This window comes from Paenibacillus foliorum (assembly GCF_013141765.1).
In the GTDB taxonomy this organism is placed as follows: domain Bacteria; phylum Bacillota; class Bacilli; order Paenibacillales; family NBRC-103111; genus Paenibacillus_S; species Paenibacillus_S foliorum.
This window is the reverse complement of record NZ_WHOD01000049.1, coordinates 1-330,885: the sequence shown is the minus strand read 5'-3', so window position 1 is coordinate 330,885 and position 330,885 is coordinate 1. Positions and strand designations below refer to the sequence as shown.

Sequence of the window (330,885 nt, the reverse complement as noted above, 5' to 3'; positions counted from 1 at the left end):
GTTAAAATCTGCTATTCAGGAGTTCAAAGAGGACAGGATTATGAAGAATTTATCTGAAAGGACGATCCAAACCTATGGCTCGGTCATGAAGGAATTTCAAAGCTTTTGTGCATTGCAAGAGGTATTGAATGTTACAGATGTAACTTTAAATACAGTTAGAAAGTACATGATCTACCTACAACAAGAGAGGAATAACAATCCGACTTCAAGGAATAGCAAACTCCATGTCATAAAGGTTTTCTTCAAGCATTTATTTATTGAAATCATTGAAGCCATGACTGGATTCTCATTTTTATTGTCCATGCTATGCAAACCTTCCTATTCCTTAATTGTCTACTTTTTACCAATAATTTTCCGTGCTGAATTATGTGATGCTTTGTGAAAGATATTTTGGTTCTTCTGATCGCCAATGTATCGGATTTTAACGTTAAGGTCATCTGGTAATGACTCCAATAAACCAATTATTTCAGTAATCACTTCTCGCATATAAGCCTTTTTCCCCGCTCCCGCATAAATGAAATCTTCAATAACCTGACTATCTGAGAGTATGATTATTGACGTAGGACTACTTGCGAATTTCGTGTATTCCATTAATATCATTGGCAAAGTTTCTACAGCATATTTTACTGCTAAAAACTCTGCACACATTGTCTTGTTTATATACTGTGTGTATATTTTCTTGGACTCAATTATGGTCTTGCCACAACCAACTAACGGGCTGATAATCCGATAAGAGGGTGTCCAAGAAAAACAGAACAGTCACAGTATACAGTCACTTCATTTTGATTATGGAGTATTTGCTTTAGTTCCTCCAAACGATCATCGGATTTTTTCGATAATGGATACTTGAATTGTTAGAGATGGATGAATCTACTTCGAATAACATATCATCCTTTCGGAGTCAAACCATCTGGATAAAGATTATTCAAGACCTTTTCTATTTGCTCAATTGCCTTTAGTTCTCGACCATTAATGTATAACTCACCGCATTTTCAGCATTGTCCTCTCGAACAACTAAGGATACTTCATATTCAGCACTTGTAATCGATCTAAGCGTTGTTTTAATCAATGACGAGTATCTGTTTTCTAAATTATTGGGAGTGTGCAACTGAATTAAAGGATGCTTGGATGCAAACCGCATAGAGTCCCCATAAATTTGCTGGTTCCTATAGATGACCTTCTTGCGTTCAATCACATCAATTGCTCCAACATTTTTCAAATGAGATTATATAGACTCACCTGGTTTTATCTCATATAATGTCATATTGAATATATATAAAGTGAATGCTATACTCAAACAAGGGAATTATAGGTAATATTTGCTTAATTCCTCTTAATTGCCCCTATATATATTTAATGTGAAATTAAATGGCCTATGGATGGATGGATGGATGGAGGTGAGTAACATTAGGCATCAGGTACGTACACTCTTTAATAAGAGGGGCTACAATATTTTGTAAACGCTTTCTAGTAACCGGTGGTCTGCATTCTTATGGAAAAACGGCGGGGAGTACTTCACTCCGGATATGAAGCAAGCGATGTTCAACTCACCCAAGGGTGTAGAAGCTTTGCAGCTGTGGGTCGACCTGGTACAGAAGCATAAGGTAGCTCCATCGCACCACCTCCGACAGAAAACTATTCCAAGGTCGGAACGACGATTTCCAAGGCGATCGTGAAGGCTTGTACGGTAACGTAACGCCGCAGCAAGCTTTGGACGAGGCAGCGCAGGAAGCGAATAAGCTGTTGCAAAAATAATTGGAAAGCTAATTGGGGGCATCCGGTGTGAAAGCGAAAAAAGTGATTCGTTTTTTTGAATGGGTGATGAATTTAGCCTTATTAAACTTCGTTTGGATTATGTTCAGTTTACCCTTGGTGACGGTATTTGCCTCAAGCGGAAGCTTGATCCAGACCATCCAAATGTACCGGAAGGAGAAGGACAGGGAAGGTCTTCTCCCCTTCTTCTGGAGATCATTTGTGAAGCAGCTCTTTCCCGCCACTTGCCTTGGAATCGTGATGCTTTTTTTGCTGCTGATTGTTGCCTCCAATTTCTTGTTTGCATACAACGTTGCGGCGAATACATGGCTGTATACCGCTCTGTTCGCTTGGTCCCTGTTTCTCAGCACATTATACGTGTCTACACTGTTGTTTGTATTTCCGGTCTGGGTCTCATGCGGACTTGGTGTGGTCCAGACCTTGAAACAATCGTTGGCATACAGTCTACGGCGGCTGCCGCAGGCACTTTTGATGAGTGCTGGATTTTGATCTGGATGTGAGGGAGGTGCTACAAATGTTATCTTGTTTTCAGGTTCACTTACTACAAAATTCAATCTTCGGGCATCGAAGCAGGGGCAAAAAGTGATTCACAACAAATGATAACGAAAAGGAGTTGAGGTTATGAGGAAAATGTTTTTGTGGAAACAAATAGCAAGATTACTTGTTATAACCAACATAGTGGCCATGTGTTCGATATATGATCCAATAAATAACAATACGGTGTTAGCAGCGGACGATTATTCACAAATCGAATCTTTCGAAGCTGCTTCTATTCCGTCGTCGTGGGCGACTGAGAGTGGCGGATCTATCGCATTGTCTAGCAGACATTATAAACATGGTCAAAAGTCCTTAGCTTGGACATGGAATAACAATTCCAAACTGAGAGATGTAAAGCCAATTAATCTTGCCGAATCCAATATAAAAAATGGTGGAATGAAAATATGGATATACAATGAAACGCCGATTAACGATCAAGTTACTTTCAATTTTGGAACCATTTCCGAAATCAATAGCGGTGTATATCATCACACTTTCAAAGCGAATTTGAACTTTAAGGGCTGGAGGGCTCTTTGGATCAAGTTCAGAGAGGAAGGAAAAAATCCTGCTTACACGAAAAGTTTAAGTAATGTTTTGGAAGTTATGCAAATTGTTCCTCCAAGTTCTACCCCTTCGGGAACCCTATATTTTGATAACATAGAGTTTTCACCCCAATTGATAAAAGCAAGAACAGCCGACTATCAGATGCCAAAGCCGGGCATCGATGTAGGAGTGAGTACTTGGGATAATTTATATTATTACAGTCTGCAACAGCCGACAATACCTCTTGAGCCAACCATAACCCAAACTCAGATAGATTCCTTCAACACCATAGCGGATAAATATAATAAGTGGGTATTTGGTGATGCTCTCAATTATGCAGGCTTGACCGCAGGTCCGCTCAAGACAAGATATGATGCTGTGCAGACCTTCATCTCCGAAGGGCTGGAAGCTTATAACAATCTGAACATAACAAGACATTTTGACGGAACGATCACAGGAAGTGCACTCTACGCAAGTAGAGATCCCCATTTGTTGAAATTCGGTGAAGATGTAAGTAAGACAGTGCTGCTATCGCTTGTTTTTGACTATAAAATAAATGGGAATATCGCAAGTAAGCAAAAGGTTATCGATGTACTGGATTATATGAATGACCAGGGATGGGCATTCGGGAGTGCTTTAGGAACTCAAGATCATGAAACTAATAAGAATAATGGCTATTTTCATACGATATTTCTGATGAGAGACGAACTCAAAGCAGCCGGAATTTTTGATAGAGAAATGAGAACATGCTTTTGGTACGATAACTTTGGCAAAACATTTGACAATTCTACTTACGTCGAAACTACAGCCGACGAATATCGCACTTTATTCATGTACAACTTGTTATATGTACTTGGAATGGATAATACGCCAACTAAGGTACAGTACATGAAGGGACTACTTGGCATGTACGAGCAAGCCCTCGGCACCATCGCTCCCGGATATGCAGATGTTATTAAGCCCGACGGTACATTGTTCCATCATAGAGCTGCCTATATGAATGCCTATGGACCTGACGCAATCCATTTTGCATCCCTCGTTGCCTATTTACTTGGAGGGACATCTTTCTCGTTATCTGACGCTTCATATAATAACATTAAGAAAGCATTGCTAACCGAAGAAATCATATCCAACAAATATGATATGGCTATTGGCGCGACGGGAAGAATTCCCGACAAATCTAATGGAATTGTGAGTATTCTACCCGCATATGCCTATCTGGCTCTTGCCAACAATCCAGTTGATAGTGAATTGGCTGCTACGTTTATGAGATTATGGGACTCGCAATCGAGCCTACTGAATACTCAGTTGTTCTCTTTCGCAGATAGTTATGGGGTAGCCTATAAGGATACCATGGGAGGACTTCAGCTGGCTGTTAATTTTGCAAATATGGGGTATAGCCCAAAAGCAAACCCGCAGGGATTTTGGGTAAAGCCCTATGCAGCCTTAGCGGTTAACAGAATCAATGATATTATGATAGGTATTAAAGGATGGAGCCGTTATTCATGGGATTATGAAGCATCCAAAAAATTTAATCCGGAATCAACGGAAACATTGTCAGAAAATGTTTATGGAAGATATCAAAGTTACGGAAATATGCAAATCATCACAAGCAATGGCATTCTTGAAAGCGGAATCAATACTGGCGCAGGCTGGGATTGGAGTCGCTGGCCTGGAACAACGGTGAAGCACTTGACATTGGATGAACTTCAGTTTACTGAAACTTCACAGCATCGATCCTTTAACGATAGCACATTTGTAGGAGGAGCATCACTGCAGAATAAACATGGCGTCTTTGCCATGGATCTGCATGATACTGTATTTGACACCAGCTTTAGAGCCAAAAAATCGGTATTTTTCTTTGGTGATAAAATTATTTCTCTAGGTTCGGACATCGTTAATACAGATACCGGCCATCAAACGGAAACGGTATTATTTCAGACCTACATGCCTACCAGTACAATGCCATTGTATTTAAATTCCACCAATGCAATAACTAGTGCCAGCTACAATAACGTTCTAAACGGTACTACTCCGGCTTGGATAGTAGATCCATATGGTAACGGATACGTACTGCCGAATCCATCGGGGACAGTGATTAGCAGAGGAGTGCAAATTTCAAAGAATAGTGGAGGCAGTGAGGACACTTCCGGTTCATACTCAACTGCATATATCAACCATGGATCTGCACCGTCATCAGTTGGATATGAATATGCGATCAAAGCAGGCGCAGGGGCTCAAGGAACGGCTGACTTTGCAGCACACCCACGGTATACTGTATTGCAGAAGAATAGCAACGCCCATATCGTACAAAACACAGTTCCCGGACAGAATATCACCGGATACGCCATATTTAATAGCAACGTACCGATAACACAAGGAATTTTGCAAAACAGTACTGCTCCCGCGATGGTCATGATACAGGATGTCAGCAGCTCGGAGTTAGCATTAAGTATGTCTGACCCTGATCTTAGGCTTCCACAATATACTGACAGTTCTAAAATAAATGCTGATGATATCATAACGCCTAGCGTAATGAATAAAGTGACTTTAAAGCTACAGGGCGCATGGGAATTAAAAAAACCGAGCACGGAGGCCAGGGTGAAAAGTGTTACTTCGACTACAACGACGATAGAATTTGATTGTGTCGACGGGAAGACAATCGATATTGGACTTGTCCAATCGACAACTCAATCGGTAACAATTGCGGTAACCTTCGAGAGTCAAGGAGGCAGCGGGATAGCGCCGTTCCAAGCAAACGCAGGAGTTTTGATAACAGCACCGACAGCACCGACGAAGGCAGGTTATAGCTTCGCAGGATGGTACAAAGAAGAGAGCTTAACGAATGCATGGAAGTTTGATATGGATAGAGTACCTTCCACAGGTGTCACTCTGTATGCGAAGTGGCTGAGCAACAACGTGCTGCTGTCCAGCTTGACAGTTGACCAAGGAATGTTATCGCCAACATTTACTTCATCGAATATGATTTACACGGTAGACGTGGCTAATGCCGTGTCAAGTATCAATCTTTCCTTAATCAAAAACGATCCAAAAGCAACACTCACGGTTACGGGTGCCGTATACAGTTCTGTAACCAACAATGTGTATACCTATAGCGCAGCAAACTTAATTGTAGGGACTAACCCGATTCAGATTATGGTAACTGCGGAGGATGGTACGATTAATCTGTATGATCTCACAGTGAATCGCGCAGCAGAAGCAAGCGGCAACGCAGACTTGAGCGGGTTGACACTATCAAGCGGTACGCTAAGTCCGGCATTCGCATCGGGGACCACCACGTACACGTCCAGTGTGGCAAGTGGCGTGTCAAGTCTTGCTATAATGGCAAGTGTATATGACAGTCATGCTACGATGACCGTTAACGGAATTTCGACAGCAAGCGGTCAAGCGAGTGGAGCCATTAGCTTGAACGTGGGTAGTAACCCTATCACCATCGTAGTGACGGCACAGAATGGCACAACGAAGGTCTATGCAGTTAACGTGAATCGCGCAGCAGAAGCAAGCGGCAACGCAGACTTGAGCGGGTTGACACTATCGAGCGGTACGCTAAGTCCGGCATTCGCATCCGGGATCACGGCGTACTCGTCCAGTGTGGCAAGTGGCGTGTCAAGTCTTGTTGTAACGGCAAGTATGTATGACAGTCATGCCACAATGACCGTAAACGGGATTTCGACAGCAAGCGGTCAAGCGAGCGGGGCCATTAGCCTTAATATAGGTAGTAACCCCATCACCATCGTAGTGACGGCACAGAATGGCACAACGAAGACCTATGTGATTACTGTGAATCGTGTGGGGTCCAGCACTAGAGGTTCAACACCCTTAAGCGACAACACCGTTACCACCGGGGATGGTAAATTAACACTTCCCTCAGGTAAGACAGGTAATGTTAGTTTGGGAGATGCGGTTGTGGTCGTTATTCCGGCAGATGCTACAGACAAAGAATTGAAAATAACGATAGACAAAGTGCTGGAAACTCAAAATCTGCTAACGAATACAGACGTTTTAGCCAGCCAGGTATACGAGATTTTGAAGAATTTTCCGGAGAACTTCAGCAAACCAGTCACGCTGACCCTTGCTTTCGATCCGGCAAGCTTGAAGAGCAACCAAATGGTAGCTGTATTCTACTATGATGAAGTGAAGAAGGCATGGGTGGAAGTCAGGGGCGGTAAGGTTAACGGATCAACCATAACCGTAGAGGTTGATCACTTTACGAAATTTGCGGTATTCGTTGTGAGTGAAGCTTCATCGATAGGCACGCAAGCGACGATCAGCTTTACCGATATTGCTGGACATTGGGCAGAAACGAACATCAAGCAAGCAGCAAGTGGAGGAATCGTCAGTGGTTATACGGATGGATCGTTTAAGCCGAATCACACTGTGACACGTGCGGAATTTGCTGTGATGCTGATGAACACGTTGAAGCCGCAAGGGGAAGGAAAGACGCTGACCTTCACAGATACTGCGAAGATTGGAGCTTGGGCACAGAAAGCAGTCGCGCAAGCCGTACAAGCAGGTATTATTCAAGGGTATGAAGACAATGCGTTCCGGCCAGATGCAGAAGTTACACGTGCCGAAATGGCCGTGATGATCGCGAAAGCACTCAATCTAAAGGCGGAATCGATTACTGAAGGCGGCTTTGCCGACGAAAAGGACATTCCGATGTGGGCGAGAGGCGCAGTGGCTGCAATTAAGAAGCCGAGCATTATAGAAGGTAAAGACTCTAACCGATTCGATCCGAATGGGAAGACATTAAGGGCAGAAGCTGCAACGGTATTGCTGAAAATGAGGGTACAAAAAAGCAACTAAGCGGTTACTGTGTCGAGATCGGGAGCATGGACTATGGTTTTGAGATGGGCTTTCCACTCCTGTGAATTGTGGATTTACCAAGCCACGGCTCGTCTCCATAAAGACAAGAACCACCATCCAATGGGATGGTGGTTTTTTATGCACTTTTATGAGAATGCCTCCTAATCGGCCCCAGATATTCTTCCAAATATGGTATGATTATTCATAGTCTTAATTTCATCTGCTAGGTTTGCTGATATTTAAAGGAGAATAGCTGAAATGTTATGGAAAACTATAGTTGCTTCCGTTCGTTCGTCCCCTTTTTTTATATCCGTTATCGTATTTGGAGTGTTAATCGACCTTTTATTCCGCTACCTTTCCTCTCTAAGCTATAAATATTTAATTGATAAAGCACTGCTGCCCCGTGATATAGAGGCTCTGGCGATAATTGTCGGGATATTGGTTGCCATAGGACTGCTGAATGTAATTACCGGAATTTCCAGTGATTACGCCAAAGCTCGACTAGGTGCCAAGTTGTTGTTCGACTATCGGATTGCACTGTTTCGGCACATGCAGGCCCAGTCTCACCGATTTTATGAGCGCTTCCAAGTCGGAGACCTTCTGGCCAGATATTCCGACGATATCCCGGAGATCCAGGCGGCCGTGCTTCAGGCGCTCGGCGCGGGATTGCTATCCGTCTCTAGTGTCGCTATTGGTCTAGGCATCCTGTTTACGATGGAGTGGAAGCTTACTCTGTTAGCGTTCGGCGGTTCAATCCTACTATTCGTCCCTTACCGGATGTTGAAGTCCCGTTCGCTTGCTTTGGCTGATACGTACTATGTGCATCTTGGGAAGTTCAATGGATCAGTTGACGAGAATATGAAGGCGTATCGGGTTATCCGGGTGTTCGATTTGCGCCAAAGCATGCTTGCGAAAGTAGAAGGCATTCTTCGAACGATGGCATCTGTCGGCGTCAAAAGAAATTTTGTCGATGCTAATTTGAACCGTCTGCCATTGCTTGGTGTTTCGATTTTGACGGCAATCATTCTTGCGTACGGCAGCTATTTGACATTCGACGGAAGGCTGACGGTTGGAGAATTTATCGCCTATAACTCAGTTTTTGCTACCGTAGGCCAGTCCATGTATGGTATTGCTACTATACTGCCCTATTTCTTGGCGGCGAAAACAAGTCTTCAGCGCTTGCATCAGGTGATGGAGTGGAAGCCCGAAGTGACGGAGCGGGGAGACAAGGAACTGCCCACGGTCCATTCCCATATCGAACTGCGCGATGTCACCTTTGCCTATGTGCCTGGCGAGCCGATACTACAGCATTTTGATCTGAGCATTCCCTTAAGTGGCTATACATCTATCGTTGGTACAAGCGGCTCGGGAAAAAGCACGGTGCTGCAGCTGATGCTGCGATTCGCCGATCCGGAAAGCGGAGCGGTTAAGTATGATGGTCAAGATATTCGAGAAGCCCGGTATGCTTCACTGCTAGGGCAGGTGGGCATCGTGTTTCAGGATTCGATTTTATTCCACGGTTCGATCCGTGACAATATTTCGATAGGTAAGCTGGATGCCACGGATGAAGAGATCGAGGAAGCCGCTCGGGCGGCTGGGATTCACGAAACTATCGCTACATTTCAGGATGGCTATCATACCATTGTCCGTAATCATGGCGATAATTTGTCCGGCGGCCAACGGCAAAGGATAGCGCTTGCCCGCGCGCTTCTGCGGAAACCCAATATTTTGTTCCTGGACGAGGCGACTTCGGCGCTTGATCCGGATACCGAGCAATCCGTCAACGAAACGATTCTGTCACTCAGCCGCAGCAAAACGATTATTTCTGTGACGCATCGCTTGGCTTATGCGGCGATGTCCGATCGTATCATCGTCCTCGATAAAGGGAAGGTAACCGAATCAGGACCGCACGAGCAATTGCTGGAACATAATGGATTATATCGCCGAATGTGGGAAAAGCAGAAGGGCTTTGTGTTGTCCAGGGGAGGAGGCAGTGCGCAGGTGCAAGCGGAACGTTTGAGTGGGCTCCCCTTTTTCCAAGGGATCGAACAAGGGGCGCTGGATCAAATATCCCGGCTTTTTGTTGCCGAAAAATTCGAAGCGGGAACGACCGTTTTCGAGCAAGGGGATCAAGGGGACACATTTTATTTGATTGCAAGAGGGAGGGTTGAGATTGTCAAATCCTCAGATTCGGGAGAACGCAGCAGGGTAGCAGTACTGGAAGATGGCGATCATTTTGGCGAAATTGCGCTTATGCAGCATATTCCGAGAACGGCCAGCGTCGTTACATTAACGCCATGCTTGCTGCTGTCGCTATCGTACGACCACTTCCACCCGCTTATGATGAATTATTCATCCATTCGGGAAGCGCTCGAAGCCACATTAAAAACGAGAATGTAAAGGAGAGAGGATTAATGCTGCAATGGATTGTCGCCGAATCGGAAAAAGCGGCAGAGGACGGAGTCCGATTCTTGTGCCGATACGCTGAAGATCTTGGCGTTCCCTACAAATGGAGTACCGTCCTGCAATCGATCTATACGGCCATTTACGATAAAGGCTTCATGGTTGGCTTGGATCGCTCCGGTCAGGTACGGGGGGGGCTCGCATACACGTACGGCTACGGGGAAGACGGTAGCGAAGATCGAACCCGAATCGAAGTGCAGCTTATTTACCTCGAGGCTGGTTTTCGTGGCGGGAAGGCATTATTAGAAGCTATAGCGGCCTTGGTTGAGCGTGAACTCGAACTGTTTGATTTGATCGGCAAGATTGAGATTTATTGCACGCCGACTGACGGCCATCGCAGGCTGTTGGGCAAATTTGCAACACTCTGCAGTACGGAGATGTATCCGTGCGGCATGCTAAGCCTATACGTCACGACACCCGAGAGGCTGAGTCAGTATGTCATCCGGTACACCTCACGGAATAAGCAGGAAAACTCGGCTCATCTCCGCTGAAAAAACCGGCATCGGCTGCCGGCCTTGTTTACTTACTGTCTTGGGTTAGCTGGTCCACGAGGGTTTTTGATCTCACCGTTTTGGACTCCCGGATCTCCCATGTTGTTCACCTCCTGTATACATTTAATGATAAGATACTTCATGGAATAGTAAGAAATCAACCCTATTATTTGATAATGTTAATTAATTTACAAATTGAGGTGAATACCTTGTTCCGCATCGAACTATGCTCTAATACGCGGCAATGGAGCCGATTTACAGATTTTTATATCGAACACCGGGCTTCCATCTTCCCACGTTATCCGGTGAGCCTTGTGCTTAGAGACGTCATCAATTATATGAAACAAGGCAGAGGCGCCATCATCGTGAATGAACGGGACGAGGTGGTTGGCATAGGAAGCTTTGTGCTCGGATTGGCGGAAGACGAATTTCAGCAAAAGGACATTGCGGTGCTCGGTAACAGCTGCTTTGAGGTAGAGTATCGGAATACGCGGATGTTTATACGTGGATTGCAGGTGTTAGCTGAGCAAATCCGTGATGCGAATCCCGATGTGAAAGAAGTAAGAATTCCAACGTCGGCGGAAAATGCATACACAAATCGCCTGTATCAAAAGTTCGCGGCCAAGCTACATTCTTACGAATCAGGTTACGGCAAAATTACCATCTATTCGACATCGGTTCATGATTATGAACAGTTCTGCAATCGTTTTCAATGAGGTTCAAAGTGTGCGTATTCATCTCCAATTTCCAGACTGCTCATTTGTTCTGAATTCCTGCAGACAGCAAATTGACAAATAATCATTTATCATGATGGGATGAAGACGGATTTTTAGTAATAAATGAGTTTAGCTTATCCATGCATTAAGTTGCCTCACAGTGAGTCGGTCTGTCACTGGCATCAGTACGACGCATACTATTCAGAAGTGGTGAACAGTTCATTTGGCTTGTCATGTCTTCGAGATACTGAAAGCTCGGGGGCAAGTTGGGGAGAAAATTACCAGACACCAAGGCTTCAGTACTACTTCTTTTGTGAGAGTTTCTGACTCCGATGCGATGCTTATTAACGAGATAAAGATAAGCTCAGAACATACCTTAGATAACATGCGACTCGTGCAAAATTTACGCAACCTCCCCAAACAACCTCAACATCACGCGGCGACGAATTGTGGATTTGCCACACCACGGCTCGTCTCCATATGTTAAACAATATGGAGCTTAAAGAAAACTTCTACATGCTTTTCGTAGATGATGACCTTTTCCAACATAGCTGCCGAGGAACTTCTTGATTTCAGGAAGATCACGGTTTGCGAGATGGGTCCCGAATTGAGAAAGCAGTTGTTTCAGAGATTCCTCTGTGATGGCTGCTTTTTCGTTTTGCGATCGGACCTCCATCAGCTTCTGCTCAAGGCCGAACTTCTGCTTTTCCAATTCCTCCAGCTTATCGATCAGTGTGGCGATGGTGTTGACGATGTTTATGGTTTGCCGTTCAATGCCCTCCAAGCTCTTTTCCAGCCGCTCCTTCGCTTCTTTGATGCCCGTTTCCTTGGACCGATGAAAATCATTTAGCTGCTTTGCGAGCAAGGGAATTGCCTCGTCATTGAAGATTTTCTCCTGCAGCTGGGACAAGACGTAGCTTTCGATGTACTCACCGGCGCAGCTCCGGATTCTTGCATTCCTTCGTTCGATCCCGGTTTCCGCAGCGGTACGTGACATACTTTAGTTTGCTGCGCCCGCTGAATTTTCGACGGGACCCGATTTTGGCGGATGCTCTTTTAGTTGTAACCAAAGGTGTCCTTATAGTGTATTTCGAACAAATTGCCCCGTTATACAGGCTGTATTACAAAGTTGTGAGCTAATGATTATATCTTTTATACTATGAAAGCGCTTTAATAGTAACCGTATAGCATCCAAATAAATATGAGAGGGGAATTAAGAGAGGGGATATGGGGAAATGATACAATCTTTCCCGCAGTACAGGAAAGAGGTAAGGCAAATGCATAAAGCGAACAATTTTAACAGCAGGAGGAAATGAAAATGAAGAAGAAGGCTAATATTATTTGCAGCTTCATGCTCTCACTGGCTCTGCTGGTTGGTTTATTTCCGGCAATGCCTGTTCATGCGGCGGGTAGCTATTCCGGGGCGCCGCAAAACTTATCCGTACCTCCATTAGCATTTGACGAATCAAAAATTGTACTTACCTGGGAAAAGCCGGACGACTATTATGAAAGTACAGTAAAAATCGTGGACTATGAGGTATTCCGGGATGGAAGCAGGCTCGGTCTTGCAAGCGATAATTTTAAAGAGAATTATTCATATGTTAATGCGTATAAGGACGCATTTTACGGTAAATTGAGCACGCAGCATCATCAGATCAGTATCCTTTCCTTTACGGCGACCGGTCTAGCACCCAAGACGAATTATGAATTTAAGGTGCGGGCCGTATACGCCGACCATTCGACGTCTGCTTTTAGTGCGCCGCGTATCTTTTCAACCGCTTCTACACCTATCGTAATAGATGCCGCCGGCCATGGCGCAACCTATATTACCGATCAGTCCGGCAGCTATACCACTCGGCGCGCAAACAATAATGCAACGGTTATAAAAGAAATCGCAGACAACACGGCTACGATTCAGGCTGCGATCGACGCTACCCCTGTGGGGGGCAAGGTTGTATTGAAGGGAAGCGGAAACAATGCGGCGCCGCGGTATTATACAAGCGGATCATTGTTTCTGCACAGCAATATGACCTTCGAAATTGAAGAAGGGGCTGTGCTGCTCGGCTCTCCTGTTTTTGACCATTATCCGCGCAGCCTTTTGGTCTACCCTTATTCACAGGATATCCGGACATATGGCCTGCTGAATGCTGTATCCTGGGACAATGGCTCCTTGGAGAACATCCGCATCGTCGGCAAGGGTGCAATTGACGGCAACGGATGGAAGAAAACCACTGGAAGCGGCTTACAGAATAAAACGGCGGTGGATCCATCTCCAGGCTTCGATGATCCTACCGGAAATGGTTGGAGTTTGCCGAACTACCAGGGAGGTAGCAACACCACTGTTGATAATAATAGCGCATCTGATTCCGCCGCGGTAAGAGGTATCCTCGCGGCTGATGCGATGTGGCAGTCGCGTCAGGATCAAACACCGAATGCCGGTGCCTCGCAATTCTACAATGCCCGCCCCAACCTGACGGTAGCGCGCGGCGTGCATGGCCTGTATTACGAGGGGCTGACCTTCTATAATCCAGCATTCCACGGAATCGTCAACTATCAGTCCGAGCAGATTGCTGTGAACGGCGTTGTTACGATGATGTTCGACGCCAACAACGGCGACGGTGTCGAGTTTGGCGACTGCCTTGATCTTACGGTCATGAACAGCTTTTGGGATACCGGCGACGACGCCATCAACTTTGCAGCTGGTCAGGGCACGGTCGTACGCAATTTGACTGACAAAGTGGCAAGCGGAGAGGGACGCGTTTTCAATAACTTTGTGCGCAACGGCCATGGCGGCCTGTTGGCGATGGGCAGCCATACTGGAGGCTGGATCGGTGATCTGGTCGCGGAAGAAAACGTCTATAATACGAGCGAAGCAGGAAGTAATGGCGTCTTGCGTATGAAATCCGGTGCTACCACCGGCGGCGGTATACGCAATATTGTCGTGCGTGACAATGCGGCTAATTATATGCTCGGTGGAAACAGTACGATTGTGATTGACACATCCTACAGCGACGCCAACTCCAGCACAGCCTTCGGCCCGGAAAGCGAGCAGCCGCTGACTTTCGAAAACGTTCAGGTGCGCAACATGACGGTGTCGAACTCTATCGTACCGCTGATTAACAACACAACCACATACGGCAGCTCCGCCTATGCTAAAAGCCCGGTGCTGCGCAATTTCACGTTCGAGGATATCAAGATCCTATCTTATTCAGGAGCAAGTGGTGGTACGATTGCGATAAATGGCTTGTCGGATGTTACCTTCCGCAACATTACAGGTCTTCAAAAAGCCATTACCACCACTAACAGCAAAAACGTCACGATCGAGAATTCCGTTGGGACCACAAACCGGAAGCCGGATGTGCTGAATGGGAGTGGCGCACTCAGCGTGACGGCCAATACTTATAATGTCACTTTAAATTGGTCTGCCATCAATAATGCGACGCAGTACGTCGTGTTGGTTGATATGCTGGATGGCCATGGCTATCAGCAAAAAAAGATTGTAATGAGTACGGGGGCGGGTTCGGAATCCACGGAAATCGCGTTGCGCCCGAGCACTTCTTACAAAGTTGCGGTCCGACCGGAGACGGTAGGTGCAAACGCTTCCTATGGCAAACTGCTGGAGACGACGGTAACTACGGGTGCTGCAACGCTTGGTGCATCTACGATCTCGACTGCATCGCCGGATTTTAAAGTTAAAGCTGCAAACATTACGGGCATTTCCTGGCAGGATTTCGCTTGGAATGCCGTTACCGATGCTGTCTACGGCGTGCATTATTACGAGTTAACGGCAACGCCGAAAAATCCAAAATATGCTACCAAAATATACAAAGCCTATTTTGAAAGCTCCAGCCGTCAAGGTTACTCGCTGTGGGGGCTGGATGATGGCGTGACCTATGATGTCACGATGAAAGCCGTCAACTGGATTGGACAGAAAGGGACTCAGTGGGGTCCGGTTATAATCACTACCGTTCCCGGCACCTTAATGCAGATTCCGACGTGGGCTCCCGGCAGCAAGCTTACCGTTAGCGGAAGCAGGTGGATTGGGGAAGATATGATCATCACATGGAACGAAAAAGACGTAACTGATTATTCCAATGGTGATACCGCACGATTTGCCGGCTACCGCATTTTGATTAACGGCGTGCCTGTGGACGGTGGAGCGACTCAAGCAAACGCGAAACCAACCGTTAAACCGGGTCAAAATACTTATGTGCTTTCCACTGCCGGACTTCTTCCCAATGTTCCTTATACAATCTCGGTGGAAGCGGGAAGCGAGATTCTGAAATACGCGTCCGGCGCAGGCGGACTTGGCGGCTCCACAGGCTTTACCGGTACAAAAAATACCGATCTTCCTCGGAACCAGGTGACCTTTGGAAAATGGACCGGGCACGGGCCGAGCGTAACACACTCATTTTTATCGGGGCCAGCCTCTGATGCCAGTGTTACAAATGTAACTGTCGCTGGAGTAACGGCCACCGTTTCTGGTAGCGATAATACTGTCTACAACGGAGTACTTCCGTACGATAAAGTATTAGCGAACCTTACAGCCTCTGATATCGTTGTAACTACCACTGATGTTAATACAACTGTAGGCACTGCCACGACAAGCGATGGAGGTAAAACCTGGAAAGTAGTAGTAACCGCAGAAGACAATGCAACTAAAGTAACCTATACCATCAACGTAACGGTAGGAGCATCTCCTAATGCATCCTTAAGTACACTGAGTCTAAGCGGCATTACCTTAAGCCCGGCAGTGAGCAGTAACGTATATGCCTATACGGCGACTGTACCCAACGAAGTTTCTGTTACCACAGCTGCTTATGCAGCAGTCGATAGCCATGCTACGGTTGCATTGCTGCTAAATGGATCTCCGGTGAAAAACCCTATTAGTCTGAATGTAGGCTCGAATATGATTAGCGTTGTTGTTACTGCACAGGATGGAACTACAACTAAAACGTATACGGTAACTGTTACACGGTCTGCCCCTGCAATTCCAATAGTTCCAATAGCTCCAACCGGACTCACTGTTGTGGCAGGGGATGGACAAGCACTCTTAAACTGGAACGGTGTTTCAGAAGCAACAAGCTATAAGGTGTATAAAGGAACAGCAACAGGTATTTACGATGCTGCACCTGTAGCGATTGTAAGCAAAGGCACTTCTTCCAACGTAACAGGGTTAACCAATGGCACTACTTATTATTTCACGGTGAGGGCAAGCAACGAATCAGGAGATAGTCCCTATGCAGCAGAAGTCAGTGGAACTCCTATGAAGGCTCCGGTCACAGCCCCAAGCCTGACTAGTTTGGCCTTAACACCACCGACGTTCTATCTGCAAGCAGGATCATCCGCAACAATGGCAGCCACAGCAACCTATTCGGATAACAGCACGCGTGAGGTTACGGATGAACTGATTTGGACCTTCAGCACTTCCGGTGTGGCATCCATCAGCAAGGGTGTGGTTAGCGCAATGGGCGTGGGAACTACGGTTGCTACCGCAACTTATGGTAATCAAACAGCACAGCTGAATATTACAGTAGTAACCTATCGCTCGTCATCCCGTGGAAGAGGGAGCAGTCCTACAACTGGAACGACTCCTACGACCACAACAACACCGGATAATCCGACACCTGCACCACTAACAAAGCCAGAACCTAGTCCGTTTGTGTCCTCCGTGGTAACCAGTGTTGAAAAGCTAATATCCAAGATCAAAGAAACATTGGAAGCCAACAAGGATGCAAAAGTTACGTTTACCGATACTTCATCTCACTGGGGCGCAAAAGATATTGCGATGGCATCGCGCCTTCACATTATTGAAGGATATCTTGATGGAAGCTTCAAGCCGAATGCTTCCGTAACTCGTGCGGAATTTAGTGTCATGATTACAAGAGCGTTTGGTTTGACGGCTGCTTCTGACTCGAACAAAACGTCGTTCCGTGACATCGATAAAGATAACTGGGCAAAATCGTATATCGAGATTTTAACTTCCAGCGGGATTGTTAATGGCTACGAAGACGGGACCTTTCAACCGAACAAAAATATTTCGCGTGCTGAGATGCTGACGATTATTTCTCGCATTCTGAATCTTAAAGAATTGAGCAAGAATGGATCTGTGAGTTTATTTGCGGATGTTAATAGCGGGTACTGGGCGAAAGAAACCATTGAGAAAGCGATAGGCGCAGGTATTATTCAAGGTGTAAGCACGGATACGTTTGCACCTGATCATAATGCTACTCGTGCAGAGGCATTAACGCTTATCATCCGATCGTTGAAGACAGATACAATAATTAACGAACTTTTGAAATAGAATAATATCTCTTCGTTTCCCAACACTGCAGCCAATGGTTGCAGTGTTTTTTGCAGATCTGGTATTATGATGGTCAGCATTTGAGTTCAGACGCTATGATGGATATAATTTGCAGATTTTCGTACACGGACTGATAAGAAGGGCCGGGGATGCTTTCCGAAAAATAATATACGCTATCCAAGATGCGGCCAAGCGCATTCAAGAGGTGTCTGCGGCCTCTGAAGAGATGTCGGCTAGTTCGCAGCAGGTAACCGCATCGCTGCATAATATGAAGAGCATAGCCTATGCTGCATTTTCCAATACAGAGAGTGTGGCCGCAGCATCAGAGGAACAACTAGCTACCATGGAAGAAATCCCTTCAGCAGTAAATGCTTTGAACTGCTTGAAGTAACCTATCGGTTTAAAAACTGAAAAGGAGCTTTGCCACTTGATGTGGCAGGCTCCTTTAGTGTTTACACAAGGTATTGCAGTTGAAGCGAAATAGCTATGTAGCCGTCTAACCTTGACCATCTGAAAGTACCTAATTGTTGATAGCTATCTTTTTACAGCAGTAATACTCTACATCGATAAAATATTTTATTTTGCGTTCTTATCTGGCTGATGAATACCAAAAGTATTTCCTTCGGTATCCATATAATATCCCTGCCACGCCATGCCAGGCAGAGCATATTTGGGCAATGCAACCTTGCCTCCATAATTAATAATTTTTGCTTCGGTAGAATCGTAATTTTCTACTCCCATTGTACATGCAAAACCATTCAAGGCATGGCCTGGTTCCGGGGAAGCACCTTGTCGTTGCATCAAAGCTCCGTTAATTCCAAGCTCATTTGCATCGCCAGTAACAGCCCCAAAGTAAGGCATTCCAGCATAATCGCTCCAATCTTCAAATGTCCATCCAAATACCTCTCCATAAAACTTCTTGGCACGCTCCATGTCGTCTACATGAATTTCGAAATGAACTAATCTGCCCATGTTTTCCTCCTCATTTTGCTTAAGTGTTTTATAATATTTTCTTCTTATACTTTTGATTTTCCTTCATCATTATTGTAATAAATATAGAAGTTTATTCAATTTTTCGTAGAATATTGAGAGCGTTAAATGTATAGTAAATTAACAATCATTCTAAATGAGTGTAACTGTTAATTTCTAACGAAGAACTATCAAGGTTAGGCAAGTTATTAATGTTAGAGGTCGCTTAAGCTACTTCCTCAAACGACTCAGCATCACGTGGCGGTGGATTGGTGATTTGACATACAAAGGTTCGTCTCCATAAAGGCAAAAAATAAAATCTTGATCCCCTCACAAGAAACGAAGTGTTGGAGTTCTTGGAATTCAAAGGAACACGCATAACATTAGATTAAAAGCCGCGGAAAATTATTTTCTGTTGGCTTTTTTTGCTGAATAGCTGTTTTTTGACCTTGCATTAAGTGGTATTGTCTTTGGTATTTATTTTAGTGTATGGTAAGGTTAATTTGGATAGCAATATAACATATTAGGCAAAGGGGCCGGACTAGTGAAAGCTTTTGTACAAGTTTTATTCAACGATAAATTCCGTTCCCTTTTTTATCGACTCTCTGCAGCTCTAATTCTGCTCATGTTGCTGATTGTTGTTGCTATATACTTATTTAGTAATGGCTACAACAGCCTTCTACAAAAAACACAATTGGAAAAGCTCAACGCGCGTACAGAATCGCTTTTTAGAACTTACTATGATAGCCTATTTCAAGATATCGATAATCGAACCGTTCAGTTATCAAACAATACTAAACTCATCCGCGCCATAAACAGTATTGATCCGGAAAGTGCCGGAGCACTTCAAAACATTCTTCACGAGAGCACTGATTTTTGTTGCATCCAGTATTTAGAAATATATACCAGGAATGGAGCGATAAGGTATACTCATGGTGAAATTAGAGATATTCCCCTATTAAGCGATGCTGAATGGCAGTCTGAAACTGACAAGATAAAAGGGAGCAGCAACTGGGAGGTTGCCCGTACAACCGTTGACGGATCAATACCGAGCATTATTCTGCTCCGCGGGATACCCAATATTGCAGTACAACCGCTTGGTGTTATCAAGGTGATGCTTAACAGCCAGTCGCTATTTATTAATCCATACCACATAAAAGGGAGCGAACGGATGTGGGTAGTATCACCAAATAAACAGTTGTTCAATTTGAAAACGGGGACTCCCGATACAGTCCCTATTGCAGACAAGCTTGTGCCAAAGTTGAAGAACACGTTTTTCCAAGGGTTACTAGATGATAAAAGCTACTTTTTTTATTATTCTCCTTCGGGTATTCCAGGATGGAGCTATCTAAATGCCGTTGATAGTGCAGCTTTATCGGGTAGCCTCTATGTTAGATTGGCGATAATCACTGCATTTGCTCTGATGTTTCTACTGCTGATCATTTACATGTTCTTGATGATTCGAAATATATTCAGTAAGCTGCATACGATACAGGAGGTAGTCGGAGCCGATGGGGAAGAAGAGGGTAGAAACGGCTCGAATGCTTCTTTGAATGTTCTAGTCAACAGTATCGCAGCCTTAAAGGAGCATCGTGAAAACATCGAAACAATGTACCGCAAAAACATCCCGATTTTGAAGCAAGCACTGTGTTATCGGTTACTTCATCAAGACCAGGGGGAGTGGCCGGAAATCCGAGAGCAAATGGTTCAAATCGGTATTAAATTCCCCACACCGATGTTCGCGATTATGTTGTTTCGTATCGACAGGTATTTTGATTTTCTGCAAAATTATAGCAGATCTGACCAGAGCTTGTTCAGGTTTTTCATCTACAAGATGGCGGAGGAGTTGGGTGAGCAATCGTTTAAAGTTCTACTATGGAACTCCGAGAGCCAGGATATCGTCATGCTCTGCAATTCAAAAACGCCTATTACTGAGGAAGAGTTTAAAGCGAAGCTCGAATCTGTAACAGATACTATTCTTGTACACGTTCATCAGTATCTGAAAATTACTGTTACCGCTGCAATAAGCAGACCCGTTTTAAATATAAAGCATATTCCGGACGCTTGGAACTTGGTAACTGGCTGTATTGAACGAAAATGGTACAATGGCGGCACTCATGTGTTGAAGGACTGGGAGATGACTGGGGAGACTCCGGTCATGTTCGGTTTTTTGGAGTCGGCACGCAAAAGGAGGGCACAGCTTCTACTGGCTGTAAAAAGTGGCGATTTGCAATTGATTCATATTGAGATGGATACGATGCAGTCTTTTCTGGAGTCTTTGGAAGGTTATCCTATGATGGTCATTCAACAAATACTAAATGATTTATTTATGTCTGTCATTTTTACCCTTTTGGAGATGGGAGTGAAGCTGCAGATTGACAGCGTTTTCACAGAAATGCATCTTGAGATGCAGCGAAGAGAAAGCATTCGCGATGCAATAGACTGGTTTAGAGAACGTCTGGACCGATGGATAGAAGGAACCGATAAGCAACGAACCGAGGGAACGAATTTAATCCCTCATATTCTAGAGTATATCCACGCGAACTATAACCGTGAAATCTCGCTAGGTGGGATTTCCGACGAACTCGGATTGGACATCGCATATTTGAGCCGCCAGTTCAAGAAGGGCACCGGCAAAAACTTTATGGATTACCTAATCAATCTTCGCATTGAGCGAGCCAAACAAATGCTGCTTAGTTTATCGGGGACGGTCCAGCAAATCGCCGAAAATGTGGGTTATGTTAATTCACAAAGCTTTATCCGTATATTTAAAAAGCATGTTGGAGTCACGCCAGGTCAATACCGGGAGATGCAGTCTGTGGAACAAGAGAAAAGACTGGATGCAAGCAAGTTGTACTAAGCCTTAAAAGCATCAAAAAAGGTTCATTGTTAAAAAAAGCCTATCCCAAACGATTAGGCTTTTTTATTTTTATTGGACAATTAAAGTTAATGAAATCAAAAATAAGCAATATTCCAAAAGCGGATACCGATGATATGATCAAGTCCGACCGAATACTGAAATCGGTTACACAATCAAAAGGGAGGATTCCGAATGTCAAGACTGAAAAGTTACGAAGGAATGAAGTTTTTATCATGTTTGAAGCACATTAAATTAGTCTCAATGGTACTTGTACTCGCGATGATCTTGTCCAGCATCAACGTGAGCGCCACGGAGCAGAAAGCGTTCGCAGATGCAAGGGTCATTACCGTTAAGCAAGACGGTACAGGTGATTTCAAGTTCATCAACGATGCAGCGCAAGCGGCTCAGCCCGGAGATACAGTATTGATTTATGGCGGCACGTATAGGGAAACGGTAGTGGCCCCGAGGGGAGGCAGCAACGAAAACACGAGAATTACCTATAAGGCTGCACCCGGGCAACAAGTTATCATAAAGGGCTCTGATTTGGCTCCAAGCTGGAGCTTTGACAATGCTAGCCAAACATGGATGAAGACTTTGCCGAATTCATATTTTGGCTCGTTTAATCCATTCGGCACACATTGGGCTAAGGGGAACTTGCCGGGGAGCACGCAATTGCGTACAGCTGGATCGGTGTATTTGAACGATAGTTTACTGACGGAGCGAGCCAGTTTAAGCGAAGTGCAGAATACTCCCCACACATGGATAGCCAAAGTAGACTCTGTCACTACAACGGTTTATGCAAATTTTGGAGTGGATCCAAACGCAAACACCGTAGAGCTGACCAAACGGAAGCAAGTGTTCACCGCTTCATGGAATACCGGATACATTACAGTTGACGGACTCACTATTATGCACGGTGCCGGAACAAAAGATATTGATTACTGGCGGCCTGCTGCCATTCCGATGGAAGGAGCGCTCAGTACAAACGGTGGGTATAACTGGATTATTCAGAATAGTGTTTTGAAGCATAACGGTGGAGTTGCATTGGATTTCGGCCTGGGTTCTGCTATGAATGAGGCCAAATATGGGACCCCGGCGAAATACGGCTACCATATTATTCGCAATAATATCATTAAGGATAACAATACGAACGGGGCATTTGCATATAAAGGGCCTTTTACGGAAGTCTACCACAACAAATTTATCAACAATAACGCCTTGAATACAGGATTGTTGTCAGAAGCTTATTTAAAAATCATCGACAACGGAACTGGCGCCAACATTCACGATAACTATTTCTATAGTAACCAGTCTTGGATGTCTTATCCTGTATGGTTGGATTCGGAAGTTCAGAACTATAAGTTCAGTCGGAACGTCATCGTCACTACCAACAAGGATAGCGTATTTTTTGATGAAGCAAACTATGGAAGTAATGTGATCGATGACAACGTTTTTATTGGTAGCGGGGTCAGCATTTTGGAATCACAAGGTACGTCGTTGGTCCACAATATGTTCATAGACTCGAATGTTTCGTTTAATGCCACACATTTCCCAGGATTCCCGGGCCTTCAGGTTCAAGGTGCAGATATCGACGGCTACCGGCATATGATGCTGTATCGCCCAGGTACGCTGGATCCGCTGGGAACGGTGGCAACTCGAACGAAGTACAACAAGGTGTTTAATAATATTTTTTACAATAAAGGGATGAGCACATCTCCGTCATTTATCGATGGCAGGCCATTCCTCGAGCCCGTAACTTTGGACGAGGCCACTACAAATCTTTGGGGCAATGAAGTGGATTATAACGTGAACTACAACGGCGCTGTAAAAATAGCCGATTATACGTTGCATTCCTATACGCCTGATACTCATAGCGCCGAAATTAGCGGAAATCCGGCATCTGCATCCTGCGATGAGAACAAGTGTACAATATCCTTTAGTGTAGATGCGGGAAATACCCCTACCAATCTCGGTGCACAGAAAATTACCGGAGCTTATCTCGGCAAAAATCATGTATTGGCGACTATGCCGGATTCGATCTTCAAATTACCTGACGGAAACAAGCCGGATGGGGTAACTCATAACGGACCTTCTCCGATTGACAATTATATAGAGGATGTGACAACAGATTTTTACGGCAACGTTAGAACCGGAAACACGGTAGCAGTAGGCCCGTTCCAGAATATACTGCCAGGTTCGAACACGCTGGTTGTCTGGTCCGGTGACGCAGCTTTGAAAGGGCTTACTTTGAGCGGGATTTCGTTGAATCAGACGATTAGCGGCGATGTCTACAGCTACCATGCCAGCGTGCCCCAATATGCTTCGTCTACGGTCATTTCTGCTACGTATGGAGACGGTGGAGCGGTTGCGACGATGACCTTCAACGGTACGCCTATCATCAATAATAGCCAAGTTGTCCTTAACATTGGAACCAACACACTTCAAATTCAAATTGAAGCCAGGGATGGAACGAAAAGCGAGTACAATGTTACGATACAACGAGCAAGCTCGAGTAGCTCCGGCAGTAGCAGAAGTCCTTCCAGCTCCGGCGGGACAACTGGACCTGAGCCAAGCACAACAACGAGTACGGACCCGGGGATCGTGTTCTCGATCGACGGTAAACAACAGGAATCGTTAGGCACCGCTATTAACTCAATGGACAACGGGCGAGCTTCCGTCAAAGTCAAGATGAATGATGCTCAAATCGATTCTTTTATCAAGAACGCAGGCGAAAAACCGAGTCTTAACGTGGCAGCTCAAAGTGCGGATCAAGTAACTGTAGAAATGAATGCTAGCAGTTGGAAAAGCCTCCAGAACAAACAGGCCGTGTTTATAGTTTCGACCAAAGACGCTAATTATACCTTGACTGCAGCTCAAATCAATCTTGAACGGCTTTCTCATCAGTTCAACTCAGCAGCGACGTTGACAAATATCAGCTTGCACATTACCGTTGCGAAAAGCCCGGGCGAAACTGCAAAAGTCTTGGATGGAATAAGCGCCAAAGAAAAGTTCCGTCTACTGACGACTCCAGTTGACTTTAACATTGCAGCTACTTACAACGGAAAAACAGTGCTGGTAGACACTTTTAACTCGTATGTTTTGCGTGAAATTGTTTTGCCGGAAGGTATAGACCCTGCTCAAATCTCCACCGGTGTGGCTGTTGATGCAGATCAAGCAGTTCGCCAGGTGCCTACGAATATCATCCGGAGAGACGGGAAACTTTATGCTAGACTGTATAGCCTTACTAACAGTACTTATGTGATCGTTTCCCATCCGGTACAGTTTGCTGACATGGAGTCTCACTGGGCCAAAAATGAAGTTAACGATTTAGCGTCACGTCTGATTGTAAACGGTATTGATAAAGCAGAATTCAAACCTGATCGACCTATCGCGCGCTCCGAATTTGCAGCGATCATCGTTAGAGCGCTTGGACTAAACGGTTCGTTATCCGTTTCTACATTCTCTGACGTATCATCGTCGGACTGGTTCAAGGATTCTGTGAATCAGGCTTATCAGTACGGAATCGTCTCAGGTTACCCAGACGGCTCTTTCGGCCCTACGGCGTCGGTGACCCGGGAAGAAGCGATGTCCATGATTGCTAGAGGGATGAAAGTAATTAATCCTGCTGCTAGTATGGATGGTTCTGAACAGGATGTGCTGCTTTCCTCGTTCGCCGATAAAGCTCTTGTAAGTGAGTGGGCGAAGAAGAATGTGGCCTTATTGGTTAAAAGCGGTCTGATTCAGGGGGAGGCCGACACTCTACAGCCCGGGCGCAGCATGACGCGTGCGGAAACGGCTGTAATCGTGAAACGGATGCTCATTCAGGCTGGGTTCGTCGGTACAACGCTGAATAACTAGTTATTGAAACCAAGGTAGAAATCGGCGTCCATAATTAACGGGTGCCTGCGATCATGCTTTTATCACAGATCGTTTTCGGACAGGACGGGCCTGCAAAAATAGTCCATGGTTCAAAAAAGTCCTATCGTCTGCACATTTGCATTGTCGAATTCGCTTGCAAATAACGAAGATCGAATCAAAAATAGCCAATTTACTTCGATTGCCGTGTACTGCTAAGATCAAAGCCAATAGGTCGCGGCGACTGACCTACTTAAAATGCTGTAAATGAAAAGGGAGGAACATTCATGTTTCAAAAGAAAACTAAAGGTTTGATCGCGGGAGCTATAGCTAGTTCCATGCTTATGCTTTCCGCATGCTCAACAGATGGAAACACCACGGCGGGATCGGCCAGTTCAAGTGCGGGAGCCAACAATTCCCAAGCTGCGGCAAAATCTTCAACTCCAGTAACACTGCAAGTGTGGATGCCGGTTAATATCCCGGAGCTGGACCCGGCCATCAAACAGATCGGTACGAACTTTGAGAAGACACACCCCAATATTAAGGTCGAAATTACGACCATTCCGTTTGCCGATTACTTCCAGAAGTTGTCGGTGGCATATGCCGGCGGCATTCAACCAGATGTGCACGGACTTGGCTTTGGCCAGCTCATTTCGACGGTGGATCAAGGGAACTATATGGATATGAACCCTTTGATTGAAAAAGACAATTGGTCTGGAAAAAGCGACTTCTTCCCTGACATTCTGAAGGCCGGACAATGGAACGGCGGCACATATGGCCTGCTTATTCCGGAAACGCGCCCACTGGTATGGAGAAAGGATTACTTCCAGGAAGCTGGGCTTGATCCGAACAAGCCGCCACAGACGTACGATGAACTGTTTGCATATGCGAAGAAGCTATCCAAGAAAGATAGCAGCGGCAAAGTCACGCGGTCCGGTTTGGACATCACCACCAGCACAGTCAATAACGCTAATTCTGAACAGCCCTACCTGAGCATGCTGTTGCTGAATGGTCTGAATTTTTATGATGATAAGGGCAATCCGACCTTTGATTCGCCTGAATCGGTTAAGGTGACTAACCAATTGACGGATTTGGTCAAAGATAAGGACGTTATGTTCCAAGCGGATTCAAATGTAACGGGTACGCTGTTCCAGAACAGTTTGGCCGCAATGGGCTTCCAGAGCTCATACAGTCTAGGTCAGCTGACTCAATCGATCGGCAATGATAAGATCGGTTTTGCACTCCCGCCGAAAGGGCCGACAGGAAAGCAAACGTCGCTCATGCTTGGAACTTTTATGACAATTGCCAAGAAGTCGGCGCACCCGCAGGAAGCTTGGGAGTTCATGAAATTCATGTTCTCTCCGGACGAATTTTTCCAATTTGCGAAAGCGACAGGTTACGTTCCTCCGCTGCAATCGCAGCAAGCTAAATTTGAAGGGCTTGGGGATGCCAATAAAGTCATTTTTGCTTCGATGAAGGATGCTGGTGGCTTCTTGCCTTCTTCCAATTGGAGCATCATTACGAAATATCTCCGGATCGGTTTGGAAGAGGCTTACTACGGCAAAAAAACACCAGAGCAAGCCATGAAGGATAACGCTAACAAGGCCCGTCAAGAAGTGTCCAAAAAGTAAAGGAATCATCGTGGAAAGTGGCCCCCTTGCGCATAAGCATTTTGCGGCCGAGGGGGCTTGATTATTTGGAAAGGGGGAAGAACGAATTGAATGCCGGATGGAGTCGAAGGCTCACACCTTATCTGTTGATATTACCGAATGTACTCATTTATTTTATTTTTATATTTGTTCCCCTTCTATGTGTGGTTTATTTAAGCTTTACCAGCTATAGCATGTTATCGCCAGGAAAGTGGATTGGTTTTTCTAATTATGTAAGGATGTTTAATGATAGTATTTTTATGGGGGCTGTAGTAAACACCATTGTATTTTGGCTCGTTACGGTCATTCCGCAAATGCTGATCGGTTTAGTGTTGGCAGTGCTTCTCAATTCAAAAATTCGGGGTATGGCTGTATTCCGAGCGGGTATTTATTTACCCAGCGTCATTTCGGGAGTGGCTGTTTCTATGACTTGGCTATATTTGTACGATAATCAGAACGGTCCGTTTAACGCGATACTAAAGTGGCTTCACTTTAGCGGTATTAATTGGCTCGGGGACACTCATTATTCGCTCATGTCCATCAGCATTCTTGGCATATGGGTAGGAACCGGGTATGCGATGATCATTTATTTGGCCGGTTTGCAATCGATTGACGCTCAACTTTACGAAGCGGCCAGCATCGACGGAGCGACTGGGCTGCGCAGCTTTCTTCGCATTACAGTACCGCTTTTAAACCCGATGACATTCTTTATCTTTGTCACCGCAACAATCCGTTCTTTCCAGGTATTTGATTACGTGTATATTATGACCAAAGGCGGTCCTCTGAATTCGACCAATACGATTGTTAATCAAATTGTCGATACATCTTTCGGACAGTACGAAATGGGCTATGCATCGGCTCTTTCCATTTTTTTGCTGGTTATTACCTTGGCTGTCACTTTGATTAACTACAGGGTTGGGACAAGGACACTCGAGTAACCACAGAAAAGGAGGAGAAGCATCGTGAAGCAAAACCATGTGTCCAAAGCTTGGTTGTATATCGTTTTGATTATAATTACTTTAATTAATTTAGTCCCTTTATTTATTATGATCTTTACTTCTTTTAAAGGTAATGCCGAGCTCGTTTCAGGCAAGCTTACTCTTTTTCCGCAAGAATGGCATCTTGATAACTATGTAAAAGCAATGCAAAAGGGAGACTGGGGGCTGTATTTTAAAAATTCTTTTATCGTCACTTTGGTTGCTACCGCAGGCAGTCTATTCTTTAATACGCTGGCGGGATATACATTTGCCAGAATCCGGTTCGCCGGAAGCTCAATCATCTTCATCTGCCTTCTAGTAGGGATGATGGTACCCGCACAGGCGATTGTTGTACCGCAATTTATTATTTTGAAAAATATTCCTTTCTTCGGACATAACGATATGTTTGGGCATGGCGGTACTGGGTGGTTGAATACGTATTGGGCTCTAATTGTACCGGCGCTATCAGGCTCGATCGGCATTTTTATGGCTCGGCAATTTTTTGTCGGCTTTCCCAAAGATCTAGATGAAGCGGGCTTTATGGACGGTAACGGGTATTTGGGCATGTATTTACGAATTTATTTGCCGCTTAGCGGACCTTTGATCGCCTCGCTTGGAATTTTAAAAATCGTATCCGTATGGAACGACTTCTTCGGTCCTCTGATTTTTACCAGTAAAGAGAATATGCGTACGATCCAACTGGCCTTGTCGGTGTTTAAAGGAGAATTTACGATTCAGTACAATTTGCTGATGGCTGCTACGGTGTTAATCTCGTTGCCGATGATTATTGCTTTCTTCGTGTTCCAGAAGCAATTCGTTGGAAGCATTGTATCGTCAGGCGTGAAAGGTTAGGTGAACAACTTGAAAGTGATAATGGTGATGTTTGACACGCTGAATCGGCATATGCTGCCACCTTATGGTTGTGACTGGGTCAAAGCTCCGAATTTTGTACGGCTTGCCGAGCGAACAGCCGTGTTCGAGAGAAGTTATATCGGGAGCATGCCCTGCATGCCAGCCCGGCGGGAGCTGCAAACCGGTCGTCACAATTTCCTGCACCGCAGCTGGGGACCTATGGAGCCTTTCGACGATTCGATGCCGGAACTGTTAAAGCAGAATGGCATTTATACGCATTTGGCCACCGATCACCAGCATTACTGGGAGGATGGAGGTGCCACATATCATACTCGCTATAGCTCTTATGAATTGACACGAGGGCAGGAGGGAGATCCGTGGAAGGGTGAGGTTCAAGATCCCGAGATCCCGGAGAGTCTGGGCGGGCATGAATTTATGCCCAATCTCGTTCGGCAGGATTGGATCAACCGCAAGTTCATGAGGGAAGAGAAAGATTTTCCGCAGGCCCGGACGTTTGCCTCAGGAATAGAGTTTATCCGTGCAAATGCCACTCAGGAAAACTGGTATTTGCAGTTGGAGACGTTCGACCCACATGAGCCATTTTATGCACCGCAGCGATTCCGCGATTTGTACCCGCATGATTACAAAGGGAAGCACTTCGATTGGCCGCCTTACGCTCCTGTGAGGGAAACTCGCGAGGAAGTGCAGCATGTTCGTTTCGAATATGCTGCACTGGTCAGTATGTGCGACCACTACTTGGGACAAGTATTGGATCTGATGGATGAGCTGGACTTATGGAAGGATACTATGCTGATCGTGAATACCGACCACGGCTTTTTGCTGGGCGAACATGACTGGTGGGCTAAATCGCATATGCCATATTACAACGAGATAGCCAATACACCGCTATTTATTTGGGATCCAAGAAGTGGCGTGCGTGGAGAGCGGCGCAAAAGTCTGGTTCAGATGATCGACATGGCGCCGACACTGCTTGACTTTTTCGGATTGAAAATCCCTGAAGATATGCAAGGGAAGCCGCTTCGGGACACGATCGCTTCGGATGTGCCGGTAAGGGAAGCCGCTTTATTCGGCATTCACGGTGGGCATGTAAACTGCACGGACGGTAGATACGTGTACATGCGGGCCCCGATTAGCACAGACAATCAGCCATTATATGAGTACACTCTGATGCCGACGCACATGCGAAGTCTATTTGCTCCAGATGAGTTGCAGCAAATAGAGCTGGCGGAGCCGTTTACGTTCACTAAGGGCGTCGCGACACTTCGAATTCCGGCCCGAAAGGCGCAGTCCACCCATCCATTCGGAACGATGTTGTTTGATATGGAGCAGGACCCACTCCAAGAGAAGCCGATTCGCGACACTGAGATTGAAGCAGCTATGGAACGAATGCTAATAGGCTTGATGCAGCAAAACGATGCGCCTCGGGAACAGTACGTAAGGTTAGGATTAGATGTATCAGTCGGGTAACAAGAATGTTATCAGGTTCAAACTATTATAAATATATTCATCAAATTTCGGACAGGCAATCACGTCAACTTTTGGTATTATGTTTTGGCGGCAACAATAGGGATGAATTGCCTGATACTACCGCGGTTTATCAAAACAAAGCAACCTCCGGTCAATGTAGACAGGAGGTTGCTTTATCACGTGGCCGTGGCAGGTCTGCTTTATATTAAATCTTTATGTACACAGAATCCAGGAGGACATGCAGAATGATAAGTGTGTTTACGGAAGCGCATTGCCTGCCGAACGGTAGATATCATACCACTCTTCGCGCGTCAGATTAACATCGCTTGCCTTACAGCAGTCCTTGAACCGGTCTGTATTCATCGTACCGATGATCGGTTGCATGTGCGCGGGGTGGCGCAAAAGCCATGCGATGGCGATGGTCGTGTTGCTAACTTCGTATTTCTCGGCAATTTTATCGATCTTCTGATTTAATTCCGTGAATTTGTCGCTTCCGAGGAAAACACCTTCAAAGAATCCGTATTGGGAAGGAGACCAGGGCTGAATGGTGATATCGTTCAGTCTGCAATAATCAAGCACACTGCCGTCCCGGTTAACCGCGGAGGCATTCTCCATATTTACATTAATCCCACTGGTGATCATGGTGGTGTTGGTGATGTTTAATTGCAGTTGGTTTGCCAAAAGCGGCTGCTTCACCGACTTCTTCAGCAACTGGATTTGCATCGGATTCTGATTGGAAACGCCGAAATGCCGCACTTTTCCCGAACTTTCAAGAAGATCGAAAGCCTCTGCTACCTTTTTAGGCTCTACCAACGCATCCGGACGATGCAGAAGCAGAATGTCGAGATAATCGGTTTTCAGCCGCTTCAGGATGCCGTCCACTGATTCCAAAATATGATCTTTGGAAAAGTCGAACATCCCCTTTCGAATGTCGCACTTGGATTGCAGGATGATCTTCTCACGAATATCATCGTTCATATGGATGGCATCCGCAAATATTTCCTCGCATGTTCCACCGCCATAAATATCCGGCATGGTCGAAGAAATTTGCACCTTCTTCCAGAGCTGTATGGACAAAGTGCTCGGCTTCGGATTTGTCCAGCGATTTAATACGCATGCAGCCGACTGCAACGACCGATACTTCTAATGTACGGCTTCAATAGTACAAAAAGATGAAGTCAGGAAGAGCGCGGTTTGCGAGGCGGGCTCCGAACTGAGAAAGCAGTTGTCGCAGAGTATCCTCTGTTATGGCTGCTTTGTCTGTTATGGCCGCGACCTCTAGCAGTTTCTGCTCAAGTATTAGGTTTTGCCCCTCCAACTTCTCCATCATGCCTAGCAGCGAAGCATTGGAAGTGCCACTCTCGACGATGTTGACGATGTTTGCGATCTGACGTTTGATGCCCTCAAGGTTCTTTGCCAGGCGTTCTTTCTCGCCGTTTACCTTGGACCATTAATCGCTTTCATTAGAATTAAAATGCGAAAAATTCTCATGTTATTTATGTTGACATACTTATAGTGTGTCCTATATTATTATTATTAACACCACTGGAGAATATAATGTGATCAATAACAATTCCAGATGGAATTTAAATGAATTTCGTTGATATTCCATGAAAATTTCCTGCATTTAATTCATTGAAGAAAAAATGGTGATTAATGTAATGAAAAAGCATGATCAAGACTTTATGAAGCAACAAAATAGGTTAACTGTTTTTGAAATCATTAAGCACAATCAACCTATTTCTCGTGCTTCTATAGCCAAGCAAACTGGAATGAGTCCTACTACGGTAAGTCGCATTGTCGGAGAACTGGCGGAACGAGGATATTTGTTGGAATCCGAACAAGTGTCCGTTGGACTTGGAAGAAGGTCTACGCTGCTCGAGATGGTTGATGCTTCTGTATTGTCAGTTGGAGTCGAGTTGGATCGCCACCAGATGATTGTCGGCATTGTTGATATTCAGGGTAATGTAGTATGCAGTGGCAAGTATCCAAGGTCTGCGGAAGAAAGCCCGGATGCTACACTAAAGCTAATTGGGGAAAAGATCAATCAGTTAACGCTTTTGCATGAAATCGATGGTAATCGAGTAATCGGAATCGGTGTGGGACTACCCGGGATTGTAGACAATGATGCGGGAGTTGTTGTCTTCTCAGTTCAACTTGGCTGGAAGAACGTACGTCTAGCTGAACGATTGAAGGAAATTACTGGTTATGAAGTGGTTGTTGATAATGAACTCAAAGTGAAAGCGCTTGCTGAGCATCTGAAGGGCGCTACTAAGGGATCTAGTCGGACTGCGTTGCTCGGCTTTGGTAATGGGGTAGGTTCTGCATTCATCTTTGAAGGCGAAATTTACCGAGGTAAAACGAATAGCGCAGGTGAAATCGGCCATACAACGGTAGATCCTAACGGGATGATGTGTGATTGCGGTAAAGCAGGTTGTCTGCAAACCTACATTAATATCAGCTCTCTATTGTCGGAAGCGAACAAAATACGGCCGATGCGCACCATTGAGGAGCTATTTGAAGCAAGGCGTGCAGGAGAACGTTGGGCGTGTTATTTGATCGAACGCGCTTTGATGTACATCGCCATTACAGTCAATAACGTAGTTTGCATGTACAACCCTGATAGTGTGATATTGAGCGTGGAGTTGGCAGACAAGTACCCGGAAGTTTACGAGGAGATTGAAGAACTCTGTATGTCGCGATTTGTTTGGGAGCCTCTGCGTGAGTCGTTTAGCATTTTTCGTTCGGAGCTGCAGGAACAAGGTGTCATGATTGGTTCGGGACTGTTATCTCAAATCAAGTTATTCGAATTAGAGTAAGGGATGCCTAATCCAATGCTGCTGTTTGGAAGAATTGTAGGGCAGACAGCTAAGCAATCAATTAGTAGAACAAGAAATTTTGTTTGCGGATTAGACGTAATGTAAGGTTCGCATAGGGGAGGCAATAATGATGGGATTCACAACATTGGTTAATGAATATCGTGGTGGCGTTTTAGAAAATGTACATTACGGAGCCATCAGTGTGGTAGATGAAAAGGGGACTATACTTTACTCAGCGGGGGATCCGGAGCATATGACGTTCCTGCGGTCAGCCGCGAAGCCATTCCAAGCCATTCCGGTCATGAAAAGAAAGATTGACAAGATCTACGGGCTGACTGGCCAAGAAACGGCGCTGTTTGCGGCTTCTCACCGTGGAGAGGCTTTCCACATTGATGCACTGGAATCTATTTTGCACAAAACAGGAATCCAGGAGGAAGGGCTTCACTGCTGCGCCACTTACCCGCTTAATGAAGACGCCAAGGCGGAGCGCCATCGGGCACATGAATCCAAGCGAAGAATATTCCACAACTGTTCAGGCAAGCACTCTGGATTAATCGCGCTTAGCAAACATATGGGGTGGGATGAGCATAGTTACTATGATCCTGAACATCCTGTGCAGCAAGAAATTGTGGAGACACTGGCTTACATGGCCGAAGTTTCCGCAAACTCTATTCCACTAGGAGTAGATGGCTGCGGCTTGCCAATCTTCGCACTTCCTTTAAATAAAATTGCTTATTCCTTTTTGAAGCTGGCATGTCCTGATCTCATCGAAGACACAGATACTCGGGATGCAGCAACCCGAATAGCCGTACTGATGAATGAGTTTCCTGATATGATAGCCGATACGAAATTCGTGTGCTCGGCGCTGCTTAAGGATGCCAATCTGGTAGCGAAGGGCGGGGCGAAAGGCGTATACGGAATTGGATTGAGAAAAGAAAGAATCGCTATTTCACTTAAAGTATCCGACGGTTCTGAGCAAGTATGGCCTTGTATTATTGCTTCCATATTAGAGAGCATTGGGTATAGCAATCGAGAAACGATAGACAGGCTATTAGCTTTGGCTCCGAATACCATCGTCAATGACGGCGGAACGGAAGTGGGAGAACGACGCGCAGTATTTGAACTTAAAGCTTAAGAACAAGAATAACCTCCAAGCCTGATTAAGACATACAGGATGATGAGAGATTATATTTAACATTATTTAGGAGGAGTGAACAAACATGAAAGCAAAAAAGAAAACATGGTCGATGCTCATGCTGCTGCTGATTGTTGCAGTTGTAACTGCGGGCTGCGGAGGAAATGCAGGTAACACGAATGAAGGGAAAGGCGAGGAAACCAAGGCGGTCTCTAAGAAGAATAAGGACGTCGTTGTTGCAATCAATGCCAACTTTATTACGCTTGACCCTCATAACTCGAGCGACACCCATTCAATTACTGGTGCAAGAACCATGTATGAAGGTCTGATGGGCTTTGATGAGAACATGAAGGTAGTGCCGGTTCTCGCGGCTTCCCATAAAATCAGCGAAGATGGACTTGTTTACACATTTACTCTGCATGAAAACATCAAATTTCACGATGGTTCGGACTTTAACGCTGAAGCGGTAAAAATTAATCTAGACCGCCTCCGCGATGAGAAAAACAATCTGAGATTGCGCAAAAGTTTTGCAAAAGTTACTAACGTAACAGCGCCTGATGCCAAGACGGTCGTAATTACACTTAGCGAACCCTATAACGCTTTCTTGAACAAAATGGCTATGGCTCTTATAATCAGCCCTAAAGCGTTGCAGGAACAAGGTGCTAATATTTCCAAGAACCCAGTAGGAACAGGCCCATACAAGTTCAAAGAATGGGTGCAAGGTGACCGTCTGGCTGTCGTAAAGAACCCGGATTACTGGCAGCAAGGGATTCCGAAAGTAGACAGCATTACATTTAAGCCTGTGCCTGAGAACGGTTCACGGATTGCTATGCTGAAGACAGGCGAGGCTGACTTTATTTATCCGATGCCTACCGAGCAAGTAGCCGAGGTTGAAGGACAGAAGGATATTGTTATCGAAAAGATCGATTCTACAATCGTGCGCTATATTACTTTGAACACAATGAAAAAACCGTACGATGATGTTAAAGTACGTCAAGCAATCAACTATGCAATCAATAAAGAGGCTTATATTAAAGTTGTAAAATCTGGTTTGGGTTCGAAGCTTGACTCTTCGATGTCTTCAAAAACTCAGTATTATTCCAAGCAAACGGGTTATGATTATGATCCGGAAAAAGCAAAGAAGCTGCTTGCTGAAGCAGGCTTGCCAACAGGTTTCACTGCTGAAATCTGGGGTGAGAACGACTCGGAAACCATGAAAGGCATGCAGTTTATCCAACAACAGTTAGCACTTGTTGGAATCAAGCTGGACGTGAAATCGATGGAAGGCGGTACGTTGTCTGAACAGATTAACTCCGCAAAAAAACCGGAAGAAGCTAAGATTCAAATGTGGTATGTGAGCTGGTCCCCATCTTCAGGAGATGCAGATGGTGCGACAAGAGGTCTGTTCAGCAGTGAAATGTTCCCTCCTGCTGGAGCGAATACAGCTTATTACAAGAACACCAATGTAGACAAATGGATTGCTGAAGCGAACAAGGCAACCGATCCGGCACAAGCTAAAACGGTCTACGCAGATATTCAGAAAGCAATATGGGCGGATGCTCCATGGGCATTCCTGGGTGTCGATCAAGTTATTTCAGGTAAAAGATCATATATTAGCGGCATTAAAGTAATGCCTGATGGTTCCATTACCGTCCGTGACGCAGAAGTGAAGTAATAAAGCAAACGAGGCCGTTTCTATATTTTGCTGAGAAACGGCCTCTACTATTTATGGAGTTGAAACTGAAGGGAGGCTCACGAGTTGGGAAAATACTTTTTACAAAGACTCCTCGGGGTTATTCCGTTGTTGTTCGTCGTATCGGTGCTGGTCTTCATGTTCATCCACTTAATTCCAGGCGATCCGGCTCGGCTTGTCGCCGGCAAAGACGCTACACTTGAAGAGATTAACGGCATTCGCGAGCAGCTCGGACTCAACCTGCCGCTGTGGCAGCAATATATCCACTATATGGGCAATCTGTTGCAAGGTAATCTGGGTCATTCACTAAGGTCTGGTCTACCGGTATCTGATATGCTGAAAAGCAGATTTATGCCTACTATCATATTAACCTTTGTAAGTATGGGGTGGGCGCTTGTTATGGGCCTACTGGTTGGCATCATCTCTGCGGTGAATAGAAACAAATGGCAGGATCGTGCAGGCATGCTAACTGCTATATCAGGTATTTCCGTTCCCGGGTTTTGGCTAGGTTTGGTGCTGATCCAAATATTTTCCGTCGAGCTGGGTTGGTTTCCAACTGGTGGGGTGGATTCTTGGAGCTCCTACGTGCTTCCTTCTATTACACTTGGAGCCGGTATCATGTCTATGCTTGCCAGGTACTCCCGCTCATCCATGCTGGAGACGATGCGGGAAGATTACATCCGTACTGGACGAGCTAAGGGACTTCGCGAATTCGTTGTTGTCGGTCGTCACGCACTAAGGAATTCTCTCATCCAAGTCGTAACCGTTGCGGGCTTGCAGTTCGGATTTCTGTTGGGCGGATCTGTTATGGTGGAAACGGTATTCAGTATACCGGGCCTAGGAAGATTGCTAGTCGATTCCATTGCATTCCGGGACTATACAGTCATTCAGGCGCTGCTGCTGATGTTTGCCACTCAATTTATACTCATTAATTTAATCGTCGATATGCTGTACGGTGTACTTAATCCGAAAATCCGGTATGCGTCGAAGTAGCCAATGCTTACGAAGATAGCTTTCCTGCGGAAAGCTCAGATTACGCTTGCGATGCAAGTTTTGCTAAAGCAAATCTCTTAGGAGGAGATATTATGAACGACAAATCGGCGAAAACTGGGAGTGGTTCTGCCGTTCCTGGAGAGACGCTTGCTTCTAATAGAAAAAAAAGCCCCACAGCTGGTTTTTTCAGCAAGTTTTGTAAACAGAGAATGTCACTTGCCGCTGGTATATTCATTGTAATACTAATCATCATTGCGCTATTTGGTCCTTATCTAACTCCGTATGATTCGAACGAGCCCGATTATGATGTGTTGATGTCTGGTCCTTCCATGGCCCATTGGGCGGGGACAGATGAATATGGCAGAGATATTCTAAGCCGCCTTATCGAGGGGACAAGACTGACCTTGGCAGTAAGCCTAAGCGCAGTTGGGATTGCAGCTTTTCTTGGAACCATTCTAGGCTTGTTGAGCGGTTTTTACGGCGGATGGCTGGATCGCCTTATTATGCGGAGCAGCGACGTACTGTTTTCATTTCCTGATCTCTTGCTTGCGATTGCAATCGTTGCAATTCTAGGTCCTGGTTTGATGAATGTGGTGATCGCGGTAGCCGTATTCGGCACTCCATCGTTCGCCAGGATTATCCGAAGCGTGACGTTGTCTGCAAAGGAGACGTTATTCGTCGAAGCAGCCCACTCGATGGGTGCGAAGAACAGACGAATTATCTGGAAGCATATCTTTCCAGAAACGGTGCCAAGCGTGATCGTGAACGTGACTATGAAAATTGGCGGCGCGATCCTGGCCGCTGCATCATTAAGCTTTCTCGGTATGGGTGCTACGCCAACCGATCCCGACTGGGGAGCCATGCTGAGCATGGGACGCGATTATTTGAGCATTGCACCCCATATTGTGTATTTTCCTGGTGCGGCTATCTTTTTGACTGTACTTGCTTTTAACCTTGTTGGGGACGGACTGCGTGATGCCCTTGATCCCAAGACGAAAAACTAAAGGGGGGATAGATAGTGACGTCAAGATTGCTTGAAGTACAAGGATTGAAAACGGAGTTTAAACGCGAAGGCGGTAACGTAATGGCGGTTGCTGGCGTTGACTTTTATATAAATAAAGGTGAAGTGCTGGGTCTGGTTGGCGAATCAGGATGTGGCAAAAGTGTTACTTCCCTATCGATTATGAGGCTGCTCAAGGACACGCCGGGACGGATTGCTGACGGAGAAGTTCGCTTCGAAGGTACCGACCTAACGAAGATCGAGGAGAAGGAAATGCGTCGGTTTCGTGGAAATGAATTGGCTATGATTTTTCAAGAGCCGATGACGTCACTCAACCCGGTGCTGCGAATCGGAAGGCAGTTGGAAGAGCCGATTATGCTGCATATGGGTTATGGACGTAAGCGTGCGAGAGAGCATGCGATTCATACGTTGACCCTTGTAGGTATTCCACGGGCAGATGAATTAGTGAACGATTATCCTCACCAGCTATCCGGCGGCATGAGGCAGCGGGTTATGATCGCTATGGCGATGGCGTGCAATCCGAAGCTTCTGATAGCCGATGAACCGACGACTGCACTCGATGTGACGATCCAAGCGCAAATTCTCGACTTGATGAAGCGATTGAAAGACGAGCAAGGGATGGGCATGCTGCTCATTACACATGATCTTGGTGTCGTAGCGGAGATGTGTGATCGGGTTGTTGTGATGTATGCAGGACGGGTTGTAGAAGAGGCATCCGTAAAAGATTTGTTCGCGACGCCCCAGCACCCGTATACAAAGGGGCTAATTCAATCGGTTCCGAAGCTGCGTCAGAAGGTACGGCGTCTGGATTCGATTCCAGGTAACGTGCCTGATTTGACCGCGATGCCGCAAGGCTGTAAGTTTGCGCCCCGCTGCAGAGATGTTATGGAACGATGCCTGACACAAGAACCGGAGCTTCTTCCGATAGAAGGGCAAACCGAGCGTAAAAGCCGCTGTTGGTTAACGCAGCCAGAGAAGCCGTAAGTTATGCTTACGATGCCAGCTTTCCTTTCGGAAAGCTATAAGGAGGGGAAAATGCATGAAGGAGATTCAGACTCCACTGGTAGAAGTAAAAAAGTTGCAAAAATCTTTTTCCATCCAAAAAGGCTGGTTCGGCGCCACTAAATATTTGAAAGCGGTCGATGGCATCTCATTTGCTATTCATAAAGGTGAAACGTTCAGCCTTGTTGGAGAAAGTGGCTGCGGCAAGTCGACGACAGGGCGCTTGGTGACTCGACTGCTGAAGCCCAATGCTGGAGAAGTATGGTTTAACGGACAAAATATTAGTTCACTGACTAGTGATCAGATGCGACCGATTCGTAAAGATATGCAGATGGTGTTCCAGGACCCGTATGCTTCGCTTAATCCTAGGATGAAAGTAAAGGATCTTGTTGCCGAGCCGCTGCTTATTCATTCGAAGATGAGTACGAAGGAACGCGACAAGCTGGCTCATGAACTGCTGGAGACAGTGGGTTTAAGCAGCTTACACGCGGAACGTTTTGCCCATGAGTTCAGCGGTGGACAGCGGCAGCGTATCGGAATTGCACGGGCTCTGTCTGTTCGGCCGAGCTTGATCGTGGCGGATGAGCCAGTTTCCGCACTGGACGTATCCATTCAGTCACAGGTGCTCAATCTGCTGCAGGATCTTCAAGAGCAGTACGATCTGACCTACCTCTTTATATCTCACGATCTAAGCGTTGTGGAACACATAAGCGATCGTATTGGCGTTATGTATTTAGGTACACTAGTGGAAACTGCGGATAAAGACACACTTTATGACTCTCCGCTTCATCCTTATACTCAGGCACTGCTATCATCCGTGCCTGTTCCGGATCCGAGTCAGAAGAAGGAGCGAATTATTCTGAAGGGAGATCTGCCCAGTCCTGTAGATCCTCCAACGGGATGCCGGTTCCATACACGCTGTCCTTCCTGTATGGAAATATGCAAGCAACATGAACCGGTATTCCGGGAAGTCGAGCCGGGGCATCAGGTTGCATGCCATTTATATGACGAAGAAATGATGAAATTGGCCAGATAAAAGTCGCTTGAAACATGAAGAGTATACAATACTATTTGTCAAAGAGGGGATCCCTATGCGAATTACAATCGATACCGTCAAACCGGTACAGGTTCTCATTTACCCGGTGTATCACAGCGAGTCCTTTCCACATCGCTTGAGCGAAGGCCACAAGCAGGCCGGTACCGTGACATGGCTGTACGGCAGGTCTGAAGGTGAAGCCGATGTATTGGCGGCAGGACTTGGCGAGCGTAAGAAGCTGACGCTTGAGAAGGTACGTCGGGCAGGCGGGGCCTCCGCCCGTGCTCTGCTGCGGGAAAATCGCAGCAGTGGAACGCTCATGCTTCATGCAGGAGCTGCAGGAGCCGAGAGTAGGGTGGCAGCAGCCGAATGGCTGCAGGCCTGGGTGGAAGGCTGGCTGCTCGGTTTGTACCGCTTCGATAAATACAGAAGTGCCACTAAAACCAATGGTGAAGTGAATTTAAACTTGCGTCTGGAAGATTGGATGGGGCTGTCACAGGCTGAGCTGGAAGCGGTGATCGACTCCGCACGCAATCGCGCGGAAGGAACTATGTTAGCGAGGGATTGGGTCAATGAGTCTCCCGAAACATTGAATCCGGGTGCTTTTGTAGATTGGCTCATTGACCATTTCAAGGACAAGCCTGTAGGCGTTCATGTGTATCGCGGGCAAGAATTGGTAGACCGCGGTATGAACGGCTTGATTGCAGTGGGAGCAGGCAGCAAGCATGCCCCCGCACTCGTAGAGCTCCGGTACGAAGGCAATACAGATCTGCCGCTGCTAGCCTTGGTTGGTAAAGCGGTCACCTTCGACATGGGCGGTATGAATGTCAAGACAGGCAGGGACATCAGCGATGCACGTATGGATATGGGCGGCGCGGCGGCAGTCATTGGCGGTCTGGATATATTGGTCCGGCAGCGCGCCCAAGTTCGTGTAACTGCGTTGATAGCTGTAGCTGATAATTTACCGGATGCCCGGGCTATGCTGCCATCCTCTGTTATTCGTTATCCGAACGGTCTGACCGTTCAAGTCGCGAATACGGATGGGGAAGGTCGACTTCTATTAGCTGATGCGTTAATCCATGCGGCGAAGCTGGGTGCTGTTCAAGCGATTGACATTGCCACGCTAACCGGCAATGTTGGAGCTGCGCTTGGTCTAGGCATCGCAGGGATATGGGGCGATGAGGATATGACGCGCAGCTTGGTCGAAATCGGCGAACGGAATGGGGAGCGGCTGTGGCCGATGCCTCTGATGGAGGAGTATGAAGCGGAGCTGAGAAGCGAGTATGCTGATCTGCGAAACGTGGGTACCTCTACACTAGCGGGCGCGATTACTGCAGCGCTCTTTATACGGCGTTTCGTAGCTGAGCCGATGGGCTGGGTACACATTGATATGGCAGGGACCGTGCAATACAAACAGGATGCCGGTTACTCAGAAGCTGGTGCCACAGGTTACGGGGCACGGCTGCTTGCAGACTATGCGGTACAATATGCACGGAAGCATGAAAGTGGAGAGCGGGAGGTTTCGTTATGATTTTAGAGGTCATCGCTACATGTATGGATGATGCACTAAGAGCTGAAGAGAACGGGGCCGACCGACTCGAATTGATAACGGCCATTACAGAAGGCGGATTAACGCCTGGCATTGGTATGATTGAGCAGGTAGTGAGATCCGTGAAAATACCGGTTCATGTGATGGTCAGGCCGCACAGTCGGTCTTTTGTCTACGATAAGCATGATTTGGAGACGATGACGGCTGAGATTAAGGCTATAACCTCCACAGGAGCAGCTGGCATCGTAGTCGGCGCTTTGACGGAGGAAGGAATGATTGACGAGAAAGCGTTGGAGTCCATGCTAGCTTGGGCTGGCGGACTGAACGTAACCTTTCATCGGGCTTTCGATGAACTGGAGGATCAGATTGCTGGACTGCGGATTCTCACTCGTTATTCGCAAATATCCCGCGTACTGACTTCTGGCGGACTACAGCCGGCGCCTGAAGCTATACCAACCATTCGGAGGCTGGTCGAGGAATCATATGGCAGCTCGCTGCAAATTCTTGCCGGTAACGGTCTGACACCGGAAGTCATTAAGCCCTTCATTGAACAGACCGGGGTGAAGGAAGTGCACTTTGGCTCCGCAGTTCGTTTCGGCAGGTCAGGCCTTGCGCCAATTGATCCCAAGCAGCTTCGGGCTTTAGCTGACAGTCTTTATTAAAGGCTGATTATAGATTTGAAAAAAAGGTGAATGATGTTGCAAAATCTTGAAAAATATGTTGTTGGAATGGATCTAGGAGGAACGAAGATCGCAGCAGCGCTCTTCGATTCGATGGGAACGTTATTGAACCGCGAACGCATGGAAACCGCTGGAGCGCACACTGCGAAAGAGGTTGTGCAGCGTATGCTCGCTATGATTCACACCGTCTCCGAGGGTTACCCGCTATCCGGTGTAGGGCTTGCTTCCCCTGGTGCGGTTAACAGCCGGGACGGGATCGTTCTTCATGGGACTAACCTCCCCGAGTGGGAGAATGTCCCCTTGAAGAAATGGATGGAAGAGGATCTCGGAGTGGAGGTTCAAGTAGTTAACGATGCGAACGCGGCGGCATGGGGCGAGTATGTTAGAGGAGCCGGCAAAGGCTCGGAGAATATGGTCTATGTCACTTTCAGTACAGGTATCGGAGCCGGCATTGTGTTGGATGGGAAGCTGCTGCTCGGCACCTCCTCATTCGCCGGCGAGCTTGGACACAATATTATCGATCCTAATGGACCGGAATGCAGCTGCGGCAACCGCGGCTGTTGGGAAATGTTCGCTTCGGGGACTGCTATAAGGGACACGGCACTACAATTCATGCAGAACCGACCTTCCATGATTTCAGATCTGATCGAATCAGATACAGAAGCCATATCTGCTAAACATGTGTTCGAAGCGGCAAAGCAAGGAGATCCTGTAGCTGTTGAGGTTATTGACAGAACCATTCATTACATGGCATTAGGTATTGCGAACGCGGTTCATACCTTCAATCCGGACCGGATTGTGATCGGAGGGGGCGTGAGTAAAGTCGGTAACGAACTCTTCGATGCTCTGCGAGCCCGGACGGAGAAGCTCGTGATGAAGCCATACCGGAGTACCTTCGACATTGTATCTGCTGAATTAAAGGACGATGTTGGTTTGATCGGCGCTGCCGCGCTGTTTCACACTTTCTGAATAGGATAACGAGTCGGCTCTAGTTGTACGGAGTACAAGTGCGAAGGCCGTAATTCATATAGAGATTGGGGAATTGCCGAATGAGTACGCGAGAGGAAAGAACTCGTTGGTTTTTGCAGGATCGGTTTGGTATGTTCATTCATTGGGGGTTGTATTCGATTCCCGCACGCGGGGAATGGATTCGTGGTAATGAGAGAATGAGCTACGAGCACTATAAAACTTATTTTGATGAATTCGATGCATCTCGTTATCAACCTAGAGAATGGGCTAAAGCGGCCAAGGCTGCCGGGCAGAAGTACGCTGTATTGACGACTAAGCATCATGACGGTTTCTGCTTGTTCGACAGCAAGCTGACAGACTTTAAGGCAACCAACACACCAGCTGGCCGCGATCTTGTCCGGGAATACGTGGATGCGTTCCGTGAGGAAGGGATTAGCTTAGGCTTGTACTACTCCATCATCGACTGGCATCATGATGATTATCCTGGTTATGGGGATAAGGCTCATCCAGATCGTGACAACGAATCGGCTAAGGACAAGCCCATTGATTTTGACCGGTATTTGACCTATATGCATGGTCAAGTTAAGGAGCTTCTGACGAACTACGGGAAGATCGACATCATGTGGTTTGATTTCTCCTATGACGATATGACGGGCGAGAAGTGGAAAGCAACGGAGCTCATCCGAATGATTCGTTCTATTCAGCCGGACATTATCATCGACAATCGTCTCGGTGGGAATATCCGTGCAGCAGAGCCGGAAGAATACGCAGGCGATTTCTTCTCACCGGAGCAAATTATACCGCCTGGCGGTATTCTGGATGTAAAAGGCGCACCGATTCCCTGGGAAGCTTGTATCACGCTAAACGACAACTGGGGCTATCATTCCACAGATAAAAATTATAAGTCCGCTAAGCAAGTCATTCGCACACTGGTTGAGTGTGTCAGTAAAAACGGCAATTTACTGTTAAATGTTGCCCCCGATGCCAAAGGTGAAATCAACCGGGAATCGCTGGACGTGCTGCGTGACGTAGGCGAATGGCTGCGGTTGAACAGTGACAGCATCTACGGCTGTGGTGGCGCGACATTACCGAAGCCAGAGTGGGGCCGGTTTACGCAGAATGGCAACAAATTGTACGCACACGTATATGATCGTGGAATTGGACCTATTTATTTCGAGGGGCTGAAGGGCAAGATCATGAAAGCCAGACTGTTGCGGGACGGAACCGAGCTGAAGGTGGAAGCTCCATGGATGGCCCAAGAATACTCCGACATTGAAGGCGGTGCGTTCATTACATTATCAGGTGCCAAGCTGCCGGACGAGATGGATACGGTCATTGAACTGCAGCTTTGGTGAAATCAAGATTCGACTACTGCGGCGAATTGTGGATGTATACAGCCACGACTCGTCTCCATAAAGGCAAAAAACACCATCCGACGACCGACGAGATGGTGTTTTTTTATGCACTTTTATGAACGCGCTTCTTTAATGGTCTCTACAAGTTCGGTAAATGGTTATGATTCACAATATCTACGGTAAAATCTGCCGCTTTCATCGTCTCCATTGTGAATACATAATCATTGTATTTCAGAAAAATGGCGACTGCTGCGAATGCTGCTCGTTTATTGGCATTTTGTATCACGTGTGGCGTTTAAGATTAGTAAAGTTGAATCATCGTGGTCAATTGAATCGATTTGCAGGTTTGGTAATCCATTAAGATTCCATTATGAAAAGTCTTCTTCATCCATGTTAAACGCTGCAATAATTGGAGAATGACTGTTCAAAAGGTTAAGCATCACATGTCGATGAATTGTGGATTTGCCTTGTTGTGATCCGCATTTGATACGACTGCCCATCCAATTCCTGATATCTGTAAGTTTAGTCATTGGAATTGTTTACAGTATCGACAAATTACGGTAATCTATGGGTATTGAAAGGTCATTTGAATCTTAAAAAGTTTCTTGAGGCAGCTTCATGGGGGAGTTCAGACTCAGGCAACTGAAGAATAAATGTTGATGAATCTCATTTGAAGATTTGAGTAAGGAGAATCAGTATGACGACATTTTGCAGACGCTGCGACAATGATGAGGATTTCGCGAAAGTCAGTTTATTCGCTCTTGCGAACAAACGCGAACTGCATCTTTCTTTTGGGACCCTGGACATGGTCTCTCTGCTATGTGCATATATGACACAAGGCCATTTGCTGTACATCGCGGATGCGGATAATCGGGTGATTGGGATATTGGCTTATTACCATGGAACGCCGGAAGAAGAGTTCAAGAATAAGGAAATTGCCTTCGCAGATATAGCTATTTGTGATAAAGCATATCGGGGGACACGCCTCTTTCTTAAAGGGCTTCATTACATGGTTGAGCAGATTATCGAGGCACATCCGGAAGTAAGGGAATTGAGGTTCATTGCTCTATCGGAAAATACATATTTGTGTAAACTGTATTCAAAATTCTCCAATGCCAGCTACACCCGTGATGGAGAACTTGGAGAAGAGACAGTCTATTGTGTAAAAATTCACCATTTAAGGACTACCTTAAACAGCTTCTACAAGGTATAATTGGAAATAAATATACATTTATCTCAATACGAAAAAGGAGGATAAACACATGATTATAATACCGCCGAGCTTGAAAGGGAACAAAAAAGGCAGCAATTTAGGCAGATTTATTATTCTCAACGATTCCTTAAGAGTACAACCTAAATAATGTCCTACCAATTTCGACTTTGTAATTTTGAAATGGACTACGAAGGCTATATCAAATTTCTGCTAGAGCATCACGATGAACTGAATTTGCTTTATCCATTTGCCGTAAAGCTTAGTTTTATCAGTAGTCCATTGATTTTTGGCAAAGCTATGCTGATTTTTTCGGAAGATCCCTACCAGATTGTTGGGGCGAGTGGTTTCGTCTATGGAACGGGTCCTAACAACTATGAGGATCGGCATATCTGTCAAGTGGAAGTTGCCTTTCTCCAGCGAGAATATCGATGTAAGCCCTTATTTATTAAAGGTCTGAAGGTACTCATAGCTGAAATGAAAGCTGGCAACCCGGATGTAGAGACGGTTCAGTTTTGGGCATCTGATGGTCAGATGGAGCTGGAGGGCCTTTTTTCCAAGTTTAATAGTTTACCTGGCTCGAATCGCTTCACCGTGAACAATTTGGTTTGTTATCAGATTTCGTTTCGTGAACTAGAGACGTATTGCCGTCGGTTCAAGAACCGTTTCAATGGATAGTATGAGAGGGCACTTAGAGTGCTCTATTTTTTTGTATTCAACTATGCTGGGTACTTCACGGAATCTATATATAAGCTGCTACCACATTACAGACAAAAAGAAGCTGTCTACGCAGCAGTACGATTCTGCTTTCGAGACAGCTTCTTATGTTATTTGTTTACGGTGTTATACCGTAAATTTTGTACATATCGTCAAGCATTAGGTTGGCTGACTTTACACCACCGCCCGTATTCCAAGTGGCATCGCTAACCTGAAAGACCTTATTGTTCTTCACTACTTTCAAGTTCTTCCATAGTGGGTCATTCAGCCATTCCTGCTCTTGCTTCGTTGCCTTGCCTTCGCCATTTTCAAAGGTGAAGTAGAACACCCTGTCGGCTGCTTCCAGCTCCGGAAGACGCTCCTTCGTAATATCCTCGAACGCCTTCTCGTCGCTCTTCGGATCCGAACGGGGCATACCGATCTGCTTGAATACAGCTCCGGTGAACATATCTCCATAATAAAATCTCGTTTTTCCACCCATGAACCGTACTACCGCTACTTTATCCTTAAGTTGATCTCCGGCTTTCTTCTTGAAATCTTCGATCCGCTTGTCGTACGCGGCTACGATTTTGTCGCCTTCCGCTTTCTTGTTAAGTGCATCTGCAAATAGGGCGAAATTCGATTTCCATTCACCGCGCAGCGTTTCCGCGAATACAGTTGGAGCGATAGCGGACAACTGCGCGTAAACTTTCTCCTGGCGCATTTTGTTACCGAGAATAAGGTCGGGCTTCAGCGCCGCAATCACTTCCAGGTTCGGCTGCGACTCACCGCCAAGTGGCTTTACTCCATCTAATTCCGCTTTAATGTGATCAAACCACGGGTTGCCGTAAGGCGAATCAACCGCACCGACAGGTTTAACGCCGAGAGCCAGCAATGTTTCTGTTCCTTCGTTCGTCAATATGACGACGCGCTGTGGATGTGCGGGCACTTCCGTTTCACCCATTGCGTGCTTGATTTTGCGCGGACTTTCCGCCTTGGCCGCTTCTCCGCTTTTTTGTGGCTCCGCCTGCTTCTCGCCGCAAGCGACGAGCCAAACTGACAGCATCATAATAATAGCCAACAGAGCAGCTGACCTCATCTGATATTTCAAAATAGGTTGTTTCATCTTTAAGTTGCCCTCCCCAATAATCATTCATCGATCTTAATAATGATAATGATTATCATTATTACACACAGTTTAATATCTTACTCCAACGTGATAATATTTGTCAACTGTTTTAATCATCATTGTTTGTTGTTATGCTGTGATAATGTCACCATAGGACAGAAGGTTGGAGCTTAACTTTGGCATGAGCCAGTTGAACTAAAGAGCGTATAGTCTAGATAAGACGGACATAACTTGATGCCTCTGACCAATGACATCAGGGATAGTCATATTTCCTATTATGTACATGTCTGATTTTATCAGATTCATAGATCAGTTGGCGTTGGAGGTAATGAAGTACAACAGCTATGCTGCGGTGAAATGTAGACGAAGGACGTCCTGACGGGCGTCCTTCGTCTAACTTTGTTAACGTCCGAAAAATACAATCCGATAATGGCAAAGTGTGTGGGGAGAGAACTGGGTGTCGTGGCATTATCGTAGTTAATAAGCTTTATTGGGAGGATAGAGTAGGATGTTTTCGATTATGTGGCATCCAGCGTGTCTCATGTATGGTTAGGAAGGTTTATCTAGGCTAAGGTATCCTTAGCTGGTTTTTCATAGAAAAGGCTGTTTGTTATACTTAATAGGACAGCAAACATATGAAAACAAACAGGGAGATGACTGATTTGACTTATACGCAATTATTAGGACGCCGGAGTGAGATTTTGAAACGCCATATGGGGAATATGATTCATAAAGATAATCAGTATGGGTTGAGTGAACAAGAAAGTATTTTTTTCAAAGGTATGGTGAAAGAATTTCATCGAACTAAATATGAACTAAATTCAAGCAAGAGGAAATAAAGTGATGTCGGGTTGACTACTCTAGAGTGAGACCCTTGGGACGTTTTACAACGCGGAAAATAGCTTCGAACAGTTCTATTGCAAAATGCTTTTAAAGTGCATAGCGGAGCAAGCCTCCTTAATTAAAGCAGTTAATGCAGAGTATCCTCTGTTTTAACTGTTTTTTTTGTTTCTCAACATATTAAACTAGGAAAGGCTGCTGAGATAACTCAGCAGCCATTACTAACTATTTTGAAAGCAAACGGTATAGTACCTGTGCGGCTTCCGCACGTGTAGTTAATCCTTGAGGTGCAAAGGTGTCCGTCGAACGGCCCTGAATCAACCCGAGAGCTGCCGCTTGTTTGACATCCCCCGCAGCCCAATCTGCAATCGAGGCTTCATCTGAAAAGGTTGGTGCTTCGGTTGAAGCAGGATTTCCTGCATGTTGAGCATAAGCACGCATGACGATTGAAGTCATTTCTTCGCGAGTTACGGAAGCAGTCGGATCAAAGCGTCCTTCGCTTCTGCCGTTTATGAGCCCCGCTTTAACCGCTTTGGACACCTCTGAAGCGAACCAATCCGATGATTGAACGTCTTCGAATGTGCTGGGGGTTGCATCTTTCAGATTCAGTGCTCTCGTGATGAGTGCAGTAAATTCGGCACGGCTTACATTTCGTTCGGGAGCGAATACGTTCTCTCCCGTACCGCTAACGATTTGCTTCGATGCTAACTCCCTAATTACCTCGGCTGCCCAGTGAGTTGCTGGAACATCACTGAATGTCTTGGATACTTCCAATACGACATAATTGCTGAAATGCTCGATGTCAGCCACAATTTCTCCGTCACGGTACTCTCCGCCGACTCTTTCTAATTGTCCGTTATCGGGAATATAGTAGATGCTGCTTAATTTTGCGTTAATGGATGGGGCGACCTTCATGTGCAGTGAAATGGGCTTATCGAACTGACTTAGAACGAATGTACGGCCCTCATTGGTTGTGATGGAAAGTGTAACATCGTAAATGGCTCCTCCAAGCTTCACATCAGCACCAAGCTGAAGCTGGCTCTGATTAAGTACTTTAGCTTCGATTCCCGTATCACGTGGCTCGATGTTTAACACAATTGTGCTGGTGTTTCTACCTTGCTCATCGACCAGACGGGTCAGTTGTTGGAATACCTCTGCTGGAATTGCTAGTTTAATTTGGTTTGATTGAACTTCAAGCTTATGGCCAGCCAGTAAATCAGCTGTATTAAGTGGAAGTCTTAGCTGCTTGGCAGCTGAAGGGATTGAAATAACGACTGAACCGCTTCCGTTGGTGACAATTTGTTCTGATTTAATGGTAACGGCATTGCTGCTGTCTGTGTTTCCTTGGGCTGCATCTCCGCCAGTACTCCCACCTGTACTCACGCTAGGCTTGCTTCCGTTGTTGTTATTGTGTTTTGCAACTGTTACGTTTAGCTTAGTATTGGGTTTGAGGAGTGTTTCTTCCTTTAGCGAGCTTGTGCTTGTTTTGGCTTCTTTAAGCATAAGCTCTGCTATACCGGCACTCTTGGCTTTGAAGGTTAAGTTCCCAAGCGTAGCGGAGCCGTTAATTCCGGTTAAGGATCCGGTTTTCGTATAGACAAGTTGAACGTGACTACCGCCGTCTTCTATGATTTTAATAGGTAACGCATATCCAGTGAGATCGGTAAACTTCTGAGTAGTATCTACCTCGAGTAGGGAGGTATCATAGTATACATTAAGTTCATATGAAAAAACATCGTCCAATTGATCCGCATTGATTTGGACTTGGAAGGAGTCTTGCACCATCACTGTGCTCGTAGATCCGGTGGAAAGTGAAAATGTAGGTTCTGCGGCCGCCCAAGTGGTTTGAGGAAGCAAGAGTGCCATCCCGAGGCACACGGACATTGTGTATCGGAGCCATTTATGAGTCATTTATGTTTCGTCCCTTCCCTTAAAGTTGCTTTGCAATGTGATGTATGATGGTCTTCTCAACCGGAAGCCCAGGGGTATCATACCCCCAGGTCATCAGGCTGCTCGTTCCCGAATTGAAGATCAGCTTATGGGGTGACGACTGAATTAACGGCTTGTTCTTGCTCGGCTGTCAAAGCAGGGACCGAAGCGGGTAATGTACGATAATGTGTAGCCTGCTCGAAGGCATAAGCCAGCTTGATTAAAGTACCCTCATCAAATGGTCTACCCAATAATTCCAAGCCGAATGGAACATTTCCTGTATAGCCTGCGGGGAAGCTTAGAGCCGGGAAGCCGGAATATGGACTAAGGCGATTTGCACTCCCAGATGTTGTTGCGTACAGCACGGCATCAAGCTTGTTCTCATTCATGACTTTAAGAAGCGATTGCTGTGTCAAGCGAGTCCGTTCTAGTAAATCTTTATAGTAGGTTAGAGTTTCCAACGTTGTAATGTTATCGCGCTGGATCATGGAACTTTTTTGATTTTGCAAAATATCATTGGAAGCAATGATTTCAGTTAACGTTTTGTAAGGTGCATTTTGGCCTAGTGTTTTTAAATAATCATTCAGGTTGAACTTAAATTCGGTTCCGCTCAAGCTTGCGTACTTTAGAATATCTGTTTGATTCGGCACAACCACATCGATTACCGTAGCGCCCTGAGCTGTCATTTTCTCAATGGATGCAGCCAAGGCTGCGTTGTTGCCCGTCGACAGAGTGCGTACGACACCGATTCTCGCACCTTTCAATCCATCTTTATCTAAATAATCGGTATAGCTCTTTGGTGTTCTTCCGGAAGACAGAGCAGTGGTCAAATCATTGGAGTCATAACCGCTTACTGCATCTAAAGCGATGGCTGCATCGGATACTGTGCGAGCCATAGGACCGCCGACGTCTTGAGACAGAGAAAGGGGAATAATTCCTTCACGACTTGTTAATCCAATGGTTGGGCGAATGCCGACAAGAGAGTTGCGTGATGATGGGATTCGAATCGAACCGCCAGTATCTGTGCCCAGTCCAATAACTCCGAAGTTAGCCGCCAGTGCAGCTCCCGTGCCACCACTTGAACCGCCAGGGTTAGTAGTGAGCTCGTAAGGGTTTTTTGTTTGTCCTCCAAGAGAGCTCTCTGTTGTTGTACCAAAAGCAAATTCATGTAGATTAGCTTTAGCCAAAATAATAGCGCCAGCATCCTTGAGCTTCTTGACCATGAATGCATCTGTGGATGTATTGTTGTTCTTCAAGCAAATACATCCTGCTGTTGTTGGCATGCCAATCGTATTGTAGTTATCTTTGACGATAACTGGAATTCCGTGCAGCGGGCCTCTTGCTCCCTTTGTTTTACGTTCTTCATCCAGTGCCGCCGCTTCTGCAAGCGCGTTTGGATTAATAGTAATAATGGATTTGATTGCTGGACCTTGCTGATCGTAGCTTTTGATCCGTGCCAAATATTTAGTCACGAGCTCAACAGTCGTAAGTTTGCCTGCATTCATGGCATTTTGAATATCCATTACTGTAGCATCCATAAATTGAAAAGCCGTCTCAGCATAGAGAACCTTCTTGCCAAGTGTACCAAGATCCGTTAGATCAATGGTGCCATTCTGATTAAAATCGGCGTTGGCTACAAGCGCCCAGCCTTCTTGCTTGGATGAGATTCCATAATAAGGGGAGAGAATCGCCAGATCACCGATATCCAGAGTCCCATTACCGTTCAAATCCCCGCTGACCAGATTCGTCTTCAGGCTTAGCAGACCTTGGTTCGCTGCTTGAATGGCACCTGTGTCTGCCAGTCCTAACTCCGCGCTTACCTTAATATCCTGAACGCTTCCGTTTGCTTTTGTATGGAACGTTAACCTGATTAACGTTTGCTTGTTAATAATTTTTCCGCTGAGGTTTGTTGTCACAATGGTTGTTTTTCCAAGCTCAGAATATTGCCCGACAATGCTAGTCGAAGCGTCTACGGCTTGGGCATCAACAAAATCAAGGCGCGCCGTATTATACTCTATAAAAAACTTTTCAGCGGTGACTTTATCGGTAATACCACTTAACGCGATGTCTACCTGGAATGAAGCACCGTCTATCGTAGTGGAGGGCCCAGTGACGACCACAGAAGCCGAGCCTGCTTCCAGAACAACAAGGTTTGGAGTGGAACGGTAGACACTCTCTGTTACCGATAATGCCTTAACTGGAGCTGACTCACCGGTGCTGGTACTACTAGCAGCGCTAGCAGAGCTTATGGGTAAAATACCTGCAAAAAGTGCTCCGGAAATAAAAAGGGAAAATAAAGGTCTGGATAGTAGGTTTTTCATGGTTTCGCCCCCATTTTGTTTTTTTAACGATGGTCAATATTTTGATCAGATTAAGCATTGAAGTAAGAAACAAACGAATGTCACTTACACGTTATGTAATATCACTCCAATCCTGGTTTTTTTAAAAATATCTGCAATATCTCTGGTTGTATAATATTTCATGTTATATTATTTATCAAATCATGTTTAGCTCGATAAAACGCTACCATCACCTTATATTTAAGCATATCTTACTATAGATCGCTGATACGACGAGATGTGGATAAAACTTATAATGGTATTTTTAAAAATATTTAGGGTTTATAACTAGTTTTTTTATCCAATTTTGATAGTTGTTCAATTATTTTATGTTAGGTTTACTTACGTTACTATGGGGCTGTTCTTATAGTCACAAATAACGAAATGGTACAACTTGAGGACGGTGCAGAGAGGGTGTTTTCCGTATTATGGGTTTTATATGGGATCCAACACCCACGTGGAATGGGATAACGAAGCTGTGAAAGGAGCGCAGTGTTTTATCCCTCGACTAACGGTCTGCAATCAAAAACAAAGGCTTGCTTATCTATCACATTATTGATTAAAATTGGGATATATTTTAAATGAGGTGAAATGGATGTCATTCCGTATCGTTCGAAGTAACTAGTTATCGGGCTGGAGAAAAACGCGTGCCAGCTGCTAAGGGGACTGTCTGTCCTTTTGGCCTAATGAACTAGAGCTTTGAATGGTGTCGGGCTGTTATCAATAGTAAAGCCAAGGACACTAGGGTTGTCTGAATTATGGAACTGATGAATTTTTTCATTGGCTCCTTTTCAGAATTCCTTAATATCTTTGGCTTTTTATAATCTCATTTAAAAGGTGGAGAACATAGGATGAACAAATCAGAGTACAAAAACTTTTACGATAAGGTTGGAAGATTAAACGGTTGGGACTTTAGCAAGCTAAAGGTTGTATCCGAAGGCGTACAGTGGGATTTTTACAAGGAGGTAACTCAAAGATGCAAAGGGTCTGATTTACTGCTTGATATAGGAACGGGTGGAGGAGAAAGATTATTATCAATTTCTGATTCTGCTTTATTACTAGTGGGGATTGATCATTCGAGTGGCATGATGCAGACGGCTAATGCTAATTTGGAAAAGTCAAAGAAACCTAATATACGCTTTTTTCAGATGGATGCTGAAAACCTGGAGTTTCCACCCGGTTTTTTTAATGTGGTGTCTTGCAGGCATTCTCACTTCTGTGCAAAAGAGGTAGCCAAGGTATTAGTGAAAGATGGTATGTTTCTCACTCAGCAAATCAACGATAACGACAAACTAAACCTAAAACGAGCTTTCGGAAGAGGGCAGCAATTCGGACTTGATGAAGGGATTTTGAAAAATAAATACCTTTCAGAGTTAAATAAAGCTGGTTTTACCCATGCAGACTATTTTGAATATGACGCAAACGAATATTACGAAACGTATGAAGATCTGGTTTTTCTTTTAAAACACACCCCGATCATTCCTGACTTTGGACAATCTGATAATGATTTTGATATCCTTCAAAAATTTATTGAAGAAAATCAAACTAAGCAGGGGATACAGACCAACTCGAGGCGTTTTATGATAATTGCAAAGAAATAATGGTTCGGTGTTAAGTCATTATGGATGCTTTTAAAGTTAATTCATCCATAATGACTTAAACTTCATGCTGCAAACAGGTGTTTGCCCCTTCGAGTTGCGCTTCCCCGCCCTGTTCCCCGAATCTACCGGCTAGCTGGGCTATCAGAAATGGTTCCGTCAGGGCTCATAACAAATAAGTAGACTCGATTATCTTTAGGATTAACATAAGCAATTGAATACAAAAATAATTGATTGTTTTTCCATTCGATAAATAAATAAGCTCCAATTTTTTTGTCCTTCAGACCGATTTCATCAATAACATGATCAGGTATATCCCCACGATTATAGCCAGACTCTTTGAAAAAATTATATTTCCAATAGGAGTCGCTTCCATCCTCTGAATCACCATTATCGTGTGCTATCTCGAATTTTTCTTCAAATAATGCTTGTGCCTCTTCTTTAGTTAATCCCAACTTTAATTTCTTCTTTATTTCATTCATTTTATTATGGATCAATTGATCTCTTTCGCTAACGGCGGCCTCACTGCCACTAGCAGATGTTATCGCGATAGTTTTTGTAGCTTCGTTCCACTGGACTTTTCCGCCAGCTGCCTCAACGATTGCTTTGGCGGGCAGATACGCTGTGCCATTAAGGATGACCGGAGCGAGTACAGCGCCATCACTATCTGTAGGCGTCCAAGCTGTGCTATCGAGTGTAAATTTGAAATCGTGGTTTAAGTAGGCCTGAATTCGCTCCACACCTCCGGCAGCATAGCAGGTAGCCCCGAATGCCAAGCTACAAGCACTTATAACCATAATGGTTTTCCATTTCATCCTTCATTCACCTTTCGTTGATTACCATTTATTACTTTAAACGAGTTTAACTGGAATATGTTTCTTATGATTCATATATTTAGTACAAATGTAAACGGATTTAAGGTAAAATGCAGTTGAATGAACCGAGAAAACCTAGTTAGAAAAAAAACTGAATGCCTTAAATATCGTTCAAATAGAGGGAAGGAAGTGCACGATGAAAGCAATCGTTGTGGGTTTGGGATTCGCTGGCATGTCGATGTATAAAAATTTGCGAAAACTGGGTATCGATGTGGCTGTGGTGGAAAGCAATACTCATACACAAAGTAAAATTGAAGGTGAAGAGACTCCATTTTATACGTCGTTGAGCGAGGCGTTGGAGCAGGAAGCAGCGGATTTTCTCGTTAATGCGACCCCACCGATGATCCATACTCAAGTGAATCATGCTGCTTTTGACAAAAGGCTGCCTGTTTTTTGCGAAAAGCCGATTTCGTTTGATTACGCGGAATCAGTCGAAATTGTGCAGCGTGCGGAGCGGGAGAACATTCCTTTTATGATTGCGGAAAATTATCGTTGTCTTCCATTCGTCCGCCAAATGAAACGAATGATCGATGACGGAGCAATTGGTGATATTTCTTCCATCGATGTTCAATTTTTCAGACACCATCATGTAGAACGCAATTATACGGTGCATTTGCTCGACGACATTGGCGTTCATCATTTGGATATGGTCCGCTATTTAACGGGGGCAGAGGGACGTCGAATACAAGCCAACTTTTATAACCCGGTTAACGGGTGGGTCGAGAAGAAAGCTGTCATCAATGCCCAGGTTTTTGTGGAGCTGGACCGAGATATTCGAGTTACTTATTCCGGTTCCATCTCTTCGCGTGGTCCAGCTACACCTTGGTGCGGCAATTGGCGCTTGGAAGGTACGGAAGGGATGCTTGAGCTTCGGGATCAGGAGATTATTCATACTAGGGATGGGGAAACGGTGCGATTATCGGATTTTAGCGGTGTCCACGCTCCAAGCTGCCTGAACGAATTTCTGGATTCGCTGCGTGAAGGGCGTCAGGGAGAGACTAGCGGCAGGGATTATTTGAAAACCCAAACTCTAATCCATTATGCAGGGGTTTCCAATGAATCCGGTCGGATCGAGAATATTATTTTGCCGGAAATACTGTAATTAATGACGGAATCATTGGGTTAGATTTTATGATATATCAGCCGAGGCCCGTCTCCATTATAAGCAAAAGCATCGACCCTTAGGTCGTTGCTTTTTGCGTTATAGAGATCGGAAGGGGGGCTTGTCTTATTTTTAAGGAAGCGGACAACAATACAATCATTTCTGTGATTACATCTGTGGCAAGGAATTTATTTGTTATTTAATGTAAGGCTACGAATGGGTGCTATACATGCTAAAATGGAACCAAGCTATATTTGCGAGAAGTTTGCTTTTTCGGGGTTATCCATCTTATGCGATTATACAAGGGGAACAAATAAAACAATGATGATACCAAGCGATATATATACCCGGCTTAATGAACTGATCATCGATGTGACAGATGTGGAGCTAACCGAGTGCTCACCTCATTGGAGAAGCCAGCCCCAGATTGTGTCGTCCTGCCAAATATGGTTCGTTCATAAGGGGACAGCGAAATTGGAGCTGAATGGGGAAACCTGTCGGATTGGAGCGGGACATTTGTTATTTCTATCGAAGGGGCAGAAGTTTGAAGCCGCATCGGATTCTGCAGTTCCTTTGATCTTTTACACGGTATCTTTTACCTATCGAACCCTACTGAGAAAAACAGACAAGGACTACGTCTATCGTGCCGAAGGAGAGGCATTTCCTCTGAATGGGGAGGTGCCTATACATAATCATCAGCCGCAGGTGCATTATTTATTTGAACAGTTATATGGCTGCAGGAAAGGGAATGATGGAGGACGCGGGCAATATCGTCTGAAAGGCTTGCTACATGAGCTGTTGTATCTGGTCGCTGTAGAACTTGAGGATGGAATCAATCAGCAGCGGAATGGTGTGGAACGGACAGTTGAATATATACATCAGCATTACACGAAAAATCTGCCTCTTGAGGAGTTGTCCCGGTTGGCGGGGTTTAGTCCGAGCTACTATTCACGTTTGTTTAAAAAGCTGAAAGGACTCAGCCCCAACTCTTATATGACGAAGCTTCGTATGAATCGGGCGAAGGAATTGCTCGTTTATTCTCAAGGCTCGTATTATGAAATAGCTCAGTATCTGGGATATAAAGAAGAATCATATTTTAGTCGTATGTTCAAGAAGGAAACCGGTTATTCACCTACTGAATATGTCAAAATGAGCCGCACAATTGTTGTTGCAATGAGGCATTCCTTTCATGGCGATTTTCTGGCGCTAGGTATTTCACCGCATGCTGCGGTTATGGCGAGAGGATCGGAAGTATCCCCAATTTACAATCAGTACGAAGGAATGCCACTGCCAATTCTCGTAGACGGCAAATCTTCAATGGATGATTTGGTCCGGTTAAAGCCTACGCTAATCTTGTGTGACGATGAATGGGCGAAGCTGAATAAAGAGCTGACTCATGTAGCACCTACAGTTACTATTCCGTATTGGGATATACCGTGGCGTGAACGATTATACCGGATTGCAGACCTTGTGGGGAGAAGGAAGGAAGCGAAGGCATGGCTGCAATATTATGAACAAAAGGCAGAGCAGGCCAGCCAACGGATAAAAGCGAATATCGGGGATGAGACCGTATTTGTTCTTCGGATTGTCGGGGGCAAATTAAGAGTTTACGGCATGGACAGAAATATTGGCAGTACGCTGTACCAGGATTTGAAGCTGACGCCTCCGGAGAACGTTCGTGGTATCAAATGGAGAAAAACAATCACATTGGAAGAACTGCCGGACTATGATGCCAATTATGTGCTGTTGATGGGATCACCCCATAAAAAGGATCAAAAAATGATGCGAAAATTAATCCAAAGTCCGCAGTGGCAAGCTTTAACCGCGGTTAGACATCATCAATGCGTGGATATAGCGCTTTATCCATGGATCGATTATTCAGCGTCAAGCCATGAGCTGGTGATCGATGAGGTCGTACGTATATTTGCGCCTGAGGAACAAAAAAGTCAAAAATCTTCAAACAATTGAACAAAAATCTTCATAGCTTAAAAAGCGCTCTTTCGTATATACTGTTGAAATATAATCTTAAATGAGAATGATATTCATTGTTAATTAAGAAGAAACGATATATGAAGGGGGAAATTTGAATGTTTAAATTTAGAAAGCCGCTGCTTGTCATGGGGGCTGGTTTGTTAATGAGTCTATCCCTTTTGGCAGGCTGCGGTTCTGTTAAGCCGTCAAGTGAAGCGGCTGCGGTTTCTGCTAAACCGGGTGAGGGCTCAGCTGTTGCAAGTACTGGTACCGCAGCTTCAGCTTCTGAGGGGAAAACAATTAAGCACATGTGGGGAACAACCCAATTAAAGAAGGTTCCGCAGAAGATAGTAGCGCTGGATTTTGCCTATATCGACATGCTTACGGCGTTGGAAGTCAATCCAGTGGCATCAGTAGGTATTGGTGAATCCAGTTTTCCCGAATATCTCAAGGATCGCTTCAATGCAAAAAATGTAATTAATGTCGGGCAAGCCAAACAGCCAAATCTGGAAGTGCTCAAATCGGTTAAGCCTGATCTTATAATTGCGAGTCCGAATCGCCATGAAATGATCAAGAGCCAGCTGGCAGAAATTGCTCCCACCATTGCTTTGGATGACAGCAGCTATCAAGCAATATTAAGTAACTTTACCAATCTTGCAGATGTTCTGGACAAGAAGGAACAAGCAGATAAGGTAAAGAAAGGAATTGCGGAGAAGATCGCCTCTGCTCAGGAGAAAGTGAAGAACAAGCCGAGCGTATTGGTCGTAGGAGCATTTGAGGATGATTCGACTGTATGGCTGAAATCTTCTTTTATCGGGTCCTTGTTGACTGAGATCGGTACTAATTATTTGTTTGAAGGCAAAAAGGATTTGTCTGCTGCAGAAAGCAAAACCGATATTGCCAAGCTTAGTCTGGAGCGGCTAGGTGAGTTCAATCCAGATTATGTGTTTATGTATGGCGAGCCCGGCAAATGGTTGAATAACCCGTTGTATAAAAACTTAAAGGCAGTTAAAGAAAATAAAGCGGTAGAGGTAAGCCGTGACCTATGGTCCAAAGGAAGAGGACCGTTGGCTGCAGACTTGATTCTGGAGCAGGCAGTGAAAATCATGACAGGCGGAAAATAAGCTCGCGGGAGGTAGTGTGAACGGTGAATCGACTGCTGTCAGGCAGACAGGGGCAGACGGGGTCTGTTCTCCTTTTGAGTGGGGTCTTGATTGCAGTGCTCCTGGCAGCCGCCCTTATTGGACTTGTTGCAGGCGTTAAAGGCTTAAGCTGGAGTAAGGCGGGGGAATTGTTAAGCCTGGATACATCGAATTTGCTGGTGTATAAGGTATGGTATGTTCGGTTGCCGCGTATCCTGCTAGCTATTATAGTAGGTTCGGGGCTTGCTGTAGCCGGGTGCTTGCTGCAAGGAATTACAAGGAACTCCTTGTCTGATCCCGAGATCATGGGCATAAATCAAGGTGCTTCCTTCTTTGTTGTTCTGTCGCTGGTCTTGTTCGGCATGAAGGATGTTACGGCTACCATTCTTATTGCTGGCTTCACTGGTGCGGCGGCAGGAGGGAGTATTGTATACAGCTTATCCCGGCTTGCCGGATATACGGTCATGCGTCTGGTGTTAGCCGGAGTCGCTGTTTCGATGTTTATGGCCTCTTTGACGACGGGGTTCATTATTCTTTTTGATGATAGCTTATCGGAAATTCTATATTGGATGGCGGGGAAATTATCAGGAGCGACATGGACGGATGTACAGTTAAGTCTGATCAGCTTCGTTCCTGCGGCTGTAGGCAGCGTGCTGCTGGCGAATCAATTCAACATTTTTTCATTAGGAGAAGAGTCTGCTAAAGGGCTTGGGCAAAATGTAGTACGGGTTCGCCGGATGGCCTTTCTTATTGTTATTATCCTTGTCGGGGGCTCGGTTGCTCTTACAGGGCCTATTGGATTCGTAGGCTTGATTGTTCCTCATATTGTGAGGTCTTGTGTAGGCACCGATTATCGAATAGTAATCCCTGTCTCTGCGCTGATGGGCGCCAGCTTGCTGCTGCTTGCAGATATAGGCAGTCAATGGGTGCTATACCCTACCGATACACCGGTTGGGATTCTCACTGCCTTGCTGGGAACGCCCTTCTTTCTTTATTTGATGCGTAGGAAAATGGGGGGAGGTTAAATGGTAAATCAGAAGAGGCGCTTTCTCTTGGTAATAATTGCAGGCAGTGTGCTGCTGGCCGTCTTCTCGGTGCTAAGCTTGCGACTGGGAGCGGTGGAAACTCCCTTTGACCAAATGATTGAGGAGCTAACATCGCGGGACGGAGTGATATATACCTATAGGCTTCCTCGCCTCGTTATTGCTATGCTGATAGGCATTAATATGTCGCTTTCGGGAGCTATACTTCAGGGAGTGACACGAAATCCGCTTGCCGCGCCTGATTTAATGGGAATTACAGCAGGGGGCGGCTTGGTCACGGTTATTATGATTCTGGCGGTACCTCAGTATTCGGCTGCTATGCTTCCTGTATATGCTTTTGCTGGGGCCGTGTGCGCGAGTCTATTAATTTATGCGCTCGCTTACCGGAATGGGGTGAAGCCGGAACGTCTCACGTTATGCGGAGTGGCGGTGACAGGAGGGCTGCATGCGATAATCACCCTGATTATTGTGAAGTTCGCACCTTCTGCCGCCCAAGCTCTCGTCTGGCTAAAGGGCAGCCTTTACGCCCGTTCTTGGGAGCATGTAGAGATGGTGTGGCCCTGGACGATTGCTGGAGCTTTATTGGCGCTGCTCAGCTGTCGTAACTTAAATACGCTTCTTTTGAATGAGGAATCGGTGCGTGGCCTTGGGATGCGGATTGACCGCACGCGTCTATTTTTGATAGCAGTTGCGGTTGGTCTTGCAGGAAGTGTCGTTGCAGTAGCGGGTGCAATAGGATTCATCGGGCTTGTCATTCCGCATCTTGCCAGGCTGCTGGTAGGATCGAACTTTCGATATATCCTGCCGACTTCAGCGGTACTGGGTGCGGTACTGGTGATCGCTGCTGACACTGCAGGACGGATTATTATGCCGCCAATTGAAATTCCAGTCGGAATTATGACTTCTCTCATCGGCGCTCCTTACTTTCTTTATTTGTTGATGCGGAGGAAGCTAGGGTAAACAAACATGAAGTTCTCCTTATATCAGAAGAGACAGCCGATTCGGTGTCTCTTTTGTTTTTTTCGGATAGGGGAGATCTGCTCTAAAAAAGAAAGACAGCTATCCTCGACTACAAAAGGGATGCTGTCTTCTGCTATTCATTTTATTCCGGTATGGATAAACCAAGACCTGCTGCCACACCTTTTCCATACTCAGGATCTGCTTTATAAAAGTGTCCGATTTGTCTAAGCTTGATTTCATCTTTCTCCACAGGCTTCATAGCACCAACAATTGTTTGAACCAGACGCTCACGTTCTTCTACACTTAACAGACGGTATAAGTCCCCAGCTTGCGTATAATGGTCATCATGATCGTAAGCAACGCTATCTGCTGCACCTGAAACCTCGTAAGAGGCCGGCTTATTATGAGGTGTTTCTGTCGGTCCACTGAAGCTGTTAGGCTCGTAGTACACGGAGCTTCCCCCATTATTGTCAGAACGCATTTGTCCATCCCGTTGGTAGTTGTTTACTTCAGCCTTGGGACGGTTGATCGGCAGACTATTGTGATTAGCGCCCACACGGTAACGATGAGCATCTGCATAAGCGAAAAGTCGTCCCTGCAGCATTTTATCCGGTGAAACCTCAATGCCAGGCACGAGTGTTCCAGGGGAGAAGGTCGCTTGCTCCACTTCGGCAAAATAATTGTCCGGATTTCTATCCAACACCATTCGGCCTACTTCAATTAACGGATAGTCTTTTTGCGACCATACCTTGGTAACATCAAACGGATCAAAACGATAAGTGTTAGCGTCCTCCAAAGGCATAATCTGAACACATAGCTTCCAAGCGGGGAAATCACCTTGATCAATAGCGTTGAAAAGATCCTCCGTGTGATAATCCGGATTCTCCCCTGCGAGCTGTGCAGCTACATCCGGAGCCAAATTTTGAACACCTTGTTCGGTTTTGAAATGATATTTCACCCATACGCCTTGACCTTCGGCATTCACCCATTTGAAGGTGTGACTTCCAAAACCGTGCATATGTCGAAGGGTTGCCGGAATACCGCGATCGGACATTAGTATGGTTACTTGATGCAAAGATTCGGGAGATAAGGACCAGAAATCCCATACCGCGTTCGGATTTTTCAAGTGGGTTTGGGGATGACGCTTTTGGGTATGAATAAAGTCAGGAAATTTGATCGCATCTCGGATGAAAAACACAGGGGTGTTATTCCCTACCAAGTCATAATTGCCTTCCTCGGTATAAAATTTCACGGCGAAGCCGCGTGGATCACGAACTGTATCCGAAGATCCATTCTCTCCAGCTACCGTAGAGAAACGAATGAACATAGGCGTACGCTTCCCAACCTCAGATAAAAAATCGGCTTTGGTATATTTCGTTAAATCTTGAGTAACCTCAAAATAACCATGTGCTCCTGCGCCTTTGGCATGAACTACACGTTCAGGAACACGCTCTCTATTGAAATGCGCCAGCTTTTCTAAAAGATGAACATCTTGAATAAGTGTTGGACCTCGTGATCCAGCTGTCATGGAGTTCTGGTTATCGCCAACGGGCGCCCCCCAACTCGTCGTAAGCTTGTTCTTATTAATAGTCATAATAGAATCACCTCGTATATCGATTTGTTAATAAATTCAATCTTCTTTCAGTATAGAGCAGACAACAACAAGTTTCATGAAGATACTATGAAGGTTCTCACTGGTTCCTAATAAGAATTTTTGAAAAAATAGGAAACTTGAATATTGACATACCTACCGCCGGTATGTACAATAATAAATACATACCGACGGTAGGTTGGTGATGACGGGTATATCGTTTTCCCGTGATTTAATCACAGCTTACACGAACGAACTTTTCATAGGAGAAAGGAAATAAAAGATATGAATAAGACGAGAAATGAGATTATCTTTACGGTTTTGTTGAATATTGCTATGCCCTATTTGGCCTACCAGCTGCTGATCCCCTATACCAGCGGTCTTACAGCTCTCTCGGTAGCCGCCTTGATACCGTTATGTGATTCGCTAGTTAGTTTGATCCGAACGAAGAAGATAAGTGCTTTCTCCAGTTTTATTTTTCTAGGTATTGTACTGGGGATCATTGCCGTCTTCATTGGAGGGGATGAGAGGTTCATTCTATTACGGGAGTCTTATATTACCGGCATAATGGGCATCCTGTTTTTAGTTTCTCTTTTCTTTTCCAGACCTCTCATTTATTATTTTGCAGAAAGGTTTATGGGTCGTGATTCTGCCTTGAATGACAAATGGTCCAAATTCCCGGGAGTCCGAAAAACATTTCGCTTAATCACACTCGTTTGGGGAATAAGCTTGCTTTTCGAGTCGGGTGTAAAGGTATTGCTCGTTTACTCGTTATCGATATCCGAATTTTTGATTGTTTCCCCAATCGTTGCTTATGGAATTATTGGTCTGACCATCTGGTGGAATGTTCATTATGTTAGACAGGTAAAGAAGAAGTCTGTGATTATTTAATTATATACTGAGGTGAGGTGATCCCATGAAAGAGAAATCTATGAATCCGAGTCTTCAGCTCATTCTCGATATTGCTGAGAAGCTGATCCTGGAGAAAGGCTGCCGAAATACGACGTTACAAGAAATTGCAGTTCAAGGCGGTTTGACGAAAGGCGCGATTTACCATTATGTAAAGAGCAAAGATGAATTGTTTGCCCTCATTTTGGAGGCTGGACAGCAGCAGGCAAATCAGCGCTTTATCGACTCGGTATCCGATACAGCCTCACAGAAAACAGGACCATTGGGCCCCTTCGAGTCTCTGTCTCGGAGTCTGCACAACTTAGCAGGTAGGGAAAATGCCGCCAATCTGATTTTTATTTATTTGCTAAGTCAGAAGGATAGTCCTGCCGTTACCGATATTTTGAACCGTTACTATGAAGCCTCCATCCAGATGACCAAAAGGTGGATTGAGGTCGGAAAGCAGCACAAGGCGATCCCCGAGTACATTAATGAGGAGAATGCGGCCAGGATGTTCGCCGTTTTCAAGAACGGATTGCAGATCCAAAATGTCCTAGCGCCAGAATCAGGAAAAATCCCCGATCGTGACCTCTACCAATTCCTCTTGAATGCTTTAGGTGTGAAAGACACATCGTCTCAAGAACGATGATCCAATGAGCAATAGTGCGGCACGAGTTGTGAATTTATCACTAACGGCTTATCACTAGGAGCGTTGCCACCGCATTGTTGCGTCACGGCTCGTCCAATACAGCAAAACAAAAGGAGTATTGCCACTGAAATATAGTGGTAAAGCTCCTTTTTGTTTTGTATGGGCATAAATCGAGTCTTATAATGGCTATTTGGTACTCCAGGCGCCTTGAAATGCAGGCCCTACAGGCCCCGTGGATATATCCGTTTCTCCAATCTCTCCCCATAAGCCCGCATAATTAATGAACGACTGTCCGTTGAGAGGATGTGTTAATTCCCCAACATTGACTACATTGTAATAGGCATCGGAGCTGCTGCCGACACCTGTATAATCACTTGGAAGCACACCGCGGGATTGTTGACCAGCAGTAGGATAGCTGGCATGTGTACCGAGAGCTGAATATACAACAGGATGTGTGTAATCATTGGTTAATTTCTGGCTATCGCTTGCTAGTACACCATCCTTAGTGGCGAACTGAAGTTGAGCCGATGAGTAATCCTTGCCTTCACCATTATGGGCTGCGTAATAAGCAGAAACGAACTGCTGAGTGCTGCTCGCGGTCACTGTGATATGCTCCCAGTCGCCCTCATGATTAAAGTCCAATCCGGCAACGGATGGAGAGTCATTATAAGGGTAGAAGTACCAATATTGCACATCGTAGCCACCGGACTGCACACTGCTAGCTTTTACATGTGCATATACTTTCCAGTCAGCACTGTTCGATGATCCTAAATGAACGGTTTTATCCATTGCGTTATCGTTCGGCGGCTGCAGGAAGAACCCTTCGTCAGCACGGGTATTACGTGCTTGGCTGGAAAGGATGTTACTGCCTGTGTGCGAGCAAAGCCATTTTTTTTGTTTGGTGAGCTTGTTGAGACAGATTCGCTTGTGTAACGGAGCCGAGAGCCAGAATTTGATCGTCACTGCAGCCACCGTCATGATGAAACCGCATGGCTACACGCTGCAGATACCAATCAATACTTGAAGGTTTGTTGTCCTCATCCGGATGAAGATATAGCTTGGGGGCATATTTCAAAAGGAGTGTCTGTTCCACACTATCGTCGATTCCGTCTTGGTCAGCGTCTGTATTGGCATAGGATAAGCTGGAAACGAAAAGCGATCCTATAACGACAGAAGCAAGGGTAGTGGTCAACATAAGACTGTGAAGTGTTTTTATTAAGATGTCTAGACATCATCTATTTTTATCATAGGATATGCGGGTAATCCTTGCAATATTAAATTTTCAAGGTTTTTAAGTTTGTCAATCTACTCTTTTACAGTTAACAAGGAGTCTGATAGGATAATAGCAAGAATGCAAGAAGAGAGCTAATCCATTTGCAAAGGATAGGATGAAACAGCCATGGCAAATAAGGTGAGAGTCAGTCATTATATAAAAATCAAGGAATATTTCGATGAGTTGATTAAAAGTGGGGAGCTTAAGACAGGTGATCGTTTGCCTGCGGAAATAGAGCTGGCCCATCAATTTCAAGTGAGCCGGGAAACGGTGCGCGCTGCGCTGAAACAGCTGGAGCTGGAAGGAAAGCTGGACGTGAGAAAGGGAGTAGGGCGCTTTGTGAGACAGCCCTTAAGCTTACTTCCTAGCAGCATGGACCGCTTCTCTTCGACCGAAGAGCTTATCCGTTCAGCGGGGTTGGTGGAAGGCCAGCTGGAGCAGTATATCCGGACGGAGCCTTGCCAAGAGGAGTGGGCTCAAGCTTTGAAAATTCCATTGGGTAGTCCTGTGATCATTAATGAGCGAACCCGAACCGCCAATGAGGAGCCGGTTGCCCATAATATTAATATTATGCCGCTAGCCTTAGTCGAACAGGCTTTTCAAAAAAAGGCACTTACTGGCTCTTTGCTCCGATTTCTTGAAGCTGAATGCGACATTAGGTTGACGGGTACCAATACGGAGCTGGTCGTTCCTCATCACACCGATCCCGTATGCCGTAAGCTTCAAGTGAAACGGGACACGACGGTGCTCATGATGAAGCAAGTCCATTTTGATCAGCAGAATATGCCCGTATTATTTTCGTATGACTATTTCCGTAATGATGTGTTTCAGTTCTGGGTAAACCGTCGGCGATAACCTAATCATAAATCAGGTTGGTGGCAGTGAACTCAACTTTATCCAAGTGTTAGGCAACCACGATGCCTATTTGCTTCCAAAAGCCGAGATTATGGCGCTTACCGGCCAGCAGCGATATCATGCCATTGAAAATGAAGAGGCCATGCTGATCTTTCTCGATACGAGTAAAGAAATGAACCGGTCTGATTGGGGTGGGGAGATGGATGCGGAACGGCTGGAATGGCTGAAAGCCCAACTCGACAAGTCAGGAAATAAGCCTGTCTTTATTTTCGCTCACCATCCGGTATACGATACGACTACGCATTCAACCATGGAGAAAATGTCGATTGATCCGCAAATTGATATGTTGGACGTTCTAAATAGGAAGGAAGGTCACGGATTCTACTTCTGCGGCCATAATCATATGAATTCAATCGTTCAAAAAGATGGTTGACATTATATTCAGACTGCCGCCAGTCTGGATGTTCCTGCTTTTCGCAGGGTTGAGCTTAATGAACGAGGGGTTGAAATTGAGCTTATAGCTGGCCATTTTGTTTTCCGATTAAGGGAGCTTTGTCACTCTGAAATAGGGTGGCAGGCTCTTTTTTGCGTCACGTTGGGCATGGCTGTTTTTGGGGAAATGGTTTCTTTACTGCTAATATTTCCATTTATTATGAGTATTGTACGGATAATTTGGAAAGCTATGAGTATCGAAACGATAAATTTTCCTGCAAATGTGAGGAGGCCTGTTGTTTCTGTGATAAAAAGGAATGGTGGCTATTATGAATACGGATAAGCATACAAATTTAGTTCGCGGCTTGAAAGCACGCCATATGACGATGATATCGTTAGGCGGTTCAATTGGAACCGGCCTGTTTCTGGCAAGCGGTGGAGCTATCCATTCAGCAGGGCCTGGCGGTGCTTTGTTAGCCTATGCTGCGATTGGATTTATGGTTTATTTTTTGATGACGAGTCTCGGAGAAATGGCAGCTTATATGCCAGTAGCAGGTTCATTTAGCACTTATGCGGGACGGTTCGTCGATCCTGCACTTGGCTTCGCTCTTGGTTGGAACTATTGGTTTAATTGGGCGATCACTATTGCTGCGGAAATTTCTGCCGCCAGCATCATAGTGAATTATTGGGTGCCGGATTCATCTCCCTTACTGTGGAGCGCATTGTTTCTAGGTATTATAGTGTTTATTAATTACCTTTCAGTACGGGCTTACGGAGAGTCTGAATTTTGGTTTTCATCGATCAAAGTCGTCACGGTTATTGCTTTTATTGCGACGGGTATCTTGATGATTGTTGGAATTATTGGTGGTGAACGCCCACAGGGACTGGGGTATTTTGTGGAAGGCGGTTCATCCTTTCATGGGGGATTTATGGGATTATTGGGCGTATTCATGGCTGCTGGATTCTCGTTTCAGGGTACCGAGCTAATTGGTATTACGGCAGGAGAAAGTGAAGACGCAGCTACAAGTGTGCCTAAAGCAGTCAAACAAATTTTTTGGCGGATTCTATTATTCTATGTGTTTGCTATCTTTATCATTGGCGTGCTTATATCGTATCAAGATCCGGCACTGTTGAACTCGGGTGTAAACAACATAACCGTTAGCCCCTTTACAATTGTGTTTGAAAAAGCAGGGCTTGCTATTGCGGCTTCAGTTATGAACGCCATTATTCTAACATCCGTATTATCGGCCGGGAGCTCCGGTATGTATGCTTCGACCCGCATGCTGTGGTCGCTAGCCAAGGATGGTAAAGCGCCAAGATGGTTGATATACCTCAACAAACGAGGAGTTCCGTTGGCTTCCCTGGCAGTTACGGCGGCTATTGGGATGTTCGCTTTTTTTGCCTCATTATTTGGATCAGGAATTGTATACACATGGCTGCTTAACGCTTCCGGGATGTGCGGGTTTTTAGCTTGGCTTGGCATAGCCGTTAGTCATTATCGCTTCCGCAAGGCGTTTCTTATTCAGGGTCACAGCATGGATGAGCTGCCTTACCGCGCCAAATGGTTTCCCTTTGGTCCAATCGTGGCTTTTGTAATATGTTTAATTGTCATCATTGGTCAAGGCTTCACAGCATTTCAAGAAGGCGGAATTGATTGGTATGGGCTAATTGCAGCTTATATTGGACTTCCTTTGTTTCTGGTAGTGTTTACCTTGTATAAATGGAAAAATAGGACCCGACTGGTGGACCTCCAGGATTGTAGCTTTAAGGATGCAAATGCAGATTGACGTCAGCATGAATGTTTATTTAAACAATTACTAACTATAAAGGAAGGTTCTGTACAATCTACAATCACTTAGGCAAAGCAGCCAAGGCGGTGTACGGCAGGGTAATTATGGAACCTTCATTCATCATGATAAAAGGTAGGTATTCGTATGCGATTTGAAAATAAAGTAGCTATTGTTACCGGTGGCGCGAGCGGAATTGGGGAGGAGACGGTCCGATTATTCGCAGCTGAGGGCGCTAAAGTGGTCATTGCTGATTTCTCCGATCGTGGCACAGCAGTTTCCCAAGAGCTGAACGCCCAGGGTCATGATACCTTATTTGTAAAAACAGATGTTACTAAAGAAGTGGATGTTCAAGCCATGGTTAAGGAAACCGTCCAAAAGTATGGCAAGCTAGATATCCTATTTGCCAATGCAGGTATCGCAAACGATGCTCCAGCTCACGAGCTGTCATATGAGCAGTGGCAAAAAACAATTGATATTAATTTATCTGGGGTTTTTCTTTGTGACAAATATGCAATCGAGCAAATGCTGGCGCAAGGCACAGGTGGCGCGGTTGTGAATTGCGGATCGATTCACAGCCATGTGGGCAAAAGCGGTGTAACCGCATATGCTTCCGCCAAAGGTGGAGTTAAGCTGCTAACGCAAAGCTTAGGAATCACGTATGCGAAAGAGGGGATCCGCGTCAATGCTATTTGTCCAGGATATATAGATACCCCACTGATTGCAGGGAGGAATGAGGCTATTAACCAACACCTCATCAGCCTGCATCCGATTGGTCGACTTGGAAGGCCAGAGGAAGTTGCTAAAGCTGTTCTTTTTCTTGCCAGTAATGACGCTTCTTTCATAACAGGCACCAGCCTTCTCGTAGATGGTGGCTATACGGCTCAATAAGAAGTGTACACAGGATGATTTTCTCAAATATTATCAGAATCCATATGGAAACCAACAGAGGGTCTACAACGCCTGATTTAATCTGATACTGAAAACCCGCTATCTGAGCGGGTTTTTCTATTTCTACCGTGCCCACGCACGATATTTTTTGTTGACTTTCATCCTAAAAACGCACTACCATTATATAGACCAGTTGGTATAATGAAAGGATGTGTAAATATAAAAATGGCAAGCCAAAAGCAAAGTTCGAGAGATACTATTTTAGCTACCGCCTCTCGACTTTTTGCAACTCAAGGCTATCATGGTACTGGCTTGAATCAGATCATTAAAGAAAGCGGAGCTCCCAAGGGTTCTTTGTATTATTATTTTCCTGAGGGGAAGGAAGAATTAGCTCTTCAATGTATCAAACATATCCGCAATCTTCTTATGGGCAACCTTATGGAGAACTTTTCAGACTATGAAGCACCTACATTAGGAATTCAGAATTTTATCAGAAATTTGGCAACGGAAGTTCATAAAGAGGGTTATACAAACTTCCTTCCATTAGGGTTTTGGGTTGCTGCTGAGACATCTATGGTGAGTAATGCATTGAGAAATGAATGTCAGCTCGCTTTTGCAGAATGGAATGATGCCATTGCTGCGAAATTGATGGAAGATGGATTTTCAGAGGAAAAAGCTCAAAGTTTAGGTATGCTCCTTATCAGTATGATGGAGGGGGCTGCCATATTAACTATTACGCGGCAAAACAACGAACCACTGCTGCAGGTCGCGGAGCATATCCCCATATTATTAAAGGCATAATTTGTTATCCAAGATAAATAGAGAGATGTAGGAGTGGAGTTTTGTTTATGGATTTCCAAAAGCAAGAATCAGAAAAAAAGCTTAGAGTTTTGCCCATATTAATTTCTTTTCTTATTAGTGGATTTATTGGATTATTCAGTGAAACAGCCTTAAACATTGCATTATCGGATCTTATGAAAATTTTTAATGTTACTTCAGCATCCATACAATGGCTTACGACGGGTTACTTACTGACCTTGGGTATTCTTGTTCCTATCTCAGCGTTTCTTATTCAGAGATTTACGACTAGACAACTGTTTATTACTTCTCTGTCCTTCTCGATAATCGGTAGTTTGGTTGCTGCATTAGCTCCCAATTTTGAGGTGTTATTGACAGCTCGAGTGATTCAAGCAATCGGGACAGGGATATTGTTACCGTTAATGTTCAATACGATATTAGTTATTTTTCCTCCTGAAAAGCGGGGGGCAGCTATGGGAATGATTGGTCTTGTCATTATGTTTGCGCCTGCCGTCGGCCCTACTGCTGCTGGTTTTCTAATGCAGGCACTAAGCTGGCACTGGATTTTCTGGATTTCATTAGTTTTCTTAGCTATTGCTCTATTTACTGGAATCGTGTATATGCAGAACATGTCTGCAACCACCAAGCCCAAAGTGGATTGGTTGTCGATTTTTCTCTCCACTGTAGGTTTCGGTTGTGTTGTTTTTGGCTTTAGTAGAGCGGGCGAAGGCTCAGGCGGCTGGGGACACCCAGAGGTTATCTCATCTATAATTGTTGGAGTTCTAGCTCTTATTTTATTTTCAATTCGTCAATTGCTCATGAAACAACCGATGCTAAACCTACGAGTTTTTAAGTATCCTATGTATACTATCGGTGTAATCGTCGTTTTTGCATCTATGATGATCATACTGGCTTCGATGCTGGTTTTACCTATGTATTTACAGGTTGGAATCACTGTATCTACGTTCGCAACGGGCTTGATATTGCTTCCAGGTGGTGTCATCAATGGAATCATGTCGCCTATTACCGGAAAGCTATTTGATAAATATGGACCCAAGTGGTTGGTTATTCCTGGGCTTATCCTTATAACGGTTGCTCTCTGGTTCTTCTCGACGTTAACCACTGCTTCTACAATTACTTTCGTTATTGTTCTGCATTGTATCCTGATGCTTGGTATATCGATGGTTATGATGCCTGCTCAAACAAATGGCTTGAATCAGCTGCCGCGTGAGCTATACCCGGATGGGACAGCAATCATGAATACGATGCAGCAAGTAGCTGGAGCTATCGGGACGGCAGTTGCGGTTAGTGTAATGACGGCGGGTCAGGAGAGCTTCATGAGAAAAATGATGGCTCCTAAGGATCCGTCTATGATTTCAGAAGCGCTGACTTCCGGGGTCCAAAATGTTTTTATTTTTGTGATGACGGTCGCTATTATTGGTTTGGTTGCTGCGCTGTTTATTAAACGAGTTCAAACTAAGCAGAAGCATGCACAAAGCGCAGGCCATTAAGCATCGGAGAAGGACAGCTGATTAAGATTAAGACAGGTGCTTGCGAGAGCTGATTTTTAATTGAAAAAAAGACCTCCAATCAGCTTTGAATTGGAGGTCTTTTCGTTGGTATATAAGAAAGTATATCTTATTGGGGTTGGGGTGAGCGAAGCATACCCCTTATTTAAATTTTTGGTAAGGTAGAGGTATGGACTCAACCGTATTGAAATAACTATTTTTTGATGAGCATCGACACGGAGATGCCTTTGTAGAAAAGCATAAAGAACATATTAGACCTAACGTAGTGAAAGAGGTACAAAAATTTCGTAGCTGCGGAGATCCATGAAATGGGTTTAAGATTCTTGTTTTGCAAAGGTTGTTATGACAGAGTACCCTACCGTTATAAAGGTCGCTTCTGGACAACATGCTCCTGTGGCGAAACGGAGGAATGGAGTCGCGTGTTGATGGAAGATGTCTTCCAAGTCATCGACATGTGGTATGTACGATTGATGAAGGACTGTGGAACGTCTTTTGCAGCCTCGAAAAATGTTGAAAGAATTCATGGACGAGGCCATCCGAATCATAAAAGAACATGTGTAGCCCCGCAATGATGCCAGGTGTCATCTAATGTTTCTTTTCAACAAACCCAGAGCAAACCCAGAGGAAACGAAGATCGACCCCAACCATACCCCCGAACCTGCAAAATGAGGTATTGCTTAGATTCGATAACCTACATATCGATCGTAGTGCCCGAGGGGCATCGATTGTAGCTTGGTTTCCATGGGAGCGAAGGAGATAGCGGAAGTAAAATTTCCGCTATCTCCTAAAAAAGCATAAAAACAGAGACATAACGGAACAAATTTTTCCGTTATGTCTCTGTTTTTTGTGTAAAGGACTCTTATTCGCCTGGATAACGGAAGTCTGGCTTGCGCTAAGTCCCTGAATGAGGGACGATGGAGAGAATAACGGAACTTTCAGTTCCGTTCAAAGAGATCAAGGAACAACTGGGTGAGCTCGATGCCTGTTCGTCTCATTTTACGAATGGCTGGCAGGTTAATATGATCCTGCGTCGGGAGGGTTCTATTATGCATGAAGCCCCTATGACAGGGACAACTTCATACCGGACAACTAGGCTACATAGGACGGTATAGAAAGCGACCAGAAGAAACCGCCGTTGTCGGTAAGCAAATATCTGGTAGGAGAAGTAAAGAAAGAAGAAGCAGGAGGCAGTACAGTGGAACAGAAAGAGGGCATGGGTGTGGGATGGAGGAGCGATAGCGTCCGCCTTTGAAGCTCGAGTTCCTACCGCTGTAAAACATAAAATTCAAAGGAACACGACTACAACAGCAGCCGGAATCCCACACCATGCCCTCCCGACGCACAAACGTAAATTGTTGTACACCAATGACGTCGTCAGGCGTTTTTCTTACAGAGGCTCAGCCGCGGTGGTGCGTATCACGGAAATGAGTTATACATCGACTTATTGGCGCATAAGCTTGGCATCCTTAGGCAGCAAAAGTGCGAATAAGCCGAGCAAAGGCAGAAAAGCGCAAATCTGAATCATAAAGGCAACTCCGGTCTGGTCTATCAACCATCCGAGGACGACTGAGCCAAGTCCGGCCATGCCGAAGGATAACCCGAAAAACAGACCCGCTATCGTCCCCACCTTGCCAGGGAGCATTTCTTGTGCGTACACGATAATGACAGAGAAGCCTGACATTAGAATAGCTCCGATGGCTAAGCACAATAAGATCGATCCGACTGGGCCTACGTAAGGCAGCCATAGGGAAAACGGCGCCGTTCCAAGAATCGAAAACCAGATGATTTTTTTTCTGCCGAAACGGTCAGCTAACGGACCTCCCAGCAAAGTGCCGACCATCCCAGCGAATTGCAGAGCAAACAGGGAAATCTGAGCCTTCTCCAGCGGCAAATGATATTGCTCCATGAAATAAAACGAATAATACCCGGTCATGCTTGCCAAATAAACAAACTTGGAAAACAGCAGCACGATCAAGGTGCTCAGTACAAAAAATACGAAGCCTTTGGATAATGTACGGTCGCTATTCGTAGGAGTACGTCGATCCGGCCTGTTCAACAAACGGATCTGATTGCCGTACCATTTGCTCACATTCCATTGAATGATGATGCCGATGACGGCTAGCAGCGTAAACCACAGAAATCCCAGCTGCCCCTGTGAGGTAAGGATAAACGCGACCATCAGCGGAGCGAGTGCCTGACCGGTGTTGCCGCCCACTTGAAAGATGGATTGCGCCAGCCCCTTGCCTTTGCCCGCGGCGAGGTGAGCCACGCGTGAGGATTCGGGATGCAGCACAGAGGAGCCTATACCGATGAAGGCGGCCGAAATAATCAGCATCATTAAACCGGGGGCGAGGGCAAGACCTATCATGCCAAGCAATGTGAACACCATACCCAAGGGCAGTAAGCTTGGCATTGGCTTGCGATCCGAATAATACCCGATGAGCGGTTGAAGGACCGATGCGGTTAGGTTGAGGGTAAACGCGATCCAACCTATCTGTGCGAAGCTGAGCTGCATGGTTTTCTGAAAAATCGGGAACACGGCGGGAACAACGGACTGCATCGCATCATTCAGCAAATGCGCTAAACTGACCCCAATCAGCATCATGTTGGCAGCTTGTTTGGTTGTTCCGGCTGTTGCGGATTGAGACATGGCTTTCACCCTTTCTTTTTCTTCCAATCTTATAGAAGCCGAGGGTGAATTGTCTTCGCAATTATTGCTCTGAAAAAACGCAATTTTTGCTATAATGGAAAAGGGAGAAAGCATATGATCGTTCAAATATCCACGCCACAGCTGGAACTATGGCGCATTGAAGGGGAGTTCATCAACCTCCCGCATTCCCATGAGAACGAGTACCAAATTACCATCCCTATCCATGGCGCATGTCTATTGACGCAGGAAAATAAAAATTACAGGCTGGTTGACGGGAGTGGGCTTGTACAGCATCCTCAGGACCAGCATTATTTCGAGATCGGGGTACAGTCTGGCGTTCTGATCTTTAAAGTCAACCAAAACAGCCTGAAGGAGCTTACCAGGCGTGAAGAGATTGAATTTTCCCTCCGGCAGCAGTTCGACCCTTCCTTCCTGAGTGAAAAGTTCCGTAAGTGGATGAGCACTCTGCTGGCTTACGACCCGACAGATCGGCTGGCCCAAGAAGAGATGGAGTCACAGATTCTTTCTTATTTATATGGTGCATTATCCGGTAATCACAAAAGCAATAGCTATACCGATCCCAACGAACGAGCCTCCTTGCCCGGAACCGACCCTTATATGGGAAAGGCACTGGAGTATATCCATGCACATTACACAGATGAAATAGAGATCCATACGCTTGCTTCTATTGCACTGCAAAGTCGGTTTCATTTTATCCGCTCCTTTAAAGCGGCAATTGGTGTGACTCCGTATCAATATGTGCTCCGATTGCGGATGGACGAGGCCAGACGGAAGCTGCAAAGATCAAGCATGTCGATTACGGACATCAGCTTCAGCCTTGGATTCTCAAGCGTCAGTCAATTTTACAGAGCATTTGTAAAAGCGGTCGGCTTAACGCCTGAGCAATTCCGAAACTCCTTCAACTGAATGCAGGGAGTGGGAGGAGAGCTATTGGAAATAAAGACGAATAAGCTAACCTGCTTTTAACAGCGAGTTAGCTTTTTGGCGTCTGCTTGAAATCCTGCCTGCTACGGACATGCATTAGGTCTCGAACAATACCTGTCCTGTCTGTGATAAGTCATAGCCTTGAATAGGGCGCAGCTCATTATGGAAGGCAGCAGATTGTAATACGTCTTTAACCTTCCCAATCCATTCGAGGTTTTCTGGTTTTTTTAACATCACAAGGTCATAGCGCTCTTGAATAAGCGGTATAAAGTCGACACCACCGACCATATAAGCTGCTTTTTCAATACCTACCCCGAAATCCGCTTCACCGGAAGCAACCTTGCCCGCAACGCCCATGTGATTCGACTCTTCTTGCTCATATCCTTGCAGCAGTTGATGTGGAATTCCATGAAGGCGGAGCTGTTCATCGAGCAGAACGCGTGCGCCGGAACCCTTTTCGCGGTTTGACAGCCGAAGTCCAGGCTTTTTAAGATCAGCCCATCTATATAGCTCCTTAGGATTTCCTTGCTCCACATATAGGCCAGCTCTTCTTATCACAAGGTTTACAACGATATAAGAGGAACCGATTAACAGCTTGCGGATATAGGGAAGATTATATTCACCGGTGTCACCGTCCAGTAAGTGAGTACTTACAATATCGGCTTCACCCTTATACATGGAAATTAGGCTATCCAGACTTCCAACGTAAGAACGGAGCGGCCTATATTGGGGTACTTTTCTCTCCATGTGTTTGGCTAGAATATCAAGGCTAACGTCTTGGCCTGTAATAACAAGGGAGTGTTTAGAATTTAGGTTTTCATACGATTGTTGCTGTACAGCTGTATCAGTCTTGGGCACATAGACTTGGCCGCTTTTGGCACGAGATTTATAGGCTTCGAGATCCGATGCCTCTACACGCATTTGTTTGCCGACACGATAGGCGGGTAGATCGCCTTTTTTAATGAGATCATAAACGGTAAGCTTGGAGATTTTTAGAAGTTTGGAAATTTCTTCAGTCGTGTAAGATATGTCAGCGGTCATTGTAGTCCTCCATAGGGGCTAAGGTTCATTATCATCTATCATATGCTGATGAATTATGGTTTTCAATCCTAAATTGTTTACTAAAAGAATATAGTTTTATATAATAGTGAAATACCAATTAGTTCTAATTATATTTAAATAGATACATTATGGGGATGGTGGAGTGAATATGTTCAGTTATGTTAGGTTTAATTATGTTTTGTTAATTTTCTCTATTGCTTCCGTAATGTTTTCAGGATGTGCTAGCCAAAAGGTACAGACCCCAGCAAGCCCGCCACCAGCGCAAGTGTCTCAACCAACGTCAACAGCACCTGCTGAAAAAGTGGAACTTACCATTTCGGCAGCAGCCAGCTTAACCGATGCATTAAAAGAAATTCAAACCAACTACGAGGGTAAAAACAAACAAATTAAGCTGAATTTCAACTTCGGAGCTTCAGGTGCTCTGCAACAGCAAATCGAGCAAGGAGCTCCGGCAGACTTGTTCTTATCGGCAGCTACGAAAAATATGAAAACCCTCATCGATAAGCAGTTGATTGATGCTTCACAGCAAAAAAATCTATTAATCAATGAATTGGTTGTTGTTATACCGGATGATGGCAAATCAGCCCTTCAGAAAATAGAGGATTTAACGAATGGCTCTATCAAGCATTTGGCAGTGGGGGAGCCTCAGACGGTTCCTGCTGGCAGCTATGCCAAAGAGGCGCTGACCAATAGCAAGCTATGGGATGCTCTTCAACCCCAAATCGTACAAGGCAAAGATGTGCGTCAAGTGCTTACTTATGTAGAATCGGGGAATGCTGAAGCCGGATTTGTTTATAAAACGGATGCTCTGACGTCCAAAAAGGTTAAAGTAGCCTTTAGTGTGGATCCCAAATTGTATACACCCATTGAATACCCGGGAGGTATTGTCAAATCAACCAAGCACAATAAGGAAGCCACTGATTTCTACACGTATCTACAAAGCAAAGAAGTGCAGGATGTGTTTGTGAAATATGGCTTCTCTACCCCGAAATAATGATGGAGTCGATCAGTTGGAATGAGTTTTTTTCCCCTATTCTGCTTTCATTAAAGGTTGCGGTCGTTTCCAGCGTATTTGTCCTTTTGTTTGGTGGAATATTGGCTTGGGGGATGTCACGGAGGAGTTTTAGAGGGAAAACGCTATTAGAAACTACCTTCCTTTTGCCCCTGGTATTGCCTCCAACTGTTGTAGGATTTATCCTATTAGTTATTTTCGGGAAAAAGAGCTGGATCGGGCAGCTAATGGAAAATTTCTTTAATCAGTCTATCATTTTTACATGGGGGGCTGCGGTGATCGCTTCGATCGTAGTGGCGTTTCCTCTAGTGTACCAAACGATGAAAACAGGACTCTCCTCAGTTGACAAATATTTGGAGGATGCAGGGCGGTCCATGGGAGCAAGCGAGTGGCAGGTTTTGCGATATATAACCTTGCCCTTGGCGTGGCGTTCTGTTACTGCAGCTTACATTCTTGGATTTGCCCGCGGGTTGGGCGAATTTGGTGCGACGCTTATGATAGCAGGTAATATCCCTCATAAGACCCAGACACTGCCTACGGCCATCTACATTGCTGTTGAATCCGGTAACCAAACTCTCGCTTGGTACTGGGCAGGAGCCATAATTCTCATCTCATTAGGACTATTGTTGATTGTAAACCGTAAAACCGAGAGCTAGAGAGCGGCAAACTTCAGAAATCGAGATTTCATAGCAAATAACGCATCAGTCCCACCGTGGGATTGATGCGTTATTTTTGTATAACATAAGTTCCAGATCAAGAATGCGGAATCATGGAGTAAATTAATGAAAAGTACTAATTGCTAAACTTCTCTTCAAGTTCTTTAGGCAGTTCAGGAGAATAATAGCTCCAGCTGTTTACTCCTATGCCAACAAGAGATACAACTGCTAACGTTACAAAGTGAATCGAAGACAACATAAGTTTTTTCATGAGTTTTCCCTCCTCTCAAAGAATGCAAACAGTTTCTCGAATACAGGGGTGATCGAAAGAGCTTGAAAAAAGAATGTTAGTGCAATGGTGTATGAGTACAGAAATGAGCTCAGTAAAACCATTGCTATGGCAACCCACTTTAGATGTCTAAAGTTGTGTGGTTGTAAACGGAAGAAACGCTTAATATTTTTGGGTGCGTAGAGATATAAGAATATAACGGAAAGACCCTGAAGAACAATAAAGACACTTGGGACAGCTTGTACATGTACATGCGTTAGGACTAAGAAAATGACAGCAGTCAAAATACTACAGCCCAGACCTGATGCTAAGTGGACTCCACCACTTACTACTCTTAAGAGCATTATAGAGATAATGACTATAACTGCCGTTCTTAGTTCTCCTGTAAAAAGGCTGACTAATAGTGTAAAGAGTATCGTAAGAACCATATTGAAAAAAATTTTAAAAGAGAAAGAGGTAACTTCTAATGAATATGAATTCGGATTGTGCTTGACGGAGTACTCAGCAATTCGGAGCGATAATTTATCAATAATGTTCATGGTTATCTCCTAAACGTTTATATTTATCATTTAGGACTTTTCTATTATAGCTATAGGAAAAATATACAACAATATAGGAAGTAATTACAAGTGTTATTGCTATAATTATATGAAGAATTCCAACTTTTGTAGAATACATAGTGCTAGTAATGATTAATATAAGCAATCCGGTTAGTAATAAGAAGGAAAGAAGCAAAAATTGCTTATTATATGTAGGTTTCGAGAACATCTTGGGTATGACTAGTCCTAATTTCCTGCTTTCTAAGAAGTAGGCAACAAGAAAAATTATGGCTGATACACCTAGTAGATAAATATTCCTTTCTGTATCGGAAATGGAATGATTAGTTAATCCTTGAAGCAGGTCCCCGACTAAAAAAGCAGCAAACTCTAATCCTACCCCAACCATTGCTGAAAGTATGCCGATCAGTATGCTTATCCATATCGTAATTTGATAGATGACAGCAAAGGCTATGATCCAAAGAAGAATAATCACAAAAATACTTGCTAGCGGATTCTGCCAGAAGGTATTTATATAACCTGAAATACAGGCGCTAATAAGTGAGATGCTTAAGGCTTTTATTCTTCTGGGATCTAGGTATCTGGGAATACGGAATAAAGCGTTAACAAAAGTAATGCCTGCAAGAAATTCTATAAATGAAAAAAAGATATTTATAGTGACATTCACACAAATTCGCCCTCCTTATAGGAATAAATATACTACTAATATATCATATTCGACAAAATTCACTAGTGAAAATTTACTGTTTTATATAGGGATATTGTCCTTATTTGTAGTCGGAATCCTATTCGTAACGCATATTTACCAACTAATGGATTAGCTGAGCTTCGCAAATGAGCGGAATCTGTGCTGTAAGACTGGGTAATAAGCCGAAGATGCCTTAAACAGCCTTAACTCGACCTGAGATTGTGTACTCCCCCGTCTGGGGTCTAGGGTACAAAACCGCCATCGGTCTGTTTTACGAGCGTCATATAAATACTACAATAAAAACAAGAAAAACATTTTAAACAATGAACTGAACATTAGTTCAATAGAACATATATAAAAAGGAGCAGGTTCAAATGAATAAATTGCAGCGTTCTACTTCAAATAGGAGATTAACCGGATTATGCGGAGGACTAGCAGAATTTCTTGGAATTAGTCCAACTCTTGTAAGGTTGATGATGATTATTGCGGGTTTATGCAGTTTCGGAACAACCGTGTTTGTATATTTCATCGCAAGCTTGTTTATCCCTAAACAATCCTATGTACAGTCCTATCATTCAATCTAATTCCAATAATAAATTCTGCCGCGGCTGCAGCACGTAAGGTCCCTATTGAGGAACAGCTTACAAGACTGCGAAAAACGTGTCACATCATTAATATATCCACAGAATTATGCACAGTATGCACAGCGCCAAAAACCTTATTGTGCATAAGTTCCAAGAGGGTTGCCAACATATCCACAGTTAGAGATATCCACATCAGATCTCCGCACGTAGAGTGCTTAATAGAGGGGGATTGCACAGCACAAAGAGAAAGACCATTCTTGCCACGAAGGCTTAGGATGGTCTTTTCTTAATGACTATCGATAGATAGAGAATTGTCTTTTACAGGAGGGGCTTGTCATATCAGTATCGAGTCGGCTATAATCGGCAGGATTTGCATCAAACTGCTCAAGTACTTTAAACTAAAGACGAGTGTTAAAAATATTGCTAATTGAAGAAAATATGGAATTCAGTCAGGAAGGAACCCAAATGATGATCCAACTTCCAATAAATCAAATCAAGCAATTTAAAAATGAAATAACCCGATTCATGATGATGTATAAATTCGCGTTGGATGAAATGGAAACAAGAATTGAGATTCTGGTGGAGGAATTCCAATTTCTCCATGAATACAATCCCATAGAGCACACCAAGTCTCGCTTAAAGTCTCCGGAAAGTATTCTGAACAAGCTTTATAGAAAGGGAGGGGACATTTCGTTCCCCAGCATTAGAAACCATATTAAGGATATAGCTGGATTACGAATTACTTGTTCGTTTATCTCGGATATTTACGTGATCAGCGAGCTGCTAAAGAATCAGAGCGACCTTAATGTCCTGGAAGAAAAGGACTATATTAAGAATCCAAAGCCAAATGGTTATCAAAGCCTTCATTTGCTGATCGAGGTGCCGGTCTTTATGTCTGACCGACAAGAACGAGTATGCATGGAGGTTCAGATTCGAACGATTGCGATGGATTTCTGGGCAAGCCTAGAGCATAAAATTTATTACAAGTACAACCTTAGCAAGCAAACCGTACCCGCAAGGCTTCTAGAAGAATTAAAAGAAGCTGCGAATGCTGCGTCTGCTTTGGACAAGCAAATGGAACGCCTTCATAAGGAAATAGAGGAGATCAAAGAAGAACAAGCGGAGATGTCCGATGAAGCCTTGAATCGAATCATTATTAATAATCAACAGTTTGCGCTCCCGAAGGGGCTGTTGGAGCTCATAGATAATGGAAACAACAAGTTGGACAAATAAAAGTACTCGTATCCTCCAAACAAGAGGCCTATTAGTGCATATGCCTGATTGGAATGATCCTGATCTGGATTTTGTCAATTATTCTGGGGATGGTGTGATTGGGGATCCAACCTATGCCTCGGCCCAATTAGGCCAGAAGCTCTGGGAAAGCAGCTATTGAGCAAATTGTCCAAAAGTATCGTTTATTAGCGGTATTAAGTGAACTCAAGCCTTTTCATAAGGAGTAACAGCAAGGGCGCCGTGATCGGCGCTCTTCGTTTTTTCCATAGTAGGCGCGATAAAGATAGCATCAACCTAATAACTTGAATGAAAGCGCTTATAGTACCTATTGTTTTTAAACGTATAATGGTTAATGTGAACTTTTCAGAATGTGTAAGGCGTACGAGTGTACGAATAAGAATGTGCTAGAAAATATATAGGAGAAGGAGGCTGGCTTACACTTTACCGTTGATCAAGCTTACCTAATTGGTAGGGACTTAACCTTAATCGAAAACAGTTTAAATTTTGAATAGGAGTGTGAATGTGTAATGAAGTGGTTATCTTCACTATTATCTGTGGTTCTTGTTGCCGTATCTTTAAGCCCTGCTGCTCTTGCTGAAAATACAGACGTTCCTGCCAAACAGGCTTCGATGGTTAAGAAATCAGAGGATTTCAAGGATTTGAAGAGTCTCCCGCAAGAGGAGAAGGACAAGTTCGATGCATTGCTTCGAGATAGCGTTTTTGATGGAGTCTCCGATACTACATTTGGTGTGGACGACAAAATGAACCGCGCCCAGTTTGCCAAGGTTGCAGCTATTATTTTTTCATTACCTATCAATAAGGCACTCACGAAAAGCTCGTTTACGGATGTGCGCTCGGATGATCCGGCTAACGGCTATGCGCTTCCTTTTATCGAGGCTTTAAAAGCAGCTGGACTCACCAACGGTGTCGACGAGGAAGGCAAGCAGTACAATCCTTCTGGTACCGTAACCAGACAGGAATTGGCGGCTTTCTTGATTCGCGGACTCAAGTGGAAGGAGGCTGGAGTTAAGCCGAGTGCTGACAGCACTGTGGATGACTGGGCAAAGGGCTACATCACGCTTGCTCTTGAGAACAAGCTCATGACCCAAGTGGCTGTAGGAAGCTTCGGCGGTAAAGTCGCATCGACCCGCAAAACTCTGGCATTGGCTAGCTTTGAAGCCAGACGAGCCGTTCAGACGGCGGCAACTCCAGTGACTGGCGGTGCAGCAACAGCTGCGAGTACGACGCTACCTGCGGGTATTACCGTATTGCCTACAAGTATCCAGCTGGATATGGACAAAACCTCAACCCTGAGCGTAGGAGATAAATACTATGACGCTGACGGGAGAATATCTACAGTGTGGCAGCCGCCGGTTATTGCGTTAAAGGTGGGCGGGCCTAATAACTATGAATTTAGCATCAGCCAGATCGAAACCTTATACAGCAATGGTTACATTGACGTATCGGCTACGGGAGGCATTGTACTGGATAACCCAGCCATCGGACAAAGCTCGGTTGGACTGGGCAAAATTGTAATAAAAGAAGTAACGGCTGAAGGAGAGGCTTCAATTAGTGCCAAGCTTACTCATGTCAATGATGTGGCTGTAACCCATACGACTCAAGTAAAAGCGATGCGCGTTCCTGCAAGTGTTGAAGTCAATTCCAAGGAAATGGTTGTACTGGCTGAGAACGACCAACCGCAAAGTTTCATATTTAATGTGAAGGATCAGTATGGGAAGTTATTTTATGCGGCTTCTGCCTTGGACAGTACTCCATATATGATTAATTACAAGCTGGAGAGGATTTCCGGCCAGCCTAGCCTGCAAAGCGCGGGAGGGGTATTTAGTACACCTTGGGATGAGCAAATGTCAGATCCTACCGACGCCGCGGACCCAACTAAACATGTGCAAACCTGGCTGCTACCTATCGAGGAAGGCGGGGATATGAATAAATTTTTGTTCAAGACCAATCATATGCCAGTAGGACCTGAAGGCTCCGAATATAAAATCACCGCAACGGTGGTTAATAAAACTACGGATCAAGAGATCGCTTCGGCAGCAAGTAATTTAAAGGTTTATAACTGGAAAGACTTGGATCCGAAGATGACTTATGAGGTAGATGTGAACGGAACGCATTTTGCAGCAGGTAAATATCTGTTTGATAAGAAGCTGTTGAGCAGCGATAACGATATCGACACAATGAATACCAAATATTCGTATTACGGAAAAGAAGTTAATATCATAGCTACGGATGACAAAAACCGAAGAATTGATATTACTAAGGTGTTAAAGGATGAGGCTAATAAGCCTATTTCCATCATTCAAAGTATCACACCCAATAAAAAGGATACGGTTGTTAGTGCTCCTGGTGTGAATGTAGCCGATATTCCCGTCTATAAAATGTATGGTGTCCAACCAACGGAGTTATTCGATATAGACGTAGCCTTCTATACACCAGGCGGGGTCAAAAAATTACCGAAACGACAATTATCCGTAGAGTATGCCGAACCGTCCACGAAAGCGGTAGCCTTAAAAAACATTGCGCTTAGCTTTAATTTAAATACGGTGTATGAGATTCGTAAGATGGACGGTACGATTGAAAAAATCAAAGGCTCCGATTATCTCGCAAGCAAACCGTACGTGTGGGACTTTCTAAGATTCGGCGATAATAATGGCCAGGATCTAAAGGATGAAAGCCAGTTCTTTAGATATTTTATCCAGTCGACGGATCAATTCGGGTACAAATATCAGAATACCAGCGATAGTAAAGTGAAGGACTTCTCAAACAATCTAGATTTGTTGAAAATAAAAGTGATCGTTGATACAGAGGACAAAAATCCTCCTAAATGGAGTGTGAAGGACGAGACTCTGAAGGATAAGATCTGGATAGATGATCAGTTCCGGATTCATTATGAGCCTCATGCCAAGAAGGCCGACGGCTCCTTCGATTACTCGAAGAAAAATTTACAAAGCTTCAGTATCGAGCTAGTGTCGCCTACCCTTCAACGCTCATGGTGCAACGTTACGCTTAATTACTAATTTTTAATGAGAGAAGGAGCCCTTCCATCTAAATCGGTGGTGAGCTCCTTTTTTATATGTTTGGGGTTGGGTAAGCGAAAGAACCACTTAGTTAGCAAACAGCTCCTTACATAATAGTTGAGCGGAACCGAGAGTTCCTTTATTCAATTTGCGGCCTCCGATGTAAGGTGATAGCGGAAGTTATAATTCCTTTATATGGGTAAAATGGGGGATATATGCGAAAAAACAGAGAAATAAAGGAACTAGCACTTCCGTTACTTCTCTGTTTTTGGTGCTTCACAGGATATAAAGGTACAAGTACTTCCGCTTGTCACAAAGGAAGCAACAGTAGAACAATGAGGCCATGGGTGTGGGGGGAGGGGTGATAGTGTTCTCCCTGGTCGTCACCTCCGGTGACTGCTCGAGAATGCAGCCTACCTTTGGAAATCATGTTCCAACCGTTGCCAAGCCATAAATTCAAAGGAAGATGACTTCAACAGCGGCTGGAATCCTACATCTATGCCATCAAAACGCACAAACGTAGATTGTAGACCAAGGACGCTGCATGGCGTTCTTCTTAAATGATTGGTTTTTCTTATAGACTTAACAATAGCAGGAAGGTGAGGAATCGGGTGGCTGCTGTCGATCGCTTGAGGCCGGTTCTTTGTGTGCCTTTTCGAATGCTTTGATCGCTTGAACCCCATGACTTAGAATGGCCCCCGCTCGCGTGGAGGCGGCAACAAGTAAGGCTTCGACAATTTCCTCCATGGTCCCCCCGAGCTCTTTATATTTGCCGACATGCACATCAATACAATAAGGGCAACCGGTAATATGGGCGGTTACGATAGCAATCAGCTCTTTTGTTTTGACAGGCAATATGGAGGATGAAGAGGAATGATACACCTCTTGCTCGAAGGCAAAAAATGCCGCCGAAGCATGTGGAGCAAGCTTTACGAGCTCAGAAATTCGTTGAAGATCAGTTTTATCGTAATAAGGACTCATAGGGGTTCCCTCCTGGAAAATGAATGTTGCGTTCACTTTTGATTATAGAGGGCGGGGCTGTGGGTTACCGTGACTTAGTTACAATAGATATAATTTGTTCCAGCAATGGAGCATTAATAAGCTCAATTCTGCCTCTGCCTAATCGCAATACGCCTCTTCTTTCCAAATCCTTCAAGGTACGGCTTACAACCTCACGTGCGGTTCCCAATTCAGAAGACAGCTGCTCATGAGTAATGGCGAGATGCTTGGATCTGTCAGATGATCTTTGTAATAGAAAATCAGCAAGCCGGTGATGGATGCTTTTGAATGCAATATCATCGAGCAGCTGGGTGACATCTATCACCTTCCGGGTAATTTGTTTGAAAATAAATTGTTTTAGCGGCTTATGCTGCTGCTGATCCAACCATTGCTTGAATAGGGGGACGGGCACCACAAGAAGCTCCGTAGCCGATTCCACATCTGCGGATGCTTCGTATTCCGTTTCTCCCAAGATACTGCAAATCATCAACGAGCAGCACTCTCCACCCTGAATGCGATAGAGCGTAACCTCTCTGCCCATTGGATTCGTTTTATAAATTCGGACGCTGCCTTGCAGGATAAAGAGGGCATGCTGGAGCAGGTGGCCTTCTATTATAGAATGTTTAGTAGACGAATCTACAGTAACAATATCCGAAGCTTGCCAGTCATGTGCAGAAAGAGACGAGAAGCAGGGGAATAAGGAAATGATCTGCTGGATGCGAGTGTTGTGCATAGCGGCCTCCTTGGCTTTTGAGACGTTGCTTGTATACATTCTCCTTTGATGAGGTATATCCTGTTTGGGGCCTCCCAACTGAGAATGTTTTTCATTGACAATAGATGGATTAGGGATATAAAATCTAATTGTGATAATAATTATCATTTTCATTACAAGTATATGGATTGAAAATTCGATTAAACGATAATGGACTCATACATAGCATGCTATTATAGGGGGATTTGTTGATGACCGGCTTATTTACCAAAAAGTTGGATGTCGCCTACGACGACACATTGATTGTTAAAGATTTGAATTTATCCATTCCCATCGGCAAAATAACCGCTCTTGTCGGTTCCAATGGCTCCGGAAAATCAACCATTCTTAAATCCATGGCACGGATCATTAAGCCAAAAGGCGGACAGGTATTCCTAGACGGCAAATCGATTCATCAACAGACGACCAAAGAGGTGGCTAAGCAGTTAGCTATTTTGCCGCAAAATCCTACGGCACCGGATGGTTTGACGGTGAGTGAGCTTGTTTCCTACGGGCGGTTTCCGCATCAGAAGGGCTTCGGATCTCTTAGCAAGGAGGATAGAGAGGTTATCCAATGGGCAATTGAAGTTACGGGGATGACTGATTTCAATGATCGTCCGGTTGATCAGCTTTCCGGTGGACAGCGTCAACGTGCCTGGATTGCCATGGCTCTGGCTCAGAAGACCGATATCCTGTTTCTCGATGAGCCTACCACCTTTCTGGATATGGCCCATCAGCTTGAGGTGTTGAAACTGCTTCAGAAATTGAATGCTGAAGAAGGGCGCACTATCATCATGGTAGTCCATGATTTGAATCATGCAAGTCGTTACGCCCAGCATATGGTCGCCATACAGAAAGGTCAAGTAGTGAGTGAAGGAGCGCCTGAGCAGGTTATGACACAGGAGGTGCTTCGTAGGGTATTCAGTATTGAAGCAGATATTTACCCCGATCCGCGCACTGGCGTTCCGCTATGCTTGCCGTATGAGCTGGCTGGCGCCATTCCTGATGTTAATCCAAAGAAATCCATTTCGGAAGAGCTTCGGATTGAGCAGCATCTAACCTCTGCAAAGGCTTGAAAATGATGGAGCTTAAGAGAAAAAATCCAATATCCCCTACTAATATTTCATTTCTAAGCTTTGTATTTGTTATGGCTGTGGTTGGATTGTTGATTTCCATGTTTATCGCGATATCGTTCGGAGCGAAAGAGATGACGCTTGAGACGGTATGGACGGCAATCTTTCATTATAATCCGGCACTCACAACCCATCAGATTATTCATGAATTGCGGCTTCCGAGGGTGATTGGAGCGGCTGTAATAGGAGCAGCCTTTGCGGTTTCGGGTGCATTGATGCAGGGAGTAACGCGCAATCCATTGGCTGATGCAGGGATATTGGGAATTAATGCGGGCGCTATGTTTATCGTGGCGCTTAGTTTCGCGTTCCTGCCCAATCTGCCTTATTCCGCATTAATGCTGCTTTCGTTTGCTGGGGCGGTGCTCAGTACCTTATTTATTTTCTTGCTCGGATCGAGCTCTGCAGGTGGATTAACGCCTTTGCGGCTAACGATAGCAGGTGCTGTAGTAGCTGCGCTATTGCATTCACTCAGCTCTGGGGTTGCGATTTATTATGATTTGAGCCAGGATTTGGCGTTTTGGTACGCTGGTGGTGTTTCCGGTGTCAAATGGTCCCATTTGGAGCTGCTGGTGCCAATCCTATTGGTTACGATCATATGGACGATGGTGCTGGGGCGATCCATTTCCTTAATTTCATTGGACGACGAGGTGGCAGCCAATCTTGGTGTCCATACCAAGCGGATACGGATTCTTGGAATGACCGCTGCATTGATTCTGGCTGGAGTATCCGTATCAGCAGTCGGTTCGATTGGTTTTGTAGGCCTCGTCATTCCACATATCTCGCGCAAGCTGGTGGGTGTGGATTATCGATTCATTATTCCGGTATCAGCTTTATTAGGTGCAGTGCTGCTGGTTTTGGCCGATTTGGGAGCGCGTATGGTAAATCCGCCGCGGGAGCTTGCGATTGGTGTGATGGTTGCTCTTGTCGGTGTTCCTTTCTTTCTTTATCTGGCTCATAAAGAAAGGAGGAGCCTGTAGATGAACCATCCCGCGCATGTCAGAGGGAAAAGAGCGGTTAAAGTAGGCGGCATTCTGCTGCTTATCTGCTTCAGCGTTATTATAATCAGCTTGAATACGGGCACCATTCGGATTCCCCCGACGGAGGTACTGCAAACCTTGTTCGGTTATGGCAGCACGGACAATACGATAGTTTTATTCGACTATCGACTGCCTCGTATTGTAATTACGATGTTAGCTGGAATTGGCTTGGGTGTTTCCGGAGCGATTCTACAAGGATTATCCCGCAATGCATTGGCGGACCCGGGCATTCTCGGGATTCATGCAGGGGCTTCGTTTGGGCTTATTGTGTTTGTAACCTACTTTCAGTCCATGACAGGTTCGGCTGCTCTGCTAATTCCGATGTTTACTTTTGCAGGGGGCGTGGTGACAGCTTGTCTGATTGTTTGGTTAGCCAACGACCGTCATAAGGGGCTGCTTCCTGTTCGATTAATTTTAATCGGAATTGCTGTTGCCGCTGGCTTTAGTGCAATTACGCTGTTCTTATCTTTACGGCTTGACGAAAAAACGTACGCCTTTACCTCAAGATGGCTGGTCGGGAATGTGTGGGGGAGGGATTGGGTCCATGTTTATGCATTGTTCCCGTGGATTGCGATTTTCGTTCCTTATGCCTTTTTTCAATCCAAAGCATTAAATGCGTTCACGCTTGGCGACGAATTGGCGATTGGTATTGGGACTTCTGTACGCAGACGGAGGCTGCAATTATTGGCTGCTGCTGTAGCGTTATCATGCGCGAGTGTATCGATGGCTGGAGGAGTCGGCTTCATTGGCTTGGTTGCCCCACATCTTGCGCGCCGTCTTGTTGGGCCGATGCATCAGCATTTTCTGCCGATCTCAGGTCTCATAGGCCTGGTTATACTAGTGGTTGCCGATACGATAGGCCGATCTATATTTCAACCCAACGCGATCCCAGCCGGTATCGTTGTCGCTGCAGTTGGCGCACCTTATTTTCTTTATTTACTGCGCAAAACCAAATAAAAACTAATGTAAGGGGCTCCTTATGAAAAAAAACTTATTAATCTGCATGGCCATGATGTCTATTCTTATTGTATCGGCATGTGGCGAGAAGGCGCAACCAGCGGCATCACCTCAGCAGAGCACAGCCTCTCAGCCAGCAGCGACTACTCAGACAAACACAGCTGCCCAGCCTACTGGTTCAAGCGGTGACAAAGCAGTAGCCAAGGAACCAAGAATCGCTTCGGTATCCATCCATTTGACGAATGACCTGCTTGCCCTTGGGATTGCCCCTGTTGGCTCGGTTATTGGCGGTGATTTAAAAGCATTCCTGCCTCATGTGGCTGATCGATTGAAAAACACCAAGCCGCTTGGAGTAGTAACGGATCCCGATATGGAGACGCTGCTGTCACTAAAGCCTGAGGTGATTTACCTCGACCAGCAGTACGCTGGAAAAGATATTGCCAAATATGAAAAAATTGCAAAAACGGAAGTATTTAACCTGGATGACGGGACATGGCGGGACCAAGTGAAGAAAATCGGAAAGCTTGTTAGTCGCGAACAACAGGCGGATGATTTCGTCAAAGCTTATCAAGCTCAGACAGAACGCGTAAAAGCGCTCGTTAACAATAAAATTGGTAATGGAACCGTAATGGCCGTACGTGTTACAGCCAAGGAGCTGCGCGTCTTTAGTACAAGACGTCCAATGGGACCTTTCCTATATGAAGACTTGGGCTTAAAACCAGCTAAAGGTGTCGATAAAATAAGTAAAGATAAAGCTTTTGAAGTGATCTCCCAAGAAGTGCTTCCTGATTATGATGCAGATGCTATCTTTATTGTTCTAAATAAAGAGGATGGAGCGCAGAAGCTGTACCAGCAATTACAAACAAGCCCGATCTGGCAAGGCTTAAAAGCGGTAAAAGCCAATCATATCTATGTTGTTCCTGAACAGCCATGGCTCGATTACTCCGCAATGGGCGCCAAAATGGCGATGGATGATGCGGAAAAAATATTCACGAAATAAGCAGCGCTGCAAATGCAATGGGGCTGTCCGAAGAGGTAGTTCGGAATGAGCCAGTCCCCAAGTACAAATAAACAAGCTTCCAAAACCACTGTCAAAGTGGGATGGAAGCTTGTTTATTTGTGGTTTCAATGCGCTAGGTGTGATGAGAGAACCCCCGAAAAGTGACTTTTTGGGGAAGTTCACTTTCGAGCTTTGTTATTCTTTGCGTACAGACAGATCCTTGCTCCCCTTGGTCATTGGGGATTTGCACAGCGGACATGCTCGGGTTGAAGGTCCCCTGTCATCTGATGACGTGATTCTCTGCCAGGCTTTGCAGCTGCCAGTCGTACACACCCAAGCCTCAATAACTCCAGTGGGGGTGTCCCTTGTATGAACAATGGGCCCTCCTATTGTGGGTTTCCGAATGGCAGTTGTCCGACTGGTAGAGCTCGGGCTGCTAGCTGCTGTATTAGGTTTAGGAAAGGCAGATAAGAGGAAGCGTGATGGATCTGCCTTTTTGCCGCGGTAGTAGGCCGGAGAACTGATGATCAATTCTTCCTTGGCACGCGTAATGGCTACATAAGCAAGTCGGCGTTCCTCCTCCAAGGCAGCAGCAGCTTTGTCGCGGCTGTTCTCTTTGGGAAACACATCCTTCATCTGCTTAACATCCAAGGCAGAGCTATGTGGCATATTCCCTTCGGAGGCTCCGATCAAATAGACGACTGGAAATTCCAACCCCTTCGACTTATGGATAGTCATCAAAGAGACCTTGTTGTCTGTTGAATCCTCCCTCTGTAATTTCATCTCCCGGCGCTTCTCTGCAACCTCTTGGACAAAGTGAAGAAACAACTCCAACGTATCGAATCTTTTGGCTGAGGACTCCAGCTCGTCCAAGGCTTCTTTAATTAATTCCTTATGCTGTGTTAATTTGCTCTGCTTGTTAGTTTCAAGAAAAGCATCATAAAAGTCGCGGCGGATTAGTTGAATGGCGTCCAAAGGCTTCAAGGGTGCGGACGATTTAATCAGTTTTAGGCGTTCTTTGACCTTGTCCTTTTGAAAATCCTTGAGATGAGGCAGCTGAAGCAGATGAATCAAGGGCCATTTCTTCGCTTGGATGGCTTCTTGATCATGAATGATCTTCATACCGAGCTCACGGTTGATATAGAGCGTACCAAGTATGCCCTCCATGGCGTCGAAATTTCGCCGGTTCCATGCTAAGTGAAGATGATCGATAATCGGCTTGATCATCCACTGCTCGTAGAAGGATTCTTTATCCCCGAAATCGACAAAGGGAATGTTCTGAAGTATAAGCTGCTCGATGATGGCCCGACTGTTGCTGGCGGAGCGGTACAAGATGGCAGCATCCCCATAGCATCGTAGGCTCTCGTTCATGTTAAGCTGAAGGTGGCGAGTGATCCATTCCGCTTCTTCATCACTGTTTGTAGGTCTTATATATTGAGGTGACGCTTCGCTTTGTTTCGTGGCGCGAAGCGTCTTTTTCTTACGCTGCTGGTTATGTTTGATAATTGCATTACCAAGACCGACAATACTTGGGGCTGAGCGGTAATTAATGTCGAGAGTGACCATTTTGGCAGTTGGATAACTTTGATCAAATTGCAGGATAAATTCATGGCGCGCCCCGTTAAAGGAATAGATCGTTTGATCATCGTCGCCAACAATCATCAAATTTTGGTGTGCAGAGCAAAGCATACGAATGATTTCATATTGAACGAGGTTCGTATCTTGAAACTCATCGACGCTGATATAAGTAAATCTTTGTTGGAGAGAACGCAGCGCAGCAGGCTTTTGCTTAAGTAAGTAATAGCAGTTTAACAGAATATCATCAAAATCGATTTGATGATTGGTTGTTTTCCACTCCTCGTAACGGAGAAAAATTTGCTTCAGTTCCTTCTCTTCTGCGGTGCTTTCAGGAAGCTCGGAGATATCAGTCATTTGCATTTTGTGGGATGACAGTAGAGACAGCAGGACCTCTGGTTGATACGTATCCTGCAGCCCCATATCAAGTAGAATTCGTTTAACCGAGATTTGCTGATAGCGAGTGTTGGTTATAATGTCCTGATCGAAGCTGTGGGTGCGAATGATTTGTAAGCAAAAGGAATGAAAGGTTCGCGCCTGAATAGTAGCTGCAATCTGTTTGTTTAGACCAGGCATTAACGAAATACGCTCTCGCATCTCTTCAGCCGCTTTTTTGGAAAAGGTAACGAGCAGCAGTCTTCGGGGATCAACCTGGTGAACGGTCACCAAATAAGCTGCCCTGCATACCAGGACAGTTGTTTTCCCTGAACCTGCTCCTGCTAAAGTCAGTAGTGGCCCATCGAAGTGACGAACAGCTTCAATCTGCGGGGCGTTTAGTAAAATTCCCTGTTCTTCGAGATCACGAAAAAAGGAAGCGTCGTTATCATTATCGGTCACTATATCTATACTGGTTGTAATATGTGCCATGGAGGCATGTGGAATAGTCCGACTGCCAGCTCCAAGAGGAACATTGTGGGATTTCAATTCGTTCAAAAAGGATCACCTGTTTCATTATTCATTACGATAAAAAAGCCAGTGTTTATTTTACCATAGTTCAGACTGCTTTGCGGGAGATAGGGGGGGTACTATTCATTTCCACTTTATTTAAAATTAATTGGGAGAACTTCTCCGTGGTGATTACAAAAAAAAGCAGGATTTCACGAGGAAATCCTGCTTGATTAATGGCACAACATCAAAAGCGGTGCCTGACTCTCTCATGATCGCGATCATCAGCCTGCACAAAACACAAAATCCTGCAAACATGCAGTTTTTTCTGCTGAAAGTTACTGTTGAGAGGAAAAAGCTGCGTAAATACAGCAATTTTCATGTGAAAGGCTCCGATTTCAGCTAAGAATGAAAAGAGCTGCACATTTGCATGAATTTACGAAAACTACCGATAAAACTTCCAAAAGGCTGTATAGATGCAGGTTTTGGAAGTAGGCAATGGCTTCAAATAATGTCTTGTATGCTGCCATTGCCGTTATTGTTCGTAAAGTCTTCAAGCGCTGAGTTGGGTATGGACTGAAATCGAATGATTTCGTCTAGCGCTGACCTCGGTATTCAGCCTGATTTATTAATGAGCACCTTGTATGGCTGGTGTAACTACTCGTGGTTGAATCAACTGGAGTAGTTGAAGCACATCATCTTTAGTGAAGCCTGGCTTGCCGTCCATATCCTTCTTCAAAAGGATGCTCTGTAGTACGTAGCTAATGTCGATCACCGCGTATTCATGAGCTGTAACTATTGTAATAACACTATCGAGCATTCCGGGCTTAGCTGCAAAAGCTTGGAGCTTCTGATTGGCAGCAAGCTTCGGTTTGTTAGCTGGATCGTAGATCAGACTGCCCGAGGTTGGTGGCGTGTTGTTCAGGGTGTAGTAGATGATTACGTCGGACCCTGCGGTTGCGGTGGTCAAGGTGATCTCGGCTTCTCCGTTGGGCAGTCGAGTTTCAGTTGGTTGAACAGTTGCTACTCGATTTGCTTCAAATACACCATAAACTGAGAAATGAGTTACGAATGCAACGGCTTTCCCGTCCGGGGTAATAACGGTTGGTTGGTACTCCCACTTGTTGGTGGACTTGTTGAAATAAAACACTCCAGATCTATTTTTATCCGAACCTGCTTTTATAGGGAATTCAAGCCTAACAGGATTATTCGGATCGATAATCACACCTGTTAAGGTGAAATCCAGAATGTCCCCGGCAGGGGTAAGAATCTCTCTGTCGTAGAGTTGGTCGGATAAAGTAACGGTAAGTTTGGCATCCGGTCCCAGCGTAGCATTCGACAAATCAACAGTGACTCCATTGCTAAACGTAACGGTTGGACTGCCGGAATTCACGGGTTTGGGTTGTCCCAACGGTGTTACACTAATGGCTTTGATAAGATAAAACTCTTCATTGGAGCCGTTAGCAGACCTGACTTTAAACTTAAGCTCAGTAGTATCGTTGCGAAGCATCGGTACATATAGCTCATAGCCAGCTCCCTTACGACCATAAGTGACTCCAGTTACATTGCCTGATACATATTCTAATTGTGCTGAAGAAACGTTCGGTTGAATATAGAAATAAACGGATTGTGTCACAGAGCTCATAGTAAAGCTGAAAGTATTACCTGACCTCGATGCCGGAGTGCTTCCATACGTAACGCTCGAAACGGTTGCATCGTTACTGGTATCAGTTGCACGATTAATTTTGATGGTATAAGTTCTAGTTGTAAGGTCTGGTGCCTTCACTGGCACAGTGACGGTGTTCAAGCCATCGATTAACGAAGTGATCTCAATGATACCGTTGGAGTACACGGCTCCAGTTACGGTTCCAATGGAAGCATCCGATGATACGGCTGCATATAACCTCAACGTGTCTACGGAGTGAGGCAGGTTAATAGTGAACTCATCCGTATTGGTTGGACTTATCGTATAGGGCTCGTCAACCGAAAGTATTAGTTCCACTGCATTAGAAAGATCGGCTCGGTTAACATCAATATGATACGTAAACACCGTAGTTCCATCTTCAGCAGTAACGGTAATCTCGAACGTGTTGACACCCACGATCAGGGCTTTAGGCACCAGCTTGCCACTAAAGGTAATCTCTCCGTCGACTCGTAGTGTTGACTTGCTATCGGCTAACGATGCGACGATATCTAAGCTGTTGGTCGAGTAAGGGACGTTGACCATAAAGGTTTGCAAAGCTTTATTAGCTACCAGCGTCTGGCTAGCGCCACCAAGGGTCAAGCTGCTTAAATTAGCATTGCTGGATAAGCGAATAATGCTGATGGAATAATCGGTGTCTGTCCCGTCTTCTGCGGTAATTTTTATTTGAAGCGTATTAATTCCGGCTAGAAGATCAGGTACAGAGATGATACCACTATTATATACCGCACCTGTCACAGATCCGCCAATGATACTAATTGTAGAGCCGGCATGAACTGTTGGTGTAAGGGAAAAAGCAGCTACTTCATGAGCAACCTTGATTTGAATCGAGCTTGGTCCTGTATATTCCACGACACCTGTACTTGGCACAATTAATAAGGAAGTATCGCTAGAGCCCAACCCTCTAATAATGGTTATCTTATGTTCAGATAACGTCTTATCCTGTGCATATACAGGCACCTGAACCTCGTAGCTTCCTGGATTCGGTAATGATACAACCCAACCATCCGTGTCATATACAGCACCTGTTACATTTCCAATATGAGCCAATGGAGAAATTGCCCATGTTAATTTAATGGAACTAGCTGAATAAGGGACTTCAACCTGATAGTCGCCTGCGACAGATGTTATGACGCCATGGCTGCTTGTTACGTTTGTTAATTCTTTTACATTAGACAGCATAGCCAATTGATATGGATCATTCAAAGAGCCTGTTCCGCTAATTACACCGATGGATGGGTTTAAGTGAATGACCGGTCTAACTGCATAGTAGGATTGAGGATCATCGTCAACAATACTACCCTCGTAGCCAGCTATAAGGATCTTTTGTTCAGAAGCCTTCGGTGTGAGTAACCACCATTCAGATGGCGGATTTTGCCACTCTTGATGGTGTAATGTACTATCCCCTCCATATTCGGGATAATCCGATAGGGCTTTATATTGTTGACTGTTCAATAGGCCGACCTTTGCTTCTACTGTATCACTAGCATTATCTTGGACAACCCAAGTATGGGTATTAATCCAGTCTTTCTGGGAAGATAAGCTGTTATAAAAATCTACATTTAAGTAGTTCGCCAATGATCCCGCCTTGCTAGGGATGTATTTGATGGTATCGGGGCCTTCGCTTTCGATGGACCAGGGCTTATTGTGGATGTTATACACATCATTCATACCCAACAAAAGTCCGTTTGAGCTAGGCTCCCACAGGAGCCACTTTTTACCTCCGAGCTCTACGTAAGACCCTTTATTAATTTGATTTAGGAAGCCGCTAATGTATTGGCTGCGGTACTGTGCAATAGCTTCATTAAGGCCGGATTGGGCTGCCAGCATCTGGGCTGGTGTGGCGCTAGGGTTCAGCAGCATAGCTTTAGCTGAATCGGTGTGTAATTGCAGTGCGGCTTTTGAGCCGGCAGGATAATTCCCGCTACCTGTCCCTTCTACTGTATGTGCGAGCAAATCTTCTGCTTGCGATATCGTATAGCCAAGGTCTTTGGGATACGCCGCAACCTGCACGTCATCGATATACCAGCCTGGTGATGTATGGCTGGAGTACCAGTCGAAAAGAAAGCGGATTTTTAAATTGGAAACAAGATAGGATGAATCTAAGTCAACTTGCATAGGCTGCCACACGGAGTCCAGAATGGGTACAGATGCTGGATCGTTGATTTCATTTCTTGTGTGTAAAAATATCGTTTGCCATTGCTCTCCGCCGTCCTTGCTTGCTTCCACCATTATTGAACCGCAGCAGGATTGGATACCTACCCACTGCATCCAATTGACGGAAAGCTTCCATGCATCGGTTCCGGTTGCAGTAATGGCAGGGGAGACGAGATAGCTGTGCTCTCTGAGATTGAAATTTCCAGCTAGATTCGTTGCCCACAGCTTGTTGCCTGATGCCGCTTGATTTGGTCCGGAGCTAGGAATTCCATGTGCCCAACTTGAGCTGGACGAGCCCTCTGAACCCTCTGAACCCTCGTTGTCCATTTCGAGCGTGCCTGTTGTGAAACCTCCATCGTTCATTTCGAAATCATTATTGAATATCAGATAGGGTTGCTTTAGTTTCGCCTTGAACTGAGCGATAGCTTGTTGTATAGCTGCGGTAGCATCATCCACTTGCTTTTGGTATTGCAATGATTTAGCTGCTTCTGTTTCCGCGCTGATTAAAGCCGTGTTCAACGCAGTCTTAGCTCCTGCTTCATAGTAACCTACGGAGTTGCCCTCCTGGCTATTGGCTAATAGATGTTGGGCTTGCCAAACTTCGTTCGTTAATGAGCTCATGTCCAACGAGCTGATCAAGATATCGTCCAGAAAGACACCAGTCTCTGTAACAGAGGAATCACTATAAAATTTAAATAGGACCTTGAAGTTAGAAACAGCATAGGAAGAGTCTAGTATAATTTTCTTTTGAACCCAGCGTGCATCACCGCCTGATTCGTTGAAAACTTCACTCCAAACCGGATCAGGATCACTGTTCTTAGAAACAAACACCTTTAAACCGTCATAGCCCTTTTCGGTCTGAATCCATTGCCACCATGATAAAGATAACGGCACGGTGTTACCAGCACTGCTTAAATTAATGACAGGAGATATCAAATCGCTGTCTTGGTTATCGGTGTAGGGATGGCTCAAGCTCGTTCCCCATACCTTATTTCCGGAATGTGCCGAGTTCGGGCCTATTGTTGGTGTCCCGCATTCCCAGCTTACGGAAGCTTGGCTTCGATTAAAGTCACATGGAGTGCTTTCAAAGCTGTTGTTATATAGGAGCGCCGGCAAATATTTGTAAGTGTGAAAGTCATGTACCGCTTGTTTTAAAGCTGCAACAGCCGCATCTACTGCTTCCATCCCCGGGTTGCTGTCACGAATCGCAATGGCAATAGAAATGGCTTGCTGCAGCTGCGCCTTGGAACCATTTGCGTATAGACCGGATTCGGTTCCCTCTACGGAAGATTGATGAAGAGCTTGCGCATCTGAAATGGATTGGTTGAAGCTCGTTGAAAACCGCTCAATTTTTGCATCATCGATCATCATAGCTGCGGGAACGAGATTGGCAGTAGTCGTCTGAATTTTGATTTTGAAATTTTTAACGGCATAAGAAGCATCCAACTTAATGGATCGCTGGGTCCATGCTCCTCCTTGGACAAATGCGATAGGGATTAGATCCCAGACTTGTCCACCATCTTTACTGACATAAATAGAGTTTGTATATTCGAGCTCAGGAGAATTGAACTGCCACCAGCTAATTCGAAAGCTTTGGGCATTACTTGATGTCAGATCTATGGATGAACTCATAAGCGTATCGGTGTGATATCCTGATATACTGCCTGCGAGATTGAGAGCCCATACTTTCGAGCCGGAATGTGCGTGAAGATCACCGAAAGTCAACGGGGTATGCTCCCAAAGTCCATTGGAGGTGAAGCCTCCATTGTTTGCTTCAAAATCAAGCAGAGCAACGGGAAACGGCGGTACTTCCTTCGCTGCAAAAATGGATATCGCAGCTTGCAGAGCAGCCGCAGAGGAATCCAGCTCCTCCTTCGATAATGCAGCGTTGTCTCTGGCCGTAATGGCTGTTAGGATGGCCGATTGCAGTACGGCAATCGAACCCGGCTCGTATTGTCCTTGCGCAGCGCCCTCGACAGAAGTATTGCGCAATTCTTCCGCAGTACCTAACAAAGCTAATATCGGTCCGCGATTAGGCGTTAATTTGCTCATAAAGTCTATGTTCGCTAGAAGGAGCGCATCATGCGCATTATTGATATCGGATTGGGACGATAACGGGTTATCCCTTATGCTCCGCGCTGCTTGAATAGCCGTTAGTAAAGCAGACCTGGCTCCGGTTCTGTACTGCCCGGTTGAAGTGCCTTCTGTTGTAGTGTCGTACAGCTGCTGAACGGATATTAGCAGTGCGTTTATCGTGACACGATCTGCCACCTTCTTCGTTAAAAAATCAGCTATGGCCATATTAAGGGCAGCCGCAGCTGTATCCAGCTCTGATTGCAATGAGTTGCCGTTGTTCTTAACGGCCATTGCGCTTTGGAGCGCGACATTTAATGCGGTAAGTGCCCCAGGAAAGTATTGGCCCTGTTCTATTCCTTCGGTGGAGTTGTGATAATAATCGCTTGCTTCCGTTATAGCTTGCTCCAATTGGTTAGAATCAGGCGAAGCACGGTTGATTTGCACGGTATAGGATGTCGTAGAATCATCAGATCCGGTTACCCCAACAGATATCAAATTCGATCCGTAATTAATCGGTACTGTGGCCGTTAATTGATCGGTGGTACCGCTCGTCCCGCCGATTACGATTCCTTTTGCGTTGGAAAAGTACGTCAATGCAGACAGGTTGACTTCTGTCGTATTGGATCCGACATTTAATGTATAATCACGCACATAATGGTTGAATGCAGGCTCCAAAGTCCCTTCCGTTATCGTCAACGATTTCAGCTCAGAAGGGAGTGGAAATAAAGGTTGGGTAAAATCATAATAATAGGATTTCCCAGCAGCGCCTAAGCCAAGCTGTCCATGAGTATTATCTCCCTTGCCCCAGAGCTTGCCTTCAGCAGTGAGGGCGAGGGTTTGTTGATGACCTGCAGCTATAGCAATGACTTCTCCCATGGCAAGAGGTAAATTGGTCCTCTCAGACGGTACACCCCCGTCACCCTCGAAGTACTCCAACTCAGGATCGTCATCCAAGGTATCCAAAATAATCATCTGTTTGCCGCCTGCAGCTATGGCTGATGGCGCATTGAAGAAAGCGTAGCCTAGTCCATAGTAATGATCAACGGGCCGTGGAAAGGGTGAATGATTTTCCGTAAACAAGGGGATTCCTTCGGCGAGTCTATCATAGCCAATACCGAGCTCATATTGGCCATTTTCACCCCAAGACCAAATTTTAGTAAAGCCTCCTGTTGCTGAATAGGCAATGTTATGGTAGGAACCAGCAGCAATTTTATCTACTATTCTACTTTCAAAAGTTCCTCTAATAGCGGCTGCGTATATGCTGTTTATGTCTAGTGAAACATTGGTCCCCAACTGTCCGCGATTGTTGCGGCCCCAGGAATAAACAACTCCTTCCTTCAACGCTAAGCCGTGCTGTCCGCCAAAGGATAATTCCGTGACACCACTAAGATTCGTTTCGGAATTGATTTGGACAGGGACTGCATAATGTTGAGCTCCCGCCGTGTTTTGGTTACCTAACTGTCCATACTGGTTTTCGCCCCAAATCCGTATTTCCCCAGAAGCTGGGTTCAAAACGCCTGCGAAATCAAATCCGGCTGACAGCTTACCGTTAGGTACAATGAGGGGGGATGCTATATCCGTTTTAACTGGGTTGAAGCTTGCTCGGCTTCCTGTAGCTCCGTCTCCTAATTGACCTAAGTTATTACTGCCTGTTGCATACACGTTGCCTTCTGAATCAATGGCAACAGTAAAGGCAGTACCGGTATCGGGGTTCCCCCCTGCGGCAATCGAAGCTATGTTCGAGGGCAGTCCTTCAACTTGCCGGGGTGTTTTCTGGTCCAAGCCTGAGGTTTCGTATCCGAGCTGTCCATGATCGTTCGCTCCCCACGTCCATACTGTGCCGTCGGATTTCACGGCTGCCGTATGGGAATAGCTTGCGGATACGGCTTTGAAGCCTGAGTTGCTTCCGCTGGTCCCATAAGCGAGGGCTACTCCGCCTGGCAGCAGCATGAGCGTGGATAATAAGAACCAAATGCATAGAGATAATTGCACTAATCGATGGGTCGGGCTCTCGCCAGGCAGATAGGGCTTAAGGCTATCCGCCATTCTCTTTATTAACATGTATATACTCCTCTTTAAATAGGATTTTAGTACCATTAACTCTAATTATATAACAAATTCTGCTGTTGTTCTGTTAAATTTTTCAACAAATACAACTAATTTGTAAGTGATTTTGATGAAATTAGTTGTTTTTTTGGGGATAGTGGTTTCAGAGTATGTCTGGGCCATATCTTATGAAGATTAAGGGGATTGTTCATTGTTATATGGCTGCGTTATAGGGGACAGAAAGCGATAGAAGTGATAGGGCCATTTCTTGAATTGGAAGATGAGGTTCTGGCCGTCCATCAAGGGTATTGGAGTTAATTGAGATCAATCTTCGCATACAGGCGGCCGTTACAGTTCAGAGTTGAATTGTGATGGCTGTTCGTGCTGTCTGGGAAAATTATGTTAGTGAGTGTTATTGGGATATTGACAGGGACAAGCAGCAATCTGTAAGGTGGAAACTATAAGGTTATCTTGTGGTTTCCTAGGTTTCCTAGGTTTCTTGGATTGGAGGTTACTGTTATGGATGATGTGAATCACTCGCGTATTGTGCGAGGGGCTGCCGAGCTTTTCAATGCAAAAGGATACCGTAGGACAACACTAAGTGAATTGGCTCTGCAACTCGGCATGAGCAAGAAAACGCTGTATGTGTATTTCAGTGGCAAGGAGGAAATAGCTGAGGAAGTACTGAAGCAGACGATGCAGGTTATTGCCTTCAAGGTTACGGAGACAACGGGGCGGCAGGGTAATCCACTTCTAGTTTTGGGGGAAGTCTTTGCGGCGATCAAACAAGAATTAATAAAACTAAATCCTGTTTTCTTGGAAGATATTCAGAAATATATGCCAGCATTGTGGAAGCGGGTTGAAGACTTTAGAGCAGACCAGCTGAAATTTATTGAAGGTCTTCTCAACCAAGCTCAGCAAACCGGGTTAATTCGTGACATGAATCCCAAATTGGTATCGTCTATTATGATGCAAAGCATCCAAACCTTCGTACGGCCGGATTTCGCCTCGAAGCATGGGGTTGCTCTGGTAGATGTTGCGGACACTTTGTTTTCTTTGTTTACCACGGGTCTTCAAACGAAGAATAACGAATAAGGAGTGTTGGTGCATGATGGACAGCTATGTGCTTGACTTTCAACAGATCGATAAAACCAGTTTGCCGCTTGTAGGGGGTAAAGGAGCCAACTTAGGGGAGATGACACGAGCGGGCTTTCCCATTCCTGCCGGCTTCTGTGTAACCACAGGTGCGTTTCGTGCTTTCCTAGAGCAAAGCGATGAGATGGAGGCATATTTCCTTCGCTTGGAGGAGGTAAAGGCTGATCAGCTGGACGAAATTGCAGTACTGGGACGCAGTATTCGCGACCATCTGGTGACGGTTGCAGCTCCAGCTAAGGTGCTTGCAGCAATAATGACCAGCTGGCGCCGATCTGGGGAGGCCAAGGCCTATGCTGTCCGATCCAGCGCAACCGCTGAAGATCTGCCGACGGCATCGTTTGCAGGTCAACAGGACACGTACTTGAATGTGCTGGGCGAAGAGCAATTGCTGCAAGCTATCCGCAAATGCTGGGCATCTCTTTTTACCGATCGTGCGATTTCGTACAGGGCGAAGAATGGCTTCGACCACCGCGCGGTGCTGTTATCTGTGGTTGTACAGCAGATGGTATTCCCGGAGGTGTCCGGTATTATGTTTACGGCTGACCCGATCAGCGGGCATCGAAGCACTATTTCTATCGACGCTGGTTTCGGGCTGGGGGAAGCGCTTGTATCGGGGCTGGTTTCAGCCGACCTGTACCAAGTACGTGCAGGAGAGATCATTGCCAAGAAGATTGCGAAGAAGAAGCTCGCTATTTACCCTTTGCCTGAGGGTGGCACGGTTACGCAACAATTATCCGAAGATAGGCAGGAGCAGCAGGCGTTGAGTGACCTGCAGATCATTGAATTGGCTGCTGTAGGTGAGAGGATTGAGAAGCATTATGGATCAGAGCAGGACATAGAGTGGTGTTACGCTGAAGGGCGTATCTATGTGGTACAGAGCCGTCCGATTACATCCCTTTATCCTCTTCCGCAGATGAGCGTTCCTGAAGGTGAATCTCCTCATATTCTTTTGTCATTCGGGCATCAGCAGATGATGACCAATGCCATGCGGCCTCTAGCGCTGTCGGTGCTGCGTACGATGATTCCTTTCGGCAAGGCTGCGATTCGCTCGGAGAGCAGCATCGCTCGAATCGCTGGAGGCAGGATGTTCCTCGATATTACGAAGCTGCTTACGTTGAAGCCGGCTCGCCGCATACTGCCGAAGGTGTTAAGCGGCATTGACGAGCTGATAGGCAGCGGAGTAGCAGAATTCGTGCAGCGCGATTCATTCATTCGCAACCTGCCGCGGCAAGCTGGGCTTAAGCGGGAAATACTGCGCACAGCTAGGCCAATTGTGAGCAAAGCTATTCGCAACCTGGTGTTTGCCGATACCTCGCAGGGAGTTCGAGAGGTGAATGATTGGATGACCGCTTCGTTGAAGGTGAGCCGAACCCGATTGGCGGGGGCTGTCGGACCGGAGCGGGTCATGCGTGTGCAGGAGCAGGCTGGAATGATGCTTCGCGCGCTTCTCCGCAACGTGTTAGCCTATCCTTTGGCTGGCATTATATCGTTAAGGCTGATTATGCTGCTGACTGAGAAATGGCTCGGTGACATACAAACTGTGCATGTGCTAAACAAATCACTTGCAGGCAATGTTACTAGTGAGATGGGCCTTATGATAGGGGATTTGGCGGATACGGCAAGGCGGTACCCTCAGGTTGCCGAAATCATTCGACAAGATGATGGAACGCGCTTTCGCAGCAGCTTGCAGCATGCCGATGGAGGAGCTGAGTTTATACGGCAGTGGGATCGGTTTATGCAGCTGTACGGCATGCGCTGTCCGGGCGAGATCGACATCACTCAGCCGAGGTGGAGTGAGGATGAGAGCTTGCTGCTTCCAGCGATCCATAGTCACATGCGGACGATGGAAGAAGGCGAGCACAGGGAGAGATTCGCACAAGGGGCAATTGAGGCTGAGGAAGCCACTCGTGAGTTAATCGGCCGTCTTCGCGATCTGCCATTTGGGTGGTTCAAAGCGAAGCTAATGTCACGCCTGATCCAAGTGTTCCGTAATCTGATGGCGATTAGAGAGCATCCGAAATACTTAATGATACAGATGTTTGGAATCATCCGACGAGCTCTACTTGATGAGGCAAGGCTGCTTGTTGAAGCGGGAGTACTCCGGCAAGAGGAAGATGTGTACTACCTGACGCTCGATGAACTGCTGCAGCTAACGCAAGGGGAGCCTTTTATTCGCTTGGATGAGAGGTTAGCTGAGCGAAAGAGGGAATATGAACGCTTTCGGACTCTTACACCCCCGCGTCTCATGACAAGCGAAGGGGAAATCATTACGGGCCGCCGTAAGCAGAAGGATGCACCGGAAGGGGCCTTGCTCGGCACGCCGGTATCCGTTGGTGTCGTGGAAGGGTTCGCCCGCGTGGTGCTGCGCCCAGAGGAAGCCAAGCTGAATAAGGGCGAAATATTGATCGCACCGTTTTCCGATCCTGGCTGGACGCCATTGTTTCACTCGGCCATTGGCCTAGTGATGGAGGTCGGCGGGCTCATGACCCACGGTGCTGTAGTTGCCCGCGAGTACGGGCTACCGGCAGTAGTTGGGATCGACGGCGCTACGGAGCGGATCAAAGACGGCGACTACATTCGGCTTGATGGTACGCGCGGCTTCGTGCTGATACTGAAGCCGCACGGTTTTAAGGGAGGCTCCACACCTAATACACCAACATAGGAGCTGTGACAAGCCGGGAGCCTTCGGCCAGCTCTTGCCATAGGAAGAACTTCTCTGTCCAAATCATTCATGTTAAGATGAAGGCAAGTACTGGACCAACGGAAGAAAACGTTAATGGGTGAACGATAAGAATGGAGGCAATGATGAAAGCATTACAGAACAAGATTATTACAGAGGGAATTGTATTAAGTGACCAAGTGTTGAAGGTGGACTCATTTCTCAACCATCAGGTCGATCCGGAGCTAATGCTGGGTATTGGGCAGACGTTCGCAGCACTGTATGCCGATATGGGAGTCACTAAGGTGCTCACGCTCGAATCATCAGGTATTGCACCTGCTATCATGACGGCATTGATATTAAAAGTGCCACTTATTTTCGCCAGAAAACAAAAATCCTTGACGTTGAAAGATAATCTCTATGTAGAAACTGTGTATTCGTTCACTAAACAGCAGCAGAATGAAATCACTATTTCAAAGAAATTTTTATCAGCTAACGAGAAGGTCTTAATTATTGATGATTTTCTAGCGTATGGTGAAGCAGCTGTTGGGATGGCGCGTATTGTTGAATCGGCTGGCGCGGAAGTGGCTGGAATTGGAATTGTGATTGAGAAATCATTTCAGAATGGAGCAAATAAGCTTAAAGAGGCGGGGTACCGGGTCGATTCCCTTGCCCGAATTATGTCTTTATCCGCAGGGAAGATTGAGTTTTTGGAGGAATAACAGCAGGTCATTCAATAGGGGAATAACAGAGGAGCTTAGTCCTGATAGGGCTGAAGCTCCTGTTTGGTATATACGTTACTTTCCTTCAGTCTCATCAAATGCAAACGTACTCTTCCTTGAAGGAGGCTGAGGCCGCTTCACTTAGGAAAAGATTAGTTCATAAGGGCAGGAGGGATAGCACAATGACATCGAAAAACGTTTTTGTGACTTCGTGCATGAAGTACTGCTTCAATAAGCCTTCTTGTTTAAAACCTAGCTTTTCCAAAATTTTGAGTGATGCGGTGTTTCCCGGTGCTACCTCTGCTTGAATTCTATGAGCTCCAATTTGTTCGATGCCGAACCGGGTTACGACCTCAAGAGCTTCCGTCATGATGCCTTTATTCCAATACATACGGGATAGCTCGAATCCGATATTAACGGGGAGCAGCGGCTTGTTAGCAAAAGTACCGCGGATAGGCATGTACATAATAGTGCCGATCAAATGATCGTTAGTATGCTGGGTAATCCCCCAAGGGAGCAGCTGTTTGTTATCAAATTGCTGATTCCATGAAACAATCAAATCTTGCGCATGACGGGGTGAGGATGGACCATACCAGTCGAGATACTGGGTGAGCTGAGGGTCTGAATAAATTTCATAAAGATCAGTCGCATCGGCTACAGTCATTTGTCTTAATAACAATCGGCTTGTGGTAAGTGTTGGGAATGGGAAGTGGTTCTCCATATGTAATAGACCGCGCTCTCGTTAATTGGTAGTCAAACCTATGGCTAGATTGTAACCTACTTATATGAATCTAATATGAACTTCACTTAAAAAAATAGGTGTGTGCTGCTGCGGATTTTTTGAAAAAGGTGGACAAGAAACCAAGCCAAATGTGAATTATCTGCATAGGCTGTAGAAACAAAGCTTCTATCAGTAATCAATCGTGCTTTCGGTCGTGCACGTAATCGATAAATTCAGACAAAAAAGGGAGTGGTTTGCTGTGGCAAAAGGTTTCGATTGTGCGACTCCGTTGACAGCACAAACAGCAGCGGCTTTTAGTGCTGATGGGTACGAGTTCGTTTGTCGTTACCTGGTTCCTAGCGGGTCGAAGCGCTTAACATCGAATGAAGCTATATTAATCAGCCAAGAGGGTCTCCAGATCGTCTCCGTGTTTGAAACAACGGCAGATCGAGCACTAGGCGGACGAGCAGCAGGTCTTGCTGATGGAGCAACTGCTTTAGAGGTAGCGGCACAAATCGGGCAGCCTGAGGGCAGCACCATTTATTTTGCTGTTGATTTTGATGCTACCTCTGCACAGATGCCAGTGGTCATCGAATACGTACGGGCAGCCAGTGAGGCAACACCCGCTTATAATACAGGGGTTTACGGCTCTTATGCGGTTGTTGAAGCCGTGAGCTCCGCCGGTGCGTGTTCGCGCTTCTGGCAAACGTATGCATGGAGCGGCGGCCAGCGTTCCGCTGCGAACAACATCTATCAATACCAAAATGACATCCGCGTAAACGGAATCGATGTTGATCTGGATGAGTCTTACGGTAATGAAGGCTGGTGGAGTCTTAGCTCGGATAATGGAGGGAGTGAGGATACGATGCTAGATCCTGGTGTAGCGCAAACGATTATCAACACGTGGATTTCCCCGGCATGGTATGAAACACATGATCAGGAGCAGAAGGATTATCTGCACTGGTTGGCTAACCAGCTACGGATAGCATCCGGTCAAGCGCCGGATTAAGCCAGGAATGGGCTTTATGGAGAGGCCCTGTGCTTTATTGCAGGTGGCACAGGGCTTATCTCCCTATAGGGTTTAACCTATCGCTCCAATGATAAGACCCATCACGAGATAGGATACCAAATGATAGCCAATGGTAATGAGATATAAGCCTAAGGGTTTATTTTCAAATAAATAATTCATCCCAATCTTAACGGAAATACTGATACCTATCAGCAAACCAACAGTCAATCCTGATGCAACCGTTGCTCGGCCCCCCATTGTCAGCAGCAGTGCCAGCACGAAGGCCCCGACCAGAGCGGTTACAGCTGTAAGAACATACGTCATCGGACCCCCTCCCGAGATTTCCTCCATCTTCATGCCTCGCTGTTTGGCCCAAGCATGTCCGAATAATACGGGTGAATACCAGAGGAAGCCGATAAACATTGCGGCGACAGTAGATGCAAGAACCGCCAAATAATTGATTTGTGCGAAATCGATCATGGTCGTCCCTCCTTTTTAATAGTAAAGTCATTTCCCTACTTCTCTGCTACCATTCTACTATATTAAGTTTCTCCATTTCACGAAAAAGGTAAAAGTTTAAATTTAAAGGTGGAGGTACATAAGAAAGCTTCGAGGTTATGCTATAATACATTTGGTTATATTATGAAGAATTTGAAAATAAAGCATAAACTGTTTATCTTTATATCTCTAGGGGCGATACTAACCAGCCTGCTCGGTTGGTTATTTGTGCAGCAATTGCAAACACTGTATGAGCAGTTGATTTATAGCGAGAACGTTGTCTTCATTTCCTAAACAGTTAACTAGATTGAAGATCTAAGTAAGTCTACCATCTATATCCTTATTCAATACTTCCGCGAAAATTTTATATGCAAATCTGAGCCTTTAGTATGGTAATCTGAACTAAAGGTTTCTCCGCAAAGATGCAAGATTTACTGAATCTGAAGGAGGTTATAGCATATGAAACTTCGCTGTGCAATTCTTGATGACTACCAGCATGCAGCAAGGACGATGGCAGATTGGACATCTATCTCTGATAGGGTAGAGGTTGAGACTTTTCATCAGCATCTGGATAATGAGGATGAGCTCGTTAGTGTGATCGCTGATTTCGACATCATCATAATGATGCGCGAACGAACGCCTTTTCGGGCACCGCTTCTAGCACGTCTGCCTCGTTTGAAGCTGCTTGTCACGACGGGCATGCGAAATGCATCGATTGATCTAGCAGCGGCAGCCTCGCGTGGAGTAGTTGTTTGCGGCACTTCAGGCAGCGGTGATCCTACCACAGAGCTTACCTGGGCTTTGATCCTGGGGCTTGCCCGGAACATTGTGCAGGAACACAATGCGATTCGGACGAATGGCCCATGGCAAAGTACAATCGGATCGGACCTCCAGGGCAAACGGCTCGGATTGCTAGGACTCGGTAAGCTTGGCGGGAGGGTGGCGCGTATTGGGCAGGCCTTCGGGATGGAAGTGATGGCTTGGAGCCAAAATTTAACCCAAGAGAGGGCCGAAGAAGTAGGCGTACAGCTAGCTGCATCTAAAGAGGAGCTGCTGGAAAGCTGTGATATTGTGTCCGTCCATCTTGTGCTCAGCGAACGGACGAGAGGTTTGCTTGGTGCGAAGGAGCTCAGAAGGATGCGTCCATCTGCCTATCTGATCAATACATCCCGCGCTCCGATTGTGGATCAGGACGCTCTTATAGAAGCTCTTCAAAACGAGTGGATAGCCGGTGCGGGTCTAGATGTATTCGAGATTGAGCCTTTGCCGGAGGACGATGCATTACGTCGACTTCCTAATGTTCTGACCACCCCGCATCTTGGGTATGTGTCACGAGCCAATTACCATACTTATTTTCAGGACGCTGTGGAAGATATAGAAGCGTTTCTGTCCGGTTCGCCGATTCGGAAGCTTTCTTAGAATCATGCTCAGCCATTAAAAGTCAAAAATGGGCAGTCTAAAGCTGGGTTGCACAGCTTTAGACTGCCTTTGCTTATAATATCAGAATTTATAAGTTTTCAGCGGAGCTGAATCATTCTGATAGTGCAAGAAAAGTTACCGCTATTACACGAATGTATCTTCATCGACAGGGCTTCGAATAGAAGCTTTTGCTTATAGAATTTATTTGGTTTAAGGCGAACGAAGCTTTCCCTTTTTTTTAAAGCTGACCATTTTTCGCGGTTTCTCAAGGGGCGATGGGTGTTAGCCAAACGATGGGCATATGAGGTTAATTCTGGACAACTTCACATAGTCACCGCCGAATCGGTAGGTAGGGGAACTGGGATCCGCTATTTTGGTTTGCACACGTTAACATTTAAGTGAAACGGAAGTACGATGTCTTATTTGCTTTTAATGTGAGTATTTCGGCAGGCTTGCTCTTCTGTCAAGAAAGCGGACACACAATTAAGGAACTACCCTAGATTTAAGCTAAGAGATTTTCATAGTACAGCTGCTCAAATCGATGAGGAGATTTATTACCCAAAGTGGAATGAATCCGACCTCGGTTGTAGTCGAACTCAATATACGTGTAGAGCTCCTTATTAGCCTATTCTCGGGTTTTAAACTTTATCACATATACAAGTTCTCTCTTTAGCGTACTGTGGAAAGCTTCAATACATGAATTATCGTAGCAATTTCCTTTGCGGCTCATACTGCCTACCATTTTGTAAGATTCTAGCCGTTTTTGGTATTCTGTGCAGGCGTATTGAGAACCCCGATCGGAGTGATGTAGCAAGCCTGGTTGGGGACTCTGACGCTTGTAAGCCATGTCCAAGGCATCTAAAACCAGCTCCTGTGTCATACGAGGGCCTGTAGCCCAACCTACAATTTTACGGGAGAATAAATCCATCACGCTAGCTAAATACAACCAATCTTCGCCGGTACGAATATAGGTAATATCTGTTACCCAAACTTTGTTAGGAGCTAGAACGTTAAACTGGCGGTTTAGCGTATTGTCGTGCACCGGCATGGAGTGTTTAGAGTTGGTGGTTGCTTTGTATTTCCGTGCCATGCACGATTTCAATCCCATTTCCCTCATAAGGCGGGCAACGGTTTTGGAGGATACGGCAAAGCCTTCTTCGCGAAGTACTGCCGTGATTCTCGGACTGCCATAACGCTTTTTAGAGCGAATGAAAACATCCCGTATGCGCCTCTTAAGCTGCTTTCTTCGCTTGTCTCGGGGGGTTGGCTTACGTTTCATCCACTTGTAATATCCGCTTCTTGATACTTGCAAGATCGTGCACATCTTCTGGGTCCGATACTGGAAGCGGTGTTTACGAATAAACGGGTAGATCAGCGCGGGTCCTTTGTGAAGAAGTGCATCGCCTTTTTTAAAATTTCATTTTCCTCTTGCAGATCACGTGTTAATTGTTCCAATTTCCGTAGTCGTTCATAATCCACAAACGCTTGATTGGGTGACACTACCGCACCAGAACCATATTGTTTGATCCAGCGACTTAAGGTACTTTTAGGAATACTTAATTCTCTTGCAATGTCAGTTGGTCTCTTATTGCTAGACTCTAAGTGTTCGATTGTTTTGCGTTTAAATTCTTCATCGTAACTTTCCCTTATATCTGCCATGTCACACCTCTAACCTTTATTGTTGTATTTATTATAAAGGTTGTTCCTTAGTATGTGTCTACTAAAAAGACTACCATCAGCTGAGAGGAAATAAGGTATCGTAGTTCCGTGGATTTGTGATTTCTGAGGTGGGTAAGAGAAATAAGGCATCGTAGTTCCGCTTAAGACCGAATCAAGGGGAGAACTATCCCACACGAGTACCTCGATCGATGAAAGGGTTCATGATTTTCCCTCCTCGGGAATATATGAATACCGGTTAGGAAGTGAGAAAGCAACGCAAAGGACGGAGTGGAACAAAAAGACAATGGTTCGACCGACCGCCATGCAATGCCGCAACGCGCGCCCAGGATTCGCGCGTGTTGGAGGTGTGGGGTGAGGGACGGCAGCGTCCGCCCTGGTCGTCACCTACGGTGACTGCTCAGGTATGAACCATCTTTGAAGTTCGTGTTCCAACCGCTACAAGCCTACTGTTTAGGGAACACTACTTCAACAGCTGCCGGCATCCGACATCCGGCTCCCTCTCCACATACTAACGTATGGATTTGCACAATAAAGAACCTAGCGGTTCAGATTGCCGCTAGGTTCTTCAGATTCTAGATAGGAGTGTCTCCATCTCACGTTCATAAATTACTTCTTCATTAGTACGTAATATTTACCGTGCGCGTTGCTTCAACATAATCCACTTTGGCTCCCAGCACTTCGGCTAGCAGACGAACGGGCACCATCGTATTTTCACCAAGCAGCTTGGCAGGAGTTGTGGTTGGCCGAAGCTCCCCATTTACCATATAAGCATCCTTCGTGGTATACAGCGTAACCTTCAAGCTTCCCTTCGTATAGACAGCTGCACGCTGAGCCTCATCCCAATCCACGCTGGCCCCGAGAGCCGCGGCGAGATCGCGGATATACAGATAGGAGGAACCGTCGGTAATTTGAGGTGTCCTTTTCATGGGGAAGCTAATTCCATCCACTAGATAGCTGCTTCCATCAAGCCCAAAGCTGGCTGTGCGCATCATAGGGGCTACCGAGACGGAATATTTTTTATAATTTGCCGCATTTTGATGCAGTTTCTTTTTGCCGATTTGGTTGGCGGGCTCTGTTGTGAAATCCCATTCTTTATCCTCTGTTACTATGCTGCCGTCCTTCTTGGTTACTTGCAGCTTCAGCTTTACGTGATAGCTGGAATCAGCCTGAAGCGGTTTGCGCGGCATTATTATAACGGCGTTAGTAAGGTTTTTGTCGTTATCAGGCGTATTCACTAGAGTCTCAACAGGCTGCTTCTTACTATCCAGCAGCTCTGAGCTGAGCAGCTTGACTTTATCCACCGAAGAGCCGTAATACTGCGCCATGATCGGATATCCAATAGGGAAAACTTCATTCGGATGAATGCTCAACGGATCGGGAGATTCATTGCCATCAAAAGAGGTTGGGACATAACGATCTCCTTCAGTAGGAGACACAACGAGCTGGGGACCAGCATCCGGCTCAAGCCCGAATTCAATGATTGTATAATTGCCTATTTTTCCAACTCCAACTTCCCTTATATAAGGGTTCAAAAAGGGATTCCGATGATAAGGAGCATCGAATAAAGCGTCGATAGCTTCATCATCAGTACCTGATATATAAGCGGCATCTTCACCTACAGCCTTCGTATAACCGAAATAAGCAGCGCGCTCCAATGGCGTTGTGCCGATATAAGCGTCTTTACTGGGGTCTTCAGAATGAAGGCTGTCTTGGCTTGTCTGACTCTGCTTAATTTTGTTAATGTCCAAATAACTGGCATGTGCGGTGGCGCTGGCACTTAGCTGTTCGTTGTATTTAACGGAAGGCAGTCCATGAAGGACTCGATAATCATTAATTACAGCAAGTGCGTTCAGTTGATCGGGAGTAGCCGCGCTAAATTGCTTAATCGCATTTTTTGAGACTTGGAAGGACCAAGTTTTCTCTAGAGCCTCGTAGCCTGCGAACTTTATCGAGATCCGCACCGAATAATTGCCGGGCGCGAGATCTTTGGATGGAGTATAAGAGAATATCGAATTTGCTGCATCATAGGAAACAGCCACTCTTTCGCCGTTTAAATACATGGAATAGGTTGTCGGCGCTATGTTCATATCACTTTTGAAATAGAAGGTAAGGGTTGGCTTAGTAACACCGATAGTTTGTTTAGGTACTCCCTCATAGCTATAAGAAAACGCATCTGCTTGTTGTGCCGGAAGTGCAAGGCTGGCGCACCAAATCAGGAGTGTTAAAGGAAACAGCAGCAAATAATAGCTTAATCGTTTGTTTAGGTTCATGGATCACATCTCCTCACTTATTTATTCACTTAGTCTATTAACCATACACTAAATTTCAACAAAAGGCGCGTGAAGTCCTGCTTAAAGAAGTTTCCAATGGTTGTTAACAGCATTCCTGTTAATTATGTGTCATTTATATTAACATTTACATAACATAAATGTACAGTGGATAAAATATATTTTAGTCATGATGATAGAACGGCAAATTGGATATTAATAATGGGAGGGAAAGACTATGTTAACTGGCAGAATTACGGATATTGTGCAAAAGATGCCCAAGGTCGATCTCCATTTACACCTAGATGGCTGCGTGAAGCCCGATACGATTATGATTTTGGCTGAAGAGCAAGGGATTTCGTTGCCGGTTACCGATAAGGAGCAGCTCCTTCCTTACTTGCAGGTTGCTGAGAATTGCAGCAGTCTTACGCAATATTTGAGTAAATTTGATTTTACCGTTCCATTTCTTCAAACTGCGGAAGCTTTACAGCGGGTTGCTTATGAGGCAGTTGAACAATCCGCCGGGCATTATTGCAAATATATCGAGGTGCGGTTTGCGCCCCAGCTGCATAGAGACAAAGGACTATCTGTGGATGAGGCGATCTTTTGGGTCATTGAAGGCTTAAAGCAAGGGGAGAGAAGATTCGGTGTCAAAGTGCGTGTGATCGCTATCTGCATGAGGAATCATTCAGCGCAGGCTAACCGGGAGGTTATTGAAGCCGCGGCAAATTATATGGGTAAGGGCCTTGTGGCTGTTGATTTGGCAGGAGATGAAGCGTCTTATCCTGCAGCCAATTTCCGCGACACCTTTGCACTAGCCAGGAAGCTGGGGATTCCAATTACGATCCATGCTGGAGAAGCGGCAGGACCTGCCAATATATATGAAGCGATCACCCATCTGGGAGCCGTGAGAATTGGACATGGGGTAAGGGTGCAGGAGAATCCGGCTATTATGGAGATTATTAAAGAAAGAAGAATTCCGCTTGAAATGTGCCCGGTCAGTAATATCCAAACGAAGGCTGTGACCGATTGGGATATGTATCCGATTAAGCACTACTTCGACCAAGGCTTGATACTGACTATTAATACGGATAATCCGACTGTATCGGGCACCAATATTACGGAGGAATATAAGATTATTACCGAGAAATTCGGATTCACCGTACCTGATCTTGTGACACTCGTAATGAATGGTGTGGATGCTTCCTTTCTTGAAGCGAATGAGAAACAATCGTTAAAGCTGGAGTTCGAGCAGCTGATAGGCGAACTGTAGTGCAAAGGGAAGAAATGTGCCCGCCGCTGGTTATTTCTGCCATGACAATCCTACTCGACAGATCATCATCCTCGAATAAATAAACCTGACCGCTCGCGGACAGGTTTATTTATTTGCTGCATCATTAACCTCTATGGCCTGTGGAAAAGTAAGAGTGATGCCTGTAGCGCATCCGGGCTTGCTGAGAATACGCAGCAATGAAGCGGGGCCGTACTGCAGTGATAATCGCTTGCTCGTATTAGAGAGGCCGACATGATCAGACTGCATCGACTCTGAGTGGAAGGAAGCGCGGATTTGCTCAAGCCGCTCCTTCGGTATACCGGTTCCATTGTCAAGGATGGTTACTTGCAGGTTGGTTCCCTTCATCCGGCATTTCACTTTAATGTTAAGAAAATCGCGACTTTCCAAGCCATAATGGATACTGTTCTCAATAAGCGGCTGCAGACTGATTTTGATCACTAGACAAGCTTCCGCTTGCTGCTGAATATCCCATTGAACATCGAATCTACCTGGAAACCGGGAGTGCTGAATGTCAATGAAGCTTTGGACATGGGCTATTTCCATGCTTAGCGGAACCAGATCATCTTTGGAACGAACGGCATATTCCATAAGATCGCTTAGCTGCTCGATCATTCGGCAAGCATCGTTAGGGGAGCCTGTTAGCTGAAGCGTCTTCCAGTATATGGAGTGTAACGTGTTATATAGAAAATGCGGGTTCATTTGCGACTGCAAGGCTTTAAGCTCCAGCAGCTCCATCTTCGTTTTTCGTTCGGAAAGCTGGATTTTCACATACTTGTGCTCTAGAAATGTTTCCAAAATCGATTTGATGATCCATTCGTATACATCATTGATTTTAGATGGAATATCGGGTATAGGCTGTGCAGGCCTGTCGGCAGATTCGAGGATACCCGCGATTTGTGCGATTTGCCGATAATTTCTTCGAGTGATCCAAAGCGCATACACGGAGCTTAACAGCAGTGAAAATAACGATAAGATGACAGTCATGTACACGATCGTACGCGGCAGGCTGTACAGGGAATCCTTGGGCACGACGGAAATCAGATTCCATTGCAGACGGGGAACCTGCTTCACATTTACCAGATTATCAGCATATTCAAACCGACTTAGAGAGGCAGAGGTAGCCGCGTCTTGAGAGTCCCCTTTCGACGGAAGGGGGATATATTGAGAGAAGCCGCTGGATTTCATGATAGGCTCTCCGTCTTTGTCCGCAATATAGAAGTACCGTCCGGGCAATTCGTTGAAATAATCGAACAGTGCTTCGAAGTAAGAGGGGAGAACATTCATAATGATCAGCCCTTTATGGTAACCGGGATATCCGTAGGAGAACGGCTTGTAAATGGTGACTAGATGATTGGATTGATGGTCGAACCCATAGGCGTCAATTTTCCTGACCTCAGTAATCATCTCCTCCTGCCGGGAACGGAGATCATTGTAACGCTCGAACCAGGAGGTATCATCGGAACGGTTAATAAGGGTAAGTCCATCGCGCGAGCTTAATACCCGATTATACGGATTTTCATAATAGACAGATATTGAGTGAATATACGGCTTGGAGTTGGCAGGGACGTCTAGTACGTTTTTCAGGTAGAATAGCGCTTCCATATCTTCATAAGAAAACGAGGGCGCTGACAAAAGGCTTTTCAGCTTTAATGTAATTTTAGGATCCTTATCAAAAGAAAGGCTTAAGGAATCCAGCTCTGAGGATATCACCTGGGCAAGCTCATTTAATTGGTTCAACTGATTGGCGTTGCTCTGTTCCACATTGTAACGGATATATTGATTGGTGATGACAATAGCTAAGGTTCCCAATATAAACAAAGGGATAAAGCAAGGGATTACAATCCTAATCCAATGACTGATGAAAAACTTGCGCCGCAAAGCTGAATCAATGAGGGGAAGCGGGAAATTGCCCTTCATGCCGATATTGTCCCGGCGTTTTTCCGTAAAACTGCTTGAAAGACCGGATAAAATTTTTCGCATTCGCATACCCCACCATTTCACTAACCTCGAAGGCTTTAAAGCGGCGGTCCTTTAACAGAACGGCTGCTTTGTTCATTTTGACAGATTGGACATATTCTGAAAATTTACAGCCTGTCATCTTCTTGAAGTAGGCGCTAACATAGGTAGGATTCATATGCACATGCTTCGCTGACTCCTCCAAGGTTACTGTCCGGTACTCCATTTCGATGAAGCTGATGATTTTTTGAATAACAGGATCGTCCTGCCCCTCTAGAATTAACACATCGCGTTCAAGCGACAGCTCTGAGTTGGGATGCTGGGATTCCTGATCCAGCTCTATTTTCAATTCGGACAAGACTGTGAAAATATCATTGTATTTGGCAGGCTTAACTAAATAGTGACGGACGCCGCAGTTGATAGCTTGACGTGCATACTCAAAATCGCGCAGGCCGCTGAGCAGAATGATTCGGATAGGAAGCTTGCGGGTCGCAATTTCCTTGGCCAGCTCGATTCCGTTCATCACGGGCATCTTAATATCGCAGAGGAGTACATCAACAGGTTGCTGAAGGATATATTTGAGCGCCTCCATGCCATTGCCCCGTTCTGCTTCAACGCGGAATCCTAGCTGCTCCCATGGAAAACAGCTGCACAAGGTGCTTCTGGTTTCCGCTTCATCATCTACGACCAATAGCTTATACATTATTTATCACCCTCTACCATTATACAGAATCCAAAAAACAAAAGTAAACGGACTTTTTAAAAGGGAAAACAAAGGTGTTTTCTAAAGAAATGATACCTTTCCCCAAACAAACGGGAGTCTGGAAGCGCTTTACATAAGGAACAACCCTTTTCTCTATAGATTAATCGTGTTACTTTGTTAGAGGCGCCAGTAAAAATAAACGTTTTGGGGGATGTAAGATGATAAAAAAACCGCGTTTAGTAGCAGGAATGCTTCTGCTGTCAATGGCATGGCTGACCGCTTGCTCGGGAGGCTCGGGCACGGAGGGGAACGGCTCTAAAGGAACAGAAACGAAAACGGATACAAAGGTGGAAGCTAAGCAAACCACACTCCGTTTTGCTTGGTGGGGGAATGATCCGCGACATAAGGCTACACTGGCAGCTATTGATGCTTATATGAAGCTGAATCCGAATGTGAAGATTGAAGCTGAATATATGGGGTTTGACGGATTTAACAAAAAGCTTTCTACGCAATTCGCGGGCAAAACCGCCCCGGATCTGTTCCAATACACCTATGAATGGACCTTGGATTTGAGCGATTTCTTGCTGGATCTGAATACAGTGAAAAATCTTGTCGATACCTCTACAATTCCCGCTGATACACTGAAGGCTTTTGGTTCCTATAAGGATCGGCAGATTATGGCTCCTGCAGGCATGTTCGCTTCTACGACGATAACGAATCAAGACTTCCTGCAAAAGTTTGGTATTCCAGCTGATACGGTCTGGACCTGGGATAAGATCATCGAGGAAGGCAAAAAGATTCATGAAAAGGATAAAAACGCGTACCTGCTGACAGCGGATATTGACGTAATCAATAAAGTTATTCTACAGCCTTATATCATGCAGAAATCGGGCAAGGGCTGGGTTAACGACGACTTTACGCCAGGCTTCGATAAAGCTCAGTTGACAGATGGTTTGACTTATTTGTCGAATCTGTACAGCAGCGGTACGATGGAGCCGTTCGGCGACAGCACAGCATTTGTTGGCAAAATGGAGCAGAACCCCAAATGGGTTAAAGGTGAGATTGGCATGCTGCTTGATTATGTTCAGGCTCTGGATAAATACAAGCAAGCGATACCTAATGCCAAGATTGGTGTAGGCACATTCCCAGAGAATCCGAATGCTGCGCAATCCGGTAATCCTATGGTAGCAGGCACAGGCTTCGCTATTGCCAAGGATAGCAAAAACAAAGAAGAAGCTGCGAAATTCTTGAACTGGCTGATCAATGATAAAGACGCCTCTATGCTTCTTACTACACAACGTGGAATTCCGGCTTCGTCTACTGCACGTAAAGCGCTAGAGGATTCCGGCAAGCTGAACCCAGACATTTCCAAGGGCTTGGATTTGGCAGCGAAGAAGAAATCAGTTGCGCCTAACGTAATCAGCACTAACGCAGAGCTGGCTCAAGTTGTGAAGGATTCGATTCAGAAGCTGATCTATAACAAAGCGACTCCAGAGCAGGCAGCTGATGAAATCCTCAAAGGGTTTAACGCGAAGCTGAAGGAACTAAAATCATAGGCTACACAGGAAACTGTAAGAGTGCCGCCAGAGATGGCGTCACTCTTTTTACAAGAGCATCTCGGATACTCCCCTCCTCGCAGAGCACACGGAAATAGGGGTTGCTGGACGGGTCACTTTGGGGTTTAACTTCATACGGAAAGGATACATCGACTTGAAAAAAATAACGAGTGCACACGCGTGGTGGGGGTTGTTGTTTGTGTCCCCATGGATTATAGGCTTTATTTGGTTTCAGCTGTACCCGCTTTTGCTTTCCTTCTATTACTCATTTACCGATGCGACGGTTGTGAAGCCTGGTAAGTTTATCGGCTTGGACAACTACACCAAAATGTTAACGGCAGATAAGGATTTCCTGCCCTCATTGAATGTTACCCTTATTTACTCCATTATTGCAGTTCCGGCCAAGCTGGCCTTTGCTCTATTCATTGCCGTTCTTCTCAATATGAAAAGCAGAGCCATCAATTTCTATCGTACTGTGTATTATTTACCTTCAATTTTGGGCGGCAGCGTAGCTATATCCATCCTATGGCGCTTTCTGTTCATGAAGGAAGGGGTAGTCAATAATGTGCTCGGTTACCTACACATTCCGCCAATTAACTGGCTCGGAAGCCCGACCGTAGCTCTAGGCACGATCTCTCTGCTTGTGGTTTGGCAGTTCGGTTCCTCAATGGTGCTGTTCCTAGCCGGCTTGAAGCAAATTCCGGGGGAGCTGTATGAAGCGGCGATGGTCGATGGGGCAAGCAAGCTTCGCATGTTCAGACAGATCACGCTTCCGCTCCTGACTCCGATCATTCTCTTTAACTTGGTTATGCAAACGATCAATGCGCTGCAGGAATTCACTGCTGCTTTCGTTGTGACGAATGGCGGTCCGCTGAAGGCGACTTACCTGCTCGGATTGAAAATATATGACGAAGCGTTTATGAACATGAAGATGGGCTACGCTTCTGCATTGTCTTGGTTTTTATTTGCAATCATCCTATTGCTGACCCTACTGATATTCCGTTCGGCCAGGTCATGGGTGCATTATGAAGATGGGGGGAAAAACTAATGAGTATGCCGGTGCCTTCAACGTTCCCCGGGGGAAATGCCAGACGGAAATCATCTATTCTGAAGAAGAAATGGGTGACTCATCTATTTCTGCTGCTGTTGGGCTGGATCATGGTGTACCCCTTAATTTGGCTGTTCTTAAGCTCCTTTAAAACCAATGCGGATTTGTTCGGCTCCTTGCAGCTTCTACCGCAGCAGTTCGTATGGGATTCCTATGTAAAGGGATGGGCAGGAACGGGGCAGTATACGTATGCGACATTTTTCAAAAATACGTTTCTGCTTGTGGTGCCTACTGCGTTCTTTACCGTCTTATCCAGTGTGCTTGTAGCGTATGGCTTCGCGCGCTTTACATTTCCACTGCGCAACTTTATGTTTATTCTAATGATATCGACGCTGATGCTGCCGCATTCGGTTATCATTATTCCGAGGTATTTGATCTTTCGTAATCTGGATTGGCTCGACAGCTATTTACCGTTTATTGTTCCGGCTGCCTTTGGATGTTTTCCTTTCTTTATCTTTATGCTTGTGCAGTTTTTTCGTGGGCTGCCTAAGGAGCTTGACGAGTCGGCAGTTATGGACGGGTGCAGCCCTCCGGGTATTTTGTTCCGCATTTTGCTGCCTTTAAGCTTTCCTGCGCTGATGTCAGCAGCCATTTTTCAATTTATTTGGACATGGAATGATTTCTTCAATTCGTTAATTTTTATCAACAGTGTCAAAAAGTTTCCGATCTCGCTTGCTCTACGTATGTCTATCGACTCTACGGGGGGTACGGTGGAGTGGAATCAGATTATGGCGATGTCCGTTCTGGCTGTGCTTCCGCCGATACTGCTGTTTTTCTTCTCTCAGCGTTATTTTGTAGAAGGAATTGCAACTACAGGTATTAAGGGATAAGGAAAAGCTTATTGGAGTGATGAGCCTTAGGGCTGCTTATTGTGCTGGATTATTATCAAAAGGTGTAGGTGATGGATATGAGTAATGGAACGAAGAAACAGCCGAATGTGATTGTGTTTTTTACAGACCAGCAGCGGTGGGATACAATGGGGCTCCATGGTAATCCACTGAATTTGACCCCGAATTTGGATCGTATGGCTACATATGGAACCCATATTCCTTACGCATTCACCTGCCAGCCGGTTTGCGGTCCGGCACGTTCATGTCTGCAAACCGGATTATATGCGACCGAATCCGGCTGCTTTACTAACGGAATACCGATGCGTGAGGATGCCGATACGATCGCCCGTGCTTTTAACGAGTCGGGATACGAGACAGCTTACATGGGCAAATGGCATTTGGCGAGCACTCGGACAGAGCCTGTACCGGTTGAGAAGCGGGGAGGTTATCAGCGTTGGCTGGCGGCAGATTCCTTGGAGCATACCTCGGATGCTTATCGGACTGTGCTGTTTAACGAGGAGAATGAACGAGTAGAGCTGCCCGGCTACAGGGTTGACGCATTGACTGACGCGGCTATCCGGTATGTTGGAGATCAGCGAGGGAAAGAGCGTCCGTTTTTCCTGTTTATCTCGTATTTGGAGCCTCACCATCAGAATCATCGAGATGATTATCCCTCGCCGGACGGGTATCGCGGGAACTATACAGGTCGGTATGTACCGCCGGATCTTGCCGCGCTTGGAGGCACGGCGCACCAGCATTTGGACGGCTACTATGGGATGGTCAAACGTCTTGATGAAGCGCTTGGCCGTTTGATGGACGCTCTTAAAAGCCTAGATTTTGCCGATAATACCATTATCGCTTTTACCTCCGATCATGGCTGTCACTTTAAAACTCGCAACAGCGAGTACAAACGTTCCTGCCATGAAAGCTCTATTCGCGTGCCGATGGCTTTTACCGGCCCAGGGTTCAGCGGCGGCGGAAGCGTGCGTGAGCTGGTCAGTCTGATCGACCTTCCGCCTACGCTATTGGATGCCGCTGGCATTGAGGTACCGCAGCAGATGCAGGGACGCTCTCTGCTCCCGCTGCTTCGCGGCGGAAGTGCGGGTGGCGACGCGGCCTCAGAATGGCCGCGGGAGGTATTCGTGCAGATCAGCGAATCGCAAGTAGCGCGTGCCATCCGTACTGGCAGGTGGAAATACGGCGTGACCGCTCCTGAGCGGAATCCGATCAAGGATTCAGGCTCCTCCGAGTATGTGGAGGAATTTCTATATGACCTCATGGCGGACCCTTACGAGCTGTCGAACTTGGTGGATTCGGAATCGCACGAAGCGGTAAGAATACATCTTAGAGAGCGCCTAATCTCACGTATGCTCGAAGCAGGGGAAGACGCGCCCATTATTGTGCCGCTTCCTATGAAGCCCTCTGGACAGCTCCGCGTACTGACTGAGGAAATTGAGCAATAGCACTTGAGTGTTCGAATGAGGGTGGGCAATTCCTTTCAATGGACTAGCGATGTCCTGAAATTTTACCTTTGACCCAATAAAAGGGGAGAGCGAATTATGAAACGATTCATGTTCCGGGCCCAGCTGAAAAGTGGGCAGGAAGAAGCAGGTCTATTACAGCTAGCTGAATTACAAGAGGTTGCTCGACAGCTGGTTCGTGATGGAGAAATCATGACCATCGGCTGTTATAAATGGATGAGAAATCTGTTTCTATATGTTGAATGTATAGGGCGGGATATTGCCCCTGAGGATATGTTTGGTGAACTGCAGGAACACTTGGAGGATTGGCCGGGTACACAGCAGATGAGGAAATGGATTCTCATGACGGATGTGTTTCATTTTAATGAACCGGCGGGTTATGAACACTGGCTTCGTAAGGAACCGGTTGAGCGGCGAGTGGGTCGGGTGGCTCATCTGAAGCCTGAAATGATCAGCAGCTACATTTATTATCATTACCAGCTGCAGGAGGAGAGGGCATTCCTCGGGGATAAGTATGAAATCATAGCGATGCATGAGAATCTGATGTTCGGTTATCAAGAGTTTCCCAAAGTTATTGAAGAGCCGATTCTTCCCAAGAAGCTGAGCACCTCCGGTACTCCGGTGAATTGGAACGATTCCCGCATGGATCTGCATTTCCAGCCTTGGGAGGACGGACATTTGTATTTCAAGCCGATTGATGAGGTGTTCACGATTTATTGTGGAGATGCCATGTAAAAGGAGATGTCCAGCGTTGTTTATAAATATTCGTGATTTTGGAGCTGTAGGGGATGCAGTTACCAAGGATACAAAAAGCATTCAAGCTGCAATCGATCACTGTGAAAAGCAAGGCGGAGGCACCGTGCTTGTACCGCAGGGCCATTTCTTGTCCGGCACCTTGATGTTGAAATCCAATGTGAATCTTCATCTGGATGCCGCGGCTAGAATCGTGAGCAGTCTGGAGGAGCAGGACTTCACATCTGCCGATTCCGACGGACAAGCACTTAGTGATGGTCAAGGAAGCAGCGCGCTGCTATGTGCCCGGCATGCCGAACGGATTTCCGTTACGGGGATGGGGACGATTGACGGACGAGGTGAGTTGTTTTTGGAGCCGGAGAAGCAGGATGGGGATTATGTTCTGCTGCCGATATCGGCTTTTCGCCCCAAAATGATTGATTTCGAGGGCTGTACCGACGTCCTGTTCCGGGATGTTACTCTTCACAGAGCTTCCTCATGGGGACTGCATATGACAGGGTGCCAACGTGTTACGATTCATGGGATTAAGATTATGGGTCAGCTGCGTGCGCCCAATAATGACGGTATTGATCCCGACTGCTGCAAGGACGTACATATTTCGGATTGCCACATCGAGACTGGGGACGACTGCATTGTGGTGAAAACGACCCAGTATGGGGCTGAGCGTTACGGGGCATGCGAGAATATTACAGTAACCAATTGTACGATGACCACGCATGATTCCGCTGTGAAAATCGGTACCGAAACCCATGCAGATATCCGCAATATTGTGGTGCAAAATTGCGTCATTCGCGATTCCAACCGAGGGCTAGGAGTATGGGTCAGGGATGGAGCGACTATTGAGAATATTCTATTCTCTAACATTGTGATCGAAACGAGGCTGTTCAGCGATGAAGCTGAGATTGCAAGGCCGCTAAGATGGTGGGGCAAGAGCGAACCGATCTTCATTACGGCTGAGCGGCGCAGTGAAAAGCATGCTGCCCCGGGAATCATTCGCAACATCCGGGTGGATCATCTGAGTGTGGAGAGCGAAGGCGGTGTCTATTTAGAGGGTTCGGAGGACAGCGTTATTGAAGGCATCTCTATACGCGGCCTCAAGCTGATCATGCGTCGTAAAAGCGGTTATCCAGGAGGCTTGTTCGATACGCAGCCGTCGATCCGTGGCGTATTCCAGCACGACGTACCGGCTGTGTTTTGTAGGCATGCAAAGAACGTATCGTTCGATGATATCGAGGTTGTCTGGGCTGGTGAGCCGAATCGGCATTGGTCTCATGCTTTTTCTGGAGAAAGCATCGAACGCTTATCACTTAAGGGCTTCCGCGGAGGACCTGCACAAGCGGGCAGCTCGGCGGTCGAATTAAAAGACGTTAGAGAGCTGTCTGTGGAAGGCTGTAAAGCGGAAGCGGGGACAGGAGCTTTCCTATCGTTGGAGCGGGTGAATCCGGATCAATTGTTTGTAGTCGGAAATGATTTCTCAAAGGCTAAGAAGGCTGTTCGCTTTACGGACGGGTCAGAGCCGGAATATTTCGCAGCTGCCAATCGGATGCCGAAGTAACTTAAAGAAGCTGAAGAAAAGCTTATAGTACGTTAAATTAGCGGTTGTGCGACACACCAAACATGGTAGAATATAGGAAGAAATAAATGTCATGAGAGGGATGATACCATGTTTGGTAAAGTGGCGGCTGACATTCTTGGATTAAGTGATTTAGGCAGCGTGATCAAGCCGGAAAATTACGATAAGGTCGATTCGGACGACTATGTCATGCATGAAGATGGAGAGAAGATTTTCTTTCTCATCAAGTCTAAATCAGACGAATACTGCTTCACCAACCAATCACTGATTCATCTCGACGGCACGAGTGCCATGAGTAAGAAACGTACACTTCGTCGTTACAGCTATAGCTCCTATCATATTTCGGATGTGAGTCTTGAGACTGCGGGGACGATCGATCTGGATGTGGAGATTAAATTTACTTTGGGCTCTATTTCATACTCCATCGATGTGCATAAAAAACATTTGGAAGAAATTAAGGACCTGTACAAAGCACTCGTCAAGATTGCCGAAATATCCCGCGAGAATGAAGTCGCCTTAGCCCACGCTAAGGAAAGCCTGGATACCGCATCCGGAGTATTAAGCCAAATTGCTAAATATCAAGGCAATATAGCGGAGCAGTTCAAGGAATTGAATCAAGCTACATTCTCTTGGCTTACGGATACTCGGAAGCAATATCATGTAAAGGACTTCGGTTTTGTGTTTGAACGTTATATTAACAATTAGATGATAAGCGAAAGCAAGCCTTATTCCTGCATTTTTAGGGATGGGGCTTTATTTACACGCTTTCTAAATGCCTACCTAAATTGTCAGCAGCGTGGTATGATATGGCTTTGGTCATAGACAACAAGTGATATGGGAGTGCGTGAAGTTGATCAAGTCAGAAAAAATTATTTATGTGATTTTAGCTCTGGTTGTTATCTCGTGGGGTTTGAATATTGTGATGGTCAAGTACCTTACAGCAACCATTTCTCCTATGATGGTCGCTGCTATTAGGATGCCCCTTGCGGGTCTTGTACTGCTTCCATTTGTTTGGAAAAAGTACGGCTTCTATAAGCCGAATGCCAAGGAATGGCTATTGCTTTCTTTGATAGGCATCACATCTATTTTCTTTCATCAGCTTTTTTTGGCATATGGCGTTACAACGACTACGGCAACTAATGCTTCCCTCATACTTGGACTAAACCCGCTTACCACAGCACTTCTAGCAGCTATTTTTATTGGGGAGAAGTTCAATTATAAATTAGGTATCGGCATATTGTTCGGTTTTTCAGGAGTATTATTGGTCGTTACCTCCAAATCTTCAGGAGATTCGCTCGCTGTGTCGGGCTGGGGCGATATGATCATGCTGCTTTCGATGCTGGCCTATGTAATTGGAGGTCTGCTCATCAAGAAAATTTCCTCTTCCACGATCCCAACCTTGGTTGTCACGGCTTATTCGACTATCATTGGGGGAGTCATGCTGAATGTTGGTACCTTAGTAGTCATGGGACCTGCATCGTATGTGAATGTGCATTTTACGGGGATGGCGTGGTTGGTCATGCTTCTCTCTGCCTGGGGGGCTTCATCGCTCGGTACATTGGGCTGGAATCATGGTATCAAGCGTCTCGGTGCTAACCGTACCGCTATGTTTATCAATGCTATGCCTTTTGCAAGTATGGTCGGAGGCGTTGTTTTTTTGAATGAGAGAATAGGCTGGATTCATGTCGTGGCCTTTACCCTCACTACAGTGGGAATTGTGATAGGGACATTGAAACCTCGAGGTCGGGAGATTCCGGTTAAGGCGGCTAAGTCTGTTCATTTATGACATACGACAAACTTTTAGAGTAATTGAAATACTGTCATATTCTGTAGCTATATTTTGTGGTACACTGAAATCGATACGGGGCTAATGGCCCATTCTTCTTTAGAACCCAGCTTATAAAGCTGATTCTAAGTAAGCCAAAACCTAGAGAAGGCTCGTTCGTAAATTAGGAGGCGCGGTGTACTCATGAGAATTGGTGATGTGATAGGTCCAGTAGCAGCGATTGTAGCGCCTTATTTTTTATTTGAATATATGAGAGCGCATCCAAAACTGGATATTCTGTTGTCGTTACCCAGTGGGCATTTTTACATTGTTAGCTTGGTTGCCGTTCTTTCTACAATAATTGCCATTGCTGTTGGAATATCAGGAAATAGGGTGCGGAACATCAAGGTATGCTTTTTATCGTTGGCATTCATTTCGTTGGCAGAGGTGTTCTCTGTTCATGGGTTATCCACTCCAAACTTTCTAATACATGCATCCCATTTGCCAGGCGTTGCCTCGCAAGTAAGTCTCTTACTGGCCACCTTCTGGTTATGGATGTCTTCTTTATCATCGGATTCGTTGTTAATCTTGTGGGTATCGCGTTGGAAGAGCGGTTTAATACCCGTTTGGACGGTTGCTCTGGGCCTTATTGGTCTCACTGGACTTTTATTCCCTCATATGCTCGATTTAATTCCTCTGGATCGTAATCCCTTAAGATGGATGGCTACTGGAGCTATTGTCGTGCTCAATTTGATGACGATGTATCGGTATTACCAATCCTATCGCTTCTCTCGCTTCCCACTTCAAACTGCTATTATTTATAGCTGCGGATGGCTTATTGTTGCTCAGTTCATCATTGTCTTGGGTGAAACCTGGCGGCTCAGCTGGTGGCTTTACCACCTGCTCTTACTGGCATCTATGATTGTAATGCTGACTGGATTATGGAAGCAGTATGGGGTGAGTGGCTCCTTAACGATGTCGATCAGGGCTCTTTTTACCAATGATCCGTTGGAGCGGATTAGCAGCTGCTTATCACCAAGCGTGAGAGCTTTAGTCTTAGCGACTGAGGAGAAAGATACCTACACCGCCGGTCATAATCTAAGAGTCACTCTGTATGCCTTGAGATTGGGAGAAGAAATGCAGCTGCCTCCCGAGCAGCTTCGCGCACTGTCACAAGGTACCATCGTGCATGATGTCGGCAAAATCAATATCCCAGACGCGATTCTGAATAAACCGGGACGGCTTACGCCGGAAGAACGAGGCATTATAGAGCAGCACCCGCGCAAGGGCTATGAAATGTGCAGGACGCTTGGATTTATGAAAGAGGAACTTGATATTATTCGTTCACATCATGAGAAATGGGACGGCACGGGCTATCCTGATCGTTTAAAAGGGGAGCAAATCCCCTTATTAGCAAGAATCGTAGCGGTATCTGACGTATATGATGCCCTTACATCTACTCGGTCGTACCGTAAAGCTTGGTCACATACGGAAGCCATCGAATTCCTTAATGAACATAGAAATACGCATTTTGATGCTGCCTGTGTAGATGCTTGGAAACGGATATGCGACCGCGATCCGCAAGTGTACCGTTATCCGCTGCATGTGATTAGTGATAACAAAAGCAACTATTCGCGACCAGCAGCTGTCGATGATGCCAACGTTTCTTAAAGGTGCTCTTAAGGAAATAGCGCAATCTTACATATCGGTATGGATGTTAACCGCTTATCAGGACCGTCAGATTGTATTACAAAAGAAAGTGGTGAATTATTCTATGAGTAGCAGCAATCATCCTTTAAGTGAAGCACCTTTCAAATTACTCAAGAACAGGGTGTGGAGAACCTACTCCGGCGGTAAATTTCTGGAAGAGTGGCAGGGTACACAGCAAGCAGAGGATACGAGCTTTCCGGAGGAGTGGGTGGCATCCACTGTAGTAGCCAAGAATGTGGGCAGAGAGCATATCAGGGAGGGCTTGAGCTTAGTAAGCTTGGGAAATAGAGAAACCTTGCCGCTGCTTGATCTGATATTAATGGAGCCTGAAGGCTTTCTTGGGAAATCACATGTTGCTAAGTACGGCACACAAACGGCGGTACTGGTCAAAGTGTTGGATGCTTCTGAAAGACTGACGATTCAGGTGCACCCGGATAGAACATTTGCAATGGATGTGTTCGAATCTCAGTTCGGCAAAACAGAAGCATGGTATGTTATGGGTGGAAGGACCATAGAGGGTGAGGAGCCGTATGTTCTGTTCGGATTTAAGCCAGGAGTGACGAAAGAGAGCTGGCGCGAACTTTTTGAACAGCAGGATATAGACGGCATGATCCATGCGCTCCATCGTATCCCTGTGCAGGAAGGCGATGTGTTTCTAGTTGAGGGCGGCATTCCTCATGCTATTGGGAGTGGATGCTTCTTAATTGAGATACAAGAACCGACGGACCTTACTTTGCGTGTAGAAAGAACGACTCCAAAAGGGAATCCGGTCCCTGATTTGGCTTGTCACCAAGGGATTGGGTTCGATCGCATGCTAGACTGCTTTCACTATGAGTCCCATTCCTACGAGGATGCCAGAAGCAAATGGAAGAAAGACCCTGTATTGCTTAGTGAAAATGAAGGCGGTAAGGAGCTAGTTTTAATCGGAAAAGAGAGCACAGACCGCTTCCGGATGCATACAATTGAAGTCACGGGAAGCTTTGTAACGGAAGGTAGCGGCGTATTCGGAATCGCCATTGTGATTTCAGGATCGGGAACCGTGAGCTGGGCAGACGGAGAGATGCAGATTAACCAGTCTGACGAAATTTTTATGCCAGCAGGTCTGAATACATTATCATGGAACAGCAATGGCGCTGACAAGCTGAAGGTCGTGTTATGTTATCCTCCCGAGTGAACTGCAGGGGATGCATCATATGAAATAATAGAAGCCTCCAACCCACTTAGCAGTGGTGTTAGAGGCTTCTAAAGGTTTATTTAGCGTCGGGAGTGGGATTCTCCTTGCTCAGCCTGACGGAAAGGACGACGTTGCCGCCCTTCTTCAAAGGATTTGTGTCGCGCAGCACCGTTCGTAATCCTACCTCACTTACACCATTTACGGAAATGGTCATAGGAAACGATTCTTGCTTTACTAAGGTGCTCTTGCCGTCAGATATTACATACATATCCACGAACTCCGTTTTGTCTTGACTAATTAGATCAATAGTTAAGAAATTATACCCTGATGGAAAAACGGCAGTTTCAATTTCACCTGTTTTTCGGATGTTTTTCGTAATCGTGCCCGATTCGCCATTAGCTTGTGTTTTAAAGTAATCGCGAACATTGGCAGCAGTTTGGTTGGAAGGGCTACCCTTAGAACCATTCCAAGGATCAGAAACTCCCGATGACCCCGAACCAGTGCCGCTACCATTACCATTCCCTCCGTTTGTTGTACCTCCGATTGCAGTACCTGGTTGCTTCAAATCAATTGTAGAGTAATCGACAAGCCAATAACTCTTCTTAAGATAATTATAAATTCGGTTTAGGATGGTTACTGCTTCTGCTCTAGTTACTTTGTCTAAGGGGCGGAAATACCAACTATTATTCGCAGTCATGATGCCAGAGGACTGAAGGCTTGCCAGAATACTAGCCTGTGCATTGGAGAAACCGTCCGTACCAAATTGGCAATCACCTACTCCAGTACCTATAAACAGTGATGGCAGTACTCCGCTGCTTGTCGAAATTTGAGCATTCGCTGAGTCTAAGCGTCCGTCTGCTTGTACGGCTTTGTCGTAATCGTCTTGATTTTTCAATATTTTGGAGGGAACGTCTTTGAAATTCGATACGATTGAACACACATCATTCGGTGTCATCTGGCGGTTAATCATCCGAGTGTCAAAAAATGAATATAGCATGTTGGCCAGTTGCAGGCGGTTTAACTGAGTATCGGGCCGGAAGGAAAGCTGTCCGTACTGGCTCAGACCAAACACACCCCATTGAAAGGAGTTGTCGTAAATTTCAGAGATTTCTTTGTAAGCCCAATGCTCAGGTGTCACATCGGCGAACTGCTCGATTTTATTTGCGCCAGAGGCATAGAGGTTAGGTCTGTACGTATCGAACAAACGATGCATCATCACCGTCCATTCCGCTTTACTGACGGTTTCATTCGGTTGGAAGGTTCCATCTGGGTAGCCTGTTAAAATTTGGTTTTCGGCCATTATGCTGATTGAGCTTAGAGCCCAACCGTTTTGCTGGGAGTTAATATCGCTGAAAGTAACGGCAGAAGCAGCTGAAGGTCCGGGAAGAATCAGCGCAGCTGTAAGTATACATGTACACCATTTGCTTATTTTGCCTTGAATTGTTTTCATTTTCATTACCCTCCAATCTCTATCCTTATATCGGCTAACTTAGAGCAATTGTTAACATTTGGGTTGAAAATTCATTGTAATCCAGCAATATACAAAATTCGATAACGATGTAATAATAAGGAATTATTGTGCGGGATTTTCTATATTACTAGTCAAAAAGCCGCAAATATCGGGCAGATCTGATTTTTTTCCCAGCAAAGTTAAAATTTTTTGTCAGTAAAACCGATATAAACTTTATAGCTAAACGTTGACACAATCATTTCTGGTAAAGCATGAATAGGATGGTGATTTTATTGTAAGGAATGGTTTTGTACAAGGCTTGAAGGGTTAGAAATTTATCCAATTAAGGAGAGATACAATTGACATCAATGAAAAAAATAATTAACTATATGTTGCTAGTTGCAATATTGTTCTCATTCATACCTGTTGCGCCGGTTAAAGCGGCGGATAGCGGCAACTTCTTTATTCTTGATGACGGTAAGCTGGCTTCAACTTCTGCATTGGATATTGAAAACTTACCGGATTCCTTAAACCGTGAGAGTGCTAAAATATCTAATACCCCGACCATAGAAGTTACGGGTACAATTCAGAAGGTTACGGGAACTTTAACTCTAACAGTGGATGCGATTTCTCAAAATAAGAATACCAAAATTTGGGGGATTCAACCCGGAAAAACAGCAGTAACACCTGTTTCTGTTACTAATAATCGCTTTAAAGCGACGAATGCTCAATTATTCCAAGGTTACAATAAACTGACATTTGAAGCAGCTAATGGAGCGAAAACCGTATTCTATGTACTCTTTGATACGGCACCGATTATCAAATCGATGCAAGTGGTTTCCAACAGCGTGAAACATGATTTGAACGAGCCAACAACACCCAACGGTACACTTGTTCTGCAGAAAAATACGGCAGTTATTCAAGGTAGCGCGGAAAATGCCAATACCATTACGATTAATGGTCTGCAGGCAACGAAATTGAGTAACGGATTGTTCTTTTCCCCTACATTAATTCTGGAGCCAGGGCTAAACGAATATAAGATTACTTTAACCAATGACACCGATTCTGTGACGGTGAGCCGCCGGTTTTATTTCTATGACAAAACCCCGCCGTTTATTGAAGTTAAGGCTACACAATTTAAGGATTTGAATGGATCCGATCCGACTACAGCTGAAACTCAAAGCTTGTTGGGTGGGGTACCGACCTTTACCGGACAAGATGATAAAATATCATTAGAGATTGAGATTTTGGCGCCTTACGACCAAAATATTGATTTTCCTAGCAACGCGACCATTCATACGGGTTCCACTCTGGGCTCCAATCTGGTTACTATTGCAGCAGGCTCGGCTACATCAACGGTTATCAACGATACCTATGGAACGCCAGAGTTCAGATTGTTGAAATTTAAGACCAATCCAGTTCCTATGCCGAACGGTACTTCAACGAGTCAACAGCTGGATCTTACTATCGACTACTCGGTTGTAGGCGGAACGCCGTTTACCATAACCGGAAGCTATAAATTTAAACTTGCTTCAGGATTGAAAGTTATTAATAATGTATTGTTCCTGCCTGACTTCATTCCTGCGGTGACGGCTACACCGCCTGCACCTGTTACTGTTACAGATGCAACTCCAAGTTATCCCTTGTCGGGGTCGAACATTAGAAGCAGCGAATTCTATGTATTGGTTGAAGCCTCAGGAGCATTGGACCCACTCAATGAGACTCTGCGTGTAAACCTGCAAACGGTCGCGGCACCAGCACTGACGGTTACAGCCGTACCAGCAACCGATGCAATAGTGGGAGCAAACACGAGAAACAAAGGTCAGCTTTACAAAATTTCAGGGCTGCCGGAAGGAACTCAGACGCTTGATTTCTCTTTGGATAATATAAACCCAGTACCTTTAACAGGTCCGGTTTCTTATTCGGCTAAGGTTTCTTATGCTGCCAAGCTCTATGTTGAAATTCAGAATATTTACGAGAATCAAGTAATTGAAGTGAATTCATCGGATAATGCGACAAATGGACCCGATCTAGTACCGCTTGAGGGAGCTTTTATTGGATTTGGAGGCAATATCCTTTCCGGTGGAGTACAGATGCTTCTTAATAATGTGGACAGAACTCCTTTATTAACTGTCGGTGCTACAAATGCTAGTGGTAACAATCCCATTTCAGTAGTAGGCGGACTGAAGGTTGATGCCGCGGGCCCGCTTTACAACGGGGAGAATGTATTGAAGATCATTGTTACCTACAGGGATGGTGGCAGTGCTCTGCGCACGTATGTTAAAGAAATTAAATTTTATATTCTGGATACAAATATTCCGGACATCAGAAAGATTCGTCCTATAACACCACCAGCTTCAGCTTCTACAACGCGCGATGCTTTATCGCTATGGGATGATAGCATACCTTTGCCTCCTTCACCGGAGCTTCAATTCAATAATGCGGCTTACACCACATCACTTGAGAATTTCGATTTATTCGTTCGCGGCTCCGGGGCCGATGTTATCGAAATTAAAGATGCAGGAGAGCGAATTTTTTATATGACAATGGCCACAGGTCTTCCTGGAGGAACCTCGACCAAATATAGCTCGGCTGAGGTTTCAGGAGATAGAAATGGCTTCAAGCTTCGTCTTAATAATGTTGCGATGAAAATAGGCACACATGTATACACAATAGAGTTGACTAACAGTAATGGTGGTAAGGTTTCCCAAACCTTGACAGTGATAAGACAAAACTTCCCTTACCGTATACTGGCTCCTACAGCAAATACGGGTGACAAAATTATTGTTAACAAAAACTTTGTATTGTTCGATGTTGAGGCTGATGGTGCAAAAGAAGTACAGATCAATGGAGTAGCAGCAACCCCTCGTACAGACACGAAGTCTGATCGGTTTATGTACACCTATATGGGGTTGAAAGCAGATACGGATAATAAAATTTCTATAACCGTAAAGCGTGACAGTGGTGATTTGAAAGAAACGGTTAACGTACGTTATGTATCTGACCCAGCACCAGGCTCTATGTATATGGAAGCGATGGGTTCCAAACACAGTGTGTTTAATAAAGATCTTCAACTCTCTTTCCCGAAAAACACCATCTTACGACGTGTTTCGGATGGAAAGATACAGCCGCAAACTAATTTATTATTCGGTATTGGCGACACGGAGAATGGAAACACGGAATTAGTAAATGATTATAATCAAATCGTAGGAAAAGATTTGGATGGAAGAACCAATGATGGAAGATCGAGAATCGATATTAACTCAAACTTAGGAAGCCAATTTTCTGAGCAATTAGGAAGAGATCACTTTACAAGAGTTTCCGATTATTTCTGGATTTCCGGCGGTATAGGGGAAAAAGGAAAAGTTGGAGATGCAGGTTACAAGCCAGCAACGGGCGGATTGACCCCTTATTCGACAACAGGCGTTGAAACGGTCTATTACACTAATTATGATGATGAAAGAAAAGTGGTACCAACCGAGCGCGGTACACTCGTTCTGAAGTACAGCGATAGTGTGGTTGACCTTGCTGCGGCTGAAGTCACGGTCTTCTATCTGAATGATGAAGGGGACTGGAAGAACATTGGCGGTGCTGTAGATGCAAAAGCCAAAACCATTACGGTTCCATTTGATAACTTTGGGTATTATATGGTTGGGAAATTAAAGAATGGTTATAATGATATTTCCAATCACGATTGGGCTAGAGACATTTTGCAAGCTCTTTTATCAAAAGGATACATGCCGGCTCTATACACGAATGAATTTGGTGCAGCAGAATATATCAGACGAGGCGAGTTTGCTGGTTTGATCGTTCGAGCATTAGGACTGAAATTGAATTATGATGATAATGAAACCTTTAGAGACATCGATAGGAATAGTAGCGCCGTAACCTGGACCTATGAAGAGATTGAAACAGCGGCTCGGGCAGGTATCATACAGGGCTATGACAATGAAATTTTTGATTATGATAAAGAAATAACGCGGCAAGATGCAGCAGTGATGATCTCGCGCGCGATGAACTTGAAGCTGGCTATGAATGATGACAAGCTTAAGGCGAAGGTTGAGAAAGCATTTGCTGATGGTGATAAAGTTAGTATTTATGCGCGTGCAGCAGTAGATGCACTAAGCTCTGCTAAGGTTATGGTTGGAAGCCCGGTTATTTCCGCAATTCCGACTAAAAACAAACCGCTAATAAACTTTAATCCATTAGACAATATGACGAGAGCAGAAGCAGGGCAAATCGCAGTACGCTTACTGCAAAAGTATGTAAAAGGCAGTCTGCCAGCTAACCTTGGTGCACCTAATCCAAATGAAGCAAAATAAGAAAAGGGGCTGTCCAAAAGACAGCCCTTTTTCTTCATTATTATCAAAATGTTGCCAACTAATTATGGGTTGATTCATTTGCTTTTTAATCCGGGTCATGGTAAGATGTAATTAATCAAAAACGTGAGACCTGAATTCACATATTGTTAAGGGTTATCATTAGAACGATGGAACCTTTTGCAATGTGTGAATTTTTATTTTGAAAATAAAAGGATCATGTTAATTTAATTTTGGAGGTATTTACAATGCAAACAGGAACAGTGAAATGGTTTAACGCAGAAAAAGGATTTGGTTTTATCGAAGTTGAAGGCGGAAATGACGTATTCGTACATTTCTCAGCTATCACTGGCGAAGGCTTCAAATCTTTGGACGAAGGTCAACGCGTTCAATTCAACGTGGTTCAAGGCAACCGCGGACCTCAAGCTGAGAACGTTGTAAAACTGTAATATTACAGTAGAAACCGACTGCCCTTAACATGCGTTGAGGGCAGTTTTCTTTTTTGGTTGTGCAATCAAAAGGGAGGCTAACCATGTACTATCGAAGAAAATCGTTAGAGGATCTTCCGGAGGAGAATACTGCCATTTGGTCATGCTCGAAAGAAGGTTGCAATGGCTGGATGCGGGACAACTTTGCATTCGAGTACGTGCCGACTTGTCATCAATGTAATTCCTTGATGGAGAGCAGCATGAAGATGCTTCCGCTTCTTGTTAACACAAACCGCGATTTGAAATCGGTTAAGAAAGGCGTGCAGATTCTGTAGCCGCTGACCTGATCAACCGCTTGTACCGCATTAGACGGAAAGCGGTTTTTTTGTACGTAAAAAAGGAGCTACCCCTGAGAGTGTGGAGGGGTGAGCTCCAATAATGCTACTTAACTCATTGTTGCGGGTAAATGGGTGAGGATGGATTCTTTGATACGAGCTTTGGTTTCATCCAAGTCGAGGTTTTCGAACACATGCTCACAGTCCTTACGGTAGGAAACCTCTTCAATGTAGTGGTCCATATAATGACGAATGATTTCTTCGGATACCGCTCTGGCTTGAAGTCTTTCCAGAATCAATTGTTTATTAACATAAATGAATATCCGAATGGCCTTATCCCCAAATTCATACTTTAATTTATTCGCTCCAGATCGATTAACAATTACATAGATAACCGGGCTCACTTGCAACGCTGCTGTGACATCTGCTTTATTAATACCATAAAAATGGTTGTCGAGCTCGACTGTCTGTATGAATTCCCCGCGAATATCAGCCTCAATAAATGCCTGCCTGGAAGTAAAGTAATAATCTTTCCCCTCTGTTTCTTTAGGGCGTGAAGGTCTTGTAGTGTGAGATATCACGTATTGGAAGCCAAGTTCTTTGCCGAGTTGATGGGCAATTGTTTTTCTACCCGAACCGCTAGTGCCTACAAAAACGATAATGGTACCGCTTTCAATATTGCCGTTCATGAGAACCCCTCCTAGTTTAAAGTGTGAAGAGTAACTCTGGTAGTTCTAATTCTATTATAGTTCAATAATTCAGAAAATTAAATCTATTTATTCGAAAGTATGTTATAGACAAAATGGCAGTAGTTGACTAGTATGGAGTATGAGATCCATTATACGGGGAAATAGTAGGTACCAATAAACTTATTTGAGGAGAGATAATCAATGTCCCAAGATTGTATTTATTGCGCTCAAGATGAGAGACAAGAAAAGATAATGATTGAAATCGGTAAGCTAAGAGTTTCTACATTGTTTTTATTTCGGGAGCAAACCTACAGAGGTCGCTGTATCGTAGCATTAAATGATCATCAAACTGAGTTTTTCCATCTGTCACAGGACAAGCAGGACGCTTATATGCGCGATGTTGCACAAGTAGCGAAAGCCATTGAACAGGCATTCTCGCCGGATAAAATCAATTATGGTGCGTTCGGTGATACAATGCCGCATGTACATTTCCATATTGTGCCTAAATATAAGGATGGAGCAGCATGGGGCAAGATGTTTGAAATGAGTCCTGCCGATAATAAGCAGCTTACCGATGGAGAATATGAAGAAGTTATTAACAAAATTAAGCAGCACTTATAAGGCTTGAAGAGTATTAATATTCTATTGAAATCGCAGGAGAGCCAATGGTAATCCGTTGCTGCTGCGTAATCGAATTTCGGTGAACCGCCAATTGGAGGTTCATCTTTTCTTTTTCTCCTATTGCTGTGGTATTGCTAATCTGTGGGGAGTAGTAAGAAATGCTGAGGCTTCCGGCATCTTCATAACGATTGATCTCATGAGCTTGCAATTGTTTGGTGAATAAGGGCAGCAGCGATGCATCTTGTTCTTTTAATGAGGAGCTTAGGGCTGCGGAGCCTTGAATCATTATATTCCAGCTTGGCTTTACGCCCATAGCTTTAAGGTTGCCCGCTAATTGCTTCTGAACCTTCACGATAGAATCAGCATTTTGTAGGTGGTTCGCTTCTGCACTTATTATTAGCTCAGAGCTCCCGTTGGGGAATCCGATCCATAGAAGCTTTGTTTCGATTCCTTCTGAATCGACAGCTTCAGCTTGGTAGAGTAGATGATCCTGTCCTTCAATGATCGCGCTGCTGCTTGGTAAGTTTAGTTGTTCGCTAACCTCTCTGCCAATTTGGGCAAAGCTTTCTTTACTAGTGAATGATCGGTAACTGCTCGTATGCTTAATGATCACCTTTTTGTCGGAGGTTATAATTTGCTTGGATAAAGGAATCAGGTATTCCAAATCTGGATTAGCTGCATCTGCGTCTGCATGTACAGTCCATAAGCTTACTGCTATTCCTATTGCAAGTAAGATGATTACACTGTATTCTATCATCCGCTTCATAGTATGTATCCCCCGGCTTCGAATCTATCAATCTACTAATAAGCATTGACAGAATTGTCCGGAAGTATACTTACGGGGTACGCACGAAAAAAGGCACTAGCCGCTTGCGGTTAGTGCCTTTCTGGTGAATTGGAAGTATAGTTGTATACTTCGCTACGCTCAACTTTTGACAACTGCGCTCGTCCTTGAAGGATGAGCGCAGCCGGTTATCCTTGTATGGTCGCAGCTCGTAGGCTGCGGCATTTAGTGTGTTTTGTGGTGATTGAAAAGTAAGGGAAGCATCTTTGTATCCTTGACCATCTCGGAATGACATATAGGACATAGTGGACTTTTCTCTAGTGAAAAGTTCTCACGCATCCAGCATGAGCATCCTTCTTTACTGCACATCCAAACGGATGTCTGTTCTTCCTGAACCGGTTCCATGGTTTTCTTAGAAAAATACAAGATGAACCCTCCTTCGGTTTGTGCGGTGCGAATTCCATTGTAAGGATTTGTAGCGATGGCCAAGAGCAAGATAGCGGAGGAAACGTTCCGTTCCTTAGAAAGGACGTTCTCGTTTATCGAGGTAAGCGGAGCCCTTTATATATACGTTGCTTGTCACTGAAAAAGAACTGCCCGGACGAGCAGTTCTCTCCCTCTGATGAAACCTTACAGTTTCACAACGTTTTCAGCTTGTGGTCCGCGATTGCCTTGAACAACGTTAAATTGTACGCGTTGTCCTTCTTCAAGAGATTTGTAGCCATCCCCTGTAATTGCGCTAAAGTGTACGAATACATCCTTGCCGCCTTCTACTTCAATAAAACCGAAACCCTTTTCTGCGTTAAACCATTTCACTGTACCTGTTTCCATCTTCTTAAAAACCTCCAATAGCTTTTACTCATTTTTATATGCATGAACGAAAAATTCACACATTAGAAAGATTACCCCAAAAATCGAATTGATAACCCTTTCTAATATGTGAATTCAAATCCGAATGTGTATAAGGCAATGATACCACATTTTACAAGTTATCACAACAAATTAACATTTGACTTGGCTTAATTTTACCTGTAATGTTAAGCGATTAAAGGAGGCCGCTAATGCCGACAGAAAACTACAAATTGAACGTATTTGATCCCAAATTAGAGCCTTTTTTAACGGAATTATATAGACAGCATCGTGAACGTGCTGCAAGTATCGATTGGAGCTATCACGAATTTATTCCTTGGGAATTGGGGCGCAGTTTTATAGAAGAGCCATGGGCTCCTGAGCAGCGAAATCTTCCCCTGCCGATTTATACAGCGGTAGAAACCTCCCTTTTAACAGAAGTCAATCTTCCTTTCTTTTATCATCATTTAGCTGTTACCTTCAAAGGATCTTTGCAGGTTTTGCAGGATTTTGTTCATACGTGGGTTGCGGAAGAAGACCAGCATTCATCCTTACTTGAAACCTATTTAATCATTACGCGCAACGCAGATCCTCATGAGCTTCATCGTCTCCGTAAGGGAGTAGTGGAAGCAGGGTTTGTACCTGATTTTGATACAGCAATGGAAACGATGGTATATACGGCTATCCAAGAGCTGGCTACGATGGTGTTTTATAACAATGTGGCAAAAGCAGCTACACCTTACGATCCACGGCTTGCCAAGCTTCTGCGCAGAATTGCGAAGGATGAAACGCTGCATTTTGCTTTTTATCGTGACGCAGTTAAGGGCTACCTTGGGGTAGATCATAACTTCATTTATTATATCCATAAGGCGATGACGAGCTTTGCTATGCCAGGCAGAGAGATGCCTCAGTTCAAAGAGCGGATGGAAATGATATCTAAAGAGGCTAATTATGGGCCAGTATCTTATTTTAACCAAGTTTTTGATTATTTAATTCAATTTTGGGCGATTGAAAAGCTGCAGCCAAGCCGCTCGGAGTCAGAGGCAGCTAAGCAGGATCTGCTCATCTATCACAGCAAGCTGAAAAGAATTAGCGAACGGTTGGCAGCTAAAGGTGTAAGCTGAGGGCTGATTGAGATATTCTGTGAAAAGAGAATGGAAAAGGACGGCCTTGCGGCCGCCCTTGGAATAATAGAGAAGCTGATCACCGTCTTATTCTACGGCTTTCTCTGTCTTTTTATGATCAGTTAGTTGAATGCGTCCTAGAAATGGGGTTAGCAGAGCGCCTAATATGACGAAGACCAAGGCGATCTGAAAGACGCTGTGGAGAGAATCAACTAATGAGATTTTTAAAATGGGAACAATTTTCTCAACAATGGCCTGCGGTATCTGAGAGAGTGAGGCCGGGTCGAGCAGCATCGAGTAAAGTCCTTGCGGATCTGTGTGAATCATTGCTGTCATTTTGTTGGCAAAGCCGCTTGCTTCGGCAGGCAATTGCTGCAATACCGGAATAAGCTTGTTACTCAGCTCGTTATCGGATCGATAATTCATAACGGTACCGAGTATAGTCATGCCGAACGTGCCGCCAATTTGCCGAAAGAACTGGCTGGAAGAGGTTACTACGCCCAGCTCAGACTTGGGAAAGCTCTCTTGAAGCGCTAAAGTAAGAATTGGCATTACTAGACCTATGCCTAACCCTATTACCATCATATAGGATGATGCAATCAGCTTAGTTGTGGTCATGCTTAATGTACCCAGAAGTATAAATCCCACCGCCATGATGATCATACCTATTGTCATCTGGAAGCGAACACCTATCTTCTGCACAATCTGCCCACCTATTATGCTAGCAACAATCATGGTAATCATCATTGGCGTCATAACGGTACCAGAAGCTGATGCGCTAATACCGACAATCCCTTGCATAAACAGTGGGACAAACATGATAGCTCCGAACATCCCGACAGACATTAGAAAGCCAATGCCGTTGATGACGGAGAAAGTTCGGCTTTTGAATAAACGCATGGGTAAGATCGCTTCGCTCGCTTTGGATTCAATGCGGATAAAAGCGATGATAGAGATTATGGAAACTCCTATCATACCAAGGATTTGCCAGGAGCCCCAAGCGTACTGCTTGCCTCCGAAGGTTAATGCCAGCAGCAATGGAACTACACCTATTATCATGGTGATCATTCCGCCGAAATCGAACTGAATTGGACCCGATGCTCGAACGCTTTTTAAGCCTAAGGCAATAAAAACAACAGCGAGAAGTCCTACCGGAAGATTGATATAGAATACCCACCGCCAATTTAGTGAGTCCACAATCCAGCCCCCTACCTGCGGTCCAATGACGGATGCTAAGCCGTATATGGCCCCAAACACCCCTTGCCATTTCGCACGCTGCTTACCAGTGAATAAATCACCTATGATAATCATGGCCATTGGCATCATAATTCCGCCCCCCACGCCTTGAAGGGTACGGTACCAAATTAATTGTGTCATGGATTGAGACATACCACAAAGTGCGGATGCTGCCATGAATATGATAATCCCGGTCAAGTAGACCACTCTTCGTCCTAATAAATCAGCAAGCTTTCCGGCAATGGGAACGACAGTGGTTGAGCTTAGCATATAAGCAGTTGTCAGCCAAGCCATTACGCTTAATCCACCCAATTCGCCCACGATTCGTGGCATTGCTGTACCTACGATAGTCCCATCTAATGCTGCAAAAAGCATGGCAATTATTAAACCTGTGATCAACAGTCCACGCTTCGTTTCTGATCCTTTTGGAATTGCTTCTGAGCTTTCTGAAAGTTCCATAACCGATATCCTCCTGTCAGTACTTTTATAGTTTCCTTATAAGAAGTAGAAGATACAATTCGAAGCTGGTGGATTAATTTTGGGGGCATGCGGACACATGGATTGCGAAGCCTGGTCTTCTATGTTCCATGAATGTCTGATAAGATGAAGGGAATGAAATTATACGTTATTAACCAATTTTACCCACATTCTAACTATTTCGAGGGGTTATATGAATAGCGATAGATTGAACGGAATCATTACGATTGAGGATGAAAAACGGTGGGACGGACAAGGTTATGCCAATGGCTGGGAGCATTATGCGGATGAATTGCGATTGTTTGATTATAGGCTCCAACGGTTATATTTCAGCAGAAAAAAGCGCATGGATGTCTGGAGGGATGACCCCTATCAGGGACTGTTCGTATCGGAAGAAGAGTTCCTGGATCTAATAATTGGGCATGCGGATGATTGGGCGGATGATCCCGAGGCAGCGGCAGTGTTGGAGCAGTTGGAAAACCTGGAAAGGGCGATTGCTCACAGGTTAGCTGTGAGCGTTCAGGCAGGCGTTCATATGCCTCTTCTGGCGGCTGTGAACACATTCGGACTGCGTGGTCGGGAGCGTGACTTCGTAGTGGCTGCATTGGCAGTGGAGATGGATCGTAAATATGAGCGGGTTTTCGGATTCCTGCAGGATGATTTGACCAGCAAGCATCCAAATGCCAGTTTGCTGATTCAATTGAACTGCAGAAATGCCGCAGATATGATGGAGGCAAGGGAGGCGCTTGCGTCATCAGGCCCTTTGGCGAAGTATTTTCTCCATAGGGATGAGACTTCTGCAGCGAAATCGCTTCTCTCCCAGCCGATTGTGCTTGATCGGCGGATGGTGCGCTATCTGCTCGACGGGAGCGGCTCCGATCCATCGGAGGTTGTTAAGCGAATGACACAGCGCTTCAACAGCGACAGTCCGCCAGAGCCTCTGCGCGTTGATCAGGCGCTTCAGCAGCAGATGCAGGCGTTCGTGCGAGGCATGTACGACCCGGAGAGGAGCATGCGCAAGCGGCTAGCGTTCCATATCTGGGGCCCGTCGGGCGCCGGGAAGACGCTGCATGCGAAGCACTGCTGCCATGCCTTTGGCAAATCGGCGCTAATAGCCGATATGGCAGCCATGTCACTTGCGGAGCGGCCGTTTGCGGAGGTGCTCGATGAGGTGCTGCGAGAAGCTATTTTGCAGCAGGCAGTGCTCTGCTTCACGCATGTGGAAGCGCTGTTTCCAGAAGAGCCGGATGCGGCGGCTCAACACAAGCTGCGCTCATTTGTCCACAGCTTGAATGGCTACGGCGGGCTGCTTTTCCTGCTTGCGAATAAGCAGCTTAAGCTGTCCGCAGACATAAAGGAACGATGGGTGATCGATATGGAGCTGAAGGTGCCAGCAAGCGAGGATCGTGAAGCGCTATGGAAAAGCCTCGCAGCTGAATTCGGCGTTTCTATGTCTGTGGATTGGCGGATAATCGGCGATAAATTTCGATTCACTGCGGGGCAAATTAGGCGAGCCTTCTCGCTAGCACAAGGCTTTACAGAATGGACGGGTGCTGGAATGCCAGCTGTAAGGAGCATCGCGGCTTATGGTGCCATAGACGAGCAAGCCTTGTATGAAGCGTGTTTCATGCAGGTGCAGCACCGCTTGGAGAAGAAAGCTTCTCGCATCCATTCCAAGTATTCTTGGGAGGACGTTATTTTGCCAGGCGAGCAGAAGGAACAGCTTCGTAATGCATGTAACCAAATGAAATACCGCAGTATCGTTTATGGACAGTGGGGCTTTGAGCGTAAGCTGGCTTATGGCAAAGGGTTGAGCATGTTATTTGCTGGACCCCCTGGAACAGGGAAGACGATGACGGCGCAGGTGGTTGCGAAGGAGCTGCAGCTGGAGCTTTACAAAATCGACTTGTCGCAGGTGATAAGCAAATATATCGGGGAAACGGAAAAAAATCTCCATGAAATATTTCATGAAGCCCGCCTTAGTAATGCGATTTTGTTCTTCGATGAGACGGATGCGTTATTTGGTAAGCGTTCAGAGGTAAAGGATTCCCATGATAAATATGCAAATATAGAAACGGCGTATTTGCTTCAAAAGATGGAGGAATACGATGGCATTTCGGTACTTGCCACCAACCTGCTTGGAAATATTGATGATGCTTTTATTCGACGTATTAATTACATCATTAAGTTCCCATTTCCAGATGCAGATTATCGGGAGAAGATATGGCGCTCTATGTTTCCGGCGGAAGCACCTATCGGGGAGGATGTTGATTTCAAGCTGATAGCCAGTAAATTCCCCATAGCGGGTGGCGGTATTAAAAATATTGCGGTTTCAGCTGCTTTCTTGGCGGCTGATGCAGGAACACCTATTCTTATGAAGCATCTTCTTCAAGCTGTAAAGCATGAGCTTCTGAAAACAGGCAAGCTTCTGACCAAAGATGAACTGGATTTTTTCTAAATCTATTTGGAGCATTCTGAAGCTGAGATCAAGCTAGGGGTGGGATGAGGCGGTAATAACGTTCTCAGCTACAGATGTCTGCTTGGTAATAAAGGCAGCGATTTCTTGTTCCCGAAGCGGTTTGCTTAGAAGGAAGCCCTGAACAATATCGCATTTCCATGTTTTAAGCAGGTACAATTGGTCGTAAGATTCTACCCCCTCTGCAACGGCTTGAATATCAAGATCTTGAACAAGTCGGATGATCGATTCTGTGATCCTGCCTTCGTTATTTTTACAAATATCACGGATAAATGATTTGTCGAGCTTCACCAAATGGAGCGGCAGCCGGTTCAAATAATGAAGTGAAGAATAGCCGGTGCCGAAATCGTCCAAAGCGATACGGACTCCGAGTTGTGTTAGCTCCTTCAGCCGGATGTTAGCGGCATCAATGGAAGCGATAAGCATGCTTTCTGTAATTTCAAGCTCAAGTAGATGGGGTGGCAAGCCGGTTTCTGATAAGATTTGCGAAACATGCTTAGGAAAGTAGCTGTCATTAAGCTGCAATGCGGATATGTTGACACTTATTACGGCTTCAGGAAAAGGGACCATCAGCATTTCTTGATACAGCTCACAAGCGCGTCGCAGCACCCATAAGCCGATGGGCAAGATGGTTCCATTTTCTTCAGCAATAGGGATGAATTCCCCAGGAGAAACCGCACCCAGCTTCGGATGCTGCCAGCGGACAAGCGCTTCAAATCCGCGGACTTTGCCCGAATGTATATTAAATTGGGGTTGGAAGTGGAGCTCAAGCTCATCATTGGATAGGGCTTGCAGTAGTCCCTCTTCTAGCTTCAGGCGGTGTATCTGATTCTTCAATAGATTTACATCATAGATCATGATTGATGGCTGTCCCTGTTCTTTGGTGCAGCGGAGAGCTATATCCGCATGATGTATTAGTACTTCGGCTGTCTCTGTGTGCTTCTGTATCGCAATACCTAAATTCACGGTGAGATGCATCGTGCGATTTCGAATCACTAAGGGTTGGCACAGTTTATTCTGGATCTTTGCAGCCTCTGCAAGGACACGCTCCGAGTCTTCAGATGTCGAAAGGCTGCATATAATTTCATTTTCACGTATATGGGTGACAAAACTTTGAGGAATCAGGGCTGTGATTCGTTTGCACATTCCTTTTATCAGATCTTCACCGAATGGATAGCTATGCTGGAAATTCATGATATGAATGATACAAATCACAGTTTTCCCGGATTGATCCATGTAGTTCTGAAGCCGTTCAGCCGAGGCGTTGGTACTGGACTTAGATGCAGCCAGTTCCGGATTAAGCAAGGTCGGCTTGTGCCATTCTATGATGAAATAACGAAAGCTTGCCGAAGCAATCGGAGTGATGATCATTAGCGGTAAAGAGTAGTAGGTTAAAATGGACACAGCAATGGGTGTGGGAAGTGCTAAGCTGCAAGCCAAGGTTACGATGGCAATAAGGGCACCGAATAATAAATGATTTATTAGTAGGGATGAGATTTTTTTGTGCTGCTCTAATTCTCTCCATATAACACCCACCATCGCGCAGATAATAAGGGTCCAGACAGCGGGCTCCCAACCAATTCCTCCTAGTAAATATCGATATCCCCCTGCGATTACTGCTGCCATTAACCCGGCGCGGTAGCCCCCGTAAATTCCGGCCATTGCCACCACAATGGTCTCCATATCCAAAAAAACACCGTCTGTAACAGCAGCGGAAATTTGCATGGAAATAATACTGGATATCCCAAATAGTGCACCCAGGATAACATGTTGAAGCTTTTTAGAAAGCTGCATAACATGTGGATGCAAACGGTTAATTACTATGATGAAAAAGGCAATATCCGCAAAATTTCGCGCTAAGCTTGTAATGATCTGCAGCCCATACATTTGGTTCTAGCCCCCCAATACTATCCATACATGAACATTATCGTACCGTATCTTCTTCTTTAAATTATGGATTGAAAGTATGAGTAAAGTTAAGTGGTTTCCATTTATCTGATATTAATCTTTCAAATAATTTCCAGAGATGGAGTTGGAAATGAGAACAGCCTTGTCTGCTCTCATATGAAGAGAGCAGACAAGGCTGTGAATGGATCATTGAAGTTTAAGGTACTAGCAATTCGAATTTGTAGCCAACTCCCCAAACTGTTTTAATATGCTGGGGCTGCTTGGGATTATACTCTATTTTCTTTCGGAGGTTGGTGACATGGACGTCAATGGAGCGTTCGTTCACGTAGGAATCAATCCCGCGGATTGCATTAATTAATTCGTCGCGGCTAAATACTTTTCCAGGGAAGCTGTAAAATAATTTCATAATTTCAAATTCGGAGAAAGTAATTTCGACAACCTGATCTTTGACGATCAGTGTCCGTCGCTCCAAGTCAAGCTGAAGCCACTGTGTGGGAGCGCTTAATGTAGCGACTGGACTTGATGAAGCTGCTGCGAAATTAGGTGCATATGTAGGTTGTGGCGATGAACGCCTGAGCTGAGCGTTGATTCTGGCCTTTAGCTCCTGCATGCTAAATGGCTTGCACAAGTAGTCATCAGCTCCACAGGACAAAGCTTGTATACGGTCCGTGACCTTATTTTTCATAGAGATAACCAGGATTGGAACTTGGGTATGATGGCGAAGCAGCTTGCATAGATCAGCACCATCCATATCTGGAAGGATGAGATCTAGCAGAATCACATCCGGAGTAAACGTATTCAAAGCATCAAAGCTGTCCTGCCCCGTCTCTACCCGCTGCACGGTAAAATTCTCTTCGCACAGATAAAGCTTCAGCATTTCCCCAATAATTGTATCATCTTCTATAATCAACACTTTTTGCATGTTCAGACACCTCATTGAGTACGGATTTGGGTATTTTCTATAATTTGGTCTGAAACGCTAATATTTTGCTAATATTTACTATGTCTATGTACCTATTTTTATTATATAGTCTACATTTGTGTACGTCTATAAGCCAATTTATGAGAATATTTGTAAAGTATTAGCAATTTGTCGAAAGCTAACTTACTACAATTTCTCTGTGGTTACCCATCCTTGAAGGGCCTCGATGGATGTTTTCCTGTCAATGCTGGTGAACACTTCGTGCAATCGAGTTTCTAATTCCTTGCACAAAGGAACATAATGCATGGTATCAGCCTCATCTATTGATAATTCTAAGGTGCCTGCGGCGGTAAAAACATCTTTCATGCCGAGATTACCGGCAGCTCCCCGTAGGGAGTGGGATAGACGCTTGGCCTCAGTTAATTGCCCATCGTTAATATAGTTCAACAATTTAGCAGCGGTTCGGTCATGCTCCTTGCGAAAGAGAGCAAGCAGCTTCACGTAGATCTCAATCTTGCCGTCTAATCTCTGGACGGCATCTTGAATATCAATGCCCTTCAATTCTGGCAGGTGCTCGTAATTTACAGTGCCTGTCTCCGTAGTCATGGCAGGATAAGGCTGTAAGGGCAACCATTTCGACAAAGTGGCTGCTAATAAATCAGGCTCCAGAGGTTTGGTTAGAATGCCGTTCATTCCCACTCGGAGGCATTGATCATGCAGCGCCTTGGTAACATCGGCTGTTATCGCAATAATAGGTGTATGGGCATACCGACTATTAAGGCGAATTCTTTCTGTTGTTGCCAAGCCGTCCAGCTCAGGCATATGGATATCCGTCAGAATAAGATCAAAATGATGTACTGGCAGCAACTCGAGAGCTTCCAAGCCGTGACTGGCTACCGTTACGGAGACTCCCAGTGCTTCCAGCATGGCTGTAGCCACCGTCTGGTTAATAGCTTGGTCCTCAATGAGCAGAACATGGCCGGCTAAGGGTCTTGATTGCCCGGACAAGTCTAAATGTGCAGGAGCTTCTACTTGATAGCAGGCCTGAAGAGCTGCGATTGAATGATACAGCTCCAAGCGGCTTATAGGTTTGACGAGAATTGCGTCAGGTCTTTGATTATCGGGCAAACGCTGCAGAGCATCACGACCTGCGAGTGTCGTGTAGATGATAGTGAGCGCTTCGCGCCGATTAGCTGCTTGTTTCATCTGCAGCCATGTCTCCTCCCCATACATATCTTGAGCTTCCATATCTAACAGTAAGACATGGACGGGCGAAGGCTCCCATTCCAAACGGTTTAGAGCGTGGGTCCAGCTATCCGATGATTCTGTTTGCAACGAAAGACTGTTAATCATCATGGAAAGGCTCGTTCTAAGCTCTAGTGAGTCCTCTACAATGTGAATGCGAAAATCGTCATGATATTTCGAAAGCGGGAACGTAAGCTTGCGTGTCGGATTTGGGCTAACAAATCGAATGGTGAAGGAGAAGGTACTTCCAGCACCCAGTTCACTCTCAATGGATAAGCTGCCCCCCATCATTTCGATCATATTTTTGGAAATAATCAATCCAAGTCCCGTTCCGCCGAATTTACGGCTTATGGATTGGTCTGCTTGCATGAAGGGTTGAAGCAGTAAATTCATTTGCTCGGGAGTCATACCGATTCCGGTGTCTGTAATCGAGAAACGGACTGCCGCCTCTTCGTCCTTATGATCGACGACTCTTATTAGCAGGGTAACGGATCCGCTGTCCGTAAATTTGATTGCATTGCTTATCAGATTTAATAAAATTTGCTCCAGCCGCAGCGTGTCCCCGATTAAAACGGCCGGAATCTCACCTTCCAATCGGATAATCATATCTATTGGCTTGTGACCGAGTAGGACGCTTAACGTGCTGTTGAGCTTGCGAAGGGTTTCATCCAGCTGGAAGCTGGCTTTTTCTAGTGTAAGCTTGTTGGCTTCAATCTTAGAGAAATCTAAGATGTCATTGATTACTTGTAGCAGCGTTTGTGCAGAGCTGGAAATTTTACTCAGATAATCCCGCTGTATATCCGTAAGCTTCGTTTGCTGCATCAAATAAGAAAGGCCCATTATACCATTGAGCGGAGTTCGAATTTCGTGACTCATACTTGCAAGAAACATGCTTTTAGCTTGATTGGCGCTATCCGCAGCTTCTTTGGCTTGGACCAATTCCGATTGGATCTGTTTTTGATCCATAATATCCCGGACGATAGTTGAAAAGAATACATCCCCGCCGTCCGAAGGCTTGTGCGCAACAATAACCTGTGAGGTTACGATGCAGCCGCCTTTTCGAGTCACAAACTCTGTTTCGCCTTCCCAGTGTCCGTGCTGCTGAGCAATAACCAAACCCTCTGCGAGCTGCATCGACATTTCCGTCTGCAAATAATTGCCTATTAAGCGAGAATCCTCATCCAGAACATCGATTTCAAGAAGTTGTTTACCAGCTGCATTGATGTAGAACATGTTGCCCTTAAGGTCAAAGGAAGCGATAAAATCTTGGGCTGCATCCAAAATATGCAAAAGTCGGTTGCTCGTTTCCGTCGCTTGCAGAAATGAGCTCATATCCCGGGCAAGCATAACAAAGCCTTTGAGCGATCCGTCGGGATGAGTCATGAGACTTACATTTAAAGAGACAGCGAGACGGGAGCCGTTAGAACGAATGTAGGTCCAGTCCTGATCCATTTCCATTTTACGCATCGGCTTTACTGCGAGAACTGAGCAATCCGGTTCGACGGGTATACCTAAATCAACGGAATAAGCGCTGGCTCGTTCTCTTAATTGAACCGGATCATGCCAGAGCAGAGGGGTCTCCAGTTGGACTACATCGCGCGCTCGGTAGCCGAGCATGTTTTCCGCTGTATGATTTAATGAAACAATCCGGAATTCCTTGTCCAAAACAATCATAGCTAATTGATTAGTCCCTACGAAAGATTCGAACGGCTCAAACAAATCGCGTAAATTTTGTGTCATTTCATTAACGGATAGGGATAATAGGCCGAGTTCATCCCTGCTCTTAGTTTCTATGGCTGCCACGGAGAGATTACCTCCGGCTACGGCTTCGGTTACAATCAGCAGATCGTGAATTCTCCGGATGATCATGGTGTTAAACACAAAATAGATTAAGCTTGCCAGTACGAGCTCCATCAAGGCAATCAACCCAACCGTCGAAAAGAACAGAGATTCGAGAGGTTTGTTCAAGGTAGCTTCAGAGACATTGAACAAAAGATACCAGGGGGTGCTGCCTACCTTGGAATAAAATAACAGAAGGGATTTTCCTTGGAAATTAAACAGCTGGTAGCCTGTTCCCTTATCGATAATTTCTCTATGCACCGGTTCAAGGTCAGGAAAGTCTTTGGGAAAATTATTCTTCAATATAAGCTCCTTATGTCCACTGTACAGTATAGTTGCATCCCTATGAATCAAGGTGATTCCACCTGCATGGTTAGGATCGATGCCTTTCAACTGCTCGCTAAACACCTTATTGGCATCCAAAGCGATCTGAAGCAAGCAAATCATTCTGCCTGAGTCATCCCATACAGGCAAAATAATGGTAATGATATATTCCCCCGCTTGCCCAAAGAAGGGGTCGGAAATAAGTCCCTGCCCCTTTCTAGCCAGTTTAAAGGTGGTATTGGCGGATATGTTAAGGGTATCTCCGTTCGTTAAGCTCAGATTGCCTTCCAAGTCGGAAATACCTGCTGAATAATAGACATTATCGGAGTAAATAACCTCTTGACGCAAATAGTTGAGCTTCTCTTCGAGCGTACCTTTTTTCATCATATTGGTGCGACTGATGACTTTGGCTTCAGCGTAGCGGATATTCAACCAGTCGTTTAGGTGCTTGGAAGTGTCTTGTACCGCCGTCAAGCTCAGTTGTTGAATGTAGGAGATCATCTTTTCTTTGGCTAATGAATAATTCACCGCGCCCACAATACTTAAACAGATCGTAGTAATGACTACGAGCAGTAATACCCATTTAATACGTAAGGAGTTTGCCATTGTATCCTCCAAGTCTTATAAGGACAATTGTTTACTGATTGTTAGAGAAGTTCAATAAAACTAAATATATATATCGGAAAACTTTTAATGTTTTCTTAGTATCATTGAAGACAAAAGAGGCTCTTAGAACATAAGTACATGCGAATAGCTACAAAGGGGAAATGAATAATGAAATGGACCGTAGGCAGAAAGCTGATTATGTCTTATGTAATCATCCTGGTAATTATGGGGTTAGTGAGTTGGATGAATTTAAAAAGTATGAGTCAAATGCAAAAAAACACGAAAGAAATTTCTCAAGTCTGGTTAACAGGTATTGAGATTGCTAATCAGGTTAATTTTTCATTGGAGCATGTATTGGTTCTTTACTATCAAATGCTAATCGAACCGGACCCTGCCAAAAAAGTGGACCTAAATAAGCAGATGGAAGAAACCCTCAGCTCGATTGATAAAAAGCTGGACCAATACAAGGAATCCTTGGCCGATGGGCAGGATGAACGAAATGCAGCTAAATTATCTGAAAAATGGAAGGCGTTCAGAGAAGCTAACGCGCAGTCCAGCAGCCAGGGAAATGGAAAGGCATCGGAGAAGGTGTCTCAGACGTTCCAAGAGGTGAGGGAAAGCGTTGCAGTCATCGTTAATTTCAACCATCAGGGGGCATCGAAAGCAGAGGAGGAAGGTGAAGCGGCCTATCGTAGCAGCATCATACAGATTAGCGTTATGCTTGTGTTTGTTATCTTGTTTGTTGCACTCATTGCCTATGCAGCGATACGAATCATTTCCCGTCCGATTCTGAAGGTTGCCCAATCTTTAGAGATGATTTCTCATGGTAATCTAACGGCTGAATCCATACATATTAAATCCAATGATGAAATTGGTATATTAGTCAGTGCTGTGAACAGGGTTTCGAGCTCACTGAAGGAATCTGTGCTGCAAATGCAGGAGGCTTCCAGTCAGGTAGCAGCCTCCGCACAGCAGCTTACAGCAAGCTCAGAACAAAACTCAACGGCTGCCCAGCATGTAGCTGAATCCGTTCAAGAGGTAGCCTCGGGGTCAGAGAATCAAGCCTCAAGTGCAATGGAATGCGGTAGAGCCATGGATGAGATGGCTATAGGCATACAGCGGATTGCGGAAACAACCTCGGAAGTGTCTGAGCTGTCGGATGAAGCTTCTCGTCATGCAGAGAAAGGAACAACAGTCATGAAGATGGCTTCGTCAAAGATTCAAGCAGTCAGTTCCACTGTGGAGAAGGCAAGCGAAATTATTAAGAAACTGGAAGGCCACTCTCAAGATATAGGACGGATATCCCAATTAATCGGGGAGATTGCCAACCAGACAAATCTATTGTCTCTTAACGCAGCTATTGAAGCTGCGAGAGCTGGCGAGAATGGCAGAGGGTTTGCGGTGGTAGCTGATGAAATACGTAAGCTGGCGACACAAACGGCTGATTCCATTCAAGAAATCAATGGGGTCATAAGTGGTATTCAACTTCATACAGCCCAAGCAGTAGAGACAATGAACGAAGGGCAATCGGAAGTCAGCGGAGGGTTGCATGCAGTAGGGCAAGCAGAGGAAACCTTTGGGTGGATAGTTAAATCATCGGAAGAGGTATCTCGCAAAATCCAGGAGGCTGCTGCTGCAGCGCAGCAGATGTCAGCAAGCTCCGAGGAGGTAGCTGCAACGGTAACAAGTATGGGACAGATTGCGCAGCAAAGTGCCGGGTTAGCCCAGACCGTAGCTGCAACCACAGAGGAGCAGTTGGCGTCTACGCAGGAGATAACGGCTTCCGCCGGAATGCTGTCTGATGTTTCCCTGGATCTGCAAAAGCTGATTGTTAAGTTTCGTGTTTAGGGGTTTGTTAAAACGAGTGGCAGTGAAGCTAACAGAGGCAATGAAGGCTTTGAGCGGCGCTGAAAGCTCCGTTATTCAGTTTGCCGCCTCCAAGTTAAGGCGATAATAGAAGTCGGAATGCCGTTATTTGGGGCGATAGAAGCGCTGAGCTTACAAACAGAGAGATTAAAGGAACTAGTTGTTCCGTTATCTCTCTGTTTTTTTGTGCTTTTCACACGATAGAGGAATAAGTAATTCAGTGAGCTGTCGACCAAGAGGATGGTTTTTATATTGAATTTATATGCTTTTGGGTTTGGGGTGAGCGATGCTTGCCCTTTAATATAATAGAATCGCAATGAGTGAATCATGAAATTTGTGATATAAAACACAAATGCGCATTTTTATGGAAAAATAGGACATATGGCACAGATATATATATAGTCATCCTATATAATTACAATTATAATAGTAAAAGATGCCTTAATATGACAAAACATAACATGCTGCCAACATGATTCGTCAGCATATCGACAAGTAGAATGGTAGGAGTGATTTCCAATAGGCGATTATACGGTTATTGCTGATGTTGGCGCATCCCTGCTGAAGTTATTGCAAGAGCAAATGACGCCAGAGCCTATCCCACAGCCTGAGTTGATAGGGATAGCTTCCCCTGCTGATAAGGGTGATCTCTACCTTTCCTTATATTTGTATAACATCAAAGAGAGCGGTGACAACCGCCAGACTCGAATGATATCAAGAGGGACGGGAGAAATTCAATTCCCGCCCGAGACTGTTGATCTTTATTACCTTTTAACCGCTTATTCGACAGCTGAACTGCAATCGCGCGTCTTAGACGAGCATAGAATTCTAGGCAGAGCTATACAAGTGTTGTACGACAACTCCATTCTACGTGGATCAGCACTTGTTGGAACATTGGCGGATCAGGGTGAGGAAGTGCGAATCGTAATGGATACGCTCTCTGGAGATACGTTGACTCGTATGTGGAATTTCGGAGATGTTCCTTACCGGCTTTCAGTCGGCTATGTAGTGGGACCAGTCAATATTGATTCCACTCGGATAAAAACTACAAAACGGGTTTTAGAACGCGATTTTCGAATTCAAGGATAGGAGGATTCGACTTGGAAAGTGTCAGAGTAGCTAAGCTAAGTACGAAGGTTTCGTTAGTAGTTTGTCTTCTGGATTCCTATACCTCGAGTTCTCCTCTTGGATTGAACGCATCTATTCTACTTGAAGGAACACTATCCAAACCTATCATTACATCCAAAGGAACCTTCATATTTAATGATTTACAAGCAGGTGGATATCGACTGCGCGTGAACGTGCCGTATTATTTTGAAGAGTGCCGTGATATCGAAGTGGGCCTTGAGAACACACTGGTTCATGTTACACTGTCACCCCGTCCGTCGTATCCGTTTAGAGAAAAGGATACACTCTTGCGTGCGAGCGTTAGCAATGAACATGGCCAGCCGTATTCCAAGGCTATTTTACTTGCAGTAATGCAATCGGAGAATGGAGCGAGGGCGAGATTAGCTCAGGATAAAGCAGGACAAGGCACGGACCAACTGACTATTGGTTCAGTTACCGGTAAAATCTCTGTGGGAGATCGGTATCTTATTCGCAGTAGGAATAGTTCCGAGGTCGGGGAGGAGCTGTGTCTAGTTGAGGAGGTGCTGGAGTACCAGCGCAGGCTTCGGCTGGAACGGCCGCTAATTGGTAGCTACGCCAGAGGATCCTTGCTGCTCCCGGTTGTTAAGACGCAGTCTGACGAGCGGGGCGAGGTGGTAGTCGCTTTTGCCAACTGCAGGGCTAATCGTTTTGATATCAAGCTGGATGTTGCGCATAGTGGCCGTTCGCTTTCGAAGGAGGTGAACCTCACAGAAGGCGGAACGACGCTTGCAGGCAAATGGAAATTCTAACTTCAAGGAGCAGTCACTAAAGCGGTATTAGTTTGAAAGAATAGATTTTTGGCTAGGCATGCTGTACATAACTTTGTTAGTAGATCGGATTCTTCCATCTTCTATAAACCACAAGCAGAAAGGAGAGAACTGGTTTCATATTTTGCAATGGATCGATGCAGATGGATGAAACTGGGGAACAATGGCTGAGTATTTATCACCTGGAGTCTACGTAGAAGAATTCGATAGCGGCGCGCAGCCGCTCGAAGGTGCAAGTACGAGCACGGCGGGCTTTATTGGTCTGGCACAAAGGGGGGAGATAGAAGGTGTCCCCCTACTGATTACCAGCGTAGCTGATTTTCATCGTAATTTCGGCAGCTATTTATCTGAGAATGCTTTCGGGGATTACCGTTTCTTGTCTTATGCAGTTGAGCACTTCTTCTTGAATGGCGGCTCTCGCGGTTATGTAATGCGTGTGGCACCATCGGATTCCAAGCCTGCTACGAACCAAGGAAGTGCCAATAAAGAGGCGAAGGTGCTTCGAATCACTTCCAAGAACCCGGGTACATGGGGTAACCAAGTGCGTATCGTAGTTGTCCCTGCGAGCAAAGCGAAGACGCAAATTATTGACATTATCGGGACTCCAGGCGAATCGGTGCAATATCGCGTGAAGAATAACGCTGGTTTCAATGTAGGCGATATCGTAGCTTTCCAAAATGGCGGCAGCAAGCAGTACAACCGCATCGTCTCTTCACTTGACAATATCATCGAATTAGAATCCGTGCTTGAAGGCGAAGAGGATGTCATTGACACCAATTTACTGCCTGCGAAGGTTCTTACGACTAGTGAATTTACTGTGCATGTATTTTATGGAGATGAAGCGGAATCATTCGAGAAGGTGTCGCTTAACGTATCCGCTGCCAATCATGTAGAGAAAATTTTGTCCCGCTCTAATATCATTATTGTTAAAGACATTAGTTTGGGTACGGATCTTGGTGCTGTTGCTCCATTTGAATCACTATCCGGTGAAACGGAAGAAGCGGGCAAGTTCCAGATCTCTCTATTTGGAGGCAGCGACGGTTCTATAGCGAATTTAGCAGCTTCTGATTTCATGGGGGTAGATCGCGGCCCAGGTAAACGAACAGGGATTCAATCGTTTATCGATAACGATGTCGTGAGCATTATGTCCATTCCCGGTGTAACCGATCCGAATGTACAGCTGTCCTTGGTCGCGCATTGTGAAAACCTCGGAAGCCGCTTCGCGATTCTTGATGTCCCGCGTGAGAAAACTAAAGTGGCCGATGTGATGACTCACCGCAATATTTTTGACAGTAACTATGCAGCGATGTACAATCCTTGGCTTCAAGTGTTTGATCCGTTAGATAAACGCAATATTTACATTCCACCGTCCGGTTCAATGGCAGGTATTTATTCACGCTCTGACCAAACCCGCGGTGTCCAAAAAGCTCCTGCAAACGAAGTTGTTCGTGGTGCTGTAGGTCTTGATTGCCAGTACAATAAAGGCGAACAGGATATTTTGAACCCTCAGGGTGTTAACCTAATCCGTCATTTCGCCGGTCAAGGTATTCGTGTTTGGGGGGCTCGTACATGCTCTTCGAATGGTCTGTGGAAATATGTCAACGTTAGAAGGTTGTTCATCTTTATTGAGGAATCAATTAAGAATGGTACCAACTGGGTTGTGTTCGAACCGAATGATGAGCAGCTATGGGCTCGTGTACAGCGTACCATTGAAGCGTTTCTTACCCGTGTATGGAGAGATGGCGCTCTGATGGGCGGCAGCCCAAGCGAGGCATTCTACGTTAATATCGGCCGCAGCACGATGACACAGGATGATATCGATAACGGTCGTTTGATATGTATTATTGGGGTTGCGCCTGTGAAACCGGCGGAATTCGTCATCTTCCGGATTACTCAGAAAACGAGAGAAGAATAGGTTCTCGCTAGTCATTGAGTAAGAGACGGGCAACAATCAGAACGAAAGGGGACGCGGTAAATTATGCCGGGCGAACGTAACGATCCATACAGAAATTTTAGATTTAGGGTTGAGGTAGAAGGTATTCAACAGGCTGGCTTCAGCGAGGTATCGGGCTTCGATGCAACGTTAGCTATCATTGAATATCGTGAAGGTAATGAGACAATTACACCTCGCAAGCTGCCGGGGTTGGCGAAATATGGTAACATCACCCTGAAATGGGGCGTTACCGATTCGATGGATATGTACAACTGGATGCAGGAATCGATTGAAGGCAAAATTGCACGTAAGACAGTCACGATTATTGCCATTGACGAAGAAGGCGCAGATGTAGCAACATGGCAAGTTATTGAAGCGTGGCCTTCCAAGTACACGGCTCCTAATTTCAATGGTACAGGCTCTGAAGTAGCTATTGAGTTTTTGGAGCTTGCGCATGAAGGCATGACCCGCACGAAGTAACAATTGCATCGGGGAAACAAGAGGAAGAATGAGGCGAGTAAAGCCCTTTTTGTCTCTTGTTTTCCTGCTTATGCGATAAATAGGAGGATACCCTTATGGCTTTCAAAACGGAATATGAATTCGAGCTTCCTAGAGGATATGTAGATGATAATGGTACATTGCATAAAAGAGGCATAATGCGTTTGGCAACAGCGGCAGATGAAATTTTACCTATGCGTGATCAACGTGTGCAGCAAAACCCAGGCTATTTGACAATTATTTTGTTAACGCGCGTTATTACGAAGCTAGGGGATCTGCGTGCTATTGATACTCGGGTTATAGAAAAAATGTTTACAGCTGATCTAGCCTTCATGCAAAATTTTTATCGTGAAATCAATGAAATGGAAGTGCCGAAGGTTCACACGTCTTGCCCTAAATGCGAGCATGAATTCGATGTGGATGTGTCTTTTATCGCAGGGATGGAGGAGGCGTAGCAGGTTATCCCATTGATAAGATTTACGAGGAGGCTGGGTTCATCGCTTATTACTTTCACTGGCCTCATGATGAAATCATGTTGATGGAGCATCGGGAGCGCCGGAAGTGGTGTGAGGAAATTTCAAGGATTAACCGCAGTATGAATGAAGATAAGCCTAGCGATAACCCGTTTGACGTATTTAATAAGAGGTGAGCAAGCAGATGAGTATACCGTCTAAAAAATACGCAGTCAGTCCGGCATTCCGTTTTATAGTCGAATTGGACGGATTGATTGTCGGCGGCTTTTCGGAGGTAACCGGGCTACAAGCGGAAACAGAAGTGATGCCTTATAATGAAGGCGGCGTGAACGACTATGTTCATTATCTGCCGAAACAAACCAAATATGAACGCATTGTGCTGAAGCGGGGAATTACCCAGGCTAGTGAGTTATGGGATTGGTATGAAGGGGTAATCGGCGGTAAAATCAAGCGAAAGAGCGGGTCGATTATATTGAATAACCCTGCTGGCAAAGAAATTTGCCGATGGAATTTTTTCGAATCCTACCCTGTGAAGTGGATAGGCCCTCAGATGAATGCATCCAGCACGGGCATTGCAATAGAAGCTATTGAAATCGTACATAAAGGTTTGAAAACCATTTTCAAAAAATAATCCGCAGGGGGACTAGCATGAAAAGACAAAAGCATATCCCCCATACGGTTAGGCAGAACATGAACAATACTGCGCTGCATAACAGGCAGTTCGCAGAAGGCATTATAGGTAAGTACGGGTTTTGGCGTGATGATTATTTGGGACGTATTTCGTTGATTTTCCGTGAGCTTGATGCGTTGTCAGGAGAAGATCATAGCAATAGGGATACGGAGTGGCGGAAAAAGGTAACCCAGCTACAAGTCCAGCTTGACCAACTGCGGCGTGCAGGTACGAAGCATGCAGTAACGCATAATGAAACGATATATCGTTTGGAGAAGTGGATTCGTCAGTACGGTGGAGTTGTGGAGGAGCGGAAGGGCTCGGAGCGCAACAACGGGATTGAAGCTACTGGTATAGCAGCAGGAGGACGCGGAGGTTTACGATCCTCATCGTATGTTCAGCGTAGGTTAGCTGATTCCATGACGGTTCAATCAGTGAATAGAGCAAACGAGCAATTAGCGTTGAAGGTTGAGCAGGCTTTGACGAAGAGCAAGCCTGGTCAGGTAGTGCAGCAAGAGGTAACGAAGGACCATGCAGGGAAGCTTACGCAAGAGCAAGAGCAAGGGCAAGAGCGAGGGCAAGAGCAAGAGCGAGGGCAAGGGCAAGGGCAAGGGCAAGGGCAAGGGCAAGGGCAAGGGCAAGGGCAAGGGCAAGGGCAAGGGCAAGGGCAAGGGCAAGGGCAAGGGCAAGGGCAGAAGCAAAAGCAAGTGAAAAAGCAGGGGCAAGAGCAAAGTGAGCCGAAGCTTTTACAGGATGCTGCTAATCAAGGAACTGTAACGACAAATGGAAATAATCAAAGTCCTAGTTTGGTCAAGGCTACTGAAAGCAAGCAAACAGAGCCTTCTTTAACAGATATTAGTCTGCGCGGTGTAGCAGCAAAGGGCTTACTACTGTGGCCTTCTGATCAGCATCACACTAAACGTATGATGTTATCGTTCCGTCGAAATGCCCAAATAGGACAAGGAACAGCTGAAAAATCACTTCTGGAACGAGACCGGAATAGAAGCATTATAGCTGCGAAACAACCCGAACGGATTGGGAAAACATCACGTGGCCAGATTTACTGGAAGCAAGGTAAGTCATATAAAGTGATGAGTGGTGTGTCCAAACTAAGCTGGCATAATGACCAGAAGTGGGATATTGGTTTAAGGAAAGAGGATAGTAATAGTACATATAGGCTTCAAACCTTGGAATTTGGCGAAAGTAAGGGAACAGCAGAGTCTAGGGGAGTTATTAGAAATACTAGGGATTCACGAAGTTCCCAGAATTTGATTGTTCAGCGCCAATACGCTCATCTTTTACCTTTTCGTAGGGGGGCATCATTACATAACGAGGTCATACAACTGCAGGCCAAACGGGCTTCTGTTATCAACGAGGCATCGAAAAGTCGGGTAAGTGAGCAAGGTATTAATGGAAAGAAAAACAATGAACAAGTAATTGTAGTACCTGAGAGACGCGAAATAGACTGGGATAAGCCAGTTGTTGAGCAAGTACCTATAAAACATGAGCATAATGCAGGAACGACGGAAATAAACCGGCAGCCAGAGCAGAAGCAGCGTACATCGGATGTTGATGACTTGCCTGGAATGCAGCAAACACCGGTGTCGTCGAGTCGGCTTGAATATAACATACATTGGATTAAGCGTTTATCGGATATGTATAAAGGCATTATTAATGTGCCGTCACATAGGAGTAGCTCTGACATCGGGTTGGAAAGCAAGATGAACCGACAAAAGGAATCCTCTGAAGGTAATCTTGGCGGTTTGATGATGCGAAATAAGCTGAAGGGTGGGCTTGTTTCACAGCACTACAGCGCTGAATTTAAGCAAGCAGCGAAGAGTAACGGCTTGCGTACCCCCGGAACTTATCGCGAGCTGCTGATTGGCCGTAATGAGTCGGCTCAGAAGGAACAGGAAGGAAAGATTGAAGCATCCCTTTTTTCAAGCTCATCAGGCATGCTTCAATCTAGGAGAATGCATGGAGCGTGGATTGGGAAGCCGACAGGCCAAGATGGCGGTACATCCATTCAAAGAAGGAACTCTTATAGTAACAATTTAGGAGAACATCAACTCAAGGCTGAATCGTCCTTATTTAGAACTGGATCAAAAATTAGTAGGTCCGTAGGGTATAATTCGGCAGGGAATAATTCCAAAGAGCAATTAAGTGGAACAAATGAACTTAATCGCAAAGCTATGAAAACTGGTGGAGCTATGGGGCAGCTAATGGCTTCAGGTGAAGCAGGATTGAATTGGATGCGAAAAAGCCGTGAGCATCGACAAGGGGCAGCACTTCTTAACCTGCTTGTGGATGAAGGGATGATCTCTGGGGCTTCTCAGCTGGCGTTAATGCTGCTAAAGACATGGCAGCAGCAAACCGCAGAGCAAGAGAGGACACCGCTGAGTCAGGAGCGGCGTGATGAGCGCGGCAATCCACTTATGCTCGCCAGGAAGGTTGCACGGACGGCGCCGAATACCGTGAGAAGAGAGGTCTCCGCTTACGAAACAGTGGAGGGGAGCACCTCACGTAAGACGCGAGCTGGAGAGGATGCGGCAAAATCCGCGTCTGTAAGGTGGCATGCGACCGCGGAATCGTTGATTTTGCCCGAGGCGGCACAGCTGCTAGGACGTCCGCCTGCTCAAGCAGCTCAGCTACTACAGAGACGGTCACAGGCTAACATGACAGAAGCATGGCTACTGCCAGTAGGACAGCAGGCGATGAATCGCTCGCGTTTTGCGTCAGAGCGGGTCCTAGCTAACGCTAGCATAGTGCCGAAGCAGGCCGATTATATCGTAGGATCATCCTCACAGGGCAGAGCAATGGTTCGGCGGAGGAGTGAACAGCTTCCAATAGCGGCTGCTAGGAGAAGCTTGAGGACGAAGGAAGTATCGTTTGGGGACCATTCGATGGCTTCATCGCTTCTTTCCATTGCAGCAGATAGGACGCATGACCGTGGAGGATACGTTGGTTCCCCTGTTTGGCAGAATAGAGAGCAGAAATATGTAGAGTCGAGAGGCGCAAACCTACCAGATAGAACGTTGCGCGAACCCAGTGCGGTGGCCGACACTAAGCAGTTGGTCGAGGGAGTTGCGGCTACGGTATCAACCGGAAGGCGAGCACGGAGGAACGGATATCAGCTATCGCAAACGGAAGGGCGAATTCTTACAGCAAGTCGTGCAGTCAAGGATGGAGTCCGGCCAACAGCGGAATCTCAATTACAACAAGCGGCAGAGGTGCTGCAGCGCTATGTAGTGAAGCAAGCGCCTGTGCTTATGATGAGAAGTGCTTTTCAGGCAAGTGCTGATCTGCCTCGATTTAAACGCACAGACAAGGGAGCAGCTTCCCTGCCCGGACATGTTGGTATAGTAAAAAGACAGCAAAGCCCAGCAGACGTAACAGGCACCGCATGGCAACCGGCTAGAATGGGAGTAGGAGTTTCTCCTATTATTTCGGTGAACAAACAGGATGAAGGGTTTAATGAAAACTATTTATCAAACCCAACAAGGAAGGTTGCTATTCAGAGGAGGCCTTTCCAAGGATTGGGCCATTCCAAACAATCCTATCTTAATGATTCGAGGCTTTCCTACTTTTCTTTATTACCCAGCAGCAGGCATGAAGCGGGAGATTTTAAAGAAGCAATAGGTAGAAACCTACATAGTGAAGATCGTCCTAACGATAGATCGGTGGTCCCAGGAATACCTGCTGGTGGGCAGGTTGCAGGATTCGTAAACAGGGCAGGAGCTCTGTTGGCAGATGTCCAAGCTCGCAGATCCGAAGCGCATAATATGGGGTCACCAGCGACTAAGTTGACTACGATGCAGCAAACACTGGGCGCTTTAACTAGGACTTCAAGTCATGCCGTGCTGTATGGCACAGTGAACAGTTCAAGATCGTCTAGTTTTCAGAAAGATATAACTGACGCTACTCATGCTTTGGGGACAGCTACTGCGTTCTTACCGAGGCGCTTGACTCAAGGCTTGAAACAGCAATCAAGTGAACAGCTTGCAGCTGCGCAGAGAGTAGTAAGGAACCGTGCACAGCTTCCGGCAGTACTGCAGAATCAGCGGCAGATTGGGATACAGCGTACAGCCTTGAGGCAGTTACAACGAGTTGATGATGGACAGCTTACGGCCAAACGGAAGAAACAAGAGTCTGACAAACGGTTTACAGCAACATGGCAGAACGCTCAGACTGACAAACGGTTTACAGTTACACGGCAGAATGATCAGACGGACATACAACGTACAGCTAAGCAACACAAACATGAGACCGCCACACAACATACAGTAACACATCAGGAATTAGCAGGCATGAGCATGAAATATGTATCAATAAAAGCAGAAAATGAAAGTTTTGCACAGCAGAAGGAGAGCTTAGCGAACAACGGCAGCAACGGCACTGCTCCTGCTCCTGCCCCTGTGCAAAGTGAACGATATATTCGAACAAGGGGTTTGCTGCATCGTCATAATGAACCTTTAGCATCAAGCGTAACATCATCGGCCATAGTTCCGATGGCTACAATAAGCAACAGTGCCTCAATGCTATTACGGCGTAAGCCGTTGGTAGAGAGTGCTGCAGAGCCGAGTAAAGCACTTAATAGAAGTGGACAAGCTCGTTCACAGATTCCGGTGCATTGGCAAGCGGAGGAGCGGACAGCTGAAGAAATTACGGACAGGGTGCGAAGCAGGAAAGCGGAAGCGGCGCGTATGGTGAATAGGCAGCAGCCCGAGGCGTTGGGCAGCGTAGCAGCCGCTACGGCTGCTACGCATCGCCGAGTGGATGCATCGGCTCCTTCACCGCTGCGCGTGCGGAACGCCCCTGGCGCCCCGCAGCAGCACGCCACGGCGAGCCCCATCGGCTCGCCAAGCCGAGCAATCGCAACCCGCACGGCGGGTCGCGCAACCGATGCCGCAGCGCGCTCCAGCGCTGCGAGCCCTACCGCGACGCGCAGCGCGTCGTCGCGGCAGCAAGCCCCCGGGCCGCTTGCGCCGAGGCAGGCACAGCCTGCCCGAGCAACGCTAGTGCCCGGTCGCGGCTTGCTCCAACGGCAGGCCGCTCGACCGGCTCGCCTGCCATCAATGCCTGCGGCTGTCACCGGCAGCAGAAGCATGCCGGTGGTCAGTGCCAATCCGGTCATCATGACGAAGCCGATGGCCTCAGCTGCTGCAAGCGCAGAGCCATTGCCGCACCTACAGCAGCAGCCGCTGTCGATGCTGCAGTCACAATTGTCTCCAACGCTTGAGCACAAGCTGTCAGAAGGCAGAGACAGTCGGGAGGATATTGCGGAGTCACCGAGCATGGATGTACTGCGACCGCAAAGATCGGCGGAGCCAGCCGAGGAGCAGCCTGCCGTAGAACAGCCGATCCATCAAAGCGAGCTGAGCAAGGAGCAGATCAAAGAGCTGATCAAACAAATTCCGCAGCTCGACGTTAATAAGATCGCCGATAAGGTCGCTCGAGAGCTGGAACGACGCATGAGGTTTGAGCGTCAAAAGCGCGGTATGTAGTAGGTTCATCGCGGTTCAGCTCGGCTGAAAACTTATCAATTCGGATATGATCGAAAGGAGAGTTGAATCGCCAATGGCGCTTAAAAAAGCAATGATCATCGTTGACAAAGGAACCAGCAAGGAGACAGTCGAGGTACTGTTCAACCCCAATGAATACTCGCTCGATACGAGCAACAGCTACTCATGGGATCCGGTTCCCGGCCTTTCGATGCCGATTGGGCAATTTGTCAGTGGCGGTACAACCTCCTTAACGATGGATATATTTTTTGATACTTATGAAAAAGGTACGGATGTTCGAGAATATACGAAGAAAATTTCCGGACTGTTGGATGTCGAGAAAGGCCTTCACGCTCCGCCGGTGTGCCGGTTTGTTTGGGGGTCCCTTGATTTCAAAGGCGTCGTGGAAAAAGTAAATCAACGCTTCACGATGTTTCTGGATTCTGGGATTCCGGTTCGTGCGACATTAAAGGTTTCCTTCAAATCATGGCATAGCAAAAAGGAACAGCTGCAGGATATTCCCCGTGAATCCGCCGACCGTACCAAGCAGAAGACTCTGAAGCAAGGAGAGCAGCTGTGGATGGTTGCTGCCCAAGAGTATGAGAACCCGGGTCTGTGGCGCGAGATCGCTAGTGCCAATGGGATAGATAACCCGCTCAAATTGCAGTCGGGACGTAGAGTAACTGTACCGAGGTTGGAGTGATCATATGGCAGATCTTAAACTGGATTCCTCTACTTATACGACGGATAGCTTGGCAAAGAAGTACAATGACTTTTTCGCCCCTGCTTTTGAAATTTCGGTGAATGGCACTAAAATTTCGGATGAAATCGCCGTGTCCAGCCTAAAGGTAGACAACAGTATTCAAGGGACGGCAGATTCTTTTTCCTTTCGTGTGACGAATGCTTTTGATTTAGTAAAACGTGATTTTTTGTGGCTGGATAAAGTGTTTGTGTTAGGCAAGGCGGTGGATATTAAGCTAGGCTATCTGGATAAGCTTACTTTAGTTTTTCAAGGCTATATAACCTCCGTGGTTGCTGATTTCTCTGAGGATGATACGCCAAGCCTGATTATTAGAGGGATGGATCTTTCCTACTTAATGATGAAGGGCTCCAAGTCCAAATCATGGGCGAAGAAAAAATACAGTGACATTGTTAAGGAGATCGCGCAAGCTCACGGCGCCAAGCCGCAGGTAGACGATACTACCACCGAATACATTACGGTTTCACAGAATCAGATTGACGATTATCATTTTATTCAATATTTGGCTGATCTGGTCAATTACGATTTTTTTGTAGTCGGCAAAACACTTTATTTTCGCAAGCCGCTAACTGAGATGACACCTGTTGTCACTCTGGAATGGGGGACCTTTATCCGAGCCCTCTCCATTGACATGAACATTGCCGATCAGATTACGGAAGTATGCGTGCGTGGATGGGATAACAAAAAGCTAGAGGTAGTTGAATCGAAGGCTACTTCAGTCACCAAGCTGGGCTCGAATTCCAAAACCGGTAAAGATATTATGAAAGCTCAGGGCAGTTATATCGAACATGTATATACGAACATTGATTCAGCAAGTGAAGCCAAAACGCATGCCGAAGCCATTTTGAATAAGCGTTCTATGCAGCTTGTAAGCGGCCTTGGAGAATGCGTCGGTATTCCTGAAATACGCGCCGGACGCTACATGAAGCTCGGAGGGGTCGGAACCAAGCTTAATCAACCTTACTACATCATTGCGACTACACATATTGTGGATGAGAGCGGCTATGTAACCCGATTCCAGCTGGGAGGAAATGCGGTATGATGAATTATCCAGAGTTTATGTTCCGCGGTATGTCTGAGCCTGTTTTTCCTAAAATTAATGGGGTCATGGTAGCGGTAGTAACTGATAATAAAGATCCTGACGGGCTTGCCAGAGTCAAGCTTAAGCTGCCTTTACGAGAGGCGGAGACCGAGACAGATTGGGTTCGAATCGCTACCTTAATGGCAGGTAATGACCGGGGCAGCTTGTTTGTTCCAGAGGTTGGGGATGAGGTGCTGGTTGCGTTCCATTTGGGCGAAATTCGCCAGCCTTTTGTAATCGGTACGCTTTGGAGCACGAAGCAGCCTTCTCCCACAGGGAATGATAAGAACGACCTTCGTAAGTTTAAGTCGCGGGCAGGGCATGAGCTGGAGTTTGATGATAATGACTCGGATGGCAAAGTAACGATCAAGACGAAGAAGGGTCAGACGATTGTTTTTTCAGATAAGCAGGATATCATCGACATTAAAGAACAAAGCGGCAACAATTCCATACAAATCAAAGGCGGCTCTGCCAATGAGATTACGATAAAAAGCAGCAGCTCTACCATCAAGCTGAATGCCAAGGGCGATGTGAGCATTGAAAGCACAAAGGAAATTAAGATCAAATCTACGCAGGTCAATATCGAGGCTTCGGCTACCATGGCGTTGAAGGCAGGAGCTTCCCTTGATATAAAATCCGATGGGATAATTAACATCAAAGGCAGTATGGTCAAAATAAATTAAAACGGGCCAACGCAGCTCATATTTAGGGGGTCTATATTCCCGGCGAAGGTCTAGCAAATGCATACGAAGCAAGTTTTGCATAGCAATACTCTTAGGAGGGTCAAACCAATGACGGAGGTTTTTCTCGGGCGAGGCTGGAAATTCCCCATACAAGTGGACAAAGCTACAGGGCGCGTCCGTTTGTCGGAATACGAAGAGGATATAGCGGAAGCCATCCGGATCATTCTTGGCACTTCACAAGGGGAGCGGGTTATGCGTCCAGATTTTGGCTGTGAAGTGAATGAGTTTGTGTTCGGACAGACGGATGATACCACTCTGCGGCTTTTGGAGAGTAGTATCAAAGGAGCGCTAAGAACGTGGGAGCCTCGTGTACATGAGGTGGAAGTTAACGCGGTTCTGGATCCAAACGAGCATGGCAGGGTTAATATCGAAATCCGATATTTGGTGCGTACTACGAATAACTTGTTCAATCAGGTATATCCTTTCTACATCCATGAAGGCTCCAATTAAATGAGGTTCTCTGGTTAGCATTCGTATTTTAGTAAGTATTCCATTTTACTGGTAAGAGGATGAAGCATAGAACATGAAAAAGCGGACAGAGAGGGGGTGGATGCATGCAGCCTCCCAAAATTGATACAAGCGATATTCAGGATTTGATTGCCCGTATGAAGGAAATGGCGCCCTATTATACGCCGGAATGGCGTTTCACTCCGGAAGATCCTGATCCAGGTACCGCGCTGTTCTTATTGTTTGCTGAGATGTTTCAGGAAAACATTAAGAGGCTCAACCGGGTTCCGATGAAAAACTTTATTGCCTTTATGAATTTTCTGGACGTTTCACTGCTTCCGGCGCGACCGGCTAGCGCATTTTTAACGTTTCGGTTGAATGCGGGTGTAGTTGAGCCGGTACTCATTCCAGCGGGTACGCAAGCAATGGCAGCAGGTACTGAAGGTGAAGTGCTGTTCGAAACGGAACGTGCGGTGCTTTTGACACCAGCTATGCTGACAGCCGTCTTTTTGTCGAGCAAGAAGCACGATATGATCGTGCGTATTCCCGAATCCTTCACTGCAGCATCCAATGAAGGCATAGCCTCCCCGACTGCTCTGTTCGAACTGCGGGAAGCCGATAATTTGCAGGAACACGTACTGTATATGGAGCATGGTGAATTGTTTCTTTTGAATGAGACAGCACGTATTGAGCTTGAGGTTGGACATTCTCTTAGAAGATTCGATGATAACGCCCTCTGTGAGCAGTTAGCTAATCCGGTGCAAACCGAGTGGCGGTATGCCTCGGAAAGCGGCTGGACCTTGTTTGACCGCGTAGAGGCCCAGGGGAATCGTATAGTTCTTTATAAATCACAATTGGGCGAGCTTGTGGAAAGTGAGCTGTCGGGTATTTCGGGTCGCTGGATCCAGTGTCGAATGAAACGCTCTTCTCAGAGCAGTGTTCCTACTTTGGCTGATGAGCATGTGGAGCTGGACCGAATTTCCGTGAAAACCGATTATGAGGACTATTTAAATAGAGGCGGCATCGCTCCTGACGTAATGTTCTATAATGATGTTCAGGCTGATCCTAATGGATTTTATCCTTTTGGCGACATGTTTGCTCCATACGGAACCTTCTATATATCGAGTCGTGAAGCGCTTAGTAAGCTGGATGGGCTGATTACATTATCATTTGGACTTAAGGCTGTTGCGAACCGTTTCCAAGCAGAGCTTGAACAACCGGTGGACTGGAAGCTGGTTATGAAAAAGTCCAAATTTGAAAAACGCAATGTCCCAACCGTTTCTATTGCAGAGGTGTTATGGGAATATTGGAACGGCAGCGCATGGGTGCGGTTAAATGTTGGCAAAGAAGCGGAGCGGTTGTTCTACCATCCAGGGGACGAAATACAGCGTAAGGAAGTAACTTTTCGCTGCCCACAGGATTTACAAGAAGCATTCGTTAATTCACAGTTGAGCTATTGGATTCGGGTTCGTATTCTGCATCTCGAAAATTTATATTCGGCAGAGCCCGTGTACCTCTCACCTTGGATTGAGGAAGTGAAGCTGACCTACCAGTTTGTGGATCGGAACTACCCGCTGCGGCGCTGCTTTACATTAAACAATACAAACTTTGTCGACAGGACGGCTCAGAGTCGGGGACACTCAGGTACATTTGCCCCTTTTTACCACTTGGAGGGAGATTATCCGTCTTTGTATTTAGGATTTCATGTTCCGCCTGTTAAGGGGCCTATTTCCATTTACATATCTGTTCAGCAGCAAAGGATTACAGAGCTGGATATTCCCCTCATGGAATGGCAGTATCGGAAAGCGAGTAACAATGGGGATGGCTCGGCATGGTCGACTATGAAGGTTATGGATGATACGAATGGTTTGACTCGAAGTGGTACGGTACAGTTTGCGGGACCCGTTGATTTTGCTAATGAGCTGCTTTTTGGTACAGAAGGCTATTGGATTAGGGTAGTAAATCGTGACAGCAAGTATGATGACCGTTCAGGAGTCTATGCGATGCCTGTAGTTAATGGAATGTACTTAAACACGGTTGCTGCCGTTCAACAAGAAACGATCCATAATGAATATCCTGATCAAAGGGCAGGGGAAATCTCTTCAGAATACCAATTGAGCCGTACGCCAGTAGTAACAGAAACGGTATGGGTCGATGAAACGGGATCAATGACAGAGGAAGAAGTTCTCCGACACCTGGAGCACGAAACGCTGGAGATGGATATAATTCGGGATTCAGATGGACATATTCAACGGTTATGGATACGTTGGCTTCCAGTAGGACACATGGCTGACTCTGGGGATAAGGACCGGCATTATACGATAGACCGAGCATACGGACGCATTCGGTTCGGTAACGGGATTCATGGCATGGCTCCCCCAAAAGGCGGACTGGAGCAGATCAAGGTTCATTATAAGGTTACGGGCGGGAAAACGGGCAATGTAGCTGCAAAAGAGATCGTGAACCTGCAAAATTCAATCGCCTTTGTTGGAGGCGTAGCTAATCCGGAAGCGGCCGCAGGTGGCTGTGATGCGGAAAAGCAGGAGGCGGCCTTGCGCCGCGGCCCACAGCAGTTGAAGCACCGAGGACGCGCTGTAACCGCTGAGGATTTCGAGTGGTTAGCGCGGGATGCATACCCGAACATTGCCAGGGTAAAATGTCTAGCCAACTACAATGCCATGGTTAAGCCAGATATAGGCTGCATTACACTAGTCATTCTCCCGCAGGAGGGTGTGGGGGGCTTGGCTGCTTTTCCAGAGCTGAAAAAACAGGTAGAAAAGTACATATTAAAGCGCGCTTCCAATCTTGTTGCTTTGCCAGAACGGATTCAAGTTATCCAACCGGCTTTTATTGAAGTATCCGTTACTGCAGTCGTTGCTGTGCAGGGAATAGAAGCCGTGGTACCTACTGAGCTGGAAGCGATAGCGAAGCTGCAACGGTTTCTTGATCCATTGGATGGCAACTACGATGGAACCGGCTGGCAGATTGGGCAGGAGATCCATCTATCGATGTTCTACTCCTTGTTGAAATCGATACGTTCCATTAACCACGTGGAGAAGCTCTACATGACCGTTGAAAAGTTGGAGGATGGCATCCGAACCGAGCTGGACGTGAATCGTCTTGAGCCTCTGCTTCACGGTATCGTGATCAGCGGCAAGCATAAAGTAGTTGTTAATGCGATATAGGAAGTGAGCTTAACCTATTAATATACAGGAAGGTGTCCCTATGTCAGACGTATCGGTTCGATTCATTCATCAGAATGAATTAAATGGACTTCTTAATTTATATAAGCATATGCATGAGCATGATCCTGATTTAATTTTCGACGATAAACTTGAACAATTATGGGATGAAATAATGAATGATAGGTACATGAAGATCGTCGTTGTAGAGAAAGAAGGAACGATACTATCTTCATGCGTATTGACAATAGTTAAGAATTTGACTAGAAATGCAAGACCCTATGGATTAATAGAGAATGTTGTTACTCATAAAGAATTTAGAAAAAAAGGCTTTGCTCGAATGGCTTTAAATAAAGCGATAGAGTTAGCTAAAGAACATGAATGTTATAAGCTGATGCTATTGACCGGATCTAAAAGAGAAGAAATACATCAATTTTATGAGAAAAATGGATTTGTTCAAGGCTTGAAAACAGGCTTTATCATGAAATTTGATTGAATATTATTCATGGGAGCACACAAGTAAAGCGTGTCCCGTAGGGACGAAAGCGATGTAAGCAGATAAGTAACCAAGGAGAACTACCGCTGAGCCCTCCCCAACACTTTCGGGTGTCCAGAGGGCGGAGCCCTTGGGGCCCTCCCTTCTAGGGAGGGTTTGGGAGGGTCAAAGAAAAGGAGGTGTAAATCAATTGCTGCCGATACCGAATTTAGACGATCGCTTTTTCGACCAGATTGTGCAGGAAGCACGCAAAGCGATACCGAAGCTGCTGCCGGAGTGGACCGATGAAAACGCGCATGACCCTGGTATTACATTGGTTGAGCTGATGTCTTGGATGACGGAGGTTCAACAGTATTACCTTAATCGGATTACGGAGAAAAATGAACGGAAATTTCTGAAGCTGTTGGGCATAAAGCTGCTCGAAGCAGAGTCTGCTTTAGCTTATGTCACTTTTTCGGGCAGCGCACAGCATAAGGTACTGCCGAGGGGGACGAGGCTAAAGGCGATGGACCAGCCTTTTGAAACGGTAGAGACCTTGCAGCTGGTACCGGCTGAGTTGGATAGAATTATCGTGCGAACCGATGTAGCAGCAAGTGATTACACCTCTTCCAATCATCATGCAGGAATTTCCTATTATGCATTTGGTCCTGAAGCGAGAAGTGGCAGCAAGCTGTACCTGGGTTTTGATCAAGCGCTGCCAGAGCAAATGGATATTTCCATCGGACTTAAGTTATTTGAAGATTATCCGGTGTCTGTTGGCAAATTGGCTGACGGGTCCGCTCGGTTAATTTCATCTGCAGATGTATCCTGGAAATATTTTGGGGCAGAAGAGGGAGAAGGTTGGCTTCCGGTAGAGTTGGTTCGAGACTCGACAGTACATTTATCACAAACAGGACATCTTGTGTTCCGTCTACCCACTCCTATGAAGCCAATGCTTGTGCACCCCGCGAATGATAAGCGGCGTTTCTGGATTTGCTGCACCCTGGAGCGGGAGGGCTATGAGCTGTCGCCCAAGCTTGAACAAATACACGCTAATGCCGGTATAGCTGCACAGAGAGAAACTTGGAGCGAGACCGCCTCCTTCACCAGCTCTGGCGTAGCGGATATGCAATTTACAATAGTAGGCCATCTTCCTTTCTATGGGTTGAATATGGTGCAGGTTCGGGATGCCGAGGGCAGTTGGCGTGACTGGCATTCAGTCATAGATATAGCAGATTGCGGACCACAGGATCAATGTTACGAACTGCATAGAGACAAGGACAGTCAATCGGTCAGGCTTGTGTTTGGAAATGGGGTCCATGCTCTTATTCCTCCAGCAGGTGACCATAGCATTCGGCTTATCTCCTATGCTCCTGATTTTGAATTAGAACGTTGGCTTGGTCGAAGCAGCGGACTACCCAATCAGGAGTTTGAATATGATCGTTTACTGAACTGTTTGAGGGATAGCTTTCAACTCCAAATAGGTTGGGTAATGCCAGGAGCCGAGGAACTCGTGTGGGAGGACTGGTCGGCTGTCGAAGACTTCGACCACTCTGGCTCGGAGGATCGGCATTACGTATTGGATACCGCTAATGGGATGATTAGGTTCGGCAATAACGAAGAGGGACTCATTCCACACAAGGCAGATATCAACAATGTACGAATCCTATCGCTGCAAACCGGCGGAGGTCACAGAGGCAACGTCAAAGACGGACTCATTTCAGAGATCGTGACCGATGAGCCCGAGCTACTGGGCATTCGGGTAACGAATCCATTTCCTGCTGCAGGGGGGACGGAGAATGAGACGCTTGCCGATGCAAAGATGCGCGTGAGACAGGAGCTGCATACGCCATATCGTGCTGTAACAGGCGACGACTACGAGGCAATTGCACGTTCCACACCTGGTGTTCGTGTGGCGCGAGTGAAGGCCATTCCTCTCTATAAGCCGGGGATGAAGGTTGAGCAGCAGGACAAGGCTCCCGCTCAAATGACGGTCGTTGTCGTCCCTTACAGCGAAGCAGCTGAACCAAAAGCAGGTAGGGGGTTTCTGCAAACAGTCCGCGAGCACCTCGATCTTCATAGGCTTCTGACCACGGAGCTTCATGTTATTCCAGCGGAATACATTAAGATCACTATCCACGCTGTTGTAGTCATGGAACCCCATATGAAGGGGGAAGCCAGACGGATTATTCGCGAGCTGCAGCGACTGCTTCACCCGTTGGACCAAGGAAGCGAGTCGCGAGGCTGGCCATTTGGTCGTGCTGTGTATAAAGGTGATATTTATGGTGCAATTAGTCGGGTAAAGGGTGTCGTCTATGTGCAGGACCTATGGATTGATTATGAAGGAGCTGGAGCACGAAAGGATGCCAGTGGGGATATTATCATTCCGCCTTATGGGCTGGTGACATCAGGTGAACATGAAATTGAACTGCTTAGTAAAAACGATGTGTAGGACAGGACAGCGGATTAAGAGACAGATAGTACCTACAGGAACTAGGGGGTGAGGACGGTGCAGGATCCGTATCAGTTTTTCTCTTTTAATAAACGTTTGGATTGGGATAAAGGCAGCTATTACAATCTGCGGATGGTAAATGGAGCTCTAGCTATTCACCAGACTGAGAAATATGCGGTACATAAAGTAATCCGAAGCGCCCAGATTAATGGACCTGATGTGATGATGGACTTTACAGTAGGACAAGGCGGCAAGCTTTTCGTATTGGATGAAGAAGCCGCCATATGGTCATACGATGCGGAGAACCACCATACGGAGCTGCTGTTTGGACGGAATCATCAGCTATTCACCGGACATGCGCTGCTTGCATCGCGAGGCGATACCTTATTTGTGGCTGATCCGGTAAGTGAACGCCGTGTAGCGGCCTATTCCATATCGAACAGTCAATTGCTATGGGCGGTTGAAAACTGGAAGAATAGCCCGATTTATCCGCTTGCCGTTGCTGCCGATCTGCAAAAACGACTGTATACGGTCGTTCCATTGGATATGATTATTGGATTGAATGGAAAAGAAGAGGTGCCGGAGGGAGGGAGAATCGGGATTTTGCAGTGGGATGCCGCGGGTGAAGTTGTCGGCGTGTACCAACATGACTCGCTCAGACTCAACGAACGGACTGAGGCCGAGCAGTTGCAAAGAAGATATTATGCAGCTGTATCTGAGGTGGGTAAAGTGCATTTGTTTGACGCTCACCGTAGGCTGCTTACAGCTTTTGAAGATGATGGAGCCCTACATGCCCAGTTCTCTCTGGCTCTTGCGGGTTCCTATGCGGGGCTTTCCATTGATACGAATAATAATATGTATATCGGGGACAGCAGATTTGTCGGTGAGGATGAAGAGGATGAGCGTTTCATTCTAAAGTTTGGTGCGCAAGGTGATTTTCAGGCGAGAGTTTCGGGCTTCCGCGGCCGTACTAACAAGCTGTTGACCAATTCGAGAAACCAGATGTACGTGTTGAATGGAGAGACAGCAGAAATTACTCTGCTAGAGCTCCAAAAGCGTACGCTAGAGCTTGAAGAAAGCTCTCTTCCGGAGGGAATCTATTTATCGTCTGCGCTGGATACAACTGTTTCAGAGACGCAGTGGCACAGGTTCCAGCTGGAGGCGGTCATTCCTGAGGAGACACAGGTTCGCATCTCGTATTTGGCTTCAGACCGCAAGGAGCTGATGATTGATGGAGATTTTGTCGATCTCAGCAGTTACCTCAACAATTCCAGTATTGCACTTAAGGATAAGCTAAGATCGACAAGAGATTTATGGTCTGAACCGATTGTTAATCCTCGCGATGCGTTACTGATGAATGCGCAAGGGCGTTATCTCTGGTTTAAGCTGGAAGTAATGGGCAGCGAGCGGCAATCACCTCTTTTGCATAAGCTGAGGGTTTATTTTCCAAGAAAATCATTGATTTCCTACTTGCCTCCGATCTATCAGGAGATGCAGGACGATAGTCGGTTTTTGGAACGATTCCTATCTATGTTCGGGACTTTCTTTCAGGATATGGAGGAGAAAATCGACCGTATCTCTAAATACTTCGATCCAGACGCAGTGCATGGGCATTATCTGGAATGGCTCGGAACTTGGCTTGCTGTCTCCGAGGATGAATCCTGGGGAGAGGATAAGCTTCGTCAACTGATTAAGCAAGCCCCTGAGCTGTACAAGCTGCGAGGCACACGGCAAGGCTTATCCCGAATGCTGCAGATCTACACCGGATCGGAGCCCTATATTATTGAATACTTCCAAATGAAGCAAATGCAGGAGAGGTCCGAGCTCAGAGAGTTGTTGTCCCGATTGTATGGCGATAATCCTTACGTGTTCTGTGTCATGCTGCCGCAGGAATGTGTGCAGACCGATAAGCAGCGTTTAATCGTTGAATCGATAATTAACGATCAAAAGCCCGCTTTCACCGAGGGCAAGCTGACGCTGCTGCAGCCGTGGATGTACATAGATATGCATACTTATATGGGGATCAATACATTTTTGTCGGAGCCTACTCTGCTTACACTCGATCAACGCTCTTCGATGCCTTACAATACCGTGCTGATAGATCTGGAACGGGACAAGCGGATGGATATCCATACGCGTCTTGGACTGGATTCGGAGCTAGAATAATAACGATCCATGGGAATATGAATGAATATAGGGGAAGGCGAGGGAATTTCGATGAAAAAAACACGCTATTATCCGTTTGAACGAAATCGCTATTTTTATGGAAAGCTGCTGACTGTTCGTGATTTTGAATCGGAACAAAAATATTTTAACGACAAGCGCCGTATGATGAACCGGTTGCTGCATGGAGCGGGTGTTATTACAGGACTGCAGGTTATTGCAGTGGATGATAAGTCGGTTTCTGTAGAGATGGGGGCTGCCATTGATGCGCTGGGTCGGGAAATTATTATTTCCTCTCCTGTCACCTTGAAGCTGTCCATGATGGATGGTTTCACAAATAATGAATACGCAAAGAACGTATACCTCTGTATTGCCTATGATGAAAAAGGCAAGGAGCCGGTTCATTCCGTCGCTAATGCCGCTATCCGCTCGGATGAGATCAGTGAATACAACCGTGTGCTGGAGAGCTACCGCTTGTTTATTCGCGAGGATGCACCAGATCCGGCCTCATTTCCGTTAAATAATGTGATGGAGCAGACGAGTGTGCTGTATCAGGATTCACAGGTTCGTATCTTGCAAAACACACCGCGTTATGTCAATCCTGGACAGCTATTCGAAATGACACTGAGAGTGGAGAAAACGCTGCAAGCGGCCAAGGTGTTTTTTCAATATGAGGTTGTTGGAGATCAGGTAGATGCGGAAAGCTATGGGATGTTGACGTTCAATGAACCGCTGGATCGTCAGGAAACTGAATATGAGATTAAGGTATTACTAAGAGCTGGGCGATCCTCCAAAGGTAAGAGCAGGGTTGGAGTTAAGCGCGATACAGCTGTGCTGCGAATTGGCGACAAGCAGGTACCTATCGCAGCCAGCAGCATGAATGAACTGAACATTATCAATAATGCCGTTAAGGATCAGTGGCTGGAGGATTATGTGAATCGTTCCTTGGAGGATTCCTTGGAGTCTTCATCAGAGCCATGTATTTATTTGGCTAAAATTAATTTGCTGCAAATGGGACCCACTTACATTATTGAGAAGGTTGAGCCCGTGCCCTTCGGTGAGTATGTGTACAACGCTTCTGCGCTTCACAAGCTGGGTCAAAATGACGGAGTATCTTCTCCGACTGATAGTCCCATCGTAACGAAGTCGGCGGTAACCCGTCTAGGGTCCGATAAAGAGCCGGAATTGAAGGTTGCCTATAACCGAGAAAACAACGAGCTTTCGTTCAATCTCGGCTTACCCAGCATCCAGTCGAATGATGACATGCGGACCGGTGTAGTTGAGATTCCAGTTGCCTCGTTAAATAAATTTACCGCATCCCCTTTCGGGAAGGGTGGAAAAAGCTATGTATCCGATGAAATCGAGCATGGCTTTGGAGCTGGGGATACGTACATAGTAACCGGTCTTGAGGAAGTATCCAATGACTATATATCGGACATCCTTAGCAATAGCGAGCAAGTTTACTACGGTGCTTCCGATGTGTTTAAAGGCAGCGAGTTTGAGCCAAGCGGGCCGGAAGTGAAGATCGGTACACTCGTGTATCCGCGCAAAGGCACCTTCCGCATCGGCGTGCGATTGCAGCAGCCAACCGAAGCGACGAATATTCGCATCCGTTGGTGGGCATATAACAAGCCATCTGTAGCGCGCGAAGCGAGCTCAGCTGTTGAGAACTCAGTACGCGAGGCTGCGAGCGGCAGGGAAGAGTAAGCCACAGAGCCTGTAGCACAGGCTTTTTAAACCCGAAAAGCGGCCCCTCTCACACGGAGGAGGCCGCTTTTCGCTGATAGAAGCTTTTCTAATTTAGCCTATTTGCTGCTCAATTAGCTTGTGATCCCATCCGGTGATCAAATCTTTGATTTTACAAGTAGTCTCACTAATGAATTTCTCTGCCATGCTTGAGGTTATATATTTCGGAGTGATACGAGGCTCCTCGCATAGTAGATCGAACCAATGAATCGTTCGTAACCGCCAGAAATTAATTTCATCGGCTGAAAGATAAGGGGCAAAGGGAAATATCGGGGTGGCGATTAATTTGGTCCATACTTCAGGAGTCCATGGTTTGGTTTTATAAATATGAAAGTCAATTTGGTCTGTGTCTGTATAGTAGGCTCTTTTCACGTCATCGGGAGGCAATTGATCATTTGAAGTCTGTTCTTTAAACTGCGCATATACACTGTGAACCCAGAAATAGTCGGTTAGCAGATGGGCAAAATACCCCCGCACAAACCATTTCCATGCCTCATCATTGTTCTGTATAATATGGTGTTGGTATTGAGCATGAATAAAGTCCATTTTGTTAGCACCATTTTCAACATTTAGATGGGTGCGCCGTTTATCATCTCTATTGGTACCCTTCCTCATATGTATGGAATCAGGTGCAATATTTCCTAATAAAAAAGCAGCTGGGATGTCCTCGTTCTCCATATAATTTACAGCGACACTTAAATGAATCATCGGAAGCGGCATTTTCTAATACACCTCTTATCATTTTTGTATAGTATAAATTTACAACATACACCCATTTATACAATGACATCATTCTGATAATTGTCTAACGGATTCTTCATAAGGGAACTCTATCATTTTGGGTAGTTGGTTGTGAAATGACTAGAAATTCAATATCGTGCTCCGTTTTATTAAACACTTGATGGGCTTGTAAAGGTAGAACCTCAATTCCTTCATGCTGTCCAATCGTAAACTCAGCGCCGTTTATTTCAATATTCATAACTCCGGATAAAATAAAGAAGAATTGACTGGATTTATTATGGTAATGTCTGGCTTCGCTTGCACCGGGGGGCATTTTTTCATGGATAATGCTTTTTTCTTCATTGTTGACAAGTCGCCATCCATCACAGTTATCTCCCCAAGTGTAGTGCTCAGCATTATGCTTACTGATCATTTTAATCAGTCCTTTGCAATATTTTCAATCACCTAAAAATCCCTTCCAAATAGGTCTCCAAATCAATCTTTATTGGCATGAAATAAATGTTACTGTTAGTACCGTGGGAGAAATCCAAAGCTTTTCTAGCAAAATCAATGTTCCATTGTAAGGTGGGTTCGAAGCTTTTGGGGAATATGGCGTTGTTCTTTACTTCCCAATAGTTTCTGGACCTCAACGAGGTTACAGGAGAGACTCCCCAGAAAATATCAGAGCCTTCTAGTAATTCCATATAAACTTCCATTAGTCTAATATCAAAGAAAGGCTGCGTGAAAAATCCATCCGTACCCGCATCCAGCTTTCTTTGGACATATTCGTATTCTTGTTTCACGCTATTTCGATAGGGGTCAATAGCCGCATATACCTTGATGTTCGGGCATTCTGCCTTTATCTTTTTTATGAAATCAGTACTGGTTACGGGATAAACCTTCCTGTTAACATCTTGCGGGTGATCTCCAGTTACAACAAGAATTTCGGAAATATGATGCAGATTTAAATATTCGGTGATGGGAATGGTTTTACTCAAATCAAAGTCGATTGCTCGTATATGAGGGATGCAGTTATCATAAAATGTTTTGGAGATAGCCGTGCCTTCCCAGCTGCGAATATCTAATCTCATCAGGTCTGGAATATTAACCGTATTAATGGATGGAAATTTGGACTTCATTAATTGAAGCTCAGCTTGTAAATGCTCGACTCCTCTTGGAACAAGCTCGATAGATATTCGCATGTGCTTATCTCACGCCTTCAAATTGATATTTACAAGAAGATTTCAGCATGTCTTGCAGGCCATTTTTATAATAAGGCATTAAGTTCGAGGCTGCTTCTAGATCCATCCAACAGACCTCAGATATTTCATCAGGATTCTGAATTTGAATAGAGCCGCCAGCAATAGACGCATGAAAAATAATAAATAGGACATGATGCTGTTTTGGGGTGAAAAAGCATTCTCTAACTCCAGCTATATCCCCAACCTTAACCGTTAATCCAGTTTCCTCATAGGCTTCTCGTATTGCCGCTTGCTCTAATGTTTCTCCTTCTTCTACGGCTCCGCCGGGCAGGGACCAGAAGCCTGAATCCTTGTTATAAACCATTAGTATTTGCTTGGTATCTTCGTCATAAATCAAGGAATAAGCTACATTTACTCTTTTCATGGGGCTTTCCTTTCTCAATTCATTATTTTGTTTGTTTTCTAAGGGTTTGCTTGCCCATTTCTGTGCTTTATCGACCATCTTACTTACGAAGGTTTCCTTATTTTTCTGATACAAATGCGTATTATCCGGGTACTCTCTGGCTAGCGAAAATTTCAGTTTTCCATATTTAGCGGCATCTTCCGGATGGGCTATCATATAGTGTTTGAAATCCAAATGGGCTTGTATATGGGGGTCATCCTTTTGATAAATATGGAGATGAACGATTCTTGGGTCTCCTTTGATAAAATATCTTCGCCCAGCTATTCCATTCTCTCCTCTAGGCTGATATCCATGACTTGTCATAATTTCATTGTAAAAATCTATTTGTTCTATATTAACAGCTGAAATTAAAATATCTACAATCGGTTTGGCAAACCCTATTTGGGGGACCGATGTGCTGCCTATATGATAGATTTCAACGACATCTTCTCTAAATATGGCTTCCAGTAATTCAGACTCAGATTGATACCTCTGGATCCATTCCTCTGTCCATGGTTCTATTACGGTTTTTCTTACCATAATGGCTCCTTTATCTTAAAGCTTCATAATTTCTTGCTTTTTATTATCATAGTTGCTGGGAAATAATTGGCTTTCAGATCAGAATACCAAGTAGTTTCGTTTCCTCTGGCTGCAGCAGGCCACTCTACCTCTTCAATTACTTTCTCTACCATAAACCCGCTACTGACTAATTCATTAATATATGTACTTAATTTTCGATGATGGAAAATCGCGGGTTGTGGCTTCCAAGCCTTATGTAACGCAGGTATCTCTTCATAATAGCATTCATTGAACTGAGCTGATCCGTTATCAAAAATAACTCGACTATGAATAGGATGCTCCCAGCTGAAAATGAAGGTTCCGCCTTTTTTTAAATAACGATGAATGTTTGCAAGGGTTTGGCTCAGATCTAATGTCCACCCAATTGCATAAATGGAATAAGCAACATCGAAATAGTTGTCAGGTAGTCCAGGGTTTTCTTCCATAGGTGATTCAAATAATCGGACTTGGCTGTTAGATCCAGTCACTCGTTTAGCTGCTTCAATTTGTTTGCTCGATAAGTCCAGTCCCCAAACCTCAGCGGCTCCGTTATTGAGCATATATTGTATGGAATGTCCACTTCCACAACCGATTTCTAAAGCTCTTTTTCCTGCAATTTCCCCAAAAAGCTGCAGCTGATTTTCGCTTGGAGCGTAGGGTCCATAATCGGGGAGGGCGGTCCTTCCAAAAAATCGTTCAGACGCTGCGTCCCAGCTATTTTTATTAATTTTTAAATGTTCTGAGTATGTGTGCATCCATATCACCACCTTAATCTTTAGTGCTCTTTCTCTTGTCGTTTATTAATAAATCGAGTCTTTCAATGATTCTTTCAATGATTCTTTCATCATTTGCTAGTTTTTTCTTTAATCTATGGTCTATACTGCCTAATCCTAAAATGACTACTATGAATAGAATAATTAATAAAATCATAATCAACTCCATGTATGTGCAGTCTCCACTTATTTCTTCCGCTTTGAATTATTAACTAGTTTAATTATTATTACTATCAATGAGATAAGAAGTCCGAAAGATATAAGTTGAACGATGGCTGTCATTAATTCAAAATGCAAATGTCTCACCTTCTTTTTTTATTCATCTGTTCGACTGTCTTCACTTGAAGCGCTGGATAGAGCTTCGATATGGCTTCAATCCCTTTTTGGCAAGCATATCTGTGGTCGGTAAGTGTCTCATCAAGATCGAAAAAAACATACCTCATAGAGGGAACCTCCAATCAAATCTTTACCAATGACATATAAATAGTAAACTCGCTTTCTTCACTTTCACCTTGATAACGTTCATCATATAATTCAAAGAAGGGAGGCTTGTGGGTTCCTTTGTAATTATTTTGGTGTAGCCATCTTCCAATTTCTTGGAAGGACTCGTTAATCCCTTGGATAGAACCCTTATGTTTAAAAACAGCATATTCGTTAGCAGGTATCTCTAAACTAACCATTCCCTCTGGAACAACGTCCACTTTATCCACTTCCACAGAAGCGATATACCGCTGGTTAAGATCATCGCATACTCCCAAAGAGACAGTTGACTGCACTCTATTCTCGATGAGATGTATGTTTTGAATGAACGAATGCCATACTTTTGGAGCCTCAATTGGGGAGAGAGGGCACTGTATTCCAATTACCGTGAATGCTTCCTTGGATTCTAATTTAACTAATTCGATACTCATAATAAGTTCCACCTTTCGTTCTGGGTAAAGGTTATGGGCTTATGTTCTCGCTTTCCAGGAACCACTTGGGAGGTCCTCCATTGGAGAAATCATGGGTAGTTATTGTCAGCTCTATCTTATTCAATGCTTCTGCTATTTTGTTATTCTCATATCCACCAATTAGAGTGGCATGTTGATTTAATGCTACAAACAGATTATATTTCATCCAAAAATCGTTAGGTATTTTTCCTTTAAAGTACCCTTGTATTTGTCCATTAGCGAAGCTTTTACTTATATTACAGGTATACTTGGGCAGCTTGAAAAACTCCTCCCAAGGGTCTCCCCAGTCAAATCTACTAAAGTCAATAATTCCATTAAGCTTGTTATCTTTAAAAATTAGGTTTGATGGATGGAAATCATCGTGTTGAAAACAGATTGAGCTTTCATTTAGTAGGTTAATATTATTTTCAATAAAGCTTTCCATATAAGGCTGTCTATAAAAAGTAGTATTATTTATTTTTACCTTTATCTTTTTTTGAATGTACTTATTGTATCTTTTTTCAGCCCAATTAAAGGGTAAGTCAGGTACAACTTTATGGATCATTCTTAGTTCTTTTCCTGCTGCAAGGCCTTGCTGATATTGAGATTGAATTGAAAGACAGGGTAGTACTTCTTCACCACTGTCTCCGTCTATGTACGTAAGTAATAAATAACAAAGCTCTAGACTATCGCTGGCATCTATATAAATTGGACTCTGGCAACTCACACCATTATTAAAATGTTGTCTCAGATACTTATATTCTTCAAGGCGACGAGCATAAGAGGTTAATTCGTAAACACGCAATAAATATACAGGTTTATCAGCCTGATACAGGGTATATTTCTTTGCGGTGGAATGGCCTTTATTGAGTAGCTCAGCTCGGTCAAAATCAACCTTGTGCTTGATTTCTAATAAAAGCTCTTGGATTTTTTCGTCCATGCTTCTGCCCTCTCAAATATAGTCTTGAATTTGGTGATACACGGTAGTGACTTATAGTCTCGAAGCTTTCCTACAAAAGGTTATTCTAAAATGAGGTTATGGTTCTTCATATAATGTTCTAATATGGATATATGAGTTTCAGCAACTGTTATTAATTCTAATTCGGCTCTATTTATGTATTTGAGTTCTAATGATTCGTCACTACAAACTAGCTTCTCATAGGGCTCAACTTCTACCTTATATGCAATTGTAATTATTCGTTTCACGTTTCCATCTGGAAATTGAATAATTCGGGATGGATCGGAAAAGGTACCAAACAACTCATATTTACTGATCTTCAGCCCGGTTTCTTCATTTACTTCTCTATAAAGCCCGTCTATTAATGATTCATCCTTCTTGATTGCACCGCCAATTATTGCCCATCTTCTACTATCGGTTCTTCTTTCCATTAATAATTTATTGTCTTTTTCGATTAAGGCCACCACGCCTACACTCATCGGTTGATTGGGTGTCGGTGCGTCCATATTTTTATAATAAAATCTTGCTTCTCCCATGCGCGTTTCACATCCATTTGTTAATATTTTGGCTGTTAAAATATAATGTCTTCTGTGTTTTTAACAGTAGAGAACCATCGCAAAACACTATTGTGGTGTTGGATGATCTGAGATGCAGTAAGATACTGCGTATTCCACGTACTATGTGCATCTTGCACAAGTGTTACTTTATATCCAAGACTAAATGCTCTCCTACAAGTCGTATCTACACATATCTCAGACTGAATTCCGGCTATAATAACTTCATTTATTTCCTTGTTAGTAAGTTCTTGTTGAAGTGTAGTTTGATAAAAGGAATCTGGAGTATTCTTCTGAATTATTGAATCAATGGGATGAGGTTCAATCGAAGGATGGATTAACCAACCCGGCTTTCCCTGCTCTAATGGTTGACCTTGTCCTTCATGATGTTGTACATAAAAGATCGGGATGTTCCTTACTCTAGCCTTAGATATAAGGTTTTGTATTTTGTTTAGTAATGCCTCGCCTTGAAATACGGGATCAGATTCAATAAACATTGCGTTCTGCACATCGATTATTAGTAATGCTGTATTTGATGACATTTATAGTAACCTCCTGTATTGGTTTTTTTAAAAAGTTATAAGGCTCAGAACCGAAATTAGCGCTTGACGAAATCAATCGATTTCGGCCCCTTACCAACTCAGCGTTTGACGACAAGACCTTACGAACGGTATGACGACAGCGAACAAGACAAGACATTATTCGAAGCTATTGTCTACTCTCAAATCCTGCATTTATACAGCCTTATGGCCGGTTTATCGGCAGTCTTGGTGAATTCATGCAAATGTGCAGCTCTTTTTTCATTCTTAGCTGGAACCGTATCGTTTTGCATTTAATTGCTGTACTTTTTGCAGGTTTTTCCACTCATAAGCATATCTCGGTAAATAATAACTGCATGTTTGCAGGATTGTGCAGGCTGATGATCGAATGAGGGTCAAGCACTGATTTTGAGGTTGAACCGAAAATAAAATAGCTTACCTTAATGATTAGTACCATAATCCGAGGAAGCCGATTACGGTTCGTAAGCAGCGGCATTATAAAGACTCCTCCGGGTAATCCCATTTTATTATATTTTTGGGAGATGTAAACTATTAAGTTATACATCTAGCGTGTATCTCCAAAGTGTCCTTGTATTTATATCTTTTAAAAATTATATTAATTAGTAGTACACATATCGTGTTGACTGAACTTGTAGGAGTTGGGTCGAAGCTGAGGAGGCTTATCATTATGTTAACGAGAAGTGCTTATTTGAAAGCTCCATGGCAGTTTGAAATTAGGCAAGTTGAATTACCTGATGAACCTCCTTATGGAACTGTGCTTATTAAAGTTGAAGCGTGTGGTATTTGTGGCACGGATTTAACTGCAGCTGAGGAAAAGGCTAAAGATTGGAAAGCGTTCGGACATGAAGTTGCAGGGGTGATTGAAAAGATCGGCGAAGGATGTGAAGGGCTACATATAGGTGAAAAAGTAGTTCTGGAATCATCCAGCTTTTGCGGTAAGTGTGAACTTTGCAGAAACGGCCGTGTGGATCTGTGCAACAAAGCGCCAAATTTTTGGAAAGAGCCGGCTATGGGCTTTAGCGATTATATGATGGCACCTGCTTGCTGCGTTGTCCCTTATGAGGGACTTACTCCGGAAGTTGCATGCTTGGCAGAGCCGGCTGGGGTAGCATGGGATATGGTGAAAACGGCAGATATACAGATGGGAGATCGGGTTTGTATTATAGGTCCAGGCCCTATCGGGTTAATGGCCATTCCACTTGCCCTGCGCAGCGGTGCTGAGAAGGTGGTTTGCATTGGAAGGCCAGGGAATGAGAATAGACTGGAATTAGCCGGTCAATTGGGAGCGGAGCCTCTTTTGCTCAATTCAGGCTTTCTGGAACAAGAAGAATTGTATCGGCAGTTTGATCATGTGCTAATGACAGCTCCGGTTCGCTTCCTGCCTGAAGTTTTTCCTTACCTCGCATTCGGTGGCCGTGTAACCTATATTGGGATTGGGACGGGAAGCGGAGTTATCCAATTCGATGCCAATGAGTTCCATTTCCGTAAACTGCAGCTTCGTGCCAGTCACGCGACTCCCGCCATTTATTATCCTATTGTGTTAAAGCTGCTTAAGAACGGAACGATTCCAGGCGATAAAATACTCTCCCATACTATGGAGCTTAACGATATCGATAAGGCGATGCGGAGATTTACAGAGGATAAAGGCAGTATTATAAAAATGGCCATAAAGCCTTAGATAGGTTCGGGTGTCTTTCGTGACCCAACCCAGTAAACCGTCAAGAATTTTCTTGGCGGTTTGTTATTCGTGAGCTGAAGGTTCGATGCAAGTTGAACCAAGGGTGCTGGATAGTTTGTGACGCAGTAAGACTCTGCCAAATTGCCTTTTCGATCAGTTAAAAAAGGTGGGCGGGTAGATGAGTTCCCCCTTGCACTTCTGCAGTTCTCCCTCTATTACTTCACATACCATAAATACCTCATTGGGTACTTTAAATTGTTTTAATTCAATTCCATAATCTCCGGCAGGCATAAATCCGAATTTAGGATAGTAGGATGGGTGTCCTATTAACAAAATAATACCGTACCCTTGCTCTTTGCATCTTTTCTTTCCTTCATGTATTAATTGGCTTCCAATACCTTGTTTTTGATAAGGGGGTTTAATCGCTATTGGAGCAAGTACAATTACGTTCTGATGGTTCTCACTATTTACGACACTGGCCTTACTTAAAAGAAGATGTCCAACAATTTCATTATTTAGCTCTGCCACAATAGATAATTCAGGTACAAAATGCTCGGAATTTCTAATCCGTTCAACTAGTTTTGATTCATCGTCTCTATTCCCGAACGCTTGATAATTCAATTCATAAACTTCGCTATAATCTTCTCTGGCTTCTGTTCTGATTTTTATCACTAACCTATTCACCCCAGTTTAATAAGATAATCATTACAATGATACCTCATTAGGTAAGGTGTTCCTAATATTTTTGACGGAATAATGTGGTATTGCGGACTCATTGGCTTATAGGTGAAATACGAGGTAAAATAAAGATAGATGTCGAATGGTGGAGGTGGAGGGCGGATGGAACCGAGAGTACGTTGTCGGAAGCGAATTCGAAGAATGCGGTATGGACAAGCATTAATCACAATAATTATTGCAGCGGCGCTGCTTCAGCCGTTTTCCGCTGTAGAAGCCGGACTATTGGATCGGGTCAAAGATATATACCAGCTGCCGGAGCAGATAGAGAGCATTCAAAAGGGCTATGATGCGACCAAGCAGCAGCTTGAGGAGCAGAAGGACAAGCTAGCCGAGACGATGCGGCAGTCCGCGCAAGCGGAAGAGCGGCTGATCGCTCAAAATAAACAGCTCCAAGAGCAGAATGAAGCTCTCCAGAAACGCATCCAAACTATGGAACAAACCGCACAGGATAAGAATGCTCTTACACGGAAAATTACAACGATAGCTATAACGGCAGTTTTTCTTGTTATAGGTTATTTTGTGTTAGGGCGAGTGCTTCGGATAACAGTCTGGAGACGGAAAAACAGCAAGCTAAGGCAGTAAGGCAGTAAGGCAGTAAGGCAGCGAGAAGTCGGCGATGGCTGAGATGGGAGGATGCAGGCTGATGGATATTTCTTGCGAGCAGGCCGGTCAAATGACGCGGTTGGCTGCATTGACATTGGACTCGGGCGAATCCGTGCATGTGCTTCACCCGAATCAGATCGTTGCTTTTCAAGGCGCGCCTTCTCTGCGCGAAGACTCGTTCATGAAGCTGTCAGGGATGTACCGAAAGAAAAGAATGGTGCAATCGCGAATCCACGGGCCAGCCCGATTTATGCTGGGATTACCGGATGGCTACTCTTTGGGGACTGTTGAGATCAAGGAGGATGACGACCTGTTGTTTGAATTCCGTCATGTGCTGTTCTATACAGAAGGGATGAGCTTTCGGACTCATGTACAGACGGTACGTAATGCGCTGATGACACGTGATTTGGTCAAAATGCGGTTTCAAGGTCCAGGAACGCTAGGGCTGCTTACGTCAGGCCCCTTATACCCAGTCGAGCTTGACCCCGAGCAGCCGCTTTATGTCGATATCAGCTGTCTTGTTGCTTATCCGCAGCATGTTAGCTTAACCCCTTGTGTGTACGGCAATACGCTAGCTAGTCAGAATATGAATTACCATTGGGAGATCAAAGGCTCCGGTACCGTGCTGCTTCAGCCGTGCAAGCCCGACAAGCTATTAAACGAGCAAATGCAGAACGATAGCTTTATGCGCCGCGTACTCAAAGAAATCATTCCGTTTGGCGGAGTGTTTATTAAATAAAGGCTTCTTGATTAAGCAAAAATACTGAATCCCCATACTTAGGCCCAGGGCCACCAGGTATGGGGATTTTTTGCATGCGCTGCGGTATTGCATGAGTAGCTGTTAGTGAAGCCTGCACTCATGCTAAGGCTTATGCTAAGGCTTCGTCGCAATGATTTCCAGCTGAGTCACGGCATCACCGACACTGCGGTGTGTGAGGATCAGCAGGAAATCATCTTTATAGTAGCTGTTGGTGTAGCCCCCAGTAATAGCCGGCTGCTTCAGCTCAAGGACGCGGTAGCCCTGTGCATTCGGCTTGGCTGGATCTGCGAAGGTTTCAACAACCGGTTGGATAAAAGCAAGCGGCTTACTCCCCCATAAAGTCACCATCGAAACCGTGGCTTCCTTTGGATTCATAGTAGTCGTTTCTACGTTAAACGACATCTGGTAGTTGGGGTAGCTGAGCTGCAGCTTGGCGATGTCCGAGGCAGCCAAAGTGGCAGCTGCGCCCGCACTAGCTGCCGGAGGCTGCCCGTTGGCGGCGGCCCCCGCGGGGCCTGCAGCCGTAGCCGCTGAGCCAGCCGCCGTCGTACCTGCGGCAGCATCAGGTGCGGCCAGCTGCGCCAGCGGATCAGGCTGGCCCAGCATGGTGACCTCGCCAGGCTTGCCTAGCAGGTCCTCGAGCTTCTTGCTGGACAGCCCAATGAAGCTCTGCAGGTTGACTACGCCGCCTGTGAAGAACGATTTCAGCAGCGGGGCGCCATCGCCATCGAATAAAGTACCGATGCCCTCATAGACGCCGTTTTTGAACTCGCCTTTGTAGACTAGCTTGCCAGTCGCATCCATGGCCTCTCCTACACCTTGGAAAGCTCCGTTCAAGAACGCGCCTTTATAGACGGCTGTTCCTTTGTCGCTAAAAGCGGTGCCTTCACCATTGTATAGGCCTGCTGCGAAAAGCCCTTTATATTTCAATAAGCCCGTGTCGTAAAATTCAGAGCCTTCTCCTGAGAACCTGCCATTTTTGAATTGGCCGTCATAGAGCAGCACGCCTTTGCTGGTGAACAGCTTGCCGGCCCCGTTATACTCATTGGCGGCAAATTCCCCCTCGTACAGCAGCGTTCCTGTTGCATCAAACAGCTTTCCTGCGCCACTGTAGCGGCCTGCGTTGAAAGACCCGTCATATTGTAGCGTCCCATTAGGGTAATAAAGCTTGCCTGCTCCGCCGAATTGGCCGTTTTGAAACTCGCCGATGTAGCTTACCTTTTTATCAGCAGCATATAGAGTTCCCTGACCGTTGTACGCATCCGCGATAAACTGGCCTTTATACAGCAGTCGGCCTTGGTCATCATTCAAGGTGCCTGCTCCGTTCTTTTGACCCTTATCCAGCTCCCCTTCATACAATACAATCCCTTGCTGGCCATATAGCTTTCCTTTTCCTGTAAATAACCCCTCTACCAAATCACCCTCATATTTGGAGGCGCGCTGCTCGTCGATAACCTTTGCAGCTCCTGAGTAAGCCAAGCTTTTTGGGGTATTTTCCTGAAGGACAGGGATTCGATTAAAAAATTTGTTAACCATGGCAGGGGGCTTGATAAATAGGAAATAAGCTAGCACCAGAATAACTATCGCAATGAACAGCAGCAGTCTCTTGGAAACATAATATTGGCCAATAAGCACATAGTTACGGAGAGAGTTTTCTTTGGCCCCAAGCATGCCTTTCAATATATCCTGAAATTTCTTGATGATGATCCCGGGCAGCTTTTGCGCGTCTCTCAGCGGTTTAAGCAGCTTGGTTATTAAGGGCATTAGAACAGGCCTAAATACAGCCTCCATATTTTTAACAAATCCATTGACCAACATTCTCACTCCCGCTTACAAAATCGCCTGCTTGCCGCAGGACATAGGCATCTGACAAACAGAAAGCTGAAGCAGTAGCTTACGGCACTTGGATAGTGGCTTGACCCGGATTCACGACTTGGATGACGCCACCCCAGTTGCACATGCATTTGGAGCTGTTGTTAAGGGCAGGCATATTGGCGACTAGGACGGTAGGTGAGCCGGGCGCCCATGGAGCAGCCGTGACAGGAACGCAGGGCATGGGAGTGAGCACACCGAAGGCTGCGGCTGTTGCAGCGGCTACGGTAGGATTTGAAGGAGAGTTGCACATGCCAAACGGCGTAATGTTCATAATCGGTTTGTTATCCATAATATTAGCAATCGGCATGGAGGTCAGGACGCGATTCATTGGAAGTACGTTCAAGGTACCAGGGGCAGCACCGAAGGTACACTGGATCATAGCTCCTCCACAAACAAGAATTCCCATCGAATGAATCTCCTTTTGGCCCCAAATAATGTATGGCATAACCAACTTTCCGGCTTCAGAACCGGTTCTATGTAAATACGGACATATAGTAGAAACGATTAATTTAATAGTACTAAAAAATACACTATGCGGCAATAAAATCCTTTTTAGGACCTAATTCGTCCTTTTTCGTGCCTATTTTCCAAAAAGAGGGTGCGATATGCCTATAAGTATTGTACTATTAAACTATGAAAATGGGACTCGGAGGGATCACTTTGGATGTCGCAAGAGGTGTCGGACGCTGTCTGGTACTGCTCCTATTAATGAATCAAATGTTGGTTGGTTCGGTATCGGCTGCCACTGGCGATAAGGTAAAGGAGCTTCCGCTTAAAGATGCCGTACAGCTGGGTATCAAGAACAGCCAAGACATTCGTGATGCGAAGTCGGAAGTGACCAAGAAAAAATTGGAGCTCATCCAAGCGCAGTATGCAATAAAGAGCGAGGAAGCTAAGGATTCAAGCCTTTTTGCCAAGCCAAGAAATTTGAGTAAAGATCTGCAGCTTCGTTTGAAAATTCCAGAGGCGCGCAAACAGCTTCTGATTGCCGAAGAGACGCTCAAGAGTAAGGCGAGATCGGTTCAGAATGATATGGAGAAGCTGTATTGGAATGGGGTACAAGGCATGCTTGCCGAAGAGGTGTCGCAGATGAAGCTGGATGCAGCCAAAAGAACGTTGGATGGCGTTAGGACGATGCAGAAGCTAGGATTGGCGGATCAAGCGGCCCGAGAGCAGGCGGAAAAAGCTTTGGAGCAAGCAGCTTCAGAGCTGAAGCAAGCACAGCTTTCCTATAAATCAACCCGACTCGCGTTGGGAGAGAGGGTAGACCTGGATTTGGAGGTGGGCGTGACGCTTTCCTACATTCAGGATTATGCCGATTTGAATCAAGCGATGCTGGAGAAATATACGGTAGGTGCGGAAAAGACGAACCTAGCGCTGCTTCAGGACCGTGAGGATCGCAAGCTGGCCGAGGAGAAGTTTAATACGAACCGGATGCTGTATAGCGCTAAGTTCGGTGAAGCCCGAATGAAGGTCATCGAAAGTATGTACCAAATGAAGGACATGGATTACGACCTGTTTATGGCCAACTACGATGTGACATTGGAGAAAATAGGCACGGATTGGGAAGGGTGGATATGGCTTGGGATTATTCCGCTTCCGAAGGTGCTGTTACAGGGGGAATATGACGGACTAAGATACTTCGACGATATCAGGCAGTCGCTGCCGATCTCGATGATGGATCAGAATAAAGCCGTTTTGAAGGAAAAAGAAAGCCGGAAAAACGTGATTCTAGCAATAAAGCAGTCGTATCTGGATGCGAAGGGCGCAGAGGAAGCGTATGCCCAGTCATTACGGGCGAGAGATAAAGCAGCCGATGGGGTTGAGGAAGCTAATAAAAAGCTGAAGCTAGGGCTTCTAAGAGCAGATGAGCTGCAGAAGCTTAGAGAAGCGAAAGACCAGGCGGAGCAAGCGGTTACCTCAAGCTGGATCAGCTATAAGCTGGCTTTGGGCAAGCTGAATGTCGATTCAGGCGGAGAGGTGGAGCGGACGTATAAAGCAGGGGTTTTGCCGTATCGCGAGATCGATGATGGTTTGGCTAAAATCAAACCGCCGCAGTCGGAAAAGAAAGGCCCTGTAGGCAAGTGGGAGTCAAAGCCATCCGTTGGTGAGCTGTTGAGTAATTTCACGATCCAAGTAGATAAAAAGCTGGAAGCAACCGACTTTGCACTTTTTACAGTTGAAGGGAAGCCAATTGGCAAGAAGAAGCCGTTGAAGAAGCCGGTGAGGCATTTAAGCGTCATGTTCAGTCAGCCTGAGAGCTTGAGGGTGGTGCTGTTCAAGAAAAAAGAGGTTGTCGCCGAAGGTATGCTATCAGGTAATGGGACGTCCGGTACGATAACGTTTGATAAGCCGGGCGAGCTTACAGCACTTCCTGCTGTGAAGGAAGCTGCGCAAGCCTCGGTTAGCCCTGAAGCAGGGGGTGCGACGGGGGAAATGCCGGATGGAACCCTGATCATTGGAACCTATCGTATATCTATGGAAGCCATGACACCTGAATTGTACAATGCAGCCAAAGCTACTATGACAGGATCAGGGCAGGGTGTGTTTTATAAATCGGAATTGTCGGGGGGAGCTTGGGTTTCTAACGGCAGCGCTATGGACTTGAAAACAATGGAGGATCCGAAGGGGTCAGCAGCCGTGGCTCCTGAGAAGATAGCTGCACTTAAGCTGACCGTTGAGATAAATGAGACTAGCCAAATAGCACCGCTGCTCACCGCAGAGCAGATAGCTCAAGAGGTTGAGGCTCTGAAGAAGGAAGCCGAGCGTTTGAAGCTGGCCAAAGAAGCGGCTGTGGCAGCTAATAAAGGTGTGGACATTGCCCGCTTATCCATTGAGCAGAAGGATGCGGAGGCACAGCTGGCACTAATGCAGGCGCTGCAAAGCGGCGACCAGCAGGCAGCGCTTAAGCAGATTGCGCTGGTGCACAACCCGGAAGCGCTGCTGAAGCAGCTGGAGGCTGATGCGGCAACGGAGGCCAAGCCGGATGCGGGAAGCACGGCAGGCGGAGCGGGCAGTGGCGCAAGCGGAGGCGCCGCAGGCGGAGCAGGCAGTGGCGCGAGTGGAAGCGCCGCAGGCGGAGCAGGCAGTGGCGCAAGCGAGGGCGCCACGGGCAGCGTGAGCGCTGCCGTGTACGAGCAGCGCCAGCAGGCGCTGCTGCGCCAAGCGCTCGCTGCGGGCGACGCAGCTGCAGCAGCGGCCCAGGCCGCTCAGCTGGCCGAAGCGGCCAAGCAGTTGGCGCTGTTGGAGAGCGGCAGCGCCGAGAGCGTAGCTGCGCTGCAGGAGGCGAAAGTCAAGCTGCAGGCAGCATGGGCGGAAGCGCAGAAGCAGAAGGACGCTGAGCGGGCCGAGCAGCTTCTGCACTCGATAGCTTCACTCGATGATGCGGTGCTGTCCGCGCAGAAGGAAGCGTTGTTCATGCAGCTGGATGCGATTATGCAGCTGCCATCCCAATTGCTTGATGAGGGGCAGCAGGATAGCGCAATGCTTCCTGAAGCTGTGCAAAGCGCGTTAGCCCAAGAAAGCCAGCAAATTTTGGAGCAAATTAAGGGCAAGGAGCTTGAGAAATACTCGCCGGAGCAGCTGTTGCTGTTAAGTAAAGTCGCTGCGGAGATGAAGCAAGCCTACAGTGATTCTATGCAAATTTTTCCAGTAGAAAATGTAATTTCTCCTGATTTATTGATACTCTTTGAAGCCCCTCCTGCTATGATAAATGGAAAGGCATTCCTGCCGATAAGACCGGTTTCAGAAGCGTTTGGAGCTGTGGTAATTTATGATGAGGATGATCGGACTGTTACGATAAGCCATGAGGGTGCAACGATAGTATGCAAGATAGACAGCACTACTGCCTATGTCGATGGTGAGGCCGTATCCCTGGATACAGCCCCTGCTTTAATTGCGGGAAGGACGTATGTTCCACTTCGCTTTATTGCTGAGACAATAGGACTTGATGTGGAATGGGACGAGGGAACCCGAACCATCATGGTTTCTTCCTAATAACTTAGAAAAATGAACACCGTGCTAAGCGGTGGGTTGTTTGTAACCGGACTTTACGAGCTTGTGAAAATGAGGCGATGAGAGAACGATGAAGAAATATATAGCGGCTTTGCTGCTCGTGCTGATGCTTGCTGCGGGGGCAGGATACTATGTGTATGTAAACCGGGATGCGGTTACCAGCTCTCCCTTCCATAAGGATTTGCCGTTCGGAAGTGTATCCAATGCGCTTGCTGACGAGCAGAACAATCTATATGTGATCGACAACTCCAAGAAAACGATTGTTAAGCTTAACTCATCAGGAAATGTCGTATATACGGTAAGCACGAACGATACCGGCGGGGAGATCTACCATTTTAATGAGCTTGCAGCCGATAAACAGGGCAACCTGTATACGGTCAAAACGACGCTTGATTCTTACGGCCTGACCGTCAAATCAGAGCAGATTATTCGTTTTACCCCGGAAGGGGAACAAGATCAGGCCTTTTTCCGCAAAGACTATAAAGATAAATCCGAGCGCAAAAGGTATCGTATAGGCAGCTTGAAATCATTAAAGGTTCAAGGGGATGTATTGTCCTTTTTTGTGGACGATTTTAATGAAACTACACTTTTTCACACGGGTGTTGGCAGCACAGACCCTAAAGCTATGTTTACGGCCAAACTTCCCGAAGGGAAGTACCTGGCTGGAGTTGCGGGAACAAATGTGGGCCAGATCTACGTTTCTGTCCGAAGCGGTGAAATTTATCGCATGATGGAAGGCGGACGCTACGAGCTTATTTATCCTTTACCCGGCATCGACCGCTCGTATAGAAATTTTCCGGAAAAGCTTAGCTTGGACGGGAAAGGTCGTTTGGTCTATATAGACTACTATGGCGAGACAATTAGCCGAATAGATCCTGCGAATCCTTACATCGTGGAGGCGCTGCTAACGAAAGAAACAGCTAAGCAGCAGGACATGGAAATTTCCTCAGACGTTATGCCGACGATTGCCATTGGGGCGGATGACAGCTTGATTGTGGTACATGAGGGTATGATTTTACGCCAAAACGAAGATGGGACTATTAGGGCCAAGGTAACCGGAGGTATATATTCTGCGGAGACGATGGGGCATAAGTGGTTTGTTTGGGGGTTAGCTCTGGTTGGGCTGCTGCTGTTGGCTTTTGCGGTTAAACTGCTCTATTTCAACATTATGAACCGAAGAATATCGCTAATGCTGAAGCAAATCATTGTTTTTGTACCGGTCATCGCGATTTCAATGGTATTGCTCTCCTATTTTATTTACATGAATTTTTCCCAAAAGCTCGAGGATGAGTCGATTCACGAACTTTCTTTGCTTGCGCGTAATGGCCGGAATTTGATCGACGGCGATAAGCTGGAGAAGATGAATTCTCCGCTGGAATATAGAAGTAATGATTATAAAATGTTTCGTGAAAAAATGGACTCCGTCTTCGATGGAAGCGAAGAAAGCGACAACAGAGGCTTTTACAAAGCGCTCTATAAATATGAGAATGGCGTCATCTATCGGATCATTGAGGATGCTGATGATGTCAACATGTTCAACCCGTTCCCGGAGACGGAGAAAAACCAGGAGGTAGTCAAACAGGGTAAGATTACTACCGACCGATGGCAGGACGAAACAGGCTTCTGGATTTATGCGCTAGGTCCGATTTATAACAGCTCAGGTAAAATTGTCGGTCTCTTTGAAACAAGTAAAAACATGGAGGGTATTCTTCAGCACAGACGCGAGCTGCTTCGTAACATCATTCAGAATATCACGGTGATTACGCTCGTTTTACTAAGTATTTTTATGCTGATGACCTATCTGATGCTTTCATCGATTCGCAAGCTGCGGAGCAGCGCAATCGCTATTTCCAAAGGGAATTGGGATACCGTTGTTAATATACGGACCCGTGACGAGGTTTCTGATCTGGGAGACAGCTTCAATATGATGGCAGAGCATATCCGTGGTTACATTGCCAAGGTGACTCGGGTGAGCGAGGCTTATTACCGGTTTGTACCGCAGCAGTTTCTGAAATATTTAGATAAGGACAGCATTCTGGAGGTTCAGCTTGGTGATCAAGTTGAACAGGAGATGAGCATATTAATTGTTAATATACGGTCTTTCTATTTATTGTCGAAACGGTTGACACCGGAGGAAAATTTCAATTTTATTAACTCGTTTTTAAATCGTTTTGGCCCTTATGTCCGCAATCATGACGGATTGATCAATAAATATGCGGGAGCTGGCTTTATGGCGCTGTTTCCCAACGTTGTTGAGCAAGCCCTGCTTTCTTGTATCGGAATGAGAAAGGAATTGGATCTGTACAATGTACATCGTGCTAATTCCGGCTACAAGCCTATCGATATCGGTATCGGTCTGCACAAGGGTCCGCTCCGGCTCGGAATTATTGGGGAGGAACAGCGGTTGGAGGGAAATGTTATTTCCGATGATGTGAATCTGGCCAATGAACTGGAGAGATTAACGGAACCGCTTGGAGCGTCTATTCTCGTTTCTGATTTTATTATTCAGTCCCTTAGTGACCGCAGTATCTTCCAGTACCGCTGCCTTGGATTGATTCGGGTAGAGGGTAAGGAGGAGCCGCTGCAAGTATTCGATGTGTACCATGGGGAGTCGGATACGGCCAGAGCCCTGAAGGAAAAAACAAAAACATTGTTTGAGCAAGCGGTGGTGCTGTATCAGGTTGGTCGTTTTTATGACGCAAGAGAAGCCTTTGTGCAGGTTATCAAAATCAATCGTCAAGACAAAGCCGCAAAGCTATATTTCTATTTATGTGATGAATATTTCCAGAACGGTACCACTGAAGAATGGAACGGCACATTGTTCGTGTCCTAAGCTCGAGGTAAAACGGGGGAGTAAGTCATGAATGAAATTAACATTGTAACTATGAAAACGGAAAGAGAGGCGAGGCGGGTCAGTGAGTTTTTCCTCTCGGAGCAATCGTTTGACGACCAACATCATACACCTGGAGAGATCGAGCACTTTCGCAACAAGCCTTTGGAGAGCCTGGGATTGCCAACGCATCAGCATTGGTATGTGGAGAACGAAGAGGGGGATATTGTAGGTGCTATAAGTGTCACCGAGAATGAGCATAAAACTGGGGGATACTTGTGGGACTATATTGTCGTGCGTAAAGATTATCGGAAGCGCGGAATAGCAAATCGGCTCTATGAAACGCTGTTGAATTTTGTGAAGTCGCAGAATGGGCGGTATATCCTTACCTACACCTGCGATCTGCAGGAATACAGCACAATTCGGCGGATTTTTCAGGAGCGGGGCTTCGAGCATATAGGCAGTTACCCTGATTATTATTATGAGGGTGAGGGCCGGATGGCCTTCTTGAAAAAGCTTTAGTTGGCATCAACCCAGACAAACGCGCTAGTCCCTAAAGGGACGGAGCAGCCGTTTATCCTCGGCGGGATATTATACATAGACAGGACTTGATGGTTATTATGAGTACCCTATTTCGATTGCTTGGGCTGCGTGCTGAAGACTCACGTAAACTGTGGGTTATGCTTCCGGTGTTCTATTGCGGCGGTATTGCTGAACTGCTCAATTATACAGCGTTTATGGCTCTGTTTAATCAACGCTTTGGGGTACAGTTTTTACCGTTCGTCTATATTGTGGAAGCGCTAATTATGCCTTTGGAAGGCTGGTTATTAGCCAAGCTGGCAGAGAAGCTGCCCAAAGCCAAGCTGATGCGGACACTGTATTTGATGATGACAGGCTTGCTGCTGATTAATGGATTGATTCTGTTGGGATTCAAGCTGGGGGATATTGACTATCGGTATTATTATCCGATTTTATTTATTTGTTCCAACTTCGTTGTACGCCAGCTGACCTTGCTGCTGTGGAGCACGGCGTTTGACTTATGTCCGACACAGCAAGCCAAACGTGTGATGCCTATCTTTGTGGGCGCTGCGATGGTGGGTGGCATTACAGCTGGCTTTATCGCTCAGCAGGTCACTCACTATTGGGGAACGGAAGCCGTATACTTACTGTCCCCTTGCTTTTTGTTATTGGGATTGTGGAATTTTCGCAAAGCAATCGCGCAATATCTGGCCCCGCTTACCATTAAGAATGAAGCTAGATCGGGTGTCTTGGAAACGGCTTCGGCAGTGGACCCCAGTGCGACGTCAGGAGCTTATATTAGGCAGATGCTGCGGAATCCGTTTCTGATCTGTGCCGTGGCACTCATGACCTTGATGCCTGCCTTGTACTTCCTGATGGAGTACCAATATTTCACCACTACACAGCAAGCCTATCCCAATGAACGGGACTTAACAGCTTATTACGGTATGATTATTACGATTCAATTCACGGTCGCGCTCGTGCTGCAAACCTTCGCTGGAAGGCTGATGAGCTGGCTGGGCGCAAGTAATATGCTGCTTGGGATTGCCATAGTGTTTATTGGTGGATTCGGAATTTCAGCACTGTTCATAGATACCCCGCTCGGGCTTGTTGCTGTATCGGGGGCTTACGCTATCTTTTATATTTTGCTGTACTATACGGCGGAGCCTTGCTATCAATTGTTTTTCAAAATGCTGCCGATTTCGCAAAGAGACGGCGTCCGTTATGTGGCGCAGGGAATAGCCGCTTCTGGAGGTATTTTGCTTGGGGCGCTGCTGTCCTTGCTCCATTCGGAGGGCCTGCTGGAGATTAAGATACAGGCGATTATCGGTGTAGCCATTGCTGCTCTGTTGGTAGCCGTCGCTTGGTTTGGTCGCAATCTGTACATTAAAGAGCTGGTCAAAAGTGTTCAGTCCTTCCATACTGATTTGTCGGATACGGCGGCATCCTTTCTTGGGGGAATGCGCAATACGAAGGTGCTTCAGGGAGTGCTGGAGTATCTTAATGACCCTAATGATCATGTTCGCGAACTAGCGTTGGAGATGATCGGTAAGGCGAAGGATTCTTCGTTTCTTCCCCGCCTGGTCGAATTAATCCACGATAAAAATCCGCGCATCCGTATTGCGGCTTTGCGCGCGATGAACCTGCAGGGAGCTACACTACAGGAGCTCGTTCAGGTGGCTTCCTTCCTCGAAGATGAGGAGCCAGGCGTGCGTGTGGAATGTGTGAAACTCATTGCGAAGGCGGAGCATCTAAAAAGCCAATCGCATTATTTTATTCGTATGAAGCTGTTGGATACTCACCCTCAGGTGGTCGCAGAAGGAATTAGGGCTATTTACGCGCTGCAAAGTGAGGAGAGCTATCCGGCCTGCGATGAAGCCGTTATTAAGCTGCTGGATACGGGCGGTGAGTGGGCAGTATACGGTTGTGGTATTATAGCTGATTTGAAGCTCCATACGTACACGGATTGGATCATATCGCTGTTGGAGGACCATCGGCCTGCGGTCAAGGTGGCTGCCGTGCATTGCTTAGGGAAGCTCCAGTATGATGAATCCATCGGATTTCTTTTATTAATGTATCCTAGAGCAGATCAGGAGCTGCGCAAAACGATCGTTCAGGGCTTGATCGATATGGGCAACAAAGGAATTGCGGCTCTGATGGAGGGCCTTCAAAACCCTCATCCGCTCATATGGGACGCTTGCGTCGCTGCCCTATCGGATTTGCTTCCTGAATCGCAGATCCGACAGACGCTGGTGGAGTCTTGCGTGCAGCGGCTGCAGGATTCAAGCAAAGAGAAGGCACTGTCCTCTGCGATCGGTACGCTGGGACTGGCGGGGCTGGCCGATTTGGCCGAGCAGCGCTATAAGGAAATCCGAATCGCGTTGTGCGATGCGGCCTGGTCCGTCCTGTCGAAGCTTGCGGATGAGCGTGTAGTAGCGACTGTGCGTGAAACGGTGCAGGATGAGAATGAAGAGATTCGCGAGAACGGTCTGGAGGTGTTGGCTGAAGGACTCGGCGACCGGAGGCTTGCTTATGCGCTCTTGGATATGCTGAAGGACAACGGCAGTGAGGCCGAGGGAGAAGCATTAGAAGATCCCAAGGTCGTTCTGGAGCAGGCCTGCCATTGGTCGGACGATTGGCTGCGCAGTATTGCGGCACATGCTTTAAACGGAGAGGTGCAGGGCGAAATGGCGAATGATCAAAAGCTGTTGTCGATGCTGGATAAAGTTATTTTTCTTAAGCAGGTATCGTTATTTTCTGACGTATCGGTTGATGAGCTTGGACTTATTGCAGGCATTACTCATGAGGAAGTGTTTCCCGATCAAACCTTTTTGCTGCGGCAAGGGGAAACCAACTCAAGTATGCATTTAATAATAGAAGGCAATGTGGAGCTGAGCAGCGTTTCTTCAAATGGCTTGGAGAGTACGCTGGGGGTTCTGGGACCTAAGCAGTCAATTGGCGAGACAACGGCATTAGATCAGGCTAAATCATCTATTACCGCGCAAGTGATATTCGATGAAGTTCGGGTGCTTTCATTGCGAGGGGATAATTTAGAGAGGCTGGTTCGTTTGTATCCGGAGATTGGCATTGGTCTTTTGCATGCTTCAAGCGCCCGGGTGCGTTTGCTGGAATCGATGCTGACTAAGATGGGGTAACGGTAAAGTGAAGCGAGGAGGGATCGCTGTGAACAAGCAAGTTATTATGGAACTGAAAAATGATCTGGCAGAGCTTGTTCGTCTGCATGATTGGTTTAGCGAATGGTCCGGGCCGTTGTCCATCGATTCGAAAACGCTGTTTCATTTGAATCTTGTTTGCGACGAATTAATTACGAATACCATTTTGTATGGGTATCAAGCCATAGGAGAGCCTAGGGAGCATAAGATAGAAGTTCACTTGATTGTGGAGGGGAATGATATTGAGCTGCTTATCATAGATGACGGTGTTGCTTTTGACCCATTGTCCCTTACAGCAGCTGATACCACACTGGGCATGGATGAGCGGTCGATTGGTGGTTTGGGGATTCATTTTGTGAGAGAAGTAATGGATGAGGTTGCTTATGAGCGGATCGGAGAAAGAAATACGATTCGTTTGAAAAAAATCGGGCAGAAGCCCGCAGAATCGGAGGGAACGGCATGAATGTAACGGAACGGACGGTTGGCGGTGTGGTGGTACTGGATATTCAAGGGAGGCTGGATGCCAATACTTCGGGAATCTTGGAGGCTTGTTTTCTGAAAATGATGGAGCAGGGGCATACCCGGTTTGTTTTTGGATTGGCTCAGCTTGACTATGTGAGCAGCGCGGGACTACGTATTCTGCTTGTTGCAGCTAAGAAATTGAAAGCATTGAAAGGCAGCTTAGCCCTTGTACAAATGACGGATAATGTGAAAGAAGTGTTTGATATATCGGGATTCAGCACCATTTTCACCATTTATGAAACAGAGGCTGAAGCGCTTGGCGAGATTGGGTAGTAAGGAAGAATGGGAGCCGGGAGGCAGGTGAGGGAAGATGGGCGATATTCCATTGGGGTGGTTGTTGACGGTTGTTCTCTTGCTGCTTGTTGTGGCTGCGGTGGAATGGAAGCGGCGTGAGGCGACGAAGGAGCTTCGGGGGACACATCAATTATTTGAAGTCAGCTTGGAAATCAACTCGACAATTCTTAAGCAGGATCTGCTGAAAAAGATTATGGATACAGCCTCCTCGGTAACCGATGCGGAGGCATCCTCAGTTATATTGGTCGACCCTGAAACGGGAGATTTATTCTTTGAGGTCGCACTTGGGGAAAAAGGCGATGAAATTCGCGAAATTCGCCTAACCATGGGGGAAGGTATTGCTGGATGGGTGGCTCAAACGGGAGAATCGGTCAAGATAGATGACGCCGCCCGTGATCCGCGTTGGTCTTCGAAGGTAGCTAAGCGTGTGGACTATCCCACGCGAAGCTTGATGTGCGTTCCGATAACAAGCAAGGGAGCTATCATCGGCGTACTTCAGGTGTTGAACAAGCGTAATGGCAAGCATTTCAGTGACAAGGACTTAAGGCTGCTGCAGTCGATTGCTTCACCAACTGCGGTTTCCTTGGAGAATGCCATGTTGTACGATGCGTTGGAGAAGTCGCTCAGGGCTTTAAGCGATACGGTAGCGGCTAAGGAGCGTATGGAAAGCGAGCTGAGGATTGCACGCGATATCCAGATGGGCTTCTTGCCTCGCAGGGTGTCAACGAGAAGAGCCGCTCCTATCCATATGGGAGGCTTAGAGGTGCTTCCGGCGGAAGGGCAGGATTCAGAAGCGTGGTCGAGGGCAGGCGATTATGAAGCTTCGATTCGGACTGAGGCGCAGCAAGGAATTCCGGCTAAAGTCCGCTCTGTTATTCGTCCTGCCCGTGAGGTTGGCGGTGATTTCTATGATTACTTTACACTCGACGAGTCGAAGCTCTTCTTCACATTAGGCGACGTGTCGGATAAAGGGATTCCGGCGGCGCTCTTCATGGCTGTGACGATGACGCTCATTAAAGGTAAAATGACGCCGGATATGACGCCAGGGCAGCTGCTCACTGAGGTTAATAATGAGCTGTATAAGGATGAGTCGTCGATGTTTGCGACGATTTTTTGCGGGGTGTTGGATATGCACACCGGGAAGCTGACGTACAGCGACGGCGGACACTGCACGCCTTATATAATCCGAAGCAACGGAGCTGTCGAACCGCTCAGAGGGATCAAGGGCGTGCCGCTCGGTGTTATGGACGATATGTTATATGTCGATAATACGGTCATGCTTGATGCAGGTGAGAGGCTTGTACTCTATACGGACGGAATCACCGAAGCGGAGGATTCGCAGCTACGTCAGTATGGAAATACGCGACTCTACGAAGTACTGGACGCTAAGGTTGTAAATGAAGGGGAACCGAGGCTTTCTGTGCAGGAGCTAATGGAGCGAATACTGAGCGATGTCGATCGGTTTACGGATGGAGCACTGCAATCGGATGATATCGCTATGTTATTAATAGAGCATAACCGGATCGAATAGAAAGTACGAAAAAGAGAAAGTGATTTTCTTTGTTTTGGGATATTCTACCTATCTCCGATATGATATATTAGAAATACTAGATTACGAGACGCGAAGGTATTATGTGAGGTAATTTACCTAGGAGGTGCGGTATGCCCATCCATCAATCACGTCAAAATGGCAAATCATCCGCTATGGCCAGTATACAGAGAAAGTCGGGGGCAGCGAAGTCTGCTTCGAATGCTACTCAGCTACCACATAACGGCCAACAACTAACGGCCGCTGATATGATGAGCTTGCAAGGAACTATTGGCAATCGTGGCGTACAAAGAATGATCTCCAGCTTGCCTGAACAGGGCATTGGCAATCGATTGCCGATTCAGGCCAAGATGTCCGTCGGCCCAGTAGGCGATTCGTATGAGCAGGAAGCGGATAAGGTTGCTGGCCAGGTCGTACAGCAGCTGCAAAAGAAACCGGCGACAGACTCGATCCAACGAATGGAAGGGTCAGAGGAAGAGTCGGAAGAGTTGCAGATGAAACCGGCGACAGACTCCATCCAGCGAATGGAAGGGTTGGAGGAAGAGTCGGAAGAGTTGCAGATGAAACCAGCGACGGATTCGATTCAACGAATGGAAGGTTCGGAGGAAGAGTCGGAAGAATTGCAGATGAAACCAGCGACAGACTCGATCCAGCGAATGGAAGGTTCGGAGGAAGAGTCGGAAGAGCTGCAAATGAAGCCAGCGACGGACTCGATCCAACGAATGGAAGGTTCGGAGGAAGAGTCGGAAGAGTTGCAGATGAAACCAGCGACCGATTCGATCCAACGAATGAAAGGGTTGGAGGAAGAGTCGGAAGAATTGCAGATGAAGCCTGCGGCAGGCGGGTTCGATGTTACACCTTCAATAGAGCAGCGTATTCAGGCCAAAAGCGGTGCGGGCTCGCAGATGGATGCTAAGACCAGACTCGGTATGGAGCAAGCCATGGGGGCTGATTTTAGTAAAGTGTCCATTCACAACGACGCCGAATCGGGTAAGCTCAATGAAGCGATTGGGGCACAAGCTTTCACAAAGGGGAATGATGTGTTTTTCTCCAACGGGAAGTATGATCCATCTAGCGCTCAAGGACAAGAGCTTCTGGCCCATGAACTGACGCATGTGGTACAACAGCGAGGGGTATAAGTTTCATTATTCGGTCTAGCTAATCTAATAAATATAGTAAAGAGACATCTCACGAGGCTTTATACCTCAAAGGTGTCTCTTTTTGCTGTGCCCAATCGGGCTCCTAAGCCTATGCTAGTTTTGCCGGAAATAAGTTGATGACTGTGTCTGAGGTTGTATTTGTGAAGCCTGAACGAAAGTGTTCATCTGCTGGATCACTTGCTCTACATGCTGTTGCGTCTCGAGTAGGCGGCGTTTTTGGGCATCCAGCTGAATATCAATTTGAGATTGTGCTTGTTGGAGATCTTGTTGTACTTGCATCAATTGCTGCTGGGCTTGCCGTACATTTTGGGTAAATGTGCTTAGACCTGAAGCGTTCAATGCTTGCTGGGCTTGTTGAGCCTGCTGAAATTGCAGCTGTTGTTGGTCCTGTTGGAACTGTTGATAAGATGGATAGGTGGAAGACATGACTGAAAAACCTCCTGATGGATGTTATGTAAGTGTGATTCAAAAAAACCTGTTTCATGCCAACTTTATTAATTTGTGATAAAAAAGCACTCTTTATACATGCTTCTTCCAACGTTATATCCTTTGCATTTGCCTGTTCCAAACAGCGGGAGCTGAACCATCAATTCACTAGCTTTTTAAGATGCATCTCGGGAAACGATATTATCATAACCTTTTAATAATCTAACAGATTCTCATCCCAAAAAATAACAAATATTACAATAATATTAAGTTAGTTAACAAAAGTAAGTAAGTGTGTTAAGATAAGTGCTATAAGTTTTATCTAAAAAAGGAGTGGACTAATAATGAATACAACCAAACTTGAACTAACGGCTGAGGAAGTTATCCTTTCGCGGCATTCTGTACGTAAATATCAACGTGATGTTACGATACCGGATGCGGAGTGGAATGAAATATTGGAGCTAGCCTTTAGTGCACCATCCTCATGGAATCTGCAGCATTGGCGGTTTCTTGTAGTTAAAGAGCAAGCCAATAAAGATAAACTGCTGCCTATAACGTATAATCAGCAGCAAACATCTGATGCTTCGGTTGTTGTTATTGTGCTAGGAGATCTTCAAGCCAATCTGGTAGCTCCGGACGTATATGGGCAGGCTAAGCCTGAAATTCGTGATATGATGATTGGTCAAATCAATGGGGCATACGAGAATAATCCTCAAATTGCACGCGATGAAGCCATTCGTAATGCTTCGTTAGCGGCTATGCAGCTGATGCTGGCAGCCAAAGCCAAAGGGTATGACAGTGTGCCTATGGGCGGTTATAATGCAGAGGCGCTCATCAAAGAATTGAACATTCCAGAGCGTTATATCCCTGTGATGGTCCTTCCAATCGGGAAGGCTCAAGTCGAAGGTCGCGCTACGGATCGTCTGCCGATTAATCACCAAGTTATCCAAGAAAGCTTCTAAGCTTATAGCATAAAAATCAGGACGGCTGCTCATATTACTGTTAATGCGACAGGTAAAGGAGCATGCGGCGTGGATCAAAAAGGAAATCAAGAAGACCCCAAAAAGGCTAATGACATTAATAACCAGCAAGCCGAAGTTGGTATGAGCCGGGCGCAGTTCAATGCAGCTAACGAGAAGCTGATTGAAGATCAACTGCAAGTCAGTGAGGATAAGCTGTTTGACTACGTTCCAGGTGAAGATAAGTAAAACAACAACAAAAGGAGCCTACTCAGGTTGAGTAAGCTCCTTTTGTTGTTGTTTTAGAAAATGCTGCTTTTAAGTTGATTTCTGATCTAGAAGCGTAATAAATTCCTTGGCTGCTGGTGAGAGATGCTTATTCCTGTGATAAAAGTAACTGATTCCCCTTTGAAAGGTTACTCCTTTTATTGGAATCTCAACCAGTAGTCCAGTTTTGGTTTCCTGTTTGATTGCAAAGTTGGAAACAATTGATACACCGAGTCCATGAATGACACCCTGCTTAATAGCTTCGAGATTGCTGATCTCCATATAGTTGGGGGGAGCAAAGCCGAATTCTGCAAATTTTGCCTCCAAAAAAGTCCGAGTAGCCGATTTATTCGGTTTTAAAATCAAGGTTTCATTAGCCAATTCCTCTAAGGTACACTCGTTTTTTTGGGCAAGTCGATGCTGGGGATTTACGATTAGAACAAGCTCATCTTGGTAAAAAGTTGTAGCTTGAAAACGAGTTTGATCAATCGCTACTCTATCAGAGACAACCAGAAACTCCACTTTGTTGGACTCCAGCATGTGGATCAAGTGATTTGAGGATGTAATATTCATGTTGATTTTAATGCCAGGATGTTTTTTGTTAAAGTCACTGAGGATTGCAGGAAGTAGATATACCCCAACAAAATTACTCGCTCCGAAGGACAACGTTCCGTAAGCTAAGCTTTCCAGTTGTTTGATATGCTCTTTAGATGAATGAACGAGGTTAATAATTTGCTCTGCATATGGCTTGAAATGCTTTCCTTGATTGGTTAAGTATAGTTTTTTTCCTATTCGGTCAAAAAGCGGAACCCCCAGTTCCTCCTCCAGACTCTGAATTTGCATGCTGACAGCCGGTTGCGAGCAATAAAGCTGTTCTGCTGCTTCGGTAAAGTTTAAGCACTCCGACAGCGTAATAAAGGTTTGCAGCTTGGTTAAGTTCATATCCGACATCCTTTTCATAAAAATTGAACTATAACGTTTACTTATTATAATCAAATTTAAATCAAATTGTTTAATAATATTACCGAAGATATAATGAAAATGCAATCAAAATAAGGGATGCTGAAAGGGAGAAAGTATGTTTACAAACTGGAAGCTTGGTACCAAGTTGTTTGCTTTGTATGTCATCGCATTCCTGGCGTTAACCTTGTCAACCGGATTGGCTCTAGTGACGATGGGTAATGTGTCCGGGCAATTGATTCAAATTTTATATGTGGAAAGTTACCAAATAAGTTCCCTTATCCTTCGTGCAGATAAAGATTTGTATCAACAGTTGTTAAACCAAAGAACCATCGTTCTTACGGAAATGCCTGAAGAAGAATATAACAAGCAAATGCAGCATTATAAAAGCAACCTGATCAATATTCGCAATCGCATGCTGGAGGGAAAGGAAATATTCGAGAAGAGCCGCCCGAAATATGAAGGCATTCTTACGGAAAAGACGCGGAAGAACGTTTTCGATAATTTGGAAGATTTTTTTCGGCAGTTTGATCATTGGGAGAATCAGACGACAAGATTGGTGGAAAAGGTGCCTACAGTACCTATAAAGGACCGGCAAAAGATTTTGAATGAAATCGTTACGTACGATGTTCAATTTGAGGAAGCTAGGAATACACTCAAAGAAATTCGTTACCTCATGGATTCGATAGCTAAAGAAGAAGTGGACAACGCCCACCAAATAACCAGAGAAGCACGAATTACGGTTCTCCTTATTGCACTGATCCTCTTTCTTACAGTCTTCTTACTGGGGTGGTACGTGATTCGTTATATGGTCAGATCCATTAATCAAATTGTTCACGTATCCGACCTGGTTTCCAAAGGGAGGTTGGCAGTGGAGCATATCGAGGTCAAGAACAATGATGAAATTGGTATGCTGGCTCAATCCGTCAACACGATGACAGATAACCTTCGTCAGCTGATCCATAATGCTAGCGAGACCGCGGAAATGGTTGCCGCTTCGTCGGAACAGCTGCTTGCCGCTGTTGAAGAGGGGGAGTTCACGGCGGACAAAATCCGGGAAGGCTCCAAAATGGTTTCAGAGGGGAGCAAGCGGCAGAATGAAATGGTTACCCATACTTTTGAAGCTATTAAATATATGTCCGAAGGTATGGCTGCCATAGAAAGTAATAGTCATATCGTTGCCCGTTCTTCGGAAGAAGCCCTTAAGGCTTCACAGGATGGCTATGCATCGGCGCAAAATGTTGTCAATCAAATGAAAGAAACTAATGATGCGGTAAAGGAGACATCGTCTATCATTCTTCAGCTAGGAGAGCGATCAGAGGAGATCAGTAAGGTTATCCATACTATAAACGAGATAGCCACTCAGACGAAATTATTGGCGCTCAATGCTGCTATTGAGGCTGCCAGAGCTGGAGAACACGGCAAAGGCTTTGCCGTCGTGGCGGAAGAAGTGAAAAAGCTAGCGGAGAGATCAGGGGATTCTACGACAATCGTTGCAGATGTTATTACCGATATTCGCCATCATACTCAACATGCGGTACAAGCCATGAAGCTAGCCACTGAGAAAGTGCACCTGGGACTTGTAAAGTCCGAACAAGTGATAGTTGTATTAGAGATGATTCAGACAAAGGCGACCCATGTAACTGAAAAAGTGAATGGCATGTATGAAAGCTTAGAACACATGAAAAGTGAAAGCGGTAACATTTTGAAGGCGACAGAGGAGGTGAGTAAAGTTGTCAATGATAATACCCAGTCCAGTCTGGATAACGATAAACGGATTAATCAACAAGTCTCATCTGTAAGGGAAATATCCGTTTCCGCTAGGTCGTTGTCAGAAATCGCCGAAAGAATGGACCAGTTGTTAAATAAATTTAGCAAATAATATTCAGTTTGGAGATGAGCTGTTTGCATTGTGGGGTTGGTATAAGCGGGACGGGGAGAATCGGGCGTTTATTAATTAGAAAAATATGTTCGGACAATACCCATCCTATTCATTTGAGGGCAATTAATACGTCATATCCTACTCACATAATCGCGCATTTATTGAAATATGATTCCGTGCATAGGACATGGGAAGCTGACATTGAGGCAGGAGACAATTATTTACTTATTAACGGTCAGAGGGTAGAAGTCACATGCGAGAGAAATCCGGAACTTATTCCGTGGAAAGACTTGGGGGTCGACCTGGCGGTTGATGCAACCGGTAAGTTCAATGATCGTAATGGGGCGCAAAAACACCTTTTGGGCGGTGCATCCACCGTATTGTTAACCGCACCTGGTGAACAGGTAGATCTAACTATAGTTATGGGCGTAAATCAACAAGATTATGATCCTATGAAGCATATTTTACTCTCAGCGGCTTCCTGCACCACCAATTGTTTGGTCCCGATATTAAGTATATTGGATCGGTCATTTCATGTGAACCATGCATGGGTTACTACCATTCATTCTTATACGAATGACCAAAGACATCTCGACAATCCTCACCAGGACTTACGCCGCGCGCGCGCCTGCACTCAATCGATTGTTCCAACAAGTACCGGGGTAGGGAACGCTATTAGGGATATTATGCCCCGTCTTGCTCCCTTAGTCCACGGGTTGTCCATAAGGGTACCTACACCGGATGTGTCACTAGTAGATTTGACGGTAGGTGTAAACCGACAGGTATCACATGAAGATGTAAGAACTATGCTGCTGTCAGCGGCTACAGGGGAGCTTAAAAGGTATGTGGCTTATACCGAAGACCCTCTAGTTTCGATAGATTTTATAGGTTGTGAGAAATCGGCTGTCATCGATGGCCTGTCTCTAGCTGTTCGAGATGACCAAATTAAACTTCTCGCTTGGTATGACAATGAATGGGGATATGTCAGCAGGGTGATGGATATTTTAAGTATGGTTATTAACAAAAAAACAGGAAGTGTTTAATTAATATGGATAATTATAAGGCTTCACCAATAGTGTTGGGAGTTATTTTGTGCAATTACTGCGGAAGTGAAATCGCAACAGTAGATACTGAAAAAGTCACAGTATTTTATACCGACTGTAAACGGGATGTTTGTCGAGAACAAAGAAAAGGGAAAGAAGACAAACAACGATAAGATTTTATTATGATAATTAGAATTAAATCAAATTGTTTTATGGTTTTTGGCTGGATATAATGAAAGCGGAAACATTACTAATTGTGAGGAGGCTACACAAGATGGCTGAGGTCTTAACGACCGTAAAAACGGATGGCAAGGAACCACCGATCAAGAAAAAAAGCCGAATTGAGGAAGTTATGAAAAAATGGGGAATTCCCATTGCACTTGCTGTATTTTTAATTCTTTTCTTTATGCCTACACCTGAAGGAATGACACCGGTAGCCCAAAGATCCATAGCTGTATTTACGGGGGCTCTGATTCTTTGGATAACGACACCCATCCCCATTTATTTGACATCGATTGCTGCGATTCTGATGCTTCCTTTGATTGGAGCCGTTAAAGATCAGGATGTTGCATTTGAATCGTTAGGTTTTGGTGTCATATGGCTGATGGTATCCGCATTTGTCCTTACTTCCGCCATGATGAAGTCGAATTTAGGCAGAAGGTTCGCGCTGTGGATGGTAACGAAATTCGGCAAAACACCGAAAACGACCCTGCTCGTATTGATTATTATCAACTTTATTTTGGCGTTTTTCGTTCCATCGACAACGGCCAGAGCTACGTTGATGGTACCCATTTGCATGATTTTATTAGAAGTCTATAAAGCCATTCCAGGTGAAAGCAACTTTGGGAAAGTAATGATGCTTCAAGGAGTCCAAGCGGATGCCATTGCTACATCGGGGGTTATGACAGCTACTGCGGGTAACATTATTGCCGTTGGTTTCATCAACGAACAAGCAGGCGGTCACATTGGTTATATGGATTGGCTGTTGGCTTCGATGCCGACTGCTATCGTCACCATGCTGATAACCTTCCTCATCGGGTTTAAGCTCTTCTCGACTAAAGGGGAGGCTAATTTTGAAAATGCGATGGGTACGCTCAAAGACGAGCTGAAGAAATTAGGTTCATTCTCTGTGGATGAGAAGAAGGCATCAATCATCTTTATCATAACCGTAATCCTGTGGGCAACAGGGGATTATCAAAAGGGCTGGTTTGGTTTTGAAATCAGCACCGAGCAGACGGCCGTTATTGCCGCGCTCCTATGTCTGCTTCCTAGAATTGGAATGCTGACATGGAAAGAAGCGAACATCAAATGGGAGCTCATGATATTCGCGGCAGGCGCATATTCCGTTGGCAACGCGCTAGATAAATCCAAGGGCGCCGAATGGATCATTAAAAATGTGGTTAGCGGCCTGGGTTTGGAACAGATGAACCATGCCATGGTTTATGTGGTTGTTATTTTCCTCAGCATGTACAGCCATCTCATATTTACGAGTAAAACCGTGAGAGTCACGATCTTGATTCCGGCGTTCATTGCTTTGGCTAAGTCATTAGGTATGGATCCCGTAGCTCTTGGATTAGCTGCCGCGATGACCATGACTTACACGATTACGCTTCCACCGCATTCGAAAGTCAATACGATCTATTTCGGAACAGGCTATTTCTCAGTCCTGGATCAAGTCAAATATTCGATTGTTACATGCTTTGTCGGCGCTAGCGTTATTAGCTTGGCCTTATTCACTTGGTTTAAAGTATTGGGATTGTAATTATAGAGAGTATTCTGAACACGAACTTATAGGAGGAAACCATGCTGTACAGAAAAGCTATAGTGGCAATTGCCGACGGATTGGGGGACCGCCCTCATCCATTATTAGATAATAGAACCCCCTTGGAATACGCAAAAACGCCGAACCTGGATCGTCTGGCTTCAAAAGGAATTACAGGCATGATGGATTTGATTAGTTCAGGTATTCCCGTGGGGACGGATATGGGGCATTTAATTTTATTCGGGTATCAACCCCATCATTATCCAGGACGAGGACCTATTGAAGCGTTAGGAATCGGTATGGACGTAAAGCCCGGGGATATTGTGCTTCGGTGTAATTTTGCTACGGTGGATGAGAATGGAGTCGTTGTTGATCGCCGGGCCGGACGGATTCGTGAGAAAACGGATGAAATTGCTCAAGCGATTGATGGTATGGAGCTTGAAGATGGGGTACAGGTATATGTTAAGCCGGCTACGGAACATCGGGCTGTGCTAATCATGCGTGGAGGCGGATTGAGCGATAAAATCAGCGATTCCGATCCCAAGGCCCCGAACGATGGGAAGCCTTATCATCAAGTAGAGGCTCTGGACTCCTCTGAGGAAGCCAAGAGAACGGCTCATCTTCTAAATTTATTTCTTAAGAAGGCCCACTCCATCTTGTCGTTCCATCCTGTTAATGTAGAGCGTTCTGAACAGGGGAAGCTGCCGGCTAACTTTATTCTGACAAGGGGAGCCGGTCAGGTGACTCAGCTTGAGCCCATTGTGCAGCAGCTAAATTTTAAGGGAAGCTGCATCGCAGGCGAAAGTACTGTATTAGGTGTTGCCCAATTAGCAGGGTTTAGGACTGTGACGGATAATAGAATGACAGGCAATATTGATACGGATATCGAATTAAAAGCGAGATTGGCTATTGAGGAAATTGCTAACAATGACTTGGTTTATGTTCATTTAAAGGCACCGGATATTAAAGGCCACGATAATGAACCGTTCGAGAAAGCAAGAGCGATTGAGCTGTTCGATCGTATGGTAGGTCTTATAGTCCAGCAGCTGCCCGATAATGTGTACTTGGCCTTGGCTGCCGATCATTCTACACCTTGTGAAGTAGGAGAGCATACGGGTGAACCCGTTCCGGTTCTCATCTATGGACCAAGTATCCGAAGAGATAGAGTCCAGCAATACAACGAATTAGATTGCGCATACGGTGGCTTAGGACATTTATCCGGGAGTGAGTTTATAACGACACTGCATGGATTAATGGGGTATGTGAAAAAACAGGGTAATTAGCCTATGTGTTATCCAAGGTAGAATGAGTCTAAGGTGAGTTTATAGCTTGCCAAAGCTTGAATCTACTGTCATCTGATGCCACCATAGGAACCACGATGGAAGCTGTAGTGAGCGGCCTAAATCAGCATTGAACAGGAAAAACTTAATTAAATCTATTCAGTTCGAAAGCCGAAGATGAAACAAGGATCGGTTTTTACGATGAAATTAGAACTGATTTTAGTATAGAGCGATTCAAATCAAAGCAGTTATTGCCCCATCCGTATTGCCGGACAAATTCCGGCAATACGGATTTTCTGTTTATTCTAAACAGAGGAATTACACCCACGTGCCGTTGCGCAGAAGTGGTTCCCGTACTCCGTCTGCGGTTTCTCCGTCAATGTTCAGTTCCGCTGAGCCGATCATGAAATCGACATGAGTCAGACTACTGTTGGCGCCGCGGGCAGCCAACTCCTCTTTAGTCATCGTGGTACCATCCTTGATGCACAATGGATAAGCGCTGCCAATGGCAAGATGTGAGGAAGCATTCTCATCAAAGCCTGTATTGAAGAAGATGACTTTCATCGCAGAGATGGGGGAACCATGCGGCACTAAGGCGACTTCGCCTAGATAGTGTGAGCCGTCGTCTGTTTCGATCAGCTGTTTGAGTGTTTCGTAGCCCTGCTCAGCGGTAAAGTCGACTATGCGTCCCTTTTCAAAAGTAATGGAAAAGCGGTCAATAAGATTGCCGTTATAATTGAGCGGCATGGTACTGCTGACCTTGCCGTTGACGCCGTCTTTCGTCGGCAGGGTGAAAACTTCTTCCGTAGGAAGATTCGGTACAAAGAAGTGGCCACGGTCATTATAGACCCCACCTGCAACCCACAAGTGCTCCGGGGGCAATTGTATAGACAGATCGGTTCCCGGAGCCGTGTAGTACAGCTTGCGGTAATTTTTGTTGTTGAGGAAGGCAACCCGTTCCTGCAATTCCTTAATATGCTCTTCCCAAGCACCGATGGGATCAGCACGGTCCAGGCGCGTTGCTTGAAAAATATATCCCCAGAGCTTATCTATGGCTTCAGCTACCGGCAAATCAGGAAAAACCTTGCTCGCCCAAGACGGTGTAGGTACAGACACGATAGACCAGCTAACTTTGCCTGCTTGTAAATAAGCGCGATGCTCTTTCATTGCATTCATTTGAGTTTTACTGGCTAAGCCGATCTTAACCGGATCGATGCCCTGCAGCAGCTCTGGATTTGGGGCGTGTACCGTTAGAAAAGCGGCGTCTTGGCGTGCCATCTCTGCATAACCGGCAGCTTTCCATTCGGGAAACTGTTCGAAGGCTTCATCGCGTGCATGCAAAAACCGAATTCGCCGGATCGCTTCGTCATCCCATTCTACCAGCACCTGTAAAACCCCGGACTCATAAGCCTTTTGCGCGATTTTACGCACAAAATCAACCGCAGCAATAGGTGCCGAAACAACAAGCGTCTGCCCTTCGTGAATATTCAAGCCGACCTTTAAAGCAAGCTCTGCGTATTTCTCCAGTCGTGCCTCAAAATGCTCCATCTACGCTCAGCCTCCCTGATCCCATGCAATAAATTGCATACCGTTGTAGTTACCTCCATTATACTGGGTATTCGTCGCGGATTGAAGTGACCGTTATAGACTGTACCTATTGAGATGATTTGTTTTATATATTTATGTAAATTACCAGCTTCTTGTATACTTGAAGAAAACGGCGAGAGGAAGGGTTAGAATGGGAAGCTCGGTAAAAGAACAGTTTGATGCCATTGCTAAACAATACGATCAGCAAAGAAGGCAATTGATCCCTTGCTTCGATGACTTCTACGGAGTGGCCGCTTCTTTAGCAGTTGTGCAGAATCCCCGTACTTCGGGGATCCGGATCTTGGATCTGGGTGCAGGGACGGGTCTGTTTAGCGCCTTCGTAAGGCATAAGTATCCCGATGCGGAGTTCACATTGATCGATCTAAGCGAGAAAATGATACAGACGGCACGTGAACGTTTCGGTCCTGCGACTAATGTTGAGTACATCGTTGCCGACTATACCCATTATGACTTTTCTAAACCGTATGACATTGTAATTTCGTCACTCTCCATTCATCATCTGCCGCATCCCGGCAAAAGAAAGCTATTTCATACTATTTATGATCAATTAGCGGATGGCGGGATTTTCGTCAATGCAGATCAGGCTAAGGGGAACACGCCCTATGCTGATGCCTACTATAAGCAGCAGTGGGAGGCTGGAATACAGCTTAGTGGGCTCTCCGCAGAGTCGATAGCAGCTGCTAAGGAGAGACGGAAGCTAGATATTAACGCAACGGTTAGTGAGCAAATTGAATGGCTGCAGGAAGCGGGTTTCGTAGACGCCGATTGTATGTACAAGTATATGGATTTTGCCGTTTTCTTTGCAAGAAAACAAGTGCAAGAGCATTAAAAGATAGATTTATTTAGGCTTGCGAAGCTGCAAAGCCTTGAGGTTTTGCACGGAACTGAAAGTTCCGTTATTCAGCCAGCCGCCTCCAATTTACGGCGATAGCGGAAGCCAGAATGTCGCTATTTGGGGCGAATAGGAGCACTATGCACATAAACAGAGAGATAAAGGAACTAATGGTTCCGGTATCTCTCTGTTTGTTGTGCTTTACATGAGATAAAGGAACAAGACTTCCGCTATTCTCCTCCACTTCTGTAGATGCAGCACTGCGTTTGTTTACACCATTACAGATGTTCTCTATGTTTCCTAGGATATAGCTTCCAATTGTGTCACTTGGAGGTGTAGATGTGGAATTTTGGCCGCTGATGTAGTTGTGTTACTTTACTTTTTCCAAGATCATACGGATGGTACCAGATATGGGATGTATATCGGGCAATAAGCCAATTTCTACAAAAAAAATTAGAAAAAGCGATTGTGCATCTTGTATGAACTTGTGTTCCCGCGGCTGCAGGCCTTCTATTCAATGAGCAACCACTACCTCACCCGAAGGATACTGCAAGCAGTATTTTTGTTAGGAGATTGCTTTTACATGTTTAGACACTTGACGAAAATCACATTATTTAATATAGTGATTACATACCCGTACGGGTATATGTAAAAGATTTGATTCATGAATACTAATCTCATCTCTTTTTTTTGGCTTAAAACATACCCATACAGGTATGTGGGGGTGCATGGGATTTGAACTTAATAACTTCGTAAACAGGATTAGGTGATTGCGAGTCGGGTAGCTTTTCCAATTGGCGCCAATATATTTTTAGGGGGACAATAGATGAAATTGCAAGGAATGAGTGCGGAATCTTTGGCAAAAAAGGTTTTGAACAATGAACAGATTTTTATATTAGATGTTCGTAATGAAAACGACTTTAATGATTGGAAGATCGAAGGCAAAAATGTTGAGGTAATGAATACTCCCTATTTTGAACTGCTCGAGGGGGTAGATTCCATTCTTGATAAAATTCCAGATGATCAAGAAATTCTAGTTGTATGCGCCAAGGAAGGCTCTTCAAAATTTGTAGGGGAACTATTGGTTGAACAGGGGAAACCGAACGTTTCTTATCTGATTGGCGGCATGAAATCTTGGAGTGAGCATCTGGAGCCTGTCCTAATAGGAGATTTGAAGGACGGAGGGGCGATTTATCAATTTGTTCGTATCGGCAAAGGATGCTTGTCTTACATGGTTATCTCCAATGGAGAGGCTGCTGTAATTGATGCAGTTCGGATGACCGAGGTGTTCGAGGAGTTTGCCAAGGAAAAGAATATAACGATCAAACATACTATAGATACTCATCTTCACGCAGACCATATCTCGGGGGGCAAACAATTAGCTGAAAAAACGAAGGGCTCCTACTGGCTTCCTCCCAAAGATGCAGCAGAGGTTGTATTCGATTATGAAAAGCTTGAGGAAGGCAAACACCTCGTGGTAGGGAATACGAAAATCAGCATTCAGCCGATTTATTCTCCGGGCCATACGATTGGGAGCACTTCACTACTTGTCGACAACCGATACTTGCTTTCTGGGGATATCTTATTCGTGAAGTCAATTGGTCGTCCAGATTTGGCTGGCAAAGCGGAGGATTGGGTTAAAGACCTGAGAACAACCTTATACGAGCGTTATAAAGAGCTGCCGACCGATTTGATTGTGCTTCCAGCACATTTTGGCAAGTTCACGGAGTTAGGTGATGGCGGTCAAGTGTCTGCGCGTCTTGGTGACTTGTATAGTGAAAATCCAGGTCTAAATATTCAAGACGAATCCGAATTCAGACGCACCGTTTCTGCAAATTTGCCGCCTCAGCCTAATGCTTATCAGGAAATACGGCAAACGAATATGGGTAAGTTAAGCCCAACGAATGAGGAACAACGGGAAATGGAGATTGGACCCAATCGTTGTGCGGTTCATGATTAATAATTTTATTTTGAGGAGGCAAAACAATGAACTCTAAAACCTACAAAGAGCAACAGCCGCAAGATGTTCTGGATCGTATCAACCGCAAAGAAAATGTAACCATTATCGACGTACGAGAACCGGATGAATGGGAAACGGGTCATATCCCAGGAGCTAAACATATCCCATTGGGGCAGATAGCAAGGGCACTTAACGAAGTGGATAGAAAACAAGAAGCCGTAATAGTATGCCGCAGCGGCAATCGAAGTAGTCAAGCCTGCGAATTTCTATCTTCTATGGGCTATAACGTTATAAATATGCTAGGCGGCATGTCGAAGTGGTCCGGGGATATGGAATTCGGGAAATAAATAATTTATATAAATGGAGGTCATCTACTTATGACAACACTACAGGTGAATCGAACCTTGGAATGCGAAGGGCTTGCCTGCCCACTCCCAGTGGTTCGAACCAAAAAGGCGATGGATGAAATGAAAGCTGGAGAAGTACTGGAGGTAAGGGCGACGGATAAAGGCTCTGTTGCAGATCTTAAAAGCTGGTCAAGTCGCACAGGACATCAATATGTTGGGTTAAAAGAGGACAACGGTGTATTCCGTCACTTTATTCGCAAATCGGATGCATCCCTAACAAAAGCCGAGTTGAAATATCCGCATACGGTATCGAATGATGATCTCCAAGCAAAAGTAGCTGTGGGAGAGAAGGTCCATATTCTCGATGTTCGTGAACCGGCAGAATACGCATTCGGACATATTCCTGGAGCGATATCCATTCCGCTTGGAGAACTGGAAGAGAAGATAGCTCAGCTTAATAGAAGCAACGAATATTATGTCGTTTGCCGTACTGGAAATCGGAGTGATATGGCCTGTCAAATGCTTACTGAACAAGGGTTCACAAGCATTATTAATGTAGCACCCGGTATGTCTGAGTGGGCTCATGATATTGAAAAGGACCAATAAGAGAAAACGAATTTGGAGGAGGAAACGTATATGGGAAATTTAATAGTAGATGCAAAAGGGCTTGCTTGCCCGTTGCCGATTGTGAAAGCCAAAAAAGGAATCGATTCTTTGGAATCAGGGCAAATTATGGAGCTGCAAACGACAGATAAAGGCTCAATGAAGGATTTTCAGGCTTGGGTGAATCGAACCAATCATGAGCTTATTGAAGCCAAAGAAGATAATGGAGTGTTTACGTTTATAGTCAAAAAAACATAAGAGGAGCAAGTTCATGGGTTGTTAAGATGACAATGGGGGATGAAATAATGGAAACAAAAGAAAAATCAACTATCATACTTTTTAGCGGAGAATTAGATAAAGCTATTGCTGCATTTATTATTGCAAACGGCGCTGCCGCTTATGATCACGAAGTAACTATTTTCTTTACCTTTTGGGGGCTTAACGCTCTGCGTAAGGATGAAAAGATTAGGTTGAAAAAGGGTTGGCTTGAGAATATGTTTGCGAAGATGATGCCTCGTGGCGCGAATAAGCTTGGATTATCCAAAATGAATTTTGGTGGAATGGGGCCTAAAATGATCAAGCATGTAATGAACAAACATAATGCTTTATCCTTACCGCAATTAATTGAACTGGCCCAAGAACAAAATATAAAATTAGTAGCTTGTACGATGACTATGGACTTACTTGGTTTACAAAAGGAAGAATTAATCGATGGCATTGAGTATGCTGGGGTTGCTGCATATCTGGGTGATGCAGCAGATGCTAAAGTGAATTTGTTTATTTAAACAGCATGTCCTCCATACGTTGTTTTTATAAAGAATATCGGTAATAATATACCTATACCGGTATGTAATAATGGGGAGGCGTAAAATGAAATACGATGAGGATGTAAAGAAGAGATTAAAGCGTGTAGAAGGCCAAATCCGCGGTGTATTGAGAATGATGGAGGAAGAGCAGAACTGCAAGGACGTTGTGAGCCAGCTGTCAGCCGTCAGAAACGCAGCGGATAAGGCCATTGCTTATATCGTGGCGGTAAATTTGGAGCAATGCATTGTTGAAGAAAAGGAAGCCGGCCGAGATACTAGTAAAATGGTGAGACAAGCAGTGGAATTGTTAGTCAAAAGCCGGTAAACAGCGGACAATAAACTTTAAACTCAGGTGGAATTAGGTTCTGGGAAGTTGAAATTATAAATGAAAAAAATCATTAGCGATTATAATTGCTAATGATTTTTTTTTGCATATTCACCCTATCCTTATTTATTTGACGAATTGTTTGAGAGGCTCTTTGCAGACGGGACATCTGTCCATAATGGTTCATTAAATGGGCTTTACAGGGGTAAAGAGTCCTTATGGTATAATGTAGGCATTCACTATGGATTAGTTTTGGAGGGGTGTGGGGTTAGTGGAGTATGCTAAAGTGTTTATTATAAATATAAGTATTCTGACTACATTGACTTATACAGCGATGTTAGTACATAAATATTTGCTTTCACAGGCTTCAGGAGTATTGAAGTATGCTCTTTCTGTCTTGCTCGCTATCGGCGCAGGATGGTTGACGATGGTGTATAGCTTTGATGTTGGCCCCGATATTAAATTCGATTTGCGGTTTCTGCCCTTAATCATTTGTACATTGGTCTATTCGAATCCAATTACTCTGCTTGTTATTGGTGTTGGAATAGGAGTGGCCCGTCTTACATTTGGTTTACAGAGCGCGGCTTGGGCAGGCTGCTTAAATATGGTGCTTCTGGGTGTACTTTGTGTAATTTTAAATATCTTATTAAAGAAAGTAGATTGGAGCTTTTGGGCCAAAATTACAGTTGTAATTCTTGCGGTTAATTTAGCCAATTGTGTGAATGTAGCGTTACTTGGAACCATTCAAATAGAAATGTATGTAAGCCAAATTGTTCCGGCGATCCTTCCGGCAAGCATCCTTCTGAGCTTTTTTTATATGTTTATGCTCAGTGATTTTCATTTGGAACGACGTAGAGTGGCTGATGTTCAGATTGCGCATGACTCTCTGCAGAGGCAAACCGAACAACTGATTGCAACGCGCAAAATATTAGAGGAGAAGGCACATCAGCTGATGCTTTCCTCTCAATACAAATCAGAATTTCTAGCTAATATGTCGCATGAGCTGAGAACCCCTTTAAACAGTATTATTGCCCTCTCCCAATTTATTAGCGATGCAGATAAACAGGAGGACGGATCGGAGACAGCCGAGTATGCGGCCATTATTCATTCTTCAGGGCAGGAGCTGCTGAGGCTGATCGATGATATTTTGGATCTATCGAAGGTTGAGGCAGGACGGATGGAAATTTTGAATGAAGAAGTCATTATTAGTGAAATCACTTATGTAATGGAATATAGCTTTCGCCATATAGCGGAGCAGAAGGGGCTCGAATTTGCGATTCAAGAGGAGCCAGAGCTGCCCTCTCTTATTCATACGGATGCGCTACGATTACAGCAAATTTTGCGGAATTTGCTTTCCAATGCCTTCAAATTTACGGCACATGGAAGCGTAATACTCAGGGTGTGGAAGCCTGAGCCGAGGGATGAGGGGTTGTCTGGGGAGTGGGTGGCCTTTTCCGTAAGTGATACGGGAATTGGAATACCAGAGAAGATGCAGGAGCCTATATTTGAGGCATTCCAGCAGGCTGACGGCTCGATTAGCCGCCAGTATGGGGGGACCGGGCTTGGGCTGTCGATTAGCCGCGCATTAACCGGCTTGCTCGGTGGACGGTTGAAATTAAGCAGCACAGCAGGGAAGGGCAGTACCTTCACCTTATATTTGCCAATTCGTTAACGGGCTCTTGCTAGAACCTATAAGTAAAAACTACAAGCTTCCCAAGACCACTGTGAAAGTGGGGGGAGGCTTTTTTTGTATAAAAAAATCAAAGCTTTATAAAAATCCTAAAAAAATTACAAATAATTCTAAAACCAATCGTGTTACGTTCTTCAAACAAATTCTTTACAATTAGTTTTGTCAGTCAAATGAAAACACTTACATCAGGATATAGCAAGAGGGAGGATAAAGAATTGAAAGCAATGAAACGAATTGCGCTTTCCATCGACAGCTTTTTTGAAAACTTTTCGATGGTGGCGCTGCTGGCCATGATTTTGATCGTAACCGTTCAGGTAATGACGCGCAAGTTGTTTAATTTTGTGTTGTACTGGTCAGAAGAGGTGACGCTTTTGCTGTTAGTGTGGTTTTCTTTTCTCGGTATTGCTATCGGATTCCGAGAGAAGCTGCACATGGCAATCGACACGTTTACGAGCAAATTACCGCCAAGATGGAACTGGGTTCTGGACCGGTTTATCTATGCGAGTACATTTGCCTTCGGTGTGTACTTGGTCATATCCGGAGCCGAGTTTACGGTGCTGATGAATGAAAGCACACTCGCAGCCACCAAGCTGCCCAATAGCGTTATTTATGTGATTATGCCAATCACAGGCGTATTGGTATGCATATATTCATTTCTGCAGTTTATCGGTATTGAAACCAAAAGGCATTACGGTATAGAAGAGGGTGAGCACTAGTGGAAGAAACAACAATTGCCGTATTGATTCTGAGTATTAGCTTCGTGCTGTTTATGGTCCTGAGGTTTCCGATTTCTCTAACCTTGGCTTTATCCACGCTGCTAACGGTAATGTATTTGGAAATACCGCTAGCGGTAGTCGGACAACGGATGGTTCAAGGTATAAGCTCCTACTCGCTGTTGACGATCCCCTTCTTTATTTTGGCAGGTCATATGATGAGTGAAGGAAAGCTGGCCTTGCGGCTCGTCAACTTCGCGCAGTTGATCGTTGGAAGGGTTCGCGGTGGGTTGGCAATGGTTAACTCGGTGGCGTGCATGTTTTTTGGAAATATTTCCGGATCTGCCGTCGCAGACGTATCCTCCATCGGTTCAGTTATGATACCAATGATGAAGAAAAAAGGGTATGATACCGATTATGCAGTCGGTGTAACCGTTTCCTCAGCCATTCAAGGTGTTGTCGTACCGCCAAGTCACAATCTTGTGCTGTATTCCTTGGCTGCTGGTGGCGGAGTGTCGATTGCAAGCCTGTTCTTAGCGGGGATTGTACCTGGGCTCATTCTTTGTGTGTCTTTGATGGCAACAAGCTATGTTTACGCAATTAAGCGTGGATATGCTAAGGGAGACCCTATACAGCGCAAGGATGTTCCCAAAATAGTTCTTGATGGTGTGATGTCTCTATTAACGGCTGCCATCATATTGGGAGGTATTTTTACAGGTTGGTTTACTGCAACGGAATCCGGAGCGCTTGCCTGCTTGTATGCATTCATTCTAACGTTTATTGTGTACCGTGATATTCCGATTAGTCGGATGTGGTTAATTCTAAAGAAAACATTTCGCACAGTGTCGATGGTGTTATTCTTGATTGCCGCTTCTGATGCATTCAGTTGGTTATTAGCTTACTTGAAAATCCCAGGCATGGTAACCGATCTGATGCTGGGCATTTCCGACAGTCCGATTATCATTTTGCTTATTATTAATATATTGCTTCTAATTTTGGGGGCACCTATGGATATGGCGCCGCTGATCCTGATCATGACGCCGATTTTACTGCCAGTGGTCACTCATTTGGGTATGGATCCTGTACACTTCGGTATTATTATGATGCTGAATTTGGGGATCGGGTTGTTAACACCTCCGGTAGGAACGGTGCTGTTCGTAGGCTGTGCAATAGGCAAAATCTCGATCAGCCAGGGCACGAAAGCAATGATGCCATTTTTCTATGTGATGTGCGTGGTCTTGTTAGTGTTAACGTATATACCTGATTTAGTCATGTGGCTGCCTAATATGATGAAGCATTGACGAACGATCCAGTATGCAAGGCCGGGGTTAAGAGGACTCTTGACCCCCTATGTAGGAAAATAAACTACAAAGTAAAGGGGTAATTAAAAATGAAAACGTTAACTAGAACGGTAAGCATTATTTCCAGCTTGGTCATAGCAGGAGGTTTACTTGCAGGCTGCGGGAGTAAAGAAACACCTACAAATGCTGCTGGAGGAGAAAAGAAGGACGAAGGGAAGAAGTATACCTTTCGGTTGGCTGATACGCATCCTGCTGATTATCCGACAGTAATTGGGGATAAGAAGTTTGCTGATCTTGTTAATGAACGGACTAAGGGACGGATTAAAATCGATGTATTCCCGGCTTCCCAGCTGGGAGAAGAGAAAGCTGTTCTGGAGCAGGTGCAGCTTGGAGCTATTGAGTTTACTCGCGTAAGCAGCGGGCCTCTGGCTGAATTCAATAAAAACTATGGTGTATTCAGCTTGCCTTATGTATTCGATAATGATCAGCACTTATGGAAATTCCTTGAAAGCGAGCCCGCTAATAAATTGCTGGACAGCTTGGAAAGCTCCAAGATGAAAGGCTTGGCTTATTACAGCTCTGGGGCACGTAATTTCTACTCCCGCAAGCCACTAACTAGCTTGGCCGATGTAAAAGGGCAGAAAATCCGTGTCATTCAGAATAAAATCAACATCGATTTGATGAGCGCGCTTGGTGCTAATGCTACGCCTATGGCTTACGGAGAAGTATTTAGTTCGCTGCAGACTGGCGTTATCGACGCTGCTGAGAACAATTACCCGAGCTATCAATCCTCCAACCATTTTGAAGTGGCCAAGAATTTGATTCTGGATGGTCATCAGCGTGTTCCGGAAGTGCTTCTGATCAGCCAAGCTGCTTGGAATAAGCTGTCTGAAGATGATCGTAAAATTATTAAGCAAGCGGCATTGGATTCCGTCAAAACCCAACGTGAATCATGGGATAAATACGAGAAGGAAGCCGAAGATAAAGTGCGTGCTGCCGGCGTAAAGATCACCGAAGTAAAGGATGTTAAGCCTTGGCAGGATGCGGTTAAACCGGTAATCGATAAGTACCGCGCTGAATACAAAGAAGTGCTGGAACAAATCGACGCCGCTCGCAAAAAATAATTTTTCGCTCCCCCTAGCGTGCTCCCTGTTATTTTCAGGGGACACGCTATTTTACTTCTGTTACTATGTTTGTATAAGTGTTCTGTTGGCGATTTTTATCGGGTTTTGTACGTTCGATTTGATATTGATCTGTAAGCCTATAATCAATATTTTCTTTCTATTTATTTTCAAGCGTGATTGAAAATTAAAGGGTTGTTGTCGACGGTGGAGACGGAGGGCTCAGCAAGTTTTGGAGAAACGCCAGTGTTCGCCTTTGTTATTTTGTTGTCACCCTATGAAATTACTATTCGAAACAACAAAATAACAACAGTGATCGGAAAAATTTGCTGAAGCCTGTAGTCGATTAAAGTCGATACCCTATTGGTTTTCACATCACGCCCCCTCCGGAGGCGACAATCATGCAAGCATGGAAACGAGCGTCGGACTGGTTCCAACGCTATATTTTACTTCGAAATCTGCCGCTCACCAGCAAAATGTTTTTCTACTCCGCGCTGATTGTCGTATTTCCGATGCTGCTGGTCGGACTGATATCCTACGAACGCTCATCTGAGGTATTGGAGCAGGAAGCAGGACAGTACAGCTGGCAAATTATCGAGCAGGTGAAGACGCATGTCGAGTACTATGTGCGTGACTTTGAGATCAATACGCTGCGTATTATTAACCATCCCGATATGGTGAGATTCCTGAGAATGAGAACGTTAGAAGAGGTACAGCAGAGCGGGATACGGGATGAGATTGAGCAGGTGCTGAAAAATGCGACTTATTCAAGATCGGATATATCGAATATTACGGTCATTTTGAATGATGTGCAGGTTGTGGATGCAACGGAATTTAATAGCCCTACTCCTGTAGATGAACTCGAAAAGGAGTATTGGTATCCCAATATTCCACTCGATGGATCTCCAAGACTGATCAGTCGAGTTATCAAATGGCCAGATCGTCAGGAACAGGTTATTTCTATCGTGCGTCGCTTAATAAGCCCCCATACGCTCGATCCGATCGGTGTCATGATTATGGACGTCAATTTTAAACGAATTCAGGAAATTACCGAGATGGTGAGCATTGGACGGACGGGGTTCCTATATATTCTTGATGCACAGAACCATTATGTGTACCATCCTGACATGCAGCAAGTTGGCAAGCGTGCCAGTGATATCAATATCGGCTACATGCTGCAACATGATAGCGGCTCGATGATTACGATGGGAAAGCCGAATAATTTTCTCACTTACAGCTTATCTCCTTATTTAGGTTGGCGCCTAGTGACCTCAATTCCTTATAAGGAGCTAACCAATGGGGTGAATTATATTGGTCATACCATCTTTTGGACGCTATTGGTGACATTGATTGTAGCCTATTTGCTGGGGATCGGGTTTGCGACCAGCTTGCTTCAGCCGATTCGAAGGCTGCATCATTTTATGAAAAAGGTTGAAGTCGGGGACTTTTCAGGTAAGCTGGAGGTGACCTCCAAGGATGAGCTGGGGCTGTTGACGCATGGCTTTAATAAAATGGTTGAGAAGCTTGAGGGTCTGCTTGAGGAAATCTACTTTACTCATTTACGAGAAACAGAGGCTTCCTTACGTCAAAAAGAAACAGAGCTCAAGGTTCTACAGTCGCAGATGAATCCTCATTTCTTATATAATTCGCTGGAAACACTTCGAGGTATGGCGCTGGATAAAGATATGGATGACATTGCCGAAATGTCGGCTTCGTTAGCCAAGCTGCTGCGCTATAATTTGAAGAATGACTCTCCGACGGTCAGCCTGCGGGAAGAACTCCGTTTTTGTGAAGTCTATTTGAAGATTCAGAAGTTCCGGTTTGAGGAGAGATTGGAATATGAGCTGGATGTACCGGAGTGGGCGCTGGACCAGAGCATTGTTAAATTCTCGCTGCAACCAATCGTGGAGAACAGTATGATTCATGGCATCGAGCCGGGCATTGGTCTCATGCATATCCGTATATCTGCGGTAAGAGATACGGAGGGAACATTTTTCGTTGCTGTAAGAGATACTGGCGTTGGCATGTCCGAAGAGCAGCTTAGCCATATCCATCAAGATTTGGAAGGCAAGGATGTTCTGTCAGGAGGCGATCACATCGGAATCGTTAATGTTCATAGACGTATTGCTTATTTGTATGGTAAAGACTACGGGGTGACCTTAAACAGCATTACAGGAAAAGGAACGGCGGTACGTATTCGAATTCCTTTTGTGGAGGAGAGCGGTAAGACGGTTCCCATAACTTCGGAAGGAAGTATTCATGCCCTATCCTAAATTTCCAATGAATCAGTCAGGCGTTAGCTTATAACGGACTAAAGGAGGCGGGCAATGAAATGTATCAAGTGTTATTGGTGGATGACGAACGGTGGGTACGTACCTCGCTGAAGCGGGTGCTTGAGAAAACAGAGCTGCCCTTTTCCGTAGCGAAGGAAGCTTCGAACGGTCTTGAGGCGTTGGATTGGCTGGAGGATCATGAGGCGGATCTCATTCTGACGGATGTACGGATGCCAGTTATGGAAGGATTGGCTTTTGTTCAAGAGGTGCGGAAGCAAGACAGCGGGCAGCAAGTTATCCTAGTCAGCGGTTATGATGATTTTCAATATGTACAGCAAGCGCTTAGGCTAGGGGTCATTGATTATTTACTTAAGCCGGTTGAAATGGAAGACATGCGTCGATGTCTGGTCAAATGGATGGAGCATAAACAAGCTCAACAGCTCGATCGAACCATGGCCATCAAGGCAACGAATGAAGATAAGCTACACAAATCATCTATAGAGCAAGTAAAGGAGTACATCCAGGCTCACCTGGCCGGAGACATTACTTTGACCGAGGCGGCAGCACGGGTTCATCTAAATCCAAGCTATTTAAGCCAATTGTTTAAGCAGCAATTAAATCGTAATTTCGTTGATTATATCGTCGAAGTACGGATGGAGGCTGCCAAAAGGCTGCTGTGCTGCACCTCTCTGCGGATCAATGAAGTTGCTGATCGGGTAGGTTATGCGGATGTCGCGTATTTCAGCAATACGTTTAAAAAGTGGAATGGTTGTACGCCATCGGAATTCCGCAAGGATCAGGCTAGAGCGGGAGCTTCCCAGCAAGATTTGAAATCATAGGCTGATTTATCCGAAGAAAAGCGCGAGGGGTTCGACCGGCCGCCATACACCACCGCAACGCGCGCGTTGGAAGCCTATTATAATAGATTTACGAGAAGATTTTCGCGTGAAGCTCTTGTTGTATTCCATGCTAGGATACGTGAAAAAGCAGGCTATAGGGCCTGCTTTTTTGTCTCGGATATTCATTTTAACGACTTCGTTTTCATTTGGAGGTTCTGAGTTAATTGATTCATTTGCAGCAGTAATTGCGTATATTGTTCGTTTGAAAGACTAAAATGCGGAATACATGTCTCAGGAATACAGATAGCCTTTTTTTTGAGTTCTTGGCCTGCCTCTGTCAGTTCAACAAACACCATGCGTTCATCAGATTTGGAGCGTTGCCGGTTAACTAAACCGGAATCCTCCATCCTTTTTAACATAGGCGTCAATGTCCCCGAATCCAAATATAAGATTTCTCCAATTTCCTTGATCGTGCATGTTTGTTTCTCCCATAAAACCATAAGAACCAGATACTGCGGATACGTTATTCCCAATTCATTAAGTAAGGGACGGTATAGATTGGTTATTTCCCGTGAGCAAGCATAAATTGAAAAACAAAGCTGATTCTCTAGCTTAAGCAACTCGTCTTGGTTCATTCTAAAGGTTCACCATTCACCAATTTTTTAATATCTTGCTCAATAGCTTCGGGTTCCATTCTTGCAGGATACTGTTTGACTACTTGACCTTCCTGATTAACCAGGAATTTGACAAAGTTCCATTCAATATCACCTGTATGATGCGGAGCGGGTACATTATTAACCAAATAATCAAACAGCGGGTGAGCATTTTCTCCCTTTACATCAACTTTAGCAAAAAGAGGGAAGGTAACCTTATAGTTCAATTCACAGAAGCTCTTAATCTCTTCATTAGTTCCAGGCTCTTGATTCTTAAACTGATTGCTTGGAAAACCTAACACCGTAACCCCGGAATTTTTATAAGTATCGTAGATGTGCTGCAAACCTGTATATTGTGGAGTAAGTCCACAACCGCTGGCGGTATTAACTATGAGGAGAATGTCTCCTTTGTAATCGGAAAGAGCTTTTTCTTCTGAAGTAATAGTTGTAACAGAGTAATCGTAAACGGACATGGTAGAACCTCCTAATTAAATTCAAGTAAAATAAATATTGTGTAAAATTCAATTGCGCACAACTTAATTTCGTGAGCTAAATATAGCATGCAGCTAAGCTTATGTCAATAAGGTTCATTACAATACGGTCCGGGTAAAAATAGTCAGGAAAGCAAGCTTGGAAATGACCGCCAGCACTTGGTATACTTGAGGTTGGGCTAGAACACTGGAATGGGGGAATTAAAATGGACTATATTCGTATTACAGGAATCAATGATCCGTACTTTCGACAAATGCATGATCTGATGAAATCGGTTTTCCCATCGGAGGAAGTGCTGGAATACAACCTTTGGGCAGAGCCATTGAATGATCCGGGTATTCGTGTATTTGTCGCCGTTCATGAAGGAGAGGTCGTCGGTGCTACAGAATACCGCTACTATGAGGATATGAAAGTAGCGATGACCGACTTCACCATAATTGGCCGCGAGGGGCTTGGAATTGGACCCTTTTTAGTGAAAAATCGAACCGATGACATTATGCTCTTAGTAAAAGCGGGAAGCGGAGAGCTGCTTGGCATGTTTGCTGAGATCTATAATCCCTATTTAGCACAAGACTATAGCTTTGGGGGAGTAAAGGCGATGGACCCGTTCGTGCGGCGTGAAGTGCTTGCTCATCTAGGCTATCGCAAACTCGATTTTCCGTATGTTCATCCTTCCTGGCATAATGACGGCGCTGCTGTGCAAGAGCTTGATTTGTGCTTCATGCCGTTTGGCGAGGGTGCTTATGATGTGGAAAGTATTGTCGCGGGAACTATTACCAACTTCCTGGAGAGATACTATGAGGTTCTGCCCAATAAGCCTGAGCAATGGTACCGGATGATAGAGAAGCTGAAGGTGAGCGACCCCGTTCGGTTGCTGCCTTTGTAGGAGTTTGATTACCCAATAAAAAAGGCAACCGTCATGTCAATAAACATGGCCGGTTGCCTTTTGTTGAAATTTCCTCTATGGGGCATTCATAAAAGGTTTTTTCTCTTTAAGGGTATAAGTCATCTTCGAGGGCTCTGTTTGGAGTAGCCACTGATCGAACGCGTCTTTGTAGACATCGCATGTGATTTCATAAACGACGGATTCCACAGGTGAAATTGTGATGCCACGGTCGTTTTTAACAGCTTTGGAAACCGTAATATCAGCAGTAAACTTGACCTTGGCTGCTGCTCCAGAGGCATTCATGGTGATTTCGTTTATTATGATTCCGTTATTTTTGATTCCGTCACCACTTGTGATGGACATGGCTGCTTGAATAAAGCTGCCACTGTGGGTGACATTGTCGATAAGGCGATGAATTCGTTTTTGCGGGTCTGTCTCGAATTGTACCTGGATCGACCTATCCGATTCGTTCCAAACAAGATCGGCACCGGCTGCTTCACTTACAAATCGAAGAGGGATAAAGGTGCTTTCATTCTCTAGTAAAGGCGTTACATCCAGATAATAAACGGTGTCATTCACCATTGCCGTTCCGCGATTGATAGATAAAGAAATACTTAAACCGCCTTTGATCGCTGTTGCTGTTTGCTTTCCCGCATCCCACGTCACCAGAAAGCCCAATTTCTCAAATAAGGCCCGCATAGGAACCATAGTGCTGCCTTCCCTAATAAATGGAGATTGATCCCACTGCTGCAGTTCCTGCTGAATATATATATGAATCTTTGAAGATTCCTGAGCGCTGACTGGAGCAGGAATGATCGCTATCAACATAGATAAAACAAGAGCAAATGAGGCTAAACGAATTTTTTTTATTCCACGCATGTAAGCCATTCCTCCTGAGAACTTTGCTTTTAAGTTAAAGTTTGATGGGCCAACTGTAACGCTTTTATTACCTCCGCAAGCTCCTGCTTATTCCAATGAAGAGTGATATACCGGGAGCGGTAGCCTCCACTGCTCACTTCGAGCATAGCTGTCTGTTTCTCGTCATCCACAACGAGCGTAAGAGCATCGCTTTCGTACATCGTAATCCAAGTCATCGGCAGAATTCCTCCATGTAATGCGAATAAAGGCCAAAGTAAGCAATTCAACAGAAGATCACGAAATCCTTTTATTAAAACCTTACAAAATATACCATGTCATGCATCATCGGGAATTGTTGACGGTTTCCCTTTTGCTGTTTTTTTGGTATCTTGTCAATAGCAGCTTGCACTTGCACGGTCATGCAAAAAGCAAATAAAGTAAGCGGAAGGGGCATCAAGGATGGCAGAGTCTTTAATATCGATCATCATTCCTACGTATAACAGGCTCGGTTATATCTCTGAGTTGATTGAATCATTATGGAGGCAGACCTATCGCCATTTGCAGATCATTGTAGTCAATGATGCCGGTGAACCAGTTGATGTGATAAAAGAGCTTTACCCCGAGCTGGACATAACAATTGTTAATATGAATCAAAATTTAAAGCATGTCCACGCAAGGAACCGAGGGTTGGAGCTTGTGAAGGGCGATTACATTATGCTGTGCGATGACGATGATCTGCTAATTCCAACCCATATCGAACGGATGCTGCAGGAAATTGCGGACGCAGACCTGGTTTATTCAGATGTCGAAATATTCGACTACATTCTACAAGGTAATACGCGGAGGGCGACGGAGCGTTTCGTCTTTGCCTATGAGCATGATGAGAAAGCGATGAGGCGATTTTCGACTTTCGTATCTTCGGGGTGCTTGTATAGGAGGGCCTTGCACGATCGGCTGGGACCGTTCGATACGGAGATGTACCATTACTGGGATTGGGATTTTTTCCTTAGATCGGTTGAACTTTACAGGGTGAAGAGGGTTCCTGTAGCCAGTGCTCTGTATGCTTTTTCCCAGCAAGGTGGTAATATGTCGGGACAGCATGAGGATATGAGACCTTATTTGGACAAGCTGTCTGCTAAGCATGGACTTGGTGAATTGCCCACGAAAAATTTCTTCGTGCTGCTAGAGGAGCCTGAGGTCAGAAGCCGCAAAGCGGTCACAGAAATCGTGTGGGATGGAGAGCCGATTGTATCGAGGCTTGCGAATAAGCTGGCACAAGTGGAATAGAGGACGCGGATTGAGCGGATAGATAGGGTTTAGAACTTGGCTGTTAAGGGGGACGTATTATTTTGGTTGGCACGATAGAGCAAGCGGAAGCTTTGCTGAAGAAGTACTATGGCTACGGAAAATTTCGGGATGGGCAAAAGAAGGTAATCGCCAGTGTGTTGGATCAGCAGGATACGCTTGGTATTATGCCAACTGGCGGGGGTAAATCGATTTGCTATCAGGTGCCAGCGATGCTGCTGAACGGTACGACAATTGTCGTTTCGCCGCTCATCTCGCTGATGAAGGACCAAGTGGATGGCCTCGATAGTATCGGAGTGCCAGCAACATACATTAACAGCTCACTGTCCTATGCGCAGGTGGAGCAACGCATCCGCAAGGCGAGTCAGGGCGAATACAAGCTGCTATACGTTGCGCCAGAGCGGCTGGAGTCGGAGCGCTTTGTAGACCTGCTCACTAATCTGGCTGTGCCTATGGTAGCGGTGGATGAGGCCCACTGCGTATCGCAGTGGGGCCATGATTTCCGCCCAAGCTACCTGGCTATCAGCCGGCTTGTGGATAGCTTGCCGACTCGGCCTATCGTGGCGGCGTTCACAGCAACTGCGACGGATCAGGTGCGAGAGGATATCGTCAAGCATCTGCAGCTGAGAGAGCCGCAGATGTTCGTGACGGGCTTCGCACGTGAGAATCTCGCCTTCTCGGTAATCAAAGGCGAGAATAAGCGGGATGTGATGCTTGATTACATCCGCGGGCATCAAGATGAGGTGGGCATCGTGTACGCAGCCACCCGTAAGGAAGTGGACAACCTGTATGAGCTTTTGCGCAAGCAGAAGGTACCTGTAGGCAAGTACCACGCGGGCATGACCGATAAAGAACGAGCTGAGGCGCAGGAGAAGTTTCTATATGACGAGATTCGCGTCATGGTAGCAAGCAACGCTTTTGGCATGGGTATCGATAAGTCCAATGTGCGGTATGTCATCCATTACAATATGCCCAAAAATATGGAAGCCTATTATCAAGAGGCGGGCCGCGCAGGGCGGGATGGAGAGCCTAGTGAATGTATGCTGTTGTTCAGCCCGCAGGATATTCATATTCAGAAGTTTCTGATTGAGCAGTCCATTGGAGATAACGAGCGCCAAGCGCAGGAGTATCGCCGCCTGCAGCAGATGGCGGACTACTGCCATACGTCGCAGTGCCTGCAGCGCTATATTGTGCGCTATTTCGGCGACGACGTGGAGGATTGCACTCGCTGCAGCAGCTGCAGCACCGAACGGCAGCTGACGGACATCACGCTGGAGGCGCAGAAGATATTCTCATGCGTGCGGCGGATGCGGGAGAGATTCGGAGCAACGACAGTAGCGTCAGTACTGAAGGGCTCCCGCAACAAGAAGGTGCTGGAGATGGGCTTCGATGAACTGACAACCTACGGTCTGCTTAAGGACCGTACGGAGAAGGAGATCGTCGACCTGATTCAATTGCTGGTTGCCGAGGGCTACCTCCTGATCACCGACGGCAAGTATCCGGTGCTGCGGCTGCAGGCTAAAGCCCAGGCGGTACTCGCAGGCAGCGAGCGTGTGGTGCAGAAGCTGCGCATCAAGCCGGAGCCGGCGGCCCGCGAAGTCGAAGCGGAGTTGTTCGACGAGCTTCGCAGGCTGCGCACGGAAATCGCGAAGCGCGAGGGCATCCCGCCATACATTGTATTCCCGGATAGCACGCTGCGGGATATGTGCGGGATTAAGCCGACCAATCCGGCGGCGATGCTCAAGATCAAGGGTGTTGGGGAAGCGAAGTTTTTCAAGTATGGAGCGTACTTCATCGAGTTTTTCAAAAACTATAACGGGTAGAGGTGTGATAGACTGTGGCGAAGCAGAAATATTACGTGGTATGGGAAGGGAAAGTACCCGGAATTTACACCTCATGGGCAGAATGCCAAGCGCAGACGAATGGCTACCCGCAGGCGCGGTTTAAAGCTTATGAGAGCGAGGCGGAAGCCAAAGCCGCATTGTCCCGCGGCTGGAAAGCCTCCTTCGCTGGAGCAGCCAAAGCGACTGCTTCATCCAGCGGGAGCGGCTCTGCCAAAAGCGGAGCAGCCGCAGGGAAAGGGAAATCCGCTGCTGCTCCCAATGGGGTGCTTCCGCCTGAGGTCGTGCTCGACAGTATTTCTGTCGATGTGGGTAGTAAGGGCAATCCCGGCATCGTTGAATATAAGGGTGTGGATACGCGGACCGGAGAGATTATATTTCAGCATCCTCCGATCTCGAAGGGAACGAACAACTTGGGCGAGTTTCTGGCAGTTGTTCATGCTTTGGCCTACCTGAAGCAGAAGGGCAGCTCGATGACCATCTATAGTGATTCGGTAACAGCAATGAGTTGGATTCGCAAGAAAGAGGTATCAACCAATCTGCCGCGGGATGCATCGACGCAAGAGATATGGACGCTAGTCGACCGCGCTTTAGCTTGGTTGCACAATAATACCTACAGCAACAAAATTATCAAATGGGACACGAAGGCATGGGGCGAGATCAAAGCCGACTATGGCAGGAAATAAATCCAGTGGGATTAACTGAAGAATAGGGAAATGTGTGTGTGGCTATCAACTTTCTCCAAACAGCTTCTCCTAGTCTCCAACCAAATGACAGGTTGAGGAACTGAAATGCGCTATTTTGCTGTGCACACGTAAACATTCAGATGAAACGGAAGTACGATCACTTATTTCCTTGTAATGTGGCAATTTCAGCCTATTGTAGAGGAATTAACGCATCGTAGTTCCGTGACTTCATGAATTCACAGTGTTATAGGACAAAAAAAGGGAATGACGTTCCGTTTAAGTGTGAGTTGGAGCAATCCCAAAGAAATAACTCAATCGATGAAAGGTTCGCTCCTGCTGGTCCATCCAGTTCACGAACACAAACGGCTCTCGTACGCATAATGTTCTTCTCCAAAGCTTGATGAAACCGAGGATTGTTCACTATCTGATCGAATAGAAATTCTATTTCTGAAGCTAGATCTGACCAAGAAGCGATATTTTCCTTAGCTGCACTCTGAACCAGCATGTTAACCGCCCACTTTTATTGAATCTAGCCGCGCATTTCGGTTTTCTTAACGGTAGTCTCTAAATCAGACCTCTTCCAATATAATTTGCTGATACAGCCTGCTTGCCAAGCTCTTTTGCCCATATGGATAGTTGACCGACGTGGTGGATTTCATGTGCAATCAGATGGCGTAATACTTCCCCGAAAGTATAATCGTTGCCCCCGGCGGACTTCACAATTTTAGTTTCCATATCAGATGTCCATTCACTTAAGTAATCTGAGACCTCAGAGTGATATAACCCGGACAATTCCTTCAAAAGGCCCAAGGTCTTATAATCTTCGAAGTCAGGCAGCAGATCGGGAGCTCCTTTTAATGCACGAATCCAACTATATTCCACATCAATGATATGAAATAAAGTTTTTAAAGGAATTCCCAAGCCTCCATTACGCACTTGAAGCAATTCCTCCGTAGAAAAAGATTCGCACCAATTAAACCATTCTTGCCTTATTTGCCAATTGTATTTAAAAAGTAATTGCATATACAATCCCCCCCTTTAAACGGTTAACCACATTTTACTATAGTGCTCGAAGAAAGAAAGAGTATTTTGGCGAAATCGGGAGCATTTCTTGGCTAATACAGCCCTCTCGTGCTTAGAATAGCCGTATATGGCATGAAAAATAGTGGTAACTCGTTTATAATCGATGACAGTGAGCATCGGACCCGGCAATCCTGAGAGCGGAGCGCTAAACAGACAACAGAATAGGAGAGGGTTTTTCTTGTATTTGCAGTACATTAAACGAGGTTTCTTTGGCAATGTCCGAAACGATGTTTTATCAGGTATTACAGTTGCTTTAGCACTCATTCCTGAAGCTATCGCATTTTCTATTATGGCGGGCGTTGACCCTATGGTAGGGCTGTACGCTTCATTTACAATCGCTGTAACTATTTCTATTGTTGGCGGCAGGCCGGGCATGATCTCGGCAGCGACAGGAGCGATGGCCTCCTTGATGGGCCCTATTATAGCCAAGTATGGGTTAGATTATTTGTTCGCCGCAACGATATTGACCGGATTGCTGCAATGGATACTTGGGATTTGTAAAGTGGGGCGCTTTATTACATTTGTCCCTCATTCCGTCATTATCGGGTTTGTGAATGCTCTTGCTATTATTATTTTTATGGCTCAGCTTCCTAATTTTATCGGAGAGTCTTGGCCTATGTACCTTATGGTAGCAGGAACGCTTGCGATTATTTATCTGCTTCCTTTAGTAACCAAGGTGATACCGTCTGCATTGACAGCCATCATTGTAATTACGGTTATTGCAATTGCCACAGGCTCTGATGTCCGCACCGTGGGGGATATGGGAGAGATTAAGCAGGCACTGCCGTTTTTTCATATTCCGCAAATTGCCTGGACATGGGAGACGCTGTTTATCCTGCTTCCTTATTGTTTAGCGCTGGCTGTTGTGGGCTTGACGGAATCGCTGCTGACGGCAACTATCGTGGATGAGATGACAGAGACGAAAAGCAATAAAAACCGTGAGGTGCGCGGACAAGGGATCGCTAATATGATCACCGGATTCTTCGGCGGTATGGCAGGCTGTGCGATGATAGGACAGACGGTTATCAATGTTAAATCGGGCGGCAGAACCCGGCTGTCCACCTTAGTTGCCGGTCTATTCCTCTTATTCTTGATCCTTGTGCTGGGAGATATCGTGAAGCAGATTCCGATGGCCGCATTGGTAGGAGTAATGTTCATGGTATGTATCGGTACCTTTGATTGGGGCTCCATTCGAACGCTGGGTACGATTCCGCGCGGTGATGCTGTTGTTATGGTATTGACCGTTGTAATTGTCGTTGTGACCTCTGATTTGGCAATTGGTGTTGTGTCCGGAGTTATCTTAAGCGCGCTAAATTTCGGCTGGAAGATGGGAAGCTTGCGCTGTCAGGATCAGATGGATGAGCAAGGACGTAAAGTTTACCGCATCTCAGGCCAGCTCTTTTTTGGGACGATGATGCATTTTATTGAACTGTTCGATCACCATGCAGATCCGGATCATATCGTGATAGATCTTAGCGCATCACATGTGTGGGATCACTCCGCTATAACCGCTATTTCTAAAGTGACTCAGAAGTATGCCGGACTAGAAAAAACGGTCACGATTACAGGTCTGAATCAAGAGAGCCAACGCATTATGGATCAGGTCGGTCTTTCCGGTTCTTCTTCGCACTAGACATAGCAAATGTAATGTGCATACAAAAGGATTTATCGAAATCCTTCGAGAAAGATAGGCAACTTGATTTATTCTGATATTAAAAAAGGCAGCCCCGAAACCCATAGCTGGGACGAGAGGCCGCCTTTTTTTCAATTAAAAGTATAAGGTTATACTAGGCATCGCTCAATCTGGACAAACGCACTCGTCCTTTGAGGAATGGCGTAGCTGTTACTTGTGCCGATGGCGCAATAATTATTTATCGTGGCGGTCGATATGTAGACGAGGCTCCGTGTTGGATGTTGTGTCTTTGTAAATCTCTTGCTCTTGGCTTTCCAAAGGAAGACTGACAAGCGTCCATTCTGTTTGCCCGTTTGTTGGGTCAAAAGGGAATTCGTCACCTCGTTTTAATGTCTCCTCACGGCCCCATTCATTCTCATAGATGCCGGTCGTTTCAACTTCTTCACCCGAAACCGGCTGCATGCTTTTATTGTCTGCCATATGATGAACTAAACCTCCTTATATTTATATCAAGAAATAGTATGCCCGACTTCTATGGAGTTATGAGGGAAGAAGAGGCTTGGAGGTAAATCTGCGCTTTCCTTAACGTTCAAAAAGAGTATACTAAATAGGAAATTACAGAAGGAATGTGTTGGTGCAGATGGGAGAAAAATAACAAAATGGCATTGTGGGGAACAATAGTTAATGCGGCTGCGATCATTGTCGGGGGGCTGCTAGGGCTGGTGCTTCATCGGATGAGTGAAGGTATACGGACGACCGTTTTACAAGGGATAGGCTTGGCACTATTAGTGTTAGGGGTATCCATGGCATTGAAATCGACGGACTTCTTGCTTGTTGTAGCTAGTCTTGTGGTTGGCGGAATAGCAGGGGAACTGATGCAGGTGGAGCGGGGGTTAGAGCGGCTTGGTGGTCAATTAGAACGGGGTGTTCATATGCTTTCGGGACTTTGGCCAAAGAAAGTGGACACGCCGCCGTCAAGCTCGGAGATCGCTAGCAAGCAGGAGAAAAAGGTGCAGGGACGAATTGCCGTAGGGTTTGTCAATACAACGCTGATTTATTGCGTAGGCGCTATGACTATTCTGGGCGCACTCGACGGCGGGCTTCGCGGTCAGCATGATATTTTGTACACGAAGGCGATGCTAGACGGATTTTTATCTATTATTTTTGCCTCGACGTTGGGGGTCGGCGTCTTGTTCTCCGCTATTCCTGTTTTCCTGTATCAAGGTATGATTGCGCTTGCGGCATCCGGGATTACAGAGCTTATCGAGCAGACTTTGCTTAACGAAATCATAACTCAACTGACAGCGGTCGGAGGAATATTAATTATGGGGCTAGGCCTTAATCTGCTAGAAATACGCAAAATTAATGTGGCAAACCTCCTGCCTTCCCTTTTAGTGGCCGCATTGGCCGTGCCTTTCGTCCATTGGGTGGCAACGTGGTGAACGGGAGTATACATAAAGGATTCATTGAAAAGGTTTAAGAACAGGAAGCCCTCGATGGAGGAATGAGGGAGCCGTGAACAATCGTCACTTTTAGTGAGGAGCTGAAAACGGCTTTTTTTATGGAAATAAGGGAACGCATGTGCTATAATTGATTTGTTAATTGGTTGTTTTTCCCAAATAGTCAGCATGAGAGATTCATTTTAATCATAAATTCCTGTGCTAGGCAACCCAGAATATGGTATCTTTCAATAGGAGCCAACATTGAACCGAACATCATATCAATTATTTGGAAATATTAGTTATGTTTACAAAATCAGCTTTCCGTAAGGAAGCTTTCAGGAGGGCTTGACTGTGTCTTTTATTGGAAGATTGTCGTGGTTTTTTCAGCAGCAGTGGGGAAAATACGCTTTGGCTATTATACTGATGGCAACCGTAAACATATTAGGCATTATACCGCCGAAGATGATTGGTAACGTAATTGACCAGATTCGTATCGGCGGGCTATCAGCGGAAACGCTTCGGAATAATGTCCTGCTGCTTGTTGGCTTGGCCGTATTGATTTATATCATGGTTTATATATGGGTAACAACATTATTTGGAAATTCGATTTTGCTCGAAAAGCTGCTGAGAGGACGTCTGCTGCAGCATTTGACGCGAATGTCGCCGTCTTTTTTCCAGAGAAACAGCACAGGTGAATTGATGGCACTGGCGACGAATGATGTACTGGCGGTCAGTCAGACGGCCGGCTACGGAGTAATGACGCTTGTTAATACGTTAGTAGGTACAGCGGTAGTCCTTATTACGATGGTCTCATTGATCAGCTACAAGCTGATGCTTGCTGCGCTCATCCCTATGCCGTTTCTCGCACTAGTAATCAGTGTGCTTGGCAAAAAGACACGTAAGCATTTTATCGCCGCGCAAACGGCTTTTGGTAAAATGAATGATCAAGCGTTGGAGTCGATCTCGGGAATGCGGGTTATCCGCTCTTATGTCCAGGAGGAACAGGATATAGCCGCATTCGATCAAGTGACGAAGGACGTTATGAACAAGAACAGGAAAGTGGCGGCTGTCAACGCGCTATTCCATCCTTCTATTGCACTTATAGTTGGGTTAAGCTATGCGATTGGCATAGGATATGGTGCTTACATGGTATTTCATAACCAAATTTCGTTGGGGCAGCTCATTTCGTTCAATATTTACCTCGGTATGTTGATTTGGCCGATGATTGCGTTCGGTGAATTTATTAATATTTTGCAGCGCGGAAACGCCTCGGTTGATCGACTGACAAAAGGCTTCCAACAGCAAGCTGATGTGCAGGATGCTGAGATGACTATAACCGTAGAGGTGCCAGGGCAGATCACAATGGATCGCTTAAGCTTCCGATATCCTGGGGCTGTGCATGACAGTCTAAGGGACATATCGCTCCAGTTGGGGCGCGGACAGACGCTGGGCATTGTAGGCCGTACAGGCAGCGGCAAAAGCACGCTGCTTAAGCAGCTGCTGCGGCAGTATCCGGTTGAACCGAATCGCTTGTTTATTTCTCAGGTACCTGTGGAGCAGATAGGGCTCTCGCAGGTGAGAGGCTGGATCGGCTACGTACCTCAGGAGCATCTGTTACTGTCGAAATCCATCCGAGACAACATCGCGCTAGGATTACCGGAAGCATCGGAGGAAGCCGTGTGGAAGGCCATTGAAATGGCATCCTTCACTAAGGATATCGATCATTTGCCAGATGGCTTGGAGACTATTGTAGGCGAGAACGGAGTCATGCTGTCAGGGGGGCAAAAGCAGCGGGTAAGCATTGCACGTGCCCTGATGACGGATCCTGAGATTTTGATCCTCGACGACTCGCTATCGGCGGTTGATGCCCGGACGGAGAGCGCTATATTAGCTAATCTGCGTAGAGAGCGATTGGGAAAAACAACCTTCATTGCAACGCACCGACTCTCGGCTGTAGTACATGCGGATTGGATTCTAGTGCTGGATGAAGGAACAATCGTAGAGGAAGGCACACATGAACAGTTGATGCTTCTGGGCGGCTGGTATAAGGAACAGTTTGACCGCCAGCAGATGGAGGCCAGCTTGAACGGAGTGTAAAGAGTAGCTTGCCAAACGCAGCTTGAAAGGAAGTGAATTATGAAGGCTAAACAAACAGTAGCTAGGCGCTTAGCGGCTTATGCCATGTTGTATAAGTTTCGAATTGCAGCAGCATTATTGGTGCTATGCTGTGCTGTAGGCGCGGAGCTTGCGGGGCCTTTCATCGCCAAAACTATTATCGATAAACATATTAGCAGCGTACAATTGCCTTGGTATGAGGCGAGTGCTGGCAAGCAGCCTCCGATGGGCATGAAATCGGTAGGGATTGCCGGCAAAACCTATGTGAGAAGCGACTGGCTCTCCTCGCAATCGGCTGAGGACAAGGCAACTCTTGTGGGAGCGTGGAAGGAAGTACGATTTATGCAGCTGGAGGGCGGCATGTACTTAATTGACGCCACGGAACAATTCGATGGAAATTGGTCGTTGTCCTCAGAGAGAATGGTAGGAGAAGATCAAGCAACCGTTGTGGTGAAAAGAAACGCTACAACGACCGAGTCCTTTCCAGCAAAACGGCTTAGTGTTACAGAAGTAGGGGCGTTGTACCAATATGAGGTAGGAGCTATTATTCGATGGTTGGGGCTGTTCATAACTCTGCTCTTAACTGCCAGTATGTTGCACTATATACAGGCATATACGCTTCAATCTACGGCGCTGCGGATTATTCAACGGATGCGGATGGATCTGATGCGGCACATTCAACGAATTCCAGTCCGCTTTTTTGACAATACGCCGATAGGTCAAGTTGTCACCCGAATTGCTAATGATACAGAGGCTATTCGTGATTTATTTATGAGCTTTATGGCGACATTCGTTGTTAGCTCGATCAATATTTTGGGTATTTATGTAGCCTTGTTTTTGTTGGATGTGAGACTTGCTTTAGTTACCTTAGTATTCATTCCGTTGTTTACAGTGGTAATGTGGGTTCATCTTAAATTCTCCAAAAAATATATAACCATAATGCGGGCACGACTCAGCGAAATGAACGCAATGATCAGCGAGTCGATTGCTGTTATGCCGATACTTCAAGCATTCCGTCAGGAAAAAGCAAGGCTTTCTGAATTCGAGGTGCTTAACAATGATAGGTATCGCAGCAATGTGAAGCAGTTCCGAGTTTTTTCGCTTTCATCCCGTAATTTCTCAGGCCTCGTAGGGGCGTTATTTACCGCAGGAACGATCTGGTATTTTGGCGGACAGTCATTGCAGACGTCAATATCTTTCGGTGTGTTCTATGCTTTCATCGATTATTCCGGCCGATTCTTCCAGCCTATAATTGGCATTTTTGATCAGCTAATGAATGCACAGCGAGCCGTGGTTTCAGCGGAAAAGGTGTTTTATTTGCTCGACTTGGAAGGTCAGGAGCTCGAAGATGCTGTTGGTGTTGCAAGACCTGAAGGGCATGTGGCCTTTGATAATGTGACCTTCGCTTATAAAGAAGGTGAGCCGGTACTGCGTGGTATTTCGTTCGAGGCGAATAAGGGAGAGACTGTAGCCTTGGTTGGGCATACCGGTTCGGGTAAAAGCTCGATTATGAACCTGCTGCTAGGCTTTTATGAGCCTTCTGATGGCGAGATAAGAATTGACGGACGCAGTATAGCAGGGAAATCGAAGCAAGCATTGCGCAAGCATATGGGCATAGTATTGCAGGACCCTTTCTTATTTGCGGGAGATATTAAGTTTAATGTGAGTTTGTATAATAAAGACATCGACGAACATAAGATCAAGCAAGCACTGACTGATGTCGGCGCATCTTCATTTATTGAGAAGCTGCCAGGCGGATACGATGAACCGGTGGTAGAACGCGGGAGCACTCTATCGGCCGGACAAAGACAGCTGATCTCTTTTGCACGGGCCTTGGCTTTTGATCCGGCTATCTTGATCCTCGATGAAGCAACAGCCAGTATCGACAGCGAGACAGAGGGCTTGATCCAGCAAGCACTTAAGGTAGTTAGCAAAGGAAGAACGACCTTCATCATAGCCCACCGTTTGTCGACGATCCGTGATGCCGATTTAATTCTTGTTCTGAATCGTGGCGAGATTGTAGAGCGGGGCTCTCATGATCAGCTGATGCAGCTGCAAGGACGTTATTACCAAATGTACCAGCTGCAAAAGGGCGGGGAGAACGAGCTTGTAGAGCGCTTGGTGTGAGTTGGGGCGGTTCATGCCGAACCCAATTGAGCTTCAAGTGGATACGATTAATGAAAAGCATAGGAACAGGAGACCTTTCATTCCGTATAAATTGTGGAGTGAATGGTCTTTTCTGTCCTTACTACATTGTTTGATTTTTTGAATAAAGGGGAAATAGATATTAGGGAGGGTTGAAGGGCAAACTTAGAGAAGAGCTCTATTAAGGGATAAGGCTAAGCGGAGGGGAAAATGAAGATAAGATATAAGAATTTAGATAACGTTACTAATAAACAGTCGATCATGCAAGTATACAAATGGATGAAAAAGAAGAAAAAGATGTCGAGATCTTATTATATCCAACATCATTCGGCTATTGACAAACATTTTTTGCGTCAAAATAATTCAAAGACGACGATTACCTGGATAGGTCATTCCACGTTTCTTATCCAGATGGGAAAGACGAATATTATTACGGATCCCGTATATGCTAATTCTATGGGCATCCGCAAAAGGCTGACTAAGCCGGGTATACCTTTCGCAGAGCTGCCTCCAATTGACATTGTACTTATTTCTCATGCTCATTATGATCACTTGAATTTCCCAACCATAAAAAGAATTGGGCAGAATGCTCAGTATTTACTTCCTATAGGACTCAAAGCTCTGTTTGAACGCAAACAATACCATCATTCTACAGAGTTGGCATGGTGGGACAGCAAGCGATTGAACGGAATTGAATTTACGTTTGTTCCCGCGCAGCATTGGACAAGAAGGACACTTTTCGATACTAATACCTCTCATTGGGGAGGGTGGATTATTAAGAATGGAGCAAGCGGTGAAACGGTTTATTTTGCAGGTGATAGTGGATATTTTAAAGGGTTTGAATTGATTGGAAAAAGATTTTCAATTGATTATGCGCTTTTGCCAATAGGTGCTTATGAGCCCGTTTCTATCATGAAAATAGCTCATATGTCACCGGAGGAAGCGGTGAAGTCCTTTATTGACTTAAAGGCAGCATCATTTATCCCTATGCATTATGGTACCTTTAAGCTGGCTGATGATACGCCGGAGGAAGCTTTGTTAAGGCTTAAAGCAGAATGGAAGAGACAGAAGTTAGATGAAGCAGAACTAAAAATTCTGTTGCTGGGGGAAACGTTGATCCTGTGAATAGTAACAATGTCAGATGATGTATCAAACAACACAACAAAACACAACACAACACAACAAAACCTCCAAAGTGCCATTTAAAGTGGACTTCGGAGGTTTATTTGATTTGATTTTTTATTCAAGCTTCGATCAACGTTGAGATAACATGCTAGTCCTTTGAGAATGCCACAGCGTTGGAACTCATTTTATTGTGATCTGCGTGTCATCTGCTGCCAGACGGAGCCTTCAGCGGCATGACCGCCCTCAATTCTCTCTATTGCCATTTTGATTTGCATGCGTATTTCAAACTCAGCATCATTCTCGACTTCATGAAGCGCAGCAAGGGCCTGATCATCGCCGACCTCATAGAGAAACCGGGCAGCACGCCAGCGAACCAGCTTGTTCGGGTCCTTCAACGCTTGTATCATCGCTGAAGCAGCAGCGGGATCACCGATGTCGGATAGCGTATCGCCTGCGGTTCTCCGAACAGATGCAGATGAATCCTTCAGCGCACGGTATAAATAGGGCAGCACTTCTGGCTCCTTCAGGTCACCGAGGTATACGGTGGCCAGCCTTCGAATCGATGATTTCTCGTCATCGAGTGCATGAATCAACAGCGACAGCGTCTCGGCGGACGGCTTTACCTGCTGAAGCGCCGCATAGCGCTGCTTCCAGTCAGGGTCAGCCAGCTGCCGCTGCAGCTCCCCAGGGCTTAGCGCTGCACGCCCTGCAGACCTTACAGCGGCGGCTCCCTCGACGGAGCCGCCGTTCAACTGCTGCTGCGCCTGCTCTATAAGGTGCAGCAGGCGGGCTTCATCGTAGGTGGCGTCAATTTCCTGCGCCACCTCATCGAGCACTTCCTTCAGCTCGCCGTAGCGAATCCCCCAATCCTCGAGCGAACGCTCCTTGATGAGATTGGGGGATGCCGCTGCCGCCTGGACGGCGGCCTGGCTGAAGCGATCGGGCAGAGCGGTGCGCTGCTGCTCGGCTCCGCTCTGTACGCGCACCTGCAGCGGAATGCCACGAAAATGCTGCAGCAGCACCTGCACCTCGCCGAAGGCTGAATCGCTATCAGCAGATGCACCAGCTAGAGCAGCATCCACACCAGCAGCTTCTCCGCCAAGTACTTCGCGCACCTGAGCGAGAATGTACTGCCAATCGGCTTTGGCCGTACGATCGACCGCTATAAAATCAGCTGCATGATAGATGCTTTTTACGCCTTCAATGTTTAGCAGCTTCTGAATGAAAACAGGCGTCTTGGCTGAAGCTGCTTGTTCGAGCGTATAAGTTATTCTGACCCCGTCAGCCAGCCGTTCGCTCAGCTGTACTTTCATTGTATTGGGACTGGGGGTGGGTTCTATGGATACAATTTGCATAAAGGATCATTCCTTTCCTATGAAAAAAAAGACCGTTTAGCTCGGCGATGCCGGTTTCGGTCTTCTTTTTCGTAAACTATGTTGAAAATCTTAGTCTTTGTCGATCAGATTACGGTGTAGATAATTATCATCAAGGGTTTTGGTAAGATCAAATACGGTGTGCGCTAAGTCCAGGTTTTCAAAAATATGCTCGCATTGATCCTTATATGCCATTTCATCTTCGAAATGAGACATGTAGCGCTCAATTAACTCCGGTGAGTCTCCACGATCTTCTTCGCGTTTGAGGATGGTCTGCTTGTCGGCGTAAATAAAGACTCGGACTGCTTTCGTATCATACAGCTTTTTTACGGCGTCTGCACCAAAACGGTTGAGGATTAAGTAAACAGCTCCATGTTTTTGCAGAGTGTTTACAATATCTTGCCCTTTAACACCGTATAAATTACCGTCAATCTCAATTACCTCGATAAACTCGTTGTTCTTTTGGTCTTTGGAAAAAACCTCATGGGATACAAAATGATAGTCCTGTCCATTTACTTCCGCCGATCGGGGAGTTCTTGTCGTGTACGAAATTACCTGTTTCATGCCTAATGTGTCGCCTGACATCTGGGCTACTGTCTTGCGGCCTGCGCCATTGGGTCCGGTAAAAATAAAAATAACATCTTCTTCTTTTAACTCGTACATGGATACCCCTCCTTGGAAGTTTGATACAAAAGTGGTGTGTACTTCATTTTACCTGTTTTGATTGGATAGGTAAAGGACATTTACAGGATTACCACACTGAGTATTTCCAAAGATATAGGTAAAATATGTGCATCATACTGTGAAAACTATAGAACAGCTTAAACAGAAACTTAAGCTGTTCTATTTAGGAATCAGCAGCAGCTTAACGTTTTCTAGTTCCGCGTGGACCGGAATTGCTGCCTCCGGTCCGAGGCTTGCCACCGCTTGGGCCTTGGCCTCGCTGACTGTCTCGTCCGCGTCCGGCTGCTCCGCCGCCAGATGTAGGACTGTCACCGCGCCCACGTCCGTTGCCCGTCGCTGCTTTAGCGTTACGCTGTGCTTCATGCTTCGTAGTCCATGCACCTGCATCGCGCCCACGTCCCGCATTAGCAGGGCCGCGTGATGCCGCTCCAGCTCCGCGTCCGCGGCCAGCGTTAGCGCCGCCGAAGTCGCTGCCGCCCTCGCGCTCGCCGCCGGCAGTGCGCCAAGGCGTTGCACCAGCTGCGCCGCGAGCACCCGCCGCCCCGCGCCCGCCAGCACTAGCTCCGCGTCCGCGGCCAGCGTTAGCGCCGCCGAAGTCGCTGCCGCCCTCGCGCTCGCCGCCGGCAGTGCGCCAAGGCGTTGCTCCAGCTGCGCCGCGAGCACCCGCCGCCCCGCGCCCGCCAGCACTAGCTCCGCGTCCGCGTCCAGCATTAGCGCCGCCGAAGTCGCTTGCGCCCTCGCGCTCGCCGCCGGCAGTGCGCCAAGGCGTTGCTCCAGCTGCGCCGCGAGCGCCTGCCGCCCCGCGCCCACCAGCACCAGCCCCGCCGAAGTCGCTGCCGCCCTCGCGCTCAGCAGCCGCGCTTCGATCGGCTCTAGCCTTTGCCCAAGGTGACGTTGGAACTTCGCTACGTGTCCCAGCGGCTCCACGCTCGCCTCCGCGTCCAGGACCCGCACTTGCTCCACGTCCAAAACTAGTGCCGCGCCCAGTGCTTGATGTGCCACGTCCACGTCCGCCCTCACGTCGAGCAGAGTCCCCGCCGCGAGCAGCGCCGCGTCTTCCGCGTTGAGCGGAATCACGATCACCCCGTGTGCTCATATCTACCCTGTCGTCTTTGTCCGAAGCTCTGCGACCTACAATGTTCCCGCGACCGCTGGTCCGAGCTTCACTCAGCTCACCATCAGCTTTGACAGTCCGTCGAGGCAGCTCTGCATTGATTCCTTGCTCAATGGCTTCAAGTGTACCTAGATCATGCTGGGTTACCATTGTGACAGCCATACCGCGTTGTCCAGCTCGTCCTGTCCTTCCAATACGATGGATATAGCTTTCTACATCATGAGGCATGTCATAATTGAATACATGGGTAATCCCCTCAATATCCAGTCCGCGAGCCGCAATTTCAGTGGCTACCAGGAGTTGGATTTTGGCGTCCCGAAATCGTTTCATTACTTGCTCACGCTTGGCTTGAGTCAAATCGCCGTGGAGCTCATCGGACGAGTAGCCCATTTCACGCAAAGCCTCGTTAAGCTTGGCCGCTCTCAGCTTAGTACGGCAGAAGATCATAGCTAGATAAGGGTTGTATTCGTCAATCAAACGAACCAGAGCTTCTTGCTTACCGCGATCCGTTGTTTTGATGGCAATTTGTTCGATCTCGGTCAAAGTGACCTGTTTGGTTTTCACTTTAATTTCCTGCGGCGTTTTCATGTAGCCTTTTGCTAAGTTGCGAATGGGTCCTGGCATTGTTGCTGAGAACAACAGGGTTTGTCTTTTAGGGGAGGTTTGAATAATAATTTCCTCAACATCCTTCAAGAAACCCATATGCAGCATTTGGTCCGCTTCATCCAGCACAAGTGTAGATATACGCTGAAGTTGAACGGTGCCTCTACGTAAATGGTCAAGCAAGCGTCCAGGCGTAGCGATAATCAAGTGGATGCTTCCCTCGAGTTTTTTAAGCTGGCGTTCTACATCCTGTCCGCCGTATGCAGCCAGTACACTTATTCCTTTAAGTGGTGCCCATCTTTGAACCTCGCTAGTTATTTGTATAGCCAGTTCGCGTGTAGGTGTAAGAATGAGCGCTTGGGTGTAGCTTTTTTTAGGATCCAGCTTCTCCAAGATAGGCAGCACAAAAGCTAAGGTCTTACCCGTGCCTGTTTGCGCTTGAGCAATGACATCATCTCCAGATAACACTACTGGGATAGCTTCTTTTTGAATCGGAGTAGGCTCTGTATACCCTTGCTGGCTTAACGCCTCCGTCAATTCACTGCTAATGCCGAGTGAGGCAAATACATTTTTCATTATTTTAATCTCCTTATTTACCGTTCATTCCATTCCATACAAAGCATGAATAAAACTCACGTTCATTTCCCATCATACTCACTTAAGAATATTCAGGTTCTACCCTGCATTCTACAGGAACCCGGGGGAAAAAGAAACCAGTCGATCCGCAGCAAAACCCTCTGCGTTTCTTCATATTATATATGAAGGAAAACAGAGGGAGAGTGGAAGTCCCATTCTATAGCTACTTCGTATGTTTTAGAACGGTGGCTTGACCGGCCTCGAAATCTGACAGACGAAAACAATTTGTTAATACCTATTCACTCAAGAGGCTACTACTCCAACGCCTCACAAAGTGACCTCCGAGAATATAGTTGTCTTTCATTGTGCCGAGGCCATGTCCTTATTAGCCATGCTTGTAAACTGTCTTTAACTAGCCTTCCGATTTTGTAGGAATAGTAGGCTGTGTGCCAAAAATATACTCCGACATGGCATCAAATTCACTAACATAAGGGGTTAAATCACGGCCTTTCCATGCTTCTTGGGCGAGTTTATTTAGCTCGTTGATATAGTCTCGATGAGCAGATATATATACATCAGTCACCGTCGGCTGAAGAGAACGAACTTTTTCAGCAATTTTCTGCTTGAACAGATGTGTGATTTGCTCATGATGCTGTACGGTTTCGTATGAATTTGTACCGGTTGCCAGCTTGTTGGGATCTGCATAATCGTTAAAAGGAGCAGCGGGGTTGTATAATCCACGAACCGTTCCCCCATTATTCGTTTCTCGGGTGCTGCTCTTTGTGCCAGATGCCGTATTATCAATGATAATGGCAACGTAAGCCGTATTATCCGCCATCATAACAATAGCGCTGTTAACCCCATTCATGGCAGCGACTTGATCCGACAAAAACTGATTCAATTCGAGTCGGGTATGCTTATGTGAAACTATAGTATATTGCTGCGCTGTCTGATAAGCTCTCGAGGTATCCTGGCGGTGTTCATCCCGCTGACTTCCGTAATTACTGGCGCTGTTGTAATCATACGTACTGAAACAGCCGCATAAGCCGAATATTGAGCTTGTACAAACAATTCCTAGAATAATCCGGTTAAACCGCATAAAAGGGCCTCCTTACCTCTTTCTTCGAATGGACTCCATATACAATATATTCCTTTAAAAACTGCTTTTGCGGGCATTGAATTCTATATGTAGGATTCATCAAATCAAGGTAATTATACATAGAGACTAAATCACATTTTCTTGCATAAAACTCTTTGATTATGGAAATAAAATACGAGAGACATAATTGAAAAAACCAATGGGGGCGCAGGATTGAGAACAATTTGTGAACTTCTCCAGATTCATTGACAAAAAAGGGGTACGTATTTATAGTTAATAATGGTGAATAGGTTCATTGACAATATATGACCTTTTGTTCGAAAAATATTAGCTTTAGAGGTGGGATTGATAAGATGAATCGATGGCAAAATCTGTGGCGTTTCATCCCTCTTTTCGGGTTGATGATGTTGCTTTTAACGGGGTGTGGAAGCGATACGATTTCAGCCTTGAGACCTAGAGGACCTGTGGCCAGAGACCAGCTATTCTTAATGAAGCTGAGCTTGGGTATCATGATCGTGGTTGTTCTGGTTGTTTTCGCGATTTACATTTATGTATTAGTGCGCTTTCGTAAGAAAAAGGGCGATAAAGACATCATTCCAAAGCAGGTTGAAGGTAGTCACACACTGGAAATCATTTGGACCGTTGTTCCGATTATTCTATTGCTCATTTTGGCTGTGCCTACAGTCAGTTATACAATTAAGCTGTCCGAGAACCATATTCAGAACAAAGATGCAGTTCATGTTAAGGTAACGGCGCATCAATTCTGGTGGCAGTTTGATTATCCGGAGCTTGGAATTGCAACAGCTCAGGATCTAGTTATTCCAGCAGGTAAGAAGATTGCATTGGAAGTTACCTCTGCTGACGTGCTTCACTCCTTCTGGGTGCCGTCACTTGCCGGTAAACAGGATACTAACGTTGGGATGACCAATGTTATGTATTTCGAAGCTGATGACGCTGCTGTATTTTTAGGTAAATGTGCGGAATTGTGTGGAGCTTCGCATGCATTGATGGATTTCAAAGTAGTGTCTAAGAGCGATACAGATTTCACTAAATGGGTAGATAAAATGAAGACGCCTGCAGCAATTCCTGCAGAGGCCAAAGCCGGCGAACAAGTATTTAAAGATAACTGCTTGTCCTGTCACGCGGTTAACGCGCAAGGACTTGGTTTTGGTCCTAACTTGAATGGGTTTGCGACGCGTGAAATGATTGCAGGTGTTCTAGATAAAGGTACTAATAATGATAAGAACTTGCATGATTGGATCAGTAATCCACAAGAGGTGAAGCCTGGTAATAAAATGCCTGCATTTGGCCCTACTGGCGCACAACCACTGAAAGAACAACAGATTAATGATTTGATTAAATACTTAAATGCATTGAAATAATGAACATCTTGGTAAAAAGGAGGTAAATACGTTGGCTCACTCTCACACTAGAAAGCAGTACACCGGATTGATGGATTGGCTCACTACCGTTGACCATAAGAAAATCGGTATTCTTTACTTGATTTTTGGCGGATTCTTTTTCTTGCTCGGCGGTCTCGAAGCTGTCTTGATCCGGATTCAATTGATGTTTCCTGATAATAAAATCTTTATCGGCGATACATTCAACGCGTTAACTACTATGCATGGTACAACAATGATTTTCTTTGCCGCCATGCCTATAATCTTTGCATTTATGAATGCAATTGTGCCTCTACAGATCGGTGCACGCGACGTTGCGTTCCCTTTCGTGAATGCACTTGGTTTATGGCTGTTCGTCTTTGGTGGTATTATGTTGAACGTAAGCTGGTTCCTAGGTGGCGCACCTGCTGCTGGTTGGACAGCTTATGCGCCACTATCAAGCATCGTTGACACAACGTCAGCGTATCATGGGGTTGACTTCTATGTTGTAGGTCTCCAGATAGCTGGGTTAGGTACGCTGATCGGGGGTATTAACTTCCTTGTAACGATCATCAACATGCGTGCGCCGGGTATGACCTACATGAGAATGCCGTTGTTTACTTGGACGGCGTTCATTACTTCTGCACTGATCCTGTTTGCTTTCCCTGCGATTACAGTAGGCTTGGTTCAGTTGATGTTTGACCGTTTGTTCGACGGGGCCTTCTTCGAAGTCAGTCGAGGCGGTAGTCCAGTGCTTTGGGAGCATATATTCTGGATCTTCGGTCACCCAGAAGTATACATTCTGATTCTTCCGGCATTTGGTATTATTTCAGATATCGTAAGTACTTTCTCCAGAAAGCGTCTGTTCGGATACAGCTCCATGGTATTTGCTTCAGCGTTGATCGGATTTTTGGGCTTTATGGTTTGGGTCCATCACATGTTTACAACAGGGATTGGTCCTATAGGTAATGCTATCTTCGCTATTGCAACAATGGCGATCGCGGTTCCTACGGGGGTTAAGATCTTCAACTGGCTATTTACGTTGTGGGGAGGACAAATCACGTTCTCGACAGCTAATATTTTTGCAACAGCTTTTATCCCGACGTTCGTTATGGGTGGTACAACAGGGGTTATGCTTGCAGTTCCTCCAGCTGACTACCAATACCACGATACTTATTTCGTAGTAGCGCATTTCCACTATGTTATCGTTGGTGGTCTTGTATTGGGCTTGTTCGCTGGTTTATATTACTGGTGGCCAAAAATGTTCGGACGTATGCTTAACGAGAAATTAGGAAAACTACATTTCTGGACGTTCTTCATCGGCTTTCACCTGACGTTCTTCCCGCAGCATTTCTTGGGCTTGATGGGAATGCCGCGCCGCGTATTTACATACCAGCCGGGCGTTGGCTTGGAAGAAGGTAACATGATTAGTACTGTAGGTGCTTTCCTGATGGGAATCGGAACGATCGTATTCTTGATCAATGCATTCGCATCGCTTCGTTCACCAATTAATGCTCCTGCGGATCCGTGGGATGGACGTTCCTTGGAATGGTCAATTCCATCACCGCCACCGGAGTACAATTTCAAACAAACTCCGCTTGTACGCGGATTGGATGCTTTCTGGAAAGAGAAAATGGCAGGCAACAAAGAGATGACACCGGCGGAGCCGATCGGATCGATTCATATGCCTTCACCATCTATACTGCCACTAACGTTCTCAATTGGATTCTTTATTCTAGGCTTTGGATTTATGTACCATAATTATGTAGTAGTTGCTGTTGGGGCTGTTATCATGCTGGGAAGTATGTTCCTGAGGTCCGTTTATGATGACAAAGGATTCCATATTGAACCTGAAGAGCTGGAAGATAAGGGGGTTAAAGCATGAGTGTACATCATGAAGTAGGTGGTGCTCTGCCACCTCATGCGGAAACCGCAACTTTGGAAGGCAAGAATAAAGTAATGGGCTTCTGGCTCTTCCTTGGCGGAGAATGCGTATTGTTCGGTATGCTGTTTGCTTCTTTCATCGCATTGCGCAATCAAGTACCGGATGGACCGACTGGCCAAGAAATTTTCCAATTAAGTATTGTAGCTTTATCGACATTCATATTGTTAACAAGCTCTTTGACCAGTGTGTTTGGAACTATGGCATTGCACCGCGGTAATTTGAAAATGCTGAATTTCTGGATGATCATTACCGTGTTGCTTGGCTTAGGCTTCTTGGGCTTAGAAATTTACGAATTTGTTCACTATGTGCATGAAGGCCACGTATTCTCGAAGAGTGCATTTGCTACTTCGTTCTATACACTTGTAGGCTTCCATGGTGCGCACGTAGCGTTCGGGATATTGTGGATTTCACTGTTGATCATTTCTTCCTTTAAAAAGGGTCTTACAGTCGTAACGGCGCCGAAGTATTATGTTGCCGGTCTGTATTGGCACTTTATCGACGTAGTTTGGGTGTTTATCTTCACTGTAGTGTACTTGTTAGGGAAGGTGGGACCATAAATGAGCAGCCATCAGCATACATCAGACGCTGGAAAGCGGCATAAGTTAGAAGGCCCTAGAAATCACTACGTGTCCTACATTGTTTCGATTGTTTTAACTATGCTGGCTTTCGCTGCAGTCTTGTACGGAGGCTTGGACCATTCGTTTCTGATCATATTTCTGGTAGGCTTGGGTTTAGTGCAAGCTGTCTTCCAATTAGCCTTTTGGATGCATATGAAAGATAAGGGACATCTTCTTCCAATCGTTGGATTATTGTTCGGATTTTTCATTGCTTTAACAGGCGTAGTAATGGCTGTATACTGGGTTTGGTGGTAAAAAAAATAAGAGGTGGCTTGTAGCAATGAAGCCCCTCTTTTTTTTACAAAACTTTGCACTATTTTTCACAAATTAGTAACAAGTAGAGGGAAGATTGCTACAAGGAAGGAGAGGTTGACATGGATGCAAGTCAAATGGGGCATATGGGACACACAGGAAGTGGCGCTTTTTCAGAATTTGCTGCCTTATGGAGTCCCGGTTGGATCCTCGTTGTTATCATTGTGGGTTGGTTATATGCTATGGCGGTTGGTCGTTGGAGGCAGCAATTTGAAGAGTCATCACCTGTTGGGATAGGTAAGCAGCTCTATTTTTATATAGGTTTGCTGTTGTTTTACGTAGCTGAGGGAAGTCCGCTGTATTATTACGGGCATCATTACAGCTTTAGCGCACATATGCTGCAGCAATCCATATCGTATTTGGTAATGCCGCCGCTGCTCCTATTGGGCTTACCAGGATGGCTACTCAGACCGGCGCTTCGTATAAAAGCGATTCATTTACTCATGAAAGGGTTCGCGTCTCCAGTGATTTCGTTATTCCTGTTTAACCTGATTTTCTCCCTGTATCATATTCCGGTTATCATGGATTATTTAATGGCGAACCCTCTGATGCATACGTTGTATAGCATAATCTTCATGCTTGCTGCATTTCAAATGTGGTTTCCTGTATTCTGTCCACTGCCCGAGTACAACCGGATGAATGAACTTCGAAGAATGGCTTATATCTTTGTCAATGGAATTCTCTTGACACCTGCATGCGCACTGATTATTTTTGCGGAAGAACCGATCTATGCTTCCTACAAAGGAATATCTGAGCAGTTCTTATTTATGTCCGTATTGAATGATCAGCAGCTAGGCGGAGTTGTAATGAAAATTATTCAAGAGATTGTTTACGCCATTGCATTAGGCTATACCTTCTTCCGTTGGTACCGTAAGGAACGCAAGCAGGAGGAAGAGGAAGAATTGGCGCTTGAAGGATATGTTCAGCCGCATCCCAACATGAACCAGGCTTAAATTATTTATTTAATTAGGTGGGAATTCGAATGCAAATATTGCCTACGGTTAGCACCCTATTTATTGTTATAAGTGCTATTTTTGTAGCCTTTGGTTGGTATCATATTGTAAAAGGACACCGTGAAACGCATCAAAAGCTGATGCTATGGGGGGCAGGATTTGCCTTAGCCTTCTTTCTGGTCTACGCATCACGGACGATCTTTGTCGGAAATACAAGCTTCGGAGGGCCGGAAGAATTGAAGCTGCCGTACCACCTATTTCTATTCTTCCACATCACTCTGGCGACTATAGCTGCTGTATTCGGTATCGTTACTCTGCTGCACGCCTTCAACAAGCGTTTCGCTAAGCATAAGAAGATAGGCCGTATAACGGCGGTTGTCTGGCTTCTTACAGCTCCAACGGGTGTTGTTGTATACGTGCTCCTGTATCTGATGTATCCAGGCGGCGAAACGAAACCGATGATAAATGCCATATTGGGAATATAGAGTTTTGATCCTATAGCTTACTTGAGTCACATTTGTTGCAGGTCCTGTTAAAGTGAGGGACAGCAATGGATGTGGCTTTTTTATATACCCTGTGAATTATTTGGAGCTCAGGATGGTTTGATAAGGTATACTTACTCGAATGTAACTTACCACAGAAAAGATACTTACTGTTGTTAACTTCAGCCCTTACAATATCTTTATGAAAGCTGTATCATTCGAAATAGTATAGTAAACGATTTCATACATGAATGGAAAAACGTTTTATGAATATCTGCCAGCTGGAAGGAGATTTTATGACATCAAAAGCGGCTTCAACACAGTACCGCATTCCTTTGTTTTGCGTAGTAACGCTATTATTTTGGTTTTCTATGTACACCTGTGTGCCCATTCTAACCGCATATGTTGAATCATTAGGTGCATCCCATAAAATGGCTGGATTAATTGTCGGCATGTATGGGTTTAGCCAGATGCTGCTGCGTATTCCTGTGGGTATTATGTCAGACCGTTTTCACAAACGGAGAATGTTTATTGTGTTTGGTATGCTGTTCACGACATTGGCAGGGGCTGGGATACTGGTTTCACAGAGTGTGACCTGGATACTTATTCTCCGTGCTTTGGCAGGGGCCGCCGCAGCTACTTGGGTTGATTTTACGATTCTTTTTACAAGCTATTATCGCAAGGAAGAAACAACGAAAGCAATTGGGACGATTACGGTTTACAACTCTCTAGGACAAATGCTCGGTATACTGACCGGTGGATGGTTTGCTGATATGTATGGGTGGGAGTCATCCTTTCTGATAGGAGCTGTTGTAGGGACGATTGGTTTTGCGGGATCTTTCTTCCTGGTAGAGAAGTTTGATAATAACGCCCAAAAAATTACGATGAACGGCGTAGTCGAGGTAGCTCGAGACCGGATGCTGCTTGTTGTTTCATTCTTAGCCATTTTGTTTCAGCTGTTGACCTTTGCGACTGTGTTTGGTTTTACGCCAGTATATGCACAGGCATTGGGTGCGACCAAGCTGGATATGGGACTGCTCACCTTTTTTTCAACCTTTCCGACCGCAGTAGCTGCATGGGTGGGGGGAAGGCATCTGTCCGCCAAGCTTGGTGAGAAGAATGTAATTATTGGGGGATTCATTCTAAGTGGAATTTTTACAGCAATTATCCCTATGACCTCTCATTTGGGGGTGTTAATATTGACACAAGCCATAGCCGGATTCGGGAGGGGCTTATCAACGCCGATCCTTATGTCGCTCAGCATTAAACATATGGATTCTGGTAAGCGCGCAACGGCCATGGGTTTTTACCAGGCTATCTATGGGCTAGGGATGTTTATGGGTCCGCTGTTTATGGGTATTGCAGGCGATTTGCTGACACTTCAGCAGGGCTTTGTCATTGTTGGATTATTGGGTTGCGTATCTGCATGGCTGGCCTACCGTTTGATTCAAATCAAACCTGCTGAGAATATGGCAAAAGGATAAGCTTGGTAGCTGAAACACAAGTAAAACACTATGACAAAGGAGCTGGCAGGAATGGAAAAGAGAAGATTGGGTAAAACGGATTTGCTGGTTAGCGTTCTGGGCTTTGGTGGATCTGAGATTGGCTACGAGAACGCATCTTTATCAGAAGTGGAGAGACTTCTTGGAAGCGCGTTGGATGCGGGCCTTAATGTAATCGATACAGCCGAGTGCTATAAAACGAGTGAAGAATTAATAGGTCAAGCGGTAGGACATCGAAGAAGCGACTATTATTTGTTTACGAAATGTGGTCATGCATCGGGGTTCAATGCTCCAGACTGGGATCCCAAGATGCTTGCTGACAGCATAGATCGCAGCCTAAAGCGATTGAAAACCGATTATGTGGATCTAATCCATTTGCATAGCTGTAAGGAACAGCTTCTGCGGGATGGAGAGGTTATTGAGGTACTGAAACGAGCACAGGAGGCTGGGAAGACTCGTTATATCGGATACAGTGGAGATGGCAATGCAGCTTTGTATGCGATCCAATGCGGGGCATTTGATTCATTGCAAACCTCTATCAATATTGCGGATCAGCAAGCGGTACAGCTGACACTGCCAGAAGCAGTGGTTAGACATGTAGGCGTTATTGCCAAACGTCCAATTGCTAACGTAGCGTGGCGTTCTGGTGCCGAGAAGCCGGCATCAGCCTACCATCATACCTATTGGGAGCGGCTGCGCCAGTTGGGGTATGATTTCTTGAAGGGTGATACGTCAAAGGCGGTAGAGACGGCACTGCGGTTTACGCTTAGTCAACCGGGAGTATGCACTGCCATTGTAGGGACAGCCAATCCAGACCGTTGGGTGCAGAATGCTGTACTTGCTAACAAGGGAGCCTTATCGGATCAGGAGATGCAAGCTATAAGGGCGCGCTGGAATGAAGTTGAGACAGGAAAAGACTGGGTGGGGCAAGGCTAAAGATTCTGATAGACCGAGTAAGTTCACTGCTGGGAGGTTATAGGTTTGGAAATTCGCCGAATTTGGCATGAGGAAGTCCCGGAGGTTCATAAGCTGATGGTTGATGTAGTATCGCGGCTCCCATCCTTCGCGCTTTTCTCAATGGACAGTGTAGACTCTCTGAATACTCGTGTTCAAGACCTAGGTGAGATTTATGGCGCTTACCTAAGGGGAGGACTTGTTGCTTATACGGTTCTTGCATTTCCAGGTGTCGGATCGAGCAATTTGGGGCGTGAGTTCGGTGTACCGGAGTCGGAACTGCTGCGTGTTGCGATTCTTGATGCGACAGTAGTCCACGAATCTGCGCGAGGCCAGGGGCTGCAGCGGCAGTTCCATGAGCTGCGGGAAGATCGCGCACGGGCTTATGGCTGCCTGCATCTCTTCTCAACCGTCCATCCAGACAATCATGTGAGTAGGCGAAATCTTGAAGCCGCAGGCTTCACAGTTCAATTCACACGTCCGATGTATGAGGGTCATCCTCGGCATTGCTATGCCAAACGGTTAATTTAAAGCATGAGTAAATGAAGCATATCAAGAAGTTATATAAGAGCTACCCCCCTAAACGATCAGATTATAGTGCAATCTGCATGAAGTTAAATCCAGTGGATTGCATGATATAACCCAGTGAAACATAATTAGGCAGACGGAGCAACATTAAAGTACTGGAAGCGCTAACATATATAATAAACTACATGATCTGCTTTCGTTCACTTATATGGTTGTATCGCATCTGCAAAAGTGAACTGGAAAATAATCAAAAATAGGAGGGGTTTAGCAAATGAAAAAGAAACAAACGGCTCTAACGATGGGAACTGTCTTGCTGCTGTCAACGGTACTAGCGGCGTGCGGTGGGGGCAAACCTGCTGACGGAGGCACTCAAGGAGCTTCTAAAGAAGATGACAAGCCATTTCCGTTAACGCTGGTCGTTAATCAAGTAGGCGAGATTCCAGCGAAAGACAATGATATGGAGAAGGCGATTAAGGAATATACGAATACAGACTTGCAGATCCAATGGATCCCAGGTTCAAGCTATGATGAAAAGATCAATATTATGATCGCTGCCAACGAGCTTCCTAGGCTGGTACAGCTTAAATACAATCCGACGATCATTGGCGCAATGAAATCGGATGTTTTCTGGGAAATCGGTCCTTATTTGAAAGATTATAAAAACTTGTCGGCACAAAATCAGGTCTTCTACGATAATATTTCGGTTAATGGAAAGCTTTATGGAGTTCCTTTGTTTCGTGATCTAGGCCGGTCCGTCATCCATTACCGGAAGGATTGGTTTGATACCACAGGCTCCAAGGTACCGAAGTCGCTGGATGATTGGTACAATGTGATCAAAACAATGACCACAGGCGATCCGGATAAGAACGGCAAGAACGACACATACGGATTCATGATGGAGAAAAAGTATAATCAGAACGCAGACTCGACGCTAACCCGGTTCTCAGTGGCACAGGGGGGGCCCAACAAGTGGAAGCTGGAGAATGGAACGTTTACTCCTGAATTCATGACGGAGCCCTTCTTCGAAACGATGAAATTCTTCAAACGGCTATATGAAGAAAAGCTGATCAACCAAGATTTTGCTGTGGTCGATATCACCGAAATCGATAAGGCCTATGAATCCGGACGCGCCGCGATCCGAATCTCCGGAGGCAATGCCCAGAGCTGGCAGGATAAGCTCTCCAAAGCCGTTCCTAACGCCGTTGTTGACAATGCTCCATTGGAGGGACCGAACGGCCGAAGAGTGCCAGGGGAAAGTGGGAACAATGGCTTCTTGGCGATTCCCAAGGGGTCTGTGAAGTCGGTAGAAGAAATGAAAAAGGTACTGACATTTATGGACAAGCTGATGGATCCCAAAATGGCGACGCTTTTGGTAAAAGGTATTGAAGGTAAGCATTGGGAGGACAAAGGAGGAGACAGCACTTTACCGTTAAATCGGGAAGGAGATACCAAGGAAGTCAAGCCGTACCGTGATACATTGCCTCAACGCAATGAATATTACAACATTGCCAAGCCTATGAAGCAAACGGATCTGTTCCGTAAAAACCAACAAATCGGTAGAGAAAATGAGAAATATGTTATAACCAATCCGACGCTTACGCTTGAATCCGCAACCTTCTCCGAACGGGGTAAAGAGCTGGAGCAGCTGATAAACGATGCTGAAACCAAATTCATCATGGGCAAGTTGGATGAAGCTGGCTGGAAAGCTGAAATCGAAAAGTGGAGAAAAGCTGGCGGCGATATGATGGCTCAAGAATATAAAGAAACATACGAGAAAACCAAGAAGAAATAATCGATCTATTCATTGAGCATTCTACTAAGGTGGTTCTGTGAGCAAAATTCCCATCACACAAAGAAGACGAACTGTCCATATGGGCTAAGGTTCGTCTTTTTTGCCGTGCAGGAAAAGCTATCGCTATTACAAAATAAATCTTCATTGAAAGAGCTTTAGAAGGCAACCCGTACGTACTACTACATACGAGTAAAGCCCTCTTCCTGTAAATATTCCTCGGCTTCCTCGTAGGTTTCAAAAGCGGATTCCAGATTAAGGCCAAAATATAGATTCCAAAGATCTTCTTCAAGAATTAGGGTTAGGATTTGGTTATCGCTGCTCATCCAACGCTGGGATGTTTGTTTCTCAGGGCTAGGCTTAGGGATATTCACCTTTTCTGCAGCAGGCTCTCCGGTAAGCGAGTCGATGGATGCTTGAATTAGCTTCTGGAGATCCTCGGCTGAGTACTCCCAGATATTAACCATATCCTTATCATCCTTCTGATAGCCTTTAAGATACCCTGCATAAACAAAGCCATTACCGTTAGGGTGCAGGTGATACACTACATTCTTTTTATCATAGCAGCTATTTTCATAATGAAAATTAACGCGTCCTAATGAGACATTATGGCGCTGCAGTTCGGTAAATGATTCGATAATAGACAGCTTTTCTTGGAAAGTCAGCATGGTAGCCTCCGATGGTGTGGATGATTATTTATACTGATTATAACACATGCAATACCTACGACCCAGCTGACAAATAAAAACCCGAATCCCTGGCGTTGTTCCACCAGTGGACTCGGGTTCCTCGGATTGTTATTTCAAAGCACTACCGCCGTACATAAAGCGGTATTCCCAATGTTTACCTGCGATGTTATCTATTCTTACACCACCGGAATCCTTGGAATAGGTATGCAGGATCTGTCCGTTTCCAAGATAGATACCTACGTGAGTGATGCGTTGATTGGAGGTGTTGCTAGGATAGGAGGACTTGCTTGTCCCTTTGTAATCCATGAAGAACATGAGATCGCCCGCCTTAAGGTTGCGCCAATTCGTTGTGGAATGGCCAAGGCTTTTGACATAGCTGCCTTGTCCTCTGGAGTCGCTTGGTAAAGTAATACCTGCTCCATCCTTGAAGGCTTGACGGACAAAGTCTGAGCAGTCGAAGGTACGGGTATTGGAGCGATCAGAAGCATATTCGTATGGAGTTCCCATATATTTTTTGCCAGCACTGATGATTTTATTGACGGTGCTGCTGGATGAACTGCTGCTGCCACCGCTGCTGCCGGTTGATGAACCTGCGCCTGCGTATTTTACATATTTGCTGCTAGTAGAAATATAACCTAGCTGGCCTTGGGTAGTTTGGACATAGTACCAATAGTCATTTACTTTAGAAATAATCTGGATTTTTTCTCCGGCTTTCAGAAAACGTAGGGACGATGCGCTGGTGTTAGGAGCACTTCTGAAGTTAACACTGCTTACAATAGTTGCTTCCGGGGCGGCATGTGCTTGGGTAGGGGCAATAAGACTTGCGCCTGTAGTGACGGTTGAGGCAATCAGTAATGTAGCAAGAAATTTCTTCATAAATGGTAGTTCCTCCTGTTGTTCTAAGATGTGTGTTCAAACCTTTTATATGTAATTGCTCTCAGTCCAAAGGACGTTAAGCAAAGGCTTGCAGGTAAGGGTCCATAAAAAATACATAGTATGGTTATTAAAAACGTTAATTTGACATGTCGCTGTCCTCAAGCCAAAATGAAACCAAGAGATGCAAGCTTTTCCACAGCAGGTTACGTAAGTGCTTACGATTAAAACTCTGGAAAAATCTTGGAAGGAGACAACAATTGGACGCATGGGTGCTTGGACCACTAGTTTTGCAAAAAAGTGTGTTGCTCATAGCGATTGCGATATTGGCGGGCTTCGCAGTTATGAAGCTGCGTTTACGCCACAAGCTTGATTCAGATAATAAAAGCTACGACCGTGCATTTGAAGCATTACTAATCTGGCTGCTTACCTGGAAGCTCAGTTTGCTGTTATCGGATCCACAAAGTGTGATAGAAAGCCCGTTATCCCTGCTGTATTTCAGCGGCGGAGAACAAGGGGCGTGGATTGGAGCAGCAACTGCAGGTGGTTATGTATGGTTGAGGGACCACAAATCGCCTATGTGGGGCCAATATATAGATTCGTGGCTCGTCTCCCTTTTTTGGGGGTATATGGTTTATCGGGTTTTTAAACTGATATTTGAAGAGGGAAATGTTGCCACAAATGGTCTGCTCCTGGTGGTAGGAGCCGTGGTGGCGGCTATAGGATGGAAGGGGAGAATTCCGGAAGGACGCAAAAAAATGCAGCAGCTGTTCCTTGCTTTTGTGCTGGGACATGCACTAATAAGTGTGTTGGCCACGAATACTTGGGAAAAAGCGTTGTTAAGTGGCGATTTGGCACATGAGGGAACAGGAATTGCAACTGGAACCCGTGTAGGTGAGAGGGCTCCTGACTTTGAACTAGAAGCTTTAGGAGGTGGTCAGATCAAGCTGTCGGATTATCGCGGCAAAAAGGTGCTAGTTAACTTTTGGGCAACCTGGTGTCCTCCCTGCAGGGTAGAGATGCCGCATATGCAGCGGTTTTACAGTGAATATAAGGATCAGAATGTTGTTATTTTATCAGTTAACGCGACGCAGACGGAAGCAAGTAGGTTTGTAATTAACGCCTTCGTTAATCATGGGGGCCTAACGTTTCCAATTGTGCTGGATGCGGTAGGTGATGTAGGGAAAACTTATAAAGTTTTGGCTTATCCTGCCACCTATCTGGTGGACGAGCAAGGAATCATTCGAAAAAAAGTACAAGGTCCTATGAACGAAGATTCGCTGAAAAGGGCAGTACGATAACCTACTGGTTTCTCAAATAACAATGCGGATGATGAATGCCTGTAAGCGCATTATTATTGAAAGCATAAGAAATGGCATAGTCATCAAATTATACGAAACTAATTATAGGAGGGATTATTGTGGCTAATACAAGTATCATTTTGCGTGTGGAGCTGGCTCATGATCAAGTTACTTTCGGGGATGTTGCATCTGTGATAAGCCGAGCAGGTGGTGACGTATCATCGATAGACGTTATTCGTGTAGGTAAGGAATCCTCTGTACGTGATATTACGGTGGATATTCAGGATTCCTTAGAGGCTGAAGTAGTAACGGCCATAAAGCAGCTTAAAGGCATAAACTTAATCAATGTCTCTGACCGTACGTTTTTGGCGCATCTGGGTGGGAAAATTTCCATGCAGCCGAGTATGCCAATCAAAAACCGCGATGATTTATCACGAGTTTATACACCAGGAGTGGCGCGTGTATGCACCGCTATTCATGAGGACCCTCAGAAAGCTTATTCGTTAACTATAAAAAGAAATACGGTAGCCGTAATTACAGATGGTACCGCAGTACTTGGATTGGGTGACATTGGACCTAAGGCTGCTGCGCCGGTGATGGAAGGAAAGGCGATGCTGTTTAAACAGCTCGCAGGCGTAGATGCTTTTCCTATCTGCTTGGATACGACGGATACAGAAGAAATTATTCGCACAGTCAAGGCGATCAGTCCCATATTTGGCGGCATCAACTTGGAGGATATTAGCTCGCCACGCTGCTTTGAGATTGAGTCGAGGCTGGCAGAGGAGCTCGATATCCCTGTGTTCCACGATGATCAGCATGGAACAGCTGTAGTCATGCTGGCTGGGATCTTGAATGCGCTGAAGGTCGTCGGGAAACCAATCGAATCGATCCGTGTAGTTGTAAATGGGGTCGGAGCAGCTGGAGTCTCTGTATGCAAGATGCTGCTAGCTGCGGGAGTTAAGCGTCTGGTTCCAGTGGACCGTGACGGAGCAATCGTTCGTGGTGAGTCTTATGAACAGCCAATGTGGCAGTGGCTTGCTCAGCAGTCGCAAGTGGAAGCCGTAGCAGGAGGCTTGGATCAGGTGATTGCAGGTGCGGATGTATTTATAGGTGTTTCCAGAGCTGGTTTGTTGAAGGTTGAGCATTTGAAGTCGATGGCGAAGGATCCCATTGTATTCGCATTGGCTAATCCGCAGCCTGAGATAGATCCTGATCTTGCCGCACCGTATGTAAGAGTGTTGGCAACCGGACGGAGCGATTACCCGAACCAGATTAATAATGTACTCTGCTTCCCCGGAATTTTCCGCGGGGCACTGGATTGCCGAGCCAACCATATTAATGAGGAAATGAAGCTTGCGGTAGCACGGGCTATTGCCTCTGTTGTAAGCGATTCTGAGTTGAATGAATTGTATATCATTCCAAGTATCTTTAATGAGCATGTCGTTAACAATGTTCGTCACGCTGTTATCGAAGCCGCAATCCGTACGGGAGTAGCAAGGAGAATTCCACCGGATTTCCGTTAAAATAAACCCGCTAAAAACCCGGAATTGGGAATTTAGCGGGTTTTTACTAATTACTAACGAATGAACGACAACTTACCGTTATTCGCCTGAGGCATATCATTCCACGTACGTTTCTCACCGTTAAACTGTGGCAGCCAAGGGCTGAGCGCCTCGAACATCTCGTCGCACATCCGCCATACTTCGTCAGTTGTGCAGACAGCAGCAGTCAACGGATCGTGCAGTACGGCTTGCTTCACAAGCTCGCGGTTGCCGGTGAGCGCAGCTTCTACAGCCATTTCCTGCACGTTAATGCTAACCTTGCACGTTGCGGCGCAAGCCAGTGGCAGCTGGCCGATGAATGTCGGCTGTATGCCATTACGGTCTACATAACAAGGAATTTCAATGGTTGATTTATCAGGAAGATTGGTGATCAAGCCTTGGTTCTCGATGTTGAAATGTCCGCGATATACTCGGCCGGTTTCCAACGCCTCTAGAATGTACGAGCCGTGCTCCTCGGAGCGCTCGCCCAGCTTAATGAATTCCAGCTCGCCGCTCATCCATTTCGGGTAGTTTCCCTTGTACTCATCTCCGCGGTTTAAGCAATGCTTCAAGTAGCCGCCGGTTTCTCCGCCAATCCAGGTGTCCGGATAAATCCATGGATCTGTTTCACCCTTCCGTTTGCGGTACCAAGGCAAATACTCACTTAGATGACCGTTTGATTCTGTTGAAAAATACCCGAAACGGCGCAGCACATCAATCCGGCAAGGCTCCTTACGTGAGATTTCGGGATGCTTCTCCATGCTTTCGAGAATATGGGGAAGCATGTTTTTGCCTTGATGGGCAACCTGCACAAACCAGGTCTGATGGTTAATGCCGGCTGCGGTGAAATCAACCTCAGCCTTAGGAAGGCCGAGCGCTTGCGAGATTAGGGAGTGGCTGTGCTGAACACCATGGCACAGACCAACAACACGAACACCGCCAGCGCGGCGTACCGCCCAAGTATTCATCGCCATAGGATTGGAATAGTTGAGCAATAGCGCATTCGGTGCGAGCTCCCGCATATCGCGGGCGATATCGAGGAGAACCGGAATCGTACGCAACGCGAAGAATACGCCGCCCGGACCCAACGTATCGCCTACGCATTGATCTACACCATAGCGAAGTGGGATTTCGATGTCATGGCGGAATGCTTCCAAGCCGCCAACGCGGGCGGTACAGAATACATAATCAGCATCAGCTATAGCTTCTCGCTGATTCACAGTAGCCTGTATGGTGGCGGATAGGCCATTCTTTTGAATCATATTCCGGCATAGATCAGCCGCCATATTCAGACTTTCTTCATTAATATCCATGAAACGAAATTGCGCATCTTGAAATTCCTGAACAGATAAGATATCCATCACGAGACGACGTGTGAAGCCAATACTTCCCGCCCCGATCATTGCGATTTTTAACATGGGAAACAGCCCTCCTGCTCCATTATAATTGTAATATTTTATATGAATCCATTGACTTCCCAATTGAACAGTTTCATGATAAAACAAAAAGACAGGGCTTACAATGATAACATATTTTCGAAAGGATGAGACTATATTGCTGTTACCTCATGAGGACTGTGAGAGATCCAGCTTTGGGTTTAAATATTTGAGTCCGGCTGGGTTGCCCATTCGCCTCATTAATATAGGGTGGGATCGGGTTACCTCAGCGGACTACCGATGGAATGGTTTGAAGCGCGGGGGAGGTTTTGTAATATTTCAATATACGCTATCGGGGAAAGGGGTTTTACGTGACGGAACAACCTTGTATTCACTGTCGAAGGATAGCGCATTTATTACTGTTGTGCCGAGTGATACCGAGTATTACTTGCCGGAGGATTCCGATGAATGGGAGTTTCTTTATGTGGTGGTTAACGGCGCTGATGCTGTAAATCATTTTACAGAAATTCAGAAAAAGCTGGGGTCGGTCATTTCGTTCAGGGATCATCCGGAGCCATTAATGGTAGTTAGTAAACTGTATGCGGATGTTTTCCATAATCCTCAGTTGGATAAGTTCGCTGTGTCCGCTGTATTGTATGAGCTTCTGATGAGCCTGCATCAGCTTGCGGAGGGACGCGACATCGTACGTGCAACGGAGGACATGCCGGCTTCGATTCGTGCGGCTATTAAACTGTTGAAATCACATTATGCGCAGGATTTATCCATTGATGATATGGCAGATGCGGCCGGATTGACGAAGTATCATTTTTGTCGGCAGTTTTTGAAGAAAACAGGGCTGAAGCCTAATCAATATTTACGTAAAATCCGCGTTGAACAGGCGGCCTGGCTGTTAAGACATACCGAGAAAACGGTCGAAGCAGTCGCTAAGGAAACGGGTTTTGAATATGCGAATTATTTTATTAAAGTGTTTCGGAGCTTTGTCGGAGCGACACCGAATGAGTATAGATTGGGTAAAAAGGTGGACCCGGTCTACTTTCTTCGTATTGAGCAGTAGAGGGGAAGGCTGCGGTCAGATATGGACGCCAAGCGCAGCGGAATTTCTGGGGATCAGGATTGGGCAGCTGAAGCAAATGGGTTCTTTAAGCACTAAGGTTTATTTGAAAAATTTACGGTAAAAATCCCGCTTGGCTAATAAAAATCCGGTCTTCCGGGAAATGCTCCTTCATCTGCTCGTGCACATGCAGATAAGTATTACGGTCATACCACGTGGTCATGCCGATGTCCTCATAAATTCGGTGTATGCCAAGCCGCGCTGTTCGCTTGCCTTGACTTCCGTCGCCCATGAAAAAATCATCGAGGCATACTCGATTGACTACTGTCGCCAGGCGTGCAGCAAATTGCTCGGAACACGGCAGCAGCGGAGAGACTGCAGCTTGTACGTCAAGCCCTGCGGAGCTGAGCATCTCCATCGCACGCAGCCTTGCCGCAATCGGCGGAGCAGCCGGGGTGAAAGCCTTGCGCACTGACTCCATGTCCGTTTCCACTGTGACGCTGATGCGAACACGGTCCTTCAGCTGCAGCAGCAGATCCATATCCCGTGTAACGAGCGGGCTGCGGGTCTGCACAAGCAGGAAGTCTGGCTGCTCCTGAGCCATAGTCTCTAGCAGGGAACGTGTCAGCCTCTCGCGATATTCCAACGGTTGATAAGGATCGGTGGCCGATGACATGAAGATTGTAACAGGGCCTTTCTTCTTCGCCTTGACCAGCTCTTTAATCAGTAGATCGGAGGCTCCTTCCTTCACATCGACCCAAGTTCCCCATGCCTCACGGCGGAATTTAGCTACTGGCATCTCCCTAACATAGCAGTAGGAGCAGGAAAACGAGCATCCAGTGTAAGGGTTAAGCGTGTGGCTATAGCCAGTCAAGTAACCGCTGGCAGGGTTAAGCAACTGCTTAGGTGTTTTGCGGGATACGATTGGCTGCATGGCGGCTATTTCTCCTTTTAGATCGGGGATGTGAGCTAAACTTATTTTACTTAATACACTTGATTCACTAGGGACGACTACTTTTGATACAGGTATATAATTGTAGGTGGGATCTGTGCATTGCTGGGATTGCCGTTGGTATCATGTAAGAGGTCAGCAGAGAGCGCGGAAACACACTTCAACAGGCTGAGAAAGGAACCGTTCAGTAGCCACTCTCATTAATTATAACAGGGGTCTGTTGATTCATGTCAACTCATGCCGAGCCGCAGCTCTGTCAGATCCGCGTCGTTGGAACAATTGTGCAGTCGTTATCATAATTATGGATAAGAAAATCACGACAAAAATGAGACTTGATTACCCATGGGGGGTATGGTATGATGTGTTTACAAAGGATAGGAGGCTGATTGAATGGGTAATCTTAAAAAAGCTGCTCCGGGCCTCACAGAGACTCATTGCAGCTATTCAGGCAGACAAAGCCATCATTCCGACAAAACAAAAAAGAACTTAGTTACACGACTTAACCGCATAGAAGGTCAGATTCGTGGTGTCAAAGGATTAATTGAGAAGGACACCTACTGTGACGATGTATTAAACCAAATTTCTGCAATTCAAGCAGCATTGAACGGTGTGGGTAAGCTATTGCTGGAAGGTCATATGAAAAGCTGTGTGATCGAACGAATCCAGGCTGGGGAGCATGAAGTTATTGATGAGCTGCTGATTACCGTTAACAAATTAATGAAATAATAAATATAAATAATGGAGGAATTAATATGCAAAATGTAACTTTACATGTAGAAGGAATGTCCTGCGGACATTGCGTAAATTCTGTTGAAAGTGCGCTCAAGAACATTGGAGCTAAGGGACAAGTGGAGCTTTCAACTAAAACCGTACAGGTTCAATTCGATGAAGGCAAGCTTACATTAGAGGCTATCAAAGAGACGATCGAGGAACAAGGCTACGATGTAGTTTAAGATAAAAGAGCACAGCGTTCCACCGAATCGTTGTGCTAGCTATATTTTTTTAAGAAAAATATACCCCCCGTAGGTATTAGGAGGATGAACGATGGAGAAGCAGCAAGTATTAGAACAACAACAAACGACACTGCAAATTACCGGAATGACATGCGCCGCGTGTGCCAACCGTATTGAAAAAGGATTGAATAAGATGGAAGGCGTGTCTGGCGCTAACGTCAATTTTGCTTTGGAGCAAGCTTCTGTTTCATTCGATCCAACTAAAGCGAACCTGGAGCAGATGAAGAAAAAGATCGAGGCCTTGGGATATGGAACCGTGCAACAGGAACAACAAGAGACCGGCAATCATAAGGAAAAAGAGCTTAGAAACCATAAAATCAAACTGATTACTTCAGCGATCCTATCGTTGCCTCTGCTCTGGGCTATGGTGAGCCACTTTTCGTTTACTTCGTTTATATGGTTGCCTGATTTGTTCATGAACCCGTGGTTCCAATTAGCTCTAGCTACCCCTGTCCAATTCATAATTGGAAGTCAGTTCTATGTAGGTGCTTATAAAGCACTTCGGAACGGCAGCGCGAATATGGATGTCTTGGTTGCCTTGGGAACCTCCGCAGCTTACTTCTATAGCTTGTACCAAACGCTACAATCACTTAACAGTCATGGGCATCATGAAGTGGCTTTATATTATGAAACAAGTGCCGTTCTGATTACACTGATTCTACTTGGAAAGCTGTTTGAGATACTGGCCAAAGGCAGAACCTCAGAGGCTATTAAAACACTTATGGGACTTCAGGCGAAAACAGCCACAGTTATTCGCGATGGCAATGAGATCAGTGTATCCATAGAAGAAGTAGGAGTAAAAGATGTGGTTGTAGTTAAACCCGGAGAGAAAATCCCGGTGGATGGTACAGTTATTCAAGGAGCTTCGTCGGTTGATGAATCGATGCTTACTGGAGAAAGTATCCCGGTGGATAAGCGAGCTGGTGATCCAGTTATTGGAGCTACCATCAACAAAAATGGGATGCTTAAAATAGAAGCTACGAAAGTAGGCAAAGAAACAGCTCTTGCCCAAATCATTAAAGTGGTAGAGGAAGCTCAAGGCTCGAAAGCCCCGATTCAGAGAGTAGCGGATGCCATTTCTGGTATTTTTGTTCCTATAGTGGTCGGGATTGCTATATTGACCTTCCTTGTCTGGTATTTTGGTGTGGAGCCCGGCAGCTTTTCAAGTGCATTAGAAAAGGCGATTGCGGTTCTGGTTATTGCTTGTCCTTGTGCGCTAGGGCTTGCCACTCCTACGTCCATTATGGCGGGATCGGGGCGTGCTGCTGAACTAGGTATTCTGTTTAAAGGTGGAGAGCATCTGGAGGCTACCCATCGTATAAATGCTATTATTTTAGATAAAACAGGTACGGTCACCAACGGAAAGCCTGAGCTTACAGACATTATGGCAGCTGGAGGAATAAGTGAAAATAGCTTCCTTCGCTTAGTTGGTGCGGCTGAGAAAAATTCGGAACATCCATTAGCTGAGGCTATTGTTAATGGGATTAAACAAAGAGGAATCGACCTTCCGGAAACGGAACAGTTTGAGGCTATTCCAGGCTTTGGTATACGTGCAGTAGTTGAAGGCAAGGAACTGCTGGTTGGTACAAGAAAGTTAATGGCCAAATATGAAGTAAATGCAGAGGGTGCTTTTGACACAATGAACCGCTTGGAGGAATCCGGCAAAACATCTATGCTGGTCGCGGTCGATGGAGTATATGCAGGAATGGTTGCTGTTGCCGATACGATCAAGGATACTTCCAAAGAAGCGGTGGCGCGTCTGAAAAATCTCGGAATTGAAGTCATTATGATCACAGGGGATAATGAGCGAACAGCCAAAGCGATCGCCGCTCAGGCGGGTATTGACCATGTATTCGCCGAGGTATTGCCGGAAGGCAAAGCTGATGAGGTTAAAAAGCTTCAGGCAATCGGGAAAAGAGTGGCCATGGTAGGGGATGGTATTAACGATGCTCCTGCACTGGCAACTGCAGATATCGGGATGGCCGTGGGAACTGGCACAGATGTAGCCATGGAGGCAGCGGATGTAACCTTAATGCGGGGGGATCTGAATAGTATTCCTGATGCTATATTTATGAGTAAAAAGACAATGGCTAATATTAAGCAGAATCTGTTTTGGGCTCTTGCTTATAATGTGATTGGTATTCCTATTGCAGCCCTTGGCTTTCTGGCTCCTTGGCTCGCAGGTGCGGCCATGGCTCTTAGCTCCGTGTCTGTGGTAGTAAATGCCCTAAGACTTCAGCGGATTAAACTTTAAACATTGTCAAATGATATTTCTTAAGTATATGAAAATTAATCTAGACGGAGGATTAGTATGAAGATTAATCTAACCAGTGTATTTGTAGAGGATCAAGACAAAGCCCTTAAATTTTATACAGAGGTTTTGGGCTTTGTGAAAAAAATGGACATGCCGGTAGGGGAATTCAAATGGTTGACCGTTGTCTCTCCTGAAGGGCCTAGCGATATTCAGTTACTTCTTGAGCCGAACAACAATCCAGCCTCCAAGACATTCCAAAAGGCTATTTTTGAGCAAGGAATAGCTGCAGCGTCCTTTGCTGTTGAGGATATTCAATTTGAATACGAAAGAATGAAAAAGTTGGGGGTCGTGTTTACTATGGAGCCAACAAAAATGGGACCTGTGACCGTCGCAGTATTTAATGACACATGCGGTAACCTCATACAGCTCGGTCAGGTCTAATCACGGTAATCTAAATATAGCAATGATACCAATGCTAATGATTTAAGGTGTGATAAATGGTCGGATACTTTCCTTCAGCGTAGCAACAGGTCCGCCAATTAGTATTTCCAAATCCAGGGCGGTGGAGGAAGTATCAATCTTGTTTAGAAACCCATAGATCCAGTTTTGGACTTGTGGATCCTGACGGTAAGAAACGGGCTTACCTGCGAGCTCTGACAGAATCATTGCTAGTTCCTCAAAGCTCCATGAACGCGGCGCGGTAAGCTCGTATGTTTTGTTGGTATGATCTGGTGAGGAAAGTACTGCTGCGATACCTGAGGCGAGATCATTTCGCGTTACCGTATTAAACAACCAATTTCCTGGATACGTGACCAGTTCGCCTTTGGTTATAGCCTCATTCAAACCAAGAACTCCGACAAAGTCGGTATATAAAGCGTTACGAAGAAAAGTATAAGGAATACCGGACGTAAGAATGGCATGCTCTGTAGCCAAATATAGATGAGAAGGCGATATATTGCCCATCCCCAAAAAAGCAAAACTAGTGAAAAGGATATGTTCAACCTTTGCTTTCTTCGCTGCCTCTATTACATGAGCGTGCTGACGGACGCGAATCGTATCATTGTTGTTAGAACTTGAAATGAGTAACAGCTTGGAGGCTCCGACAAAGGCTTCAGCAAGGGATTCAGGCTGATCATAATCACAATAACGCACTTCGATACCTCGCGCGAGATATTCAAATGCTTTCTCTGGGTGACGGACACAAGCAATGATTTGGTTGGCAGGGACTTTCTCCAAAAGGTGCTTAATGATTAAGGTGCCTAATTTACCGTTGGCGCCTGTAATGATGATCGACATAGGATTGCTTCCTTTCTATTTACCGAGATGTAGTTAAGTGCTTAACTATATATTTAAAAAAATTGATCGCTACTTGTTAATGGATCTGTTTAGTTTGGTTAACAAGGCAATCAACTGATCCAGCTCTTGTGCTTCTAAGCCTTTCATTTGCTCGGCAATGCCTTGGCGATTTCCGGGTAGGTGGTTGAGCAGAAGGCTCTGACCTTCATTTGTAATAGAAATTATGGTTTTTCTACCATCCTTCGGGTGGGTTGCCCGACGAATTAATCCTTCATTTTCTAAAGGGATTAACAAAAGACTAATATTTGGTTTCGTAACTCCAATTTTCTGGGCAAGTACAGAGGGGAGAATGGATCCGCCTTCCTTTGCAATTTCTACTAAGATGCGAATTCTAGCGCCATTTAGTCCCTTTGATTGCCAATATTTCTCCGAAACGCCAACTAAATTCGCTGTTGCATCAACAAGAGAAAAAAATGCCTGTGTATGTAAGGGTGGGTTGAGAACATATTTTTGCAAATCGCTCATAATATCACCAGCTATCCATTTAGTTAAGTGCTTAACTAATTTAAAGATAATATAGGTGAGCTGAGTTGTCAAACCTATATTTTAAGCATACAAAAGCTTCTTTATATAATTATGATTAGTCTTCCTCAGCTACTTCCCATTGAATGCTAATCATTTTGTCCGCCCAGCTGCGGATATTAATTTCGATGGCTTGCTCGATCTCTTCGTCCGTGAGCTCCCCAAGTTTAGTTTCCAAGATCGAGAGGTCCTCTTCCTTTACTATTTGACCGCCAATTGACAATTGGACTTTGATTTTCATCTTTCTGCCTCTTTTCTTAACATCTCTATTATCGGGTGCGGTAATTCAAAATTTTGTCGATTTTTTCGTCGACGTATATACTATATATTTTATAGTATATCTAATTTCTCAGGTAGTTGTCCTCTATTCCGTATTCAGTTGGTTCAAAGGAGAATGATGGTATGAGTGAAGTTGAAATTCGGTGTGCTCATTATAAGGATTGGAAAGCATTGGCCTTGGTTCATTCAGAGTCGTATCGCAGTGCATATAGAGGCATTATTCCTGATGACTATCTAGACGAATTTACAGCTGCCAAAAGGGAGATCTATTATCAAAAAGCATTAACTGAAGGTACAGAAAAAATAGCGCTTCTAATTGTTGATAGCAAGGCTGTTGGTTGTATGATAGTCGGAAAAAGCAGAGATGATGATTTAGACGACACATACGGTGAAATAGAAGCCATTTATTTGTTAGTAGAACATAGGGGGAATGGATTAGGGAAGATGTTTCTCAACTGGGGCATAGATAGATTAAAAGAATTGGGGTATTCCAACACTTCCTTATGGGTGCTCAAAGAAAATAGGAATGCAATAATCTTCTACGAACGTTTAGGCTTTGTATTCGATGGGGCAGAGAGGTTAATTACAAGAGGTAAAGAACTAGTTCAAGTGAGATGTCAAAAAATTATGGTGTAACCAGGTGGGTTTGCAGTCAGGGTAGGGCTAAGAATGGAATGAAAAGCAGAACCTGTTGAGGCTCTGCTTTTCAGGCTTTGTTTTCTTGAGCGTATTATGGTCTAAGCTCTGACTACGCTTTCGAATTTGCCCTTGTGGGCGCCGGTACAGAACGGCTTATTACTGGAGAGACCACAGCGGCACAGGTATGTAGTATCTTTGGTTGGTAGTTCATTCCCTTCACCGTCCAGCAGATGAATTCCCCCGTTAACAATGAGAGGACCATCATCTGCAACGGTTACTTTTACATCGGTTGTAACTTTAACTTCTGACATAAGTATCACCTCCTCTAATAAGGAGTATGGTCTACATCCTGTTTCTGTAATCGGCCCAGGTGCTAAAACATTAAAAAAAGTGTAACGCAGATGCTGAGCATCGCATTACACTTTTTTGGTGTTATTTCGGGGTTCTCCCCCAAACTGTATGATTAGTCAGAATGATGGTTAGTTGGCATAACTTCAGGAGAAGTCAGTTTGTCGTAGAATTCAACAAATTTATCTCTGTCATCGCTGGCACGCAGCGCCATACCTGAACGTGGATGCTCGTTAAGCACTCCTGCGATCATGTAAGGAATGACGTAGCCCCATTCAACTTTTTGACGGATAGGCACTAGATGTCTTTCGACCAGGTCAAGCACCGGACGCAATTCGTATCTTGTATTTTTCAAGTAGCTGACCAACAGTTCAGTAGGGCAGTTACCCGCAGCGCGGCCCATGCCGTATACGGAAGAATCCAAGAATTGAACTCCTTTGCCTGCTCCAAGAATTGTGTTCGAGAAGGCAAGCTGCATATTGTTATGCATGTGCACTCCCAGCTGTTTGTTAGGAAGCAAGCGTTGGAATTTAGATACCATATAATCGACATCTTTGTGATCCATGCTGCCGTAAGAATCGACAACATATACAACATCTACAGGGCTTTTGCTAATTTCTTCAAGTGCTTCAGTAAGCTCGTTCTCCATAACGTGGGATAGAGCCATAATGTTAATGCTTGTCTCGTATCCATACCCGTTGAATTTCTCTACTAGCTCTAACGCCTTAGGCACATCTTTAATGTAAGTAGCTACACGAATTAAATCCAAATGGCTTTGCTCACGCGGCAAAATATCATTCTCATCAACACGGCCGATATCAACTAGGGCAGACAGCTTAGTGTCAGTCTTAGTTTTAATAACTTCCTTCAAGAAATCCTCATTCAAAAAGCGCCATGGACCAGCTTCTGCACCCTTTAATAATTTTGCAGAGTTTTTATAACCGATTTCCATATATTCAACGCCAGCTTCGCTCAAGCCCGCGTACATATCCTGAACCATTTTCACGCTAAAGTCCCAGTTATTAACGAGTCCCCCGTCACGAATTGTGCAATCTACGATTTTGTGGTTGTAATCTTTTGTCATTTGAATTAGCTCCCTTCCAGCTATACGGCATTCGTCCGCCATTGTCGGCCTTTACCCAATATGTAATGCGCTTTAAAGCTTCTCGGCTTTTGCGCTTCTACGCTTCTGTGCTTTTATGCGGTAAATCATTTTCGCTTAACTTATAATCACATACCACCCATGGTTTTGTCAACGAAAATAAATGGTTTTTGTCAGAGGCTGTCGAATAGGGGGTACATTTTGTACATAGAAGCTTTCTTATCTGCATGACAATTGTAGTGTTTCCATTTAAATAATAAAAAAAACAGCCGCTCAAGTTGAGAGCCGACTGTTTGGGGATGACATCATGGTTGTAGCTTTACTCAAGGAGTTTTGATGATGGTTATGCTTCCAATAAGGGGGAGTGGCTTCAACTGACCATTAGCGGCTTGGATGATGCCGAGTATAGCGAGTACTAATGAAGCCAAATTAGCGAGCGGGAGCAGGATCCAGCCAATTACCGGGATTAACCCTAGCACGATGTTGCAGACAATTCCAAGAATGAGCAGCACGAGTCCTTGATTGGCATGATACATGGCGAAGCGGGAATCCTTAGCAGCAATCAACGGCAGGAAAAACAGGATGTACGCTAATACTCCGATCCACTTGTTAGCATTCACATCGGCGGGATCAGCTGTCAGAGTGCTGCTGGACGAACCTGAATTGTGTTGATCTTCTTGAAATGAAGACAAGGTATCCACCTCTTTCATCATAATGGTATGTATGTAATGTAGGTAACGATAATACGGCTTTGTATCCATCCTATGCGCTGCCAGCTTACTGTATGTCTATGTAATAACAATAGTTCCAATGGAAAAAAGCCAGTATCACAGGAATAAGCTGGCCTGCTCATGGAAACGCTAAATCAGACTATTTTGCGATAAGAAAGGGAGCTGTCCGTATGAATGCTGAAGCCATTTTTTTTGAATTTGATAGCGTAGCCTCTGCTGAGCTGGCCCAGAGTACTTTGGAGGAGCTTGGATATCAATCAGGCGTTCACTCTGAGCTAAATAACCCAACGCTGCATATCCAAATCGACCATACCGAATTAACATCGGCACTCGAAATCGCCCAAGCCCATGGAGGCCGTCTGATAGAGCATGGAGAAGGAGCTAGGGAGATAGATGCTTATACACAAGCCTATAATACTGAAGACCTCATTTCTATTCCTGCACATACTGTGAACGAGGATTGGACGGATGAGTACGCAACTGCCGCAAATGTAAATAATCCGGCAGCAGGTCGTGCAGGGGAGTCCGGCTCTGGCAATGAAGCTTTCGATCCTTCAGGGGATGATTATGACTATTTTGATGCAGGGATACATCTGTAAAGTCAGCACGTTTAGAGCGGAATAATAGCAGCGTATCCGCGGGAGGCGGGGCGCTGCTTCTTTTTCCCTTAGGAAAAAAAGATTTGCCATGGAAAACAAAGTTGCGTCACCCCTATTTTTCGTTGCAAGGAGAAAACTGTTTCTCTAGACCCACACAAGTTTCATTTGATATGATGAGGTCGAAAATAAATCGAGCATGTTCGACATGGAGCTGGAGGAGAGCCACACGTGGACACATACGACAACCTGAAGCAGGGCGAGAAGGGTGCATGGGTAAGTATAACGGCCTATATTCTTTTGTCTGCATTCAAGATCATCATGGGCTACATCACGGGCTCTGAAGCATTAACGGCGGACGGTATTAATAATACTACGGATATTATCGTTTCGGTTGCAGTACTAATTGGGCTGCGTATATCCCGCAAGCCACCGGACCATGACCATCCATATGGTCACATGAGGGCTGAGACGATTGCATCGTTGGTAGCCTCCTTTATTATGTTTGCAGCCGGTATTCAAGTTATTATTCAGTCGGCTCAAAGTTTTTTGGCGGGTGATATAAAGGCACCCAACCTGCTGGCAGCATGGATTGCGCTGTTTTCGGCTGTATGTATGTGGTTTGTCTACAAATACAACAGCAAGCTGGCTCGCCGCATTAACAACCAATCGTTGATGGCGGCTGCTAAGGATAACCGTTCCGATGCATTCGTCAGCATAGGCGCAGCAGTAGGGATCATTGGGGCAAGCCTCGGCTTCCCTATACTCGATGTGATTGCCGCTTTTCTCGTAGGTATTATCATTTGCAAGACAGCGTGGGATATATTCTCTGATGCTACACATGCGCTGACGGACGGTTTCGACGACCAGAAGCTGCGGGTGTTCAAAGAGACAGTGAGTGGAACTCCGGGGGTTAAGCGGATCCGGGATATTCGCGCGCGCGTTCATGGCAGTAACGTGTTACTGGATGTTGTAATTGAGGTGAGCGCAGAGCTTAGCGTAGAACAGAGCCATTACATCAGCGATGACATTGAAGAACGGATGCATAAACAGCATAGAATCGAAAATGTTCATGTGCATATTGAGCCTTATTCGAAGTAAGGCATCAGACAGGCTCGCCGAAAAGTCTACTTAAGCGGTCCACAAAAGCTGCAGCAGGTGTCATCACCTGGCTGCGGCTTTTTTTATGCGTTAAGGGCTGTTTTTCTTGAATGTTCATGTGAAAATCCAGAGTTATGAAAATTCAGGAAGTTTAAAGTTGGCGCTCAGGGTATTTTCAGGCAGGTGGGCTAAGATGTATTTGTAAGCAGCAAACAAAAAAATAAAATCTTGGAGGAATCATACTATGAAAAAAATGAACAAGAAATTGGTCGTAACAGCTTTGGGAGCCGTACTAGCGCTAAATTCTTTTGGATATGCATTCGCCGCTGACGCTGCTCAATCCACACAAAATCAAGGATCGACTAAATATTTTACTGAGAAACAAGAGCGTGGCAATAAAGGGGGATTCGGCTTCGGAGGCGGTAAGAACCTAGAAGCGCAGGCCGCTGAGAAAGGTATCACGGTAGAAGCGCTGAAAGCTCAACTGGAGCAGGAGCGTCAAGCGAAGCTGGAGAAGCTGGCAGCCGAGAAGGGAATCACGGTAGATGAACTGAAAGCGGTGATGGAGAAAAACCGCGTTGAAAAAGGCGACAGAGGTAACGGCTTCGGAGGCGGTAAGAACCTAGAAGCGCAGGCCGCTGAGAAAGGTATCACAGTAGATGAATTGAAGGCTCAACTGGAGCAGGAGCGTCAAGCGAAGCTGGAGAAGCTGGCAGCCGAGAAGGGCATCACTGTAAATGAGCTGAAAGCGGAGATGGAGAAAAACCGCGGTGAAAAAGGCGACAGAGGTAACGGCTTCGGGGGCGGTAAGAACCTAGAAGCGCTAGCTGCAGAGAAAGGTATCACCGTAGATGAGCTGAAAGCTCAACTGGAGCAGGAGCGTCAAGCGAAGCTGGAGAAGCTGGCAGCCGAGAAGGGAATCACGGTAGATGAGCTGAAAGCGGAGATGGAGAAAAACCGCGTTGAAAAAGGCGACAGAGGTCCCGGCTTCGGAGGCGGTAAGAACCTAGAAGCGCTAGCTGCAGAGAAAGGTATCACCGTAGATGAGCTGAAAGCTCAACTGGGGCAGGAGCGTCAAGCGAAGCTGGAGAAGCTGGCAGCCGAGAAGGGTATCACTGTAGATGAGCTGAAAGCGGAGATGGAGAAAAACCGCGGTGAAAAAGGCAACAGAGGCCCCGGCTTCGGAGGCGGGAAGTCCGGCGAAAAAGCTACCAAAACAACTACCGGAGCAACTACAACCAATTAATCTTACTGGCACTCGATTCTCTCCCTAGCAGAGAGGTGTGGGGTTGCTCAAAGATTTTAATAGAACCTAGCGGTGATCCTGCCGCTAGGTTTTTTAACTGTCTCCAGGGGTCTGGTAGGATCTTGGGGCAGCTCCTTATTGCACTATTAAACGAATATTCTTACAAACCGAAAATCTCCAGTTGATAATCTGTTAACAAATGAGACTCATAATAGAAGAAAGAGAGATTAAACCATTTAAGGGAGAGAAACCATTTGTTTAAAAAAAGCGGAATAATGACGGGGTTAGCTGTATTAATGATAATTAGCGGATGCGGTACCAAAGACCAATCCGTACCTGCATCTACACAAGGGTCAGAACAGACAAACATGAATAAACCTGCAACCAATACAGTCGCGGGGTCCCTATCGTTTTATACATCTCAGCCGGAAGAGGATGTAACCAAATTGCTGGCTGCCTACAACAAGAAATTTCCCGATGTGAAGGTTGAAACTTTCCGTTCCGGTACGGAGGAAGTTGTAGCCAAGGTTCAGGCGGAAAATCAAGCGGGCAAAATTCAAGCGGATGTCCTGTTGGTGGCTGACGCTGTAACCTTTGAAGGACTGAAAAAGCAAGACCTGCTGCTTGCTTACAAATCGCCTGAATTGAATAAGATTCCCAAGTCATTAGTAGACCCGGACGGCATGTATGCCGGAACAAAAATTATAGCAACGGCTTTGGCTATTAACACAACGAAGGTCAAAACGGTTCCAACTAGCTGGAAAGTGCTGAGTTCTGCAGAAAGCAAAGATAACAGCATCATGCCGAGTCCGCTTTATTCCGGTGCGGCTGCTTATAACGTGGGCGTTTTTACACGTACCGATGGTTTTGGATGGGATTACTTAAAAGGGCTGAAGGCCAATAATATATCCGTCGTGAAAGGAAATGGAGCTGTGCTGCAGGCTGTAGCAAAGGGCGAGAAATCCTATGCCATGGTGGTCGACTACCTGGTTGCACGTGAGAAAGCCAAAGGCTCGCCGGTCGAGCTGGTGTATCCTTCTGAAGGTGTGCCGGTTATCACTGAGCCGATCGGTATTATGAAAAAGGCTGCTAACGATAAGGCGGCCAAATCATTTGTGGATTTCGTACTGTCTGACGAAGGGCAAAAAGTGGCTTCAGACATCGGCTATACCCCGATACGGGAAGGAATCACGGCGCCAAAAGGATTAAAATCGAGCTCCGAATTCAAAGTGCTGTCCTCAGATATTTCCAAGCTGACGGAAGCTCGCGAAGCGGATAAAAAGGAATTCATTCAGTTGTTCGGACAGTAAGAAGTGGAGCGAAACTCAATGACTAATTCTAACTTACCTAACAATCAGACGAAGGGAAGCAGACGGGAGATCCGATTCGATCTTCTGTTTTCTTCTTTTTTTGTCGGCAAGAAGCTCTGGAGCTTGATAGGTGTCCTATTCCTTATTATTTTCTTCCTTGTGCCTATAGTTAAATTACTCTATTTAAGCATTCAGGTTAAAACAGGATTTTCCTTAGGAAACTATATGGAGATTCTTCAACAAGCCCGAACCTGGAAGTCGTTAAAGGATACTTTTATTATTGTGCTAGGGTCCACGCTTTTGTCCGTTTTCTTAGGTGTTGTCGCTGCTTGGCTGATGGCCTATACGGATCTTTTACACAAAAAAGTGCTGCACTTGGCGATGCTGATTCCCTTTATTCTGCCTTCCTATGTATTAACCCTTTCATGGTCCTCCTTTATGGGGACTCAAGGATTAATGGCGTATGCGCTTCATCTATTTGATCCGGCTGCCAAGCCTTGGAGTATGTACAGCTACGGCGGCATCATTTTTGTTATGGGACTCCATCATTTCCCGCTTGTCTATATGCTGACGGTTGATGTGTTGAAGAAAATCCCGAGGGATTTGGAGTGGGCTTCCAAAGCGAGTGGAGCGGGTAGGATCAAAACTTTCGCATTAATCACTCTTCCGATGGCATTACCAGGTTTGGCGAGCGGGGGGTTGCTTGCATTCCTGGCTGGACTGGACAATTTCGGGATCCCTGCATTTTTGGGTATTCCCGCTAATATTTCTGTGCTAAGCACTCTAATTTATGAGGAAATTATCGGATTCGGTCCAACGGCGTTTGCGAGGGGTGCTTCCTTATCTGTAATTTTAGGTGTATTTGCCGTGATGGGCACACTTCTTCAGTGGCTTTCGATCAGAAAAATAAAAGTAACGGACACCGTACAGGTCGATGAACATCCCCGCTATTATTTAGGTCCATTTCGTAAATGGGTGAGTATCCTCTTGTGGTCTTTATTGACGTTGGTTACGGTCGTACCTTTGTTGTCGATGGTCGTAACCTCTCTGAAGAAAGCTTATGGATTGCCCTTTGAGCTCAGTAATTTAACGTTTTCTCACTATAGATACATCCTGCTGGAGAATCCCAAAGTGTGGAAATCGATTCAAAATAGCTTTACGCTATCAGTAACGACACTTGTGGTCTGTTTAGTAATAGGTACGCTGCTCGCCTATTTACGGGTTCGCCGACCCTCTTGGTTTACCAAAACAGCTGAAATCATCATTGGCATTCCCTTCGCGCTTCCCGGGATTGTTTTCGGTTTGTCGATGATCTTTACCTGGATGGAGCCTATACCCGGCTGGAACCCTGGCATTTATGGCTCTATACGTATTTTATTTATCGCCTATGTTTGTCGGTTCCTCATTTTGCAGGTTCGGGCGAGCATTACTGCTTTCATGCAGATTGATGTTTCCATGGAAGAAGCTGCCCATATTTTTGGAGCTAACGGGTGGAGAAAATGGGTGTTTGTCCTGCTGCCGTTGCTGCTGCCAGGATTGCTGAGCGGGGCTTTCCTTGTATTCTTGACGGCACTCACGGAGTTAACTGTGTCAGCTCTTCTATGGTCATCGGGATCTCAAACGATAGGCGTTACCATATTTAACTTTGAACAGGCAGGAGATTCGGTTTATTCCACTGCATTATCCTCTTTGATTGTTGTTTTGATTGCTGCTGGAATGGGAGTTTTGCATGTCGTGCAAAAAGTCCAAATGAAAAAAGGAGTTCAATTATGAGCATTGAATTGATTCAGGTGAGCAAAAAGTTCGGAAGCTTTGAAGCATTATCTTCGGTAAATCTCACTATAGAGGACGGAGAATTTGTGGCTATTCTGGGTCCTTCGGGCTGTGGGAAAACGACCTTGCTGAGGCTGCTGGCTGGATTTGAGCAGCCTACATCCGGCGAGATTCATATGAACAAGGTATCTGTAGCTAAGCCTGGGTTCGTACTGCCACCGGAAAAGAGAAGAATCGGAATGGTATTTCAAGCATTCGCCTTGTGGCCTCATATGAATGTCATGGAGCATGTTCGTTTTCCTATTCGACATCATAATGAAACCCCGAATGCCATTCGTACCCATGAAAAAGAGCGAATCTCCAAGGTGCTGGATATGGTGGGGCTGTCTGAATTGGGGAAACGTATGCCTCATGAATTATCGGGGGGACAAAAGCAGAGGGTTGCACTTGCCAGAGCCATCGCAGCTGAACCATCTATTCTATTGATGGATGAGCCGTTAAGCAGTCTGGATGCTATGCTGCGAATGGATATGCGGCGGGAAATTCAGTCCATTCACAGGCAAACCGGATCGGCAATCGTCTATGTGACGCATGATCAGGGTGAGGCGCTGGCTATGGCAGATAGGATCGTTGTAATGAAGAACGGATATGTTGAGCAAGTCGGAACACCTGAGGAAATCTACCTGCGGCCGCAAACCGAATTTGTCGCCAAATTCGTCTCGAAGGCTAACCTTATCCGTGGTCGATGGAATCATGATGTTTTCGTACCTCATGGATCTGACGGTACTTGGGTATGGCAGGGCCAGCAAGTGGCCGAGGATTTTAAAGCAAGCGGCCTGTATCCGCTTAGACCGGATCAATTTGAATTGAACCCGATAACCCTCCCGGGAATTCAAGGTGAAGTGGTTAACATTCAATTTCAGGGAAAAGAGTTTCATTATCATATTCAAGTGGGACAAGAACAATGGGAGATTGTTTCTCCCCTTCGTTTTCGTTTACATGAGAAGGTATCATTAAATATTAAAGATACCGATAACAATACAGTAAAAAAGGAAGCAGCTATGTATTCATTCGAGTAAATGCAGTGTTTCGCATAATTATCCATGTAATGACTGCGCTGCGCTTTTTCCCGCCGTATACCCGGTTGAGAAAGCCGCGGATATATTGTAGCCGCCTGTATAACCGTGTATATCCAGTATTTCTCCGCAGAAATACAAGCCGCCGGTTAACTTGGATTCCATTGTAGTTGGATCTACTTCCTTAAGATTTACGCCCCCGCCTGTTACAAAGGCTTCTTCGATGGAAAGGGAGCCATTAGCAGCTATAGGAAATGCTTTGATAAGCTTGCACAGCTCCATCCATTGCTGTTTGGGGATGTTGTCGTAGGTGATGTCTTCCTTCAGCTGGGCTTTATGCAATAGGAGCGGTATCATCCGATCGGGCAGGATGGTCTTAAGTAAATTTTTGATTGCCTTCTTGGGATTTTCTTTGGCCAGCTGCAATGTGTAATCGAACACCTCCTGAAGGCTCTTGTCCGGGAGGATGTCCAACGTTACAGCAATAGTGGGCACATTAAACTGTTTGAGAGCTTTTACAACAAATTGACTGCAGCGCAGGGTTGCCGGTCCTGAAATGCCAAAGTGTGTGAAGATCATATCTCCCTCATGCTCGATAAGCTTTTTACCTTTGGGGTTCCAGACGGACAATGTAATGTCTCTTAGAGATAGTCCTTGGAGCTCTTTGCTTCTAATAAATGGCTCATTGGAGGTCAGGGGGACTTCGGTCGGATAGAGCTCGGATATGGAATGACCAGCTTTTTCAGCCCATGCGTAGCCGTCTCCGGTTGAACCCGTATGAGGGACGGATTTACCCCCCGTTGCAACAATTACCGATTTGCTGCTGATGGTTTCTCCCGATTTTAATCGGACTCCGGCAGTCCTCTCATCCCTATACAGCACCTCTTGAACAGGGCTATTTCCTCTTATGTGAACGCCTTGGCTTCGAACTTTGTTTATTAATGCGTCTACAACAGTCTTTGCTTTGTCCGTCACAGGAAACATTCTGCCGCGGTCTTCTTCTTTTAGCTTGATTCCCATATCTTCAAAAAAAGCGATAATGTCCTTATTGCTAAAATTAGCGAATGAACTGTACAGGAAACGCCCATTCCCCGGAATATGCTTTATTAATTCATCCAGATCCTTATTGTTCGTAACATTACAGCGCCCTCCACCGGAAATGCCGAGCTTACGACCCAGCTTATCCCCTTTGTCCAGCAATAAAACCTTAGCCCCGTATTCGCTTGCAGCTATGCTTGCCATTAGTCCTGCAGAACCGCCGCCAATTATAATAATATCGTACATTGAAAAGCTCCTTTACAGAAAACAAAAGGTAATGAAAGAGGTTCCTTGGTTACCTGTGCGTTCGCCGATTGATTGTACTGTACATTTTATCGTTTTTATAAGCCTTAGGCAATTTGCCGGCTAATCTTCATATTTATCCCAGTGCAACCAGTATTCCTACAGATGGCGGAGCGGGTCCTAGAGCCATAATAATGGTACTATTCCGGTCTTGGGAGGACTGCCATGAAAAAACCGTTGCTGTGGGCACTTGCCGTCGTTTGTGCGGGGCTGATTCCGTTGCTCATACCAGGTAATAAACCGGAGAAGCGAGCTGCCGATTCATCTGCCGCATTACGCGAACGAAGCTCGGGATTCGAGCGTTATGAAATAAAAAATATCGAGCACCCCATATCTGCGGCAGGCTCTGATGGTTCTGATTTTGCCCCCAATCTTGCAACAGTTCCATCTCAGCCTGAGCTTGAACCTGTTCCTGAGGATACAGCAATTCTAGGTCCACAACGACCCGATACACGGGAGCTGGAGCTGGATACCGAAAAAAGTATAACCCCCAATTCTAACAAGCCCGTTGAGGGGAAAGTGGCTTACCTGACGTTTGACGATGGTCCCTCATTAAGCACACCACGGATTTTACAAATTTTAAACGAGTATGAGGTCAAAGCGACTTTTTTCGTAATAGGCAAAACTTCGGAAGAAAGCAAGCGACAGCTCAAAAATATAGTCAACCAAGGCCATGCACTAGGTAACCATACCTTTACTCATAATTACAATCAAATTTATAAATCCGCAGAAGCATTCAAAGCAGATGTTGATAGGCTGGACCGCTTTTTGGAGGAAACTGTAGGCGTGAAGCCTGAGGTTCTACGATACCCTGGAGGGTCGAATAATCAGCTTAGCTGGCGTGCCGGAGGTCGAAACGTGATGAAAACTATTACCCGGGAAATGTCGAAACTTGGGATTTCATACTTTGACTGGAATGTGAGCTCTACAGATGCGGCTGCGCCTGTGCAGGACAAACAATCCATCATAGACTCCGTAATAAGCAACAGCGCAGGTAAATCGAAAATTATCGTGCTCATGCATGACATGGATTTGAAAACTACAACCGTAGCAGCGCTGCCTGCAGTCATTGCTCATCTAAAAAGTCAAGGATACAGGTTCGAGGTATTGAGGAAAAACTCATTTACCTACCAATTTTTGAAGCCTTGATTGAATTTTTCTAGGGTACACATACTAACATTGGACTTTTTAAACTACCTCTAAGCGAAGGGAGACAAAGACCATGGGAAGCAATCAAGCATCAAATTCCAAAGAGCAGGAGCAGCAGGCGCGAAAAAATAAACAAGCTGCTTCGGCTGAGACAAGTACTATCACGGATAAAAAATTGGATGGTCCTAACCGTCCCTCTGTATAAGTAACCCTTTGTGTTAAAAAGCAGGGACTCAGGTGAAATAAAGGAGTGAAGCTGGATGGATCGCAATGAGAAGGGAAAATCCACACAGGACAACAAAGCCATTAATGGGGATCAGAGCGAGCTGGATCCGTTTGAAATTAATTTTTTGCCGCAGTTTTTGGAGGGCAGGGGGCCGCGTGAACCATTTGTTAACTCGCAGGGCGTAGTTATTGGAGATCATATATATCAATCGGAGAACTCACCCTTAGAACAATGGAGCAAAGAAACTGACCCTGTAGTTATGGCGGGTGATGAGTGGGTGCATCCTTTTAAGGATGTGGGATTCCATACAGCGGAGAATCGCGATATTTTTGAAGAAGGCATTCCTCCTCAAAGCGGTATTTTTATGCACCCTGATAAAGACGTAGCCTACCCAGCCTACAATAGTGAGGTAGATGGCAGCGCAGGTGATGAAGCCCCAGCCAAGGCTGCAGTTAAAACTAATAAGGCTGGAAAAGATTAAAAGGTGCTCAATAAGGAAAAGGTTGCTTTGCTTTCATCTCCTACCGTTGTATAATAAGAACATATGATAATTAGTAAATCCATATGTAGGTAAAGGAGTGAAAGTATAATGTCTATGTCATTTGAGTCATACATGAAAGATATGGTTCAACCGATGCGTGATGATTTAACTCGTATTGGGGTTACCGAGCTGCGCACACCGGAAGAAGTGGTTGAAAATCTAGAGGGTTCCAAAGGAACCGCACTGGTTATTGTCAATTCCGTCTGTGGTTGCGCTGCAGGCCAATGCAGACCAGGCGTTGCCAAAGCTTTACAGAATGAAGTGAAGCCTGATCAATTGTTTACTGTATTTGCTGGTCAGGATAAAGAAGCAACGGCTAAAGCACGCGAGTATTTGGCTCCATATCCGCCGTCTTCCCCGTCTATTGCTTTGTTTAAGGATGGACAATTGGTGCATTTCATTCAACGTCATCAAATCGAAGACCGCTCTGCGGACATGATTGCTGCTGACTTGGTTGGCGCTTTCGAAAATTACTGCAAATAAGCCCTAAGCTTATTGAAACCAAGACTCCCGTCTTCAGCCGATGGTATCGGTAAGACAGGGAGTTTTTTTTTCTATACGGCGGAGAATCGTTTTTACATACTTCACTTTGCAATCTTTTTCGTCTGGATTATACTAAAAGGAAAACGAGTGGGAGAGGTGCGTTTAAGATGAGCCTGCAGCAGGAGATTATTGCTAAGCTTGGCGTGAAGCCAGAAATCAATGTCGATGAAGAAATTCGCAAAAGAGTTGATTTTTTAAAGGATTATGTGCTCAAATCAGGTGTAAACGGGCTGCTTATCGCCATTAGCGGAGGAATTGACAGTGCAGTGGCAACAGGACTGTGCATCAAAGCGACCGATGAACTGACGGAGGAAAAAGGTAAAGAGTATAAAACGGTTGGCGTATTCCAGCCTTACGGCGAACAAGTGGATATCGCGGACAGCTATGCTGTAGCTGAAGCTTTTAACTTGAAATACAAGATCGAAACAAACATTGAAGAAGCAGTCAATGAGATTGCGTTAGAAGCTGAATTCGGCTTGAAATCAATTGGCGATTCCCGCCATTTGAGCCGAGGCGGCAAAGGCAACGTAAAGGCTAGAACACGGATGGTGCTGCAATATGCGCTGGCATTCGAGCTTAATTTGCTGGTAGTCGGAACTGACCATGGATCAGAGGCCATAACAGGATTCTTCACGAAATATGGCGATGGAGCCGTCGATATAACACCGCTCAGCACTTTGAACAAGCGCCAGGTTAGGGAGCTTGCGGCCAAGCTGGGAGTACCGAAGAGCGTGTTGGACAAAGCGCCAACAGCAGGGCTGTGGGAAGGTCAGACTGATGAAGCTGAGCTTGGTATCACTTATGGCGCGAACAGTGCTTATTTGGAAGGTAAGACTATTGACCCTAAGGAACAAGAGAAGCTGGAGAAGCAATACTTAAAAACGGCGCATAAGCGTGAGCCGATTCCAGGGATATAAATAGGAAACAGACCGTGCAGCCGCACGGTCTGTTTTTGTTCATTTATAAGAATTTAAGTGTTTTGGGGTTTGGGGTGAGCGAAGCTTACCCTTCTTTACCTACAGCGAACCGGTTCCCAATGTTCCTCTTAAATGGCCAGTGGCCTTGAGGAACGTGGATACGCTATTTTGTTATGCACACGTGAACATTCAAATGGAACGGAAGTACGATGCTCTATTTATGTCAAATTGTAGTATTTGGACTGGCAAGAGACGGAATAAAGCATCGTAGTTCCGTGCAATCATGATTTGATGGGATGCAAGACAAATAGCGGAATGACGTTCCGTTAGAGTGAGACGGTGGAGAGAATGAGAGAGTGTGGGCGCGATCCCTAGATAAGCAGCGGCCGTGACCCCACATTCTCCCTGCAAAACGCATAACGTAATTGTACACCCAAGGACGCCGCAAGGCGTTTTTTTGTTTATCGGCGGTGAGCCCTTTAGGAGCTCCTTATGATCTTGGGTCAGAGGGATGCTTCAAGAGCTCGTTTCCTGCTCGATATTAGCATCTTTGAACATACTTTTAATAAACGGTTTACCTGACAGTCGATAGCTTCCAATTAGAATACCAATTTACGATATGTGGTTGAGGCTCCGTTTCAAATTCCTCGTTAATCATTTTATTCAAGGTGGCATACTGCCTGTCAACGGAAGTCCAATCCTTACATTGGTCATACAGCTTCATGAGAACAAAATAGACTTCCCCCACATGCGGAAACAAGTATTGGATTCGGTTATACAGGATGACCGCCTCACCCAACATTCCCTCGTCTATTAATATTTGACCTACTTGAACGGCATGTTGATACCAGAGGATACGCAGCCTCTCACGTTCTCCTTCAGCCCACAGATAATCGTAATCGGTCAAGTAGTCTCCACGGTACTGGTCAAGCAAAGCTAGATGATAGGGAATCGCATCGGGTGTGACTGAAGGAGCAGCTTGGAGGCTGGATTCCCATTCATCGGTGTCTAATTTCATGCCGTTAAGCTCAAGCCTGTACCCTTTATCTGAACTTAAAATACGAGCCCCCAGCCCCAAGTCGCGCAGTGTTTTACGAATCTGGTATATGGCTGTATATAACTGGGTAAAGCCTTTCTGAGCATCGGTTTCCGGCCATAGCAGCTCGATGAGTACATCCTTGCGCACAGGATGAGAGCGGCGGTGAACCAGATAAGCGAACAGCTCTTGAGCTTTCGTTGTACGCCATTGAATAGCCTTCGGATGATCGAAATCGATTTGAAGATATTGAAAACACCGAATGATGCCTTGTGAATCATCGGCTTTGGTAGCAGTAGCAGCTGTCAGGCTTATAAGGCGCTCCAGTGTGCGTGACAGTCTTTCTTGTATGATCGGCTTAAGAATATAATCGACCGCATTAAGCTCGAATGCTTTGACAGCAAATTCCTCGTAGGAAGTAACAAAGACAATATTTATGAACGGAAGTCGGGTTTGCAGCAGTTCGGCAACTTCAATCCCACTTAGCTCTGGCATATCAATATCAAGAAATACGACATCTGGTTCTTCGTCAAAAGCAGCTTGGAGAGCGGATTTTCCTTCTTGGTAAGCTCCTATGATTTCCACCTGAGCGTTTTTTCTTAGCTGCCTTTCCAGATCACGAAGTGCTAGCGACTCATCATCAACGAGTATGGCTTTCATCTATTTTTACCTCCATAAGAGCGAGTCTATTAACAACTGAAGTGGCTTGTCCCAATGAGACGGTCAATTGAGTTATCCGCTCAAATAACGGATGCACCGCTCCATGCTTCTTTACCTACCTCTAGGCTGCTGATGGGGTGATCGACCCTAGACTCTGTATGCTTGCATTATGAAACACAGGCCCGATCCCACATTCCTAAATCCATTGTGCCTTGTTATGTAGAAGGGGAGGTGCGCTGAGTGCGGTAAAAGAAGTGACAAATAAATTATCGTTCACAAACGACTTTAAAGATGTTAAATAATTCACAATTTTGAAAACAATGGGATGTTTTATCTTTTTGCCCTTCCATATTATACATGTTTTTGTTCAAATTTTGTTCAGAATCATTTGCTACCATATATCTCGTTCAAGAAAATAAGACAGGAATTTACAATTCAGGATTAGAAGGAGAGAAAACCTTGAGGAAAAAGTGGAAAAAAAGTAGTCTTGTGTCGTTGCTATTATCTATATTTATCGTAATGAACCTGGTTGCTCCAGCGTATGCTGCCGGTGGGGGTGCCCAAGGGGGTACTTATTTTACCGATGATGATAACTGGAACGGGGATACCACTGGCAATGGGGTACCAACCGCTAGTCAAAACAATATGGATGTGGGCGGAAACAAGATTAAAAATGGAGATTCCAAATATCCAATTGATTTTAAAATTACAGGTGTAGACAAACAAATGACAAAAAGCGCCTACCTTCTTATCCGCGCGTTAGACGTAGATGAATACGACGGTAGTAGTGGTACAGGGGAATGGGATAGAGTCTATTTCTCTTCAGACCCAATGGACATCCAACTAGGCAGTTCTTACACGACAAAATGGCCTGCAGGTACTCCCACTGGGGACTACAGAAAAGAATTTAAGAAAGAAGCTTATGTGGGTGCACTGTCCGGAAATAACGAAACCTGGAATACTACAGTTCTGAGCGTTGATCCGAGCAAAATAACACCAGGTCAGCAGAATTACTTCGTTGGTATCTCCACACACCATTATACTAATGCAACCACTGCATTTGCTAATTGGGTAGTTCAAGTCGACTGGGGCCAACTAGTCATTGATGGAGGAGTACGCGAAACTGGTGAAATAACTAAAGGAACCTATGAGCTCGTAAAAGGTACGGACGGAAAATATAAAATGATCGTTGATACAGGATTTCTTCCAAAAATAACAGGAAATTTTGCTATGGAAGTCAGCCTAATCAAAAAAGTTGTAAATCCTGACGGAACCGTAGATGAACAAAATTTGGATACAGCAACCAAGCGCTTTACGGGTGCTACGGCAAATAATGTTGTGAAACCATGGGAAGATATTGAATTGGGCAGCAACCTTAATCCCAATGAGGAATATTTTGTTAACATTCTGTTGTTCGATGATCGCGGTGCTACGACAGACAATAATGGTAAAGCAATTCCTATTGATCCAGGTAAAGCGCAGCATATATATACGGTCTCAACTGACTCTAATTTCATTAAAAGCGGAGCCCAGTACGAGCCAACCTCGTTTACTGCCGATGAATTTAAAAATAAATTTTATAAGCTAAACGGTTCTCCTAACGGGGACAATCTGACAAAGATTCAAATCAAAACTTTGCCGGATCCTGCACAAGGAAAATTGGTAATTGATGATGGTACTAATCCTCCAACGGATGTCACCACGATCAATCAGGAGATCACTATAGGTCAGCTTCCGTATTTGAAATTCAAGCCGATCGGCGAATTCACTCAGCCCGTAACTTTTAAATGGAACGGATTTGACACAGAATACGCTTTGTTTGACGCTAATGTAACTATTATACCTAATAAAGCGCCGACTGTAGACGGCATTAACAAGACAGCTAATAAGGGTGATACAATCAGTTTTGTTACGGGTGACTTTACAGGGAGTAAATTTGTTGACCCGGAGCCAGATGCTCTGAATAATGTCATATTCGTGACTTTGCCGGATCCGTCGAAAGGGAAGCTGGTACTTGATAACGGTAGCGGCACCCCAGTGACTGTTGCTACATATCAGTCAATTCCTGCGGTAGATCTAGGCAAACTAAAATTCATTCCTGAGTCAGGAACCACTGGAACTGTCACTTTTGATTGGAATGGTTCAGACGGCATTCAGTATGCTCAGGTGCCTAAGACAGTCACTATTCAGATCAACAATCCTCCAGTTGTAACAGATATAACCAAAACAGGCCATGCAGGAGCCGTAATATATTTCAGTGCTGCCGATTTTTCAGTTGCTCCTGCCTACAAAGATACAGACCACGATGACTTAGCACAAGTGAAGCTAGTTATACCGAGTAATTTCGATACGTTAGGTAAACTGTGGTATACACCTGTTTCAAGCTCAGTCTATACCGCTATCGCTCAAGGCTCTACCGTAACTATTCCCAAGAGTCAATTGGACACCTTGAAGTTTCAGCCATCGGCTAGCTTGCCGAACGGCAGCACCGTTACTTTCAGCTGGAATGGAAACGACGGCAAGGTATATGCAGACTCTCCTGCCCTTGTAAAAATCGCTTATAATGGCGTACCGGTTGCATCTCCACTGGAGATCAGCGCGGAAGAGGGAACTCAACCGATTACTATCGTATTGAAGGGTACGGATTTAGAGACGGTTACAGGTCTTGTATATGGGATTCAGTCGAATCCTGCCAAAGGTACACTTGTTAAAGCAACTGTGAATAATCCAGATGGCGACAAGTGGATTTATACACCAAATCCAGCCTTTACTGGAACAGACAGCTTCACTTACACGGTGAAGGACAGTGACGGTCAAACAAGCCAACCGGCCACTGTAAAAATAGAAGTAAACAAATCGCTTGACGGATGGGCAGGCAACAAAAATCAGGGTGATCCGAATGTTGTCAAAGTAATACCAGGGCAATTGCTCCAGCTCTCAGCCGTAAGCTCGCTACAAGCAGCTGAGGTTACAGCAACAGTTAATGGAAAACCGGTAGTCCTAACTCTTTTGAACCCCGCAACGGCTATAAGCGATGGCTTCAAAAAATGGGGGACGGCTACATATAAACTGCCTGAAGCAACAACTCCTGGCGAATATACAGTAAGCTTTACAGCAGCAGCTGCGGATCATACTGTATTGCCAGCGGAGCCTGGCGCGAAGCTAGCGGATAACAAATTCCAAGCCGCTGAACCGGCTGTTCTTAAACTCAAAGCAGATCCAGAGAAAATTCTAGGCGACGGCAAGTCGACAACCAAATTAACTGCCGTTCTGACAGATGTACAGGGCAACCCAATTGCTAACTCGGAGGTTGTGTTTAGCGCAACTGCGGGAGGATCTATTATTGGTCCGGATCGTGTCTTCACAGACAGTCAAGGCATTGCCGTTGTAACCTTCAAATCGGATAAGATTACCGGTGTAGCTGAACAGCAGATTCCGGTTAAAGCAACTGTGCTAGACATACCAAAAGGGGTTTATGGTCACGATCAAATTGTAATAACCTTCTTGCCACCAACAATCAGCGGTGTGCTTACTAAAGGAGAGTCACATCAGGCTGTTCCTGGTGCAACGGTCAGAGTGACGTTGGATGTCAATAATGATGGGAAAATCGAGCCAGGAGTCGATTTTGATCAGACGATAGTAACCAAAGCGGATGGTTCCTACTCTCTACCGGTTCCTGAAGGGGATAGAGAATACACGCTCGAATTCACACAAACTGTGAATATCGGCGGTGTTGAAACTCCGGTAACCTATACGCAAAAAGCAGCAGTCGGAAATGTAAACGGCGATGGAAATGAGAACTTCGACTCTGAAGAAACTGTCACGGGTATGGTTTTACTCAAAAAGCCAGATGGTAAACCAAGCCTGTTTAATACAGATCTAGTTAATAAAATGACGGTCTATTTGAAAGATGCTCATGGCAACTATATTTCAGATGGAAGTGGTAAGCCAAAAGGATTTGAACTGCAAGGTCAAGGTGTATTCAATGCTTCAGGATTAACCAAAGGCACTACTTACAGCCTTGAAATCCGCTATGAAATTGAGCCGGGCCAAGAGATCGTCATTAAACGCAGCACTGTACAAGTTACAGCTTCGGGGGAAATGAATATTTCTCAAGAGCTGGTCGATCCTTACGGAGTGATCACAAATGCAGTAACCAAGGAAGTTTTGCCAGGCTCCAAGGTTATGCTGTACTATGCAGACACACAAAGAAACAAAGATAATGGTAAGATTCCAAACACGGGTGTTGTGCTGCCTGTAATTCTGGGTTTTGCTCCGAATGACAATAAGAGCCCTGATCAACTTACCGATGCAACTGGGTTTTATGCCTACTTTGTATACCCGAATACCGATTATTATCTCGTCATAACCAAAGAGGGCTTCGTATCCAAAACAAGTGATACAATCAGTGTAGGAACGGATCTTGTCCAATATAATGCAGAGCTTAATCCAATCAGAAGATCATCGGGTCACTCCAGCGGATCCTCCTATGTACCGAGTTCACCGAATGTAACATTGAATCTTTCCGTTGATAAAAGCCTTGTAAAAGAAGGCGGCCAATCGACTATCACGGTTGATTACAAGAATCAATCCAGCTCTCCACTAGCAGCCGGTGTAATCTCCATTACACTTCCAGCAGGAGCGGAGCTGGTGAATGCAAATGGTGGCAAAGTTGATGGAAGATCGATTTCATGGAACGTTAATGATCTAGCCGCTGGACAAGCGGGAAGCTTCAAGGTTGATGTGAAATGGGGTCTTCTGGCAGCAGCGGATGCGCAGTATGATATTCCAGGGCAGTTCGCAGTAAACGGTAATAGCGCAGATTCAGTGAAAGCTGATTCAACTGTGAAGATCAAAGTGTTCTCTGACCGTTTCGATAATCTGAAGCATCAGCGTTATATTCTTGGTTATCCGAACGGCAAATTCCAACCGGATAATTCATTGACTCGCGCTGAGCTTGCTGCAATCGTTGCAAGACTGACAGAGAATGTAAAAGTAAGCGATGCTCTTTCCTATAATGATATTAATGAGGGACATTGGGCGGCAAACTACGTCAAAATTGCCACTAAGCATGGTTACTTCAGCGGTTTTGAAGACGGAAGCTTCCGTCCTGAGGCTCAGGTATCCAGAGGTGAGCTGGCATCTGTTATGGCTCGTTTCTTAAAATTGAACGTGAGCGGGACTGGTGAATTGCATTTCACAGATACTCAAGGACATTGGTCTGGCGACGCAATTGAAGAGCTGTACCGCGGCAAGTTCCTGTCCGGCTATCCGGATGGAACGTTCAAGCCTCAAGACAGCATTCGCAGAGTTGAAGCAGTAACTATGATTAACCGGATGCTGTATCGCGGTCCAGTAAAAGGAATAGAAGCATTATTCCCGGATGTTACAGAAAATCACTGGGGCTTTGGAGATGTGCAGGAGGCAACCTCTTCGCATGAATCCGTCCGTAATGAAGATGGAAGCGAGACTTGGAAGAACAAGCTCGTAGACGACGTACAATAAATCCAATAAATAACCAGCTGCGTGGTATAAGCGCGCGGCTGGTTATTTTGGTTGTTCTGCTTTGCAAAACTAGGCATGATGCGCGAAGGGTTGCGTTCAACAGCTGGATTCGCTAGGATGTAACTATATTTGCCGGTAGAGAAAAGAGGTTGTGCCAACGTTATGATCATCGGGGTCGGAACTGATTTGCTAGAGATCGCGAGAGTTAAAGCGATTATAGAAAGCAACGCAGGTGAAAGGTTTATAGCGCGTGTCCTAACTCCTGCTGAGCGGGAGTTAGCTAGCCAACGTCAGGGACGGCTGGTTGAATTCGTTGCCGGTCGTTTTGCCGCCAAAGAGGCGGTTAGCAAAGCGTTAGGCTGCGGTATTGGGAAGCAGGTATCGCTGCAGGACATTGAGGTTATTCCCGGATCACTGGGCAAGCCGCTCTGTCAGGTGAGCCAGGAGGCTTTGGAGCGTCTGCAGCTGAAGCCTAAGGAGATCGTGATTCACTTAAGCATCACACATACGAAAGATATGGCTATGGCGTATGCAGTAGTTGAGAACTCTGTATACGGGTAGCGGCAAAACTGCTAGGAGCCCAGCACAATTTTTTGCGGAACGGAGAGTTCTGTTATTCAATCTGCCGCCTTCAATTTAAGGCGGTAGCAGAGATCTGAATGCAGCTATTTTAGGTGAATAGGAGTATTACACAAATAGAGAGATACAGGAACTGGCCGTTCCTGTATCTCTCTATTTGTTGTGCTTTTCATCAGCTAACTTTGTATTGTTCATTATTTGTTCAGAGCGTTGAAGTATAATCGATAAACTGGTATGAAAGTCATTATATTGCGGCAAGAGCATGGGAGGGGGAGGCGAATGATTACTAGTAATGAGATGTATTATGGCAAGCAATTGAAGCAGGATAAATTCAACCAACTTGGTGTTCTCGTAGTACCGGCCATGACACTGCTCAGTTTGGAACAATTGCAGATCTTGAATCAGCATGGAGTTTCATTGGAACCTAACGATGTCAACGAAGGAACAGAGAGAACCGATCATAGTGTTCTTGTTGACGAAAGCGTCTTGTTAGTTGAAGAAATATTTCAAGAGATACGCTATACCAAGCAAATACCACTGTTAACTATTCGAAAGCAGATATTTCCAATGATTTACCATACTACAGAGCAGCCTAACCTGTTTGGGCTATTTGCTTGTTTACAATCGAAAGATGACTATACGTTTCGTCATAACATCGGTGTGGGTGTTATTGCTACCCTTATCGGCAGATGGCTTGAGCTAAAAGAAAATGAGTTATCTCAATTAACGATAGCGGCAACTCTCCACGATGTTGGTAAGCTGAGAATTCCACTCGAAATACTCAATAAGCCGGATAAATTAACAACTGAGGAATTCGAGATTATGAAAAAGCATACGCTTTTTGGTTATGAAATGATCCAGAATACAGTTGGGACAAACGAGAGAGAGGCGCTTGTTGCCTATCAGCATCACGAGAGACATGATGGAAGTGGGTATCCGTTGGGGATTAAAGGAGAACAGATTTCATTTTTCAGCCGGATTGTTGCGGTTGCCGATGTTTTTCATGCAATGACCTCAAAGAGATCCTATCGAAACGCTGCGCCTTTTTATGAAACTTTAAAACAAATGCATGATAATGCTTTCGGTGTATTAGACCCCCAAATCATTCGTTTATTTATGGATAAAATTATGCAGTCTATTATAGGAAATGAAGTACTTCTGACTGATGGAAGAAAAGGAACTATTATAATGGCTAATCCCCATGATCCTCTTCATCCCCTTGTGAGCATGAGTTCAGGTTTTCTGGATTTAAGCAAGCAATCCTCTTGTCATATTGAACGCATCCTTATCTAAGCCTTATAGGCGAACCGAATTACTCTGACATCATGTTTGTACGGAAAGGAGCTGTAAAAGTAATTGCCGGTTGAAGGAAATTACAATTATTATCTCATTGTTCTTTCGGTTGTGATTGCAATTTCAGGCTCATGCCTAGCTTTGAATATTACATCGAAAATATCTGTTGCTAGCAAAAAAACAAAATTCTTTTGGCTATTGGCGGGCTCATTGGGTATGGGAAGCTTGATCGTCACGCTGCATGATACAGGGATGAAAGCAGCTTTGTTTATAATTGATCATGATGTGAGCCGGCTTGCTGACGGTTTTTACCCTGTGAACCCCTTCTTGTTCTGCTGCGTGACATTAACCCTATTTATTATTCTGTTTGTATCTTGGGGAGTTATGTTTTTCGACCGTCATGTGCTTGAAAAAATGGCGTACACAGACACTATTACCGGCTTGCCTAATCGCAATGAGATGAAACGGTTTTTTGACAAGCACGTTGGAAAAGAGAACTTTGCCTTCTTATTCCTAGATTTGGACCAATTTAAGGCGATTAATGATACACTGGGGCATCATATAGGCGATTTGTTGGTTCAAACCATGGGGAGCCGATTGAGCAGTTTTATAACAGACAAACAACGGGTTTTTCGAATAGGCGGGGATGAATTTTTAATCATTGCCATAGACGCCCTTCAAGATACAGCGGAACAAAGAGCGAACCAGGTTCTACAGAAAATCAAGGAGCCCTATTTTCTTGAAGGAAATGAGCTGTATATTACAGGAAGCATCGGTATCAGCATGGGCTCAATTCACGACTCCGACCTCTCGGTACTCTTAAGAACAGCAGATACAGCTATGTATAGAGCTAAAAGCTTAGGTAAAAACCAGTATTATGTTTACAACGAGGAAATGGGAATTCAAGCGATCAGAAGAATGGAACTAGAGAAGGATCTACATAAAGCCTTCGAGCAGAATGAATTCTTCATTGTTTATCAACCCAAATGGAACGTGGCGACAAACAGTCCTATTGGTTTTGAGGCGCTAATGCGCTGGCAGCATCCCAGGTTAGGCATTGTATCTCCGGCTGAATTTATTCCGATTGCTGAAGAAACAGGACTAATTATCCCCATGACAAGATGGATTTTGGAAAAGACTTGCCTTCAATGCGTCCAATGGAAAAAGAGGGGGATCTGTCAGCCCGTATCGATAAATGTGTCCATTCGTTTATTTAAAAGTGACACTTTGAACGAAATGGTTTACAACATCTTATCAAAAGTTGGGTTAGAGCCCGATTTTTTGGAGCTTGAAATAACCGAAGCTATGGTCCTTCATGATGTGAATGATATTATACGTCAACTTCAGAGTATCCGCGCTCTAGGCGTGCGTGTATCTCTGGATGATTTTGGTTCCGGCTATTCTTCTCTAGGCTTGCTGGACAGAATTCCTATTGATGCTCTAAAACTAGATCGTTTGTTTACCCATGATTTGCATACACCGAGCAAACGGGCGATAATCAACGCGGTTTTAAGGATGGCTGAAAGTTTACAGCTGGATGTAATTGCTGAGGGTGTCGAAAATTATGAGCACATTGAATATTTGAGGGAATTGGGATGTCATAGAATGCAGGGGAATTATTATGGCAAGCCGATGATGGAGGATGAGGTGGAAGGATGGCTCCAATTAATGGAGTCGAAGGGTCATGCGTTCTGATTCTTATTTAAGGCCTATAACAAAAGGATTGGACCATTGGTCCAATCCTTTTGTTATTCAACCGCCATTTATTTCTTTTCAGCCAGCCAGCTAGCCAGGGCGTCTATTTCCTCAGGCTTCAGCTTGCCTCCGAAGCCTGGCATCCCGTTACCGCCGCCAGTAATCTGTTTGGTGATTTGTTCCTTAGTCAGATGGCCTCCGGCCTTCTGAAGATTGGTCTTAGGCCCTACTCTTCCTTCCAAGCTATTGCCATGGCAGGATAGGCAGCTTTGCTTATACACGGATTGTACCTGTTCAGAAGCTCCTGTGAAGGCCTCGGCTTGACCGCTCGCCATACTATTCTTTGCTCCTCCGAACGGCTGCTCGGCGGTCTTGTCAACACTGCCACATCCAGCTATTGCCGCAATAAGCAGCATGGCAGCAGCAGCTCGTATTCCAGCTTGGCTCATTCTCATTGAGTTACCTCCCGGGTTTTGGGGCTTTGGTTCCAACTGCGGATCAGCCAAGCCACAGCAATCATGCTTAGTCCGCCGAAGCCGCCAAGCAGCATCGAGGCGAAGCCGAGATACCATACCGCTATGACGGATGTAAGCAAGAACAACCATAGGCTCATATAGATAAGCGGTCTGCCGAGCCAAATGGCCAGCTGAGCATAGCCGATTGCCAGAACGAATGATCTTAACAGCGGTGCAAAAAACGGATCCACCGCCTGCACATATTGGAGCACGCTGACGGCTCCTATGATCATGAGCAAGGGCAGCGCTGCCTTGCCGCCTTGATCGGCGAGCTGCCGCCATGTGCCAGAGCGGAAGCTCGCCATGAGGGCCAAGAGGCTGGCAGCCAGCGCTAACCAGACCGTTAGCTGCTGCCAGAGCTCCACATCCTGCCATTGCCCAAAAAAGCCAATGCATGAAGAAAGCACCCACTGGGTGCCCCATATATAAAGAAACACGGTGTAGGGCAACCCCCAGCTGATATCGTGCCGCTGTTCTAGCTGATGTCCTGACGCTTTTCCAGTTTTCATCTTACTATCCACCTCATCCGCAAAACGGCCAAACCGTTCACGTTTTATCACTTGGTAGCGTAGCATTTTTGAGCTGGACAAGTCAAACTTTGACGATGCTAGTGGTGATCCACCACGGGTGAAAAGCGGTGCTTTTTAGCATAGTCACGCGGCGACACACCTGTTACCTTTTTGAAGATTCGGCTGAAGTAGAACTCATCGGCATACCCGACACTGCCAGCAATAGACTTCAGGCGGTAATCGGACAGTACCAGCAGCTCCTTGGCACGGTCTACACGCAAATGTGTCAAATAATCAATCGGGCTGTAGCCGATGTGTTTTTTGAATAATCTGGAATAATGGCTCACGCTCAAACCGGCTGTTTGCGCCAGGCCCTCTAGTGTAAGGGATTCTTGGTAATGTCCAATCATATAGTCCTGCGTCTGTTCGATGGCAGCGGTTGTATCCCCAGAGGTTTTTTGCGTCCGAAAATCTTGAATCAGAGTCAGAAAAAACTCCCAAAGTAATATTTTCCGCCGCATTGCGGTCATATGGCCTCTGCGCTTCCACAAAAGGTCCAACTGCTCGAACAAATAAATCAGCTGGGGAGTGTTCGTTACGGTATACATGCCTTCGAGTGGAAACGGCGAGTCCGCAGAGCTGCGATAAATCCACTGTTCCTTCTCCTCGTAAGTTTCCGTATAATGAAAACGGAGGAAGTAGTATTCAAGAGGTTGTTCCGGATCGGTCTCGCGTTCAACTACCATTCCCGGGCTGAAGCAAAAGAACTTCCCAGGCTCGGCAGGGTAATGCGTACCGTTAATGGTGAATGTACCTTTTCCCTTGATGACTAGCCATATAGAATGATGTTGAATGGCTCTAGGAACCTGGTGCCACTGGGGGCTGCATTTCTGATGACCGACCAGCAGGATGGAAATAACCAGTTTATTCAATCTTGCCGCCAGCTCACCGGGAGTTAACATTCGACTCACTCCTTGCGAGTTAATTTCAGATTATTTTATCATATGAAGGAGTACAAATGGACACATCAATTCAAAAACATTACTTTTCCACCCACCTGCTTACCTGGTACCGCCGCCATCGCCGTGATTTACCTTGGCGCCGCAGCCGTAACCCTTATTATATTTGGATATCCGAAGTGATGCTGCAGCAAACGCGCGTTGATACGGTAATCCCCTATTTCCACCGGTTTATTGAGCGGTTTCCTACTATGGAGTCTTTGGCTGACGCGCCTGAAGAAGATGTGCTGAAGCTGTGGGAGGGACTTGGCTATTATTCGCGGGCCCGTAATCTACAGGGCGCAATTCGGGAGGTGCAGGAGCGGTATGGAGGTACGGTGCCTGACACCAAAGAGGAAATTTCAACGTTAAAAGGAGTCGGCCCTTATACGGCAGGAGCCGTTCTAAGCATAGCCTATAACAAGCCGGAGCCGGCCGTAGACGGCAATGTTATGCGTGTATTGTCGCGCTACTTTCTCATAGAAGAAGACATTATGAAGCCCAAAACACGGGGCATTATGGAAAAGCTGGCTCAGGAGCTTATTCCTGAAGGGGCAGCGGGCGATTTCAACCAAGCGCTGATGGAGCTCGGAGCGATGGTATGTACACCTCGTTCGCCTCACTGTCTGACCTGTCCGGTTATGGAGCATTGTTCAGCTAGAGAAGCAGGGATGGAAGAAGAGCTGCCTGTGAAGAAAAAGGCCAAGCCTCCACGCCCGGAATTTAGGATAGCAGCTATTATTGAAGGCAAAGGTGATAATGAGGGGAAAGTGTTAATCCGACAAAGGCCGCAGGAAGGGCTTCTTGCTCGAATGTGGGAGCTTCCTCATGTAGAGGTGCCTTTAGCTTACGAAGCCGAGGAGCAGCCCGTTCTGCAAGCCATACCGGCATCGATAAGCTTGTTGACGGATCAATTAGCTGAAGAAACGATAGGTGTGTGCCCGGAACGCTGGTTTATGAGGGCCGAGCACACGTTTAGTCATATCCATTGGGATATGCAGGTCGTTGTTTGCAGCCTTGAGCCGTCGGTGCTGCCTACCGACTCCGGGATGCTTATGCCTTCTCGTTATCAATGGGTGGATTCGTCGATGATGGAGCAGTTTGCTTTTCCTAACGTGTTCTTAAAGCTGCTAAACCGTTATTTTCAAGAAAAGCAAAAATCATGAGGTAGGAGGGGGGAACAGCTTTTTCATGGCTTCCAGATTGTTAATGTAGATCATCTTTTTCTGAATCGTAATGATCTGGTCCTCCTGCAGCTCCTGCAGCACCTTGGTAACGGATTCCCTAACGGTCCCCGCCAGGTTAGCTAGCTGTTGGTGGGTCAGCTTCATGTTGATCATCAAATTGCCCTGCTTGATAATCCCGTGCTCCTCAGCCAATCGATGAACGACTTTAATGATACGCATCCGAACGTCGAGAAAGGTCAAGTCGTAGATCTGTTCATTGGCTTTGCGCAGCCTTTCCATATTCGCTTCGAGCAGTCTTAGGCTGAGCTTGGGTGTTCGTTCTAGAAATTGGTAAAATTCGGAACGGACTAAGGTGTAGATCGTGCTTGTCTCAAGTGTTTCAGCAGTTGCTGAACGAGTTAATCCCTTTTGGATCAGTGACATCTCTCCGAAAAAATCCCCATCACGGAATAGCGCGAGAATAATTTCCTTCGCGTAATCGATCCGGTAAATTTTGACGACGCCTGATTCAATCAGAAAAAACTCATCCCCTAAGTCTCCTTCAAAAAATATTATGGTGCCTTTTTTGAAAGTGCGCTCTACAAATAAGGGGGCAATAGCTTCCAACTCGTTAGTCGTTAAATCTTGAAAAATCGGGACATTCTGTAATAAAGGTATAAGTTTGCGCATAAAACTTCATCTCTTTTCCGGACTTAGTGAACCAGTGCATCTTCTCCAATGCGAAAAATCATGATGTGAAGGTGTTTCGAGAGATCAATCTCTTCCGGATGTCTCAAGTCCTCGCCGTGCTCATTCGTCAAAATCCGCACCACAGGTCGTTGTTTAAACATGGGGTTGATTTTGGACACAATGCCCAACCGGCCAGTACTTAAGCGGACGCTGAGGCCGACCGGATAAATAGCCACCTTATTTCGGAAAAATTCCACCTTACTCTTATCATACAACGTACCGGCTCCTGTGAAAAGCACTTCGATTGCTTGACCAGGAGGTAATGGGGCACGATAGGGCCGAGGATTGGTCATAGCGTCATAGGCATCCAATAATCCTACCCACTGAGCGAAAGGGTGCACGCCAGTTCCAGATAACCCCAAGGGGTAGCCTGTACCGTTGATTTTCTCATGATGCTGTAAGGCACAATGAGCTGAGAGAAGAGGGATGCCAGGTGTATCTTTTAATAGCTTGAAGCCGTACTCTGTATGCCTTTTAATTTCTTGGAACTCCACGGTTGTAAGAGCTGATTCTTTGAGTAGAAGCTCCATTGGAACCTAAGTGTTGCCGATATCATGGAACATAGCACCCAGGCTGAGTACTTCCAAGTCCTCACGGCTGTAGCCCTCTATCATCCCGATTCTGCTGGCATAGACGCATACATTCAGCGCGTTTTGGAAAAAGTGTTCATGGACAGAGAAAGTGCTCCGGTTCATGAGCATTAGCATGATAGTGTCATCCGCAGGTCGAACGTGCAGCCGCAGATCATCGTTAACCTGCTCGATGCACTGTAACGCCGTTTTGGAAAACGTATTTCTATCGCCTGCCGTCAACCCTTTCGAGCTTTGCAGTGTTTCGAAAATGCGGATCAGTTGACTCCTTACTACAGTTCTAGTTTCTGCTCTTAGTGCATCCTCGATATAAATATCATCGGTTCGGCTGTCTTCAATATAAAGCTGTTGGTAGCCCATTTGCTTTAATTTATTAATAAGGCCTTGGGACAGCTCGATCTGATAACCAAGCAAGGTTTGCCCTTCCTCTGACATAATAGGCTTGCCGAGCCGCATGCCAGGATGAACCATGGAGATTGGAATTAGTCTCATAGAACCAAACCACCTTTATAGTCTAGTTATTATGTCTTAAACAATGGGTCGCAAGTCATGTTAACTTACTTCCCATTGTTTCATAAGATAGGACTAATTTCTGTGGCATTCACAACATAATAGGAGAAAAAAAGGCCGAATTCGTCAAAAAAGTTAATTTTTAGGCAAATCAATCAAATTTAAGGCAAAAGAAACCCGGGATCTAGGGATCCCGGGTTTCTGGTTTTTACTTATTTTTAACTTATTTGCTTACAGCTGCATCGTAACGTTTGCCAACTTCAGACCAATTTACAACATTCCAGAACGCTGAAATATAGTCAGGGCGTTTGTTTTGATATTTCAAGTAGTAGGCATGCTCCCAAACGTCCAAGCCGAGGATCGGAGTGTTGCCTTCCGAAATCGGGCTGTCTTGGTTCGGAGTGCTGCTTACAACAAGCTTGCCTTCTGGTGTTACGGAAAGCCAAGCCCAGCCGCTTCCGAAACGAGTAGCGCCTGCTTTAGCCAAATCTTCTTTAAATTTATCAAAGCCGCCAAGCTCGCTAGCGATAGCATCAGCTAGTGCTCCTGTTGGTGCGCCGCCGCCGTTAGGTCCGATAATTTCCCAGAACAAGGAGTGGTTAGCATGACCGCCACCGTTGTTACGAACAGCTGCACGAATACCTTCAGGTAAGCTGTTAATGTCTGCGATCAATTCTTCGATGCTTTTAGCTTGAAGCTCAGGATGAGCCTCTAATGCTGCATTCAGGTTTGTAACATATGCGTTGTGGTGACGATCGTGGTGGATCATCATCGTTGTTTCGTCGATGTGTGGTTCCAAAGCGTTGTTTGCATAAGGCAGAGCTGGTAATTGATGTGCCATTCGTAAATACCTCCTAATGGATATGTAATTGCAATACATATTATCCCTTATTTTTGATATAAAAGCAACATGTATGTATATAAAGTGTGCGCGCTCGCGTTACTCCAGCTTTTCTGAAGATGGGATGGCCGCTATATTTTCAAACAGACTCTTACTAAAATCATTTTTCAGTCCCTCTTTTGGATCTCTTGTATGATCTGACCCAGCATAGCCGTTCCCTGTGCATTAAGCCAAGGGGACAAATCGTTCATCACCCGTTGATGATAATGCAGCTCTTCGTTTGTCCAAGCAGATGATTTTACTTCGTTAAGCTCATGAATACGCCGGATGTCTGTGCTGGTTGTTGCGTTGGTCATTTGATTACACCTCCTTAAGATTCGTGTTTAGTGAAACTGACTTCGCAAAGGCTGCCTGATTTAGGTGCTGCTAATCTCTCCTATAGTAAAATATCACTACCTTGATATTTTTATGCAGAACAGTCCTTTCTAAATAAAAATAAGTATAAATACCTAGATATTAAGCAGATGAAAGTAAAAACATAAAAAAGTAAGGAATTAGAATCAATGTAAACGCTTAATATACAGCGCTTTCACGAGTATTTTAAATTATTGTTAAGTTTTTCACAGTTTTTTGGAGAACTGAGCAGGAATATTGCGATTTTTGTCGTATTTTATTTTAATGCATAAAATTTAAGTTGCGGGGAGAATGCAGAAGATGCTTGTTCGTTCCTTCCAATTATCCGATTATGTTTCCGTTACAGAGCTATTCAACAACGTGTTGACAGAGGCCTGTTATGAGGAAACTATGGAAGCTTTTGCAAGACAACTTTCCTGGGATAGTGAACTTGTACTCATCGCTGTCGAAAACGAACAAATCGTAGGCGTTATCGTAGGTACGATTGATAACCACGAAGGTTACTATTACCGGATTGCCGTAAGCGAGCAATTTCAACGCCGAGGGATCGGCAAAGCATTGATTGAGTCCATGAGACAACGTTTTGTGCAAAGAAAAGTAAAGCGGATTTTGATTACAGTAGATATTCATAACGAAATGATCTTACCGGTATACGAGTCGGCTGGGTATCAAGCTACCGATTTTTCACGTACGGCTCATCGGCTGAGTATCGTAAACGGCTAATAGCTGCTGCAAGACCATACGGAATAAGGTGCTTAGACTAGCATAGCCAACTCGCACACGCAGAGGCTGTGCTTTTTTGTTTTTTGGAGAATTGTGTCGAAGGAATGCGGCTATTTTCAATTCGGAGCGATTTTTATTAGACCAGTTATGTTGGCTCTTGAAAGCCGACTTGCATAAGTTTATGCTAGTAAGAATAGGCTTCTTTCTCCAGCCTTTCAATGAAGATGCGTCTGTCGTTTGCTGCTATCGGATAAGACTGCGAAACGGTGATTGCGGTGCGTGGACATGTTAAAATAGAAAGGTTTGGACCGTTATGTCTACTTTTGCTTCCTATATAATAAAAAGCTTCAAGCATGATGGACATCTGCATAGAATGTGGCTTGAAAATGCACTTGTTCCTGAGACGCTGCTGCATGAATCGCATAAAGCTGAGGCCATAAATGTCTTTATCAATTGCCAAACTAAAATTGTCGAAGCGGATGGGAAAGAATGGGTTAGCAGAATTCCTGGAGTTTCATTTTTCGTTCCCAAGCAATGGTTTAATGTCGTTGCCCTACTGGAGGAATCAGGGGTACGTTATTATTGTAATATTGCATCCCCACCTTATGTTACCGGCAATGTCCTGACCTATATCGATTATGATCTGGACGTCATTCGGCTGCCAAATGGGGATGTGCATATCGTTGATCAAGAAGAATACGAGCGTCACAAGCAAAGTTATCATTACTCGAGCATTGTTGATAGCAAGGTGAAGCAGGGATTGAGAGACTTATTGAAACGAATTGAGAAGAATAGCGCGCCCTTTCATGAGGAATTGGTGAATTATTACTATCGCGAATGGGAAAAGTGGAAGGGTCGAGGGACGGAGGCGTAGCATGAATTTTTTTGCTCCGAAGAAAGCGAGTAGCGAACTGACCGGAGAAAAAGGAATGGATGAGGGCTCTTCCGGATTTTTGGCGGAGGTATGGGATTGGATGAAATCGGTTGTGATTGCCCTTTTCATTGTTATACTCATTCATCAATACGGATTCCATCTTTCGACGGTGAAGGGTTCTTCCATGAAGCCTACCCTGGAGGAAGGGGAATGGTTGTTTATTAACAAAGCCGCTCGGTATACAGGGACTCCCCAGCGGGGTGATATTATTGTCGTGAAGGAGCCTGAAGGCATTGAGACGGACCATCCATATCTGGTGAAGCGTGTCGTTGCAGTCGCGGGGGATGAAGTGACAATTCGTCAGGGCAAACTGTTCATCAACGGAGACGAGATGCAGGAGGCCTACACGGATTCTCCTATTGAAGATGGGCGCTTTGATCCTTATACCGTTCAGAAAGGCTGTTTGTTCGTTATGGGAGATAACAGGCACCGTCAAGCCAGCTATGACAGCCGTAGTTTCGGCGCAGTGTCGGTGGACCAGGTCGAAGGACGTGCAGACTTGATCGTCTGGCCATTGAAAAATTTTAGAGAGCTATAACTAGGCGAGGTGATATTTGCAATGTCGGAGGCTTCAACAGATTGGAGCAGCATAGATTGGGATCAGTTGAAGGTTGATATGCAGAAAGCCGCCGCAGAATTAGGGATCGATAAGATTGGTATTTCCAGCGCTGATCCATTCAGCGAGCTGAAGGATAAATTGCTCCATCACCGTGAGAAAGGCTTTGAATCAGGCTTTGAAGAGCCTGATCTGGACAAGAGGACGGACCCTGCGCTTAGTTTATCAGAGCCGAGGTCTATCATCTCGATTGCTATTGCCTATCCTTCGAAGCTTAAGGATGCGCCGCGCTCAGAGAAGGGAGCTTACCGCGGCATTTTGTCACGGTCGGCCTGGGGGATGGACTACCACTATGTGCTTAGGAATAGGCTGCAGCGGCTGGAAGCATGGATTCGCAAGCGACTTCCCAATGCTCGAATGGAAAGCATGGTAGATACCGGCGCCTTAGTAGACAGGGCTGTTGCTGAGAGAGCGGGCATTGGTTGGAGCGGGAAGAACTGCTCCATCATTACACCGGAGTTCGGGTCATGGGTGTATTTGGGGGAAATGGTTACGAATCTACCCCTTAGGCCGGATACGCCTGTAACGGAAAGCTGTGGAGATTGTACATTATGCATTGACGCTTGCCCAACGGGAGCATTGGTAGGTCCCGGGCAGCTCAATTCCCAGCTCTGTATTTCATTTATTACGCAAACCAAAGGTCATATTGAAGATGATATAATGAAAGAGAAGATTGGCAACCGACTTTACGGCTGTGACACTTGTCAGATCGTATGCCCCAAGAATAAAGGAAAGAATTGGACCCACCAACCAGAATTGCAGCCTGATCCCGAGCAAGCCAAGCCCCTGCTCCTTCCACTGCTTGAGATGAGCAATCGCGAGTTCAAGGAACGCTTCGGCTCAAGCTCTGCGGCTTGGAGGGGAAGGAAGCCTATTCAGCGTAACGCTATATTGGCACTAGGACATTTTCGAGATGAGAGCGCGGTTTCCACTTTGATCAGGCTTCTGGAACGGGATGAACGGCCTGAAATTCGCGCAGCAGCTTCTTGGGCGTTAGGGAGAATTGGAGGCGAGCTAGCGATGGCTGCACTCCATGAGAGGCTGGCAGTGGAACAGGACGCTACCGTGCGTAAGGAGATGGAGAAGGCCTATGGCACATATGAGCTACATTGAAATTGAATCACTCATTGGCCCTTTGGTGCTTGGTGCAACCGAAAAGGGGCTTTGCCAGATCGAGTTTGGGCGATTTGCCGATGTAGCACCTAAGCTCCAAAAGTGGTCCGAGCGTTGGTTCCAAACGCGTGAGTGGCGAGTGGACATGCCTATGCTGAAGGAAACGAGCGATCAGCTGAAGCAATATTTTGCTGGTGATCGGACACAATTTGAGCTGCAGCTGGATTTAAGAGGGACTTCTTTTCAGCTGAAGGTGTGGCAAGCGTTGAGTCGAATTCCTTATGGCATCGTATGTTCATATAAGGACATTGGGAAGGCAGTGGACTCGGTGAAGGCTGTTCGAGCTGTTGGAGGAGCTAATAACCGTAATCCTATACCGATTATTGTACCGTGCCATCGTGTTATTGGGGCAAATGGGACCTTGGTTGGTTATGGCGGGGGACTGGATGTCAAAACTTGTTTATTGCAGCATGAAGGCTACAAGATCGAGAATAAAGAAGCTCTAAGGAGAGAACCCGATGAGGTACGTACACGTTGATAATGTCGAGCAGGGGCAGCATTTAGGAAGGACGATTTTTTCCGGTAACGGGGCCGTTTTGTTGTCAGAAGGGGTTCAGCTAACGGTTTATATGATCACAACATTAAAACGTATCGGGGTTACAATGATTTATATTAAGGACCCGCTTTTTGAGGATATTGAAATAGTTGATATTATTTCTGATGAGACGAAACGCGCCGTAATACAGCGTATGGGCGACACCTTCGATTCTATCCGCTCGGGTAAAGATTTCAACACTAAGAATCTCAATGTAAGCATAGATAGTCTGCTGGATGAGATCATGAAAAACAAAGATGTATTGGTTCAGTTATCTGACATTCGGACTAAGGATAATGAAATGTATGTCCATGCCCTTAATGTGTGCATGATGTCTGTGATGATTGGCATTCAGATGGAACTTCCCGCGACCCAATTACGCGAGTTGGCGATAGGGGCTATGCTGCACGATATAGGTAAGGTAGAGAAAATCACAAACGACGAAGCAGAGGATGTTAAGCTGCACCATACATGGCGTGGGTTTGAGGTACTGAAAAATAAACGCGAGCTCAGTCTGTTGATAGCCCATGTATCGTTTCAGCATCATGAGCGGGTCGATGGCACCGGATTCCCAAGAGGGATGCAGGGAGATCAGATCCATCTGTATGCCAAAATCACAGCAGTTGCCAACACCTACGATAACCTGTTGTTCGATTTATCGCTTGGTCGGCGCATGCTTCCGCATGAAGCTTGTGAGCATATGACGGCATTGGCCGATACGCAATTGGATCGGGAGATTGTAATTCACTTCTTACGAACCGTCTCTGTATATCCAACAGGTGCTTCAGTCCGTTTGTCCACTAAGGAAACAGGCGTGGTAGTCGGTCAACACAGAGGGCTTCCGGGACGTCCGGTTGTTCGTATTGTAAAAGCGGAATCGGGTACTGACTTGGAGGTCAAAGAAGTCGATCTTGCTAAGCTGACAACTGTATTCATTGATAACGTTTTAACCTAATTGAAGAGTGAATAGCTAACCTGTTTTTATAAATTGGAATAAGAACCTGTTTGAATGCGGACCGTTGATTTGCTATGATGATACAATGATAACTTACTGAATGGAGTGTAGATCAAACATGTGGATATATATTACTTCCGCCATAACTTTGATTGTTGGTGCAGTAGGCGGCTTTTTTGCAGGAGTATACTATTTGCGTAAACAGCTTGAGAAAATGCAAAGCGATCCTGCTATGCTTCAAGAAATGGCCAAAAAAATGGGTTACAACATGAACAAGCAGCAGCTGAACAAAGCTCAGCAAATGATGAAAAAACAAAAGTTCCGCTAATAGACGCGAGTTTTCCAGTTAAATAAGTTTCGCTCAAGCGAAACTCAGTTCACGCTTACGAAGTAAGTTTTTGCTTACGCAAAAACTCTTAGGAGGTAAAGTAATGCCGGCAAAAGAGTATAAGAACACTAGTGTTGATGCAAACCGAGCATTAATTGAAGGACATGTGCGTGAGATACTTCGCCTGATCGGTGAAGATGTTGACCGGGAAGGCCTGTTGGATACTCCGGCTAGGGTTACCCGGATGTATGAAGAGATATTTGCAGGATATGAAGCTGACTACAAGGATATTCTGGGCGTGGCGTTTGACGAAAAGCATGAAGAATTGGTTATTGTCAAAGACATCGTCTATTACAGTCAATGTGAGCATCATATGGCACCTTTTTTCGGGAAAATTCATATTGGTTATATACCAAGCGGGAAAATTGCCGGACTTAGCAAGTTCGCTCGTCTAGTCGAGGCGGTAACACGCAGGCTGCAGGTACAAGAGCGGATCACTTCGGAGCTTGCCGATATCATTGATCAAGAATTGTCTCCGCATGGCTGCATGGTCGTTGTAGAGGGCGAGCATCTGTGCATGTGCGCTCGGGGAGTTAAGAAGACGGGCAGCAAAACAGTCACATCCGCAGTACGTGGTTTGTTCCGCACGGATTCTGCATCCCGATCTGAGTTTTTGTCTCTGATCCGGCACCAGTAGTAAGCGGTGTAAGGCTCAAAGGCTGAGGCTTGTGATCTGATTTGGTAGATACAGATAGGAAAAGGATATAGGGGAAGTGTTATTCCTATGTCCTTTTTTTTATGCTCTAAATGCAGCGCTGGATCACGGTAGAGCTAAGTTATGCTTGGAATAGAAAAAGAGGTTGATTAAAAAACGGGGACAATTTATAATCGAGTAGTAAAACGTTATCCTAACTACAATACTCTTTTGTTCGATGATAAGGAAGTTTGAATTTTGTGATACACTTGCGTCGGATGAATGTGGTAAATGTACTTGTCCCTTAACTGGATGCGGGAGTTGCTGGTTCTGGTGTTTTCCAACAGTCGACATGGGATCGTACTATTGAATGATTACAAGCGATTAGGCAGGACTTTTTTAAGAAAATAGTGAAACGTTATACTATCAAAAGATGTTTAGGAGGAAAAGGTGATGAGTAGTATGAGGAAGTTTATTAATGATCCCGAAAATGTAGTGGATGACATGTTGGAAGGATTGCTGCTCGCTCATTCAGATCAATTAAAAAGCGTGAGAAAGGATAATCGCGCACTTGTAAGAGCGGATGCACCTGTGCAAGGTAAAGTTGCCATTGCTACCGGTGGCGGTTCCGGACACCTTCCATTGTTTTTGGGATACGTGGGAAAAGGGATGTTAGACGGCGTGGCTGTAGGGGATATTTTTGCATCGCCCAATCCCAATCAGATGCTGGATGCGACCCGCGCAATCCATGGAGGCAAAGGTGTTCTCTATATCTATGGTAATTACGGTGGTGATGTTATGAATTTTGATACCGCTTCCGAACTCGCTGATCTGGAAAATATCCGTGTAGAGAGTGTAGTCGCGACCGATGATGTTGCCTCGATGCCGAAGAGTCATGAACAACAGCGGCGTGGTGTTGCAGGGATGTTCTACCTGTATAAGCTTGCTGCAGCCAAAGCAGAGACAGGTGCGGATTTGGATGAGGTTAAAAGAGTTGCGGAAAAAGCTAATTCGAGAGTTCGTACCATGGGTGTGGCACTAAGTCCATGTATACTACCTGCAGTGGGACACCCAACATTCCACATTGGTGAAGGCGAGATGGAAGTGGGGATGGGTATTCACGGAGAGCCTGGCATTCAGCACGGAAAAATCCAATCTGCTGACGAAATCGCCAAAACGCTGGTTTCTTCGATTCTTCAGGATATGCCTATCGAGAAGGGGCAGAAGGTATCCGTATTGATCAATGGTTTGGGCGCGACCCCGCTAGAGGAATTATATATCGTTTACAAAGCTGTTCATACCTTGCTCGAAGGATATGGAATCGAGGTTTATAGCCGATATATCGGTGAATTTGCCACTTCGTTAGAAATGGCCGGACTTTCCGTTTCAATTCTAAATATGGATGAAGAGCTGCGTGAATTGATTGATGTTCCATTCCATACCCCATTCCGCGTGCAAATTTAATAACAGTAAGTTGAAAGGAGAATAAGGATGAAAGAACTTCTTCACAAATCCGATATAATTCAAATTTTAGAAGCAATAAGCAAGATCATGGATGACAGCAAAGACGAATTATGTAGGCTTGATGGAGCCTTAGGCGATGGCGATATCGGATTGACAATGTCCAAGGGATTTAAGGCAATCGTTTCTAATATTCCAGCTATTCCGGATGAAGATATTAGTGGGTTGTTTGTTAAAAGCGCACTTGTCATGGGAGATACGGTAGCTTCAACGATGGGGACGCTATTCTCCACAGCTTTATTAAGAGGCGGCAAAGCGCTTTCCGGTAAGACCGAATTGTCGGGCGAGGACTTGATCCTGTTTATTGAGGCTATGATTAAAGGGATAAGCGATAGAGGTAAGGCGCAGGTTGGTGATAAAACGATATTGGATGCGTTAGTGCCAGCAGCAGAAGCGATGGTTTTAGCAAATCGGGAACAAGCTACTTTAAAAGAAATAATTAGCAAAGGCTACGAGGCTGCTGAGAGTGGTGTTGCAAAGACGATTGCCATGCAATCGAAGCACGGAAGAGCGGGCAGGTATTTAGAGCGGTCTATCGGTCTTCAAGACCCCGGGGCTACTGTGGGAGCTTTATTTTTAAAGGGATTTGTTAATTATTTGGGTTAAAAGCATACTTCAACAGGTGTACCTATTATTTTATGATGCAACCTTGGCTAAAACTATGCTAAGACTATATACTATAATAAAACATAATCTTAGTCATTGTGTTTGTTATTGCCAGGAGGATTTTTATGAAAAAAACTACAATAATAGATGTTGCTAAAAGCGCGGGAGTATCCATTGGGACAGTCTCGAAGGTTTTAAATAATAAAGACTACGTAAGTGTTGAAGTGAAGAAAAAGGTGCAGGACACGATAGAGCGATTGAACTATCAGGTAAATGCTAACGCAAGAAGCTTAAAAGCGTTAAAAACGAATAAAATCGGTGTTATTGTTTCGGATATTTCTAATATTTATATGATGTCTTTAGCAAAAGTAATTGAAGACAGAGTTCGATCGATGAATTATCACATGTTAATTATGAGCCATAATGAAGATGTGACTACCGAACGTGAGGTGCTTCAATTGATCTTGGAGCAGAGAGTAGATGCACTGATTCTTGTCCCCACAGGCGGTAACGTCGACATGATCCAATCTGTTATAAATAATAAGATTCCTGTAGTTATTGTTGATAGGAAGGTAGAAGGCATAACAAGTGATATTATTGTTGATGATAATTATTACGGATCGTACGAAGCCGTTTCTTATTTGCATTCTTTGGGCCATACAAGGATTGGCGTTATACACGGCACAGAAAATATTTCAATCGGAAAAGAGAGATTGGAAGGTGCTCTGGCCGCAATAGATAAGCTGGAATGCTCCAAAGACAAGTCCTTGATAGTGGCTGGGAAATTCAAAGCCGAGGAGGCGTACAAGGCAACTATTGAATTGTTACTGCTTCCAGAGAGACCAACAGCCATATATTGCTGTAATAATAGAATGACTGTAGGTATGCTTAAGGCCATACAAGAACAAGGACTGAAAATACCCGAAGAAATTTCTATCATAACATTTGGTGATAGTACGCAATGGGAGCTTGTGCAACCTCCATTAACATTAATTACTCAATCTTTATTGAGGATCGGAGTAGAGGCAGCGGCTATACTTAAAAATAGGCTCACCATGACAGAGTCGTTTGAACCCAAACAAATCGTTATAAGGCCCGAGCTGTTGATTCGAGGATCATGTTCAAAGCCTCAACAGTAGATTGGTTAGTGCTGATTAAAACCTCCCCTGAACTATTTTAGTATTTTTGTATTGAAATGTAAGGGGAAACAAATTATAATACAAATGTAGTAAAACGTTTTACTATATCGGATGGAAACAACACAAATCAAGTAGGAAATGGTAGTAATTAGCCGTTTTTAGTGTACTAATGATTGAATAAATCTGTTTATTTAATGAAACGTTATACTAATGAATGGCTGATATGCACAAAAGGTAAACAATAAAGGATTTAATATGAAACTCAATACTGTACAAAAGGGTATAACTAACATTAGGAGATGAAGAGAATGAAACATTTATACGGTGTGACTACAGCTATGGTGACTCCATTCGATGAGAATGGAAAGGTTGATTTGGGGATGGTTGAACAAATCGCCGAGTTTCTGATTTCCAAAGGAGTACACTGCTTATACCCGCTTGGGACAACAGGCGAAATGCTGAGAATGTCTGTGGAAGAAAGAAAAGCCGTTGCTGAAACGGTTGTTAAAAAAGCTAATAAACGTGTAACCGTATACATACATACAGGAGCTATGAATGAAGAAGATACAATTGCCCTCTCCAAGCATGCCTATGAAATTGGCGCAGACGGTATCGGCGTAGTTTCACCTGTCTTCTTCGTTGCAAATGATAAAGAGCTGGAGACTTATTTTGTTAATGTGGCTTCGAGTATACCGGATAACTTTCCAATGTATTTATACGGAATCCCACAATTAGCAGGGAATGATATTAAACCGGAAGTAGCACAGCGTGTGGCCGACCGTTGCAAGAACGTCATTGGCTTTAAATACAGCTATCCTGATTATCTGCGTGTTAACGACTATCTTGCAGTAAATCAAGGGGAGTTTTCGGTTGTGCCTGGAGCAGATAAACTATTTCTTCCTGCATTAGCCATGGGTTGTGAGGGTGTGGTGTCAGGTGTTTCTTGTGCATATCCGGAGCCATTTGTGGCTGTTTATAACGCATTTATAGAAAATGATATCATCAAGGCGAGAAGAATGCAGCGTATTGCCATTAAATACTGTGAATTGTTGAAGAATGGGAGCAATATGTCATTCTATAAAGAGGCTCTCAAATTAAGAGGGATTGAGGCAGGGTTCATGAAAGCACCGCAATTGGATCTTACACAGGACGAAGTGAAAGCGCTCGCAGCGGCATTAAAAGAGTTGAATGAAGAGGCAAGCGAGTTATTCGCATAATCGTCAAAGGAAGTGAGTTAGAATGGGCAAGCAAAATGCGGGGGTTTGGGTGGGAGTTTCGTTATTCTTATTCGCTGCAGTCCTTTTTTGGCAGTCATTGTCTCTGAAATATCAAACGAATTTCGGGCCAGGGCCAGGAATGTTTCCGAGATGGTTGATTGCCATTCTTATGCTGTTTTCCTTGATCTACATATGGCAATCCATTAAAAAGGTTGTTATACGCTTTGCCGATGTTTTTCCAAAGGGGAGAGAACTGGGAAATGTTCTCTCCGTCCTGACTTCGGTTGTAGTGTTTATGTTAATTGTAAATTTTGTCGGCTTTATTACTGCGGGTACTGTATTGCTGTTTATGTTGTTTGCTCGTGAATACAAGTGGTATTCAGCGCTAGGCATTTCTCTTTTAGTATCCATCCTCCTGTTTGTGATATTTAAGTCAGCGTTCAGCATACCGCTTCCAGTAAATGTATGGGGATGGTGAGGTGTAAACAATGGATGCTTTTTCACAACTAATAGCAGGATTTGAGACAGCGCTTACACTTTGGAATCTTCTCTATTGCTTAATTGGCGTTACCGTAGGAATGTTTGTAGGCGTGCTGCCTGGGCTTGGTCCCACAACCGCTACAGCATTATTGATACCTATCACGTTCGGTATGGAGCCTGTATCTGCCATCATCATGCTTGCAGGTATTTATTATGGAGGTATGTACGGAGGTACTATCACTTCGGTCTTGATTAATACTCCGGGGGAGGCAGCTTCCGTTATTACCTGCTTGGATGGACATCCGTTAGCTAAACAAGGAAGAGCAGGCGTTGCGCTGGGTGTGGCGGGTATTGGTTCATTTATCGGGGGAACGGTTTCCATTATCGGCTTGGCGTTAATTGGTCCTGCGCTTGCGGAATTTGCGCTAAGGTTCGGACCTCCGGAATTTTTCTCTCTTATGTCGTTTGGACTGATCATGGTCATTGGTTTGATGGGGAAATCGCTTGTGCGGGGCATGATCGCAGCGTTCCTTGGGTTGACATTATCTCTGATCGGGATGGACCCGGTTTCAGGAGCGATCCGATTTACTTTTGACCAACCGTTTCTATTAAATGGATTGGATTTAGTAACCGTTGCCATGGGATTGTTCGGGCTTTCTGAAATCTTAATCGGCATGGAGAACCTGGCGACCTCGGAGAGGCCAGCCAAAGTGAAAGGGCTGCTGCCTGAACGCAGTGAATGGAAAGGGACGGCCAACTCCATCGGTCGAGGAACAGTGCTTGGGTTTATAACAGGGTTGATACCGGGTACCAATTCGGTAATACCAACCATGCTTTCCTACTCTCTTGAGAAGAAAATTGCCAAGGATCCGTCGAGATTTGGTAAAGGTGCTGTAGAGGGGGTCGCGGGACCCGAAACAGCTAATAACGCTTATTGCGGCTCCGCTCTTATTCCTTTGTTCACTCTGGGTATTCCGAGCTCACCAACCATTGCCATTTTACTAGGTGCATTCATTATGCATGGCTTGACTCCTGGGCCTGTACTGTTCCAGACTAACCCGAATTTCGTCTGGGCTATTATTGCCAGCATGTTTATTGGTAATTTGTTTCTACTAATTATGAATCTGCCTATGGCAGGCATGTGGGCCAAGATCGCAATGGTACCGCCTAAGCTTCTCTATCCTATCATTCTAATCATATCGGTGTTAGGTGCTTATACCGTAAATAATGATCTCTGGGATGTAGGAGTTATGTTTGTATTCGGTATTGTAGGTTATGTGATGAAGAAGCTGGATATCCCGATGGCGCCAATTGTGTTGACGTTTGTGTTAAGTAAGCTGATGGAAAGCTCATTGCTGCAATCGTACAAGCTATTTGAGGGAGATCTCCTTCAATTTTTCCATCGCCCCATTTCCGCAACGTTACTGATACTAGCCTTTATAGTGTTAATTTTTAGTGTTACAGCGGAAATTAAGAACAGGAAGTCTAAGTTTGCCGGAGATGTCGAAATGTAGGATAAATCTCAATTAAATTTAATTATGATGGGGGAAATTCAATATGAAAAAAGCAATTTTGGGTGCAAGCTTATCATTGGCGTTGTTGTTGGGAGGATGCGGCGCTCAAGGCGCATCAACAACTGGAGGAGCGGCAGGAGGCCAAGCTAAAGAGCAACCGAAGAAAGCGGCGTTCCCTGAGAAGGAAATTACGTTAGTAGTTCCATTTGCTCCTGGTGGCGCATCGGACAGCACCGCCCGTATTATTGCTAAAGGTATGGAGGAGAAATTAAAGAAACCTGTTGTTGTTATAAACAAATCAGGCGGTACAGGTGGTGTCGGCTTATCTTATGTACAAGCAAGCCCTAAAGACGGCTATACACTCAGTTACGCTCCTGTTGAGCTGGTTATGCATAAAGCGTTGGGGCTATCTGATTTGGAGCCGAGCAAGTTTGATATGTTGGCACAAGCCACTGTAATTCCGGCAGCGTTAACGGTTAATGCTAATGCTCCGTACAACACGGTTGAAGAGTTTATAGAATTTGCCAAAAAGAATCCAAGCAAAATTAAAGTAGGAAATTCCGGAGCCGGTTCAATTTGGCATGTAGCTTCAACAGCATTTGCAACTAAAGCCGGTGTTACTTTTAGTGATATTCCTTTTGACGGAGCGGCCCCTGCGGTAACAGCTTTAATGGGTGGCCACTTAGATGCGGTAACGGTCAGCACAGGGGAAGTAAAAAGTGCAATTGAGTCCAAGAAAGTGAAAGTGCTTGCAATCATGGACAACCAACGAGATAAAAACTTTCCGGACGTTCCAACGTTGAAAGAAAAAGGAATTGATGTACAGATTGCAGGCTGGGGCGGATTTGTTCTTCCAAAAGGTACGCCTGATGACGTCAAAGCTGTATTGGCTGATGCATTGAAGGAAGCCGTTAATTCAGAAGCATTCAAAAAGTTCGCGGCTGAGCGTGGTTTTACACTATCCTACAAAGCACCTGCCGACTATACGAAGTATGCCGACGATCAATTCAAGTTTTTCTCCGAGCTCATTCCTACGATGAAGTTAAAGTAAACCTCAGAAACAGTAAAAAAGATCACTCTCCAATTGGATGGGTGGTCTTTTTTACTTGGTGTAGCTTAATTGGCTTGCGCCATGCTACTGGATGTTGTGGCAGATAATCCATTCAAAAATCCCATCGTTAAGGATAAATAGTCTTTTTTATTGCCTTTAAAAATCAACTCATGTCGTTCCTTCGTCAACAGCCATAGTTGTGAACCGGAATTATCAGGCTGATTGCGGAATACCTCCTGTGCCATTTCGAAGGGCGCTCGCTCATCATTTTTACTATGAATAAAGAAAATCGGCATGCTGTATTTTGCTTCTTTTACTTTATCATATGGAATCTGGTTCAAGCTGACTCCATTGAGCAGCGGGAAGAACAAATGGACAAGGGGTTGTGAAGGAAACTTCGGTAAATTCGCCACCTGAATCATGTTATGGTAAAGGGTATCTGGTTCAAGGATGAATGTGCTATCCAATATCATACCGTCAATATCTTTAGTCTGTAGGGCAGCTTGCAGCGCTGTTCCTGCTCCCATAGAAAAACCCCAAACATAAACCTCTCCAGATCCGTATTCTTTTGCATATTTGATAGCGCCTAATAGCTCCTGGGATTCACGAATACCGCCAGTTACGCTCTCCTTCGGCTGAACATAGCCATAATCGAACATTAAGACATTGTAATTTTGCTTATGCAATTCCTTCGCCAAACTGTATAAGGGAACCCATATTTCTTCGCGATTTCCGCCGTAACCATGTGAGAATACAACCGTTTTACTCTTTTCAGCCAAGCTTTCAGCAGGGATGAACCAGCCGGACAGATTGGAGCTGCCATTCAAGCTTGGGAACTGAATATTTTCATACGCTGCTCCAAATGATAAGGCTGGGTTGGAACGAAGCGGGTCAATATGCGGCCGTGCTAGGGTCCAGGCGATGTAAGCATGAAATCCTAAGACTAGACTGAAGAGGAGCAGCATAAATGACATCATTGCAATCAACAGTTGCTTGATTCTGCGACGGGCAATGGAGGGCTTAATGATAACGTTTTCAATCTGAGTTTGTGCTGTATGGAGCGGGATAGAAGTAAGTGTTTCCGGTTCCATCGGGATCCCTCCTCATGTTCTTAGATGTCTTTAAAAAATATATAGAGTCGTTATAAAAAAATGGAGGGACTTTGATAAAGGTTAAAAATTATGTCCTTATTTCTATAGTAAGATGTGGGCGCAGGTGCGTCAATCATACGCGAAAAATGTAAACTGGCTGTAATGTAACTGTAACAGAGAGTGTTTCAGAAAAGGAGTAATGAAGAATTAAAAGAGGCTGGATAGTTTAAAATAATATTCCTTTACGGTGTAATTTGCTTGAGTTATACTATATGTAACTGAGTTTCATCAAGTGAAACTGATTGTTGGAGGAAATGTTGATGGAAGATGGTAAACTGACCGTGCGCGCAGTAGAACGTGCTTTAGATATTTTACTTTGTTTTACCGATTCTTCAGATATAAGCTTAACTGAAATATCCGCAAGGGTATCGCTTCATAAAAGTACAGTGCATAGGCTGCTTGCTTCTTTGGAGGGTAAAGGCTTCGTTCTGAGAGATCCCTCATCGGATAAATATCGGCTGGGCTTCCGTATTTGGGAGCTATCGGCTAACTTAACCCATAGTGATGACCCCGCGCAGATTTTACTGCCGGACATGGAAGGGTTGCGTGATCGGCTTGACGAGACGATTAGCTTGTACGTGCGTGACGGCTTGGAGCGGGTGCGTGTACAAGCCGTGCAGAGCAACCAGGCTATCCGCCGTGTTGCACCGATTGGAGCGAGGATGCCATTGTTCGTTGGCGCATCGAGCAAGATCCTGGTAGCCTTCGCTGAGCAGGAGGTGCAGGAAGTGCTGACCGAAGGCCCTGCTTGGCCGCAGGGGCTTGAGCGCAGCTCCTTTATGCAGCAGCTCGCTGAGGCGAAGACACTCGGCTACGCGACGAGTGTCGAGGAGCGGGAGCCTGGCGCCGCTGCCGTGGCGGTGCCGATCTTGAATGGCTCGCATCGGCTTGTAGCGGCGCTTGCGGTAAGTGGACCCTCCAACCGGTTGACGTTGGAGAAGATGAAGGAGCATGCGCCAGTGCTGATGGAAGCAGCGCGCCGCATGGGTAAGATGTTGAAATAAAGCCGGTTTTCATCCCCGCTCGATAGGGGGTGAAACCGGCTTTATTTTTTTATAATATCAGAATTAATAAGTTCTCAGCAAAGCTGAACAATTCTGATATTGCAAGAAAAGCTACCGCTATTACACGAATGTAGCTTCATCGAAAGGGCTTCGAATAGAAGCTTTTCTTATAATTCTTTGCTGTGCGCTAGGCGCTCTGTTCTGCTACTCCCTTGACGGAGTATTATATGATTGAAAACAAGACTTGTTGAATGGGGCGGACAGGAGCCAAAATTCCACGAAATTCTATTTAAATTGCACAGGTATTTGGGACTAGTTCTATTATTTTCTCTGTTGCACCAAAATACGACAGTGTTTTTAACCGATTTCGTCTATTATCAAGTAATTAGTAGGGATAATCCGCAAATTGGAAATGTTGGTTTGGAACCCCTGGAATTACTCCGGCAAATTCAGCATCTTGGTCTGCATACGGGATCTTCAACTAGATTAACGGGAATTTTTCCTGTTGCGATAACATGTGATTCAAAAGTTCAACTTCTATAGTAATAATTAATATATCAGCTGCCTCGGATAACTGGGAAGGAGGTGTAGCCTAGCATGCTTGCCAGCAGATTAACTAGAACAAAAGGAATGATCAAGTATCGGAGCTTAGGAATCGTATTTGTTCTGGCGCTTATTTTGGAGAGTGTGTATCCCCTTGAAGTAGAGGCAGGGCTTTTAAATTCGATTACTAACATTGTGGAGAAGGTGTCCACTCCTGCATCCAAACCTGCGCCACCAGCACCGGCACCAGTCTCCTCAGCACCTGCAGCTGCGTCACCAGCGTCAGTCCCGTCATCACCAGTAGCGCCGGCACCAGCATCAGTCACCTCAGTGCCGGCATCATCGGCACCTCCAGCAGCTCCACCAACACCAGCATCACCTCCAGCAGCACAGGATGCGGCACGGCCTCCCCTGCCATCTGCTGAGAAGGCCGTTGTCCCTGATCTGAAGGTGAAGTCACCCTCCATTTCGCTCGATACACCGCTGGTAAAGATAGAGGTCCCTTCATTGGAAGTGAAGGTTTCGACAGATCGATTGCCGCAGGCATCGGTCGACCTGCCTGCAATAAAAGTGGACACGCCTGTCATCCAGGTAAAAACGCCTGCGGTAGAGGCAGAAGTGCCTTTGACAGGGTCGAACCAAGCACCGCAAATCAAGCTTGAGACGCCAGCCATTCAAGTGGACACACCCGTGGTGAATGTCCAGGTGCAGAGTGCCCCTGTAAGCATTCAGTCGAGTGGATCGGGGGCTCCTCCAATAGAGGGGAAGAACACGGAAAGCGGACTACTTCCCAATCTGGAGATCAAGACCCCTACCATTTCGCTAGATACGCCACTAGTTAAGGTGGACGTCCCTTCTGTCGAGGTGAAGGTTTCAACTGATCAGGCGCCGCAGGCATCGGTCAGCTTGCCTGCAATTAAAGTAGATATACCGATCGTTCAGGTAGAGACGCCTGCGGTTGAAGTGGAAGTGCCTTTATCGCCAGTAGGAGGGGCTCCAATCAAGGCTGAGCCCCCGGTGGTGGTGATTCCGCCCATTCAAGTGGAAACGCCTGAGGTAGTTATCCAAGTACCGGTTGCGCCGGATAGTAAGAATCCAAGCCCAACGCAGGTTCCTCCCATAAACGGAGGAGGCGGAGGGAAGAAAGCTGTTGACACGAATGGAATGGACGGGGCTGAGAATCGCTACACCATTGCGAAGATGAATATTGGGCCCCCTGCTGGTCCACCATTCTCATCAGACAGCAACGTCCCCATGGCAGGCGTTAAGGTAGAACCAGTTCGTGCAGAGCCTTCAGATAGTCCTGAAGTCGGTATGGAGGGGAAGTCATCTCCGAGTCCCAAACCGGGAACAGCGGATATTTCCGATGCGTCACCATTTACGAATCCCACATCTCAACGGGCCGTTATGACCGAATTCTGTGCTTCAAACGCAACCTTGAATGACTTGAATAAACAATGGCCCCTGCCTGGGTCGATACCCACACGTACGAATGTCACAAGTCACTGGTTTGCACTACCGTTTACTTTTATAAAAGGAAATGGGTTAACGGGAAGCGGCGGATTAATGGGTGCAGGCAGCGGGGAGTTTCCTGGAAGTCAGGTATTCCTTTTTCCGGTAAATCAGCTTCAGTATGCTCCAAAAATAAAGAACCAAGACTATAGTGGATCCCAGTTTCTCGGTATTAATCAATGGTCGAGACCGCCACCGGGTCAACCCCCTCGATATATGCTTCTTCTCAACGATTGATAAACATAATGAGAAGGAGTGTATATCGAATGATAAATAAGAATCTAAAGGTAAGAATTTCTCCTATGACGGGTGTTATAGTCACTGGTTTGTTGTCCAGTTCACAACGAAAGTCGTTCTATCGCGGAGAGAAAGAAAAGTTTCTGCTAATAGAGGAGGCCATTTATGAGAAACGTCAGCAATTAAATAAACATGCGGAAACATATGGTCATACAGACCCTAGAAGTCTCAATTATTCGATGGAGCTGGATGAATTAATTAATGCTTTTAATAGATTGCAAAAAAAGACAACTGATTAACTCAGTTGCCTTCAAATTAATGAAGAAGCGCCCTTGCTAGGGCGCTTTTTCATTTGTATACAATTAAGCCATAATTTGACGCAATACAGTTTGCAGAATGCCGCCGTTACGGTAGTAATCCACATCCACCATGCTGTCCAAACGAACGATGGCTTCGAATTGGAAGCTGCTTCCGTCTTCACGTGTAACCGTAACAGGAACCTTTTGACCTGGTTGAACGTCGTTAGTCAAGCCAGTAATGTCGAACGTTTCTGTTCCTGTAATGCCTAGTGTTTTCCAGCTGTTTCCTTCGGAGAATTGAAGCGGCAGTACGCCCATTCCCACGAGGTTGGAACGGTGAATCCGCTCGAAGCTTTCCGCGATAACGGCTTTTACTCCCAATAGGAATGTACCTTTTGCCGCCCAGTCACGGGAGCTGCCTGTGCCGTACTCTTTACCAGCGATAACAACTAGGTTCGTGCCTTGCTCCTGATATTTCATAGAAGCATCATAGATGGACTCAACTTGGCCAGTTGGCAGATAAGTCGTTACGCCGCCCTCAGTGCCTGGAGCCACTTGGTTACGAATACGGATGTTCGCGAAAGTTCCGCGCATCATTACATCGTGATGACCACGACGTGAGCCGTACGAGTTGAAATCTTCCTTCTTCACGCCATGCTCGATTAAGAATTTGCCGGCAGGGCTGTCTGCTTTGATGTTACCAGCAGGGGAGATATGGTCCGTTGTTACGGAATCGCCAAGCAATGCCATAGCTCTTGCACCGCGGATATCGGCCATATCGGCAATACCTGCGCCCAAGTTTTCGAAGAATGGTGGGTTAGCGATATAGGTGGATTTCTCATCCCACTCGTACAACTCGCCTTCCGGTACATTAATCGCATTCCAACGTTCGTTGGCACGGAACACATTCGAATATTTATCACGGTAGATTTCAGGGCTCATTGCTGAAGACATTGCTTCTTGAATCTCAGCGTTTGTTGGCCAGATATCTTTCAAATAAACAGGTTGGTTCGCTTGATCATAACCGATAGGATCGTTAGCCAAATCAATGTTAACTGTACCTGCCAATGCATAAGCAACAACCAGCGGTGGAGAAGCTAGGTAGTTCGCTTTTACTTGAGCATGAACGCGGCCTTCAAAGTTCCGGTTACCGGACAATACAGCAGCTACCGTCATGTCGTTGTTAGAGATAGCTTCTCCAACTTCCTCTGGCAATGGTCCGGAGTTACCAATACAGGTTGCACAGCCGTATCCTGCTACGTGGAAGCCCAGAGCTTCAAGAGATTCCAACAGGTTAGCATTCTTCAAATAGTTAGTAACAACTAGAGATCCTGGAGTTAAGCTGCTTTTCACATAAGCAGGTTTTTTCAGGCCAAGCGCTACCGCTTTCTTGGCTACTAAGCCTGCGCCAATCATAACGCTTGGGTTGGATGTGTTGGTGCAGCTTGTGATAGCCGCGATAACAACAGCGCCTGTTCCCATTTTGCTTACATCGCCGCTAGCGTGCTTCACTTCAACAGTCTCCGAGATTTTCTCGTCGCTTAAGCCGTAGCCGCCTTTTTCAATCGGCGTGCGAATGATGGAGTTGAAGGATTCCTTCATGGATGTTAATTCGATACGGTCTTGCGGACGTTTAGGACCTGCCAAGCTTGGTACAACGGAGGACATGTCAAGCTCGATTACGTCGCTGAATACTGGATCCGGTGTTGCATCAGTACGGAACATGCCTTGTGCTTTATAGTAAGCTTCAACAAGCGCGATTTGATCTTCTTCACGACCTGTGCTGCGCATATAGTTCAAGGATTCAGCATCAACCGGGAAGAAACCGATGGTTGCGCCGTATTCCGGTGCCATATTAGCTACAGTTGCACGGTCAGCCAAGCTGATGTTGCTCAGGCCTGGGCCGAAGAACTCAACGAACTTACCAACAACACCTTTTTTGCGAAGCATTTGGGTTACGGTTAATGCCAAGTCAGTTGCAGTTGAACCTTCTGGCAGGTTACCAGTCAGCTTGAAGCCGATAACTTCCGGTGTTACAAAGTAGAGCGGTTGACCTAGCATACCTGCTTCAGCTTCAATACCGCCAACTCCCCAGCCTACAATACCAAGACCATTGATCATAGTTGTATGGGAATCTGTACCAACTAAAGAATCGGGATATACTACGGTTTCGCCATCGATAACCTTGGTAGCTGCAACAGAAGCCAGATACTCTAAGTTAACTTGGTGAACGATACCGGTAGCAGGAGGGACAGCGCGGAAATTATCAAAAGCAGTTTGCGCCCAACGCAGGAAACGGTAACGCTCTTCATTACGTTCGAATTCATAATTCATGTTTATATCTAACGCGTCCGGAGAACCGAAGGCATCAACCATAACAGAGTGGTCAATAACCAAGTCCACGGGTACGAGTGGGTTGATACGCTTTGGATCCCCACCGGAACGCTTCATTGTATCTCTCATAGCAGCAAGGTCAACAACTACAGGAACACCTGTAAAATCTTGCAATACGATACGCGCTGGGATAAAAGGAATTTCTTTGTCTTCGCGTACATTTGTCCAATTAGCAATTTGTTTTACATGCTCAGAAGTGATCGCTCTGCCGTCAAATTGACGAACAGCTGCCTCCAAAAGTACTTTAATGGAAAAAGGCAATGGGGTGATATTGCCGAGGCCTTGAGCCTCAAGTCCGGGCAAGCTGTAGTAATGGTAGTTTTTACCGTTGACGTCCAGTGATTTGCGTACGGAGTACTGATCTTTGTTAGCCATGGTTCTCGTTTCCTCCTCAAAAATGTAGTATCAGCTGAAATCTATGTTGTTTCATACAGTGAAACGCGATTTCATAATTACTATACACTAAGTATACATCGTGCAAGACGCTTCGTAAAGGTTATATTCAATCATTTTTGCCCACATTCCCTCATATATTGGAATAATCGCTAGACCCGTATGGACAGGAATATTGGCTATTTAATTACCTTTCGGTTCTGAAAGCAGATTTTTTTAATTACGTGCATAAGTTTTATTCGTTGTTTCGCATAACCTTGGTTAACGAACTCTTTCTAAGGGACGGCGAAGCTGATTATCCTGTCTGCAAACCAACCAATTGGAGGTAGCCCACATGTCATGGAAAACAACCCTCTATGATTATGTTCACCACAAAAATCAAATGGACATGGATTACTCTGTCGAACCGTTGCTTCCCTTCGTAACGGATACGCAATTCCTGCAAGCACAAATCAAAAGGCTGGCTCGTACAGCACACTCGGATCAGGATCGGCGCTACTTTCCTATTAAGAATGAAACCCGACTTACTATTCTGCAAACGTCTGCCGGGCAGCAGCGGAAAATTATAGCGGATATTCGACTCAAACGGAATTCGGTTGGAGCTATTGGCAATGCCGAGTTTGAAGAGCATCGGGTTGAAACCGAGAGAATTACGCTTCAAGAGCTCGATGAGAAATGGCATATAACACGTATTGAACTCGTTGGTACAGAAAATTCATTTCCTATAAATACACCGAATCAAGGTAGTGCTTACGAAACGGAAGCAGATGAGCCGTACATGAACCACCACGGGTTGCGTTTTCCATCATTACCCTATCTAAATTATAACGTTGTTCCCTATTTAGAAAATTCTGGACGAAAGTTCAGTTACAATCGGGCACAAGCCGTAGAATATGCAGAAACATGGTGGGATAAGGCTAACCCTTCTTACATTGAGTTTGAAGTGGATTGCAGCAGCTTTGTTTCCCAATGCCTCTTTGCAGGCGGGGCACCAATGAACTATACTGGAAAAAGGGACGCAGGCTGGTGGTACAAAGGCAAGTATAATGGGCAAGAGCATTGGAGCTTCAGCTGGTCTGTGGCTCATAGCCTTCAAGGGTATATGTTAAACAGTCGAACCGGGCTTCATGCTGAAATTAAGGATCATGCCGATCAACTTCAGCTTGGCGATGTAATAAGCTACGATTGGGATGGTAGCGGACGGTTTGGTCATAGTGCCATTGTTACAGCCAAGGATGCTAACGGCATGCCCCTGATGAATGCTCATACTATAAACAGCCGTCACCGTTATTGGGCCTATAAAGATTCTCCTGCTTGGACAGAGCGAACACAATACCGTTTCCTCCATATATCCGAGATGAGATAGTGCTAGCCTTACGCTTGCAAGTATTCTTCCAATTCGCTTGGTTTATGCTTGTCCTGTTCAACTTTCTGAATGACGGATGTTTTATGAGTTGAATAGAAAGCTGATTTTGCTTCGCTCAACTTTGGTGAACGCGCATGTCTTTCACGACTTCATGCCGATTATCCTTGACTGCACTTTTATACGGTACTTATATGCTCTTACATATCATAGATTTTCGGAGGTATTTATGAACGACAAAATTCGAGTTGGCTTAGTATACGGCGGGAAATCCGGAGAGCACGAGGTATCGCTGCAAACTGCACTCGCTGTGATTAAAGCTTTTGACATGAGTAAATATGAAGTGGTTCCATTTTACATTACTAAGCAGGGGGAATGGCGTTCCGGTCAACAGCTTCAAGGACCTGTAGAGAATGTAGCTGCTCTGAAATTTGAGAATGAACCGCAGTCTGCTGAAAATTTTGCGCTGCAGCCTTTCTTTAACGCGCAACAGACAGTGGATACGAAAATTGCTGCCTCAAGCTCGACGACGGGGTCACAAGTCGATGTTGTATTTCCATTATTGCACGGAACATTCGGTGAGGATGGAACCATTCAAGGGCTATTGGAAATGGCTAATATCGCTTATGTAGGGGCTGGGGTATTGGCCTCCTCTGTAGGCATGGATAAAGTAATGATGAAGAAAGTTTTTGCACAAGAGGGATTGCCGCAATGCGTGTTCCGCCACTTTACACGGACACAATGGGAGAAGGATCAGGCATTCTTCTTAATGGAAGTTGAGGTTTCCATCGGCTATCCATGTTTTGTAAAACCTGCTAATCTAGGCTCCAGTGTGGGCGTCAGCAAAGTCTCAAACCGTGAAGAGCTGATTAAAGCCATCCAGGAGGCTTTTCAATTCGATCGTAAAGTTATTGTTGAAGAGAATATCAACGCGCGCGAAGTGGAGGTAGCAGTACTTGGCAATGATGATCCGGAGGCCTCAGTGGTAGGTGAGGTGGTATCCTCTAATGATTTTTATGATTATAAAGCCAAATATATCGACGGCAAGTCATCTATGATCATTCCTGCGGAAATTCCTCAGGAACTGTCTGATGAAATTAGGGAAATGGCTATACGTGCCTTTTTGGCGGTTGACAGTTCAGGCTTGTCGCGCGTCGACTTCTTCCTAAGAAAGGAAGATAACAGAATTTTTATTAATGAAATCAATACAATGCCCGGCTTTACACCCTTCAGCATGTACCCCTTATTGTGGAAAGAGACTGGTAAGCCATACCGCGAGCTGTTGGATAACTTAGTTTCACTAGCCGTCAAGCGCCATGCAGATAAACAGAGAATCCAATACTCATTTGATGTATAAAGTGTGATTCGAGTTTGAGGGAAGACTTCGCCTACTTGCGAACCTTAACTGCATCACGTATGCTTGTTCTATATATTCCAAAGTGCCGCAAGAAAGGAGACTACGTATGGGATTTCAGACCGAATTTAATTCCGTGTGCAAGTTTAAATCCGAGCAAGAGCTATACGAGCTGCTGGAATATGGGCGCGGCAAAATGGTCAAAAAAGGCTTTCGTGTTTATCCAACAGGAGAGATGGTTATTGCCTACAGTCCTGATAATAAAGCGATCGCCATTGTCAAAATCGTTGCTTCTATTGCAGAAATTAACTTCCAGGGAGAAGAAGTGACCCAGGTAGAAATGGAGCTGGTACGCCGATTGACCGAAGAGGAATCGCGAATCCAGACTGCATTAGCTTATGAAATGTTTTTCGGCCTTTCACGTGGATAACAAATTGTCGACACCTTCCCTAATAATAGGGAAGGTGTTTTCTTTTTTTTTGTTGGACAACCTATTTCATATATCTTGTGAGCGGAGTGTGAATGAAATAGAATGATCGTCCGTCTAGGTTATGTCGCGATGTCGATGTTGGTAGCCAACGCTTCTCCTTCCAAAACTATGACAGCAACTACCTTCGCCAAGCTTGAAAACCGTGAAGCAGCGATTCGTAAGCTAGAGCGAACAGCTGTCGATAATATTAATAATACACTTAGGCTGTTGAAGCATAACCGAGCTTATGATATTCAACTGTACCGCTGTTCATCCAAGCTCATTCCGCTGCTGGGTCATGAGATGCTGGAAGGTTGGGATCCCATGCCGGTTCTACAGGATGCTTTTGCTGAATTAGGGCAATATGCCCGCTTGCATAAGATGCGTATTAGCTTTCATCCTGATCATTTTACTGTACTGAGCACGCCTCGGGAGGAGGTATTGCGAAATTCATTGCTTGATTTGGATCGGCATGTCACGATGCTGGAGGCGATGGGGCTTGATGAGTCAGCCAAATGCAATATCCATATAGGTGGGGCTTATGGCAACAAAGAGACGGCTCGCGCACGGTTTGTAGAACGTTTCAGAAACCTCCCGGAACGAATACAACGCAGGCTTACCTTAGAAAATGACGATAAAACCTTCACGGCTCTGGAAACATTAACGGTTTGCGAGGATGTGAGAGCCCCTATGGTGCTTGATATTCATCATCATCAGGTTAATCATTCGGAGGATGAATTGGCAGAGGAGGATATAGCCGTCTTGTGGCCAAGAATAATGCATACTTGGGAAGGTCAGAAGGAGCAGGATTCCGAGCGTCACTTACCTCCCAAAATTCACGTTTCGAGTCCCAAGAACGATAAAGATGTGCGCAGTCATGCCGATTTTATCGATGCCGCGGTGCTCATGCAATTTTTACGTTCCGTTGCACCGATGACTCCAAAGCTCGATATTATGATCGAAGCCAAAAGGAAGGATGAAGCACTCATCCAGCTTATGAAAGATGTTAGCGAGGAGAGAGATGTAAACGTTCTGGGGCAAGCTTCATTTGAACTATGAACCGTATTTATTCTTGCTTGAAAAATTCGGTAAAATGGGGTACCTTGAGTAAGGGTGAAGGCTAAAGCCTCATTTTATTTTTGGAAGGGGAATTTTTCATGAGCCAACTATTAAACGGTAAAAATATACTTGTAATGGGTGTTGCCAACGACCGCAGCATTGCATGGGCGATTGCTCAATCCTTGGCGTCACAAGGTGCTCGACTTGCATTTACATTTGAAAATGAAAGAGTTGAGGAGCGGGTCCGTAAGCTGGCTGACACTATTCCTAACTCGGTTGTACTTCCCTGCAATGTAACAGTAGATGAAGAGATTGAAACACTGGCCGGAGCTGTTAAAGAACATTTTGGTGTGCTGCACGGCCTTGTACATAGTATTGCTTTTGCTAAAACTGAAGAGCTTGAAGGATTGTTCGTTGATACCTCGCGTGGAGGCTTTGCTTTAGCTCAAGATATCAGCGCATACTCGCTCGTAGCGGTTGCGCAAAGAATGTATCCGCTAATGACTGAAGGCGGCAGCATCATGACCATGACTTATCTCGGTGCAGAACGCGCCATGAAGAATTACAATGTAATGGGTGTTGCAAAAGCTGCTTTGGAAGCAAGCGTACGATATTTGGCAAATGATCTTGGTCAATTTAATGTACGTGTCAATGCGATTTCAGCGGGCCCAATCCGTACCTTAGCTGCCAAGGGGATTAAGGATTTCAACTCCATCCTACGTTCGGTTGAGGAAAAAGCTCCGCTGCGCCGAACAACAGAAGTGGCAGAGGTTGGCGACACAGCGATGTTCCTTATGAGTCATTTGTCCAGAGGCATTACAGGTGAAGTCATTTATGTGGATAACGGTTATCATATTGTAGGTGTTTAATGTGAAATAACATTCATCCTTTCAAGGGTGGATGTTATTTTTTTTGTTGAACAGCCGGTAAAGGTCCTTGGTTATTCTTCGCTTCGCTCCACCTTGGCAATCACGCTAGTCCTTAAGGAGCTGGAGCAGCTGCCAGTTTTCCTTAGTCCTCCCAATAAATATTCGAAAAATCTCCCCTTGATTTGGATTCTTTTGTGTTAACCCCTAATTATTTTTGGGTGAAACGCTGTAGCTTTTACAACGTATATTCAATATACTAAGATTTAATATGATTTATATCTTTGAAAGAAAAAGGAAAAAGGGCTGATTGAATGTCTAATGATAGAAATCCATCCTTTACAGTCGGAAGTAAGAGCTTTACGGCGGTAGCTATTAATACAGCGTCAAAAGCGGGAGAATGGATCCAAAGTAAATTGGGGGATTTCAACAGCTTACATACAAAATATTCCTCACAGGATCTTGTAACCGAAGTAGATAAAGGCGCGGAGAAGATGATCCGCAATTTAATTCAAACCCATTTCCCGAATCACTCCATACTTGGGGAAGAAGGGGTAGAGCCGGGTCCTGCGGCATCCAGTAAAGCATTGGAGGCTGTTAAGGACGCCGAATATTTGTGGATCGTAGATCCTTTAGATGGTACAACGAATTTTGTGCATGGTTTTCCGTTCTTCAGTGTGTCTATAGCTTTAGCTTACAAGGGCGAAGTTATAGTAGGTGTGGTTTACAACCCTATATCCAACGAGCTGTTTGTTGCTGAGAAGGGAAAAGGCGCTTACGTCAAAGGAAAACCGATGAGCGTTTCCGGCGAGGGGAAGTTAATAGAGAGCCTAATTGCTACTGGCCTTCCAGCAGATCGTGCAGGAGCCTTGCCAGTTAATCTGCAGGGGTTTAATGCTCTTTGTCCTAAAGTACGAAATATTCGTATAGCTGGTTCGGCCGCGCTTCATTTGGCGTATGTTGCTTCTGGCCGTTTGAGCGGGTTTTGGGAAATCGGTCTAAATTCATGGGATATAGCAGCTGGTGCCTTACTGGTAATGGAGTCGGGCGGTACGGTTACAGATACGGAAGGAAATCCATATACTTTAGGCGTACGTAATATCTTAGCATCGAATGGACATATTCATGATGAATTCCAAAGCGAGCTTGCCAGTGCGTCTGCACTTGTGATTAAGGCATAAGAATGAATAGGGTAGTTATAGACGACCTCTACTTCAGACCTTTTGGGTTTTTGGAGTAGAGGTTGTTATTTTTTGTAGAAATGGGTATAGTATAAAAGGTTCTGTAGCGGACGAAAAAAAGTTGAGAAAAACTTGCAATCTAATTTCATCCATGCTATATTGTTCTTCCGGCCAAAAACGGCTCGGGATTGAAAGAAAAAGAAAATGAGCTTCAAAAAAATAATGCTTGCAATGTGGTAGGCGGATGTGTTATATTAAGAAAGTCGCCGCTAAACAAGTTGGCACAAAACGACAAAGAAGAAAGTCAGCAATGACGTGGCTTTGTCAACGATTGCCCTTTGAAAACTGAACAACGAGTGAGTGTTAAAATAGAGAATG

279 protein-coding genes and 3 pseudogenes are annotated in these 330,885 nt (G+C 45.5%); 193 read left to right on the top strand and 89 right to left on the bottom strand.

The genetic code is table 11. The annotated features are described in order from the left end of the window. Nucleotides 1–382, top strand: a 382-nt coding sequence (locus GC093_RS11260; RefSeq protein ID WP_216624581.1) for a phage integrase N-terminal SAM-like domain-containing protein, incomplete at its 5' end; no start/stop codon positions are given. Nucleotides 383–955: 573 nt separating this feature from the next. Here GC093_RS11260 and GC093_RS11255 read toward each other — a convergent pair. Then, nucleotides 956–1,195, bottom strand: coding sequence for a hypothetical protein (locus GC093_RS11255; protein WP_216624580.1), 240 nt, complete (start codon nucleotides 1,193–1,195; stop codon nucleotides 956–958). A gap of 587 nt (nucleotides 1,196–1,782) precedes the next feature. Between GC093_RS11255 and GC093_RS11250 the strand changes: the two genes are divergently transcribed. The 5 genes from GC093_RS11250 to GC093_RS11230 all read left to right on the top strand — a co-directional run bounded on the left by GC093_RS11250 (nucleotide 1,783) and on the right by GC093_RS11230 (nucleotide 11,350). Beyond that, nucleotides 1,783–2,262 (top strand): DUF624 domain-containing protein, encoded by a 480-nt coding sequence (locus tag GC093_RS11250; RefSeq protein WP_171651950.1) that lies wholly within the window; start codon nucleotides 1,783–1,785, stop codon nucleotides 2,260–2,262. A gap of 132 nt (nucleotides 2,263–2,394) precedes the next feature. After that, nucleotides 2,395–7,680: a chondroitinase family polysaccharide lyase gene (locus GC093_RS11245; protein ID WP_171651949.1), complete on the top strand. Its 5,286-nt coding sequence runs from the start codon at nucleotides 2,395–2,397 to the stop codon at nucleotides 7,678–7,680. A gap of 258 nt (nucleotides 7,681–7,938) precedes the next feature. Next, nucleotides 7,939–10,080, top strand: coding sequence for an ABC transporter transmembrane domain-containing protein (locus GC093_RS11240; RefSeq protein ID WP_171651948.1), 2,142 nt, complete (start codon nucleotides 7,939–7,941; stop codon nucleotides 10,078–10,080). 14 nt (nucleotides 10,081–10,094) lie between these two features. Continuing rightward, nucleotides 10,095–10,634, top strand: a complete 540-nt coding sequence (locus tag GC093_RS11235; RefSeq protein WP_171651947.1) for a hypothetical protein — start codon at nucleotides 10,095–10,097, stop codon at nucleotides 10,632–10,634. A 176-nt stretch (nucleotides 10,635–10,810) separates the two neighbouring features. Continuing rightward, a complete protein-coding gene (locus tag GC093_RS11230; protein WP_171651946.1) occupies nucleotides 10,811–11,350 on the top strand; it encodes a hypothetical protein in 540 nt (179 codons plus the stop codon). A gap of 499 nt (nucleotides 11,351–11,849) precedes the next feature. On the opposite strand, the gene GC093_RS11225 is transcribed toward GC093_RS11230, so the two are convergent. Next, complete coding sequence (locus GC093_RS11225) at nucleotides 11,850–12,347, bottom strand: hypothetical protein (protein WP_171651945.1); 498 nt, start codon at nucleotides 12,345–12,347, stop codon at nucleotides 11,850–11,852. Nucleotides 12,348–12,668: 321 nt separating this feature from the next. Here GC093_RS11225 and GC093_RS11220 point away from each other — a divergent pair, with 321 nt between their 5' ends. Together GC093_RS11220 and GC093_RS35480 are read left to right on the top strand one after the other, a co-directional pair. Beyond that, complete coding sequence (locus GC093_RS11220) at nucleotides 12,669–17,654, top strand: S-layer homology domain-containing protein (RefSeq protein WP_171651944.1); 4,986 nt, start codon at nucleotides 12,669–12,671, stop codon at nucleotides 17,652–17,654. 226 nt (nucleotides 17,655–17,880) lie between these two features. Further along, nucleotides 17,881–18,045, top strand: coding sequence for a hypothetical protein (locus GC093_RS35480; RefSeq protein WP_216624579.1), 165 nt, complete (start codon nucleotides 17,881–17,883; stop codon nucleotides 18,043–18,045). Nucleotides 18,046–18,230: 185 nt separating this feature from the next. On the opposite strand, the gene GC093_RS11210 is transcribed toward GC093_RS35480, so the two are convergent. Next, the gene (locus GC093_RS11210) at nucleotides 18,231–18,626 is read right to left on the bottom strand and encodes a VOC family protein (RefSeq protein WP_171651942.1); all 396 of its coding nucleotides are present in this window, start codon (nucleotides 18,624–18,626) and stop codon (nucleotides 18,231–18,233) included. Between the two features lie 541 nt (nucleotides 18,627–19,167). Between GC093_RS11210 and GC093_RS36625 the strand changes: the two genes are divergently transcribed. The 6 genes from GC093_RS36625 to GC093_RS11180 all read left to right on the top strand — a co-directional run bounded on the left by GC093_RS36625 (nucleotide 19,168) and on the right by GC093_RS11180 (nucleotide 30,304). Continuing rightward, nucleotides 19,168–21,483: a helix-turn-helix domain-containing protein gene (locus GC093_RS36625; RefSeq protein WP_171651941.1), complete on the top strand. Its 2,316-nt coding sequence runs from the start codon at nucleotides 19,168–19,170 to the stop codon at nucleotides 21,481–21,483. Nucleotides 21,484–21,675: 192 nt separating this feature from the next. Continuing rightward, nucleotides 21,676–25,341 carry an S-layer homology domain-containing protein gene (locus GC093_RS11200; RefSeq protein ID WP_171651940.1) on the top strand — a complete coding sequence of 1,222 codons (3,666 nt, stop codon included), beginning with the start codon at nucleotides 21,676–21,678 and terminating at the stop codon, nucleotides 25,339–25,341. Between the two features lie 284 nt (nucleotides 25,342–25,625). Then, complete coding sequence (locus GC093_RS11195) at nucleotides 25,626–26,969, top strand: ABC transporter substrate-binding protein (RefSeq protein ID WP_171651939.1); 1,344 nt, start codon at nucleotides 25,626–25,628, stop codon at nucleotides 26,967–26,969. A gap of 65 nt (nucleotides 26,970–27,034) precedes the next feature. Next, nucleotides 27,035–27,925 carry a carbohydrate ABC transporter permease gene (locus GC093_RS11190; RefSeq protein WP_171651938.1) on the top strand — a complete coding sequence of 297 codons (891 nt, stop codon included), beginning with the start codon at nucleotides 27,035–27,037 and terminating at the stop codon, nucleotides 27,923–27,925. Nucleotides 27,926–27,949: 24 nt separating this feature from the next. Further along, nucleotides 27,950–28,816 (top strand): carbohydrate ABC transporter permease, encoded by an 867-nt coding sequence (locus GC093_RS11185; RefSeq protein WP_171651937.1) that lies wholly within the window; start codon nucleotides 27,950–27,952, stop codon nucleotides 28,814–28,816. Continuing rightward, entirely contained in the window at nucleotides 28,817–30,304 is a 1,488-nt protein-coding gene (locus GC093_RS11180) for a sulfatase (protein WP_312886500.1), read from the top strand. Between the two features lie 258 nt (nucleotides 30,305–30,562). Here GC093_RS11180 and GC093_RS11175 read toward each other — a convergent pair. Then, a pseudogene (locus GC093_RS11175) lies at nucleotides 30,563–31,421 on the bottom strand (aldo/keto reductase). Between the two features lie 39 nt (nucleotides 31,422–31,460). Further along, the gene (locus GC093_RS11170) at nucleotides 31,461–31,634 is read right to left on the bottom strand and encodes a hypothetical protein (protein WP_171651936.1); all 174 of its coding nucleotides are present in this window, start codon (nucleotides 31,632–31,634) and stop codon (nucleotides 31,461–31,463) included. 355 nt (nucleotides 31,635–31,989) lie between these two features. Between GC093_RS11170 and GC093_RS11165 the strand changes: the two genes are divergently transcribed. The 11 genes from GC093_RS11165 to GC093_RS11115 all read left to right on the top strand — a co-directional run bounded on the left by GC093_RS11165 (nucleotide 31,990) and on the right by GC093_RS11115 (nucleotide 44,556). Next, nucleotides 31,990–33,123, top strand: a complete 1,134-nt coding sequence (locus GC093_RS11165; protein ID WP_246314034.1) for an ROK family transcriptional regulator — start codon at nucleotides 31,990–31,992, stop codon at nucleotides 33,121–33,123. Between the two features lie 130 nt (nucleotides 33,124–33,253). Beyond that, nucleotides 33,254–34,258 carry an asparaginase gene (locus tag GC093_RS11160; protein WP_171651934.1) on the top strand — a complete coding sequence of 335 codons (1,005 nt, stop codon included), beginning with the start codon at nucleotides 33,254–33,256 and terminating at the stop codon, nucleotides 34,256–34,258. Between the two features lie 85 nt (nucleotides 34,259–34,343). Further along, on the top strand, nucleotides 34,344–35,933 hold the full coding sequence (locus GC093_RS11155; RefSeq protein ID WP_171651933.1) for a glutathione ABC transporter substrate-binding protein: 1,590 nt from the start codon (nucleotides 34,344–34,346) through the stop codon (nucleotides 35,931–35,933). A gap of 84 nt (nucleotides 35,934–36,017) precedes the next feature. Next, entirely contained in the window at nucleotides 36,018–36,944 is a 927-nt protein-coding gene (locus GC093_RS11150) for an ABC transporter permease subunit (RefSeq protein WP_171651932.1), read from the top strand. Nucleotides 36,945–37,036: 92 nt separating this feature from the next. Next, nucleotides 37,037–37,948 (top strand): ABC transporter permease, encoded by a 912-nt coding sequence (locus GC093_RS11145; protein WP_171651931.1) that lies wholly within the window; start codon nucleotides 37,037–37,039, stop codon nucleotides 37,946–37,948. A 14-nt stretch (nucleotides 37,949–37,962) separates the two neighbouring features. Then, nucleotides 37,963–38,949, top strand: a complete 987-nt coding sequence (locus GC093_RS11140) for an ABC transporter ATP-binding protein (RefSeq protein WP_171651930.1) — start codon at nucleotides 37,963–37,965, stop codon at nucleotides 38,947–38,949. A 55-nt stretch (nucleotides 38,950–39,004) separates the two neighbouring features. Then, the gene (locus GC093_RS11135) at nucleotides 39,005–40,003 is read left to right on the top strand and encodes an ABC transporter ATP-binding protein (RefSeq protein WP_171651929.1); all 999 of its coding nucleotides are present in this window, start codon (nucleotides 39,005–39,007) and stop codon (nucleotides 40,001–40,003) included. A 55-nt stretch (nucleotides 40,004–40,058) separates the two neighbouring features. After that, nucleotides 40,059–41,534 carry a leucyl aminopeptidase family protein gene (locus GC093_RS11130; protein ID WP_171651928.1) on the top strand — a complete coding sequence of 492 codons (1,476 nt, stop codon included), beginning with the start codon at nucleotides 40,059–40,061 and terminating at the stop codon, nucleotides 41,532–41,534. Continuing rightward, nucleotides 41,531–42,214 carry a copper homeostasis protein CutC gene (locus tag GC093_RS11125; RefSeq protein ID WP_171651927.1) on the top strand — a complete coding sequence of 228 codons (684 nt, stop codon included), beginning with the start codon at nucleotides 41,531–41,533 and terminating at the stop codon, nucleotides 42,212–42,214. Before GC093_RS11130 ends, GC093_RS11125 begins: the two co-directional genes overlap by 4 nt. Nucleotides 42,215–42,280: 66 nt before the next feature. After that, on the top strand, nucleotides 42,281–43,201 hold the full coding sequence (locus tag GC093_RS11120) for an ROK family protein (protein WP_246314033.1): 921 nt from the start codon (nucleotides 42,281–42,283) through the stop codon (nucleotides 43,199–43,201). Nucleotides 43,202–43,281: 80 nt separating this feature from the next. After that, nucleotides 43,282–44,556: an alpha-L-fucosidase gene (locus GC093_RS11115; RefSeq protein ID WP_171651925.1), complete on the top strand. Its 1,275-nt coding sequence runs from the start codon at nucleotides 43,282–43,284 to the stop codon at nucleotides 44,554–44,556. A gap of 139 nt (nucleotides 44,557–44,695) precedes the next feature. On the opposite strand, the gene GC093_RS11110 is transcribed toward GC093_RS11115, so the two are convergent. Then, nucleotides 44,696–44,842, bottom strand: a complete 147-nt coding sequence (locus GC093_RS11110) for a hypothetical protein (protein ID WP_171651924.1) — start codon at nucleotides 44,840–44,842, stop codon at nucleotides 44,696–44,698. Between the two features lie 411 nt (nucleotides 44,843–45,253). Here GC093_RS11110 and GC093_RS11105 point away from each other — a divergent pair, with 411 nt between their 5' ends. Both GC093_RS11105 and GC093_RS11100 read left to right on the top strand, forming a co-directional pair. Then, nucleotides 45,254–45,769, top strand: coding sequence for a hypothetical protein (locus GC093_RS11105; protein WP_171651923.1), 516 nt, complete (start codon nucleotides 45,254–45,256; stop codon nucleotides 45,767–45,769). Nucleotides 45,770–45,916: 147 nt separating this feature from the next. Further along, nucleotides 45,917–46,444: a hypothetical protein gene (locus tag GC093_RS11100; protein ID WP_171651922.1), complete on the top strand. Its 528-nt coding sequence runs from the start codon at nucleotides 45,917–45,919 to the stop codon at nucleotides 46,442–46,444. A gap of 157 nt (nucleotides 46,445–46,601) precedes the next feature. Here GC093_RS11100 and GC093_RS11095 read toward each other — a convergent pair whose 3' ends face one another. After that, nucleotides 46,602–47,588, bottom strand: coding sequence for an ABC transporter substrate-binding protein (locus GC093_RS11095; protein ID WP_246314032.1), 987 nt, complete (start codon nucleotides 47,586–47,588; stop codon nucleotides 46,602–46,604). 638 nt (nucleotides 47,589–48,226) lie between these two features. On the opposite strand from GC093_RS11095, the gene GC093_RS11090 reads away from it, so the two are divergent. After that, a complete protein-coding gene (locus GC093_RS11090; RefSeq protein WP_171651706.1) occupies nucleotides 48,227–48,430 on the top strand; it encodes a hypothetical protein in 204 nt (67 codons plus the stop codon). 226 nt (nucleotides 48,431–48,656) lie between these two features. Here GC093_RS11090 and GC093_RS11085 read toward each other — a convergent pair whose 3' ends face one another. Together GC093_RS11085 and GC093_RS11080 are read right to left on the bottom strand one after the other, a co-directional pair. Beyond that, nucleotides 48,657–50,342 (bottom strand): S-layer homology domain-containing protein, encoded by a 1,686-nt coding sequence (locus GC093_RS11085; protein WP_171651921.1) that lies wholly within the window; start codon nucleotides 50,340–50,342, stop codon nucleotides 48,657–48,659. A gap of 125 nt (nucleotides 50,343–50,467) precedes the next feature. After that, a complete protein-coding gene (locus GC093_RS11080) occupies nucleotides 50,468–52,681 on the bottom strand; it encodes an amidase family protein (protein ID WP_171651920.1) in 2,214 nt (737 codons plus the stop codon). Nucleotides 52,682–53,550: 869 nt separating this feature from the next. On the opposite strand from GC093_RS11080, the gene GC093_RS11075 reads away from it, so the two are divergent. Then, nucleotides 53,551–54,300, top strand: a complete 750-nt coding sequence (locus tag GC093_RS11075) for a class I SAM-dependent methyltransferase (RefSeq protein WP_171651919.1) — start codon at nucleotides 53,551–53,553, stop codon at nucleotides 54,298–54,300. A gap of 122 nt (nucleotides 54,301–54,422) precedes the next feature. Here the strand turns inward: GC093_RS11075 and GC093_RS11070 are convergent, their stop codons facing one another. Further along, nucleotides 54,423–55,112, bottom strand: a complete 690-nt coding sequence (locus tag GC093_RS11070; RefSeq protein WP_171651918.1) for a stalk domain-containing protein — start codon at nucleotides 55,110–55,112, stop codon at nucleotides 54,423–54,425. Between the two features lie 196 nt (nucleotides 55,113–55,308). On the opposite strand from GC093_RS11070, the gene GC093_RS11065 reads away from it, so the two are divergent. The 5 genes from GC093_RS11065 to GC093_RS11045 all read left to right on the top strand — a co-directional run bounded on the left by GC093_RS11065 (nucleotide 55,309) and on the right by GC093_RS11045 (nucleotide 61,390). Next, nucleotides 55,309–56,274: a Gfo/Idh/MocA family protein gene (locus tag GC093_RS11065; RefSeq protein WP_171651917.1), complete on the top strand. Its 966-nt coding sequence runs from the start codon at nucleotides 55,309–55,311 to the stop codon at nucleotides 56,272–56,274. Between the two features lie 321 nt (nucleotides 56,275–56,595). Then, nucleotides 56,596–58,242, top strand: coding sequence for an AraC family transcriptional regulator (locus GC093_RS11060; RefSeq protein WP_171651916.1), 1,647 nt, complete (start codon nucleotides 56,596–56,598; stop codon nucleotides 58,240–58,242). Nucleotides 58,243–58,361: 119 nt separating this feature from the next. Next, nucleotides 58,362–59,369 carry an ABC transporter substrate-binding protein gene (locus tag GC093_RS11055; RefSeq protein WP_171651915.1) on the top strand — a complete coding sequence of 336 codons (1,008 nt, stop codon included), beginning with the start codon at nucleotides 58,362–58,364 and terminating at the stop codon, nucleotides 59,367–59,369. 23 nt (nucleotides 59,370–59,392) lie between these two features. Then, nucleotides 59,393–60,412: a FecCD family ABC transporter permease gene (locus GC093_RS11050; RefSeq protein WP_171651914.1), complete on the top strand. Its 1,020-nt coding sequence runs from the start codon at nucleotides 59,393–59,395 to the stop codon at nucleotides 60,410–60,412. Further along, a complete protein-coding gene (locus GC093_RS11045; protein WP_171651913.1) occupies nucleotides 60,413–61,390 on the top strand; it encodes a FecCD family ABC transporter permease in 978 nt (325 codons plus the stop codon). It abuts the gene before it with no gap. Between the two features lie 142 nt (nucleotides 61,391–61,532). On the opposite strand, the gene katA is transcribed toward GC093_RS11045, so the two are convergent. Next, nucleotides 61,533–62,978: a catalase KatA gene (katA, locus tag GC093_RS11040; protein WP_312886506.1), complete on the bottom strand. Its 1,446-nt coding sequence runs from the start codon at nucleotides 62,976–62,978 to the stop codon at nucleotides 61,533–61,535. A 288-nt stretch (nucleotides 62,979–63,266) separates the two neighbouring features. Between katA and GC093_RS11035 the strand changes: the two genes are divergently transcribed. Both GC093_RS11035 and GC093_RS11030 read left to right on the top strand, forming a co-directional pair. Further along, nucleotides 63,267–63,872, top strand: a complete 606-nt coding sequence (locus tag GC093_RS11035; RefSeq protein ID WP_171651911.1) for a VC0807 family protein — start codon at nucleotides 63,267–63,269, stop codon at nucleotides 63,870–63,872. A gap of 25 nt (nucleotides 63,873–63,897) precedes the next feature. Beyond that, nucleotides 63,898–64,518, top strand: a complete 621-nt coding sequence (locus tag GC093_RS11030) for a TetR/AcrR family transcriptional regulator (RefSeq protein ID WP_171651910.1) — start codon at nucleotides 63,898–63,900, stop codon at nucleotides 64,516–64,518. Between the two features lie 186 nt (nucleotides 64,519–64,704). Here GC093_RS11030 and GC093_RS11025 read toward each other — a convergent pair whose 3' ends face one another. Further along, on the bottom strand, nucleotides 64,705–65,496 hold the full coding sequence (locus GC093_RS11025; RefSeq protein ID WP_171651909.1) for a Vps62-related protein: 792 nt from the start codon (nucleotides 65,494–65,496) through the stop codon (nucleotides 64,705–64,707). After that, nucleotides 65,381–65,713 (bottom strand): Vps62-related protein, encoded by a 333-nt coding sequence (locus GC093_RS36360; RefSeq protein WP_171651908.1) that lies wholly within the window; start codon nucleotides 65,711–65,713, stop codon nucleotides 65,381–65,383. The genes GC093_RS11025 and GC093_RS36360 overlap by 116 nt, the downstream gene beginning before the upstream one ends. 204 nt (nucleotides 65,714–65,917) lie before the next feature. Between GC093_RS36360 and GC093_RS11015 the strand changes: the two genes are divergently transcribed. The 8 genes and pseudogenes from GC093_RS11015 (at nucleotide 65,918) to GC093_RS35475 (ending at nucleotide 73,195) form a co-directional block, all read left to right on the top strand. Further along, a complete protein-coding gene (locus GC093_RS11015; RefSeq protein ID WP_171651907.1) occupies nucleotides 65,918–66,646 on the top strand; it encodes a GntR family transcriptional regulator in 729 nt (242 codons plus the stop codon). A 46-nt stretch (nucleotides 66,647–66,692) separates the two neighbouring features. Continuing rightward, a complete protein-coding gene (locus tag GC093_RS11010) occupies nucleotides 66,693–67,079 on the top strand; it encodes a metallophosphoesterase family protein (protein WP_171651906.1) in 387 nt (128 codons plus the stop codon). Nucleotides 67,080–67,395: 316 nt separating this feature from the next. Further along, nucleotides 67,396–68,865: an amino acid permease gene (locus GC093_RS11005; protein ID WP_171651905.1), complete on the top strand. Its 1,470-nt coding sequence runs from the start codon at nucleotides 67,396–67,398 to the stop codon at nucleotides 68,863–68,865. A gap of 147 nt (nucleotides 68,866–69,012) precedes the next feature. After that, on the top strand, nucleotides 69,013–69,756 hold the full coding sequence (locus tag GC093_RS11000; protein WP_171651904.1) for an SDR family NAD(P)-dependent oxidoreductase: 744 nt from the start codon (nucleotides 69,013–69,015) through the stop codon (nucleotides 69,754–69,756). A gap of 225 nt (nucleotides 69,757–69,981) precedes the next feature. After that, on the top strand, nucleotides 69,982–70,557 hold the full coding sequence (locus GC093_RS10995) for a TetR/AcrR family transcriptional regulator (RefSeq protein WP_171651903.1): 576 nt from the start codon (nucleotides 69,982–69,984) through the stop codon (nucleotides 70,555–70,557). Between the two features lie 47 nt (nucleotides 70,558–70,604). Next, complete coding sequence (locus GC093_RS10990; protein WP_171651902.1) at nucleotides 70,605–72,065, top strand: DHA2 family efflux MFS transporter permease subunit; 1,461 nt, start codon at nucleotides 70,605–70,607, stop codon at nucleotides 72,063–72,065. Nucleotides 72,066–72,276: 211 nt separating this feature from the next. Then, nucleotides 72,277–72,635, top strand: a pseudogene (locus tag GC093_RS37060) (transposase zinc-binding domain-containing protein); the annotation flags it as partial. Nucleotides 72,636–72,997: 362 nt separating this feature from the next. Then, nucleotides 72,998–73,195: a hypothetical protein gene (locus GC093_RS35475; RefSeq protein ID WP_216624577.1), complete on the top strand. Its 198-nt coding sequence runs from the start codon at nucleotides 72,998–73,000 to the stop codon at nucleotides 73,193–73,195. A gap of 329 nt (nucleotides 73,196–73,524) precedes the next feature. Here the strand turns inward: GC093_RS35475 and GC093_RS10985 are convergent, their stop codons facing one another. After that, nucleotides 73,525–74,733 (bottom strand): MFS transporter, encoded by a 1,209-nt coding sequence (locus GC093_RS10985; protein WP_171651975.1) that lies wholly within the window; start codon nucleotides 74,731–74,733, stop codon nucleotides 73,525–73,527. Between the two features lie 114 nt (nucleotides 74,734–74,847). Between GC093_RS10985 and GC093_RS10980 the strand changes: the two genes are divergently transcribed. Continuing rightward, nucleotides 74,848–75,660 (top strand): helix-turn-helix domain-containing protein, encoded by an 813-nt coding sequence (locus tag GC093_RS10980; RefSeq protein WP_171651901.1) that lies wholly within the window; start codon nucleotides 74,848–74,850, stop codon nucleotides 75,658–75,660. A 114-nt stretch (nucleotides 75,661–75,774) separates the two neighbouring features. Here GC093_RS10980 and GC093_RS10975 read toward each other — a convergent pair whose 3' ends face one another. Further along, the gene (locus tag GC093_RS10975; RefSeq protein WP_171651900.1) at nucleotides 75,775–76,719 is read right to left on the bottom strand and encodes a helix-turn-helix transcriptional regulator; all 945 of its coding nucleotides are present in this window, start codon (nucleotides 76,717–76,719) and stop codon (nucleotides 75,775–75,777) included. Nucleotides 76,720–76,888: 169 nt separating this feature from the next. On the opposite strand from GC093_RS10975, the gene modA reads away from it, so the two are divergent. Further along, the gene (modA, locus tag GC093_RS10970; protein WP_171651899.1) at nucleotides 76,889–77,734 is read left to right on the top strand and encodes a molybdate ABC transporter substrate-binding protein; all 846 of its coding nucleotides are present in this window, start codon (nucleotides 76,889–76,891) and stop codon (nucleotides 77,732–77,734) included. A 2-nt stretch (nucleotides 77,735–77,736) separates the two neighbouring features. Then, complete coding sequence (modB, locus tag GC093_RS10965) at nucleotides 77,737–78,408, top strand: molybdate ABC transporter permease subunit (RefSeq protein ID WP_171651974.1); 672 nt, start codon at nucleotides 77,737–77,739, stop codon at nucleotides 78,406–78,408. A 136-nt stretch (nucleotides 78,409–78,544) separates the two neighbouring features. On the opposite strand, the gene GC093_RS36355 is transcribed toward modB, so the two are convergent. Genes GC093_RS36355 through GC093_RS10955 form a run of 3 tightly spaced genes read right to left on the bottom strand, consistent with a single transcriptional unit; the run spans nucleotide 78,545 to nucleotide 79,921 of the window. Continuing rightward, on the bottom strand, nucleotides 78,545–78,679 hold the full coding sequence (locus GC093_RS36355) for a hypothetical protein (RefSeq protein ID WP_281365224.1): 135 nt from the start codon (nucleotides 78,677–78,679) through the stop codon (nucleotides 78,545–78,547). Then, entirely contained in the window at nucleotides 78,676–79,236 is a 561-nt protein-coding gene (locus GC093_RS36885) for an accessory gene regulator B family protein (RefSeq protein WP_171651898.1), read from the bottom strand. Before GC093_RS36885 ends, GC093_RS36355 begins: the two co-directional genes overlap by 4 nt. Continuing rightward, a complete protein-coding gene (locus tag GC093_RS10955; protein WP_171651897.1) occupies nucleotides 79,223–79,921 on the bottom strand; it encodes a hypothetical protein in 699 nt (232 codons plus the stop codon). The genes GC093_RS36885 and GC093_RS10955 overlap by 14 nt, the downstream gene beginning before the upstream one ends. Before the next feature lie 395 nt (nucleotides 79,922–80,316). Between GC093_RS10955 and GC093_RS10950 the strand changes: the two genes are divergently transcribed. The 3 genes from GC093_RS10950 (at nucleotide 80,317) to GC093_RS10935 (ending at nucleotide 84,797) form a co-directional block, all read left to right on the top strand. Continuing rightward, complete coding sequence (locus GC093_RS10950; protein WP_171651896.1) at nucleotides 80,317–80,526, top strand: PspC domain-containing protein; 210 nt, start codon at nucleotides 80,317–80,319, stop codon at nucleotides 80,524–80,526. A 468-nt stretch (nucleotides 80,527–80,994) separates the two neighbouring features. Next, nucleotides 80,995–81,759 (top strand): GTP pyrophosphokinase, encoded by a 765-nt coding sequence (locus tag GC093_RS10945; protein ID WP_376768642.1) that lies wholly within the window; start codon nucleotides 80,995–80,997, stop codon nucleotides 81,757–81,759. A 527-nt stretch (nucleotides 81,760–82,286) separates the two neighbouring features. Next, nucleotides 82,287–84,797: an S-layer homology domain-containing protein gene (locus GC093_RS10935; protein ID WP_171651894.1), complete on the top strand. Its 2,511-nt coding sequence runs from the start codon at nucleotides 82,287–82,289 to the stop codon at nucleotides 84,795–84,797. Nucleotides 84,798–85,379: 582 nt separating this feature from the next. On the opposite strand, the gene GC093_RS10930 is transcribed toward GC093_RS10935, so the two are convergent. Continuing rightward, nucleotides 85,380–85,778 carry a carboxymuconolactone decarboxylase family protein gene (locus GC093_RS10930; protein ID WP_171651893.1) on the bottom strand — a complete coding sequence of 133 codons (399 nt, stop codon included), beginning with the start codon at nucleotides 85,776–85,778 and terminating at the stop codon, nucleotides 85,380–85,382. 64 nt (nucleotides 85,779–85,842) lie between these two features. Next, complete coding sequence (locus GC093_RS10925) at nucleotides 85,843–86,529, bottom strand: Crp/Fnr family transcriptional regulator (protein WP_171651892.1); 687 nt, start codon at nucleotides 86,527–86,529, stop codon at nucleotides 85,843–85,845. A gap of 230 nt (nucleotides 86,530–86,759) precedes the next feature. On the opposite strand from GC093_RS10925, the gene GC093_RS10920 reads away from it, so the two are divergent. From GC093_RS10920 to GC093_RS10905, 4 genes are all read left to right on the top strand, one after another. Beyond that, nucleotides 86,760–87,623, top strand: a complete 864-nt coding sequence (locus GC093_RS10920) for an ABC transporter ATP-binding protein (RefSeq protein WP_171651891.1) — start codon at nucleotides 86,760–86,762, stop codon at nucleotides 87,621–87,623. Nucleotides 87,624–87,694: 71 nt separating this feature from the next. After that, entirely contained in the window at nucleotides 87,695–88,657 is a 963-nt protein-coding gene (locus tag GC093_RS10915) for a FecCD family ABC transporter permease (protein WP_246314043.1), read from the top strand. Continuing rightward, nucleotides 88,658–89,674, top strand: coding sequence for a FecCD family ABC transporter permease (locus GC093_RS10910; protein ID WP_171651889.1), 1,017 nt, complete (start codon nucleotides 88,658–88,660; stop codon nucleotides 89,672–89,674). A gap of 22 nt (nucleotides 89,675–89,696) precedes the next feature. Continuing rightward, entirely contained in the window at nucleotides 89,697–90,674 is a 978-nt protein-coding gene (locus tag GC093_RS10905; protein ID WP_171651888.1) for an ABC transporter substrate-binding protein, read from the top strand. 195 nt (nucleotides 90,675–90,869) lie between these two features. Here GC093_RS10905 and GC093_RS10900 read toward each other — a convergent pair whose 3' ends face one another. After that, nucleotides 90,870–93,182 (bottom strand): UvrD-helicase domain-containing protein, encoded by a 2,313-nt coding sequence (locus GC093_RS10900; RefSeq protein ID WP_246314031.1) that lies wholly within the window; start codon nucleotides 93,180–93,182, stop codon nucleotides 90,870–90,872. Between the two features lie 181 nt (nucleotides 93,183–93,363). Between GC093_RS10900 and GC093_RS10895 the strand changes: the two genes are divergently transcribed. After that, entirely contained in the window at nucleotides 93,364–93,540 is a 177-nt protein-coding gene (locus GC093_RS10895; protein WP_171651887.1) for a hypothetical protein, read from the top strand. A gap of 222 nt (nucleotides 93,541–93,762) precedes the next feature. On the opposite strand, the gene GC093_RS10890 is transcribed toward GC093_RS10895, so the two are convergent. After that, nucleotides 93,763–101,130 (bottom strand): RCC1 domain-containing protein, encoded by a 7,368-nt coding sequence (locus tag GC093_RS10890; protein ID WP_171651886.1) that lies wholly within the window; start codon nucleotides 101,128–101,130, stop codon nucleotides 93,763–93,765. A 504-nt stretch (nucleotides 101,131–101,634) separates the two neighbouring features. On the opposite strand from GC093_RS10890, the gene GC093_RS10885 reads away from it, so the two are divergent. The 3 genes from GC093_RS10885 to GC093_RS10875 all read left to right on the top strand — a co-directional run bounded on the left by GC093_RS10885 (nucleotide 101,635) and on the right by GC093_RS10875 (nucleotide 105,651). After that, nucleotides 101,635–102,210 (top strand): TetR/AcrR family transcriptional regulator, encoded by a 576-nt coding sequence (locus GC093_RS10885; RefSeq protein ID WP_171651885.1) that lies wholly within the window; start codon nucleotides 101,635–101,637, stop codon nucleotides 102,208–102,210. Nucleotides 102,211–102,223: 13 nt separating this feature from the next. Next, nucleotides 102,224–104,932, top strand: coding sequence for a phosphoenolpyruvate synthase (locus tag GC093_RS10880; RefSeq protein ID WP_246314030.1), 2,709 nt, complete (start codon nucleotides 102,224–102,226; stop codon nucleotides 104,930–104,932). Between the two features lie 143 nt (nucleotides 104,933–105,075). Continuing rightward, nucleotides 105,076–105,651, top strand: a complete 576-nt coding sequence (locus tag GC093_RS10875; RefSeq protein WP_171651970.1) for a xanthine phosphoribosyltransferase — start codon at nucleotides 105,076–105,078, stop codon at nucleotides 105,649–105,651. Between the two features lie 157 nt (nucleotides 105,652–105,808). On the opposite strand, the gene GC093_RS10870 is transcribed toward GC093_RS10875, so the two are convergent. Then, nucleotides 105,809–106,372, bottom strand: coding sequence for a GNAT family N-acetyltransferase (locus GC093_RS10870; RefSeq protein ID WP_171651884.1), 564 nt, complete (start codon nucleotides 106,370–106,372; stop codon nucleotides 105,809–105,811). Between the two features lie 259 nt (nucleotides 106,373–106,631). On the opposite strand from GC093_RS10870, the gene GC093_RS10865 reads away from it, so the two are divergent. Continuing rightward, nucleotides 106,632–107,381: a DUF1906 domain-containing protein gene (locus GC093_RS10865; protein WP_171651883.1), complete on the top strand. Its 750-nt coding sequence runs from the start codon at nucleotides 106,632–106,634 to the stop codon at nucleotides 107,379–107,381. Between the two features lie 72 nt (nucleotides 107,382–107,453). Here the strand turns inward: GC093_RS10865 and GC093_RS10860 are convergent, their stop codons facing one another. Further along, nucleotides 107,454–107,861 carry a DUF1761 domain-containing protein gene (locus tag GC093_RS10860; protein ID WP_171651882.1) on the bottom strand — a complete coding sequence of 136 codons (408 nt, stop codon included), beginning with the start codon at nucleotides 107,859–107,861 and terminating at the stop codon, nucleotides 107,454–107,456. Between the two features lie 477 nt (nucleotides 107,862–108,338). Between GC093_RS10860 and GC093_RS10855 the strand changes: the two genes are divergently transcribed. After that, nucleotides 108,339–109,298 carry a D-2-hydroxyacid dehydrogenase family protein gene (locus GC093_RS10855; protein ID WP_171651881.1) on the top strand — a complete coding sequence of 320 codons (960 nt, stop codon included), beginning with the start codon at nucleotides 108,339–108,341 and terminating at the stop codon, nucleotides 109,296–109,298. Nucleotides 109,299–109,800: 502 nt separating this feature from the next. On the opposite strand, the pseudogene GC093_RS37055 reads toward GC093_RS10855, so the two are convergent. Together GC093_RS37055 and GC093_RS10845 are read right to left on the bottom strand one after the other, a co-directional pair. Beyond that, nucleotides 109,801–110,957, bottom strand: a pseudogene (locus GC093_RS37055) (IS3 family transposase). Between the two features lie 638 nt (nucleotides 110,958–111,595). Beyond that, nucleotides 111,596–113,248, bottom strand: coding sequence for a stalk domain-containing protein (locus GC093_RS10845; protein ID WP_171651880.1), 1,653 nt, complete (start codon nucleotides 113,246–113,248; stop codon nucleotides 111,596–111,598). Between the two features lie 235 nt (nucleotides 113,249–113,483). Between GC093_RS10845 and add the strand changes: the two genes are divergently transcribed. Then, on the top strand, nucleotides 113,484–114,518 hold the full coding sequence (gene add, locus GC093_RS10840) for an adenosine deaminase (RefSeq protein WP_171651879.1): 1,035 nt from the start codon (nucleotides 113,484–113,486) through the stop codon (nucleotides 114,516–114,518). A gap of 105 nt (nucleotides 114,519–114,623) precedes the next feature. On the opposite strand, the gene GC093_RS10835 is transcribed toward add, so the two are convergent. Together GC093_RS10835 and GC093_RS10830 are read right to left on the bottom strand one after the other, a co-directional pair. Beyond that, nucleotides 114,624–116,519, bottom strand: a complete 1,896-nt coding sequence (locus GC093_RS10835) for a sensor histidine kinase (RefSeq protein WP_171651878.1) — start codon at nucleotides 116,517–116,519, stop codon at nucleotides 114,624–114,626. Continuing rightward, complete coding sequence (locus GC093_RS10830; protein ID WP_171651877.1) at nucleotides 116,425–117,198, bottom strand: response regulator transcription factor; 774 nt, start codon at nucleotides 117,196–117,198, stop codon at nucleotides 116,425–116,427. Before GC093_RS10830 ends, GC093_RS10835 begins: the two co-directional genes overlap by 95 nt. A 218-nt stretch (nucleotides 117,199–117,416) precedes the next feature. Here GC093_RS10830 and GC093_RS10825 point away from each other — a divergent pair, with 218 nt between their 5' ends. From GC093_RS10825 to GC093_RS10780, 10 genes are all read left to right on the top strand, one after another. After that, a complete protein-coding gene (locus tag GC093_RS10825; protein WP_171651876.1) occupies nucleotides 117,417–118,754 on the top strand; it encodes an ABC transporter substrate-binding protein in 1,338 nt (445 codons plus the stop codon). A gap of 199 nt (nucleotides 118,755–118,953) precedes the next feature. Then, nucleotides 118,954–119,802 (top strand): carbohydrate ABC transporter permease, encoded by an 849-nt coding sequence (locus tag GC093_RS10820; protein ID WP_312886499.1) that lies wholly within the window; start codon nucleotides 118,954–118,956, stop codon nucleotides 119,800–119,802. Continuing rightward, the gene (locus GC093_RS10815) at nucleotides 119,802–120,692 is read left to right on the top strand and encodes a carbohydrate ABC transporter permease (protein ID WP_312886498.1); all 891 of its coding nucleotides are present in this window, start codon (nucleotides 119,802–119,804) and stop codon (nucleotides 120,690–120,692) included. The genes GC093_RS10820 and GC093_RS10815 overlap by 1 nt, the downstream gene beginning before the upstream one ends. 77 nt (nucleotides 120,693–120,769) lie before the next feature. Further along, nucleotides 120,770–122,155 (top strand): sulfatase family protein, encoded by a 1,386-nt coding sequence (locus tag GC093_RS10810; RefSeq protein ID WP_246314029.1) that lies wholly within the window; start codon nucleotides 120,770–120,772, stop codon nucleotides 122,153–122,155. 96 nt (nucleotides 122,156–122,251) lie between these two features. Beyond that, nucleotides 122,252–122,908, top strand: a complete 657-nt coding sequence (locus GC093_RS10805) for a hypothetical protein (RefSeq protein ID WP_171651875.1) — start codon at nucleotides 122,252–122,254, stop codon at nucleotides 122,906–122,908. A gap of 16 nt (nucleotides 122,909–122,924) precedes the next feature. Next, nucleotides 122,925–124,481: a glycoside hydrolase family 28 protein gene (locus GC093_RS10800; protein ID WP_171651874.1), complete on the top strand. Its 1,557-nt coding sequence runs from the start codon at nucleotides 122,925–122,927 to the stop codon at nucleotides 124,479–124,481. Between the two features lie 108 nt (nucleotides 124,482–124,589). Further along, the gene (locus tag GC093_RS10795) at nucleotides 124,590–125,204 is read left to right on the top strand and encodes a PH domain-containing protein (protein ID WP_171651873.1); all 615 of its coding nucleotides are present in this window, start codon (nucleotides 124,590–124,592) and stop codon (nucleotides 125,202–125,204) included. Nucleotides 125,205–125,349: 145 nt separating this feature from the next. Continuing rightward, nucleotides 125,350–126,285 (top strand): DMT family transporter, encoded by a 936-nt coding sequence (locus GC093_RS10790; RefSeq protein WP_171651872.1) that lies wholly within the window; start codon nucleotides 125,350–125,352, stop codon nucleotides 126,283–126,285. 183 nt (nucleotides 126,286–126,468) lie between these two features. Further along, nucleotides 126,469–127,935: an HD-GYP domain-containing protein gene (locus GC093_RS10785; protein WP_171651871.1), complete on the top strand. Its 1,467-nt coding sequence runs from the start codon at nucleotides 126,469–126,471 to the stop codon at nucleotides 127,933–127,935. Beyond that, nucleotides 127,916–129,148 carry a type I phosphomannose isomerase catalytic subunit gene (locus GC093_RS10780; RefSeq protein ID WP_171651870.1) on the top strand — a complete coding sequence of 411 codons (1,233 nt, stop codon included), beginning with the start codon at nucleotides 127,916–127,918 and terminating at the stop codon, nucleotides 129,146–129,148. The genes GC093_RS10785 and GC093_RS10780 overlap by 20 nt, the downstream gene beginning before the upstream one ends. A 76-nt stretch (nucleotides 129,149–129,224) precedes the next feature. Here the strand turns inward: GC093_RS10780 and GC093_RS10775 are convergent, their stop codons facing one another. Beyond that, nucleotides 129,225–130,598 (bottom strand): S-layer homology domain-containing protein, encoded by a 1,374-nt coding sequence (locus GC093_RS10775; protein ID WP_171651869.1) that lies wholly within the window; start codon nucleotides 130,596–130,598, stop codon nucleotides 129,225–129,227. 368 nt (nucleotides 130,599–130,966) lie between these two features. On the opposite strand from GC093_RS10775, the gene GC093_RS10770 reads away from it, so the two are divergent. The 3 genes from GC093_RS10770 (at nucleotide 130,967) to GC093_RS10760 (ending at nucleotide 135,680) form a co-directional block, all read left to right on the top strand. Next, entirely contained in the window at nucleotides 130,967–134,920 is a 3,954-nt protein-coding gene (locus GC093_RS10770; protein ID WP_246314041.1) for an S-layer homology domain-containing protein, read from the top strand. A gap of 245 nt (nucleotides 134,921–135,165) precedes the next feature. Next, nucleotides 135,166–135,366 carry a cold-shock protein gene (locus GC093_RS10765; RefSeq protein WP_171651867.1) on the top strand — a complete coding sequence of 67 codons (201 nt, stop codon included), beginning with the start codon at nucleotides 135,166–135,168 and terminating at the stop codon, nucleotides 135,364–135,366. An 83-nt stretch (nucleotides 135,367–135,449) separates the two neighbouring features. Further along, the gene (locus GC093_RS10760; RefSeq protein ID WP_171651866.1) at nucleotides 135,450–135,680 is read left to right on the top strand and encodes a cold-shock protein; all 231 of its coding nucleotides are present in this window, start codon (nucleotides 135,450–135,452) and stop codon (nucleotides 135,678–135,680) included. 110 nt (nucleotides 135,681–135,790) lie between these two features. Here GC093_RS10760 and GC093_RS10755 read toward each other — a convergent pair whose 3' ends face one another. After that, nucleotides 135,791–136,369, bottom strand: a complete 579-nt coding sequence (locus GC093_RS10755) for a guanylate kinase (RefSeq protein ID WP_171651865.1) — start codon at nucleotides 136,367–136,369, stop codon at nucleotides 135,791–135,793. Between the two features lie 201 nt (nucleotides 136,370–136,570). On the opposite strand from GC093_RS10755, the gene GC093_RS10750 reads away from it, so the two are divergent. Next, entirely contained in the window at nucleotides 136,571–136,990 is a 420-nt protein-coding gene (locus tag GC093_RS10750; protein ID WP_171651864.1) for an HIT family protein, read from the top strand. Nucleotides 136,991–137,003: 13 nt separating this feature from the next. On the opposite strand, the gene GC093_RS10745 is transcribed toward GC093_RS10750, so the two are convergent. The 4 genes from GC093_RS10745 to cspD form a co-directional block, all read right to left on the bottom strand. Continuing rightward, nucleotides 137,004–137,756, bottom strand: a complete 753-nt coding sequence (locus GC093_RS10745) for a YwmB family TATA-box binding protein (protein WP_171651863.1) — start codon at nucleotides 137,754–137,756, stop codon at nucleotides 137,004–137,006. Between the two features lie 70 nt (nucleotides 137,757–137,826). Next, on the bottom strand, nucleotides 137,827–138,078 hold the full coding sequence (locus GC093_RS35465) for a hypothetical protein (RefSeq protein WP_216624594.1): 252 nt from the start codon (nucleotides 138,076–138,078) through the stop codon (nucleotides 137,827–137,829). Next, entirely contained in the window at nucleotides 138,000–138,200 is a 201-nt protein-coding gene (locus GC093_RS10740; protein WP_171651966.1) for a cold-shock protein, read from the bottom strand. Before GC093_RS10740 ends, GC093_RS35465 begins: the two co-directional genes overlap by 79 nt. 204 nt (nucleotides 138,201–138,404) lie before the next feature. Then, complete coding sequence (gene cspD, locus GC093_RS10735; RefSeq protein ID WP_166152724.1) at nucleotides 138,405–138,605, bottom strand: cold-shock protein CspD; 201 nt, start codon at nucleotides 138,603–138,605, stop codon at nucleotides 138,405–138,407. A gap of 230 nt (nucleotides 138,606–138,835) precedes the next feature. Between cspD and GC093_RS10730 the strand changes: the two genes are divergently transcribed. Continuing rightward, nucleotides 138,836–139,747, top strand: a complete 912-nt coding sequence (locus GC093_RS10730; RefSeq protein WP_171651862.1) for an acyl-ACP desaturase — start codon at nucleotides 138,836–138,838, stop codon at nucleotides 139,745–139,747. Nucleotides 139,748–139,834: 87 nt separating this feature from the next. Here the strand turns inward: GC093_RS10730 and GC093_RS10725 are convergent, their stop codons facing one another. After that, nucleotides 139,835–141,415 (bottom strand): MDR family MFS transporter, encoded by a 1,581-nt coding sequence (locus GC093_RS10725; protein ID WP_376768641.1) that lies wholly within the window; start codon nucleotides 141,413–141,415, stop codon nucleotides 139,835–139,837. A gap of 238 nt (nucleotides 141,416–141,653) precedes the next feature. Between GC093_RS10725 and GC093_RS10720 the strand changes: the two genes are divergently transcribed. Next, complete coding sequence (locus GC093_RS10720) at nucleotides 141,654–143,918, top strand: AAA family ATPase (protein ID WP_171651860.1); 2,265 nt, start codon at nucleotides 141,654–141,656, stop codon at nucleotides 143,916–143,918. A gap of 33 nt (nucleotides 143,919–143,951) precedes the next feature. Here GC093_RS10720 and GC093_RS10715 read toward each other — a convergent pair whose 3' ends face one another. From GC093_RS10715 to GC093_RS10705, 3 genes are all read right to left on the bottom strand, one after another. Continuing rightward, on the bottom strand, nucleotides 143,952–145,823 hold the full coding sequence (locus tag GC093_RS10715; RefSeq protein WP_171651859.1) for an EAL domain-containing protein: 1,872 nt from the start codon (nucleotides 145,821–145,823) through the stop codon (nucleotides 143,952–143,954). 217 nt (nucleotides 145,824–146,040) lie between these two features. Next, on the bottom strand, nucleotides 146,041–146,766 hold the full coding sequence (locus tag GC093_RS10710; RefSeq protein WP_171651858.1) for a response regulator transcription factor: 726 nt from the start codon (nucleotides 146,764–146,766) through the stop codon (nucleotides 146,041–146,043). Between the two features lie 186 nt (nucleotides 146,767–146,952). Continuing rightward, nucleotides 146,953–150,780 (bottom strand): response regulator, encoded by a 3,828-nt coding sequence (locus GC093_RS10705; protein ID WP_171651857.1) that lies wholly within the window; start codon nucleotides 150,778–150,780, stop codon nucleotides 146,953–146,955. Between the two features lie 168 nt (nucleotides 150,781–150,948). Here GC093_RS10705 and GC093_RS10700 point away from each other — a divergent pair, with 168 nt between their 5' ends. The 18 genes from GC093_RS10700 to GC093_RS10620 all read left to right on the top strand — a co-directional run bounded on the left by GC093_RS10700 (nucleotide 150,949) and on the right by GC093_RS10620 (nucleotide 176,647). Continuing rightward, nucleotides 150,949–152,628 (top strand): methyl-accepting chemotaxis protein, encoded by a 1,680-nt coding sequence (locus GC093_RS10700; protein WP_171651856.1) that lies wholly within the window; start codon nucleotides 150,949–150,951, stop codon nucleotides 152,626–152,628. 588 nt (nucleotides 152,629–153,216) lie between these two features. After that, nucleotides 153,217–153,735, top strand: coding sequence for a Pvc16 family protein (locus tag GC093_RS10695; protein ID WP_216624574.1), 519 nt, complete (start codon nucleotides 153,217–153,219; stop codon nucleotides 153,733–153,735). 11 nt (nucleotides 153,736–153,746) lie between these two features. Next, the gene (locus tag GC093_RS10690) at nucleotides 153,747–154,544 is read left to right on the top strand and encodes a hypothetical protein (protein ID WP_171651855.1); all 798 of its coding nucleotides are present in this window, start codon (nucleotides 153,747–153,749) and stop codon (nucleotides 154,542–154,544) included. A gap of 181 nt (nucleotides 154,545–154,725) precedes the next feature. After that, complete coding sequence (locus tag GC093_RS10685; RefSeq protein WP_171651854.1) at nucleotides 154,726–156,477, top strand: phage tail sheath family protein; 1,752 nt, start codon at nucleotides 154,726–154,728, stop codon at nucleotides 156,475–156,477. A gap of 63 nt (nucleotides 156,478–156,540) precedes the next feature. Next, nucleotides 156,541–156,975: a phage tail protein gene (locus GC093_RS10680; protein WP_171651853.1), complete on the top strand. Its 435-nt coding sequence runs from the start codon at nucleotides 156,541–156,543 to the stop codon at nucleotides 156,973–156,975. A 95-nt stretch (nucleotides 156,976–157,070) separates the two neighbouring features. Continuing rightward, on the top strand, nucleotides 157,071–157,448 hold the full coding sequence (locus tag GC093_RS10675) for a phage tail assembly protein (RefSeq protein ID WP_171651852.1): 378 nt from the start codon (nucleotides 157,071–157,073) through the stop codon (nucleotides 157,446–157,448). Continuing rightward, nucleotides 157,403–157,642: a DUF6760 family protein gene (locus GC093_RS36620; RefSeq protein WP_312886502.1), complete on the top strand. Its 240-nt coding sequence runs from the start codon at nucleotides 157,403–157,405 to the stop codon at nucleotides 157,640–157,642. The genes GC093_RS10675 and GC093_RS36620 overlap by 46 nt, the downstream gene beginning before the upstream one ends. A gap of 8 nt (nucleotides 157,643–157,650) precedes the next feature. Then, nucleotides 157,651–158,097 (top strand): phage tail protein, encoded by a 447-nt coding sequence (locus GC093_RS10670; RefSeq protein ID WP_171651851.1) that lies wholly within the window; start codon nucleotides 157,651–157,653, stop codon nucleotides 158,095–158,097. Nucleotides 158,098–158,114: 17 nt separating this feature from the next. Then, nucleotides 158,115–163,640 (top strand): atrophin-1 family protein, encoded by a 5,526-nt coding sequence (locus GC093_RS10665; RefSeq protein ID WP_171651705.1) that lies wholly within the window; start codon nucleotides 158,115–158,117, stop codon nucleotides 163,638–163,640. 73 nt (nucleotides 163,641–163,713) lie between these two features. After that, nucleotides 163,714–164,340 carry a CIS tube protein gene (locus GC093_RS10660; RefSeq protein WP_171651850.1) on the top strand — a complete coding sequence of 209 codons (627 nt, stop codon included), beginning with the start codon at nucleotides 163,714–163,716 and terminating at the stop codon, nucleotides 164,338–164,340. A gap of 4 nt (nucleotides 164,341–164,344) precedes the next feature. Further along, a complete protein-coding gene (locus tag GC093_RS10655; RefSeq protein ID WP_171651849.1) occupies nucleotides 164,345–165,439 on the top strand; it encodes a phage late control D family protein in 1,095 nt (364 codons plus the stop codon). Further along, nucleotides 165,436–166,161, top strand: a complete 726-nt coding sequence (locus GC093_RS10650) for a phage baseplate assembly protein V (RefSeq protein WP_246314028.1) — start codon at nucleotides 165,436–165,438, stop codon at nucleotides 166,159–166,161. The genes GC093_RS10655 and GC093_RS10650 overlap by 4 nt, the downstream gene beginning before the upstream one ends. A gap of 108 nt (nucleotides 166,162–166,269) precedes the next feature. Then, nucleotides 166,270–166,671: a gp25 family contractile injection system sheath assembly initiator gene (locus GC093_RS10645; RefSeq protein WP_171651848.1), complete on the top strand. Its 402-nt coding sequence runs from the start codon at nucleotides 166,270–166,272 to the stop codon at nucleotides 166,669–166,671. A gap of 104 nt (nucleotides 166,672–166,775) precedes the next feature. Then, a complete protein-coding gene (locus tag GC093_RS10640; protein ID WP_171651847.1) occupies nucleotides 166,776–169,853 on the top strand; it encodes a baseplate J/gp47 family protein in 3,078 nt (1,025 codons plus the stop codon). 40 nt (nucleotides 169,854–169,893) lie between these two features. Then, on the top strand, nucleotides 169,894–170,346 hold the full coding sequence (locus tag GC093_RS10635; RefSeq protein ID WP_171651846.1) for a GNAT family N-acetyltransferase: 453 nt from the start codon (nucleotides 169,894–169,896) through the stop codon (nucleotides 170,344–170,346). Between the two features lie 190 nt (nucleotides 170,347–170,536). Beyond that, nucleotides 170,537–172,777 carry a putative baseplate assembly protein gene (locus GC093_RS10630; protein WP_171651845.1) on the top strand — a complete coding sequence of 747 codons (2,241 nt, stop codon included), beginning with the start codon at nucleotides 170,537–170,539 and terminating at the stop codon, nucleotides 172,775–172,777. A 57-nt stretch (nucleotides 172,778–172,834) separates the two neighbouring features. Continuing rightward, the gene (locus tag GC093_RS36615) at nucleotides 172,835–174,943 is read left to right on the top strand and encodes a phage tail protein (RefSeq protein WP_171651844.1); all 2,109 of its coding nucleotides are present in this window, start codon (nucleotides 172,835–172,837) and stop codon (nucleotides 174,941–174,943) included. A gap of 51 nt (nucleotides 174,944–174,994) precedes the next feature. After that, nucleotides 174,995–176,647 carry a hypothetical protein gene (locus GC093_RS10620; protein WP_171651843.1) on the top strand — a complete coding sequence of 551 codons (1,653 nt, stop codon included), beginning with the start codon at nucleotides 174,995–174,997 and terminating at the stop codon, nucleotides 176,645–176,647. Between the two features lie 93 nt (nucleotides 176,648–176,740). On the opposite strand, the gene GC093_RS10615 is transcribed toward GC093_RS10620, so the two are convergent. From GC093_RS10615 to GC093_RS10560, 11 genes are all read right to left on the bottom strand, one after another. Then, nucleotides 176,741–177,394, bottom strand: a complete 654-nt coding sequence (locus GC093_RS10615) for a zinc dependent phospholipase C family protein (RefSeq protein WP_171651842.1) — start codon at nucleotides 177,392–177,394, stop codon at nucleotides 176,741–176,743. A 109-nt stretch (nucleotides 177,395–177,503) separates the two neighbouring features. Then, the gene (locus GC093_RS10610; RefSeq protein WP_171651841.1) at nucleotides 177,504–177,839 is read right to left on the bottom strand and encodes a cupin domain-containing protein; all 336 of its coding nucleotides are present in this window, start codon (nucleotides 177,837–177,839) and stop codon (nucleotides 177,504–177,506) included. A gap of 28 nt (nucleotides 177,840–177,867) precedes the next feature. Continuing rightward, the gene (locus GC093_RS10605) at nucleotides 177,868–178,608 is read right to left on the bottom strand and encodes a methylenetetrahydrofolate reductase (protein ID WP_171651840.1); all 741 of its coding nucleotides are present in this window, start codon (nucleotides 178,606–178,608) and stop codon (nucleotides 177,868–177,870) included. A gap of 4 nt (nucleotides 178,609–178,612) precedes the next feature. Continuing rightward, complete coding sequence (locus GC093_RS36610; RefSeq protein WP_312886497.1) at nucleotides 178,613–179,590, bottom strand: GrpB family protein; 978 nt, start codon at nucleotides 179,588–179,590, stop codon at nucleotides 178,613–178,615. Between the two features lie 23 nt (nucleotides 179,591–179,613). Beyond that, the gene (locus GC093_RS10590; protein WP_171651839.1) at nucleotides 179,614–180,363 is read right to left on the bottom strand and encodes a class I SAM-dependent methyltransferase; all 750 of its coding nucleotides are present in this window, start codon (nucleotides 180,361–180,363) and stop codon (nucleotides 179,614–179,616) included. 13 nt (nucleotides 180,364–180,376) lie between these two features. Beyond that, nucleotides 180,377–180,550: a hypothetical protein gene (locus tag GC093_RS10585; protein WP_171651838.1), complete on the bottom strand. Its 174-nt coding sequence runs from the start codon at nucleotides 180,548–180,550 to the stop codon at nucleotides 180,377–180,379. Nucleotides 180,551–180,683: 133 nt separating this feature from the next. Next, the gene (locus GC093_RS10580) at nucleotides 180,684–180,824 is read right to left on the bottom strand and encodes a hypothetical protein (RefSeq protein WP_171651837.1); all 141 of its coding nucleotides are present in this window, start codon (nucleotides 180,822–180,824) and stop codon (nucleotides 180,684–180,686) included. 15 nt (nucleotides 180,825–180,839) lie between these two features. Then, the gene (locus tag GC093_RS10575; protein WP_171651836.1) at nucleotides 180,840–181,292 is read right to left on the bottom strand and encodes a GyrI-like domain-containing protein; all 453 of its coding nucleotides are present in this window, start codon (nucleotides 181,290–181,292) and stop codon (nucleotides 180,840–180,842) included. Between the two features lie 31 nt (nucleotides 181,293–181,323). Then, a complete protein-coding gene (locus GC093_RS10570; protein ID WP_171651835.1) occupies nucleotides 181,324–182,250 on the bottom strand; it encodes an aminoglycoside phosphotransferase family protein in 927 nt (308 codons plus the stop codon). 80 nt (nucleotides 182,251–182,330) lie between these two features. Then, nucleotides 182,331–182,804, bottom strand: a complete 474-nt coding sequence (locus GC093_RS10565) for an NUDIX domain-containing protein (protein WP_171651834.1) — start codon at nucleotides 182,802–182,804, stop codon at nucleotides 182,331–182,333. A 35-nt stretch (nucleotides 182,805–182,839) separates the two neighbouring features. Beyond that, nucleotides 182,840–183,364 (bottom strand): cysteine hydrolase family protein, encoded by a 525-nt coding sequence (locus tag GC093_RS10560; protein ID WP_171651833.1) that lies wholly within the window; start codon nucleotides 183,362–183,364, stop codon nucleotides 182,840–182,842. 685 nt (nucleotides 183,365–184,049) lie between these two features. Between GC093_RS10560 and GC093_RS10555 the strand changes: the two genes are divergently transcribed. Next, a complete protein-coding gene (locus GC093_RS10555; RefSeq protein ID WP_171651832.1) occupies nucleotides 184,050–185,060 on the top strand; it encodes a zinc-dependent alcohol dehydrogenase in 1,011 nt (336 codons plus the stop codon). A 153-nt stretch (nucleotides 185,061–185,213) separates the two neighbouring features. Here GC093_RS10555 and GC093_RS10550 read toward each other — a convergent pair whose 3' ends face one another. Next, complete coding sequence (locus tag GC093_RS10550; protein ID WP_312886496.1) at nucleotides 185,214–185,732, bottom strand: GNAT family N-acetyltransferase; 519 nt, start codon at nucleotides 185,730–185,732, stop codon at nucleotides 185,214–185,216. A gap of 168 nt (nucleotides 185,733–185,900) precedes the next feature. Between GC093_RS10550 and GC093_RS10545 the strand changes: the two genes are divergently transcribed. Continuing rightward, on the top strand, nucleotides 185,901–186,380 hold the full coding sequence (locus GC093_RS10545; protein ID WP_171651831.1) for a coiled-coil domain-containing protein: 480 nt from the start codon (nucleotides 185,901–185,903) through the stop codon (nucleotides 186,378–186,380). Between the two features lie 61 nt (nucleotides 186,381–186,441). Then, the gene (locus GC093_RS10540; RefSeq protein WP_171651830.1) at nucleotides 186,442–187,140 is read left to right on the top strand and encodes an AIM24 family protein; all 699 of its coding nucleotides are present in this window, start codon (nucleotides 186,442–186,444) and stop codon (nucleotides 187,138–187,140) included. Between the two features lie 135 nt (nucleotides 187,141–187,275). Here the strand turns inward: GC093_RS10540 and GC093_RS10535 are convergent, their stop codons facing one another. Both GC093_RS10535 and GC093_RS10530 read right to left on the bottom strand, forming a co-directional pair. Then, nucleotides 187,276–188,952, bottom strand: coding sequence for an MORN repeat-containing protein (locus tag GC093_RS10535; RefSeq protein ID WP_216624573.1), 1,677 nt, complete (start codon nucleotides 188,950–188,952; stop codon nucleotides 187,276–187,278). Between the two features lie 103 nt (nucleotides 188,953–189,055). After that, nucleotides 189,056–189,442 carry a DUF4280 domain-containing protein gene (locus tag GC093_RS10530; RefSeq protein WP_171651828.1) on the bottom strand — a complete coding sequence of 129 codons (387 nt, stop codon included), beginning with the start codon at nucleotides 189,440–189,442 and terminating at the stop codon, nucleotides 189,056–189,058. Between the two features lie 227 nt (nucleotides 189,443–189,669). Here GC093_RS10530 and GC093_RS10525 point away from each other — a divergent pair, with 227 nt between their 5' ends. The 8 genes from GC093_RS10525 (at nucleotide 189,670) to GC093_RS35860 (ending at nucleotide 203,076) form a co-directional block, all read left to right on the top strand. Then, nucleotides 189,670–193,032 (top strand): stalk domain-containing protein, encoded by a 3,363-nt coding sequence (locus GC093_RS10525; RefSeq protein ID WP_216624572.1) that lies wholly within the window; start codon nucleotides 189,670–189,672, stop codon nucleotides 193,030–193,032. Nucleotides 193,033–193,120: 88 nt separating this feature from the next. Then, nucleotides 193,121–195,883, top strand: coding sequence for an adenylate/guanylate cyclase domain-containing protein (locus GC093_RS10520; protein ID WP_171651826.1), 2,763 nt, complete (start codon nucleotides 193,121–193,123; stop codon nucleotides 195,881–195,883). Nucleotides 195,884–195,910: 27 nt separating this feature from the next. After that, entirely contained in the window at nucleotides 195,911–196,402 is a 492-nt protein-coding gene (locus tag GC093_RS10515) for a GNAT family N-acetyltransferase (RefSeq protein WP_171651825.1), read from the top strand. Nucleotides 196,403–196,500: 98 nt separating this feature from the next. Then, nucleotides 196,501–199,554, top strand: coding sequence for a HEAT repeat domain-containing protein (locus GC093_RS10510; RefSeq protein WP_171651824.1), 3,054 nt, complete (start codon nucleotides 196,501–196,503; stop codon nucleotides 199,552–199,554). Nucleotides 199,555–199,582: 28 nt separating this feature from the next. After that, on the top strand, nucleotides 199,583–200,035 hold the full coding sequence (locus GC093_RS10505) for an ATP-binding protein (protein ID WP_171651823.1): 453 nt from the start codon (nucleotides 199,583–199,585) through the stop codon (nucleotides 200,033–200,035). After that, on the top strand, nucleotides 200,032–200,367 hold the full coding sequence (locus GC093_RS10500; RefSeq protein WP_171651822.1) for an STAS domain-containing protein: 336 nt from the start codon (nucleotides 200,032–200,034) through the stop codon (nucleotides 200,365–200,367). The genes GC093_RS10505 and GC093_RS10500 overlap by 4 nt, the downstream gene beginning before the upstream one ends. Before the next feature lie 37 nt (nucleotides 200,368–200,404). After that, the gene (locus tag GC093_RS10495) at nucleotides 200,405–201,919 is read left to right on the top strand and encodes a PP2C family protein-serine/threonine phosphatase (RefSeq protein ID WP_171651821.1); all 1,515 of its coding nucleotides are present in this window, start codon (nucleotides 200,405–200,407) and stop codon (nucleotides 201,917–201,919) included. Between the two features lie 131 nt (nucleotides 201,920–202,050). Next, nucleotides 202,051–203,076 (top strand): eCIS core domain-containing protein, encoded by a 1,026-nt coding sequence (locus GC093_RS35860; RefSeq protein WP_171651820.1) that lies wholly within the window; start codon nucleotides 202,051–202,053, stop codon nucleotides 203,074–203,076. Between the two features lie 114 nt (nucleotides 203,077–203,190). Here GC093_RS35860 and GC093_RS10485 read toward each other — a convergent pair whose 3' ends face one another. After that, nucleotides 203,191–203,523, bottom strand: a complete 333-nt coding sequence (locus GC093_RS10485) for a hypothetical protein (protein WP_171651819.1) — start codon at nucleotides 203,521–203,523, stop codon at nucleotides 203,191–203,193. A gap of 344 nt (nucleotides 203,524–203,867) precedes the next feature. Between GC093_RS10485 and GC093_RS10480 the strand changes: the two genes are divergently transcribed. Beyond that, complete coding sequence (locus tag GC093_RS10480) at nucleotides 203,868–204,485, top strand: nitroreductase family protein (protein ID WP_171651818.1); 618 nt, start codon at nucleotides 203,868–203,870, stop codon at nucleotides 204,483–204,485. Between the two features lie 69 nt (nucleotides 204,486–204,554). Next, nucleotides 204,555–204,731 carry a hypothetical protein gene (locus GC093_RS10475; protein WP_171651817.1) on the top strand — a complete coding sequence of 59 codons (177 nt, stop codon included), beginning with the start codon at nucleotides 204,555–204,557 and terminating at the stop codon, nucleotides 204,729–204,731. A gap of 69 nt (nucleotides 204,732–204,800) precedes the next feature. Here GC093_RS10475 and GC093_RS10470 read toward each other — a convergent pair whose 3' ends face one another. After that, nucleotides 204,801–205,691, bottom strand: coding sequence for a LysR substrate-binding domain-containing protein (locus tag GC093_RS10470; RefSeq protein ID WP_171651816.1), 891 nt, complete (start codon nucleotides 205,689–205,691; stop codon nucleotides 204,801–204,803). A gap of 136 nt (nucleotides 205,692–205,827) precedes the next feature. Here GC093_RS10470 and GC093_RS10465 point away from each other — a divergent pair, with 136 nt between their 5' ends. From GC093_RS10465 to GC093_RS10445, 4 genes are all read left to right on the top strand, one after another. Then, entirely contained in the window at nucleotides 205,828–207,591 is a 1,764-nt protein-coding gene (locus GC093_RS10465) for a methyl-accepting chemotaxis protein (RefSeq protein ID WP_171651815.1), read from the top strand. A 14-nt stretch (nucleotides 207,592–207,605) separates the two neighbouring features. After that, on the top strand, nucleotides 207,606–208,634 hold the full coding sequence (gap, locus tag GC093_RS10460) for a type I glyceraldehyde-3-phosphate dehydrogenase (protein WP_171651814.1): 1,029 nt from the start codon (nucleotides 207,606–207,608) through the stop codon (nucleotides 208,632–208,634). Between the two features lie 274 nt (nucleotides 208,635–208,908). Further along, nucleotides 208,909–210,396 carry an SLC13 family permease gene (locus GC093_RS10450; RefSeq protein WP_171651813.1) on the top strand — a complete coding sequence of 496 codons (1,488 nt, stop codon included), beginning with the start codon at nucleotides 208,909–208,911 and terminating at the stop codon, nucleotides 210,394–210,396. Between the two features lie 41 nt (nucleotides 210,397–210,437). Then, nucleotides 210,438–211,679, top strand: coding sequence for a 2,3-bisphosphoglycerate-independent phosphoglycerate mutase (locus GC093_RS10445; protein ID WP_171651812.1), 1,242 nt, complete (start codon nucleotides 210,438–210,440; stop codon nucleotides 211,677–211,679). A 315-nt stretch (nucleotides 211,680–211,994) separates the two neighbouring features. Here the strand turns inward: GC093_RS10445 and GC093_RS10440 are convergent, their stop codons facing one another. Beyond that, nucleotides 211,995–213,224 (bottom strand): aminopeptidase, encoded by a 1,230-nt coding sequence (locus tag GC093_RS10440; RefSeq protein WP_171651811.1) that lies wholly within the window; start codon nucleotides 213,222–213,224, stop codon nucleotides 211,995–211,997. Nucleotides 213,225–213,414: 190 nt separating this feature from the next. Between GC093_RS10440 and GC093_RS10435 the strand changes: the two genes are divergently transcribed. The 13 genes from GC093_RS10435 (at nucleotide 213,415) to GC093_RS10375 (ending at nucleotide 226,094) form a co-directional block, all read left to right on the top strand. After that, complete coding sequence (locus GC093_RS10435) at nucleotides 213,415–214,113, top strand: class I SAM-dependent methyltransferase (RefSeq protein WP_171651810.1); 699 nt, start codon at nucleotides 213,415–213,417, stop codon at nucleotides 214,111–214,113. An 829-nt stretch (nucleotides 214,114–214,942) separates the two neighbouring features. Next, nucleotides 214,943–216,076 (top strand): MBL fold metallo-hydrolase, encoded by a 1,134-nt coding sequence (locus GC093_RS10430; protein ID WP_171651809.1) that lies wholly within the window; start codon nucleotides 214,943–214,945, stop codon nucleotides 216,074–216,076. Nucleotides 216,077–216,102: 26 nt separating this feature from the next. Then, a complete protein-coding gene (locus tag GC093_RS10425) occupies nucleotides 216,103–216,423 on the top strand; it encodes a rhodanese-like domain-containing protein (protein WP_171651808.1) in 321 nt (106 codons plus the stop codon). Nucleotides 216,424–216,453: 30 nt separating this feature from the next. After that, entirely contained in the window at nucleotides 216,454–217,029 is a 576-nt protein-coding gene (locus GC093_RS10420) for a sulfurtransferase TusA family protein (RefSeq protein ID WP_171651807.1), read from the top strand. 30 nt (nucleotides 217,030–217,059) lie between these two features. Then, nucleotides 217,060–217,284, top strand: a complete 225-nt coding sequence (locus GC093_RS10415; protein ID WP_171651806.1) for a sulfurtransferase TusA family protein — start codon at nucleotides 217,060–217,062, stop codon at nucleotides 217,282–217,284. 47 nt (nucleotides 217,285–217,331) lie between these two features. Beyond that, on the top strand, nucleotides 217,332–217,811 hold the full coding sequence (locus GC093_RS10410) for a DsrE/DsrF/DrsH-like family protein (RefSeq protein ID WP_171651805.1): 480 nt from the start codon (nucleotides 217,332–217,334) through the stop codon (nucleotides 217,809–217,811). 85 nt (nucleotides 217,812–217,896) lie between these two features. After that, on the top strand, nucleotides 217,897–218,157 hold the full coding sequence (locus GC093_RS10405; protein ID WP_171651804.1) for a metal-sensitive transcriptional regulator: 261 nt from the start codon (nucleotides 217,897–217,899) through the stop codon (nucleotides 218,155–218,157). A gap of 271 nt (nucleotides 218,158–218,428) precedes the next feature. After that, nucleotides 218,429–219,829 (top strand): sensor histidine kinase, encoded by a 1,401-nt coding sequence (locus GC093_RS10400; RefSeq protein WP_171651803.1) that lies wholly within the window; start codon nucleotides 218,429–218,431, stop codon nucleotides 219,827–219,829. A gap of 242 nt (nucleotides 219,830–220,071) precedes the next feature. Further along, nucleotides 220,072–220,563 (top strand): TRAP transporter small permease, encoded by a 492-nt coding sequence (locus GC093_RS10395; protein ID WP_246314037.1) that lies wholly within the window; start codon nucleotides 220,072–220,074, stop codon nucleotides 220,561–220,563. After that, complete coding sequence (locus GC093_RS10390; RefSeq protein ID WP_171651801.1) at nucleotides 220,563–221,861, top strand: TRAP transporter large permease; 1,299 nt, start codon at nucleotides 220,563–220,565, stop codon at nucleotides 221,859–221,861. Before GC093_RS10395 ends, GC093_RS10390 begins: the two co-directional genes overlap by 1 nt. 89 nt (nucleotides 221,862–221,950) lie before the next feature. Further along, nucleotides 221,951–222,985: a TRAP transporter substrate-binding protein gene (locus GC093_RS10385; RefSeq protein ID WP_171651800.1), complete on the top strand. Its 1,035-nt coding sequence runs from the start codon at nucleotides 221,951–221,953 to the stop codon at nucleotides 222,983–222,985. Between the two features lie 398 nt (nucleotides 222,986–223,383). Then, on the top strand, nucleotides 223,384–225,255 hold the full coding sequence (locus tag GC093_RS10380; RefSeq protein WP_171651799.1) for a sensor histidine kinase: 1,872 nt from the start codon (nucleotides 223,384–223,386) through the stop codon (nucleotides 225,253–225,255). 59 nt (nucleotides 225,256–225,314) lie between these two features. Then, nucleotides 225,315–226,094, top strand: a complete 780-nt coding sequence (locus GC093_RS10375; protein ID WP_171651798.1) for a response regulator transcription factor — start codon at nucleotides 225,315–225,317, stop codon at nucleotides 226,092–226,094. Between the two features lie 182 nt (nucleotides 226,095–226,276). On the opposite strand, the gene GC093_RS10370 is transcribed toward GC093_RS10375, so the two are convergent. Both GC093_RS10370 and GC093_RS10365 read right to left on the bottom strand, forming a co-directional pair. Then, the gene (locus GC093_RS10370) at nucleotides 226,277–226,729 is read right to left on the bottom strand and encodes a MarR family winged helix-turn-helix transcriptional regulator (RefSeq protein WP_171651797.1); all 453 of its coding nucleotides are present in this window, start codon (nucleotides 226,727–226,729) and stop codon (nucleotides 226,277–226,279) included. After that, nucleotides 226,726–227,220 carry a glutathione peroxidase gene (locus GC093_RS10365; RefSeq protein ID WP_171651796.1) on the bottom strand — a complete coding sequence of 165 codons (495 nt, stop codon included), beginning with the start codon at nucleotides 227,218–227,220 and terminating at the stop codon, nucleotides 226,726–226,728. The genes GC093_RS10370 and GC093_RS10365 overlap by 4 nt, the downstream gene beginning before the upstream one ends. A gap of 224 nt (nucleotides 227,221–227,444) precedes the next feature. On the opposite strand from GC093_RS10365, the gene GC093_RS10360 reads away from it, so the two are divergent. Then, nucleotides 227,445–228,125: a GNAT family N-acetyltransferase gene (locus tag GC093_RS10360; protein ID WP_171651795.1), complete on the top strand. Its 681-nt coding sequence runs from the start codon at nucleotides 227,445–227,447 to the stop codon at nucleotides 228,123–228,125. 75 nt (nucleotides 228,126–228,200) lie between these two features. On the opposite strand, the gene GC093_RS10355 is transcribed toward GC093_RS10360, so the two are convergent. Next, a complete protein-coding gene (locus GC093_RS10355; protein ID WP_171651794.1) occupies nucleotides 228,201–229,004 on the bottom strand; it encodes a copper amine oxidase N-terminal domain-containing protein in 804 nt (267 codons plus the stop codon). 29 nt (nucleotides 229,005–229,033) lie between these two features. After that, a complete protein-coding gene (locus GC093_RS10350; RefSeq protein ID WP_171651793.1) occupies nucleotides 229,034–229,219 on the bottom strand; it encodes a ligand-gated ion channel in 186 nt (61 codons plus the stop codon). Between the two features lie 223 nt (nucleotides 229,220–229,442). Between GC093_RS10350 and GC093_RS10345 the strand changes: the two genes are divergently transcribed. From GC093_RS10345 to rnhA, 3 genes are all read left to right on the top strand, one after another. Then, nucleotides 229,443–230,270 carry a glycosyltransferase family 2 protein gene (locus tag GC093_RS10345; protein ID WP_171651792.1) on the top strand — a complete coding sequence of 276 codons (828 nt, stop codon included), beginning with the start codon at nucleotides 229,443–229,445 and terminating at the stop codon, nucleotides 230,268–230,270. Between the two features lie 62 nt (nucleotides 230,271–230,332). Further along, nucleotides 230,333–232,111 carry a DNA helicase RecQ gene (gene recQ, locus GC093_RS10340; protein ID WP_171651791.1) on the top strand — a complete coding sequence of 593 codons (1,779 nt, stop codon included), beginning with the start codon at nucleotides 230,333–230,335 and terminating at the stop codon, nucleotides 232,109–232,111. A gap of 14 nt (nucleotides 232,112–232,125) precedes the next feature. After that, complete coding sequence (gene rnhA / locus GC093_RS10335; RefSeq protein WP_171651790.1) at nucleotides 232,126–232,815, top strand: ribonuclease H; 690 nt, start codon at nucleotides 232,126–232,128, stop codon at nucleotides 232,813–232,815. A gap of 244 nt (nucleotides 232,816–233,059) precedes the next feature. Here rnhA and GC093_RS10330 read toward each other — a convergent pair whose 3' ends face one another. Together GC093_RS10330 and GC093_RS10325 are read right to left on the bottom strand one after the other, a co-directional pair. Beyond that, nucleotides 233,060–233,320 (bottom strand): hypothetical protein, encoded by a 261-nt coding sequence (locus GC093_RS10330; protein ID WP_171651789.1) that lies wholly within the window; start codon nucleotides 233,318–233,320, stop codon nucleotides 233,060–233,062. 59 nt (nucleotides 233,321–233,379) lie between these two features. After that, nucleotides 233,380–233,838 (bottom strand): DinB family protein, encoded by a 459-nt coding sequence (locus GC093_RS10325; protein WP_171651788.1) that lies wholly within the window; start codon nucleotides 233,836–233,838, stop codon nucleotides 233,380–233,382. Nucleotides 233,839–234,001: 163 nt separating this feature from the next. Here GC093_RS10325 and GC093_RS10320 point away from each other — a divergent pair, with 163 nt between their 5' ends. Beyond that, entirely contained in the window at nucleotides 234,002–235,531 is a 1,530-nt protein-coding gene (locus tag GC093_RS10320; protein ID WP_171651787.1) for a SulP family inorganic anion transporter, read from the top strand. A gap of 234 nt (nucleotides 235,532–235,765) precedes the next feature. On the opposite strand, the gene GC093_RS10315 is transcribed toward GC093_RS10320, so the two are convergent. Next, a complete protein-coding gene (locus GC093_RS10315; protein ID WP_171651786.1) occupies nucleotides 235,766–236,011 on the bottom strand; it encodes a hypothetical protein in 246 nt (81 codons plus the stop codon). Between the two features lie 179 nt (nucleotides 236,012–236,190). Between GC093_RS10315 and GC093_RS10310 the strand changes: the two genes are divergently transcribed. The 4 genes from GC093_RS10310 (at nucleotide 236,191) to GC093_RS10295 (ending at nucleotide 242,358) form a co-directional block, all read left to right on the top strand. Beyond that, entirely contained in the window at nucleotides 236,191–236,973 is a 783-nt protein-coding gene (locus GC093_RS10310) for a DUF554 domain-containing protein (RefSeq protein WP_171651785.1), read from the top strand. A 351-nt stretch (nucleotides 236,974–237,324) separates the two neighbouring features. Next, on the top strand, nucleotides 237,325–239,070 hold the full coding sequence (locus tag GC093_RS10305) for an ABC transporter ATP-binding protein (protein ID WP_312886495.1): 1,746 nt from the start codon (nucleotides 237,325–237,327) through the stop codon (nucleotides 239,068–239,070). Nucleotides 239,071–239,109: 39 nt separating this feature from the next. After that, nucleotides 239,110–241,215, top strand: coding sequence for an ABC transporter ATP-binding protein (locus tag GC093_RS10300; RefSeq protein ID WP_171651784.1), 2,106 nt, complete (start codon nucleotides 239,110–239,112; stop codon nucleotides 241,213–241,215). Between the two features lie 228 nt (nucleotides 241,216–241,443). After that, nucleotides 241,444–242,358 carry an MBL fold metallo-hydrolase gene (locus GC093_RS10295; protein WP_171651783.1) on the top strand — a complete coding sequence of 305 codons (915 nt, stop codon included), beginning with the start codon at nucleotides 241,444–241,446 and terminating at the stop codon, nucleotides 242,356–242,358. 185 nt (nucleotides 242,359–242,543) lie between these two features. On the opposite strand, the gene GC093_RS10290 is transcribed toward GC093_RS10295, so the two are convergent. From GC093_RS10290 to GC093_RS10275, 4 genes are all read right to left on the bottom strand, one after another. Next, the gene (locus GC093_RS10290; protein ID WP_171651782.1) at nucleotides 242,544–243,713 is read right to left on the bottom strand and encodes a conserved virulence factor C family protein; all 1,170 of its coding nucleotides are present in this window, start codon (nucleotides 243,711–243,713) and stop codon (nucleotides 242,544–242,546) included. 90 nt (nucleotides 243,714–243,803) lie between these two features. Then, entirely contained in the window at nucleotides 243,804–244,394 is a 591-nt protein-coding gene (locus GC093_RS10285; RefSeq protein WP_171651781.1) for a guanylate kinase, read from the bottom strand. Between the two features lie 202 nt (nucleotides 244,395–244,596). Beyond that, nucleotides 244,597–246,708 carry a DEAD/DEAH box helicase gene (locus GC093_RS10280; RefSeq protein WP_171651780.1) on the bottom strand — a complete coding sequence of 704 codons (2,112 nt, stop codon included), beginning with the start codon at nucleotides 246,706–246,708 and terminating at the stop codon, nucleotides 244,597–244,599. Between the two features lie 412 nt (nucleotides 246,709–247,120). Further along, entirely contained in the window at nucleotides 247,121–247,807 is a 687-nt protein-coding gene (locus GC093_RS10275; RefSeq protein ID WP_171651779.1) for a YhcN/YlaJ family sporulation lipoprotein, read from the bottom strand. Between the two features lie 353 nt (nucleotides 247,808–248,160). On the opposite strand from GC093_RS10275, the gene coxB reads away from it, so the two are divergent. The 10 genes from coxB (at nucleotide 248,161) to GC093_RS10225 (ending at nucleotide 258,271) form a co-directional block, all read left to right on the top strand. Further along, nucleotides 248,161–249,189 (top strand): cytochrome c oxidase subunit II, encoded by a 1,029-nt coding sequence (gene coxB / locus GC093_RS10270; protein ID WP_171651778.1) that lies wholly within the window; start codon nucleotides 248,161–248,163, stop codon nucleotides 249,187–249,189. 31 nt (nucleotides 249,190–249,220) lie between these two features. After that, nucleotides 249,221–251,071 (top strand): cytochrome c oxidase subunit I, encoded by a 1,851-nt coding sequence (gene ctaD, locus GC093_RS10265; protein ID WP_171651777.1) that lies wholly within the window; start codon nucleotides 249,221–249,223, stop codon nucleotides 251,069–251,071. Next, complete coding sequence (locus GC093_RS10260) at nucleotides 251,068–251,688, top strand: cytochrome c oxidase subunit 3 (protein WP_171651776.1); 621 nt, start codon at nucleotides 251,068–251,070, stop codon at nucleotides 251,686–251,688. The genes ctaD and GC093_RS10260 overlap by 4 nt, the downstream gene beginning before the upstream one ends. Beyond that, nucleotides 251,689–252,003, top strand: a complete 315-nt coding sequence (locus GC093_RS10255; protein ID WP_171651775.1) for a cytochrome C oxidase subunit IV family protein — start codon at nucleotides 251,689–251,691, stop codon at nucleotides 252,001–252,003. Between the two features lie 119 nt (nucleotides 252,004–252,122). Beyond that, on the top strand, nucleotides 252,123–253,013 hold the full coding sequence (locus GC093_RS10250) for a cytochrome c oxidase assembly protein (RefSeq protein WP_171651774.1): 891 nt from the start codon (nucleotides 252,123–252,125) through the stop codon (nucleotides 253,011–253,013). 23 nt (nucleotides 253,014–253,036) lie between these two features. Beyond that, a complete protein-coding gene (locus GC093_RS10245; protein ID WP_312886501.1) occupies nucleotides 253,037–253,498 on the top strand; it encodes a DUF420 domain-containing protein in 462 nt (153 codons plus the stop codon). Nucleotides 253,499–253,791: 293 nt separating this feature from the next. Continuing rightward, entirely contained in the window at nucleotides 253,792–254,979 is a 1,188-nt protein-coding gene (locus GC093_RS10240) for an MFS transporter (RefSeq protein WP_171651772.1), read from the top strand. Nucleotides 254,980–255,030: 51 nt separating this feature from the next. Continuing rightward, the gene (locus tag GC093_RS10235) at nucleotides 255,031–255,933 is read left to right on the top strand and encodes an aldo/keto reductase (protein WP_171651771.1); all 903 of its coding nucleotides are present in this window, start codon (nucleotides 255,031–255,033) and stop codon (nucleotides 255,931–255,933) included. A gap of 45 nt (nucleotides 255,934–255,978) precedes the next feature. Next, nucleotides 255,979–256,482 carry a GNAT family N-acetyltransferase gene (locus GC093_RS10230; RefSeq protein ID WP_246314027.1) on the top strand — a complete coding sequence of 168 codons (504 nt, stop codon included), beginning with the start codon at nucleotides 255,979–255,981 and terminating at the stop codon, nucleotides 256,480–256,482. A gap of 268 nt (nucleotides 256,483–256,750) precedes the next feature. Beyond that, nucleotides 256,751–258,271: an extracellular solute-binding protein gene (locus tag GC093_RS10225; RefSeq protein WP_171651770.1), complete on the top strand. Its 1,521-nt coding sequence runs from the start codon at nucleotides 256,751–256,753 to the stop codon at nucleotides 258,269–258,271. Nucleotides 258,272–258,450: 179 nt separating this feature from the next. Here the strand turns inward: GC093_RS10225 and GC093_RS10220 are convergent, their stop codons facing one another. Together GC093_RS10220 and GC093_RS10215 are read right to left on the bottom strand one after the other, a co-directional pair. Next, on the bottom strand, nucleotides 258,451–258,936 hold the full coding sequence (locus GC093_RS10220; protein WP_171651769.1) for a hypothetical protein: 486 nt from the start codon (nucleotides 258,934–258,936) through the stop codon (nucleotides 258,451–258,453). Between the two features lie 129 nt (nucleotides 258,937–259,065). After that, nucleotides 259,066–259,833 (bottom strand): C40 family peptidase, encoded by a 768-nt coding sequence (locus GC093_RS10215; RefSeq protein WP_171651768.1) that lies wholly within the window; start codon nucleotides 259,831–259,833, stop codon nucleotides 259,066–259,068. Nucleotides 259,834–260,090: 257 nt separating this feature from the next. Here GC093_RS10215 and GC093_RS10210 point away from each other — a divergent pair, with 257 nt between their 5' ends. Both GC093_RS10210 and GC093_RS10205 read left to right on the top strand, forming a co-directional pair. Beyond that, nucleotides 260,091–261,131, top strand: coding sequence for a redoxin domain-containing protein (locus tag GC093_RS10210; RefSeq protein ID WP_171651767.1), 1,041 nt, complete (start codon nucleotides 260,091–260,093; stop codon nucleotides 261,129–261,131). Between the two features lie 119 nt (nucleotides 261,132–261,250). Beyond that, nucleotides 261,251–262,654 carry an NAD-dependent malic enzyme gene (locus tag GC093_RS10205; protein WP_171651766.1) on the top strand — a complete coding sequence of 468 codons (1,404 nt, stop codon included), beginning with the start codon at nucleotides 261,251–261,253 and terminating at the stop codon, nucleotides 262,652–262,654. Between the two features lie 53 nt (nucleotides 262,655–262,707). Here the strand turns inward: GC093_RS10205 and GC093_RS10200 are convergent, their stop codons facing one another. Then, nucleotides 262,708–264,090: an alpha-glucosidase/alpha-galactosidase gene (locus tag GC093_RS10200; protein ID WP_171651765.1), complete on the bottom strand. Its 1,383-nt coding sequence runs from the start codon at nucleotides 264,088–264,090 to the stop codon at nucleotides 262,708–262,710. A gap of 136 nt (nucleotides 264,091–264,226) precedes the next feature. Between GC093_RS10200 and GC093_RS10195 the strand changes: the two genes are divergently transcribed. Next, nucleotides 264,227–265,123, top strand: a complete 897-nt coding sequence (locus tag GC093_RS10195) for an AraC family transcriptional regulator (RefSeq protein ID WP_171651764.1) — start codon at nucleotides 264,227–264,229, stop codon at nucleotides 265,121–265,123. Further along, the gene (locus tag GC093_RS36345) at nucleotides 265,113–265,244 is read left to right on the top strand and encodes a hypothetical protein (RefSeq protein ID WP_281365222.1); all 132 of its coding nucleotides are present in this window, start codon (nucleotides 265,113–265,115) and stop codon (nucleotides 265,242–265,244) included. The genes GC093_RS10195 and GC093_RS36345 overlap by 11 nt, the downstream gene beginning before the upstream one ends. Here the strand turns inward: GC093_RS36345 and GC093_RS10190 are convergent. Then, nucleotides 265,236–266,054: an SPL family radical SAM protein gene (locus tag GC093_RS10190; RefSeq protein WP_171651763.1), complete on the bottom strand. Its 819-nt coding sequence runs from the start codon at nucleotides 266,052–266,054 to the stop codon at nucleotides 265,236–265,238. The two genes, GC093_RS36345 and GC093_RS10190, sit on opposite strands and share 9 nt — an antisense overlap. Nucleotides 266,055–266,462: 408 nt before the next feature. Here GC093_RS10190 and GC093_RS10185 point away from each other — a divergent pair, with 408 nt between their 5' ends. From GC093_RS10185 to GC093_RS10170, 4 genes are all read left to right on the top strand, one after another. After that, a complete protein-coding gene (locus GC093_RS10185) occupies nucleotides 266,463–266,798 on the top strand; it encodes a metal-sensitive transcriptional regulator (protein WP_171651762.1) in 336 nt (111 codons plus the stop codon). Nucleotides 266,799–266,824: 26 nt separating this feature from the next. Then, a complete protein-coding gene (locus tag GC093_RS10180) occupies nucleotides 266,825–267,025 on the top strand; it encodes a cation transporter (protein WP_171651761.1) in 201 nt (66 codons plus the stop codon). Nucleotides 267,026–267,116: 91 nt separating this feature from the next. Then, nucleotides 267,117–269,339 carry a heavy metal translocating P-type ATPase gene (locus tag GC093_RS10175; protein WP_171651760.1) on the top strand — a complete coding sequence of 741 codons (2,223 nt, stop codon included), beginning with the start codon at nucleotides 267,117–267,119 and terminating at the stop codon, nucleotides 269,337–269,339. A gap of 57 nt (nucleotides 269,340–269,396) precedes the next feature. Next, complete coding sequence (locus GC093_RS10170; protein WP_171651759.1) at nucleotides 269,397–269,780, top strand: VOC family protein; 384 nt, start codon at nucleotides 269,397–269,399, stop codon at nucleotides 269,778–269,780. A gap of 42 nt (nucleotides 269,781–269,822) precedes the next feature. Here GC093_RS10170 and GC093_RS10165 read toward each other — a convergent pair whose 3' ends face one another. The 3 genes from GC093_RS10165 to GC093_RS10155 all read right to left on the bottom strand — a co-directional run bounded on the left by GC093_RS10165 (nucleotide 269,823) and on the right by GC093_RS10155 (nucleotide 271,458). After that, on the bottom strand, nucleotides 269,823–270,635 hold the full coding sequence (locus GC093_RS10165; protein ID WP_171651758.1) for an SDR family oxidoreductase: 813 nt from the start codon (nucleotides 270,633–270,635) through the stop codon (nucleotides 269,823–269,825). Between the two features lie 69 nt (nucleotides 270,636–270,704). After that, nucleotides 270,705–271,160 carry a MarR family winged helix-turn-helix transcriptional regulator gene (locus GC093_RS10160; protein WP_216624583.1) on the bottom strand — a complete coding sequence of 152 codons (456 nt, stop codon included), beginning with the start codon at nucleotides 271,158–271,160 and terminating at the stop codon, nucleotides 270,705–270,707. A 115-nt stretch (nucleotides 271,161–271,275) separates the two neighbouring features. Next, on the bottom strand, nucleotides 271,276–271,458 hold the full coding sequence (locus GC093_RS10155) for a hypothetical protein (RefSeq protein ID WP_171651757.1): 183 nt from the start codon (nucleotides 271,456–271,458) through the stop codon (nucleotides 271,276–271,278). 161 nt (nucleotides 271,459–271,619) lie between these two features. Here GC093_RS10155 and GC093_RS10150 point away from each other — a divergent pair, with 161 nt between their 5' ends. Next, entirely contained in the window at nucleotides 271,620–272,132 is a 513-nt protein-coding gene (locus GC093_RS10150) for a GNAT family N-acetyltransferase (RefSeq protein WP_171651756.1), read from the top strand. Nucleotides 272,133–272,233: 101 nt separating this feature from the next. On the opposite strand, the gene GC093_RS10145 is transcribed toward GC093_RS10150, so the two are convergent. From GC093_RS10145 to GC093_RS10135, 3 genes are all read right to left on the bottom strand, one after another. Continuing rightward, nucleotides 272,234–272,446 (bottom strand): CDGSH iron-sulfur domain-containing protein, encoded by a 213-nt coding sequence (locus tag GC093_RS10145; protein ID WP_171651755.1) that lies wholly within the window; start codon nucleotides 272,444–272,446, stop codon nucleotides 272,234–272,236. Nucleotides 272,447–272,598: 152 nt separating this feature from the next. Continuing rightward, entirely contained in the window at nucleotides 272,599–273,567 is a 969-nt protein-coding gene (locus GC093_RS10140; RefSeq protein ID WP_171651754.1) for an aldolase catalytic domain-containing protein, read from the bottom strand. Between the two features lie 341 nt (nucleotides 273,568–273,908). After that, entirely contained in the window at nucleotides 273,909–274,277 is a 369-nt protein-coding gene (locus GC093_RS10135; protein WP_376768640.1) for a DUF4870 domain-containing protein, read from the bottom strand. A 209-nt stretch (nucleotides 274,278–274,486) separates the two neighbouring features. Here GC093_RS10135 and GC093_RS10130 point away from each other — a divergent pair, with 209 nt between their 5' ends. The 6 genes from GC093_RS10130 (at nucleotide 274,487) to GC093_RS10105 (ending at nucleotide 281,421) form a co-directional block, all read left to right on the top strand. Beyond that, nucleotides 274,487–274,915 (top strand): hypothetical protein, encoded by a 429-nt coding sequence (locus GC093_RS10130; RefSeq protein ID WP_171651753.1) that lies wholly within the window; start codon nucleotides 274,487–274,489, stop codon nucleotides 274,913–274,915. Nucleotides 274,916–275,143: 228 nt separating this feature from the next. Next, complete coding sequence (locus tag GC093_RS10125) at nucleotides 275,144–276,013, top strand: cation diffusion facilitator family transporter (protein ID WP_171651752.1); 870 nt, start codon at nucleotides 275,144–275,146, stop codon at nucleotides 276,011–276,013. A gap of 244 nt (nucleotides 276,014–276,257) precedes the next feature. Continuing rightward, the gene (locus GC093_RS10120) at nucleotides 276,258–277,259 is read left to right on the top strand and encodes a coiled-coil domain-containing protein (RefSeq protein ID WP_246314026.1); all 1,002 of its coding nucleotides are present in this window, start codon (nucleotides 276,258–276,260) and stop codon (nucleotides 277,257–277,259) included. 275 nt (nucleotides 277,260–277,534) lie between these two features. Next, nucleotides 277,535–278,569: an ABC transporter substrate-binding protein gene (locus tag GC093_RS10115; RefSeq protein WP_246314035.1), complete on the top strand. Its 1,035-nt coding sequence runs from the start codon at nucleotides 277,535–277,537 to the stop codon at nucleotides 278,567–278,569. A gap of 18 nt (nucleotides 278,570–278,587) precedes the next feature. Further along, on the top strand, nucleotides 278,588–280,342 hold the full coding sequence (locus tag GC093_RS10110) for an ABC transporter permease (RefSeq protein ID WP_171651751.1): 1,755 nt from the start codon (nucleotides 278,588–278,590) through the stop codon (nucleotides 280,340–280,342). Beyond that, the gene (locus GC093_RS10105; RefSeq protein ID WP_171651750.1) at nucleotides 280,339–281,421 is read left to right on the top strand and encodes an ABC transporter ATP-binding protein; all 1,083 of its coding nucleotides are present in this window, start codon (nucleotides 280,339–280,341) and stop codon (nucleotides 281,419–281,421) included. Before GC093_RS10110 ends, GC093_RS10105 begins: the two co-directional genes overlap by 4 nt. A gap of 18 nt (nucleotides 281,422–281,439) precedes the next feature. Here GC093_RS10105 and GC093_RS10100 read toward each other — a convergent pair whose 3' ends face one another. After that, nucleotides 281,440–282,702, bottom strand: a complete 1,263-nt coding sequence (locus tag GC093_RS10100) for a BaiN/RdsA family NAD(P)/FAD-dependent oxidoreductase (RefSeq protein ID WP_171651749.1) — start codon at nucleotides 282,700–282,702, stop codon at nucleotides 281,440–281,442. Nucleotides 282,703–282,924: 222 nt separating this feature from the next. Here GC093_RS10100 and GC093_RS10095 point away from each other — a divergent pair, with 222 nt between their 5' ends. The 5 genes from GC093_RS10095 (at nucleotide 282,925) to nadE (ending at nucleotide 286,135) form a co-directional block, all read left to right on the top strand. Further along, nucleotides 282,925–283,908, top strand: a complete 984-nt coding sequence (locus GC093_RS10095) for a polysaccharide deacetylase family protein (protein ID WP_171651748.1) — start codon at nucleotides 282,925–282,927, stop codon at nucleotides 283,906–283,908. A gap of 73 nt (nucleotides 283,909–283,981) precedes the next feature. Then, on the top strand, nucleotides 283,982–284,113 hold the full coding sequence (locus GC093_RS36340; RefSeq protein WP_281365221.1) for a hypothetical protein: 132 nt from the start codon (nucleotides 283,982–283,984) through the stop codon (nucleotides 284,111–284,113). Nucleotides 284,114–284,168: 55 nt separating this feature from the next. Beyond that, complete coding sequence (locus GC093_RS10090) at nucleotides 284,169–284,615, top strand: DUF3905 domain-containing protein (protein WP_171651747.1); 447 nt, start codon at nucleotides 284,169–284,171, stop codon at nucleotides 284,613–284,615. Between the two features lie 108 nt (nucleotides 284,616–284,723). Next, nucleotides 284,724–285,158, top strand: coding sequence for a BrxA/BrxB family bacilliredoxin (locus GC093_RS10085; RefSeq protein ID WP_171651746.1), 435 nt, complete (start codon nucleotides 284,724–284,726; stop codon nucleotides 285,156–285,158). Between the two features lie 167 nt (nucleotides 285,159–285,325). Next, entirely contained in the window at nucleotides 285,326–286,135 is an 810-nt protein-coding gene (gene nadE / locus GC093_RS10080; RefSeq protein WP_171651745.1) for an NAD(+) synthase, read from the top strand. 574 nt (nucleotides 286,136–286,709) lie between these two features. Here the strand turns inward: nadE and GC093_RS10075 are convergent. Continuing rightward, entirely contained in the window at nucleotides 286,710–287,831 is a 1,122-nt protein-coding gene (locus GC093_RS10075) for a response regulator (RefSeq protein WP_171651744.1), read from the bottom strand. Nucleotides 287,832–288,290: 459 nt separating this feature from the next. Here GC093_RS10075 and GC093_RS10070 point away from each other — a divergent pair, with 459 nt between their 5' ends. From GC093_RS10070 to GC093_RS10055, 4 genes are all read left to right on the top strand, one after another. Then, complete coding sequence (locus GC093_RS10070; protein WP_171651743.1) at nucleotides 288,291–293,336, top strand: S-layer homology domain-containing protein; 5,046 nt, start codon at nucleotides 288,291–288,293, stop codon at nucleotides 293,334–293,336. Between the two features lie 162 nt (nucleotides 293,337–293,498). Then, nucleotides 293,499–293,897, top strand: a complete 399-nt coding sequence (gene acpS / locus GC093_RS10065; RefSeq protein ID WP_171651955.1) for a holo-ACP synthase — start codon at nucleotides 293,499–293,501, stop codon at nucleotides 293,895–293,897. A 297-nt stretch (nucleotides 293,898–294,194) separates the two neighbouring features. Then, a complete protein-coding gene (locus GC093_RS10060; RefSeq protein WP_171651742.1) occupies nucleotides 294,195–295,208 on the top strand; it encodes an HD-GYP domain-containing protein in 1,014 nt (337 codons plus the stop codon). A 141-nt stretch (nucleotides 295,209–295,349) separates the two neighbouring features. Further along, on the top strand, nucleotides 295,350–296,903 hold the full coding sequence (locus GC093_RS10055) for a putative bifunctional diguanylate cyclase/phosphodiesterase (protein WP_246314024.1): 1,554 nt from the start codon (nucleotides 295,350–295,352) through the stop codon (nucleotides 296,901–296,903). A gap of 68 nt (nucleotides 296,904–296,971) precedes the next feature. Here the strand turns inward: GC093_RS10055 and GC093_RS10050 are convergent, their stop codons facing one another. The 3 genes from GC093_RS10050 to GC093_RS10040 form a co-directional block, all read right to left on the bottom strand. Further along, entirely contained in the window at nucleotides 296,972–297,358 is a 387-nt protein-coding gene (locus GC093_RS10050) for a c-type cytochrome (RefSeq protein WP_171651740.1), read from the bottom strand. Next, the gene (locus tag GC093_RS10045; RefSeq protein ID WP_171651739.1) at nucleotides 297,355–297,927 is read right to left on the bottom strand and encodes a hypothetical protein; all 573 of its coding nucleotides are present in this window, start codon (nucleotides 297,925–297,927) and stop codon (nucleotides 297,355–297,357) included. The genes GC093_RS10050 and GC093_RS10045 overlap by 4 nt, the downstream gene beginning before the upstream one ends. Before the next feature lie 98 nt (nucleotides 297,928–298,025). After that, nucleotides 298,026–298,889 (bottom strand): AraC family transcriptional regulator, encoded by an 864-nt coding sequence (locus GC093_RS10040; protein ID WP_171651738.1) that lies wholly within the window; start codon nucleotides 298,887–298,889, stop codon nucleotides 298,026–298,028. A 56-nt stretch (nucleotides 298,890–298,945) separates the two neighbouring features. Here GC093_RS10040 and mutY point away from each other — a divergent pair, with 56 nt between their 5' ends. After that, complete coding sequence (gene mutY / locus GC093_RS10035) at nucleotides 298,946–300,091, top strand: A/G-specific adenine glycosylase (protein WP_171651737.1); 1,146 nt, start codon at nucleotides 298,946–298,948, stop codon at nucleotides 300,089–300,091. On the opposite strand, the gene GC093_RS10030 is transcribed toward mutY, so the two are convergent. The 5 genes from GC093_RS10030 to yfhS all read right to left on the bottom strand — a co-directional run bounded on the left by GC093_RS10030 (nucleotide 300,086) and on the right by yfhS (nucleotide 303,138). After that, a complete protein-coding gene (locus tag GC093_RS10030; protein WP_171651736.1) occupies nucleotides 300,086–300,781 on the bottom strand; it encodes a Crp/Fnr family transcriptional regulator in 696 nt (231 codons plus the stop codon). The genes mutY and GC093_RS10030 overlap by 6 nt on opposite strands. A 23-nt stretch (nucleotides 300,782–300,804) precedes the next feature. Further along, on the bottom strand, nucleotides 300,805–301,371 hold the full coding sequence (locus GC093_RS10025) for an HD-GYP domain-containing protein (RefSeq protein ID WP_171651735.1): 567 nt from the start codon (nucleotides 301,369–301,371) through the stop codon (nucleotides 300,805–300,807). A gap of 6 nt (nucleotides 301,372–301,377) precedes the next feature. Continuing rightward, nucleotides 301,378–301,923, bottom strand: a complete 546-nt coding sequence (locus GC093_RS10020; RefSeq protein ID WP_171651734.1) for an HD-GYP domain-containing protein — start codon at nucleotides 301,921–301,923, stop codon at nucleotides 301,378–301,380. Nucleotides 301,924–302,164: 241 nt separating this feature from the next. After that, nucleotides 302,165–302,782, bottom strand: a complete 618-nt coding sequence (locus GC093_RS10015) for a superoxide dismutase (RefSeq protein WP_171651733.1) — start codon at nucleotides 302,780–302,782, stop codon at nucleotides 302,165–302,167. Nucleotides 302,783–302,949: 167 nt separating this feature from the next. Continuing rightward, complete coding sequence (gene yfhS, locus GC093_RS10010) at nucleotides 302,950–303,138, bottom strand: mother cell protein YfhS (RefSeq protein WP_171651732.1); 189 nt, start codon at nucleotides 303,136–303,138, stop codon at nucleotides 302,950–302,952. Between the two features lie 358 nt (nucleotides 303,139–303,496). On the opposite strand from yfhS, the gene GC093_RS10005 reads away from it, so the two are divergent. The 15 genes from GC093_RS10005 to GC093_RS09935 all read left to right on the top strand — a co-directional run bounded on the left by GC093_RS10005 (nucleotide 303,497) and on the right by GC093_RS09935 (nucleotide 316,682). Further along, complete coding sequence (locus tag GC093_RS10005; RefSeq protein WP_171651731.1) at nucleotides 303,497–303,919, top strand: GNAT family N-acetyltransferase; 423 nt, start codon at nucleotides 303,497–303,499, stop codon at nucleotides 303,917–303,919. A gap of 313 nt (nucleotides 303,920–304,232) precedes the next feature. Then, nucleotides 304,233–304,793: a DUF402 domain-containing protein gene (locus tag GC093_RS10000; protein WP_171651730.1), complete on the top strand. Its 561-nt coding sequence runs from the start codon at nucleotides 304,233–304,235 to the stop codon at nucleotides 304,791–304,793. A gap of 1 nt (nucleotide 304,794) precedes the next feature. After that, nucleotides 304,795–305,391: a signal peptidase I gene (lepB, locus tag GC093_RS09995; protein ID WP_246314016.1), complete on the top strand. Its 597-nt coding sequence runs from the start codon at nucleotides 304,795–304,797 to the stop codon at nucleotides 305,389–305,391. Between the two features lie 21 nt (nucleotides 305,392–305,412). Beyond that, entirely contained in the window at nucleotides 305,413–306,582 is a 1,170-nt protein-coding gene (gene queG / locus GC093_RS09990; RefSeq protein ID WP_171651729.1) for a tRNA epoxyqueuosine(34) reductase QueG, read from the top strand. Further along, nucleotides 306,560–307,120, top strand: coding sequence for a methylated-DNA--[protein]-cysteine S-methyltransferase (locus GC093_RS09985; protein WP_171651728.1), 561 nt, complete (start codon nucleotides 306,560–306,562; stop codon nucleotides 307,118–307,120). The genes queG and GC093_RS09985 overlap by 23 nt, the downstream gene beginning before the upstream one ends. Beyond that, nucleotides 307,101–308,132 (top strand): HD-GYP domain-containing protein, encoded by a 1,032-nt coding sequence (locus tag GC093_RS09980; protein ID WP_171651727.1) that lies wholly within the window; start codon nucleotides 307,101–307,103, stop codon nucleotides 308,130–308,132. The genes GC093_RS09985 and GC093_RS09980 overlap by 20 nt, the downstream gene beginning before the upstream one ends. Nucleotides 308,133–308,250: 118 nt before the next feature. Further along, the gene (locus GC093_RS09975; protein WP_171651726.1) at nucleotides 308,251–308,460 is read left to right on the top strand and encodes a YneF family protein; all 210 of its coding nucleotides are present in this window, start codon (nucleotides 308,251–308,253) and stop codon (nucleotides 308,458–308,460) included. A 103-nt stretch (nucleotides 308,461–308,563) separates the two neighbouring features. Further along, on the top strand, nucleotides 308,564–309,157 hold the full coding sequence (folE, locus tag GC093_RS09970) for a GTP cyclohydrolase I FolE (protein WP_171651725.1): 594 nt from the start codon (nucleotides 308,564–308,566) through the stop codon (nucleotides 309,155–309,157). A gap of 459 nt (nucleotides 309,158–309,616) precedes the next feature. Next, nucleotides 309,617–310,618, top strand: a complete 1,002-nt coding sequence (locus GC093_RS09965; protein WP_171651953.1) for a dihydroxyacetone kinase subunit DhaK — start codon at nucleotides 309,617–309,619, stop codon at nucleotides 310,616–310,618. A gap of 27 nt (nucleotides 310,619–310,645) precedes the next feature. Then, nucleotides 310,646–311,281: a dihydroxyacetone kinase subunit DhaL gene (dhaL, locus tag GC093_RS09960; RefSeq protein WP_171651724.1), complete on the top strand. Its 636-nt coding sequence runs from the start codon at nucleotides 310,646–310,648 to the stop codon at nucleotides 311,279–311,281. A gap of 125 nt (nucleotides 311,282–311,406) precedes the next feature. Continuing rightward, nucleotides 311,407–312,420, top strand: a complete 1,014-nt coding sequence (locus GC093_RS09955; protein WP_171651723.1) for a LacI family DNA-binding transcriptional regulator — start codon at nucleotides 311,407–311,409, stop codon at nucleotides 312,418–312,420. A 308-nt stretch (nucleotides 312,421–312,728) separates the two neighbouring features. Further along, nucleotides 312,729–313,637: a dihydrodipicolinate synthase family protein gene (locus GC093_RS09950; RefSeq protein WP_171651722.1), complete on the top strand. Its 909-nt coding sequence runs from the start codon at nucleotides 312,729–312,731 to the stop codon at nucleotides 313,635–313,637. 22 nt (nucleotides 313,638–313,659) lie between these two features. Continuing rightward, on the top strand, nucleotides 313,660–314,115 hold the full coding sequence (locus tag GC093_RS09945; RefSeq protein WP_171651721.1) for a tripartite tricarboxylate transporter TctB family protein: 456 nt from the start codon (nucleotides 313,660–313,662) through the stop codon (nucleotides 314,113–314,115). 10 nt (nucleotides 314,116–314,125) lie between these two features. Beyond that, complete coding sequence (locus GC093_RS09940) at nucleotides 314,126–315,631, top strand: tripartite tricarboxylate transporter permease (RefSeq protein WP_171651720.1); 1,506 nt, start codon at nucleotides 314,126–314,128, stop codon at nucleotides 315,629–315,631. A gap of 43 nt (nucleotides 315,632–315,674) precedes the next feature. Continuing rightward, nucleotides 315,675–316,682: a tripartite tricarboxylate transporter substrate binding protein gene (locus tag GC093_RS09935; protein ID WP_171651719.1), complete on the top strand. Its 1,008-nt coding sequence runs from the start codon at nucleotides 315,675–315,677 to the stop codon at nucleotides 316,680–316,682. Between the two features lie 65 nt (nucleotides 316,683–316,747). Here GC093_RS09935 and GC093_RS09930 read toward each other — a convergent pair whose 3' ends face one another. After that, a complete protein-coding gene (locus GC093_RS09930) occupies nucleotides 316,748–317,773 on the bottom strand; it encodes an alpha/beta hydrolase (RefSeq protein WP_171651718.1) in 1,026 nt (341 codons plus the stop codon). Between the two features lie 320 nt (nucleotides 317,774–318,093). Here GC093_RS09930 and GC093_RS09925 point away from each other — a divergent pair, with 320 nt between their 5' ends. Next, a complete protein-coding gene (locus tag GC093_RS09925; RefSeq protein ID WP_171651717.1) occupies nucleotides 318,094–318,837 on the top strand; it encodes an IclR family transcriptional regulator in 744 nt (247 codons plus the stop codon). Between the two features lie 557 nt (nucleotides 318,838–319,394). Here GC093_RS09925 and GC093_RS09920 read toward each other — a convergent pair. Further along, nucleotides 319,395–319,847, bottom strand: coding sequence for a hypothetical protein (locus GC093_RS09920; RefSeq protein WP_216624571.1), 453 nt, complete (start codon nucleotides 319,845–319,847; stop codon nucleotides 319,395–319,397). Here GC093_RS09920 and GC093_RS09915 point away from each other — a divergent pair. Both GC093_RS09915 and GC093_RS09910 read left to right on the top strand, forming a co-directional pair. Then, on the top strand, nucleotides 319,831–321,129 hold the full coding sequence (locus GC093_RS09915) for a hypothetical protein (RefSeq protein WP_216624570.1): 1,299 nt from the start codon (nucleotides 319,831–319,833) through the stop codon (nucleotides 321,127–321,129). The genes GC093_RS09920 and GC093_RS09915 overlap by 17 nt on opposite strands. A 29-nt stretch (nucleotides 321,130–321,158) precedes the next feature. Beyond that, nucleotides 321,159–321,428: an aspartyl-phosphate phosphatase Spo0E family protein gene (locus tag GC093_RS09910; RefSeq protein WP_171651714.1), complete on the top strand. Its 270-nt coding sequence runs from the start codon at nucleotides 321,159–321,161 to the stop codon at nucleotides 321,426–321,428. 63 nt (nucleotides 321,429–321,491) lie between these two features. Here GC093_RS09910 and acnA read toward each other — a convergent pair whose 3' ends face one another. Then, on the bottom strand, nucleotides 321,492–324,197 hold the full coding sequence (gene acnA, locus GC093_RS09905) for an aconitate hydratase AcnA (RefSeq protein ID WP_171651713.1): 2,706 nt from the start codon (nucleotides 324,195–324,197) through the stop codon (nucleotides 321,492–321,494). A 352-nt stretch (nucleotides 324,198–324,549) separates the two neighbouring features. Here acnA and GC093_RS09900 point away from each other — a divergent pair, with 352 nt between their 5' ends. The 6 genes from GC093_RS09900 to GC093_RS09875 all read left to right on the top strand — a co-directional run bounded on the left by GC093_RS09900 (nucleotide 324,550) and on the right by GC093_RS09875 (nucleotide 330,507). Further along, nucleotides 324,550–325,581: an amidase domain-containing protein gene (locus tag GC093_RS09900; protein WP_171651712.1), complete on the top strand. Its 1,032-nt coding sequence runs from the start codon at nucleotides 324,550–324,552 to the stop codon at nucleotides 325,579–325,581. A 226-nt stretch (nucleotides 325,582–325,807) separates the two neighbouring features. Beyond that, entirely contained in the window at nucleotides 325,808–326,935 is a 1,128-nt protein-coding gene (locus tag GC093_RS09895; RefSeq protein WP_171651711.1) for a D-alanine--D-alanine ligase, read from the top strand. Between the two features lie 106 nt (nucleotides 326,936–327,041). Then, the gene (locus GC093_RS09890) at nucleotides 327,042–327,362 is read left to right on the top strand and encodes a hypothetical protein (RefSeq protein ID WP_171651710.1); all 321 of its coding nucleotides are present in this window, start codon (nucleotides 327,042–327,044) and stop codon (nucleotides 327,360–327,362) included. Between the two features lie 102 nt (nucleotides 327,363–327,464). Then, nucleotides 327,465–328,460, top strand: coding sequence for a UV DNA damage repair endonuclease UvsE (gene uvsE, locus GC093_RS09885; protein WP_171651709.1), 996 nt, complete (start codon nucleotides 327,465–327,467; stop codon nucleotides 328,458–328,460). 98 nt (nucleotides 328,461–328,558) lie between these two features. Further along, a complete protein-coding gene (gene fabI / locus GC093_RS09880) occupies nucleotides 328,559–329,329 on the top strand; it encodes an enoyl-ACP reductase FabI (protein WP_171651708.1) in 771 nt (256 codons plus the stop codon). Nucleotides 329,330–329,640: 311 nt separating this feature from the next. Beyond that, a complete protein-coding gene (locus tag GC093_RS09875) occupies nucleotides 329,641–330,507 on the top strand; it encodes an inositol monophosphatase family protein (protein ID WP_171651707.1) in 867 nt (288 codons plus the stop codon). Nucleotides 330,508–330,885: the final 378 nt, after the last annotated feature.

What these genes read in the sequence shown, in the direction of transcription:
- GC093_RS10585 (WP_171651838.1), bottom strand. Translation starts at nt 180,550, where the DNA reads ATGGAGTTGATTATGATTTTATTAATTATTCTATTCATAGTAGTCATT.
- GC093_RS11240 (WP_171651948.1), top strand. Translation starts at nt 7,939, where the DNA reads ATGTTATGGAAAACTATAGTTGCTTCCGTTCGTTCGTCCCCTTTTTTT.
- GC093_RS10280 (WP_171651780.1), bottom strand. Translation starts at nt 246,708, where the DNA reads ATGAAAAATGTATTTGCCTCACTCGGCATTAGCAGTGAATTGACGGAG.
- GC093_RS11005 (WP_171651905.1), top strand. Translation starts at nt 67,396, where the DNA reads ATGGTGGCTATTATGAATACGGATAAGCATACAAATTTAGTTCGCGGC.
- GC093_RS10185 (WP_171651762.1), top strand. Translation starts at nt 266,463, where the DNA reads ATGGGTAATCTTAAAAAAGCTGCTCCGGGCCTCACAGAGACTCATTGC.
- modB (WP_171651974.1), top strand. Translation starts at nt 77,737, where the DNA reads ATGGAGTCGATCAGTTGGAATGAGTTTTTTTCCCCTATTCTGCTTTCA.
- GC093_RS11210 (WP_171651942.1), bottom strand. Translation starts at nt 18,626, where the DNA reads ATGGGCAGATTAGTTCATTTCGAAATTCATGTAGACGACATGGAGCGT.
- GC093_RS10345 (WP_171651792.1), top strand. Translation starts at nt 229,443, where the DNA reads ATGGCAGAGTCTTTAATATCGATCATCATTCCTACGTATAACAGGCTC.
- GC093_RS11090 (WP_171651706.1), top strand. Translation starts at nt 48,227, where the DNA reads ATGAAAACAAACAGGGAGATGACTGATTTGACTTATACGCAATTATTA.
- GC093_RS10750 (WP_171651864.1), top strand. Translation starts at nt 136,571, where the DNA reads ATGTCCCAAGATTGTATTTATTGCGCTCAAGATGAGAGACAAGAAAAG.
- GC093_RS10320 (WP_171651787.1), top strand. Translation starts at nt 234,002, where the DNA reads ATGACAGTGAGCATCGGACCCGGCAATCCTGAGAGCGGAGCGCTAAAC.
- GC093_RS10640 (WP_171651847.1), top strand. Translation starts at nt 166,776, where the DNA reads ATGCAGCCTCCCAAAATTGATACAAGCGATATTCAGGATTTGATTGCC.
- GC093_RS10435 (WP_171651810.1), top strand. Translation starts at nt 213,415, where the DNA reads ATGGGAAGCTCGGTAAAAGAACAGTTTGATGCCATTGCTAAACAATAC.
- GC093_RS11130 (WP_171651928.1), top strand. Translation starts at nt 40,059, where the DNA reads ATGCGAATTACAATCGATACCGTCAAACCGGTACAGGTTCTCATTTAC.
- GC093_RS11170 (WP_171651936.1), bottom strand. Translation starts at nt 31,634, where the DNA reads ATGATGGAGAAGTTGGAGGGGCAAAACCTAATACTTGAGCAGAAACTG.
- GC093_RS09955 (WP_171651723.1), top strand. Translation starts at nt 311,407, where the DNA reads ATGAAAAAAACTACAATAATAGATGTTGCTAAAAGCGCGGGAGTATCC.
- GC093_RS10470 (WP_171651816.1), bottom strand. Translation starts at nt 205,691, where the DNA reads ATGAACTTAACCAAGCTGCAAACCTTTATTACGCTGTCGGAGTGCTTA.
- GC093_RS10680 (WP_171651853.1), top strand. Translation starts at nt 156,541, where the DNA reads ATGCCGGGCGAACGTAACGATCCATACAGAAATTTTAGATTTAGGGTT.
- GC093_RS11125 (WP_171651927.1), top strand. Translation starts at nt 41,531, where the DNA reads ATGATTTTAGAGGTCATCGCTACATGTATGGATGATGCACTAAGAGCT.
- GC093_RS11220 (WP_171651944.1), top strand. Translation starts at nt 12,669, where the DNA reads ATGAAGAAGAAGGCTAATATTATTTGCAGCTTCATGCTCTCACTGGCT.
- GC093_RS09935 (WP_171651719.1), top strand. Translation starts at nt 315,675, where the DNA reads ATGAAAAAAGCAATTTTGGGTGCAAGCTTATCATTGGCGTTGTTGTTG.
- GC093_RS10255 (WP_171651775.1), top strand. Translation starts at nt 251,689, where the DNA reads ATGAGCAGCCATCAGCATACATCAGACGCTGGAAAGCGGCATAAGTTA.
- GC093_RS10190 (WP_171651763.1), bottom strand. Translation starts at nt 266,054, where the DNA reads ATGCAGCCAATCGTATCCCGCAAAACACCTAAGCAGTTGCTTAACCCT.
- GC093_RS10385 (WP_171651800.1), top strand. Translation starts at nt 221,951, where the DNA reads ATGAAAACGTTAACTAGAACGGTAAGCATTATTTCCAGCTTGGTCATA.
- GC093_RS10945 (WP_376768642.1), top strand. Translation starts at nt 80,995, where the DNA reads ATGATCCAACTTCCAATAAATCAAATCAAGCAATTTAAAAATGAAATA.
- GC093_RS10085 (WP_171651746.1), top strand. Translation starts at nt 284,724, where the DNA reads ATGTCTATGTCATTTGAGTCATACATGAAAGATATGGTTCAACCGATG.
- GC093_RS11065 (WP_171651917.1), top strand. Translation starts at nt 55,309, where the DNA reads ATGAAAGCAATCGTTGTGGGTTTGGGATTCGCTGGCATGTCGATGTAT.
- GC093_RS10465 (WP_171651815.1), top strand. Translation starts at nt 205,828, where the DNA reads ATGTTTACAAACTGGAAGCTTGGTACCAAGTTGTTTGCTTTGTATGTC.
- GC093_RS10775 (WP_171651869.1), bottom strand. Translation starts at nt 130,598, where the DNA reads ATGAAAACAATTCAAGGCAAAATAAGCAAATGGTGTACATGTATACTT.
- GC093_RS09940 (WP_171651720.1), top strand. Translation starts at nt 314,126, where the DNA reads ATGGATGCTTTTTCACAACTAATAGCAGGATTTGAGACAGCGCTTACA.
- GC093_RS10990 (WP_171651902.1), top strand. Translation starts at nt 70,605, where the DNA reads ATGGATTTCCAAAAGCAAGAATCAGAAAAAAAGCTTAGAGTTTTGCCC.
- GC093_RS10420 (WP_171651807.1), top strand. Translation starts at nt 216,454, where the DNA reads ATGACAACACTACAGGTGAATCGAACCTTGGAATGCGAAGGGCTTGCC.
- GC093_RS11155 (WP_171651933.1), top strand. Translation starts at nt 34,344, where the DNA reads ATGAAAGCAAAAAAGAAAACATGGTCGATGCTCATGCTGCTGCTGATT.
- GC093_RS10575 (WP_171651836.1), bottom strand. Translation starts at nt 181,292, where the DNA reads ATGAGTATCGAATTAGTTAAATTAGAATCCAAGGAAGCATTCACGGTA.
- GC093_RS10250 (WP_171651774.1), top strand. Translation starts at nt 252,123, where the DNA reads ATGGATGCAAGTCAAATGGGGCATATGGGACACACAGGAAGTGGCGCT.
- GC093_RS10315 (WP_171651786.1), bottom strand. Translation starts at nt 236,011, where the DNA reads ATGGCAGACAATAAAAGCATGCAGCCGGTTTCGGGTGAAGAAGTTGAA.
- GC093_RS10300 (WP_171651784.1), top strand. Translation starts at nt 239,110, where the DNA reads ATGAAGGCTAAACAAACAGTAGCTAGGCGCTTAGCGGCTTATGCCATG.
- GC093_RS10770 (WP_246314041.1), top strand. Translation starts at nt 130,967, where the DNA reads ATGAAAAAAATAATTAACTATATGTTGCTAGTTGCAATATTGTTCTCA.
- GC093_RS11070 (WP_171651918.1), bottom strand. Translation starts at nt 55,112, where the DNA reads ATGAAATGGAAAACCATTATGGTTATAAGTGCTTGTAGCTTGGCATTC.
- GC093_RS10015 (WP_171651733.1), bottom strand. Translation starts at nt 302,782, where the DNA reads ATGGCACATCAATTACCAGCTCTGCCTTATGCAAACAACGCTTTGGAA.
- GC093_RS10830 (WP_171651877.1), bottom strand. Translation starts at nt 117,198, where the DNA reads ATGTATAAGCTATTGGTCGTAGATGATGAAGCGGAAACCAGAAGCACC.
- GC093_RS10330 (WP_171651789.1), bottom strand. Translation starts at nt 233,320, where the DNA reads ATGCTGGTTCAGAGTGCAGCTAAGGAAAATATCGCTTCTTGGTCAGAT.
- GC093_RS10905 (WP_171651888.1), top strand. Translation starts at nt 89,697, where the DNA reads ATGAAAAAAAACTTATTAATCTGCATGGCCATGATGTCTATTCTTATT.
- GC093_RS10030 (WP_171651736.1), bottom strand. Translation starts at nt 300,781, where the DNA reads ATGCGCAAACTTATACCTTTATTACAGAATGTCCCGATTTTTCAAGAT.
- GC093_RS36355 (WP_281365224.1), bottom strand. Translation starts at nt 78,679, where the DNA reads ATGAAAAAACTTATGTTGTCTTCGATTCACTTTGTAACGTTAGCAGTT.
- GC093_RS10165 (WP_171651758.1), bottom strand. Translation starts at nt 270,635, where the DNA reads ATGTCGATCATCATTACAGGCGCCAACGGTAAATTAGGCACCTTAATC.
- GC093_RS10925 (WP_171651892.1), bottom strand. Translation starts at nt 86,529, where the DNA reads ATGCACAACACTCGCATCCAGCAGATCATTTCCTTATTCCCCTGCTTC.
- GC093_RS10855 (WP_171651881.1), top strand. Translation starts at nt 108,339, where the DNA reads ATGAAACTTCGCTGTGCAATTCTTGATGACTACCAGCATGCAGCAAGG.
- lepB (WP_246314016.1), top strand. Translation starts at nt 304,795, where the DNA reads ATGAATTTTTTTGCTCCGAAGAAAGCGAGTAGCGAACTGACCGGAGAA.
- GC093_RS10760 (WP_171651866.1), top strand. Translation starts at nt 135,450, where the DNA reads ATGTACTATCGAAGAAAATCGTTAGAGGATCTTCCGGAGGAGAATACT.
- GC093_RS10540 (WP_171651830.1), top strand. Translation starts at nt 186,442, where the DNA reads ATGGATATTTCTTGCGAGCAGGCCGGTCAAATGACGCGGTTGGCTGCA.
- GC093_RS10665 (WP_171651705.1), top strand. Translation starts at nt 158,115, where the DNA reads ATGAAAAGACAAAAGCATATCCCCCATACGGTTAGGCAGAACATGAAC.
- GC093_RS10860 (WP_171651882.1), bottom strand. Translation starts at nt 107,861, where the DNA reads ATGATCGATTTCGCACAAATCAATTATTTGGCGGTTCTTGCATCTACT.
- folE (WP_171651725.1), top strand. Translation starts at nt 308,564, where the DNA reads ATGCCGGCAAAAGAGTATAAGAACACTAGTGTTGATGCAAACCGAGCA.
- GC093_RS10235 (WP_171651771.1), top strand. Translation starts at nt 255,031, where the DNA reads ATGGAAAAGAGAAGATTGGGTAAAACGGATTTGCTGGTTAGCGTTCTG.
- GC093_RS10485 (WP_171651819.1), bottom strand. Translation starts at nt 203,523, where the DNA reads ATGTCTTCCACCTATCCATCTTATCAACAGTTCCAACAGGACCAACAA.
- GC093_RS10565 (WP_171651834.1), bottom strand. Translation starts at nt 182,804, where the DNA reads ATGGGAGAAGCAAGATTTTATTATAAAAATATGGACGCACCGACACCC.
- GC093_RS10120 (WP_246314026.1), top strand. Translation starts at nt 276,258, where the DNA reads ATGAAAAAAATGAACAAGAAATTGGTCGTAACAGCTTTGGGAGCCGTA.
- GC093_RS10200 (WP_171651765.1), bottom strand. Translation starts at nt 264,090, where the DNA reads ATGTTAAAAATCGCAATGATCGGGGCGGGAAGTATTGGCTTCACACGT.
- GC093_RS10730 (WP_171651862.1), top strand. Translation starts at nt 138,836, where the DNA reads ATGCCGACAGAAAACTACAAATTGAACGTATTTGATCCCAAATTAGAG.
- GC093_RS10555 (WP_171651832.1), top strand. Translation starts at nt 184,050, where the DNA reads ATGTTAACGAGAAGTGCTTATTTGAAAGCTCCATGGCAGTTTGAAATT.
- GC093_RS11120 (WP_246314033.1), top strand. Translation starts at nt 42,281, where the DNA reads ATGGATCTAGGAGGAACGAAGATCGCAGCAGCGCTCTTCGATTCGATG.
- GC093_RS11080 (WP_171651920.1), bottom strand. Translation starts at nt 52,681, where the DNA reads ATGAAAAACCTACTATCCAGACCTTTATTTTCCCTTTTTATTTCCGGA.
- GC093_RS11030 (WP_171651910.1), top strand. Translation starts at nt 63,898, where the DNA reads ATGAAAGAGAAATCTATGAATCCGAGTCTTCAGCTCATTCTCGATATT.
- GC093_RS10000 (WP_171651730.1), top strand. Translation starts at nt 304,233, where the DNA reads ATGTCTACTTTTGCTTCCTATATAATAAAAAGCTTCAAGCATGATGGA.
- GC093_RS10835 (WP_171651878.1), bottom strand. Translation starts at nt 116,519, where the DNA reads ATGCGAAAAATTTTATCCGGTCTTTCAAGCAGTTTTACGGAAAAACGC.
- GC093_RS10615 (WP_171651842.1), bottom strand. Translation starts at nt 177,394, where the DNA reads ATGATTCATTTAAGTGTCGCTGTAAATTATATGGAGAACGAGGACATC.
- GC093_RS10515 (WP_171651825.1), top strand. Translation starts at nt 195,911, where the DNA reads ATGAATGAAATTAACATTGTAACTATGAAAACGGAAAGAGAGGCGAGG.
- GC093_RS10605 (WP_171651840.1), bottom strand. Translation starts at nt 178,608, where the DNA reads ATGCGAATATCTATCGAGCTTGTTCCAAGAGGAGTCGAGCATTTACAA.
- GC093_RS10180 (WP_171651761.1), top strand. Translation starts at nt 266,825, where the DNA reads ATGCAAAATGTAACTTTACATGTAGAAGGAATGTCCTGCGGACATTGC.
- GC093_RS10050 (WP_171651740.1), bottom strand. Translation starts at nt 297,358, where the DNA reads ATGAGAATGAGCCAAGCTGGAATACGAGCTGCTGCTGCCATGCTGCTT.
- GC093_RS11095 (WP_246314032.1), bottom strand. Translation starts at nt 47,588, where the DNA reads ATGAAACAACCTATTTTGAAATATCAGATGAGGTCAGCTGCTCTGTTG.
- GC093_RS36610 (WP_312886497.1), bottom strand. Translation starts at nt 179,590, where the DNA reads ATGGTAAGAAAAACCGTAATAGAACCATGGACAGAGGAATGGATCCAG.
- GC093_RS09875 (WP_171651707.1), top strand. Translation starts at nt 329,641, where the DNA reads ATGTCTAATGATAGAAATCCATCCTTTACAGTCGGAAGTAAGAGCTTT.
- GC093_RS11200 (WP_171651940.1), top strand. Translation starts at nt 21,676, where the DNA reads ATGTCAAGACTGAAAAGTTACGAAGGAATGAAGTTTTTATCATGTTTG.
- GC093_RS10005 (WP_171651731.1), top strand. Translation starts at nt 303,497, where the DNA reads ATGCTTGTTCGTTCCTTCCAATTATCCGATTATGTTTCCGTTACAGAG.
- GC093_RS11000 (WP_171651904.1), top strand. Translation starts at nt 69,013, where the DNA reads ATGCGATTTGAAAATAAAGTAGCTATTGTTACCGGTGGCGCGAGCGGA.
- GC093_RS10560 (WP_171651833.1), bottom strand. Translation starts at nt 183,364, where the DNA reads ATGTCATCAAATACAGCATTACTAATAATCGATGTGCAGAACGCAATG.
- GC093_RS10240 (WP_171651772.1), top strand. Translation starts at nt 253,792, where the DNA reads ATGACATCAAAAGCGGCTTCAACACAGTACCGCATTCCTTTGTTTTGC.
- GC093_RS10095 (WP_171651748.1), top strand. Translation starts at nt 282,925, where the DNA reads ATGAAAAAACCGTTGCTGTGGGCACTTGCCGTCGTTTGTGCGGGGCTG.
- GC093_RS35860 (WP_171651820.1), top strand. Translation starts at nt 202,051, where the DNA reads ATGCCCATCCATCAATCACGTCAAAATGGCAAATCATCCGCTATGGCC.
- GC093_RS10535 (WP_216624573.1), bottom strand. Translation starts at nt 188,952, where the DNA reads ATGGAGGCTGTATTTAGGCCTGTTCTAATGCCCTTAATAACCAAGCTG.
- GC093_RS10290 (WP_171651782.1), bottom strand. Translation starts at nt 243,713, where the DNA reads ATGCAAATTGTATCCATAGAACCCACCCCCAGTCCCAATACAATGAAA.
- GC093_RS10365 (WP_171651796.1), bottom strand. Translation starts at nt 227,220, where the DNA reads ATGTCCGTTTACGATTACTCTGTTACAACTATTACTTCAGAAGAAAAA.
- GC093_RS10105 (WP_171651750.1), top strand. Translation starts at nt 280,339, where the DNA reads ATGAGCATTGAATTGATTCAGGTGAGCAAAAAGTTCGGAAGCTTTGAA.
- GC093_RS10115 (WP_246314035.1), top strand. Translation starts at nt 277,535, where the DNA reads ATGACGGGGTTAGCTGTATTAATGATAATTAGCGGATGCGGTACCAAA.
- GC093_RS09950 (WP_171651722.1), top strand. Translation starts at nt 312,729, where the DNA reads ATGAAACATTTATACGGTGTGACTACAGCTATGGTGACTCCATTCGAT.
- GC093_RS10500 (WP_171651822.1), top strand. Translation starts at nt 200,032, where the DNA reads ATGAATGTAACGGAACGGACGGTTGGCGGTGTGGTGGTACTGGATATT.
- GC093_RS10110 (WP_171651751.1), top strand. Translation starts at nt 278,588, where the DNA reads ATGACTAATTCTAACTTACCTAACAATCAGACGAAGGGAAGCAGACGG.
- GC093_RS10355 (WP_171651794.1), bottom strand. Translation starts at nt 229,004, where the DNA reads ATGCGTGGAATAAAAAAAATTCGTTTAGCCTCATTTGCTCTTGTTTTA.
- GC093_RS10260 (WP_171651776.1), top strand. Translation starts at nt 251,068, where the DNA reads ATGAGTGTACATCATGAAGTAGGTGGTGCTCTGCCACCTCATGCGGAA.
- GC093_RS10170 (WP_171651759.1), top strand. Translation starts at nt 269,397, where the DNA reads ATGAAGATTAATCTAACCAGTGTATTTGTAGAGGATCAAGACAAAGCC.
- GC093_RS10675 (WP_171651852.1), top strand. Translation starts at nt 157,071, where the DNA reads ATGGCTTTCAAAACGGAATATGAATTCGAGCTTCCTAGAGGATATGTA.
- GC093_RS10025 (WP_171651735.1), bottom strand. Translation starts at nt 301,371, where the DNA reads ATGGAGCTTCTACTCAAAGAATCAGCTCTTACAACCGTGGAGTTCCAA.
- GC093_RS09965 (WP_171651953.1), top strand. Translation starts at nt 309,617, where the DNA reads ATGAGGAAGTTTATTAATGATCCCGAAAATGTAGTGGATGACATGTTG.
- GC093_RS10510 (WP_171651824.1), top strand. Translation starts at nt 196,501, where the DNA reads ATGAGTACCCTATTTCGATTGCTTGGGCTGCGTGCTGAAGACTCACGT.
- GC093_RS10875 (WP_171651970.1), top strand. Translation starts at nt 105,076, where the DNA reads ATGAAAGCATTACAGAACAAGATTATTACAGAGGGAATTGTATTAAGT.
- GC093_RS10480 (WP_171651818.1), top strand. Translation starts at nt 203,868, where the DNA reads ATGAATACAACCAAACTTGAACTAACGGCTGAGGAAGTTATCCTTTCG.
- GC093_RS11045 (WP_171651913.1), top strand. Translation starts at nt 60,413, where the DNA reads ATGGTAAATCAGAAGAGGCGCTTTCTCTTGGTAATAATTGCAGGCAGT.
- GC093_RS10150 (WP_171651756.1), top strand. Translation starts at nt 271,620, where the DNA reads ATGAGTGAAGTTGAAATTCGGTGTGCTCATTATAAGGATTGGAAAGCA.
- GC093_RS11230 (WP_171651946.1), top strand. Translation starts at nt 10,811, where the DNA reads ATGTTAATTAATTTACAAATTGAGGTGAATACCTTGTTCCGCATCGAA.
- GC093_RS10845 (WP_171651880.1), bottom strand. Translation starts at nt 113,248, where the DNA reads ATGAACCTAAACAAACGATTAAGCTATTATTTGCTGCTGTTTCCTTTA.
- GC093_RS10795 (WP_171651873.1), top strand. Translation starts at nt 124,590, where the DNA reads ATGTTTGGTAAAGTGGCGGCTGACATTCTTGGATTAAGTGATTTAGGC.
- GC093_RS10295 (WP_171651783.1), top strand. Translation starts at nt 241,444, where the DNA reads ATGAAGATAAGATATAAGAATTTAGATAACGTTACTAATAAACAGTCG.
- GC093_RS10705 (WP_171651857.1), bottom strand. Translation starts at nt 150,780, where the DNA reads ATGGCAAACTCCTTACGTATTAAATGGGTATTACTGCTCGTAGTCATT.
- GC093_RS10155 (WP_171651757.1), bottom strand. Translation starts at nt 271,458, where the DNA reads ATGAAAATCAAAGTCCAATTGTCAATTGGCGGTCAAATAGTAAAGGAA.
- GC093_RS10375 (WP_171651798.1), top strand. Translation starts at nt 225,315, where the DNA reads ATGTATCAAGTGTTATTGGTGGATGACGAACGGTGGGTACGTACCTCG.
- GC093_RS11135 (WP_171651929.1), top strand. Translation starts at nt 39,005, where the DNA reads ATGAAGGAGATTCAGACTCCACTGGTAGAAGTAAAAAAGTTGCAAAAA.
- GC093_RS11075 (WP_171651919.1), top strand. Translation starts at nt 53,551, where the DNA reads ATGAACAAATCAGAGTACAAAAACTTTTACGATAAGGTTGGAAGATTA.
- GC093_RS10275 (WP_171651779.1), bottom strand. Translation starts at nt 247,807, where the DNA reads ATGCGGTTTAACCGGATTATTCTAGGAATTGTTTGTACAAGCTCAATA.
- GC093_RS09930 (WP_171651718.1), bottom strand. Translation starts at nt 317,773, where the DNA reads ATGGAACCGGAAACACTTACTTCTATCCCGCTCCATACAGCACAAACT.
- GC093_RS10520 (WP_171651826.1), top strand. Translation starts at nt 193,121, where the DNA reads ATGAAGAAATATATAGCGGCTTTGCTGCTCGTGCTGATGCTTGCTGCG.
- GC093_RS11235 (WP_171651947.1), top strand. Translation starts at nt 10,095, where the DNA reads ATGCTGCAATGGATTGTCGCCGAATCGGAAAAAGCGGCAGAGGACGGA.
- GC093_RS09945 (WP_171651721.1), top strand. Translation starts at nt 313,660, where the DNA reads ATGGGCAAGCAAAATGCGGGGGTTTGGGTGGGAGTTTCGTTATTCTTA.
- GC093_RS10785 (WP_171651871.1), top strand. Translation starts at nt 126,469, where the DNA reads ATGAGAATTGGTGATGTGATAGGTCCAGTAGCAGCGATTGTAGCGCCT.
- GC093_RS10950 (WP_171651896.1), top strand. Translation starts at nt 80,317, where the DNA reads ATGAATAAATTGCAGCGTTCTACTTCAAATAGGAGATTAACCGGATTA.
- GC093_RS10780 (WP_171651870.1), top strand. Translation starts at nt 127,916, where the DNA reads ATGATGCCAACGTTTCTTAAAGGTGCTCTTAAGGAAATAGCGCAATCT.
- GC093_RS10810 (WP_246314029.1), top strand. Translation starts at nt 120,770, where the DNA reads ATGAGTAATGGAACGAAGAAACAGCCGAATGTGATTGTGTTTTTTACA.
- GC093_RS10360 (WP_171651795.1), top strand. Translation starts at nt 227,445, where the DNA reads ATGGACTATATTCGTATTACAGGAATCAATGATCCGTACTTTCGACAA.
- GC093_RS11195 (WP_171651939.1), top strand. Translation starts at nt 25,626, where the DNA reads ATGTTTCAAAAGAAAACTAAAGGTTTGATCGCGGGAGCTATAGCTAGT.
- GC093_RS10525 (WP_216624572.1), top strand. Translation starts at nt 189,670, where the DNA reads ATGAAAATGGGACTCGGAGGGATCACTTTGGATGTCGCAAGAGGTGTC.
- GC093_RS10215 (WP_171651768.1), bottom strand. Translation starts at nt 259,833, where the DNA reads ATGAAGAAATTTCTTGCTACATTACTGATTGCCTCAACCGTCACTACA.
- uvsE (WP_171651709.1), top strand. Translation starts at nt 327,465, where the DNA reads ATGATCGTCCGTCTAGGTTATGTCGCGATGTCGATGTTGGTAGCCAAC.
- GC093_RS10440 (WP_171651811.1), bottom strand. Translation starts at nt 213,224, where the DNA reads ATGGAGCATTTTGAGGCACGACTGGAGAAATACGCAGAGCTTGCTTTA.
- GC093_RS10020 (WP_171651734.1), bottom strand. Translation starts at nt 301,923, where the DNA reads ATGAGACTAATTCCAATCTCCATGGTTCATCCTGGCATGCGGCTCGGC.
- GC093_RS10645 (WP_171651848.1), top strand. Translation starts at nt 166,270, where the DNA reads ATGACGGAGGTTTTTCTCGGGCGAGGCTGGAAATTCCCCATACAAGTG.
- GC093_RS35480 (WP_216624579.1), top strand. Translation starts at nt 17,881, where the DNA reads ATGTCGGCTAGTTCGCAGCAGGTAACCGCATCGCTGCATAATATGAAG.
- GC093_RS10995 (WP_171651903.1), top strand. Translation starts at nt 69,982, where the DNA reads ATGGCAAGCCAAAAGCAAAGTTCGAGAGATACTATTTTAGCTACCGCC.
- GC093_RS36340 (WP_281365221.1), top strand. Translation starts at nt 283,982, where the DNA reads ATGGGAAGCAATCAAGCATCAAATTCCAAAGAGCAGGAGCAGCAGGCG.
- GC093_RS10045 (WP_171651739.1), bottom strand. Translation starts at nt 297,927, where the DNA reads ATGAAAACTGGAAAAGCGTCAGGACATCAGCTAGAACAGCGGCACGAT.
- GC093_RS10450 (WP_171651813.1), top strand. Translation starts at nt 208,909, where the DNA reads ATGGCTGAGGTCTTAACGACCGTAAAAACGGATGGCAAGGAACCACCG.
- GC093_RS10495 (WP_171651821.1), top strand. Translation starts at nt 200,405, where the DNA reads ATGGGCGATATTCCATTGGGGTGGTTGTTGACGGTTGTTCTCTTGCTG.
- GC093_RS10745 (WP_171651863.1), bottom strand. Translation starts at nt 137,756, where the DNA reads ATGAAGCGGATGATAGAATACAGTGTAATCATCTTACTTGCAATAGGA.
- GC093_RS10140 (WP_171651754.1), bottom strand. Translation starts at nt 273,567, where the DNA reads ATGACAAAAGATTACAACCACAAAATCGTAGATTGCACAATTCGTGAC.
- queG (WP_171651729.1), top strand. Translation starts at nt 305,413, where the DNA reads ATGTCGGAGGCTTCAACAGATTGGAGCAGCATAGATTGGGATCAGTTG.
- GC093_RS10910 (WP_171651889.1), top strand. Translation starts at nt 88,658, where the DNA reads ATGAACCATCCCGCGCATGTCAGAGGGAAAAGAGCGGTTAAAGTAGGC.
- GC093_RS11085 (WP_171651921.1), bottom strand. Translation starts at nt 50,342, where the DNA reads ATGACTCATAAATGGCTCCGATACACAATGTCCGTGTGCCTCGGGATG.
- GC093_RS10765 (WP_171651867.1), top strand. Translation starts at nt 135,166, where the DNA reads ATGCAAACAGGAACAGTGAAATGGTTTAACGCAGAAAAAGGATTTGGT.
- GC093_RS09895 (WP_171651711.1), top strand. Translation starts at nt 325,808, where the DNA reads ATGAACGACAAAATTCGAGTTGGCTTAGTATACGGCGGGAAATCCGGA.
- GC093_RS10685 (WP_171651854.1), top strand. Translation starts at nt 154,726, where the DNA reads ATGGCTGAGTATTTATCACCTGGAGTCTACGTAGAAGAATTCGATAGC.
- yfhS (WP_171651732.1), bottom strand. Translation starts at nt 303,138, where the DNA reads ATGACCAACGCAACAACCAGCACAGACATCCGGCGTATTCATGAGCTT.
- fabI (WP_171651708.1), top strand. Translation starts at nt 328,559, where the DNA reads ATGAGCCAACTATTAAACGGTAAAAATATACTTGTAATGGGTGTTGCC.
- GC093_RS09980 (WP_171651727.1), top strand. Translation starts at nt 307,101, where the DNA reads ATGAGGTACGTACACGTTGATAATGTCGAGCAGGGGCAGCATTTAGGA.
- GC093_RS09975 (WP_171651726.1), top strand. Translation starts at nt 308,251, where the DNA reads ATGTGGATATATATTACTTCCGCCATAACTTTGATTGTTGGTGCAGTA.
- GC093_RS10425 (WP_171651808.1), top strand. Translation starts at nt 216,103, where the DNA reads ATGAACTCTAAAACCTACAAAGAGCAACAGCCGCAAGATGTTCTGGAT.
- GC093_RS11060 (WP_171651916.1), top strand. Translation starts at nt 56,596, where the DNA reads ATGATGATACCAAGCGATATATATACCCGGCTTAATGAACTGATCATC.
- GC093_RS35465 (WP_216624594.1), bottom strand. Translation starts at nt 138,078, where the DNA reads ATGTCCTATATGTCATTCCGAGATGGTCAAGGATACAAAGATGCTTCC.
- GC093_RS11160 (WP_171651934.1), top strand. Translation starts at nt 33,254, where the DNA reads ATGGGATTCACAACATTGGTTAATGAATATCGTGGTGGCGTTTTAGAA.
- GC093_RS11245 (WP_171651949.1), top strand. Translation starts at nt 2,395, where the DNA reads ATGAGGAAAATGTTTTTGTGGAAACAAATAGCAAGATTACTTGTTATA.
- GC093_RS11025 (WP_171651909.1), bottom strand. Translation starts at nt 65,496, where the DNA reads ATGACGGTGGCTGCAGTGACGATCAAATTCTGGCTCTCGGCTCCGTTA.
- GC093_RS10815 (WP_312886498.1), top strand. Translation starts at nt 119,802, where the DNA reads ATGAGTATGCCGGTGCCTTCAACGTTCCCCGGGGGAAATGCCAGACGG.
- GC093_RS10225 (WP_171651770.1), top strand. Translation starts at nt 256,751, where the DNA reads ATGAAAAAGAAACAAACGGCTCTAACGATGGGAACTGTCTTGCTGCTG.
- GC093_RS09890 (WP_171651710.1), top strand. Translation starts at nt 327,042, where the DNA reads ATGGGATTTCAGACCGAATTTAATTCCGTGTGCAAGTTTAAATCCGAG.
- dhaL (WP_171651724.1), top strand. Translation starts at nt 310,646, where the DNA reads ATGAAAGAACTTCTTCACAAATCCGATATAATTCAAATTTTAGAAGCA.
- GC093_RS10380 (WP_171651799.1), top strand. Translation starts at nt 223,384, where the DNA reads ATGCAAGCATGGAAACGAGCGTCGGACTGGTTCCAACGCTATATTTTA.
- GC093_RS11165 (WP_246314034.1), top strand. Translation starts at nt 31,990, where the DNA reads ATGAAGCAACAAAATAGGTTAACTGTTTTTGAAATCATTAAGCACAAT.
- GC093_RS10590 (WP_171651839.1), bottom strand. Translation starts at nt 180,363, where the DNA reads ATGCACACATACTCAGAACATTTAAAAATTAATAAAAATAGCTGGGAC.
- GC093_RS10920 (WP_171651891.1), top strand. Translation starts at nt 86,760, where the DNA reads ATGACCGGCTTATTTACCAAAAAGTTGGATGTCGCCTACGACGACACA.
- GC093_RS10410 (WP_171651805.1), top strand. Translation starts at nt 217,332, where the DNA reads ATGGAAACAAAAGAAAAATCAACTATCATACTTTTTAGCGGAGAATTA.
- GC093_RS10175 (WP_171651760.1), top strand. Translation starts at nt 267,117, where the DNA reads ATGGAGAAGCAGCAAGTATTAGAACAACAACAAACGACACTGCAAATT.
- GC093_RS09900 (WP_171651712.1), top strand. Translation starts at nt 324,550, where the DNA reads ATGTCATGGAAAACAACCCTCTATGATTATGTTCACCACAAAAATCAA.
- GC093_RS10755 (WP_171651865.1), bottom strand. Translation starts at nt 136,369, where the DNA reads ATGAACGGCAATATTGAAAGCGGTACCATTATCGTTTTTGTAGGCACT.
- modA (WP_171651899.1), top strand. Translation starts at nt 76,889, where the DNA reads ATGTTCAGTTATGTTAGGTTTAATTATGTTTTGTTAATTTTCTCTATT.
- GC093_RS10090 (WP_171651747.1), top strand. Translation starts at nt 284,169, where the DNA reads ATGGATCGCAATGAGAAGGGAAAATCCACACAGGACAACAAAGCCATT.
- GC093_RS10075 (WP_171651744.1), bottom strand. Translation starts at nt 287,831, where the DNA reads ATGAAAGCCATACTCGTTGATGATGAGTCGCTAGCACTTCGTGATCTG.
- GC093_RS10805 (WP_171651875.1), top strand. Translation starts at nt 122,252, where the DNA reads ATGAAACGATTCATGTTCCGGGCCCAGCTGAAAAGTGGGCAGGAAGAA.
- GC093_RS11145 (WP_171651931.1), top strand. Translation starts at nt 37,037, where the DNA reads ATGAACGACAAATCGGCGAAAACTGGGAGTGGTTCTGCCGTTCCTGGA.
- mutY (WP_171651737.1), top strand. Translation starts at nt 298,946, where the DNA reads ATGGACACATCAATTCAAAAACATTACTTTTCCACCCACCTGCTTACC.
- GC093_RS10655 (WP_171651849.1), top strand. Translation starts at nt 164,345, where the DNA reads ATGGCAGATCTTAAACTGGATTCCTCTACTTATACGACGGATAGCTTG.
- GC093_RS10890 (WP_171651886.1), bottom strand. Translation starts at nt 101,130, where the DNA reads ATGTTAATAAAGAGAATGGCGGATAGCCTTAAGCCCTATCTGCCTGGC.
- GC093_RS10415 (WP_171651806.1), top strand. Translation starts at nt 217,060, where the DNA reads ATGGGAAATTTAATAGTAGATGCAAAAGGGCTTGCTTGCCCGTTGCCG.
- GC093_RS11115 (WP_171651925.1), top strand. Translation starts at nt 43,282, where the DNA reads ATGAGTACGCGAGAGGAAAGAACTCGTTGGTTTTTGCAGGATCGGTTT.
- GC093_RS11015 (WP_171651907.1), top strand. Translation starts at nt 65,918, where the DNA reads ATGGCAAATAAGGTGAGAGTCAGTCATTATATAAAAATCAAGGAATAT.
- GC093_RS10620 (WP_171651843.1), top strand. Translation starts at nt 174,995, where the DNA reads ATGAAAAAAACACGCTATTATCCGTTTGAACGAAATCGCTATTTTTAT.
- GC093_RS10930 (WP_171651893.1), bottom strand. Translation starts at nt 85,778, where the DNA reads ATGAGTCCTTATTACGATAAAACTGATCTTCAACGAATTTCTGAGCTC.
- GC093_RS10545 (WP_171651831.1), top strand. Translation starts at nt 185,901, where the DNA reads ATGGAACCGAGAGTACGTTGTCGGAAGCGAATTCGAAGAATGCGGTAT.
- GC093_RS11105 (WP_171651923.1), top strand. Translation starts at nt 45,254, where the DNA reads ATGACGACATTTTGCAGACGCTGCGACAATGATGAGGATTTCGCGAAA.
- GC093_RS09925 (WP_171651717.1), top strand. Translation starts at nt 318,094, where the DNA reads ATGGAAGATGGTAAACTGACCGTGCGCGCAGTAGAACGTGCTTTAGAT.
- GC093_RS36360 (WP_171651908.1), bottom strand. Translation starts at nt 65,713, where the DNA reads ATGTTGACCACTACCCTTGCTTCTGTCGTTATAGGATCGCTTTTCGTT.
- GC093_RS10060 (WP_171651742.1), top strand. Translation starts at nt 294,195, where the DNA reads ATGATTACTAGTAATGAGATGTATTATGGCAAGCAATTGAAGCAGGAT.
- cspD (WP_166152724.1), bottom strand. Translation starts at nt 138,605, where the DNA reads ATGGAAACAGGTACAGTGAAATGGTTTAACGCAGAAAAGGGTTTCGGT.
- GC093_RS09920 (WP_216624571.1), bottom strand. Translation starts at nt 319,847, where the DNA reads ATGGAGGGTGACTTCACCTTCAGATCAGGGACAACGGCCTTCTCAGCA.
- GC093_RS10325 (WP_171651788.1), bottom strand. Translation starts at nt 233,838, where the DNA reads ATGCAATTACTTTTTAAATACAATTGGCAAATAAGGCAAGAATGGTTT.
- GC093_RS10570 (WP_171651835.1), bottom strand. Translation starts at nt 182,250, where the DNA reads ATGGACGAAAAAATCCAAGAGCTTTTATTAGAAATCAAGCACAAGGTT.
- coxB (WP_171651778.1), top strand. Translation starts at nt 248,161, where the DNA reads ATGAATCGATGGCAAAATCTGTGGCGTTTCATCCCTCTTTTCGGGTTG.
- GC093_RS10445 (WP_171651812.1), top strand. Translation starts at nt 210,438, where the DNA reads ATGCTGTACAGAAAAGCTATAGTGGCAATTGCCGACGGATTGGGGGAC.
- GC093_RS10915 (WP_246314043.1), top strand. Translation starts at nt 87,695, where the DNA reads ATGGCTGTGGTTGGATTGTTGATTTCCATGTTTATCGCGATATCGTTC.
- acpS (WP_171651955.1), top strand. Translation starts at nt 293,499, where the DNA reads ATGATCATCGGGGTCGGAACTGATTTGCTAGAGATCGCGAGAGTTAAA.
- GC093_RS10100 (WP_171651749.1), bottom strand. Translation starts at nt 282,702, where the DNA reads ATGTACGATATTATTATAATTGGCGGCGGTTCTGCAGGACTAATGGCA.
- GC093_RS10145 (WP_171651755.1), bottom strand. Translation starts at nt 272,446, where the DNA reads ATGTCAGAAGTTAAAGTTACAACCGATGTAAAAGTAACCGTTGCAGAT.
- GC093_RS10880 (WP_246314030.1), top strand. Translation starts at nt 102,224, where the DNA reads ATGATGGACAGCTATGTGCTTGACTTTCAACAGATCGATAAAACCAGT.
- GC093_RS10825 (WP_171651876.1), top strand. Translation starts at nt 117,417, where the DNA reads ATGATAAAAAAACCGCGTTTAGTAGCAGGAATGCTTCTGCTGTCAATG.
- GC093_RS10635 (WP_171651846.1), top strand. Translation starts at nt 169,894, where the DNA reads ATGTCAGACGTATCGGTTCGATTCATTCATCAGAATGAATTAAATGGA.
- GC093_RS10660 (WP_171651850.1), top strand. Translation starts at nt 163,714, where the DNA reads ATGGCGCTTAAAAAAGCAATGATCATCGTTGACAAAGGAACCAGCAAG.
- GC093_RS09985 (WP_171651728.1), top strand. Translation starts at nt 306,560, where the DNA reads ATGGCACATATGAGCTACATTGAAATTGAATCACTCATTGGCCCTTTG.
- GC093_RS10350 (WP_171651793.1), bottom strand. Translation starts at nt 229,219, where the DNA reads ATGACTTGGATTACGATGTACGAAAGCGATGCTCTTACGCTCGTTGTG.
- GC093_RS36885 (WP_171651898.1), bottom strand. Translation starts at nt 79,236, where the DNA reads ATGAACATTATTGATAAATTATCGCTCCGAATTGCTGAGTACTCCGTC.
- GC093_RS10885 (WP_171651885.1), top strand. Translation starts at nt 101,635, where the DNA reads ATGGATGATGTGAATCACTCGCGTATTGTGCGAGGGGCTGCCGAGCTT.
- GC093_RS10040 (WP_171651738.1), bottom strand. Translation starts at nt 298,889, where the DNA reads ATGTTAACTCCCGGTGAGCTGGCGGCAAGATTGAATAAACTGGTTATT.
- GC093_RS09910 (WP_171651714.1), top strand. Translation starts at nt 321,159, where the DNA reads ATGATAAATAAGAATCTAAAGGTAAGAATTTCTCCTATGACGGGTGTT.
- GC093_RS10430 (WP_171651809.1), top strand. Translation starts at nt 214,943, where the DNA reads ATGAAATTGCAAGGAATGAGTGCGGAATCTTTGGCAAAAAAGGTTTTG.
- GC093_RS10710 (WP_171651858.1), bottom strand. Translation starts at nt 146,766, where the DNA reads ATGCAAAAAGTGTTGATTATAGAAGATGATACAATTATTGGGGAAATG.
- GC093_RS10405 (WP_171651804.1), top strand. Translation starts at nt 217,897, where the DNA reads ATGAAATACGATGAGGATGTAAAGAAGAGATTAAAGCGTGTAGAAGGC.
- add (WP_171651879.1), top strand. Translation starts at nt 113,484, where the DNA reads ATGTTAACTGGCAGAATTACGGATATTGTGCAAAAGATGCCCAAGGTC.
- gap (WP_171651814.1), top strand. Translation starts at nt 207,606, where the DNA reads ATGAGCTGTTTGCATTGTGGGGTTGGTATAAGCGGGACGGGGAGAATC.
- GC093_RS10220 (WP_171651769.1), bottom strand. Translation starts at nt 258,936, where the DNA reads ATGCTGACTTTCCAAGAAAAGCTGTCTATTATCGAATCATTTACCGAA.
- GC093_RS10395 (WP_246314037.1), top strand. Translation starts at nt 220,072, where the DNA reads ATGAAACGAATTGCGCTTTCCATCGACAGCTTTTTTGAAAACTTTTCG.
- GC093_RS10715 (WP_171651859.1), bottom strand. Translation starts at nt 145,823, where the DNA reads ATGTATGGGCTGCAGATCATTACAAGCTTAGCGCGAAATTTTGCGGAT.
- GC093_RS10530 (WP_171651828.1), bottom strand. Translation starts at nt 189,442, where the DNA reads ATGGGAATTCTTGTTTGTGGAGGAGCTATGATCCAGTGTACCTTCGGT.
- nadE (WP_171651745.1), top strand. Translation starts at nt 285,326, where the DNA reads ATGAGCCTGCAGCAGGAGATTATTGCTAAGCTTGGCGTGAAGCCAGAA.
- GC093_RS10975 (WP_171651900.1), bottom strand. Translation starts at nt 76,719, where the DNA reads ATGACCGCTGACATATCTTACACGACTGAAGAAATTTCCAAACTTCTA.
- GC093_RS10130 (WP_171651753.1), top strand. Translation starts at nt 274,487, where the DNA reads ATGAATGCTGAAGCCATTTTTTTTGAATTTGATAGCGTAGCCTCTGCT.
- GC093_RS11035 (WP_171651911.1), top strand. Translation starts at nt 63,267, where the DNA reads ATGAATAAGACGAGAAATGAGATTATCTTTACGGTTTTGTTGAATATT.
- GC093_RS10160 (WP_216624583.1), bottom strand. Translation starts at nt 271,160, where the DNA reads ATGAGCGATTTGCAAAAATATGTTCTCAACCCACCCTTACATACACAG.
- GC093_RS10720 (WP_171651860.1), top strand. Translation starts at nt 141,654, where the DNA reads ATGAATAGCGATAGATTGAACGGAATCATTACGATTGAGGATGAAAAA.
- GC093_RS10370 (WP_171651797.1), bottom strand. Translation starts at nt 226,729, where the DNA reads ATGAACCAAGACGAGTTGCTTAAGCTAGAGAATCAGCTTTGTTTTTCA.
- GC093_RS10985 (WP_171651975.1), bottom strand. Translation starts at nt 74,733, where the DNA reads ATGTCTCAATCCGCAACAGCCGGAACAACCAAACAAGCTGCCAACATG.
- GC093_RS11100 (WP_171651922.1), top strand. Translation starts at nt 45,917, where the DNA reads ATGTCCTACCAATTTCGACTTTGTAATTTTGAAATGGACTACGAAGGC.
- GC093_RS11225 (WP_171651945.1), bottom strand. Translation starts at nt 12,347, where the DNA reads ATGTCACGTACCGCTGCGGAAACCGGGATCGAACGAAGGAATGCAAGA.
- GC093_RS10670 (WP_171651851.1), top strand. Translation starts at nt 157,651, where the DNA reads ATGAGTATACCGTCTAAAAAATACGCAGTCAGTCCGGCATTCCGTTTT.
- GC093_RS11055 (WP_171651915.1), top strand. Translation starts at nt 58,362, where the DNA reads ATGTTTAAATTTAGAAAGCCGCTGCTTGTCATGGGGGCTGGTTTGTTA.
- GC093_RS10285 (WP_171651781.1), bottom strand. Translation starts at nt 244,394, where the DNA reads ATGTACGAGTTAAAAGAAGAAGATGTTATTTTTATTTTTACCGGACCC.
- acnA (WP_171651713.1), bottom strand. Translation starts at nt 324,197, where the DNA reads ATGGCTAACAAAGATCAGTACTCCGTACGCAAATCACTGGACGTCAAC.
- GC093_RS10980 (WP_171651901.1), top strand. Translation starts at nt 74,848, where the DNA reads ATGATCGTTCAAATATCCACGCCACAGCTGGAACTATGGCGCATTGAA.
- GC093_RS35475 (WP_216624577.1), top strand. Translation starts at nt 72,998, where the DNA reads ATGGAGAGAATAACGGAACTTTCAGTTCCGTTCAAAGAGATCAAGGAA.
- GC093_RS10700 (WP_171651856.1), top strand. Translation starts at nt 150,949, where the DNA reads ATGAAATGGACCGTAGGCAGAAAGCTGATTATGTCTTATGTAATCATC.
- GC093_RS10935 (WP_171651894.1), top strand. Translation starts at nt 82,287, where the DNA reads ATGAAGTGGTTATCTTCACTATTATCTGTGGTTCTTGTTGCCGTATCT.
- GC093_RS10580 (WP_171651837.1), bottom strand. Translation starts at nt 180,824, where the DNA reads ATGAGGTATGTTTTTTTCGATCTTGATGAGACACTTACCGACCACAGA.
- GC093_RS10870 (WP_171651884.1), bottom strand. Translation starts at nt 106,372, where the DNA reads ATGGAGAACCACTTCCCATTCCCAACACTTACCACAAGCCGATTGTTA.
- GC093_RS10610 (WP_171651841.1), bottom strand. Translation starts at nt 177,839, where the DNA reads ATGATCAGTAAGCATAATGCTGAGCACTACACTTGGGGAGATAACTGT.
- GC093_RS10650 (WP_246314028.1), top strand. Translation starts at nt 165,436, where the DNA reads ATGATGAATTATCCAGAGTTTATGTTCCGCGGTATGTCTGAGCCTGTT.
- GC093_RS10310 (WP_171651785.1), top strand. Translation starts at nt 236,191, where the DNA reads ATGGCATTGTGGGGAACAATAGTTAATGCGGCTGCGATCATTGTCGGG.